Source organism: Candidatus Pelagibacter sp. PS_10_02, from assembly GCF_059418005.1.
Genome location: NZ_CM182076.1, coordinates 230,687 through 690,445, shown reverse-complemented (window position 1 = coordinate 690,445; position 459,759 = coordinate 230,687). Strand labels below are relative to the sequence as shown.

502 protein-coding genes, 16 tRNA genes, 1 pseudogene and 3 riboswitches (2 of these 522 only partly in view) are annotated in these 459,759 nt (G+C 29.0%); of the genes and pseudogenes, 245 read left to right on the top strand and 274 right to left on the bottom strand.

Annotation, left to right across the window (positions count from 1 at the left end; all coding sequences use genetic code 11):
- The 10 genes from AC5SL1_RS03830 to AC5SL1_RS03785 form a co-directional block, all read left to right on the top strand.
- Positions 1–1,018 carry the 3' portion of an NAD(P)/FAD-dependent oxidoreductase gene (locus tag AC5SL1_RS03830; RefSeq protein ID WP_494599191.1) on the top strand. The gene continues 329 nt to the left of window position 1, outside the view, so the window shows 1,018 of its 1,347 coding nt (coding positions 330–1,347); its start codon lies beyond the left edge, outside the window; the stop codon is at positions 1,016–1,018.
- Between the two features lie 413 nt (positions 1,019–1,431).
- Positions 1,432–6,567, top strand: a complete 5,136-nt coding sequence (locus AC5SL1_RS03825) for a beta strand repeat-containing protein (protein WP_494599190.1) — start codon at positions 1,432–1,434, stop codon at positions 6,565–6,567.
- 7 nt (positions 6,568–6,574) lie between these two features.
- The gene (locus AC5SL1_RS03820) at positions 6,575–8,296 is read left to right on the top strand and encodes a ShlB/FhaC/HecB family hemolysin secretion/activation protein (RefSeq protein WP_494599189.1); all 1,722 of its coding nucleotides are present in this window, start codon (positions 6,575–6,577) and stop codon (positions 8,294–8,296) included.
- Positions 8,296–8,841: an invasion associated locus B family protein gene (locus tag AC5SL1_RS03815; protein ID WP_494599188.1), complete on the top strand. Its 546-nt coding sequence runs from the start codon at positions 8,296–8,298 to the stop codon at positions 8,839–8,841. Before AC5SL1_RS03820 ends, AC5SL1_RS03815 begins: the two co-directional genes overlap by 1 nt.
- 252 nt (positions 8,842–9,093) lie before the next feature.
- Entirely contained in the window at positions 9,094–9,312 is a 219-nt protein-coding gene (locus AC5SL1_RS03810) for a hypothetical protein (protein ID WP_494599187.1), read from the top strand.
- Between the two features lie 4 nt (positions 9,313–9,316).
- The gene (locus AC5SL1_RS03805) at positions 9,317–9,559 is read left to right on the top strand and encodes a hypothetical protein (protein WP_494599186.1); all 243 of its coding nucleotides are present in this window, start codon (positions 9,317–9,319) and stop codon (positions 9,557–9,559) included.
- Positions 9,560–10,009, top strand: coding sequence for a hypothetical protein (locus AC5SL1_RS03800; protein WP_494599185.1), 450 nt, complete (start codon positions 9,560–9,562; stop codon positions 10,007–10,009).
- A 7-nt stretch (positions 10,010–10,016) separates the two neighbouring features.
- Positions 10,017–10,340: a hypothetical protein gene (locus tag AC5SL1_RS03795; RefSeq protein ID WP_494599184.1), complete on the top strand. Its 324-nt coding sequence runs from the start codon at positions 10,017–10,019 to the stop codon at positions 10,338–10,340.
- The gene (locus tag AC5SL1_RS03790) at positions 10,340–10,618 is read left to right on the top strand and encodes a hypothetical protein (RefSeq protein WP_494599183.1); all 279 of its coding nucleotides are present in this window, start codon (positions 10,340–10,342) and stop codon (positions 10,616–10,618) included. Before AC5SL1_RS03795 ends, AC5SL1_RS03790 begins: the two co-directional genes overlap by 1 nt.
- Positions 10,618–10,992 carry a hypothetical protein gene (locus tag AC5SL1_RS03785; RefSeq protein WP_494599182.1) on the top strand — a complete coding sequence of 125 codons (375 nt, stop codon included), beginning with the start codon at positions 10,618–10,620 and terminating at the stop codon, positions 10,990–10,992. The genes AC5SL1_RS03790 and AC5SL1_RS03785 overlap by 1 nt, the downstream gene beginning before the upstream one ends.
- A 210-nt stretch (positions 10,993–11,202) precedes the next feature.
- Here AC5SL1_RS03785 and AC5SL1_RS03780 read toward each other — a convergent pair whose 3' ends face one another.
- From AC5SL1_RS03780 to AC5SL1_RS03770, 3 genes are read right to left on the bottom strand one after another with little or no spacing between them, the layout of a single operon-like run.
- Positions 11,203–12,345 carry a glycine cleavage T C-terminal barrel domain-containing protein gene (locus AC5SL1_RS03780; protein ID WP_494599181.1) on the bottom strand — a complete coding sequence of 381 codons (1,143 nt, stop codon included), beginning with the start codon at positions 12,343–12,345 and terminating at the stop codon, positions 11,203–11,205.
- A gap of 45 nt (positions 12,346–12,390) precedes the next feature.
- A complete protein-coding gene (locus tag AC5SL1_RS03775; RefSeq protein ID WP_494599180.1) occupies positions 12,391–12,666 on the bottom strand; it encodes a hypothetical protein in 276 nt (91 codons plus the stop codon).
- On the bottom strand, positions 12,650–14,104 hold the full coding sequence (locus AC5SL1_RS03770) for a phosphomannomutase/phosphoglucomutase (protein WP_494599179.1): 1,455 nt from the start codon (positions 14,102–14,104) through the stop codon (positions 12,650–12,652). The genes AC5SL1_RS03775 and AC5SL1_RS03770 overlap by 17 nt, the downstream gene beginning before the upstream one ends.
- Before the next feature lie 157 nt (positions 14,105–14,261).
- On the opposite strand from AC5SL1_RS03770, the gene AC5SL1_RS03765 reads away from it, so the two are divergent.
- Genes AC5SL1_RS03765 through AC5SL1_RS03755 form a run of 3 tightly spaced genes read left to right on the top strand, consistent with a single transcriptional unit; the run spans position 14,262 to position 17,828 of the window.
- On the top strand, positions 14,262–16,199 hold the full coding sequence (locus AC5SL1_RS03765; protein ID WP_494599178.1) for a ribonucleoside-diphosphate reductase subunit alpha: 1,938 nt from the start codon (positions 14,262–14,264) through the stop codon (positions 16,197–16,199).
- Complete coding sequence (locus AC5SL1_RS03760; RefSeq protein ID WP_494573560.1) at positions 16,190–17,200, top strand: ribonucleotide-diphosphate reductase subunit beta; 1,011 nt, start codon at positions 16,190–16,192, stop codon at positions 17,198–17,200. Before AC5SL1_RS03765 ends, AC5SL1_RS03760 begins: the two co-directional genes overlap by 10 nt.
- Positions 17,201–17,204: 4 nt before the next feature.
- Entirely contained in the window at positions 17,205–17,828 is a 624-nt protein-coding gene (locus AC5SL1_RS03755; RefSeq protein WP_494599177.1) for a class I SAM-dependent methyltransferase, read from the top strand.
- Positions 17,829–17,834: 6 nt separating this feature from the next.
- Here the strand turns inward: AC5SL1_RS03755 and AC5SL1_RS03750 are convergent, their stop codons facing one another.
- Genes AC5SL1_RS03750 through AC5SL1_RS03735 form a run of 4 tightly spaced genes read right to left on the bottom strand, consistent with a single transcriptional unit; the run spans position 17,835 to position 22,097 of the window.
- Positions 17,835–18,959: a bifunctional 2-methylcitrate synthase/citrate synthase gene (locus AC5SL1_RS03750; RefSeq protein ID WP_494579076.1), complete on the bottom strand. Its 1,125-nt coding sequence runs from the start codon at positions 18,957–18,959 to the stop codon at positions 17,835–17,837.
- Entirely contained in the window at positions 18,959–19,855 is an 897-nt protein-coding gene (prpB, locus tag AC5SL1_RS03745) for a methylisocitrate lyase (RefSeq protein ID WP_494573563.1), read from the bottom strand. Before prpB ends, AC5SL1_RS03750 begins: the two co-directional genes overlap by 1 nt.
- Positions 19,855–21,357, bottom strand: coding sequence for an MmgE/PrpD family protein (locus AC5SL1_RS03740; RefSeq protein ID WP_494579073.1), 1,503 nt, complete (start codon positions 21,355–21,357; stop codon positions 19,855–19,857). Before AC5SL1_RS03740 ends, prpB begins: the two co-directional genes overlap by 1 nt.
- Before the next feature lie 50 nt (positions 21,358–21,407).
- Entirely contained in the window at positions 21,408–22,097 is a 690-nt protein-coding gene (locus AC5SL1_RS03735; protein WP_494599176.1) for an HAD-IA family hydrolase, read from the bottom strand.
- Positions 22,098–22,167: 70 nt separating this feature from the next.
- On the opposite strand from AC5SL1_RS03735, the gene AC5SL1_RS03730 reads away from it, so the two are divergent.
- From AC5SL1_RS03730 to rpsD, 8 genes are read left to right on the top strand one after another with little or no spacing between them, the layout of a single operon-like run.
- Positions 22,168–22,788, top strand: coding sequence for a DapH/DapD/GlmU-related protein (locus tag AC5SL1_RS03730; RefSeq protein WP_494599175.1), 621 nt, complete (start codon positions 22,168–22,170; stop codon positions 22,786–22,788).
- A gap of 1 nt (position 22,789) precedes the next feature.
- Entirely contained in the window at positions 22,790–24,610 is a 1,821-nt protein-coding gene (glmS, locus tag AC5SL1_RS03725; protein WP_494599174.1) for a glutamine--fructose-6-phosphate transaminase (isomerizing), read from the top strand.
- A gap of 35 nt (positions 24,611–24,645) precedes the next feature.
- Positions 24,646–26,025, top strand: a complete 1,380-nt coding sequence (locus AC5SL1_RS03720; protein ID WP_494579067.1) for a class II 3-deoxy-7-phosphoheptulonate synthase — start codon at positions 24,646–24,648, stop codon at positions 26,023–26,025.
- A 41-nt stretch (positions 26,026–26,066) separates the two neighbouring features.
- Entirely contained in the window at positions 26,067–26,804 is a 738-nt protein-coding gene (gene nadE, locus AC5SL1_RS03715) for an NAD(+) synthase (RefSeq protein WP_494600291.1), read from the top strand.
- Between the two features lie 45 nt (positions 26,805–26,849).
- Entirely contained in the window at positions 26,850–28,211 is a 1,362-nt protein-coding gene (gene cysS / locus AC5SL1_RS03710; protein WP_494599173.1) for a cysteine--tRNA ligase, read from the top strand.
- The gene (gene cimA / locus AC5SL1_RS03705) at positions 28,208–29,809 is read left to right on the top strand and encodes a citramalate synthase (protein WP_494599172.1); all 1,602 of its coding nucleotides are present in this window, start codon (positions 28,208–28,210) and stop codon (positions 29,807–29,809) included. Before cysS ends, cimA begins: the two co-directional genes overlap by 4 nt.
- Positions 29,809–30,522 (top strand): RNA methyltransferase, encoded by a 714-nt coding sequence (locus AC5SL1_RS03700; protein WP_494599171.1) that lies wholly within the window; start codon positions 29,809–29,811, stop codon positions 30,520–30,522. The genes cimA and AC5SL1_RS03700 overlap by 1 nt, the downstream gene beginning before the upstream one ends.
- A gap of 40 nt (positions 30,523–30,562) precedes the next feature.
- Positions 30,563–31,180, top strand: a complete 618-nt coding sequence (rpsD, locus tag AC5SL1_RS03695; RefSeq protein WP_494599170.1) for a 30S ribosomal protein S4 — start codon at positions 30,563–30,565, stop codon at positions 31,178–31,180.
- 7 nt (positions 31,181–31,187) lie between these two features.
- Here rpsD and grxD read toward each other — a convergent pair whose 3' ends face one another.
- From grxD to sfsA, 9 genes are read right to left on the bottom strand one after another with little or no spacing between them, the layout of a single operon-like run.
- Complete coding sequence (gene grxD, locus AC5SL1_RS03690) at positions 31,188–31,520, bottom strand: Grx4 family monothiol glutaredoxin (protein ID WP_494573573.1); 333 nt, start codon at positions 31,518–31,520, stop codon at positions 31,188–31,190.
- Positions 31,520–31,750 carry a BolA/IbaG family iron-sulfur metabolism protein gene (locus AC5SL1_RS03685; RefSeq protein WP_494573574.1) on the bottom strand — a complete coding sequence of 77 codons (231 nt, stop codon included), beginning with the start codon at positions 31,748–31,750 and terminating at the stop codon, positions 31,520–31,522. The genes grxD and AC5SL1_RS03685 overlap by 1 nt, the downstream gene beginning before the upstream one ends.
- A gap of 1 nt (position 31,751) precedes the next feature.
- Entirely contained in the window at positions 31,752–33,944 is a 2,193-nt protein-coding gene (gene purL, locus AC5SL1_RS03680) for a phosphoribosylformylglycinamidine synthase subunit PurL (RefSeq protein WP_494599169.1), read from the bottom strand.
- Entirely contained in the window at positions 33,944–34,627 is a 684-nt protein-coding gene (gene purQ, locus AC5SL1_RS03675) for a phosphoribosylformylglycinamidine synthase I (protein ID WP_494573576.1), read from the bottom strand. Before purQ ends, purL begins: the two co-directional genes overlap by 1 nt.
- A gap of 6 nt (positions 34,628–34,633) precedes the next feature.
- The gene (gene purS / locus AC5SL1_RS03670; RefSeq protein ID WP_494599168.1) at positions 34,634–34,876 is read right to left on the bottom strand and encodes a phosphoribosylformylglycinamidine synthase subunit PurS; all 243 of its coding nucleotides are present in this window, start codon (positions 34,874–34,876) and stop codon (positions 34,634–34,636) included.
- Position 34,877: 1 nt separating this feature from the next.
- Entirely contained in the window at positions 34,878–35,660 is a 783-nt protein-coding gene (gene purC / locus AC5SL1_RS03665; protein ID WP_494599167.1) for a phosphoribosylaminoimidazolesuccinocarboxamide synthase, read from the bottom strand.
- On the bottom strand, positions 35,660–36,952 hold the full coding sequence (gene purB, locus AC5SL1_RS03660; protein WP_494599166.1) for an adenylosuccinate lyase: 1,293 nt from the start codon (positions 36,950–36,952) through the stop codon (positions 35,660–35,662). The genes purC and purB overlap by 1 nt, the downstream gene beginning before the upstream one ends.
- Positions 36,953–36,955: 3 nt before the next feature.
- Positions 36,956–37,726 (bottom strand): type I methionyl aminopeptidase, encoded by a 771-nt coding sequence (gene map, locus AC5SL1_RS03655; RefSeq protein WP_494573580.1) that lies wholly within the window; start codon positions 37,724–37,726, stop codon positions 36,956–36,958.
- Positions 37,719–38,417: a DNA/RNA nuclease SfsA gene (gene sfsA / locus AC5SL1_RS03650; RefSeq protein ID WP_494573581.1), complete on the bottom strand. Its 699-nt coding sequence runs from the start codon at positions 38,415–38,417 to the stop codon at positions 37,719–37,721. The genes map and sfsA overlap by 8 nt, the downstream gene beginning before the upstream one ends.
- Positions 38,418–38,438: 21 nt before the next feature.
- On the opposite strand from sfsA, the gene AC5SL1_RS03645 reads away from it, so the two are divergent.
- From AC5SL1_RS03645 to AC5SL1_RS03575, 15 genes are all read left to right on the top strand, one after another.
- Complete coding sequence (locus tag AC5SL1_RS03645; RefSeq protein ID WP_494599165.1) at positions 38,439–39,188, top strand: competence/damage-inducible protein A; 750 nt, start codon at positions 38,439–38,441, stop codon at positions 39,186–39,188.
- Positions 39,189–39,193: 5 nt separating this feature from the next.
- On the top strand, positions 39,194–39,595 hold the full coding sequence (locus AC5SL1_RS03640; protein WP_494573583.1) for a gamma-glutamylcyclotransferase family protein: 402 nt from the start codon (positions 39,194–39,196) through the stop codon (positions 39,593–39,595).
- A gap of 252 nt (positions 39,596–39,847) precedes the next feature.
- The gene (locus AC5SL1_RS03635; protein WP_494599164.1) at positions 39,848–40,072 is read left to right on the top strand and encodes a hypothetical protein; all 225 of its coding nucleotides are present in this window, start codon (positions 39,848–39,850) and stop codon (positions 40,070–40,072) included.
- 6 nt (positions 40,073–40,078) lie between these two features.
- Positions 40,079–40,618, top strand: a complete 540-nt coding sequence (locus AC5SL1_RS03630; RefSeq protein WP_494599163.1) for a hypothetical protein — start codon at positions 40,079–40,081, stop codon at positions 40,616–40,618.
- Positions 40,615–40,926 (top strand): hypothetical protein, encoded by a 312-nt coding sequence (locus tag AC5SL1_RS03625; protein ID WP_494599162.1) that lies wholly within the window; start codon positions 40,615–40,617, stop codon positions 40,924–40,926. The genes AC5SL1_RS03630 and AC5SL1_RS03625 overlap by 4 nt, the downstream gene beginning before the upstream one ends.
- Entirely contained in the window at positions 40,901–41,260 is a 360-nt protein-coding gene (locus AC5SL1_RS03620) for a hypothetical protein (RefSeq protein WP_494599161.1), read from the top strand. The genes AC5SL1_RS03625 and AC5SL1_RS03620 overlap by 26 nt, the downstream gene beginning before the upstream one ends.
- Before the next feature lie 171 nt (positions 41,261–41,431).
- The gene (locus tag AC5SL1_RS03615) at positions 41,432–41,908 is read left to right on the top strand and encodes a hypothetical protein (RefSeq protein WP_494599160.1); all 477 of its coding nucleotides are present in this window, start codon (positions 41,432–41,434) and stop codon (positions 41,906–41,908) included.
- Positions 41,901–42,170: a hypothetical protein gene (locus AC5SL1_RS03610; RefSeq protein WP_494599159.1), complete on the top strand. Its 270-nt coding sequence runs from the start codon at positions 41,901–41,903 to the stop codon at positions 42,168–42,170. Before AC5SL1_RS03615 ends, AC5SL1_RS03610 begins: the two co-directional genes overlap by 8 nt.
- 143 nt (positions 42,171–42,313) lie before the next feature.
- Positions 42,314–44,146, top strand: a complete 1,833-nt coding sequence (locus tag AC5SL1_RS03605) for an ATP synthase subunit B family protein (protein ID WP_494599158.1) — start codon at positions 42,314–42,316, stop codon at positions 44,144–44,146.
- Between the two features lie 7 nt (positions 44,147–44,153).
- A complete protein-coding gene (locus AC5SL1_RS03600) occupies positions 44,154–45,257 on the top strand; it encodes a hypothetical protein (protein ID WP_494599157.1) in 1,104 nt (367 codons plus the stop codon).
- A 62-nt stretch (positions 45,258–45,319) separates the two neighbouring features.
- A tRNA-Leu gene (locus AC5SL1_RS03595) sits at positions 45,320–45,405 on the top strand.
- A gap of 4 nt (positions 45,406–45,409) precedes the next feature.
- Complete coding sequence (locus AC5SL1_RS03590) at positions 45,410–46,189, top strand: NAD kinase (protein WP_494579046.1); 780 nt, start codon at positions 45,410–45,412, stop codon at positions 46,187–46,189.
- 143 nt (positions 46,190–46,332) lie between these two features.
- A complete protein-coding gene (locus tag AC5SL1_RS03585; RefSeq protein ID WP_494599156.1) occupies positions 46,333–46,953 on the top strand; it encodes an SHOCT domain-containing protein in 621 nt (206 codons plus the stop codon).
- The gene (locus AC5SL1_RS03580; RefSeq protein WP_494599155.1) at positions 46,950–47,513 is read left to right on the top strand and encodes a hypothetical protein; all 564 of its coding nucleotides are present in this window, start codon (positions 46,950–46,952) and stop codon (positions 47,511–47,513) included. Before AC5SL1_RS03585 ends, AC5SL1_RS03580 begins: the two co-directional genes overlap by 4 nt.
- A gap of 2 nt (positions 47,514–47,515) precedes the next feature.
- Positions 47,516–47,971 carry a hypothetical protein gene (locus AC5SL1_RS03575; RefSeq protein WP_494599154.1) on the top strand — a complete coding sequence of 152 codons (456 nt, stop codon included), beginning with the start codon at positions 47,516–47,518 and terminating at the stop codon, positions 47,969–47,971.
- Positions 47,972–48,081: 110 nt separating this feature from the next.
- On the opposite strand, the gene AC5SL1_RS03570 is transcribed toward AC5SL1_RS03575, so the two are convergent.
- Positions 48,082–48,157, bottom strand: a tRNA-Thr gene (locus AC5SL1_RS03570).
- A 33-nt stretch (positions 48,158–48,190) separates the two neighbouring features.
- The gene (rlmB, locus tag AC5SL1_RS03565) at positions 48,191–48,934 is read right to left on the bottom strand and encodes a 23S rRNA (guanosine(2251)-2'-O)-methyltransferase RlmB (RefSeq protein WP_494573590.1); all 744 of its coding nucleotides are present in this window, start codon (positions 48,932–48,934) and stop codon (positions 48,191–48,193) included.
- A 130-nt stretch (positions 48,935–49,064) separates the two neighbouring features.
- Here rlmB and AC5SL1_RS03560 point away from each other — a divergent pair.
- From AC5SL1_RS03560 to AC5SL1_RS03355, 42 genes are all read left to right on the top strand, one after another.
- Positions 49,065–49,150 (top strand) — tRNA-Tyr (locus AC5SL1_RS03560).
- Positions 49,151–49,196: 46 nt separating this feature from the next.
- Positions 49,197–49,270: transfer RNA gene (locus AC5SL1_RS03555), tRNA-Gly, on the top strand.
- A 46-nt stretch (positions 49,271–49,316) separates the two neighbouring features.
- Positions 49,317–50,507: an elongation factor Tu gene (gene tuf, locus AC5SL1_RS03550; RefSeq protein ID WP_494573591.1), complete on the top strand. Its 1,191-nt coding sequence runs from the start codon at positions 49,317–49,319 to the stop codon at positions 50,505–50,507.
- A 7-nt stretch (positions 50,508–50,514) separates the two neighbouring features.
- Positions 50,515–50,590, top strand: a tRNA-Trp gene (locus AC5SL1_RS03545).
- Positions 50,591–50,608: 18 nt separating this feature from the next.
- Entirely contained in the window at positions 50,609–50,800 is a 192-nt protein-coding gene (gene secE, locus AC5SL1_RS03540) for a preprotein translocase subunit SecE (RefSeq protein WP_006996799.1), read from the top strand.
- Positions 50,800–51,330: a transcription termination/antitermination protein NusG gene (gene nusG / locus AC5SL1_RS03535; protein WP_494573592.1), complete on the top strand. Its 531-nt coding sequence runs from the start codon at positions 50,800–50,802 to the stop codon at positions 51,328–51,330. Before secE ends, nusG begins: the two co-directional genes overlap by 1 nt.
- Positions 51,330–51,755 (top strand): 50S ribosomal protein L11, encoded by a 426-nt coding sequence (rplK, locus tag AC5SL1_RS03530; RefSeq protein WP_494573593.1) that lies wholly within the window; start codon positions 51,330–51,332, stop codon positions 51,753–51,755. The genes nusG and rplK overlap by 1 nt, the downstream gene beginning before the upstream one ends.
- A complete protein-coding gene (gene rplA / locus AC5SL1_RS03525) occupies positions 51,755–52,444 on the top strand; it encodes a 50S ribosomal protein L1 (protein ID WP_494599153.1) in 690 nt (229 codons plus the stop codon). Before rplK ends, rplA begins: the two co-directional genes overlap by 1 nt.
- A gap of 5 nt (positions 52,445–52,449) precedes the next feature.
- Positions 52,450–52,956, top strand: a complete 507-nt coding sequence (gene rplJ / locus AC5SL1_RS03520) for a 50S ribosomal protein L10 (protein ID WP_494573776.1) — start codon at positions 52,450–52,452, stop codon at positions 52,954–52,956.
- A gap of 20 nt (positions 52,957–52,976) precedes the next feature.
- The gene (gene rplL / locus AC5SL1_RS03515; protein WP_494573595.1) at positions 52,977–53,345 is read left to right on the top strand and encodes a 50S ribosomal protein L7/L12; all 369 of its coding nucleotides are present in this window, start codon (positions 52,977–52,979) and stop codon (positions 53,343–53,345) included.
- A 57-nt stretch (positions 53,346–53,402) separates the two neighbouring features.
- Entirely contained in the window at positions 53,403–57,494 is a 4,092-nt protein-coding gene (rpoB, locus tag AC5SL1_RS03510) for a DNA-directed RNA polymerase subunit beta (RefSeq protein WP_494599152.1), read from the top strand.
- A gap of 2 nt (positions 57,495–57,496) precedes the next feature.
- Positions 57,497–61,666, top strand: coding sequence for a DNA-directed RNA polymerase subunit beta' (rpoC, locus tag AC5SL1_RS03505; RefSeq protein WP_494599151.1), 4,170 nt, complete (start codon positions 57,497–57,499; stop codon positions 61,664–61,666).
- A gap of 171 nt (positions 61,667–61,837) precedes the next feature.
- Positions 61,838–62,209: a 30S ribosomal protein S12 gene (rpsL, locus tag AC5SL1_RS03500; protein WP_006996807.1), complete on the top strand. Its 372-nt coding sequence runs from the start codon at positions 61,838–61,840 to the stop codon at positions 62,207–62,209.
- A gap of 5 nt (positions 62,210–62,214) precedes the next feature.
- Entirely contained in the window at positions 62,215–62,685 is a 471-nt protein-coding gene (gene rpsG, locus AC5SL1_RS03495; protein ID WP_494599150.1) for a 30S ribosomal protein S7, read from the top strand.
- Positions 62,686–62,691: 6 nt separating this feature from the next.
- Positions 62,692–64,770 carry an elongation factor G gene (gene fusA / locus AC5SL1_RS03490; RefSeq protein WP_494599149.1) on the top strand — a complete coding sequence of 693 codons (2,079 nt, stop codon included), beginning with the start codon at positions 62,692–62,694 and terminating at the stop codon, positions 64,768–64,770.
- 5 nt (positions 64,771–64,775) lie between these two features.
- Entirely contained in the window at positions 64,776–65,084 is a 309-nt protein-coding gene (gene rpsJ / locus AC5SL1_RS03485; protein ID WP_006996810.1) for a 30S ribosomal protein S10, read from the top strand.
- 2 nt (positions 65,085–65,086) lie between these two features.
- Entirely contained in the window at positions 65,087–65,797 is a 711-nt protein-coding gene (gene rplC, locus AC5SL1_RS03480; protein ID WP_494573600.1) for a 50S ribosomal protein L3, read from the top strand.
- Positions 65,797–66,420: a 50S ribosomal protein L4 gene (gene rplD / locus AC5SL1_RS03475; protein WP_494599148.1), complete on the top strand. Its 624-nt coding sequence runs from the start codon at positions 65,797–65,799 to the stop codon at positions 66,418–66,420. The genes rplC and rplD overlap by 1 nt, the downstream gene beginning before the upstream one ends.
- Before the next feature lies 1 nt (position 66,421).
- Positions 66,422–66,715 carry a 50S ribosomal protein L23 gene (gene rplW, locus AC5SL1_RS03470; RefSeq protein WP_494573602.1) on the top strand — a complete coding sequence of 98 codons (294 nt, stop codon included), beginning with the start codon at positions 66,422–66,424 and terminating at the stop codon, positions 66,713–66,715.
- A 3-nt stretch (positions 66,716–66,718) separates the two neighbouring features.
- A complete protein-coding gene (gene rplB, locus AC5SL1_RS03465) occupies positions 66,719–67,564 on the top strand; it encodes a 50S ribosomal protein L2 (protein WP_494573603.1) in 846 nt (281 codons plus the stop codon).
- Positions 67,564–67,857, top strand: a complete 294-nt coding sequence (gene rpsS / locus AC5SL1_RS03460) for a 30S ribosomal protein S19 (protein WP_494573604.1) — start codon at positions 67,564–67,566, stop codon at positions 67,855–67,857. Before rplB ends, rpsS begins: the two co-directional genes overlap by 1 nt.
- Positions 67,858–67,859: 2 nt before the next feature.
- The gene (gene rplV, locus AC5SL1_RS03455) at positions 67,860–68,258 is read left to right on the top strand and encodes a 50S ribosomal protein L22 (protein ID WP_494573605.1); all 399 of its coding nucleotides are present in this window, start codon (positions 67,860–67,862) and stop codon (positions 68,256–68,258) included.
- Complete coding sequence (gene rpsC / locus AC5SL1_RS03450) at positions 68,242–68,922, top strand: 30S ribosomal protein S3 (protein ID WP_494599147.1); 681 nt, start codon at positions 68,242–68,244, stop codon at positions 68,920–68,922. The genes rplV and rpsC overlap by 17 nt, the downstream gene beginning before the upstream one ends.
- Before the next feature lie 2 nt (positions 68,923–68,924).
- Positions 68,925–69,335, top strand: a complete 411-nt coding sequence (rplP, locus tag AC5SL1_RS03445; RefSeq protein ID WP_494599146.1) for a 50S ribosomal protein L16 — start codon at positions 68,925–68,927, stop codon at positions 69,333–69,335.
- 2 nt (positions 69,336–69,337) lie between these two features.
- Positions 69,338–69,529 (top strand): 50S ribosomal protein L29, encoded by a 192-nt coding sequence (gene rpmC, locus AC5SL1_RS03440; protein WP_347186771.1) that lies wholly within the window; start codon positions 69,338–69,340, stop codon positions 69,527–69,529.
- Complete coding sequence (rpsQ, locus tag AC5SL1_RS03435) at positions 69,522–69,758, top strand: 30S ribosomal protein S17 (protein ID WP_347186772.1); 237 nt, start codon at positions 69,522–69,524, stop codon at positions 69,756–69,758. The genes rpmC and rpsQ overlap by 8 nt, the downstream gene beginning before the upstream one ends.
- Positions 69,755–70,123: a 50S ribosomal protein L14 gene (gene rplN, locus AC5SL1_RS03430; RefSeq protein WP_347186773.1), complete on the top strand. Its 369-nt coding sequence runs from the start codon at positions 69,755–69,757 to the stop codon at positions 70,121–70,123. The genes rpsQ and rplN overlap by 4 nt, the downstream gene beginning before the upstream one ends.
- Positions 70,123–70,371: a 50S ribosomal protein L24 gene (gene rplX / locus AC5SL1_RS03425; RefSeq protein ID WP_347186774.1), complete on the top strand. Its 249-nt coding sequence runs from the start codon at positions 70,123–70,125 to the stop codon at positions 70,369–70,371. The genes rplN and rplX overlap by 1 nt, the downstream gene beginning before the upstream one ends.
- Complete coding sequence (gene rplE, locus AC5SL1_RS03420; RefSeq protein WP_494599145.1) at positions 70,371–70,925, top strand: 50S ribosomal protein L5; 555 nt, start codon at positions 70,371–70,373, stop codon at positions 70,923–70,925. Before rplX ends, rplE begins: the two co-directional genes overlap by 1 nt.
- A gap of 2 nt (positions 70,926–70,927) precedes the next feature.
- Positions 70,928–71,233, top strand: a complete 306-nt coding sequence (rpsN, locus tag AC5SL1_RS03415) for a 30S ribosomal protein S14 (protein WP_347186776.1) — start codon at positions 70,928–70,930, stop codon at positions 71,231–71,233.
- A gap of 10 nt (positions 71,234–71,243) precedes the next feature.
- Complete coding sequence (gene rpsH, locus AC5SL1_RS03410) at positions 71,244–71,639, top strand: 30S ribosomal protein S8 (RefSeq protein ID WP_347186777.1); 396 nt, start codon at positions 71,244–71,246, stop codon at positions 71,637–71,639.
- Positions 71,639–72,178: a 50S ribosomal protein L6 gene (gene rplF / locus AC5SL1_RS03405; RefSeq protein WP_494599144.1), complete on the top strand. Its 540-nt coding sequence runs from the start codon at positions 71,639–71,641 to the stop codon at positions 72,176–72,178. The genes rpsH and rplF overlap by 1 nt, the downstream gene beginning before the upstream one ends.
- Positions 72,178–72,534, top strand: a complete 357-nt coding sequence (rplR, locus tag AC5SL1_RS03400; RefSeq protein ID WP_494573609.1) for a 50S ribosomal protein L18 — start codon at positions 72,178–72,180, stop codon at positions 72,532–72,534. The genes rplF and rplR overlap by 1 nt, the downstream gene beginning before the upstream one ends.
- A gap of 2 nt (positions 72,535–72,536) precedes the next feature.
- Positions 72,537–73,049 (top strand): 30S ribosomal protein S5, encoded by a 513-nt coding sequence (gene rpsE, locus AC5SL1_RS03395; RefSeq protein WP_494573610.1) that lies wholly within the window; start codon positions 72,537–72,539, stop codon positions 73,047–73,049.
- Positions 73,049–73,507 carry a 50S ribosomal protein L15 gene (gene rplO / locus AC5SL1_RS03390; RefSeq protein WP_494580783.1) on the top strand — a complete coding sequence of 153 codons (459 nt, stop codon included), beginning with the start codon at positions 73,049–73,051 and terminating at the stop codon, positions 73,505–73,507. The genes rpsE and rplO overlap by 1 nt, the downstream gene beginning before the upstream one ends.
- A 10-nt stretch (positions 73,508–73,517) precedes the next feature.
- The gene (gene secY / locus AC5SL1_RS03385; protein WP_494573612.1) at positions 73,518–74,798 is read left to right on the top strand and encodes a preprotein translocase subunit SecY; all 1,281 of its coding nucleotides are present in this window, start codon (positions 73,518–73,520) and stop codon (positions 74,796–74,798) included.
- A 5-nt stretch (positions 74,799–74,803) separates the two neighbouring features.
- Entirely contained in the window at positions 74,804–75,445 is a 642-nt protein-coding gene (locus AC5SL1_RS03380) for an adenylate kinase (protein WP_494586944.1), read from the top strand.
- 56 nt (positions 75,446–75,501) lie between these two features.
- Entirely contained in the window at positions 75,502–75,885 is a 384-nt protein-coding gene (gene rpsM, locus AC5SL1_RS03375; protein ID WP_494573614.1) for a 30S ribosomal protein S13, read from the top strand.
- 7 nt (positions 75,886–75,892) lie between these two features.
- Positions 75,893–76,345, top strand: coding sequence for a 30S ribosomal protein S11 (gene rpsK, locus AC5SL1_RS03370; RefSeq protein WP_494573615.1), 453 nt, complete (start codon positions 75,893–75,895; stop codon positions 76,343–76,345).
- Between the two features lie 3 nt (positions 76,346–76,348).
- Positions 76,349–77,377: a DNA-directed RNA polymerase subunit alpha gene (locus AC5SL1_RS03365; RefSeq protein WP_494580781.1), complete on the top strand. Its 1,029-nt coding sequence runs from the start codon at positions 76,349–76,351 to the stop codon at positions 77,375–77,377.
- Positions 77,377–77,814, top strand: a complete 438-nt coding sequence (gene rplQ / locus AC5SL1_RS03360) for a 50S ribosomal protein L17 (protein ID WP_494580780.1) — start codon at positions 77,377–77,379, stop codon at positions 77,812–77,814. Before AC5SL1_RS03365 ends, rplQ begins: the two co-directional genes overlap by 1 nt.
- 23 nt (positions 77,815–77,837) lie before the next feature.
- Entirely contained in the window at positions 77,838–78,752 is a 915-nt protein-coding gene (locus AC5SL1_RS03355) for an RluA family pseudouridine synthase (RefSeq protein WP_494580779.1), read from the top strand.
- On the opposite strand, the gene lipB is transcribed toward AC5SL1_RS03355, so the two are convergent.
- A complete protein-coding gene (gene lipB, locus AC5SL1_RS03350; protein WP_494600286.1) occupies positions 78,733–79,353 on the bottom strand; it encodes a lipoyl(octanoyl) transferase LipB in 621 nt (206 codons plus the stop codon). The genes AC5SL1_RS03355 and lipB overlap by 20 nt on opposite strands.
- A gap of 62 nt (positions 79,354–79,415) precedes the next feature.
- On the opposite strand from lipB, the gene mgtE reads away from it, so the two are divergent.
- On the top strand, positions 79,416–80,789 hold the full coding sequence (gene mgtE, locus AC5SL1_RS03345; protein ID WP_494573620.1) for a magnesium transporter: 1,374 nt from the start codon (positions 79,416–79,418) through the stop codon (positions 80,787–80,789).
- Here the strand turns inward: mgtE and panC are convergent.
- Positions 80,786–81,628 (bottom strand): pantoate--beta-alanine ligase, encoded by an 843-nt coding sequence (gene panC, locus AC5SL1_RS03340; protein ID WP_494600285.1) that lies wholly within the window; start codon positions 81,626–81,628, stop codon positions 80,786–80,788. The genes mgtE and panC overlap by 4 nt on opposite strands.
- Positions 81,629–81,632: 4 nt before the next feature.
- Between panC and AC5SL1_RS03335 the strand changes: the two genes are divergently transcribed.
- Both AC5SL1_RS03335 and AC5SL1_RS03330 read left to right on the top strand, forming a co-directional pair.
- Positions 81,633–82,448 (top strand): sugar phosphate nucleotidyltransferase, encoded by an 816-nt coding sequence (locus AC5SL1_RS03335; RefSeq protein WP_494600284.1) that lies wholly within the window; start codon positions 81,633–81,635, stop codon positions 82,446–82,448.
- On the top strand, positions 82,445–83,743 hold the full coding sequence (locus AC5SL1_RS03330; protein WP_494600283.1) for a UDP-glucose dehydrogenase family protein: 1,299 nt from the start codon (positions 82,445–82,447) through the stop codon (positions 83,741–83,743). The genes AC5SL1_RS03335 and AC5SL1_RS03330 overlap by 4 nt, the downstream gene beginning before the upstream one ends.
- Here the strand turns inward: AC5SL1_RS03330 and AC5SL1_RS03325 are convergent.
- The 6 genes from AC5SL1_RS03325 to ruvX are packed head-to-tail and all read right to left on the bottom strand — an operon-like array spanning position 83,740 to position 90,140.
- Positions 83,740–84,201 carry a RidA family protein gene (locus AC5SL1_RS03325; protein ID WP_494600282.1) on the bottom strand — a complete coding sequence of 154 codons (462 nt, stop codon included), beginning with the start codon at positions 84,199–84,201 and terminating at the stop codon, positions 83,740–83,742. The genes AC5SL1_RS03330 and AC5SL1_RS03325 overlap by 4 nt on opposite strands.
- Positions 84,202–84,203: 2 nt before the next feature.
- Complete coding sequence (gene topA, locus AC5SL1_RS03320; RefSeq protein ID WP_494600281.1) at positions 84,204–86,798, bottom strand: type I DNA topoisomerase; 2,595 nt, start codon at positions 86,796–86,798, stop codon at positions 84,204–84,206.
- A 37-nt stretch (positions 86,799–86,835) separates the two neighbouring features.
- A complete protein-coding gene (gene plsY / locus AC5SL1_RS03315; protein ID WP_494600280.1) occupies positions 86,836–87,411 on the bottom strand; it encodes a glycerol-3-phosphate 1-O-acyltransferase PlsY in 576 nt (191 codons plus the stop codon).
- Positions 87,412–87,413: 2 nt separating this feature from the next.
- Positions 87,414–88,700, bottom strand: coding sequence for a dihydroorotase (gene pyrC, locus AC5SL1_RS03310; protein WP_494600279.1), 1,287 nt, complete (start codon positions 88,698–88,700; stop codon positions 87,414–87,416).
- Positions 88,701–89,642 carry an aspartate carbamoyltransferase catalytic subunit gene (locus AC5SL1_RS03305; RefSeq protein WP_494600278.1) on the bottom strand — a complete coding sequence of 314 codons (942 nt, stop codon included), beginning with the start codon at positions 89,640–89,642 and terminating at the stop codon, positions 88,701–88,703.
- A 42-nt stretch (positions 89,643–89,684) separates the two neighbouring features.
- Positions 89,685–90,140: a Holliday junction resolvase RuvX gene (ruvX, locus tag AC5SL1_RS03300; RefSeq protein ID WP_494580768.1), complete on the bottom strand. Its 456-nt coding sequence runs from the start codon at positions 90,138–90,140 to the stop codon at positions 89,685–89,687.
- Between the two features lie 51 nt (positions 90,141–90,191).
- Here ruvX and gatC point away from each other — a divergent pair, with 51 nt between their 5' ends.
- From gatC to AC5SL1_RS03265, 7 genes are read left to right on the top strand one after another with little or no spacing between them, the layout of a single operon-like run.
- Positions 90,192–90,479: an Asp-tRNA(Asn)/Glu-tRNA(Gln) amidotransferase subunit GatC gene (gene gatC, locus AC5SL1_RS03295; protein WP_494600277.1), complete on the top strand. Its 288-nt coding sequence runs from the start codon at positions 90,192–90,194 to the stop codon at positions 90,477–90,479.
- Positions 90,479–91,936, top strand: a complete 1,458-nt coding sequence (gatA, locus tag AC5SL1_RS03290) for an Asp-tRNA(Asn)/Glu-tRNA(Gln) amidotransferase subunit GatA (protein WP_494600276.1) — start codon at positions 90,479–90,481, stop codon at positions 91,934–91,936. Before gatC ends, gatA begins: the two co-directional genes overlap by 1 nt.
- Positions 91,937–93,415, top strand: a complete 1,479-nt coding sequence (gene gatB, locus AC5SL1_RS03285; protein WP_494586954.1) for an Asp-tRNA(Asn)/Glu-tRNA(Gln) amidotransferase subunit GatB — start codon at positions 91,937–91,939, stop codon at positions 93,413–93,415.
- Between the two features lie 36 nt (positions 93,416–93,451).
- On the top strand, positions 93,452–94,102 hold the full coding sequence (locus AC5SL1_RS03280) for an O-methyltransferase (protein ID WP_494600275.1): 651 nt from the start codon (positions 93,452–93,454) through the stop codon (positions 94,100–94,102).
- Entirely contained in the window at positions 94,102–95,007 is a 906-nt protein-coding gene (gene trhO, locus AC5SL1_RS03275) for an oxygen-dependent tRNA uridine(34) hydroxylase TrhO (protein ID WP_494600274.1), read from the top strand. Before AC5SL1_RS03280 ends, trhO begins: the two co-directional genes overlap by 1 nt.
- 9 nt (positions 95,008–95,016) lie before the next feature.
- Entirely contained in the window at positions 95,017–96,387 is a 1,371-nt protein-coding gene (locus AC5SL1_RS03270) for an MATE family efflux transporter (protein WP_494580762.1), read from the top strand.
- Positions 96,350–96,835, top strand: a complete 486-nt coding sequence (locus AC5SL1_RS03265) for a thermonuclease family protein (RefSeq protein ID WP_494600273.1) — start codon at positions 96,350–96,352, stop codon at positions 96,833–96,835. Before AC5SL1_RS03270 ends, AC5SL1_RS03265 begins: the two co-directional genes overlap by 38 nt.
- Before the next feature lie 34 nt (positions 96,836–96,869).
- Here the strand turns inward: AC5SL1_RS03265 and AC5SL1_RS03260 are convergent, their stop codons facing one another.
- Genes AC5SL1_RS03260 through AC5SL1_RS03235 form a run of 6 tightly spaced genes read right to left on the bottom strand, consistent with a single transcriptional unit; the run spans position 96,870 to position 103,551 of the window.
- On the bottom strand, positions 96,870–97,610 hold the full coding sequence (locus AC5SL1_RS03260) for an amino acid ABC transporter permease (RefSeq protein WP_494573638.1): 741 nt from the start codon (positions 97,608–97,610) through the stop codon (positions 96,870–96,872).
- Positions 97,611–97,648: 38 nt separating this feature from the next.
- On the bottom strand, positions 97,649–98,416 hold the full coding sequence (locus tag AC5SL1_RS03255) for an ABC transporter substrate-binding protein (protein ID WP_494580760.1): 768 nt from the start codon (positions 98,414–98,416) through the stop codon (positions 97,649–97,651).
- A 35-nt stretch (positions 98,417–98,451) separates the two neighbouring features.
- A complete protein-coding gene (locus tag AC5SL1_RS03250) occupies positions 98,452–99,015 on the bottom strand; it encodes a sarcosine oxidase subunit gamma (protein ID WP_494600272.1) in 564 nt (187 codons plus the stop codon).
- On the bottom strand, positions 99,008–102,016 hold the full coding sequence (locus AC5SL1_RS03245; protein ID WP_494600271.1) for a sarcosine oxidase subunit alpha family protein: 3,009 nt from the start codon (positions 102,014–102,016) through the stop codon (positions 99,008–99,010). Before AC5SL1_RS03245 ends, AC5SL1_RS03250 begins: the two co-directional genes overlap by 8 nt.
- A gap of 6 nt (positions 102,017–102,022) precedes the next feature.
- Entirely contained in the window at positions 102,023–102,298 is a 276-nt protein-coding gene (locus AC5SL1_RS03240) for a sarcosine oxidase subunit delta (RefSeq protein WP_494573642.1), read from the bottom strand.
- Positions 102,298–103,551, bottom strand: a complete 1,254-nt coding sequence (locus AC5SL1_RS03235) for a sarcosine oxidase subunit beta family protein (RefSeq protein WP_494586966.1) — start codon at positions 103,549–103,551, stop codon at positions 102,298–102,300. The genes AC5SL1_RS03240 and AC5SL1_RS03235 overlap by 1 nt, the downstream gene beginning before the upstream one ends.
- 67 nt (positions 103,552–103,618) lie before the next feature.
- Between AC5SL1_RS03235 and AC5SL1_RS03230 the strand changes: the two genes are divergently transcribed.
- Positions 103,619–103,710: transfer RNA gene (locus tag AC5SL1_RS03230), tRNA-Ser, on the top strand.
- On the opposite strand, the gene AC5SL1_RS03225 is transcribed toward AC5SL1_RS03230, so the two are convergent.
- Positions 103,711–105,927: a lytic transglycosylase domain-containing protein gene (locus AC5SL1_RS03225; protein ID WP_494600270.1), complete on the bottom strand. Its 2,217-nt coding sequence runs from the start codon at positions 105,925–105,927 to the stop codon at positions 103,711–103,713.
- 41 nt (positions 105,928–105,968) lie between these two features.
- Between AC5SL1_RS03225 and dapA the strand changes: the two genes are divergently transcribed.
- From dapA to recO, 10 genes are read left to right on the top strand one after another with little or no spacing between them, the layout of a single operon-like run.
- Entirely contained in the window at positions 105,969–106,850 is an 882-nt protein-coding gene (gene dapA, locus AC5SL1_RS03220) for a 4-hydroxy-tetrahydrodipicolinate synthase (RefSeq protein ID WP_494573646.1), read from the top strand.
- The gene (gene smpB / locus AC5SL1_RS03215) at positions 106,850–107,320 is read left to right on the top strand and encodes an SsrA-binding protein SmpB (protein ID WP_494580755.1); all 471 of its coding nucleotides are present in this window, start codon (positions 106,850–106,852) and stop codon (positions 107,318–107,320) included. Before dapA ends, smpB begins: the two co-directional genes overlap by 1 nt.
- Positions 107,286–107,807 carry a 2-amino-4-hydroxy-6-hydroxymethyldihydropteridine diphosphokinase gene (gene folK, locus AC5SL1_RS03210; RefSeq protein ID WP_494573648.1) on the top strand — a complete coding sequence of 174 codons (522 nt, stop codon included), beginning with the start codon at positions 107,286–107,288 and terminating at the stop codon, positions 107,805–107,807. Before smpB ends, folK begins: the two co-directional genes overlap by 35 nt.
- A 19-nt stretch (positions 107,808–107,826) precedes the next feature.
- Complete coding sequence (locus AC5SL1_RS03205) at positions 107,827–109,572, top strand: bifunctional (p)ppGpp synthetase/guanosine-3',5'-bis(diphosphate) 3'-pyrophosphohydrolase (RefSeq protein ID WP_494600269.1); 1,746 nt, start codon at positions 107,827–107,829, stop codon at positions 109,570–109,572.
- Positions 109,529–110,116 carry an orotate phosphoribosyltransferase gene (gene pyrE / locus AC5SL1_RS03200; protein ID WP_494600268.1) on the top strand — a complete coding sequence of 196 codons (588 nt, stop codon included), beginning with the start codon at positions 109,529–109,531 and terminating at the stop codon, positions 110,114–110,116. The genes AC5SL1_RS03205 and pyrE overlap by 44 nt, the downstream gene beginning before the upstream one ends.
- Positions 110,113–110,832: a pyridoxine 5'-phosphate synthase gene (locus tag AC5SL1_RS03195; protein ID WP_494600267.1), complete on the top strand. Its 720-nt coding sequence runs from the start codon at positions 110,113–110,115 to the stop codon at positions 110,830–110,832. Before pyrE ends, AC5SL1_RS03195 begins: the two co-directional genes overlap by 4 nt.
- A gap of 2 nt (positions 110,833–110,834) precedes the next feature.
- The gene (gene acpS / locus AC5SL1_RS03190) at positions 110,835–111,224 is read left to right on the top strand and encodes a holo-ACP synthase (protein ID WP_494600266.1); all 390 of its coding nucleotides are present in this window, start codon (positions 110,835–110,837) and stop codon (positions 111,222–111,224) included.
- Positions 111,224–111,958: a signal peptidase I gene (lepB, locus tag AC5SL1_RS03185; RefSeq protein WP_494600265.1), complete on the top strand. Its 735-nt coding sequence runs from the start codon at positions 111,224–111,226 to the stop codon at positions 111,956–111,958. The genes acpS and lepB overlap by 1 nt, the downstream gene beginning before the upstream one ends.
- Complete coding sequence (gene rnc, locus AC5SL1_RS03180) at positions 111,958–112,626, top strand: ribonuclease III (RefSeq protein ID WP_494600264.1); 669 nt, start codon at positions 111,958–111,960, stop codon at positions 112,624–112,626. The genes lepB and rnc overlap by 1 nt, the downstream gene beginning before the upstream one ends.
- On the top strand, positions 112,623–113,303 hold the full coding sequence (gene recO, locus AC5SL1_RS03175; protein ID WP_494586974.1) for a DNA repair protein RecO: 681 nt from the start codon (positions 112,623–112,625) through the stop codon (positions 113,301–113,303). The genes rnc and recO overlap by 4 nt, the downstream gene beginning before the upstream one ends.
- A gap of 2 nt (positions 113,304–113,305) precedes the next feature.
- Here the strand turns inward: recO and hemB are convergent, their stop codons facing one another.
- Positions 113,306–114,295, bottom strand: a complete 990-nt coding sequence (hemB, locus tag AC5SL1_RS03170) for a porphobilinogen synthase (protein ID WP_494600263.1) — start codon at positions 114,293–114,295, stop codon at positions 113,306–113,308.
- A gap of 74 nt (positions 114,296–114,369) precedes the next feature.
- Between hemB and AC5SL1_RS03165 the strand changes: the two genes are divergently transcribed.
- From AC5SL1_RS03165 to AC5SL1_RS03115, 11 genes are all read left to right on the top strand, one after another.
- The gene (locus AC5SL1_RS03165; protein WP_494600262.1) at positions 114,370–114,960 is read left to right on the top strand and encodes an aspartyl/asparaginyl beta-hydroxylase domain-containing protein; all 591 of its coding nucleotides are present in this window, start codon (positions 114,370–114,372) and stop codon (positions 114,958–114,960) included.
- Between the two features lies 1 nt (position 114,961).
- Entirely contained in the window at positions 114,962–115,387 is a 426-nt protein-coding gene (gene rpiB / locus AC5SL1_RS03160) for a ribose 5-phosphate isomerase B (protein WP_494600261.1), read from the top strand.
- Between the two features lie 2 nt (positions 115,388–115,389).
- Positions 115,390–116,700, top strand: a complete 1,311-nt coding sequence (glyA, locus tag AC5SL1_RS03155; RefSeq protein WP_494600260.1) for a serine hydroxymethyltransferase — start codon at positions 115,390–115,392, stop codon at positions 116,698–116,700.
- On the top strand, positions 116,700–117,158 hold the full coding sequence (nrdR, locus tag AC5SL1_RS03150; protein WP_494573660.1) for a transcriptional regulator NrdR: 459 nt from the start codon (positions 116,700–116,702) through the stop codon (positions 117,156–117,158). The genes glyA and nrdR overlap by 1 nt, the downstream gene beginning before the upstream one ends.
- Positions 117,139–118,239, top strand: a complete 1,101-nt coding sequence (gene ribD, locus AC5SL1_RS03145) for a bifunctional diaminohydroxyphosphoribosylaminopyrimidine deaminase/5-amino-6-(5-phosphoribosylamino)uracil reductase RibD (protein WP_494600259.1) — start codon at positions 117,139–117,141, stop codon at positions 118,237–118,239. The genes nrdR and ribD overlap by 20 nt, the downstream gene beginning before the upstream one ends.
- Before the next feature lie 4 nt (positions 118,240–118,243).
- Positions 118,244–118,837, top strand: a complete 594-nt coding sequence (locus AC5SL1_RS03140) for a riboflavin synthase (protein WP_494600258.1) — start codon at positions 118,244–118,246, stop codon at positions 118,835–118,837.
- A complete protein-coding gene (ribB, locus tag AC5SL1_RS03135) occupies positions 118,824–119,924 on the top strand; it encodes a 3,4-dihydroxy-2-butanone-4-phosphate synthase (RefSeq protein ID WP_494600257.1) in 1,101 nt (366 codons plus the stop codon). The genes AC5SL1_RS03140 and ribB overlap by 14 nt, the downstream gene beginning before the upstream one ends.
- Positions 119,924–120,310, top strand: a complete 387-nt coding sequence (gene ribH, locus AC5SL1_RS03130; protein WP_494600256.1) for a 6,7-dimethyl-8-ribityllumazine synthase — start codon at positions 119,924–119,926, stop codon at positions 120,308–120,310. Before ribB ends, ribH begins: the two co-directional genes overlap by 1 nt.
- A 2-nt stretch (positions 120,311–120,312) precedes the next feature.
- Positions 120,313–120,717 carry a transcription antitermination factor NusB gene (locus tag AC5SL1_RS03125; RefSeq protein ID WP_494600255.1) on the top strand — a complete coding sequence of 135 codons (405 nt, stop codon included), beginning with the start codon at positions 120,313–120,315 and terminating at the stop codon, positions 120,715–120,717.
- Entirely contained in the window at positions 120,710–121,669 is a 960-nt protein-coding gene (gene thiL, locus AC5SL1_RS03120) for a thiamine-phosphate kinase (protein ID WP_494600254.1), read from the top strand. The genes AC5SL1_RS03125 and thiL overlap by 8 nt, the downstream gene beginning before the upstream one ends.
- An 86-nt stretch (positions 121,670–121,755) precedes the next feature.
- Complete coding sequence (locus AC5SL1_RS03115; protein WP_494600253.1) at positions 121,756–123,861, top strand: sodium-translocating pyrophosphatase; 2,106 nt, start codon at positions 121,756–121,758, stop codon at positions 123,859–123,861.
- On the opposite strand, the gene AC5SL1_RS03110 is transcribed toward AC5SL1_RS03115, so the two are convergent.
- Positions 123,858–124,319 (bottom strand): hypothetical protein, encoded by a 462-nt coding sequence (locus tag AC5SL1_RS03110; protein ID WP_494600252.1) that lies wholly within the window; start codon positions 124,317–124,319, stop codon positions 123,858–123,860. The genes AC5SL1_RS03115 and AC5SL1_RS03110 overlap by 4 nt on opposite strands.
- Here AC5SL1_RS03110 and AC5SL1_RS03105 point away from each other — a divergent pair.
- Genes AC5SL1_RS03105 through AC5SL1_RS03080 form a run of 6 tightly spaced genes read left to right on the top strand, consistent with a single transcriptional unit; the run spans position 124,318 to position 126,865 of the window.
- Positions 124,318–124,782, top strand: coding sequence for a ubiquinol-cytochrome C chaperone family protein (locus tag AC5SL1_RS03105; RefSeq protein ID WP_494600251.1), 465 nt, complete (start codon positions 124,318–124,320; stop codon positions 124,780–124,782). The two genes, AC5SL1_RS03110 and AC5SL1_RS03105, sit on opposite strands and share 2 nt — an antisense overlap.
- A gap of 7 nt (positions 124,783–124,789) precedes the next feature.
- Entirely contained in the window at positions 124,790–124,972 is a 183-nt protein-coding gene (rpmF, locus tag AC5SL1_RS03100) for a 50S ribosomal protein L32 (protein ID WP_494573670.1), read from the top strand.
- A 26-nt stretch (positions 124,973–124,998) separates the two neighbouring features.
- Complete coding sequence (plsX, locus tag AC5SL1_RS03095) at positions 124,999–126,003, top strand: phosphate acyltransferase PlsX (protein ID WP_494600250.1); 1,005 nt, start codon at positions 124,999–125,001, stop codon at positions 126,001–126,003.
- The gene (locus AC5SL1_RS03090) at positions 126,003–126,305 is read left to right on the top strand and encodes an integration host factor subunit alpha (RefSeq protein WP_494580732.1); all 303 of its coding nucleotides are present in this window, start codon (positions 126,003–126,005) and stop codon (positions 126,303–126,305) included. Before plsX ends, AC5SL1_RS03090 begins: the two co-directional genes overlap by 1 nt.
- Complete coding sequence (locus AC5SL1_RS03085; RefSeq protein ID WP_494580731.1) at positions 126,295–126,672, top strand: MerR family transcriptional regulator; 378 nt, start codon at positions 126,295–126,297, stop codon at positions 126,670–126,672. Before AC5SL1_RS03090 ends, AC5SL1_RS03085 begins: the two co-directional genes overlap by 11 nt.
- 1 nt (position 126,673) lies before the next feature.
- Complete coding sequence (locus AC5SL1_RS03080) at positions 126,674–126,865, top strand: 50S ribosomal protein L33 (protein WP_006996892.1); 192 nt, start codon at positions 126,674–126,676, stop codon at positions 126,863–126,865.
- 1 nt (position 126,866) lies between these two features.
- Here the strand turns inward: AC5SL1_RS03080 and AC5SL1_RS03075 are convergent, their stop codons facing one another.
- The gene (locus AC5SL1_RS03075) at positions 126,867–127,157 is read right to left on the bottom strand and encodes a chorismate mutase (protein WP_494580730.1); all 291 of its coding nucleotides are present in this window, start codon (positions 127,155–127,157) and stop codon (positions 126,867–126,869) included.
- 42 nt (positions 127,158–127,199) lie between these two features.
- Between AC5SL1_RS03075 and AC5SL1_RS03070 the strand changes: the two genes are divergently transcribed.
- The gene (locus tag AC5SL1_RS03070; protein WP_494600249.1) at positions 127,200–128,225 is read left to right on the top strand and encodes a COX15/CtaA family protein; all 1,026 of its coding nucleotides are present in this window, start codon (positions 127,200–127,202) and stop codon (positions 128,223–128,225) included.
- A 7-nt stretch (positions 128,226–128,232) separates the two neighbouring features.
- Here AC5SL1_RS03070 and AC5SL1_RS03065 read toward each other — a convergent pair whose 3' ends face one another.
- Positions 128,233–129,534 (bottom strand): O-acetylhomoserine aminocarboxypropyltransferase/cysteine synthase family protein, encoded by a 1,302-nt coding sequence (locus AC5SL1_RS03065; protein WP_494600248.1) that lies wholly within the window; start codon positions 129,532–129,534, stop codon positions 128,233–128,235.
- A gap of 4 nt (positions 129,535–129,538) precedes the next feature.
- Positions 129,539–129,607: riboswitch (SAM riboswitch) on the bottom strand.
- Between the two features lie 139 nt (positions 129,608–129,746).
- On the opposite strand from AC5SL1_RS03065, the gene rplM reads away from it, so the two are divergent.
- From rplM to AC5SL1_RS03030, 7 genes are read left to right on the top strand one after another with little or no spacing between them, the layout of a single operon-like run.
- Positions 129,747–130,208 (top strand): 50S ribosomal protein L13, encoded by a 462-nt coding sequence (gene rplM, locus AC5SL1_RS03060; protein ID WP_494600290.1) that lies wholly within the window; start codon positions 129,747–129,749, stop codon positions 130,206–130,208.
- A gap of 1 nt (position 130,209) precedes the next feature.
- On the top strand, positions 130,210–130,650 hold the full coding sequence (rpsI, locus tag AC5SL1_RS03055) for a 30S ribosomal protein S9 (RefSeq protein WP_494600247.1): 441 nt from the start codon (positions 130,210–130,212) through the stop codon (positions 130,648–130,650).
- Between the two features lie 33 nt (positions 130,651–130,683).
- Positions 130,684–131,706 (top strand): N-acetyl-gamma-glutamyl-phosphate reductase, encoded by a 1,023-nt coding sequence (argC, locus tag AC5SL1_RS03050; protein ID WP_494600246.1) that lies wholly within the window; start codon positions 130,684–130,686, stop codon positions 131,704–131,706.
- On the top strand, positions 131,703–131,915 hold the full coding sequence (locus tag AC5SL1_RS03045; protein ID WP_494600245.1) for a hypothetical protein: 213 nt from the start codon (positions 131,703–131,705) through the stop codon (positions 131,913–131,915). Before argC ends, AC5SL1_RS03045 begins: the two co-directional genes overlap by 4 nt.
- Complete coding sequence (locus AC5SL1_RS03040; protein ID WP_494600244.1) at positions 131,916–133,208, top strand: homoserine dehydrogenase; 1,293 nt, start codon at positions 131,916–131,918, stop codon at positions 133,206–133,208.
- A complete protein-coding gene (locus AC5SL1_RS03035) occupies positions 133,208–134,104 on the top strand; it encodes an AEC family transporter (RefSeq protein WP_494600243.1) in 897 nt (298 codons plus the stop codon). Before AC5SL1_RS03040 ends, AC5SL1_RS03035 begins: the two co-directional genes overlap by 1 nt.
- Before the next feature lie 17 nt (positions 134,105–134,121).
- The gene (locus AC5SL1_RS03030) at positions 134,122–134,970 is read left to right on the top strand and encodes a DMT family transporter (RefSeq protein WP_494600242.1); all 849 of its coding nucleotides are present in this window, start codon (positions 134,122–134,124) and stop codon (positions 134,968–134,970) included.
- A 533-nt stretch (positions 134,971–135,503) separates the two neighbouring features.
- Here the strand turns inward: AC5SL1_RS03030 and AC5SL1_RS03025 are convergent.
- Both AC5SL1_RS03025 and AC5SL1_RS03020 read right to left on the bottom strand, forming a co-directional pair.
- A complete protein-coding gene (locus AC5SL1_RS03025; RefSeq protein WP_494600241.1) occupies positions 135,504–135,782 on the bottom strand; it encodes a methylated-DNA--[protein]-cysteine S-methyltransferase in 279 nt (92 codons plus the stop codon).
- Positions 135,763–136,200, bottom strand: coding sequence for a GNAT family N-acetyltransferase (locus tag AC5SL1_RS03020; protein WP_494600240.1), 438 nt, complete (start codon positions 136,198–136,200; stop codon positions 135,763–135,765). The genes AC5SL1_RS03025 and AC5SL1_RS03020 overlap by 20 nt, the downstream gene beginning before the upstream one ends.
- An 82-nt stretch (positions 136,201–136,282) precedes the next feature.
- Here AC5SL1_RS03020 and AC5SL1_RS03015 point away from each other — a divergent pair, with 82 nt between their 5' ends.
- Positions 136,283–137,239: a site-specific integrase gene (locus tag AC5SL1_RS03015; protein WP_494600239.1), complete on the top strand. Its 957-nt coding sequence runs from the start codon at positions 136,283–136,285 to the stop codon at positions 137,237–137,239.
- Between the two features lie 58 nt (positions 137,240–137,297).
- Here AC5SL1_RS03015 and AC5SL1_RS03010 read toward each other — a convergent pair whose 3' ends face one another.
- From AC5SL1_RS03010 to rfbC (AC5SL1_RS02980), 7 genes are all read right to left on the bottom strand, one after another.
- A complete protein-coding gene (locus AC5SL1_RS03010; RefSeq protein WP_494600238.1) occupies positions 137,298–137,945 on the bottom strand; it encodes a LicD family protein in 648 nt (215 codons plus the stop codon).
- Positions 137,926–138,564, bottom strand: coding sequence for a methyltransferase domain-containing protein (locus tag AC5SL1_RS03005; protein WP_494600237.1), 639 nt, complete (start codon positions 138,562–138,564; stop codon positions 137,926–137,928). The genes AC5SL1_RS03010 and AC5SL1_RS03005 overlap by 20 nt, the downstream gene beginning before the upstream one ends.
- Positions 138,557–139,366, bottom strand: coding sequence for a hypothetical protein (locus AC5SL1_RS03000; RefSeq protein WP_494600236.1), 810 nt, complete (start codon positions 139,364–139,366; stop codon positions 138,557–138,559). Before AC5SL1_RS03000 ends, AC5SL1_RS03005 begins: the two co-directional genes overlap by 8 nt.
- Positions 139,367–139,607: 241 nt before the next feature.
- On the bottom strand, positions 139,608–140,804 hold the full coding sequence (locus AC5SL1_RS02995; RefSeq protein WP_494600235.1) for a class I SAM-dependent methyltransferase: 1,197 nt from the start codon (positions 140,802–140,804) through the stop codon (positions 139,608–139,610).
- Complete coding sequence (locus AC5SL1_RS02990) at positions 140,805–141,728, bottom strand: SDR family oxidoreductase (protein WP_494600234.1); 924 nt, start codon at positions 141,726–141,728, stop codon at positions 140,805–140,807. It abuts the gene before it with no gap.
- A complete protein-coding gene (locus AC5SL1_RS02985) occupies positions 141,725–142,120 on the bottom strand; it encodes a sugar 3,4-ketoisomerase (protein ID WP_494600233.1) in 396 nt (131 codons plus the stop codon). Before AC5SL1_RS02985 ends, AC5SL1_RS02990 begins: the two co-directional genes overlap by 4 nt.
- 1 nt (position 142,121) lies before the next feature.
- On the bottom strand, positions 142,122–142,646 hold the full coding sequence (rfbC, locus tag AC5SL1_RS02980; RefSeq protein ID WP_494600232.1) for a dTDP-4-dehydrorhamnose 3,5-epimerase: 525 nt from the start codon (positions 142,644–142,646) through the stop codon (positions 142,122–142,124).
- Positions 142,647–142,824: 178 nt separating this feature from the next.
- Between rfbC (AC5SL1_RS02980) and AC5SL1_RS02975 the strand changes: the two genes are divergently transcribed.
- Positions 142,825–143,715, top strand: a complete 891-nt coding sequence (locus AC5SL1_RS02975; protein ID WP_494600231.1) for a glycosyltransferase family 2 protein — start codon at positions 142,825–142,827, stop codon at positions 143,713–143,715.
- The gene (locus AC5SL1_RS02970) at positions 143,716–144,534 is read left to right on the top strand and encodes a class I SAM-dependent methyltransferase (protein ID WP_494600230.1); all 819 of its coding nucleotides are present in this window, start codon (positions 143,716–143,718) and stop codon (positions 144,532–144,534) included.
- Between the two features lie 43 nt (positions 144,535–144,577).
- Here AC5SL1_RS02970 and AC5SL1_RS02965 read toward each other — a convergent pair whose 3' ends face one another.
- The 10 genes from AC5SL1_RS02965 to AC5SL1_RS02920 all read right to left on the bottom strand — a co-directional run bounded on the left by AC5SL1_RS02965 (position 144,578) and on the right by AC5SL1_RS02920 (position 152,497).
- The gene (locus tag AC5SL1_RS02965) at positions 144,578–145,447 is read right to left on the bottom strand and encodes a glycosyltransferase family 2 protein (protein WP_494600229.1); all 870 of its coding nucleotides are present in this window, start codon (positions 145,445–145,447) and stop codon (positions 144,578–144,580) included.
- A gap of 8 nt (positions 145,448–145,455) precedes the next feature.
- The gene (locus AC5SL1_RS02960; protein ID WP_494600228.1) at positions 145,456–147,570 is read right to left on the bottom strand and encodes a glycosyltransferase family protein; all 2,115 of its coding nucleotides are present in this window, start codon (positions 147,568–147,570) and stop codon (positions 145,456–145,458) included.
- Positions 147,571–147,592: 22 nt separating this feature from the next.
- Positions 147,593–148,105 carry a dTDP-4-dehydrorhamnose 3,5-epimerase gene (rfbC, locus tag AC5SL1_RS02955; protein ID WP_494600227.1) on the bottom strand — a complete coding sequence of 171 codons (513 nt, stop codon included), beginning with the start codon at positions 148,103–148,105 and terminating at the stop codon, positions 147,593–147,595.
- Positions 148,086–148,367, bottom strand: a complete 282-nt coding sequence (locus tag AC5SL1_RS02950; protein WP_494600226.1) for a GIY-YIG nuclease family protein — start codon at positions 148,365–148,367, stop codon at positions 148,086–148,088. The genes rfbC (AC5SL1_RS02955) and AC5SL1_RS02950 overlap by 20 nt, the downstream gene beginning before the upstream one ends.
- Before the next feature lie 7 nt (positions 148,368–148,374).
- Positions 148,375–148,449: transfer RNA gene (locus tag AC5SL1_RS02945), tRNA-Glu, on the bottom strand.
- A gap of 49 nt (positions 148,450–148,498) precedes the next feature.
- Positions 148,499–150,193, bottom strand: a complete 1,695-nt coding sequence (gene recJ / locus AC5SL1_RS02940) for a single-stranded-DNA-specific exonuclease RecJ (RefSeq protein ID WP_494600225.1) — start codon at positions 150,191–150,193, stop codon at positions 148,499–148,501.
- Complete coding sequence (gene glpX, locus AC5SL1_RS02935) at positions 150,190–151,137, bottom strand: class II fructose-bisphosphatase (protein ID WP_494600224.1); 948 nt, start codon at positions 151,135–151,137, stop codon at positions 150,190–150,192. Before glpX ends, recJ begins: the two co-directional genes overlap by 4 nt.
- Positions 151,137–152,129, bottom strand: a complete 993-nt coding sequence (locus tag AC5SL1_RS02930; RefSeq protein ID WP_494600223.1) for a putative transporter — start codon at positions 152,127–152,129, stop codon at positions 151,137–151,139. The genes glpX and AC5SL1_RS02930 overlap by 1 nt, the downstream gene beginning before the upstream one ends.
- 5 nt (positions 152,130–152,134) lie before the next feature.
- Positions 152,135–152,416 (bottom strand): ETC complex I subunit, encoded by a 282-nt coding sequence (locus AC5SL1_RS02925; protein WP_494600222.1) that lies wholly within the window; start codon positions 152,414–152,416, stop codon positions 152,135–152,137.
- A gap of 4 nt (positions 152,417–152,420) precedes the next feature.
- Positions 152,421–152,497 (bottom strand) — tRNA-Pro (locus tag AC5SL1_RS02920).
- Between the two features lie 93 nt (positions 152,498–152,590).
- Between AC5SL1_RS02920 and AC5SL1_RS02915 the strand changes: the two genes are divergently transcribed.
- The 4 genes from AC5SL1_RS02915 to AC5SL1_RS02900 are packed head-to-tail and all read left to right on the top strand — an operon-like array spanning position 152,591 to position 154,787.
- A complete protein-coding gene (locus tag AC5SL1_RS02915) occupies positions 152,591–152,737 on the top strand; it encodes a zinc-ribbon domain-containing protein (RefSeq protein ID WP_494600221.1) in 147 nt (48 codons plus the stop codon).
- Positions 152,676–153,053: a hypothetical protein gene (locus tag AC5SL1_RS02910; protein ID WP_494600220.1), complete on the top strand. Its 378-nt coding sequence runs from the start codon at positions 152,676–152,678 to the stop codon at positions 153,051–153,053. Before AC5SL1_RS02915 ends, AC5SL1_RS02910 begins: the two co-directional genes overlap by 62 nt.
- Positions 153,054–153,056: 3 nt before the next feature.
- A complete protein-coding gene (gene nhaA, locus AC5SL1_RS02905) occupies positions 153,057–154,229 on the top strand; it encodes a Na+/H+ antiporter NhaA (protein ID WP_494600219.1) in 1,173 nt (390 codons plus the stop codon).
- 45 nt (positions 154,230–154,274) lie between these two features.
- Positions 154,275–154,787: a glutathione peroxidase gene (locus AC5SL1_RS02900; RefSeq protein ID WP_494600218.1), complete on the top strand. Its 513-nt coding sequence runs from the start codon at positions 154,275–154,277 to the stop codon at positions 154,785–154,787.
- Here the strand turns inward: AC5SL1_RS02900 and AC5SL1_RS02895 are convergent.
- The 9 genes from AC5SL1_RS02895 to rarD all read right to left on the bottom strand — a co-directional run bounded on the left by AC5SL1_RS02895 (position 154,782) and on the right by rarD (position 163,156).
- Positions 154,782–155,555: an MBL fold metallo-hydrolase gene (locus tag AC5SL1_RS02895; RefSeq protein WP_494600217.1), complete on the bottom strand. Its 774-nt coding sequence runs from the start codon at positions 155,553–155,555 to the stop codon at positions 154,782–154,784. The genes AC5SL1_RS02900 and AC5SL1_RS02895 overlap by 6 nt on opposite strands.
- Positions 155,555–156,319, bottom strand: coding sequence for a TatD family hydrolase (locus tag AC5SL1_RS02890; RefSeq protein WP_494600216.1), 765 nt, complete (start codon positions 156,317–156,319; stop codon positions 155,555–155,557). Before AC5SL1_RS02890 ends, AC5SL1_RS02895 begins: the two co-directional genes overlap by 1 nt.
- On the bottom strand, positions 156,312–157,850 hold the full coding sequence (gene metG, locus AC5SL1_RS02885; RefSeq protein ID WP_494600215.1) for a methionine--tRNA ligase: 1,539 nt from the start codon (positions 157,848–157,850) through the stop codon (positions 156,312–156,314). The genes AC5SL1_RS02890 and metG overlap by 8 nt, the downstream gene beginning before the upstream one ends.
- Positions 157,851–158,783 carry a DNA polymerase III delta subunit-related protein gene (locus AC5SL1_RS02880; RefSeq protein WP_494600214.1) on the bottom strand — a complete coding sequence of 311 codons (933 nt, stop codon included), beginning with the start codon at positions 158,781–158,783 and terminating at the stop codon, positions 157,851–157,853.
- A gap of 4 nt (positions 158,784–158,787) precedes the next feature.
- Positions 158,788–159,240, bottom strand: a complete 453-nt coding sequence (locus tag AC5SL1_RS02875; RefSeq protein WP_494600289.1) for a dTMP kinase — start codon at positions 159,238–159,240, stop codon at positions 158,788–158,790.
- Between the two features lie 150 nt (positions 159,241–159,390).
- A complete protein-coding gene (locus AC5SL1_RS02870) occupies positions 159,391–160,545 on the bottom strand; it encodes a D-alanyl-D-alanine carboxypeptidase family protein (RefSeq protein WP_494600213.1) in 1,155 nt (384 codons plus the stop codon).
- Positions 160,542–161,297, bottom strand: coding sequence for a hypothetical protein (locus AC5SL1_RS02865; RefSeq protein ID WP_494600212.1), 756 nt, complete (start codon positions 161,295–161,297; stop codon positions 160,542–160,544). The genes AC5SL1_RS02870 and AC5SL1_RS02865 overlap by 4 nt, the downstream gene beginning before the upstream one ends.
- Positions 161,287–162,288, bottom strand: a complete 1,002-nt coding sequence (locus tag AC5SL1_RS02860; RefSeq protein ID WP_494600211.1) for a lytic murein transglycosylase — start codon at positions 162,286–162,288, stop codon at positions 161,287–161,289. The genes AC5SL1_RS02865 and AC5SL1_RS02860 overlap by 11 nt, the downstream gene beginning before the upstream one ends.
- Positions 162,275–163,156 carry an EamA family transporter RarD gene (gene rarD / locus AC5SL1_RS02855; protein WP_494580697.1) on the bottom strand — a complete coding sequence of 294 codons (882 nt, stop codon included), beginning with the start codon at positions 163,154–163,156 and terminating at the stop codon, positions 162,275–162,277. The genes AC5SL1_RS02860 and rarD overlap by 14 nt, the downstream gene beginning before the upstream one ends.
- Before the next feature lie 89 nt (positions 163,157–163,245).
- Here rarD and AC5SL1_RS02850 point away from each other — a divergent pair.
- Positions 163,246–163,335 (top strand) — tRNA-Ser (locus AC5SL1_RS02850).
- On the opposite strand, the gene AC5SL1_RS02845 is transcribed toward AC5SL1_RS02850, so the two are convergent.
- Complete coding sequence (locus AC5SL1_RS02845) at positions 163,336–163,599, bottom strand: succinate dehydrogenase assembly factor 2 (protein WP_494600210.1); 264 nt, start codon at positions 163,597–163,599, stop codon at positions 163,336–163,338.
- A 27-nt stretch (positions 163,600–163,626) separates the two neighbouring features.
- Between AC5SL1_RS02845 and AC5SL1_RS02840 the strand changes: the two genes are divergently transcribed.
- Positions 163,627–165,678, top strand: coding sequence for an ATP-dependent DNA helicase RecG (locus AC5SL1_RS02840; protein ID WP_494600209.1), 2,052 nt, complete (start codon positions 163,627–163,629; stop codon positions 165,676–165,678).
- Here the strand turns inward: AC5SL1_RS02840 and AC5SL1_RS02835 are convergent.
- Positions 165,675–166,286, bottom strand: coding sequence for a DUF502 domain-containing protein (locus tag AC5SL1_RS02835; RefSeq protein ID WP_494600208.1), 612 nt, complete (start codon positions 166,284–166,286; stop codon positions 165,675–165,677). The two genes, AC5SL1_RS02840 and AC5SL1_RS02835, sit on opposite strands and share 4 nt — an antisense overlap.
- 123 nt (positions 166,287–166,409) lie before the next feature.
- Here AC5SL1_RS02835 and AC5SL1_RS02830 point away from each other — a divergent pair, with 123 nt between their 5' ends.
- Positions 166,410–167,237 carry a M48 family metallopeptidase gene (locus AC5SL1_RS02830; protein ID WP_494600207.1) on the top strand — a complete coding sequence of 276 codons (828 nt, stop codon included), beginning with the start codon at positions 166,410–166,412 and terminating at the stop codon, positions 167,235–167,237.
- 80 nt (positions 167,238–167,317) lie between these two features.
- Here AC5SL1_RS02830 and AC5SL1_RS02825 read toward each other — a convergent pair whose 3' ends face one another.
- The gene (locus tag AC5SL1_RS02825) at positions 167,318–167,599 is read right to left on the bottom strand and encodes a hypothetical protein (RefSeq protein ID WP_494600206.1); all 282 of its coding nucleotides are present in this window, start codon (positions 167,597–167,599) and stop codon (positions 167,318–167,320) included.
- A gap of 60 nt (positions 167,600–167,659) precedes the next feature.
- Between AC5SL1_RS02825 and AC5SL1_RS02820 the strand changes: the two genes are divergently transcribed.
- From AC5SL1_RS02820 to AC5SL1_RS02810, 3 genes are all read left to right on the top strand, one after another.
- Positions 167,660–168,604 (top strand): hypothetical protein, encoded by a 945-nt coding sequence (locus AC5SL1_RS02820; RefSeq protein ID WP_494600205.1) that lies wholly within the window; start codon positions 167,660–167,662, stop codon positions 168,602–168,604.
- 79 nt (positions 168,605–168,683) lie between these two features.
- Positions 168,684–168,884: a hypothetical protein gene (locus AC5SL1_RS02815; protein ID WP_494600204.1), complete on the top strand. Its 201-nt coding sequence runs from the start codon at positions 168,684–168,686 to the stop codon at positions 168,882–168,884.
- A 132-nt stretch (positions 168,885–169,016) separates the two neighbouring features.
- Entirely contained in the window at positions 169,017–169,145 is a 129-nt protein-coding gene (locus AC5SL1_RS02810) for a hypothetical protein (protein WP_494600203.1), read from the top strand.
- 199 nt (positions 169,146–169,344) lie between these two features.
- On the opposite strand, the gene AC5SL1_RS02805 is transcribed toward AC5SL1_RS02810, so the two are convergent.
- The 7 genes from AC5SL1_RS02805 to ssb form a co-directional block, all read right to left on the bottom strand.
- Complete coding sequence (locus AC5SL1_RS02805; protein ID WP_494600202.1) at positions 169,345–169,590, bottom strand: hypothetical protein; 246 nt, start codon at positions 169,588–169,590, stop codon at positions 169,345–169,347.
- 197 nt (positions 169,591–169,787) lie between these two features.
- Positions 169,788–169,863 (bottom strand) — tRNA-Lys (locus AC5SL1_RS02800).
- Between the two features lie 200 nt (positions 169,864–170,063).
- Positions 170,064–171,176 carry a tRNA guanosine(34) transglycosylase Tgt gene (gene tgt, locus AC5SL1_RS02795; RefSeq protein WP_494600201.1) on the bottom strand — a complete coding sequence of 371 codons (1,113 nt, stop codon included), beginning with the start codon at positions 171,174–171,176 and terminating at the stop codon, positions 170,064–170,066.
- A 16-nt stretch (positions 171,177–171,192) separates the two neighbouring features.
- On the bottom strand, positions 171,193–171,747 hold the full coding sequence (locus AC5SL1_RS02790; protein ID WP_494600200.1) for a peptidylprolyl isomerase: 555 nt from the start codon (positions 171,745–171,747) through the stop codon (positions 171,193–171,195).
- Complete coding sequence (gene coaD, locus AC5SL1_RS02785) at positions 171,740–172,234, bottom strand: pantetheine-phosphate adenylyltransferase (protein ID WP_494600199.1); 495 nt, start codon at positions 172,232–172,234, stop codon at positions 171,740–171,742. The genes AC5SL1_RS02790 and coaD overlap by 8 nt, the downstream gene beginning before the upstream one ends.
- Positions 172,234–174,783 carry a DNA gyrase subunit A gene (gyrA, locus tag AC5SL1_RS02780; RefSeq protein ID WP_494600198.1) on the bottom strand — a complete coding sequence of 850 codons (2,550 nt, stop codon included), beginning with the start codon at positions 174,781–174,783 and terminating at the stop codon, positions 172,234–172,236. The genes coaD and gyrA overlap by 1 nt, the downstream gene beginning before the upstream one ends.
- 6 nt (positions 174,784–174,789) lie before the next feature.
- Positions 174,790–175,248: a single-stranded DNA-binding protein gene (gene ssb, locus AC5SL1_RS02775; protein WP_494573716.1), complete on the bottom strand. Its 459-nt coding sequence runs from the start codon at positions 175,246–175,248 to the stop codon at positions 174,790–174,792.
- Positions 175,249–175,337: 89 nt separating this feature from the next.
- On the opposite strand from ssb, the gene uvrA reads away from it, so the two are divergent.
- On the top strand, positions 175,338–178,217 hold the full coding sequence (uvrA, locus tag AC5SL1_RS02770; protein ID WP_494600197.1) for an excinuclease ABC subunit UvrA: 2,880 nt from the start codon (positions 175,338–175,340) through the stop codon (positions 178,215–178,217).
- A 27-nt stretch (positions 178,218–178,244) separates the two neighbouring features.
- Positions 178,245–178,838, top strand: coding sequence for a urate hydroxylase PuuD (locus AC5SL1_RS02765; protein ID WP_494600196.1), 594 nt, complete (start codon positions 178,245–178,247; stop codon positions 178,836–178,838).
- Here AC5SL1_RS02765 and secF read toward each other — a convergent pair.
- From secF to AC5SL1_RS02700, 13 genes are read right to left on the bottom strand one after another with little or no spacing between them, the layout of a single operon-like run.
- A complete protein-coding gene (gene secF / locus AC5SL1_RS02760) occupies positions 178,835–179,728 on the bottom strand; it encodes a protein translocase subunit SecF (RefSeq protein WP_494600195.1) in 894 nt (297 codons plus the stop codon). The two genes, AC5SL1_RS02765 and secF, sit on opposite strands and share 4 nt — an antisense overlap.
- Entirely contained in the window at positions 179,729–181,282 is a 1,554-nt protein-coding gene (gene secD / locus AC5SL1_RS02755) for a protein translocase subunit SecD (protein WP_494600194.1), read from the bottom strand.
- A 12-nt stretch (positions 181,283–181,294) separates the two neighbouring features.
- Positions 181,295–181,579, bottom strand: a complete 285-nt coding sequence (gene yajC, locus AC5SL1_RS02750) for a preprotein translocase subunit YajC (RefSeq protein WP_494573721.1) — start codon at positions 181,577–181,579, stop codon at positions 181,295–181,297.
- 53 nt (positions 181,580–181,632) lie between these two features.
- A complete protein-coding gene (serS, locus tag AC5SL1_RS02745; RefSeq protein ID WP_494600193.1) occupies positions 181,633–182,892 on the bottom strand; it encodes a serine--tRNA ligase in 1,260 nt (419 codons plus the stop codon).
- Entirely contained in the window at positions 182,885–183,649 is a 765-nt protein-coding gene (gene tatC, locus AC5SL1_RS02740) for a twin-arginine translocase subunit TatC (protein WP_494580676.1), read from the bottom strand. The genes serS and tatC overlap by 8 nt, the downstream gene beginning before the upstream one ends.
- Positions 183,636–183,869, bottom strand: a complete 234-nt coding sequence (gene tatB / locus AC5SL1_RS02735) for a Sec-independent protein translocase protein TatB (protein WP_494580674.1) — start codon at positions 183,867–183,869, stop codon at positions 183,636–183,638. The genes tatC and tatB overlap by 14 nt, the downstream gene beginning before the upstream one ends.
- A 5-nt stretch (positions 183,870–183,874) precedes the next feature.
- Positions 183,875–184,075 (bottom strand): twin-arginine translocase TatA/TatE family subunit, encoded by a 201-nt coding sequence (tatA, locus tag AC5SL1_RS02730; RefSeq protein WP_494573725.1) that lies wholly within the window; start codon positions 184,073–184,075, stop codon positions 183,875–183,877.
- A 42-nt stretch (positions 184,076–184,117) separates the two neighbouring features.
- A complete protein-coding gene (gene scpB, locus AC5SL1_RS02725; protein WP_494573726.1) occupies positions 184,118–184,819 on the bottom strand; it encodes an SMC-Scp complex subunit ScpB in 702 nt (233 codons plus the stop codon).
- Positions 184,816–185,556 carry a segregation and condensation protein A gene (locus tag AC5SL1_RS02720; protein ID WP_494573727.1) on the bottom strand — a complete coding sequence of 247 codons (741 nt, stop codon included), beginning with the start codon at positions 185,554–185,556 and terminating at the stop codon, positions 184,816–184,818. The genes scpB and AC5SL1_RS02720 overlap by 4 nt, the downstream gene beginning before the upstream one ends.
- Positions 185,557–185,564: 8 nt before the next feature.
- Complete coding sequence (locus tag AC5SL1_RS02715; protein WP_494580672.1) at positions 185,565–186,512, bottom strand: glycoside hydrolase family 3 N-terminal domain-containing protein; 948 nt, start codon at positions 186,510–186,512, stop codon at positions 185,565–185,567.
- Positions 186,505–186,768, bottom strand: coding sequence for a hypothetical protein (locus AC5SL1_RS02710; protein ID WP_494600192.1), 264 nt, complete (start codon positions 186,766–186,768; stop codon positions 186,505–186,507). The genes AC5SL1_RS02715 and AC5SL1_RS02710 overlap by 8 nt, the downstream gene beginning before the upstream one ends.
- On the bottom strand, positions 186,768–188,501 hold the full coding sequence (gene argS / locus AC5SL1_RS02705) for an arginine--tRNA ligase (protein WP_494580668.1): 1,734 nt from the start codon (positions 188,499–188,501) through the stop codon (positions 186,768–186,770). Before argS ends, AC5SL1_RS02710 begins: the two co-directional genes overlap by 1 nt.
- Positions 188,501–189,616, bottom strand: coding sequence for a deoxyguanosinetriphosphate triphosphohydrolase (locus tag AC5SL1_RS02700; protein ID WP_494600191.1), 1,116 nt, complete (start codon positions 189,614–189,616; stop codon positions 188,501–188,503). Before AC5SL1_RS02700 ends, argS begins: the two co-directional genes overlap by 1 nt.
- Before the next feature lie 50 nt (positions 189,617–189,666).
- On the opposite strand from AC5SL1_RS02700, the gene AC5SL1_RS02695 reads away from it, so the two are divergent.
- Both AC5SL1_RS02695 and xth read left to right on the top strand, forming a co-directional pair.
- Positions 189,667–189,984 (top strand): HesB/IscA family protein, encoded by a 318-nt coding sequence (locus AC5SL1_RS02695; protein WP_494573732.1) that lies wholly within the window; start codon positions 189,667–189,669, stop codon positions 189,982–189,984.
- A complete protein-coding gene (gene xth / locus AC5SL1_RS02690) occupies positions 189,984–190,760 on the top strand; it encodes an exodeoxyribonuclease III (RefSeq protein WP_494587035.1) in 777 nt (258 codons plus the stop codon). The genes AC5SL1_RS02695 and xth overlap by 1 nt, the downstream gene beginning before the upstream one ends.
- On the opposite strand, the gene AC5SL1_RS02685 is transcribed toward xth, so the two are convergent.
- The 3 genes from AC5SL1_RS02685 to AC5SL1_RS02675 are packed head-to-tail and all read right to left on the bottom strand — an operon-like array spanning position 190,752 to position 192,527.
- The gene (locus tag AC5SL1_RS02685) at positions 190,752–191,750 is read right to left on the bottom strand and encodes an Ldh family oxidoreductase (RefSeq protein WP_494600190.1); all 999 of its coding nucleotides are present in this window, start codon (positions 191,748–191,750) and stop codon (positions 190,752–190,754) included. The genes xth and AC5SL1_RS02685 overlap by 9 nt on opposite strands.
- 16 nt (positions 191,751–191,766) lie before the next feature.
- Positions 191,767–192,165, bottom strand: coding sequence for a hypothetical protein (locus AC5SL1_RS02680; protein WP_494573735.1), 399 nt, complete (start codon positions 192,163–192,165; stop codon positions 191,767–191,769).
- Positions 192,165–192,527 carry a Fur family transcriptional regulator gene (locus AC5SL1_RS02675; RefSeq protein ID WP_494600189.1) on the bottom strand — a complete coding sequence of 121 codons (363 nt, stop codon included), beginning with the start codon at positions 192,525–192,527 and terminating at the stop codon, positions 192,165–192,167. Before AC5SL1_RS02675 ends, AC5SL1_RS02680 begins: the two co-directional genes overlap by 1 nt.
- Positions 192,528–192,639: 112 nt before the next feature.
- On the opposite strand from AC5SL1_RS02675, the gene AC5SL1_RS02670 reads away from it, so the two are divergent.
- Positions 192,640–192,861: a DUF6552 family protein gene (locus AC5SL1_RS02670; RefSeq protein WP_494587037.1), complete on the top strand. Its 222-nt coding sequence runs from the start codon at positions 192,640–192,642 to the stop codon at positions 192,859–192,861.
- A gap of 60 nt (positions 192,862–192,921) precedes the next feature.
- Here AC5SL1_RS02670 and AC5SL1_RS02665 read toward each other — a convergent pair whose 3' ends face one another.
- From AC5SL1_RS02665 to AC5SL1_RS02655, 3 genes are read right to left on the bottom strand one after another with little or no spacing between them, the layout of a single operon-like run.
- Positions 192,922–194,127, bottom strand: coding sequence for a sugar phosphate nucleotidyltransferase (locus tag AC5SL1_RS02665; RefSeq protein ID WP_494600188.1), 1,206 nt, complete (start codon positions 194,125–194,127; stop codon positions 192,922–192,924).
- The gene (gene ilvD / locus AC5SL1_RS02660) at positions 194,127–195,845 is read right to left on the bottom strand and encodes a dihydroxy-acid dehydratase (protein WP_494600187.1); all 1,719 of its coding nucleotides are present in this window, start codon (positions 195,843–195,845) and stop codon (positions 194,127–194,129) included. Before ilvD ends, AC5SL1_RS02665 begins: the two co-directional genes overlap by 1 nt.
- A complete protein-coding gene (locus AC5SL1_RS02655) occupies positions 195,845–198,472 on the bottom strand; it encodes a valine--tRNA ligase (RefSeq protein WP_494600186.1) in 2,628 nt (875 codons plus the stop codon). Before AC5SL1_RS02655 ends, ilvD begins: the two co-directional genes overlap by 1 nt.
- Positions 198,473–198,600: 128 nt before the next feature.
- Here AC5SL1_RS02655 and AC5SL1_RS02650 point away from each other — a divergent pair.
- Both AC5SL1_RS02650 and AC5SL1_RS02645 read left to right on the top strand, forming a co-directional pair.
- Positions 198,601–198,674 (top strand) — tRNA-Cys (locus AC5SL1_RS02650).
- Between the two features lie 50 nt (positions 198,675–198,724).
- Positions 198,725–198,800 (top strand) — tRNA-Asn (locus AC5SL1_RS02645).
- 51 nt (positions 198,801–198,851) lie between these two features.
- On the opposite strand, the gene AC5SL1_RS02640 is transcribed toward AC5SL1_RS02645, so the two are convergent.
- From AC5SL1_RS02640 to AC5SL1_RS02595, 10 genes are all read right to left on the bottom strand, one after another.
- Positions 198,852–199,223, bottom strand: a complete 372-nt coding sequence (locus tag AC5SL1_RS02640; protein WP_494600185.1) for a helix-turn-helix domain-containing protein — start codon at positions 199,221–199,223, stop codon at positions 198,852–198,854.
- Between the two features lie 173 nt (positions 199,224–199,396).
- Positions 199,397–200,131 (bottom strand): amino acid ABC transporter ATP-binding protein, encoded by a 735-nt coding sequence (locus AC5SL1_RS02635; RefSeq protein ID WP_494600184.1) that lies wholly within the window; start codon positions 200,129–200,131, stop codon positions 199,397–199,399.
- 3 nt (positions 200,132–200,134) lie between these two features.
- Complete coding sequence (locus tag AC5SL1_RS02630; RefSeq protein WP_494600183.1) at positions 200,135–201,415, bottom strand: amino acid ABC transporter permease; 1,281 nt, start codon at positions 201,413–201,415, stop codon at positions 200,135–200,137.
- Positions 201,415–202,560: an amino acid ABC transporter permease gene (locus tag AC5SL1_RS02625; protein ID WP_494580644.1), complete on the bottom strand. Its 1,146-nt coding sequence runs from the start codon at positions 202,558–202,560 to the stop codon at positions 201,415–201,417. Before AC5SL1_RS02625 ends, AC5SL1_RS02630 begins: the two co-directional genes overlap by 1 nt.
- A 65-nt stretch (positions 202,561–202,625) precedes the next feature.
- The gene (locus tag AC5SL1_RS02620) at positions 202,626–203,666 is read right to left on the bottom strand and encodes an amino acid ABC transporter substrate-binding protein (protein WP_494573745.1); all 1,041 of its coding nucleotides are present in this window, start codon (positions 203,664–203,666) and stop codon (positions 202,626–202,628) included.
- A 149-nt stretch (positions 203,667–203,815) separates the two neighbouring features.
- Positions 203,816–203,892: transfer RNA gene (locus AC5SL1_RS02615), tRNA-Arg, on the bottom strand.
- A 35-nt stretch (positions 203,893–203,927) separates the two neighbouring features.
- Positions 203,928–205,337 (bottom strand): TrkH family potassium uptake protein, encoded by a 1,410-nt coding sequence (locus AC5SL1_RS02610; RefSeq protein ID WP_494600182.1) that lies wholly within the window; start codon positions 205,335–205,337, stop codon positions 203,928–203,930.
- Between the two features lie 4 nt (positions 205,338–205,341).
- Complete coding sequence (trkA, locus tag AC5SL1_RS02605; protein WP_494573747.1) at positions 205,342–206,733, bottom strand: Trk system potassium transporter TrkA; 1,392 nt, start codon at positions 206,731–206,733, stop codon at positions 205,342–205,344.
- Positions 206,734–208,089, bottom strand: a complete 1,356-nt coding sequence (locus AC5SL1_RS02600) for a sigma-54-dependent transcriptional regulator (protein ID WP_494600181.1) — start codon at positions 208,087–208,089, stop codon at positions 206,734–206,736.
- Entirely contained in the window at positions 208,089–209,870 is a 1,782-nt protein-coding gene (locus AC5SL1_RS02595; RefSeq protein WP_494580636.1) for a sensor histidine kinase, read from the bottom strand. Before AC5SL1_RS02595 ends, AC5SL1_RS02600 begins: the two co-directional genes overlap by 1 nt.
- A gap of 33 nt (positions 209,871–209,903) precedes the next feature.
- On the opposite strand from AC5SL1_RS02595, the gene ispD reads away from it, so the two are divergent.
- From ispD to AC5SL1_RS02580, 3 genes are read left to right on the top strand one after another with little or no spacing between them, the layout of a single operon-like run.
- Positions 209,904–211,019 carry a 2-C-methyl-D-erythritol 4-phosphate cytidylyltransferase gene (gene ispD / locus AC5SL1_RS02590; protein ID WP_494600180.1) on the top strand — a complete coding sequence of 372 codons (1,116 nt, stop codon included), beginning with the start codon at positions 209,904–209,906 and terminating at the stop codon, positions 211,017–211,019.
- The gene (locus AC5SL1_RS02585; RefSeq protein ID WP_494600179.1) at positions 211,012–211,515 is read left to right on the top strand and encodes a phosphatidylglycerophosphatase A family protein; all 504 of its coding nucleotides are present in this window, start codon (positions 211,012–211,014) and stop codon (positions 211,513–211,515) included. The genes ispD and AC5SL1_RS02585 overlap by 8 nt, the downstream gene beginning before the upstream one ends.
- Complete coding sequence (locus AC5SL1_RS02580) at positions 211,515–211,973, top strand: CinA family protein (RefSeq protein WP_494600178.1); 459 nt, start codon at positions 211,515–211,517, stop codon at positions 211,971–211,973. The genes AC5SL1_RS02585 and AC5SL1_RS02580 overlap by 1 nt, the downstream gene beginning before the upstream one ends.
- On the opposite strand, the gene AC5SL1_RS02575 is transcribed toward AC5SL1_RS02580, so the two are convergent.
- From AC5SL1_RS02575 to AC5SL1_RS02540, 8 genes are read right to left on the bottom strand one after another with little or no spacing between them, the layout of a single operon-like run.
- The gene (locus tag AC5SL1_RS02575; RefSeq protein WP_494600177.1) at positions 211,970–212,407 is read right to left on the bottom strand and encodes a type II toxin-antitoxin system RatA family toxin; all 438 of its coding nucleotides are present in this window, start codon (positions 212,405–212,407) and stop codon (positions 211,970–211,972) included. The genes AC5SL1_RS02580 and AC5SL1_RS02575 overlap by 4 nt on opposite strands.
- Positions 212,407–213,333, bottom strand: coding sequence for a lipoyl synthase (gene lipA / locus AC5SL1_RS02570; RefSeq protein WP_494600176.1), 927 nt, complete (start codon positions 213,331–213,333; stop codon positions 212,407–212,409). The genes AC5SL1_RS02575 and lipA overlap by 1 nt, the downstream gene beginning before the upstream one ends.
- The gene (locus AC5SL1_RS02565; protein WP_494600175.1) at positions 213,323–213,625 is read right to left on the bottom strand and encodes an FtsB family cell division protein; all 303 of its coding nucleotides are present in this window, start codon (positions 213,623–213,625) and stop codon (positions 213,323–213,325) included. Before AC5SL1_RS02565 ends, lipA begins: the two co-directional genes overlap by 11 nt.
- Positions 213,625–214,881, bottom strand: coding sequence for a phosphopyruvate hydratase (eno, locus tag AC5SL1_RS02560; protein WP_494600174.1), 1,257 nt, complete (start codon positions 214,879–214,881; stop codon positions 213,625–213,627). The genes AC5SL1_RS02565 and eno overlap by 1 nt, the downstream gene beginning before the upstream one ends.
- Positions 214,882–215,706, bottom strand: a complete 825-nt coding sequence (kdsA, locus tag AC5SL1_RS02555; protein WP_271516684.1) for a 3-deoxy-8-phosphooctulonate synthase — start codon at positions 215,704–215,706, stop codon at positions 214,882–214,884.
- Positions 215,703–217,319, bottom strand: coding sequence for a CTP synthase (pyrG, locus tag AC5SL1_RS02550; protein WP_494580622.1), 1,617 nt, complete (start codon positions 217,317–217,319; stop codon positions 215,703–215,705). Before pyrG ends, kdsA begins: the two co-directional genes overlap by 4 nt.
- A 40-nt stretch (positions 217,320–217,359) precedes the next feature.
- Positions 217,360–217,662 carry a preprotein translocase subunit SecG gene (gene secG, locus AC5SL1_RS02545; RefSeq protein WP_494580620.1) on the bottom strand — a complete coding sequence of 101 codons (303 nt, stop codon included), beginning with the start codon at positions 217,660–217,662 and terminating at the stop codon, positions 217,360–217,362.
- Positions 217,663–217,667: 5 nt separating this feature from the next.
- Entirely contained in the window at positions 217,668–218,408 is a 741-nt protein-coding gene (locus AC5SL1_RS02540; protein WP_494600173.1) for a triose-phosphate isomerase, read from the bottom strand.
- 52 nt (positions 218,409–218,460) lie between these two features.
- Here AC5SL1_RS02540 and AC5SL1_RS02535 point away from each other — a divergent pair, with 52 nt between their 5' ends.
- The 7 genes from AC5SL1_RS02535 (at position 218,461) to gltX (ending at position 225,872) form a co-directional block, all read left to right on the top strand.
- Positions 218,461–219,882 carry a SurA N-terminal domain-containing protein gene (locus AC5SL1_RS02535; protein WP_494600172.1) on the top strand — a complete coding sequence of 474 codons (1,422 nt, stop codon included), beginning with the start codon at positions 218,461–218,463 and terminating at the stop codon, positions 219,880–219,882.
- Positions 219,882–221,336: an anthranilate synthase component I gene (trpE, locus tag AC5SL1_RS02530; RefSeq protein WP_494600171.1), complete on the top strand. Its 1,455-nt coding sequence runs from the start codon at positions 219,882–219,884 to the stop codon at positions 221,334–221,336. Before AC5SL1_RS02535 ends, trpE begins: the two co-directional genes overlap by 1 nt.
- The gene (locus AC5SL1_RS02525) at positions 221,336–221,902 is read left to right on the top strand and encodes an anthranilate synthase component II (RefSeq protein ID WP_494600170.1); all 567 of its coding nucleotides are present in this window, start codon (positions 221,336–221,338) and stop codon (positions 221,900–221,902) included. The genes trpE and AC5SL1_RS02525 overlap by 1 nt, the downstream gene beginning before the upstream one ends.
- A 3-nt stretch (positions 221,903–221,905) precedes the next feature.
- Entirely contained in the window at positions 221,906–222,898 is a 993-nt protein-coding gene (gene trpD / locus AC5SL1_RS02520; protein ID WP_494600169.1) for an anthranilate phosphoribosyltransferase, read from the top strand.
- Positions 222,891–223,691 carry an indole-3-glycerol phosphate synthase TrpC gene (locus AC5SL1_RS02515; RefSeq protein ID WP_494600168.1) on the top strand — a complete coding sequence of 267 codons (801 nt, stop codon included), beginning with the start codon at positions 222,891–222,893 and terminating at the stop codon, positions 223,689–223,691. Before trpD ends, AC5SL1_RS02515 begins: the two co-directional genes overlap by 8 nt.
- 80 nt (positions 223,692–223,771) lie before the next feature.
- On the top strand, positions 223,772–224,449 hold the full coding sequence (gene lexA, locus AC5SL1_RS02510) for a transcriptional repressor LexA (RefSeq protein WP_494600167.1): 678 nt from the start codon (positions 223,772–223,774) through the stop codon (positions 224,447–224,449).
- Between the two features lie 22 nt (positions 224,450–224,471).
- Positions 224,472–225,872, top strand: a complete 1,401-nt coding sequence (gltX, locus tag AC5SL1_RS02505; protein WP_494600166.1) for a glutamate--tRNA ligase — start codon at positions 224,472–224,474, stop codon at positions 225,870–225,872.
- On the opposite strand, the gene lpxB is transcribed toward gltX, so the two are convergent.
- From lpxB to AC5SL1_RS02295, 42 genes and pseudogenes are all read right to left on the bottom strand, one after another.
- Complete coding sequence (gene lpxB, locus AC5SL1_RS02500) at positions 225,849–226,985, bottom strand: lipid-A-disaccharide synthase (RefSeq protein ID WP_494600165.1); 1,137 nt, start codon at positions 226,983–226,985, stop codon at positions 225,849–225,851. The genes gltX and lpxB overlap by 24 nt on opposite strands.
- Positions 226,982–227,776 (bottom strand): LpxI family protein, encoded by a 795-nt coding sequence (locus tag AC5SL1_RS02495; RefSeq protein ID WP_494600164.1) that lies wholly within the window; start codon positions 227,774–227,776, stop codon positions 226,982–226,984. Before AC5SL1_RS02495 ends, lpxB begins: the two co-directional genes overlap by 4 nt.
- A 1-nt stretch (position 227,777) precedes the next feature.
- Positions 227,778–228,554 (bottom strand): acyl-ACP--UDP-N-acetylglucosamine O-acyltransferase, encoded by a 777-nt coding sequence (gene lpxA, locus AC5SL1_RS02490; RefSeq protein WP_494600163.1) that lies wholly within the window; start codon positions 228,552–228,554, stop codon positions 227,778–227,780.
- Positions 228,551–229,531, bottom strand: a complete 981-nt coding sequence (gene lpxD / locus AC5SL1_RS02485; protein WP_494600162.1) for a UDP-3-O-(3-hydroxymyristoyl)glucosamine N-acyltransferase — start codon at positions 229,529–229,531, stop codon at positions 228,551–228,553. Before lpxD ends, lpxA begins: the two co-directional genes overlap by 4 nt.
- A gap of 55 nt (positions 229,532–229,586) precedes the next feature.
- Positions 229,587–230,039: a 3-hydroxyacyl-ACP dehydratase FabZ gene (gene fabZ / locus AC5SL1_RS02480; RefSeq protein ID WP_494580594.1), complete on the bottom strand. Its 453-nt coding sequence runs from the start codon at positions 230,037–230,039 to the stop codon at positions 229,587–229,589.
- Positions 230,039–230,560: an OmpH/Skp family outer membrane protein gene (locus tag AC5SL1_RS02475; RefSeq protein ID WP_494600161.1), complete on the bottom strand. Its 522-nt coding sequence runs from the start codon at positions 230,558–230,560 to the stop codon at positions 230,039–230,041. Before AC5SL1_RS02475 ends, fabZ begins: the two co-directional genes overlap by 1 nt.
- A 2-nt stretch (positions 230,561–230,562) precedes the next feature.
- Complete coding sequence (bamA, locus tag AC5SL1_RS02470) at positions 230,563–232,803, bottom strand: outer membrane protein assembly factor BamA (RefSeq protein WP_494600160.1); 2,241 nt, start codon at positions 232,801–232,803, stop codon at positions 230,563–230,565.
- Between the two features lie 8 nt (positions 232,804–232,811).
- A complete protein-coding gene (locus AC5SL1_RS02465; protein ID WP_494600159.1) occupies positions 232,812–233,978 on the bottom strand; it encodes a 1-deoxy-D-xylulose-5-phosphate reductoisomerase in 1,167 nt (388 codons plus the stop codon).
- A gap of 2 nt (positions 233,979–233,980) precedes the next feature.
- Entirely contained in the window at positions 233,981–234,643 is a 663-nt protein-coding gene (locus AC5SL1_RS02460) for a phosphatidate cytidylyltransferase (protein ID WP_494600158.1), read from the bottom strand.
- Position 234,644: 1 nt separating this feature from the next.
- Positions 234,645–235,322, bottom strand: coding sequence for a polyprenyl diphosphate synthase (gene uppS, locus AC5SL1_RS02455; RefSeq protein WP_494600157.1), 678 nt, complete (start codon positions 235,320–235,322; stop codon positions 234,645–234,647).
- Positions 235,319–235,870, bottom strand: a complete 552-nt coding sequence (gene frr, locus AC5SL1_RS02450) for a ribosome recycling factor (RefSeq protein ID WP_494572598.1) — start codon at positions 235,868–235,870, stop codon at positions 235,319–235,321. Before frr ends, uppS begins: the two co-directional genes overlap by 4 nt.
- Positions 235,871–236,722: a translation elongation factor Ts gene (gene tsf, locus AC5SL1_RS02445; RefSeq protein WP_494600156.1), complete on the bottom strand. Its 852-nt coding sequence runs from the start codon at positions 236,720–236,722 to the stop codon at positions 235,871–235,873. It abuts the gene before it with no gap.
- Positions 236,722–237,543, bottom strand: a complete 822-nt coding sequence (rpsB, locus tag AC5SL1_RS02440; RefSeq protein WP_494600155.1) for a 30S ribosomal protein S2 — start codon at positions 237,541–237,543, stop codon at positions 236,722–236,724. The genes tsf and rpsB overlap by 1 nt, the downstream gene beginning before the upstream one ends.
- Before the next feature lie 129 nt (positions 237,544–237,672).
- Positions 237,673–241,089 carry a DNA polymerase III subunit alpha gene (gene dnaE, locus AC5SL1_RS02435; RefSeq protein ID WP_494600154.1) on the bottom strand — a complete coding sequence of 1,139 codons (3,417 nt, stop codon included), beginning with the start codon at positions 241,087–241,089 and terminating at the stop codon, positions 237,673–237,675.
- Complete coding sequence (locus tag AC5SL1_RS02430; protein ID WP_494600153.1) at positions 241,070–241,759, bottom strand: ABC transporter ATP-binding protein; 690 nt, start codon at positions 241,757–241,759, stop codon at positions 241,070–241,072. Before AC5SL1_RS02430 ends, dnaE begins: the two co-directional genes overlap by 20 nt.
- A complete protein-coding gene (locus tag AC5SL1_RS02425) occupies positions 241,752–242,984 on the bottom strand; it encodes an FtsX-like permease family protein (protein WP_494600152.1) in 1,233 nt (410 codons plus the stop codon). Before AC5SL1_RS02425 ends, AC5SL1_RS02430 begins: the two co-directional genes overlap by 8 nt.
- Entirely contained in the window at positions 242,981–244,315 is a 1,335-nt protein-coding gene (proS, locus tag AC5SL1_RS02420; RefSeq protein ID WP_494600151.1) for a proline--tRNA ligase, read from the bottom strand. The genes AC5SL1_RS02425 and proS overlap by 4 nt, the downstream gene beginning before the upstream one ends.
- Before the next feature lie 2 nt (positions 244,316–244,317).
- Positions 244,318–244,563, bottom strand: a complete 246-nt coding sequence (locus AC5SL1_RS02415; protein ID WP_494586116.1) for a DUF1467 family protein — start codon at positions 244,561–244,563, stop codon at positions 244,318–244,320.
- On the bottom strand, positions 244,564–246,219 hold the full coding sequence (locus AC5SL1_RS02410) for a ribonuclease J (RefSeq protein WP_494600150.1): 1,656 nt from the start codon (positions 246,217–246,219) through the stop codon (positions 244,564–244,566).
- A 2-nt stretch (positions 246,220–246,221) separates the two neighbouring features.
- Entirely contained in the window at positions 246,222–246,968 is a 747-nt protein-coding gene (locus AC5SL1_RS02405) for a type III pantothenate kinase (protein WP_494600149.1), read from the bottom strand.
- Positions 246,965–247,528, bottom strand: coding sequence for a biotin--[acetyl-CoA-carboxylase] ligase (locus AC5SL1_RS02400; RefSeq protein WP_494600148.1), 564 nt, complete (start codon positions 247,526–247,528; stop codon positions 246,965–246,967). Before AC5SL1_RS02400 ends, AC5SL1_RS02405 begins: the two co-directional genes overlap by 4 nt.
- Positions 247,528–248,943, bottom strand: coding sequence for an NADH-quinone oxidoreductase subunit NuoN (gene nuoN / locus AC5SL1_RS02395; RefSeq protein ID WP_494600147.1), 1,416 nt, complete (start codon positions 248,941–248,943; stop codon positions 247,528–247,530). Before nuoN ends, AC5SL1_RS02400 begins: the two co-directional genes overlap by 1 nt.
- The gene (locus AC5SL1_RS02390; RefSeq protein WP_494600146.1) at positions 248,943–250,436 is read right to left on the bottom strand and encodes an NADH-quinone oxidoreductase subunit M; all 1,494 of its coding nucleotides are present in this window, start codon (positions 250,434–250,436) and stop codon (positions 248,943–248,945) included. The genes nuoN and AC5SL1_RS02390 overlap by 1 nt, the downstream gene beginning before the upstream one ends.
- Positions 250,436–252,349 (bottom strand): NADH-quinone oxidoreductase subunit L, encoded by a 1,914-nt coding sequence (gene nuoL, locus AC5SL1_RS02385; protein ID WP_494600145.1) that lies wholly within the window; start codon positions 252,347–252,349, stop codon positions 250,436–250,438. Before nuoL ends, AC5SL1_RS02390 begins: the two co-directional genes overlap by 1 nt.
- Position 252,350: 1 nt before the next feature.
- The gene (gene nuoK / locus AC5SL1_RS02380) at positions 252,351–252,662 is read right to left on the bottom strand and encodes an NADH-quinone oxidoreductase subunit NuoK (RefSeq protein WP_494572612.1); all 312 of its coding nucleotides are present in this window, start codon (positions 252,660–252,662) and stop codon (positions 252,351–252,353) included.
- Complete coding sequence (locus AC5SL1_RS02375; protein ID WP_494572613.1) at positions 252,655–253,287, bottom strand: NADH-quinone oxidoreductase subunit J; 633 nt, start codon at positions 253,285–253,287, stop codon at positions 252,655–252,657. The genes nuoK and AC5SL1_RS02375 overlap by 8 nt, the downstream gene beginning before the upstream one ends.
- Positions 253,288–253,289: 2 nt before the next feature.
- On the bottom strand, positions 253,290–253,775 hold the full coding sequence (gene nuoI / locus AC5SL1_RS02370) for an NADH-quinone oxidoreductase subunit NuoI (RefSeq protein ID WP_494600144.1): 486 nt from the start codon (positions 253,773–253,775) through the stop codon (positions 253,290–253,292).
- Positions 253,776–253,777: 2 nt separating this feature from the next.
- A complete protein-coding gene (nuoH, locus tag AC5SL1_RS02365; RefSeq protein WP_494580552.1) occupies positions 253,778–254,776 on the bottom strand; it encodes an NADH-quinone oxidoreductase subunit NuoH in 999 nt (332 codons plus the stop codon).
- A gap of 2 nt (positions 254,777–254,778) precedes the next feature.
- Positions 254,779–256,819, bottom strand: a pseudogene (gene nuoG, locus AC5SL1_RS02360) (NADH-quinone oxidoreductase subunit NuoG).
- Entirely contained in the window at positions 256,812–258,143 is a 1,332-nt protein-coding gene (gene nuoF, locus AC5SL1_RS02355; RefSeq protein ID WP_494600143.1) for an NADH-quinone oxidoreductase subunit NuoF, read from the bottom strand. Before nuoF ends, nuoG begins: the two are co-directional and overlap by 8 nt.
- Positions 258,136–258,744, bottom strand: coding sequence for an NADH-quinone oxidoreductase subunit NuoE (nuoE, locus tag AC5SL1_RS02350; protein ID WP_494600142.1), 609 nt, complete (start codon positions 258,742–258,744; stop codon positions 258,136–258,138). The genes nuoF and nuoE overlap by 8 nt, the downstream gene beginning before the upstream one ends.
- On the bottom strand, positions 258,744–259,919 hold the full coding sequence (locus AC5SL1_RS02345; RefSeq protein ID WP_494600141.1) for an NADH-quinone oxidoreductase subunit D: 1,176 nt from the start codon (positions 259,917–259,919) through the stop codon (positions 258,744–258,746). Before AC5SL1_RS02345 ends, nuoE begins: the two co-directional genes overlap by 1 nt.
- A complete protein-coding gene (locus AC5SL1_RS02340) occupies positions 259,903–260,511 on the bottom strand; it encodes an NADH-quinone oxidoreductase subunit C (protein ID WP_494600140.1) in 609 nt (202 codons plus the stop codon). The genes AC5SL1_RS02345 and AC5SL1_RS02340 overlap by 17 nt, the downstream gene beginning before the upstream one ends.
- A gap of 5 nt (positions 260,512–260,516) precedes the next feature.
- A complete protein-coding gene (locus tag AC5SL1_RS02335; protein ID WP_494600139.1) occupies positions 260,517–261,038 on the bottom strand; it encodes a NuoB/complex I 20 kDa subunit family protein in 522 nt (173 codons plus the stop codon).
- A gap of 11 nt (positions 261,039–261,049) precedes the next feature.
- Positions 261,050–261,418 carry an NADH-quinone oxidoreductase subunit A gene (locus AC5SL1_RS02330; protein WP_494580538.1) on the bottom strand — a complete coding sequence of 123 codons (369 nt, stop codon included), beginning with the start codon at positions 261,416–261,418 and terminating at the stop codon, positions 261,050–261,052.
- Between the two features lie 85 nt (positions 261,419–261,503).
- Positions 261,504–261,580, bottom strand: a tRNA-Asp gene (locus tag AC5SL1_RS02325).
- Between the two features lie 13 nt (positions 261,581–261,593).
- Positions 261,594–261,669, bottom strand: a tRNA-Val gene (locus tag AC5SL1_RS02320).
- A gap of 49 nt (positions 261,670–261,718) precedes the next feature.
- A complete protein-coding gene (lon, locus tag AC5SL1_RS02315) occupies positions 261,719–264,100 on the bottom strand; it encodes an endopeptidase La (RefSeq protein WP_494600138.1) in 2,382 nt (793 codons plus the stop codon).
- Between the two features lie 62 nt (positions 264,101–264,162).
- A complete protein-coding gene (clpX, locus tag AC5SL1_RS02310; RefSeq protein WP_494600137.1) occupies positions 264,163–265,431 on the bottom strand; it encodes an ATP-dependent Clp protease ATP-binding subunit ClpX in 1,269 nt (422 codons plus the stop codon).
- 88 nt (positions 265,432–265,519) lie between these two features.
- Positions 265,520–266,131 carry an ATP-dependent Clp endopeptidase proteolytic subunit ClpP gene (gene clpP / locus AC5SL1_RS02305; RefSeq protein ID WP_494580532.1) on the bottom strand — a complete coding sequence of 204 codons (612 nt, stop codon included), beginning with the start codon at positions 266,129–266,131 and terminating at the stop codon, positions 265,520–265,522.
- A gap of 32 nt (positions 266,132–266,163) precedes the next feature.
- Positions 266,164–267,624 carry a trigger factor gene (gene tig / locus AC5SL1_RS02300; RefSeq protein ID WP_494600136.1) on the bottom strand — a complete coding sequence of 487 codons (1,461 nt, stop codon included), beginning with the start codon at positions 267,622–267,624 and terminating at the stop codon, positions 266,164–266,166.
- Positions 267,625–267,639: 15 nt separating this feature from the next.
- Positions 267,640–267,724 (bottom strand) — tRNA-Leu (locus AC5SL1_RS02295).
- 100 nt (positions 267,725–267,824) lie between these two features.
- On the opposite strand from AC5SL1_RS02295, the gene AC5SL1_RS02290 reads away from it, so the two are divergent.
- Genes AC5SL1_RS02290 through AC5SL1_RS02280 form a run of 3 tightly spaced genes read left to right on the top strand, consistent with a single transcriptional unit; the run spans position 267,825 to position 268,660 of the window.
- A complete protein-coding gene (locus AC5SL1_RS02290; protein ID WP_494586136.1) occupies positions 267,825–268,076 on the top strand; it encodes a DUF1289 domain-containing protein in 252 nt (83 codons plus the stop codon).
- Positions 268,069–268,239, top strand: a complete 171-nt coding sequence (locus tag AC5SL1_RS02285) for a hypothetical protein (RefSeq protein ID WP_494600135.1) — start codon at positions 268,069–268,071, stop codon at positions 268,237–268,239. The genes AC5SL1_RS02290 and AC5SL1_RS02285 overlap by 8 nt, the downstream gene beginning before the upstream one ends.
- Positions 268,226–268,660, top strand: a complete 435-nt coding sequence (locus tag AC5SL1_RS02280; protein ID WP_494586138.1) for a hypothetical protein — start codon at positions 268,226–268,228, stop codon at positions 268,658–268,660. The genes AC5SL1_RS02285 and AC5SL1_RS02280 overlap by 14 nt, the downstream gene beginning before the upstream one ends.
- On the opposite strand, the gene AC5SL1_RS02275 is transcribed toward AC5SL1_RS02280, so the two are convergent.
- Both AC5SL1_RS02275 and AC5SL1_RS02270 read right to left on the bottom strand, forming a co-directional pair.
- Positions 268,657–268,794: a hypothetical protein gene (locus AC5SL1_RS02275; protein WP_494572630.1), complete on the bottom strand. Its 138-nt coding sequence runs from the start codon at positions 268,792–268,794 to the stop codon at positions 268,657–268,659. The genes AC5SL1_RS02280 and AC5SL1_RS02275 overlap by 4 nt on opposite strands.
- Before the next feature lie 36 nt (positions 268,795–268,830).
- A complete protein-coding gene (locus tag AC5SL1_RS02270) occupies positions 268,831–269,391 on the bottom strand; it encodes a histidine phosphatase family protein (protein ID WP_494600134.1) in 561 nt (186 codons plus the stop codon).
- A 2-nt stretch (positions 269,392–269,393) separates the two neighbouring features.
- Here AC5SL1_RS02270 and AC5SL1_RS02265 point away from each other — a divergent pair, with 2 nt between their 5' ends.
- Positions 269,394–270,074, top strand: a complete 681-nt coding sequence (locus AC5SL1_RS02265) for a uracil-DNA glycosylase (RefSeq protein ID WP_494600133.1) — start codon at positions 269,394–269,396, stop codon at positions 270,072–270,074.
- Here the strand turns inward: AC5SL1_RS02265 and AC5SL1_RS02260 are convergent.
- Positions 270,064–270,486, bottom strand: a complete 423-nt coding sequence (locus tag AC5SL1_RS02260; protein ID WP_494600132.1) for a YbgC/FadM family acyl-CoA thioesterase — start codon at positions 270,484–270,486, stop codon at positions 270,064–270,066. The two genes, AC5SL1_RS02265 and AC5SL1_RS02260, sit on opposite strands and share 11 nt — an antisense overlap.
- A 58-nt stretch (positions 270,487–270,544) precedes the next feature.
- On the opposite strand from AC5SL1_RS02260, the gene AC5SL1_RS02255 reads away from it, so the two are divergent.
- A complete protein-coding gene (locus tag AC5SL1_RS02255) occupies positions 270,545–270,679 on the top strand; it encodes a hypothetical protein (RefSeq protein ID WP_494600131.1) in 135 nt (44 codons plus the stop codon).
- Between the two features lie 7 nt (positions 270,680–270,686).
- On the opposite strand, the gene AC5SL1_RS02250 is transcribed toward AC5SL1_RS02255, so the two are convergent.
- From AC5SL1_RS02250 to AC5SL1_RS02225, 6 genes are all read right to left on the bottom strand, one after another.
- On the bottom strand, positions 270,687–271,331 hold the full coding sequence (locus tag AC5SL1_RS02250; RefSeq protein ID WP_494586143.1) for a DUF3047 domain-containing protein: 645 nt from the start codon (positions 271,329–271,331) through the stop codon (positions 270,687–270,689).
- Positions 271,332–271,540: 209 nt separating this feature from the next.
- Entirely contained in the window at positions 271,541–272,287 is a 747-nt protein-coding gene (locus AC5SL1_RS02245) for an SDR family NAD(P)-dependent oxidoreductase (RefSeq protein ID WP_494600130.1), read from the bottom strand.
- Complete coding sequence (locus AC5SL1_RS02240) at positions 272,287–273,750, bottom strand: cytosine permease (RefSeq protein ID WP_494572637.1); 1,464 nt, start codon at positions 273,748–273,750, stop codon at positions 272,287–272,289. The genes AC5SL1_RS02245 and AC5SL1_RS02240 overlap by 1 nt, the downstream gene beginning before the upstream one ends.
- Positions 273,751–273,775: 25 nt before the next feature.
- Entirely contained in the window at positions 273,776–275,110 is a 1,335-nt protein-coding gene (locus AC5SL1_RS02235; protein WP_494600129.1) for a TRAP transporter large permease, read from the bottom strand.
- Positions 275,110–275,724 (bottom strand): TRAP transporter small permease subunit, encoded by a 615-nt coding sequence (locus AC5SL1_RS02230; protein ID WP_494600128.1) that lies wholly within the window; start codon positions 275,722–275,724, stop codon positions 275,110–275,112. Before AC5SL1_RS02230 ends, AC5SL1_RS02235 begins: the two co-directional genes overlap by 1 nt.
- 73 nt (positions 275,725–275,797) lie before the next feature.
- The gene (locus AC5SL1_RS02225; RefSeq protein WP_494572640.1) at positions 275,798–276,892 is read right to left on the bottom strand and encodes a TRAP transporter substrate-binding protein; all 1,095 of its coding nucleotides are present in this window, start codon (positions 276,890–276,892) and stop codon (positions 275,798–275,800) included.
- A 149-nt stretch (positions 276,893–277,041) separates the two neighbouring features.
- Here AC5SL1_RS02225 and AC5SL1_RS02220 point away from each other — a divergent pair, with 149 nt between their 5' ends.
- The 6 genes from AC5SL1_RS02220 to AC5SL1_RS02195 are packed head-to-tail and all read left to right on the top strand — an operon-like array spanning position 277,042 to position 282,717.
- Positions 277,042–278,637 carry a GMC family oxidoreductase gene (locus tag AC5SL1_RS02220; RefSeq protein ID WP_494572641.1) on the top strand — a complete coding sequence of 532 codons (1,596 nt, stop codon included), beginning with the start codon at positions 277,042–277,044 and terminating at the stop codon, positions 278,635–278,637.
- Positions 278,637–279,227, top strand: a complete 591-nt coding sequence (locus tag AC5SL1_RS02215) for a TerC family protein (RefSeq protein WP_494600127.1) — start codon at positions 278,637–278,639, stop codon at positions 279,225–279,227. The genes AC5SL1_RS02220 and AC5SL1_RS02215 overlap by 1 nt, the downstream gene beginning before the upstream one ends.
- Positions 279,228–279,986, top strand: a complete 759-nt coding sequence (locus tag AC5SL1_RS02210) for an SDR family NAD(P)-dependent oxidoreductase (protein WP_494600126.1) — start codon at positions 279,228–279,230, stop codon at positions 279,984–279,986. It begins immediately after the preceding gene.
- On the top strand, positions 279,986–280,771 hold the full coding sequence (locus AC5SL1_RS02205) for a M23 family metallopeptidase (RefSeq protein WP_494580508.1): 786 nt from the start codon (positions 279,986–279,988) through the stop codon (positions 280,769–280,771). The genes AC5SL1_RS02210 and AC5SL1_RS02205 overlap by 1 nt, the downstream gene beginning before the upstream one ends.
- Entirely contained in the window at positions 280,771–281,547 is a 777-nt protein-coding gene (locus AC5SL1_RS02200) for a fumarylacetoacetate hydrolase (protein WP_494600125.1), read from the top strand. The genes AC5SL1_RS02205 and AC5SL1_RS02200 overlap by 1 nt, the downstream gene beginning before the upstream one ends.
- A gap of 18 nt (positions 281,548–281,565) precedes the next feature.
- The gene (locus tag AC5SL1_RS02195) at positions 281,566–282,717 is read left to right on the top strand and encodes a M24 family metallopeptidase (RefSeq protein WP_494600124.1); all 1,152 of its coding nucleotides are present in this window, start codon (positions 281,566–281,568) and stop codon (positions 282,715–282,717) included.
- 69 nt (positions 282,718–282,786) lie between these two features.
- Here the strand turns inward: AC5SL1_RS02195 and AC5SL1_RS02190 are convergent, their stop codons facing one another.
- Both AC5SL1_RS02190 and xsc read right to left on the bottom strand, forming a co-directional pair.
- The gene (locus tag AC5SL1_RS02190) at positions 282,787–284,091 is read right to left on the bottom strand and encodes an NAD(P)/FAD-dependent oxidoreductase (protein ID WP_494600123.1); all 1,305 of its coding nucleotides are present in this window, start codon (positions 284,089–284,091) and stop codon (positions 282,787–282,789) included.
- Positions 284,092–284,130: 39 nt separating this feature from the next.
- A complete protein-coding gene (gene xsc / locus AC5SL1_RS02185; protein ID WP_494572648.1) occupies positions 284,131–285,915 on the bottom strand; it encodes a sulfoacetaldehyde acetyltransferase in 1,785 nt (594 codons plus the stop codon).
- Positions 285,916–286,028: 113 nt separating this feature from the next.
- Here xsc and AC5SL1_RS02180 point away from each other — a divergent pair, with 113 nt between their 5' ends.
- Genes AC5SL1_RS02180 through AC5SL1_RS02170 form a run of 3 tightly spaced genes read left to right on the top strand, consistent with a single transcriptional unit; the run spans position 286,029 to position 288,581 of the window.
- Positions 286,029–286,313, top strand: coding sequence for a UxaA family hydrolase (locus AC5SL1_RS02180; RefSeq protein WP_006997074.1), 285 nt, complete (start codon positions 286,029–286,031; stop codon positions 286,311–286,313).
- 5 nt (positions 286,314–286,318) lie between these two features.
- Positions 286,319–287,485 (top strand): UxaA family hydrolase, encoded by a 1,167-nt coding sequence (locus AC5SL1_RS02175; RefSeq protein ID WP_494572649.1) that lies wholly within the window; start codon positions 286,319–286,321, stop codon positions 287,483–287,485.
- Between the two features lie 22 nt (positions 287,486–287,507).
- Positions 287,508–288,581, top strand: coding sequence for a YeiH family protein (locus AC5SL1_RS02170; protein WP_494600122.1), 1,074 nt, complete (start codon positions 287,508–287,510; stop codon positions 288,579–288,581).
- Here AC5SL1_RS02170 and AC5SL1_RS02165 read toward each other — a convergent pair.
- From AC5SL1_RS02165 to AC5SL1_RS02115, 11 genes are all read right to left on the bottom strand, one after another.
- The gene (locus AC5SL1_RS02165; protein WP_494600121.1) at positions 288,578–289,660 is read right to left on the bottom strand and encodes a sulfite exporter TauE/SafE family protein; all 1,083 of its coding nucleotides are present in this window, start codon (positions 289,658–289,660) and stop codon (positions 288,578–288,580) included. The genes AC5SL1_RS02170 and AC5SL1_RS02165 overlap by 4 nt on opposite strands.
- A 231-nt stretch (positions 289,661–289,891) precedes the next feature.
- Entirely contained in the window at positions 289,892–290,242 is a 351-nt protein-coding gene (locus tag AC5SL1_RS02160) for a hypothetical protein (protein WP_494580492.1), read from the bottom strand.
- Positions 290,243–290,260: 18 nt separating this feature from the next.
- Positions 290,261–292,120, bottom strand: coding sequence for an adenylyl-sulfate reductase subunit alpha (gene aprA / locus AC5SL1_RS02155; RefSeq protein WP_494580490.1), 1,860 nt, complete (start codon positions 292,118–292,120; stop codon positions 290,261–290,263).
- A complete protein-coding gene (gene aprB / locus AC5SL1_RS02150; protein ID WP_494580488.1) occupies positions 292,120–292,590 on the bottom strand; it encodes an adenylyl-sulfate reductase subunit beta in 471 nt (156 codons plus the stop codon). Before aprB ends, aprA begins: the two co-directional genes overlap by 1 nt.
- 19 nt (positions 292,591–292,609) lie before the next feature.
- Positions 292,610–293,404, bottom strand: a complete 795-nt coding sequence (locus AC5SL1_RS02145) for an adenylyl-sulfate reductase (protein WP_494600120.1) — start codon at positions 293,402–293,404, stop codon at positions 292,610–292,612.
- A gap of 104 nt (positions 293,405–293,508) precedes the next feature.
- Complete coding sequence (locus AC5SL1_RS02140; RefSeq protein WP_494600119.1) at positions 293,509–293,907, bottom strand: HIT family protein; 399 nt, start codon at positions 293,905–293,907, stop codon at positions 293,509–293,511.
- Between the two features lie 5 nt (positions 293,908–293,912).
- Positions 293,913–294,683, bottom strand: a complete 771-nt coding sequence (locus AC5SL1_RS02135) for an aminotransferase class IV (protein ID WP_494600118.1) — start codon at positions 294,681–294,683, stop codon at positions 293,913–293,915.
- Entirely contained in the window at positions 294,646–295,203 is a 558-nt protein-coding gene (locus AC5SL1_RS02130) for an aminodeoxychorismate/anthranilate synthase component II (RefSeq protein ID WP_494600117.1), read from the bottom strand. The genes AC5SL1_RS02135 and AC5SL1_RS02130 overlap by 38 nt, the downstream gene beginning before the upstream one ends.
- Positions 295,200–296,363, bottom strand: a complete 1,164-nt coding sequence (locus AC5SL1_RS02125) for a chorismate-binding protein (RefSeq protein ID WP_494600116.1) — start codon at positions 296,361–296,363, stop codon at positions 295,200–295,202. Before AC5SL1_RS02125 ends, AC5SL1_RS02130 begins: the two co-directional genes overlap by 4 nt.
- A 3-nt stretch (positions 296,364–296,366) precedes the next feature.
- Positions 296,367–297,587 carry an MFS transporter gene (locus AC5SL1_RS02120; protein ID WP_494600115.1) on the bottom strand — a complete coding sequence of 407 codons (1,221 nt, stop codon included), beginning with the start codon at positions 297,585–297,587 and terminating at the stop codon, positions 296,367–296,369.
- On the bottom strand, positions 297,584–298,759 hold the full coding sequence (locus AC5SL1_RS02115; RefSeq protein WP_494580478.1) for a trans-sulfuration enzyme family protein: 1,176 nt from the start codon (positions 298,757–298,759) through the stop codon (positions 297,584–297,586). Before AC5SL1_RS02115 ends, AC5SL1_RS02120 begins: the two co-directional genes overlap by 4 nt.
- Positions 298,760–298,924: 165 nt before the next feature.
- On the opposite strand from AC5SL1_RS02115, the gene AC5SL1_RS02110 reads away from it, so the two are divergent.
- Positions 298,925–299,626: a hypothetical protein gene (locus AC5SL1_RS02110; RefSeq protein ID WP_494600114.1), complete on the top strand. Its 702-nt coding sequence runs from the start codon at positions 298,925–298,927 to the stop codon at positions 299,624–299,626.
- Here AC5SL1_RS02110 and mnmA read toward each other — a convergent pair.
- Complete coding sequence (mnmA, locus tag AC5SL1_RS02105) at positions 299,619–300,734, bottom strand: tRNA 2-thiouridine(34) synthase MnmA (RefSeq protein ID WP_494600113.1); 1,116 nt, start codon at positions 300,732–300,734, stop codon at positions 299,619–299,621. The genes AC5SL1_RS02110 and mnmA overlap by 8 nt on opposite strands.
- 41 nt (positions 300,735–300,775) lie before the next feature.
- Here mnmA and AC5SL1_RS02100 point away from each other — a divergent pair, with 41 nt between their 5' ends.
- From AC5SL1_RS02100 to AC5SL1_RS02090, 3 genes are read left to right on the top strand one after another with little or no spacing between them, the layout of a single operon-like run.
- Positions 300,776–300,946: a DUF3553 domain-containing protein gene (locus AC5SL1_RS02100; protein WP_494586169.1), complete on the top strand. Its 171-nt coding sequence runs from the start codon at positions 300,776–300,778 to the stop codon at positions 300,944–300,946.
- Entirely contained in the window at positions 300,943–301,713 is a 771-nt protein-coding gene (locus AC5SL1_RS02095; protein ID WP_494600112.1) for a 3'(2'),5'-bisphosphate nucleotidase CysQ family protein, read from the top strand. Before AC5SL1_RS02100 ends, AC5SL1_RS02095 begins: the two co-directional genes overlap by 4 nt.
- Complete coding sequence (locus tag AC5SL1_RS02090; protein WP_494572666.1) at positions 301,713–301,853, top strand: hypothetical protein; 141 nt, start codon at positions 301,713–301,715, stop codon at positions 301,851–301,853. Before AC5SL1_RS02095 ends, AC5SL1_RS02090 begins: the two co-directional genes overlap by 1 nt.
- Here the strand turns inward: AC5SL1_RS02090 and AC5SL1_RS02085 are convergent.
- Positions 301,845–302,408 (bottom strand): regulatory protein RecX, encoded by a 564-nt coding sequence (locus tag AC5SL1_RS02085; protein ID WP_494600111.1) that lies wholly within the window; start codon positions 302,406–302,408, stop codon positions 301,845–301,847. The two genes, AC5SL1_RS02090 and AC5SL1_RS02085, sit on opposite strands and share 9 nt — an antisense overlap.
- Before the next feature lie 28 nt (positions 302,409–302,436).
- Here AC5SL1_RS02085 and AC5SL1_RS02080 point away from each other — a divergent pair, with 28 nt between their 5' ends.
- Entirely contained in the window at positions 302,437–302,910 is a 474-nt protein-coding gene (locus AC5SL1_RS02080) for an ABA4-like family protein (RefSeq protein ID WP_494586171.1), read from the top strand.
- Positions 302,903–303,481, top strand: coding sequence for a 2-hydroxychromene-2-carboxylate isomerase (locus AC5SL1_RS02075; RefSeq protein ID WP_494600110.1), 579 nt, complete (start codon positions 302,903–302,905; stop codon positions 303,479–303,481). The genes AC5SL1_RS02080 and AC5SL1_RS02075 overlap by 8 nt, the downstream gene beginning before the upstream one ends.
- 1 nt (position 303,482) lies before the next feature.
- Here the strand turns inward: AC5SL1_RS02075 and AC5SL1_RS02070 are convergent, their stop codons facing one another.
- A complete protein-coding gene (locus AC5SL1_RS02070) occupies positions 303,483–303,866 on the bottom strand; it encodes a rhodanese-like domain-containing protein (RefSeq protein WP_494572670.1) in 384 nt (127 codons plus the stop codon).
- A 32-nt stretch (positions 303,867–303,898) separates the two neighbouring features.
- Here AC5SL1_RS02070 and AC5SL1_RS02065 point away from each other — a divergent pair, with 32 nt between their 5' ends.
- Together AC5SL1_RS02065 and bcp are read left to right on the top strand one after the other, a co-directional pair.
- Entirely contained in the window at positions 303,899–304,900 is a 1,002-nt protein-coding gene (locus tag AC5SL1_RS02065) for a glycosyltransferase family 2 protein (protein WP_494600109.1), read from the top strand.
- Positions 304,893–305,354: a thioredoxin-dependent thiol peroxidase gene (gene bcp, locus AC5SL1_RS02060; protein WP_494600108.1), complete on the top strand. Its 462-nt coding sequence runs from the start codon at positions 304,893–304,895 to the stop codon at positions 305,352–305,354. The genes AC5SL1_RS02065 and bcp overlap by 8 nt, the downstream gene beginning before the upstream one ends.
- Positions 305,355–305,416: 62 nt before the next feature.
- Here bcp and AC5SL1_RS02055 read toward each other — a convergent pair whose 3' ends face one another.
- The 9 genes from AC5SL1_RS02055 to aptA all read right to left on the bottom strand — a co-directional run bounded on the left by AC5SL1_RS02055 (position 305,417) and on the right by aptA (position 314,782).
- On the bottom strand, positions 305,417–306,718 hold the full coding sequence (locus AC5SL1_RS02055; RefSeq protein WP_494600107.1) for an ammonium transporter family protein: 1,302 nt from the start codon (positions 306,716–306,718) through the stop codon (positions 305,417–305,419).
- A gap of 144 nt (positions 306,719–306,862) precedes the next feature.
- A complete protein-coding gene (locus AC5SL1_RS02050; RefSeq protein WP_271495401.1) occupies positions 306,863–307,138 on the bottom strand; it encodes an HU family DNA-binding protein in 276 nt (91 codons plus the stop codon).
- Positions 307,139–307,278: 140 nt separating this feature from the next.
- Positions 307,279–308,412, bottom strand: a complete 1,134-nt coding sequence (rseP, locus tag AC5SL1_RS02045; protein WP_494580460.1) for an RIP metalloprotease RseP — start codon at positions 308,410–308,412, stop codon at positions 307,279–307,281.
- 36 nt (positions 308,413–308,448) lie between these two features.
- Complete coding sequence (locus AC5SL1_RS02040; RefSeq protein WP_494580458.1) at positions 308,449–309,216, bottom strand: ABC transporter permease; 768 nt, start codon at positions 309,214–309,216, stop codon at positions 308,449–308,451.
- A complete protein-coding gene (locus tag AC5SL1_RS02035) occupies positions 309,206–310,141 on the bottom strand; it encodes an ABC transporter ATP-binding protein (protein ID WP_494580456.1) in 936 nt (311 codons plus the stop codon). The genes AC5SL1_RS02040 and AC5SL1_RS02035 overlap by 11 nt, the downstream gene beginning before the upstream one ends.
- Before the next feature lie 49 nt (positions 310,142–310,190).
- Positions 310,191–311,639 carry a sodium:solute symporter family transporter gene (locus tag AC5SL1_RS02030; protein WP_494600106.1) on the bottom strand — a complete coding sequence of 483 codons (1,449 nt, stop codon included), beginning with the start codon at positions 311,637–311,639 and terminating at the stop codon, positions 310,191–310,193.
- Positions 311,640–311,747: 108 nt separating this feature from the next.
- Positions 311,748–312,263 carry a hypothetical protein gene (locus tag AC5SL1_RS02025; protein WP_494580452.1) on the bottom strand — a complete coding sequence of 172 codons (516 nt, stop codon included), beginning with the start codon at positions 312,261–312,263 and terminating at the stop codon, positions 311,748–311,750.
- An 11-nt stretch (positions 312,264–312,274) separates the two neighbouring features.
- Positions 312,275–313,387, bottom strand: coding sequence for an alanine dehydrogenase (gene ald / locus AC5SL1_RS02020; RefSeq protein ID WP_494600105.1), 1,113 nt, complete (start codon positions 313,385–313,387; stop codon positions 312,275–312,277).
- 48 nt (positions 313,388–313,435) lie between these two features.
- Entirely contained in the window at positions 313,436–314,782 is a 1,347-nt protein-coding gene (gene aptA, locus AC5SL1_RS02015) for an omega-aminotransferase AptA (RefSeq protein ID WP_494600104.1), read from the bottom strand.
- Positions 314,783–314,982: 200 nt separating this feature from the next.
- Here aptA and AC5SL1_RS02010 point away from each other — a divergent pair, with 200 nt between their 5' ends.
- The 6 genes from AC5SL1_RS02010 (at position 314,983) to hisD (ending at position 322,189) form a co-directional block, all read left to right on the top strand.
- The gene (locus tag AC5SL1_RS02010) at positions 314,983–315,924 is read left to right on the top strand and encodes an ABC transporter substrate-binding protein (protein WP_494600103.1); all 942 of its coding nucleotides are present in this window, start codon (positions 314,983–314,985) and stop codon (positions 315,922–315,924) included.
- An 88-nt stretch (positions 315,925–316,012) separates the two neighbouring features.
- Positions 316,013–316,810: an ATP-binding cassette domain-containing protein gene (locus AC5SL1_RS02005; RefSeq protein ID WP_494600102.1), complete on the top strand. Its 798-nt coding sequence runs from the start codon at positions 316,013–316,015 to the stop codon at positions 316,808–316,810.
- Between the two features lies 1 nt (position 316,811).
- Entirely contained in the window at positions 316,812–318,722 is a 1,911-nt protein-coding gene (locus AC5SL1_RS02000; RefSeq protein WP_494600101.1) for an ABC transporter permease, read from the top strand.
- A gap of 23 nt (positions 318,723–318,745) precedes the next feature.
- Positions 318,746–319,756, top strand: a complete 1,011-nt coding sequence (locus AC5SL1_RS01995; protein WP_494600100.1) for an Ldh family oxidoreductase — start codon at positions 318,746–318,748, stop codon at positions 319,754–319,756.
- 172 nt (positions 319,757–319,928) lie between these two features.
- Entirely contained in the window at positions 319,929–320,840 is a 912-nt protein-coding gene (locus AC5SL1_RS01990; protein WP_494580440.1) for a bifunctional enoyl-CoA hydratase/phosphate acetyltransferase, read from the top strand.
- Between the two features lie 62 nt (positions 320,841–320,902).
- On the top strand, positions 320,903–322,189 hold the full coding sequence (hisD, locus tag AC5SL1_RS01985) for a histidinol dehydrogenase (protein WP_271622958.1): 1,287 nt from the start codon (positions 320,903–320,905) through the stop codon (positions 322,187–322,189).
- Between the two features lie 2 nt (positions 322,190–322,191).
- Here hisD and AC5SL1_RS01980 read toward each other — a convergent pair whose 3' ends face one another.
- The 5 genes from AC5SL1_RS01980 to AC5SL1_RS01960 all read right to left on the bottom strand — a co-directional run bounded on the left by AC5SL1_RS01980 (position 322,192) and on the right by AC5SL1_RS01960 (position 326,984).
- Positions 322,192–322,797: a LysE/ArgO family amino acid transporter gene (locus AC5SL1_RS01980; RefSeq protein ID WP_494580436.1), complete on the bottom strand. Its 606-nt coding sequence runs from the start codon at positions 322,795–322,797 to the stop codon at positions 322,192–322,194.
- Between the two features lie 9 nt (positions 322,798–322,806).
- Entirely contained in the window at positions 322,807–324,312 is a 1,506-nt protein-coding gene (locus AC5SL1_RS01975; protein ID WP_494600099.1) for an ABC transporter permease, read from the bottom strand.
- Positions 324,302–325,354, bottom strand: a complete 1,053-nt coding sequence (locus tag AC5SL1_RS01970; protein ID WP_494580792.1) for a quaternary amine ABC transporter ATP-binding protein — start codon at positions 325,352–325,354, stop codon at positions 324,302–324,304. Before AC5SL1_RS01970 ends, AC5SL1_RS01975 begins: the two co-directional genes overlap by 11 nt.
- 85 nt (positions 325,355–325,439) lie before the next feature.
- The gene (locus AC5SL1_RS01965; RefSeq protein ID WP_494580432.1) at positions 325,440–326,402 is read right to left on the bottom strand and encodes an ABC transporter substrate-binding protein; all 963 of its coding nucleotides are present in this window, start codon (positions 326,400–326,402) and stop codon (positions 325,440–325,442) included.
- A gap of 171 nt (positions 326,403–326,573) precedes the next feature.
- Complete coding sequence (locus AC5SL1_RS01960) at positions 326,574–326,984, bottom strand: VOC family protein (protein ID WP_494573498.1); 411 nt, start codon at positions 326,982–326,984, stop codon at positions 326,574–326,576.
- Between the two features lie 75 nt (positions 326,985–327,059).
- Between AC5SL1_RS01960 and epsC the strand changes: the two genes are divergently transcribed.
- Together epsC and AC5SL1_RS01950 are read left to right on the top strand one after the other, a co-directional pair.
- Positions 327,060–327,638, top strand: coding sequence for a serine O-acetyltransferase EpsC (epsC, locus tag AC5SL1_RS01955; RefSeq protein WP_494600098.1), 579 nt, complete (start codon positions 327,060–327,062; stop codon positions 327,636–327,638).
- Positions 327,638–328,639 carry a cysteine synthase A gene (locus AC5SL1_RS01950; RefSeq protein ID WP_494600097.1) on the top strand — a complete coding sequence of 334 codons (1,002 nt, stop codon included), beginning with the start codon at positions 327,638–327,640 and terminating at the stop codon, positions 328,637–328,639. Before epsC ends, AC5SL1_RS01950 begins: the two co-directional genes overlap by 1 nt.
- 11 nt (positions 328,640–328,650) lie before the next feature.
- On the opposite strand, the gene AC5SL1_RS01945 is transcribed toward AC5SL1_RS01950, so the two are convergent.
- A complete protein-coding gene (locus tag AC5SL1_RS01945) occupies positions 328,651–329,247 on the bottom strand; it encodes a 2OG-Fe(II) oxygenase (RefSeq protein WP_494580427.1) in 597 nt (198 codons plus the stop codon).
- Positions 329,247–329,804, bottom strand: a complete 558-nt coding sequence (locus tag AC5SL1_RS01940; protein WP_494600096.1) for a tetratricopeptide repeat protein — start codon at positions 329,802–329,804, stop codon at positions 329,247–329,249. The genes AC5SL1_RS01945 and AC5SL1_RS01940 overlap by 1 nt, the downstream gene beginning before the upstream one ends.
- Before the next feature lie 152 nt (positions 329,805–329,956).
- Here AC5SL1_RS01940 and AC5SL1_RS01935 point away from each other — a divergent pair, with 152 nt between their 5' ends.
- On the top strand, positions 329,957–330,289 hold the full coding sequence (locus AC5SL1_RS01935) for a DMT family transporter (protein ID WP_494600095.1): 333 nt from the start codon (positions 329,957–329,959) through the stop codon (positions 330,287–330,289).
- Positions 330,290–330,639: 350 nt separating this feature from the next.
- Here the strand turns inward: AC5SL1_RS01935 and AC5SL1_RS01930 are convergent, their stop codons facing one another.
- The 8 genes from AC5SL1_RS01930 to AC5SL1_RS01895 all read right to left on the bottom strand — a co-directional run bounded on the left by AC5SL1_RS01930 (position 330,640) and on the right by AC5SL1_RS01895 (position 337,059).
- A complete protein-coding gene (locus AC5SL1_RS01930; RefSeq protein ID WP_494600094.1) occupies positions 330,640–330,984 on the bottom strand; it encodes a DUF952 domain-containing protein in 345 nt (114 codons plus the stop codon).
- A gap of 216 nt (positions 330,985–331,200) precedes the next feature.
- Entirely contained in the window at positions 331,201–331,761 is a 561-nt protein-coding gene (locus AC5SL1_RS01925; RefSeq protein ID WP_494600093.1) for a DUF924 family protein, read from the bottom strand.
- Entirely contained in the window at positions 331,762–332,568 is an 807-nt protein-coding gene (locus tag AC5SL1_RS01920; RefSeq protein WP_494600092.1) for an inositol monophosphatase family protein, read from the bottom strand. It lies immediately after the preceding gene.
- A complete protein-coding gene (locus AC5SL1_RS01915; protein ID WP_494600091.1) occupies positions 332,568–333,149 on the bottom strand; it encodes an FMN-dependent NADH-azoreductase in 582 nt (193 codons plus the stop codon). Before AC5SL1_RS01915 ends, AC5SL1_RS01920 begins: the two co-directional genes overlap by 1 nt.
- Positions 333,150–333,171: 22 nt before the next feature.
- Positions 333,172–333,879, bottom strand: coding sequence for a cytochrome c biogenesis CcdA family protein (locus AC5SL1_RS01910; RefSeq protein WP_494600090.1), 708 nt, complete (start codon positions 333,877–333,879; stop codon positions 333,172–333,174).
- 6 nt (positions 333,880–333,885) lie between these two features.
- Positions 333,886–334,728, bottom strand: a complete 843-nt coding sequence (locus AC5SL1_RS01905; protein ID WP_494600089.1) for a fumarylacetoacetate hydrolase family protein — start codon at positions 334,726–334,728, stop codon at positions 333,886–333,888.
- 1 nt (position 334,729) lies between these two features.
- The gene (locus tag AC5SL1_RS01900) at positions 334,730–335,599 is read right to left on the bottom strand and encodes an NAD(P)-dependent oxidoreductase (protein WP_494600088.1); all 870 of its coding nucleotides are present in this window, start codon (positions 335,597–335,599) and stop codon (positions 334,730–334,732) included.
- A gap of 17 nt (positions 335,600–335,616) precedes the next feature.
- Complete coding sequence (locus AC5SL1_RS01895; protein ID WP_494600087.1) at positions 335,617–337,059, bottom strand: NAD-dependent succinate-semialdehyde dehydrogenase; 1,443 nt, start codon at positions 337,057–337,059, stop codon at positions 335,617–335,619.
- Between the two features lie 96 nt (positions 337,060–337,155).
- On the opposite strand from AC5SL1_RS01895, the gene moaA reads away from it, so the two are divergent.
- Genes moaA through msrQ form a run of 7 tightly spaced genes read left to right on the top strand, consistent with a single transcriptional unit; the run spans position 337,156 to position 341,359 of the window.
- A complete protein-coding gene (gene moaA / locus AC5SL1_RS01890) occupies positions 337,156–338,148 on the top strand; it encodes a GTP 3',8-cyclase MoaA (protein WP_494600086.1) in 993 nt (330 codons plus the stop codon).
- Positions 338,149–338,694 (top strand): cyclic pyranopterin monophosphate synthase MoaC, encoded by a 546-nt coding sequence (gene moaC / locus AC5SL1_RS01885; protein WP_494600085.1) that lies wholly within the window; start codon positions 338,149–338,151, stop codon positions 338,692–338,694.
- A 6-nt stretch (positions 338,695–338,700) separates the two neighbouring features.
- Entirely contained in the window at positions 338,701–339,171 is a 471-nt protein-coding gene (locus tag AC5SL1_RS01880; RefSeq protein WP_494600084.1) for a thioesterase family protein, read from the top strand.
- Entirely contained in the window at positions 339,168–339,437 is a 270-nt protein-coding gene (locus AC5SL1_RS01875) for a MoaD/ThiS family protein (RefSeq protein WP_494600083.1), read from the top strand. Before AC5SL1_RS01880 ends, AC5SL1_RS01875 begins: the two co-directional genes overlap by 4 nt.
- The gene (locus AC5SL1_RS01870) at positions 339,437–339,889 is read left to right on the top strand and encodes a molybdopterin synthase catalytic subunit (protein WP_494600082.1); all 453 of its coding nucleotides are present in this window, start codon (positions 339,437–339,439) and stop codon (positions 339,887–339,889) included. Before AC5SL1_RS01875 ends, AC5SL1_RS01870 begins: the two co-directional genes overlap by 1 nt.
- Positions 339,876–340,775, top strand: coding sequence for a protein-methionine-sulfoxide reductase catalytic subunit MsrP (msrP, locus tag AC5SL1_RS01865; protein WP_494600081.1), 900 nt, complete (start codon positions 339,876–339,878; stop codon positions 340,773–340,775). Before AC5SL1_RS01870 ends, msrP begins: the two co-directional genes overlap by 14 nt.
- A 5-nt stretch (positions 340,776–340,780) precedes the next feature.
- On the top strand, positions 340,781–341,359 hold the full coding sequence (msrQ, locus tag AC5SL1_RS01860; protein ID WP_494573475.1) for a protein-methionine-sulfoxide reductase heme-binding subunit MsrQ: 579 nt from the start codon (positions 340,781–340,783) through the stop codon (positions 341,357–341,359).
- Here the strand turns inward: msrQ and AC5SL1_RS01855 are convergent.
- Both AC5SL1_RS01855 and AC5SL1_RS01850 read right to left on the bottom strand, forming a co-directional pair.
- The gene (locus AC5SL1_RS01855) at positions 341,346–341,693 is read right to left on the bottom strand and encodes a DUF779 domain-containing protein (protein ID WP_494580398.1); all 348 of its coding nucleotides are present in this window, start codon (positions 341,691–341,693) and stop codon (positions 341,346–341,348) included. The genes msrQ and AC5SL1_RS01855 overlap by 14 nt on opposite strands.
- Before the next feature lie 45 nt (positions 341,694–341,738).
- Entirely contained in the window at positions 341,739–343,289 is a 1,551-nt protein-coding gene (locus tag AC5SL1_RS01850) for an aldehyde dehydrogenase family protein (RefSeq protein ID WP_494573773.1), read from the bottom strand.
- A gap of 315 nt (positions 343,290–343,604) precedes the next feature.
- Here AC5SL1_RS01850 and AC5SL1_RS01845 point away from each other — a divergent pair, with 315 nt between their 5' ends.
- A complete protein-coding gene (locus AC5SL1_RS01845) occupies positions 343,605–343,850 on the top strand; it encodes a DUF1244 domain-containing protein (protein ID WP_494600080.1) in 246 nt (81 codons plus the stop codon).
- Here AC5SL1_RS01845 and AC5SL1_RS01840 read toward each other — a convergent pair whose 3' ends face one another.
- On the bottom strand, positions 343,851–344,351 hold the full coding sequence (locus AC5SL1_RS01840; protein ID WP_494600079.1) for a molybdenum cofactor synthesis domain-containing protein: 501 nt from the start codon (positions 344,349–344,351) through the stop codon (positions 343,851–343,853).
- Between the two features lie 18 nt (positions 344,352–344,369).
- On the opposite strand from AC5SL1_RS01840, the gene AC5SL1_RS01835 reads away from it, so the two are divergent.
- The 3 genes from AC5SL1_RS01835 (at position 344,370) to AC5SL1_RS01825 (ending at position 346,807) form a co-directional block, all read left to right on the top strand.
- On the top strand, positions 344,370–345,116 hold the full coding sequence (locus tag AC5SL1_RS01835) for a sulfite exporter TauE/SafE family protein (RefSeq protein WP_494600078.1): 747 nt from the start codon (positions 344,370–344,372) through the stop codon (positions 345,114–345,116).
- Between the two features lie 29 nt (positions 345,117–345,145).
- Positions 345,146–345,736 (top strand): 2OG-Fe(II) oxygenase family protein, encoded by a 591-nt coding sequence (locus AC5SL1_RS01830; protein WP_494600077.1) that lies wholly within the window; start codon positions 345,146–345,148, stop codon positions 345,734–345,736.
- An 89-nt stretch (positions 345,737–345,825) separates the two neighbouring features.
- Positions 345,826–345,889: riboswitch (SAM riboswitch) on the top strand.
- A gap of 9 nt (positions 345,890–345,898) precedes the next feature.
- Positions 345,899–346,807, top strand: a complete 909-nt coding sequence (locus AC5SL1_RS01825) for a homocysteine S-methyltransferase family protein (RefSeq protein WP_494600076.1) — start codon at positions 345,899–345,901, stop codon at positions 346,805–346,807.
- Between the two features lie 141 nt (positions 346,808–346,948).
- Here the strand turns inward: AC5SL1_RS01825 and AC5SL1_RS01820 are convergent, their stop codons facing one another.
- The 3 genes from AC5SL1_RS01820 to AC5SL1_RS01810 are packed head-to-tail and all read right to left on the bottom strand — an operon-like array spanning position 346,949 to position 350,341.
- A complete protein-coding gene (locus AC5SL1_RS01820) occupies positions 346,949–347,878 on the bottom strand; it encodes a Gfo/Idh/MocA family protein (RefSeq protein ID WP_494600075.1) in 930 nt (309 codons plus the stop codon).
- 3 nt (positions 347,879–347,881) lie between these two features.
- Positions 347,882–349,150 (bottom strand): NDP-hexose 2,3-dehydratase family protein, encoded by a 1,269-nt coding sequence (locus tag AC5SL1_RS01815; protein ID WP_494600074.1) that lies wholly within the window; start codon positions 349,148–349,150, stop codon positions 347,882–347,884.
- On the bottom strand, positions 349,151–350,341 hold the full coding sequence (locus AC5SL1_RS01810; RefSeq protein ID WP_494600073.1) for a class I SAM-dependent methyltransferase: 1,191 nt from the start codon (positions 350,339–350,341) through the stop codon (positions 349,151–349,153).
- Between the two features lie 144 nt (positions 350,342–350,485).
- Between AC5SL1_RS01810 and AC5SL1_RS01805 the strand changes: the two genes are divergently transcribed.
- Positions 350,486–351,355 carry a glycosyltransferase family 2 protein gene (locus AC5SL1_RS01805; protein ID WP_494600072.1) on the top strand — a complete coding sequence of 290 codons (870 nt, stop codon included), beginning with the start codon at positions 350,486–350,488 and terminating at the stop codon, positions 351,353–351,355.
- Here the strand turns inward: AC5SL1_RS01805 and AC5SL1_RS01800 are convergent.
- Both AC5SL1_RS01800 and AC5SL1_RS01795 read right to left on the bottom strand, forming a co-directional pair.
- Positions 351,352–352,233, bottom strand: coding sequence for a DMT family transporter (locus AC5SL1_RS01800; RefSeq protein WP_494600071.1), 882 nt, complete (start codon positions 352,231–352,233; stop codon positions 351,352–351,354). The two genes, AC5SL1_RS01805 and AC5SL1_RS01800, sit on opposite strands and share 4 nt — an antisense overlap.
- Entirely contained in the window at positions 352,230–352,709 is a 480-nt protein-coding gene (locus AC5SL1_RS01795) for a YbaK/EbsC family protein (RefSeq protein ID WP_494600070.1), read from the bottom strand. The genes AC5SL1_RS01800 and AC5SL1_RS01795 overlap by 4 nt, the downstream gene beginning before the upstream one ends.
- A 145-nt stretch (positions 352,710–352,854) precedes the next feature.
- Here AC5SL1_RS01795 and glnA point away from each other — a divergent pair, with 145 nt between their 5' ends.
- Positions 352,855–354,261 (top strand): type I glutamate--ammonia ligase, encoded by a 1,407-nt coding sequence (gene glnA, locus AC5SL1_RS01790; protein ID WP_494600069.1) that lies wholly within the window; start codon positions 352,855–352,857, stop codon positions 354,259–354,261.
- 6 nt (positions 354,262–354,267) lie between these two features.
- Here the strand turns inward: glnA and AC5SL1_RS01785 are convergent, their stop codons facing one another.
- From AC5SL1_RS01785 to AC5SL1_RS01745, 9 genes are read right to left on the bottom strand one after another with little or no spacing between them, the layout of a single operon-like run.
- The gene (locus AC5SL1_RS01785) at positions 354,268–354,438 is read right to left on the bottom strand and encodes a hypothetical protein (protein ID WP_271480643.1); all 171 of its coding nucleotides are present in this window, start codon (positions 354,436–354,438) and stop codon (positions 354,268–354,270) included.
- Positions 354,439–354,496: 58 nt separating this feature from the next.
- Positions 354,497–354,829 carry a HesB/IscA family protein gene (locus AC5SL1_RS01780; RefSeq protein WP_494572716.1) on the bottom strand — a complete coding sequence of 111 codons (333 nt, stop codon included), beginning with the start codon at positions 354,827–354,829 and terminating at the stop codon, positions 354,497–354,499.
- On the bottom strand, positions 354,829–355,125 hold the full coding sequence (locus AC5SL1_RS01775; RefSeq protein WP_481968292.1) for an iron-sulfur cluster assembly protein: 297 nt from the start codon (positions 355,123–355,125) through the stop codon (positions 354,829–354,831). The genes AC5SL1_RS01780 and AC5SL1_RS01775 overlap by 1 nt, the downstream gene beginning before the upstream one ends.
- A gap of 3 nt (positions 355,126–355,128) precedes the next feature.
- A complete protein-coding gene (sufU, locus tag AC5SL1_RS01770) occupies positions 355,129–355,599 on the bottom strand; it encodes a Fe-S cluster assembly sulfur transfer protein SufU (protein ID WP_494600068.1) in 471 nt (156 codons plus the stop codon).
- Positions 355,596–356,816: an aminotransferase class V-fold PLP-dependent enzyme gene (locus AC5SL1_RS01765; RefSeq protein ID WP_494600067.1), complete on the bottom strand. Its 1,221-nt coding sequence runs from the start codon at positions 356,814–356,816 to the stop codon at positions 355,596–355,598. The genes sufU and AC5SL1_RS01765 overlap by 4 nt, the downstream gene beginning before the upstream one ends.
- Entirely contained in the window at positions 356,813–358,078 is a 1,266-nt protein-coding gene (gene sufD / locus AC5SL1_RS01760) for a Fe-S cluster assembly protein SufD (RefSeq protein WP_494600066.1), read from the bottom strand. Before sufD ends, AC5SL1_RS01765 begins: the two co-directional genes overlap by 4 nt.
- Entirely contained in the window at positions 358,065–358,796 is a 732-nt protein-coding gene (gene sufC / locus AC5SL1_RS01755; RefSeq protein ID WP_494600065.1) for a Fe-S cluster assembly ATPase SufC, read from the bottom strand. The genes sufD and sufC overlap by 14 nt, the downstream gene beginning before the upstream one ends.
- Positions 358,796–360,238: a Fe-S cluster assembly protein SufB gene (gene sufB / locus AC5SL1_RS01750; RefSeq protein WP_415276111.1), complete on the bottom strand. Its 1,443-nt coding sequence runs from the start codon at positions 360,236–360,238 to the stop codon at positions 358,796–358,798. The genes sufC and sufB overlap by 1 nt, the downstream gene beginning before the upstream one ends.
- A gap of 1 nt (position 360,239) precedes the next feature.
- Positions 360,240–360,665, bottom strand: coding sequence for an RrF2 family transcriptional regulator (locus AC5SL1_RS01745; protein WP_494572720.1), 426 nt, complete (start codon positions 360,663–360,665; stop codon positions 360,240–360,242).
- A gap of 149 nt (positions 360,666–360,814) precedes the next feature.
- Here AC5SL1_RS01745 and AC5SL1_RS01740 point away from each other — a divergent pair, with 149 nt between their 5' ends.
- Positions 360,815–361,459: an alpha/beta hydrolase gene (locus tag AC5SL1_RS01740; protein ID WP_494580790.1), complete on the top strand. Its 645-nt coding sequence runs from the start codon at positions 360,815–360,817 to the stop codon at positions 361,457–361,459.
- 2 nt (positions 361,460–361,461) lie between these two features.
- Here AC5SL1_RS01740 and AC5SL1_RS01735 read toward each other — a convergent pair whose 3' ends face one another.
- A complete protein-coding gene (locus tag AC5SL1_RS01735) occupies positions 361,462–362,589 on the bottom strand; it encodes an anhydro-N-acetylmuramic acid kinase (protein WP_494600064.1) in 1,128 nt (375 codons plus the stop codon).
- 44 nt (positions 362,590–362,633) lie between these two features.
- On the opposite strand from AC5SL1_RS01735, the gene tyrS reads away from it, so the two are divergent.
- Entirely contained in the window at positions 362,634–363,863 is a 1,230-nt protein-coding gene (gene tyrS, locus AC5SL1_RS01730; RefSeq protein WP_494600063.1) for a tyrosine--tRNA ligase, read from the top strand.
- On the opposite strand, the gene AC5SL1_RS01725 is transcribed toward tyrS, so the two are convergent.
- Genes AC5SL1_RS01725 through AC5SL1_RS01715 form a run of 3 tightly spaced genes read right to left on the bottom strand, consistent with a single transcriptional unit; the run spans position 363,860 to position 369,489 of the window.
- Positions 363,860–366,058: a hypothetical protein gene (locus AC5SL1_RS01725; RefSeq protein WP_494600062.1), complete on the bottom strand. Its 2,199-nt coding sequence runs from the start codon at positions 366,056–366,058 to the stop codon at positions 363,860–363,862. The two genes, tyrS and AC5SL1_RS01725, sit on opposite strands and share 4 nt — an antisense overlap.
- Positions 366,055–367,101 (bottom strand): peptide chain release factor 2, encoded by a 1,047-nt coding sequence (gene prfB, locus AC5SL1_RS01720; protein WP_494600288.1) that lies wholly within the window; start codon positions 367,099–367,101, stop codon positions 366,055–366,057. The genes AC5SL1_RS01725 and prfB overlap by 4 nt, the downstream gene beginning before the upstream one ends.
- Positions 367,102–367,149: 48 nt before the next feature.
- Positions 367,150–369,489 (bottom strand): penicillin-binding protein 1A, encoded by a 2,340-nt coding sequence (locus AC5SL1_RS01715; protein ID WP_494600061.1) that lies wholly within the window; start codon positions 369,487–369,489, stop codon positions 367,150–367,152.
- A 99-nt stretch (positions 369,490–369,588) separates the two neighbouring features.
- Between AC5SL1_RS01715 and AC5SL1_RS01710 the strand changes: the two genes are divergently transcribed.
- The gene (locus AC5SL1_RS01710) at positions 369,589–371,436 is read left to right on the top strand and encodes an Rne/Rng family ribonuclease (RefSeq protein WP_494600060.1); all 1,848 of its coding nucleotides are present in this window, start codon (positions 369,589–369,591) and stop codon (positions 371,434–371,436) included.
- Here the strand turns inward: AC5SL1_RS01710 and AC5SL1_RS01705 are convergent.
- Entirely contained in the window at positions 371,433–372,206 is a 774-nt protein-coding gene (locus AC5SL1_RS01705) for a thiazole synthase (RefSeq protein WP_494600059.1), read from the bottom strand. The genes AC5SL1_RS01710 and AC5SL1_RS01705 overlap by 4 nt on opposite strands.
- Before the next feature lie 2 nt (positions 372,207–372,208).
- Positions 372,209–372,427, bottom strand: a complete 219-nt coding sequence (gene thiS, locus AC5SL1_RS01700; protein WP_494580365.1) for a sulfur carrier protein ThiS — start codon at positions 372,425–372,427, stop codon at positions 372,209–372,211.
- A gap of 16 nt (positions 372,428–372,443) precedes the next feature.
- Between thiS and aroQ the strand changes: the two genes are divergently transcribed.
- From aroQ to accC, 3 genes are read left to right on the top strand one after another with little or no spacing between them, the layout of a single operon-like run.
- Positions 372,444–372,884, top strand: coding sequence for a type II 3-dehydroquinate dehydratase (aroQ, locus tag AC5SL1_RS01695; RefSeq protein WP_494600058.1), 441 nt, complete (start codon positions 372,444–372,446; stop codon positions 372,882–372,884).
- Positions 372,881–373,309, top strand: coding sequence for an acetyl-CoA carboxylase biotin carboxyl carrier protein (locus AC5SL1_RS01690; protein WP_494600057.1), 429 nt, complete (start codon positions 372,881–372,883; stop codon positions 373,307–373,309). The genes aroQ and AC5SL1_RS01690 overlap by 4 nt, the downstream gene beginning before the upstream one ends.
- Positions 373,309–374,646, top strand: coding sequence for an acetyl-CoA carboxylase biotin carboxylase subunit (gene accC / locus AC5SL1_RS01685; RefSeq protein ID WP_494572732.1), 1,338 nt, complete (start codon positions 373,309–373,311; stop codon positions 374,644–374,646). Before AC5SL1_RS01690 ends, accC begins: the two co-directional genes overlap by 1 nt.
- On the opposite strand, the gene AC5SL1_RS01680 is transcribed toward accC, so the two are convergent.
- Together AC5SL1_RS01680 and AC5SL1_RS01675 are read right to left on the bottom strand one after the other, a co-directional pair.
- Positions 374,643–375,050 (bottom strand): DUF2155 domain-containing protein, encoded by a 408-nt coding sequence (locus AC5SL1_RS01680; RefSeq protein ID WP_494572733.1) that lies wholly within the window; start codon positions 375,048–375,050, stop codon positions 374,643–374,645. The two genes, accC and AC5SL1_RS01680, sit on opposite strands and share 4 nt — an antisense overlap.
- Entirely contained in the window at positions 375,010–375,369 is a 360-nt protein-coding gene (locus tag AC5SL1_RS01675; RefSeq protein WP_494586225.1) for an NADH-ubiquinone oxidoreductase subunit NDUFA12 family protein, read from the bottom strand. The genes AC5SL1_RS01680 and AC5SL1_RS01675 overlap by 41 nt, the downstream gene beginning before the upstream one ends.
- A 114-nt stretch (positions 375,370–375,483) precedes the next feature.
- Between AC5SL1_RS01675 and AC5SL1_RS01670 the strand changes: the two genes are divergently transcribed.
- Complete coding sequence (locus AC5SL1_RS01670) at positions 375,484–376,305, top strand: TSCPD domain-containing protein (RefSeq protein WP_494572735.1); 822 nt, start codon at positions 375,484–375,486, stop codon at positions 376,303–376,305.
- Position 376,306: 1 nt separating this feature from the next.
- Here AC5SL1_RS01670 and aspS read toward each other — a convergent pair whose 3' ends face one another.
- The 3 genes from aspS to AC5SL1_RS01655 are packed head-to-tail and all read right to left on the bottom strand — an operon-like array spanning position 376,307 to position 379,830.
- Complete coding sequence (gene aspS, locus AC5SL1_RS01665) at positions 376,307–378,091, bottom strand: aspartate--tRNA ligase (RefSeq protein WP_494600056.1); 1,785 nt, start codon at positions 378,089–378,091, stop codon at positions 376,307–376,309.
- Positions 378,092–378,754: a P-loop NTPase family protein gene (locus tag AC5SL1_RS01660; protein ID WP_494572737.1), complete on the bottom strand. Its 663-nt coding sequence runs from the start codon at positions 378,752–378,754 to the stop codon at positions 378,092–378,094.
- On the bottom strand, positions 378,751–379,830 hold the full coding sequence (locus AC5SL1_RS01655; protein WP_494600055.1) for a hypothetical protein: 1,080 nt from the start codon (positions 379,828–379,830) through the stop codon (positions 378,751–378,753). Before AC5SL1_RS01655 ends, AC5SL1_RS01660 begins: the two co-directional genes overlap by 4 nt.
- 11 nt (positions 379,831–379,841) lie before the next feature.
- Here AC5SL1_RS01655 and purM point away from each other — a divergent pair, with 11 nt between their 5' ends.
- Both purM and purN read left to right on the top strand, forming a co-directional pair.
- Positions 379,842–380,870, top strand: a complete 1,029-nt coding sequence (gene purM / locus AC5SL1_RS01650; RefSeq protein WP_494600054.1) for a phosphoribosylformylglycinamidine cyclo-ligase — start codon at positions 379,842–379,844, stop codon at positions 380,868–380,870.
- On the top strand, positions 380,848–381,426 hold the full coding sequence (purN, locus tag AC5SL1_RS01645) for a phosphoribosylglycinamide formyltransferase (protein ID WP_494600053.1): 579 nt from the start codon (positions 380,848–380,850) through the stop codon (positions 381,424–381,426). The genes purM and purN overlap by 23 nt, the downstream gene beginning before the upstream one ends.
- Here purN and ndk read toward each other — a convergent pair.
- Entirely contained in the window at positions 381,423–381,833 is a 411-nt protein-coding gene (gene ndk / locus AC5SL1_RS01640; protein WP_494600052.1) for a nucleoside-diphosphate kinase, read from the bottom strand. The genes purN and ndk overlap by 4 nt on opposite strands.
- Positions 381,826–383,283, bottom strand: a complete 1,458-nt coding sequence (locus AC5SL1_RS01635; RefSeq protein ID WP_494600051.1) for a leucyl aminopeptidase — start codon at positions 383,281–383,283, stop codon at positions 381,826–381,828. The genes ndk and AC5SL1_RS01635 overlap by 8 nt, the downstream gene beginning before the upstream one ends.
- Before the next feature lie 59 nt (positions 383,284–383,342).
- On the opposite strand from AC5SL1_RS01635, the gene AC5SL1_RS01630 reads away from it, so the two are divergent.
- From AC5SL1_RS01630 to rsmA, 6 genes are read left to right on the top strand one after another with little or no spacing between them, the layout of a single operon-like run.
- Positions 383,343–384,470, top strand: a complete 1,128-nt coding sequence (locus tag AC5SL1_RS01630; RefSeq protein ID WP_494600050.1) for an LptF/LptG family permease — start codon at positions 383,343–383,345, stop codon at positions 384,468–384,470.
- Between the two features lies 1 nt (position 384,471).
- Entirely contained in the window at positions 384,472–385,554 is a 1,083-nt protein-coding gene (locus AC5SL1_RS01625) for an LptF/LptG family permease (protein ID WP_494600049.1), read from the top strand.
- A complete protein-coding gene (locus tag AC5SL1_RS01620) occupies positions 385,544–387,913 on the top strand; it encodes an LPS-assembly protein LptD (RefSeq protein ID WP_494600048.1) in 2,370 nt (789 codons plus the stop codon). Before AC5SL1_RS01625 ends, AC5SL1_RS01620 begins: the two co-directional genes overlap by 11 nt.
- 5 nt (positions 387,914–387,918) lie before the next feature.
- A complete protein-coding gene (locus AC5SL1_RS01615; RefSeq protein WP_494600047.1) occupies positions 387,919–388,851 on the top strand; it encodes a peptidylprolyl isomerase in 933 nt (310 codons plus the stop codon).
- Entirely contained in the window at positions 388,841–389,809 is a 969-nt protein-coding gene (locus AC5SL1_RS01610; protein ID WP_494600046.1) for a 4-hydroxythreonine-4-phosphate dehydrogenase PdxA, read from the top strand. Before AC5SL1_RS01615 ends, AC5SL1_RS01610 begins: the two co-directional genes overlap by 11 nt.
- Positions 389,810–390,598 carry a 16S rRNA (adenine(1518)-N(6)/adenine(1519)-N(6))-dimethyltransferase RsmA gene (gene rsmA / locus AC5SL1_RS01605; protein WP_494600045.1) on the top strand — a complete coding sequence of 263 codons (789 nt, stop codon included), beginning with the start codon at positions 389,810–389,812 and terminating at the stop codon, positions 390,596–390,598. It begins immediately after the preceding gene.
- Here rsmA and gmk read toward each other — a convergent pair.
- Genes gmk through fabD form a run of 4 tightly spaced genes read right to left on the bottom strand, consistent with a single transcriptional unit; the run spans position 390,587 to position 393,177 of the window.
- Positions 390,587–391,261, bottom strand: a complete 675-nt coding sequence (gmk, locus tag AC5SL1_RS01600; RefSeq protein WP_494600044.1) for a guanylate kinase — start codon at positions 391,259–391,261, stop codon at positions 390,587–390,589. The genes rsmA and gmk overlap by 12 nt on opposite strands.
- Positions 391,227–391,466, bottom strand: coding sequence for an acyl carrier protein (locus AC5SL1_RS01595; protein WP_415284196.1), 240 nt, complete (start codon positions 391,464–391,466; stop codon positions 391,227–391,229). Before AC5SL1_RS01595 ends, gmk begins: the two co-directional genes overlap by 35 nt.
- Before the next feature lie 48 nt (positions 391,467–391,514).
- Positions 391,515–392,252: a 3-oxoacyl-[acyl-carrier-protein] reductase gene (gene fabG / locus AC5SL1_RS01590; protein WP_494600043.1), complete on the bottom strand. Its 738-nt coding sequence runs from the start codon at positions 392,250–392,252 to the stop codon at positions 391,515–391,517.
- Positions 392,245–393,177 (bottom strand): ACP S-malonyltransferase, encoded by a 933-nt coding sequence (gene fabD / locus AC5SL1_RS01585; RefSeq protein WP_494600042.1) that lies wholly within the window; start codon positions 393,175–393,177, stop codon positions 392,245–392,247. The genes fabG and fabD overlap by 8 nt, the downstream gene beginning before the upstream one ends.
- 86 nt (positions 393,178–393,263) lie before the next feature.
- Here fabD and rpsF point away from each other — a divergent pair, with 86 nt between their 5' ends.
- The 11 genes from rpsF (at position 393,264) to AC5SL1_RS01530 (ending at position 404,695) form a co-directional block, all read left to right on the top strand.
- Positions 393,264–393,629, top strand: coding sequence for a 30S ribosomal protein S6 (gene rpsF, locus AC5SL1_RS01580; protein ID WP_494600041.1), 366 nt, complete (start codon positions 393,264–393,266; stop codon positions 393,627–393,629).
- A gap of 2 nt (positions 393,630–393,631) precedes the next feature.
- The gene (gene rpsR / locus AC5SL1_RS01575) at positions 393,632–393,910 is read left to right on the top strand and encodes a 30S ribosomal protein S18 (RefSeq protein ID WP_494572753.1); all 279 of its coding nucleotides are present in this window, start codon (positions 393,632–393,634) and stop codon (positions 393,908–393,910) included.
- A complete protein-coding gene (gene rplI / locus AC5SL1_RS01570; RefSeq protein ID WP_494580326.1) occupies positions 393,911–394,369 on the top strand; it encodes a 50S ribosomal protein L9 in 459 nt (152 codons plus the stop codon). It begins immediately after the preceding gene.
- Between the two features lie 67 nt (positions 394,370–394,436).
- Positions 394,437–395,855 (top strand): replicative DNA helicase, encoded by a 1,419-nt coding sequence (locus AC5SL1_RS01565; RefSeq protein ID WP_494580324.1) that lies wholly within the window; start codon positions 394,437–394,439, stop codon positions 395,853–395,855.
- A 21-nt stretch (positions 395,856–395,876) separates the two neighbouring features.
- Positions 395,877–398,261, top strand: a complete 2,385-nt coding sequence (locus AC5SL1_RS01560; RefSeq protein WP_494600040.1) for an efflux RND transporter permease subunit — start codon at positions 395,877–395,879, stop codon at positions 398,259–398,261.
- A gap of 7 nt (positions 398,262–398,268) precedes the next feature.
- Positions 398,269–398,814, top strand: coding sequence for a CvpA family protein (locus AC5SL1_RS01555; RefSeq protein ID WP_494600039.1), 546 nt, complete (start codon positions 398,269–398,271; stop codon positions 398,812–398,814).
- A complete protein-coding gene (purF, locus tag AC5SL1_RS01550) occupies positions 398,768–400,249 on the top strand; it encodes an amidophosphoribosyltransferase (RefSeq protein WP_494586242.1) in 1,482 nt (493 codons plus the stop codon). The genes AC5SL1_RS01555 and purF overlap by 47 nt, the downstream gene beginning before the upstream one ends.
- A gap of 17 nt (positions 400,250–400,266) precedes the next feature.
- Positions 400,267–401,562: a glutamate--cysteine ligase gene (locus tag AC5SL1_RS01545; protein ID WP_494600038.1), complete on the top strand. Its 1,296-nt coding sequence runs from the start codon at positions 400,267–400,269 to the stop codon at positions 401,560–401,562.
- Entirely contained in the window at positions 401,552–402,481 is a 930-nt protein-coding gene (gene gshB, locus AC5SL1_RS01540) for a glutathione synthase (protein WP_494600037.1), read from the top strand. The genes AC5SL1_RS01545 and gshB overlap by 11 nt, the downstream gene beginning before the upstream one ends.
- The gene (locus AC5SL1_RS01535; protein ID WP_494600036.1) at positions 402,478–403,338 is read left to right on the top strand and encodes a DMT family transporter; all 861 of its coding nucleotides are present in this window, start codon (positions 402,478–402,480) and stop codon (positions 403,336–403,338) included. The genes gshB and AC5SL1_RS01535 overlap by 4 nt, the downstream gene beginning before the upstream one ends.
- A gap of 58 nt (positions 403,339–403,396) precedes the next feature.
- Positions 403,397–404,695 (top strand): MFS transporter, encoded by a 1,299-nt coding sequence (locus tag AC5SL1_RS01530; RefSeq protein ID WP_494572762.1) that lies wholly within the window; start codon positions 403,397–403,399, stop codon positions 404,693–404,695.
- A gap of 10 nt (positions 404,696–404,705) precedes the next feature.
- Here the strand turns inward: AC5SL1_RS01530 and AC5SL1_RS01525 are convergent, their stop codons facing one another.
- Entirely contained in the window at positions 404,706–405,890 is a 1,185-nt protein-coding gene (locus AC5SL1_RS01525; protein WP_494600035.1) for a BaiN/RdsA family NAD(P)/FAD-dependent oxidoreductase, read from the bottom strand.
- Positions 405,891–405,901: 11 nt separating this feature from the next.
- Entirely contained in the window at positions 405,902–406,108 is a 207-nt protein-coding gene (locus AC5SL1_RS01520) for a SlyX family protein (RefSeq protein ID WP_494600034.1), read from the bottom strand.
- A 141-nt stretch (positions 406,109–406,249) separates the two neighbouring features.
- Here AC5SL1_RS01520 and AC5SL1_RS01515 point away from each other — a divergent pair, with 141 nt between their 5' ends.
- The 3 genes from AC5SL1_RS01515 (at position 406,250) to AC5SL1_RS01505 (ending at position 407,791) form a co-directional block, all read left to right on the top strand.
- Positions 406,250–406,735 carry a YajQ family cyclic di-GMP-binding protein gene (locus tag AC5SL1_RS01515; protein WP_494600033.1) on the top strand — a complete coding sequence of 162 codons (486 nt, stop codon included), beginning with the start codon at positions 406,250–406,252 and terminating at the stop codon, positions 406,733–406,735.
- 112 nt (positions 406,736–406,847) lie between these two features.
- A complete protein-coding gene (locus tag AC5SL1_RS01510) occupies positions 406,848–407,561 on the top strand; it encodes a hypothetical protein (RefSeq protein WP_494600032.1) in 714 nt (237 codons plus the stop codon).
- A 2-nt stretch (positions 407,562–407,563) separates the two neighbouring features.
- On the top strand, positions 407,564–407,791 hold the full coding sequence (locus AC5SL1_RS01505) for a hypothetical protein (RefSeq protein WP_494600031.1): 228 nt from the start codon (positions 407,564–407,566) through the stop codon (positions 407,789–407,791).
- On the opposite strand, the gene AC5SL1_RS01500 is transcribed toward AC5SL1_RS01505, so the two are convergent.
- The 7 genes from AC5SL1_RS01500 to AC5SL1_RS01470 are packed head-to-tail and all read right to left on the bottom strand — an operon-like array spanning position 407,788 to position 414,785.
- Positions 407,788–408,564: an MOSC domain-containing protein gene (locus AC5SL1_RS01500; protein WP_494600030.1), complete on the bottom strand. Its 777-nt coding sequence runs from the start codon at positions 408,562–408,564 to the stop codon at positions 407,788–407,790. The genes AC5SL1_RS01505 and AC5SL1_RS01500 overlap by 4 nt on opposite strands.
- Positions 408,565–408,574: 10 nt before the next feature.
- Positions 408,575–409,627: a threonine aldolase family protein gene (locus tag AC5SL1_RS01495; RefSeq protein ID WP_494600029.1), complete on the bottom strand. Its 1,053-nt coding sequence runs from the start codon at positions 409,625–409,627 to the stop codon at positions 408,575–408,577.
- Positions 409,628–409,629: 2 nt separating this feature from the next.
- Positions 409,630–410,742, bottom strand: a complete 1,113-nt coding sequence (locus AC5SL1_RS01490) for a serine/threonine protein kinase (protein ID WP_494600028.1) — start codon at positions 410,740–410,742, stop codon at positions 409,630–409,632.
- A gap of 3 nt (positions 410,743–410,745) precedes the next feature.
- Positions 410,746–411,963: an aminopeptidase P family protein gene (locus AC5SL1_RS01485; protein ID WP_494600027.1), complete on the bottom strand. Its 1,218-nt coding sequence runs from the start codon at positions 411,961–411,963 to the stop codon at positions 410,746–410,748.
- A 9-nt stretch (positions 411,964–411,972) separates the two neighbouring features.
- Complete coding sequence (locus tag AC5SL1_RS01480) at positions 411,973–412,878, bottom strand: DMT family transporter (RefSeq protein ID WP_494580297.1); 906 nt, start codon at positions 412,876–412,878, stop codon at positions 411,973–411,975.
- Between the two features lie 52 nt (positions 412,879–412,930).
- The gene (locus AC5SL1_RS01475; protein ID WP_494600026.1) at positions 412,931–414,184 is read right to left on the bottom strand and encodes a molybdopterin molybdotransferase MoeA; all 1,254 of its coding nucleotides are present in this window, start codon (positions 414,182–414,184) and stop codon (positions 412,931–412,933) included.
- Entirely contained in the window at positions 414,177–414,785 is a 609-nt protein-coding gene (locus AC5SL1_RS01470) for a molybdenum cofactor guanylyltransferase (protein ID WP_494580293.1), read from the bottom strand. Before AC5SL1_RS01470 ends, AC5SL1_RS01475 begins: the two co-directional genes overlap by 8 nt.
- Before the next feature lie 42 nt (positions 414,786–414,827).
- Between AC5SL1_RS01470 and AC5SL1_RS01465 the strand changes: the two genes are divergently transcribed.
- The 6 genes from AC5SL1_RS01465 to AC5SL1_RS01440 are packed head-to-tail and all read left to right on the top strand — an operon-like array spanning position 414,828 to position 422,446.
- Positions 414,828–415,226 (top strand): iron-sulfur cluster assembly scaffold protein, encoded by a 399-nt coding sequence (locus tag AC5SL1_RS01465; protein ID WP_271517159.1) that lies wholly within the window; start codon positions 414,828–414,830, stop codon positions 415,224–415,226.
- Complete coding sequence (locus AC5SL1_RS01460; RefSeq protein ID WP_494600025.1) at positions 415,226–415,702, top strand: HPP family protein; 477 nt, start codon at positions 415,226–415,228, stop codon at positions 415,700–415,702. Before AC5SL1_RS01465 ends, AC5SL1_RS01460 begins: the two co-directional genes overlap by 1 nt.
- A 3-nt stretch (positions 415,703–415,705) precedes the next feature.
- Positions 415,706–416,545: a formate dehydrogenase accessory sulfurtransferase FdhD gene (gene fdhD / locus AC5SL1_RS01455; RefSeq protein ID WP_494600024.1), complete on the top strand. Its 840-nt coding sequence runs from the start codon at positions 415,706–415,708 to the stop codon at positions 416,543–416,545.
- 17 nt (positions 416,546–416,562) lie between these two features.
- On the top strand, positions 416,563–418,218 hold the full coding sequence (locus tag AC5SL1_RS01450; protein ID WP_494600023.1) for an NADH-ubiquinone oxidoreductase-F iron-sulfur binding region domain-containing protein: 1,656 nt from the start codon (positions 416,563–416,565) through the stop codon (positions 418,216–418,218).
- Entirely contained in the window at positions 418,218–420,986 is a 2,769-nt protein-coding gene (gene fdhF / locus AC5SL1_RS01445) for a formate dehydrogenase subunit alpha (RefSeq protein ID WP_494600022.1), read from the top strand. The genes AC5SL1_RS01450 and fdhF overlap by 1 nt, the downstream gene beginning before the upstream one ends.
- Positions 420,987–420,994: 8 nt before the next feature.
- The gene (locus AC5SL1_RS01440) at positions 420,995–422,446 is read left to right on the top strand and encodes a protein adenylyltransferase SelO (RefSeq protein ID WP_494600021.1); all 1,452 of its coding nucleotides are present in this window, start codon (positions 420,995–420,997) and stop codon (positions 422,444–422,446) included.
- A gap of 4 nt (positions 422,447–422,450) precedes the next feature.
- Here the strand turns inward: AC5SL1_RS01440 and AC5SL1_RS01435 are convergent, their stop codons facing one another.
- Both AC5SL1_RS01435 and AC5SL1_RS01430 read right to left on the bottom strand, forming a co-directional pair.
- Positions 422,451–423,554, bottom strand: a complete 1,104-nt coding sequence (locus tag AC5SL1_RS01435; protein ID WP_494600020.1) for an NAD(P)/FAD-dependent oxidoreductase — start codon at positions 423,552–423,554, stop codon at positions 422,451–422,453.
- Between the two features lie 9 nt (positions 423,555–423,563).
- Entirely contained in the window at positions 423,564–424,031 is a 468-nt protein-coding gene (locus AC5SL1_RS01430; RefSeq protein WP_494600019.1) for a TspO/MBR family protein, read from the bottom strand.
- Here AC5SL1_RS01430 and AC5SL1_RS01425 point away from each other — a divergent pair.
- Positions 423,974–424,813: an SDR family NAD(P)-dependent oxidoreductase gene (locus AC5SL1_RS01425; protein WP_494600018.1), complete on the top strand. Its 840-nt coding sequence runs from the start codon at positions 423,974–423,976 to the stop codon at positions 424,811–424,813. The genes AC5SL1_RS01430 and AC5SL1_RS01425 overlap by 58 nt on opposite strands.
- On the opposite strand, the gene AC5SL1_RS01420 is transcribed toward AC5SL1_RS01425, so the two are convergent.
- The 8 genes from AC5SL1_RS01420 to AC5SL1_RS01385 form a co-directional block, all read right to left on the bottom strand.
- Positions 424,810–425,358 carry a DUF3833 domain-containing protein gene (locus AC5SL1_RS01420; protein ID WP_494600017.1) on the bottom strand — a complete coding sequence of 183 codons (549 nt, stop codon included), beginning with the start codon at positions 425,356–425,358 and terminating at the stop codon, positions 424,810–424,812. The two genes, AC5SL1_RS01425 and AC5SL1_RS01420, sit on opposite strands and share 4 nt — an antisense overlap.
- A gap of 13 nt (positions 425,359–425,371) precedes the next feature.
- Entirely contained in the window at positions 425,372–426,550 is a 1,179-nt protein-coding gene (locus AC5SL1_RS01415) for a class I SAM-dependent methyltransferase (protein ID WP_494600016.1), read from the bottom strand.
- Positions 426,550–427,317 carry a DUF1365 domain-containing protein gene (locus AC5SL1_RS01410; protein WP_494600015.1) on the bottom strand — a complete coding sequence of 256 codons (768 nt, stop codon included), beginning with the start codon at positions 427,315–427,317 and terminating at the stop codon, positions 426,550–426,552. Before AC5SL1_RS01410 ends, AC5SL1_RS01415 begins: the two co-directional genes overlap by 1 nt.
- Entirely contained in the window at positions 427,310–428,554 is a 1,245-nt protein-coding gene (locus AC5SL1_RS01405) for an NAD(P)/FAD-dependent oxidoreductase (protein ID WP_494600014.1), read from the bottom strand. Before AC5SL1_RS01405 ends, AC5SL1_RS01410 begins: the two co-directional genes overlap by 8 nt.
- 15 nt (positions 428,555–428,569) lie before the next feature.
- On the bottom strand, positions 428,570–431,428 hold the full coding sequence (gcvP, locus tag AC5SL1_RS01400) for an aminomethyl-transferring glycine dehydrogenase (RefSeq protein WP_494600013.1): 2,859 nt from the start codon (positions 431,426–431,428) through the stop codon (positions 428,570–428,572).
- A gap of 2 nt (positions 431,429–431,430) precedes the next feature.
- Positions 431,431–431,811 (bottom strand): glycine cleavage system protein GcvH, encoded by a 381-nt coding sequence (gene gcvH / locus AC5SL1_RS01395; protein ID WP_494600012.1) that lies wholly within the window; start codon positions 431,809–431,811, stop codon positions 431,431–431,433.
- Positions 431,811–432,914: a glycine cleavage system aminomethyltransferase GcvT gene (gcvT, locus tag AC5SL1_RS01390; protein ID WP_494600011.1), complete on the bottom strand. Its 1,104-nt coding sequence runs from the start codon at positions 432,912–432,914 to the stop codon at positions 431,811–431,813. The genes gcvH and gcvT overlap by 1 nt, the downstream gene beginning before the upstream one ends.
- Positions 432,915–432,991: 77 nt before the next feature.
- Positions 432,992–433,076, bottom strand: a riboswitch (glycine riboswitch).
- Between the two features lie 166 nt (positions 433,077–433,242).
- Positions 433,243–433,863 (bottom strand): glycosyltransferase family 2 protein, encoded by a 621-nt coding sequence (locus tag AC5SL1_RS01385; protein WP_494600010.1) that lies wholly within the window; start codon positions 433,861–433,863, stop codon positions 433,243–433,245.
- An 82-nt stretch (positions 433,864–433,945) separates the two neighbouring features.
- Here AC5SL1_RS01385 and AC5SL1_RS01380 point away from each other — a divergent pair, with 82 nt between their 5' ends.
- From AC5SL1_RS01380 to AC5SL1_RS01360, 5 genes are read left to right on the top strand one after another with little or no spacing between them, the layout of a single operon-like run.
- Positions 433,946–434,779: an NAD-dependent epimerase/dehydratase family protein gene (locus tag AC5SL1_RS01380; RefSeq protein ID WP_494600009.1), complete on the top strand. Its 834-nt coding sequence runs from the start codon at positions 433,946–433,948 to the stop codon at positions 434,777–434,779.
- Positions 434,780–436,366 (top strand): GMC oxidoreductase, encoded by a 1,587-nt coding sequence (locus AC5SL1_RS01375; protein ID WP_494600008.1) that lies wholly within the window; start codon positions 434,780–434,782, stop codon positions 436,364–436,366. It abuts the gene before it with no gap.
- Positions 436,367–436,371: 5 nt separating this feature from the next.
- Positions 436,372–436,779, top strand: coding sequence for a hypothetical protein (locus tag AC5SL1_RS01370; RefSeq protein ID WP_494600007.1), 408 nt, complete (start codon positions 436,372–436,374; stop codon positions 436,777–436,779).
- 5 nt (positions 436,780–436,784) lie between these two features.
- Entirely contained in the window at positions 436,785–438,059 is a 1,275-nt protein-coding gene (locus tag AC5SL1_RS01365) for a hypothetical protein (protein WP_494600006.1), read from the top strand.
- Complete coding sequence (locus AC5SL1_RS01360) at positions 438,059–438,871, top strand: ChbG/HpnK family deacetylase (protein WP_494600005.1); 813 nt, start codon at positions 438,059–438,061, stop codon at positions 438,869–438,871. The genes AC5SL1_RS01365 and AC5SL1_RS01360 overlap by 1 nt, the downstream gene beginning before the upstream one ends.
- Positions 438,872–438,880: 9 nt before the next feature.
- On the opposite strand, the gene AC5SL1_RS01355 is transcribed toward AC5SL1_RS01360, so the two are convergent.
- Genes AC5SL1_RS01355 through AC5SL1_RS01340 form a run of 4 tightly spaced genes read right to left on the bottom strand, consistent with a single transcriptional unit; the run spans position 438,881 to position 441,361 of the window.
- Positions 438,881–439,744, bottom strand: a complete 864-nt coding sequence (locus AC5SL1_RS01355; RefSeq protein ID WP_494600004.1) for a DMT family transporter — start codon at positions 439,742–439,744, stop codon at positions 438,881–438,883.
- Entirely contained in the window at positions 439,731–440,126 is a 396-nt protein-coding gene (locus AC5SL1_RS01350; protein ID WP_494600287.1) for a 5-oxoprolinase subunit C family protein, read from the bottom strand. Before AC5SL1_RS01350 ends, AC5SL1_RS01355 begins: the two co-directional genes overlap by 14 nt.
- A gap of 28 nt (positions 440,127–440,154) precedes the next feature.
- Positions 440,155–440,682 carry a 5-oxoprolinase subunit C family protein gene (locus AC5SL1_RS01345; protein ID WP_494600003.1) on the bottom strand — a complete coding sequence of 176 codons (528 nt, stop codon included), beginning with the start codon at positions 440,680–440,682 and terminating at the stop codon, positions 440,155–440,157.
- On the bottom strand, positions 440,675–441,361 hold the full coding sequence (locus AC5SL1_RS01340; RefSeq protein WP_494600002.1) for a 5-oxoprolinase subunit B family protein: 687 nt from the start codon (positions 441,359–441,361) through the stop codon (positions 440,675–440,677). The genes AC5SL1_RS01345 and AC5SL1_RS01340 overlap by 8 nt, the downstream gene beginning before the upstream one ends.
- A 27-nt stretch (positions 441,362–441,388) precedes the next feature.
- Between AC5SL1_RS01340 and AC5SL1_RS01335 the strand changes: the two genes are divergently transcribed.
- From AC5SL1_RS01335 to AC5SL1_RS01325, 3 genes are all read left to right on the top strand, one after another.
- The gene (locus AC5SL1_RS01335) at positions 441,389–442,162 is read left to right on the top strand and encodes a 5-oxoprolinase subunit PxpA (protein ID WP_494600001.1); all 774 of its coding nucleotides are present in this window, start codon (positions 441,389–441,391) and stop codon (positions 442,160–442,162) included.
- Positions 442,163–442,164: 2 nt separating this feature from the next.
- Positions 442,165–442,653, top strand: coding sequence for a tetratricopeptide repeat protein (locus AC5SL1_RS01330; protein ID WP_494600000.1), 489 nt, complete (start codon positions 442,165–442,167; stop codon positions 442,651–442,653).
- Positions 442,654–442,763: 110 nt separating this feature from the next.
- Positions 442,764–443,378 carry a YjbE family putative metal transport protein gene (locus tag AC5SL1_RS01325; protein ID WP_271516633.1) on the top strand — a complete coding sequence of 205 codons (615 nt, stop codon included), beginning with the start codon at positions 442,764–442,766 and terminating at the stop codon, positions 443,376–443,378.
- On the opposite strand, the gene panB is transcribed toward AC5SL1_RS01325, so the two are convergent.
- Genes panB through AC5SL1_RS01285 form a run of 8 tightly spaced genes read right to left on the bottom strand, consistent with a single transcriptional unit; the run spans position 443,379 to position 450,261 of the window.
- Positions 443,379–444,152: a 3-methyl-2-oxobutanoate hydroxymethyltransferase gene (panB, locus tag AC5SL1_RS01320; protein ID WP_494599999.1), complete on the bottom strand. Its 774-nt coding sequence runs from the start codon at positions 444,150–444,152 to the stop codon at positions 443,379–443,381.
- Between the two features lie 24 nt (positions 444,153–444,176).
- Complete coding sequence (guaA, locus tag AC5SL1_RS01315; protein ID WP_494599998.1) at positions 444,177–445,742, bottom strand: glutamine-hydrolyzing GMP synthase; 1,566 nt, start codon at positions 445,740–445,742, stop codon at positions 444,177–444,179.
- Complete coding sequence (locus AC5SL1_RS01310; protein ID WP_494599997.1) at positions 445,732–446,169, bottom strand: tetratricopeptide repeat protein; 438 nt, start codon at positions 446,167–446,169, stop codon at positions 445,732–445,734. The genes guaA and AC5SL1_RS01310 overlap by 11 nt, the downstream gene beginning before the upstream one ends.
- A complete protein-coding gene (gene guaB, locus AC5SL1_RS01305) occupies positions 446,169–447,245 on the bottom strand; it encodes an IMP dehydrogenase (RefSeq protein ID WP_494573397.1) in 1,077 nt (358 codons plus the stop codon). Before guaB ends, AC5SL1_RS01310 begins: the two co-directional genes overlap by 1 nt.
- A gap of 37 nt (positions 447,246–447,282) precedes the next feature.
- Positions 447,283–447,894, bottom strand: coding sequence for an RlmE family RNA methyltransferase (locus tag AC5SL1_RS01300; protein ID WP_494599996.1), 612 nt, complete (start codon positions 447,892–447,894; stop codon positions 447,283–447,285).
- On the bottom strand, positions 447,895–448,806 hold the full coding sequence (locus AC5SL1_RS01295) for a glycosyltransferase (RefSeq protein ID WP_494573395.1): 912 nt from the start codon (positions 448,804–448,806) through the stop codon (positions 447,895–447,897).
- Positions 448,807–449,610: a CDP-diacylglycerol--serine O-phosphatidyltransferase gene (gene pssA / locus AC5SL1_RS01290; RefSeq protein ID WP_494599995.1), complete on the bottom strand. Its 804-nt coding sequence runs from the start codon at positions 449,608–449,610 to the stop codon at positions 448,807–448,809.
- Between the two features lie 3 nt (positions 449,611–449,613).
- Entirely contained in the window at positions 449,614–450,261 is a 648-nt protein-coding gene (locus AC5SL1_RS01285) for a phosphatidylserine decarboxylase (RefSeq protein ID WP_494599994.1), read from the bottom strand.
- Positions 450,262–450,338: 77 nt separating this feature from the next.
- Here AC5SL1_RS01285 and AC5SL1_RS01280 point away from each other — a divergent pair, with 77 nt between their 5' ends.
- A complete protein-coding gene (locus AC5SL1_RS01280) occupies positions 450,339–451,553 on the top strand; it encodes an NADP-dependent isocitrate dehydrogenase (protein WP_494586773.1) in 1,215 nt (404 codons plus the stop codon).
- Here the strand turns inward: AC5SL1_RS01280 and alaS are convergent.
- The 6 genes from alaS to AC5SL1_RS01250 form a co-directional block, all read right to left on the bottom strand.
- Complete coding sequence (gene alaS / locus AC5SL1_RS01275) at positions 451,546–454,215, bottom strand: alanine--tRNA ligase (protein WP_494599993.1); 2,670 nt, start codon at positions 454,213–454,215, stop codon at positions 451,546–451,548. The two genes, AC5SL1_RS01280 and alaS, sit on opposite strands and share 8 nt — an antisense overlap.
- A gap of 97 nt (positions 454,216–454,312) precedes the next feature.
- Positions 454,313–455,464 (bottom strand): recombinase RecA, encoded by a 1,152-nt coding sequence (recA, locus tag AC5SL1_RS01270; protein ID WP_494573390.1) that lies wholly within the window; start codon positions 455,462–455,464, stop codon positions 454,313–454,315.
- A 104-nt stretch (positions 455,465–455,568) separates the two neighbouring features.
- Positions 455,569–456,867 carry a TolC family outer membrane protein gene (locus tag AC5SL1_RS01265; protein WP_494599992.1) on the bottom strand — a complete coding sequence of 433 codons (1,299 nt, stop codon included), beginning with the start codon at positions 456,865–456,867 and terminating at the stop codon, positions 455,569–455,571.
- Positions 456,867–457,790, bottom strand: a complete 924-nt coding sequence (locus AC5SL1_RS01260) for a uridine kinase (protein WP_494599991.1) — start codon at positions 457,788–457,790, stop codon at positions 456,867–456,869. Before AC5SL1_RS01260 ends, AC5SL1_RS01265 begins: the two co-directional genes overlap by 1 nt.
- A gap of 5 nt (positions 457,791–457,795) precedes the next feature.
- Entirely contained in the window at positions 457,796–458,158 is a 363-nt protein-coding gene (locus AC5SL1_RS01255) for a GFA family protein (protein WP_494580239.1), read from the bottom strand.
- Between the two features lie 16 nt (positions 458,159–458,174).
- Positions 458,175–458,723 carry an SOUL family heme-binding protein gene (locus AC5SL1_RS01250; protein WP_494580237.1) on the bottom strand — a complete coding sequence of 183 codons (549 nt, stop codon included), beginning with the start codon at positions 458,721–458,723 and terminating at the stop codon, positions 458,175–458,177.
- Positions 458,724–458,887: 164 nt separating this feature from the next.
- On the opposite strand from AC5SL1_RS01250, the gene AC5SL1_RS01245 reads away from it, so the two are divergent.
- Both AC5SL1_RS01245 and AC5SL1_RS01240 read left to right on the top strand, forming a co-directional pair.
- Positions 458,888–459,283, top strand: coding sequence for a LexA family protein (locus AC5SL1_RS01245; protein ID WP_494580235.1), 396 nt, complete (start codon positions 458,888–458,890; stop codon positions 459,281–459,283).
- Positions 459,261–459,759 carry the 5' end (the start) of a Y-family DNA polymerase gene (locus AC5SL1_RS01240; protein ID WP_494599990.1) on the top strand. It continues 779 nt past the right edge of the window, so the window shows 499 of its 1,278 coding nt (coding positions 1–499); it begins with the start codon at positions 459,261–459,263; its stop codon lies off the right edge, out of view. The genes AC5SL1_RS01245 and AC5SL1_RS01240 overlap by 23 nt, the downstream gene beginning before the upstream one ends.

Here is a 459,759-nt window from a genome sequence, read left to right as displayed (position 1 = left end):
TAAAAACTCTGTTGAAGGCTCAAATTATACAAAAGATATTATACAAGAATATAATATTGATTGTGATGTAACGGGGGATAGTAATTACGTAGTCGCCCATCACCCAAGTAAGTTTAAAGATATTAAAGAACAAGCCAAAGCTTACAAAGAAGAGTTTGGTATTGAAACTGAAATTTATTCAAAAGAAGACTTTGATAAAATTGGCCATGGGGGTACAGAGCAATTTGGAGCTTTTTCTTATAAACCTGGTTTTGCAATCAATCCTCTTAAGTTTGTTAATGGCATTGCAAAATATGCTTTATCTAAACAATTAAAAATCTTCGAGCACACTAAAGTTGATAAAATTGATAAAGATAAGGGCACTTATATTTTAAGGACTAAAGAAGGATCTATTCGTTCAAAAAAAATAGTTGTTGCAACAAATGGGTTCTACCAAGAAGGTTTAATCCCAGAGATGAATTCAAGAATTTTACCAGTAATTTCAAATATTATTGTCACCCAACCCTTAACCGAGCAAGAAATTGACCAACATAATTTTAAAACATTTTCTCCAATAGCTAATACTAAAAATCTTTTATATTATTATCGAAAGTTACCTGACAATCGAATTTTATTTGGTACCAGAGGAGATTTAAGTGGCAGTGATCAATCTAATTTAGATATGTCTAAGAAAATGGAAAAGTTTTTAAAAGATATTTTTCCTAAATGGAAAGACATTAATATTGATTATAATTGGCGGGGATTAATTGCTTTATCTCAAAAATTAACTCCCTCCATTGGTAAAATTGATAATGAAGAGATTTATTATGGATTTGGTTATAATGGGGTTGGAGTGAGTGCTGCTCCTTGGACTGGAAAACAATTGTCTAAGTTAGTATTATCAAACAGTAAAGAGTTAGATATTTCAAAAATTTATAAAGGATTACCTAAGAAATTTATCTTTCCTAAGTTAAGAACATTTTATTTTAGATTAGCGGTGTGGTTTTATATAATTAAAGACAGATTTAATATTAACTAATTCCATTACCTAGACACCTGATTAGAGGTTTCGCAATATTGAGTTATGAAACTCACTATGAGTGAAGCTGATAAAAAAAATAGCATTTTATATTTATAAATTTATTTTAAATAATATTTGTTAAAGGTAGCTTTTGTTGCTACCTCAAGTTGATTTATTAATCATCACAAACTAAACGATAAGTTTTTATTAAACTTATTTCCGTGAAATTTTTCTTAAATTGCATCATTTGGTAAATTAATTTAAAATATTATTTGTAATCTTAATAAAATTCAAAAAAAAATGAAACAAACTGCAATTATGTCATATTGGTTAAGTGCTACAACCAAGTGCACATCTATGGGCATGGGAAATCAAAAAGGTTGGTTTTCAAATTTAAACCATGCCCCACCCAAAATACAAGTTAAGAAAATATGAAACGACTAAAAAATTTTTTAACTTGGTTATTTATCTATCTCCTTAGTATTGGAAATCCATACACCTATTCATTTGCCGATATTGCAGCAACAACACTTCCAACTGGTGGAAATGTAATTAGTGGAAACGTAACAATTTCAATACCAGAAGTTGGAAAGATGGATGTAAATCAAACATCTAATCAAGGAATAGTGAATTGGGATACTTTTAATGTAGGTTCAAGTGCATCAGTACATTTTAATCAACCAACCTCAAGATCAAGTATTTTAAATAATGTATTAAGTGGTCAATCAATCATCAATGGATCTATTTTTTCCAATGGTCGTCTAATTTTAGTAAACCCAACTGGAATTTTAACAGGACCTACGTCTGCAATTAGATCTGAGGGCGCAATTTTATCAACTTTAAATTTAACTAAACAAAATTATTTAAATAGTACTTATAACTTTTCAACTAACAATAATTCAACTTTAATAAACGAAGGTAACATAGAGGGTGAGTATGTTGCTTTGCTTTCTCCAATAATTACTAATAAAGGAACTATTAATACAAATGTTGCAACAAGCCTTGCTGCTGGAGATAATCTAAAATTAAGTATAAGTGATAGCAATCTTTTAACGGTATCAGTCAATCCTTCAAAAATAAAATCTTCAATTAATAACGAAGGAAATATTAAATCTCAAAATGGAATTGTGACTTTAAAAACAGATATTGCTCAATCTGTCGTTGATCAAGTAATTAAAATTGAAAATGCTAAATCAGATGGTTTAATATCAGAGAATGGAATTGTTAAATTAGTTACTAATACTGGAGCAATTACAGCCAAAGATATTAAAATTGATGCAGGTTCAAATGGTGCTTCAACAATTTCAGGTACATTAAATTCTAACTCTGACACTTCAAATGGTGGCTCAGTAGAAGTTACTGCTAAAGAAATTGATATCAATACTGCAACAATATCAGCTGATGGTAAAACAGGGGGAGGAAAAGTTTTAATTGGTGGAGATTGGCAAGGTTCAGGTGATTTACTTCAAGCAACATATCTAAATATTGATTCAAATTCTAAAATCACAGCAAACGCCTTAACAAGTGGATCAGGCGGAACAATTGTAGCATGGTCAGATATAAAAAATTCAAATTCACTCACAACAGTAAGCGGAACATTGGAAGCTAAAGGTATCGATGGCAGTGGGGGCCAAATAGAAACTTCAGGTGCTGATTTAAATATTAATGGAATTAGAGTTAACACCAGTTCTGTTAGTGGAAGTTATGGAAATTGGTTGGTTGACCCAACTAATTTAACAATTGATGCATCTGCAGCCTCAACTTATGCCACCAACTTATCAAGTACGGATGTAACGTTAACAGCAGATAACACAATCACTTTAAATAATAATATTTCTTACTCAGGATCTAGAAATTCTACTCTAACATTTGATGCCACAACCACGGTTTTGAATGCAAATATTACATCTTCTAATGGAACTTTATCTATTGATATAAATACAATTTTAGAAATTGGAGCAACCAATACGACATTTACCACAAACGGAGGTAATGTAGATATTAGTGGTGTTATTCGAGCTGTTACTGGAGAAAATAGTAATAATTTTACAATTAATGCTGGCACGGGAAATGTCACTTTTTCATCTAATGTAGTTAAACAAGTAGGTGATTATTCTGCAGGATTTGCTCAAGGTAATTTTACATCAATAAGTGATTTAGATTTTAGTGGTACTTTCTTGAACGCGATTAACATAGCTGGAACAGCAACCACTATAGGTGATGTGACATTTCAAGATGGTCGCGCATCTAATAATACCTCAAATGCAAATGAGTCATTCCAACATGAAATCCAAAATTGGAATTCAAGAAATTATGGCAACACAGGTTTGAATAACATAATGAAGGGTATTAGATGGTCTGGTGGAACGGGACATTCTCCTTATGTCCAATTTACAAATGCTACAGCTGGCCAAAAATATAAGATTCAAGCTTTATTTAAAGAACAAAATTATAATAGATATTTTGATGTCTATGTAGATGGAACAAAAATTGTAGATGATTTTAGACCTTTAGATGCTGGAAGCACCAGTGTTAATCGAGGAAGATATTTGACCTATCAATTTGAGGCAGCGTCAACAAATGTAATGTTTAGATTATCAGGAAGAACTGCTGAAAATAGTGGAGGGAGATTACATGGCAATGACGTTAATCCAATTTTGAATGCGATATCAATTGAAGCAGTAGATGCAGGTGCCGCAATAAACAATTTATCTATAACTGCAAATCAGTTTAGCGCTCAAGCTATAGAAGTTGGAGGAGATCTGACAGTAACAAACTCTGGTGGCTCAACTATTTCAGGAGTGATTAGTGGAGATACTGCTTTAGTTAAAGCTGGAACTTCAAGTTTAACCACATCAGCAAATAATACCTATACAGGAGGCACAACAGTTAGCGCGGGTACATTATTTGGTGGCGCCGCAAGTAGGTCGAATGATGTTTTTGGAACAGGATCAATCTCAGTTGCAAGTGGTGCAACGCTTTGGATTGATCGAAGTGATGATGGTGCTTTAACTAATGCACTAACTTTAAATGGCGGAACACTTCGTGGAACAAATGGTTTTGGTCAGTATTGGGATGGAAATATTACTTTAGGAGCACACTCAACTATCAAAGCTGATAATAATTTAATTATTGATGGAGTAATTAGTGGAAGCAGTAAAAATTTAACTAAAACTGGAAATGGTAATTTACTTTTAAGAGGAAATAATACTTACACAGGCAGCACTACTATTTCGGCAGGAACACTTACATTAAGTGGCTCAGGAAATTTAGGTGCTGGTTCATATGCTGGAGCAATTGCAAATAGTGGAACATTTAAATTTGATACAAGTGCAAATTTAATTTCAACTGGTGTAATTTCAGGTTCTGGAGCAGTAAACGTATCAGGCGCAGGAATTTTTGAACCAACTGCTACGAACACTTATACAGGAGGAACAATTATTGATGGAGGTAAAATTGCAGCTAAGACAGATAGAAACTTTGGTGCCAACCCTTCATCGGATGACCCGGATAACATTCTATTAAGGAACACTGGAACTATTTATTTTGGATCAGTTAATTCAAGCAACTCTCTAGCCCATGTTAACTTTGGATATAATAATAATAGAGGGATTTATTTAGAGTCAGGACAACATAATTTTATTGATGGTAGCGGAGGCAATGGAAGAAATAAAATTTATTCTGTTATCAGTGGAGTAGGTGGCGTTACTTATGGAAAAACTGGTAACAAAACAATGACAATCTATTCAGCTAATACTTATACGGGAGATACAAGATTTAATTACACAACAGGCTCAAATAATGGAGTTCATATTGCAAATGCTGATGCATGGAAATATTCAACTGTTTATCTTAACAGTACAAGAACAGATGTTAGAAAAGGTTGGTCAGTAGTTTCTGGAGGTTCAATTAATTTTGGTGGTCTTGCAGGTGATGCTACAAATTGGAGATGGCAAAATAAAAAAGTAACATTTGGTTTTAATAATCAAGATACCACTTTTTCTGGATCTATTTCTCAATACAATAACAGTGGATATGATTTAGTAAAAGTTGGAACTGGAACAACAACTTTTTCAAACACAAACACTAATGCTAACCAAGATGAAAATAATGGAATTGATATTCAAGCAGGTAAAGTTAAATTAGCAGGAAATTGGGGAAGAAGTAACGACTCTAATGGGAATTTTAAAATTGCAACTGGCGCAACTTTAGAAATTGACTCATCTATAAGTAATACATTTGATGGAGTGTTATCAGGGACTGGTACATTAATTCTTGGTGGAACTGGTACACAAGATTTTGCGGGAAATAATACATTTACAGGTACAATTAATATTGCTGATGGTGGAATAAAAGCTTCTCACGTAAATGCTTTAGGGGCAACTCCAGTAATAATTTCCTCTGGTGGTAGAATTTCAACGGCTTCAAGCATTACTTTATCTTCATTAACTGTTACAGGTAATGTTCAATTAGATTCCGGCATTACAACGACTGGCGCACAGATTTATAACAACAATGTTGTGGTAAAAGCGGGTTCAAGAGCAACTGCAGCTGAAATTTCAACTACAAATTCAAATATTAGCTTTAAAGGAACTTTAAAAGGAGAAGGTAATGCTAAAGCTAGATCTCTTAACATTGATGCAGGTACAGGAAATGTTTTATTTGGAGATAGAGTTGGTTACGCTTTTAATGATGAAGTTGTAAACATTAATAATACAGCAGATAGTTTTTATAAATTAGAGGTAGATGCTAATGAAATTACCATCAAAGGCGATGTAATGACTTACGAAGAGCAAATTTATAATGGTGATGTATTAATTGGAAGTACAGCAACGAATGGCACCACTAGAACATTTTTATCAATGGATCCTAAAGTTGAATTCAATGGCACAGTAAATGATACCGTTAAAGGAAAACATACTTTAATTGCTAAAGCCATTGAAATTGATCGAGGTGCAAATTCTATACCTGTGGTAAATTTTAATTCAACAGTTGGAAGAAGCACTGCACTTGCTGGCTATAATGGTCTTACTGGTTATCAAGTGATTAACAGAAATTATGGAACCATTAATAACTCTGTTCCAGTTGGAACTAAAAAAGGATTAGGACAAACTATGGGTCCTGTTACAAGTTCAAATGATAGAGCAAAAAAAGCTGAGAAAGGAGCAAATCAAATTACAAAAATATTAAGAAATTCTTTTTTAGATACTTTTAAAAATATTTCATTTTCAGGAAATACATCAATAGGTTTTAAAAAATCGGTTGAAATTGTTTATGGAGATAGTTCTGATTTTGGAAAAGATATAAATCCTAAGCCAAGAAATAATACTCAAGGATTTTTTAACAATTTCGAAGGCGCAAGAAATAATTTAGCTACGATAAAATCAAACACATCTAGTAAAAATGATTTTTCAAATGATAATTTTAATAAAGCACCAAGGGACATTAAAGAATTATTTTTAAAAGGACCTGGTGGAAAAATAAAAGCTAGTTTTTTAAATCCAAATACAAGCAAAGAAAATCCTGATTTAGGAGCATGTGAAGTGGATCAAACTTTAAGCTGTTAAACAGATTATGTTTAATTTTTCTTTAAAAGTTTTATTTTTAATTTTAGTTACAGGCTCTTTACATGCTGAAACTATTCCAACAGTAGATGATCTTAATAAAGAACTTCCACAATTACCTCAACAACAAGAGGAACAAACTTTAATTGAGCCCAAAACTAATATTGAGCAAGATAATCAAGATCAGCTTTTAAAAATTTTAGTTACAGATATTTTATTTGATGGAAATATTAAATATTCAAGTGATGAATTAAAAAAAAGTATAGAAAATTTTATTTCTCAAGAACTTAACTATGATGATTTACTTAATGTAACCAACATTATATCAAATTATTATAGAACAAGAGGTTTTCTAGCTACAGCCTATTTACCAGAACAAAACATTAATGAAGGAATAATAATTATTAAGATTGTAGAGGGTAAATTAGGTAAAATTATAATTGACACAGGGTCATCTGAAATAAATCTATCAAAAAAAAGAATTAAAAGATTTATTAATAACAAATTAGAAAAAGAATCTGTTTTAAATATAAGCCAGTTAGATAAAAATATTAGACAAATTAATAGCTTATATGGAATAAATGCTGTGGCTGAACTTCAAGAAGGAGAAAACTTTGGTGAAACAGATATTAAAATTCAAATATTTAATACACCAATGTTTTCAGGATCTACAATCACAAATAATCATGGATCCAGATCTTCAGGAACTGGAAGATTATCAAACTCAATTAATATAGATGGTCTTTTTAATCTTGGAGAACGATTTATTTTTTCTAGCACAATGACGGGAGATGTCTTGAATGAAGACCAGTATGAAAAATCTAATTACTATGCCTTAAGTGCAATTTTTCCATTGGGTCATAATGGTCTCCAGGCAACATTTAGAACATCAAAAATGGAATATAAATTGTCTGATCCATTTGATTCAACCATGCCATCTGGTTATTCAACTGAATATAATGTTACTTTAAGTAAAAAATTAATTGAAACTTTAAGATTTAATCTAAATTCCTCTTTATCACTTTCAAGAAACGACTATGTCAATAATCTCAATACTGGAAATAATAGTGATAAAGACACCACAAAAGCTCTGCTAAATGTGGGGTTTGATAAAACAGACAATGCATTTGGTGGGGGTGTAAATTTTGGTTCCATATCTTTTTCTTTGGGAGATGTTGATTTAACAGATAATCAAACAAATTTTGAAACAGATCAAACCACCACTGATACCAATGGAAGAAATTTAAAGAGTAATTTGATTTTAAATAGATTGCAAAATTTAAATCAAAAAACAAATTTATTAATTAAATTTAATGGTCAATATTCAGCAGATAATCTTGATGGGTCTGATCAATTTTCACTTGGTGGAGTTAATGGTGTTAGAGCATATCCATCCAGTGAGGCATCTGGTGATTTAGGCTTTATTACAAACTTAGAGCTTAAGAGAAATTTTGATAAATTTGAAGGTACACTTTTTTATGATTATGGAAAAATAAAACTTCACAAACATCTTTATGAAAATTGGAATTCAACAAATCCAAAACTAAAAAATAATTATATCTTAAGAGGATGGGGTTTTGCTTTAGATGCTACAATATTTAAAGATATTAATTTTAATGCTACCTATGCTTTTACAATTGGTAATAACCCAGGCTCAGATACAGAAACTAAAGATGTAGATGGACTTACAAAAGGAAATCGTGCATATTTTAGTTTAACAAAAAATTATTAATGAAAATTATACATCTTTTTATTTTTGTACTTGTTTCAACTTTAGTAGTAGCTGAAGAATTACCACCAAAAGTAATCACCCAACAATATGAAAATTGGACATATCAATGTATAGAAAGTACTGATAAAAAAAATTGTGAAGTTTCACAATCTGTAAGAATTCAAAATTCTAATATTAATTTTTCAATTATTTATTCAAAATTTACTAATTCAAAAAACCAACTGAATAAAATAATTACAATAATTTCGCCTCTAGGAATAGATTTGCAAAGTAATTTACAATTAAAATTTGATGATAACGAAATCATAGAATTAAAATGGGCAAATTGTGAGAGTTTTGGATGTTTAGTTTTATTAACAACAGATACCGAAATAAAAGATGAGCAGGCTCAATATGATAAGGTTTATGAAAGTTTAATAAAAAGTCAAAAACTATTAATGTCGGTTAAAAGTTTTTCTAATAAACAAGTAATTAATATCGACACAAACCTTGCTGGTTTTTCCAAAGCTTCGAAACAACTAGATCTGGTTAAACTTATTAATTAAAGACAGATTTAATATTTAAGAAAATATATGATAAAAGTTAATTTATGAATGTATTTATAATTTTATCAGTATTGGTAATTGTTGTTGGGGTTATTTTACTAGTTGCATCACCTGCTGCGTTATTTACTTTGAACTGGAAAGAAAAGTCAGGAAAAGACAAATTTCTGATGTTCTTATTTTATGGTATTTTGGTTTATATAATAAATATCATTTTTTGGATTATAAAATAAAGATTAAACGAAAGGATAAATAATGAACACAAACAGTCACAAAGATTATAAGAATATTCAAAAATTTAGTAGAGATAATTGGTTTAGAATAACTATTATCTGTTTTTTGGTTTATTTTAGCTATCAGATAAATGAAATTAAAAATGACACTAAATACATAGGGTCAGATGACAGTGTAACGATAAGATATTTTTCAAGAGATGCCATGAATGATTTAAGAAAAATTAGAGATGGAAATTAGATAAATGAAATTAGACACACCAAAAGCAATAATCATTGGTTCAATAATTATAGTCGCAGGGTTTTTCTTTAACAGTGCTTATGAAAGACAACTTTCATTTAATAAGTGTGTTAGGATGACGTTTGAAAACCCAAGAGGAGGCGCAAAGTATTCGGAGAAATGGTGGATAGAAAAAGCGTGTGAGTGGAATGTTTATGTAATGAAAGGAAATTGGGATGAGTTTATTCCAAGCTTTAAAAATAAATAGATGGGATTATTTGATTTTTTCAAAACTAAAAAAACTAAAAGTAGTAATAGTGAATTAGTAGAAGAAACTTATGACAAAGTAATGACTATTCTACAAGTTCAATCTTCAATGATTACCGGTAATCTAGCACCCAAAGATTCACTACCCAAACATGAATGGATACTAGGTTATATTTTTGGACATACAGATAGCTTTTTGCAAGTCGGAAAATTAAAAGATGATGATGATGCTTGGAAATTAATATCATTAACAGTATTTAGAGCGTACTTTGGTAAAGAAGAGGGTGATGAAATTTTTGAAAGCATTCCAGATTTGTTAGAAAAAAAATTATTTATAGAAGGTCGAAAAGTCGGGGGGCAGGAGTTGCATGATTTTCTTAAAAAAGGAGAAAAGTTTGCACCCATGGGAATGGTTTCGTACCTTCATAAAAAATATAAAAAAAACAAATAAGATTAGAATGAGTATTTTTGATTTCTTAAAAGATTGTTCTTTTAAAAGTGGTACTAATATCACTTTACAATGCCTTCAATTTATTGCTTTTATAAAAGAAAAAGAATTGGGTAACGAAATTAATAATCCAGAAATTGTATCCAAAATTGAACCATTAAAAACAAAGTTAGAAGATATACTTGATAGTAATAAAGGACATCCTAATGGAAAACCATTTAAGATAGAATATATCAATCAAGTTTCAGATTTAAATCTTATGTGTAGAGAGGTTTATGATTTATATTTTAAATCATCAACTAAACTTAACTTTGATAAAATGTTTAAAATATAATGAAAAAAAATAATTATTCTAAAAGAGATTACACTAAAAAAATTTATTCAACTGGTGATAAAAAAGATTTAAGAAAGTCTTTTCCTAATCATGTAATGATTGTCTGGGCATTAATTTATTTTATAATTGGAACAGGGTTGATTTGGTATGCGTTTACCTTGATAGATAATACTTTGATTTATTATTTATTATTTATTGCTGGATTGTGGTCTTTAAGGATGTCTTATGTGCATTTAAGTTATCTTTGGGGAGGAAAGATTTGGGGTGCTAATAAATAATGAATCCTCTAACTTTTGAATTAACAATTACTTACATATTATTTTGGTATTTCTTATTCTACATAACAAAATGGATGAAAGATTTCAGGGGTGCCAGTCAAAACTTTTATCTATTTTTGACTTATTATTCAACAATAGGAAGTGTCTTTGGTTTAGTAATGTTAGTTTCTTTTGGAATTAATACAGAGCTAATGAATGCTTTAAAATTAATGGGAATGTCTGTCATCGCCAATATGGTTTTAGTTTTTATTGAAAGTATAATTACATTAAAAATATTAAGAATAGATAATTCGGTTGAAAAAATAGGCATGGTTAGTTTTTTTGTAGTTCCTTTCTTAGGTTACAGGTTGTTAGATTTATTGAAAATAATTTAAATGTCTTAATATTTATTGAAACATTACACTTAAGTAAATACTCTCAATCTTCATATAAAAAAAATTTTTTATTATAATTAAAGATAGAAGTTGCCACTAAAAATAGAGACGGTACATGAAGTTAACAGAGACAACTGTTAGAACAATTACTAGTAAGTAAAGAGAGATATAGTCTTTTGGAGTTAACATGGCTTATGAATACTAGACTTACTAAGAACTTGCTAGTTTCTTTTTAGGATCATAGAAAGGTTTTTCAACGATGGTTGCTTTAATGATTTTGTCATTCATTTTAACATCAAGTATCGTTCCAATCTCTGAACTGTTAATTGAAACCATTGCAAGGGCAATATTTTGTTTTAGTCTTGGGGAATAAACTGCAGATGTAATTTTACCAATAACTTCATTGTCTTTTAAGATTTCCCAAAAGGTAGTGTTAGGTCCAGTTAAAGGCTCACAATTTAAAATAACTCCAACTTGTTTTCTCTTAATGCCATCCTTGTTTATTTTTTTTAAAGCATCTTTTCCAATAAAATTTATATCAGTATCAAGGTTAACTAATCTTCCTAAATTTAGTTCATAAGGGTTGGTGCTTATATCAGCATCAGCATGGTAGGATAACATTCCACCTTCAATACGTCTTATCGATGATGTATGACCTGGTTTTAAACCATAAGATTTACCAGCTGCCATTATTTTTTCCCAAAGTTGGTCCCCCATAGATCCATCTCTTAAATATAACTCATAACCAAGTTCACTTGACCAACCGGTACGGGACACAATTAAAGGAATGCCGTCTAAATCTAATTCACGTAACCAATAATATTTAAGATCATTAATACTTTCACCAAATAAAGCCTCCATAATTTTTCCAGAGTTTGGTCCTTGTAATTGAAGAGGGGAAACGTCGGGCTCAATAATTTTAACATTAAGACCTGAATTGATTGCAACGCCTTGTGCCCATAATAAAATATCACTATCAGCAAGTGATAACCAATAATGGTTTTCTTTTAATCTTAATAAAACTGGATCATTTAAAATTCCACCTTCATTGTTTACAATTAAAACATATTTGCATTGTCCAACTGCAAGCTTTGATAAATCCCGAGGTGTTAACAGTTGAATAAATTTTGTAGCATCGGGTCCTGTAATTTCAACCTGTCGCTCCACTGCAACATCACATAAAATCCCTTCATTGACTAAATTCCAAAAGTTTTGTTCAGGAGAACCAAAGTCACGAGGAATATACATGTGATTGTAAACTGAAAAGCCAGTTGCACCCCATTTAACAGTTGAATTAAAGTAAGGGGATTTTCTAATCTGTGTTCCAAAACCGAAGTTTTTTTTATCTTCCATTTTCAAAACCTATTAATTATTTGATTATTTTAAAAGCTTTAATTATTATTTTTCACAATCTTCTGTCGCAAATGCTGTTTGCTCCATAATCTCTTCAGGCTCTTTGCTGAAAACTTCATCCATCTCTTCATCACTAAATTTTGCACTTAATTTATCAACGGTGCACTGACAGTATATTTTAGCACCATCCGGGCCAATATATGCTTTAGAGTTAGAGTAACAACCAATGTATAATTCCTTCTCATATTCAGGGCTTAAAGCGTGACTTTTAGAGGTAAAAAGAAGAACAAAGATTAATAAATATTTATATTTTTTGATCATATTCACCAACTTTGCCAGTTTTTTGTAAAAGATCATCAATAAAATCAAAGATCTTTTTCTTTCTCTCATTCGATGTTGGGCTTTCAGTTACAATCACAAGAGATGGTTTATTAGATGAGGCTCTAATTAAACCCCATGAACCATCTTTAAAAGAAAATCTGATACCATTAACCGTTAGTACTTCACTAATTTCCTGGTCATCAATTTTAGTTTTATTATTTTTAATAGTGTTTACTTGTTTAACTAAATCTTCAACCACTTGATATTTCTCTTCATCTTTACAATGTGGTGCCATCGTTGGGGTTTGAAAAGTATTAGGCAGTTCTTTTATAATTTCATTCATAGATTTATTTTGGTTATCTAATAAATGGCACACATGAATTGCAGAATTTATTCCATCATCATAACCAAAACCTAATGGTTGATTAAAGAAAAAGTGACCACTTTTCTCAAATCCAGCTAAAGCTTTTTCAGTATTAACTTTTCTTTTAATGTGTGAGTGACCTGTCTTCCAATAAATGGTTTCACAGTTATTATCACTTAAAACCTTATCAGTTGCGTACAATCCAGTTGATTTAACATCGACAATAAATTTAGAATTTTTATGAGTTTTAGATAAGTTTCTTGCAATCAATAATCCAATTTTATCTGAAAAGATTTCATCTCCAATGTTGTCTATCACACCAACTCTGTCACCATCACCATCGAAACCAAATCCAATATCTGCATTATTATCTTTTACTGCTTTTGCAATTGCATGTAACATTTCTAAATCTTCTGGATTTGGATTATATTTTGGAAAAGTCCAATCCAAATTACAATCAAGTTCAATTACCTCACAACCAATTCCTCTTAAAATTTCAGGGGCAAATATTCCAGCTGTACCATTTCCACAAGCAACAACGGCTTTAATTTTTTTTGTTATTTTATTTTTAGTTATTAAATCATCTTTATAAATTTGTTGAAAACCTTCTATTTGTTTTTCAACTCCTTCACCTTTTATAAAATTTTCATTTAAAGTTATTTCTTTTAATTCTTTCATCTCTTCTGGTGCATGAGTTAATCCTTTTTTGATACCCATTTTAACTCCAGTCCAACCATTTTCATTGTGACTAGCGGTTACCATTGCAACAGCATCAGCATCTAAATTAAATTGTGCAAAATAAACAGTAGGGGATAGGGATAAACCGATGTCTTCAATATTACATCCTGTTGAAAGTAATCCTTTCTTAAGTGCAGTTTTTATTTCTTCACTGTAAGATCTATAATCATGACCAACAATTATTCTCGGATTCGTTTTTTTAGTATGTTTTATGATTTGTGTGCCTAAACCTTTGCCGAGATTCTCTATTCCAAGGCTATTAATATCTGTTCCATACAACCATCTCGCGTCGTACTCCCTGAAGCCATATGGATCTATTTTTAATTTTGTTGTCATTGCTTATGTTTCTACAATCAATTTTATTTTTTTATTGATATTTTTTTTATATGTTCTATAAATGTTCTGTTGAATAATGATTTATATGGTGTATCAATGGTTCTAGCATACAACATATAGTTGTTTTGTTAAAAATAACTGAAAAACTTAAAAATTTATGAATAAAATACTATCACAGGCACTCAAGAAAGCTGTCTCCGAGTATAGCCCAAATAACAGCGAACTTTCTAAAAACAAAGGACCTGATTTATTCTCACTTAATAATGACACTGAACTTTTTCAAAATGAAAAAGGTATCATTATTAAAATTGATAGAACAAAAGATTCTAAATTAACAGACTTTGGTAAAGCAACTTTAAAAGATCGTTACTTAGGTCACAACGAATCTTTTCAAGATTTATTTGCACGTGTTGCAAGTTCATACGCAGATGACAATTTACATGCACAAAGAATTTATAATTACATTAGTAATTTATGGTTCATGCCAGCAACTCCTGTTTTATCAAACGGTGGAACTAAAAGAGGATTACCCATTTCTTGTTTCTTAAATGAAGCATCAGATAGTTTAAGTGGAATTTTAGATCTATGGAGTGAAAATGTTTGGTTAGCTGCTAAAGGTGGTGGAATTGGAAGTTACTGGGGTAACCTTAGATCCATTGGTGAAAAAATTGGTAAAGTGGGTAAGACTTCAGGAATTATTCCTTTCATTAAAGTAATGGACTCGTTAACGATGGCAATTAGCCAAGGATCATTAAGAAGAGGATCGGCTGCTTGTTATCTACCAATTGATCATCCTGAAATTGAAGAATTTATTGAAATGAGAAGACCTACTGGTGGAGACCCAAATAGAAAAGCATTAAACCTTCATCATGGTATTTTAGTATCAGATGCGTTTATGAGAGCCGTTGAAACAGATGAACAGTGGGCACTAAAAAGTCCTGCTGATGGAACTGTTCAACAAACGATCTCTGCAAGAAATTTATGGATTAGATTATTAACGGCTAGAATGGAAACAGGAGAGCCTTACATCATCTATATCGATACAGTGAACAGACAAATTCCACAACATCATAAGTTAGCAAACCTAACAGTTAAAACTTCTAACTTATGTAGTGAAATAACTTTACCAACAGGCATTGATAAAGATGGCAGAGATAGAACAGCCGTTTGTTGCCTATCTTCTTTAAACTTAGAAAAATATGATGAGTGGAAAGATGATGCGATGATGATCAATGATGTGATGAGATTTTTAGATAATGTTTTAACTGACTTTATCGAAAGAGCGCCAGATCAGTTTGCAGATGCAAAATATTCTGCTGCAAGAGAACGAAGTGTTGGTCTTGGAGTTATGGGTTTCCATTCTTATTTACAAAAGCACAGCATTCCACTTGAGTCTGTCATGAGTAAAGTTTGGAATAAAAAAATATTCAAACACATTCAAGAACATGTTGACCAAGCATCAAAAGATTTAGCAGATGAAAGAGGACCTTGTCCAGATGCTGCTGAATATGGATTTAATGAAAGATTTTCAAATAAAACTGCGATTGCGCCAACTGCATCAATTTCAATTATTTGTGGTGGAGCCTCTCCAGGGGTTGAGCCAGTTGCTGCAAATAGCTATACACATAAAACATTGTCAGGTTCATTTAATGTTAGAAATAGATATTTAGTAGAACTGCTCGAAAAACATGGCAAAAATAATGAAGATGTTTGGTCTGGGATTACAACTAACCAAGGTTCAGTTTCTGACTTAGATTTTTTAACAGATCATGAAAAAGATGTTTTTAAAACTGCTTTTGAATTAGATCAAAAGTGGATCATTGAACTAAGTGGTGACAGAACTCCACACATCTCACAAGCTCAATCTATTAATTTATTTTTAGCAGCAGATGTTCATAAAAAAGAGTTACATAAAATTCATTTTGATGCTTGGAAAAAAGGCCTGAAGAGCCTTTATTACTGTAGATCAAAATCAATTCAGCGTGCAGAAAATGTTAATGATGAAAAATCAACAGATATTCTTGCAAACGTTTACAAACAAAAACCAACAGCGGCGAAAGATCCGGAATACGAGGAGTGTTTATCATGTCAGTAGCAGAAAAAATAAAAGCTGAAATTGTTCAGCCAAAAAATAATAACGGCTTATTAGTAGCCAATCCAGTTTACAAACCATTTAGATATCCATGGTGTTATGATGCTTGGTTAACTCAACAAAGAATTCACTGGTTACCAGAAGAGGTGCCTCTTGGAGATGATGTTAAAGACTGGCAGAAAAATTTATCAGCATCTGAAAAAAATTTATTAACTCAAATTTTTAGATTTTTTACTCAAGCGGATGTTGAAGTAAGCAACTGTTACATTCGTCACTACATGAATGTATTTAAACCAACTGAAGTCTTAATGATGATGTCAGCGTTTGCTTCAATGGAGACAGTTCACATTGCTGCGTACTCTCATTTATTAGATACAATTGGAATGCCTGAGTCAGAATATTCAGCGTTCATGCAGTACAAAGAAATGAAAGATAAATATGATTACATGCAAGGCTTTGATGTTAAATCAAATCATGACATTGCAAAAACAATAGCAGTGTTTAGTGCATTTACTGAAGGCTTACAATTGTTTGCAAGTTTTGCAATTCTTCTTAACTTTCCAAGACACAATAAGATGAAAGGTATGGGCCAAATTGTAACTTGGTCTGTTAGAGATGAAACATTGCACTGTAATTCTATGATTAGACTATTTAAAGAATTTGTTAATGAAAATCCTGGTATCTGGACTGAGAAGCTAACAAGTGAATTATATCATGCTTGTAAAACAATCATTGCGCACGAAGATGCTTTCATTGATTTAGCTTTTGAAATGGGTCCAATGGAAGGTCTAACCGCACAAGAAGTTAAAGACTATATTAGATTTATTGCTAATAGAAGATTAACTCAGTTAGGTTTAGAACCGCTTTACAATGTTCATAAAAACCCACTTACATGGTTAGACACGATGTTAAATGCGGTTGAGCACATGAACTTCTTTGAAGGTCGTGCAACTGAATATTCTAAAGCATCAACTCAAGGAACTTGGACAGAAGCATTTAGTTAATCTTTTGAAATATAAGAAATATTTTAGAAAGACCAGCCTTAAGCAAAAAGGTATTGGAGAGTTATTTCTTAACGAAATAGCCTCCAAGAAACCTAAAAATTTTCTTGAGATCGGTGTATTTCACGGTGTTACTGCAAGAAATGTTTGTGAATTACTTCATAGCATTCATGGTGATGAATTTAATTACATTGGTTTAGATTTGTTTGGTGAAAGTGTTGAAAATGCAAATGAGGTTATTCCAAATACAAAATTTAACAATCCTTTAAAGAGAATTTATTTTAAATATATTTTAAGACAAGACCCGTATTCAATTGAAGCAGTTAAATATCTTTTAAAGAAATTTAATAAAAATATTCACCTTATTAAAGGTAACTCTAATCTACTACTTAAAAAAATAGATATGTCTAAAATTGACTATGTTTTTTTAGATGGAGGACATGCTTATGAAACAGTTAAAATTGATCTACAATATTCAAAGCCTGTTTTGGAGAACAATGGCACAATCCTATGTGATGATTATGATTTAAGTTATGCACCAGGAGTAAAACAAGCAATTGATGAATTTATCAAAGACAATAACTATAAGTCTGATATTATTTATGAGCGATTTGCTAAAATAGAAAAATAATTAAAATTATCGTTGGTTTAGTTCTAAAACTTTTCTATGTTTTTGACCCTTGTAACTTGCAAGAGGTCTAATCAATTTATTAGCCGCATGTTGCTCCATAATATGTGCAGACCAACCCGTAATTCTCGAAATAACAAATATAGGTGTAAAGAAATCTGTATCAAATCCCATTAAGTGGTAAGTAGGTCCCGTTGGGTAATCCACATTGGGGTAAATATTTTTTTCTTTAATCATTACTTTCTCTACAATATCGTAAATTTTTTCAAAAGTTTTGTCTTTTTTAATAATGGCCACTCTTTTAAAATATTCTCTCATTGTCGGAACTCTTGAGTCTCCACTTTTGTAAACTCTATGACCAAATCCCATCACAACATCTTTATTTTTAAGAGCTTTAGTAATCCACATTAAAGCATTTTCTGGTTTTTTAATTTTTTTCATCATGTGCATTACTTCTTCATTGGCACCACCATGAAGAGGTCCTTTTAAACTAGCGATTGCACCGGTGATTGCCCCATGGATATCTGATAAACTACTAGTGATAGTTCTTGCTGTAAAAGTTGATACGTTAAAACTATGCTCAGCGTATAAAATTAAAGATACGTCAAATGCTTTAACAATTTCTTTTTCAGGCACTTTGCCAAAACACATATGAAAAAAGTTTTCAGAAAAAGAAAGATTTTTCTTAGGAGCTATAATTTTTTTTCCTTTTCTAAGTCTATAAAAAGCAGCAAGAGCAGTTGGAGTTTTTGCAAAAATTCTTAAAGCCTTTCTTAAATTTGCTTTAGGAGAGTTGTCTTTACTCTCTTTGTCCTCCAAACCCATTACACTAACAGCCGTTCTTGCAACATCCATTGGATGTGAATTTTTTGGAATTTTTTTTAAAATTTCGATTAAATTTTTAGATAATGCTCTCTCTTTTGTTAAGTCTTTAACAAATTGCTTAAGTTGAGTCTTTTTTGGTAGTTCTTTATTTAATATTAAATAAGCAACTTCTTCAAAGTTACATCTGGCACACAAATCTTGAGCAGCATAACCTCTATAAGTAAGAGAGTTAATTTCTGGCATAACTTTAGAGATTTCAGTTTCATCAACAATTATACCCAGTAAACCTTTTTTTATATCATCGCTCATTATTCATGTCCTTCCGTACTAAAGTTATAAATCTTTTCATCTAACGAGTTATATTTCTCATATTCCACTAATTCGTATAATCGTTTTCTAGTCTGCATTTTATCAATAATATTGTTCTGATGTCCATTTACAAAAATGTCCTTCAAGCCATCTTCAACATTTTTCATAGCTAACCTTTGTGTTGTCACTGGATAAATTACAATATTATAGCCAAAATTTTCTAATTCCTTATAGTTGAATAGTTTTGATTTACCAAACTCAGTCATATTGGCTAGTAAATAACATGATAATTCTTTTCTAACTTTTTCAAAATCTTTTTCATCATAAAGAGCCTCTGGAAATATAATTTCTGCTCCAGCATCAATGTAGGCTTTACATCTATCAATCATTTTATCAATTCCCTCAACCCCTTTAGCATCTGATCTTGCTATAATTTTAAAATTTTCATCTTGTTTTGCAGCAACACACTCTTTAATTTTTTTAACCATTGCTTCAGTTGAAATTAATTCTTTGTTATCCAAGTGGCCACATCTCTTACGTTCCACTTGATCTTCTAAATGAACAGCAGATATTCCAAACTCTTCAAAGGTTTTAATAGTTTCTTCACAAGATTTAAAACCAGTATCGATATCAACAATTGTTGGTAAATTAGTAACTCTTGAAATCAAATATGATCTTGTACTAACATCTTGCAGAGTTGTTAAACCAATATCAGGAAACCCTAGATCATTTGCCATAACTCCACCTGACACATAAACCGCATCATAACCAATTTCTTCAATTAATTTTGCAGTTAAAGGATTGTAAGCACCTGGCACTCTTAAAATTTTATTAGATTTTAATTTGCTGACAAAGTCAGCTCTCTTTTGATTAGGTTCTTTTTCTACAAAATGCACTAAAAAATTCCTTGTTTTGTATTTTTCTTTATTTGATTTTTCTTAACTTGAATGTTCAGTTTATGTAGTTCTCCCGCTTTTAAATTCTTAAGGTTTTGAACTGTCTTTAAAAAACGAGCACTCTCTTTCTTATCTAATATTCCATCTGTTAAAGTTAGAAACTTTTTAATATAATTTTCTCTTTTAAAAGGACGTGCTCCATAAGGGTGCGCATCGGCTCTATCAAGTTGTTCGATAATTTTTTTCCCATTGTTTAAAGTAACCACTACTTTTGCACCAAACGATTTATTCTTTGGATTTGGATCGTGATATTTTTTAGTCCATTTTTTATCTTCATAAGTAGTAATTGATTTCCAAATTTTTATAGTACTCTTTCTACTTGCTCTTTGCTTTGTATAAGATTTAACATGATGCCAATCTGCATCTTCAAGCGCTACTGCAAAAATATACATAATAGAGTGATCTAGCGTTTCTCTACTTGCATTAGGATCCATTTTTTGAGGATCATTAGCGCCAGTTCCTATTACATAATGAGTATGATGACTTGTAAAGATATCAATTTTTTTAATCTGACCTAAGTTTGGAATTTTTTTATTTAATTTTTTAGCAATATCTATCAACGCTTGAGATTGGTATTCTGCAGAATATTCTTTGGTATACGTTTCAAGTATAGCTTTTTTAGGTTCATTCTTTTTAGGTAATGGCACATTATATAAAGCTTTCTTGCCATCTAAAATTCTAGCAATAACACTATCTTCACCTTCATAAACTGGACTCGGTGCACCTTCACCACGCATGGCTCTATCTACTGCTTCAATTGCAAGTTTGCCTGCGTGAGCAGGGGCGTAAGCTTTCCAACTAGAGATTTCTCCTTTTCTAGATTGCCGAGTTGAAATTGTTGTGTGTAGAGCTTGTTGAACAGCTTGATAAATTGTTTCAGTATTTAATTTTAACATCGTACCAAGTCCTGCTGCAACACTAGGCCCTAAATGTGCAATATGATCAATTTTATGTTTATGCAAACATATACCTTTAACTAAATTAACCTGAACTTCATAACCGGTAATAATCCCTCTTAATAAATCTAAACCACTTTTTTTAGTTTGTTGAGCAACACTTAAAATTGGAGGAATGTTGTCTCCTGGGTGACTATAGTCTGCAGCTAAAAAAGTATCATGAAAATCAAGCTCTCTTACAGCAGTACCATTTGACCATGCAGCCCACTCACAATCAAATTTTAATTTTGAATCTATACCAAATAAATTTGCTCCATTTTTTCTTGGATGTTTTAAGGCCATCTCTCTTGAAGAAATTACTGCCTTTCTATTTAAAGAAGCTATAGCAACTGATGCATTATCAATAATTCTATTGATGACCATTTCAACTGCAGCTTTATCTAATTTTACATTGTCAGAGGCAATTTCAGCAATTTTCCACGCTAATTGATTTTTCTTAGGGAGATTAATTTTTGATGGATAAACTTTTACTTTATGTGAAATCATTAGAACTCCTAAATTGTCTGCACATATTAATAGTAAGAAAAAAAATTAAATCAATCTTTTAAGTAAGTAGAAACTATTTTTTCAACACCAATAAAGTCTTTTATTAAATGATTATGATAAATTTCATTAGTATTTTTTTCGGTATAACCATTTTCTAATAAAATAACTGGAATCGAAGCAGCTTTTGCAGCATTTGCATCAGTTTCACTATCACCAAACATAAGAGATTTATTTATTTCTCCACCCACAATTTCGATTATATTTGTGACGTGTCTTGGATCAGGTTTGCAATAATCAAAAGTATCTGATCCAGCTACATATTCAAAGTAATCATAAATTCCAATTTTTCTTAAAAGATCTATTGCTAAGTGTTCTTGTTTGTTTGTGCATACTGCCATTGAAATATTCTGAGATTTGCACCATTTCAAAAATTCTATAACACCATTAATAAGTGTGCTTTCATTGATAATATTTTTTCCATAAAAATTTATAAAATCCTTAACCATTTCAGCTTTAATCTTTTGATCATCAATTTTGCCAAATTCTTTTTTTGCCTGTCCCCATATAGATCTTCCAATCATAGCACCCGCACCTTGACCAACTAGATTTCTAATTTCTTCAGTAGATTTTGTGGGATAACCATATTTTTTCATTACATGGTTATGGGCATTCATTAAGTCTGGTGCTGTATCAACCAGTGTTCCATCAAGATCAAATATAATTGTGTATTTTTGAGTCATTTATAAAGTATTTTTAAGAAATAAATTGTGAATTAAGATACCTATACACTTAATATAAAAGTATTTCCAGATGAAACAAATAAATTCTAATAGCAACCAAGATAAACTTAGAAAATTTTTTATAAAGTCTGGTGTAAGGATGATTGGACCAGAGACAGTTTTTTTTTCCAAAGATACTAAAATTGGAAAAAATGTAACAATTAATCCTTATGTTGTAATTGGACCAAAAGTTAAAATTGGTAACAATGTAATTATAAATTCATTTTCTCACTTAGAAGATTGTAATATAAAAAATAAAGTTGAAGTTGGCCCTTACGCAAGACTTAGACCAGGAACAATTTTAGAAGAAGGATCTAAAATTGGAAATTTTGTAGAAGTTAAGAAAAGTAAAATTGGAAAGAAATCAAAAGTAAATCATTTGTCTTATATTGGTGATAGTGAATTGGGAAAAGGTGTAAATATTGGTGCTGGCACAATTACATGTAATTATGATGGTGTCAAAAAAAGTAAAACAAAAATTAAAGATAATGTTTTTGTTGGCTCAAACTCATCACTAGTTGCACCAGTAACTTTAGAAAAAAGCAGTATTGTTGGGGCGGGTTCTGTAATTACAAAAAATGTAAAAAAAAATTCATTAGCTTTAACAAGAGCATCTCAAACCTCAGTTAAAAATTATAGAAGAAAAAAATAATATGTGTGGAATTATAGGAATAGCTAGTAATAAACCAGTTTCATCGACAATCATAAATTCACTTAAAAAATTGGAATATAGAGGGTATGACTCAGCTGGAATTGCAACATTGTCAAATGGCATTGTAAGTGAAGCAAAATCTGAAGGTCGAGTTGATATTTTAGAAAAAAACTCAATTGTTAAAAATATGATTGGATCAATTGGTATTGGCCACGTGAGATGGGCAACTCATGGAGTGCCAAATACCCTTAATGCTCACCCGCATTCTTCTGAAAATGTATCTGTTGTACATAATGGTATTATAGAAAACTCAACTATTTTAAAAAAATTTTTAGTAGGGAAGGGACATATATTTAAGTCACAAACTGATACAGAGGTAATAGTTCATCTTATTACTGAGTATTTAAAAGAATTAAATTTAAAAGATGCAATTATTAAAACTTTAAAACAACTTCATGGTAGTTTTGCATTGGGGATTATTTTTAAAGATCAGCCTGACCTTATAGTTGGTGCCAGAAGAGGATCACCGCTTGCTGTTGGTTACGGTCCTAGTGAGAATTATTTAGGATCAGATTCTTATGCATTAAAATCAATGACTAATAAAATTTCATATTTAAACGATGGAGAGTTTTGCATTATTAAAAAAGACCATGTTGAATTTTTTGATGAAGAAGGATTAAAAGTTAATAAAAAAGTTTTAGAATTATCATCTAAAGAACAGGATTACGACAAAGGTGATTTTAAGCATTTCATGGCTAAAGAAATTGAAGAACAGCCTGCAACACTTAAGAATTGCATTAATGAATATGTTGACAAAATTAATAACGATATAAATATTTACAATTTTCCATGGAATATAAGTGATATTTCATCAATTACCTTAATTGGTTGTGGAACAGCTTATCACTCTTGTTTAATGGCAAAATATTGGTTTGAAGAAAATACCTCTCTTGAAGTTGCAGTTGATATTGCTTCTGAGTTTAGATACCGAAAAAATAGATTTAAAAAAGACAACTTATATATATTTGTCTCTCAATCAGGCGAAACAGCAGACACGTACGCTGCATTAGATTTATGTAATCAAAATGATATGAAAACTTGTAGCATTGTAAATGTTGTTGAAAGCTCTATTGCAAGAGACTCTAACTTTGTATTACCTATTCATTGTGGACCAGAAATTGGAGTAGCATCTACTAAAGCATTTATGGGACAGATGTTAGTGCTTTATATTTTAGTATTAAAACTTGGAAGATTAAGAGAGGATTTTGATAAAGAAACATATTTAGATAAAATTAAAGAATTAAAAAAATTACCTAAATTAGTTGAAGATACTTTGTTAACTGAAAATAAAATTCAAGCAGTCTCAGGTTCTTTTACTGATGCCAAGGGTTCAATGTTTTTAGGTAGGGGTTTTTCTTATCCAATAGCATTGGAAGGTGCTTTAAAGTTAAAAGAGTTAGCATATGTGCATGCAGAAGGGTATCCAGCTGGTGAGATGAAGCATGGTCCATTAGCTTTGATTGAAGATGGAATGCCTGTGGTAGTTTTAGCTCCAAGAGATAATTATTATAAAAAAACTATTTCTAATATGCAGGAAGTAATAGCAAGAGGAGCAAAAGTTTTATTAATTACTAATAAAAGTAAAGATGAAGTTTTTTCAGAAAATATTTGGGAAACAATATTAGTTGAAAGTGCAAATGACGATTTACTTCCATTTTTATTAACTGTTCCTTTACAAAAATTAGCTTATTATTCAGCTCTCCTTAAAGGCTATGATATTGATAAACCAAGAAATTTGGCAAAATCAGTCACAGTTGAATAATAAATAAAGTCTGATACAACACTCTCAGGTTGAACATGAAAAATTGGAAAATAAATAGCTGGAGAAATTATCCTGTAAAACACATTCCGGAATACCCGGATCAAAAAGAATTAGATGGTGTTTTAAGTAAGATTAAAAGTTTTCCACCATTAGTTTTTGCTGGTGAGACAAGACATTTAAAAGAGCAATTGGCTGATGTTGTTGATGGAAAAGCTTTTTTACTTCAAGGCGGTGATTGTGCTGAAAGTTTTGCTGAATTTCATCCAGACAATATTAGAGATACATTTAAATTAATTTTACAAATGTCATTGGTGCTTACATACTCTGCATCATTGCCTGTAATTAAACTTGGAAGAATTGCTGGACAATTTTCAAAACCAAGAAGTTCACCTGTTGAAAATATAAATGGTGTTGAGTTACCAAGTTATTTAGGTGACAATATAAATGGAATGGATTTTAGTGAAAAATCAAGAATACCAGATCCAAAAAGATTATTTAAAGCTTACTCTCAGTCAGCATCAACATTAAACCTCATAAGAGCATTCTCTCATGGTGGTTTTGCTGATCTTAAAAAAGTGCATACTTGGAATTTAAGTTTTATTAAAAATACTCCAACAGCTAAGAAATTCAAAGAATTAGAAGATAGAATAGCTGATGCTTTAGCCTTTATGGATGCTTGTGGTATCAACTCAGATTTTAATAGAAGATTAAAAACAGTAAACTTTTGGACATCTCATGAAGCTTTACTACTTCCTTTTGAACAAGCAATGACAAGAGTAGATTCAACAACTGGTGAACATCACGATACTTCTGCTCATTTTGTTTGGATTGGAGATAGAACAAGACAATTAGATGGAGGACATGTTGAATTTTGTAGAGGAATTGAAAATCCTATCGGTATTAAGTGTGGCCCAACTTTAAAACCAGATGATTTAATAAATCTATGTAACAAGATTAATCCAAAAAATGAAAAAGGAAAAATTACTTTAATATCAAGATTTGGACAAGAGAATGTTTCTAAATTTTTACCAAAATTAATTAGAGCAATTAAAAAAGAAGGTTTAAATGTTATATGGTCATGTGATCCTTGCCATGGAAATACTATTAAATCGACAACTGGATTTAAAACTAGACCTTTTAATAGCGTTGTTAAAGAAGTAAAAAATGTTTTTGAATGCCATCAAAGTGAAGGTAGTTATGCAGGTGGTCTACACATTGAAATGACTGGTCAAGATGTAACAGAATGCACTGGTGGAGCTCAGAAAATATCTGACCAAGATTTATCACATCGTTACCACACACATTGCGACCCAAGGCTTAATGCAAATCAAGCTTTAGAGTTAGCATTCTTAATTTCTGATGAAATTAAGAAGAATGCTGCCTATTCTAAAAAAAATATTAAAGCGGCATCTTAAGCCATTGTATTAAATACAATTTTGTTTAATTTCTTTCAATGATGAAACCTTTAGAAAAAGCACAATTTATAAGTAATTGGATCAAGGATTACGTAGAAAAAATGCCAAGTAAGGCTCAATCTTTGGTTATTGGAATTTCTGGTGGAATTGACTCTTCAGTGTCAAGCACCTTGAGCGCAATGACAGGTTTAAAAACAATTGTTTTATCAATGCCAATTAAACAAAAAGCTACTCAACATGATTTAAGTTTAAAGCACCAAGAATGGCTTGTTAAAAATTTTAAAAATGTTGAAGCTCATACTATAAATTTAGATAAGATTTTTAAAACATTTGAAAGTACATTGTCTAATTTTGACAATGAACATGGAATGGCTAACTCTAGAGCTAGAATTAGAATGACTACACTTTATCAAGTAGCCGCTGCTAACAAAGGAATAGTAGTTGGTACTGGTAATAAAGTAGAGGATTTTGGTGTAGGTTTTTACACAAAATATGGAGATGGAGGAGTTGATATTTCTCCAATTGCAGATTGCAATAAATCAGATGTTTGGGAAATTGGAAAATCTCTTAATATATTAGATGAAATTATAGAGGCACCACCAACAGATGGTCTGTGGGATGATGGTAGAACAGATGAGGGTCAACTTGGTCTTAAATATGAAGAATTAGAAGAAGCAATGAATAATCCTAAATCAATAAATCGAGAAAAATACGAAAAAATAAGAAATATGAACTTGCACAAAATGGAGCCAATCCCAGTTTGCAAGATTCCCAACTAATCTTATAGATTCACAAATCTATAATTAAAGTATAATTCTAAGATAATGAATAAGGATATTTTTTTAACAAACAATCTAAGTAATAAAAAAGAGAAATTTATTCCTCTAGATCAAAACAATATTGGAATGTATGTTTGTGGTCCAACTGTCTATGATAATCCACACATAGGTAATGCAAGACCTCTTGTAATTTTTGATATTTTATACAAAGTTTTGAAATCTAAATATGGTCATGACAAAATTACCTATATTAGAAATATTACAGACGTTGACGATAAGATTATAAAATCTTCTAAAGAAAAAAATATTTCAATATTAGATTTAACTAACAGCATTATTGCTGAATTTAATGATGATTGTAATTATCTAAATTTAGAAAATCCATCACAACAACCTAAAGCAACAGAACATATTGATCTAATGATAGAAATGATTAATTCTTTAATCAGTAAGGGTTTTGCTTATGAAGCTAACAATCATGTTTATTTTGAAGTAAGTAAATTTTCTGATTATGGAAAATTATCTAATAAAAAATTAGAAGATTTGATTGCTGGATCACGAGTTGAAGTTTCAAAAAATAAAAAAAAATCAGAAGATTTTGTTTTATGGAAACCTTCCATTAATGATGAGCCTTTTTGGGATTCCCCTTGGGGAAAGGGAAGACCTGGTTGGCATTTAGAGTGTTCGGCCATGTCAAAGAAATATTTAGGAAATGTATTTGATATTCATGGAGGTGGAATAGATCTAATTTTTCCCCATCATGAAAATGAAATTGCTCAATCAAGATGTGTAAATGATACAAAAGTTTTTGCTAATTATTGGGTTCATAACGCATTTATTACAATGTCTAATGAAAAAATGGCTAAATCCACTGGCAATATTTTAAAGATAAAAGATTTTAAGGACAATATTGATGGCCAAGTTTTAAAACTTGCTCTTATGAGTGCTCATTATAAGCAACCTCTAGATTGGAATGAAAAACTTTTAGAGGATTGTAAAAATACTATTGATAAATGGTATGAGGTCTACAAAGTTCTAAAAGATAAATCTGTTTTAAATGAAGATATTTTATCTCCACTCTATGACGATTTAAACACACCAGGTTACATAGCAAATTTACACAAACTATATGATAAAGCTTTAAAGGGTAATGATGCTGATAAAAATTTATTTGTTACAGCATGTAACTTCATAGGTATTTTGAATAAAACAAAAGAAGAATGGTTAGAATTTAAAAAGAAAAAATTATCAATAACTGAAGCTGATATTTTAAAAAAAATTGAACTTCGTAATAAAGCAAGAGAAGACAAGGATTATAAGCAGGCAGATTTAATTAGAGATGAACTTTTAGACAAAGGGGTTTTAATAGAAGACAAAGATGGTAAAACAATTTGGAAATTTAAATGAACAAAGAACAACTTTTTATATTTGATACAACATTAAGAGATGGTGCCCAAACTCAGGGGGTAGATTTTTCTGTAGATGATAAGATTAAAATAGCCAAAGCCTTAGATGCTTTAGGTGTTGATTATATAGAAGGAGGATGGCCTGGAGCAAATCCTACCGATACTGAGTTTTTTCAAAAAAAACATTCATTTAAAAATGCAAAATTAACTTCATTTGGCATGACCAAAAGAACTGGTCGAAGTGCTGATAATGATCCAGGTTTATCTGCTCTATTAAATGCTAACACACCAGCAGTTTGCATTGTTGGTAAAACTTGGGATTTTCATGTTGATATTGCTCTTGGTATTAGTAATGAAGAAAATTTAGAAAATATTAGCGAGACTGCAAAACATTTTGTTAAGGAAAATAAAGAGTTTATGTTTGATGCAGAACATTTTTTTGATGGATACAAAGCAAACCCTGGTTATGCATTGTCTTGTCTTAAAGCTGCGTATGATGCAGGTACAAGATGGATTGTTTTATGTGATACTAATGGAGGAACATTACCTCATGAAATTAGCAAAATAGTAACAGAAGTTACAAAAACTATACCTGGAAAAAATTTAGGCATTCATGCTCATAATGATACAGGGAATGCAGTTGCTAATTCTTTAGCTGCAGTTTGGGCTGGTGTAAGACAAGTTCAGGGAACAATTAATGGCTTAGGTGAACGATGTGGTAATGCCAACTTAATGTCATTAATTCCAACATTCTTTTTAAAAAATGATTTTAATGAGAAATTTCAATTACAAATTAAGCCCAACAATATCAAAAATTTAACTCAATGTTCTAGATTGTTAGATGAAATATTAAATAGAAAACCTAATAAACATTTACCTTATGTTGGTGCTGCTGCTTTTTCACACAAGGGTGGCCTGCACGTATCAGCAGTACAAAAAGATCCAAAAACTTATGAACATATCGATCCAGAAGAAGTTGGTAATTCTAGAAATATTGTAATTTCAGATCAATCAGGAAAATCTAATATCATCTCAAGATTAAGATCTATTGGTATTGAAATAGAGGAAAGTGATCCTAAGATTAAAAAATTATTAGATGAAGTAAAAGACAGAGAATTTATTGGCTATAGTTACGATGGGGCAGATGCATCGTTTGAATTGCTAGCTAGAAGAATTATCAGCAAAATACCAACATATATCTCAATTAAAGAATACGATGTTTCAGTTAAAAAAGATTCGTCTGGAAAAATTATTTCATCTGCAAAAGCAGAGTTAGAGGTTGATGGAAAAAAAATTGTTTGTACTGGTGAAGGAAATGGTCCAGTTAATGCATTGGATAATGCTATAAGACAAAATGTTGAGAGATTAAATAAATATACACCTTATTTGAAAGATCTTAAATTAGTAGACTACAAGGTTAGAATTTTAAATACAGGCACAGAAGCTATCACTAGAGTTTCAATTGAGAGCACTGACTCAAAAGGTAAGAACTGGTTCACTATTGGAGTTTCAGCAAATATAATTGATGCTTCATTTAAAGCATTAGTTGATAGTTTGGATTATAAGTTATTCAAAGATAATGCTCCAGCTAGTCTTTAATGTCATTTAATAATATTTCATTTATTTTACACCAACCCCAACTATCTGAAAACATCGGTGCTTGTGCTAGAGCAATTAAAAACTTTAACTTTAAAAAATTAGTTATAGTTAAGCCTAAGCCAATTTTTCCAAACGATAAAATTTTAGCAACTTCTGTAGGTGCAAAAGATTTAATCACTAATGCTAAAGTTCACGAAACTTTAGAGACTGCTGTAAAAAAAGTAGATTATGTTATTGCAACATCAGCAAGGTTTAGAAATAAGAATATCAAACATTTAAATTTGGAAGATCTAAAAAAAATTGATTTCAGTAAAAAAGTTGCTTTCTTGTTTGGTTCTGAGGCGTCTGGATTATCTAACCATGAGATCAGTTATGCTAATTACACCATGCAAATCCCAACTAATCCTGATTTTAAGTCACTAAATCTATCTCATAGTGTTATTATTATTGCCCATACAGTTGCAAGTATTATCAATTTAAAAAGTGCCAACTACTCCAAGTCAAAGAAAGTAACTTTAGCTAGCAAGAAAGATGTGCAAGCTATGACTAACTTATGCATTAACAAACTTGAAGAAAAAGACTTTTTTAAACCTTTAGAAAAGAAACCCATCATGCTTGAAAACTTAAGAAGTATTTTTTCTAAAATGGAGCTTTCAGAGAAGGAAACGCGTATTTTATCAAGTGTATTTGCAAGTCTAGCCAAAAAAGGTTGATTGACAAAATAATGAGTAAGTTTATAAACCCTCCTATTAAATGACAAAAAGAATTAGTTCTAAACACAAAATTGACAGAAGACTTAAAATAAACTTATGGGGTAGACCCAAAAGTCCTTTTAACACTAGAGCCTATGGACCAGGACAACACGGTCAGTCTAGACAAGGAAAACCTTCTGATTATGGAATTCAGCTTCAAGCTAAACAGAAACTAAAAGGTTACTACGGTAATATTAATGAAAGACAATTCAGAAATATTTATAAAAGAGCAACCATGTTAAAAGGAGATACTGGTGAAAATTTAATTGGTTTGCTTGAAAGAAGATTAGACTCAGTTGTGTATAGAGCTAAATTTTCAACTACAGTTTTTTCTGCAAGACAACTTATTAACCATGGCCATGTAAGAGTTAATGGTAAGAAAGTTAATATTGGCAGTTATGTTGTTAAAGAAGAGGATGTTATTGAAATTAGAGACAAGTCAAAACAATTAGCTTTTATTGATATTGCTTTAGCAAATAAAGAAAGAGAAACTCCTGAATATATTCAATTAGATGAAAAAAACAAAAAAGTTACTTTTGTTAGAACACCTAAGTTTGAAGAAGTTCCATATCCAGTTGTAATGGAACCTAATCTAGTAATCGAATATTACTCTAGATAATAAAAATTTATTTTTTAAAATTTATTCCTTTATCCTCAAGTACTTTCTTGAGCTCACCGTTTTCATACATTTCTTTAACGATGTCACAGCCACCAATAAATTCACCTTTGATGTAAACTTGTGGAATAGTAGGCCAGTCACTAAATTCTTTTATACCTTCTCTTAGTGCTTGAGATTCTAAAACATTAATTCCTTGATACTTAACTTCTAAAATTTTTAACATGTTTGATACTGCCATAGAAAAACCACACTGAGGAGCATCAGGAGTTCCCTTCATAAATAAACAGACTTCGTTTGTATCAATATGACCTTGAATTAAATTTTTTGTATTATCATCCATTATTGTTCCTTTGTTTTAATTGCTAATGCGTGCAGTTCATTACCCATTTTTCCTTTTAATGAATTATAGACCATTTTGTGTTGTTCAATTTTACTTTTGCCAGAGAATTCTTTAGAGGTCACTGTTGCTGAATAATGATTGCCATCTCCTGCCAAATCTTCAATCACAACAATTGCATCAGAAATAGCTTCTTTAATCAGTGTCTCAATTTCTTTTAAATCCATTGCCATATTAGTTACTAATGTAGTTAGTTAGCCAAGTTGTATGCGATTTAATCAAATCGTCAATTGATACTTTTGTCTTATCATTTATGATTAAACCACCTTCATTGACCATTCCAAGCTCATCATAATGAACGGAATTATCTTTGAGAATTTTAGTTACATTTTTAAGATCATCTTTATTAATTTCAATAATATATCTTCCTTGATCTTCACCAAATAAATATTCAAATTCATTTATCAAATAATTAGGCTTTTTAAGAGTTGCACCCTTTTTTCCTTTAATACACATTTTTGAAAGAGCGGTAATTATTCCACCAAGAGACACATCATGAGCTGATTTAATAAATTTTTGATCAATTAATCTTAAGATTGTTTCACCATTATTTTTTTCATTAAAAAGATTAATTTCGGGTGGGGGTCCATTTTTTTCACTTAAGATTTCTCTTGCAAATAAGCTTTGATCTAAGTGACCTTCAGTTTTACCAATAACCAAAAGTATATTATCAACTTCTTTTAAATCCATGGTTACCATATCTTTATAATCTTTGATTAAACCAACACCTCCAATAGTAGGAGTAGGTTTAATTCCAACATCTTTTGTTTGATTATAAAAAGAAACGTTTCCTGATACTACTGGGAAATCCAAATACGCACTTGCCTCACCTAATCCTTGAACACATTCAACAAACTCACCCATATTTTCTTCATTTTCAGGACTACCAAAATTTAGGCAATTAGTAATAGCAATTGGTTTAGCACCTACTGAAATTAAATTTCTCCAACTCTCACAAACAATTTGTTTACCTCCACTTAAAGGGTGAGCCCAGCAATAAACTGCAGAAGAGTCTACAGAGGCTGCAACTGCTTTGTTGGTACCATGAACTCTAACAACACCAGCATCTCCACCAGGTTTTTGAATAGTATCCCCCATAACCGTATGATCGTACTGTTGCCAAATCCATTCTTTACTGCAAACATTTGGATTAGATAAAATTTTATTTAAAACATTAACGACTTTAAGACCTTTTAAATCTTCTTTTTGAATCTTAATTTTTTTAGGAAGTTTTGTCTTCTTCCATTTACGATCATACATAGGAGAGTTTTCAACTAAGGTATTAACAGGAATGTTAGCAACTTTTTTTTCATCAAAGTATAATTCTATTCTTTTACTTTTTGTAGTTTTGCCAATTATTGCGAAATCTAAATTCCACTTATCAAATATTTTTTTAGCTAAATCCTCTTTGCCATTTTCTAGAACAATCAACATTCGCTCTTGGCTTTCTGACAACATAATCTCATAAGGTGTCATATTTGCTTCACGACATGGAACTTTGTTTAAATTAATCTCAATTCCTAAATTTCCCTTTGAAGCCATTTCAATACTTGAAGAAGTTAGTCCGGCAGCTCCCATATCTTGAATTGCTATAATTGAATCTCCTGCCATTAACTCTAAACAAGCTTCTAATAATAGTTTTTCAGTAAAAGGATCACCAACTTGAACTGTTGGTTTTTTTTCTTCAATTTTATCATCGAATGATGCAGAGGCCATGCTTGCACCATGGATACCATCTCTACCTGTTTTTGAACCAACGTAGATGACAGGCTTTCCTAATCCGGCAGCTTTGGAGTAAAAAATCTTATCTTTTTTAACAAGCCCTAAAGTCATAGCATTTACTAAAATATTTCCATTATAAGACTCATCAAAACTAGTTTGACCAGCAATAGTTGGAACCCCCATACAATTACCATAGCCACCAATTCCATGAACAACACCACGTAATAAATTCTTTGTTTTTTTATGTTGAGGAGATCCAAAGTGAATTGAATTTAAATTAGCAATAGGTCTAGCACCCATGGTAAACACATCTCTCATAATTCCACCCACTCCAGTTGCTGCACCTTGATAAGGCTCAATAAATGATGGGTGATTATGACTTTCTATTTTAAAGACAATTGCATCATTATCTCCTATATCAATAACACCTGCATTTTCTCCAGGGCCTTGAATTACATTTTTTCCTTTTGTGGGTAAGTTTTTAAGATGAAATCTTGAAGATTTATAAGAGCAATGTTCATTCCACATTGCAGAAAAAATACCTAATTCAGTAATATTTGGAACTCGCTTTAGTAAATCACAGATCTTTTTATACTCATCTTTTTTTAAACCATGATCGATTGCAAGTTTTTCGTTTACCATCATTATCTAAGATTATTAATTAAGTTTTCAAAAAATAAAGAACCATCTTCACCTGATAGAGCAGGGTCTATCATTCTTTCAGGATGAGGCATCATTCCTAAAACATTTTTTTGTTTATTAAATATTCCAGCTATATTCTGTAATGAGCCATTAGGGTTTGATTGTTCATTAACGTTTCCATTTTCATCAGAATAAAACATGGCAATTTGATTGTTGTCATTAATATCTTTAATTTGATCATTAGAGCAGAAGTAATTTCCTTCATTATGTGCTATATGAAATTCATAAACTTCTTTTTTGTTATCCTTAAAATAAGAGTTGTCTTGATTATTAACTTTTACAAAAACATTTTTACAAATGAACTCTAAGTATTTATTTCTAAGTAGAACTCCCGGCAACAAACCTGACTCGACTAAAATTTGAAACCCATTACAAACTCCCATAACTTTACCACCCCCTTGGGCAAAATTTAAAACAGATTTCATGATTTTAGATTTTGATGCCATACTTCCACATCTAAGGTAATCCCCATATGAGAACCCACCTGGCAAAACGACTAAGTCACTTTTTGGAAGCTCAACATCATCATGCCAAACCATTTTATTTTTAAAGCCAAATTTCTTTAAGGCAACATCCATATCTCTGTCACAATTGGATCCTGGAAAAGTGATTACGGATGAATGCATTATTTATTATTCTGATCCGATAATTTTATAATCTTCTATAACTAAATTCGCTAAAAGCTTTTTACACATATCTTCAACATCTTTTTCAGCTTTTTTTTTATCAGTTTCTTTTGTATCAATTTCAAAGTACTTGCCTTGTCTAACTTCATTAATATTGTCAAACCCCATACCATCAAGTGTTTGATGAATAACTTTACCTTGAGGGTCCAAAACATCTTTTTTAAGTGTGATGATGACTGATACTTTCATATTATTTTATTTTCTTTATTGAGCTTAATTTTGTAACGTTTACAGCACTCATGTTAGATTGTTCATGTAATATTCCTAACCTTTTAGCAACTTCAGTGTAAGCGGGTATTAAATCTCCAAGATCTTTTCTAAATCTATCTTTATCAAGTTTTTTATCAGTAATACTATCCCATAATCTGCAAGTATCAGGGCTAATTTCATCTGCTAAAATAACTTCAGATTTACCGTTTTCTTTAAGTCTGCCAAATTCAAGTTTAAAATCAATTAACTTAATCCCAACTCCTCTGAACATACCAATCATGAAATCATTAATTCTAAGGATCATTTTTTTAACTTTTTCTAATTCAGATTTTGTAGCCCAATCAAATGCAAGTATATGTTCTTCAGCAATAAGTGGATCACCTAATTTATCATCTTTAAGGCAATACTCTAACAGAGGCTGCTTAAGAACAGTTCCGTCTTCGACACCTAATCTTTTAGTAATAGAACCAGTAGCAACGTTACGTACAATAAATTCAATAGGTATGATCTCAACTAACTTAATAATTTGTTCTCTCATATTTAGTCTTTTTACTAAATGATTTTTTATTCCGATTTGAGAGAGATTTGTTAGAATGTGTTCTGATATTCTATTGTTTAAAACACCTTTGCCTTCAATGGTTGATTTTTTTAAATTATTAAAAGCAGTTGCATCATCTTTGAAATATTGAATAACTAATCTTTTATCAGCGGTTGCATAAATTATTTTTGCTTTGCCTTCATATAATTTTTTACCTTTTTTCATTATTTAAATACTCTTCTAAAGATTAAATCTACGTTTTTAAAATGGGATGAATAATTGAATATAGCTTTTAATCTTTTTGATGAAATTTTAGTCATTATAAATTTATCGTCTGATATAACGTCAAATAAATTTAAATTGTCAGCAAAACATTTTTTGGCATAATTTTGCACCATTTTGTAAGATTGTTCTCGGCTCAATCCTGATTTTGTAAGCTCCAGCATTACCTCTTGAGAAAAAATTAAACCTTTTGTGATATTCAAATTTTCAACCATTTTCTTTGGATAAACTATCATTTTATCTAAAATATTACTTAGTCTTGCTAAAGCAAAATCTAGAGTAATATTTGCATCAGGACCAATATTTCTTTCAACACTTGAATGAGAAATATCTCTTTCATGCCATAGTGCAATATTTTCAAGAGCAGGGATTACCGCGCTTCGAACCATTCTAGCGAGCCCTGTTAAATTTTCACTTAAGATTGGATTTTTTTTGTGTGGCATTGCTGATGAACCCTTTTGATCTTTTGAAAAAAATTCTTGAACTTCATAAACTTCAGTTCTTTGTAAATGTCTAATTTCAATTGCAACTCTTTCAACTGAGCCTGCAATAATTCCAAGGACTGAGAAATAAAAAGCATGTCTATCTCTTGGTATTACCTGTGTTGATATGGGCTCAACTTTTAAACCTAGTTTTTTAGCCACATGTTTTTCAACATTAGGGTTAATGTTTGCAAATGTTCCAACTGCTCCAGATATTGCGCATGTTGAAATTTCATCGATTGCATCAACTAACCTTTTTCTATTTCTCTTAAATTCCTCATAAAATGAAGCAAGTTTTAACCCAAAAGTAATAGGTTCAGCATGAATACCATGACTTCTACCCATACAAGGAGTGTATTTATATTTCTTGGCTTGTTTTTTTAAAACTTTTAAAATTTGATCAATATCAGCAAGTAAAATTCTGCCCGATTGAACTAATTGTATATTTAAACTTGTATCCAGTACATCAGAAGATGTCATTCCTTGATGAAGGTATCTTGCTTTAATACCAGCTTTTTCAGTAACAGAAGTTAAAAAAGCAATTACATCATGCTTAACCTTAGTCTCAATTTGATGAATTCTTTTAACATTTATCTTGGCTTTTTTTTTAACAACTGATGCTACCCCTTTAGGGATTTGACCAAGTTTTTCCATGGCTTCAGCTGCTGCAACCTCTACATCAAGCCAAATTTGGTATTTATTTTGTTCTGACCATATGTCAGTGAGTTGTTTTCTAGAATATCTTTCAATCATTAATTATAAGTAAGGGGGCTTTGAATAACCTTTAACAGATTCTGTAAAGATTTCATAACCATTTTCAGTAATACCCAGCGTATGTTCAAATTGTGCTGATAAAGATTTGTCTTTTGTAACAGCTGTCCAACCATCTTTTAGCATTTTTACATCCCATTCACCTGTATTTATCATGGGTTCAATTGTAAACGTCATGCCTGGCCTAAGTTCCATTCCGGTATTTTTTCTTCCATAATGTAATATATTAGGGGGCTCATGAAAGGTAGTGCTTATTCCATGACCACAAAAATCTCTAACAACAGAATAACCTTTTTTTTCAACAAAAGATTGTATTTCATAACCAATGTCACCAAGTTTTAATCCTGGTTTTAATAAATTTATAGCTCTCATCATAGACTCGTGCGTTGCATCAATTAAATTATTTACTTTAACTGAGGTTTTACCAACACAAAACATTCGACTTGTATCACCATAATGTTCATCAACTATAGCAGTTACATCAACATTTAAAGCATCACCTTCCTCCAATACTCTATCTGAAGGTATTCCATGACAGACAACATGATTTAAAGAAGTACATAATGATTTTTTAAAACCTCTATAATAAAGAGGAGCTGAATATCCACCATGGTCTTTTATAAATTCATAACTCAATTTATCAATATGATCAGTTGTAATTCCAGGTTTAATATTTTCTGTCAACATATCAAGAGTTCTCGCCGCAAGATTTCCAGCAACTCTCATTTTTTCAAATTTTTCTAAATAATCAGACATCAATAATTTTAATTTTTTTATCTATCTTAATTTCTTTTGCACTTATTTTACATTGATAAGCTAAAAAAGTAACACCAGCTTTTTTTGCTAGTAAATAATTTTCATAATATTCTTTATCAATATCTTTGGCTATTTTAAAATTATTAACTCCTTGGATTTGAATTAAGAACAATAGATAGGATTTATAACCTTTTTTTACAGCTTCAATAAGAGTTTTTAAATGCTTAGACCCTCTAGACGTTACAGCATCAGGAAATTCTGCAGTTTTTTCATCCCTAAATAAAGTAACATTTTTAACCTCTACAAATATTTTTTGCTTGTTCTTTTCAATTAAAAAATCGAATCTGGTTTCTTTATCAAAGAATACCTCAGGTTTAATACTGTCACTATTTGCAACCTCTTTCACTAGATTATTTGATAAGCCATGATAAGCAATTTTATTTGCAAAATGAGTATTTACACCAACCAAATTTTTTTTAGCCTTAATGATCTCAAGCGTATATTTTAGCTTTCTTTTTGGGTCATCATTTTTGGACACAAAAACTTCATTACCCTCATCTAACAAACCCTTCATTGATCCTGTATTAGGGCAATGTGCTGTAACAATTTCCTTACCAATTTTAACATCAGTAAAAAATCTCTTGTAACGTTTGATAAGTTTGCCTTTAATTAAAGCTTTGGTAAATTCCATATATAAAATGTATATTTAATAATGCCAGAAAATACAAAATTTAATGCCGCAATTCTTATTATTGGTAATGAAATTCTTTCAGGAAGAACACAAGACACTAATACGGGAACTATTGCCAAGTGGTTAAACTCTATTGGAGTGACAGTTAATGAAGTTAGAGTAATTCCAGATATTGAGAGCACTATTGTTGAAACAGTTAACCACTTAAGAAAAGTTAACAACTACGTATTTACAACTGGAGGTATCGGTCCGACACATGATGATATTACCGCTCAATCTATATCAAAAGCATTTAACCTTGAGTATGAAATTCATCAAGAGGCATTTAAAATATTGGAGGCTTATTATAAAGTTGGAGAATTTAATGAAGGAAGACAGAAAATGGTTTGGATGCCAAAAAATGCTAACTTAATTCTTAACCCAACAAGTGGTGCCCCTGGATTTTGTGTTGAAAATGTTTTTTGTTTACCTGGAGTGCCATCAATTTTAAAGTCAATGTTAGGTGGATTAAAAGATAAAATAGTAGGGGGAAATCCAATAATAAGTCATACAATAAGTTTAAAAACTGTTGAAAGTGAAATTGCAAACTCTTTAACTAACGTTCAAGACAACAATAAAGATGTTGAAATAGGAAGCTACCCTTTTTTTCAGGCAGGTAAATTAGGAGTATCTATAGTTATACGATCAGAAGACCAAAAAAAAATCGATAAATGTAGTACCGAGATATTGAAATTTGTTAATCAAAAAAAAATAGAAGTAGTTATTAGATAATAAGAATGCTGTATTTTGCCTACGGTAGTAATTTAAATCATTTTCAAATGAAAAGAAGATGCAAAGATAGTGTTTTTTTAAAAAAGATTAATCTTAAAGATTTTAAATTAACTTTTAGAAGCAAATACAGAGCGGCTGATATAGAGCCTAAAAAAAATTCATTAGTTCCAGGAGCATTATTTGAAATATCTAAAAGTGATGAAAAAAAATTAGATATTTATGAGGACTACCCAATTTTATATAAGAAATATTATTTTACTTATTATGGTAAGAAAGTAATGACCTATACAATGACAAAAAAAACTTTGTTTGCGTACCCAACAGAACGATATTTAAATACTGTAAAGAAAGGTTATAAAGATTGTAATTTAAATTACCAAATTCTTAAAAGAGCATTAAAAGCTTAATTGAGATATGGTTAAGATTGTTAACAAAAATAAGTTGAGTTATAAATAAAAACAGTTAAACAAATGAAAATAATACGTGCCCTCGTGGTGAAATTGGTAGACACAAAGGACTTAAAATACTCTATCAAAAGAATTATTACAGATTTAATCAAATATACTTATAATTTTAGATTAGTTAGTTTTGAATAAGTTAAATGTTAAGTATAATCAAAAATAAATTTTTTAAAAAAAAATTTTTCTCAAGGCTTTTTCATGATTAAAAAATATGCAATCATTATATTAGTTTTCTACTTAAATTCTATATCAGCATTATATGCAGAAAAAAATGACAAAAAAAATAATAAAAATAAAATTGATTTTGATTGGTTTAATTCTGAAGAATACAAAATGATTAAAAAAATGCAAAACTGCAAAGTAAAGTATCTTGATGGTTCTTTTGGAACGTGCAATCCATATAATTCATATAGGAATCCCTAATTTAGGATGAATTCATTAAAACTGATTTTAGCGATTTTTATTTTGTTTATAGTTACTTCATGTGTGCCGAGATCACTATCCGTTGCACAAAAAAATTCATGTATGGCGCCAAGCGCAAACTTCAAAGCTTTAGATGCTATTCATTCTACAAAAATTCATGCAATTTTATGGGCTAAAAAATTTGCTAAACAAGCTTCTTCAAAAGAATTAAGCTTGAGTGACAAATGTAGACAAACACAGATTCTAATCCAGGCTTTGTATGGACTTAGAGATGGGGAAAGTGCCTCATGGGAAAACTCACAAAATAACACATCAGGTAAAGTTAAGGTTTTAAACACAATAGTCCAAACTGGAGCTTGGGGTTATGGAGGCTGCAGAGATTATTTATCTTATATTAAAATCGACGACAAGGTAGAGACTTTTAAATTTAGGGCTTGCCCTAAAGAATTAGGTACCTTTGAACTTGTTGATAGCGCAGGCTTTCCAATACCTGGTCACTTGTACTTTGCAGGCTGGTATTTTTATGATTATAGATTTTTTGAATGAAAAAAATAATTCCATTATTTATATTATTATATAGCTGTGTTAATACCGGCTCTTCCATCAAAGATTCTCCTAGTGTTAAAAACGTTCAAAAGGACAAATGTGAAATTATCTCTTTTTTTTCATCAAATGAAAATAAGCAAATAGTGAAATGTAATAGTGGTTATAATTTTAAAATGCCCAAAGAAGAAATTGATAGCAAATCATGTGAAATAAAAAAATATAGAATAGATATAGGTGGTTCATATACGTTTAAAGAAAGTTTGAAATGTAAAGATTTTGAAAATGAAAATATTATTACTATATATTAAAAAGATAAATATCTTAACTTTTCTAATGTTATTTATTTTAATTCCTTCTCAGACTAAAAGTGAGAGTCTTAGCATTTTTACTGAAACCCCAATTATTGTTAATCCCGAGAGTGAATATGAGGGTTTTTTAATTGATCTTATATTAGATAAGATGGTTTATCATTATTATAAAATTCCCAGTGATGGAGTTAAAAAACATAACTCGACTTTATTCTTATCTATTAGTAATCCTTCGCACGGAAAAATATATAGTTGGAAAAGTGGAAAGTTTTATGGACTAATTAGAATGATTTCATCAAAAAAGGAAAAAAAAAAATTTGCAGAATATGGCTAGAGGAAATTGGTAAATTCACCATAGTTGATAATTATGGAAAAAATAGTTATGAGAAAGTGACAAGTAAAATTGCCTCGAATAAAGCATGTTTTGATCTTGATGAAGGAAGATGGGTTATGGTTGATGAAAATTATCACTTTAATAATTAATTAAAAATAAGTATAAGATATTATGAATAAAGCTTTAGTAATTATTAGCGTAATATTTTTAACTTTTGCATGTTCCTCAACATATAAAATTAAACCTTATAAAGAAAAAACCCCAGATTGGTACATTGTAGACAAAGATGAATGGAGAACTCTCTATGGTAAAGCTTTAGGTGAGTCTGAGTCCCTTGAGATGGCATCACGAAAAGCGGAAGCACTTGCAGTAAGTAATATCATTTTTAAAATTAAAAGTGAACTTGATGCTACCAAAAAAGTTTATTTAGCAGACAGGTATAAGAAAGTAGATGGAAAAGTATCATCTACTTCAAAAAATAATTTTGAAGAAAAAATTACTATTGCTTTAGATAATTATCAAATTTCAAAATACCGTGTCTCAAACAAAGAAGTTTTTAAAGACAACGATAATTACAAAGTTTTTGTAGAAGTAGCTTTTAAAAAAAAAGAGCTATTTAAGTCATTAGATAAAATCAATATTGATTAAGTTTTTTCCATTATTAATCAGTTTAATTCTTTTTTCATGCAATAAGCAAAATATAAAATTTCATAAAGCATGTAATTTTAAAACTATAAAAGGTAAAGAAGTATTAGTATGCGATGAGAAAATGCTAAGAAAAGTAAAATCAATTAATTATGAAAATAGGGATTGTGAAAAATTTGAATATGTGACTGTAATTAATGGTGTTGAAGAAGAAAGCGAAGGAATTAAATGTAAAACATCTTATGGTTATGAGGTAATTAAATAATTGAATAATTGAATAATTTTTATTAAAATTTAAAAATGAAAAATTTAATTATCTTTATATTTATAGTAATTCTTTTCAGTACTGAAGTTTTGATTTTTAAAAAAAAAATTGGAATAAATTATTAGAAAACACAGGGCGACAATATGAAAAAATTATGGATAAGTTTTAAAGTACTTATCTTTTTTTTTTTTCCAATTTCATCTCATTCTATTGAGTTGAGTGAATATGGCTTAAATCATAATAGTTTTTCTGAATTACAAGAACTAAGAACAATATATCTTACTGAAGACTTAAATTCTATAGATCCTGAAGACACTGAAAATTTAGACAAAATTAAAGAATTTTATTTAACTAACAATTTCTTATCAGACGAAATAGATTCAGTGTATCAATTCTGTTGCGATACTAAATCTAATACTTTTATTTTTATTGGTGACATCAATGATGCAGAAAATAAGATTAAAACCTCAAGTATCGAAGAGGTTTATGAATTAAATAAGAAAATCAAAATTAAGAATTTTTTAGCTTTTAAAAAGGGTAAATTACAAAAATCAGTTTTTATAAAAAATGATAAATACAATTTGTTTCAAATAAACCCTGAAAAACAAATTTATTCACTGTATTTAAATTCTCCACTAAAATTTAAAGATACATTTTATTCAGTATTTCAAGTTAATTGGAAAGATATAACTACAGATGAATTTGAATTTGAAGTAGAGATTACACCTAATTATACTTTAATTACAGATTTTGCCTCAGAAATTTTTGTTTTTAAAGTACCAAAATTAGAGATGTTTCTTGTTTCAGATGAGAAAAGTGGCAAGATTATTTATACAGACGAAAACCTTAAAAAAATTATATATCATGGAGAATATAGTGAAAATGATGATATGCTAAATCCATCTAGTTTTTTAAATCCAACATTATTAAATTTCTTACCTACTGAATTTAAAAAAGTATTAGATAAAGGAAGAGAGATAAATTCAAATTTTCCAATCAATTTCACTTTAAATGAACTTATTGATTTAATAACTAATGTTGAAACACTTAATGCTGATAATGTAAATTTTGCTAAACAAAAAGAAAGTGAGCTACAAAGTTTAATTCAAAAAAAACAAGCTGAACTCAAAGCAGAAGAAGATAAAGCTAATGCAGAAAAGCTTAAAGCTGTTCAATTAGAGGAACAAAAAGCTCAAGAAGAACGTCAAAGAATTTTAGATCAACAGGCTGAAGAAGAAAATCAAAGATTGCTAGCTGAATATGCAGCGGCAGATGCTGCAGAAAAAAGACAAAAATATATTCAATATGGTCTTATAATTCTTTTAATTGGTGGATTAATTGCTTTTATTTTTTTAACTAATTTTTTAGATAATTTACAAAAATTTTTAAAGCAAATATTTAGTAAATTTAAAAAGAAGAAAGTAAAAAGCTACTTACCTAAGGATTATGGAAAAAAGAAAAAAAAGAATAAAAAAATATTAGGTATTTGGGTTGCTGATTGGGCAAATAGTTATGAAGATCCTAGAAGCGCGTATTATATCGCACTAGCAACATTAATTGTTTCAGTAGTATTATTATGGCTTGTAGGGGCTAATTTTACCGAACCAGTATCATCAGCAATAGTGACAATCATATGGATCTTGATAATCATAATAGTTATATCATGTTACGTAACCGGAAAAATTCATTCTGGTATCTCAACGTATCATTGCCCTAAATGTAAACGAATTTATGCTGGGGAGATTTATCAACAAACTCATCTTGGATCAAGACAAAGAGCAAGAACATATAGAGTAAGAGATAACAGAACATTAAGATACAAAGACCATAGAGGTATTAACAAAACTGATAACTATACGATTGAAAGGGACGAAACTGGCGTAGAGCAAGTTGATTCTTATCACAATAAAACCAAGTGTAAGCTTTGTAACCACAAGTGGGAATACAATTCTGCTCAATCAACTCGCGTGGCTTAGATAATTTATGGATAAAAATAAACTTATTAAAAATGTAATAGCATGGAACAATAAATCTTTTCTTAATAAGCAAGTTAAAGAAGATGATATTAAAATCAGAACTATAAAAGCTCCAGTTTATATCGATCAAGGATTTGACATTAGTATTGAAGCTGACATTTACGAAAGAGATTTAGCTGCTGAAGCACAAGCAAAAAATTTAGCTAAGTTTCATCAAAAAAAAGCAGATAAACTTCAAAGTAAATCTGATCTTTACAAAGACTTAGCATATGAACCACCAGGTAGTTTTAACAAATATATTAATAAAAAAAGACAAATTGCCCAAACTTATGGAGCTGGCAGCAAAGAACTTTTAAACGTTAGAAATGAAAGAAAATCACTACAAGCTCTTAATGAACAAATGTCAACTGATAGTTCATTAACTTCACTTCAAGCTAAACTAGCGCGAACTAAAGCTAATAGTTTAAAAAACCAAACATTTTTAATTTTCAAAAAGAAGGTAAAAGAAAAGATCAAAATAAACAATCCTACAAATGAAGTATACCAAAAAAGATTTACAATACATTTAGAACAGGATGATAAATTTATTGGCACAGATGAAGGGATTTTATATGAACAAACTATAAGTAATAAAATTCAAAAAAAAAATTTAGATTTAAAAGATTTAATTAATGTTAAAATCAAAGAAATAGGAAAAAATCATAAATTAAATGATTGGACAAAAAAATCATTTTCAAATTTTAATGAATTAAGTTTAGAAGAAACCTATCAATTAGGATATGAAACGCAAATTTCTCATGAAATACATGGATATATGCAAAAGCACTTTAAAAATTTTCATGGTCAATATGAAATAACAAAGATTAATATTAAATGTAAAATTGAAAAAAAATATTTTAATATCTATGAAGCAAGATGGGGAGCGCCCGTTCCTTGGTTTAATGTTATGGGTAGTGTTTCCTACTGGTTTAAAGATGAATTTTTAGTAGGAAAAGCTCACAAGTCACCTTTTAAACTAGGAATTAATATAGGTTTAAGTTTGTTTACCTTTGGATGGTGGATACCAGTATTAATATTTCTTTATATAAAGCATAGAAGGAAATTCAAATAAATTTACTTATTCATCTTGTTCAATTATAAATAATAGCATAAATACTCATGAAATTCATTAATGCCCTCGTGGTGAAATTGGTAGACACAAAGGACTTAAAATCCTTGCCGCTTGCGGAGTGCCAGTTCGAGTCTGGCCGAGGGCACCAATAAATGAAAGATAAAATTTATTTAGTTTTTGACAAAACAAAGGCCTCTTTAAAAATTAAATCTTTACTTGTAAAAAAACTAAACATCACCTCTTTAAAAAAATCTAATTTAGTAATTGTGGTTGGTGGTGATGGTTTTATGCTTCAAACCTTAAAAAGACTTTATAAATTTAAAAAACCTTTTTATGGAATTAATTCTGGAAACTATGGTTTTTTAATGAATAAATTTTCAAATAAGAATATTATCAAGAATTTAGCAGTTTCTAATAGTGTTAAGATTTATCCTTTACAAATGACGGTTACTAATAAAAGTAATTTAATTAGAAAATCTATAGCAATTAATGAGATATCAATTTTAAGACAAAGCAAGCAAGCGTCATCAATTGCAATTACAGCTAATAAAAAAAATATTATTAAGAAATTAATTTCTGACGGAGTTTTAGTATCAACTCCTGCAGGGAGCACTGCTTATAATCTATCAGCTCATGGACCTATTTTAGATTTAGACTCAAGAAAATTAGCAGTTACACCTATAAGTCCTTTTAGACCAAGGAGATGGAGAGGAACCATTGTAAGTGATAAATCTAAAATTTTGATAAAGAATTTAGATACAAATAAAAGACCAATAAGCGCTGTTGCAGATAATTTTGAAGTTAGAAATGCAAAAACAATTAAAATTCAAGCTAATAAAAATATTAGCTTTGAGTTATTGTATGACAAAAAGAATAGCTTACATAAAAAGATAAAGATTGAGCAAACAAGAAAAGAGACTACAAACAATTAAGTGATGGTGCCCCCGCACGGAGTCGAACCGCGGACCTATTGATTACAAATCAAGACTCAATTCTTAAATAAACATTATCTATCAACCTTTATAGAAATTTACATTCAGTTTGACCGCACTATGTCCGCAATGGTAATGTTTTAATGATGAAAAAATTTTTAGGGATCGTGGTTCTGGGTTTGTTGATGAGTGGGAACGCTTATTCTAAAGATGGTTCTGGAGATTTAAGATTTACTTCACAATCTTTTAATAATTTTTTAGCATATTTAAGAGGTGATGGTTCAGAAATTGGTGGCGTTATGATGTCGAGTGGAATGCCAACTGGTTTTGCAATTAACCAAAAAGGCAATAATACATTTTATTATTATTGTCCTAAAAAATATGGAGATAATTGTATGACTGGTGGGCACATAAAAGCACAAAATGACTGCACCAATAGAAGCAAAAAAAGAGGTGATGGTAGATGTTTTGTTTTTGCTAAAGGAAGAAAAATTGTTTGGGACAGTGTGAATTATAAAATTAAAAAAAACCCTAGCGTTGCTGAAATTAAAGAAATTTTTGCAAAAAATGGTTGGTATGGAGCAATTGAAAATAAAGAAATAGTTAAACCTAAAATTACTAAAAAGAAAAAAGAAGTAACTAAAAAAGTTAGTAAAAATTCTTCAGATATTGTTGATAAGTTGAAAGAACTTAATGAATTAAAAGATAACGGTGTCTTAACAGATGAAGAGTTTGATAAAGCTAAAAAGAAGCTACTTGAATGAAAAAACTTTTAGGGATCATGGTTCTGGGTTTGTTATTAAGTGGAAATGCTTATGCTGCTAATATATCTGATTTTGAGGCCGCAGGTATGAGTGTTGGTGACAGTGCTTTGAAATATTACTCAGAAAAAAAATTAAAAGATAATTATAAAGATTGGTTTGCACCTAAATATTCTGTTTCAGAAATTGAAGAAAAAAAAGATGGTTTTGATGATATTCAATTAATTTATAAGTCTAAAGATCCAGAATTTAAAATTGAAGGAATCTCCGCTTTAGAATACATGGATGCTAAAGACTGTTTAAAAAAACTGGATGACGAAGCAAGTTCAATTCAAGAGCAATTTACTCCATTAGAAGTAAAGTTTTCTAAAAAGAGTAAAAAAAACTATCCAGGAAAAGGTGAAGTTACTTCTATACAAATAAAATTTAAGAGCGACAAGGGAGTTATAGTAATTGCCTGCTATGACTGGTCAGACTCTTATGCTGCTAAAATGGGCTATAATGATAATTTAAGGTTTAGTATTAGATCAAAATCTTACGCAAATTTTCTTAATAGAAGATGATTATGAAAAAACTTTTAGGGATCATCGTTCTGGGTTTGTTGTTGAGTGGTAATGCTTATGGAATTATAAAGGGTGCCGGTTGGGAAACTTTAAATATAGTATCAACCCCGACGAATGCAGAATGTAAATTAACAAACAACAAAGGCTCGTGGCTTGTTGTTACTCCCCAAGAAATTAAGATAAAAAGATCAAAAAAAAAACTTAAAATAACATGTAATAAAATTGGCTATAATGAGTCGACAACACACTATCCTTTAAGAGATTTAAAAAAAGAAAAAATGGATGTGAATGATGTTTTTGATGGAACTTTCAGTGCAGTAGTAGGAGATCCTGTTGGTGCAGTTTTATCTGGATTAAGTATTGGTTTAACAAAAACAAAACATAAAGTTGGAACTTATGCTACACGTATAATTAATGATAATCGATTCATAGAGATTGTTCTTCAAAAAAAAAATTAAACGACTACTTGATTAAACCGCAATCTGTCCGCACTATGTCCGCACTATACGTTTAAATTTAGTTAAAATTAAATTTAGTATAAATAATAAGTGTTGATTTAATTGAGTGATGGTGCCCCCGCACGGAGTCGAACCGCGGACCTATTGATTACAAATCAATTGCTCTACCAGCTGAGCTACAAGGGCATAAGCGATTTCTATTAAGAAATCTTAGACTAATCAAGAATTTTTTTTTAAATAACTTAAATGATGAAACACAATTGCAGCACTATTTGAGATATTTAAGCTTTCTACATCCTTATTTATATCAATCTTAACAAAAAAATCTGTGTACTTTCCCGTGTGCTCTCTCATGCCAAATCCCTCAGAACCAAATAAAAGAACATTTTTTCCTTCCCATTTTATATCTGTGAAGTCTTTTTCTCCTCTTGCATCAAAACCATAAACCCAAAAATTTTTTTCCCTCAAGTTTTTTAGTGTGGAATTTATATTTGCCACTTCAAAAATATTGATATGTTCCATACAACCACTTGCAGCTTTATACATAAGCTTACTATCTGATGGAAATTGTCTTTCTTTAACAATTAATCCATCAATATTAAATGATGCTGCACTTCTAATTAATGAACCAATATTTCTTGGGTCTGTTACCTCATCAATACAAACAAATGTTAAGTTGTTTTTTCCTTTTATAAACTCTTTTAAGTCGGGTTGATCAATATGTTCCACTTCAGCAACGTATCCACCGTGCATAATTTGATCTTTAGAAGTATATTTATCTAGTTCTTTTTTTGATTTGAAATAAACTTTAACATCTTCAAGGACATTTTTTTTTGGATTTTTTCTGTGAATATTTTTTTTACTTTCTTCTGTTAAAAATACTTTTAAAACCTTCCTTTTAGGGTTTCTTAATGCTTCAATTACAGCATGTTGACCAACGATTAAAAAAGATGATTTATTCATAAAATTAGTTTGTTTTATACGTTTTTTCCTCCATTTTCACAGTAAATCTCGTGTTGCAATTGCATAATAAAAATATATAAAACGCCTGTTGTTTGAAGCTTTATTGAACAAGGGGACACTTCCCCAAAAAGGAGGGGTTCCAGAGCGGTCAAATGGGGCGGGCTGTAAACCCGTTGACTTCGGTCTTCGAAAGTTCGAATCTTTCCCCCTCCACCATTCAATAAAATTTTTTATAACAATGGAGTGTTATTCTTGATGTTGTGCGGGTGTAGTTCAATGGTAGAACGCTAGCCTTCCAAGCTGGATGTAAGAGTTCGATTCTCTTTACCCGCTCCAAGAAAAAAAGAAATTATTAATAAAACTAAACTGAGGTAAAAAAGTAATGTCAAAAGAAAAATTTGTAAGAAATAAACCACACTGTAACATTGGTACAATTGGTCATGTCGACCATGGTAAAACAACATTAACAGCTGCTATCACAATTACATTAGCAGCAACTGGTGGAGCAAAAGCGGTTGCTTACGATCAGATTGATAAAGCCCCTGAAGAAAAAGAAAGAGGAATTACAATCTCAACTGCTCACGTCGAATATGAGACTGAAAAAAGACATTACGCACACGTTGATTGTCCAGGTCACGCTGACTATGTAAAAAATATGATTACAGGTGCAGCCCAAATGGATGGAGCTATCTTAGTAGTTAATGCTGCTGATGGTCCCATGCCTCAAACAAGGGAGCATATTCTTTTAGGAAGACAAGTTGGTATTCCAGCTATTGTTGTTTACTTAAATAAAGTAGACCAAGTTGATGATAAAGATATGATTGAACTTGTTGAAGAAGAAATTAGAGAACTTCTAACTTCATACAAGTATCCTGGTGACAAGACTCCTATCGTTAAAGGTTCTGCATTAGCTGCTGTTGAAGGTAGAGATGAAGAAATTGGAAAAAATTCTATTTTAGAATTAATGAAAGCTGTTGATGATTTTATTCCACAGCCAGCAAGAGAAGTTGACAAACCTTTCTTGATGCCAGTTGAGGACGTATTCTCAATTTCTGGAAGAGGAACAGTTGTTACTGGAAGAGTAGAGACAGGTGTTGTAAAAACTGGTGAAGAAATTGAAATCGTTGGTATTAGAGACACCAAAAAATCAGTTTGTACTGGAGTTGAAATGTTTAGAAAACTTTTAGATTCAGGTGAAGCAGGTGATAACATCGGTGTGCTTTTAAGAGGTGTTGAAAGAACTGATGTTGAAAGAGGTCAAGTTCTTTGTAAACCTGGTTCAGTTACTCCTCACACTAAATTTGAGGCTCAGGCTTATGTACTTAAAAAAGATGAAGGTGGAAGACACACTCCATTCTTTACTAAATACAGACCTCAGTTTTACTTTAGAACAACAGATGTAACTGGAGAAGTTACATTACCAGCTGGAACTGAAATGGTTATGCCAGGTGATGATGCCAAGTTCACTGTTACATTAATTACTCCAATTGCGATGAGTGAAAAATTAAACTTCGCTATTCGTGAAGGTGGTAGAACAGTTGGAGCTGGAGTAGTAACTAAAATTATAGAGTAAACTCTATAGGAGTGTAGCTCAATTGGTAGAGCGCCGGTCTCCAAAACCGGAGGCTGAGGGTTCGAGTCCCTCCGCTCCTGCCAATAAGTGAACAGTATATTATGAAAAACCCGATAAAATTTATACAGGAAGTAAAGCAAGAAGCCTTTAAGGTTTCTTGGCCAACAGGAAAAGAGACTATGCAAGGTGCTTTAATGGTATTTGCAATGGCTGTTATTATGTCTTTGTTTTTTTTACTTCTTGACCAAGTTCTTAAATTTTTATTGGAAGCTTTACTAAAGGTAAGTATTTAATGAAAAATTGGTATATTGTTCAATCACACTCAAATTTTGAAAATAAGGTTGCCGGACTGATAAAAGAAGAGGCTGAAAAAGCTAAAATCTCAGATAAAATTGAGGAAATTGTTGTACCAACTCATGATGTAACAGAAGTTAAAAGAGGAAAGAGAATTCAAAGAAAAAAGAAATATTTTCCTGGTTACGTACTAATTAAAAGTGAGATGGACAATGATCTATATCATTTAATTAAAAATCTGAAGAGAGTAAGCGGATTTTTAGGTTCAAAAGGCATTCCAGTACCTGTTTCAGATAAAGAAATAGAAAAAATATTAGGACAAATAAAAGATGGTGTAGCACAGCCAAAATCTGGTATAGAGTATGCCATTGGTGAAAAAGTTCAGGTTGTTGACGGTCCTTTTGCATCATTCAGCGGTATGGTTGAAGACATTGATGAAGAAAAATCAAGACTTAAAGTTTCTGTGTCGATATTTGGAAGACCAACACCCGTTGATTTAGAATATAACCAAGTTGAGAAAGTAAGTTAATGGCTAAAGAGATAAGTGGATATATAAAATTGCAAATTATGGGTGGTCAAGCTAACCCAGCTCCACCAGTTGGTCCTGCATTAGGACAACGTGGCATTAACATAATGGAATTCTGTAAAGCATTTAATGATAAGACAAAGGCGTTTGCTGGAAAACCAATCCCAGTTGTCATTACTGTATATAAAGATAAAAAATTTGATTTTGAAATTAAATCACCACCAGCTTCACATTTTATAAAAGAAGCAGCTAAACTTAAAGGTGGATCTAAAGAACCAGGAAGAAGTATAGCTGGTTCAATTACAAAAAAACAAGCAGAAGAAATTGCAACACAAAAAATGAAAGATCTTAATGCACACGACTTAGACCAAGCTGTAAAGATTATTGCTGGTTCTGCAAGATCTATGGGAATTGAGGTTAAAGACTAATGCCATCAAAAAGATTCAAACAATTACCAAAAGAAACTAAAAATTTGCCAGCTGATGCAATTGAAAGTTTATTATCTATTGTTAAAAAAAATTGTACAACTAAATTTGATGAGTCAATTGATTTAAGTTTTCAAGTTAACAATAAGCAAAAAAAAGGTGAGGTAAATATTAGAACTGTAGTTAATTTACCAGGGGGAACAGGAAAAAAAGTAAAAGTTGCTGTTGTCTGTGAAGATGCAAAAGCTAAAGAAGCTAAAGATGCGGGTGCTGACATAGTTGGTAGCGATGAATTTATAGAAAAAATTAAATCAGGTGAATTAGATTTTGAAAAACTTATCTGTACGCCAGGGATGATGATTAAGCTCTCAAAGCTAGGTAAAGTTTTAGGACCCAAAGGTTTAATGCCCAATCCAAAATTAGGTTCAGTTTCAGACAACATTAAGCAAGCTGTAACTGATGCAAAATCAGGTCAAGCTGAAATTAGAAATGATAAAGATGGTAATATAGGTGTTAGCATTGGAAAAAAATCTTTTCATGATGATCAATTATTAAAAAATTATCAAGCAATTTTAGATACTTTAGAAAAAGAAAAAGGAAATCTTACATTAAAAGGTGATTTAATTAAAAATACCTTTGTAACATCAAGTATGGGTGTGTCATACAAAGTCAAATTAGGAAAAGTTATATAGTTATGATGAACAAGGAACAAAAAAAAAATTATATAAGTGAAATGGAAACTCAGTTTCAAAATAATGAAGCTGTTATGGTTACTCATTATCAAGGTTTAACAATGTCTCAATTAGATGAGTTAAGAGCTCAAATGAGAGAACATGGAATAAAATTTAAAATTACTAAAAATAGAATTACTAAGTTGGCAATTGAAAAAACTAAATGTAAAGATCTTGCTAATTTATTTACAGGAGCTACTGCTGTAGCTTTTTCTAACGATGCTATTATCTCGGCTAGAATTTTATCCAAATTTGCGAAAACTAATGAAAATCTAAAACTTTTAGGTGGAATAATGGGCAATGATGTTTTGGACCAAGCTGGAGTTCAAAATGTAGCTAATTTACCAACATTAGATGAAGCTAGAGCAAATATAGTAGGAATTCTAGCAACACCAGCATCAAAATTTGTAAGTATTTTACTTGCACGTTCTGAAAAAATGAGTAGTTTGTCCCCAGAAAATTCTGAAAAATAACCTAAAGAAGTATAAAAATTATGCCTGATCTAAATAAAATTATAGAAGATTTATCAAGTTTAACTGTAGTTGAAGCAGCTGAACTTTCAAAACAACTTGAGGAAAAATGGGGTGTTACAGCTATGGCTGCAGCAGCACCAGCAGCAGCAGCAGCAGGTGGAGCAGCTGAAGAAGCAAAAGATGATTTTACAATTATGTTGGTTTCTGCAGGAGATAAAAAAATTAATGTTATTAAAGAAGTTAGAGCAGCAACATCTTTAGGTCTTAAAGAAGCAAAAGATCTAGTTGAAGGTGCACCGAAAGAAGTTAAATCGGGTGTAAACAAAAAAGATGCTGAAGAGATCAAAGCTAAGTTGGAAGCAGCTGGCGCAAAAGTAGAACTTAAATAATTTAATTAGAAAGAACTTAATTGCTGGTTAATTTAATTAACTAGTAACTGATTATAAATGCAATTATCTTTTACTGAAAAGAAAAATGTAAGAAAAAGCTTTGGCAAGTTAGCTGAGACTTTATCTATTCCAAACTTAATTGAAGTTCAAAAAAATTCATACAAACAATTAACTGACTTTGATTTAGATGCAGGAGATCTGACAAAAGGTTTTGATAGAGTTTTTAAAGGTATTTTTCCAATTGAAGACCTTAATGATAAAGCTACTTTAGAATATGTTTCTTATAGATTAGAAAAACCAAAATTTGATACCGAAGAATGTATACAAAGAGGCTTGTCTTTTACCTCTGCACTTAAATGTACTTTAAGACTTGTTGTTTATGAAATAGATCAAGAAAATAACACTAAAGATATTTTATCAGCAAAAGAACAAGAAGTTTACATGGGAGAAGTTCCAATGATGACTGATAGTGGTACTTTTATTACTAACGGTGTTCAAAGGGTAGTAGTCAATCAAATGCATAGAAGTCCAGGTGTATTTTTTGATCATGATAAGGGAAAGTCTCATGCAAGTGGTAAACTTCTATTTAATTGTAGAGTTATACCAAATAGAGGTTCATGGTTAGATCTTGAGTATGACGTAAAAGACTTTTTATATTTTAAAATTGATAGAAAGAAAAAAATTTTTGTATCAACTTTATTAATGGCTCTAGGTTTTGCTAAATCTGAAATCGCAGATGAATTTTATGATAAAGAAACTTACACATTTGATCTTAAAACAAATAAATGGAAAACAAAATTTAATCCAGAAAACTATAAAGCTAAAAATTTTTCAGAAGAAGTTATAGATGCAAAAAATGGCAATGTTGTTATTAAACTAGGTGATAAAATTAATTTTTTAACTGCAAAAAAACTTGCTAACGATGGTTTAAAAGACATTTTAGTTTCACAAGAGTCACTTTATGGAAAATATCTTCATAAAGAAATTGTTGTTAGCGACAACGAGGAAGAAGGTACTTTTGGAATTGGAACTGAGCTAAATGATACAATCATTAAACAAATCTTAGAAGCGAACATCAATTCAATTGATATCTCTATAACTAATTCAATTAATAAAGGCCCTTACTTACTAACAACAATTTTAAATGATAAAAATAACAACAAAAATGATGCTATTACTGAAATTTATAAAGTTTTAAGACCAGGTGAACCACCGACAATTGAAATAGCTACTCAAATTTTTAATAATTTATTTTTCAGTTCAGATAGATACGATCTTTCTGATGTAGGCAGAGTAAAAATGAACTCTAGATTAAATTTAGAATGTTCTGACAAAATTACAATTTTAAGAAATGACGATATTATAGCTATAGTTCATAAAATGTTAGATCTTCGTGATGGTAAAGATGAAGTTGATGATATTGACCATCTTGGAAATAGAAGAGTTAGGTCTGTTGGAGAACTTGTAGAAAATCAAGCTCGTATTGGTGTTTACAGAATGGAAAGAGCTATCAAGGAAAAAATGACAACTCTTGATATTGAATCTGCAATGCCTCAAGATTTAATTAATGCTAAACCTCTAACAGTTTCTTTAAAAGATTTTTTTGTTAGTTCTCAACTTTCACAGTTTATGGATCAAACCAATCCTTTATCTGAAATTACTCATAAAAGAAGAGTATCAGCTTTAGGACCTGGTGGTTTAACTAGAGAAAGAGCTGGCTTTGAAGTACGTGACGTACACCCAACGCATTACGGAAGAATTTGCCCAATTGAAACGCCCGAAGGACCAAACATTGGGTTGATTAATAGTTTATCTACTTATGCAAAAATTAATAAATATGGTTTCATTGAAAGCCCGTACAAAAAAGTTAAAAACGGAGTTGTAGAAGATAAAGTGGAATATTTATCTGCAATGGAAGAAACTAAATATACTATTGCTCAAGCAAACACTAAATTAGATAAGAATGGAAAAATTATAGAAGATCTAGTTTCTTGTAGAGAAAACTTAAACTTTATTTTATCAAGACCTGAGAATATTGATTACATAGATGTATCTCCAAAACAACTAGTTTCAGTTGCAGCATCATTAATTCCTTTTTTAGAAAATGATGATGCAAACAGAGCTCTAATGGGATCTAACATGATGAGACAGGCTGTACCTTTATTAAAACCTGAATCACCATTAGTTGGAACCGGTATAGAAAGGGATGTTGCTCTAGATTCAGGAGTAACAATTGTTGCTAAACGAGATGGTACAGTTGATAAAATTGATGGTAAAAGAATTGTTATCAAAGCAACAGAGGAGACTGATTTTACTAAGTCTGGTGTAGATATTTATAATTTACAAAAATTTAAAAGATCTAATCAAAATACATGTATTAACCAAAAACCTTTAGTTAGAGTTGGTGATAAAGTTAAATCTGGAGATATAATTGCTGATGGACCATCTACTAAGCTAGGTGAATTAGCATTAGGTAAAAATGTTACCGTAGCATTTATGCCTTGGCAAGGTTACAATTTTGAAGACTCTATTTTAATTTCAGAAAGATGTGTAACAGACGATGTGTTCACATCAGTACATATAGTTGAGTATGAAGTTATGGCTAGAGATACCAAATTAGGTGAAGAAGAAATTACAAGAGATATACCAAATGTGAATGAAGAAGCTTTAAAAAATCTTGATGAGTCAGGGATCGTTTATATTGGTGCAGAAGTTAAAGCGGGAGACATTCTTGTTGGTAAAGTTACACCAAAAGGAGACTCAGCTTCTGGTCCAGAAGAGAAATTATTAAGATCAATTTTTGGCGAAAAAGCAATTGATGTTACAGATACCTCTTTAAGAATGTCTAGAGGAAGTAGCGGTACTATTGTTGATGTTAGAGTTTTCAACAGACATGGAATTGAAAAAGATGAAAGATCAATTACAATTGAGAGAGCTGAAATCGAAACTGTACAGCAAGATAAAATTGTTGAAGAAGAAATTCTAGAGAGAAGTATTAAGCAAAGAGCAAATCAAATCTTATCTGGTTCATCTTTAACTAAAAAAATTAAAGATTTAGAAGTTGGAACGAAATTAGATCTCGAGACAATCAGCAAAATTAGCATAAATGATATTTTCAAAATAACAGTAGGAAATGTCAATGATGAAGCAAGTCTTGCTCAATTAAAAGATCAATACAATAAGGCAAAACAATCAATTTTAGAAAGATTTGAAGATAAAGTTTTAAAAATTAGAAGTGGTGATGATTTACTACCAAGTGTAATGAAAATGGTAAAAGTTTTTGTTGCTATTAAAAGAAGATTGAGACCTGGAGATAAAATGTCGGGTAGGCACGGAAACAAAGGTGTTGTTAGTAAAATTGTTCCAGTTGAAGATATGCCATACAGAGAAGATGGTAGACCGGTTGATATTGTTTTAAATCCATTAGGTGTCCCAAGTCGTATGAATGTTGGTCAAATTTTAGAAACTCACCTTGGTTGGGCATGTAAAGAGTTTGGTGAAGAAGTTAAAAGATTAGTTAATGAAAATAATAAAAAATTTGAAAAAACAGAGAAGATTTCTTCATTTTTAAAGTCTGTTTATGGAAATGATGTTTTTGATGGCTCTATCGACAAATTAAATAAAACTGAATTTAGTGATTTATGTGAAAATCTCCAAAATGGTATAGCTATCTCAACACCGGTTTTTGATGGTGCTAAAGAAAAGGATGTTTCTGAAATGCTTAATTTAGCAAAACTACCAACATCTGGACAAACTAATTTATGGGATGGAAGAACAGGAGAAATGTTTGATAGACCAGTGACTGTTGGAATAATTTATATGTTAAAACTTCATCACTTAGTTGAAGACAAGATACATGCTAGATCTACTGGACCTTATAGTCTTGTTACACAGCAACCTTTAGGTGGTAAAGCTCAACTTGGTGGCCAAAGATTTGGTGAGATGGAAGTATGGGCTCTTGAAGCTTATGGAGCATCTTATACTTTACAAGAAATTTTAACTGTTAAGTCAGACGATGTGGCTGGTAGAGTTAAAGTTTACGAAACAATAGTTAAAGGTGAAGAAAATTTTGAATCTGGAATACCAGAGTCATTCAACGTATTAGTAAAAGAAATAAAATCATTAGCACTAAACATTGAGTTAAATTAAATATGAAAAAAGAATTAACAGATTTATTTAAAAATAGTGAAGTTTCTGAAGCTCAAAATTTTAATAGTATTAAAATTACTTTAGCAAGTCCTGAAAAGATAAAATCATGGACTTACGGTGAAATTAAAAAACCTGAAACAATAAATTATAGAACTTTTAGACCTGAAAAAGACGGTCTTTTTTGTGCTAGAATTTTTGGTCCAATTAAAGATTATGAATGTTTGTGCGGCAAGTACAAAAGAATGAAATTCAGAGGAATAATTTGTGAAAAATGTGGTGTTGAAGTAACAAAATCTAATGTTCGTAGAGAGCGAATGGGTCACATCAATTTAGCAACACCTGTTGCACATATATGGTTCTTAAAATCATTACCAAGCAGAATATCACTTGCAGTTGATATGAAGTTAAAAGAAGTTGAGAGAGTTTTGTACTTTGAAAACTTTATTGTAATTGAACCTGGCTTAACTGGTTTACAAAAAAATCAATTATTAAACGAAGAAGAATTAGCTAAATATCAAGATGAATTTGGTGAAGAGTCATTTGAAGCTGGAATTGGAGCAGAAGCAATTTTAACAATTCTTAAAGCAATGGATTTAGAACTTGAAAGAACTAAATTAATTAACTCAATTAAAGAAACAAAATCTAAAGTTAATGAAGAAAGATCAATTAAAAGACTAAAATTAATTGAGTCATTTATTGAAACTGGTCAAAAACCAGAATGGATGATTTTAACTGTAATTCCAGTTATCCCGCCTGAATTAAGACCTCTAGTACCTTTGGATGGAGGTAGATTTGCTACTTCAGATTTAAATGATCTTTATAGAAGAGTAATCAATAGAAATAATCGTCTAAAGAGATTAATGGATCTTAAGGCTCCAGACATTATTGTTAGAAATGAAAAAAGAATGCTTCAGGAATCAGTGGATGCACTTTTCGATAATGGAAGAAGAGGTAGAGTAATTACTGGAACTGGCAAAAGACCTCTTAAATCATTAGCTGAAATGCTTAAAGGTAAGCAGGGTAGGTTTAGACAAAATTTATTAGGTAAAAGAGTAGATTATTCAGGAAGATCTGTAATCGTTGTAGGACCAGACCTTAAGCTGCATGAATGTGGTTTACCAAAAAAAATGGCTCTTGAGCTATTCAAGCCATTTTTATATGCAAGATTAAATAAATTAGGTTTAGCATCAACAATCAAACAAGCTAAAAAGTTAGTTGAAAAAGAAACTAATGCAGTTTGGGATGCATTAGAACTTATTGTAAGAGAACACCCAGTTTTATTAAACCGTGCTCCAACTCTTCACAGATTAGGTGTGCAAGCATTTGAACCTAAGTTAATTGAAGGTGATGCCATTGAGTTACACCCGTTATGTTGTGCAGCTTTTAATGCTGACTTTGATGGAGATCAGATGGCAGTTCACGTTCCATTAAGTTTGGAAGCGCAGCTAGAAGCAAGAATTTTGATGCTTTCTACTAATAATATTTTAAGTCCATCAAATGGAAAACCTATTATTGTACCGAGTCAGGATATGATTTTAGGTTTATATTATTTGTCTCAAGCTCCTTTTCAAACAGAAAAACCAGATGGCTATTTTATAAATAATGATGAAATTGAACATGCTTTGTCTACAGGTCAAATAAAAGTTCATTCTACTATTGTTTCAAGATTTGAAACTCTTGATGAAAATGGAAATAAGAAAGTTGAAAAACACACTACAACTGCTGGAAGATTTTTATTAGCAAACTTACTACCTAAACATAAAGATATTACATTTTCAATGATTGATAGATTACTACCTAAGAAAACGGTATCTGAAATTATTGATAGCGTATTTAGATTTTGTGGTCAGAAAACTACCGTTATATTCTGTGACCACTTAAAAGATTTAGGTTTCAAACATGCATTTAAAGCAGGTATTTCTTTTGGTAAAGATGACTTAGTTATTCCAGAAAACAAAGGTCAATTAATTGAAGATACCAAAAAACTAATTGCTGATTATGAAAATCAATATTCCGAAGGTTTGATTACTCGAGGTGAAAAATATAACAAAGTAGTTGATGCCTGGTCTAAGTGTACAGATAAAGTTGCTGGTGAAATGATGAGAGGTATCTCTGCTACTGAAAGTACTGCTGATGGAATGAAAATTAATTCTGTATTTATGATGGCAGATAGTGGTGCCAGAGGATCTGCAGCTCAAATGAAACAGTTAGCTGGGATGAGAGGACTAATTGCTAAGCCATCTGGTGAAATTATTGAGACACCCATTATATCAAACTTTAAAGAAGGTCTAACAGCCTTAGAATACTTTAACTCTACCCATGGAGCTAGAAAAGGTCTGGCAGATACTGCATTAAAAACAGCAAGTTCTGGTTATCTAACAAGAAGATTGTGTGATGTTGCTCAAGACTTAACAATTTCAAAAATTAAATGTGATAATCCAGGTTTTATTGAATTAGCAGAAATTCTTGAAGGTGGAAATGTCGTTGTCAGTTTATCCGAAAGAGCTCTTGGAAGGGTAACAGCATTTGATGTTAAAAATCCTATTACTGGTGAAGTTGTAATTAAAAAAGAAACAATGATCGATGAAGCTGGTTGTGATAAAATTGATGCAGCAGGGGTTAAATTTATTAAAGCATACTCTGTTATGACTTGTAGTTCTAAAAAAGGAGTTTGTGCAACTTGTTATGGACGTGATTTATCTAGAGGAAAAATGGTACACGTGGGTGAAGCAATTGGTATGATCTCAGCTCAATCGATTGGTGAACCAGGCACGCAGTTAACAATGAGGACTTTCCACGTTGGTGGAACAGCCTCTGTTAAACAAGAATCGCAAATCATTACTAAATCAGCTGGTACTTTAAAAATAATTAATTCTAACTTATTAGAAGACTCTAAAAAGAATTTGATAGTAATGGGAAGAAATACTCAGCTATCAATTGAAGATGATAATGGCGTTCAAGTTGCTGTTTATAAAGTCGCTTATGGTTCAAAATTATTTTTCCAGAATGGTGATAAAGTCAAAGCAAATGAAAAAATTTGTGAATGGGATCCTTATACAACACCAGTTATTGCTGAAAAAAGTGGTATAGCAGGTTATGTTGATTTAATTGACGGTGTTTCAATCCAAGAAACTACTGATGATGCAACAGGAATTTCATCTAAATCAGTTATTGATTGGAGAGCTCAATCTAAAAATACTGATTTAAAACCAAGAATTACTTTAAGAGATGATAAAGGTAATGTTATTAAAAAAGCTGATGACAATGAAGCCAGATATTATTTAGTTCCAGACTCAATTCTTTCAGTGAAAGATGGTCAAAAAATATTTGCTGGTGACATAATAGCTAGACTTCCAAAAGAAACTACTAAAACAAAAGATATTACGGGAGGTCTACCTCGTGTAGCTGAATTATTTGAAGCTAGAAAAGCTAAAGATAGCGCAATAATTGCAGAAAATGATGGCCAAGTTTTATTTGGTAAAGAAGTAAGAGGAAAACAAAGAATTTCTATTCAACCTGAAAATGGAGAACCTTCAAACTATCTAATTCCAAAAGGCAAACATATTAATTTCAATCAAGGTGAAAAAATTAAAAAAGGTGAGTATCTTTTAGACGGACAACCTTTACCACATGATATTTTAAGAATACTTGGTATAAAAGATTTAACAGAATACTTTGTTAACCAAGTACAAGAAGTTTATAGGTTACAAGGTGTAATTATAAACGACAAACATATTGAAACGATTCTAAGACAAATGCTTAAAAAAGTAGAAGTTAAAGAGTCTGGTGACTCGAGTTATTTACCAGGTGAGATGATAGATAGAATTAAATTTGATAATACAAATGAAAAGCTTGTTGCTGATGGAAAAAATCCAGCAACTGGAGAAAGAGTTTTAATGGGTATTACTAAAGCATCTTTACAAACAGAGTCTTTTATATCAGCAGCTTCATTCCAAGAAACTACAAGAGTTCTTACAGATGCGGCTATTAAAGGTAAAGTTGACCCACTTAATGGCTTAAAAGAGAACGTCATTGTTGGTAGATTAGTTCCAGCTGGAACAGGTCACATTAAGAACAAATGGAACAAGAATGCTTTAGAAGCAGATAATAAGTTCTTGGCTGATCAAGATAAAATTGAACCAGCAGAACCCACTGAAACTCAAGCAAACTAAACAAAATAACTCTCTTCAAAAGCAGTTTTTAGTTTGACAAACTAGAATTAAATAGTAGTTTGGCGATGTTTTTGGTTGGAATGTAGTACCTACTTAATGGAACTAAACGCTGCCACAAAATAACCTGTCAGTTATTTTCATTCAAAAATATATTAATTAATTAAAAAATTTATGCCAACTATTAACCAGTTGTTAAGAAAAAAAAGAATTAAACCTGTTGCAAGGAACAAAGTTCCAGCTTTGCAGAAGCAGCCTTTAAAAAGAGGTGTTTGTGTAAAAGTTTATACAACAACTCCAAAAAAACCCAACTCAGCATTAAGGAAAGTTGCAAGAGTTAGACTATCAAATGGTTTTGAAGTTACTGCTTACATTGGTGGTGAGGGTCACAATCTACAAGAACACTCTGTTGTATTGATCAGAGGCGGTCGTGTAAAAGATTTACCAGGTGTACGTTATCATATTCTAAGAGGAAACTTAGATACCCAAGGTGTTGCAAATAGAAAGAAGCGTAGATCTTTGTATGGAACAAAAAAGGGTAAATAATAGATATGTCTAGAAAAAAAACACAACCCAAAAAAGTTGTTACCCCAGACCCGATATTTAATTCTACAATTATTCCAAAACTAATAAACTCGATTATGTATGATGGAAAAAAAGTTGTAGCTGAAAAAATAGTTTATGAAGCAATAGAAAAAATTAAATCAAAAACGAAAGAAGAGCCAATTAATGTTTTTAATGAAGCAATTAATAACATTAAACCAACTGTAGAAGTTAGATCTAGAAGAGTTGGTGGTGCAACATATCAAGTGCCAGTTGAAGTAAAATCAAAAAGAGCACAAGCTCTGGCAATCAGATGGTTAGTTGATGCATCTAGAAAAAGAAAAGATAAACATATGTCTGATAAAATTTTTAACGAACTGTATGATGCTTATGAAAAAAAAGGTTCTGCAGTTAAAAAAAGAGAAGATGTTCACAAAATGGCTGAGTCAAATAAAGCATTTGCTCATTTCAGGTGGTAAAAAATTATGGCTAGAACACATACTTTAGATAAATACAGAAACATTGGTATCATGGCACACATTGATGCTGGAAAAACTACTACTACAGAGAGAATATTATATTACACTGGTAAAAGTCATAAAATTGGTGAAGTACATGATGGTGCTGCAACAATGGACTGGATGGAACAAGAACAAGAAAGAGGAATAACAATTACCTCAGCCGCTACAACTTGTTTCTGGAACGATCATAGAATTAATATTATTGATACCCCTGGCCACGTAGATTTTACTATCGAAGTTGAAAGATCTCTTAAAGTTTTAGATGGAGCTGTTTGTGTTTTTGATGGTGTAGCAGGTGTAGAACCTCAATCAGAAACTGTTTGGAGACAAGCTGACAAATATAAAGTTCCAAGAATATGTTTTGTTAATAAATTAGATAGAACAGGTGCTGATTTCTATAGATGTGTTGAAATGATTAAAGATAGACTAGGTTGTACGCCTCTACCTATTCAAATTCCTATTGGTATTGAAGCAGATTTAGTGGGTGTTGTAGATTTAGTAAAAATGAAAGCACAAATTTGGAAAAATGAAGCTCTAGGTGCAGAGTGGGAGTACAAAGATATCCCAGATGATTTAAAAGAAATTTCTCAAAAATATAGAACAGAATTAGTTGAGTTGGCTGTTGAGCAAGATGAGAAATTAATGGAAGCCTATTTAAATGGCGAAGAAATTAAAGAAGAAGATTTAATTAGATGTATAAGAAAAGGTACATTAAATTTCACTTTTGTACCAATAACAACTGGTTCTGCTTTTAAAAATAAAGGTGTACAACCACTTCTTGATGCAACAATAAATTATCTTCCAAGTCCAATTGATATTGGATCAATTAAAGGTACAAAACCTGGAACAGAAGATGAGTTAGACATGAAGTTTGATGATAAAGAGCCATTTTCTGCATTAGCTTTTAAAGTTGCTAACGATCCATTTGTTGGATCTCTTACATTTATTAGAGTTTATTCTGGTACAATTAAAACTGGTACAGCTGTATATAATACATCAAAAGACAAAGAGGAAAGAGTTGGCAGAATGTTATTAATGCATGCAAACTCTAGAGAAGATATCAAAGAAGCTAATGCTGGAGATATAGTTGCTTTAGCTGGTCTTAAATATACTATTACAGGTCACACATTATGTGATGAAAGCAATCCAGTATTACTTGAACCAATGGAATTCCCTGAACCAGTAATAGAAATTGCAGTTGAGCCAAAAACAAAAGCTGACCAAGAAAAAATGGGTGAAGCCCTTGGTAGATTGGCAGCTGAAGACCCTTCATTTAGAGTTACCTCTGATGAAGAGTCAGGACAAACTATTATTAAAGGTATGGGAGAGTTACATTTAGATATTATTGTTGATAGAATGAAAAGAGAATTTAAAGTTGAAGCAAATGTAGGTGCTCCTCAAGTTGCTTATAGAGAAACTTTACAAAATCCTTCTGAATTTGAGTACACTCACAAAAAACAAAGTGGTGGTGCAGGACAATTTGCAAAAGTTAAGCTTTTAGTAGAACCACAAGAACCTGGTTCTGGAAGATTAGTTGAAAGTAAAATTAAAGGTGGAGCCATTCCTAAAGAGTTTATTCCAGGTGTTGAAAAAGGAATTGAAACAATTTCTGATGGTGGAATTTTAGCTGGATTTCCAATGATTGATTATAAAGTGACAATACTTGATGGTTTGCACCACGATGTCGACTCAAGTGTTTTAGCTTTTGAATTAGCTGGAAGAGCTTGTTTTAAAGAAGCTTGTACAAGAGGAACTTTAAAACTATTAGAACCAGTAATGAGAGTTGAAGTTGTAACTCCTGAAGATTATATGGGGGATGTTATTGGAGACCTAAATAGTAGAAGAGGTCAAATTAGCACTCAAGAGCAAAGAGGAAATGCCACAGTTATTACAGCAATGGTACCTCTAGCTAATATGTTTGGTTATATTAATAGCTTAAGATCAATGTCACAAGGTAGAGCTCAATATTCAATGTTTTTTGACCATTATTCTAAAGTCCCACAAAACGTTCAGGATGAAGTAACTAAAAAGATTGCAGGCTAATCATTATGGAAAAACAAAATATAAGAATTAAATTAAGAGCATACGATAATAAAATTTTAGATGCTTCTACAGAAGAAATTGTAAACACTGTAAAAAGAACAGGTGCTACGATTAAGGGCCCAATACCTTTACCAACTAGAATTGAAAGATATACAGTTTTAAAAGGTCCTCATATCGATAAAAAAAGTAGAGAACAATTTGAAACAAGAACGCATAAAAGATTAATAGATATTATAGAACCAACACCTCAAACTGTTGAGGCTTTAATGAAACTTGATTTAGCATCAGGTGTTGATGTGGAGATTAAAATTTAATTATGAGTGAAATTGCATTAATTGGAAAAAAAATTGGTATGACTAGGGAGTTCTATAAAACAGGACGACTAGTACCTGTTACAGTCATTAAGATGGAAAAAGCAAGAGTTATTCAAGTAATTAACGAGGATAAACGTGGATACAAGGCAGTGCAACTTGGTTTTGGTAAAATTAAGGCTTCAAAACTTACTAAGGCAATGAAAGGTTTTTATGCTAAAAAAAATACAGAAGCCAAAAAGAAATTAAAAGAATTTAGAGTAGAAGATACCGAACAGTATAAAGAAGGCAATGAGTTCGGATTAGAAATATTTAATGAAGTAAAATTTGTTGATACCACATCTAAAACTATTGGTAAGGGTTTTGCTGGAGCAATGAAGAGACATAATTTTGGTGGATTAAGAGCTACTCACGGTGTTTCAGTCTCTCACAGATCTCATGGTTCAACTGGTCAAAGACAAGATCCAGGTAAAGTTTTTAAAGGAAAAAAAATGGCTGGACATATGGGTGACAGGTTAAGAACTATGCAAAATTTAGAAATCGTTAAAACCGATTTAGAAAATGAATTATTATATTTAAAAGGTTCAATTCCTGGATCAAAAAACACTGAAATTTTGGTTAAAAAATCAGTTAAAGTTATTAATAAAATGACTATTAATGAAAAAATTGTTGCTGCAGAAGAAGCTAAAAAAACACCGGATAAAAAGAAAAAATAATGAAAATTGATAAAATAAATTTAGACGGAAAAAAAGTTTCTATTGAAGTTTTAGACAAAGTTTTTGGAGCTAAAATCAATAAGAAATTAGTTGATAATGTTTTATTTAAAACTAATGCAAACTACAAGGGTAGACACGCAAAAACCAAACAACAAAATGAAATTACTGGATCTACCTCTAAAATTTATGCTCAAAAAGGAACTGGTGGTGCTAGACATGCTAGTAGAAAAGCGCCTATTTTCGTAGGTGGTGGTGTTGCTCATGGTCCAAAAGGAGAGCTGGCTTACAAAAAAAGAAAATTAAATAAAAGTGAAAAAAAACTAAGTATTGCTTCATTGATAACTGAAAAAAATAAATTAAATAATCTTTTAATCTTTAATGATTTTGGAAGTGAGATTAAAAAAACAAAAGAAATGAATTCAATAATTAAGAAATTTGAAATTACAAACTCATTAATTGTATTAGATAAATTATCTAAAGAAAAAATAGAAAAATCTGTAAGAAATATTCCAAATGTTAAAGTTACAGATATCAATCATTTTAGTGCTTTTGATATAATAAAATTTAAAAAAGTAGTCTTTACTGAAAGCTCAGTTAAAGAACTAGAAAAGAGATATTCGTAATATGGACAAGATACATCTATACGATAAGATTTTATCACCGATGGTTACTGAAAAAACCACAAATTTATCTGAGCAAAATAAAATTGTGTTTAGAGTGCCTCGTGCTGCAAACAAAACAAACTTAAAAAAAAATATTGAAAAAATCTTTAAAGTGAATGTAACAAAAATAAATATTATCAATAAACAGAATAGATCTAAAGTAACAAGAGGCAAAAAAGTTAATGTCCAAGGTTACAAAAAAGCAATAGTAACACTTAAAAAAGGTCAAAGTATTGACCTAACAACAGGAATTTAAGAAATGGCATTAAAAACTTTTAAACCATATACAAAATCAACTAGAGGAACAATTTTAGTTGATAGAACTGGACTATGGAAGGGAAAACCTTTTAAAGCTTTAGTAGAACCAAAAAGTTCTATGCGTGGAAGAAATAATAATGGTCACATAACTTCTCGTAATATGTCAGGTGGTGGACATAAGCAAATGTATAGAGTTGTAGATTTCTACCGAAAAAAAATTGATATGCCAGGAACTGTAGAAAGAATTGAGTATGATCCAAATAGATCTTGCTACATCATGCTTGTTAAGTTTGATGACGGACAACATTTTTACTATTTAGCTCCTCAAAAAATTCAAGTTGGAGATAAAGTTGAAAATGGTCCTGAAAAAGAAATTAAAGTTGGTAACTGTATGCCACTAAGAGATATTCCAGTAGGTATAAATATTCATAATGTTGAATTAAAGCCCGGAGCAGGTGGAAAAATTGCAAGATCTGCAGGAACTTCAGTTACAATCAGCGGTCTAGATGGAAATTATTCATTAATTAAGATGACCTCTGGAGAAGTTAGAAAAATTGACTCCAGATGTATGGCAACTATTGGGGTACTTTCAAATCCTGATCAAAAAAATATAAAAATAGGTAAAGCTGGTAGATCTAGATGGCTTGGTCGAAGACCTCATACTAGAGGAGTTGTGATGAACCCAGTTGATCACCCCCACGGTGGTGGTGAAGGTAAAACAGCAGGTGGAAGACACCCTGTATCACCTACAGGTCAGTCAGCCAAAGGATTAAAAACAAGAGATAATAAGAGTACAGACAAATTTATTGTAAGAAGAAGAAATAATAGGAAGGATTCTAAAAAATAATGTCTAGATCAGTGTGGAAAGGACCATTTGTTGAAGAAAGCTTGATCAAAAAAGTTGAAAAACAAAAATTAGATCCAAAAAAAATGCCTATTAAAACATGGTCAAGAAAGTCTACAATTATTCCTGAATTTGTTGGAGTAAGCTTTTTAATCTACAATGGTAAAAAATTTATTCCTGTAACGATATCAGAAGATATGGTCGGACATAAACTTGGCGAATTTTCTCCAACAAGAACATTTTTTGGACATACACCAGCTGATAAAAAAGCAAAACCAGCTGAAACGAAAAAATAATTATGAGCAAGACAAAAAAAATTAATAAATTAAAAGAAAACACTGTTAGATCAGTTAATAACAACATCAGATCTAGTGTTAGAAAACTAAATCCAATTTTAAAAGCTATAGTAGGCAAAAAAGTTGATGTTGCAATTCGAGAACTTCAATTTTCTGCTAAAAGAATCACTAAAGAAATCAGAAAAACAGTTTCATCTGCAGTTGCAAATGCGGAAAATAATAATCAATACGATATAGATAAACTAATAGTAAAAGAGGCATATTGTGGAAAAAAAGTTGTTATGAAAAGGTTTAGACCAAGAGCCAAAGGAAGAGCGGCTCCGATTTTGAAACCATATTCAACAGTTACTATAATTTTATCAGAAGCAAAAAAAATGGAGAGTCATGGGACAAAAAGTTAATCCAGTAGGTTTTAGACTTGGTGTGAATAGAGGATGGGACTCTGTTTGGTATGCAAAAAAGAAAGATTTTGGAAATTATTTAATAGAAGATTTTAAAATAAGAGAATATATCAAAAAAAATGTAGTTAATTCTGGTGTTTCAAAAGTTATGATCGAAAGAACATCAAACAAATGTTACGTTACCATTTATACTTCTCGACCAGGTTTTGTGATTGGTAAAAAAGGTAGTGATATTGATAAAATTAAAAACAATTTATCAAAATTTACTAGCAATGAAGTTACTCTAAATATTAAAGAGGTAAAAAAACCTGAAACTAATGCATATTTAGTTGCAGAAAATATTGCTCAGCAACTTGTTAAAAGAATTTCATATAGAAGAGCAATGAAAAGAGCTATGCAATCTTGTCTAAGATTAGGAGCAAAAGGAATTAAAGTATCTATTAGTGGGAGATTAGGTGGAAATGAAATTGCAAGAACTGAATGGTTAAGAGATGGAAGCATTCCTTCTCACACTTTAAGAGCTGATATTGATTATGCTGAAGCTGAAGCACTAACAACTTTTGGGATTATTGGTATCAAAGTATGGATCTATAAAGGAGAAGTTTTTGCTAAAGAATTTAGCCAAGAAACAAATAAAATAGTATCAAAAGAGGTTAAAGAATAATTATGCTACAGCCAGTTAGAACAAAATACAGAAAAGCGCATAAAGGAAGAATTCATGGTACAGCAACACGTGCAAGTAAAATAAATTATGGATCATATGCTTTGAAAGCAATGGCACCAGAGAGAATTATTGGTAAACAAATTGAAGCTGCTAGAGTCGCTTTAACTAGACACATGAAAAGACAAGGTAGAGTTTGGACGAGAATTTTTCCAAATATTCCTGTTTCAAAAAAACCTGTAGAAGTACGTATGGGAAAAGGTAAGGGTGCACCAGAATATTGGGCTTGTAGAGTTAAGCCGGGCAGAATTTTATTTGAAATTGATGGTGTTTCAGAAACTATTGCTAAAGAAGCCCTTTACAAAGCCTCAGCTAAATTACCAATTAAAACTAAATTTATTAAAAGATTTATATAAAAATGAAAAAACAAGAAATTAAAAAATTATCAAAAGACGAAGTTATCAAGAATATTGATAAATTAAAAAAAGATTTATTTAATTTTAGATTTCAAAAAATTAACTCACAAGTTACAAATCCATCTAAAATAGGACAGACTAAAAAAACTATAGCAAGATTAAAAACTATACTAAAAGGAAAGTTAAATGCCTAAAAAAATATTAACAGGAGTAGTAACTAGCGATAAAGCCGATAAAACTATAACTGTTTCAGTTGAAAGAAAATATTCACATCCTGTATTAAAAAAAGTTGTTAAAGTAAGAAAAAAATACAACGCTCATGATGAAAAAAATAAATATAAAATTGGAGACACGGTTTCAATTATTGAAAGTAAGCCTTTTTCAAAAAATAAAAAGTTTCAAGTAATGGATGGATCTAAATGATACAAGTACAAACAGAATTATTAGTAGCTGATAACACTGGTGCAAAAAGAATTGAATGTATCAAAGTTTTAGGTGGCTCTAAACGTAGATATGCAAGCATTGGAGACACCATTGTAATTGCTGTCAAAGAAGCTTTACCAAAAGGTAAGGTAAAAAAAGGATCAGTTCATAAAGCTGTAGTAGTAAGAGTTAAGAAAGGTATTCATAGAGATGATGGGTCTAAAGTTAGATTTGATAACAATGCAGCTGTCCTAGTTGATGACAAGGGTGAACCAGTTGGTACAAGAATTTTTGGTCCTGTAACAAGAGAATTAAGAAATAGAGGTCAAATGAAGATAATTTCATTGGCTCCAGAGGTTTTATAATGATTAAAAAAGGTTTAAAAGTGAGAATTTTAACTGGAAGAGATAGAAAAAAAGAAGGTGAAGTTATTGAAATTGATAGACCTAATAATAGAGCAAAAGTTCAAGGGATTAACATTGTTAAAAAACATGTCAAAACAACAAAAGAAAAAAAAGGTGGAATAATTTCTAAAGAGAGCTTTATTCATTTATCTAATTTAAAACTTGTTGATGACAAATCGAAAGCAAAAAAAATTGAGGCTAAGAAATAATGACACCTAGATTAAAAGAACTTTATTACAAAGAAATCCAGCCACAGCTAAAAGAGCAGCTTGGTTTTAAAAACACTTACATGGGTCCAAAATTACAAAAAGTAGTTATAAATATGGGCCTAGGTTTAGATGGTGCGGATGCAAAAATTATTAAATCTACTGAAGAAGATTTAGGAAAAATTGCTGGCCAAAAACCAGTTGTTACTAAATTTAAAAAATCAGTTGCAAATTTTAAGACAAGAAAAGGCACAAATGCAGGATTAAAAGTTACGTTAAGAGGCAACAAAATGTATGAATTTATAGATAGATTAGTGAATATTGCCTTACCTAGAATTAAAGATTTTAGAGGCTTATCACCTAAGGGTTTTGATAAGTTTGGAAATTATACTTTTGGCATCAAAGAACATATAATTTTTCCTGAAGTTAACTTCGATAGAATTGATAAAATTAGAGGTCTTGATATTGTTGTCGTGATTTCTGCGATAAGTAAAGAGCATAGTTTTGCTCTACTAGAAAAACTTAATTTCCCGTTCATTAAAAAAGGAGATAATTAAAAATGGCAAAAGTAAGCGCAATTAATAAAAACAATAAGAGAATTAAACTTTCTGATAGGCTTTATAAAAAGAGACAAGCTTTAAAGAAGATTGTAATGGATAAGAAAATATCATTAGAAGAAAGATTTAAAGCTCAACAAAAATTATCAAATTTACCACGTAATTCTGCAAAAAATAGAGTTATGAACAGATGTCAAATTACAGGTAGACCACATGGTGTTTACAGAAAATTAAAAATATCAAGAATAGCCTTAAGAGACTTGGGACTGCATGGATTAATTCCTGGCATGACTAAGTCCAGTTGGTAGAAAGGATAATATGAGTTTAAGTGACCCAATTGGGGATATGATTGCAAGAATAAAGAACGCTCTACTTAGAAACCATAAAAAAGTATCACTGCCTTCTTCTAACTTTAAAGTTAAGATTGCAGATATTTTAAAAAGTGAAGGCTTTATAAAAGATTATAAAATTGAAACAGATGATAAAAAACCAACATTATCTGTTGACCTTAAGTATTACTCAGGAAATCCAGTAATTAGCACTTTTGAAAGAGTGTCTAAACCAGGAAGAAGAATATTTTCTAGTGCTGATAGCTTACCAAAAATTAATGGTGGTCTTGGAATAGCAATTGTGTCAACACCAAAAGGTGTAATGACTGATATTGAAGCTAGAAAACAAAAAGTAGGTGGCGAAATTATTTGTAAGGTATTTTAATGTCTAAAATTGGTAAAATAAGTATTTCAATCCCAGAAAAAGTAAAAGCAGTTCTATCTGGCAATGTTTTAAACATAGAGGGGCCATTAGGTAAAAAATCGTTAAACGTTGATTTAGATATGTTTAATGTAGATATTGCTGAAGGCAAAGAAATATCAATTAAACCAAAAAAATTAGATCAAAATTCAAAAAGATTATGGGGCATGAATAGAAGTCTGATAAATAATGCGGTAATTGGTTCAAGTAAAGGCTATGAAAAAACACTTGAGCTTGTAGGAGTTGGTTATAGAGCTGCCCTTAAAGACAAACAGCTAAATTTACAACTAGGTTACAGTCATGATATAAACTTTGATATCCCTGAAGGTATTAAAATTGCTGTAGAAAAACAAACTGTAGTTAAAGTTAGTGGATCAGACAAACAACAAGTGGGAATGGTTGTTTCAAAAATAAAATCTTTTAGAAAGCCAGAACCTTATAAGGGCAAAGGTATCAGAGAAAAAGGACAGTATATTTTAAGAAAAGAAGGAAAGAAAAAATAATGAAATTAAACACAATTCAAAGAAAAAAGTTTAGAGTAACTGGAAAGTTAAAAAAAGTATCTTCTCCAGACAGACTAAGATTGAGTATTTCTAGATCTGCAAATAATATTTCAGCTCAAATTATTGATGATACAAAAAATATAACTGTGGTCTCTTGCTCATCTGTAGAAAAAGATATCAGAGCAATGGATAAAACTAACAAAACTGAAATTTCAAAAATTGTAGCTGAAAAATTAGCAAAAAAAGCACAAGAAAAAAAGATAACAAAAATATATTTTGATAGAGGAATATATAAATATCACGGTAGAGTTAAGGCTTTTGCTGATACTTTACGTAAAAATGGAATGGAATTTTAATTATGGATTTTAAAAATAAGAACGATGACGGTATCTTAGAAAAATTAGTTCACATCAATAGAATTACAAAAGTTGTAAAAGGTGGACGTAGATTTGGTTTTTCAGCGCTTGTGGTTGTTGGAAATCAAGCAGGAAAAATTGGTATAGCTCACGCAAAAGCAAAACAAGTACCTGATGCTATAAAGAAAGCTAATGAAACAGCACGTAGAAAATTAATACATATTCCACTTAGAGAAGGAAGAACTATCCACCATGATGTTTATGGCAAAGATGGTGCTGGTAAAATTGTTTTAAGATCAGCTCCTAAAGGAACTGGTATTATTGCTGGTGGACCTGTTAGGTCTGTGTGTGAGGTTTTAGGTATAAAAGATATTGTTGCAAAATCTATGGGAACATCTAACCCACATAATATGATTAGAGCAACAATGAAAGCTTTATCAAAACAAAATTCACCAAAACACATAGCAACAATTAGAAATAAAAAAATTTCTGATGTAATTGAAAAAAGAGGATAATGAGCACACTTAATACAACGGGAAAAGTTACAAAGAAAAAAATTAGAGTAGGTAGGGGTATTGGATCTGGTAAGGGTAAAACATCTGGAAGAGGTGTGAAAGGTCAAAAGTCAAGATCTGGTGTAGCAATAAAAGCTTTTGAAGGTGGACAAATGCCTTTATATAGAAGGCTGCCTAAAAGAGGATTTAATGCAATTAAAAGATACCAGGCAGCAATTGCAATTATTAATTTAGAAAAAATTCAATCATTTATTGATGAAAAGACTATCAATTCAGGTGATGTTATTAACATAGCTTTATTAAAAAAATTAAAATTAATTAATAAAAACTCAGATAAATTAAAAATCCTTGGTACAGGAGAGATCAAAGATAAAATAAATATTGAAGCTGATTTAATCTCAAAGTCCGCAGTAGAAAAACTTGAAAAAGCAGGTGGATCAATACAGTTAAAAAAATAATTAAGATATTATGAGTGCATCTTCTCAAACTAATGATCTTAAAAATCGAATAATTTTTACAATATTTATTCTAGCAGTCTACAGATTTGGTACATTTGTACCTCTTCCAGGTATTGACCCAGATCAATTGCAGGTAATGATGGATGGTAATCAAAAAGGGTTGCTAGGCATGTTTAATGTTTTTGCAGGAGGAGCCGTTAGTAGAATGGCTATATTTGCATTAGGAATAATGCCTTATATTTCCTCATCTATTATTGTTCAGTTGTTAACTGGTGTTTCTGATTACTTTAAGCATTTGAAATCTCAAGGTGAGACGGGTAGAGCAAAAATTACTCAAATTACAAGATACGGAACTGTTTTGCTTGCTACAATTCAAGGTTACGGATTATCTATTGGTCTAGAGTCTTCACCAAACTTAGTTATAAACCCGGGTCTATTTTTTAAAATAACTACTGTTTCAACTATTGTTGCTGGCACAATGTTTTTAATGTGGTTAGGTGAGCAAATTACACAAAGAGGGATTGGAAACGGTATCTCATTAATTATTTTTGCTGGTATAGTTGCTGAAATACCAAGAGCTTTAGTTACTACTTTTGAATTAGGTAGAACAGGAGCTGTTTCAACATTCATGATTATAGCAATATTTGTTTTATTAATTGCCACAATAATGTTTATCGTTTTTATGGAAAGAGCATTAAGAAAAATTCTTATAAACTATCCAAAAAGACAAATGGGGAATAAAATGTATGGTGGAGAGTCTTCTCATTTACCTTTAAAGATAAACCAAGCTGGAGTTATTCCTGCTATTTTTGCTTCTGCTTTATTGTTATTGCCAGTGACTTTTTCAGGATTTAGCTTTTCTGACAATGATACATTTTTAAATATAAGTTCTTATTTTACACAAGGTCAGCCTCTTTATATGATCTTATATGCTTCGGGAATAATATTTTTTACTTTTTTTTATACCTCAATTACTTTTAATCCGACTGAGACTGCCGATAATTTAAGAAAATATGGAGGGTTTGTTCCTGGAATTAGACCTGGTGAAAATACAGCATTATATATTGAAAAAATTATAACAAAACTTACAACAATAGGCGCTCTTTATTTGACATTAGTCTGTTTAATGCCCGAGTTTTTAATTGCAAATTATCCAATACCTTTTTACTTGGGTGGAACATCAATCCTAATTGTTGTTGTTGTAGCAATTGATACTGTAACTCAAATACAAACTAGATTAATGAGTTCTCAATACGAGCAATTAATAAAAAAAACAAAATTCGGTAAGTAAAAATCGTGAATATAATTTTATTTGGACCCCCAGGTGCTGGAAAGGGGACTCAAGCACAGTTCATTGTAAAAAAGCATAATTATTTTCAATTATCAACGGGTAATTTATTAAGAAATGAAGTTAAGCTAAATACTGAACTTGGAAGTGAAATTGAAGAACTTATTTCAAACGGAAAATTTGTTTCAGATGAAATAGTGAATAAATTGCTGAAACAATCAATTACTAATTTAAAATTTAGAGATAGAATTATATTTGATGGCTACCCTAGAAATGTCGAGCAAGCAATTAATTTAGAAATTATATTGAATGAATTTAATCAATCTATAGGTCATACAATATTCTTAAATGTTTCAAGAGATATTATTGAAAAACGTATTATGGGAAGAATGACCTGTGATATATGCAATATGACTTTAAACGCTTATTTTAACAAAAAAGAAATTGAATTACATCCCTGTGGTGCTGAACATTTAAAAAAAAGAAAAGATGATAATTTAGAAGTGGTCATCGCAAGATACGATACTTATATGACGGCTACAAAACCTGTATTAGATTTTTATATTAAAAATTCAAATTTCACAGAAATTGATGGAGCAGATGAAATTGGTCAAATTACCAATAAAATTAATGATATTCTTAAGGTTTAAGACGTTGACTTTGGAACATCTTCTTATATAAAAGGCTAAATTTATTCTCAAAAAATATGGCTCGTATAGCAGGTGTAAATATTCCGCAAAACAAACTTGTTCACATAGGACTTACCTATATCTATGGTATTGGTGATAAGTTTTCTAATCAAATTTGTACATCACTTGAAATTCCCAGAGAAAAAAGAATTAATGAACTTACTGACGAAGATATTCTAAAAATTAGAGAATATATTGACTCAAACTTTAAAGTAGAGGGTGACTTAAGAAGAGATTATTCTTTAACCATAAAAAGATTAATCGATCTTGCTTGTTACAGAGGGTCTCGTCACAGAAAAAAACTTCCTGTTAGAGGGCAAAGAACAAGATGTAATGCAAGAACAAGAAAAGGTAAGGCGATCGCGATTGCAGGAAAAAAATTAACACCACTTAAAAAATAATTTATTTATGGCTAAAGTTGACAAAGTTGAAAATAAGGATGCTGTTGTAGAAAAAAAAGCTGATAAGAAATCTAAAAAAAGCTCATATTCTAAAAAGAAGAAGATAAAGAAAAATATTCTTAATGGTATTGCTTATGTGCAATCAACATTTAATAATACAATAATATCAATCGCAGATACTAATGGTAACGTTATTTCATGGGCTTCGGCAGGACAAAAAGGATTTAAAGGTTCAAGAAAATCAACTCCATATGCTGCACAAATTGCTGCAGACTCTGCCGCATCTAAAGCTTTAGAGTACGGAATGAAAACTTTATCAGTTGAGGTTAAAGGACCTGGTTCGGGAAGAGAAACTGCTTTGAGAGCTTTACAAGCAAGAGGTTTTAAAATTCTTTCAATTAAAGATACTACACCAATGCCACATAACGGCGTAAGACCACCAAAAAAAAGGAGAGTTTAATAAATGGAAAGTTTAAATGTAAATGCAAAAAATTGGAAAGCATTAATTAAACCAGCCCAATTAGATGTAAAAATTAATGATGATAAATCACATGCAAAAATTGTAGCAGAACCTTTAGAAAAAGGTTATGGATTAACATTAGGAAATTCACTAAGAAGAATTTTACTTTCATCTATAAGAGGAGCCGCTGTAACTTCTATTCAAATTGATGGTGTGCTACATGAATTTACATCTATAAAAGGTGTTAGAGAAGATGTAACAGATATAGTTCTTAACGTTAAATCTTTAGCATTAAAAAGCTCATCTGAAAGTACTAAAAAACTTATTTTAGACGCTAAAGGTCCTGGTGAAATTAAAGCCTCTGATATAACACCAGTTACTGATATTGAAATTTTAAATCCAGATTTAGTTATCTGTAATCTTGATGAAAATACACATTTTCATATGGAAATGAATGTTGGCACAGGTAAAGGTTATGTTCCAGCTGTAATGAATAAACCAGAGGAACCACCATTAGGTTTAATAGCAATAGACTCTTTATATAGCCCAGTTAAAAAAGTTTCTTTTTCTGTTAGCACAGCTAGAGAAGGAAAAGCTCTTGATTATGATAAATTAACTATGGAAGTTGAAACAAATGGTTCAATTTCAGCTGAAGATGCAGTTGCTTATTCTGCTAGAATTTTTCAAGATCAACTAAATATGTTTGTTAATTTTGATGAACCAGTTGAAGCTCCTATAAAAGAAGTGTCAACTGAACCAGAATTTAATAAGAACTTATTAAGAAAAGTTGATGAACTTGAATTGTCAGTACGTTCTATGAATTGCTTAAAGAATGATAACATCATTTACATTGGTGATTTAGTTCAAAAATCTGAAGGTGAAATGCTTAGAACACCTAATTTTGGTAGAAAGTCATTAAATGAGATTAAAGAAGTATTAACTGGCATGTCTTTATATCTCGGTATGGAAATACCTAACTGGCCACCAGAAAATATTGCTGAAATGTCTAAGAAGTTAGAGGAACAGATCTAATGAGACACGGAATGACCAATAAGAAGTTAAACAGAACTTCTGAACATAGAAAAGCTTTACTGAAGAATATGCTAAATTCTTTAATAAAATATGAACAGATTACAACGACACTTCCAAAGGCTAAATTCCTAAAACCCCAAGCAGACAAGATTATAACACTTGGAAAAAAAGAAACTTTACAAACTACAAAAATGTTAATGTCAAAACTACAAGATATTTCATCAGCAAATAAGGTTAAAAAAACTTTATCTAAAAGATATGCTTCTAGAAATGGTGGTTATACTCGAATAGTTAAGGCAGGTTTTAGATATGGTGACAATGCACCAATGGCAGTAATTGAATTTGTTGATAGAGATGTAGAAGCTAAAAGAGTTGATAGAAAGAAAAAAGACGTTTCAAAAGATAAAACTGAAGAGAAAAAATTAGCTACTGCTTAATTTTTATATAATAATATAACATCATGAAAAAGTCATTCAACGTTGATTCAACGTTTAACGATATGCGTATCGATAGATGGATTCGTAATAATCTTGGCAATTATCCACAAAGTTTAATTGAAAAAAGTTTAAAAAGTGGAAAAATAAAAATAAACACTAAAAAAGTAAAAAGCTCACATAAAGTTAAAACTGGTGATGTGATTAATATTTTTAATTTTGATTTTAAAGAAACTATAGTTCAAAAAACAATTAAATTTGTTCCTACAGAGGAGGTTATTAAGGAAAATGAGGATTTGATTATTGATAACAACGAAGATTTTATTGTTTTAAATAAGAGTGCAGGTATTTCGGTTCAAGGTGGAACTAAGTCTAAAAAAAATCTAGTAGATATTTTTGCTCGAAGTGAGATTTTTCAAAATACCAAACCTTTTTCAGTTCATAGATTAGATAAAGATACCTCAGGTGTTTTTATTATGGCTAAACATAGAGAGTCAGCCCAACTATTAACATCTCTCTTTAGACTAAGAAAAGTTCACAAAACTTATCTTGCCATTTGTCATGGAGAACTAGAGAAAGACTCTGGTGAATGGAATAATGATTTAACAAGGTATGATAATGATAAAGAAATAGTTGAAAAAGCTAGAACTCTTTATAAGGTTTTAGATAAAAATTCTATATGTAGTTTAGTTGAAATGAAACCTATAACGGGACGAAAACACCAATTAAGAAAACAACTTTATGCTGTCGGATGCCCTATTTATGGAGACCAAAAATATAAATTTAGTAATACTGACAAAGCAATTAATAAGAATTTAATGCTACATTCATATCAAATTAAATTTATGATAAAGGATAAGAAGTATACCTACACGGCTTTGTTACCTGATTATTTTAAAAAACTTTTAAAAACTAAAAGACTTAGACTTCCAAATTCTTAGAAAATTTATCAATAACGATATCTTTTAAATTCTCATAATTTTGGTTATTGATCATTTTAAGATTAGTCACACCTTTATCTGAAATACCACAGGGTATTATTTTTTTATAATTATTAAGATCATTATCAATATTGATTGCAAAACCATGATAAGCAATCCACTTACTCACTCTAACTCCAATTGCTGCGACTTTACTAATTTCATCATTATGCTTAATCCAAATTCCTATATTTTTAGGATCTCCAAAAGTTTTGATATTAAATTCTAATAAACTTTGAATAATTGTTTTTTCAATTAATGTAATAAATTTTCTAATATCTTTTTCTCTCTTTTTTAAATCGATAACAAAGTAGCAAATTAGTTGTCCTGGCCCATGATAAGTAATTTTGCCCCCACGATTTGTTTTAACTAGATTTATTTCATTATTGAGAACTTCCTCTGATTTATAGCTGGTACCAGCGGTAAATACTTCTTCATGTTCAAGAATCCAAATTAGTTCATTATTTTTACCACTATTTATTTCAATCAGTCTATTTTCTAATAAATTTATAGCATCTTGATATTTTACTGGTTTTGTTGACTTTTTTATCTCTATCTTCATTTATAAATTGTATTATTCTTATTATACACTATTAGTGCAAAAATTGATTTATAGGTAAATTTATGTCTTTAATAAAAAAAATAAAAGATAAAAAAGTTAATTTTGAATTTAACAAAGAGTATATAAAAGTAGTTACTTCAAAGATTAGCAATAATGATGCTGAATTTATTACAAATTCTTTTAATGAAATGCATCCAGCTGATGCTGCTGATATTATTGAACACTTAAATCAAAGCGATAGAGAAAGTTTAATCAAACTTAATAAATTTAATATCGATCCTCAAGTTTTTATTGAATTAAATGAGGCAATACAATCTGAAATTATAGCCTATCTATCACCTGAAAGCATTGTTAGACTTTTAAAGAATCTTGAGTCTGACGATGCCATCACAATATTAGAAAATGTAGAAGAAAAAGATAAAAATTCTATTTTAAGCTCTTTACCACCTAAAGATCGTTTCGCATTATTGGAAAGTTTAAGTTATCCAGAAGATACAGCAGCGAGAATTATGCAACGAGAATTTACAGCAATTCCAAGCAATTGGTCTGTAGGTCAAACGATAGATTATTTAAGAGATAATAAAGATTTACCTGAAGAATTTTTAGAAATTTTCATAATAGATGAGGATTTTAAACCAATAGGAACCGTTCCTTCTTCTAAAGTTTTAACCACTTCTCGAGAAACAAAAATGCTGTCTATTATGTCGGAATCTCAATTATTAATTCCTGTTGATATGGACAAAGAAGAAGTGGGCCATGTTTTTGAAAATTATAATTTAAATTCAGCTGCAGTTGTAGACAAAACTAATAAGTTAGTTGGAATGATCATGTATGATGATATTTTAACTGTCCTTAAAGAAGAGGCAGAAGAAGATGCTTTAAGATTAGCTGGGGTAGGAGATGAGGAAATTACAGATGGTGTTTTTAAAAAGACAAGACGTAGATTTAATTGGTTACTATTAAATTTATTTACTGCTTTTCTAGCAACATGGGTTATTAGTTTATTTGGTGCCACTATAGAGCAAATGGTTGTACTAGCATTTTTAATGCCAATTGTTGCTTCAATGGGTGGTAATGCAGGAATGCAAACTTTAGCTGTAACAGTTAGAACTTTAGCAACTAATGATTTAACTAAAAACAATTTTACACAAAATATTCTCAAAGAATTTAATATAGGTATTTTAAATGGAATTATTTTTGCAGTAATTAGTGCATTAATAGTTCAATTATGGTTTCAGGATAATTTACTTTCATTGATTATTTCTATGTCCATGATTATTACAATGATGGTAGCAGGTTTATTTGGAATTGTTGTACCCATTACCTTAAAAAAGATGAGCATAGACCCAGCAATTGCTTCAAGTGTATTTGTTACAACAATTACTGATGTTATTGGTTTTGTATCTTTTCTAGGAGTAAGTGCGTATTTTCTTTAAAAGTTATCTATAAGTCGAATACCACTTAAATAATAAGCAACAAATAATTTGAAATTATGTTTTTTAATTTTTTTACTCAAATTTATAAGATTTCTACATTCTAAATATTCAATCTTTATATTAAATTTTTTTATAAGATTATGAGAGGCATCTTTTATTAGGTTTTTATCTTTAATATTTTTTTTGATCAATTTCTTTAATTTAAATAATTCACCAGCAATTGTTCCAGCTATTTTTAGATTATGAGCATTTAATAAAAAATTTCTCGTAGATAAAGCTGCTTTATTAGAGTCTCTGATAGTTTTACAAACATTAACTTTAGTTTTATATTTTTTCTCAATAAAATTACGCGCTAAAAAGAATTGTTGATAATCTTTTTCACCCATCCAAATAATTTTTGGTCTTATTATGTTTGTTAAACGGTCTAAAACATCAATAACTCCTTCAAAATGACCTTTTCTAAATTTAGCACATAATATTTTTTGTGATTTTTTTAATAAAATTTTATTTAGTTTTTTTTTACCATAAATCTGATCTACTGAAGGAATAAAAAGATAGTCAATCTTTAATTTCTTAAGAAGCTTAATGTCTTTATTAAGGTTTCTAGGATATGTTTTAAAATCTTTTTTGCTGTTAAACTGTGATGGGTTTACAAAAATACTTACTAGAGTTTTTTTACATCTTTTTTTGGAAATATTAATAAGTGAAACATGACCTTTATGCAAACCACCCATTGTAGGAACAAATCCCAGTCCTTTCTCTTGGACTATTGCCTTATTTAAATCAACTATCTTTCGTATTAATTTCATTTGTAATAATAGTATTAATAAGTAAAACATTTATATGATTAAACAAGCAATTATTCCCCTTGCAGGACTTGGAACAAGACTGCTGCCTCTCACAAGTGTTTTTGCTAAAGAACTTTTACCAATTAACGGTAAACCTGGAATAGAATATATTTTAGATGAATGTATTAATGCTGGTATAAAAGAAGTTATTTTTATTATCTCAAAAAAAAAATTAATGATAAAGAATTATTTTTATAACGATAAATTTTATAAAGATATTATTAAAAAGAAAAAAGACCAAAGGATCATTAAAGAGTATAAAAAAATATTAAAATACAAAAAAATGATTAAATTTGTATTCCAAGAAAAACCATTAGGAACAGGTGATGCTGTTTTAAAAACAAAAAAATTTATTAAAGATAAATATTTTTTAATGTTATTACCTGATGACCTAATAATGAAAAGTAATTGTTCAAAGTCTATGGTTTCTATCCATAAAAAATACAACTCTTCTGTAATGGCGAGCATGAAGGTTAATAAGAAAGATGTTTCTAGATGGGGTATTTACAATATAAAAAAGAATATTGATAAAAATAATTTTATAATCAAAAATGTTGTAGAAAAGCCTTCAATTAAATCTGCTCCATCAAAAAATGCTGTTATTGGTAGGTATATTTTGCCTAAAACAATTTTTAAAAAGTTATCAAAGTTAAAGCCTGGTAGTGGTAAAGAAATTCATATCACTGATGCTATTCAATCTTTGATAGATGAAAATTATAGATTTATTGGACATAACTTTAATGGCAAATATTTAGACTGTGGAACAATGAAAGGTTATATTAACTCTACTTTAGAAATTGCGAAGATATGAAACTTTGTATGATAGGCACTGGCTATGTAGGTTTAGTAAGTGGTGTTTGCTTTTCTGATTTAGGTAATGATGTCATTTGTGTTGATAAAGATTTAGATAAGATAAACAATCTTAAACAGGGCATTATTCCTATTTATGAGCCTGGTTTAGAAGAGTTAGTTTTAAAGAATTTTAAAAACAATAGATTAAAATTTACAACTAATTTAAAAGAAGCCATTTTAAAATCTGATATAATTTTTATATGTGTTGGAACACCTACCAAAAAAAATAGTAGTGCTGCTGATTTAACACAAGTTTATAATGTAGCTAAAGAAATTAGCAGATCTATTTCTAAATTTAAGATTATTATTACTAAATCGACTGTCCCTGTTACTACGGGAGATGAAATTGAAAAAATAATATCAAAAAAAATATCAAAAAAGTTATTTTCTGTTGTTTCAAATCCAGAATTTTTAAGGGAAGGTGAGGCTATAAGAGACTTCATTTACCCTGACAGAGTTGTAATAGGTACATCAAATAAAAGATCAAATAAAATTTTAAAAAATCTCTATTCACCACTTATATCTAAAGGTGCAAAATATATTAACACCTCAAGAAGAGCAGCAGAGTTAATCAAGTATGCGTCTAATGCCTTTTTAGCCACAAAGATAACCTTTATTAATGAACTTTCTAATCTATGTGAAAAAATAAATGTTAATATTGAGGATATTTCTATTGGAATGGGTCTTGATAAAAGAATTGGTAGTCGTTTTTTAAGAGCTGGTCCAGCTTATGGTGGATCATGCTTTCCAAAAGATACGAAAGCTATTGTTTCAACTAGTGACAAGTTTAAAACAAATTTATCAGTAATCAAAAGTGTAATCAAATCTAATGACAATAGATCATCTTTATTACTCAAACGAACTTTTGAAATCTTAAACAATAAGATAAAAAACAAGAAAATATGTTTTCTAGGTGTAACATTTAAAGCAAATACAGATGATATGAGAGACTCGTCCAGTTTATCTATGATTCCTTCGTTACATAAAAAAGGTGCAAAAATTAATTACTTTGATCCTACAGGTGAGAAAAATGATTTTAAGAAATTAAAAAATGTAACATTTTCTAATGATATTAAATCTGCAATTTCTAACTCAGATCTAATTATTATTCACACTGAATGGAATGACTTTAAATCAATAAATTTTAACAAACTTGTTAAAAACAAAAATTTTAAAATCTTTGACATGCGAAACATTTATTCAGCAAAAAAAATGACAGAGCAGAAAATTAAATATTTTGCTATTGGATCCTAGTTTAATTCAAATATTGCATCAACTTCTACTGACACGCCTAGAGGTAAACTATTAGTACTAACTGCTGCTCTGGTATGCATTCCAGCTTCACCAAAAACTGATACAATTAAGTCTGAGGCACCATTAATTACTTTTGGTTGTTCAGTAAAATCTTCTGTAGAATTTACAAATCCGGTTAACTTCACACATGATTTAACTTTAGAGAGGTCATCATTGCATGCTTTTTTTACTTGTGAGATAATATTTAGACCACATCTTTTAGCCGCTTCATACCCATCTTCAGTGTTTAATTCTTTGCCAATTTTACCTTTAATTAGCTCACCATCTACATTAGTAGAAATTTGTCCTGATATAAAAAGCATTTTACCTATTATTTTTGATGCCACATATGAACCTACAGGATCTCTTGCTTCTGGTAATTTTAATTTTAATTCGTTAATTTTTTCTTCATAATTCATTTTTATTTACCTTTTTTCTTTTTTTTATTTTTTTTATTTCTATCGTATTCTTTTCTTTTCTCAATTAAAATTAAAGCTTCTTCCATATTTAACTCCAATGGGTCTTTTTCTTCAGGAATAGTTGCATTTAAAGATTTATACTTAATGTAAGGTCCATATTGACCTTTCATTACTCTAACTGGTTTTTTGTCCTCAGGATGTTCTCCTAGATCTTTAATTATAGATGCTGACATTCTTCCAGGTTTAGCTTCTGCTATTAATGATATTGCTCTATTTAAGCCTATAGAAAAAATTTCTTCTACATTTTCAATTCTTGCAGATTTATTTTCACATTTTAAATAAGGGCCAAATCTACCAGAATTTAATATAATATCTTTTTGATTTTCAGGATTGATGCCTAAACTTTTAGGTAATGAACATAAGAATTTAGCTCTATCAAGATCTATACTATCTAATGTAATTCCTTTAGGTATAGAGACATTTCTTAAATTGTTATCTTCTTTTTCTATTTTCTTTTTTTTTGTTTTCTTTTTCTTTTTTGTTTCAACAATAGTTTCATCTTTTAATTCCTCAATTTTTTCATATTGTAAGTAGGGACCAAATCTTCCATTTTTAAGATACATGTCATTACCATTTTCATGTTTTCCTATAAACTTTGGTTCTGCTAGTTGGGATTGAGCAGCTGCTTTAGCTTTAGATAAAGGTCTAGTAAATTTACACTCTGGATAATTTGAACAACCTATAAAAGCACCACCTCTAAAGCTATTTTTTAAACTTAATGATCCCGTATTACAAAGTTTACATTGTTTATTTATATTACCTTCTTTATCTCTTTCAAAAATTAAACTACCAAGACTGTCATTTAAAAGGTCTAAAACTTCTCTAGTTCTTTTTTCTTTAACGTCAGACACATTTTGATTGAAATCTTTCCAAAACATTTCAAGAACTCTAATCCATCCTTCTTTGCCTGTAGTTATGTCATCTAATTGATTTTCTAATCCAGCAGTAAAATTATAATCGACGTATTTAGAAAATAATTTTTCAAGAAATGCAGATATTAATTTTCCTCGGTCAGTAGGATGAAATCTTTTATTTATAGTTTCGGCATAACCTCTAGTTGATATGACTGATATTATACTTGCATATGTTGATGGCCTTCCAATTCCTAATTCTTCTAGCTTTTTTACTAAGCTTGCCTCAGAATATCTCGGAGGAGGCTGTGTAAAGTGTTGTTCGTCTAATAAGGCTTCAATATTTATTGGCCCTTTGTTCATTTCTGGAAGAATATCTTCATCTTCTTCTTTCTTATTATCGTTCATAACTTTTAAGAATCCGTCAAATTTAATCACCGAACCACTAGCTTTACAAATGGTTCCATTATCATCTGAAGTTATTGTAATAGTATTTCTGTCAAATTGAGCAGGCTGCATTTGAGAAGAAAGGGCTCTACTCCAAATTAAATCATATAATTTATGCTGATCAGGACTTAAATATTTTTTAACAGACCCAGGTGCACGCATAATATCTGTTGGACGGATTGCTTCATGTGCTTCTTGAGCATTTTTTGCTTTTTTGCCAGAATAACTAGCTGCTTGATCAGGCAAATATTCACTTCCAAATTGATCCTTGATATATTTTCTGAAAGTATCTACAGCATCTTTAGATAGATTTGTACCATCTGTTCTCATATAGGTAATTAAGCCAATAGTTTCTCCCTCAATTTCTATTCCTTGATACAATTTTTGAGCGATTTGCATTGTACGTGATGCACCAAATCCTAATCTACCTGAAGCAACTTGTTGAAGAGTAGAAGTTGTGAATGGACCAGAAGGATTTCTATTTACAACTTTGCTAGAAATATCACTTATTTGAAATTTTTTAGATTGAACGGTATTCATTGCTTTTTCGATTTCATCTTTATTTTTGAATGAAAATTTTTCAATTTTTTTATTCTCTAGTTGAGTGATGCTAGCGAGAATACTATTTTTATTATTATCATTAAATTTAATACTTAGTGTCCAAAATTCTTCTGGATTAAATAACTCAATTTCATGCTCTCTTTCAGTAATAAGTTTTAAGGCTACTGATTGAACTCGACCTGCAGATTTTGATCCTGGCAATTTTGTCCACAGTATAGGTGATATGTTAAAGCCAACTAAGTAGTCTAGAGCTCTTCTAGCCATATAAGCATCAACAAGTAAAGGTTCAATTTGCCTAGGATTTTCAATGCCATGCACTACTGCTTTTTTGGTTATTTCATTAAAAACAACTCTTTCAACATATTTATCTTTTATTAATTTTTTTTCATTCAAATATTCTTTTACATGCCATGCTATTGCTTCACCTTCACGATCAGGGTCTGTTGCCAAAATTATTTTTGAAGAAATTTTAGCAGCATCAGTAATTTCCTTAAGATATTTTTTAGAAAAACTATCAACTTCCCATTCCATTTTAAAATTATTTTCTGGATCAACAGATCCATTTTTTGATGGAAGATCTCTAATATGACCATAACTTGCTAAAACAATATAGTTATCACCTAAATACTTATTTATAGTTTTAGCTTTAGCAGGACTTTCTACGATGACTAGATTCATTATAAAACAAACTACTCAAAAGCTTTTGATAGTCAAATCAATAAATTTTTGTCTTTGTTTCTTCTTTATTTTTAAGGCGTTTAACGTTTTCTCTGTGAGTATAGAGTATTAAAATAAACATTATCATAAAAAAAATTGAATTATGATTTCCAAAAATGAATAAATAAAGTGGAATAACCAAACTTGCAATCATTGATGATAAAGATGAAAATTTTGAAATGACAAATATAATTCCCCAACTAACAACAAAAACAAAACCTAGAATAATATTTATAGAGAAAAGTATACCAACATAAGTTGCAACACCTTTTCCACCTTTAAATTTTAGCCATACAGGAAATACATGACCCAAAAATGCACTTAAAGAAGCTATAAAAACATATTCTGGATAGTTAAATTTTACAAATAAAACTGGAATAACTGCTTTTGCTATATCTAGGGCTAATGTCGTATATCCTAAAGCCTTATTACCAGTTCTTAGGGCATTCGTTGCACCAATATTCCCTGAGCCAATATTTCTAATATCTTTTTTTAAAAATATTTTTGTGAGTATAAAACCAAAAGGTATAGAACCAAGAACATATGATACTAATGCAATTAATAAATATTCCATTATTATAATTTAAATAGTTCTTCACCTTTTACAAATGTATTTGTTACTTTACCTTGGAGTTTTTTATCTTCTATCGAAGTATTTTTAGATTTTGATATCAGTTTTTCTTTTTTTACAATCCACGGTTTATCAATATCAACTATACAAAAATCAGCGTCATTTCCGACTGAAAGATTACCTTTATTTATTCTTAATATTTTAGCCGGGTTTGATGTAAGTGCTTTAATTATAGTTTCTAATTTTACTGATCCGTTATGATGTAATTCTAAGCTTAATGAAAGTAGTGTTTCAATACCTGATGCACCGGTAGCTGCTTGAGCAAATGTTAATCTTTTTTGCTCTTCATCTTCCGGCTTATGATCTGAAACAATTACATCAATAGTACCATCCTTTAACCCTTGTACGAGCCCAATTCTATCTTCTTCTGTTCTTAATGGTGGTGATAATTTTAAGAAGGTTCTGAAATCCCCAATATCATTTTCATTTAATGAAAGATTATTTATAGAAACCCCAGTTGTAAATTTAACTTTTTCTTTTCTTTCTTTAATTATTTCAATTGATTTTGCAGCAGATACTTGTGATATATGATATCTACACTTAATATTTTCTAGTAACGTTAGATCTCTCTCTATAATTATTCTTTCAGCCACTGAAGATATTCCTGATAGTCCTAGTTTTGTTGCAATAATTCCTGAATTGATCATTCCATTTTTAGATAACTCATAGTCTTCAGCATGCTGCATAATTAAAGTCCCAAGATCTTTAGCAGAATTCATTATACGAGACATTAATCTAGTATTTTGAATAGTTTTTATACCATCTGTAAATCCAATTATACCTCTGCTTTGAAGTAGACCAAATTCTGTCATTGTAATTCCTTCAATGTTTTTTGTAAGGGCTGCACTAGGAAATACGTTAATTTTAGATTTATCTCTTCCACGTCTTTTTAAAAAATCTACAATTGAAACATTATCTATAATAGGATCTGTGTTTGGCATAGTGACAACTGAAGTTACGCCACCAGCAAGAGCCGCATTACTTAAGGTTCTAAAATTTTCCTTGTATTCATAACCTGGCTCACCTGCAAAAACTCGCATATCTACTATTCCTGGAAATATATATTTTCCCTTTAAATCAATAATCTTTTCTCTTGAAGGTATATTGTTCGTGTTTACTTTTTTGCCAATAGCTTCAATAGAACCATCTTCAGCAATAATCATTCCACCATTTTCATTAATTGAATTATGAGGATCAATTATATTAGCATTTATAAAGTATTGTTTTTTCATTTATTCACAAAATATTTTTAAACAAGCCATTCTTACAGCCACCCCAAGTTCAACTTGTTCTTTAATTACACTCCTGTTGATATCGTCAGCTAACTTTGTATCTATTTCAATACCTCTATTCATTGGCCCTGGATGCATTATTAATGCATCATCTTTTGCATATAATAGTTTGTCAGGAGTTAAACCATAATATTCATAGTATTCTCTATTTGAAGATAAAAATGAGCTAGTCATTCTTTCATTTTGTAATCTTAACATCATCACAATGTCACAGTCCTTTAATCCTTTTTTCATGTCTGTAAAAGTATTTACTCCAAATTTTTCTATCTCTTTTGGCATTAAATTAGATGGTGCAATAATATTAACTTCTGCTCCTAACATATTGAGCAGATAAATATTTGATCTTGCAACACGTGAATGTGTTATGTCACCACAAATTGCTATCCTTAAACCTTCAATTTTTTTTTTTCTATTTATAATCGTTAAAGCATCTAATAAAGCTTGAGTAGGGTGTTCACGACTTCCATCACCAGCATTAAGTACAGCACAATTTACTTTTTGGGACAAAAGATTACATGCTCCAGAGTCTTGATGTCTAATAACAATAATATCAGGATGCATTGCATTCAAGGTCATTGCTGTGTCTATAAGTGTTTCACCTTTTTTAATTGCAGAATTTGCCATATTCATAGACATGACATCTGCACCAAGTCTTTTACCAGCTAGTTCAAACGAACTTTGTGTTCTCGTAGAAGGTTCAAAAAATAAATTGATTTGTGTCTTACCATTTAAAATATTTGTTTTTTTGCTTTTACTTTGATTTAATTTAATAAATGATTTTGCTTCATCTAAAATTAGATTGACATCATTGATGGATAAATCTTGAATACCTAGGAGGTGTTTTTGAGAGATTTTAATAGCTTTATTTGTTTTACTTGCCATTAAAATTAACTCTATAACTATTAATAGGCACTATGGCAAGTATTAATTATTCAAATAATCTATTGCCCCTTGTAAAATAAAGGCAGCAGCATTTTGATCTATAGTTTTTACTCTTTTAGATACATTAACATCCAATAAACTAGAAATATTAAATGCCCCAACCGTTGAAAGTCTTTCATCCCATAGTATCACTGGCAGATTAATTGATTTAGATATATTTAAAGCTACATCATTAACAGATTGAGCTGATCTGCCCATGCTACCGTCCATATTGACAGGGTTCCCAATAATTATCCCTCCAATATTGTTTTCTTTGATAATAATTTTAAGTTGGTCGATTAGTTCATTTGTGTTTGTTTTATTGATAGTTTTAAATGGTGTGGCAATTGATTGCCTCTCATCACATATGGATACACCAATTCTTTTAGAACCCAAATCTAAACCAATAAATCTGACTTTATTTGCTTGTTTTAATTTGAATTCTTCAATTGTGATCATATTGTATATTTTAAACTTAAGTGATAGTTTGCCCGCATATTTAATTATCACATGACTATTGATCTTAAAACAATAAAACACATATCAAAATTATCAAGGATTTCTGTAGAAGAAAGTAAAGCTAATAAATTGGCTGGAGACCTGAATTCGATATTTGATTTTATAGAAAAATTAAATGAACTTGACACTGAAAATATTGAACCTTTAACCTCTGTTGCTGAAATAACTTTAAAATTAAGATCTGATGAAGTTAAAAGTGAAAATATTAGAGAGCAAATATTGAAAAATTCACCTGATGAAAATGAAGATTTTTTTGTCGTACCAAGAGTTGTTGAATAATGACTAATATTACTTCATTAACATTGTCTGAATTAGTAAAAAATATTAAAGATAAAAAACTATCCTCAGAAGAAACTACAAAAGCTTTCATAGAAAGAGGGGAGAAATCCCAAGATTTAAATACTTATATCACTGAAGATTTTTCTAATGCTCTCAAAAAGTCAAAAATTTTTGACCAAAAACCAAATTTTGATTTAAAACTACCAGGAGTACCCATGGCAGTTAAAGATTTATTTTGCACTAATGGAGTAAAAACAACTGCAGGAAGTAAGATGTTAAGTAATTTCATTCCGACATATGAGTCAACAGTCACTCAAAATATTTGGAACGAAGGTGCCATTTTACTTGGTAAGTTAAATTGTGATGAATTTGCAATGGGCTCTTCTAATGAAACAAGTTTTTTTGGAAATGTTCAAAGTCCAATAGATAAAGATCTTGTCCCTGGTGGTTCATCTGGTGGTTCAGCATCAGCTTTAGCTGCTAATTTAACTCCAATTACAATTGGTACTGATACAGGAGGTTCTATTAGACAGCCTGCATCATTTACAGGAACAGTAGGATTAAAACCAACTTATGGAAGCTGCTCAAGATATGGGATAGTTGCTTTTGCATCTTCTTTAGATCAAGCAGGTCCAATGTCTAAAAATGTAAAAGATTGTGCTTTGCTTCAAGAAGTTATTAGTACCTACGATGAAAAAGACTCAACATCAATAAACTTTAAAAGAAATGAGTACAGCAAGGAGTTAACAAACAATATTAAAGGTATGAAAATTGGAATTCCTAAAGAATATAGAGTTGATGGCATGCCTAAAGAAATTGAAGATTTATGGTTTAAAGGGATTGAGCATATAAAAGATTGTGGTGCAGAAATTATAGAAATTACACTACCACATACAAACTATGCTTTACCAACTTATTATATTGTAGCTCCTGCAGAGGCATCTTCAAACTTAGCAAGATACGATGGTGTAAAATATGGTTTTAGATCTAAGGGTGAAAATCTTATTGATATGTATGAGAGAACTAGATCAGAAGGATTTGGTAGTGAGGTTCAAAGAAGAATAATGATTGGAACTTATGTTTTGTCATCAGGTTACTATGATGCATATTATTTAAAAGCCCAAAAAGTTAGAAAATTAATTAAAAATGATTTTGATGATGCATATAAAAAGGTTGATGCAATTTTAACCCCCTCAACACCCAGTGCTGCTTTTAAGATTGGGGAAAAAACTAACGATCCAATTTCGATGTATTTAAACGATATATTTACAGTACCAGTTAATCTAGCTGGTTTACCTGCAATTTCTATACCAGCAGGTTTGGATGCAAAGGGTTACCCGTTAGGACTTCAAATTATTGGAAAAGCCTTTGATGAACAAAAAATATTAAATATTGCTTATGCAATGGAAGAAAAAATTCAATTTAAAAATAATATTACTGATTGGTGGATAAAGTAAATGTCAAAAGATAAATCAGAATATCTAGTTGAAAGAGGAGACAACATCTATGAGGTAGTCATTGGTCTTGAAGTCCATGCGCAAGTAACCTCAAATTCTAAATTATTTTCATCATCATCAACAACTTTTGGAGCTGAACCCAATACACAAGTAAGTTTAGTAGATGCTGCCTTTCCTGGAATGTTACCGGTTATTAATGAATTTTGTGTTCAACAAGCAATTAAAACTGGCATTGGATTAAAAGCTCAAATTAATAAAAGATCAGTTTTTGATCGAAAAAATTATTTTTATGCAGATCTTCCTCAAGGGTATCAAATTTCTCAGTTTAAATATCCCATAGTAGGTGAGGGCACTGTAATACTTGATATGCCAGATGGTCAAAAAGAAGTTGGTATAGAAAGACTTCATTTAGAGCAAGACGCTGGAAAAAGTATACATGATATGGATCCACAAAATACATTAGTAGATTTAAATAGATCAGGAGTAGCATTAATGGAAATTGTGAGCAAACCTGATTTAAGATCACCTGATGAGGTGAGTGCTTATATCAAAAAGCTAAGATCAATTATGAGATACTTAGGTACATGTGATGGAAACATGCAAGAAGGTTCTTTAAGAGCAGATGTAAATGTTTCTGTACGATTGAAAGATTCTAAAGAACTAGGGACACGTTGTGAAATTAAAAATGTAAATTCAATTAAATTTATGCAAATGGCAATAAATTATGAAGCAAATAGACAGGTTGATTTAATTGAAGAAGGAAAATCAATCGATCAAGAAACAAGATTGTTTGACACTAAAAAGAATGAGACTAGATCAATGAGATCAAAAGAAGATGCTCATGATTATAGATATTTTCCAGACCCAGATTTATTACCACTAGAAGTATCAGATGAATTTATTGAAAAACTTAAAAGTAATATTCCAGAACTTCCTGATGATAAGAAAAAACGATTTATTGATGAATTTAAGATTTCTTCCTATGAAGCTACAATATTAGTTTCTGACATTGATATAGCAAAATATTTTGAGGAAGTTGTTGCCAAAATGGGCAAGAATAAAGATATGAAGTTAGCAGTTAATTGGATTACTGGGGAATTATTTGCTGTCTTAAATAATAGAAACTTGGAAATTTCAGAAAGTCCAGTAAGTGCAAAAAATTTAGCTAAACTTATCAACTTAATTAAAAATGGAACTATTTCTGGAAAAATAGCCAAGTCAATTTTTGAATTAATGATAGATAATGATAAAGATCCTCAAATAATTGTTGAAGAAAAAGGTTTAAAACAGGAAAGTGACCCAAAAGCTTTAGAAGCGTTAATAGATAAAATAATTGATACCAATAGAGAAAAAGCTATTGAATATAAACAGGGTAAAGAAAAACTATTTGGTTTCTTTGTAGGACAGGCAATGAAGGTTTCTGGTGGCAAAGCTAATCCACAGCTAATAAACGAAATATTAAAGAAAAAACTTCAATAGCCTTATAATAGGTAGACACAAAGGACTTAAAATACCATGGGTAAAGCAATTAGAATTACTGAAAAGCTTGAAAAATATATAAATAATTTTAGTTTAAAGCTAAATCCCATCCAGCAAGAAATCATCAATTATAATAATACTCTTGGAGACGTTAAGAGAATGCAAGTAGCAACATCTCAATGTCATTTTCTTCATTTAATTATAAAAACCTCTAACATTAGAAATGTTCTTGAGATTGGTACTTTTACTGGGTTAAGTGCGCTTTCAATTGCATTAGCACTACCAGAGAATGGTAAACTTATAGCTCTTGATAAAAATGAAGAGACCAACAAGATTGCAGTAAGTTTTTTTAAGAAAGCCAATCTGGATAATAAAATTAAAACAATTGTTAATCCTGCATTAGATAGTTTGGAAGAATTAAAGAATAATAAATTCGATATGGTTTTTATTGATGCTGATAAAATGAATTATAAAGAATATTACGAAAGATCTTTAAAACTAGTGAATAAAGGTGGATTGGTTATTGTAGATAATGTTTTGTGGCACGGTGAAGTTGCAGATGAGAATAATTTAGATAAATTCACTGTAAATATTAGAGACTTTAATGATTATGTTGCAAAAGATAATAGAGTGGAACAAATCATTGTACCATTAGGTGATGGAATGACTGTTTGTAGAGTGTTGTAATGTTCGATGTATTTGGATTTTACAAATTTAAAAAACTTACCTCATTAAAAAAAAGTAGGGTTTTACTTCAGAATTATTTAATAAAAAAAAATATCCGAGGAACAATAATTATAGCGAGTGAAGGTGTAAATGCAACAATGTCAGGAAAAGCTAATGATCTAAAGTCAACTATTGCCAAGATTAAAAAGATATTGAATTTTAAAAAGTTTGATAGTGAAAATATTTCAAAAAGTAAATTTCAACCTTTTCACAAACCAAAAGTAAAAATTAAAAAAGAAGTAGTTCCCATGGGTCTTTCTTTGTCATCAAAAAATAAGAAAGATAATCATGTAGATCCTAAAAAATGGAATAAGTTAATTAATGATAAAAACACATTAGTACTAGATTCAAGAAAACCCTTTGAGTACAATGTCGGTACCTTTAAAAGATCAGTTAATCCTGATGTTGCTAATTTTAGAGAATTTCCAAAATATCTAAATAAGTTAAAAAAAACAAAGCCAATTGCGATGTTTTGCACTGGTGGAATTAGATGTGAGAAAGCTTCAGTATTTTTAGAAAAAAAAGGTTTTAAAAATGTTTATCAATTAAAAGGTGGAATTTTAAATTATTTAAAAAATATTAAAAAAAAAGAAAGTCTATGGAATGGTGAATGCTTTGTTTTTGATAACCGAATTAGTGTTAAACATGGATTAAAGGTTGGCAGTTATTCAATGTGTAGTGGATGTAGAAAACCTGTCTCTCCAAAAGATAAAAAGTCTAAAAAGTATGAAGAAGGTGTTTCTTGCCCAAATTGTCATGATAGTTTGACAATCGTCCAAAAAGAAAGATTTAGAATGAGACAAAGTCAAATAAACCTTGCTAAAAAGACTGGTTCAAAGCATAAATTCCAAAAAGAATTTAAATAGAAAAATCATTTGTCTAAAGCTATTAACTTAACAAAAGATCCAATTTGGTTACTACTTCAAAAAGTAACGATACCTGCTAGTGTAGGTTCTTTATTTCAAACTTTCTATAATTTAGTTGATACATGGTTTGCAGGAAGAATTTCTGCTGAAGCTATAAGTGCTATAGCTAAATCATTTCCAATATATTTTGTAATTATTGCCGTTGGTGTTGGTATTGGAGCTGCAACAAATTCATCTATTGGTAATCTTTTAGGTGAAAAAAAAATAAATAAAGCTTCGTTATTTATCGCCCAATCAATAATTTTTGCATTAGTTACTTCTATTATTGTTACTTTATTTGGGCTAAACGCAGCTGATTTTCTTTTAAGTGTTATGGGATCTGATGCAACAGGTATTGCTTTAACCAGAGAGTATTTAGATATCATTTTTTATGGAACGTTCATTGTAATGATTCAAATCTCTTTAAATGGAGCCCTGAATGCACAGGGTGATACCAAGAGTTACAGAAATGTACTTATTTTTAGTTTCTTTTTAAACATTTTTTTAAACCCTTTGTTTATTTGGGGATACGGAATTATCCCTGCATTTGGAATAGGGGGCCTTGCTATTGCAACTGTTATAGCTCAAACAATTGGTACTATTTATTTAGCTTACAAAATTAATTCTTGTAAGTTAAAAAAATATTTATCAATAAATTGTTTTATACCTAAGTTTATTTTTCTAAAAGAATTATTCATGCAAGCTACTCCAATTATGATTAGTATGCTTTTTATTGGTGTAGGTATCTTTAATATATTATATTTTATTGGACAGTTTGGAGATCTTGCAGCTGCTGGTTATGGTGCGGCTTTAAGAGTAGAACAAGTTTTTTTACTGCCTGTAATTGGATTAAATACAGCTGTCCTTTCAATTGGTGGACAAAACTTTGGTGCAAAAAAGTACAATCGTATTCGTGAACTTTATACCAAAGCTTTAACCTTTGGATGTTCTTTTATGGCTGCTGCAGGTGTAATTTTGTTTTTTGGAGCAGAATTCTTTGTTTCTTTATTTACTGAAAACCAAGAAGCTATTTATCATGGAGCCATTTATCTAAAAATTGCTGCTTTAATTGCACCAATTTATCCTGTATTTTTTATTACCACAGCAGTATTTCAGGCTCTTAAAAAACCTATTTTTAGTCTCTACCTTAGTATTTTGAGATTAACAGCTTTTCCGTTTTTGTCTTTATGGTATGTAATTAATATTAGAGGTGGTGACTATGCAGATATTTTTTATACAATCATGGCAACAAACTGGTTTATGGGTATTGCAGTAATTATATTTATTGGATATTTTTTAAATAATGTTTTTAAACAAAAGAAAAGCCATTTTACTTATTAGCATAAGTTTAATAATATTTTTTTTAACATACAATCAAGTTAAGTCTCAAATTATTAAAATAGTTGATGGAGATACAATTCATATTAATGGAGAAAAGATCAGATTTACTGGTATTGATACTCCAGAATTAAAACAAACATGTGTGAAGGCAGGTATTAGTGATCCCTGTGGAGTTACCGCAAGGCAAATACTTATTGATAAAATAGGAAATTATACTGTTAATTGTATTAGTGAAGGAAAAGATCGATACAAAAGAACACTAGCAGAATGTTTTGTTAATAATGAAAGCCTATCAAGCTATTTAGTTAGAAGTGGCTATGCATTTGCCTACAGAAGGTATTCAAAAAAATTTGTACCTGATGAAGATTTTGCAAGAAATAATAAAATTGGTATGTGGTCGATGGAGTTTGATTATCCTTGGGATTATAGAAAATCTAAAAAAAATTAAACCTAAAGATTACTTTTTTTGACAGTCTTAATTCTTAATTATTACCATCTCTTTTGAGGCGATTTTCAAACTTTCTTACAAAAAATGAGACAATTAAGATCAAAACTAAATATTCTAAAATTAAGAAGGTATAAATTTCTAATGGTCTATAAGTAGACACAACTAATTCATTAGCCTTTCTTGTTAAGTCACCAATACCAATAATTGAAACTAGTGAAGACATCTTTAATACATATACAAATTGATTGCCTAATGCAGGTAAGATATTTTTAATTGCCTGAGGAAGGATGACTAATCTTAACCTTTGATAAAAAGTTAATCCAAGTGTTGATCCTGCTTCCCACTGAGATTTTTTTATTGAGTTTATACCAGCCCTAAATATTTCTGCTTGAAAAGCACTTTCGCTTATCGCAAGTGCAATTATTCCAGATACAAAAGGACTGAAACTTATTCCTGTCATTATTGGAAGTCCATAATAAATCCATAAAATTAAAACAAGCAGGGGTATAGCTCTTACAATTTCTACATAGCAAACATTTATGTATGTTAAAAATCTATTTTTAGCTAAAGATGGAATTGCAACAATAAACCCTAATATTGCAGATATGATTATAGATACTACTGAAATATAAATTGTTGTAGTTAAACCACTTAATAAAAATTTAAGATTTGTTAACCCTTCAACATTATTGGGTGAAAGAATAAACCAGCCTAATTCTTGGCCACTACAAGAAGTAAGAGTTATAAATAAAAGTAAAAAAATTAAATTTTTCACTTTTAAATTATAATTGATTAAAGAATATTATCTAATCTTTATAAGCTTTTTAAATTATATTTTGCTAAAAGTTTATCAAAGAAACCAGAGGATTTTTTATCTTTAATCCACTTATTTACATAATCATTCCAAACTTTATCATTTTTATTAACCATCATAGCTAAAAAAGCAGGATTTTTTTCTCCATCAGGAACAATAGCTAGTTCAGGATATGTAATAACTAATTTATTTGCCTCAGTAGAGCTTGTAATATTTCCATCTGCTCTTCCAGCTAAAACTTCTTGAAAATCTCTTGCTGGCGCTTCAACAGATCTTAGATTTGATTTTGGAAAAAACTCCTTTGCTTTTTCTTCTTGTGAAGTTCCTAGTGTTGTTGCAATAGTAATATTACTGTTGTTCAATGAATCCCATGTCGAATATTTTTTTAAATTCTTTTTAAGCACCAATGGTACAGTTCCATATTTATAATATGTGTCAGTAAATCCAGCTACTTCAGCTCTTTTTGGTGTTTTCGTAACACTTGTAGAAATATCATATCTTCCTGCAGTAATTCCAGAAACTATAGTCTTCCATTCTGTAGGTACAAATTTAATTTTAACACCCATATCTTTAGCTAGTTCACTCATTACATCAATATCAAATCCTTTATACTTATTTGTAGCAGGATCTTTTAGAGTCATTGGATCCCAGTCACCTGTAGTTCCAACTTTTAATTCACCAGAAGATAAAATCTGATCAAGTTTAGATTCTGCGTTAAGTGAGAAGGGTAAAAGTGCTAATAGCACCACAAGGAGTATTTTTTTCATAATTTAAACATATATGAAAATTAATGTGTGTAAGGTTATAACCTTGACGCACTATCACTCATCCAGGAGTGTAAATGTTGGGAAAAAGAGCGCCTAATGAATAAATCCACATTATTTATCTCTTTATGGTGAATAATAACATCAATATGAGCTAGAATCGTTTGTACAACCAAACCTTTTTTCGTTTTAAAATTATTAAAGTTGAAAGGCGAGCCTGTTGCTAGTAAATCAAAAACCTTACTACCCTTAATATTTAGCATTACAAATTGATCACTTACATCAGTCACTGCACCTAATTTAACTTTTGATATACTTCTAATTAACTCATCTTCAACTTCGTAAGTATTACTGTCTTCACTTACAGTTTCATTTGATGTTAACATCCATTCATCAGGACTTAACCAAAAAGCAGTTAATTTTTCAGTTGAAGTAGAAGTATTAGCTTCTGTCGGTAAAAGCATATTGAGATTTTTTCCAATTGCGGTCATAAATTCTTTTGTTTTGCCTCTTACGATTAGTTTCATTATAGGTTTAATTTCCTTTATTTCTAAATCAGAATAAGTGATATCACCTTTAATAGATGTTTTATAATTAAGCATTTAACCTCTCATTTTCTTTGTCAAAAAAAACAGGGTTAACAATTGTGACGTTAATATTTTTGTTTTCCATAGGGATATATAATTTTTGACCAAGCATATTTTTTCCACCCCTAACTACTGCTAGTGCAATTGATTTATTTAGATTGGGACTATAATAACTTGAAGTAACATGACCTAACATTTCAACTGGTTTTTGATTTATATTAGCTACTATCTGAGAACCTTCTTCCAATACCTCTGATGGATTATCTGTTAATAGACCAACAAGTTGTTTACGGTCCTCTCTCATAGTGTCTGATCTATACAAAGATCTTTTTCCAATAAAGTCATATTTTTTCTTACTAACAATCCAGTCCATTTGTAGGTCTATAGGTGTCATCGTTGCATCGGTATCCTGACCAACAATAATAAATCCTTTTTCCGCTCTTAATAAGTGCATCGTCTCAGTACCATAAGGTGTAATGTTGAACTCTTCACCGGCCTCCATACATTTTTTCCATAAAGCTTCACCGTAATTTGCCTGAATATTGATTTCATAACTATGTTCACCCGTAAAACTAATACGCATAATTCTACATTTAATATTATCTATTTTGATATTTTTGAACGACATATGAGGAAAATTTTCATCAGAAAGATCAAGGTCTGGTGCTAATTTTTTTAAAATCTTTTTACTATTTGGACCACAGATACTAGCTGTTGCATAATGATCAGTTACCGATGATAGGTAAACATCTAGTTCAGGCCATTCAGTTTGAAGATAATCTTCTAATTTTCCAAGTACATTTGCTGCGCCCCCGGTTGTGGTTGTCATTATATAATGATTTTCATCTAGTCTAGTTGTAACACCATCATCATAAACCATACCATCTTCATTGAGCATTAAACCATAACGACATTTTCCAATAGCAAGTTTTGACCATGCATTTGTGTAAACTCTATTTAAAAATTCAGAAGCGTCTGTTCCTTGAATATCAATTTTACCAAGCGTTGAAGCGTCTAATATGCCTGCACTCTCTCTTGCTGCTTTACTTTCTCTTTGTACGGCTTCATGCATGGTTTCATTATTTTTTGGATAGTACCAAGCTCTTTTCCACTGACCTACGTTTTCAAATTCAGCCTTATTTTCTATATGCCAATCGTTCATAGGCGTTCTTCTAAATGTATCAAAAAATTCACCAACATTTCGTCCAACAATTGTTCCAAATGTTAAAGGAGTGTAGGGAGGCCTAAAAGTTGTCGTTCCAAGTTCACCCATTTTTACACCTGCAGTTTCTGCAATAATACCAAGTGCATGCATATTACCAAGTTTGCCTTGATCGGTACCCATCCCTGTTGTTGTATATCTTTTTACATGCTCAATTGATCTGAAACCCTCTCTTAGAGCAAGTTTAATATCTTTTGCTGTTGCATCATTTTGATAATCAACAAAGGGTTTGGTCTTTCCTAAAATCTTATCAGAAGGAAGCAACCAAATATTTCTAAAATCCTTATCTTTAGGACATTTTATTTCTAAATTGTCATATTCAGTTTCGTTTATATTTAAAAATTCTTTTATAGATTTTACAGAGCTGGTTATTACATCATCAATTTCAAAATCACCATTACAAGATCCAATACTTATTTGATCAGAAGGGTATTTATTTGGTATAAAAACCTGATCTTTATCTCTAAATTTTAATTTACCCCCTGATTGAGTAAAAAGATGTACTGCTGGTGTCCATCCACCTGCAATAGACAAACAATCACAATCCAATATAATTTTATCCGAACCGCTAAATGATTGTCCATCTTTAGATAGTTTCATTATTGTAATCTTATTAATTTTTTTATAACCCTCGGTATCCACTACAGTATAAGAGTTATATATTTTAACTCCTAGATTTTGAGCTTCTTTTGTAAATTCTGTATTAGATTTTTCTCTAATATCGATTATTGCATCTACATTAATTCCTTTTTTTATCAAAGAAATTGCTGCTTCATAAGCTGTATCATTATTAGTAAAGAAGATATTTTTTTGACCAGTTGCTACACCATAATAATCAGCATATTTTTTAACAGCTGATGCAAGCATAATGCCAGGTCTATCATTGTTATTAAATATTAATGGTCTTTCTAATGCTCCTGTTGCAACAATAACTTTTTTAGCTCTTATCTTTAACAACCTTTGTCTTACTTTATTTCTTTTATCTGAATGAGGAAGATGATCTGTTAAATTTTCTCTTGCTAATAAATAATTATATCCATGATAAGCTGCCACACTTGTTCTTGTTTTAATTTCCAAATTATCAATTTTTTTTAAATCATTTATTTCATTCTCTAACCAGATTGATGAATTTTGACTATTTATCTTAACATGATCTGTATTTTGATAGATTGTAGCACCACCAAGTTCATTTTTTTCATCAAGCAATAATGTTTTTAGATTATTTTTTGCAGCAGTCTTTGCAGCTAAAATTCCCGCAACGCCAGCACCAATTACAAGAACGTCACAATGAATATATTTATGCTCATAAATATCCGGATCAGGTTCAGTTGGTGATTTACCTAGTCCTGCCGAATGTCTGATTAAAAACTCATATTTTTCCCAAAAATTAGCAGGCCACATAAAAGTCTTATAATAAAATCCTGCAGGTAGAAGGGGAGATATAAAATTATTTATGCCACCTATATCAAAGTTGACACTTGGCCAACAATTTTGGCTTGTAGCCTCTAGACCTTCATAAATTTCAACTTCAGTCGCTCTGACATTTGGTTCTGTGAATGCTGTGTTTTTATTAACTTGAACAATTGCGCTTGGTTCTTCTGACCCAGCTGTCATTATTCCCCTTGGTCTGTGATATTTAAAACTTCTTCCAACTAAATGAACATCATTTGAAAGGAGGGCTGAAGCTAATGTATCTCCTTTAAATCCATAGTAAGTTTTATTATTGAACTTAAAAGCAATCTTTGTTGTTTCATCAATAAAATTACTAGTTTTTACTCTTAACTTTTTTTGCATATAAAATTAAATTGACGGTGGTTTTTCACCCATTTTATAAACGGCTTTTATTTCATCATTGGAAGTGTCACGTACCATGTTAAACCATTTTCGACATCCATGGGCATGGTTCCATCTTTCAAATTGCACACCTTTAATATTTTTTCTCATGAAGAGATATTCCGCCCACTCATCATCACTTAATTCTGTAGGTTGTTTTGGTCTTTCAATATGAGCTTCTCCACCAGCTTTAAACTCGCTTTGCTCTCTTTCTCCACAAAAGGGACAAGTAATTAAAAACATTAATGAGCTACCGCCGCTGCACCATGCTCATCTACAAGATCCCCACTAACAAATCTGTTTAGATTAAATGCAGCATTTAATTTATGAGGTTCATCATTAGCTATCGTATGAGCAAATAGATCACCTGACCCAGGTGTTGCTTTAAATCCACCAGTGCCCCAACCACAGTTAAAATAAAGACCTTTTATAGTAGTCTTACTTATTATGGGACTTGCATCTGGACAAATATCAACAATACCACCCCATTGTCTAAGCATACGCATTCTACTAAAAATGGGATAAAGTTCTAAAATAGCGTTTAAAGTTCCTTCAACAATATCATGACTTCCTTTTTGTGAATACGAAACATAATCGTCTGTACCTGCACCAATTACAAGTTCACCCTTGTCAGATTGGCTAACATAAGCATGTACAGCATTAGACATCACAACTGTATCAATGATTGGTTTAACAGGCTCAGACACTAAAGCTTGAAGAGGTTTGCTCTCCAAAGGCAAACGTAAACCAGCCATATTTGCTAGTACGCTTGAGTGACCTGCAGCAACTACGCCAATTTTTTTAGCTTTAATAAATCCTTTTGAAGTTTCTATACCTTCAACTTCATCACCATTTCTTTTAATACCTTTTACTTCACAATTTTGAATTATATCGACACCCATTTCATCTGCACCACGTGCATAACCCCACGCAACAGCATCGTGTCTAGCTGTCCCAGCTCTTCTTTGTAACGTTCCACCTAATACAGGATAACGTATGTCAGGAGAAGTGTTTATGATTGGACAAAATTTTTTAACTTCTTCAGTACTTAAATAAACTGCATCAATTCCATTTAATCTATTTGCATGAGTTCTTCTTTTTAAATCTCTAATATCTTGAAGATTGTGAGCCAGATTCATCACACCTCTTTGACTAAACATTACGTTATAATTTATTTCTTGTGAAAGACCTTCCCATAGTTTTAAAGCATGATCATAAAGGCCAGCACTTGCGTCCCATAAATAATTTGATCTTATAATAGTTGTGTTTCTTCCTGTGTTTCCACCACCAATCCATCCTTTTTCAACAACTGCAATATTTTTCATATTATGTTTTTTTGCTAAATAATATGCTGTTGCAAGACCATGACCACCACCTCCAATAATTATTGCATCATACTCTTTTTTTGGAGCAGGGTCTTTCCATGCCTTTTGCCAATTTTCATGGTAGGAAAAAGCATTTTTAACTAAAGAAAATATTGAATAGTTGTTTTTCATAATAATAAATAATAATTACTTTATAAATATTGAATATTCAATACAATCAGCTATATCGTTAATCTGTGGAAGAGTGGGTGAGAGGCTGAAACCAGTCGTTTGCTAAATGACCGTGCGGGGAAACTTGTACCGAGGGTTCGAATCCCTCCTCTTCCGCCATTAGAATAGTGGTTGATCCTTAAAAAAATCTTTCATTTCTATTGGTTTTTTTTCTAAAATGTATCTGTAAACATTATAGTTTTCCATTACACGCTGAACATAATTCCTAGTTTCCTTGAATGGAATTAATTCAACCCAATCAACAAAATCAATCTGTTTTTTTTGTGGATCTTTATTAATTTTTTTCCAGTGTTTAACTCTTTTAGGTCCAGCGTTGTAAGCTGCAGTTGCAAACGGGTAAGCTCCATCATAATCAAGTATTAACCCTGCGATATAATGAGATCCTAAATTGATATTATATTCTGGGTCAGAGGTTAACCGAGACTTTGAGTACGGAAGCTTTGCTTGTTTTGCAACTAGTTTTGCAGTGTAAGGCATTAGCTGCATCAACCCTTGAGCACCAACATGACTATTAGCCCTCATATCAAACTCACTTTCTTGTCTTATAAGTGATAATATAAAAGCAGTTTCAGGAATTTTTCTTCCATTCACGTATTGAGGCACACTTATTATTGGATAGTTGTAAGTATTATGAAATCTCTTCTCATATGAGGCTATCTTTGAAACTTGTATAGCAAAATCATATCTTGAAATATTTGTTGCAAGTTCTGCAGCCAAAACCTCACTTCCATTCTTAATATTATCATTTGCTAGATGTCTTAAGATATTTTTAGTATATTTATCTTTATCTAATTCATCTAAAAGATAACTAATTTTAACAAGTTCTTTTTTTTTAAAATATTTTCTATATTCATCCTCAACAATCTGTTGTTCTTCAAGTTCAAATTTCTTATTGGGGCTAATTTTTAAAAAAGCTAATTGACCGTAGTATGTGGTTAGATATTTAGTTGCCTCCTTATACCAATCTTCTGATTGTTTTTTATCACCAATTTTCTCATAAGCTCTACCAAGCCAATATGCACCTCTAGATAGACTTATAGGATAACTTACATTTTGGTAAAAATTATTGAAATGATCAATTGCTAAAATTGGATCATCTAAAAAACTTAATGCAATCCATCCACTTATCCATTCAGCTTCAGCAAATTCAGGACCTGGATCAAGAGAATGTTGACTTGCAACTTTGTATGCCGTTTCATATTTATCTTTATAAATAAGAGCTCTTGTCATTATAGCTCTTTCAACCCACCATTTGTCAGGTCTCACAAGATAATCTTTATCATTTTTAATTGAAAATATAATCTCAAGAGAGCTATCAATTCTCCCTCTTTTTCTTCTCCATTTAAGTCGATCATGATTTAAACCAGCATCATTTTTAAATTTTTGTGGAACATTTTTAATTGCATTGTCTACACCGTAAGATTTGCTCATTAAAATTTGTCTAGCTGTATAAAGCAATTGATAATCTTTTGGCAGATAAGGAAGCATTCTTTTTAAATCCCAATATTTATTTTCCCAGGCTAAATAATCAGCCCTTTTTACATAGTCTGTTGAATTAAGATATTTTTTATATTTTTTGTTCAATTTTTTCATTTGAGATCTTGAAAGTTCGGCTGTGATCCAACCTTTTTTTATCAATGAAACTCCTTTTTCAATATTTCCAGTTTGAATATAACTTTCTCCTAATATTAGTTCACCATAACCGCTTAATGGTTCCTTCGAATTAAACCAATCAATGATTTTCTTTGGTGAAATTTTTTCTGTAGAAAGTTTTTTTTCTGCTAAATATCTAATTCTGTTTATTCGAGGATAATCATCATTATTCTTTAAAAAAACTAAATAATCATAAAAAGTTGCTTGATTTCCTGAAGTTAATAAATGTCTCCATTGAACAAAATTATATATAGATTTGTCTCTTGCTTTTTTAGAAATTGACAAAGCTGATGACCACTGACTTTTTTCCATTGCCTGAATAGATTTTTTTGCTATGGCGAAATCTTTTTGACTATAATATTTAGAAGTATTTTTAACAGAGGGTTTTATCTTTTTTACTATTAAAGGTTTGCTCTTTGGAATTGAATAATTAATCTTTTTATCAACAACTTTTGCAACTTTATCTTTATCTTTATTTAATTGAATTTTTGTAGGTTTAGATTTTGGCTTTATTATACTCTGGGAAATTTTTTCATTTATTGTTTTTTCATCTAATATAGGTTTTTTTAAGGGTAATATTGTAACTTCTGCAGCATAAGAATTGCTTATTATTGACAATAATAATAAAAATAATTTTATAAAAAATAAAGTATTTTTAACCATAAATTTAGTAAATGAATCTTTAAACTATGTTATAAGTATTTATGTTCAAAGGATCAAATGTTGCTTTAATCACCCCGTTTAAAAATAATGAGCTAGATATAGATGCTTATATTAAGCTTATACATTTTCAAATTTCTAATGGCACAAATGGATTGGTACCAGCAGGTACAACGGGTGAATCTCCAACTTTAAGTCATAATGAGCATCAAAAAGTAATCGATTTATGTGTTAAAGAGAGCAATGGTAAAACTATAGTAATAGCTGGAACCGGTTCTAATTCTACAGAAGAAGCAATTTCACTCACAACGCATGCAGAAAAAGCAGGTGCTGATGCGGCATTGGTGGTTACACCTTATTACAATAAACCTACGCAAGAGGGACTATTTCAACACTATAAAGCAATAAATGATAAATGTGGAATACCAATTATAATTTATAATATTCCTGGAAGATCTGTAATCGATATGTCTGTTGATACAATGGCTAGATTGTTTGAATTGAAAAATATTGTTGGTGTTAAAGACGCTACAGGTGATTTAGAAAGAGTTAACCAACAAAAAGATAAGATGGGAAATGATTTTATTCAACTTACAGGTAATGATGATAATGCTTTAGAGTTTAATAACAGAGGTGGTATTGGTTCAATAAGTGTAACTGCAAATATTGCACCTAAGTTATGCTCAGATTTTCAGAAGGCATCAAAGTTAGATAATGCAGAAAGTAAACTTGAAGCTGTTAAATTAGATAAAATTTTACAACCTGTTCATAGCTCAATGTTTGTTGAAAGCAATCCAAGTCCAGTTAAGCATGCAGCTAAACTTTTAGGCTTATGTGAGGACGATGTAAGATTGCCATTGGTTAAAGTTACTGACACAACCAAAAATATTGTAAAAAAAGCTCTAGTATCTGCAAAATTACTCTAATGAATAAAAAAACCAATTCTGGTTTAAAAATTATTTGCTTAAATAGAAAAGCAAGTTTTAATTATTTTTTCGAGGAATTAATTGAAGCTGGAATTGTTCTCAAAGGCTCTGAAATAAAATCGATTAGAGAAGGCAAAATAAATATAGCAGACTCTTATGCTGTTGAAAAAAGTGGAGAAATTGTTTTGATTAATTCACACATCTCAGCATTTAAACAAGCTAGCTATTCTAATCATAATCCAACAGATGAAAGAAAATTATTATTAAATAGAAAAGAAATTAATAAACTAATTGGTAAAATGCAAAGAGATGGACTAACTCTTGTTCCAACAAAAATGTATTTTAAAAAGGGCAAAGCTAAAATTGAGATAGCAGTTGCAAAAGGTAAAAAGCAATTTGACAAAAGAGCTACTAAAAAAAACAGAGATTGGAATCGTGAAAAAGCCAGACATATTAGAAAATCGAGTTAAACATTCATATTTGGCAATCGGATCAAATCTAGGTAACAAAATTAACAATATTAATTTAGCTAAATTTGAATTAGAAAAAAATAGAATAAAAATAGTTAAAACCTCATCATATTATCTATCTAACTCATGGCCAGATCCACTGTTGCCAAAATATATAAATGTAGTCATTAAGGTTAAAACTACACTTAACCCTCTTGAATTATTGAAATATTGTAAATTAATTGAAAAAAAATTAGGTAGATCAAAAACCAAAAAGAATGCTCCAAGAACATGTGATATTGACATTATTGATTATGACAAAAAAGTATTAAATTTTATTGAAGAAAACCTTTTTATTCCACACCCTAGAATGAAAATGAGAAGTTTTGTTTTATTGCCTTTATTTGAAATAGATAAAAAGTGGAAAGATCCAAAATCTGGTAAAAATATTGTTAATTTAGTCTATAGTTTGTCAGTAAAAAACCTTAGATCTATTAAACAAATATAAATTAGTGTTATAATAACCTATGCTTAATTCTGAAGAACTTATAAATAAAGTCAAAAATTATAATAAGTTTTTAAATCCTGAAAAATTAAATAAAGCATACCAATACGCTGTTAAAGCGCATGAAAATCAAAAACGTGCATCAGGCGATCCCTATTCAAATCATCCAATAGCTGTTGCTTCTATACTTAGCGATTTAGAATTAGATAGCGCTACAATTGTTACTGGATTACTTCATGACACAATTGAAGACACACATGCTACATATGAAAATATCAAGAAAGAGTTTGGACAAGAAATTGCGGATTTAGTTGAGGGTGTAACCAAAATTTCTGTTTTTGAAAATCAAGCAAACTCTAGTTCAAAAGCTGAGAATTTTAGAAAATTAATTTTAGCTACCTCTAAAGACATTAGAGTTTTATTAGTAAAACTTGCGGATCGTTTACATAATATGAGAACGATTGATGCTATTAGCAAAATTGAAAAAAAAGAAAGAATTGCTAAGGAAACTATGGAGATCTATGGACCATTAGCTGATAGAATGGGCATGCACAGAATAAGAGATGAATTGGAAGATTTATCTTTTAAAGTTTTAAATAATAAAGCAAGAGAACTTATCAAAAAAAGATTAGATGAAATTCGTGAAGATAAAGTAAATAACTTTAAATCAATTTCTATACAAATTACAGAACTTTTAGATGATCATGACATTAAAGCTAAGATTTTTGGAAGAGAAAAAACTCCTTTTTCAATTTGGAGAAAAGTACAAAAAAAAAGAATATCCCTTGAGCAAATTACAGATATAATAGGTTTTAGGGTTATATTGCCTAGTGAGCATGATTGTTATCAAGCACTTGGAATATTTCACCAACATTGGAACTGTATACCTGGAAAATTTAAAGATTATATTTCTTCACCAAAAATTAATCACTATAAATCATTGCACACAGCTGTAATTGGACCAAATAAAAGACCTATAGAAATTCAAATTAGAACTATGGAAATGCATGAATTTGCTGAAAGAGGTATTGCATCTCACTGGAAATATAAATCTTCTGAAAAATTTAACTCACTTACTTGGAAAGAATATGATTGGTTAGCAGATTTAGTAGAAATTATTGATAAAAATGAAAATCCTGAACATCTCTATGAGTATACTAAACTTCAAATGTTTCAGGAAAATGTTTTTTGCTTCACACCCAAAGGTTCAGTAATAAAATTGCCAAAGGGCGCAACTCCAATTGATTTTGCTTATGCGGTTCACACAAAAATTGGTGATAATGCTATTAGCTGTCAAATAAATGGAAATGATAGTGAACTACAAAGTATTCTTCATAATGGAGATGTTGTTAATATAATAACTTCAAAAAATAAATCACCTTCACTTCACTGGATACCAGTTACCAAAACAGGAAAGGCTAGGGCAGCAATAAGAAGATATTGGCATTCGAAAGGTGAACAAAAAGAAGAAAGAATAAAGAAATATAACACTACATTATGGATATCTTTACCAGATCAACCAGGCAAACTAGGTGAAATTACAACATTACTAGGTAATCACAGATTAAACATATCTAATGTTGAGATGCATGAAAAAACACAATATTATATTAACTTTAAGTTCCATTTGATAATTAGAGACCTGAAAAACTTTACAAATTTTATTAGCGAACTAAAACAAAAGAATATTAAGTTTAAAATCATAAGACATGAGGAAAAAAGAAATGCTTTCACACAAAAAATCTTTAAATATTTTAAAAAAAACTAACGCTTTACTTGAAGGACATTTCGTACTTTCTTCTGGACTGCATTCATCTAAATATATTCAATGTGCGAAACTGTTAAGTTTTCCAAATTTAGCTAATTCTATTTGTAAATCATTGGCCCAAAAGATCAAAAAAAAATTTAAATATATAGATTTAATTTTAGCTCCAGCGATGGGTGGGGTAATTATTGGTTATGAAATAGGTAAAATTTTAAAAAAAGAAACTATATTTTGTGAGAGAGTTAACGGTAAATTTACTTTGAGAAGAGGCTTTAATATTAAAAAAGGTTCTAAAGTATTAATTATTGAAGATGTTATAACAACAGGAAAATCCAGTTTAGAGTGTGTAAATCTAATTACTAGACCAGGAGCAAAACTTATTGGCTTTGCTACTATTATTGATAGATCAACAAAAAAATCTTTAAAGATAAAAAAAGAAATTATTTCTCATATGAAAATTGATGTTCCGACTTTTAAAAAAAATAAACTTCCTGAATTTCTTAAAAATACACCCATAACAGTGCCAGGAAGTAGATTTATAAAATGAAAAAATTGGGTGTAAACATAGATCATGTTGCAACAATTAGAAATGCAAGAGGCTCAAACCATCCAAATCCATTATTTATAGCAAAACATGTTAGCAAATGTGGCGCAGATTCAGTTACAATACATTTAAGAGAAGATAGAAGGCACATAAATGATCAAGATGTTTTAGAAATCTGTAAAGATAAAAAAATAATTACTAACCTGGAAATTTCTTTAAATGATGAAATAGTAAAGATAGCATTAAAAAATAAACCCAATTATATTTGCATTGTTCCAGAGAAAAGAAAAGAGATAACTACAGAAGGTGGTTTAAATTTAAATAAAAATAGAACTAAAATTAAAAAAGTAATTTCATTATTTAATAAAGCAAATATTAGAACTAGTCTATTTATAGATCCAAATTTAAAAGATATTCAAAGTGCAAAAGAATTAAATGCTGATTGTGTTGAAATACATACTGGAAAAATTTCAGATTTAATTAAAAAGAATAAAGACTATAAAAAAGAGCTAACAAAAATTAAAAAATGTTCTAAGTTTGGTAAAAATTTTGGTCTTGAAATCCATGCGGGTCACGGTCTTGACTATAAAACAACTGCAATATTAACAAAAATTAAAGAAATTACAGAATTCAATATTGGACATTTTATAATTGGTGAATCTGTCACTCATGGTTTAAAAAAAACGATTAAATCTTTTAGAAAAATAATAAGTAAATAACCATGAAAATACTTGGTATAGGTGTTGATATAGTTGATATCACAAGATTTAATAAATTAATAAAAAATAAAGATTTTATTAAAAGAATATTTTCTAACTCAGAAATACTTATTGCTAAAAAAATTCGAAATAAAAAAGCCTATTATGCAAAAAGATTTGCTGCTAAAGAAGCTTTAGCGAAATCAATTGGCACTGGCTTTAGAGACAATCTTAACTTTAAAGATATATCAATTATTAATGATAAATTAGGTAAACCTTCTTTTGTAATTACAAATAAAATAAAAAATATTGTTAAAGATCAATTCAAAACCTCTTCATTTAATTTCTTTCTATCAATTTCAGATGAAAAAAAATATTCTATAGCCTACGTAATTTTACAAAAAAATAAATAATGATAAGTAAAAACTTTATAATTGAAAATATTAAAACAATTTTTTATGCCTTAATCATTGCGATTATTATTAGATCTTTTTTCATACAACCTTTTTATATACCCTCATCTTCTATGGAACCTACATTATTGGTTGGGGATAGATTATTTGTTACCAAATATTCTTATGGTTATAGCAAACATTCTTTTCCATTTAGTCCACCGATACTCAATGGCAGAATATTTTCACAAAAACCTGAAGTAGGAGATGTTATTGTTTTTAAAACACCTGCTGACAATAGAACAGATTATATCAAAAGATTAATAGGATTACCTGGAGATAATATTCAATTCATAAATGGTGATTTATTTCTTAATAATAATCAAATTTTTAAATCAAGGGTTCCAAAGAATGATATAATTTATTGTGGCAATCAAACTATAGATGTTATTAAGTTTGAAGAAAAATTACCAAATGGTGCAATACATAATACCGTTTATTTAAAAAATTATAGTTTTCAAAATTCTGATGTATTTATAGTTCCACCAAAACATTACTTTTTCCTTGGAGACAATCGAGATTGTTCTAAAGATAGTAGATATTTAACAAGCGTTGGATATGTCCATGAAGATAATCTAGTTGGTAAGGCACAATTTATCTTTTTTTCATCAGATTTTAGAATTGCAAGTATCTTTTCTTTTTGGAAATGGCACAAAACTATTAGGTTCGATCGTTTTTTTAAAACTATTAATTAATGAAAATATCTTCATCAATCTTAGAAAAGAAATTAAAGTTAAAATTTTCTGATCCTAAAATTTTAATAAAAAGTCTTACTCATAAAAGCTATGACTCTTTGAATAATAATGAAAAAATTGAATTTTTAGGTGATAGAGTTTTAGGGTTGGTTATTGCAAAAAAATTATTAGAAATTTATCCAGATGAACGTGAAGGAATATTGGATAAAAAATTTGCATCTCTAGTTAATAAAAGAAAATGCTTAGAAATTGCAAAAAAAATTGAATTACAAAAATATATTTTGGTATTTAATCCAAAAAATAAAAAAATTGTAATTGAAGACAAAGTTATAGCTGATTGCTTAGAAGCTTTAATAGGTGCGATTTATTTAGACAAAGATATTAATTTTGTTGAAAAATTTATTCTAAATTTGTGGAATGAGCATATTAATGCAAGTGTGATAACTGAAATTGATGCCAAAACTAAACTTCAAGAATATTCTTTAAAGATGTTTAAAACTTTACCTATTTATAGATTAATATCAAATACAGGGCCTCGTCATAAGCCATTATTTAAAGTCTCTGTGAAATTAAAGAATACTAGAATTTTTACAGCAGAAGGTTCATCTAAAAAAGATGCTGAACAGAACGCTGCAACCATATGTTTTGAGAGTATTTTTAAAAAATGAATTGGGATGATAAAGGATATTTGTTATCTAAAAATCGATACAATGAAAATTCCATTATAGCAGAGGTATTTACTGAAAATTATGGAAAAATTTCTGGTATTATTTTTGGTGGTACTTCAAAAAAAATTAAAAATTATTTACAGATTGGCAATAAAATTCATGTTAATTATAATTCCAAAAGTTTAAATAGAATTGGTTATTTTAAAGTAGAAATTGTTAAAGCTACTACGCCAATTTATTTTGATAATAGTATAAAACTTTGCTGTATAACTTCTGCTATGCATCTTGTAAAACTTTTAACAGCTGAAGCTCAATCAAATAATGACATTTACATTTTAATAGATGAATTTTTTGATTTATTAACTCATGATAATTGGATTGAAGAATATATTTTTTGGGAATTAAAGTTATTAAAATTACTTGGTTATGATCTTGAACTTAAAAAAATGGTCGAAAAAGAAGTTATAGAAGGAGAAATTAATTATTTTGTAAAATCATCTTCAGAAAAAAAATTTATTCCAAACTTTTTGATAGATCAAAATACAAAAAATATTGATTTAAAAAATTTATTAAAAGGTTTTAAGCTTCTTAGTGATTATCTTGAAAAAAGTATATTGAAACCAAATAATTTAAATTTACCCGTTTCAAGAAGTCATTTTATAAATTTATTGAAATAGTCTTAAAGTATTATTTCATTTATTCTATCAGCATAATAACTGACTATTGCATTTGCGCCAGCTCTCTTAAATGAGGTTAAGCTTTCTAATATTGAGTTTTTATCTATTAAACGTTTATTAATACTATTTGTTAGTAAGCTATATTCTCCTGAAACCTGATAAGCTAAAACTGGTATTTTAAAATTATCTTTTACTGATTTTATTATATCAAGGTAGGGCATTCCTGGTTTCACCATTACCATATCTGCTCCTTCCTTTATATCTAGGGCAACCTCTCTTAATGCTTCATTACTGTTTCGAAAATCCATTTGGTAGGTCTTTTTATCTCCTTTTAGAAGTCCTCTTGATCCAACCGCATCTCTGAAAGGTCCATAAAAACTTGATGCATATTTTACTGCGTAAGAAAGAATTTGAACTAATTGATAACCATTTTTATCAAGTGCTTTTCTTATTTTTCCAATCCTACCATCCATCATGTCTGAAGGTGCTAGCACATCACATCCCATTTCGGATTGCAATAAGGATTGATTAATTAAAATTTCATTTGTTTCATCATTTAATATATAGCCAGATTTTATAAGACCATCATGCCCATGGGAAGTGTAGGGATCTAAGGCTACATCACACATAATACCAATTTCATTTCTATATTTTTTTTTAATATATTGGATAGCTCTACAAACTAAATTGTCCTCATTTAACGCTTCGGTACCAATTTCATTTTTTAACTTTGAATTTGTGTATGGAAATAACGCAACCATAGGTATCTTATTCTTAATGGCTTTATCAACAATATAACCAATTTTATCTATAGAATACCTAAAAACTCCAGGCATAGTTTTTATGGGTTGTTTCTTATTTTTTCCATCAATAAGAAATATTGGTAAAATAAAGTCACTTGAAGATAGGCTGTTTTCCTGAATAAGTCTTCTAGACCAATCATTCTTTCTACTACGTCTAAGTCTTAGGTTTGGATAGCTTCCTGTTATCATGTTTTTATTATATTTATAAAATGCGACAAATGTATTATACAAATATATCCTAAAAAGAGTAACTAATAAATATTATGACATTAAATTATAATGATTTTCAAAAACAAGATATTAAATTTGATATCACTGAACTTCAAAAGGCATATAGTGAAATTTTAAAAATAAAAAAATTTGATGGCCCTGAAGAGATAAGTAACTTTGGAGCAATATCTCTAACTCAAATTCCTGGTGATCCAGATTCTATTAAAGGTCATAAAGCCAGAGGTGTTTTTTGGACTAAACCGGATGCAACAGGCAAGGAGGTTGTTAGAGATGTAACTATCGACGAGTCCGCTTATTCAGAATTTATCGATGAATTTAAAGATACTTATTTTAAGGAAGTTTTTGACGTGCTTTCATCTAAGTATAAGCTTGGAAGAGTAAGAGTATTATTAAAAAAACCAAGATCGACATTAAGTTGGCATAGAGACCCTGAGCCTAGATTACATATACCAATTATTACTAACCCAGGATCAATAATGGTCATTGATAATGTTGCTAAGCATTTACCAGCTGATGGTTCTGTTTGGATTACAAATAATACCAAGTATCACAATGCATTTAATGGTGGTGAAGAAGATCGTATCCATTTAGTTGCTTGTGTTTTAGATCATAAATTTAATTAGTTTGAAAAAAATATTCATATCATCTGATCATGCTGGGTTTAAATTAAAAAAATTAATCAAAAATTACTTGGATAAAAAAAATATAAAGATAGTTGATTTAGGTCCATTTAACGATGGCAGGGTAGATTATCCTGATTTTGCTCATAAGGTCGCTAAAAAAGTTAAGGTTAGTAACAAACATGTGGGTATTTTAGTTTGTGGGTCTGGTATGGGAATGAATATTGCTGCTAATAGACATAAAAATATTCGTGCTGCACAGTGCTATAATTCAAAATCTACAAAATTATCAAGATTGCATAATAATGCAAATATCATTACATTAGGATCAAGACTTCTTACTAAAAAAAATGCTTTAAATTGCGTTAGCACTTTTTTAAATACAAAGTTTGAAGGTGGAAGACACGCAAAAAGAATTAAAAAGATTTAATTATGTCTAGTGAAAAAAACTATTTAAATAAAAATTATAAAAGCTTTTTTGAAGACAGTTTATCTAAAACTGATCCAGAATTACATAAAGCCATAAGTGATGAGTTAAAAAGACAACAACAACACATAGAACTAATTGCTTCTGAAAATATAGTTTCTCAAGCTGTTTTAGAGGCGCAAGGCTCTGTATTAACAAACAAATATGCAGAAGGGTATCCTGGAAAAAGATACTACAATGGATGTGAGCATGTTGATGTTGCAGAAAATTTAGCCATAGAAAGATTAAAGAAACTTTTTGATTGTAAATTTGCAAATGCCCAACCACATTCTGGGGCTCAAGCAAATGGAGCTGTATTTTTAGCTCTATTAAATCCTGGTGATACATTTATGGGAATGAGTTTAAATTCTGGTGGACACATTACTCATGGGTTAAAAATTTCAATGTCAGGTAAATGGTTTAATCCAATAGGGTATGATGTTGATAAAGAGTCTGAACTTATTGATTATGATAATGTTGAAAAACTTGCATTAGAACATAAACCAAAACTTATAATTTGTGGTGGTAGCGCTTACTCTAGAGTAATCGATTTTAAAAGATTTAGAGCGATTGCTGATAAAGTAGGGGCATATTTGATGGTGGATATGGCTCATTTTTCAGGTTTAGTTGCCGGCAAAGGGTACCCTAACCCATGTGAACACGCACATGTAGTAACTTCAACAACTCATAAAGTTTTCAGAAGTGCTAGAGGTGGAATTATTTTAACTAATCATGAAGACCTAGCAAAAAAATTTAACACAGCAGTATTTCCTGGTTATCAAGGTGGACCATTGATGCATGTCATTGCTGCAAAAGCTGCTGGTTTTTTAGAAGCATTAAGACCAGATTTCAAAGATTATATCAAATCAGTTTTAGCTAATGCCAAAATTTTATCAGAGACACTTAAGAATAATGGTTTTAAGATTTATTCTGGTGGAACAGATACACACTTAATGTTAGTTGACCTAAGACCTTTCAATGTAAAAGGTAATGCTGCTGCCGAAAGCCTTTCAAATGCTAATATTACCTGTAACAAAAATGGAATACCTTTCGATTCAGAAAAACCAATGATTACCTCTGGAATAAGACTAGGTACTCAAGCCGCAACAACTAGAGGTTTTGGATTAAAAGAGTTTGAGAAAGTAGGTGAACTAATAACTAAAGTTGTAAAAGGTTTATCTGAAAACCCTGACGATAATAGCAAAATTGAAGAAGAAGTTAGAAATGAAGTAATAGAACTTACATCTAACTTTCCAATATATAAAAATTTAAAATAATGATTTGTTCAATTTGTAAAAAAGGTGAAACCTCAGTAGTAGACTCAAGACCAACTGAAGATGGCACAGCCATAAGAAGAAGAAGGCTTTGTGTGTGTGGAGCAAGATTTACGACTTTTGAAAGAGTGCAATTTAGAGAAATTATGGTTGTTAAAAAAAATGGAAGAAAATCTTCATTTGATAGAGATAAATTATCAAAATCTATTTTTATTGCTCTTAAAAAAAGACCTATTGATACTGAAACAGCAGAAAAATTTATAAGTAAAATTTCTCGATCACTTGAGGAGCTCGGTCAAAGTGAAATTTCATCTACTACTATTGGAACTATGGTTATGGAAGGTTTAAAAGAGCTCGACCCTGTTGCTTACGTAAGATTTGCTTCTGTTTATAGAAATTTTAGAGAAGAAAAAGACTTTGTGCAATTCGTGGACAAATTAGATGTCTACAAAAAAAGATAAATTTTCAATAAAAGATAAAATTTTTATGGAGCTTGCCTTGAAATTGGCAAAAGCTCGTCATGGACTAACCGGAATTAATCCTTCTGTAGGTTGTGTAATTGTTAAAAATAATGAAATACTTTCAATTGGTCAAACAGGTTTTAAAGGTATACCTCATGCCGAATTTAATGCCATTAAAAATTCACATGAAAATTTGGAAGGTTCAAAAATGTATGTGACTCTTGAACCTTGCAGTCATTATGGAAAAACTCCTCCGTGCACAAATATTATAATTAAAAATAAAATTAAAGAAGTTGTGTATGGAGTTGAAGATATTGATAAAAAAGTTAAAGGTAAAACTTTAAAAATTCTTAAGTCAAAAAAAGTTTTAGTAAAAAAAAATTTACTCAAAAAAGAAATTAATAAATTTTATACACCTTATTTCTTTAATAGAAAAAATAACCTTCCTTATGTTACTGGTAAAATTGCAATTTCTAGAAATAATTTGATATATAGCAAAGATACAAAAAGAATTTCAGATATTCATACTGATAAATTTACACATTATCTTAGATATAAAAATGATTCATTAATGATTTCCTCCAAAACTTTAAATGAAGATAACCCAAAACTTAATTGCAGACTAGAAGGTTTGAATAAATTTTCACCTAAAAGAATAATTTTAGATAAAAATTTAGAAATTAAAAAAAATTCATACATTTTTAAAACAGCTAATAAAAAAAATACTATAATTTTTTATCATAACGCGAAATCTGAGATGAAATTAATGTTAAAAAAAAGAGGCATAACTTTAATCAAAAGTAAATTAGATAAAGATAACTTTGATATTAAATCAATTTTAATGAAACTCTATGTCCTTGGCTGCAGAAATTTATTAGTTGAAGGGGGAAATGATCTTTCTAAGCACATTATTAAAAAAAAATTATTTAATGAATTTTATTTATACAAATGTGCTAAAACTTTATCAAAGTTAGTTAACTATAAAGAGTTTAGTTTTCTTAATGAATTAAAGAAAAATTATAAAAATAAATTGAAAATTAAAAAAAAATTAGGCAAAGATGTAATTACACTTTACAAATAATATTATGTTTAATGGAATAATTTTTAATCAAGGTTTAATTACTAAATTTGAAAAAAGATCAAAAGGTATTAATATTTTTGTAAAAGCTGATTTAAAGCTAACACGTAAAGATCTAGGTGTATCAGTTGCTTGTGATGGTGTTTGCTTAACATTAATTAATATTAAAAATAAAATAATGGAATTTTATCTTTCTGATGAAACCATACAAAGATCAAAATTTAAATTCTTAAAAATAAATGATAAAATTAATCTTGAACTTCCTTTAAGATTTGGTCAAAAAATATCAGGACATATTTGCCAAGGCCACATTGATGCAGTAGGTAAAATACAGAGTATTAAAAAAATTGATAAATCGTATTTATTTGATTTTGAAATTGTTAAAAAAGAAAGAGCAAATCTAATTGATAAAGCCTCTATATGTATAAATGGAATTTCTTTAACAATTTCTAAGGTAACCAAAAAAGGTTTTCAAGTTTGGGTTATTCCACACACTTTTAAACTAACCAATTTATCTTCGTTAAAAAAGAACAGTCTAGTTAATATAGAGATAGATATCTTGTCTAAATACGTTAGAAATTATTTTAATGAAAAAAAATAATTATGCATCCATTGAAAGTATAATTAATATCGCAAAGAAGGGTGGTATGTTCATCTTAGTTGATGATGAGAAAAGAGAAAACGAAGGAGACTTAATAATATCAACCAGTGACTCAAGTGCTAAAAATATAAATTTTATGGCAAAATATGGTCGTGGATTAATTTGTCTAGCACTAGATAGTATACAAGCAAAACGGTTAAATTTGTCTTTGATGTCCCCAATAAATCAATCCAGGAATAAAACTGCTTTTACAATTTCTATTGAAGCAAAAAAAGGAATAACAACTGGAATCTCAGCAAAAGATAGAGCAAAGACAATTAAAATTGCTTCAAAGAAAAATGCAAATAAGAAAGACATTGTTTCACCAGGACATGTTTTTCCAATCATTGCTAAAGATGGGGGTGTTCTAGTTAGAGCTGGTCATACAGAAGCTTCTGTTGATATATCAAAACTTGCTAAAAAAAATAACTCCGCAGTAATTTGTGAAATAATGAATGAAGATGGAACAATGGCTAAAGGCCAAGATTTATTTGATTTTGCAAAAAAACATAATTTAAAGATAGGTAAAATTGAAGACCTTATTGCTTATCGTTTAAAAAAAGAAAAACTAGTTAAACTTAAAAAACAATCTGATATTGAAATTAAAAATCAAAAATTTAAAATTAGAATTTATGAAAATCTTTTAGATGGATCTGAACACTTTGCACTAATTAAAGGTAATATTAAAAAAGGAATAATACCAAGAGTTAGAGTAATTTCATCTAACGTAGTGCAAAATTATTTAATCAATCAACAATTGCCAAATTCATTTAATAAAACATTAAATTATTTTAAAAAATTCAATAACTGTATTTTAGTTTTTATAAAAGATACAAATTTAAAATCTGTTACACAAACACTCAAGGATTATAAGAACAAAGATTTTTACAAAAAGGGAAATGATAAACTTATAAGGAATTATGGTATTGGAGCTCAAATAATTAAAGATTTAAAGATTAAAAATATGATATTAATAACCAAATCTCTTAAAAAAGTTATTGGTTTAGAGGGTTATGATATAAAGATTATTAAACAGGAAATCATTTAATGAAAAGAAAATATTTAATAGTTATTGCAGATTATTATAAAGATATATCAAAAGGTTTATTAAGCAGTGCGAAGAGCGCACTGCCCAAATCTAGTTTAATAAAAATTATCAATGTCCCAGGTGTCTTTGAATTACCAGTTACCATTTCAAAGAATATTAAGAAGTATGATGCTTTTTTAGCTCTTGGGTGTGTGATTAAAGGACAAACTCCTCATTTTGATTTTATTTCTCATTCTTCAACTGATGCAATAATGAAACTATCCGTAGAAAACAAAAAACCTATTGGTAATGGAATTATTACTTGTCTAAATATGCGTCAAGCTATAGCTAGGAAGAAAAAGGGAAGAGAAGCAGCTCTAGCTGTAATATCTGTCCTTTCCCAATAAGGATGAGAACTCCATATAACCCAAATCAAAATCCTAGAGTTATAATTATTCAAAAACTCTATGGTAAATTTTTTAATGATGATGAGGATATAACTTTTTCAAAACACAGATTTAAAAAATCTATTAAAGATGTGGTGCTTGGTACAATTGAAAGGGATGATGTAATTAAAGAAGAGGTCAGAAATTATTTAAGTGAAGACCTTGAATTGTCAAATATGGATAAAGTTTTTCAGGTCATTGTTAAGGCTGCTATATTTGAATTTCTTTATAAGCCTAAAATCTCTAAAAAAATTATAATCAAGGAATATTTAAATGCTTCAAATTTTTTTTTAGAGGACTCCCAAACTAAATATTTGAATGCAATATTAGATAAAATTGCCAAAAAAATAAGAAATACTAATGCATGAATTTGATTTAATTAAAAATTATTTTCAAAAACTTTCTAAAAAGACAATTGGTTCTTTAAACCTTAATGATGATGTTTTTTTTGATAAGAAACATGAGTTAGTAGTATCAATAGACACATATATTCAAGGAAATCATTTTATAGATTTTAAAAAACCAGATTTGGTAATAAAAAAGATCATAAGATCATCAATATCTGATTTAATTTGTAAAGGTGTAAGTCCAAAATACTATTTTGTTTCAGGCTCAGGTAATAAAAAAACTTTTTCAAAAAATAACTTAAAAAAGATATCTAAATCACTTAACGATGAACAAAAAAAGTATAAAATCTATCTTTGTGGTGGAGATACAGTTTTTTCTAACAAATTAAGTTTTACAATAACCTCCATTGGTTTTGCAAAAAAAATTATTGAAAGAAATAAAGCTAAAATTAATGATGAGATTTATGTTACAGGAAATTTAGGTGATAGCTATTTAGGCTTATTAGTTTTAAAAAATAAATTTAAAATAAATAAAATTCAAAAAGATTATTTTATTAACCAATATTATAAACCTAATATTCAAATTGATTTATCTAAACATTTAAATAAATTTGCAAATACTTCAATTGATATTTCGGACGGTTTATTAGCAGACCTTGAAAAATTGATTAATAATCAAAAACTATCTTATAAAGTAAGTTTAGATGATATACCGGTTTCTAATTCCTTGAATAAACTCATAGCAAAAAAAAATTTCTTGAAAGAGCATTGTATTTCGAAAGGTGATGATTATCAGGTTCTATTTACTGCCTCGAAAGATAAAAGAAGAATCATAAAAAAAATTTCTAATGAATTAAGAGTTAAAATTTCAAAAATAGGAATAATTCAAAATTCAAATAATAAACCCATATTAATTGATAAAAAAAGAGGAATAATTAGCCTTAAAAATAAGGGTTATTTTCATCATTTTTAAAAAGTTAAATATTGCCTTTTATGGTTTTTTTTGTATTGTCCGGACTTTAAACGTTTAATTTAACAACCAAACAACCAAAAGGCAAAATGAACTCAATCGTTGAAACAATATTACTTTATACTATAGCTGCAGGATTTCTTTCAATTGTATATGGATACTTTACTGGAAAAAACATATTAAGCTCAAGCACTGGAAATGCTAAAATGCAAGAAATTGCATCTGCTATTCAAATTGGCGCAAAAGCTTATTTAGCAAGACAATACAAAACAATTGCCGTGGTTGGAGTTGTTGTTTTGGTTGTTATATGCATTGTATTTAGTCCTCTTGTAGGTTTAGGTTATTTTATTGGTGCAGCTTTATCTGGTATAGCTGGTTATGTTGGAATGTTAGTTTCAGTTCAGGCTAACGTTAGAACTGCTGAAGCATCTAGAAAAGGTTTAGCTAGTGGTTTAGCTGTAGCATTTAAATCAGGTGCTGTAACAGGTATGTTGGTGGCTGGTTTGGCTTTGTTAGCAATAGCTGTTTATTATTATTTTTTATTAAAAGCGGGTGTTGATGAAAGGGAAATTGTTAATGCTCTTGTTGCCCTAGGTTTTGGTGCTTCTTTAATTTCAATTTTTGCAAGATTAGGTGGTGGAATCTTTACTAAAGGTGCTGATGTTGGTGCTGATTTAGTTGGAAAAGTTGAGGCAGGTATTCCTGAAGATGACCCTAGAAACCCAGCTGTAATTGCAGACAACGTTGGAGACAATGTTGGTGATTGTGCGGGAATGGCTGCAGATTTATTCGAAACTTATGCTGTAACAATTGTTGCAACAATGGTTCTTTCTTCAATATTTTTTTACAATGATATCAATATGATGATCTACCCATTAACCATTGGTGGTGCTTGTATTTTAACATCGATACTAGGAACTTTCTTTGTAAAACTTGGTAAAAGTAAAAACGTAATGAATGCATTATACAAAGGATTTGTTGTTTCTGCTGTTTCATCATTATTAATTCTTTATCCTGTAACTGATTATGTTATTGGTTTCGCCAATGAGTATTCTGTAAATGGAAAAACTTTTACTGGTATGAGTCTTTATTACTGTGGAGTAATTGGCTTAGTTATTACCGGTTTATTAATTTGGATTACTGAATATTATACCGGCACAGATTACAGGCCTGTAAGAAGTATCGCAAAATCATCAACAACAGGACATGGGACAAACGTTATCCAAGGATTAGCTGTATCTATGGAGGCAACTGCTATTCCTGCTTTAATAATTGTTGCAGGTATTCTTGCTACCAACTCTATTGCTGGTCTTTATGGCATTGCTATTTCCGTAACAACTATGCTAGCGTTGGCTGGAATGGTCGTCGCTCTTGATGCGTATGGTCCAGTTACAGATAATGCAGGAGGTATTGCAGAAATGTCAAATTTACCAAAAAGTGTAAGAAAAACTACTGATGCTTTGGATGCAGTTGGTAACACTACAAAAGCTGTTACCAAAGGTTATGCTATTGGATCAGCAGGGTTAGGTGCACTTGTTTTATTTGCTGCTTATGTTGAAGATATTAAGCATTTTTCTGGTGTTGCAGGATCAAAGTTAGAAGGAATAGTTGTAACATTTGATTTATCTAATCCATATGTTGTAGTTGGATTATTGATAGGTGGAATGCTTCCATATTTATTTGGATCTATGGGAATGCAAGCTGTTGGAAGAGCAGGCGGTGCTGTTGTTGTAGAAGTCAGAAGACAATTTAAAAAATACCCTGGAATTATGAAAGGTAAACAAAAACCTGATTATGCTAAACTTGTTGATTTATTAACATTAGCTGCAATTAGAGAAATGATTATACCTTCTTTATTACCAGTACTTTCTCCAATTGTTTTATACTTTGTGATATTTCAAATTGGTGGGCAAGTTGCTGCTTTAGCTGCTGTAGGTGCAATGTTATTGGGTGTTATAATTACCGGATTATTTGTTGCAGTTTCAATGACAGCTGGTGGAGGTGCGTGGGATAATGCTAAGAAATATATTGAAGATGGTAATCATGGAGGAAAAGGCTCAGAAGCCCACAAGGCTGCTGTAACTGGAGATACTGTTGGAGACCCATATAAAGACACGGCTGGACCTGCAGTTAATCCGATGATTAAGATTACTAATATTGTAGCTTTATTGTTATTAGCTGTAATTGCAGGTTAATTTTTTCTTCGTTTACCAAGAGGGTCATTAACTTTTTGTCTCATACTTGATAAAAAGTCATAAATAAATGAATTTTTTTGGTAATTAACCTCTGTAGTATTTTTGGATACCTTTAAATTTTGCATTTTATTTAAATCATAAAATGTTTTTTTTTCTAATAAACCATATTTATTAATTTCCACAATCAAAACATTGTTTGTTATAATTTCTTTTTTTCCTAGTTTTAAGATACTTCCTGTTGTTTCTTTTCGTTCAATAAAAAATAATACTTCATTATCAAAAAAACTTGTACTAGATGGTGGGCCCAAAATTTTAATTATATCATTTTTATTTGTTTCATTAGGAAAAATTTTTTCCTGTTTAACATAAAGTTTATGTACACCATGATGATCTATAGCTAATTTGTTTGTACAATTTGCAATTATAAAAAAAAGAGTTAATAATAATAATGTTTTCATGAATGATTATTTAAATATTTACAATAATTTAGTTGGATTGACTAGAAATAAAGAATTATATAAAGATTTTAAAGATCAAGATACATTTTCTGATAGAATGATCTTTTTTTTATTACATTTTGCTTTTTTTTTAAAAATATACAAAAATGATAAAAATAAACAGATACTTCAAGAAATCTATGATTATGTTTTTAGACAAATGGAATTAAGTGTACGAGAGATAGGCTATGGCGATCAATCAATAAATAAAAAGATGAAAGATTATCTCAATTTATTTCATGGAATGATTGATAAAATTCATAATTGGGAGCATTTAAGCAATGAATCAAAAAAAGAAAAATTAATAATCTTTTTAGATAATGCTCAAAATAGTGACTATTTGGTAATATATTTTGACAAATATGTGAAATTGTTGACAAATAATACTTTAAATTCACATATAAAAGGTGTAGTTAAGCATTAATTTTATTATGGCTGTACCAAAACGTAAACAATCACCGTCAAGAACTGGGATGAGAAGAGCTCAGAATATGAAGTTCTCATCTAAAAATATTGTTGAGGATAAGAAATCTGGTGAGTACAGACTCCCTCATCATCTGGATCTTAAAACTGGTATGTATCGTGGTAGACAAGTTTTGGACCCTAAAGAGTAAATTATTTTTTCAACTAAGTAAATAGAATGAGCAAAACAATCAAAATTGCTGTTGATGCAATGGGTGGCGATGGTTCACCAAAAAAAATTATTGAAGGTATTAATCATCATTTTAAAAACAATAAAAATACCTTTTATCAAATTTTTGGTGATAAAGGTCAAATTGAAAATTTTATTACTGATGAATTGCCTAGTGAAAACTTTGAAATAGTTCATACAGAAGATGTTGTTAAAGGAACAGACAGTCCATTGGAAGGTGCAAAAAGAGGAAAAAAAACTAGTATGTGGTTAGCGATTCAGAGTGTTAAAGAAAAAAAATCTGATGTAGTAATTTCAGCAGGGAATACTGGTGCATTATTAGTTATTTCAAAGTTAAATCTTAAAATGATAGACAATATAGATAAACCAGCTCTTTCCGCCTTATGGCCAAATAAAAAGAATATGAGTGTTGTTTTAGACTTAGGTGCAAATATTGAATGTAGTCCTAAAAATTTAATTGATTTTTCGATAATGGGTTCCTCTTTATTTAATTCATTATATCCGAACGATGAAGCAAAAGTTGCACTATTAAATATTGGCTCTGAAGAACTTAAAGGAAATGAAATTATAAAAGAAACTTATCAACAATTGAATAAAAGAACTAATAATGATTTTGAGTTTAAAGGTTATATTGAAGGGAATCAATTAATGAACGGTGATGTTAACGTTATAGTAGCAGATGGTTTTACTGGCAATGTTGCATTAAAGACTGCCGAAGGTACTGCTAATTTTATCACAAGTGAATTAAAAAAAGCAATGACTGGAAATTTTATTGGAAAAATGTCTTCACTACTTAATATTTCAAATTTAAAAAAATTTAAAAAAAGACTGGATCCAAGATTATATAATGGGGCAATTTTTATTGGATTAGACTCCCCTGTAATTAAAAGTCATGGTGGAACAGATTATATAGGTTTTTCAAATTCTTTAAGTGTTTGCTCTAAAACGGTAACTGGAAATTTGATTGAAAAAATAACTAATAATATTAATTAATGACAAGAACTAACCTAACAAAAAAAGATCTAATTAACTCAATTTATATGCAGATTGGTTTTTCTAAAAATATTTCTGAAAATTTAATTGATGATTTTTTTACTACAATCTTGGAAAATTTAAAAATTGAAAAAAAACTTAAACTTTCAAAATTTGGTACGTTTTCTATAAGACAAAAAAAAAGTAGAGTTGGAAGAAATCCTAAAACTAAAGAAGAAGCGGCTATATCTGATAGAAATGTTGTTTTATTTAAAGCTTCTAAAGAGTTTAAAGATTTAGTAAATTCTATAAATGATCAATAAAAATTTAGATGCTTACAAATCAATAGGTGAGGTTGCTAAAATTCTAGATTTAGTAAATGTCAAAAAGGGTACTTTTAATACTCATACAATAAGGTTTTGGGAAAAAGAATTTAAACAGATCAAACCAAAAATTCTCAATGGTAATAGAAGATACTATAATAATCAGACTATAGAAGTTCTTAAAAAAGTTAAATTCTTACTTAAAGAACAAGGAATGACAATCAATGGAGTTAAAAAAGTTCTCAATTCTGACAAATCTTTAAACCTTGACGAATTATCAAATAATTCTATAAGTGCTAATTATAATTTCAGAAATAAATTAAAAAATATTTCTAACTTAGTAAAACAAATTAAAAAACTAAAATAGTATGGCAAAAAAAACACATGTTAAAGTAAGATTGGTCCCTGAAGCTAAACCTGATAGTCCTTTTTTTTATTATGTAAAAAAGCCAGCAGGTGGTGAAAAAGCTAAAGTTAAATTGTCTGCTAAAAAATACAATCCATCTACTAGAAAACATGAAATGTTTGTGGAAAAAAAACTTCCACCACACAGTAAATAGTTTATTTCTTTTTAAAGTTTCTTTTTTCGTAATCTATAAAAGACCAAATCATATTTTTCCAAATTCTGTTTGTAATTTTTGGATCAATTTTAGTCTTGATTGATTTTTTTTTAATTTTTTTAAGTATGTAAGTTATTCTTGCTTTATCGATTATTTCTTTTTTATAAATTTTTACTTTTAAAACTTCATTTACTAAAATTGATCTTTTTTTGATTAATTTAAGTAAATCATTATCTAATTTATCAAGTTTTATTCTTAATTGGCTAAGTTTTTTTTTATTAGTAGGCGACATTTAATCAATTGGTTATTAAAATAATTATTATAAGTATAATTTATGTTTGTAAATAGCGACAACTATATAAAATATTTAAAGATATGGTTAATAGGACTATTTTTGCTAATTGTTCTTATGGTTGCTGTAGGTGGCTTAACTAGATTAACTGACTCAGGTTTATCCATTACAGCATGGGAGCTTTTCTCAGGTATATTGCCGCCACTTAATTCAAATGATTGGAATATGTATTTTGAGGAATATAAGAAAATTCCAGAGTATAAAAATATTAACTATGGAATGTCTTTAAAAGAATTTAAAATAATTTTTTATTGGGAGTATGCACATAGATTATTAGCACGTATTGTTGGCTTGTTCACCTTAATCCCTTTAATTATTTTTTGGATTAAATATAGAGATTCTAATTTTTATTCTAATAAATATTTTTTGATATTTTTTCTTATATGTTTGCAGGGATTTTTAGGTTGGTTTATGGTTACTAGTGGATTAACACAAAATAATGATGTTAGTCATTTTAGATTGGCAATTCATTTATCACTTGCACTTTTTATCTTATGTTTAATTTTTTGGTATATTTTAGATTTTTTTGATATTAAAAAATTAGATTATAAAATTCCACAATCCTTTTTGTTATTTATTTTTTTATTAATTATTATTCAAATTATATTGGGAGCTTTTCTATCAGGTTTAGATGGAGGTTTAATTTATAATACTTGGCCAGATATGAATGGTACATTTTTTCCAAATGATGTTTTATTATTAGATTTTTTTACCTCTGAGTCATTTTATAATACTTCTATTATTCAATTTTTACATAGATCAACTGCCTATCTGCTTGTTATCCTTGTTATGATTATTAACTATTTATTTATTAAAGAAGGAGTTGCCATAAAGAATATAATTCTTTTTGATACAGCTTTACTTATTCAAATATTATTAGGAATTGTTACATTAATATCTGGTGTAGAAATAAAGTATGCATCACTACACCAGTTAGGTTCTATTTTTGTATTAACAACCTATATTTTACTCATTTATAAAAACTCAAGAGGTTTTTTAAAACGATAAAGAATTGTTATGAAGCGCTAAGTGCTTGATCAAGATCATCTATTATATCGTCAATATGTTCTAATCCTATACACAGTCTTATATATCCAGGCGTAACTCCTGCAGCACTTAATTCTTGCTCTGTGAGTTGGCTATGAGTTGTTGTTGCTGGATGTATAGCTAAGCTTCTAGCATCTCCTATATTTGCCACATGATAGAACATCTTTAAAGCTTCTATAAATTTCTTACCAGACTCAATACCACCTTTTAGTTCTATTCCTATTAAAGCACCATTTCCCCCATTAAGATATTTTTTTGCTCTTTTACCAATATCTCCTTCATATTTGGTTGGGTAAATTACTCTAGCAACTTTTTTATGTTTAGATAAATGATCCACTGTTTTTTCAGCATTAGAGCAATGTTGTTTCATCCTCAAGGCTACTGTTTCAAGTCCTTGAATTATTCCAAAAGCATTATCAGGCGCTAATGCAGCTCCAAGATCTCTCAAAAGAGTAACTCTTGCTCTAACAGCAAAGGATACATTAGCACCAGTTAATTCAGGAACTGCCTTACCCCAAACTACGCCACCATAGCTTGCATCAGGTTCATTAAACAGTGGTTGTCTTTTTGGATTAGCTGTCCAATCAAAATTTCCACCATCAATTAGTGCTCCACCCACAACTGTACCATGTCCACCTATATATTTTGTAAGTGAATAAACTACTACAGCTGCACCATGTTCTATTGGCTTACAGATGATAGGAGCGGCCGTGTTATCAACTATTAATGGTATATTATATTTTTTTCCAATATCAGAAACTTCTTTAATGGGAAATACTCTTAAATATGGATTGGGTAACGTTTCCCCATAAAAAGCTCTAGTTTTATCATCTATTGCTTTTTCAAAGTTTTTAGGATCTGCTGGATCAGCATATCTAACTTCAATACCAAGCTTGCTCAATGTATGAGTAAACAATGAAACAGTTCCACCATAAAGATCTGTAGAACTAACAATGTTATCCCCAGCTTGAGCAACATTTAAGATAGCAAAGGTTGAAGCTGTTTGCCCAGAAGAGACAGTTAAACTTGCTAATCCACCATCTAAGGCAGCCAGTCTTTTTTCAAGAACATCATTAGTTGGATTCATAATTCTTGTGTAGATATTTCCAAACTCTTTTAGACCAAATAAATTGGCTGCATGCTCAGTGCTATCAAATAGATATGAAGTTGTTCTATAAATTGGCACAGCTACAGCTTTTGTAGTTGGATCACTTCTATAATCACCACCATGCAATGCAATAGTTTCTGGGTTTTGTCTTTTTGTACTCATCTTAATACTCCTTTTTTAGTACTTTTGCTTTATGCAAGGCGTACAATACAGTTCAAATGCGCCTACCGAAAATGTGGGTAAAAAATCCTTTTTAGCAATTATTAGCCTGCAATAGGAACAAATCGGCAAATAAAAATTACCATTAAATGGCTATATTGCAAGAGAAATATAAAATTGACTTTATAATTATTAATAGTATTAATCCTCGCTCTATGACTAAATTTTTAAAAAGTAGCGAATTAACGAGTAATTGGTTTGAAATTGATGCTAAAGGAGCAGTTGTTGGAAGATTAGCATCTATAATAGCAATGATTGTTAGAGGAAAAAACAAAACTACTTACACACCTCACATGGATGATGGTGACTTTGTTGTTGTTAAAAATATAGAGCATGCAAAATTTACTGGAAAAAAATTTAAAGACAAAAAATACTACAGACATACGGGTCATCCAGGTGGAATTAAAGAAATAACTCCTGAAAAATTATTAGAAAAGAATAAACCAGGAGAGACTTTAAAATTAGCAATTAAAAGAATGTTACCAGGAGGTGTTCTTGGTAGAAAGCAATTAACTAAAGTTAAAATTTATGCAGGTGAAGACCATCCACATACAGCTCAAAATCCTAAACTTTTAGATTTAGGAAAATTAAATAGTAAAAATTTAATTAGAAATTAATATGGAACAAACAGCGCAAACAGTATCAAAAAAACCAAAAATCAAATTAGATTTTAAAGATAGCAAATATGCAACTGGCAGAAGAAAAAAATCAATTGCTAAGATTTGGTTAAAAAAAGGGACTGGTAAAATTTATGTTAATGGTCGAACTATGGATGAATACTTCACTAGCGGTAGCCATAAAATGCAAATCACAAGACCTTTTGAAATTATTAATCAAGCAACAGCATATGATGTTAGATGTAGTGTTGCAGGAGGCGGACACACTGGACAGGCAGGAGCAATGGTTCACGGTATTGCAAAAGCCTTAATATTATTTGACTCAGAGCTAAGAAGTACATTAAAAACAGAGAAACTTAATACTAGAGACTCAAGATCTGTTGAAAGAAAAAAACCTGGCCGAAAAAAAGCCAGAAGAAGCTTCCAATTCTCGAAAAGATAATTCTTTTTTATTTCAAAATAGTTATAATAAACAATGCCTAAGCTTAATGTTTTAGTTGCTGGTTCTACTGGTTATATTGGTGTTCAATTAATAAAGTTATTAGTTAAGCACAAAAATATTAATATAAAATATTTATGTGGTAGTTCATCTGTTGGTAAGAAAATTACCAGTTATGAAAAATCATTAAAATCAAAAAATTTACCAAAGATTACTAAATTTAATAAATCATTTTTAAAAGAAGTAGACTTGGTATTTACTGCATTACCAAATGGTGAGGCACAATCTATATCTAATAGTTTATTAAAACATAATGTGCTAATTGATTTGGCAGCAGATTTTAGACTTAATAATGCATCCTTATATTTAAAATGGTATAAACAAAATCACAGATCAATTTCAAATATTAAAAAATCTATATATTCATTACCTGAAATTACAGGTGAAAAAGTTAAAAATTTTAATATTATTGGCTGCCCAGGTTGTTATCCAACATCAATATTGTTGCCGTTAATTCCATTGATTAAAAAAAATTTAATTAAAGTTAATAATATAATTATAGATTCTAAATCTGGATATTCTGGTGCAGGTAGAGGAGTGCAAGACAAGTATAAAAATAAAAACCTTTATGAATCCTTAAGTGCATACGGTGTTGGTTTTCATCGACACAATTCTGAAATACAACAAGAATTAAATTCTTTTACAAAAAAGAAAGTAAATTTTACTTTTACACCACATTTAACACCAATGTTTAGAGGAATATTAAGCACCATTTATATAGAGCTTAATAAAGGCTCTACTATTAAGAAATTAGAAAAAGTATTGATTAATCATTATCCCAATAATGGATTTGTAAAAATTCTAAAAACTAATTCTTTAATAAGCACAAATGATATAATTAATACAAATAATTGCCATATATCAATTTGCAAAACTAAGTATAAAGATAGAATTATTATCTTATCAGCAATAGATAATTTAATTAAAGGTGGTGCAGGACAAGCTATACAAAATATGAATATTAGATTTGGATTTAATAAATTCAGAGGATTAAAATGAAATATCTTACATTAATTTGTTTATTTATTTTATCGGCATGTAATTTAAACGATAATATAGTTGAACTTAATGATAATACTTTAAAAAAAACAAATGTTAAGAATTTTAATTTATCAGATACAGAATTTAAAAGAATGTCTTTTAATGAATTTGAATTATTTCTTAAAGAATATTCAAAAAACACAGAGTATCCTGATATAAAAAAGTAAATGGAAATGAATTTAAATATTGCTGTAGTTGGATTGGGTCAAGTAGGTAATTATTTACTAAATGAATTAAATACAAAAAAAAAAGAAATTGAATTAATTACTGGTAAAAGAATTAATATTGTAGCTGTTTCTGCAAAAAACATAAAAAAGAAAAGAAAATTTAAAGTTAATAAAGATATCTTTTTTAAAAATCCTTTAGATATTTTTAAATTAAATAAAGTTGATATTTTATTTGAAGCAATAGGAATGTCTGATGGCATTTCTAAAAAAGTAGTTGAAACTGCTTTAAGAAATAAAATTCACGTTATTACACCAAATAAAGCCCTAATATCAAAACATGGAGATTATCTTGCTAAATTAGCTGAAGATAATAATGTTAATCTTGAATTTGAAGCATCTGTTGCTGGTGGTATTCCAATATTAAGAACTATTAAAGAGGGTCTAGCAACTAACAAAATTACTAAAGTTTATGGAATTTTGAATGGAACTTCCAATTATATTCTATCAGAAATGAGAAATTCTAAAGATAGTTTTGCCAATGTTTTAAAAAAGGCTCAAAAATTAGGATATGCTGAACCAGGTAACCCTAAATTAGATCTTAATGGTTTTGATGCTTTTGCTAAAGTAAGAATTTTGTCTGCTCTTGCATTTAATACTAAGATTTCAAAATATAAATGTTTAATGGAAGGAATTGAAAAAATTGAATTAAAAGATATTGAAATTGCTAGCCAATTAAATTTACGTATTAAGTTACTTGGTATTTCTGAAATTATTAATGGTTGTTTATTTGAAACTGTCCACCCATGTCTTGTAAGTAAAAATTCTTACATTGGTAATGTTTCTGGTGTGATGAATGCTGTCATACTTGAAGGTAAACCTGTTGGTGAAAGTATATTACAAGGGGAGGGTGCTGGGCCTGGACCTACTTCTTCATCATTACTTTCTGATTTACTTTCAATTTTGAAAGGGGATATTAAAAAACCCTTTGGAATACCTAGCAACAAGCGTAAGTCCATAAAATGTTATAATGTCAATAATTATACTAATTCTTTATATTTGAGATTTGAAGTTAAAGATAAACCTGGCGTTCTGTCCAGAATTACTAACAGGTTAGCTCAATACAAAATTTCTGTAAAAAGAATGATTCAAACACCAGATAAAAAAAATAATAAAGCTACTGTTGTTATTATTACTCACAAAACAAGCGAACTTAATTCAAATAACTGTCTTGCAAAATTTAAAAAAGATAAAGATATTCTTAAATATCCTACATTAATTAGAATTCATAATTAATGGAATTATATTCCAAAATTTTTGAAGTCTTATTTCCTGTTTTTTTTGTTATCGGTATTGGTTATTACCTGGGGAAAAAAAATCCAAAAATAGACACTAATTTCATAACTAATTTTGCAGGTAATATAGGAACGCCTGCAATGATTTTTTATACTGTAACTACCACAGGTATTACTTTAGCAGTTTTTACCTCCTACTTCTTCTATGCTTTAGTTATGATTGTAGGCTTTTCCATAGTTGGTTTAATACTTCTTTTTATTTTAAAAAGAGATCTAAGTATGGAGCTACCACCAATGATTTTACCAAATACTGGTAATATGGGTATACCAATTTGTCTTTTTGCTTATGGCACTGAAGGGCTTGGCGTAGCATCTGCTATAGCCTCTGTTATAATTTTGTTTCATTTTACATTGGGTGTTTTTCTTGCTAAAAAAAAATTTTCTTTTAATGTGGTTCTTAAAAGTCCACCTGTTTATGCAATAATAATATCAATATTATTTCTTTATTTTAACTTAGATGTCCCAGTATTTCTTGAAAACACCACTTTTCTTCTAACATATGCAACAATATTTTTAGTTTTAATGTCCCTTGGTATAGCCCTAACAAGGTTTAAGTTTTCTTTAAAAGACTCAATCATATTAGCCTTAGGACGTGTTATTTTAGGTCCAATCATATGTATTCTTATAATAAATAAACTCGATTTAAATGGTTTTGCAGCTGGTGTTTTATTAATACAAAGTGCAATGCCTAGTGCTGTATTAAATTATCTTGTTGGTTCGATGTATTCGCCTAAAAAAATTGTTGATAGTATTGCTAGTACAATTGTAACATCAACATTGATGTCTTTTATTACTATTCCAATAGTAGTATTCTTTGCTTTAAAGTACTTCAATTAAACTGTATCTATTGGCTTATGAAAGCCATTATTTTTAGCTTATTAGGTTGGATGTTTCTTCCAGTAATGGATGGATTTGCAAAATATTTAAGTACAGATTTACCAGTACTACAAATAACTTGGGCTAGGTATTTTTTCACAGTTGTATTTACTCTTCCAATAATGTTTTTCTTTTATAAAAAACACCTAGTTTGGTCTGATAAACCAAAACTACAAATACTTAGAGGTTTGATTTTACTTTCTGCGAATGTATGTTTTTTTTATTCAATATCTGTAATCTCATTAGCTAAAGCTTTAACATTAGCTTTTATTGCTCCATTAATCGTTACAGCATTTTCACCCATTTTATTAGGTGAGAAGGTGGGTTTAAGAAGATGGACAGCTGTAATAATTGGATTTTTAGGTTCCTTAGTAGTAATTAGGCCAGGTTTTTTAGAATTAAATCTAGCAAGTTTTGCTGCCCTAGGAACAGGTGTTATGTATGGTTTTTATTTGATCATTACAAGAAAGCTAAGTACTTCAGACAATCCATTATTAACACTTTTATTAACAGGTTTAGTAGGGGCGATCATAATATCTATGATAATTCCTTTTATTTGGGTTAAACCTACTCTTAATCAGTGGTCTATTATGGCTGGAATAGGGGTCTTTGCATGCATTGGCCACTTATTCCTTATATTGTCGCTTAAATACGCTGATGCATCTAAATTAGCTCCTTTAGGCTATACTGAGATAATTCCTAATGTGATTATTGGTTACTATTTCTTTGGTGATTTTCCTGATAATTGGACATTTTTAGGTCTCTTTATAATTGTGCTAAGTGGTATTTATATTTCTAGAAGAGAAGTAGTGGTTAAAAGAATTTAATATAGGTAACTTATATTTACTAACACTTAATATAATAGATTAAGTTTAGTATTTATACTATTGTAATTATTATATTTTTATTATAATAAAAAATTATCAAAATAAGAAGAAAAAAGCATAATCGTAGTTAAAAATTTATAAATACTTTTTTAAATTAAAGTCATGATATCTAATTAAAGTTTAATTTTTTAAAAATTATTCTAATCAATAAAAAAGCATTGTATATCAACGTTTATATCCAATCCTAGGTCTATAAAATATAATGATATGTTGCCCAGATATGAAGTGGGGTCAAAAACCCTTTAAAATTGAGCTTTTTTGGACAACTAAAAAACTGTTGTTATTGTTGAAAAATAGAGCAATGCACTATCAGAATATGCCATTTAAACGTCCATAGAGCACCTTAATTTTAGCATGATCTCATATCTGGTACAACTAAAGGGTGTATTATAACATTTTTAGTTATTGTTATAAAAAAGCTCTATAAGTATTGATTTTATTGACTTTTAGATGCTTTTAATAGGTTAAAATCTCTATTTTATTAACACCTTCTCAGACCTTAATAATTGACGTTTTAGCCTAATTCCACCTTTTACTGAGTAGCCACCAAGACTTCCGTCTGATCTTATCACCCTATGACAGGGTATTTTGGGAGGATAAGGGTTTTTACCTACTGCATTAGCAACAGCTCTGAATGCCTTAGGTTTTCCAATGGCTTTAGCAACTTCCAAGTAGGTCTTAACTTTGCCCCTGGGTATTTTCTTTAAGTAATTCCAGACTTTTAGCTGAAACTTAGTCCCCTTTAAGTTCATATAGTTCAAAACCAGTATTATTTGCTATTTTATCATATAATTTCTTGGCATTTTGGTTGGAAGAGTGGGTGATCCAACGAATTCCATCCCAATTATTAGCTTTAGATAGGGATTTTAGATGAACAATAAGCTTTTGTGCTATTTTTTGACCCCTAAACTCCGGTTCCACAAATAGATCATCTAAAAAGCCAATATATTGGCCCTTAATTGGTCTTGGCATTGTTCTATAATGAGCAATACCAACGATTTTACCTTCTAATTCAAAGCAAATGCCATTAACAATATGATTATCATCGTGAATCCAGCTCCAAAGATTATCTAAAATCCTGGTATTCATTGGGACTTTGTAGAAATCAGCATAATCATTATATAATCTAGTCCAATTTTCCTTATCTTTTTGCTCTAATTTTCTAATCATTATTTTATATTTATATGTATTGACAAACAAAAACACTTAATATATTACTAACGATAATTAATGGTTATCAATAGTAAAAATTATGAATAATATAATAACTGACATAAAAGCACTACAAGAAGAAACCTTACTAAACCTACAAAGCTCGAAAGCCAAAAATACTGTAAGAGCTTATAAATCAGATTTTAATCACTTTGGACTGTTTTGTTCTCAGAATGGATTTATGTCTCTACCATCTGAACCAAAGATAGTTTCTTTGTATCTAACTCATTTATCAACAAAAAATATTAAAATAAGCACTCTAAAACGTAGGCTAGTATCAATAGGTGTAATTCATAAGTTAAAAGGTCATTATCTTGATACTAAACATCCATCAATTATTGAAAACCTTATGGGCATAAAACGAAGGAAAGGAAGCATTCAAAAAAGTAAAAAACCTATATTAATCAGTAGTTTAAAAAAAATAATCAATGTTATAGATGAACAAAATACACAGGAAATTAAGAAATTTAGAGATAGATCAATAATCCTAATTGGTTTCTCAGGTGGGTTTAGAAGAAATGAAATAGTTTCGTTAGACTGCGAAGACTTGGATTTTGTTCCAGAAGGTTTAAAAATTAATATAAAGAGGTCTAAGACAGACCAATTTGGTGAAGGGTTTTTAAAAGCACTACCCTACTTTGATAACTCTCAATATTGCCCCGTAGTATCATTGAAAAAATGGATAGAGATATCAAAAATAAACTCAGGTTCAGTTTTTAGAAGGTTTACTAAAGGTTCAAAGTTATCAGAAAATAGATTAACAGACCAAACAGTTGCTTTATTGATTAAAGAATACTTACAATTGGCAGGTATAAACAGTAATAATTATTCTGGTCACAGCCTTAGATCAGGATTTGCTACATCAGCTGCAGAAGCTGGAGTAGAAGAAAGAAATATTATGGCAATGACAGGTCATAAATCACCAGAAATGGTAAGAAGATATATTAAAGAAGCAAATTTATTTAAAAATAATGCTTTAAATAGAATTAAAATATAATGAATTATTATAAAAAACTAACACATTTATTCTATTCATAATTTAAAATTCATCGATACTATAGGGATAAGAAAAGTTTTTTAAAAAATAAAAATTTTTTAATAATAAAAAGATATGGTTTACCGTTAATAACTTTGATTGTGTATTCCTTATCTTTTTTTAATTTTTTTTTCCAATTTATTCCATATAAAAATTCACAAGTTAATTCACTTTCTTTTGGGATAAATATTTCAACTGATTTAAATAATATTTTTTTTAACGGAAAAATAAATATTTTTGGTATTCTTAAATATTTGGATGTATCATGAGTACCACCTTCAAAATTCCATCTTTCAATAATAAAATTTTTTTCAATATCAGTTTCATAAAAATAAAAATCAGTGATTAAAATTTTTTTATTAAAAACTCTTTTTATTTGTAAAAAATAATTATTTTTATTAACAGATAATGTTAAATCAACTTCTATATTATTATTTTTTAAATTTTCGATTAATTTAAAGCGATCTTTAAGATTTACATAAAAATCTATGTCATCATCTCCATCTATAAGGCCCTTATCCCTTGTAATACCGAGCAATGTTCCAAAAAAAATAAAGTATTCCACATTGATAAATAATTTGGAAAAATAAATTAAATTATTTTCATTTTCTTCAACTGAAATATTTGTTGATATCTGTTTAAATGTTTTAATTTTTTTTTTGAACATCTAATTTTTCTATTATGTGTCTTGCAACAAAAGCATCATCATTTTTATATTTAGCAAATCCCAAACCTTTTACAAAATATACATTTTTAAGATTAAATTTCTTTAATAATTTATTAATTAAGTTTGGATTAATATAGTTTCTATAATGTTTTTGAGTTTCTTTGTTTCTTTTTTTATCTTTTTCAGTTCTATATTCAATATATAGACGTTCATCTTTATTCAATAAATCTGAACATAGGCTAATAAATGATTTAATCTCAATATTAGTCAAAGCATGTAAAAAAAATCGAGCATATATTGTTTTTTTTTTACAAGACAAAATATGATAATTATTAAATTCATTATTTAAATTAAATTTTGAAAATTTTAGATTTTTTATTTTTGAATATAATTTTTTGTTTTTATTTATGACTTCATTACTGCCATCAAATGCATAAACTTTTCTAAAATGATGTCTGAAAAATAAAGCATCTCTTCCGTTTCCACATCCAAATTCTAAAAGTGTAGTAACATTTTCAGTTTCACCTACTGTAAATGTGGCAAATTGTGAAGGATAATTTAAGTTAATCTTATTAACTTGCTTTTTGTAAAAAAAATCCCAATATTTATTTTTATTCATACTCTCCCCATGTATTTTTCATAGCAATGTTTTTTTTAAGTTTATTTGCTGCATTGTAGCTTCTTGTATATTTATCTGAAATAATATTTTTTCTTTGATTCTTATACATGTATGTCTCACTTAATTTCCAATTAGATTCAGTAAATTTATTTCCATCAGAATTAACTAAAAAAATATCAAATTTCTTTTTTTTGAAATAATTGGTTAAACTATTTTTTCCACTTTCAACCTTTAGTGTCTCATATTTGTTTTTTAAACTCTTATTTTTAATATAATTATAAAAATATTTAGAATTAACTAAAAATGAATTAGTGCCCATATGTGGATTGGGGAAATTTTTAAAATCTTTAGAAAATTTATGTTTTCTATTAATGTATCTAATTATTTTATGAATTTGCCATTTAAGTTTAATTGAATCTAATATGCTTTCATATGAAGCATTAGTTGCAATAACAGTTTTATTTTTTTTATAAAGAAATAATTTTTTCACCCAGTTATGGCATATTGGATAAGAGTGACTGTTTAAAAAAAGTATATCTTTATCATAATATTTTTTGGCAACTCTTTTATAACTACCAAAATCCCAATCATTATCTTTACAGGGATCTATAAATGATTCAAATTTAATCCCCTTAAGAGATTTTTGAGCATTTTCTAACTGTTCAAAATTTAATAGTTTAAAACAAATTATTAATTTATGTATTAAACCTGGTCTATATTTCTTATAATATTTTGTAAAATCATTAATTTTTTGAATACTATCAAATCTTGTGTACAGATAACAGACTATGTTTTGATTCATTAAATATAATATTTAGTTAAATTTAAGTTTATATAACAGAATTATAAAAAAACCAATAATATCAGATAAAGATAAAATAATATTTCTTTTAAATAGTTTAAAAAACAGAAGTTATAAAAAAATTTTTAAGATTAGGTCCAAAAAAGATATGGCCACTTTTTAATGTTTGGTCAAAAAATGTATTAAATTTGTTTCTATATTTTTTGTATTCATCCTTATAAGACCAAAAATTAATCATCTTTTAAATATCGATATGTGTTATCCAATTAGTTTTTTTTAAAATCTTTTTTTCTTTTCTAAAAATTTCTTCTTTATGATTCCAGGCAAATAAGAATGTATAATCAGGTAGGTTTTTTCTAAAATGATCAACATTTACTATAGGTATATGAGTTTTTGGAGTAAACTTGCCAATCTTATCTTTTGTCGTATCACATATAAAATCTATATGTCTATTATTTATTCCACAATAATTAAGTATTGTAGTGCTTTTAGATGTAGCAGCATATCCAGCTATATTTTTATTTTTTTTCTTAATTGAAAAAATCTTATTTCTTAATCTTCGTTTTGAGTTTTCACAATTTTTTTTAAAATCTAAACACCCTTTTAGATTATCGATATTAACTTTTTTCTCATAGTTTAATCCTATTTTAACTATATTTTTAATCTTGTACTCCCCTTCTCTAGCAATAACATAACGCATAGATCCACCATGGGTTTTTTGTTTTTGAACATCAATTAAATCAAAATTAAACAAATTAAAAATCTTTTTTACAGAAGAAATTGAAAACATAAAGATATGCTCATCATAAATTTGATCATATGATGTTTTTTCATACATAGAACCTAAATAAGGTTCTTCAAATATAAATTTGCCTTTTTTAGATAACAATATGTCTATACCTTTAATTAGATCTTTAAGATTTGGAATATGGCAAATAGCATTCGCTGCACAAATTAAATCAGTTTTATTTTTAAATTTTTTTAAATTTTTCGCAGTTTTGAAAGTAAAAAATTTGTTAATAGTATTAATTTTATTTTTTTTTGCAATTAATGCAACATTTCTAGATGGTTCAATACCTAAAATATTAGTTTTATTTGATTTAAAATTTTTTAAAAAAGTCCCATCATTTGATCCAATTTCAATAATATTTTTCGTATTTTTGTAGTAATATTTTTTTATCCATTTAGAATAATCTCTAAAATGTTTAATCATATACTTTGAGCTTGAGGTAAAAAAAGGATAGTTTTTATTAAACATTAATGTTGGTTTTGGATGTTCGTTTAACTGGAATAAAGAAATATCCTTAGAAAAACCAACTTCCATTTTAAATAAAAATTCTTTTTTAAAATATTTTTTTTTTAAAAAACCATTTGCTATGGGCATCTGGCCAAAAGACATGAATGGTTTAATTATTTTTTTTGTTATTTTACAAATCATCTAAATATTTTCTAATAATTTCATTGTATCTTTTACATCGTTAATAATTTTATTTTTTAAATAAAGTCCTTCATTATTTAATTTCTTTTTGTCAACATGATATGATAATTGATTCATTATTTCTGAATAAACAAATTTAACCTTGATTTTTTTCTTAAATTTTTTAATTTTCTGTAATATTTGATTTACAGTGCAGTTTTCTGAAAGCGCATTATAAATATCATTGTTAAACAAATCTTTCTCTATGGTAAATTTAAACACTTTAAAGGCATCTTTTAATGATAAGTAAGGTCTGTATTGATTAAGAGCAGTTTTGTACACTGTAATATCATCGTTTAAGGAAGCATTAAGACAAAATTTATTTACAGCAGTATGAAACCTCATGCCCTTTGAAACTCCAGAAATTGTCCCAAATCTATAAGTAATATATTCTACATTTTTAGATGCTTTTTGTAACAATCTCTCTTCTATTAATTTTATATCAGCATAAGGAGACTGTGGTTTTAAAAATTTTTTTTCACAATTTTCATCAACAAGTGAAGCTTGCTTTCCATAAACACTAGTAGAAGAAATATGAATTAATTTTGCTTTTTTTCTTTTGCAAAAAGAAATTACATTATTCATACAATCAATATTATTTTTATACATTTCATTTTTTTTATCAAAACTACCTTCTGCATTTGTCATAGAAGCTAAATGAATTATGTAATCGACCTTATCAAACTTATGTAAAGAATTTTTCATTGATAAATCTAATTTGTGAAATTCTAAGTTATTTTTTTTTTTACTTTTAAATAATGAATTTATTTGAGTTGACTTAAAATTATCAATAATAAAAGTTTTTTTTATTTTTTTTATTTTATGTATATTGTTGACCAAATATGACCCAATATGTCCACAACATCCTGTAATTAGTAAATTCATTTTTTTTTAATCATACTTATAAATTCATTATATTTTTCTATATAGTCAGAAAACTCGTATTCTCTATCACAAAAAACTATTAATTTTGAGTTATTAGTATCAAATGTGATTTTGCACCAGGTCATTGGTTTTAGTAATAGATAGTTATTTTTGATTAAAGACAATTTTTTTTTAAATTTACCTTTTCTATTTTCATATTCAACAACCATTGTACCACCAAATGGTATTAAAAATTGAGAACATTTGTGATGCGCATGATCGCCTCTAATAGAGTTTTTCTTTCCATGTATAATAAAAACTCTCTTGGGTATAAAAGGAATATCTTTTTCTAATGAAATAGGAACAAGTAATCCTGTGCTATTTTTATAAATTTTTAATTTTTTTTGTGTCATTTTAAAAATTAAATAATTCTTTTAATACTTGGTTTTTATTTTTATCCTTATCAGATAATATAGGTTTTTTTATTTTCCAATTTATATTTATACTTGGATCATTCCATGCAAGGGTTTTTTCATATTTTGGATTTCTAAAATTTGAACATTTGTAATTTATTGTACAATTTTTTGATAAACATAAAAACCCATGAGCAAAATTTTCTGGAATAAAAAATGAAAAATCATCATTTTGACTAATTTCAATTGAAAAATATTTTCCAAAAGTTTTAGATTTTTTTCTAAGATCTACTGCTACATCTAAAATTTTTCCATGCGTTACTGTTATTAATTTAGCTTGAGAATATTTACTCTGAAAATGTAGTCCTCGAAGAACATTTTTTTTTGAGTAAGACATTATATCAAAAGGAAAAGTTCGATTTAAGATATCTTTTCTAAAAGTTTCCTTTAAAAAGCCTCTTTTATCAGCAAATACTTTAGATTTTAAAATTAATAGATCAGGAATTTTAGTTTTAATTAATTTCATTGTGCTAATAACTTTTATTATAAGAGAATTTAAACAGAATAGTTAATCATAAATATTATTTTGTCAAATTGTAGAATAATATTATTATATAGATAAATCACATTTAACATTTTATAAACAAGTATTAATCGTTTATATTTCTTTAATATTAATATTAATTTTCTATACTACCTTATTAATGAATCTTACTGTAGTTCTTGTAAATTATAAATGTGATAAACAAAAGTTACAATCTTGTTTAAATAGCATTAAAATTAAAACAGATGTTTTAATAATAGATCATTCTCATGATTTCACTTTTGATAATATAATTATACCTCAAAACCTTAATATTAAAATCATCAAAAATATTAACCATGGCAATGGTGCAGGAATTAATTGTGGAATAAAAAATGCAAATACTAAATTAGTGTTATATTTGGATATAGATACGGTTTTGTCTTATGATTTTTTTGAAATTCTTGATAATTCAATTAAAAAAATTGATAGTTTTGCAGTCGTTTCTCCAAAAATCAATGGATATTACAAAGACTTTAATATTTTTAAAATTGGAAATTTATCATTATTTAGGTTTTATTATAATAAATTTTTTTTTAATATTAGTTTAAAAAAAACAAATCAACCAAATATTAAACAAGTTTTTTTTGTCAGTGGTGCAATAATGTTAATTAATAAAGATAACACTTACAAAAAAGATATTAAATTTGATGAAAATATATTTATGTATTTTGAAGAAGATGATTTTTTTCACCAATGCTTCAAAACTAATGAAAAAATATATCTTATTGACAATCTTAAAGCTGATCACTTTGATGGTTCGATAAATGACAAAACTTTAAAATATGAATGTTTTAAAAAATGGCATTGGGAATGTTCAAAGTATTATTTTTTAAACAAACATTATAATAATTTATTAATTTTCTTTATTGCTTTTAATTCAATATTTAAATTTTCTGTTAAAATAATAATATTTTATTGTTTTAATAGAAATAAATATCACCTATATAAATCAAGACTTAATGGGTTATTAAGTTTTTACTTAAAGAAAAAATGTAATATTGATTATTGAATGAATCATAAATTTCTTAATAACTTTTTATCAAAAAAGTTCACTAAATTTTTCCCAAAAACTGTGAATAGAAAACTTTTGAGAAGATATAATATTTTTTTTGTTCCAACAGATTTAAAAACTTTACCTAAAAACTTTTACCCAATATACACAAATTTAAAAGATCAAATTAAGTTAATACTAAATTATGATACAAAAAAAAAATTAATTAAATTTAATACTAAATTAGATATGGATATTTTTCTTAAAAGTTTATATAAAAAAAAATTTTTTAATTATCTTGACATTGGAGGTGATAATATTGATCTTTATCTTAAGTTAAATAAAAATCTAAACATAAATAATTATTTTATTTTTAATTTTAAAGAAGTCATTAATATTTTTAAAAAAATTAAACTCCAATTTCAGATCAAAAACTTACATCCAATAACTAACATTAAAAAATTAAAAGACATAGATTTTGTATATTTTGGATCATCAATCCAATATTTTAAGAACTATAATATTTTTTTAGAAAAAATATTCAAAAAAAAACCAAAATATATTTTCTTTTCTGGGACAACATTCTTTAAAGATGATATTCAAAAGGAAAAATTGACTGTCAAGCAAACAAATATATTTCCTCATACAGTATACTTATATTTTTTTAATCTTAATAAGTTTATAGCACTATTTAAAAAAAATGATTACAAACTAGTTTTTTTCAAAAAAAATAAATTTGCAAAGGTTAATTACAAAAATTTTTATCCATTATTAAAAGAAGTCATATATTTGGATGTTTTATTTATCAAGAACAGTCGAATTAAAGAAAAACTTTAGTTAATTTATAAAGAATTAACTAAAGCAGATGTAAAGCTATTAATTATTTAAAGTTGTAAATGTATTTAACATATAGATAATTTATTTTACATAAAATTAAAGAAAATAAAAAATTCATAGTTTTTTTTGGTTCGGTAAGTTCTGATACATAAGGAATGTCTGATCTTAAATAAAATTTTTTAAAAAATTTAATAGTTATCCCCCACTTTAAAAGAAAAATTTTATTTCCCTTGTTACCTGATTCTGTTTTAATTTTAATATCGTCGTGATTTCTTCTTGTTACTACAGACCCAAAATGGAAAACTAAACATTTAGCCAAACCTTTAAAAATTCTCACATTTGTTTTCCATAATTTCATATTTAAATCTGGATCAGAGCCTGTACCAGGGTAAAATTCTTCACTAAAACCACCAACTCTATTCCAAATATCTTTATGAATTAAATGTGGTGCCCACGTAGATCCCTGAAAATCATAGAAATTAAGTTTTTGATAATTATCTAACAATTTTTTTTCATTAAAATTATTAATATTTGTTCCACAATCTAATGTGTTTATTCCTGTTGTACCAATCATAGTTCCCGAAAGATAAAAATTATTATGACCTATTTTGTCAACTTCTTTTTTTAATTCAGTATCCCAACCAGGGCAAAAATAAAAATCATCATGAGCGTATAATATATAATCTGTTGTTGCTTTTTTAGCTGCAGTATTAACGCCCTCACAAATACCAGCATTATATTTAGTAATTGTGTATTTAATATTCTCTCTTATCAAATATTCTTCTGTACCATCAACACCTTCATTAATATGTGGAATTATTTCATGTACAAATGTTGAATTTTTTTTAATACTTTCAATACATAGTTTTAAGTATTTTATATTATTAAATGTAGGTATGATTATTGAAAACATCAATATAACTATTCCCAATAAAATCTTTTTTTGTTATTTAAAAAAATCTTTTTAATAATAAAATCTGCAATTATTGTTGAATTAAAGTATTTGAAATATTTGTCATGTCCTTTTTTTGCAATTTTTTTTCTTAATCTGTCATCATTTGTAAATTTTGAAGTTTTTTCTGCAAGATCATCAACATTTTTATATAAAACTATCTCATCTTTATTGAAAAAATCACTGAATTTTGTTTTTTCATCAATCATAACCAATAGTCCATTTCCAATTAATTGAGCAAATCTGTCACTACTATAATATTTAGCTGCTTTTCCCTGGCTTAAGTTTAAACCAATTTTTGAGTTTGATATAACTTTTATAAAGTTGTCTGCCCATATTGGTTGTTTATTTTTCATTCCGTATAGATCAAATCTTACATCTGGAGATTTTTTTAAAAGTTTATTAATGAAATGTTCTCTATTATCAAATTTTCCTAACTTTAAAATACCTCTATGCACACCATGACTCATTGCAAAAAAAACATCATAATTAAAAAAATTTTTTTTATAATTATGTAATCTTTCAAATGACTCATCTACTGGATTTGGCATAAAATAAATAGGATTACTTGGATTAAAATTTAAACTCTTAGGATCTGTGGTGCAAAAATTTGCATCCATAATTTTAATTTTATCTAAAAATCTTTTTTTATTAGCAATCCAGAGTGTATCCATCCTATCCAAAAACCATTGAGCAAATTTAATATTTGGGTAGTTTTTTTTGATATATTCTAATGTTTCGATTTTTATCAAATCTGCATGACCTAAAATTATAACATCTGGAACATAATTACTGATAATCTCTAATAATTTTTGATTTAATTTTTTAGACCCATTGAAATCATTTAAAGATCTATAGTAGCTCACAATATCACGGTCACTAAATTCTAAAACACTATGTCCAAGACGTATCAAACCATTATTAATTCTTTTGCCAGTATTATAAAATAATCTTCCATTATGTCTCTCATTAAAGTTTGTCACATGGAGTATTTTTAATTTATTTATAGATTTTTTATTGTTAATTAAAAACTTATTTGGATGAAAAATCTTATTCCTATAATTATCAATCTTGGTGGTAATATATTGGTCCGTTAGATAGAAATTTTTAATTGATAATTCTTGTATTTTTTTAGTTTTTTTTTTATTTATAATTAATTCATCAATTTCTCTAAACAGGTTTTCAACGTTAAGGTCTCTTATTATAATACCATTTGTTATTGTTTCAGGAAGACCTCCTCTATTTGATATTATTACAGCACATCCTCTGCTAGACGCTTCTAAACTAGTTCGACCAAATGGTTCATTCCATCTTGAGCAAGCAACTGCAATACTTGTTTTGTTAAAAATATTTAGTACTTTTAAATGTTCTTGAAAACCTAATAAATTTAGGTTTTTGTGTTTAAAAAATAATTTTTCTCTAGGTTCATCACCAATTACATTTGCTTTCCAATCTTTGTGTTTGTTTAATATCTTAATAATAGCAGAACCAAATAAATCATATCCTTTAGCAGTATTTAATTTTCCAACAAATGTTATTAATTTTTCCTTTTTTTTTAAATTAATTTTTTCTTTATTAATTGACTGGTGTATAACTTCAAGTTTTTCAGATTTATGATAAAAATTATTTAAATTTGTTAAGAATTGTTGTTTTGACCATTCGCTATTAAATATAATCTTTTCACAGTCATTTAATAATCTTACCCTTTCTTTTATAGTTTTTGATCCAAGCATTGTTACTGGATCATTATGAAAGTATAAAACAATTTTTTTATTAAGAATTTTTATCTTATTTATATAATTAGGTCTATTATGAACTTCTATAACATCTGACTTTATTATTTTTTGTGATTCAATAAATTTATTAACATAGTTAAAGCTTTGACTTATTAATAATTTGTTTTTTATTAATTCTATATTTTTATACTTACCATAAAGTTTTTTTTTAAATTTTGTATTTCCAAATATCATAATATTTTTCTTATATTTGCTAACTTTGGTTGTTGCATCGACAAATAATGATACTGCACCTGGGTAACTAGGAGAGTAATTTTCCTTGTATGGCAATAATATTGATATGTTCATTTATTAAACTTTAGTTCATTTTTTAGTTCTGGTAATGACAAACTTTTTTATCTTTACTAGACAAAATTGGTTTTTTTACATGCCATTTAATGTTTAAAGAAGTATCATTCCAAGAGAGTGTTCTTTCACTTTTTTCATCTCTATAGTTACTTGTTTTATAATAAACCGTACAACTTTCAGAAAGACAAATAAAACCATGAGCAAAACTACCTGGTATTAAAAACGAAAAATCATCATCATGTGAAATTTTTAAACCAATATATTGTCCAAATGTTTTAGATTTTATCCTTAAATCAACCGCTACATCAAAAATTGTTCCTTCAGTTACAGTAATTAACTTTGTTTGAGATTTATTTAGTTGAATGTGCAATCCTCTTAAAAAATTTTTTTTTGACCTAGACATACAATCGAAAATGAATTTTTGGTTTTTAAGTATGTTATTTCTGTACACTTCCTTAAAAAAACCCCTGTTATCTCTATAAAGTTTTGTCTTTATAACTTTTAAACCTGAAATTTTAGTTTTTAATGAGTTCATCAATAGAATGTTTAAGAATAAAATTATTCAAAATATTTTTTCTTTTTATTTTATCTTTTTTTAATTTATACTCATAAGACATAGCATCATTTTTAGTTATAAATTTTTTACTAAATATTAACAACCATTTATATCCTTTTGTTGATTTGGCTCCCTTGTTAGAATTGTGTTTTTTTAGTCTTAGAGAAACATTATTAGTGTAACCAACATAGGTTTTTTTGACACCTGGGCTGACTGATGTAAGCATATATACATAATACATTATATAATGGCGGTCCCTGGGGGAATCGAACCCCCCTTTGCAGGATGAAAACCAGCTGTCCTAACCGATAGACGAAGGGACCACGTTGTGATCTTTTATTTTAAAAGTCATTATTTATCAAGCGCTATAAACTATAGTATGATGTCTCTAATAGTTAATTGTAGATTTTTTTTATTATTCCATATGTTTTCACTAATTTGCCCTATAACATTAATACTTTTTTTATACCCTATTAAGTAATCTGCCATCTTTGTATTAATAGCATTAAAGGATATGGATTTTATAGAAAATCCTGTTTTTGATCTTAATATCATTGATATATGGCTGTTATTCAATATTTTTGATTTTAATATTTTTAAATCTTTTATTAAAAATGTTGGTAACATGTTTCCAGTTCCAAAAGGTTCCAATTTTTTTAAATTTTCATAAAATTTATGATTTAATGAATGAGATAAAATTTCTGAATCATAATAAAAAGTATTATTTTTCAAATTTATAGTTTTTAAAAAATCATCCAATATATATTCACTAAATATTTCAAGATTTTCTTTATTCAAAGTAAATCCAGCAGCCATATTATGACCACCACCAGCAATAATTATATTTCTATCTAACAAATTCTTAATCACACGTCCAATATTGTAATTATAAACTGATCTTGCAGATCCTTTTAATAGATTATTTGATGAAGTTATAACAATAGCCGGTTTGTTAAAAAAATCTTTCAATCTTGCTGCTATAATGCCAATTAAACCCTCGTTAATATTTGAACTATAGTAGATAATTACATCTTTATTATTTTCTTCGATTTTTTTAAAATTAATCTCATTTAATATTAAATTTTCAATTTCTTTTCTTTTTTCATTCAATCTTATTAAATCCTTACACTTATCATTTATGATTTTATCATTAGTTGATGAAAGTACTTCAGTGGCATATTCAGATTTACCTAATCTTCCGCCAGCATTTAATATTGGTCCAATTAAATAGCCAAGATCATTAATACTAATTTTGTTTTTCTTATTATTTAATTCAAATAATGTTTTAATTGACAGATTTTTTTCTATATCAAAATTATTAAGAGCATTTATTGCAATCATTCTATTGAGTTTTCTTATTGGCATTACATCACATACTGTTGCTAACAAGACATAAATTAGATAATCTTTAATTATAGTTTTACAGTTAATTTTCTTGATTAATAGATCTAAAAAAAAATATGAAAGTGTAGTTGCGCATAAATAATTATATTCATTATAACCGTTATTTTTTTTAGGGTTTATAATTGAATTTGCTTTTGGAAATGGTTTATTAATTTCATGATGATCAATTATTAAAGATTTTATTTTATTTTCATTTAAAAAATCAATAGCTTCATTAGATGTTGATCCACAGTCAACCATGATAACGAGTTTTGGATCTTTTAATATTAATTTTTGAAAAAGTTTTTTAGTTGCACCGTAACCATCCTTTTGTCTATCAGGTATATAATAGAAATATGGGTGTTTAATATCATCAAGAAATTTAACAAATAACGATGTTGCAGCTGACCCATCCACATCATAGTCACCTAAAATACATATTTTTTCTCTATTATTTATAGCCCCTAATACTAAATTTATTGATTTTTTAAAATCATTTGTATTATGAAAAACATTATTCAAATTAAGATTGTTATTTATTGAAGCAATTTCTTCTTCATTAAATTTTCTTGAAACAATTAATCTGGATAAAATATCATTAAAACCAAGATCTTGCTTTAACTTATCTACTGAATTTTGATTAATAATTATTTCTTCCCAGTTTTTCCCCGAAACTGAAATCATTCTTCAAGTATATTTGATCTTTTTAAGATTTCTCTAAAATTAGTATTTTTATGCGTAACTAGAGTTTCTGAATTATAGCTATTACCTTCTATATGAATTCCAGATAACACCTCACTAGAAGTTATACCTGTTGCACAAAAAATTGAATCTCCTTTAACAATTTCATTTAATTCATATTTTTTATCTAAATCTTTAATACCCATTGTTTTTGCTTGATTAATATCTTTATCATTATCAAAAATAAATCTTCCTTGAAAATGACAATTAAAAGCATCAAGAGCAGAAGCTGCCAAAACACCTTCTGGACCACCACCAATGCCTAAAAATATATCAACATTATATTTGGGATTTGAAACATATAAGGCACCCAAAACATCTCCATCAGTAATAAGCTTAATTTTAACATTAAGCTGTTTTAGCTCTTCAATAATTTTTTTATGTCTTGGCCTATCCAATACACAGGCTGTAATAGATGAAATTTCTTTATTTAAAAATTCTGCTAAATTTGAAATATTTTTCTTTATTGAAAAATCAAGATCAACTAGACCTTTTTCTATCTTACCTGTAGCAATTTTATCCATATATGTTTCTGGCGCATTAAAAAGATTTCCCTTTTCTGAAACTGCTATTACAGAGATCGCACCTGGTAGATTATTTGCGGCAAAATTTGTTCCTTCGAGTGGATCAACTGCAATATCAAGTTCGGGTCCTTTTTGATTTCCTAGTTTTTCACCTGTATATAAAAGTGGTGCATCATCTAAAGCTCCTTCACCAATAACAATAGTACCATTCATGTCTATTTTATTAAGCTCAATTCTCATAGCATCCACCGCGGCTTGATCAGCTGCAATCTTATCCTTTTTTCCAACTAAATAAGATGAAGCCAATGCTGCTTTCGATGAAACATTTACAAAGTGTTCAATATACTTTTTGTCTAATGACATTAAATTTTTTCTTCAAATGTTTTTGATGAATTAATTTTAGACTCAAATTCTCTCAAACGTTTATAAACACTAGCAAGCTCAATGATTGTTGGCCAGGATTTAAATATATACTGCATTGATCCCTCTACTCTGCCAAATGCTCTAATAATCTGTTGCATTACACCAAGTGTAACCAATCCCGCAACAATGGCTGGTGCTAAAAAAACATAAGCGGATAATACATTTGCTTGTAAATAAGCTATCCTACCAAGGTTAAAATATAGATATCTTAAATATGACAAATAATGAATTTTTCTTACATCATCAAATAATTCGTTAATATTTTTTGGTCTTATAGTCATATCATCTTCAGCAATTACCAATAATTTTCTATATGCCGCTTCTTGTTTTTGTAAATCATATTCAACTCCTACAAGTCTTAAAATAATACCTAATAAGATCAAAAATAAAGTTCCACCTATTGTCCAAATAAAAGCCCCCACTATTAAACCATAATTCCAGTCACCAAAAAACAATATGGGTATACCAATACTCAGTCCAAATAAAATTGGCGTAAATTCAATAATCATCATTATTGCCTCTATAAGACTTGTACCCAAACCCTCCATAATTCTTGAAAACTTAATTGTATCTTCTTGAACTCTTTGTGAAGCACCTTCTATAGTTCGAGCTTTATCATATACACCATGATACCATTCAACCATTGCAGTTCTCCAACGAAATAAATAGTGTGCTGTGAAAAAAGCAACAATAGTAGCAAGGGCCACATAAATACCTGCAAGTGTTATAAATGATAATAAGCTAGCCCAATATTCCTCTATAGTGATTGAATTTGGTGCTGCCAATGCTTTTTGTATCATGTCATAAAATTGACCAAACCATTCATTAATTTTTACATCAATTTGAACTTGTATCCAAAGAGACGAAAGAATAACAAAAGATCCAATCCACGACCATAGTTGCCATTTTCTTTGAGTAAAAAATTTAAACATTAGTTTTATTTTAAGAAATTGTCTGCATAAGACTTTTTAACAGTTTTTCTTTTTTGAGGTTCGATTATTTCAAAATCTATTTTATTTTTTTTTGCATACTCAATGGCTAACTCTTTTGTAGAAAATTCTAAATTTAATTCTGATAATGTATCTGAACTAGATTCCCATCCCATTAAAGGATTTAATCCCGAGTCATTTGTTTCAAATCTAATAAGCCATTTATCAGATTTACCAAGTCCAGACTGCATTGAGTTTTTTGTTGGAATATAAATTATTGCTTTTTTCATAAAATGGTCGGGGCGGCAGGATTTGAACCTGCGACCCTCTGGTCCCAAACCAGATGCGCTACCAGGCTGCGCTACGCCCCGATTGAGGTACTAATACATTAGATATTCGTAATTTCAAAGAATAAAGAACATCAAAAATAAGGCTTTTTCACAAGAATCGTATATACAGACTATATGATCGTTCAATGTAACAATTGTCATAAAATGTTTGATTTAGACGCCATTCTAATTCCAGAAGAAGGTCGTCTGTTACAGTGTAGTGCTTGTAACAATACATGGTTTTTTAAAAAAAAAAATAGAGTCACCTCAAGAAGTAACTAAACCTGAAATTCAAAATAATAAAAAAGCAGAGACTATATCTCCAAAAAATGATGATGCTAATTCTTCTGAAAAACCTTCAAATTATGAAATAGAAAATGTTGAAGTGGAAAAAACTATTGAACCCTTGCCTGATAAAAAAAATTATAGAATATTAAATATATTAGTTGTCTCAATAATATCTTTTGCTGCTTTTATTATTATTATAGATACTTTTAAAACACCTTTAGGAAAAATTGTCCCAAATACTGAACTTTTACTTTATAATTTATATGAAACCTTTAGGGATATAGGTCTATTTATTCAAGATTTATTTTAATTTATGATAAAAACTTTATCAAAACCCTTTAAATGGTTTTTTCAATTAGAGGCAGCAAGTGGATTAGTTTTATTGATTGCAGCAATAATTGCTCTTGTAATAAGTAATTCAAATCTAAGTGAATTATATTTTAGTACCCTTGAGCAATATTTGTTTATAGGTGTTAACAATTTTGGCTTAAAACTTTCTGTTCATCATTGGATTAACGACTTATTGATGGCTGTTTTTTTCTTTTTTGTTACTTTAGAGATTAAAAGAGAATTTATACAAGGTGAGCTTTCTAATCTAAAAAAAGCACTACTTCCAATCATAGGTGCGGTTGGAGGGATGGTAATTCCTGCACTAGTTTATGTTTCAATAAATCTTGGTAATTCAGAAACATTAAATGGTTGGGCTATACCCTCAGCAACAGATATTGCTTTCTCTTTAGGTATATTATCTTTATTAGGATCAAGAGTTCCAATTTCATTAAAGATTTTTTTAACTGCTTTGGCAATTATTGATGATCTTGGTGCTATATTAATTATTGCTTTTTTCTATTCAGGAGATCTAAGTATTAGTTATTTAAGTTTAATTTTGATTTCTTATATTTTGTTACTAATATTAAATAAGTTTGGAATTAAGAAATTTATTCCTTATTTGATAATTGGATCCTTTATGTGGTTTTTTACTTACAAATCTGGCATTCATGCGACTATAGCAGGTGTTTTACTTGCATCAACAATACCTCATAGAGCTAAAGAAAAAGACTTTTCTTTATTAATTAAACTTGAGCACGCAATAAGCCCTTATGTAGCCTTCATCATTATGCCAATATTTGCTTTTGCAAATGCTGGTGTTAATTTAACAGGATTATCATTTTCTAGTTTGTTGGCCCCTGTTCCATTGGGTATACTTTTAGGACTATTTGTTGGTAAGCAAGTTGGCGTGATGGTTATATCATATCTTGCAGTAAAATTAGGAGCAGCACAAATGCCCGATAAGTCTAACTGGTTAAGTTTATATGGTGTTTCAATATTAACTGGTATTGGTTTTACTATGAGTTTGTTTGTTGGAAATTTAGCATTTGTTGAAAATACTCAGTATATGGATGGTGTAAAAATTGGTGTTCTTTCTGGTTCTCTTTTATCAACTATATTTGGCTATTTTATTTTATTATATGCCTCTAAAAAATAGATCATGTATAGTAGTAATTATTTCATAATTATATTAACAATATTAATGTTCTCTTTTTTTAACAAGGTCGATGCAAAATATGAAAAAATATTTTTTGATCATACGATCAAAAATATAAACAATGAAGTTATTGATTTAAATCAATACAAAGGAAAAACTATTTTACTAGTAAACGTAGCTAGTAAGTGTGGTTTTACAAAACAATATACTGGACTACAGGAACTATTCGAAAAATATAGAGATAAAGGTTTTTATGTTATAGGAGTGCCATCAAATCAATTTGGAGGTCAAGAACCAGGATCTAATGCAGAAATTAAAGATTTTTGTGAAACTAATTTTAACATTACTTTTCCATTGACAGATAAGGTTGATGTTAAAGGAGACAATGCTCACGAAATATATAAATGGGCAAAGAAAAATTATGGTACCTCAACAGTTCCAAAATGGAATTTTCATAAAATATTGATTAATAAAGAGGGTAAAATAGAAGACACTTTTAATTCTTTTGTAACCCCTATGTCTGGAAAAATTATTAATAAGATAGAGTCTGTATTATAGATTTACTGTAAGTCCATCAAAACCAGGAGTAACTTTTTTTGGTAATTTTTTTTTTAACTTATCATAATCAAGATCGCTATGCATATTTGTCAAAATTGTTTTTTTTGGTGAAAGATCTTTAACCAGCTCTAATACTTGATCTAGATTAAAATGAGCAGAATGATTTCTATACCATAAGCAATCAATAATTAAATAATCAATTTTTTTTAATTTTTTATAATCTTTTTTAAAAAATAAACTTATATCGCTAGCATATGCTAATTTTTTATTAATTATATAACAAACACTTTTAATTTTACCATGCTCAACTGGAATGGATTCAATTAAAATCTTTTTATTCTTATTAATAAACATATGCTTATTTTTAAGAGAGTTAATCTTTAGTGTTGATGGGTATCCATGTGATGATTTAAAACAATAACCAAAAGTTGATAGCAAATATTTAGCTGTAAGATTATCTGCATATACAGGAATTTGTTTTTTATTAATCAAAAAAAAAGGTCTTAAATCATTAATACCATGAGTTTGATCAGCATGTAGATGAGTATAAAAAACTCTACTAATATTTTTGATTTTATTTTGTAAAAGTTGTGTTCTTAAATCAGGAGAGGTATCAATTAAGATGTTTTGATTGTCAAATTTAATTAAGGCAGAACATCGTGTTCTAAAGTTTTTTTTATTTCTTAGATCGCAATTACCAGAATAACCATCTGCTCTAGGTACACCCATTGAACTCCCACTACCGAGTATGACAAATCTAACTGACATTAAAAATCAAAAAGTCTATTAAAATTATCAGTTGTCAAATCTGACATATCTTTAATAGTTTGATTTTTAATTAAAGATAATTTTTCAAGTGTATATTTAACAAAGCTAGGTTCATTTTTTTTTCCCCTCATAGGTATAGGAGCTAAGAAAGGACTATCAGTTTCTACAAGAAGTCTATTTAAGGGAATAGTTTTAAATGTTTCTTGTAATTCAAGACTATTCTTAAATGTGATTATTCCACTTGCAGAAAAAAACGCATCTAAATCTAATAATTTATTAGCAAAAGTTGTAGAGCCCGTAAAACAATGCATTAAAATTTTTAATCCTTGTGATTTGTAAGATTTTAGAATTTGGTAAGTTTCCTCTTCTGCATCCCTTGAATGAATAATAATAGGCTTATCAAGAGCTATTGCAGCATCAATATGAGCCTTAAAACAACTTATTTGCTTTTCTCTATCACTGTGGTCATAAAAAAAATCTAATCCTGTTTCTCCAACCCCAATTATCTTGTCATTTTGGTTAACTTCTTTAATTATAAAATTTTTATCTACTGATAAATTATCGTTAGTTTCATGAGGATGAATTCCAAATGTTCCATATATAATTGGATCTCTTTTTATAATTTCTTTAATTCTATTAAAACTATCTAATGTAGTGCATATTGTTAACAATTTAGTTATGCCAACATCTTTAGACCTTTTAATAACTTCGTCCAAATTTTCTAAAAGCGGCTCATGATCTAAGTGACAATGTGAATCAATCATTTTTTTCAATCTTTTTAAACAAAATATCAATTTTATTAATTATCTCTCCGGACTTAAGAAAATTATTTTCTCCTATAGAATTAAAGTCAATGTCTTCTTCTTTAAGACCAAATATATTTAGAGCTTTGATGGTTGACTCTGGAATAATAGGATAAAGCATGAAAGTAATTTTTCTAATCATTTCAAGAGATGTATATATTATTGTAGCAAGTCTTTGTGGGTCATCTTTTTTTTTCCAAGGTTCTTGATCATTAAAGTATTTATTTGCTTCAAATAGTGCATTTATAATAAAGTTAATATAGTAATTTATGTTTTGATTATCAATTTCTTTACGTATTAAAGAAATATTATCCGAAAATTTATTTAACATTGATAAATCCTCCTCAATAAAATTTTTGATATCAGGAACTTTGGATTGACAATTTTTTTCAGCAAATGCTGTAACCCTTTGGCATAAATTACCATAATTATTTGCAAGATCACTATTAATACAGTCTTCTAACCTGTCTTGAGAAATATTACCGTCATTACCAAAAGAAACCTCTTTAATTAAATAATATCTCAAGGGGTCAAGGCCATAAGTTTCAATAATATCTAGAGGGTCAAGTATATTACCTTTTGATTTTGACATTTTTTCATCACCAGACAAAATCCAACCATGACCATAAACTTTATTTGGTAATGTAATTTTTGCTGCCATTAAAAAGGCTGGCCAGTAGACAGCATGGAATCTTAATATATCTTTGCCTATTAAGTGAACTGAGGCAGGCCAAAAATTTTTAAACAAATCATCATCTATATTTGGATAATTTAAAGCACTAATATAGTTCGTTAATGCATCTAACCAAACATAGATAACATGTTCTGGATTATTTGGAACTTTAATTCCCCAAGAAAAAGCTTTACGACTTATTGATAAATCTTTTAAACCACTTTTTACAAAACTAATGACTTCATTTTTTCTAGATTTTGGTGAAATAAAATCTGGGTTATTTTCATAATATTCAAGCAAGCTATCCTGCCATTTAGATAAACGAAAAAAATAAGACTCTTCTTCAATCCATTCAACTAGGGATCCAGATGAAGTAGCTATTTTATTATCTTCTTTTACAGAAATTTCTTCTTCGGCGTAGAAAGCTTCGTCTGAAACAGAATACCACCCTGAATATTTAGACAAGTAGATATCATCATTTTTCTCAAGTTGTGACCATAAATATTGGACTGTTTTTTTATGTCTATCTTCAGTAGTTCTAATAAAATCCGTATTTGATAAATTTAATGTATTAGACAAATTTCTAAACGTTTGACTTATTTCATCACAAAAAATTTGAGGATCTATATTTTTACTTTCAGCTGCTCTTTGAATCTTTAGACCATGTTCATCTGTGCCAGTTAAAAAATGTACATTAAAACCATCAATACGTTTAAATCTAGCAAAAAAATCAGCTGCTATACTCGAGTATGCGTGCCCCATATGTGGCTTTGCTGAAGGATAATAAATTGGTGTAGTAATATAAAAATTTTTATTCATTTATAATATTTTTGATTTAAATTCTAAAAATAAACTCTCTTCATCAAGATTGAATTTTTCAGTATTATTAATTTTTTGAATAAAACTTTGATAAAAATTTAATAAATAATTTTTATTATTTGATGTTTTATATCTTTTTAATAAAAATAATTCGATAAAATTAATTAACAAATTTTTAATAAATATACTTTTTTTATAATATGTATTTTCAATAATTAAACTTATTATAGAAGAAACATCATGCTCTCTGAGATTAATTTGTTTTTCTTCTGCAAATCGAATTAATTTAATAATTTCACCAGGAGTAAAATAATAATTAATCAAATCATAATTTAATTCATTTAAAATATTTTGATTAAGAATTTGATTGCATATATTAACTGTTTCATCAAAAGAAAAATGAATTTTAAATGTGATGCATCTAGATTTTAGAGTAGGTAGAATATTTTTTTCACTATTATTAATTAAGATAAAATAAATATTTTCATTAGGTTCTTCTATAATTTTAAGTAAGGCATTTACAGAGTTTTTATTAAGATACTCAACATTATCTATTATAATGAAACGATCTTGATTATTAAAAGTAGATTTATTTGTATAAGAGATCATTCCTCTTATTTGAGCAACATCTATATATTTTTTCTCAGCCAGTAAATCAATCAAATAAAAATTTGGATGAGAATTATTCTGTAATAACTTGAAAGATTTATTTTCAGGATTAATTTTATTCTCACTTAAATTGTATCTTAATTCTTCATCTTTTGATAAAAAAAAATTGACCAAATGATAGGCAAAAGTGGACTTTCCAGAACCCTTTTTGCCAGATAATAAAATCTTATTAGGCATTTTTCTATTATTATAAAGTTCAATAAATTCATTAAAAAAATATTTATAGCCATAAATTAATGTATTTTCTGAAGGTTCTAAATTCATATCCTTAAATTAAACTTTTGATCTTATCTAATATAATTTTTTCATTAATCTTTATATCTATATTAGAATTAATCTTAATATATTTTTTAGGTTTTGATTTTGATAGTTTTATAAAGCCATTTTGAACTTTATTATAAAATTTAGTATCAAACTTATCGTATCTATTAAGTCTTTTTCTCTGACCAAGTCTTTTTTTCATATTATAATTATTGACTGTATTCAAAAAAGTAAAATCAATTTTTATATCTTTTAGTAAATGATTGTTAATATTTTCTATGAATTTACGATTTACACCCATCCCATAATGTTGATAAGCAATTGTAGAGTCGGAGAAACGATCTATTAATATAATTTTTTTACCTTTATTTTTTTTGATAAGTTCAATATTTTCACTTCTAGCTGATAAATATAAAAGCAAATCAGTTTCTTTATTAAAGTTAGATTTATTATCTAATATTAGTTTTCTAATTTTCTCTGAATTAACACTTCCACCAGGTTCTCTGATTTTTATAAAAGTAATATTTTTTTTTTAAAAAAAGAAGCAACTTTTTTGATATGATGAGATTTTCCAGTCCCTTCTATACCCTCAAAAACAATAATTGGTTTTTTAGACATCGCCCCATATTAAAAAATTAATAGATTTTATTAATCTAGAGAAAATATTTAATTTTTTAACATCTTCGAATGCTAATAAGTCGTATTCTTCAATAAATTCACCTTTATAACTTATGTTTAATTTACCAATTACATCATCTTTATGAATAGGAGCATGTATTGGGCCGTTGTACTTTAATGTAACTTTTAATAAACTTTTTCTTCCTTTATTAATTACTTTATAAATATCTTTATTAACATAGGTCTTCACTGTTTTTTTTTTGCCCAACCATACTTCAACATCTTCAATAGGCGTTTCACTTTGTGTAACATTAACCAAATCAAAATTTGTCAATCCCCATGTTATAAGTTTTGAGCTTTCCTTAGACCTGTCACTTTTTGTATCAAAACCACTACCAACTGCAATTAGCCTTCTACCATTTCTTTCAACAGATGAAGCCAAAGAATATTTTTCAACAGCTAAATAACCAGTTTTAATGCCGTCTGCACCAAGTGAGGAATATAATAGTGGATTTCTATTTCCTTGAGTAATTGGATCACCCCCAGTTCTATCCCAAGTAAATTCTTTTTCAGCAAACAACTTATATTCTTCTGGAAAATTTTTTATAAGGTAGTTTGACATAATTAATATGTCCTTAACGGTAGATACATTTTTTGTATTATTTATTCCAGATGAATTAGCAAAATTAGTATTTTCCATACCAATTTCTTTTGCTTTGGCAGTCATCATGATTGCAAATTCATCTTCTGTGCCAGCAATACCCTCAGCTAAAGCTACACAGGCATCATTACCTGAGGCAACAATTATCCCTTTAAGTAAATTTTCTACAGTAACCTCATCGCCAACCATGATAAACATTGATGAATAACCAGCCGATGATAATCGCCATGCATTTTCAGATACAATAAATTTTTCATCTAAGCTTAAGTCGCCTTTCTTAATTAAATCAAAAGCTATTATAGCAGTCATGATTTTTGTCATAGAAGCAGGATAGATTGATTTATCAGGTTCTTTTTCAAATAAAATTTCACCAGATAGATAATCTTGTAGGATAGCTGTTCTTGCCTTAATGTTAAATTCAGCTTTTGTATTAAGCGAAAATAATAAAAGTGTAAATAATGCTAAAAAAAATTTTTTTTTATTCATTTTATAATTTCAATGTTTTCAAATTCTAATATGTTTATATCATTAAAAGATTTTTGTAGAGTATTAATGTTATAGAATGGACCTAGATAAACTCTATATTTATTTTCCATAATCTTTTCAATTTTAACATCTTTAACATTAGTTTCGTTGTTGATTCTATCAATTAATAACAAAGCTGTATCTTTAAAATAAAAATCAGCTATTTTAATTTTGTAAGAAAATTTATTTGTAGGTTTAGTTGAGCTTTTAATTTGAGTACTATTTAAATCGCTAATACTAATATTATTTACCGGTACATTAGTAGCAACTTTTTTTTCTTCTTCAAAAGTTTTAGCTTTTTTTGCAACAAAAGCTGAATTATCTAGGATTTCTAAAATCTCAACATATGGCTCCTTCTTATCTAAATTTATTTCATCTGCTATACGAATTGATAAAACGGAATTATTAAAAGAAGGATAATTAGCGTTATTTCCAACGGTTGCTATTATTGATCTATTATTTTTTATATTGGTAATTTTAACTTTTGTATTTTTTTTTAAATTTTTTTGAAAAACTACAAGGCTTCTTTCATCTATTTTTCTAGAGATTATTTTTTCTTTTAAATAATTTTCATTATAAATAAGTGCAAACCCTTTATTAATAAAGGGATCTTCTAAAAGTTGAGATGTCTGAATTTTAGTTTGGTTGATAGTAGTACAGTTACTTACAAATAACATAATAAAAAAAAGAAATATTTTTTTTTTATAGAACATTTTCAAATTTCTCTTTTAAAGTACAAACAGCTAGAGCAAAACGCAAGGATCTGTTCCATTGTAGAATTTTTTCGTAATTTTCAAAAACAATATAAGCGGGTTCTAAATTTTGTGCTTCAGGAATAATATCTTTATCTGGTGTAATAATTGAGGCTATCATGTTGTTATCAATATTTGCAAAATTATCATTTTTAATTATATATTTTTTTAAAGTCTTAAATTTTTGCTTGCTGTGCAAATTTCTTGCAGATGTATTTAATATATTTTGGGGCACATTTTTATCTAATTTTACTCTAATAAAACAAGGTTGATTTTTTTTCCAACCTATTTTGTTTATATAGTTTGCAGCTGAAGCAAAAGCATCTTTTGTTGACTTTAATTCAATAATATTATTTTTATCAAAATCAATCGCATAACGCTCCATAGTAGAAGGCATAAATTGAAAATATCCAAAAGCCCCTGCCCAAGAACCATATAGGATATCATGATTAATTTTTTTACTATCTATTAATTTAAGTATTGTAATAAGTTCTTTTGTGAAAAATTCAGATCTTCTTTCATCAAAACTTAATGTTGCAAGAGATGATAAAATATCCATCTTGCCGACATAAGTTCCAAAATTAGTTTCAATGCCCATTAGTGCTAAAAGCAACTCTTTTTCAACAGAAAATTTATTATCAATAAGATTTATAAAATTTTTATTCGACCTATAAATATCACTTCCCTTCTTTAATTTTTGATCTGAAGTTCTTTTGGATATGTATAATTTTGTATCCTCATAAAATTCAGGCTGAAAACGGTCATACTTTATTACCTTTGGTAAAAACACAACATCAGACATTGCAAGGTCAAAAGTTTTTTCAGAAACACCTTGTTTTAAAGCATAAATTTTAAAATTATTTAACCATTTAGAAAAATCATTTTCATCAGCCATTAAGTTGCTGGCAAAAAATATAAAAAATATTATCGATAAATATCTAATTATTTTCATATAAATCTTTTAAATAAATAATTACAGCAATCCAAATTAAAATGAAACTTAATGATTTATCGAGGGAAAAAGTTTCATTATAGTAAAAAAAACCCAGTAAAAACTGAAATGTAGGAGTTATATAAAAAATCATTCCAGTTGGTCCTAATCCTGACAGTTCAACACCTCTTACATATAAAAATAAAGGAATCACTGTCATTGGACCGGCCAACATTAATAAAAACATTAATGGTACATTGTTAAAACTGAAATAATTTTGACCATTTTGATATAAAAGATAAAATCCTAACAAGGCAAATGGTAAAATAAATAAGCTTTCTATTAATAGACCAATATCTGTATCTACATTAACCTTTTTTCTTATCAGATTATAAAGCCCCCAGCTTACACCTACAATTATTCCAACCCAAGGTATTGAGTCAAAGTTTTTAAACAATAAGAAAATTATTGAAATCAATACCAAAATAATAGACAGACCTCTTTTTTGATTTATTTTTTCATCATAAAAAATATATCCTAAAAAAACACTCAAAATTGGCATAATAAAATAACCAAAACTAGCATCTATAATTTTTTCATTTCCTACAGCATAGATCCAGGTCGCCCAATTGAGAAATATTAATACACTTGAAAAAAATAATAGTGTTATATTTCTAATACTAGATATTATTTCAAAAAAAATATTCCATTTTGAAAAATAAAAAGTAGTTATTATCAGCATTACCGCTGTCCATACGCATCTATGAATTACCACTTCTATAGATCCAGTATAGGAAATAAACTTAAAATAGATTACACCAATTACTCCCCACCAAAAAGATCCTAAGGCTGTTAAAATAATACCTTTATTGAATTTATTATTTTTCATTATAAATATTTCAAATATTAGCTCATTATTTATTCAATTTATCTATTTTATTGTTGAATTAAAAAATTATGATAATAAAACGGTGTTACGGAGAGATGGCAGAGTGGTTGAATGCACCGGTCTTGAAAACCGGCAAAGGGGCAACTCTTTCCTGAGTTCGAATCTCAGTCTCTCCGCCATTAATCTGATCTGTATTCATAATTTTTAAATAATTCAATAACTTTGTTATTATCAAAAAATTTGTCTGTTTGTATATTGTGATTTAGCTTATAGAGATCTTCATCATCGTTATCCAATAGATTGCTTAAAAGTATGAGATCATTTTCATTAAGTTTATTTATATATTTTTTAGTAAAAGAAGTTAAAAGTTTATCCATTTCCTTAGTACCTCTATAGGTAGCACGGTAAATTATTTTATTTTTTAAATCCTTTATATTAATCATTGTAATTACTATTATATTCTATCTATCATGAAAAATAAGAATAATTACGATTATTTATTATCAGATCTTACAAAACTAAATGGTGTTGGAAAAAAAACCATGGATATTTTGAAGAAAAAAAAAGTTAATACAATTTTTGATTTATTGTGGAGACTTCCAAAATCTTATACAGATAGATCATTAGTCACTAAAATTTTTGACCTTCAAATTAATAAAGTTCAAACAATTAGAATAATACCAGCAAAATATCAATTTCCTAGAGTAAGAAACTTACCAAATAGAGTGAATTGCTCAGATGAGACTGGCAAAATTGATTGTATTTTTTTTCATAGTTATGAAGGATATGTAAGAAAAATTTTGCCACTCAATCAAGAAGTTACTATTAGTGGTAAAATCACATCTTTTAAGGGCAAATATCAAATAACAAATCCAACATATGTTTCACAGGACAGTTCATTAATAGAGACAGTTCATAATAAATATTCTCTTACCGAAGGTATTACTGAAAAAAATTATAATAAAATTATTAAACAAATATTAGAGAATTTACCTATCTTAAATGAATGGCATGACAAAGAAATATTAGAAAGATTTAAAAATGAAAGTTGGAATGAGTCAATTATTAAACTACATGACCCAGAAAATATTCAAAATTACAAAGCAAACTTTTATCAAAGACTAGCTTACGATGAAATATTTGCATCATTTCTTGTAAATTCAGAAATCCGAAAAAAAATTAAGAAAATTAAAAAGACTTCAAAAAAAATTACAGATAACTCATATAACCAAATAATTGATAAACTTAATTTTATATTAACAAATGATCAAAAAAAATCATTATCCGACATCAATAAGGACTTAAGCTCAAACAGTAAAATGTTTAGACTTTTACAAGGTGACGTAGGTAGTGGAAAAACTATTGTAGCATTAATTTCTGCATTAAGTGTAATAAATTCAAATTTCCAAGTAGCTCTAATGGCGCCCACAGAAATATTAGCTAGACAACATTACTCCTTAGCTAAAAAACTATTTCCTGAAAATATATCTATAGAATTGCTTTCAAGTAAAAGTGAAAACATAGATAAGAAAAGAATTATCAAAGAATTAAAAAATAATAAAATTAAAATGATTTTTGGAACCCATGCAATATTTCAAAAGAAAATATTATTTAATAAATTGGGCTATATAATTATTGATGAGCAGCATAAATTTGGTGTTAGGCAAAGAAAATTATTATCTGACAAAGGTGGAAATAATTGCGATGTACTCTTGATGTCTGCAACGCCTATACCAAGAACTTTAACTATGTCTGTTTATGGTGACATGGATGTATCAATAATTAGAGAAAAACCTAATAATCGTAAAGAAGTTAAAACCTATAGTAAACTAGAAACTAAAATGGATGATGTTATCAAATTTGTTAAAAAAGAAATTACAGAAGGTAATCAAGTTTTCTGGGTATGTCCTTTAATTGAAGAGTCTAAAAAATTAGATCATCAATCCTCTGTTAATAAATACAAGTATTTGAATAAAATCTTTCCAAATAAAGTAGCCTTACTTCATGGGAAAATTGAAAATGATGAAAAGGAGGAAATTCTTTATAAGTTTCTTAATAAAAAATATTCAATATTAGTTTCAACAACAATAATTGAAGTTGGGATAGATTTTCCGAATGCTAATGTAATTATAATTGAAAATGCTAATAAATTTGGTTTGTCACAACTCCATCAATTAAGAGGTCGTGTTGGTAGAGGTAATAAACAAGCAAGCTGTATTTTAATGTTTAAATCTAATTTAAGCGTCAATGCAAAAAAAAGGATCAATATATTGAAAAATTCTAATGATGGCTTTGAAATATCAGAAGAAGACATGAGACTTAGAGGTTTTGGCGACTTATTAGGATTTAAACAAAGTGGTGCTAAAAATTTTAGGTTAGCTGATCCTATACAAAATGAAGATTTATTTATCTTGGCAGAAAAACAAATTAAAAAAATTGAACAAGAAAACATTAATATAGAAAAATATAGACCTTTACTAAAATTATATGATCAAGCTGATATTATTAATGATATAGTTTAATTTTTTGGATTTGAGGTTCCTGCAGAAACAATAAATTTTGACGCTTCTTCAAATGTCATGTCCAGATAAACTAGCTCTTCTTTAGGTATCATCAGTAAAAAACCACTTGTTGGGTTTGGTGTTGTTGGAACAAAAACGTTTACAAGATTTAATTTAGTTTTAGTTTTAATTTCACCAGTATTTTCTTTGGTAGCAAAACCAACCGCCCATGAGCCTTTTCTTGGATACTCAACCAAAACAACACTTTTTTTATTTCCTTCCTGCTCTCTAAATGAATCTGTCATCTGACCTATAGCCGAATATATTGTTCTCAAAATAGGTATTCTCTTAAAAAGATCATCAACTAATTGTAAAAATTTTTTCCCAATAAAAGATAATGAGAGACCCCCTATGATTGTAATAAATGTGATTGTCAAAATTATTTCAATTCCAATAATTGAATAAGGAAGATAAGTGTTTGGATTTAGTCCAGCTGGAACTAATTTTGTTGAAAAATTAATTAAAAATTTACTTAAATAAAGTGTAAATCCAATTGGAACAAGTACAATTACCCCAGTGAAAAAATAATTTCTTAATTTCAAGGTTAATGATTTTTTCTTTTTTGACATTTTGTATTAATTATAGCTAGAATAAATTACAAATGAAATTGCAATAATGAAAAGAACTAATAATATTTTGTTGTTTAAATTCATATATGATAATGAATATATAATTATCAAATTTTATAAAAAATGAATAGAAGAAAATTTTTAAATGTAATGGGGTGTGGATGTTCAGGTCTACTGATTAATGCTTGCTCTACAACACCTATTACAGATCGTAGACAATTCAAAATTATACCTGAGGCTAAATTAAATGCTCAAGCAGCTCAAATTTATGAAAAAGTAAAAGAAAAAGAAAAAATGAGTGATGATAAAAAAACACTTAATGAAATTAAAGATATTGGAAAACGGATGGAAAATTCAATTTCGGAATATTTTTATAGAGCAGGACTAGATGACCCAACAGTAAATTTTGATTGGGAGTATATATTAATTGATAATAAAAAGATCAAAAATGCCTGGTGTATGCCTGGTGGTAAAATTGCTGTCTATACAGGAATTCTTAAAGTTACCAAAAATACTAATGGTTTAGCTTCAGTGATGGGTCATGAGATAGCCCATGCGGTTGCAAAGCATTCTGTTGAAAGAGCTAGCAGAAGTGTTTTATTAAACACAAGTACTCAGCTTATTGATATTTTTTCAGGAGGTAAATTATCACAAGTTAATAGAATAACTGGTATGAATACTATTGGTTTGTTATCTCAAATAGGATTAATGAATCCCTTCACTAGAACTCAAGAAAGCGAGGCTGATTATTTAGGAATGATTTTTGCTTCGTTATCTGGATTTGATATTAGAGAAACAAAAAAATTATGGGAAAGAATGAAAGAGTCTAATAAAGGAAAAGAACCACCTCAGTTTATGAACACCCATCCCTCTTCTTCTAAAAGAATAAAAGACCTTTCAGAATGGGAAAACAGTGTGATACTTGACTATCCACCAATTAATATTAGTTAATTTAATTTTTTTTATGGTGAGCCCTGATGTGACCCATATATCGTCTCCAAGTTTTTTTAAAAATATAAAAATTATTTTCTTTATTTAGCATATGCTCTTGAATATCTTAACGCTATATTTGTTTTATCGATACAAGTTTTGAAATCATTTCTTGACTGAGCTCTTATTGCTTCATCAAAAGCTTTTTTAAGAGGAATATAAATTTTTGTAATTGGTGGCATGATATTTATTTTTCTAAGCATAATTTTAAGATCATTTCCAAGTTGTATTATTTGACTTCTACATTTTTCAGAGTCCGAATAAGATTTTACAGGTAAAGGATAATTTATTAATAAAAATAGTAGTATTATTATTCTAGTCATTGTATAAATTTAAAAAATAGATTATTTAATTTAATAAACTAATTTAAAAAAGTAAAGCTTATGAGTAAACTTAAAGAGATAATAAACTTTTTAAAAAAGAGAAATAGCAAGATCTTTCAATTAAAAAAAAATATTGAATTAACTATTTCTGAGATTAAAAAAAAAGACTTTTCTTTTTCTGAAAGTAAAAAATTTTCTTTAATATATGTGGGTGCTGTATTTTTAGTTCTAAGCTTATTCTCTGGAGGAAGTGCTAAAAATTATATCGAGGTAGAAGCATTAGTTTGCAAAAACGATACTGGAAAAACAGTTTATAAAGTTGAAAGAGATAAAATTACTGCAATTGGTGTTTATTCAAAATTTACTGGTATGAATAAAAATCTTGCCAAAGGAAAAAAAGAATTGATTTATCAACTTACATCAAATGATAATACTGGGTTTTCTTACACAAGTTATAATTCTATTTATAAAAAAAATAATCAAATGAAATATGATAATAAAAAAAATCAAATGTTTATGGATGGAAAAAAACTTTATGATTGTGACAGACAATCTTCATTTGTAGAAGCTCCTAAAAAAATAAAAACAAACGCAAAAATGAGTAATATCAAAGATGCTTTTAAACATGCTGCTAAATATCGATGGGCCTCAGGTGGGATGGCATGTGATTTAAATGGAGGTGTTTATAATGAGTATTCAAGAAAATATGGAGAATTATTCACTTCAAACGGTAAACCCAACGCAGGGACAGCTAGAAGAGTAGTGAATATAGATAAAATTTCAGATCACAAATTTAAAGTTAAAATTGAATTTTATAATAATGCGGCAATGTTTAGAGCTTACGGAGATATGTATCCAGTTACTATAACCGAAAAAACATTTACTTTAGTAGAGCCTGATAAAATGACTTGGAGATCTAATATAAAAATGGCTGATTATAAAAATTTAAACGTAGTTTCTTATACAAACAAAAGTGAGAATGGTACAACTGAAATTTGTGAATAAAAAAAGGATTAGCAGTTTATTTAATAAATTTAAAAAAGTAGAAAAGCATTTACAGTTGTAAAAAGAAATACTTAAATTTTTGTACAAAAAAATAAATCCTCTTAACTGGTTCATGTTTGCACCTTGGCTTCTTTTAGTTTTTTTAATTTTGTCTAGCTGCACGGGCAAACAAATTATTGAAAATTCAAACAGAATTAAAAATATTTCTAATATTTCAAAATCAGGAGTTAAAGAGGAACTTACAAATAAATCAAAAGCTATATTGAGAGATATGAGGTAACTCAAAGATTGTCTGACTATCAATAATTCAATAATAATTGCAGGTTGATATTAAACTTATCGTATTCAAATCGTACAGGATTCACTTTTTATTAAATAAGTATTATGTTTATTTATAATTTTAAAAAGAATAATGAATCCATTTAATAGAAAACAAGAAAGTGAAGCTGATTATTTGAGTATGATTTTTTCATCTTTATCAGGTTATGATATTAGAGAGACAAAATATATTTGGGAAAGAATGAAGGAATTTAATAAATGAAAAGCGCCACCAAAATTTATGAGCACTCATCCATCGGCAGATAATAGAATAAAGAAAATTGATGAGTGGACAAATAAAATCATACTTGATTATCCACCTATAAGCTTGTCTTAAGTTTTTTTTTGATGTGTAGTTTCTTGTAGAGAATTTTCTATGTGAATAAGTTTTTTAATTACTGAATTTAATAAAGATTAAATTGTTACTTACAAGATTGACTACTGTATGCGCTCCCTATTTGCAAAACTACACCTGCATATGCTTGAGCATTTCGATAAAATGCACTCGCTAAATTTCTAGGATCGCCCATATTTTCTTCTTTGACTGCATCATTCCAATATTTTTTTGTATCAAGCCAGCTATCTATAGCACCATCCTGGGCATAGCTAGGAAGTGAAAAATAGCAATCTTTAGCTTTTAATACAAGATTGTATGTTTCGTTTTTCATATCAGCATAAACGTTTTGAGTAATAAAAAGACTTAAAATTAAATGTAATATAAATTTTTTCATATTTTATTAAACCATACTTAAAATTTTATTCAACTATGATTTACCCTAAAAAAAAAGGTGTGCTCTTGGTCAACACTTTTACTGACTTTACTGGGATATTTTGAGTGGTTTAGAACCGTCGACGTCGAATAGTTTGGTGAGCCCTGATGGACTCGAACCATCGACCCATTCCTTAAAAGGGAATTGCTCTACCAACTGAGCTAAGGGCCCACATAGAATTTAAAAAAGTCGAGATTTTGTTTTTTTTTATCATATTTTAAAAAAAAACTTTTGGTGAAGCCTTCTTTAAAATTTTTAAATTTCTTTACACTTAAAAATTTAAACAATAAAAAAATATCTAAACTTAAATAAATTTTATTACCAAAAAACAATTATTTATTCGATAACTTGTTAAATTGCAAATATTTTAATTACAACCTATCAATGTATTCATCGTGAAACTTGTTAAATGTACCATTTTTAATATTATCTCTTATGGCTGACATTAATTCTTGATAAAAGTTGATATTATGTAGTGTTAAAAGAGTAGAACCTAAAATTTCATTTGTATTAAATAAGTGGTTTAAATAATTTTTAGAATATTTATTAAGACTTAAATTAGAACAATTAATATCTAATGGCTCATTGTCATTTTTATATTTATTATTTTTAATATTTAAACGTCCATTCCAAGTAAAAGCTAGACCTGTTCTTCCTGATCTTGTTGGCATAACACAATCAAACATATCAATACCTCTTTTAACAGCACCAAGAATATCTGTGGGTGTTCCAACACCCATTAAATATCGAGGTTTATCACTTGGCATATACTCTTTGATATCATCTAAAACATTAAACATTTCTTTTTGCGTCTCACCAACTGCAAGTCCTCCAATTGCATAACCGTCAAAGTCAATCTTAGTTAAGGTATTAAGTGACTTTAATCTAAGATCTTTGAATAGTCCTCCTTGAACAATACCAAAAAGAGCTTTGTGGGGATTTGAGCCAAATGCTATTTTTGATCTCTCGGCCCAATAAATTGAAAGTTCCATTGATTTATTAATGATTTTGTAATTACTAGTTTTTTTTGGACATTCATCCATGATCATTACAATATCCGAGTCTAATCCTTTTTGAATACGAATACTTTCTTCAGGACTTAAAATAAATTTTTTTCCATCAACATGTGAATTAAAAATTGCACCTTTTTCTCTATCCACTTTATTTAACTTTGATAAAGACATTACTTGAAATCCTCCAGAGTCTGTAAGAATAGGAAGTTTGCAATTCATAAATTTATGAAGACCACCAGCGCTAATAATTCTTTCAACTCCAGGTCTAATCATTAAATGATAAGTGTTACAAAGAATAATTTCTGAACCTGTTTTAATAACATCATCAATTAAACAGGCCTTAACAGTTGCCTGAGTTCCAACTGGCATGAAAGCTGGAGTTTGAATATTTCCTCTATGAGTTCTAATAACACCGGCTCTGGCAAAGTTATCATTTCCCAAGACATTAAAATTAAATTTTTTTAACGTCATTAATTGTTTTAAATGATTATTTAAAACTAATAATCTTATCTGGATTAGTTACTGAGCCGTTATTATTTTGGTCACCTCTTTTAATCTTATCTACAAATTCCATTCCTTCAATAACTTTACCAAAGACCGTGTATTGTCTATCTAAAAATGAAGCCTCTTTAAAACAGATAAAAAATTGACTATTAGCACTATTTGGATCTTGTGAACGAGCCATTGATAGCGTTCCTCTTTCATGGGGTAAATTGCTGAACTCTTCCTTAAGATCTGGAAGGTCTGAACCACCCATACCAGCTCGTCTTAGATCAAACTCGTCGCTTGTAGAATTTCCAAACTTAACATCACCAGTTTGTGCCATGAAACCATCAATTACTCTGTGAAAAACTACACCATCATATTTACCTTCATCAGCTAGTTGTTTTATTCTTTTTACATGATTAGGTGCCACGTCCTCAAAAAGTTCTATTTTTACATCACCATCTTTAAGTTTTAAAATCATTATGTTCTCCTCTGCTGTTACATTATTGGTTGTTAAAAAGATTAAAAGTAAAATTTTGATTATAAATTTATTCATATTTTTCTTTTAAAGACTTTATTGTGCTTTTTGTAGTAAATTTTCCAATATCACCTTTTAATTTAATAATTTCTTTTACAAATCTAGAAGAAATAATTTGGTTTTCTATATCTGACATTAAAAAAATCGTTTCAATATTGTTATTTAACTTTCTATTCATGCCCGCTAATTGAAATTCATATTCGAAATCAGAAACAGCCCTAAGACCTCTTAAAATTATATTTGATTTATATTTTTTACAGAGATCAGTAGTTAATGACTGAAACGAAATGATCTCAATTTTACTTTTGTTCAATTTTAGGTCTTTGAAAAGTGCTTTCTTGATGATTTCTATTCTTTCATCAGAATTAAACAAATAATTTTTATTTGCGCCATCTGAAACGGCAATGACAATTCTTTCAAATAATTTTAAGGATTTTTTAATAACATCTATGTGGCCATATGTAATAGGATCAAACGTACCAGGATACACAGCAACTTTTTTCATTACACTAGGTTATCATCAATTTTTATTGCTGAAACTACTTTTTCATCACCCGATAATTTAATAATACGCACACCTTGAGTATTTCTTCCTGCTGTTCTAATTTCTTTTATAGCAACTCTAATAACTCTACCTTTATTTGTTGAGATCATAACATCATCACCCTCTAAAACTGGAAAGCTAGAGGATATGTTTCCATTTCTTGGGGAATTAACAATTCCAATAATTCCTTTTCCACCTCTATTTGTTACTCTGTAATCATTATGCAATGTTTTTTTACCATAACCATTTTCAGTTATAGATAAAATAAATCTCTCTTCTATTTTTGAGTCTTTTTTATTCTTTACTTGATCAATAATGGATAATGAAACAATTTCATCATTCGGTGCTAATTCTAAACCTTTTATTCCTTTAGAAGATCTTCCTTTAAAAATTCTTAATTTTTTTGACTCGAATCTTATACATTTTCCATTTTTTGTACTTAGCATTATATTTTGATCATCTTTACAAATTTCAACACCAACAATTTTATCATTTGAATCAAGTTTCATTGCAATTTTTCCAGCTGAATTAATAGATGAAAAATCTTCAAGACTGTTTTTTCTAATCTTACCTTTGGCAGTTGCAAAAACTATTTGCAAATTTTTCCAATCATTTTCATTTTCAGGAAATGGCATTATAGAGCTAATTGATTGATGACTTTTTAAAGGTAAAATATTGAATAATGATTTTCCTTTAGATGCAGTTGATCCTTCAGGAATTTTCCAAGCTTTAATTTTATAAACAAGACCTTCAGTTGAAAAAAAGAGTAATGATGTGTGCGTATTAACAGATAATGTTTTAACTACAGAGTCTTCACCTCTTGTAACAATACCAGATTTGCCTTTGCCACCTCTTTTTTGTTGTTTTACGTTACTTAATGCACCTCGTTTAATATAACCTTGTAAAGTAACAGTTATGATTACTGACTCTTTTTGAATAGTTTCTTCAATATTGTAATTTAAAATTGCATCAATAATTTTAGTTCTCCTTGGTACTGCAAATTTTTCTTTGATAGTTTTTAGCTCTTCACTTATTACGTTTAAAAGCTCTTTTTTTGAATTAATTATTTTTTTATATCCTTTTATTAAATCTGCTAATTTTTTAATCTCTACTTCAATTTCATTGATGCCTAAAGCGGTTAACTTTTGTAGCCTCAATTCTAAAATTGCAATTACTTGAGGTTCTGAGAGAGAATAAAGATTTTTACCCTTTTTATCCACTATTAAGGATATTAATTTTAAAGATTTATTTATTTTCCATTTGGTATTTAATAAAGATTTCTTTGCATCATCTGGTGTTTTTGAAGAACGAATAATCTTAATAATCTTATCTAAGTTTTCTACAGAAACAGAAAGGCCAATTAATATGTGTGCTCTATCTTCCGCTTTTTTTAAATCAAATTTAGTCTTCTTAATTACAACATCTTCTCTAAATGATAAGAAATGAGATAAAAACTCTTTAAGGTTACAAATTTTTGGTTTTCCATCAACTATAGCTAAAGTATTAAAACCAAAAGAACTTTCTATAGATGTATTTTTATAAAGTTGTCTCTTAATCGTCTCGGGCTCCACACCATTTCTTAAATCAATAGCAACTCTTATACCTTCTCTATTTGACTCATCTCTAATATCTTTAATACCTTCAATTTTTTTTTCTCTAACAAGCTGCGCAATACGTTCATTTAGTACTGATTTGTTCACTTGATAAGGCACTGAGGTAATGACAAGTCTTTCTCTTCCATTTTTTTGTGCTTCAACAGATATTTCACCTCTTATTTTAAAAGATCCACGTCCAATATTGTAACCATCTTTAATAATTGACTTACCGATGATCACGCCCCCAGTTGGAAAATCTGGGCCTGGTATATGTTTCATTAAATCTTTAATCTTAATGTCTTTATTTTCAATTAAAGCTAGTGTTCCATCAATTATTTCACCAAGATTATGTGGAGGTATACTTGTAGCCATACCAACTGCTATACCTCCAGCTCCATTAACTAGTAGATTTGGATATTGTGCAGGTAAAACTGAAGGTTCTTTTTCAGTTTCATCATAATTACTTTTATACTCAATAGTATTTTTTTCAATATCATCAATTAAATACTGGGAAACTTTAGCCAATCTTGTCTCGGTATATCTCATTGCTGCTGCTGGATCTCCGTCTATAGAACCAAAGTTACCTTGCCCTTCAACTAAAGGTAAGCTCATAGAAAAATCTTGAACCATTCTAACTAAAGCGTCATAAACAGATTGATCGCCATGTGGGTGATATTTACCAATTACATCTCCAACTATTCTTGCAGATTTTCTAAATTGTTTAGACCAATCATAGCCACCTTTATACATTGCAAATAATATTCTTCTATGAACAGGTTTTAAACCATCTCTTACATCTGGGAGTGCCCTACTTACAATTACACTCATCGCATAAGATAGATAAGACGAGCTCATCTCGTCATGCATCGAAATTAACTTGATATTTTTATCTTTAGGAATTTCTGTGTTAGGCATAAAAAACTAAAATGGAATTTCGTCATCCATATCGTTTGATGTTTGTGGCGAGTCTTCAAAATTATTATTTGATACTTGATTATTATCATTTTGAATTCCACCACCTGTGTTGCCACCACCAAGCATAGTAAGAGAAGAGTTATAACCTTGTATTACAATTTCAGTTGAATATTTATCTTGTCCAGATTGTTCATCTTTCCATTTTCTTGTTACAATTTGACCTTCAACATAAATTTGAGCACCTTTTTTAAGATATTGTTGCACTACATTTACTAAACCATCATTAAATACAACTATACGGTGCCATTCAGTCTTTTCTTTTTTTTCACCAGAAGTTTTGTCTTTCCAAGTTTGGCTTGTTGCTAAACTTAGTCTTGCAACACTTTTACCATTTACCATTTGTTTGATCTCAGGGTCTGCGCCTAAACGCCCAATTAATAATACTTTATTTAAACTTCCAGCCATAATATTTTAAAATGTTTATTTATTTATTTAGTATTTATATCACAATATAACCTGAATATTAATTTTATTAATTTAAAGCAACTAAAATTATGATCAAAAAGATAGTTATCAAGGGTGCAAAAGAACATAATTTAAAGAATGTTTCAGTTGAAATTCCTAAAGATCAATTTGTAGTCATAACTGGGCTTTCAGGTTCAGGAAAGTCCTCTCTTGCTTTTGATACAATTTATGCAGAGGGACAAAGACGCTATGTTGAGAGTTTATCTGCCTATGCACGTCAATTTTTAGATAAAATGAAAAAACCAAATGTTGATCTTATTGAAGGTTTAAGTCCTGCTATAGCAATAGAACAAAAAAATACTTCAAAAAATCCAAGATCAACAGTTGCTACTGTAACAGAAATATATGACTACATGAGAGTGCTTTATGCAAGAGCCGGAATACCATTCTCTCCATTTACTGGCAAACCTATAACATCGCAAACAGTTACTCAAATTGTAGATTTAATAAAAAAATTACCAAAAAAATCTACAATTTATATTTACGCTCCAGTAGTAAGAGGTCGCAAGGGTGAATATAAAAAAGACATTCTTAGTTATAAAAGAAGAGGTTTTAGAAAAATTAAGATAGATGAAATTTTGTATGATATTGAAAAAGCACCTGATCTAGATAAAAAAATCAAACACGATATATCGGTTCTTGTAGATAGAATTGTTATTAATTCATCTCTTGGAAATAGGTTGGCTGAAAGTATAGAGGCGGCTGTAAATCTATCAAATGGCTTGGTTTTTGTTGAATATGAAGATGAAACCTTGCCTCAAAAGTTTAGAAAAACTGAAAAATTAATTTACTCAACTAAATTTGCATGTCCTGAGAGTGGATTTACTATTGAAGAGATTGAACCAAGACTATTTTCATTTAATAGTCCGTACGGTGCCTGTGCTGAATGTGAGGGTATTGGGATAAAGCTAAATGTAGATCCAAATTTAGTAATACCCGATGAGAGAAAAAGTATTGCAGATGGAGCAATTGAGCCATGGGCCAAGTCTACAACGCTGTATTATGCTCAAACACTAGCTTCTATAGCAAAACATTATGGATTCTCATTAGATGAAAGATGGAAAAAATTACCAAAAAAAATTAAGGATGTAATTTTATTTGGTTCGGATGAAGAAGAGATAAAATTTAATTATGATGATGGATATGAAAAATATTCACATAAGAAAACTTTTGAGGGTGTTATCAATAATTTAGAAAGAAGATTTTTGGAATCTGATAGTGAGTGGAAGAGAGAGGCAATAGCCGAATATCAATCAGACTCAGCCTGCGAAGGATGTAATGGAAACAGACTTAAAGAAGAGGCTTTATGTGTAAAGATAGACAATCTAAACATAAGCGAAGTTACAAAAAAATCAATTTTAGATGCATCTAAGTGGTTTAAAGAATTAGAAGTTAAATTAGATAAAAGACAATTTAAAATAGCTGAGCATATTTTAAAAGAAATTAATGAAAGATTAAATTTTCTTTTAAATGTTGGTTTGGATTATCTAACTCTGTCTCGTGAGTCTGGAACTTTATCAGGTGGAGAGGCTCAACGAATAAGATTAGCATCTCAGATTGGCTCTGGATTAACTGGAGTTCTTTATGTTCTAGATGAACCTTCTATTGGATTACATCAAAAAGATAATGTTAAACTAATTGATGCCCTCAAAAGACTTAGAGATTTAGGAAACACAGTTATAGTTGTTGAACATGATACTGAAACTATGCAAAATGCAGATCATATTATTGATTTGGGTCCTGAGGCTGGAACTAAGGGTGGAGAAATTATAGCTCAGGGAACCTATAATGAAATCTTAAAAAATAAAAATAGCATAACCGGACAATACCTATCTCACAAAAAATATATCGAAATACCAAAAACAAGAAGACTTGCTAAAAATGGAAGATTTGTAGAAATTAATGGTGCATCTGGAAATAATTTAAATAATGTAGATCTAAAAATACCAATTGGTAGTTTTACTTGTGTTACAGGAGTTTCTGGAAGTGGTAAGTCCACATTGATACTACAGACCTTATATCATGCGCTTAATTTAACCTTAAATAATAAAGCTCGAAAAGTACCAAAAGCATTTAAAGGATATAAGGGAGTTGAACTTATTGATAAAATTATAGATATCGACCAGTCTCCAATTGGAAGAACACCTAGATCAAATCCAGCTACTTATACTGGTGCTTTTGGTCCTATTAGAGATTGGTTTACAGCGCTTCCTGAGTCAAAAACTCGTGGTTATAAACCTGGAAGATTTTCATTTAATGTTAAAGGTGGTCGTTGCGAAGCATGCGAGGGGGATGGTGTAATTACTTATGAAATGCATTTCTTGCCTGATGTTTATATACAATGTGATGAATGTAAAGGAACTAGGTATAACAGAGAAACCTTAGAGATTAAATTTAAAGGAAAAAGTATTGCAGATGTTTTAGACATGTCTGTAGATGAAGGGTGTGAATATTTTGAAAATATTTCAAACATTAAAACTAAATTATTAACATTAAAGAAGGTAGGTCTTGGTTATATAAAAATTGGACAACAAGCTACAACTCTATCTGGTGGTGAGGCTCAAAGAATTAAATTAGCAAAAGAATTATCTAAAAGATCAACAGGTAGAACAATGTATATATTGGATGAACCCACAACGGGTCTGCATCAGCATGATATTAAAAAACTATTAGAAATATTGCACACATTTGTTGCTTTAGGAAATACAGTTGTTGTTATTGAACATAATCTAGATGTAATTAAAACAGCAGACTATATTGTCGATATGGGTCCTGAAGGTGGTGTTAAAGGTGGAAATATTATCGCAGAGGGCAAACCTGAGGATATTATCAAAATAAAAGGTAGTTATACTGGTGAATTCTTAAAACCCATGCTCGAAGAAAAATTTAAAAAGAGGTTAAAGATTTAAAAATTTAGTGTATAAGTGATTCTAATTATGGGCAATTTACTATCATCACTTCCAAAAACTATTCACGCATCATTAGCTTTAGCTGTAATTTTTTTTCTAGGATTATTTTATGGTAATGGTGGTTTTGATTTTGATACAATTTTTTGGAGTTGGTTAACAAGATTTATTCATGTAACGGTTGCTATAATGTGGATTGGGCTTCTTTGGTATTTTAACTTTGTACAAATTCCAAATATGCCAAAAATCCCTGACGAACAAAAGCCCGCTATAGGTAAAATTATTGCTCCAGCTGCATTATTTTATTTTAGATACGCTGCATTACTGACAGTTCTGTCAGGATTAATTTTAGCTTATTTAAATGGTTATTTACACGATGCTATGACTTTAGGCAGTGGTGGAAAAAATACAGCTATAGGTATTGGTATGTGGCTTGGTTTATATATGGCATTTAATGTTTGGTTTATAATTTGGCCAAATCAAAAAAGAGCATTAGGTATCGTTGAGTGTGAACCTGATGTTAAAGCAAAATCAGCAAGAACAGCTATGCTGTTTTCAAGAACAAATACACTTCTTTCTCTACCAATGTTACTTTCAATGGTAGCGGCACAAAATTTATATTAATTTCTTTCTGCTTCTTCTTTTATAATAGTTTTTTGTGATACTCTTAATTTAACTAATATTGGATTGGCAATATAGATTGAAGAATAAGTTCCAAAAATAACCCCAAATATCATAGCGAGTGAAAAACCTTTAAGTATCTCTCCACCGAATAAATATATTGAAACTAAAGCAAGTAATGTGGTTATTGAAGTAATTAGAGTTCTAGATAGAGTTTCATTTATCGACTTATTAGTTAGGTCAAAGATTTTAATATCAGAATATTTTCTGAGATTTTCTCTTACACGATCAAAAATTACAACAGTATCATTCATCGAATAGCCAACTATTGTTAAAACTGCGGCTACTATCGATAAATTAATTTCTAAATTTAATAGAGAGAATAAACCAAGTGTTATTAGAACATCATGAAACAAAGCTATAATTGCACCTAAACTAAACTGCCATTCAAATCTTATCCAAATATAAAATAACATTGCTGCTAACGACAAAAGTATTGCAGTTATACCAGACTTTAAGAGTTCAGAACTTACCTTGGGGCCAACATTTTCAACTCTTCTAAAGGTAAAATTTTCTCCAATTGAATTGGTAAGATCTTCTTTAATTAATTCAATAATATTTGAGCTTGTGTCTTTTTTTTCAATTTTAATCAAATAATCACTATCTTGACCAAATTTTTTAATATTAACATCTCCTAAATTCATTTTACTGAATACACCACGAAGAGTTGCTACATTAGTTTGGTTATCTTGAGTTCTTAATTCAATTAATGTGCCCCCTTTAAAGTCAATACCAAAATTTAGACCTTTAAAAGATAAAAGCATAATTGAAATAGCAACTAAAAATGTTGAGACTATACTGAATGATTTATAAAATTTATTAAAATTTATCATCTAAATAAGTTTAGGTTTTTCTTTATTTTTGACCACATAAAAACTTGTTAATAATCTTGCAATAAAGTAAACCGAAAATAATGTTGTAAATATTCCTACAGCTAATGTTACAGAAAACCCTTTAACTGGTCCTGAACCCATAAAAAATAATATAATTGCTGCAATTAAAGTTGTTACATTGGCATCAATGATTGCTGTTTTGGATTTAACATAACCTGAGTCGAATGCTATAATATTATTTTTTTCTTCTCTTAATTCTTCTTTAATTCTCTCAAAAATTAAAACATTTGCGTCAACAGCCATACCAACAGTTAATATTATTCCAGCAATTCCAGGTAACGTTAAAGTTGCTCCAAATAATGTTAGTATACCAATCAAAAAAAATAAATTTACTATCAAAGTGATATTTGCAATCAAACCGAATACTTTATACTTATAAATCATAAAAATTATAACCAAAGCAAATCCAATACATAGCGAAATTATACCAGCATTTATCGAATCTTGTCCAAGATCTGGCCCAACTGTACGCTCTTCTATTATGTTAAGTGGGGCTGGCAATGCTCCAGATCTAAGAAGTAAAGCTAGATCAGTAGCTGATTGAAATGTAAAGTTTCCACTAATTTGTCCAGATCCACTTACTATGGCATCTCTTATTACAGGTGCACTAACAATTTTACCATCAAGAACTATAGCTAGTTGTTTGCCAATACCTTCTGTAGTAGCTTTACCAAATCTTTTAGCACCTACTCTATCAAGTCTGAAAGACACAACTGTTTCGTTGGTTTGAGTATTCATATTAGGTTGTGCATCAAGTAGGTTTTCACCACTTAAAATTATTCTTTTACTTACCAAGGCTTCGTTTATTTCATCATCGTACTTAAGAATTTCTGCACCAAAAGTATCATTGTCATTTTGTGTTATAAAACGAAAACTTAAATTGGCAGTTTTTCCTAATAAAGATTTTATCCTCATAGGATCATCTAAACCTGGTAATTCAACTAAAATTCTATCATTTCCTCTTTTTAGAATATTTGGTTCATTTGTACCTACTTCATCAACTCTTCTTCTAACTATTTCAATTGCCTGATCCTGTGATGATGTTTTAATTTCAACTAACCCATAATCTGAAAGCTTTAGTTGAAATTCATTATTTGAAGATATTAAGTCAAACTGGTGAGATTTGTATTGAGGATAATAAGGATTTATCTCACTATCTTTATCCATAAAAAAAGACTCTATCTTTTCTTTTAAGGTTGGATCTACATTAAAAATTATAGATTTATTGGATATTCTTAAGTCTATAAATTTAATATTTTCCTTGTTTAGAAAATTTCTAATATCGGTTGCTGTGTTCTGTAATTTTTGAAGTTCCACAGGATCATTATCAATTTCGAGTAAAAGATAAGATCCACCCTGTAGATCTAAACCAAGATTTATTTTGTTTGAAAAAAATTTATCTTCAGTATTTAAAAAATTTGATAACGATATAAATAAAAAAAATATAGTTATTATAGATATTATAATAATTCTTAATTTTGAAAAATATAACACTTCAACTTGATATTATTTTTTAACTTCAGGTGTATTTAGTAAACCTTGAATACCTGTAGATTTAATAATCTCAACTTTAACATTTTCAGAAATTAAAACCTCAACTTTTTCGTTATCAATAACTCTTTCAATGGTTCCAATAATTCCAGCAGAGGTAACAACTTTGTCTCCTCTTGTTAAGTTCTCAACCATGGCTTTATGCTCTTTAACTTTCTTTTGTTGAGGTCTTATTAAAAAAAAGTAAAAAATAACAAAAATTAAAATTAATGGTATAAATTGACCTATTCCTTGATCCATATTTCTCCTAGATTAAAATGAATACTTATAACAAATGAGTGATTAAAACAACTTTAAATCTTATTGATTTTATCAATATTATTCATGTATGGTTTTAAAGCCTCTGGAATAAGAATTGAACCATCCTCTTGTTGATAATTTTCAAGTATTGCTACTATTGTTCTGCCGACAGCCAAACCACTTCCATTAAGAGTTCCAACAAATACTGTCTCTTTTTTACTATTTTTATATCTAGCTTTCATTCTTCTGGCTTGAAAAGAACCACAAGAGGAACAGCTTGAAATTTCTCTATATTTATTTTCAGATGGTAACCAAACTTCAATATCAAAAGTTTTTTCTGCACTAAAACCCATATCACCTGAGCATAATATAATCTTTCTGTAAGGTAGTTTTAACAAGTCTAGAATTTTTGTTGCACAGTTAGTCATTCTATCTAATTCAGCTAAACATTGGTTTGGCTCTACAATACTAACCATTTCAACTTTGTAGAACTGATGTTGCCTAATCATTCCCTTAGTGTCCTTTCCATAGCTGCCAGCTTCTTTTCTAAAGCATGGTGTTGATGCAACCATTCTTATTGGAAGAATTTCTTTATTAATAATCTGATCTTTAACCATATTGGTTAATATCACTTCAGCAGTTGGTATTAAAAACTTTCTATCATTTGAATCATCAAGTTTGAGTTCAAACTGATCATTATCAAATTTTGGTAATTGACCTGTTCCAAACATTGTAGAGTCGGTTGCAATTAATGGAGGTGATATTTCTTTATAACCATTTAAATTAATATGAGTATCAAGCATAAAATTAGAAATCGCTCTTTCTAGTAAAGCAAGTTTATCTTTAACAAAGACAAATCTAGATCCTGTGGTTTTTGTCGCAAGATCAAAATCAAGCATATTTAGATTTTCACCTAGCTCATAATGAGACTTAGGCTTGAAAGCAAAATTTGGTATTTTTCCTGATTTTAAAATTTCAATATTAGAGTTTTCATCTTTACCTATCGGAACATCATTATACGGTAAATTCGGTAATGATGCTAAAATATTGTCTAATTCATTTTTTATTTTACTTTGAGATGATGAAATTTCTTCAATTTTTTTTGAAATTTCTTTTGATTTCTCAAATAAAGATTTATCTTTAGATTTAGATATTTCTTTTTTTTCTTTTTCTAAATTTTCTTTTTCTTGTATAAATTTTCTATTATTTTCATCTAATAATAAAATTTTTTCAAAATCGACATCAATAAATCTTTTTTTAAGACCATCTTTAAATGATGAAATATCACTTCTAATATCTTTAATATTATGCATCTAATTTATTCTTTTTTTCAATAATATTTACTGAAAATATAGATAATTCATATAAAATCAATAAGGGTATAGCTAAACCAATTTGTGTTATTGGGTCTGGTGGTGTCAATAATGCAGCGGCAGCAAAAATTATTACAACAACATACTTTCTTCTTTCTCTTAGAAATTGAGCATCAACAATTCCTACTCTAGCAAGTAAACTTAAGACAACTGGTAACTGAAAACTAATCCCAAATGCAAAAATTAACTTCATTACTAAGGATAAATATTCATTTACTTTAGCCTCTAGCTGAATAGGCAAACCAGTTGCAGCTCCTGAGCTTTCAAATGATAAAAAAAATTTAATTGCAAGAGGCATGATCAGATAATAAACAAGCATTCCTCCTAAAAAAAATAATATAGGTGTTAAAACTAAGTATGGAATTATTGCAATTTTTTCATGTTTATACAATCCAGGAGCGATAAATTTCCAGATTTGCATTAATATATATGGACAGGTTACAAAGAAAGCAGCAAAAAAAGAAACCTTTAAATAAGTTAAAAAAGTTTCTTGTAGTGCGGTAAAAATCAATCTTCTATCTGTACCAGTTTCTTTTACTGCTTTAGCAAAAGGTTCTACCAAAAAACCATATAAACTCTCAGAAAAAAAATAACATCCTATAAAAAATATGAATAAAAAAATAAATGAATGGATTAATCTTTTTCTTAATTCAGCTAAGTGACTTATGAAGCCTCCGTCATTATCAGATTTTGTCATTATCTTTATCTTTATTTTTATTCTCTTCTTTTGATTTTTTTATTTCATTAGATTCAATATCTAAATCTGCAACTTCACTTTGAATATTGTTAATATATCTCTTCGTTGTACCAATCCATGAACCTACTTTTTTTAACATAAATGGAAAATCTTTAGGGCCGATTACAATAATAGCTACTGCTACTATTAATAAAATCTCAAACCAGCCTATAGTGGGCATTTGACTTACTCTTTGTCTTTACTGTCTTGATTATCTTCAGAAATATTTTTGGGCTCTGGTTCATCGGTAATGTCTGAAGCCATTCCTTTTTTAAAACTTTTAATACCCTTGGCTACATCACCCATTAGACTAGAAATCTTACCTCTACCAAATAGTAGGACAACTAAAATTACAACGATTGCTATTTGCCAAATTCCAATGCTCATAGGTTTTTATACATCTTTTAATTAGTATTTTAAAGAAACTTTTTATTTGTCTTCATTGGAATTCAATGTGCTGCTTAACATCTCATCTATATTTTCATAGATATCTTCCTTTTTTTCTTCTTGTTTCTCCTTGTAAAACTTGCCAGTACCAAAAATTGCATTATCAATATTTGAACTATCAATTAAACCAGCAGATCCCAATTCATCAACTGTAGGTAAGTCAGACAATTTTTGAAGACTGAAATGACTTAAAAAGTCATCAGTAGTTGCATATTGAATTGGTTTACCAGGAACATCTTTTCTTCCTTGGGGTTTGACCCAGTTTAACTCCATAAGTATTTCCAATGTATTCGTACCAAATGCTACACCTCTAATTTCCTCAATTTCAGCTCTAGTTACTGGCTGGTGATAAACAATAATTGCCAATGTTTCTATTGCAGCTCTTGAAAGTTTTTTTTCAACTGTTTTTTCCTGTGACATTAAATTTGATAAAGTTTCAGAAGTTCTAAATGACCATTTGTTAGAAATACAAACTAAATTTATGCCTCTTGACGAATAATCCGTTTGAAGTTTTTCTAAAGTTTTTAAAACATTAATTTTTTTTGAAATTTTTGACTCAATTGTTTCAATATCCAAAGGTTCTGCTGCTGCAAAAACTATAGCTTCAACTTCTTTTTCTCCAACATTTATTTTTTTTGGAAATTCAAAAATATTATTTTTCAAATTCTTTTTAACCTTGTTCATTTAATTTCCTTAACATAAATTTCATCAAATAAATTATCTTGTTTGATTGTAAGATTGCCTTCTTTAACAAGTTCAAGGGATCCAGCAAAAATTCCCGCTTTTCCAGTACGTTTATATTTAAGACCACTCTTAAACGTACTGGGTATTAAGTCATTTATATTTTTCCAATCTATGAGTTTACCAAAAAATTCTTTAATTCTTTTAATGCCATCTTCTGTGGTGAAAACAGGTAGCTTGGGGATATTCATTCTTTGAAAATCTTTTGTCATAATAATAGATGAATAAGACTTAAGTAATTCGTATAAGTTTAATTTATATTCCGTACTATAAATTGATCTTATATTACCTTTGATTCCTCTAAGTCTAATTTCTCTACCTAATCTTTTTCTTTTTAACATTTGATCAGAAAGTAAACGAATTAATTCCAATTTTTTTAATTGTAATTTTAATTTTTCAGCAACTTCTAAAACTTTGAATTCTTCTTCAGGATTACCAGGTAATAATAATTTAGATTTTAAATATGTAAGCCAAGTTGCCATTAATAAATATTCTGAGGCGACTTCTAAATTCAAATTAGATTGACTTTTTATATAATTATGAAATTGGTCAGCTAATAAAGTTATTGAAATATCTTCGAGATTAACCTTTTGGGCTTTTGCTAAATCTAATAATATATCAAGAGGTCCTTGATAATTATCAAGATCAACATTGAAGTTTTTAGAATCATTAATCGACATTCCAAATATTAGCTTATAATTTTGTAAAATTGTGATGTTTTTTTAATTATAAATTTGTTTAAAAATGGAGAATTAGTAGCCACAGCTTTCATTTCCTTAAGATTTCCATTGCAGTGTAAAACCAAATCACATCCAGCACTGAATGCTTTTATCGTATTATCTTTTATACTAAATTTTAAACTTTTCATCGAAATATCATCTGACAACAAAATATTTTGAAATTTAATTTTTTTACGAATTATATCTATTACTTTTTTTGAATGAGTGGCTGTATAAACTTTATCAATATGAGAATAGACAATATGTGCCGTCATCCCAAAAAGACATTTCTTGTTCTTAAATGGTATAAAGTCCTTTTTTGACAAATATTTAAGATTTTGTTTGATTGTAGGTGTTAATTTATGGCTATCTACTTTTGCTAAACCATGCCCTGGAATATGCTTCATAATGGTTCCTATTTTATTTTTATGAAAATTTTCTATGCAAATATCACCAATTCTTGAAACTACTTTGGGATCATGGGAAAAAGATCTATCACCTATGATGGAGCTTGAACCTTTTAATCTTAAATCAAGAACAGGGACAGTATTGAGATTTACACCTATTAACTTAAGATGATTAGCTGTTTCTGCAATAAATTCACTATATTTAATATTAAAAATTTTTCTTTCTTTAGAATATAAATTTCCAAAAAATTCACTAGTTGATAAATCATTATTTAGAAAATTTGTAAGCCTGTTAACTCTGCCTCCTTCTTGATCTAATAAAATAGGGTATTTTGTATCATTGAATATCTTTTTAATGTGATTGGTTAATTTTTTTGTTTGTTTAATTGTCTTAATATTGCGCTTAAAAAGAATTATTCCCCAGGGTTTATATTTTTTTAAAAAGAATATTTCTTTTTTATTCAATATTGTTGATTTAATTCCTATTATAAAACTTCTTCTATTAATCATCACTGTTTATCAATTTCCAAAAACTATGATTTTTTTTTTTATTATCTAAATTTTTTTCAACATATTTTACAACATTATCGGTGTCGTTATTTAACAAAATTAGTTTTTCTGAATAAGAAATAATCATTTCATTAATTTCTTGTACTGATCTGTAGGATTTCTTTTTATTATTATCTGAAAAATAATAATCAACAGCCAAAAAAATAGTTAATATTATAAATAATATAAAAAAAAGATATTTTAACTCTTTAAACATTACATTTTTTCAGGAGTGCTAACTCCTACAATAGACATACCACTTTTAATTACATTAGATATTATTTTTAAAAAAACTAATTTATCATTAGGAATTTTTTTATCGTCATTTATGAATCTTTTGCTCTTATCTTCTTTGCCCATATTCCAGTATGAATGAAATTCAGATGAAAGTTCATAAAGGTAAATAGGTATTCTATGAGGCTCAAGCCTTGAACTTGCAGTTTCTATGCATTTTGGCCATTCAGCAATTTTTTTTAATATATTCATTTCATCTTTAGAATAATTAAAGTTATATTCTTTCATTTTTAAATCCTTATTAATATCTAATCCCACATGTCTAAAGACAGATGAAATTCTGGCAAAACAGTATTGAACATAATAAAGAGGATTTTCTTTAGATTTTTCTTTGACTTTGCTAAAATCAAAATCAAGCTCAACATCACTACTTCTATTTAACATAATAAATCTTGTAGCATCCTTTCCAACTTCAGAAATTAAGTCTTCAACAGTTATATAATCTCCTTTTCTTTTAGACATTTTAAAAGGTTTCCCTTCTTTAATAAGTTTTACAAGTTGGCTAACTTTACAAACTAACTTATTCTTAGATCCTGATAACGCTTCAACAACCGAGGTAATTCTTTTAATATAGCCAGCATGATCTGCGCCCAAAATATTAATTAAAATATCATAATTTCTCTCTAATTTGTTATGATGGTAAGCAACATCGCTTGCAAAATATGTCCATGTTTTATCTGATTTTTGTAAAGCTCTATCTTTATCATCACCAAAATCTGTAGATCTAAATAAAAGCTGCTCTCTTTCTATCCATTCTCTATCATTATCTCCTTTAGGAGCTTTGATTTTTCCCTGATAGATCAAATTTTTTTGTCTAAGATTTTCGATTACTTTTTCAACTTCCTTATTTTGGACAATAGTAGTTTCACTAGTAAATTTATCGTGAATTATTCCAAGATTTGCTAAATTTCCCTTAATCAATTTTAAAGACTCAGAAACAGAAAGAAGTGTTAATTCTTTAGCTATATGCTCAAAATTGTCAAATTTATAATCATTTTTGATCTTTATAATATTGTTAGCTATATCTATTAAATAGTCACCTGGATAAAGATCTGTATTATCTTTTGGAAAGTTTTCATTATAAATTATTTCTCTAATTCGATAATAAACAGACTTAGTAAAATTTATAATTTGATTACCGTAATCATTTACATAATATTCTTTTGAAACATCATGTTTATTAAATATCAATAGATTAGATATAACATCACCCAAAATTGCCCCCCTACAATGACCAACATGCAACGGACCTGTGGGGTTGGCGGATACAAATTCAATCAAATATTTTTTTTTCTTTTCTTTAATATTGGTTCCATAGCTTATGTAATTGTCATTTACATTCTTTATAAAATTATTCCAATATTCTGATTTAAATTTAATGTTGATAAAACCTGGTTTTACTACATTTATTGAGTCAATTAACACATCTTGTTTCTTTATTTCATTAATTAAAAAATTAGCTAAATCCATTGGGGATTTTTTATTAATTTTTGATAAGAACATTGCTACATTTGATGAAATATCACAATCAAAGTTAGCAGGTGGAATATCAACATTAATTCCATTTAAAGATTCTGGCAAAACAATTAATTTATCTTTATTTAGTTTTTTAATTAATATTAATATCTTGTCTAAGTATAAGTCAAAAATGTTCATTAAATAGTTTTATTTAAATTAATTGCATATCTGTCGGTCATACCAGAAATAAAATCAGCTATTGCTCTATTAGAGTCTGCTTTTAATTGGTCCTTCGATATATACTTCGATGGGTTTTTCTTTATCTTAAAAAATAATTTACTGATAATTTTCTTACCTTGGTTATTTTTTAATAATACATTTTTATTATTATACATTTTAGTTCTTAAAAAAAGTCTAATTTCTTTTTCAATTGATAAAAACTTATTTGAAAAACAAACAATATTATTATCAAAATTATAAACATCTTTTATAGTCTTAATTTTATTAATCTTTAAATTGTACTTTGTATTAGCAATCAAATCTCTAACCATTAAATCAATCGAGTCTCTTATAATTTGATATATCAAAATATCTTTGTTATTTTTTTTAATATTTTTTTTATGTGATTTATAAATATCTCTAAAAAAATTAATTTCAATTAAGTCATTTAAATCAAATAATTTAGCTTTTATTCCATCTTGAATATCATGATTGTTATAAGCAATATCGTCAGAAATTGTTGAAATTTGTGCTTCAAGTGATCCTGAATTCTTATATTTTATTTTTTTATTAAAATTTTTTAATCCAATTAATCTGTTAACAGTAGATAAGTCATTAATAGGACCATTATGCTTTAACAATCCATCTAGTGTTTCTATTGTTAAATTTAGTCCTTTAAATTTTAGATACTTGTGTTCTAAAAACATAACAATTCTTAAAGTTTGAAGGTTATGATCAAATCCTCCATAATTTATCATGCAATCATTAAGAGCATCTTCACCTGCGTGACCAAATGGAGTGTGACCCAGATCATGAGCAAGGCTTAAAGTTTCTGAAAGATCATCATTCAAACCTAAATATTTAGCAATAGATCTAGCTATTTGTGCAACTTCTATTGAATGAGTAATTCTAGTTCTGTAATGATCCCCCTCTGTATTAACGAAAACTTGAGTTTTATGTTTTAGTCTTCTAAAGGAAGCACTATGTATAATTCTGTCTCTATCTCTTTGAAAAGACGTTCTATAAACTGAATTGTTTTCTTTATGTAAACGACCTATACTTTTAGAAAGAGCCAAATGAGAGTAATTATTCATGCTTTAAATTCAATAAATTGATATTATAATAGTAATACCAGTGTTGTGTTATGTTTAAAGAAATTAAATTTACAGATAAAGCTATAAAACAGATTAATAATTTGCTCTCCAAAAAATCTCCTGGTTCTTTTTTTAGAATCGCTATTAAAGGTGGTGGATGTTCTGGTTTTCAATATGAATTTACTTTTGATAATGAGATATCTAATGATGATCTAAATTATGAAAAAATTCTAATAGATAAAACTTCAGCTGATTTATTAAAAGGATCTGAAGTAGATTATGTTTCAGAACTAATTGGTGATCAATTTAAAATCTCTAACCCACAAAGCAAATCTTCTTGCGGTTGTGGTGTTTCATTCTCTATATAATGGTTATCACATCTTGGAATGTTAATTCTGTTAGAGCAAGAATTGAAAATATTAAAGAATACCTTCAAAAATTTTCTCCCGATGTTGTTATGATGCAAGAAATTAAAACACAAGATGAGACTTTTCCCTATGATGATTTTTCAACATTAGATTATGAAAGTTATGTATTTGGTCAAAAAAGTTATAATGGTGTTGCTATTATATCTAAGCATAAACTAGAAAATGTTAGAATAGATTTGATTAAAGATAAATTGAAACAATCTAGAATTATTTCAGCAGAATTAAAATATAAGAAAAAAAATATACAAATAATTAATATTTATACGCCAAATGGTAACCCAGTTGATACAGAAAAATATTCTTATAAAAAAATGTGGTTAGATAGTTTGATTAAACAACTAAAGTCTCTTTCAAAAAAAAATGAAAATATTATTTTAGCAGGTGATTTTAATATTCTTCCTTCAGCAGAAGATGCTTATAATATTAAAGGGTTTGAAGATGACGCTTTATACCGACTTGAGATAAGAAAAAAATTTAGAGAAATAATTAATTTAGGTTTTCATGATGCTTACCGTCATATTCATGGTGGAACAGAGGGATATACTTATTGGGATTATATGAGAGGTGCTTGGCAAAAAAATAATGGCTTAAGAATTGATCACTTCTTAGTATCAAATTCTTTATTAAATATAGTTAAGAATGTTAATATTAACAAAGACCCCAGAGGAAAAGAAAAACCTTCAGATCACACCCCTATTGAAATTGAATTAGCTTAAAGATTTAATTTTATTAACAAGTTCTTCATTAATATTTCTTGGTCCTTTATCTAATCTATTTTTATGTCTTCTTTCACCTGGAAGTCTAACCCCATCCATAGCTGACATTTTACTAAAAAATTTATCAGCATGTTTATCCCAACCTTTACCAGAAATTTTATCTGGTGAGATTGCTATAATAAATTCACCACCACTTGGCGGACCGCCATCGTTATTATCTTTAGCAGCAGTTTCAAAACTAAAATTTTCTCCAATTAATGCTCCAGCTAATAACTCAACCATCATTGCTATACTAGACCCTTTATAACCACCAAATGGAAGTATAACTCCACCATCAGCAATTTCACCAGGATCAGTTGTTTCTTTACCTTCTTTAGTTAAGCCTGTTCCAAGAGGAACTTTGTGCCCTTCTCTTTTTGCAATCTGAACTTCACCCATTGCCATTGAGGCTGTGGCCATATCATAGACAACTGGAGTTTTACCTAGTCTTGGCCAAGCAAAAGAAATTGGGTTTGTACCATATAAAGGTTTCGTAGCACCAGCTGGTGCAACAGCAGGCTTATAAGACGTACAAGCGATACCAACGAGGCCAGCTTCAGCAATAGCTTCAGTTTCAGGCCAAAGGGCTGCCATGTGATGTGAATTTTTTATAGCTAGAACTGCTACGCCATTTTTTTTTGCTAATTCAATAACAGCAGGTAGTCCTAAACTTAAAACCATAGGAGCAACTGCATTATTACCTAATACTTTAATAATACTTGGAGCAACATTTTCTAATTCAGGTCTTGCTTTACCATTAATCTTTTTACTTTTTAAGCCCGCAACATAAGCAGGTAATCTAAACAAACCATGAGACACAGAGCCGTCTCTTTCAGCTCTCATAATAGTGTCAGCTAAAATACTAGCATTCTCTTCATCACAACCATTAGCTAATAATGTATTTTTTGCTAAATCAAAAATTTCATCTAATGTAAGGGAAACTGTACTCATTCCCCTATTAGATATTTTATTTATGCTTGGTTTTCAAATCTTTTTTTAGATCTTCATGATCACCTACAACAGTGTGATACTGACTTTTTGTTACATATTTTTCTAAAAAAGGTACGGATAAAAGAGGTAAAAAACCTCCAAGCACAATACCAATAGCTGCACTTTTTAAATCAGGATCAAGTAAGGCCGCTATAAAGTCTGCTATAATATGAGCTAAAACTATTCCAATTATTCCAGCAATTGCACCATTAGAAATTAATTTTAAAAAACGGTTTATACTCCAACCTGAATAAAAACCAATTAATGGAATTAAAGTATGCACAAAACCAAATATAAATCCTCTTAATATTTCGTATTCTTCTATAAGTTCTTCTAAAAAATGAAGAAATTCTGGTAATTCGTGCGCGTGTTCCATTAGTTACATCTCCTACATATTGTTGAAACTTCAAGCTGAAAATTATTGAAGTCATAATTTTTAATTGGGTTTTTTTTAAATATTGTTTCAAATAATTCTGATTTAAGCTCTTCTGTGTCTCCACAATCTCTACAAATAGCTATAGATGGATTATGTTTAACATGCTCATGACTGCACAATACATACGTTTTATTCTGATTGGATTTATGTATCTTGTCTTCTTCAATTAGTTTTTTTAAAGATCTGTAAACAGCCATTGGTTGTATCTTTTTAAATTTTTGAAATTTATCTAGTATTTCATAGGCAGTTAAATGCTTCTTCGATTTCTTAATTATATCAAAAACTATATCATTATTATTCATTATGTGATGTTATAACATAACATTTTTTTTTGTCAATACACTGTTAATAAAGATTTTTGTATCCGTTATAATTGTAATAAGATTCTCATAAAACTTACATATAGAGGAGATTATGTTTATTAAAAAATACCTTAAATGGATCAGTACTGCTTTAGTATTAACTGGAATATTATTAACTAATTTAAATATCTATCCTATCAATATTTACTTTCATGGTTTAGGTGTGGTTGGGTGGACTGTTGCAGGATTTTTATCAAAAGATAAAGCAATACTAACTAATTTTGGTTTACAAATACCATTATTCTTAATTGGAATTTATAAAATTATTTTATAAAGAAAAATATCTTATTCGTTTGTACAGATAACACAGCTAGAAGCATAATAGCTGAAAGTATTATTTAATACGGCCGTATATATCTTGATATCTAACAATATCTGTTTCTTTAAGAATTGATCCTATTTGTGCTTCCATAATTTTGACTGGTTTCTTTCCAGGGTTTTGAATTCTATGAATAGCCTGCAATGGAATAAATACATGTTCATAAGGCTTTTTTATAAACTTATTTTTATTTAAAGTTATTTTTGGATTTCCTTGTGTAACTAACCAATGTTCGGATCTATGATGATGTTTTTGAAGGCTTAAAATACCTTTAGGTTTAACGAATAATTCTTTAATTAAGAATTCTTTTCCTTCAAACAAATTAGTATACCTACCCCAGGGTCGGTAATAAACATTTTTTTTCTTAGCATATTTATTTTTGTTTTTGTCATACATTTTTAAAATCTCTTTCCAACTTCCAAGATCAGACCAAGGTATATCTAATTTAATACCATTAATTTTTTTTGTTTTTTCTAAGATTGCATAATCAAAAGATTTAGCAGGTGCTTTAATGAATGACGCTTTGTTTAAATAATAAGTGTTATTTTTAAGTTTTGCTTTTTTAATAGAGTTAACACAATTTTTATAAATAATTGGCTGGTGTTTTTTAAAGTTATTTATTATTGAATCTTTTCTAAGAAAAAACATTCCTGAATTCCAACAACCTTTTTGTTTTATAACCTGCCTAGCTTTAGCTTCTTTTGGTTTTTCAATAAATTTAATTACTTTATTAACATTTCCTTTGATTTTTTTAGTTACAAAATATCCATATTCACTTGATGGAGATGTTGGTTTTATTCCAAATATAAAAATATTTTGATCAGTTAAATTTGATTTATTTTTGTTAATTGCTTTATTAAAAATACTCATCTTTTCAATCAAATGATCAGCTGTAAAAAACATTAACGGTTGATCATCAGGAATATCTTTAATTAGAGCTGTGCTTAAAATAGCTGGAGCTGTATTTCTTTTTGCTGGTTCTAATACAATTTTAAATTTCTTAATCTTATTTTTTTTAAGATGTTGTTTAACTTGTTTTAAATATTTTTTATTAGTGCTTATAATTGGTGAGTCATAAATTGACGCTTTAGTTCTTTCTAAAGTTTTGCCTAATAAAGTCCAATTACCAAAATCAATAAATTGTTTTGCTTGATGTTTTTTTGAATTAGGCCAAAGTCGAGTTCCAGCACCACCGCATAAAATGACTGGACGAATTTTCATTAAATTTCTGAATAATCCTTAACTTCTTTTTTCTTACCAGGATGAGTTGGAGCACCTAAATAAGCTGGTCCTACTGTTTGCGCATATTTCCACAGTGTGCCGGAGCCAAAATCTGATTTTCTTGGTTTCCATTTTCTTTTTCTTGAAGCTAATTCTTTTTTAGAAAGTCTGACATTAATCGACCCTTTTTTAGCATCGATATCAATTATGTCTCCATTACGTAGTAGCGCTATAGGACCTCCTAGAGCCGCCTCAGGGCCTACATGACCGACACAAAACCCTCTTGTAGCTCCTGAGAACCTTCCGTCAGTTATAAGGGCGACTTTCTCACCCATGCCTTGACCGTAAATTGCACCAGTAGTTGATAACATCTCTCTCATACCTGGGCCTCCAACAGGACCTTCATAACGAATAATGATAACATCTCCTTCTTTGTACTTTTTGTTTTGAACAGCTGACATTGCATCTTCTTCATTATCAAAACATCTAGCTTTACCAGTAAATTGTAATTTTTTAAGTCCCGCAATTTTAACAATACCACCATCTGGTGCTAAATTTCCTTTTAAACCAACTACACCACCATCTGGAGATAATGGATTATCATATTTTCTTAAAACTTTTTGCTTAGGATTAAATTTAATATTTTTTAAATTTTCCTTCATAGTTTTTCCGGTAACCGTCAAACAATCACCATGAATAAAACCTCCATCATACAGTGTCTTTAACAACATGGGAACACCACCTGCTAACCACATATCTTTTGCAACATATTTTCCTCCTGGTTTTAAATCAGCAAGGTAAGGAGTTTTTTTAAAAATTTTAGCAACATCCATTAAATCAAATTTAATTCCAGCTTCATTAGCAATTGCTGGTAAATGTAACGCAGCATTAGTAGATCCACCAGTTGCAGCGACTATGGTTGCAGCATTTTCTAAAGCTTTTTTTGTTACAATATCTCTAGGTTTAATTTTTTTCTTTAAAAGATTCATAACAGTTTTACCACTAGCTTTGGCATACTTATCTCTTTCCTCGTAGGGAGCAGGAGTTCCTGCAGAATATGGTAAAGCAAGTCCTATAGCTTCAGATACACATGCCATAGTATTTGCAGTAAATTGCCCTCCACATGCTCCAGCACTTGGACATGCAACTAATTCTAATTTTCTAAGCTCTGCTGATGACATTTGACCAGATGAATGTTTTCCAACAGCCTCAAATACATCAACAACTGTTACATCTTTTCCTTTATATCTTCCTGGAAGAATTGAGCCTCCATATATAAACACACTTGGTACATTTAATCTAACCATTGACATCATCAATGCTGGTAAAGATTTATCACATCCGGCAATACCAACTAACGCATCATAACAATGGCCTCTTACAGTAAGTTCAGCAGAATCTGCTATTACCTCTCTTGAAATTAAAGAAGATTTCATTCCTTCATGACCCATTGCAATTCCATCAGTAACAGTAATTGTACAAAATTCTCTAGGTGTACCACCATTAGCTCTAACACCTTTTTTAACAGATTGAGCTTGTCTCATTAGGGCAATATTACAAGGCGCCGCTTCATTCCATGTAGAGACAACTCCTACAAATGGTTTTGCTACATCTTTTTCAGTTTCACCCATTGCATAATAAAATGATCTATGAGGGGCCCTATCTGCACCTAAAGATGTATGTCTACTTGGAAGTTTCTTTTTGTTAAATTTTGCCATTATATACCCTTAATTGTTACTGATATTTTATCAATATCATTCTTTAAATTATTATAATTAGTTTTTTCCTGTTCAACAATCTCTTTTGGCGCTCTATCTACAAAACTTTTATTTTCTAATCTTTGAGATATCTTGTTCATTTCGTCTTGAATTCTATTTTGTTTGCTAGTTAAATTTTCTTTTATAAGTTTTAAATCAACATCTTTATCAAAATAAATTTTAAATAAATCGCCTGAAACGACCATAGTTGCTGCTGGTTTATCCAAATCATCACTAAGAATATTATTTATTCTTCCTAATTTTTTAAGGATAATTTCATTATTATTAATAAAATCTTTTTGATCGTCATTAATATTATTTATGGACATATCTATAAACGAACCAGGGCTTACATTTAGCTCATTTTTAAACGACCTAATTTCAGATATGATGTTTATAATATTCTCAACTTGTTCAGTACTAGTGTCTTTATTAATCTTTCCAGATGGCCAATTAGCATGCATTAAAAAATTTTTACTAGAATTATCAAACTTACTTTTGAGCCAAATTTCTTCAGTAACAAACGGAATAAAGGGATGCAATAAAATCAAAATTTGCTTGAATACATAGCTTGAAACTTTTTTAACCTCAGATTTTGCTCCTTCATTATCCGAAAACAGTATTGTCTTTGATAATTCTAAATACCAGTCACAATAAGAGTGCCAAGCAAATTTATAAGCATTTTTTGCTGCCTCATCAAATCTGTAGTCTTTTAAATTTTTCTCAATTTTTGACTTTGCTTCAATTAGCTCTGCATAAATCCATTTATTAATATTAACTGATAAATTTGGAATTTTATCGATATTGGTAAAATCACATTTATTTGTTATTAAAAAATTATTAGCATTCCAAAGTTTATTAAGGAAATTTCTATATCCTTTAACCCTATCTTCAGAAAGTTTTACATCTGTGCCTGGAGATGCCATTGAAAGTAGAGTAAATCTTAATGCATCAGCACTATACTTTTCAATTAAATCTAAAGGATCAACTACATTTCCTTTTGATTTTGACATTTTTTGTCCCTTCTCATCTCTTACTAATGCATGAACATAAATGTCTTTAAAAGGTTCTTTATTTAAAAATTCTGTGCCAAACATAATCATTCTTGCAACCCAAAAAAAGATAATATCAAAACCTGTAACTAGAACAGATGTTGGGTAAAATTTTTCAACATAATTTTTATCCTCAGGCCAGCCTAAAGTTGCAAATGGCCAAAGACCAGATGAAAACCAAGTATCCAACACATCTGCATCTCTTTTTAACTCAACATCTTTACCATAATGATTATAAGCTAAATTTTTTGCTTCTTCTTCATTGTAAGCTACAAAGATTTTTTTATCTGGACTGTACCAAGCTGGTATTTGGTGACCCCACCAAAGTTGTCTTGAGATACACCATGGCTCAATATTGTTCATCCATTGAAAATAAGTCTTTGACCAATTTTCAGGAAAGAAATTTGTCTTTTTTGAGCTAACAACTTCTTTAGCTTTAACAGATAATTTTTCTGCATCTACAAACCATTGTTCGGTTAAAAATGGTTCGATTATTGAATTTGATCTATCACCATATGGAACTTTATTCTTAATATTTTCTTCTTTTACAAAAAATTCTTTTTCTTTAAGTTCTTTTAAAATTCTCTTTCTTGCTTCAAATCTATCTAATCCAATATATTCTTTGGGAGCATTTTCATTGATTTTACCAGCTTCTGTAAAAATATTAATAATCTCAAGATTATTTCTTTGTCCAACGTCATAGTCATTAAAATCATGTGCTGGAGTAATCTTTAATGCTCCTGTTCCCTGTTCAGGATCTGCATAATCATCTTCTATAATCTTAATCTTTCTGCCAACAATTGGTATCGTTACTACTTTGCCAATAAAATCTTTAAATCTTTCATCTTTTGGATTTACAGCAATCGCAGTATCTCCCAACATTGTCTCAGGTCTAGTAGTTGCTATTGTTATAAACTCATCAGTTCCATCTATTGGGTATCTAATGTAAAAAATTTTAGAATTTACCTCTCTTTGATCAACTTCAAGATCAGAAATTGCTGTTTTTAAAACAGTGTCCCAGTTCACAAGTTTCTTATCTTTATAAATTAAATCTTTATTATAAAGATCCACAAAAACCTTGATTACCGATTTAGATAGATTTTCATCCATTGTGAAGGCATTACGAGACCAATCACAAGAACATCCAAGTTTTTTTAATTGATTAATAATAATATCACCATATTGGTCTTTCCATTCCCAAACTTTTTCAATAAATTTTTCTCTACCAATTTCATTCTTATCAATCTTTTCGGTTGTTAGTTTTCTCTCGACTAAAGCTTGAGTGGCAATACCAGCATGATCTGTTCCTGGCTGCCATAAAGTTTCATAATTATTCATACGGTGATATCTAACTAAAAGATCTTGAATAGAATTATTTAAAGCATGACCCATGTGAAGGCTGCCTGTTATATTTGGTGGAGGTATAACAACAGAGAATTGTTTTTTATGTTTTACTGGTTTAAATAAATTATTTTTTTCCCAGTAAGAATAAATTTTGTCTTCAACGTCAGTATGTATGTATTTATCGTTACTCATAGATGATTATAAGTTTATAATTTAATAATATGAATTAACAATAATCATTTTTGAAGGCTTATTTGGTAGACTAATTTTATATATTTAATATATAAAAGGATCTGTTTTGCTTAAAATATAGATACGATGGCAACGTGGCGGAATGGTTACGCAGAGGATTGCAAATCCTTGTATCCCAGTTCGATTCTGGGCGTTGCCTCCAAAAAAAATCTTGTTTTACTTTGAAAAAAAAGTAAGTTGAGTTTTTAATATTCCTCGGTAGCTCAGTTGGTAGAGCAGTTGACTGTTAATCAATTGGTCGCAGGTTCGAGTCCTGCCCGAGGAGCCAATTCAAAAAAAATTTGTTTATTGATCTATTTTGGGGTCTTATATTATTTATTTATCCAACTTTAGAAATACTTGTACTAGAGGTCTGTAAAGTTTTACTAAACTTCAATTTTTGATCATTATTCAATTCTGAATAAAGCTTAACTAAAAAATTATAGTTTATTTTCAAGTGGCTTTCATTAGATTTTTCAAGACTGCCCAAATATTCTGAAAAATCTTCAAAAAAATAATTAACTGGAACTTTTAGATAATTTGCTAATTGAAGTAACCTAATAGAGCTAACTCCATTAGTTCCTTTTTCATATTTTTGAATTTGTTGAAATGTAACGTTGATTGCTTTTGCTACCTTGGTTTGTGTCAAACCTAAAGCTAACCTTCTAAGCTTTAATTTATTACCCAGATGTTTATTAAAATTATCTTCCATTAAGACCCCTCTTAAAATTTATTTTATAAATTTGTATTGAACAGATTTTTACTAAATAGCGCAATAAAAAAATTTATTATTTTATATAAATTTAAGTAGTATATGGAATTAGTGTCAAGAATATAAAAAATAGATTTATCAAAATTCTTGTTGATAAATGGACAAAAATTGAGCTATAAAATTTGACTTAAAAATAATTTTGTTCGTTCGCTTTTTGGATTTGCAAAAAAATCTTTAGTAGATGCTTTTTCTACAATCATTCCCTCATCCATAAAAATCATTTGGTCAGCAACTTCTTTGGCAAAACCCATTTCATGAGTAACAACTATCATTGTCATACCTTGTTTAGCTAAATTAACCATTACATCTAATACCTCTTTAATCATTTCAGGATCTAAAGCAGAAGTTGGTTCGTCAAACAGCATAATTTTAGGCTCCATACAAAGTGCTCTAGCAATTGCTACCCTTTGTTGTTGACCACCAGAAAGTTGTCCTGGAAATTTTTGGGCTTGATCTAAAATTTGAACTCTTTCTAAATGCTTTAATGCCAGCTCTTCTGCTTCTTTTTTAGGCATTTTTTTCACCCAAATGGGAGCAAGTGTGCAATTATCTAAAATTGATAAATGAGGAAAAAGATTAAATTGCTGAAATACCATTCCTACTTCAGCTCTTACCTGTTCAATATTCTTAGTGTCTTCAGAAATTTCAGTTCCATCTACAATGATTGACCCTTTTTGATGTTCTTCTAATCTATTAATACATCTGATTAATGTAGATTTTCCAGAGCCAGATGGACCACAAACAACAATTTTTTCTTTAGGTTTTACTTCAAGATTTATATCTTTTAAGACTTGGAAATCACCAAACCACTTATTTACATTTGTAATTTGAATAATTGAACCTGACATAATTTATCTATCTGTTTTATATTTTAATTCTAATTTTTGACTATATTTACTCATACTATAACAAATAATCCAGAATATTATTCCAGCAAATACATATCCTTCCATTGAAAATCCTAGCCATTTTGGATTTGTTTTAGCTAAATTTAACATACCAACCACCTCTAAAAGACCTACTACAAAAATTAGCGGTGTATCTTTTACAAGTGCTAAGAATGTATTGGCTATTCCTGGGATTACTAATTTTAAAGCTTGTGGAAGAATAACAAAGATATGAAGTTTCCAGTAACCCATACCAAGTGACTTAGCAGCATCATATTGACCTCGAGGAAGGGCTTGTAGACCACCCCTAATAACTTCTGCTGTATAAGCTGCTTCAAATAAAGTAATGGCTACAACTACTCTAATAAGTTTATCCACATATGTTCCATCAGGTAGAAACATTGGAAACATTACTGCCGACATAAATAAAACTGTTATTAAAGGCACACCTCTCCAAAATTCAATGAATGAAAGAGATGAATATTTAACAATGGGTAAATCAGATCTCCTACCAAGTGCCAACATCATCCCTATTGGGAAGCAAAAAATTAAAGAGAAGAAAGAAACAATAAACGTTAAAGATAAGCCACCCCACGCACCTGTTTCAACCCACTCAAGTCCAAAAGAACCTCCAGAAATCAAATAATAAATTAGGACAAAGGAAATAATTGGTAAAATAAGGGTGTAATAAAGAGAAAGATAATTTCTAAATTTAGCAGGTACAAAAAATCCAGCTGCCATAAAGGCTAATACAGCAACAAATGTTACATTAATTCTCCATTGTTCAGCATTAGGATACATTCCATACATAAATCTATTAAACCAAACTTTAATATAAACCCAACAAGCACCACCGCCCGTACACGCTTCTTTAGTGTCCCCTGAAATATTAGCATCAAAAATGAACCAATTTAATAATGGAGGAAGTGAGAATATTATAAGAAAAATAATACACAAACTTAAAACAGCATTGAAATTACTTGGGTTAATATTCTTATTTAGGCTATCTAAAACTTTAATACCTGAAAATTCAATTCTAATAAAATGAAGACCAATGACCCCAAAGATTAAAGGGGTAAAAAAATTAATAAACCTAGGTAAAAAAGAGGTAATATTTGTACCTAAAAAATTATTTAAACAAAAATCAAAAATACCTAAGAAAAAAAATAAAGCTCCAATAATTAGAGAGGTATTTCTACTTAATTGGATTTTAGATTTTGGTAAATCAAAATTTTTTGAATTCATTATTTTTCCTTTATCGCTATTCTTTGGTTGTACCAATTCATTAATAATGAAATTGCTATACTAATAGTTAAATATGTGGCCATTGTAATACCAACAATTTCAATTGCTTTTCCTGTTTGCATCATCGCAGTACCCGCAAAAACCAAAACTAGATCTGGATATGCAATTGCTGCAGCTAAAGAAGAATTTTTAGTTAAATTTAAGTATTGATTAGTAGTTGGAGGTATAATTATTCTTAATGCTTGAGGCATAATTACTAATTTCAAAACTTGACTTGGTGTTAAGCCAATTGATGCAGCAGCTTCTTTTTGCCCTTTACCAATGCCTTGAATACCTGCTCTAACATTTTCCGCAATAAATGTTGCTGTATAGAGTGTTAAGGCTAAAGTTAATGCAATTAGCTCCGGTGGTATACCCATACCCCCATCAAATGTGTAAGAAGATTGAGACATTTTTCTTAGCTCTGGAAAGCTGAAAGATAAATCAACACCACCAACTAAAAATGTTAAAAGCGGCAGTCCTATAAAAATAAGTAATGAAATTATTAAAACTGGTAGCTGCTTACCTTCTTGTTCTTGTTTCTTTTTTGCAAATTTTACAAAAAAGAATACTAAAAAAAGCGCAACAACTAATGTTGTTAAAAAAACATCAAAATTTGTCCAAATTGGTGCTGGTGTATATAAACCTTTGATGGTCATGAAAGATGACCCTAATATCATTGTTGCATCTTGAGGCATTGGCAGTGCTCTTAGAGCGGCAAAATACCAAAAGAAAATCTGTAATAATAATGGAACATTTCTAAAAAATTCTATGTAAAAAGAAGAAGTTTTTCTAATCAAATAATTTGGTGACAATCTAGCAACCCCAACAATTATACCTAGTATTGTCGCAAGAATAATTCCGATAAAGGCAACTAATAAAGTATTAAGCAAACCAACAAGATATGCTCTGGCATAAGAGTGTGATCCGTCATAATCAATTAAAGAAAACTGTATATCAAATGAAGCCTCTTGAGTTAAAAAACCAAAACCAAATTCAATACCTCTTGTGCCCATGTTCTCTTGAGCATTCATGGTAAAGAAACCAAATACTAAAACTATAAATAATAACGTTAATAGTTGAGGTAAGAATTTTTTTAATTTCATTTGAAGGGTATTATAAAAAAAGGGCTAGATAAATCTAGCCCTTTATATGTTTTATTAGATATTAATTATCTTGCTGGTGGTACGTATAATATTCCACCTTTAGTCCATAATTGGTTTGGACCTCTATCAGGTAAAATACCAGTATCAGCGATATTTCTCTTGTAGCTTTCACCGTAATTACCAACTTGTTTGATAATTCTTAAGCTCCAATCGTTATCTAAACCAAATGCTGCACCCATTTCACCTTCAGAACCAACAAGTCTTTTGATTTGTGGGTTATCAGAAGTTTTCATCATGTCAGCGTTTGAAGATGTAATACCGTATTCTTCAGCTTCGATCATTACGTTTAGAGACCATCTTACGATGTCTTCCCAAACTGCATCACCTTGACGTACAACAGGTCCTAGAGGCTCTTTAGAAATAGTCTCTGGTAACACGATGTGATCATCAGGGTTAGTCATTTTTGTTCTTTGTGCTGCTAAACCAGACTTGTCAGTTGTGTAAGTATCACATCTTCCTGAGTCATAAGCTGCAACAACTTCATCAGCTTTTTCGAAAGCTACTGGCTCATATGAAATTCCTTTTGAATTAAAGAAGTCTCTCATATTAAGTTCAGTTGTAGTTCCGATGTTAGTACATGCTGAGATTCCATTTTTGAATTGGCTCGTAGAAGTAATTCCTGAGTCTTTTCTTACCATGAAACCTTGGCCATCGTAGAAGTTTACTCCAACAAATGTTAGACCAATGTCAGCATCTCTAGAAAGTGTCCAAGTTGTGTTTCTTGATAAGATATCAATCTCACCTGAAGTTAGAGCTGTAAATCTTTCTTTAGCACTTAGTGGAGTGAACTTAACTTTGTTCGCATCACCTAATACTGCAGCAGCAACCGCTCTACATACATCAACGTCAACACCAGTCCAATTTCCAGCTGCATCAGCATTTGAAAATCCTGGTAGACCTTGAGATACGCCACATCTTACAAAACCTTTTTTCTGAGTGTTTTTAAGAGTTTTTGATTTCTTAGCTGCCATTGTTTCAGTTGAAAAAGCAACTAGAACAGCAAATACAGCAACTAAAGAAGTTAATTGTTTTACATATTTAAACATTATTATTCCTCTGTTTTTATTTATTTGTTAACAAATAATTCAATAAAATTGAATTGATGCAATTAACCATTTGGTGCAATAAATAACAACCCCTATATCTAGTATTATCAAAAATAAATATTCAACTAATTGTGGAAAAAAGTAGCATATGGTGCGCCCTGCACGACTCGAACGTGCGACCCTCGGTTTAGAAAACCGATGCTCTATCCAGCTGAGCTAAGGGCGCAAAAATACTCTAATAAACATACTTATAATACGAATTTAATTTTTAAAAAGGAATTTTTTACAAATTATCAATAAAGTTAATAACTCTAATCTACCAATAACCATGAAAAATATTAGACAATATTTGGTTAAAAAATGAAGATCATAAAAGCTGAAATCAGCTAAACCATACATCGAAGAGTTAACAGTATTCATTAATGTTAATATTGATAACTTAAAAGAATTTTCAAATTCAATATTGCTTGCAGTTAATAAAAAAGTCAAAAACAATAAAGACAAAATAAAGATTATAATTGATAAAAAGTATTTATAAATTTCGTCTAGTTGAAAAAACTCTTTAGAAAATAAATGCTTATTTATATAAATATTTTTTGGTCTGCTGTAAGAAAGAATTTCATTGATAGAATATTTAAACAATGAATATATTTTCAAAAACCTAATTCCTGAACTTGTTGAAAAAAAAGAACCACCAATAATAACTAAAATTAAAAATAAAAATGATAAGTTTGGCAAATTATTATCAAAAGAAAGACCTATATTTGAAACGCTACTGGTTAAAGAAAGAAATAATTCAATAAAATTGTTTTCAAAATTTAAAAATATGAAAAATATTGTTGTTAATATTCCAAAATAAAAAAATAAATGAATATCTTCATTGAAAAAATTCATATTATGATTTTTTGTAAAAGTTAGATTATAAATTAAAAAGATACTAAAAAATGAAGTTAGCATTAAAATTGATGTTATAATTATTTGAAAATCATTAAGCAAAATACTTGATAGATAAGTAGTAGGTAGAAAACCACCAGATGAAATAATTGTCATTGCTAAGTTTAATGAATTAAATAACCTAACTCCAGATAAATTAAGAATAACAAAAATCATCAAAGTGATTAGTGAATATAATAGAAAAATTTTTAAAGATTGTTTTAAGGTTTCTGCTTTATTAAAAGATAAAAAATTAGTTAATGTCTTTTTAAAACTATGATCAAAAATATCTATTAAAAGTATAATAGAAAATAAGAAGTACAAACCTCCTACCCATTGTGAAGAAGATCGCCATAAAATTAACCCTTGATCAATATGTTTAATATTATCAAAAATTGTAAAACCAGTAGAAGTAAAACCAGAAATTGACTCAAAATAAGAGTCGATGAATGTTAAGTTATAATTGCTAAAATAAAATGGAATAGAAATAATTAATGGTAATAAAAAATATCCAAAGAATATTGTTATTATTTTAGAGTAAATTGTTATTTTATTTTCATTATTTTTATCAATTAAAGAAAAAATTATTGCTAAGAAACCTGATATTATAAAAGTATAAACATAGGTGTTTAAATTAAGATAAAGATTCAAATAATAAGAATAAATTATATTAAAAAAAGAAAGGATTGCTATTAGTCCACAAAAGACACTCAAATAAATGAGTTTAATATAATTCATTTGGTTAAATAGAGCTTATACGAAACATGTTTTCAACAACATGTAAAAAATCTTTTTTTGCTAGCAATACGATTATATCTTCTTTTTTAAATACAAAATTGGATCTGGGTATAATTACTTCTTTTTCTCTTAACACCGCTCCAATTCTTATTTCATCAGGCAAATTAGCGTTTTTTAATTCTTTATTAACTAGCTCTGAACTTTCAATAATTTCAGCCTCTATAACTTCATATTCACCATTTAAGATACTGTATGCATTTTCAACCGTTCCTTTATGAACATGTTTTAATATGCTTGAAACTGTATTCATTCGTGGATCTATAAAGTCATCTATTTTTAAAGAAGATTGTAATAAAGCATAATTAGGCTTGTTAATTAATGCCATTGTTCTTTTTTCATTAATATCACTTTTATCATTAGTAAATTTTTCAACCAATACACTAACCATTAAATTATCTTCATCATCATTTGTAAGAGCCAAAACGGTCTGCACCTCTTCTAAATTAGCCTCCATTAGAACTTCTTCATCTAAAGCATCACCATTTATGACAATCGTATTATTGAGTTCACTTGCAATAAATTCCGCTCTTTCTTTATTTTTCTCAATAATTTTTACTCTTGCTGAATCAAAGCTTTCCTCAAGGTTTTTGGCAAGATTAAATCCAATATTTCCACCTCCAATGATTAATATTTTATTTGATATTTTTTCATTATGACCAAACGCTATAAGTGTTTCTTTCATTTGAGATGCGTTTATTACCACGTAAGCTTTATCACCTTTGATTATTTTATCTGTTTTCTTAAGAATAATAAATTTATCATCTCTAACAACCCCCATAATATTAGCATCTAATTTTGGGAATTTTTTTGTAAGATCATTAAGTTTGATATTAATAATTGGGCATTTATCGTTAATCAAAATTTCTAGTAACCTAATTTTATTATCTGCAAAAGGCACATTGTCCAATGCTCCCGGGGCCTCAAGTTTTCTTTGTATAGATTTTGCAATTTCAATTTCTGGTGAAATGATAACATCGATTGGTAAATTTTCTTTATTATAAACTCTAGTAAACTTTGGATTTAAATAATCTTGAGATCTAATTCTTGCAATTTTTTTTTGTACATTAAAAATAGAAAAAGCAATCTGGCATATCAACATGTTTATTTCATCATTACGCGTTACAGCTATGATCATGTCAGCTTCTGATGCATTCGCTTTTTCTAAAATCGATGGGTATGTTCCTTTTCCAACAATAGATTTTACATCTAACAAATCATCAATTTTTTGGATATCTTCACTAGACTGATCTATGATCGTTATTGAGTGACCTTGCTCACTTAAAATTTTTGCTATGGTAAAGCCTACTCTACCAGCTCCACAAATTATAATATTCATTTAGTTTAATTCCTTGATCCCCAAGCCTTTAAGTTTTCTATGCAGAGCAGATCTTTCCATTCCAATAAAATCAGCAGTTTTTGATATATTGCCATTAAATTTTTTTAATTGTGTAGTTAAATACTCTTTTTCAAAATTTTCTCTAGCTTCTTTTAATGGTATAGATAAAGAGTTTTCTGATGGTACATTCTTAATATCAGGCGTTTTTAAAGATTCTTTAATGATATTAGAAATTTTATCAGTACTATCTGGCGAAAGTATTGCTATTCTCTCTATTAAATTTCTTAATTCTCTAACATTTCCTGGCCAATCATAATTAAGTAAATAATTATTATCCGTATCAATACTTAGTTTTTTTAAATTATAATTTGATGAGATTTTTTCAGAAAAATATTCAACCAACAAAGGTATGTCGGAAACTCTATCTTTTAAAGAATCAATATTAATTTCAAATACATTTAGACGATGATATAAATCTTCTCTAAAATTACCGTTTTGTATTTCTTTTTTTATATCTTTGCTAGATGAGCATATAATTCTCACATCAACATTAATATCATGATTGCCATTAATTCTCTTAAATTTTTGATCTATTAAAACTCTTAAAATTTTAGATTGAGTATCAAGTGGGATTTCAGAAATTTCATCTATTAAAAGTATACCCTTTGATGATTTCTCTAAAGCACCATAAGTTATAGAACCATTATCTTTTTCTTCACCAAATAATTCTAATTCATATTTTTTAATATCAAGTAATGCTCCATTCAGAATAACAAAAGGACCCTTCTGTCTTTTGGATTCTTTATGTATTTTTCTTGCAATCAATTCTTTACCAGAGCCTGTAGGTCCATTAATGAAAATTCTACTTTCAGAAACTGATATTTTATTTATTTGATCTTTAATTTTTTTAATATTGTCACTAACACCAATTAATTCATAGGAATAAAAAAGTTTACTTTCAAATTCTTTATTTTTATTTCTAAGATTTAAGTTTTCAACAGCCCTATTAATAAAATTTAATAATCTTTCTTGATTAAAAGGTTTTTCAATAAATTCGAAAGCACCAGCTTTTAAAGCTTTGATCGCCATTTCAACATTTGCATGCCCTGTAATTATTATAACTGGAATATTTTTATCTTTAGTTTTAATATGTGATAAAAGTTCTAAACCATCATTGTCACCCTTGTCTAACTTAACATCTATAATTGCAACATCTGGAAGTTTTTTATCAATCTCATTTAATGCTTGATTATAGTTTGCAGCCAATCTTGTTTTATAACCAGCTTCTAGAATTAGATCGTTAATAATGTTTCTAATATCCACATTATCATCAATAATTAATATTTCAGTACTCATTATTTTTTGAATATAATTTCAATTTTGGCACCATTTTCAAGTGATATAAAATTTATTTTACCATTATGATCATTTATTATTTTATTAACAATAGACAAACCTAAGCCAGTACCTTTTTTTTTCGTTGTAAAGTAAGGATTTAAAATATCATTTAAATTGTCAGCAAATATTCCAAACCCTAATCCATTATCAATAATACTAAAATTAATTTTTTCTTCATTATCATTTAAATAAATGTCAATTTTTCCAATCAAATCAATATTATTAATCTTTTTTTCTTGTATGCTTTCTATAGAATTTTTAATCAAATTGAAGAATACTCTACTTAGTTGTTCATTATCAGAATTTAACAATATGTCAGCTTTGCTTGCCTTAAAATCTATAATAATTTTGTCATCTAATTCATTTATTAATTTAATATTATCTTTTATTAAAGAAACTAGGTTGTTATCTTTAAGAATTGGTTTTGGCATTCTTGCAAAATCTGAAAATTCATTAACTAAATTTTCTATTTGATTAATTTGTTTTCCAATAATCAATAAACTTTTAGAAAAGTCTTCTTTTTCATGATCAGCTACTTTTTCTGAATATTTACTTTTTAATCTATCAATCGTTAATTGAATAGGTGTAAGAGGGTTTTTAATTTCATGAGCCAATTTTCTAGCTAAGTTTTCCCAAGCTTCATGTCTTTCTTTAATTATAAGTTTTTCTTGTTGTGATTTTAGTTGATCTATCATTAAATTAAAATTTTGATTTAATAATTCCATATCTTTATCAGTTTTAATTTCTGGTACTTTAATATCAAGATTGCCTTCTCCGATATTAGAAGATGCTATAATCAAATTATTAATAGATCTAAAGAATCTTGATGAAAATCTTATAGCAATTGATATTGATAAGAATAATAATAATGAGACTATAACAAGATAAATAAATACAAATGATACCTTAATTCCAGTTTGTTTGTTTAAAACTGTGTAGTAAAAATTAAGTGCTTCTTGCGACTCAAGTAAATATTGTGAAATTTTTTTATCTAAATATTTAATTATATACAAATACTTTCCGTCAAAATTTTCAAGTTTTATGATTGATGCTGTTTGATTTTTAAAAGCATTAATAATCTTAAGTGGTCTTTTATCATTTCGAACCATATCTAAAGCATCACTTAAAGGTGGTGTATACAAAGTCATATCTTCTAAAGTTGATAGATATAAGTTTCCATTACCATCAATGATATGAACCTCATCCATACCTCTAATTAATTTTTGAGTATTTAGAAAACTTTTAAATTGATTAATGTTTGTGTTTAAAAAATTAATACTTTTGTTTAAATCAAATGCAATTAAAATTATCTCTGATTGAGTTTTAGTTCTAACTTCTTCAGTATAACTTTTTGCGATTTCATAAGAGTTATTAACTGCTGTTGTAATTTTTTTATCCAAATATTTATCAAGAGCAAAAGAAAGTAGAAATAATGAAAATAAAGAAATTAAAATTGAAGGAATTAAAGTAAATAATGCAAAAAATGTTATATATTTTCTATTGGCTTTAGAACCACTTACATCAACATCTATCTTTAAAGAATTTCTTACTTCTGAAAATATCATAAAAAACAGAAGTATTAATAATGCAATATTTCCAATTAATAATAGCTGGAGATTATCATCAGATAATTTTAAAAAACTTTTATCAATAAACGTTAAAAAGGTTACAAAACCTACAAATAAAGTGATTAAAAATATCACAATGATAAATATATTTTTTTTTATAAAATCAATCATTGTGGACAAAATAATGTGTTATATATTTTTATCATGAATAGTTGCTTTATAATACTTGCTGGAGGCGAAAGTAAAAGATTTAATTCAAATATTCCAAAACCATATGTAGATTATAAAGGTAAGCCTTTATTATTACATTCAATTGATAAAGCTAAGGTATTTAATAAGTTTAATAAAATTATTCTTGTAATTAATAAAAAACATAAAAATTATATCAAAAAACTTAATATCAAAAATATCAAAATTATTAATGGCGGTAAAACTAGAGCAGAGTCTGCTTATATGGCCCTAAACAGTATTAAAAAAAATAATTTTAAACACGTAATAATTCATGATGCTGCAAGACCAAATTTTTCTCTAAAACTTTTAAAGAAACTAATGGATGGATTAAAAAAAAATGACTGCATAATTCCTGCTATTCAAACATCAGATTCGATTAAGGAAAAAACTTTAAATATTGTTAAAAACTTAAAAAGAGAGGATGTTTATTTAATACAAACCCCTCAAGCATTTAACTATAAAAAACTTTTTGCACTTCAAAATAATAAAAGTGAAGATGTTACTGATGATGCCAACTTATTTGTAAGAGCTGGTAAAAAAATAAAGATTATTAAAGGCGAGCTTACCAATAATAAAATTACAATAAACAAAGATATTAAATTAAACAATTTAGTAAAATTTGGACTTGGTTTTGATGTTCATAGATTGGTTCCTAAAAAAAAACTTTATTTAGGTGGAATTAAAATACCCTCATCTGTTGGTACATTAGGTCATTCAGATGGAGATCCTGTGTTACATGCAATAACTGATGCAATTCTTGGAGCTTGTTCTATTGGTGATATCGGTGAAAAATTTTCAGATAAGAATAAGAAATTTAAAAATATTAGATCGACAATTCTATTAAGTGAAATAATTAAGCAAACTGTAAAAAAAGGCTACCTAATCAATAATCTTGATATAAATATAATTACTCAAAAACCTAAAATTCAAAAATATAAAAAACAAATACTAAACTGTATTGCAAAAATTTGTAATATCTCCCCAAGTCAAATTAATATAAAAGGCAAAACAACTGAAAAGTTAGGTGTAATTGGTAAAGAAAAAGCTATAGCTTGTGAAGTAATAGCTTCAGTTATTAAAAATGATTAAAACTTTTAACTCATTATTTGTTACTATGTTTGGTCTTGGCAAAATTAGATATATGCCTGGAACATTTGGGTCACTGGCAACTGTAATTATTCTTTATTATCTATTCCACACTCTAAATGTTTCACCAAATATAATTTTATATGGTTTGATAATAATATTTATTTACTCATTTTATGCTGTTTCAAATCATATAGAAAATAGTGAAAATAAGGATCCAGGTGAAATTATTATAGATGAATTTTTAGGTCAATCGATACCCATATATCTTTATGAGATATCTCATGGAACAACAAAAGATGATGGTGAAGCTATCGTTTATTATGCTCTATTTTTTATTCTTTTTAGATATTTTGATATCATAAAACCATTTCCTGTAAACTTTTTTGATAAAAACTTTAAAAATAGTTTTGGTGTAATAATGGATGATATTTGTGCTGGATTTTATGTTGTGTTAACACTTGTGTGTTTCATGATTATTAAAAGTTATGTTTTGTAATGAAAAATTTAGTAAAAATATTAACTAAAAAAAAATTAAAGATTGCTTTTGCTGAGTCTTGTACGGGTGGTATGCTTGCATCAGAAATAACATCCGTAAGTGGAGCCTCAAAAGTATTTGGTATAGGTCTTGTCACTTATTCAAATCAAGCAAAAATAACTGTTTTAAAAGTAAATAAAAGCATTATTCAAAAATATGGAGCTGTTAGCCCTCAATGTTGTAAGGCTATGGTTAAAAATTTATCAAAAATTTCTAAAGCACAAATTAATGTTTCAATTACAGGTGTTGCAGGTCCAAATGGTGGAACTAAGAAAAAACCTGTTGGACTAGTTTATATTGGAATAAAAAAAAATAATAAAATATTTATTACTAAAAATGTATTTAAAGAAAAAAGTAGAAAAGCTATCCAAAAATCTACAATTAAGAAAACTTTTAAAATTATAAAATCACTAATTTAGAGATTTTCTGCCTTTTTTTGAAATGCATCAGCTATTTTGTTTAAGCCAAATTGGAAAGATTTTTCCATAATTAAATTTAAAAACTTATTTTTTATTTCAAAATCAACATCAAATTGAACTTCAGTGTAGTTTTCTTTTTGTATAAATTTCCAGTTATTTTCAAGATGATTTAAAGGACCACCAATATTAGTTACATGTATTGAATCATTTTTTTTATCATAACGAACATCACTTTTATAAGTATCTACAAAAGGTTTTTTACCAATAGTAAGATCTGCAATAATTAATATCTCGTCTTGTTTATCTTCTTTTTCATAGACTTTTGAGTCTAAACAAAAAGGTATAAATTCTGGATATTTTTCGATGTCTAAAACAAAATCAATTAATTTTTGTTTTTCACGAGCTATCTGCCTAGTTACTGAGGCTTTGGGCATTAATGTTTATTTAATCTATTTTGTTGAAGTTTAGCAAAGTCTTCATCAGCATGATAAGAAGATCTTGTTAGTGGTGAAGAAGAGACTAATAAAAAACCTTTAGATTTTGCGATATTTTCTAAATCTTTAAATTCATCTGGATGATAATATCTCTCAAGCGGATGGTGTTTTACTGAGGGTTGTAAATATTGCCCAATTGTTAAAAAGTCTACATCAGCAGACCTTAGGTCATCCATTACCTGAATTAATTCATCTTTACTCTCTCCTAAACCAACCATTAGACCTGATTTAGTAAAAATTTTTTTATTAATTTTCTTTACATTCTTTAAAAGTTCCAATGAACCAAAATATCTCGCACCTGGTCTAACTTTTAAATAAAGTCTTGGAACTGTTTCAATGTTATGATTGAAAACATCTAAGTCTGCTTCTAAAATTTTTTTATAAGCATCCCCTTTTCTTAAAAAATCTGGGGTTAAAACTTCGATTGAAGTATTTGGATTTTTTTTTCTTGTAGCTGTAATTACATCAAAAAAATGATTGGAACCTCCATCATCTAAATCGTCTCTATCAACAGAAGTTATTACAACATGCTTAAGATTAAGCTTGTGAACTGCATTTGAAATTTTGTAAGCCTCAAATGGATCTAAGTTTTCAGGCTTTCCTGTTTTAACATCACAGAAAGCACATGCTCTAGTGCAAGTATCGCCCATAATCATAAATGTAGCATGTCGCTTACTCCAACATTCAGTAATATTTGGACAATTAGCTTCCTGACAAACTGTTACTAAATTATTTTGATTAACAATAGTCTTAGTTAAGAAGAATTCTTTGCTGTTAGTTAATTTAGACCTAATCCAATCAGGTTTTTTTTTAATTGGATTTACTGGTTTGTTAACTTTTTCTGGGTGTCTTGGTTTAATTGTCATTCTTTTTAATTATATAGAGGGTCTCACCTTCTTTTCCAAATAAAAACTTTTCACGTAATAGTGTTTCAACGTAATCTAAATCAAGATTTTCACTTAATAAAGAATTCTTGAACTCTAAATCTTTAATTTTATTTCTTAAATCTGCTTCTTCTTTTGTTAAATTCAATAAAACTTCTTTTTTTTTAAAGTATGAAAAAAGACCTCTTTCCCCATCGAGTAAATTAAAAAAGAAATAGAGTATTAAAAAAGTAGAGATTAATAAAAAATAATTTTTCTTAATTTTACTCAACATTAATGAATCTTATTCATTTTTACTTTTTTACCAAGCTGTTCTTCTATACGTAATAGTTGATTATATTTTGCAACTCTTTCAGATCTTGTAAGAGAACCAGTTTTAATTTGATTGGAATTAGTTCCAACAGCAAGGTCGGCTATAAAAGTATCTTCACTATCTCCAGATCGATGAGATATAATTGTTTTGTAGCCAATGATTTGAGCAAATTTTATAACCTCAAGTGTTTCAGAAACAGTGCCAATTTGGTTTAACTTAATAAGAATTGAATTTGATGAATTATTTAGAAAACCTTTTTTAAGTCTCTCTAAATTTGTAACATAAAGATCATCACCTACAATTTGAACATTCTTTGTAGATTTCATTAAATTACTCCATGAAGTCCAATCATTTTCAGCAAAAGGGTCTTCAATTGATTTTATCTTATATTTATTTATAATTTTTAGATATTTATTAATTGTCTGATCTACTGAAATAAATTTTTTTGAATGAATTGAATATTTTTTACTTTTAAATAGCTCATTAGCCGCAACATCTAAACAAATTGAAACATCTTTACCATTTTTAAAGCCTGCAGCTTTTATTGCTGATACAATTAAGTCTAAAGCTTTTTCATTGCTATCAATCATAGGTGCAAAACCACCTTCATCGCCAACAGATGTAGATAGATTCTTTTTTTTAATAAGTTCTCTTAAACTGCTTATTACTAAAAAACAAATTCTCATTGCTTCAGAAAAATTTTTGGCTTTATCTGGTCTGATCATAAATTCTTGGATTCTCAAACCATTATTTGCATGAGCCCCACCATTAATAATATTCATTAGTGGATAAGGTAAACTAAAATTATTCTTAACTAAAAAAGTTTTAAATAATGGTGTTTTTTTAATTTTTGCTGATAGTTTTTTTGCAGCCATTGATACAGCAAGTATAGCGTTAGCTCCTAAATTTGTTTTTTGTCTTGTGCCATCAAGATTAATTAATATAGTGTCAATACGAATTTGATCATGAATATTAATACCTTTTAGCTTTTTAGAAATTTTAGTATTAATTACATCAATTGCATTAAAAACACTTTTACCAAGATATCTTTTGTTATTTTTGTCTCTTTTTTCAAATGCTTCATACGTTCCTGTAGAGGCACCTGAAGGACAAATAGCTGATGCACTTTGATTCTTAGAATAAACTTCAGCTTCAATAGTAGGATTACCACGACTGTCAAATACTTGACGAGCTCTAATCTTAAAAATCTTACTCATCTATTTTTTTATTAAATTATCGATTTCAAATAGTTGGGATAATAGATTTTCTAATTTATCTAAAGGTACCATATTTGGTCCATCAGACGGTGCGTTGTCTGGATCTTGGTGAGTTTCAATAAATACTCCAGCAACACCTACTGCAACTGCAGCCCTTGCAAGATATTCAACAAATTCTCTTTGACCACCACTAGTTTCTCCTAACCCTCCAGGTTGTTGTACTGAATGTGTAGCATCAAAAATAACTGGATAACCATTTTTTGCCATTATTGGTAAAGATCTCATATCAGAAACAAGTGTGTTGTATCCAAAACTCGCACCTCTTTCAGTTACCAGGATATTTTCATTCCCAGAGTCTGATATTTTTTTGGTTACATTAACCATGTCCCAAGGTGCAAGAAATTGACCTTTTTTAACATTTATAATCTTTCCAGTTTTTGCTGCGGCAACCAACAAATCTGTCTGTCTGCATAAAAAAGCTGGAATTTGCAATATATCTGCATGGCTTGCAACAACTGAACATTGTTCAATATTATGGATGTCAGTTAAAATTGGTACATCTAACTCTTTTTTAATTTTGTCAAAAATTGGTAAAGATTGTTCAAGACCTGCCCCTCTCTTTCCTTTTAGACTTGTTCTGTTTGCTTTATCAAAAGAGGTTTTATAAATAAAACCCATCTTAAATTTAGAGGTAATCTCTTTAATTTTTCCAGCCATATCCATGGCATGTTGCTCTGTCTCAAGTTGGCAAGGTCCAGCTATAATACAAATCTTATTATTATTAGCAATTTCAATATTTCCACAATTAACTTTTATATTTTTCATTTATATTTTTTTGCAGCTCTAATAAAAGAAGAGAATAAAGGATGAGGATCTAAAGGTCTAGATTTAAATTCAGGATGAAACTGAACTCCTATAAACCAAGGGTGATTTTTGAGTTCGATAATCTCTGGAAGCTTTTTATCTGGGGATAAACCTGAAAATATTAACCCTTTCTTCTCAAATTTTTCTTTATATGAAATATCCACTTCGTATCTATGTCTATGTCTTTCTTTAATTAATCTAGATTTATAAATATCTCTAATTTTAGATTTCTCTTTTAAAATTGCATCGTAAGAACCAAGCCTCATGGTTCCACCAAGATCTTTATCTGTGCCTTTAACTTTTCCTCCACTTTTTTCCCACTCATGCATTAAGCCAATTAAGTGAACTCCTTTTTTATCAAATTCAGAAGAGGTTGCTTTTTTAATCTTTAATTGATTCCTTGCAAACTCTATAATTGCCATTTGCATACCATAACAAATTCCAAGAAAAGGAATTTTATTTATCCTTGCATATTTAATGGCCTCAATTTTTCCCTCTGTTCCTCTTTTACCAAAACCTCCTGGAATTAAAATTCCCGAAACATTTTTTAGTTTCTCTTTAATTTGTGAAACTTTTAGTTGTTCAGAATCAATTCTTACTAAATTAACTTTAAGATTATTAGTAATGCCTCCATGAGTAAGTGCTTCATCTAAAGATTTATAAGCATCTTTTAATTCAACGTATTTTCCAATAATTGCAATATCAACTTGTCTCTTTGTATTTAGGGTAACTTTGGTTATTTTTTTCCATGGTACTAAATTATTAGATCTTTTAGATTTTAGTTTAAAATGATTTAAAACCTGAACATCTAATTTTTCTTTTGCAAAACTAATTGGTGCTTCATAAATTGTTTTTACATCAACGGTTTCAATTACATTTCTAATATCAACATTACAGAACAAGGATATTTTTTTTCTGTGCTCTAAAGGGATAGGTCTTTCTGATCTGCAAATTATTATATCAGGTTGAATACCAATACTTCTTAATTCTTTTACAGAGTGTTGAGTTGGTTTTGTTTTAATTTCGTCTGATGCTTTTAAATAAGGCACTAGAGTTAAATGAATAAATAATGAATTTTTCTTACCAACATCGTTAGAAAATTGTCTTATAGCTTCTACAAATGGAAGGCTTTCGATATCACCTACTATGCCTCCTATTTCACAAATTACAAAATCTTCTTTGGTAGTGTCATATTTAATAAACTCTTTAATTCTATCAGTGATGTGGGGAATAACCTGAACAGTTTTTCCAAGATACTGTCCTTTTCTTTCTTTTTTAAGAACATCACTATAAATTTTTCCAGTTGTAATATTGTCTGTTTTCTTTGCAGTTACTCCAGAAAATCTCTCATAATGACCTAAATCTAAATCAGTTTCAGCACCATCATCTGTTACAAACACTTCCCCATGTTGAAACGGACTCATTGTTCCTGGATCTACATTTAAATATGGGTCTAATTTTCTTAAACGAACTTTGTAACCTCTAGATTGTAATAAATAAGCAAGAGATGCAGAAGAGAGACCTTTACCAAGAGAGGAAACCACGCCGCCAGTGACAAATATAAATCGCGCCATGGAATTATCTTATAGCGATTATTTTATTAATTGAAAAGACTTAATTGTTATTTTCTGGAATCGACGGTGTATCATCAGATTTTTCCTCAATTACATCTAGTACAGAAGATGTTGGAGTTAGCTCACCCCGAGATATAATAGTAAGTAAGAGGCTACAAACTATAAAAAGAGTAGCAACAATTGCTGTTGCTTTGCTCATGAAATTACCTGCAGATCTTGAAAGCATAAAATTATCTTGAGACATTCCAATACCTAAAGCTCCACCCTCTGATTTTTGAGTAAGTATTAAAAGAACCAGAATAAAAGCTAGTATAAGATTTACTACTAGAAGAATATTTTCCATTGCGTTTAACTATACGTTTTTTTAACTATATCAATAAATTTTTTAGCATTTTGTGATGCTCCACCAACTAAAAAACCATCAAGATTATTAACTTTTTTAAGATTAATAATATTCTTAGGATTTACAGAGCCACCATATAAAACTCTTAGAGGCTTATCTCTAAATTTATTCTTAATAAACTTAATTGTATCAAAAAGATCCTTATGAGTAGGAATAACTCCACTTCCTATAGACCAAACAGGTTCATAGGCAATAAATATGTTTGCTTTGTTTTTAATATTTTTTAATCCAAAATGAATTTGTTTAGATAAAGTTGATTTTGTTTTTTTTTGTTTTTTTTCTTTTAAGGTTTCACCAATACAAAAAATGACTTTTAATTTTGATTTAAGAGCACTTTTAATTTTAAGATTGATAACTTTATCAGTCTCACCCTCAGCTCTATTTTCGGAATGACCAATGATTACAAATTGTGCACCAATATTTTTTAACATATGTGAATTGATAGAGCCTGTATAAGGTCCATAATCATCACCTTCATGACAATTTTGACCACCAATACCTATTTGACAATTTTTGAATTTTTTTGAAAATGCATCAATCAAAGTAAAGGGAGGACAATAGATCAATCTACCTTTCTTGATATTTTTTGATTTTGAAAATTTAATAACTTTATTCAATGAATTTAGTGAAGTTAGGCTTCCATACATTTTCCAGTTAGCTACAAAATACATATATTTATTTGTCATTATGAAAGAATTAATCTATAGATTTATTTTAGTTCAATAAATATATAAAGCAATGATTAGTACTTTTAAAAATTTTACAAAGAATAAAATTGCTGGATTAGCATTAATAATTGTCATTATTATTGCATTTGGTTTTGGAGGGTTTGGTGGTGGGTTTAACACCAGCAATCAAAATAATATAGCTAAGATTAATAGTACTAAAATTTCAACTCAAAACTATGTTGATTATTTAAATCAATCTGGATTAAGCAATCAAGTAATAAAAAATAATATTGATAATGGTATTATTGAAGAACTTTTATCAGCATTGGTCTCAACTACATTATTGGATCTAGAAATAAATGATTTGGGTCTTTCTGTCTCTAAAGAGATCATTGCACAAAAAATTATGTCTAACAAAAATTTTATGGATGATAAAGGTAATTTTCAAAGAACCTTATATGAAAAATTTTTACTAACAAACAATTCATCTGCACCAGCCTTCGAAATCAAATTAAAAAATGATGAATTACAAAAACAACTGTTTACTTACATCGGTGGAGGCACCAAGACTCCTGATTTTTTAATAGATACATTTTATAAAGAACAAAATAGTAAATTAGAAATTGATTATCTTGATTTAAATTTATTTTATAAAAAAAAAGATGAATTTACTGAAATTGATATAAATAATTTTATTACTGAAAATTCAGATAAGCTTGTGCAAGACTACATTAATTTTGAGTATGTGAATCTAAATCCTAATAATATGACAGGATTAAGTGAATTCAATCAAGCTTTTTTTGATAAAATTGATGCAATTGAAAATCAAGTTTCAAAAAATATTAATTTTTCACAAATTATAAAAGAGCTAAATTTGAAAGCTAATAAAGTGGTTAACTATATTAATTTAGATAACAAAGAGGATATAAAAAATTTAATTTATAATTCAAGAAAAAACAAAATAGATATTATTGAATATAATGGTAATTATACATTATATAACATATCTCAATTAAATTCAAAATTACCAGGCATCAAAGATGAAAAATTTAGAAAACAAATAACAAACCTTTTATTTGAAAAAGAAAAGTTTGCATTCAATAAAGATATTTTAGATAAGATTAATAAAAAAGAATTTGATCAAAATTCCTTTTCAAAATTAGGCTCTGATAAAATTAAAAGAATTAAATTAAATTCAATAAAAGATGATAAAAAATTTGAAATAAATTCAATTAAAGTTTTATATTCTTTACCATTAAAAACTTTTACTTTAGTGGCAGATAGTAAAAACAATGTATATTTAGCTCAAACATTAGCTTTTGATATAAACAATGTTGATTACAAATCAAAAGAATTTACTGATGCATCCATTAAAGGAAGTGCTCAAAATAAAAATAGTATCTTAAAATCATATGATTTCTTTTTGAATACTAAATATGATGTTGTTGTAAATGACTCAGCCGTTGATCGAGTTAAAAATTATTTTAAATAATGCTCAATAAAAGCTTTTCTGAATTTAAGCGCCAGCACCAAAAAAAAACAAATCAAGTACTTTTTGTCTCTAGAAAGATAAAAGATAATACAGAAATTTTAAATTTAATCGAAAATTTTCTTGTTGAAAAAAATAGCTTTATTTTTGAGTCGGTTGAAAAAGGAAAAATAAAAGGAAGATATACAATATTTGGAAAAAATCCTGATAAAATTTGGGAATTTAATAATGATAAATCTTACCTAATTGAAAATAAATCTAAAAAAAGAATTAAAGGTTCACCTGATAAAATTATAGAAAGAATAATTGAAAGTTTTAATTTTAAAACACCTGCTAGTCTTCCTCCTATTTGTTCTTTAATTTCCGGTTACTTTTCTTATGACTCAATTAGATATATAGAAAAAATACCTAACAAATGTAAAGATGATTTAAAATTACCAGATGTTAGATTGTTAAGACCTCAAACTGTAATTATTCATGACAATCTAAAAAAAAAGATTTTCTACATAGTAAATGTTTTTAAAGATAAAAAAATATCAAACTATAAAAAAGCATATTTAAGAATTAAAGAAGATATTGAAAGATTATTAATAGAGTCTTCTTTTAAAAAGACTTCACCACTAACAACATCATTTTCTAATTTTAAAGTTAAATCTAATACTTCAAAAAATAAGTTTCTGGCCATGATTACAAAAGCTAAGAAGTATATTAAGCTTGGAGATATATTTCAGGTTGTCTTAAGTCAAAGATTTGAGGCAAAACTATCTAAAAGTCCATTAGATATTTATAAAAAATTAAGAAATACAAACCCTTCTCCATTTATGTATTTTTTTAATTTTACAGATTTTCAAATAATTGGTGCGAGTCCTGAAATCTTGGTTAGACTTAGAGATAATAAGATAACAGTAAGACCAATAGCTGGCACTAGACCAAGAGGCAAAGATGTAAAAGAAGACAACTTTTTAGCCAAAGATTTATTAAATGATAAAAAAGAACTTTCAGAACATCTAATGTTATTAGACCTTGGTAGAAATGATGCGGGTAAAGTCTCAAAAATTAATTCAATTAAAGTTACAGAAAGTTTTATAATTGAAAAATATTCCCACGTTATGCATATAGTTTCAAATGTGATTGGAATATATAATAAAAAATTCACTAAATTTAAAACCTTACTCGCCGGTTTTCCTGCTGGAACTGTTTCTGGCGCGCCTAAAATAAGAGCAATGGAGATTATTGATGAATTGGAAACATCAAAAAGAAAAGTTTATGCTGGAGGCATCGGCTACTTTTCTTCGAATGGGGAATTTGACACCTGCATTGCTCTACGAACAGCTATAGCAAAGAAAGATAAATTTTATGTACAAGCTGGTGCAGGTATAGTTGCTGATAGTAATCCAATAAAAGAATATGAAGAAACTATAAACAAAGCGAAAGCATTACTAAACGCATTAAAATAATGAAACTTTTACTAATAGATAACTATGATAGCTTTACATTTAATCTCTACCATTATCTTTCATCATTAAAGGTAAATGTTGATGTTGTTAGAAATGATAAAATTAATGTTAAAGAAATTATCAAAAAAAGATATGATAGGATTGTAATTTCCCCTGGACCAGGTAACCCAAATCAATCTGGTAATTGTATTAACATTGTTAAATCACTTTATAAGCAAGTGCCAATTTTGGGTGTATGTTTAGGGCATCAAATAATTGGCCAAGTTTTTGGTTCAAAAATAATTCAAGCAAAAAAAGTTATGCATGGCAAAACTAGCAGAATAAAGTCCAAAAAAATTGGAATTTTAAAAAATCTACCCTTAAATTTTGAGGCCACTAGATATCATAGTTTAATTATTGATAAGAAAACTTTATCTAGTCAGCTTAAAATCACCGCTGAAACTAATGATGGCGTTATAATGGGTATTATGCATAAAGAATACAACATTCATGGTGTTCAATTTCATCCGGAAAGTATTAAAACTAAATTAGGAATGAAAATATTAAAAAACTTTATTAATTATTAATCTATGAAAGAAATTCTAGAAAAATTAAGAAAAAAGCAAGATTTAACTTTTGCAGAAAGTAAATCTGCCTTTGAATTATTAATGACTGGAAAAGCTAATGAAGAGGAGATTTATAACTTTTTAACCCTGCTCTCTGAAAAAGGTGAAGTTTCAGATGAAATAGCAGGAGGTGTTTATGTCCTTAGAGAAAAATCAAAAAGAGTAAACGTTGCCGATTGTGTTGATACCTGTGGAACTGGTGGAGATGGCATGAATACTTTAAATATTTCAACTGCTTCTGCTTTATTATTGGCCAGTATGGGTACAAAAGTAGCTAAACACGGTAATAAAGCCGTATCATCAAAATGTGGTTCTGGGGATGTTTTAGAAGCTCTTAAAATTAAAATAGATCTTGAGCCAAACGATATAGAAAAAGAAATCAACAATAATAACTTTGGTTTTATGTTTGCTCCCAATTATCACAGCGCAATGAGATTTGTTGGTCCTGTTAGAAAGAAAATTGGCAAAAGAACTATTTTTAATATGATCGGTCCATTAAGCAACCCAGCTTTAGTTGATAGACAAGTTGTTGGTGTTTTTGATAAAAAATTACTAAAGATATTTGCAGAAGGACTTCGAAATTTAAATATTAAATTTGCATGGATTGTAAACAGTGAAGATGGTTTGGATGAGATATCCCCTTATGCAAATACAAATGTAATTCAATTAAAAGATGGTGAGATATCTGAAATTACAATTGATCCAAAATCTCTTAATGTTAATGCAGATAAATTCGATAATTTAATTGGTGATGATGCTAATTTTAATGCTAATAAAATGATTGAAATATTTAAAGGTAAAGATAATGATTTTTCAAAAGCTGTTTGTTTGAATGCAGCTGCTGGATTAATAGTTAGTGAAAAGTTTACAAACTTTTTAGATGCTTATAATTTTTCAAGAGAATTTATTTTATCAGGCAAACCCTACTCTCATTTAGAAAAAATTCAAAATGTCTGAAAATATATTAAATAACATAATTACAAAAAAAATAGAAAGAATAGATTTATTAAAAAAATCAACTAGCTTAGATTCTTTAAATGAAATTATAGATAAAAATAGCTCTTATATTAATTTTAAAGAAAAAATTGAAAATAATATAATACAAGACAAAATTTCAATAATAGGTGAAATTAAGAAAGCTAGTCCATCAGCAGGTATAATTATAAATGATTACAATCCAGTTGAAATTGCAAAAATTTATAATGAAAATAAAGTAACTTGCTTATCAGTTCTTACAGAAGAAGATTTTTTTTTAGGAAATTTAATTCATATTAGTAAAATTAAACAACAATTTAATTTACCAATTTTATGTAAAGATTTTTTTATTGATAAATTTCAAATACCATTGGCTAAAAGTTATGGAGCTGATGCAATTTTAATTATTCTTGCAGGTGTATCAGATGATTTGGCTCATGAATTATATGAAGAAGCATTAAGATATAATATGTCAGTTATTGTTGAAGTGCACACTGTAGAAGAAGCAGAAAAATCTTTGAATTTTAAAGATGCTTTAATTGGAATTAATAATAGAAACTTAAAAACACTAATGACTGATATTAATACAACCTACGATATTCATAATGTACTTGCTAAACACCAAGGACCATTAATTTCTGAAAGTGGAATTAAAACAAAAGATGAACTTTTAGATTTGAAAAATAAAACCTCTATTAAAACTTTTTTAATAGGAGAATCACTTTTAAAAAATTTATCAGAAAATTCTATATTTTCAGTTTTAAAGTCAAATTAAACCCTATTTTACTTACTTATTTAGCTATTGTTAATTAATAAGAACTTTTATAGAACATTATTTGTACGATATTTGTTCTTATGCTTACAAAAAAACAAAAAAACTTGCTTTTATTTATCAACAAAAAGTTGAGAGCTTCAGGTGTTTCACCTTCATACGAGGAGATGAAAGATTCTTTAAATTTAAAATCAAAGTCAGGAATTCATAGATTAATAAGCGCTTTAGAAGAGAGAGGGTTTATTAAAAGATTGGCTCACAAAGCAAGAGCTCTAGAAGTTATAAAACTACCTGAGACAGCTTCGGCAAATGATATTTACAATAGCTTTTCACCTAGTGTTATTAAGGGTGGATTGGACAACGATACAACTAATGCAGATGAAATTGAAATACCTGTTCTAGGTAAGATTGCTGCTGGAACTCCAGTAGAAGCAATTCAAAATGAGGTTGCTAGAATACCACTTCCAAGTAATCTAGAAAAGAATGGCCAATATTTTGGGCTTAAAGTTCAAGGAGATTCTATGATTGAAGCAGGTATCAATGAAGGAGACACAGTAATTATTAAAAGAACTGATACAGCTGATAATGGAAAAATTGTTGTAGCTTTAATAGATGAGCATGAAGCAATGCTTAAAAGAATTAGAAGAAAAGGCAAAACTGTAGCACTTGAAAGTGCAAATAGAAATTATGAAACTAAAATATTTGGCCCAGATAGAGTAAAAGTTCAGGGTGTTTTAGTATCTTTATATAGAAACTTCTAATAAAATAGTTTAAAAATTCCTAATGTCAAATGTAGCAACAAGATTTGCTCCCTCACCTACTGGAGCTCTTCATATTGGTGGAGTAAGAACAGCTTTATTTAATTGGTTATTTTCTAAAAACCAAAAAGGAAAATTTCATCTTAGAATTGAAGATACTGATAAAGAAAGATCTAAAGATGAACATAAAGTTCAAATTATCAAATCTTTAAAATGGATCGGTATAGAGCATGATGGTGAAGAATATATACAATCAACTAAAATTGATGATCATATAAAAGTTGCTAATGAGCTGCTTAAAAGTGGCAATGCATATAAATGCTACTGTTCAAGTGAAGAGATTGAAGAACAAAAAAAAAGAGCCAGACAAAAAAAGCTTCCTTATATCTATAATAGAAAATGTAGAGATCTACCAGAAACAGACTCTCCTAAAGATATTAAACCTGTAATTAGATTTAAAAGTAAAATTGAAGGATCTACTATACTAAAAGATTTAGTACAAGGTGATGTAGAAATTGACAATAATACAATTGAAGATTTTATAATTTTAAGGAATGATGGAACACCAACATATAATTTATCTGCAACAGTTGATGATCATCAAATGAATATGACCCATATCATTAGAGGGGATGATCATAAGATTAATACATTCAAACAAATGCAAATTTACTTAGCAATGAAATGGGAAGTTCCTGAGTTTGCACATATACCTCTTATTCATACAATAGAAGGTAAAAAATTATCAAAAAGAGATAATGCATCAACTTTAGATGACTATTCAAAAATAGGAATAATGCCCGATGCATTAAGGAATTATTTACTGAGATTGGGTTGGTCTTTTGAGGATAAAGAAATATTTACTCTGGATGAAAGTATTAAGCACTTTAACTTAGAAGGTATAGGAAAATCACCCTCTAAACTAGATATGAGTAGAATTTTATCAATGAACGAGCATTATATTAAAAATATTGATGAAAATGATTTATTTAATCAACTCACAGAATACTGCAAATTATATAAGGGTGAAATTAAGTCAGATAAAAAAGATAAAATCAAAAAATCTCTAACTTTCTTAAAAAATAAAGCAAAAACATTAGAAGATATATTTAATAATGGTCAATATATTATTGTAGATGAAGTAAATTTTAATCAGGATGATATTAAAATCATTGATAATAAAGCAAAAAAAATCATTTCTGCTTTTAGCACTCAATTTGCTACCATTGATAAGCTTAGCAAAGAAACGTTAGAGCCAATAGTAAATGAACTAATTAAATCAAATAATACAAATTTTAAAGGAGTTGGTCAGCCTTTAAGAATAGCTTTAACAGGTTCAAAATTTGGACCTGGCATATATGATATAATTATTTCACTTGGAAAAGAGGAAGTTATAAAAAGATTAACTAATAAGAAACTTAGTTAACACGGAAGAAGCTTCATCAGAAGATGAGGTTTTTGATCTAATTTTAATTAAAGTTTCATCACACTCATTGATTTGTTTTTTCATTAATTCTGGATTTTTTAAAAAATAAACAACAGAATTGTAAATCTCTTTAGCATTACATTCTTTTTGTATTAATTCAGGAATTATCTCTTTGTTGTTAATAATATTGATGATATTAGCAAATTTTGTTTTCACCAACATTTTAACAATTAAAAAATTCAAAAAATTCATTTTATAAATAATTATAGAAGGAACTCTTGCATTGCAAATTTCAAGAGAAACAGTTCCAGATTTAGAAACTGCAAAAATAGATTTATTTAGAATTTGTTTTTTGATATTTTCATCAGAAATAACTTCAACATTTTTTAAATTTATATTATGAATTTTTTTACTAATTAAATTTTTATTATCTTCAGTAGTATGAAAAATAAAAGTAAAATTATTAAATTTTTTATTCATCATATTAATAAAATCTATCAAAATAGGTAAAAGTAAATTCACTTCAGCCGATCTACTTCCAGAAAAAAGAGAAATAATCTTTTTATCATTGGATATAATGCTAGATAGATCTATTTTGTTATTTGACTCATGTTCTAATAGCGGATGACCAACAAAAGTATTTGGGATATTTTCTTTATCAAAATATTTTTTTTCAAAATCAAATAATAATAAAATATGATCTAAAAACTTTTTAAATTTTTTTACTCTGCCCTCTCGCCATACCCATACTTGTGGTGCTACATAATGAATAGTTTTTATCTCATTATTTAATTTTTTAACTTTTTCTGCAACTCTTAAGGTAAAATCAGGACTATCCACACTAAATAAAATATCTGGCTTAAATTTTATTATTTCTTCTACAGTTTTATTTATTTTATTCTTTATTTTAAAAATATTTAATAAAACACTTGTAAAACCGATATGGGTAATTTCTTTAAGGTTAAAAATAGATTTTATTCCTAAGGAATTTAAATGTGTTCCACCAACACAAGCATATTCAATATTAGGATTATTTTTTTGGAGTTTAGATATAACTTTAGAAGCGAGTTTATCTCCAGAAGGTTCACCAGTTAATATAAAGATTTTTTTCATTCTACCGAGATAAACATCTTATTTTTATTTGCAAATTTTATGCATTTGATTTTATCTAAAAAAACATGTTGTTTGCTTTTTATAACAATACCCCTTAATCCAGCAGTCTTACTTTGTTTGATAGTTTTTAATCCAATCGTTGGTAGATCTACTCTCAAGTCTTGTTTTTTTTTGGGAAACTTAACTAAAACTCCGTGATTTTTAAATTTTTTGCTTTTGCTTTTTTCAAGCATTTTTTTAGTCCCACCTTTTCCTTCTATAGAAATTACTTTTTTGTTTCTAACTACAACAGCTTGACTAAAATTATATTGTCTTAAATTATTTAATGTTTGAATTGCTTTTTTAATATCTAATTTATCTTGTTTGTTTGGTTTTATCTTTGAATAATTACCTTTCGTTAAGGATAGTTCGGGATTAAATTTAAGTGAATTTTCAGTTTTTATCTTGTTTTGAGCCAATATCTTAATAATTTCTTTAAGTATCGCTGCATCTCCAAGCTTTGCAGCTTTGATTATTCTAGGGATATAATAAATTCCTTTTAAATCTAATTTCAATTTAGAAAAGTTTGGTTTATTTACTTTTCCAGCAAATAAGACTTTTTTACAGTTTTTTTCCCGAAGAATATTAATAATTTTACCGAATTGACCTATGGATACAGAGAAAGAATTTTTGTCTTTTTTAAATTTTCTTAATTTTGATAAATCTATTATCAAATATTTAATTTTTTGTTTCTTTATAGTATTAAGAATTATATTTGGAAAATCAGTATCACCAAAAAACAAACCTATCATCTTATGAAAATGGTGTACAAATTGACCTTTTTTTATCCTTTGTAATAAATTCTATTACATCTTTAACCAAGGGATTATCTTTAAAAGAACCATTTAATTTACTCAAGTTTTCAGTAAGATTTTTTGTTGCAAAGATTTCTTTATAAGCATCACTTAATCCTAAAATATCTTTATTTTCAAAGTTGGATCGTCTTAATCCTATTAAATTTAATCCTTGTAATGAATTTCTATTACCTGTTGATAACCCATAAGGGATAACATCATTTAATACACCAGTCATTCCACCTATCATTGCCATTTTACCTATTCTTGTAAATTGTTGAACAGCAGAATTTCCACCAATAATTACATGATCATCAATGATTGCATGCCCTGCAATAGCAACATTATTAGCTATAATTATATTGTTACCTAAGTAACAATCGTGAGCAACATGAGATGAAACCATAAATAGACAATTATTTCCAATTATAGTTTTTCCACCACCACCTACTGTTCCTGGATTTATCGTTACATACTCTCTAATTTTGTTATTGTCACCAATTATTAAATTGGTAGGTTCACCATTGTATTTCAAGTCCTGTGGATCATTAATTGAAACAAAAGGGTATATTTTATTTCCTTTACCAATTTTTACATTTCCAGAAATATTTACATGTGATTGAATAACAGTGCTTTCACCAATCTCAACATTAGGGCCAATTACACAATAAGGACCCACTCGAACGTTTTTATCTAATTTTGCTTTTGAGTCTACGATTGCAGTTTTATCTATCATTTATTTTCCTTAATAAATTTTTTTAAATCTTTAGCTGGATAGCCCATCACTTTAGTATTATCAGCAATATTTTTAATAACTCCTGAGCCGCCACCTATTTGAACATTGTTTCCAACTTTAAGATGTCCAGATATTCCTGCTTGTCCACCAATCATCACATTATTTCCAATTATAGAACTACCAGCAAAACCAACCTGTCCTGCAATAATACAATTTTCTCCAATTTTATTATTGTGAGCTATATGAACTTGGTTATCTATAAAAGTATTTTTTCCAATTACTGTATTTGATAAAGAGCCCCTATCAATTGTTGAGCCACAACCAATTTCACAATTATCTTCAATTATAACGATACCAATATGGGGATAACGGATATTTCCATCATTGTTAGGAAAAAATCCAAAACCTTTCTTTCCTATTACGCAACCATCTAAAATTGAAACATTATTTTTTATTAGAGTATTTCTAATTATTACATTAGATCCTATTGAGCAATTATCTCCAATTACAACATTACTTTCAATTATTGAATTGTGTCCTATTGAAAAATTTTTTCCAATTTTTACATTTTTACCTATCAATATATTGGTGCCATGTCTAAATTTTTTATAAAAAGATGTCTTTTCAATATTCGATGTTAATGGATCAAAGTCATCTGTAATGGCATCTGGATAGAAAAGTTTAGTAATCATTGCCGTAGAAATCAAAACATTTTCAACAACAATAGGTTTACAATTATTTGGTAAGATATTTGTTAATTGTTTAGTAGTTACACAATAAGCTGCTTTAGTAATAGAAGCTGTACTTTCATATTTTTTGGAATGAAAAAAAGTAATATCATTATTTGTTGCTGTAACAAGATCTTTAATATCAATAATTTTAGATCCTGTATAATTATTCTTATTATCTGTATTAGAAGAGTATAATATATCTTCAATTTTAAATGGACCTTGGTTTTTAAAAAAAGGATTAATCATTGTAAAAAGTTTTTAACAAAATTATTGAAATTTACTTATCAAGAATTATTACTGATTATTTTCTATCTACAATTGTTGCTGACCATAAAGCATCAGCCATTTTTTTTCCTTCTACAAAAGCTTCGCCTTTATATTTCCAAACTCTACCATGCGATCTTATTGCTTCAATATTCAGTTCTAGTTTGCAATCAGGTATAACTGGGTTTCTAAATCTTGCTTTTTCAATACCCATAAGAAAAACAAGCTTATTTTCGTAAGTCTCTTTGTCTATGCCATGAGCAGTTAGAGCTGCTGCAGCCTGACCAAAAGCTTCGACAATCAAAACACCAGGCATAACTGGATTTCCAGGAAAGTGTCCTTGGACAAAAAAACTATCTTTTCTAACATTTACGATTGCAGTAGCTGAAAACAATTTTTTGATATTAGTTAACTCATCAATTAAAAGCATTGGTTCTCTATGAGGTAGTAAATCAATGATTTCTTTTTTTGAAAGATTAAATTCAGTCATTAGTTTAATTTAATATTTTTAACTCTTTTATTAACTATAGTTAAAATTGAATCTGTAATATCTAAATCTTCTCTACCAATTATTATATGACTTTTCTGTAAAATTATATGTATAGAATTTTTTGAAGCATATTCAGAAAAAATAGGAGTTAAGTTCTCTAATAACTTTTTTATTGCTATATTTTTTTTAAGCATTAAGTCATTTTTGCTATCATTTACATCTTTATTGAATTTATTTGCATTTATTCTTAACGCGTTAACTTTTTTTTCAAATTCTTCCTTGGAAATAATATTTTTTTGTTGAGATATCTTTTTTTCTTCAGTCTTTAATTTTTCTTCAATTTTTTTAAATTTAGAAATATTCTTGTCATTAATTACATCTACTTGTTTCTTAATATTTTTACCAACATTAGACTCATTTAAGATTTTATCAGTATCAACATAAACAATTTTTATTTCATTTGAATTAATTGGATTAAATGCAAATAACAACAAGAATGATAATGAAATAAAAAATTTCATAATCAAAATGATGTTCCTATATTAAATTGAAATGACTCAGTTTTATCAGTATTTGCTTTTGAAATATTTTGGATGAATGCAAAATTCATAGGACCAATAGGTGTAAACCAGTTTACAGTCAAACCAGTAGATGATCTTATACTGTTGGATTCATCTACAGTGTCAGAATAATCTACGCCCCAGACATTGCCGGCGTCTATAAAATATTTCATATCAATGTTTTCAAAACTTTCAAGTAGCATTGGTAATGTAGTACTTAAATTAATAGCTGCTGCATAATTTCCACCTACATAATCGTTACCATCTCGAGGGCCAATTTTTCCAGTTTCGAAACCTCTCATTCTGCTACTGGACAAACCTAGTCTATTAGATACTCTCACGTCTTCATCGGTAAGAGAATTAATTGCTTTGCCATAAAAATTTATGTCAACAACCATACTGTTTTCAAGTTCATGCCATTTTTTAAACTCGTAACTATTACTTAGAGCAAAATCATCTGATATTAATGGCACTGATTGATTAAAAATACTTCTAATGCCATCAGTAGTTCTATATTTCTGATTACGCAAATCGTAATCTAAAGTATATGAAAATTTATTTTCAAAATAAGAGCCCTCTTGTTTCTTAAGAGAAGCACTAGCAGATGAATTTGTACTTATTTTTTCAAAATAAGTAGAAACACCAGGACTAAAAAAAAGATTTTCATTTTTTTCAAAACTTGTGCCTAATGAAAAACCAGTTTTTGAGCTCTCATAACCACTATCACTCAATTTATCTATAGTAACTCTCTCAATATTTGTAATTAATGACCTACCGCTATAATTAAAATTGGGATTATTCACAGAAAAATTACCTCTGATCGTATCTTCACTTACTCTTAAACTAGTTGATAATTTAACACCTTTTCCTAAAAAATTATTTTCTGAGACTGAAAAACCAACAGTTCCACCATCTGACCCAACACCTGCACCTAAGCTAATTTCACCAGTAGGCTTTTCAACTACTTCTATGTTAATAATCTTTGAGGATGGACTCGATCCCTCAATAGTTTCAGAATTAACTGTTTTAAAAATATTTAAAGCTTTTATATTATTTAAACCTTTTGCATGCAGAAGCTCATTAAAAGGATCACCTTCATCAACTTCCAAATTGGATCTTATAACACTCTCTTCTGTAATATTATTTCCAAAAATGTTAACACGTTCTACATAGAGTTTTTCAGATTCAGTTACATTAAAATTTATGTTTATTTTGTTATTATCCAATTTATCCTCTAAGATAGTTGCATTAATAAAATCATATTCTCTAGAAAGAGAAATTTTATCTATTTCTTTAACAATTTTAGAGATTTTACTAAAAGAATATAGAGTTCCCTCAAGTTCATTAAGTAATTTCTGAACTTCATTGAAATTTGATAAATTATAATCGATAGGTATTTCTAGTTTAGTCTTATTAACGGTATATAAATTTCCAGCGTTTATATTAAAAACTAATTTAAAACTATTATCATCTAAAATTGTTGCTGTAGAAGTATTAACTTTCACATCATAATAACCATTATCTAAATAAAACTTTTTTAATAATCTCTCATCTAATAATAATTTTTGTTCATTTAAATATTTATTTCTTGAAACAAATTTCCAAAATTTATTTTCTTCACTTGTAATTATATTTTTTAAAGTTTTAGTTTTAAAAATTTTATCACCAGTAAATTCAATAATTGAGATTTTTGACTTGTCTCCTATATCAATATTAAAAACAATATTTACAGTATTATTATTGTTTTCTATTATATTGCTATCAATATTTGATAAATAGTATCCCTCTGATGTTAATGATCTTTTTATGTTACTTAAATCTTTTGAAATATCAGATTCATTAAACGGGGCTTTCTCTTTGATAATTAAACTTTCTAGTATCGTATTTTTTATTGTTGTTGACTTAATTCCTTCAATTATAATAGTTTGAACAAGTTTATTTTCAATCAAATCAATTATTAAAACCTGATTATCAATTTTTAATGAAATGTTTTTAAAAAATTTAGTTTCGTAGAGATTTTTTAAAACTTGATTTAAATCATCTTCAGAATAATCTTTGCCTATCTCAATTTTTCCATAAGTCTTAATAGTACCTAAAGAAATCCTTTCATTATTATTTACAATTATATTGTTTATAATGTCTGCTTTTAATTGATTAAAAAAGTTAAAAAAAACTAATACAGATATAAAAATAATAATTTTCATGCTCAACTTTATACACATAATGATTTAGTTTTTAAAGCAACATATTTGCTTAGTTTAATTATTTGTATGACATTTCTTGGCTTAGAAGACTTAAGTTTGGTAAATTCTTTTAATTTCAAAATTCTATATAAATTTTTATAGATATCCTGATAGGCAATTTTTTTTTTTATATAAAGGTCAACAAGAGTATCATTGGCTGTAACAAGAACAGTTTCAAATAAACTGATATTGTCTGGGATCATTTTAATAAACTTTACCGTTGGAAATTTTAATAAATCAACATTTGATAAATCTAGATTATTAATAGTTTTAAAATCAATTTTATTTGTCTTTATTTTTCTATTTAAATTATCAATAAATAAAGAATTAAAAATTGGTATCTTCATATTTGTATCATGTATTAATAATTTTGAAGTACCATCATGAAATTTTACAATTGAATGTAAGTAAGATTTTGGATGAATCAAAATTTTAAATTTAGACAATGGCAATTGAAAAATTCTTTGAGCTTCAATTATTTCAAAAACTTTATTCATTAAAGTAGCAGAATCAATTGATATCTTTTTACCCATGCTCCAGTTAGGGTGTTTAATTGCTTTTTCAACAGAAACATTTTTTAGTTGAGAATTCTGTAATTTTAAGAATGGACCTCCAGAAGCTGTAATATAAATGATATCGAGTTCATTTTTTTTTTTATCATTAATTAGTGATTGAATAGAAAAATGTTCTGAGTCTACAGGAATAAATCTCACTTTATATTTTAAGATTTCTTTTTGAATTAAGTTCCATCCACATATAATTGACTCTTTATTAGCAATTGCAATATTCTTTGTAACTTTAATAATTTCGATAATTGATTCTAAACCGGACAACCCAGAAATAGCACACATCGAGTAGTCAACCTTATATTTATTAATTTTTAAAAAATCTTTGATTGAATTGAAAATTTTAATATTTCTATTTATATTAAATTTTTTTGCTTTTTTGAAATTTTCTTTATCGAAAATTACAACATTATTACAATCAATTTTTTTAGCTTGAGAAAGTAGTTTCTTATAATTTTTATAAGCAGTAAGTAAAACAACTTTAAAATTTTTTTTATTTTTAAAAATTATATTAGTTGTAATAGTTCCAATTGAGCCTGTAGCTCCTAGAATTATAATTTTTTTTTTCATGATCAAAACATTAGTTTACTTAATAAAAAACCAACAGGCACAGCAAAAATAATACCATCAATTCTATCTAAAAAGCCTCCATGACCTGGTAGAATATCACTAGTATCTTTTACATTAGCTTTTCTTTTTAAAAATGAAATAGACAAATCGCCAATTTGAGAAATGAGAGAGATAAAAATGATAAAAAAAGAAATTCCAATAAAATGATAATTTTCAAAATTTTGATAAAAAGGAATTATTAATAACATGGAAAAAATAAATGATCCTATGCAGCCAGAAACTGTTTTTTTTGGGCTAATCTTTGTAAGCTTTTTCCCCTTAAAAAATTTACCAAATAACATTCCACCAATATCTGAGGCTATTGCTACAAAGAAAGAAAGGATTATAAAAGTTCTATACTGATTATCTGTTAGAAAAACATAAACGATTAAACTTGACAGAAAAAAAAGATAAATCAGAGATAAACTTTTAAAAAAAAATTTTAAAATTCTATTTTTAAAATCTTTTTTTTTAAAAATTTTTGAAATTAGCCCTAAAAACTCAATCCATACAATTATTGAAATAATAAAGAGAGAAATAATCAAAATATAACTATAGAGATACATTAATAGTAGAAGAGCAACTAAAAATATAGATGTTACTATTCTTTTTTTTAATTCTTTCATTTTATATTGAGCCAAAATTCCTTTTTAATAATCTAAACTTTTTCAGAATTCTTTTATAATCATCCTTACTAAATTCAGGCCAAAACTTTTTTATAAAAAAAATTTCTGTGTAGGCAATCTGCCATAACAAGAAATTACTTAATCTATTAGTATTGCCTGTTCTGATTAGAATATCTGGATTTGGTATTTTTTTTGTATATAAATTATCATTTATATTTTTCTCGGTAATAACTTTATTTTTTTTAATTAATGTTTTACATGCAGTAATTATTTCATCTTTAGAGCCATAATTAAGAGCAACATTTATTTGAAGTTTATTATTAAATTTTGTTTTTTTTTCTGAATCGTTTATTATTTTCTGTAGTTTTTTTGAAATTTTTTTTTTATTTCCAATTACATTAAATTTAATACCATTTTGAACTAAATTAATTGTTTTCTTTAAAAGAAAATTTTCAAAAATTTTGAATAAAAACGTGATTTCTTGCTTTGGTCTTTTCCAATTTTCTGTAGAAAATGTGTAGAGTGTTAGATATCTAATATCTTGTTTTAAACTCTCTGTAATAATGTTTTCTATAGTCTTTAAACCTTCTGTATGGCCTTTATTTCTTGAACCTTTATTCTTTATACCCCATCTACCATTTCCATCCATAATAATGGCAACATGTTTAATTGGGTTCATATAGTCATGATTTCTTTTTCTTTAATCTCAACTTTTTGATCAATCGTTTTAATATGATTGTCAGTAAACGTTTGAACTATCTTTTCATATTTTTTTTCATCATCTTCACTAATTTCTTTAGATTTAAGTAAATTCTTTAACTCATCATTAGCTTCTCTTCTAATATTTCGAATTGATACTTTGCACTTTTCACCCATGGATTTAATAACTTTTTTAATCTCCACTCTTCTTTCTTCACTTAAATCTGGAACAGGTAATCTGATTAATTGACCATCTATCTGAGGATTTAAACCCAATTCAGATTTTTTTATAGCTGAATCTACTAATGAAACATTGTTGGCATCCCAAACTTGAATATTTATCATTCTTGGTTCAGGTGTTGTAATACTAGCAACTTGATTTATTGGCATAGCTTGGCCGTACACATCAACTTTAACAAGATCTAGCATTGCAGCATTTGCACGACCAGTTCTTAAAGATGTTAGTTCTTTAGAAAAAACCTCAATGGTTTTATCCATTTTTTGATTATATGTTTTGTCGTTAAACATTTATTCACCAATTTTTAATCTATAAAAATCATTAATCTTTAATCCAGAAATATTAAGTTCTTTAACAATATCTTGAACTTTCTTTTTTGGCTCCATAACCCAAGCTTGAGTTAATAATGCATTTTCCTCTTTAAATTTATTCATTTTACCTAAACTAATTTTTTGAACAATTTCATCTGGTTTGCCTGAACTTTTAAGTTCTTCTGTGACTAATTCTAGTTCCTTTTGTATAAGATCATTATCAATTGAATCTGCATTTAAAGACAAGGGACTAGATGCTGCAATGTGCATTGCCAATTGTTTTCCAAAAGTTTTGACTTGGTCTGAAACATCTTTAACTTCAAGCGACACAATAACAGAAAGTTTAGATAAATTATCTTTAACAACTGTATGTAGGTAGTTGAAATTTTTAGAACCTGAGTTATTAAAAGTTTTTGCTCTACCTATTGTTATTTTTTCACCCATTTTTGCTATAAGTGCAACTAAACTATCTTTAACCGTTTCGCCATTTGACATTTTAGTTTCGCTTAGCTTTTCAATATTAGATTCTGCTTGATTATTAAGTTCACTCAATTCTTTAGCAAATAATACAAAATCATCATTTTTGGCAACAAAATCTGTTTCACAGTTAACTTCAATAATAGAAATTTTATTTTCATCACCAGAAGTTGCAATTACACCTTCTTTAGCATCTCTTGACATTTTCTTAGAAGCTTTTGATATGCCTTTAACTCTTAAAATCTCAACAGCTTTATCTAAATCTCCACCAGACTCTTTAATTGCAAGATTACAATCTTTAAAACCAGCACCAGTTGCTTCACGTAATTGTTTAACTTTTTCAATATCACTCATTAGTTTAATTTTTTTTTATCCTTTTTAGCAAATTTGGCATCAAGTTTTTCTCTATCAATTTCTTGAACTGTTTTAGTAGATGCTTCTTTTGAATTGACTTCATCTGCTTCTGGTTTGTCATCTACTTTTGCTGGAGCAGCTTTTTTTGCATTTTCAATAGTTTCTTTTACTAAATTACAATAAAGATCAATTGCTCTTCTAGCATCATCATTTCCTGGTATTGGAAAATCTATTCCATCAGGGTTTGAGTTACTATCCAAAATAGCACAAATTGGAATGCCCAATTTAGATGCCTCAGCTATTGCTAAAGATTCATAGTTAGTATCAATTATAAAAACTAAATCTGGAACTTTTTTCATTTCAGCAATTCCTCCTAGAGCTCGTTCCAATTTGTCTTTTTTGACACTCATTTTTAATAATTCTTTTTTTGTGAAACCTCTATTTTCAGCAACAAGATCTGCCTCATATTTTTTCATTTTCTTAATTGAACCTGAGATAGTTCCCCAATTAGTTAGCATTCCACCTAACCATCTATAATTTACAAAGTATTGGCCAGTTTCTTTAGCAACTTCGGCTATAGCTTCTGATGCTTGCTTTTTTGTTGATACAAAAAGTATTTTTCCGTTATTAGCAATTGTATTATAAACTTTTTCTAAAGCTACATTGGTAAGTTCTAGTGTTTGAGTTAAATCAATAATGTGTATCGAGTCTCTTTTTCCAAAAATGTACTTTTTCATTTTTGGGTTCCATCTTAGAGTCTTATGACCTAAATGAACGCCTGCTTCTAATAGTTGTTGGATAGTTAAACTTGGTATTTTCATATTTATTCCCGGTTAAGCCACCACAGTAATTTCCATTTAAGGACCGGAGGTATAAAACCACAAACTGTGTGCGTGTTAATTTAATTTACCAGGTATTTACAAATATTTAATGAAAGAAACAAGTCTTTTTTACTGTATTGTTACTGATATATCGTCTTTTCTTAGTAAATTTATAGCTTTTCTATCAATCAAACGTCTGTTCTTAAGTTTAAAACTAATATTGTTCTCGTTAGTCTCTAAATTAATTTTTACCTCTGTAGTCCCCTCTTCATTTAATAATTTGGATATTTTTTCAATATCATCAACAGTCTTAATATTAAAAGCAATTTCATTAACTGGTTTATTAAATAAGTCTTTAAGAGAAGCGATTTTTTGAACATTTGTTCTCTTTAATCTGTTTTCATCATTTGAAATTGTTTTAATTAAAGTAATAATTAGTGAATTTCCCTCAATCAAAATTTCTCTATTAATCTCAAGAATATCTGAAAAAATAAAAAGTTCAAATACACTAGTTAAATCTGTAAATTTAATAACCGCATAAGAGTTTCCTTTGGCTGTTTTACGTTCAGAAATTTTTAATAAAGTAGCTGCTATATTTGCATCTTTAATATTATCATCAGAATTAAACTTTATATAATCAACAATTTTATAATCATCAAAAATTTCTTTAAACTGATTTAAAGGATGGTCTGATATAAAAAAACCAATAGCTTCAAATTCTCTTGAAAGTCTATCCTCAAATTTCCAATCCTCTATATTAAGAACAATTTCATTATCCTGCTCTTCATCAGCACCAAATAAGTCTATTTGATTAGCTGCTTTGTTTTCATGAATGTTTTTAGTTTTAAGAATGAAATTTGGAATTGAATTAAACAAAGCATGTCTGTTCTTTTCAATATTATCAAAGGCTCCTGCTTTAACTAGCCCTTCTAATTGAAGTTTATTAATATCCTTTGGATTTACTCTATTTAAAAAATCATTAATGGATTTAAATTCTCCATTTGCTAGTCTTTCTTTAACTACATTAGATATAGCATCAAACCCAACACTTTTAATTCCACCTAAGGCATAATAAAAATTTTCTTCATCAAATTTAAAATCAGCATAACATTTATTAATATCTGGTCTTATAACATTAATATTTATTCTTTTAAGTTCCTCATGAAATTCACTTAATTTATTTTGATTTGAAATATCCATAGTCATCGATGCTGCAAAAAACTCTTTTGGATAATAAGTTTTCAAAAATGCTGTTTGATAAGAAATTATTGCATATGCTGCAGCATGACTTTTGTTAAAACCATATTCAGCAAATGGTTCGATTTTTAAAAAAATACTTGCCGCAACATCTTTGCTAATACCATTTTTTAGTGCACCTGCAATAAATCCTTGTTTTTGCTTTTCTAGTTCAGCTCTTTTCTTTTTACCCATTGCCCTTCTTAAAATATCAGCTTCACCTGCAGTAAAACCTGATAATTTTTGAGCTATTTGCATTACTTGTTCTTGATAGATTATGACACCATATGTTGGTTTGAGAATGTCTTCTAAAAGAGGGTGTAAATAATCAGGCGTTTGTCTTCCATGCTTACAATCATTATATACAGGAATATTGCTCATAGGTCCTGGTCTATATAAAGCAACTAATGCAATAATGTCTTCAATATGATTTGGTTTCATTTGCATTAAAGCTTCACGCATACCGGCACTCTCCACCTGAAATAAACCAACTGTATTACCTGAAGAAAGTAATTCAAAAACTTTTTGATCCTCAAAATTTATGTCTTCGATATTAAAATTTTTATCTTTCTTTTTAATTAGTTTTTGAGTTCTATTAATGACTGTTAAAGTTTTTAGACCTAAAAAATCAAATTTTATTAAACCTGCATTTTCAGCAGAATACATATCAAATTGAGTTGATGGTAATAAAAGATCTGCGGAGGCGTCTTTATATAAAGGAACTATTTCAGTTAATTTTCTATCGGCTATAACAACACCGGCAGCATGAGTTGCAACATTCCGATTTAGTCCCTCTAACTTTAGTGATAAATCAGTAAGTTTTTTAACTCGAGGATCTTCATTTATTAATTTTTGAAGTCTTGGCTCACTATTTATGCATTCAATTAAACTTTGTGGACGTGAAGGATCAAATGGTATCATCTTAGAAATGCTATCTACAAAACCATATGGTAAACCTAAAACTCTACCAACGTCTCTTATAACCATTCTTGCTTTTAATTTTCCAAAAGTAATTATATGAGCAACACTATCTTTGTATTTTGTATTTAAATATTCAAATACAAGATCTCTTTTTTCTTCACAAAAATCTATATCAAAGTCAGGCATAGATATTCTATCAGGATTTAAAAATCTTTCAAAAATTAGATTAAACTTTATTGGGTCAACATCAGTAATTGATAAACACCAAGCTACTAAAGAGCCAGCACCAGAGCCTCTACCGGGTCCTACCGGAATATCATTTTTCTTAGCCCATTTAATATAATCAGAAACTATTAAAAAATAACTTGGGTATTTCATTTCAATTATAATTCTTAGTTCATGATCTAAACGATCTTTATAAAATAAAAATTTTTCATCATTAATGAGGTTTTTTTCTTCTATTTTAAAAACTTTTAAAAATTTTTCTTTCAATCCATTTAATGAGTCCTTTTTCAATATTTCATCGGCACTACCATCTTTTTCTGTACTTATATTAGGAAGAACAGGTTTAGAAAATTGAGGTCTAAAACTACACCTGTATGGTAAATTAAAATTATTTTCTAAAGCTTCGGGTAAATCAGAAAATAGAGCACACATTTCTTCTGAAGACTTAAAATAGTGTTGATCGCTATATTTAATTCTATTTTTATCATTAAGATATGTTTTTTCACCAATGCAAGTAAGAGCATCATGGGCTTCATGCATGTCTTTGGTTAAATAATAAACTTCATTTGATGCAATAATTGGAATTTTTAATCTAAAAGATTGTTCTAAATTAAACTTTTCAAAGGATATTTCATTTTGATCACCATGTCTTTGAATTTCTAAATAAAAATTATCTTTAAAATTTTTTAGTAAATCTTTGTAGATTTTTTGTATTTCATCAAATCTTCCTTTTTCAAATAACTTACCAAATAAGCCGTGATTGGTTCCTGATAAAAGAATAACATCACTAATATTATCTAGTAATTCTTTAATATCCAAATGTGGTTTTGATAAAACGTCATTTTCTAAATATGATTTTGAAGATAATTCAATAATTTTTTTGTAACCATTTTCATTGAGGGCGATTAAGGGGAGTAAACCTGTTGTGTCTTCATATTTAAAATTAATTTGAGTTCCAATAATAGGTTGAGTACCTACTTTAGAGATATTTTCAGAAAATTCTAATGCACCACATAAATTTTCAGTGTCACAAATTCCAACAGAAACTAATTTATTTTCTTTACAAAAATCTTTTAAACTCTCAATTTTGACAGCACCTTCACAAATGGAGTACTGAGTATGAACTTTGAGATGAGTAAAATGTTTATTGTTTGAATTTTGCATTGATAGTTTTTATATTACCATCAATCATTTCTAATTTGCAATCTGCCATATTGGCAAAATATCTATTATGAGTTGCATATATAATTAATCTATTCTTGTCCTTTAATTTATAAAGAATATTAAAAATTTCTTTAGCCGTACTTTGATCTAAACTTCCAGTTGGTTCGTCTGCTAATATTACATCAGGTTCATTAATTAGTGCTCTAGCAATTGCTATTCTCTGCATTTCACCGCCAGATAATTCTGATGGATAATGATCTTCTCTTGATCTTAAACCCATCTTTTTTAAAATTATTTTCGCCTTATGTTTTGCCTCTTTTTTATTATTAGTTAAAGATAAATGAGCCATGTAAACATTCTCTAAAGCCGTAAAGTCAGTTAATAAATTATTTTGTTGATAAATAATGCCAATTTTTTCTGATCTAATTTTATCATTGTCTAAAGTTTCTGAAAAATTCACCACTTTATTACTTATAGATAAACTTCCACTAGTCGGCCTATCAATCATTGATAAAATATTAAGCAAAGTTGACTTCCCAGAACCAGATGGTCCTACTAAAGAGTAAATCTTACCTTTTGTAAATGAATAATTTATTTTTTTTAATACTGAAATTTTTTTATTATTATAAAATGATTTAGAGATATTCTTTAAATTTATAAGATTATTCATATTTCAAACCTTTTACTGGATCAAGCTTAGAGGCTTTTATAGCAGGATATATTGAAACAATTATGGTTATTAAAATCGAACAAACTGAGATTATTAATATAGAAACAAGGTTTATTTCTGTGGGCATTTTACTTAAAAAATAAATCTCTTCTGGAAACAAACTTATATTAAAAGTATAACTCAAAAACTGTCTAATATTTTCAATATAAAGTGAAAACAATACACCCAATAAAATACCAAATATTGTAGCTGTCGTCCCAATTGTAACTCCTACTAAGAAAAAAATTTTAGTAATTGATTTATTTAGAACACCTATTGATTTAAGAATTGCTATATCTCTAGTTTTATTTTTCACCAATATTGTAAGACCTGAAATTATATTAAATGCTGCTACTAATATTATTAAAGATAAAATTATAAACATTACATTTCTCTCAACTTTTAATGCTGAAAATAACGAGCTATTCATATCAGCCCATGTATAAATAAATTCATCTTTAAATACTTCTTTGACTTTATTTTTTGCAATAACTATGTCTGAAGGATTTTTAAGATAAATTTCTAAATTTCTATTATCTTTATTAAAATCAAAAAAATTGTCTAATGTATCTATATTTATAAAAGCTATATTTCTATCAAAGTCAGCCAATCCACTTTCAAAGATTGAGCCAACAGTAAAAACTTCTTGTTTAGGTAAATTACCAATAATAGTTTCTATCCCAGATGGAGAGATAATTGATAATTTATCTCCGATCTTAAGTTCTAAATCAAAACTTAATTCCTTACCGATTGAAATATAATTTTTATAAAGTTTCTTCGAATTGCCAGAAAATCGACCTTTATTTACCACGTTAAGCTTTGAGAAATCTTTTTGACTGTACCCTCTTAAAACAATACCTTTGGTAAAATCTTGACTAATAATAATTGCTTCACCTGAATTACTAAATAGCAATTCTTCAGAAATCTTTTTTAACTCTTTATTATTAAGTTTATCTACAGAGATAGAATTTTCATAAGGCTTAATAGTTATATGAGGATTAAAACCAACAATTTTGTTTATAAGTTCTGTTCTAAAACCATTCATTACCGACATAACGATAATTAAAACAGCAACACCTAGACTTATTCCAATAAAAGAAAATATTGAAATTATATTTAAAAAACCATCTTTTTTTCTAGTTTTTAGATATCTAAATGTAATCTCTTTTTCTAAAGTAGAAATCAATTTTTTTCTTTTTGTTTAATTAAAATTTTTAATATTTGATCTAAAGTTAAATTTTGAGGATCTTTGCCAATTTCTTTAAATTCTAGTAAATCACCATCTGACTTTTTTCCAATAATAATTTGATAAGGAACGCCAATTAAATTAAATTTTTTAATTTTAGATGATAGGTTTTCATCCATATCATCAATTATTGCATCAATACCATTGATATTAAAAAATTCAAAAATTTTATTTGCTTTTTCTAAAGTTGAATTATCATTTTTGTTAATCATTGGTAATATTGCAAGTTCAAATGGAGCAATAGCAAATGGCCATTTCATGATTTCTTTTTTATCATCATATTTAGCCTCAATAATTGCACCAACTAATCTAGACACACCGATTCCATAAGATCCCATTTTAACAAAATCCTTCTTACCCTCAGGCAAATCTACTGATGCATTTAATGGTTTAGAGTACTTATCTCCAAAATAAAATATATGTCCAACTTCAATTCCTTTTGTTATCAATCTATTTTCAACCGAAACTTCTTTTTCAAATTCTTCTTTTTTGAATTTTTCATCTGTAACAGAATAATATTGTTCAAATTTTTTTCTTAAATTTTCTAAAGAATTTTTTTCTATTATTGAACCATCACTATTCAAGTCAAAAATTCTTTTGTCTGTAAAAATTTTACTTTCACCTGTGTCAGCAAGAATAATAAATTCATGTGAAAGATTTCCTCCAATAGGACCTGTATCGGCAGCCATAGGAATTGCAGTCAACTCAAGTCTTTTAAAAGTTTTTAAATACGATAAGAAGAATTTATTGTAAGAAAATACAGCCTCTTCATCACTCACATCAAATGAGTAAGCATCTTTCATATAGAATTCTCTACACCTCATTATTCCAAATCTTGGTCTTACTTCGTCTCTAAATTTCCATTGAATATGATATAATAATTGTGGCAATGATTTATATGATTTAATACTAGATCTGAATATATCAGTGACTAACTCCTCATTTGTTGGACCATATAACATTTCTCTATTTTGGCGATCATTTATCCTTAACATTTCTTCTCCATAATCGTCATAGCGTCCACTTTCTTTCCAAATTTCACTAGATTGAATAGTAGGCATCAAAATTTCTTGAGCACCAATTTTGTTTTGCTCTTCTCTTACAATTTGTTCAATTTTTTTCATCACCTTAAATCCTAAAGGTAACCAAGAGTAAATACCCGCCGAGGATTGTTTTATCATACCGACTCTTAACATCAATTGGTGTGATTTTATTTTAGCTTCAGAAGGGTTGTTTTTTAATATGGGTATAAATGATTTTGATATATGCATATTTAACTAATTATATTTCTTAAATTTAAGTATTCATATTTAATTAAAATATAAATTATTATAAAAATTAAGGATGTAATACCAGTACAATAAAAAAATTTTTTTAACATCTTTGGATTTTCAGGAGATCCGGCATCTTCACCTTCAATCTTAATAGTCTTATTTCTATTAACATCTATTGGTAAAATTGCAAAAAACACTATCCACCATATTATGATATAAATAATTGCTAGTCCTGTTGCGCTCATCTAAATTTTTACTAAATTGATATTTGTAAAAGGTTTTTTTCCTGTCATTTCTTTAGTATATTTTTTACAAGTGATCTTTAATGCATCGATTAAGTTATACTCTTGTTTTTTATTACCTAAAGAAAAGGTTCTTATTGTACCTTCAATAGCTTCCTCTAATCCATAAATAAATTCATCTACATCATAAACTGGGATACCTCTAAAAGTTAATACTGGTCTTTTATGTATATTTCCTTTTTGAGAAATTAAAATTGTAACTTCCATATATCCATTTGCACTTAAATTTTTTCTATCTTTTATCGATTGTGAATCTTCTTCAACACTCATATTTCCATCAAGATAAAGTCTACCACTAGGTGCTTTATCAAATACATGAGGTTTTCCTGGAAATAATTTTACAATATCACCATTTTGTACTTGTACTGGATGTGGCACCTTCATTTCATGTGCAAATTTCATATGTTCAATCATATGACGATGCTCTCCATGTACTGGTATTACACAATTAGGCTTCACCCAATCATACATTTCTCTTAAGTCGTCTCGATTAGGGTGACCAGAAACATGTACAAATTCACTTTCTTCTGAAATAACTTCGATGCCATCTTTGACTAATTGATTTTGCAATTTAAACAATTTTTTTTCATTTCCTGGAATAATTTTAGATGAAAAAATAACTGTATCATCTTTCTCAATAAAAACATCAGGATGTGTGTAGCTAGCAATTCGCATCAAAGCTGCCATTGGCTCACCCTGACTACCTGTGCATAAATAAACAATTTTTTCTCTAGATATTTTTTTTGCCTCTCTAGCATCTATTGGTTCAATTACATTTTTTAAATAACCGCATTGTCTAGCAGCTTTAAAAATTCTATGCATTGATCTACCAACTAAAGAAATTTGTCTGCCAGTTTTTTCTGCACAATAAAAAGCTGTCTCCATTCGTGCAACATTTGATGCAAAAGATGCCATGACAATTCTTTTTTTTAGACTACCCATAATATTTAATAGGCTCTTTCTAACATCTAACTCTGAGCCTGCTTTACCCATGCTGAATACGTTTGTTGAGTCACATATCATTACAAGAACACCTTCTTTACCAACTTCTTTTAGTCTGTTTGAATTAGTTTTTTCACCAATTAAAGGTTCTGGATCGATCTTCCAATCTCCAGTATGTAAAATTATACCAGCCGGTGTTTCAATTCTTAGTCCATTAGGTTCAAGTATAGAGTGGGTTAATGTTATATATTCTATCTTAAATGGTTCTAAATTTACCGTACCATTAAGTTGAACAATCTTTAAATGATTAGTTATATCTATATTTTTTTCTTTAAATTTTTCTTTAATCAAAACAGCCGTAAAAGGTGTTGCAAAAATTTTACATTTAAGCTGTGGCCATAGCAGAGCTATTGCACCAATATGATCTTCGTGCGCATGTGTTAAAATAATTCCTAGCAGATCTTCTTTTTTATCAACAATAAAACCTGGATCTGGATATATTAGGTCAACACCAGGAATGGTATCGTCAGCAAATGTTACACCAATATCTACCATAATCCATTTATGTTCACCCGGTTTCCCATAAGCAAACAAATTCATATTCATTCCAATTTCACCAGAGCCACCTAAAGGGCAAAATAATAATTCATCTTTCATATTTATTTAATTAGAATTGAGGCTTTGATTAAGCCATTAATAGTAATATCTTTATTTAATGTAACTTTCGCTTTGATTGATTTTTTAAACAAATTAGAAAATCCTCCAGTAATTATTATTTCAAAGGACTTCTTTGTCTCTTTCTTAATTAAATTAACAATATTGTCAATTAAACCTGCATATCCCCAAAAAAAACCAGACCTAACTGCATTTATGGTGTTTTGGCCAATAACTTTTTTTGGCTTTTTTAGGTTTATACTGGGTATTAAACTAGCTTTATCAGATAATGTTTTTAAAGACAGTTTAACACCAGGGGCTATTACACCACCATAATAATTTTTTTTAACTAATACATCAAAAGTTGTTGCTGTACCAAAATCTAAAATAATATAATTTTTTTTTTCACCAATAACACTTAAAGCATTAGCCAATCTATCAGATCCTATTTGTTTATAATTAACCTTGATATTAATCATTTTTTTGAGATCTAAATCTTTAAGTTCGTAAATTTTAATTTTAAGCTTTTGATAAAAAATTTTTTTTATTTGATTAAAAGCTTTAGGTACAACACTACAAAATAAAACTTTTTTAATATTTATTTTGCTCAATTTAAATTTAGTCAATAGCACTGATAGAGAATTATTATTAATATTTTTAGTTTTGATTATTATTTTTTTAATAATCTTGTTTGATTTGTTAATTAAACAAACCTTTGTCTCTGTGTTTCCTATGTCTCCAACTATTATCATTTTAGAATACTATATATTTTTTTAATATTATTTTTTTGTATCATCGGAATATTTTTTTCATAAATTTTTATTAACTTTCTTCGGACATTATTAACTGTTATTTTGCTATTTGTTAAATCTAAAAGATTGGTAGTAGGATAATTTGTTAAATTTGGATTTTTAATCAAATTTACACCTATTCCAATAATTATGAATTTTTGATCAAGTTTTAATAGAGTTTCTTGTAATATTCCTGAGACTTTTTTATTATCGATTAGTAAATCATTTGGTTTTTTAATTTTTATGGTTCCTTTATAGAATGAAGAGATTGTTTTTTTAACTAATAAACAATTTATGAAAGTAAATTTCTTTAAATCGAAGTGTTTATTGTCTATTGGAAAAAAAATACTTACATACAGATTACCTTTTGGAGATACCCAAGTTTTACCATATTGCCCTCTACCTTTAACTTGTTTTTCTGCTGAAACAATCCCAAACTTATTTTTTGAGTGTAGTATTATTTTATGCGCTAAATTATTTGTGCTATTTACTATTTTAAAGTTGAATTTTTTTAGCTTCATCAAAGAATATTAATTCTTGAGACTACCTCAACTATTTGACCTGGAAAGATAAAATATAAAAGAATTAACAATGTTGATAAAGTTAGTGATGCTTTTAACCAAATATTATGATCATCATCATATTTGTCTTTTTCTTGATCAAAATAAATAACTTTAATTATTTTAAGATAATAGAACGCCGCTATTACAGTAGATAACAATCCAACGATTGCTAAGAAATACATTGATTGTTCTATTACAGCTTTAAATATATAAAATTTTGCAAAAAAGCCTGCCAAAGGCGGAATGCCTGCTAATGAAAATAATATGATAAGTAAAGATAATGATAAAACTGGATGATTTTTTGATAAACCAGATAAATCATCAATGGTTTCAAAATATTCATCGTTTCGCTTAAGCATTAATAAACAGCTAAAAAATGCTAAATTCATAACTAAATAAATGCTTATATAAACAATTGAACTTTGAATTCCTTCGTTAGAACCTACTGATAATCCTGCAAGAGCATATCCCATATGACCAATTGAACTATAGGCAATAAGTCTTTTAAGATTACTTTGACCTATCGCTGCAATGGCTCCAAAAATCATAGAGGCGATAGATAAAAAAATTAATATAGGTTGCCATTGTTCAATCATGCTTACAAAAGGTACGTATAAAAATCTTATAAATACTGTAAGTGCAGCAACTTTTGGTACTAGTGCAAAAAATAATGTTACTGCTGTAGGAGAACCTTCATACACATCAGGAGCCCACATATGGAATGGGACTGCTGATATCTTAAAAGCTAACCCAACTAAAATAAAAACAATTCCAAAAGTTAATCCATAATTATCTGAGTTCATTGAATTATTTATAATTTCAAAGTTTGTAGACCCTGAGAAGCCATAAATTAGAGAGCATCCATAAAGCAATAAACCTGATGATAAGGCACTTAGAACAAAGTATTTAAGTCCAGACTCTGATGATTTTAATTGATCTCTATTAAATGAAGCTAAAACATATAAAGCTAACGACTGAAGTTCTAGACCAATATAAAACACCATAAGATCATTAGAACTAATCATCACCATCATTCCTAGTACTGAGGATAGTATTAAAATTGGGTATTCTATTAAAAAAATCTTAAATATTTTTAGATATCTAGTTGATATAGATAAAACAAATGCTGTGGCTATGATTGTAAGAATTTTCATATATGATGAAAGTTGATCGACAACATAACTGTCATTAAACAACATAATATTTTGATTTAATGACTCATTAAAAATCAACACACCAGTAATTAATAAAGAAGCTAAAGCACAATAATGAACAATAATTGAACTATTCTTTTTAAATACTCCAAGAAGAAGTAAAAACATTATTGATAGTGAAATAAAAATTTCTGGTAAAATGGAAGCTATATTGTTCATTAGTTATTTACCTCTGCAATAATATTATTTAAATTAAAATTATACATCTCAATTAAATCTTTTACTGAAACTTCTATTGTATTGATAATTGGTTCCGGATAAAAACCAAAGAACAACACTGGAATTGCTAAAGACCATAATATTAGCTTCTCTGAATTATCTAGGTCAGTCATTTTTAAAAGATCTTTGTTTACAATTTTACCAAAAAAAACCCTTCTATATAACCAGAGCATATAGGCTGCACCAAAAATAACTCCCAAGCTAGCTATAACTGCAACTAAAAAATTGTCTTTAAAGGCTCCCATTAGTATTAAGAACTCTCCAATAAAACCACTTGTGCCAGGCAAACCTAAAGCTGCTAAAGTAAAAAGCATAAATAATATTGAATACTTTGGTATAACAGATACTAATCCACCATAAGTTGCTATTAATCTTGAATGCATACGGTCATAAATAATTCCGACACATAAAAATAATGCTGCAGAAACTAGTCCATGACTAATCATTTGAAATATACTTCCTTCGATACCCTGCTGAGTAATTGTAAATATACCTAAAGTAACAAAACCCATATGAGCAACAGAAGAATATGCTATTAATTTCTTCATATCTTCTTGCATTAATGCAACTAAAGATGTGTAGACAATAGCAATTAAACTTAAAATATAAACTAGAGGTGTAAATAATTCAGAAGCTATAGGAAAAAGTCCTAAAGAAAATCTTATAAAACCATATCCAGCCATTTTTAGTAATATAGCAGCAAGCAAAACAGATCCTGCTGTTGGAGCTTCTACGTGGGCATCTGGTAGCCAAGTATGTACTGGCCACATTGGTGTTTTAACAGCAAATGAACTAAAGAAGGCAAGCCATAATAAATTTTGATATTTGCTATCTATTCCAAGTTCATAAAGTTGAGTAATATCAGTTGTTCCAGATATCCAGTAAATTGAAATTATAGCTATTAACATTAATACAGAACCAAGAAGTGTGTATAAAAAAAATTTGAATGCTGAATAAACTCTTCTTGTGCCACCCCAAATTCCAATTATTAAAAACATGGGGATTAAACCAGCTTCAAAAAATAAATAAAATATTACTAGATCTAATGAACAAAAAACACCGATCATTAAACTTTCCATCACTAAAATTGCAATCAAAAAATCTCTTAATCTATATTTAACAGAATTGTTGACTGATATAATGCAAAGAGGAGTTATGAATGAAGTTAAAACAACAAACAATATTGATATACCATCAACACCTATCTTATAATTAATGAAACCTTTTAACCACTCTCTATCTTCAACAAATTGAAAGCTTGATGTAGTTGGATCAAATTGATACCAAAGATAAATTGAGATTAAAAAATTAACAAAAGATGTAAATAAAGCAACATACTTTCCTGTATTTGAATTTTTATCTTTTGAAAAAAGTAAAAACAAAGAACCAATTACTGGAAGTAAAATTAACGATGATAGAATTGGAAAATTCATTAGTTTAAAATTAAAAAAGTTAATAATGCAGAAAATCCTAATAATATCATGAAAGCATACTGATAAATAAATCCACTTTGAAATTTACTAGCTCTTAATGATAAATTTTTAATCAGTAAAGAAACTCCATCAGGACCAAATTTATCGATCACCTTAACATCAATTATTTTCCAAAAAAACAAACTAATTTTTTTTGAAGATTGAATAAACAAAACATTATAAAGTTCATCAAAATACCATTTATTTATTAAAAAATTATATAGAGGTTTATTGGATTGAACGATACGATTTGGTATATCTTTATCCTTTACAAACAAATAATAAGCAAGTGGTATAGATATCAATACTAAAATTGGAGTGGTTAAAAGAAACCATAATGGTGGATGCTCTGTGCTCAAAGGTTTTAAAAATTTTATCGAATTTCCCCAAAAAACATTTTGCTCACCCTGACCAATAAATAAATCTTTAAATAAAAAACCAGCAAATATTGCACCAATTGCAAGCACAAATAAAGGTATAAGCATTACCAATGGTGACTCGTGCATTTCATTAATATCAATTTTTTTATTATTGTATTCACCATGAAATGTTTTAAAAATTAATCTCCAAGAATAAATTGAGGTTAAAACAGCAGTAAAAATACCAATTCCAGCTGCATAATATCCTGTCGTGTTACCTTTAAGATATGCAAATTCTATAATTGCATCTTTTGAGTAAAAACCCGACAAAAAAGGAAACCCTGTAAGTGCTAAAGTGCCAATAATCATAAAGATATATGTGTAAGGTAACTTTTTATATACAGCACCCATTTGGTTGATATCTTGTTCATCTTTGAATGAATGAATAACTGAGCCTGAACCTAAAAAAAGTAATGCTTTAAAAAAGGCATGAGTGAAAAGGTGAAACATTGCAACATTATATGCACCCACACCAGCAGCAAAAAACATATAGCCTAATTGACTACATGTAGAGTAAGCAATGATTTTTTTAATATCAGTTTGAACTAAAGCAATAGTTGCTGCAAAAAATGCTGTAGTCATTCCTACTATTGTAATTATATTTAGTGTTAAAGGTGAATATTCAAAAATTGGAGAACATCTAACTACTAAAAAAACTCCAGCTGTAACCATAGTTGCAGCATGTATTAAAGCTGATACAGGCGTCGGTCCCTCCATCGCATCAGGCAACCATGTATGTAGAAATATTTGTGCTGACTTACCCATTGCACCAATAAATAAAAGAATACAAATAAGATCAACAGCATCTATGTTCATACCCAAAAAAAATAATTTTTTATCAACAACTTGAGGAATCTGACTAAATACTTCATTATAATTTACGGTACCAAATAAATAGAAAATTAAAAATATTCCTAAAGCGAAGCCAAAATCTCCTACTCGATTTACCACAAAAGCTTTGATTGCTGCCGCATTAGCAGAGTCTTTTTTAAACCAAAAACCAATTAAAAAATAAGAGCAAAGACCTACTCCCTCCCAGCCAAAAAATAATTGAAGAAAATTATCTGAAGTAACCAATGTAAGCATTGAAAAAGTAAAGAGTGATAAGTATGCCATAAATCTAGGTTTGTGAGGATCATGAGACATATATCCTATTGAATAAATATGTACTAAAGCAGAAACTAAAGTCACAACAACTAACATCACTGAAGATAAAGCATCTACTTTTATGGACCAGTTAACATCTAAACTTCCAGAGTTAATCCATTTGGCAACGACTACGTTATTTTCATAGTCATTAACAATGACATTATAAAATATCAGTAAAGAGATTATTGCAGCAATTGAGACAAAAACACTTGTAATAATTTCACAATTTCTGTCACCCAAATATTTACCAAAAAAACCTGAAATAATTGATGCTAGTAAAGGAAGAAATAATAATGCAATTTCCATATTATCCTTTCAGGCTATCAATATTTTCAACATCAATAGTTGAAGAATTTCGATAATAAACAACAATTATTGCCAAACCTATTGCTGCTTCAGCGGCTGCTACTGTTAAAATAAATAATGTAAAAATTTGTCCAGATATGTCATTTAAAAATATAGAAAATGAAACAAGGTTTATATTTACAGATAGTAATATAAGCTCAATACTCATCAATATTACAATAATATTTTTTCTATTTAAAAATAATCCAACTATGCCAATGGTAAATATGATTGCAGCCAAGGTTAAATAATGACCTAATCCAATACTAATCATCTGCTTTTACTCCTTCATTAATTTTGACATCAATTATCTCAACACTATCTGATCTTTCTCTAGTAATTTGATTAAAATATCCTTGCCTTTTAACTCCAGATCTTCTTCTGTAAGTTAGAACTATTGCACCAATCATTGCTACAAGCAAAATCATGCCGCTAAGTTGAAATATATGTATATAGTCAGTATAAAGTACATAACCTATAGAGTGTGTATTGCTGATATCTTGATCTATAGGTAAGGACATTGCAGAAACAACATCTGGTTTATACTTCCAGCCACCTATAACTATAATTAATTCAAAAAATATAATGACACTTACTATTAACCCTATTGGAATATGTTTTGAGCTTTCTTTGGCAGAAAACCATTGATTTTTTTGTTGAGCAACATTGAGCATCATAACAACAAATAAAAATAGAACAGCAACGGCACCAACATAAACAATTAGCATAATCATGCCTAAAAATTCTGCACCTATCATGATAAATAAACATGAAATACTTATAAAGTCTAAAATTAGAAAAAAAACAGAATGAACGGTATTCTTAGAAACGGTTACCATGATGGCTGAAACTATTGCTATAAATGCAAATATATAAAAAAAAATTGCGTGCGCTAACATAATTATCTATAGGGATTATCAGCCTTAATATTTGCTGCCAAAATATTCTCCCACCTGTCTCCATTATCTAATAATTTTTCTTTGTTGTAATAAAGTTCTTCTCTTGTTTCGGTAGAAAATTCAAAGTTTGGACCTTGAACGATTGCATCTACAGGACAAGATTCTTCACAAAGACCACAGTAAATGCATTTCATCATATCAATGTCATATCGTGTAGTTTTTCTGCTACCATCTTCTCTTTCAGAGGATTCAATAGTAATAGCTTGAGCAGGACAAACAGCCTCACATAATTTACATGCTATACATCTTTCTTCACCATTGGGATATCTTCTTAAAGCGTGTTCACCTCTATAACGAGGAGAAATTTTTCCTTTTTCAAAAGGATAATTAATTGTTTTTTTGGATTTAAAAATTTCTTTTAAAGCAATTATTAACCCTCCTAGGAAGTCTAATAAAAAAATTGTTTTAAATATTCTAGATATTTTCATAATTAGTTTGTTGGTAATAAATTGAAGTAAAATAAATAGCTAGCAGTTAAAACTACCCAAGTTAGTGACATTGGAAGAAATACTTTCCATCCCAAACGCATTAATTGATCATATCTATATCTAGGAACAATAGCTTTTACCAATGCAAATAAAATAAATAATAACAAAATTTTTATTATCAACCAAATTGCGCCTGGAATTAAGTTAAATGGATAAAGCTCAATTGGAGAAAGCCATCCTCCTAAAAAAAGAATAGAACCCATAGCACACATTAAAAGAATATTTGCGTACTCTCCAAGCCAAAACATTGCATACATCATTCCCGAGTATTCAGTTTGATATCCGGCAACCAATTCTGCTTCTGCCTCAGGTAAGTCAAAAGGTGGTCTATTTGTTTCTGCTAATGCTGAAATAAAGAAAATTACAAACATTGGAAACAAAGGTATTACAAACCATAGATTTTCTTGAGCCATTACAATGTCATTTAAGTTTAACGAGCCAACACATAACAAAACATTTATAATAATAACACCAATAGAAACCTCGTATGAAACCATTTGTGCTGCTGATCTAATCGCTCCCAAAAAAGGATATTTTGAATTAGAAGCCCAACCTCCCATAATAATTCCGTAGACACCTAAAGATGAAACAGCAAAGAGATACAAAATTCCAACATTAATATCTGCTAAAACTTGTGTTGCACTAAAAGGTATAACAGCCCATGAAATTAATGCTAATGTCATAGTTACGATTGGGGCTAAAATAAAAATTACTTTATTAGAGCTTGAGGGAATAATAACTTCTTTAAAAATGTACTTTAACGCATCAGCTAAAGACTGTAATAAACCAAAAGGTCCCACAACATTTGGTCCTTGTCTTTTTTGAACAAAAGCCCATATACGACGATCTAACCAAACTATCATAGCTACAGAAACCAAGACCGGAACTAATAAAAATAATATTTTATAAGTTTCAGAAAGAATTATGTTTAAATATTCCATGTTTATCCTTCTGTTCCTGTAGATTTGAAATTAGTTTTAGCAGATTTGCATTCAAACATGGTCTTGGATGCTCTAGCTATAACATTAGAATAATAGTAGTCTTCATTGGTAATCTTTAAAATTTCATTTTCAAATATTAAATCTTTAATTTCAGTTGAAATAACTAAATTATCTTTTTCTATATAAAGATTTAGATAATTAAGCATGCTACTATCAAGTTCATCTTTATCATTGAATAATTTTCTATGATTCATAGCTTCCGCTAACTCATTAATTATTAACCAATCTTCTTTTGCTTCTTCGGGTGGATAAGAAGCCTTATAGGCTTTTTGTAGTTTTCCCTCTAAGTTTGTAAAATAACCATTCTGCTCTGTATAAGCGGCACCTGGCAGTATAATATCAGCAATTTCTGCACCTTTGTCACCATGACTACCTTGATAAATAATAAACTCTTTTTTTTTTAAATTGAAAACTATCTAGACCTAATAAATAAACAATTTCAAATTTATTGTTATTTAGATCTTCTAAAACTTTGTTTGAACCATCAGTAGATTTATATAATCCTAAATCTAAACTTCCAACTGTTGAGGCATTATCTGAAATTACATTAAGCGAATTCCATTCATTGGAAATCTTATTATTCTTATTTAAAAAATTCTTCATAGTCTCAAATATATATTTTGCAGATTTTGATTTAAAAGCAGATTGTCCAAATACAATTAAAGGTTTTTTAGCTTCTTTTATTAGCTTTGAGACTTTATGACTATCCTCTGAAATTTCTTTAATATTATTAATTTTACCATCAAGAAACTCGTAAGGGTATGTAAGGTCTCCAACATTATTTAAAGAAATAATTTTTGTTTTATTTTGAACATAAGATTTCCTAATACGTGCATTTAAAATAGTAGCTTCGTATCTCGGATTAGTTCCAATCAGAAAAATGAAATCTGATTCCTCTACCCCATTTATTGTTGAATTGAATAAATAATTTTCTCTTTTCTCTGCATTTAAATAAGTATGATCATTTCTACACTCTACATTTTGTGAACTAAGTGTCTTATTAAAGAATTCTTTAAATATATACAGTGTTTCCATATTTACTAAATCACCTGTTAATCCACAAATTTTATTTTTATCTGTATTATTAAATTTTGATTTAATTATATTAAAAACTTCATCCCAAGATGCTTTTTCAAATTTATTATTATACTTTACATAAGGTGTATCTAAGCGCTGATTTAATAAACCATCACAAGCATATCTACTTTTATCAGATATCCACTCTTCATTAATGTTTTCATTAATTCTAGGAAGAATTCTTTTTACTTCCCATCCATAAGTATCGACTCTAATATTGGAGCCAATTGCATCCATTACATCTATGGACTCTGTTTTCTTTAATTCCCAAGGACGAGCTTCAAAAACATAAGGTTTTGATGTAAGTGCACCAACAGGACATAAATCAACAACATTAGCTGACAGCTCAGATTGCATTGACTTTTCGAGATAAGTTGTAATTTGCATATCTTCTCCTCTGCCTATTGCTCCTAATTCTGGTACTCCTGCAATTTCAGTTGCAAATCGAACACATCTAGTGCAATGAATGCATCTAGTCATTTGTGTTTTAATTAATGGTCCCATATTTTTTTCTGGAACTTGTCTTTTATTTTCGTTGAATCTTGACTTGTCTACTCCGTAGAACATTGATTGATCTTGAAGATCACATTCTCCACCTTGATCACAAACTGGACAATCTAAAGGATGGTTAGCTAATAAAAACTCCATAACACCTTTTCTAGCCTTTTCTACAAAGGGAGTGTTGGTTTTAATATTCATTCCTTCTGCTGCTGGCATTGCGCATGACGCAACTGGTTTAGGTGATTTTTCCATTTCAACAAGACACATTCTGCAATTTCCAGCGATTGATAATTTTTCGTGGTAACAAAACCTTGGAATTTCAACTCCAGCTTTCTCACAAGCTTGCAAAACAGTTAAACCCTCTTCAACCTCAACATCTATATTATTAACTTTTAATTTAAGCATTTTTTTTATCCATTAAATGTTGATCCACCAAATATGGAATATCTTTTTTCTTTTTAATAGAGGGGTCAAAATTATTTCTTTTCTCTATTTCTTTTTTAAAATGTCGCAATAATCCTTGCACTGGCCATGAAGAACCCTCACCGAAAGCACATATTGTGTGCCCTGCTATTTGGTTAGTAACATCTCCCAGCATATCAACCTCTTCTCTTGAAGCTTCACCTTTTGCCATTCTTTCAAGCATTCTCCACATCCATCCTGAACCTTCTCTACAAGGTGTACATTGACCACAGCTTTCATGTTTATAAAATCTAGCAATTCTTGCCATACATTTAATGATATCTTGATCTTTATTTATAACAACTATACCAGCAGTACCTAAACCACTTTTTTCAGCAACTAAAGAGTCAAAATCCATTGTTAAAGTTTCACAAGTTTTTTGAGGTATCAATGGCATTGAAGATCCACCGGGTATTACTGCTAATAAATTATTCCATCCTCCCACTACTCCTCCTGCATGAACTTCAATTAATTCTTTTAGAGGGATACTCATTTCCTCTTCTACATTACATGGTTTATTAACATTACCTGAAATACAAAAAATTTTAGTTCCTGTATTTTTAGCTTTGCCTAGAGATGAAAACCATTTTCCTCCTCTTTTTAAAATTGTTGGTACAACTGCTATTGTTTCAACATTATTAATTATTGTTGGACAACCATATAGACCTATAAGAGCTGGAAATGGTGGTTTCAATCTTGGTTGGCCCTTTTTACCTTCAATACTCTCAAGTAATGCAGTTTCTTCACCACAAATGTAAGCACCAGCTCCGTAGTGAATATAAATGTCTAAATCCCAACCAGTACCAGCTGCATTTTTGCCAATTAAATTTTTTTCATAAGCTTCATTAATTGCTATTTGAAGTTTTTGACCATCTACAAAATACTCGCCTCTAATATAGATATAACAAACGTGTGCCTGGACAGCATATGCTGCAACCAAGCAACCTTCTATTAACTTGTGAGGTTCAAATCTTAAAATATCTCTATCTTTGCACGTACCTGGTTCAGACTCGTCACCATTAATTACCAAATAATGTGGTCTGGAACCTAACTCTTTTGGAGCAAAAGACCACTTTAAACCAGTTGGAAATCCAGCGCCTCCTCTTCCTCTCAGCTCTGAGGTTTTAACTTCATTAATAATCCATTCTCTTCCTTTTTTTATTAAATCTGTAGTACCTACCCAATCACCTCTTTTTTTTGAAGAATCGTAATCAGATCCTCTATCGTTATATAAATTCTGAAATATTCTATCTTCGTCTTTAAGCATTTTTTAAATCTAAAAGTGTTTTTCTATTATCTTCTGGTTCATTATTAATTCTGCCTCTATAAGAACCTGGTTTTGGTGTTTTGTCATTTAATATATCATCCAGAATTTTTAAGGTTTTTTCTTTATCGAGATCTTCATAATAATCATCATTAATTTGCATCATTGGTGCGTTAACACAAGCTCCCAAGCATTCAACTTCCATCCAAGAACACATTTTATTTTGAGACAATTCATTTTCATTTTCAGAGATTTTTTCCTTACAAGCTTCGACTAATTTGTATGCTCCTCTAATCATACAGGGTGTTGTAGTGCAAACTTGTACGAAATGTTTACCTACAGGAGAAAGGTTATACATTGAATAAAATGTAGCAACTTCATAAACTTTTATATAAGGCATGTCTAAAAATTTACCTATGTATTTCATTGCCGCTAATGGGATCCAATTTTCATTTTGTTTTTGAGCAATATATAATAATGCCATTACGGCACTTTGCTGCTTACCATCAGGATAATTAGAAATAATTTCTTTTGCAGCAGTTAAGCTTTTTTGATTGAATTCGAAACTCTCTGGTTGATCTTTAGCGGGTTTTCTTAAACTCATTATCTGTCTACCTCACCAAAAACTATATCTAAAGAACCTAATACTGCTGGTACATCAGCTAACATATGACCTTTAATTAAGTAATCCATCGCTTGTAAATGAGAAAAACCAGGGGCTCTAATTTTGCATTTATATGGTTTACTTGAACCGTCAGAAATTAAATAAACACCAAATTCTCCCTTTGGTGCTTCAACTGCAGTATAAATTTCATCACTAGTTACACGATAACCCTCAGTAAAAAGTTTAAAGTGGTGAATTAAAGCCTCCATAGACTCTTTTATATCTTTTTTTGGTGGGGGGCTAATTTTTCCATCTAAGGATTTAATTGGCCCTCTTGTCATTTTTGCTAAACATTGTTTTATTATAGAAACACTTTCTCTCATCTCTTCAATTCTACATAGATACCTATCATAACAATCACCATTTTTTCCAACTGGTATTTTAAATTCAATTTGATCATAACAATCATAAGGTTGTGATTTTCTTAAATCCCACGGCACACCAGATCCTCTTATCATCACACCACTAAAAGAATAATCTAACGCGTCTTCTTTAGTAACAATTCCTATGTCTACATTTCTTTGTTTAAATATTCTATTATCAGTTAATAGAGTTTCAAGATCATCAATTATTTTTGGAAAGGTTTCACAAAATTTTGCAATATCGTCTTCCAGCCCCATTGGTAGATCTTGATGAACACCACCTGCTCTAAAATAATTAGCATGAAGCCTTGATCCAGATGCTCTTTCATAAAAGGTCATAAGTGTTTCACGTTCTTCAAATCCCCACAACGATGGTGTTAATGCCCCAACATCTAAGGCTTGTGTAGTAACATTCAATATATGACTTAAAATTCTTCCAATTTCACAAAACATTACTCTTATTAATTGAGCTCTAATTGGAACATCAATACTTAAGATTTTTTCAATTGCCAAAGCAAATGCGTGTTCTTGATTCATAGGAGCCACATAATCCAACCTATCAAAATAAGGTACAGCTTGCATATAAGTCTTGTTTTCTATTAATTTTTCTGTTCCACGATGCAATAATCCAATGTGAGGATCAGCTTTTTCAACCACTTCACCATCTAATTCCAAAATTAACCGTAAGACACCATGAGCAGCAGGATGCTGAGGACCAAAGTTAAGATTTAATGTTTTAGTTTTTTTTGTCATTTTCTTGATCTGTCTGTTTCTTAATATACTTTGTTCCTTCCCATGGACTCTCATAATCAAAATTTCTATAGTTTTGTTCTAATTTAACTGGTTCACTAATAACTTTTTTTTGATCTTCACTATATCTAACCTCGGTATGCCCAGTCAGAGGAAAATCTTTTCTAAGCGGATGACCTTCAAACCCATAATCTGTAAGAATTCTTCTTAGATCTGGATGATCTTTAAACTTAACACCATACATGTCAAAAACTTCACGCTCCATCCAGTTTGCAGCAGGAAATATTGACGTTAATGAAGGAATCACTTCATTTTCATTAATTAAATAACTTAATATAATTCTTTGATTAAACTCATGACTTAAAAATAAATAAACAACTTTAAACCGTTGAGAGTGTTCTGGATAGTCAACAACTGTTATATCAATCAATTGTCGAAATTTAGTATTTTCATTATTTTTTATAAATAAAGCTACATTTAATAAATCTTCACTTTCAATATTTATATAAAGTTGATCGTGTCTAATTTCAGTTTTTTTTATTTTAGTAGTAAGTTCTGAATTAATTTTTTTTTCTAGATCTATACAGCTTTTCATAAATATTATCTTTCGAAAGAGCCTTTGTTTCTAATTTTTTTTTGCAATTGCATAATTCCATATAATAATGCCTCTGCAGATGGTGGGCATCCTGGAACATAAATATCAACAGGTACAATTTTATCACAACCTCTAACTACAGAATAAGAATAATGATAATAACCTCCTCCATTTGCACAACTTCCCATTGATATAACATATCTTGGTTCTGGCATTTGATCATAAACCTTTCTTAACGCTGGTGCCATTTTATTTGTCAATGTTCCGGCTACAATCATGACGTCAGATTGTCTTGGTGATCCTCTTGGTGCTGCACCAAATCTTTCTAAATCATATCTAGGCATAGCTGTTTGCATCATTTCGACAGCACAACATGCTAGACCAAAAGTCATCCAATGTAATGATCCAGCTCTTGACCAATTGATAAGATTATCTAGAGATGTGGTTATAAAACCATTTTTACTAAAATCCTCAGAAAGCTTTTTAAACTCTTTAGGTATTTCGTTATTTTTTTTATTTAAATCCATAATCTAAATTATTATTCCCAATCTAATGCACCTTTTTTCCATTCATAAATAAATCCTACTGTTAAAATGAATAAGAAGATCATCATGGAAGTAAAACCCAAACCTCCAATAGCTCCAAGACTAATTGCCCATGGAAAAAGAAAAGCGATTTCTAAGTCAAAAATAATAAATAAAATTGCAACTAAATAAAATCTAACATCAAATTTCATTCTTGAGTCTTCAAAGGGTTCAAAACCACATTCGTAAGCCGATAACTTTTCAGGGTCTGGATGTTTTGGAGAAAGTATCAAATTAACAACTACAAAAGCCCCACTTAAACCAAGTGCAATAATCAAAAATATTATAATAGGCAGATAATCTTTTAAAAACTCTGAAAGCATGAAGTCTATATAGCAGTTTTTTTAACTTCTTGAAGTGTACATAAGGGGCAATTTTGACACTATTAACAGTCAATATTAAGAAAAGTGGCGGGAGTGAAGGGACTCGAACCCTCGACCTATCGCGTGACAGGCGATCGCTCTAACCAACTGAGCTACACCCCCACTTTAGTTGTTTTGGTGGGCAGTAAAGGACTCGAACCTTTGACCCCCTCGGTGTAAACGAGATGCTCTACCAACTGAGCTAACCGCCCAAAACAAGCGCTACTAATACATCAACGATTAGATAATGTAAATTGGTAATTATTGAATACTGGCTTGAGATTTATCATCAGATTTAGAAATTTGTTCAACTTCAACCCACTCAACTCTTTTCAATTCTTTAGTTAAAGCTATTTTTAATACCTCATCTGCATATTCGACTGGAGTAATTTTTATATCGTCAATAATCTTCTTTGGCATATCTGCTAAATCTTTTTCATTCTCTTTAGGTATAACTACCTGTTTGATTCCAGCTCTATGAGCAGCTAAAAGTTTTTCTTTAAGTCCACCGATAGGTAAAACTTGTCCTGTTAAAGTAACTTCTCCAGTCATTGCAACATCTCTTCTAACAGGAATTTTTGTAATTGCTGAAACAATTGAAGTAACCATACCTATACCTGCAGAAGGACCATCTTTAGGAGTTGCTCCTTCAGGAACGTGAATATGAAAGTCTTTCTTTTCAAATAATGGAGGAATAATTCCATAATCTAAACTCTTAGATCTTATAAATGATTTAGCAGCTTTGATTGACTCTTGCATTACATCTCCCAGTTTTCCAGTAATTTGCATTCTACCCTTTCCAGGCATAACAACAGTTTCAATCTTAAGTATTTCTCCACCATATTCAGTCCAAGCTAAACCAGTTACAACACCAATTTTATCTTTGTTCTCAAGCTCACCGAATTTAAATTTTTGTATTCCTAGGAAATCATGAAGATTTTTTAAATCTATTTTAACCTGTTTTTCTTCACCAGAAACAACTTTTTTTACAACCTTACGTGCAACTTTTGAAATTTCTCTTTCTAAGTTTCTAACACCAGACTCTTTGGTATAACTTCTGATAATTTCTTTAATTATATCATCAGATAAAGTCATTTCATTTTCTTTAACACCATTGTCTTTTATCTGTTTTGGTAAAAGATAATTGTTTGCTATATTAATTTTTTCATCTTCTGTATATCCGGCCAACCTTATAACTTCCATTCTATCTAGTAATGGTGGTAATATATTTAGTGTATTAGCTGTTGTAACAAACATTACATCAGATAAATCATAATCAACTTCTAGATAATGATCATTAAATGTTGAGTTTTGTTCAGGGTCCAGTGCTTCTAATAATGCTGATGAAGGGTCGCCTCTATAGTCATTACCAATTTTATCAATTTCATCTAAAAGAATTAAAGGGTTTTTAGTTCCTGCCTTCTTCATCATTTGAATAATTTTGCCAGGTAAAGAACCAATATAAGTTCTTCTATGCCCTCTAATTTCAGCCTCATCACGCATTCCTCCAACAGATACTCTTACAAATTCTCTATTAGTTGCTTTTGCAATTGATTTACCTAAAGAAGTTTTTCCAACACCTGGAGGTCCAACTAAACATAATATAGGTCCTTTAATTTTAGCCATTCTTTTTTGGACAGCTAAAAATTCTACAATTCTCTCTTTTACCTTTTCTAGACCAAAGTGATCAGCATCCAATACTGATAATGCTTTTTTTAGATCAATATCAACTTCACTTTTTTTGTACCATGGAAGCTCTATCATCCAATCAAGGTAATTTCTAATCACAGTTGCTTCAGCAGACATCGGGCTCATATTTTTTAATTTTTTTAACTCTGCCAAACATTTTTTTTCTACATCTTTAGGCATTTTTGCCTTAATAATAGATTTGTTCAGACTAGATGTTTCATCTTTACCATCTTCAATTTCACCTAACTCTTTTTGAATTGCCTTAAGTTGCTCATTCAAATAATATTCTCTTTGAGTTTTCTCCATTTGAGTTTTAACTCTACCTCTAATTCTCTTTTCAACTCCTATAATACTAGTTTCATTTTCCATAATTTTAATAATGGAGTTTAATCTCTTCTTGACATCTACAGTCTCAAAAATTTGTTGTTTTTCCAAAATGGTAGCTGTTAAGTGTGAGGCAATGTTGTCAGCAATATGAGATGCATCAGTTAATTTTTTGATATTATTGATTGTCTCTGTTGAAACCTTTTTATTAATTGAAGTAAGTTTTTCCAATCTTCTTACTGCAGTCATAGCTAAAGGTATCAAATCTTCATCTTTAGATGCTACATCATGCTGATGAGCGTACTCGCAAATTATGAATTTTTCATTATCTTTAAAATCTAATATCTTAACTCTTTTACTTCCCTCAACTAAAACTTTAACTGTTCCATCGGGTAATTTTAATAATTGAAGTATATTACCTTCACAGCCATGCATAAATACGTCTGTTTTTTTTGGATCATCTATTTCTGAATTTTTTTGAGTAACAAGGATAATCTTTTTATCTTTTTTCATTACTTCATTTAGGGCTGCAATTGACTTATCCCTTCCAACAAATAAAGGGATTACCATATTTGGAAACACCACTATATCTCTTAAAGGTAATAAAGGTTTTTCAATTTTAACGTCCATGATCTAAATATGGATATTAAAAAAAAATTTGCAATAGCTATTTATTAGTTATTAACGTTGAATTAAGCGGCAGACGTTTTGTCCATCTTTGTTTTTGTATTATTTTTTGAATGAACAATGATGGGTTGCGATAGACCTTTAGCCGCACTAGCATCTACTATCACTTCTTCAACATTATCCTGACTAGGTAAATCATACATGGTCTTTAATAAAATATTTTCTAAGATCGATCTCAGTCCTCTGGCACCAGTTTTTTTGGTGATTGCTTTTTGTGCAATTTCTTTTACTGCATTTTCTTTAAAGCTTAATTTAGCACCATCTAATTTAAATAATTCTTGATATTGTTTGATTAAAGAATTTTTTGGTTCTTGTAATATTTTGATTAAAGATTTCTCATCTAAATCTTCTAGTGTAGCTATCATTGGTAATCTTCCAATAAACTCTGGTATCAAACCATATTTCAATAAATCTTCAGGTTCTAACGTTTTCATCCATTCACCAGTTTTTTTATCATCAGTTTTTTTAACATTCGCACCAAAACCAATAGAGGTTCCCTTGTCTCTTTGTGAAATAATTTTATCTAAACCAGCAAATGCACCACCACAAATAAATAGTATATTTGTAGTGTCAACTTGTAAAAATTCTTGTTGAGGGTGCTTTCTACCTCCTTGAGGTGGAACACTCGCGACTGTTCCTTCCATAATCTTTAAAAGAGCTTGCTGAACACCTTCACCAGAAACATCTCTTGTAATTGAAGGGTTCTCAGATTTTCTACTAATCTTATCTACTTCATCAATGTAGACAATTCCACGTTGTGCTTTTTCTACATTATAATCAGCTGCTTGTAATAATTTTAAAATAATGTTTTCAACATCTTCACCAACATAACCAGCTTCTGTAAGAGTGGTTGCATCAGCCATTGTGAAAGGAACATCAAGTATTCTAGCCAAAGTTTGTGCTAATAAAGTTTTACCACAACCTGTAGGACCCACTAGTAGAATGTTAGATTTTGAAAGTTCAACAGTTTTACTAGTCTTGCTTTCATAGTTTAATCTTTTGTAGTGATTGTGCACCGCTACAGACAAAACTTTTTTTGCATGAGGCTGTCCAATTACATAATCATCTAATACTGCACAAATTTCTTTTGGCGATGGTAATCCATCTTGATGTTTTACAATTGAGTCTTTGCTTTCTTCTTTTATAATATCCATACAAAGTTCAACACACTCATCACAGATAAAAACTGTAGGACCAGCAATTAATTTTCTAACTTCATGTTGGCTCTTGCCACAGAAAGAACAGTAAAGAATATTTTTATTATTTGTGCTCATAATTTATAAACGAATCAACATCGTTACTTTAATATAGATGACTCATACTAATCAAGTATGTACTTAATAATTTTCAAGATATTGTGGTTTAAGATCTGTTCTCTACTACTTCATCTACTAAACCAAAGTCTTTAGCAATATCAGGGGTCATAAAATTATCTCTTTCAAGAGCTTTTTTAATATCATCTACTGATTTGCCAGTGTGCTTTGAGTAAATTTCATTAAGTCTTTTTTTAAGTGCCAAGACTTCATTTGCATGAATTTCAATATCTGTAGCTTGACCTTGAAAACCAGCAGATGGTTGGTGAACCATAATTCTAGAATTAGGTAGAGAAAACCTTTTACCTTTTTTTCCAGCAGCTAAAAGGAAAGATCCCATTGAAGCAGCCTGACCAATGCATAAAGTTGAAACATCTGGTTTGATGTATTGCATAGTATCATAAATACCTAGACCTGCAGTTACAAGACCACCTGGACTATTAATATATAAATTAATTTCTTTTTTTGGATCCTCAGATTCTAAAAATAAAAGTTGTGCGGTAACAAGAGACGCTACGTTATCGTTAATTGGTCCAACTAAAAAAATTATTCTTTCTTTTAAAAGTCTCGAATAAATATCATAAGCTCTTTCACCCTTGTTAGATTGTTCCACAACCATAGGGACCAATGTATTCATTTGATCAGAAAAATTTGTTGTCATAAGTTGATTCTTATCAGTTATACAACTTGTGATTACTTTTTGCTAACTTTTTTTGGTGCAGCTTTTTTTGTTTTTGTGGGCTTAGTTGCAGCTTTTTTGGGTGCAGCTTTTTTTGTTTTTGTGGGCTTAGTTGCAGCTTTTTTGGGTGCTGCTTTTTTTTGTGAATCTTCCTGATCATGATCGTGATTATGATCATGCTCTTGTTTTTGATGTTCTTTTAGTATTTTTTCAGCTTCGTCTTTGCTTATTTCTTTTTTATTAGGTTTTGCTTTTGATTTAATTACATCAATTATTTTTTCTTCATATACTGTTCCTCTTAAGCTAGCCAAAGCTGATGGATTTTTTTGATAAAATTCCATAACCATTTTTTCTTGACCTGGCATCATTCTAAGTTGTTTTTGTACCTCGGCTTGTATTTCTTGCTCTGTAACTTTAATTTTGTTTTGCTCACCAAACTCATTCAAGATTAATCCAACTTTAATTCTTTTTTTAGCTATTTCTTCAAATTTTTTTCTACTTTTTTTAGAGTCTTCCTCACTCATGCCTTGTGATAAAATTTTAACCTCTTCTTCTAAAAGATTTTCAGGAATTTCGTCGACTTTAAAATTTTCAATTTCTTTAAGAATTTGTGTTTTAGCCAACCTACCTAAAGAATTTTTATATTCATCATTAATTTGCTTAGATACTAAAATTTTTAAATCAGCTAAGTCTTTAGCTCCTAAATTTTTTGCAAATTCGTCATTTATTTTTACTTCTTCAGATTTTCTTACAGATATAATCTTACATGTAAAACTAGCTTTTTTATTAGCAAATTCTTTATGAGGGTAATTTTCAGGTAGTGTAGCCTCTACAACTTTTTCGTCGTTTTTTTTGACACCAATTAATTGGTCATCAAATCCTTTAATAAATAAATCTTTTCCAAGTATTAATTGAGTATTTTTACCTTCACCACCAGTAAATTCTTTACCATCAATTGTTGCTTTATAATCAAAAATAACCAAATTTTCTTTTAAAGCTTTTGTTTCATCAGCAACATCTTTAAAGTTATTCTGACTTTTGGCGATTTCATTAATTCTCTTATCTGTTTCTGAATTATCAATTTTAACTGAATATTCATCAAATTTTATATTTTCAACAGACTTAAGTTCAACTTTTGGAAGTTCTGTTACAGAAATCACATATTCTAAATCCTTATCTTCTCCATAGGTTTTTAAATCAAGTTTTGGTTGGCCTGCTGGTTTTATTTTATTATCCTCTAATGCCTTGGTGGATGTTTCTTTTAAAACCTTGTCTAAAACCTCACTAAAAATTGCTTGGCCAAATTGTCTTTTGAGAATTTCTTTGGGAACTTTTCCTGGTCTAAAGCCTTTTAAATTAACAGTCCCTTTAATTTCTTCATACTTTGCGTCCATATGGGTATTCATAGTTTTTTTATCTATGAAAACTTTAATGTCCTTATTTAAACCTTTTATATTTTCTACTGTTACTTTCATAATTTTATAACTTTTTGGTAGGCGAAAAAGGACTCGAACCTTCACATCTTGCGATACTGGTTCCTAAGACCAGCGCGTCTACCAATTCCGCCATTCGCCCACAATCTTGTGGGGTTTTATATATTATTGATATCATTTGTCCAATGACAATAATTATAAAATATATTAATAATCATGAGATTTAGTAATAATTTAAAAAAATGATAATTTCACCCTGCATTAGTATATGTAAAACCGATCCCCAAACAGGGTATTGTTACGGTTGTGGTAGAAACAACGAAGAAAAAAAAATGTGGAAATTAGACAGTACTACTAATCAATGGAAACAAGATAATTTAATTAACATTCAACAAAGACTTAACGGTTGGCAACTTGAGAGCTTTAAAGATTCATACAAACATAAAACAGAGAATGGTATTTCTTTATACAAAAAGAGTTTAAATAATGAGTAAATCAACATTAGCTATTATAATTTATATAGCAGGACTTATATTTGGTGTTTTAGTGCTAGATTTATGGAGTGCAGAAACAGGGCCCAAAGCCTTCATTGGTATTGGTTGGACAGCCATTCTACTTGTTGCTCTACTCCATGCTGATAAGTATGAAAAAAAATAGTTTACAAACTAAAATAATTTATTTTTTATTTTTTTTTATTGGCATTCAATCAGTATCTATTTCAGAAATAATGCATTTGACTGGTTGCAAAAACCTAAAAGATGGGTTTATTAAAAATGAATATATTTTAAACTTTGAAAAATCATTAATGATTAGAAATTATATATATGACAATAAGACATTTAAAAGATATAAGTCTACTGATCTAAGTGTGAAACAAGAAGGTTCAGTAGAAAGATTTATTTATGAAGAATCAGATCTAATTTATACTGATAAAATTGGCTATCCACAGTTCTACACTCAACTTATGTTTAAAAAAGATAGTCCAATAATAAATATCAAAACAGTAATTAACGGAGAAGAAGGTATATCAAAAATATCTACTTGCAAAAAAGTTGAGGTATTTGTTAAAGAAAGTTAAGATTTTTTATTTTTTTTATTTAACTTACTTATAAAATTAGTTTTTTTTGGAATAGGTCTATTGCTTGTAATATTACTTCTATGTTTAGCAAATGCTTGTTTTTGAGCTAACTTCATTGCTTTTTTTGATGACATTATTTTATTCTATATTTATTCCTAATAAAATAAACTTTAATTAATTGAAATTTTTTGTCTTTGTAAAACGTTAAAATTTTTATCAGTAATTACCATTTCACCAGATGAAACAGCAGTATTCGTAACTTCTAAGATTGTAACATAGTGGGTAATTAAAACTAAATTTTTACTACTATTCCATTCATTTACATATTCTTTTAGTTCTTTGATTTGTTTGGTTTTATTTTTTGAAAATTTTTCACTAAAAAAAGAATTTAAAAAGCTTTTTGTTTCAAATTTTTTAAAAGCATATTCAGCTGTTTGTTTGCATCTACACCATTCACTAGATAAAACTTTATCAACCTTTATTTGATTTTTTGTAAAAAAAATTCCTAAATTTACAGATTGAACGATGCCCTCTTCATTTAAATTCCGTTGGGTGGAACAATCGGTTACATCAAAATTGCTAGGATCTCCTCCTCCAGGGGCATAAGCATGTCTCACAAATATTAATTTTCCCCCTTCCTTTAAAATATTTTCAATGTTTGTGTTAGAATAAGTTTTAAATGGTAGATTGAAAGATATAAGTAAAAATATTAAAATTTTAATAAGTTTCATGAATGACTATTAAGTTCGAAAAAATAAATAATTCAATAATTAAATGTAAAAAATGTCCTCGCTTAATTAGTTATAGTAAAAAAATTTCAAAAGACAAAAGAAAGCAAAATATTAATGAAATTTATTGGGGAAAACCTGTGCCCGGGTTTGGTGACATTAATGGCAAATTAATGATTATTGGACTTGCTCCTGCAGCACATGGAGGAACAAGAACGGGTAGAGCTTTTACTGGAGATAAGTCGGGTGATTTTTTATTTAATTGTCTCTATAAAGTTCAAATTTCAAATCAACATAAATCTACAAACATCAATGATGGTTTAAAATTAAAAAATACTTACATCACAAACATACTTAAGTGTGTTCCCCCAGAAGATAAGCCCTTAAAAAGTGAGTTGGATAATTGTTCAAGTTATTTTGATTATGAAATTAAAAATTTAAAAAAATTGAAGGTAATTTTAACTCTAGGAAAGATAGCTTTTGATAATTGCATTAAATTTTATAATAAAAGTTATAAATTTGAAAAAAAATTAAAATTCAAGCATGGAGCAAAATATAAGCTGCCAGATGGGAGGACTTTAATTGCAAGCTATCATCCGAGTCCAAGAAATGTAAATACTAAAGTTATTAATACAAAAAAAATGATTTCATTATTAAGAAAAGCTAAAAAATTATTTAAACTTTAATACTGTCACAAAAATAAGGTTTTAAATCTTCAAATAAACTTCCTGGAATTTTCATAGGTTTTCCTTCTTCATTAACAAAGACCAAGTGAACTTTAGCTTCTGTTATCAAATCTTCATCCCTACTAATAAATTGATTCATAAAAAACGAGGTTTTTGTAACTGACTTTATAAAAGATCTCACTTTAAGTTGATCCTCAAGATATGAGGGTTTTATGTATTCTATATTGCATGACTTTACTATTATTAAAGCTTCAAATTTTTCTTTTATCTTTTTATTACTGAAACCAAGTTCGACTAGGGCTTCAGTTCTAGCTCTTTCAAGAAATTTTAGATAATTTGCATAATAAACTACACCACCCGCATCTGTGTCTTCATAATAAACTTTTAAATCATAAAAAAAATTTTCATGCATGTAATTATACTAACAAAAAAAATGATTTTTAACATCAAAGTAAGATATAATAATGATAATGAAAGTTTATATAATTTGGCTAACTACCGTTATAGCTTGGAATTTCATGGTGCCAGGAGCAACACCATTAGAAGATGTGGTTGTTGCTGTACTTTTGTCGTTAATGAGTATGTTTCTTAAAAAAAAACTTTAAATCAAATTTATTTATCTGAAAAATAAATATTTTGATAATACGATATTGCTTTTAGTTTTGAATTATCGGTATCAGTCATTATTGCTACACCTGAAATATTATCAACATCTAAACCATGTAACTTCATAAAATCTTCTTTAACATTGGCTTTAACTGTAACCCATGTATTAGTTTTATCGATTGTAGTTGACAAAACATAGTCAATAGATTTTTTTGTGTACGGACTAGGCCAATTTTGATCAATTATATTATTGCTTGAAAATACGTAGTTAATTGCTCTATTTGACAGGGGTGTTGCTCCTGTTTTTTTAATTACAAAAACACGTGCTGCATAATCATGACCTTTTTTACTGTTTTCAATTATCCCTGAAAGATCTTTTTCAACTTTCCAAGTAATATTAATAAATGGTGTTTTATTTAAATCTATTTCTATTTCCTTACCAAGTCCTGAGCCTACTCCTTCAGCTTCAGCTTTGATATAAGCACCATTCTCATTAGACCCAAGTGTCCATTTGGTTTCTCCTTTGACCTTTTTTACTTGTAGATTCTTGAACTCTTCATCCGTAAATTCAAATACCCTAATATTTTCAGCAACAGTACTGGTTGAAAATAGAATTAATGTTAGAAATAAAATTAAAAAGTTTTTTATCATTGCAGTCTATATAGCTATTGTATTTCAAAAAACAATATTTGAACAAAATTTAAACATTTAAAAATCAACTTTAGGTATTAATTCTAATGATATGAAAATAATTTCTATATTTGTCCTTTTAGTCTATTGGTCGGTAATACTGTTGGCACCTGTCATTTCTAAAGAACAAAAAATTTACAAGACTGAGACCAAAATAACCCTAAATAAGCTTAATAAGTAGATCTACCACCACTAATATCAAATACTGCTGCAGTAGAAAATGAATTTTCTTCAGAGGATAACCAGCAAACTAATGAAGTAAACTCCTCAATTTCTAGAAATCTACCTCTTGGAACTTTTGATAACATTCTAGCAACGTGTTCCTTTGACATTTGGTCTAAGATTCTAGTTTTTGCACCAGCTGGCGTTATTGCATTAACAGCAATATTTTTATCGGCTAATTCCTTACCTAGTGATTTAGTTAGACCAATAGCCCCTGCTTTTGCTGAACTATAAGCGCTCGCATTTGCGTTCCCATCTTTACCAGCAACTGAAGCAACGTTAACAATTCTTCCATAGTTATTCTTGATCATATTGGGAACAATGCATTTGCAGCAATTAAAAGTGCCCATTAAATTAATTTGAACTATCTTATTCCATTCATCAACATCATAGTCCCACAGAGATGAGGTTGAGCCAGTAATACCAGCATTATTAATTAAAATGTCAATATTAGATATTTTTGTTATTTGCTCTACGGTATTTTTAACATTACTAAAATTAGATACATCCACTACATTATATGCAAGGTTTGGATTGTTTATTTCTTTTACAGCTTTTTGTAATTCTTTTTCATCAATATCCCAGATTATAGTTTTTACGCCAGAATTTAAAAATCTCTTTGCAATATCTAGACCGAAACCTTGGGCGCCACCAGTAATTATTGCAGTTCTATTTTTAAGATCAAATTGATGCATTAAGATTTTTTACTAGCGATAAGATAATAAGTTAAAGAAGAGATAAAAGTGCCAATTATCCAAGAATAAGAATGAAAGATCATTAAGCTTTCATTCCAAATTGTAGAAGCAGAAAAAATAAAACCTAAAAACAAAGAATAAAGACCTCTTAAATTCCAACCATTTGAATAAAAATATAGCCCATCGGTATTTGATGAAAAAATTTGTCTATTGTCTAAATTAGTTTCTTTCACAAAGTAATAGTCAATAATTATAAGTCCAAATATTGGTCCAAAAAAAGAGCTTAGAGTATCAATAAATGCTAAAATGCCAATCTGACTTAATAAAGGTAACCAAAAAATACCAATTATAAAACCAATGCAACCAATTATGATTGCTGAACTTCTTAAATTTAGAACACTTGGAATAAAATTTATTAGTGAATTTTGAGTTGGAATATAATTTGCAATTAAATTAGTTGAAGCAGATGAAAAAATAATAAAAAATAAAACAATCACGGTTAATTGTATATTATCGATCTTACCCACTATATCAGTTGGGTTTGTTAAAATTCTTTCCATAAGTTCCAAATTTTTATTTAGAAAAATATCTACCCCAATGACAATAAAAACTGTAAAAAAAGAAAATAATAATAAATTTAATAATAGGCTTAAGTTACCTTTTTTTAATTCCTTTTCGTCTTTAACATATCTGCTAAAGTCTCCATAATTTACAATTATAACAGAAAAATATGCAAAAACTGTTCCAACCACAGCAATTAATGGAGCTATATTGGTTTTATCAAATAGATTATTTATAGAAAAAATATCAACAAAAGCTGAACTTATAACTTTAACGTCATAGAGTAATACAACTAAAAAAAATATTAACATCCCACTATAAACAGTAATTGCTGAAAATTTTATTATACTTCTATTAAATTGATGGCTTTTGCTAAATAAAAAAAGCTGCAAACTAATTGTAAAAATAAAAGCAATCCAATCGATTAAATTTAATCCTAAAATAAAAATTAAAAAAATATCTTCATCAAGAAAAGAGCTATCAATAGAAAAAATTGAAATCCTAATCAGGTAACTAAAAAGTTTTGATAAAAAATAAGTTTGAATGCCGAACATAAAGATGCCAACAATTCCTCTTATTAAAGCAAAATATTTAGCTCCATTAATTCCAAGAGCGCTTCTTAAAATTACTGGAAACGGTAATCCATATTTTTGGGAGGGTTTACCGATTAAATTTGCAAAAAAATAAACAATTATAGATGCAATTAAACTACCAAATAAAACTACAAATATATTAAGTTCATAAACTAAATAAAGAGAAGCAATTAAAGAAAAAGCAATTACACTTTGAATATTACATCCCCAAAAATAAAATAACTCTTTCCAAGTCCAATTTTTGTCATTGGGATTAACACTAACTAACTCCCAGTTTATTAAAGCATTGTTTGATTTGATTTGATTCACTAGTTTTATAATAAACTAATAAATACTACTGTCCATATAGATAGGTTGGTAGCCATAAAGCAATTTGTGGAAATACTATTATTAAAATAAGTCCAATAACTTGAATCACCATAAATTGCATCATTCCATAATAAATATCTTTAAGATCCCATTCTGGAACTACACCTTTTAAGAAATAAGCAGATAGAGCTACAGGTGGTGAGAGCCATGCGGTCTGTAGATTAACTGCAACAAGTATTGCAAACCAAGTTAAATTAAATCCTAGAGCTTCAACTAATGGTATAATTATTGGAACTATAATCATTACTATTGGTACCCATTCTAAAGGCCAACCTAATAAGAAAATTATAACCATAATCATACCAAGGATTAAATATCTATTCATTTCTAAACTTAGTAAAAATTCAGTTAAAAGCATCGGTGTTCCTAATCTAGAAAACACTGCTCCAAAAAAATTTGATGCTGCAACCAATACCATTATCAAAGCTGAAATTTCTAGAGTTTTAACTAAAGCCTCTTGTAACTTTTTAAAAGTTAATTTTCTATAAGCGACCGCTAAAAGCAAGGATCCCATTGCACCACAGCCTGCAGCTTCAGTTGGAGTTGCAAAACCAAATAAAATACTTCCTAGCGCAGCGAAGACTAAAGCGGCTGGTGGAACTAGTCCTAGAAAGAATTCTATCCAAACTGCTTTCATGCTAGTAGCTCTCAACTCTACTGGTAAAACCGGTCCAAGACTTGGGTCAATCCAACATCTAATTGTTGTGTAAGCCGCATATAAGGTTGCTAGTAATATTCCAGGAATAATTGCTGCAGCAAACAGGTCTGTTACTGGAATTTCCATTATTGGACCCATCACAACTAACATAATGCTTGGTGGTATTAGAATGCCCAGTGTACCACCAGCTGTAATTGTTCCAGCGGCCAATCTCACATTATAACCTGATTTATTCATAGATTTGGCTGCCATTATTCCAAGTATAGTTACAGAGGCACCAACAATTCCTGTGGCAGCTGCAAAAACAACTGATACAAAAAGAACAGCATAATATAAAGAGCCTCTTACTTTAGAAAGCATTAGCTGAAATGCTGAAAATAATCTCTCCATCAAACCAGCCTGCTCCATCATAATTCCCATAAAAACAAAGAGGGGAACAGCGGCCAAAGTTTGCTCTGTCATGACCATAGAAAACTGCAGGGTCATTAAATAAAATACTAATTTACCAAATCCAAGGTATCCAAAAACAAATCCAAGGAATATTAAAGTAAATGAAATTGGAAAACCTACAAAAATAGAGAACAACATTACCCCTATTAAAATGAAACCTAAGACTGCTGGATTCATAAATTCAGCTAACATTATTTTTGTTCTCCTGGCCACTTGCCTTTAGTTGCGGCCCAATAGCTTTTTAATAATTCAGATACTCCTTGAACTAATAAAAATATAATTCCTAAAAATAAACATGCTTTAATTGGCCACATATATGGCATCCAAGCAGTGTCCATCCCTTTTTCACCTCTCATTATAGATTCTTGTAAAAACCCAGTCGACATATACAAAAATACGCTTAATCCAGGAAAATAAAATATAAGGTATAACCAGAAATCTATTCTACCTTGGTTTTTAGTTTTAAAATTTCTGTATAAAAAATCAGCTCTTATATGAACACCTTTTGATAAAGCATAACCAGCACCAAGCATGAATAGAGCTCCATACATAAATCTACTCATGTCATACGCCCACATTGTAGGAGCATTAAAAAGTTTTCTTGCTAAAACCTCATAAACCATCGCAAATATTAAAGGGATGGTGATCCAACAAACCACATTACCAATCCACTTACTTGCTAAATCAATTTTTGTAATAGTTAATACCATCCATTTTGGCATATCGTCAGGCATTGATCCTGAACCACCTCGCCTTTCAGCTATCATTTCATCAGATATATCTAATTTGGTAGGTTCGTTTGCCATAATAAATTCTCTAAAAAAAAACTAAAGCGGATCGTTAAATCCGCTTTAGTTATATTTATTTTTTTTCTAAATACTACTTTAATGTTTCAGCGTGAGCCATTCCTAGCTTAGCGTTAGACATTTGAGATCCAGACCAGAAAGGCACTGCAATATCAGCAAATGCTTTTTGAGAGTCCCAAACTTTTTTAAAGAATTTGTTCTCATTAGCATTTTTTTCTAAACTTGCTTTTGCAGCAGCCATATATGCTGGGAAATAATCAGCTGGGGTATCATGTAAAATCACACCGTGTTTTCCAGTCAACTCAGCTAGAGCTTTTCCGTTTTCATATATTCTGTAACTCATTGATTTTGATAGAGATGCATTCGCAGCAACTTCTAAAGCTTTTTTCTCTAAAGCAGACATCTTTTTGTATTTAGAGCCTGTAATATAGAAGTCAGCATTTACTACTACTTGGTGAAGACCTTGTAGGTAGTAATGTTTTAGAACTTTCTGGAAACCGAATGTCATGTCAGGTTTTGGACAACACCATTCAGCAGCATCAATTGTTCCTGCTTCAAGAGCTGGAAGAATATCTCCACCACCCATTGCAACAGAAGCTACACCGATATCTTTATAAGTTTGTCCTGGAATTCCCGGAGGAGTTCTGAACTTATACTTTCTAAAGTCAGCCATGCTATTAATTGGCTCTTTGAACCAACCTAAAGCTTCAGGGCCTACTGGTTGTAACATAAATCCTTTGATGTCTCTTCCCATCTCAGACCATAGTTGGTCGTAAAGTTCTTTACCACCACCGTATTGGAACCAAGATAAAAATGCGATGTTATCGATACCAACACCTGCACCTGCTACTGGCGAACCAAATAACATAGCTGCTGGGTGATCACCTGACCAGTAGTGAGTCCAAGCAAAACCACAATCGATTAATCCTTTATCAACTGCATCTAAAGTTTCTTTTACACCTACTACAGCGCCTGCTGGCATAATTTCGAACTTAAGTGATCCACCAGTTAATTCTGTTACTGTGTCAGTGAAATCTTTTAACATTACCACTTCATCAGCTTTTGAACTAATTACTGTTTGACACTTAAGAGTTTGTGCGGATGCACCTGTTACTGTCATTACAGTAAGTAGAAGTGATCCAACGAACAAAGATATTATTTTTTTCATATTAATATTTCCTTCTTATTGTGTTTTTTTATATGCGAGACCTTCTCAAAAAATTTAATTAGAAACAAGTGTTAATATAAAAAAAAACTAAGTTATTTTCATTGCTAACGCTAGTATTTTATTTTTTTAGATATTATAAGACCTAAGTCATGGACAAATTCGATTTTATCATACTTGGAGCTGGTTCAGCAGGTTGTGTACTAGCAAACAGATTGTCTGAAAATCCTCATCATAAAGTTCTTTTAATTGAAGCTGGTGGCAAAGATAATTATCCATGGATTCATATACCAGTTGGTTATTTTAAAACTATGCACAATCCAAATGTGGATTGGTGTTACAACACTGAGCCGGATGAAACTATGAACAATAGATCTATTAGATATCCAAGAGGTAAAACTTTGGGTGGCAGTTCATCTATTAATGGTTTGCTTTATATAAGAGGACAGCACAGAGATTATGATATTTGGAGACAGTTAGGAAATAAGGGTTGGAGTTGGAATGATGTTTTGCCTTATTTTATTAAAGCTGAAAATCAAGAAAGAGGTAAAAATGAATATCATGGTGTTGGGGGACCTCTTTCAATTTCAAATCAAAGAATGAGTTTACCTTTATTAAATGAATTTAGAAATGCAGCAGAAGAGTTTGGAATTCCAAAAACAGATGATTTTAATACAGGCAACAATCATGGTTGTGGTTATTATCAAGTTACAGAAAAAGATGGATTTAGATGTAGTACAGCCGTTGGATATTTAAATCCAATTAAAAAAAGATCTAATTTAAAAATAATTATAAATGCACATATAAAAAAAATAAATTTTGAAAATAAAATTGCTAAAGAGGTTGAGTACTGGGTTGATAATAAGTTGTTTACTGTCGGTGCTGATAAAGAAATTATCTTATCATCAGGGGCAATTGGATCTCCACAACTTTTACAAGTTTCTGGTATTGGAGACTCAAATAAACTTAAAAAATTAGGTATTGAAATAGTTCATGAATTGAAGGGTGTTGGTGAAAATTTACAGGATCATTTAATGTTTAGACCTATTTATAAAATTCAAAATTTAAAATCTCTTAATAAAAAGATTAATAGTCTTTTTGGAAATTTATTAATTGGGTTAGAATATGTTTTTAATAGAAGCGGTCCAATGACTATAGGAGCCAGTCAACTTGGGATGTTTGCTAAAAGTGATCCTTCAATAGAATTACCTGATTTGCAATGGCATGTTCAACCTATGAGCATGGATACTTTAGGTGCAACTAAAAATCACGATTTCCATGCATTCACTCCTACTGTTTCCAATATAAGACCAACTAGTAGAGGACATATAAGTATTGTAGATAAAGACTCTCGAACTTACGCAAAAATAAAAATGAACTATCTATCAACTGATGAAGACAGAAGAATTGCAGCAGCTGGTCTTAAATTGACTAGAAAAATTGTTTTAGAATCAGAAACATTTAAAAAATATCACCCAGAAGAATATAGGCCTGGAATTCATTTAAATGAGGATGAAGAAATTTTAAAAGCTGCAGCAGACTATGCACAAACAATATTTCACCCAGTTGGTACTTGTAAAATGGGAAATGATGATAGTGCAGTAGTTACAGATCAATTAAAGGTTCATGGTATTAATAATTTAAGAGTAATTGATGCTTCAATCATGCCCAACATTACTTCTGGAAATACTAACGCACCTACAATAATGATTGCAGAAAAAGGTGCCGATATGATACTAAACAATTGATGTTTACTGAATTGATAAGTCCAGAACAGCTAGTTATTTTAACTCAAATTATTTTTATTGATTTAGTTTTAGCAGGAGACAATGCCATTATTATTGGAATGGTTGCTTCTAAATTTCCACCCGAACAAAGAAAAAAAGTAATTTTTTGGGGAATAGGTGGTGCGGTAATTTTAAGAATAATCTTAACCATGTTAACTGCTTATTTATTGCAAATAACAGGATTAAGATTGATAGGAGGATTACTTCTTCTTTACATAGTCTACAAACTCTACACAGACGTAATCAAAGGTCAGTCAAGTGATGAAGATATTAAAGTAGATAATTCAAGCTTTATGAAAGCTATATGGACTGTTTTACTTGCTGATTTTACAATGAGTTTGGATAATGTTTTAGGTGTAGCTGGTGCTGCAGGTGATCACTATGTATTATTAGTATTTGGTTTAGCTTTATCAATAATTCTTATGGCAACAGCTGCCACTGTAATTTCAAGATGGATTAATGAATATAAATGGATAGCCTGGATTGGTTTAATTGCTATACTGGTTGTTGCAATCGAATTAATTTATACTGATTTAAAATTATTTATTTAAATGTACTTACAAAAAATAAACCTTAAAAACAAATATGCATTAGTTACAGGTGCTGGTAAAGGATTGGGAAGAGCCTGCTCTATTGCTCTTGCTGAAGCTGGAGCTACAATTGTTGCATTAAGCAGAACACAATCAGATCTTGATAAGCTTGAAAAAGAAATAAAAAAGTTAAAAGGTAAAGTTATCAAAGTTAATTGTGATGTAATGAATTACAAAGAATTAAAAGAAAATCTAGATAAAATTAAAATCATAGATGTTTTGGTTAATAATGCTGGGACAAATATTCCAGAACCTTTTGAAAAAATTAAACAAGAAAGCTTACACTACTTAGTAGATTTAAATCTAAAAGCCGCTTTTAATGTTGCTCAATTAGTTGTTAAAAAAATGCTAAAAAATAAAAAAAGAGGTGGGTCAATTATTAATATGTCCTCTCAACTTGGTCATGTTGGAATGGCTGGTAGAAATATTTATAATATGACAAAATTTGGTATTGAAGGTTTAACTAAAGGGATGGGTGTTGAGCTTGCAAAAAAAAATATTAGAGTAAATACGGTGGCTCCTACTTTTGTAGAAACACCAATGGTTAAAAGATTTTTTAAAAATAAAGCATTTAAAAAACTTGCTTTAGGCAATATCCCAATAGGCAGAGCAGCAACAGAAAGTGATGTTGCAACAAGTGTTTGTTTTTTAGCTTCATCTGCTTCATCTATGATTACAGGAACATCTATAATAATAGATGGTGGTTGGACTGCTCAATAATGTCTAGATTGCTAATATTAATAGCAATTTTTTTTACAACCCAATCTTTTGCGTTAGAATTTCAGGGAAAATTCATTCAAGGACATTACATTATTGGGAAAACTGAACCTGGTAATTTAATCTTAGTAGATAAGAAAAAAGTTAAAGTCTCAAAAGATGGTTATTTTGCATTTGGAATTGAAAAAGATAGAAAATTTGACATCATAATTACTGAAAACAATAAAGATATCATAAAAAAGATTCAAAAGAGGAAATATAATATTCAAAAAATAGAAGGTTTGCCTAAAAAAAAAGTTACTCCTCCTAAAGAATTCTATGAAAGAATAAAAAGAGAAAATAGATTAATTGTTGATGCAAGAGAAATAGAAAGTGACTTACAATTTTTTAAGGAAAAATTTATTATTCCAGTTGATGATGCAATAATTACCGGTGTTTATGGTAGTCAAAGAATTTTAAATGGTATACCCAAATGGCCACACTATGGTTTAGATTTTGCTCAAAAAAAAGGTACTCCTATTAAAGCAATGAATAACGGTATAGTTACTTTGGCTGAAAAAGACTTGTTTTATACTGGTGCTACTTTAATTTTTGATCATGGCCATGGAGTTTCAACTCTCTACATGCATATGGATGAAATTTTTGTAAATGTAGGTGATCACGTTAAAAAAGGAGACATCATCGCAACCGTTGGTTCCTCTGGTAGATCAACTGGACCTCATCTGGATGTAAGACTTAATTGGTTTGGTACTAGACTAGATCCTGCAACTATATTAAACATTCAATAATGAAAAAAACCTTATTAGAAAAAACAGCAGATAAATTAGTTAATGCCTTTGTAAACAATAAAATAATTGCTCCTCTTCCAGCTAAATTTACAAAAAAATTAGATGAAGCTCAAAAACTAAGAAAATTATGTGAGAGTAAAGTTAAAGATCCAATAATTGGATTTAAAGCTGCGGGTACTGGAATACCTGTAATGAAAAAACTTAAAGAAAAGAAACCTTTCTACGCTGCAATCTTTAAAAAGAATTTTATCAAAAGTGGAAAAAAAGTGAAAATTAACAAATCTACTTTAGGTATAGAGCTTGAGGTTTGCTACTTAATTAAAAAAAATTTTTTCTCATCTAAGAGATCAATTACTATGAAAAACGTAACAAAGTACATTTCATATATGGCTCCTTGTATTGAGGTTATAGGTTATAGACAAAAGAAAAAAGGCATAACTAGCTTTGGTGATTTATGTAGTGATTTTGGTGCTAACGTTAAATTTTTGATTGGTCAAAAGAAGAAATACAAAAGAATAAAAATTGGAAACTTAAAGACAAATATTACTAATAAAAAAATTGGGCAAATTGTTAATGGAAATACAAATACTGTTTATATAAATCCGCTTAATTCACTTAGATTTGTTTTGAATGAATTAAAAAAAGATAAAGTAAATCTTGATAAAGATTTTTATGTATTCACTGGATCAACTGTTGGGGTTGTGCCAATTTTAGGTAAAGGTCTTTACACTGGAAAAGTAGATCAACTTGGATCTGCCAAAGCAATTATTCATTAATTTTTAAAAAATTTATTAATGGCGTTACACTTTAGTAAACAAGAATTTGAAAAAAGAAAACTAGCAACATTAAAGTCTATGAAAGAGCAAAATCTTGATGCTCTTTTAATGTTCAGACAAGAATCTATGTTTTGGCTCACAGGTTATGACACCTTTGGCTATGTTTTTTTTCAAACTTTAATATTAGACCATAAAGGAAATATTATTCTTTTAACAAGAGCTCCAGATTTAAGACAGGCTCAAAACACCTCAAATATTGAAGATATAAGAATTTGGATAGATAAAGACCAGTCTAATCCAACAGATGATCTTAAAATCATCTTAAATGAACTAAATTTAAAAGATAAAAAAATTGGTATTGAGTATGAAGCTTACGGTATGACAGGTCGTAATGCTTTAAGACTTAATAAGTCACTGAAAGGTTATTGTGAGGTAGAAGATCAATCAGAATTAATTACCAAACATAGGGTTATTAAATCTCAAGAGGAGATTGTTTATGTAAAAAAAGCTGCAGAGCTTGCCGATCAAGCTCTTGATGAAGCATGGAAGCATACAAAAGCTGGCGCTAGTGAAGCAAAGATTTTAGCTGAAATGCAAAGAGTAGTTTTAGAGGGTGGCGGTGACTACCCAGCAAATGAATATATAATTGGATCAGGACACAACGCATTACTATGTAGATATCAATCAGAGAAAAGAATTTTATCTGATACTGACCAGTTAACTATTGAATGGGCTGGAACTTATAAACATTATCACTCTGCAATGTTTAGAACCATTCCTATTGGTAAAGCTGACCCCAAACATATTAAAATGCATGAGGCTTGTGTTGAGGCTTTAACCAATTGTGCAAAGACTTTAATACCAGGAAAAACTGCTGGAGATGTATTCGATATACACGCTAAAACTTTTGATAATCTTGGATACAATAAAGCAAGAATGAATGCTTGTGGTTATTCATTAGGGACAACCTTCTCACCAAATTGGATGGATTGGCCTATGCTATATACAGGTAATCCATATATCATCACACCAGGAAACGTCTTCTTTATGCATATGATCCTAATGGACTCAGAAAGTAACCTTGCTATGAATTTAGGGGAAACTTATTTAGTGACCGAGAATGGTAATGAAAGATTAGGAAAACAAAAGTTGGATTTAGTAGTACTCTAGGTATTCAGATTTTAGTTAGGTTCAAACTCCAAAGGAAGTTAAAAAAAGACTTATTAATAGTAATCATATTTAAATATCAGATCGAGATCTAAATCTCTCAAATATCAATCTTGTTTTAACTCCTATATTTAAAAATGGTTGTGGTGGAAGCCATGTAGGCTTACTTCTAGATTCTATTATATTAATTTCATCACTATTTTCATTACTTGCTTTAATTGCTATCTGTTCACCAAATAAAGTTCCAACTCCAATACCAGAACCATTATAGCAACCTGCTACAAAAACATTATCTTCTATTTTATCAAAAATTTGTGAACTATTTCTAGTTCTGGATACAACCCCAGACCAACTAGATACAATAATATCATCTGCTAAACTTGGAAATCTTTTTTTTATTCCAAGTTTTTGATTTAAAGATCTTTTATCCAACTCTGATTTAGACATTTTAAAAGGATTATGAACTTCTGCAGTATTTCTAATTAAAATCCTTTTATCTTTTGTCATTCTAATAGTTGCACCCATTGGTCTTACAGGTAATACTCCCCACTCTCTGGGCTCACCAATGGACTTATACTCTGTATCAGTTAATGGTCTTGTCATGCTTGCAGTCAAAGTTAATGGGAAATTATAATTATTTTTTATACCAAGTGATTTTAAAAAACCATTAGTACAAAAAATAATTTTTTTAGTAATTATTTTATGATTATTAAATTTACAAATAATAGTATCAATATTTTTTGACCATTCATCTAATTGAGTATTTTCTAATAGCTCAACATTATCTGGTAAAGTGTCAATCATAGCTCTGACTAATTTTCCAGGATGTAGTAAAATTCCTCCCTTAGTATAAAGTGCTAAATTATAAAAATTCGTACCCAATCTTTTACTTAAATCATCTTTATCTAAAATATTATGCTCAAAATTTAATTTTAATAAAGTTTTACTAAAATTTTCTAATATCTTTCTGTCTTTTTCATTTGATGAGGCAAAATACTTTCCACTTTCATTCCAATCACAATCTACCTGATGTTCTTTGATAAACTTTTTTACAACATCAATTCCTAATTTATAAATGTCAGTCTTTTTCTTATAATTAGAAAGTTCTTTATTTGAAGTAAAACCATCGTTAAGTGTTGTATCGACTAAATATCCTGAGTTTCTTCCACTTGCACCTTCTCCTGCTAATTGGGCATCAACAATTATAATTTTTTGATTTGGGTGTAGTTCTGATAATTTTCTACCAGCAGACAAGCCTGTATAACCAGCACCTACTATTAACCAATCACAGGATTTATCTTTATCTAAAACTTTTATATTAGACCTTCTAGCAAGATCATTAATCCAACTACAACCAGTATCATTAACTACATTCATGCAGTTAGATTATGACAGATAAGATATTTTTAAAAGATCTTAAGATACCAATGATGGTTGCTTGATCATGTCTTCTTTTTTGATCCCTGCAACTTTAACTGGTTTTTTCATAGCATCTCTTCTGAAAGGCTCTCCCAGTTCTTGGTTAAGAATCACTTCAATAAATGTTGTAATCCCTTTCTTTTGATCTTCGCATGATTGTTTAAGAGCAACTGTAGTCTCTTCCATTGTACGGACGGTAACACCTTTTAAACCACAAGCATCAGCTACTTTTGCATAACTTAATTCTGGATCAAGTTCAGTGCCAACAAAATTATCATCAAACCATAAAGTAGTATTTCTTTTTTCAGCACCCCATTGGTAATTTCTAAAAATCACCATCGTAATTGCTGGCCATTCTTTTCTAGCACATGAGCTCATCTCATTCATACTAATACCAAACGCACCATCACCTGCAAAACCAATTACTGGTGTATCAGGGCATCCAATTTTTGCTCCAAGAATTGCTGGAAAACCATATCCGCATGGACCAAATAATCCTGGCGCTAAATATTTTCTTGGTTTTTCGAATGTAGGGTATGCATTTCCAATAGCACAATTGTTTCCAATGTCGCTTGAAATAATTACATCATCAGGCATACCTGCTTGAATTGCTCTCCATGCTTGTCTAGGAGACATTCTATCAGAGTCTCTTTTTCTAGCTTCAGCATTCCAAACTGTTCCTTTATCATCGTCTTCATGATCTAAGCTTGATAGCTCTTGCAACCAAGCAGATTTAGTTTGGTGGATTATGTTTTTTCTCTCTTCTCTATTAGTATCTCCTGCTGTTGGAGAAAGTTGAGCTAAAATTTGTTGAGATACTAATTTTGCATCTCCACAAATACCAACTGTAACTTTTTTAGTTAAACCAATTCTATCTGAATTCATATCAACTTGGATAATACTTGCATCTTTAGGCCAGTAATCCATTCCATAACCTGGCAAGGTTGAGAAAGGATTTAATCTTGTACCAAGTGCAAGAACTACATCAGCTTTTTTAATTAATTCCATTCCAGCTTTAGATCCATTATAACCTAACGGTCCTGCAGCTAATGGGTGACTTCCTGGAAAACTATCATTATGTTGATACCCTGAACAAACTGGAGCATCTAATTTCTCAGCTAATTTTTTACAATCTTCAATCGCTCCACCAATTACAACACCTGCACCAGATAGTATTACTGGAAACTTTGCGTTTGATAATAAGTCAGCTGCTTTTTTAATTGCATCAACTCCACCTGCTTGTCTTTCAAGTCTAACAATTGGAGGAAGATCAATATCAATAACTTGTGTCCAATAATCTCTTGGTACATTTATTTGTGCAGGAGCTGATCCTCTGATCGCTTTTTCAATTACTCTATTTAATACTTCTGCCATTCTTGAAGGGTCTCTAACTTCTTCTTGATAACAAACCATATCTTTAAATAAATTCATTTGTTCTACTTCTTGGAAACCACCTTGGCCCATAGTTTTATTGGCAGCTTGAGGTGTTACCAATAATAATGGTGTGTGGTTCCAGTATGCAGTTTTAATAGGAGTAACAAGACCGGTAATTCCAGGACCATTTTGAGCAATAACCATTGACATTTTGCCAGTAGATCTTGTGTAACCATCAGCAATTAATCCACCGTTTGTTTCATGAGCAACATCCCAAAAAGTAATTCCAGCATCAGGAAAAATATCTGAAATAGGCATAAATGCAGAACCAATAATTCCGAATGCGTGTTCAATACCATGCATTTGTAAAACCTTTACAAAAGCTTCTTCTGTTGTCATTTTAGTCATAATAATTAGGCCTTCCTGCTTAAGTTTGTTAAAAAAATCTATAAATAATTTGTTAATTTTTAAGATTAATATATAAGAATTTAAAAATTTCAAACAAACAAATCGACCCAATTATGGCCACAGATATTATAATACATGATGAGAAAGACAACGTAGGAGTAGTTGTTATTGATAAAATCACTCCAAAACAAGATTGTGCATGCTGGATTATGGAGAATGATAAAACAGTTCAAATTCAATCTGTTGACGAAATTCAATTAGGACATAAAATTGCAATGGTTGATCTTAACGAAGGTGACACTATTTTGAAATATGGTCATGATATTGGAAAAGTAGTTAAATCAATCAAAAAAGGTGAGCATGTTCATGTTCATAATGTAAAAACTAAGAAGTGGTAAAAAATATGGAAATTCCAAAAAGTTTTTTAGGTTATAAAAGAGAAAATGGCAGAGTTGGTACTAGAAACCATGTAATCATCTTGCCTGTAGATGATATTTCAAACGCTTGTGCTGAAGCTGTAGCAAACAACATTAAAGGAACAATTGCCCTTCCTCACTCTTATGGAAGACTTCAATTTGGTGCTGATTTAGATTTACACTTTAGAACAATGATTGGGACTGGAAAAAACCCTAACGTTGCTGCTGTAATTGTTATTGGAATTGAACCTAAGTGGACAAAAAGAATCGTTGATGAAATTGCTAAAACTGGAAAACCTGTTGAAGGATTTCATATTGAAAGAACTGGTGATATTGGAACAATTATGAAAGCTTCTAAAAAAGCTCAAGAATTTGCAATGTGGGCTTCTGAAAAACAAAGAGAAGAATGTCCTTTAAGTGATTTATGGATTTCGGTTAAATGTGGTGAATCTGATACAACATCAGGTCTTGCTGCTAACCCAACTGTTGGAAACCTGATGGATAAATTAGAGCCATTAGGAGTTCATTTATGTTTTGGTGAAACATCAGAGTTAACTGGTGCTGAAAAAGTTTGCGCTACACGTGGTGCAACCCCTGAAGCCTCAAAAAAGTTCATGAAAACATGGAGCGATTACAACGATTTTATTTTAAAAGAAGCAACTGATGATCTCTCTGAAAGTCAACCAACTGCAGGAAATATTGCAGGTGGATTAACTACAATTGAAGAAAAAGCGTTTGGAAATTTCCAAAAAATTGGAAATTGTAAGTTTATCGATGTTTTAGAGCCAGCTGAAGAACCTACTAAAGGAAAAGGATTATACTTTATGGATACTTCATCTGCTGCAGCAGAGTGTATTACCCTTCAAGCAGCTGCTGGATTTAACATTCATTTATTCCCAACAGGTCAAGGTAATATTGTAGGTAACCCTATTGAACCAGTTGTAAAATTAACTGCCAACCCATTAACTGTAAAAGGCATGGGTGAACATATTGATTGTGATGTATCAAAAATATTATCACGTGAGATGAACATGTCTGAAGCAGGTGATGAATTAATTAAATCGATGATTAGAGTTGCTAATGGCAGATTGACTTGCGCAGAAGCTTTAGGTCATAAAGAGTTTGTTATGACTAAACTTTACAGAAGTGCTTAATAATAAAATCTAATAAATATTCATGATATTTAAAAAATACCTGGTCGTTGTACCAGGTATTATTTTAGCATTTGTTCTCTACAGTTTATCTCAAGGTTTTAATAATATCATTGGAATTGAATTGTTAGGCTATGAAAAAAGCCCAATATCTACAGCAATGATTGCTATTTTACTTGGAATGGTTTTTGGAAACATATTTCAAATGAGAAACAACTTCGTTAAAGGTTTAGAATTTACTCAGTCATATATTCTCAAACTTGGAATAATTTGTTTAGGAATTCAGTTAAAACCTTTTGAGTTTATAGAATTTGGTGCAATAGCAATACCTTTAATCATAATTTGTATTGTAGCTGTACTGATAGTTATAAAGCTATTAATTAAAAAACTCAAAATCCCTACTAGAATGGCCTATTTGATTTCTATTGGCAGCACCGTATGTGGGACAACAGCAATTATGGCGACTGCTCCTGTAATAGGTGCAAAAAAAAATGAAGTATCTTATGCAATCGCTAACATCACATTGTTTGGAATTTTATCAATGCTCTTATACCCTTATTTTGCCAACCATTATTTTGATGCTGAGCCAATGTTTGTTGGTTTATTTTTGGGGACATCAATTCATGAAACATCTCAAGTAGCTGCTGCTGGACTTATTTATGATCAACAATTTAATAGTCCCGAAACACTGAATGTTGCAACAGTAACAAAATTAATAAGAAATACATTTCTGGTAATAATGATTCCTCTATTTGCATTTCTTTATAATAGAAATAATGTTGTTAAAAAAAACTATTCAATAATTGCAATTTTTCCTTATTTTGTAATAGGTTTTGCAGCTATGATAATTTTTAGAAATGTTGGAGATCTATTTTTCTTAACACATTATAATGAATTATGGCTAGATACAGTCAAAATAATTAAATCATCATCAAAAATTTTCTTAACAATGGCGATGGCAGCTATTGGTTTATCAACTAACCTCAAAGATCTTAAGAGTATGGGTTACAAGCCTTTTGTCGTGGGGTTTATAGGGATGGCGACAGTAGGTTTGGTTAGTATCTTGACTATAGAATTTTATATTAATTTTTTAAACTAAGACTTTTTTAGTAACATCTTTTTTTTGAAATTAGAAATAACACGCCTAATAAGAGCAGCACCTACCCCTAAAGTAATTGCAAACATAATTGAAAATAGTCCATAGAAAAATGGCATATCTTCAGAAAATTCTAAGATAAATAAAGAGAAAAAATTTAAATCTGAAACCAACACTTGTATTGTTTCTTTATCTACTTGCTCAGCAAAAAATGTTTCATAAGCAATAGCTATTCCAACTACTAGTAATAAAATTGCTAATAATGCTTTTAATCCAGAGCTATCAATTTTTTCACCAAGTTTTTGTCCCACTTGAACCCCTATAATTGAACCAATAACCAACATTAATACTAACATTAAGTCTATAGAGCCAAAATTAAATGAATGTAAAAAAGTAACTATGACACTGACAAAGATTGTCACAAACAAAGAAGTTCCTGGAACTAATTTTGTGGGCATTTTAATTATATAAATCATTGCAGGTACTAATATAAAAGCACCGCCTATCCCCATTATAGCAGCGATAAATCCTACAACTAAACCTATTATAATTGGAGTAAATATACTTTCGTATAATTTTGATTTTGGAAACCTCATTCTTAATGGAAGACCGTGTATCCAATAATGTACATGTAGTTTTTTTTTAACCACAAGGTTTCTTTTTGCTCTATCTATTTCCCTAAGACTTTCGACTAACATCAATGTACCAATTATTGCGAGTATATACATGTAGGCTAAAGAAATAACTGTATCAATTTTTCCAATACCTTTAAAATAGGTAAAAGTATAAATACCTAATGCAGTTCCAATTGTTCCACCAATCACAATCATAAAACCCATTTTGTAATCTAAAGTATTTTTTAAATAATGAGTTGTTGATCCTGATACCGATGTTGCAAGAATATTGTTAGCTTCATTTGCAACTGCATATGCAGGTGGTACACCTAAAAAAATTAAAAATGGTGTCATTAAAAAACCACCACCAACACCAAATAAACCTGAGAGCACTCCAACGATTGCACTTAATAAAAGTATTTCAATGGGGTTAACAAATACTTGTGCTATTGGTAAAAATACTTCCATAAAAAATTAATAGTTGTTAAAAAACAACCTAATTAAATGTGATAAAAGTTCCAATTAAAATAACACCCCAATAAGCAGCTAGACTAACGAAGATCCCTGTTTTTATTAAAGTTGCTTTAAAATTTGAAAGTTTATTTATTATTTTTATGTTGAAAATTGACATTACAACCGTGAATACACCCAGTTAATTATTTGTCAAATAAATAGTTTATCTAAAATGATTTTTTTTTATTAGTAGATGGTCGCTCCAAAAACTTTGACTTCATCCCCCTCAACACCAAGAACCAATCTTCCAAGGAACTCACCTTCAATTTCCTTACTCCTCTGTTTGAATAGAACCGTGATGTTTTGGCCTCGTCTTAAACAGCCAAATGCCTGATAGTCTTCTTTTAAGCTTGTTAAAAGCTTATTATTAGCCCACTGCTTTCCAAGCTCAACTTCATTCGCACCAAACAACATTTGAGTACCAAAATCTTTAGTGAAACCACCATAATCTTTCATATTTGAAGTTTTAACAAGATTGTCCCAAATAGGATTGGCAATTGCTATAATCTCATCATCAGATTTCTCTAATAAATTCATAATTTAAGTTTTACTATTTTAAGAAGCTTTTTTCTTCTCGTTCTCGTCAACTATGTGATAAACTGGAACTTTCTCAAGTGAAAATTTACCAGTTTTAGGATCACGTCTAGAAACCGTTAAACAATGCCAATTATCATCGTCAAGTTTCATGTGATCACCTCTGTAATAGTAACCAGGCCAACGTGTTTCCTCACGAAACATAGTATGTTCTGTAACACACTGTGAAGTTAAAGCTCTATGCTTTAATTCCCAAGCTCTCATTAGTTCGTGGTAATCTTTAGCACCAACGTTTTCTAAATCTTCCTCTAACCAAGCCAATAATTCTAAGCCTCTTTTAAGCATATTACCATTGGTCATATAGTTAGTTGCAATTCCTCCAACATATTCGTCCATAATTCTTTGTAGACGTTGTAGTCCTTGAATAGGTGAAATGTAGCTTGGTGAAACGGTTCCACCAGTAATTTCGTTTTGACCTACAGTGTAGTTTTCCAAAGGTTTATAAACTGTAGCTTTAAAATCTTCACATTGTTTATCAGAAACTTTAATTCCTTCAGCTTTTTTATCTTCAATATATTTTACAGCAGCTTTTGCAGCTAAACGTCCTTCTGTGAAAGATCCAGATGAAAATTTATGTGCACTTCCACCAACTGTATCTCCAGCACCAAAAAGTCCATCAATAGTTAACATTCTATTGTATCCCCAAAAGTATTCTGGTGGAGATAAGTCTTCTGGTCCACTTACCCAAGCTCCTGAACAAGTTGCATGAGAACCCATAACGTAAGGCTCAGATGTTGTTAGTTCTGGATTTGTGTACTTAGGGTCAATATTTTGTGATGCCCAAACAACAGCTTGACCAACCGTCATACCAAGGAAATTTTCCCAGCCAACAGTCTCTAAATGTGGATCTTGGAATGCTTCAGTAGTAACCATGTGAATTGGTCCACCACCTGCCATTGTTTCTTGAATAAATGCATGATTTCTTAAACATGTTGGAGTTGGATGATGGTCAATGTATTCACCAACTAATTCTTTAGTTTGATCGTACCATTTCTTCTCGTAGTTTTCTCCATTCGCATTTTGAGTATAAGTTTTAAGATGTAAAAAATATGCCCCAACTGGACCATAACCATCTTTAAATCTACATAACACAATTCTATTTTCCATTTGTGTCATTTTAGCACCAGCTGCAATTGGTAATGCATAAGCAGAACCATTACTCCATGGTGCATACCAAGTTCTTCCCATTCCTTCACCAACGGCCCTTGGTTTGAAAATATGAGAGGCTCCACCTGCTGCAACGATTACAGTCTTTGATCTAAATACATGAAAATCACCGGTTCTCATGTTGAAGCCTACAGCACCACCTACTCTATTTTCTTGAGTCTCGTCCATTAAAAGATGAGTAATCATTATTCTATTATAAATTTTATCAGCAGATTTTTTGGCAGCTTCAGCAACAATTGGCTTATAGCTTTCTCCATGAATCATGATCTGCCATTTACCTTCTCTAAGGTAACGGCCAGTTTTTTCATTCTTCATCATTGGTAATCCCCACTCATCAAACATATGAACAGTTGAATCTACGTGACGAGCCATATCATATCCCAAATCTTCTCTAACCATTCCCATTAAATCATTTCGAGCATATCGTACATGATCTTCAGGTTGGTTTTCTCCCCACTGCATACCCATATAACAGTTGATAGCATAAAGACCTTGAGCAACCGCTCCACTTCTATCAATATTAGCTTTTTCAACACAGATAATTTTCATATCTCTGCCCCAGTGTCTAGCTTCAAATGTAGCACCTGTTCCAGCCATACCTCCACCAACTACTAAAACATCACAATCTTCAAAATGTGTCTTATGCTTAGCCATTAGTAGTAAACTCCTTTTTTAAATGAGTCTTTTGGAACTGATGGTAAATCTCCATCAATATTTAAACCTTTTGGTTCAGTGTAAAGTCTTTGTGAATTAATTTCACCTTGATTAGGTTTGTCAACTTCAGCTAATTTAGGTATAAATTTTCCCCAAGGCTTTGTTGTAATTGGAGAAACAAAATCCTTTGTAGTTCCATTTCTAAATTTAATTTTCCAAGAGATGGTTCCTTTTTCTTCTTCACGTCTAACTCTAACACTGTGACCCATTGGTGCAAAGTCTGCATAACCACGAACATCTATTGCATGATTAGGGCACGCTTTTACACATGAATAACATTCCCAACAAAAGTTAGGTTCAATATTTACTGCTCTTCTAATATTTTCATCAATGTGCATGATATCTGAAGGACAAATATCTACGCAGTGACCACATCCATCACATCTCGTCATGTATACAAAAGTTGACATATTATTTTACCTCTCTCTATTAATAGTGCTTTGGTTGTTCTCTTTTAATGCCTAATCCAAATTGTTTTGGTGCATCTGCAAGTGGAGGAAGATTATCTCTTGAACCATCTGCTTCAGCTAAGTTTTTTTGGATAGCTGCACCAGGTTTATAAAACATGTGTGCAAATTTTGACCAATAAACTCCCCCAAATAAAACAATGTTTGAGGTAATAAATAAAATTAAAAATAAATAACTAAGTCCCATTGAATTTGATGATTGAAAATAAGACCATGCAAGTCCAGTAGTTGCACAAGCTAATAATGCTAAAACAAATAAGTCTGCTTTAATAATTCTATACCAAGGATGAGCTTCGGCTAATACATCAACTCTTAAAAATAACCAAAACCAATATCCACCAACACAAGTCATAATTGCTCCAATATGCCAAATCATTGGCCATATTGTAGGTGTCATTATTTCTTTCCCAGTATAACAAAAAACCATTACAGCTGAGGCTACCCAAAATAAAATAGTGCCATACATACCTAGTACATGCGCAACTCTTCTTTTTCCTGCTCCAAGTTCTGCTGTTGTTGCAATGTCATGTACTACAGTTTTTAAAATTACAGATGTTTTTTCAGCTGCACCCAATTCTCTATCAGCTGACAATTTTGCTTTCTTTGCATTATTAAAAAAATAAGTAACGTTTTTATGATGGATCATCTGAATAATTGTTCCGATAATAATAAGAGCAATCATTGCTAATACAAAAAATTGTATTGCTGCTGGAGATATAGTTTCAGCCAAAACTGAAAAAGGGTTAATTGACATCATAATTAGTAGTACCTTAATTTAGATTCTATATTGATTGTGATTTTTTAGTACAGTTGAAATAATAGATCAACCGTTTTATATGGGTTATTTTATCATATAAGGTTTTACACCTTGCGCTTGTAGTGTTGTTGCTTTGGTATAACCGACCGAACTCCTCCTTGTGGGTTATCAACATCACCTTCTCTACGAGGAATTAAATGAATATGACAATGCAAGATTGACTGTCCAGCAATAGCTCCAGCATTTGTTCCAATATTAAACCCTTTAACTGCAGGATCTTTTAACATTATTTCTTCTTTAATTTGCTTGATTAAATTATTGCAAGCAATCACCTCATCATCAATTAAATCAAAATAATCCCTAACATGACGTTTTGGAATAATTAAACAATGAAATTCAGACACGGGATATGTGTCATAACTAGCATAAGCAAACTCATTTTCTGCAGCCAAACCACTTTGTTTAGAATTGCAGAATAGGCAGGGATTGTTTGGGTCAAACATAAATATTATTTATAGATAGAACATTTGTTAACTTCACTTTTATAAAAACTAGAAAATATTTTATAAAATTTTAAACTTTTTCTCTTCCAATTAATTTCATTAATGTTTTTTATTGATGCAACACCTTTTCCAGAACCGATAAGAAGGATTTCATCATACTCAGATAAATTTTTAATCAAAATATCTTTACTAATAATTTTTCCTAATTTCTTTTTAAAAAACCTATAAGTTATACCTTTATAAATATTATTTAGTGGAGAATACACTTTATCATTTTTTATAAATAGCATATTCGAAGTTCCACTTTCTAAGATAGTATTTTTGTAACAAAGTCCTACATCCGAGGTGGTATTATTCATTTTTGATAAATGCTTAAGTATAAACTTATATTTAAGATTTTTATATTTAGGATCAAATCTTTTATGATTTATGAGTTTTAAATTAAAATTTAATTTGGGAGTTTTTCTGTTTCTTAATGAAATTGATATCATATTTTTATTTATAGCAACCCTAAGAAGATGATTATAAGATTTTTTTCTATCAATATTTAATTTTATTAATTTAAGGATATTTTTTTCAAGATTAGGAGTATTTAATTTATAAACCTTTAAAGATTTAATTAAATTTTTAATATGTTTTTTAAAAAAAAGTATCTTAGCTGGTTTTCCAAAAATCCACATTGTTGTAAACACACCCTTGTCCCCCCAAAGATCATTAAAATTAATTTCTTGGTTGGTTTTAAGCTGATAAGATTTTTTTAATAAGTAAGTTACCATTTTCAGTTAAAAAAGATTCAGGGTGAAATTGAAAGCCATATATTTTTTCTTTATTATTTTCTATTGTCATTGCTGTATTTGAAATAGCACACCTCATTGTAATTTCAAAATTTTTGGCAGTAAACGGCTCTTTTAATTTTAGAGAGTGATATCTACCCACAGTGAATTGACTGTTTCTTTTAAATAATGAGTTTTTGCTAGTTACTTTTATTTTAGATTGGAAGCCATGGTAAATCTTTTTTTGTTCAATTATTTTTCCATTTTCACAATGAAGAATTTGTTGAAACCCGAGACAAATTCCAATAATTTTTTTTTTACCTTTAAATTTTTTATAAACCTCAGAACTAATTGGGTAGTCTTTCGGAGCACCTGGACCTGGTGAAAAAACAATAATATCTGCTTTTTTTAATTTATTTTGATTTATTTTATTAAAATTAGTGCAAACCACTTCATCAAAATTTTGAAATTGATGCACTACGTTTTGAGTAAAAGAGTCATGATGATCGATAATGTATATCATTTGTAAAGATCCATTAATGACTTTGCTTTAATATAGTTTTCATCAAATTCATGAGCTGCATTGCTGTCAATTACCACTCCTGAAGCCACAGAAATTTCTGATTTACTTTTAAAATTTAATATCGCTCTAATAATGATATTAAACCTCATATCCCCATTGAACTTTAAGTAACCAAAACTACCTGTATAAATATTTCTACTTTGTTTTTCCTGTTTGTTTAACAAATTTAATGTACTAATTTTAGGACATCCTATTACAGAACCCCCTGGCATCATTGCTTTTATAATCTCTAATGAGGTAACTTTATTCTTGAGTTGTCCTCCAATTAAGCTCACATAATGATAAAGATCTTTGTATTCTTCAACTATCTTCTTTTTTAAAATTTTTACTGAACCTGGTTTACAAATTTTAGATAGGTCGTTTCTTTCCATATCAACAATCATGTTGTGTTCTTTGGATTCTTTTAAGTTTTTTCTAAAAAAAGTAAGGGCTTTATTTTTATTTAATTTTTTAGTTTTCTTTAAAGTGCCTGCTATAGGCTTCGTTGTTATAAAATTTTTTTTTTTTGTTATCAAATTTTCAGGTGAGCAGCTTATTATTGAATAATTTTTATCCTTAATCATAAAGGCTTCGGGCGCCATATTACTTTTTACAAGTCTACAAAAGAAGTCTAAAGCATCAATATCTGATTTATTGCTATATTTAGTACAAATTTTAATCTGGTATGTTTCTCCAGATTTTATTTTCTTTTTAAATTTATCAAATATTTTCTTATAGGATTTTTTATTGATATTTATTTTAAATAAATCATTAGCATTTAATGATCTTGTTTTGTTATACTCAAGATTGTTTGAAAGTTTTATTTTTGTTTCAGGTTTGTAAAATATTCCTTTAGGGAAATTTATTGTTTTTTGTTTTTTAATTTTTACCTCAATTAAATTATTTAATATTTCATAACCAAAAAAACCAATAAACAGATCTGTTTCTTTATGGGGGGATCTTAATCTATTATTTTTGTTAATAAATTTTTCAATATTATTATTGTTTAAAATGATTTTTTTCGAAAAGTCTGTATAAAGATCAAACCCTTTATCTGATTTATAGATTATAAAGGGTTTCTTTGAATTATTTAAATCCAGTAAGTAGTTTTTCTTATTCAATTTCTATTCTGTTTTTAGTCTTAGAACTGCTTCTTCTTTAATTGGTAAATGTATTATTGCTGCAAAAACAGATAAAGCAATTGCTAAATACCAAGCATAATCATAAGAGCCATATAAATCATGAAATAGTCCTCCAAGAAATGCTCCAAAAAATGAGCCTACTTGATGACTTAAAAAAACTATTCCATAAAGAATACCAAGATATTTTGTTCCAAAAATATGAGCAACTATTCCACTTGTAGCAGGTACTGTTGAAAGCCATAAAAAACCAAAACTTGCACCAAAGATAAATGCATTAATGTTGCTTGCGGGTAAAAATATGAATAATATAATTGAAATTCCTCTCAATGCATAAATAGAACTTAAGATAATTTTTTTACTAATTTTTGTTGATAGATATCCACTTAATAAAGAACCAAATATATTAAATAATCCAATTAATGATAATATTGCAGCAGCCGTCCAGCTTTCTAAACCTCTATCTATTACGTATTTTGGGACGTGTGTTCCAACTAAAGTTATATGAAAACCACATACAAAAAACCCTGAGACTAAAAGTATATAACTTTTGTTTTTGAAAGCTTCCTTAAATGCCTCTATGGCGCTTTGGTTGTTTGGTTTTTCAATGGATTGAGCTAAAGAAGGAGATCTAACAAAGAAAGCCACTATAAGTCCAATAAATAAGAATATCGTGAATACAAAAAGTGTGTCCACCCATCCATTTTTAATTAACGAATAACTCGTATAAAGCGGAGAGATAAAATATCCTAAAGAACCAACGGCTGTCACTATACTCATTGCTATAGTTCTGTTTGATAGTGGAAAATGTTTTCCAACAATGGACATTGGAATACTAATTGCAGTTCCACCCAAACCAATTCCAACTAAAAGTCCTAAATCTATCTGAAAAAAAATTCCAGTATTTGGACCAGCATATAAAAAATAAATTCCTAAAATATAAAAAATAAAAGCTAAACAAATCGCTTTATGTCCACCATATTTGTCTGCAATGGCTCCAAATATAGGACCAGTTAAACCCCACATTAACATTTGAATGCCAATTGCTAATCCAGATTGAGTTATTGAGATATCCAGATCATTTTTAAAATCCATAAAAAACAAACCAAAAGTTTGTCTAACTCCAAGAGAAATTAAAACTACAATACAGGCTGCAATCAGCGTTATTAAAGCTGTTCTATTTTGAATAAATTTTTCTGAACTCATTTAACGTGTTTAATAGATCTTTTTAAATCATCAATGAGATCTTTTGGATCCTCTAAACCAATATGTAATCTAACTAAATGTTCATCTTTTGCTAATTTTAAATATTTTCTATTGCCCTGTTCTCTTTTGTCTTGATATAAAGCCAAACTTTCAAACCCACCCCAACTATAACCATAGCCAAATAACTTAAGAGAATTTACAAATTTGATCACAGAATTCTTATTTTTAGATTTTATTTTAAGACCCATTAATCCTGATGCACCAGAATAATATTTTTTCCACATTCTAAAATTGAATGAATCTTTTTTGTGGGGATATAAAAGTTTTATATTTTTGTAATTAGACAAAAATTCTGCAACTAACTTTGCATTTTTTTGATGTCTGTCTAACCTAACATCTAAAGTCCTAAGACCCCTTGTTATTAAATACGCATCATCTGGTCCAAGTCTTAGACCGGTAATTTTATTTGTTTTGTCAACTTGTTTAAAAACTTTTTTATTAACAGCTAAAGTTCCACCCATTACATCTGAGTGTCCTGAGTAATATTTAGTAGCTGATACTATAGACATATCAAATCCTAAGTTCATAGGTTTTAAAAAATATGGGGTTGCCCAAGTATTATCAATTGCAGTTAAAACTTTATTCTTTTTTGCAATTGAAACTATTTTACCTAAATCTTGAAAATCAAATGTGTTACTTCCTGGATTTTCAACAAAAATTAATTTAGTTTTTTTTGTAATTGCTTTTTCTAAAGTTTTTAGATCATGTGGGTTATAAAAAATTGATTTTATATTAAACTCACTTAAAAAATTTTCTGTTAAAATTCTTGTTGGTGAATATGTGGGATCAGCCACAATAATTTCATCACCCGGTCGGGTAACACTGAAGATTGACAAAAAAACTGCACCAAATCCTGTTGGAGTTAAAAAAACATGATAAGCCTCTTCAATTTCTTTAAGAATTTGTGATAAAATATGTGTTGTTGATGTACCTTGTCTTCCATAATCAAAATGTCCACCTGTTGGATCTTTTTTGCTTTTCTCTTGCATTTTTCTAATATCTTGCATGGATTTGAAGATAATAGTTGATGCTCGAACAATTGGAGGGTTGACTGACTGATTATGGTAATCTTTAGCTGTATGTTTAATGAATGTCTTAAAAGATTTAGTCATAAAAAATTTGATAAGTTCATGGGAGAATGCTATATCCCTCGAATTACGTCAATAAAATTAATTATAGGATAGTATGGGTTACCCAAAAAAACATAGAGGTCGAAGAAAACAGGGTTCTAAAAAAAGAAGAGCTAAAAGAAAAAATAAAAAGAAATAGTTCTTTCAATGGATAAGATTGCTAAGGTTAAATCCATAAGTATTTGGGTGTTCATTATTCCATTTATAGCAGTAAATGCTTGTCTAATATTAATCACTCAATTCCACTCTTTATTTCCAAATCAAGAGCACATAGTACATAATTCATTATGGCCTTATTTGGATGGTGGCCTATCTATCAGTAGAGCTGCAAGACCTTATCCTAGTTGGTTAATATTTAAACCAGCAATGTTTTTGACATCATTTTTGCTTATTAAATATTGGTATTATAACCGTGATATAATTTTAAATTTTAATGAAAACTATAAACATCTTAAAAAAATAATTTTTTTTGGTGTAGGTTCTGCTGTAGCTTTAAGTGTTCATTCAATATTTCTTGGAATTGAATTTGATAATAATTTATACAAACTATTTAGAAGAGTAATAATGTTAGTTTTTATTATATTTGAAATCACAGCACAAGCTTATCTAGTTGCTGCACTATATTCTTTTAAAGAAAAATTATCTAAATTTATAAATATTAAAGTTTTAAAATTAAAATTAATTTTAGTTTCAGTATTAATTATTGTTGCTGTAATTGCTATACCAGTGATTAGTTGGCCAGGAAATACCTTTAAATTTGTCAAACATGCACTTGAATGGGATTATTTTTTAGGTGTTATAACATTTTATCTATTAACTTATTTCATGTGGAAAAAAAAAATTAATTAGTTATCCACCCACCCCCAAGAACTTTATACCCATTATTATTTTTTGAATAAAAAACACACGCTTGACCTGGAGCAATACCATGCTCCTCTTCTAATAAAAGAACATTAGCTTTAGTGCTGTTTATATCAATTTTAGCTTTTATTAGTCTTCCAGTGGATCTAACTTTGACTAATAATTCTTTTTCGAAATCTTTATGATTATTAGTAATAATATTTAAATCTTTTAAATTTATTTCTGTTTTAACAAGATGCTCTTTAGAGCCAACGATTATTTCATTTTTATCAGCAATTATTTTTATTACATACAAAGGATTTTTATCAGAAACACCAATTCCTTTTCTTTGGCCAATTGTATAGTTAATTATGCCATCATGTACTCCTATTACATCACCGTTAATATTCTTGATGTTGCCTTTGCTAAAAGAATTAGGTCTAAATTTTTCTATAACAGAAGCATAATCACCATTTGGAACAAAACAAATATCCTGACTGTCTGGTTTATCTGCAACATTAAGATCTAAATCTCTTGCTATTTTTCTAGTTTCATCTTTTAGCAAGTTTCCAAGTGGAAATCTTAGAAAATTTAATTGATCTTTTGTTGTATTGAATAGAAAATAACTTTGATCTCTATTTAAGTCAATTCCACGATACATATCAGTATTATCAAAGTCTGTTATACTTTTTACGTAGTGTCCTGTAACTAGTGCGTCAGCTTTTAACCTTTTTGCTTCTTTAAACAAATCTGTAAACTTAACTGTTTTATTACATTGAACACAAGGAATGGGTGTTTCTCCATTTAGATAGCTATCAATAAAGTTATCAATAACTCCCTCTTTAAATTTATTTTGATAATATAAAATTTTATGTTCAATTTTTAATTTATCAGCTACCCTTTTTGCATCCATAATATCTTGTCCGGCACAGCATTGTTTTGAAGATGCGGTTTCTTTATTATCATTGTAGAGCTTTAGTGTTATTCCAATAACGTTATAGCCCTCGTTTTTCATCATCGCTGCAACTGTTGAGGAGTCGACTCCTCCAGACATAGCAACAACAACTAACGTATCTTTTGGATCTTTGGCTATTCCAATTGAATTCAATTTTGTCATATTTAATAATATTTATTAGTATATTATCTATAAGTAAATTAATGATTTTAGATTTTGAACCTGGTGACAAAGTAACTAATCCTGACAACAAAGAATGGGGTATTGGACAAGTTCAATCAATAATTAATGGTAAAGTTACAGTAAATTTTGAAAATGTAGGAAAAAAAGTAATCAATTCTAAACTAATAAAATTAAAAAAATTATATAAATGAATTTAGAAGAAAAAAAGAAAATAACCCTTTCGTTAATAGATACTTTTAATAAAGCAGGAAAAGTAGCTTTGGATCTTAGAGAAGCAGGATTAATAAAAGAAACTAAGTCGGACAGTACGCCTGTAAGTAATGGAGATATTGAGGTTAATAAACTTCTTACTAAGAAAATAAAAGAGATTACACCTAATATTATAATTGTTTCAGAAGAGAGTGCAAATCACAAGCAGGATATTGATTTAAATAATTTCTGGTTAATAGATCCAATAGATGGGACTAGGGATTACATAAATAATAGAAATGAATTTACTCTCAATGCATCATTAATCTTAGATAAAAAACCAGCAATTGGAATTATAACTGCTCCTGCAAAGAATAGAGTTTTTTACTCTTATGGATTATCACATAGTTATGAGTTGATTAACGCTCAAGAAATTCAATTAATAAATAAAAAAAAAAATCATGATACAATAACAGCTGTAAGTTATTCTAATGAATTGAAACCAGAGATTTTAGAAATACATAAAAAAAATAATATTACCTCATATCAAAAAATGAAAAGCTCCTTGAAATTTTGTGTAATTGCTGCTGGTGAATTTGATATGTATGTTGCTGAGCCTAGAGCTTGTGAGTGGGACATTGCAGCGGGGCACGCAATACTTGAACATGCAGGAGGTAAAATAACAGATTTTAATGGTCGTGAAATACTTTATGGTAAACCGAGTTTTAAAAACCCAAGTTTAATTTTAAAAAGTAAAAATATACTGTAATGGATGAACAATTAAGAATAATATTGATTATAATAGTTTCAGTTTCAATATTTGGTCTTGTAACTTTTGTATTTGTAAGAAATTATATCAAAAATATTATCAACCAATTAGTTAAGGAAGATAAAAAAAAATCAAAGTAGTTTAATTATCTTTAAATAGTCAGCTTGATCAATATCCATTATTCTTTTTGATGTTTCAAAGTCAAAACCATTTCTAGCAAGCAAAGAAATGTCTTTTTTGTAAAATAAAGGTCTATTGTCTTCTGCTCTAGCAGGCCCAATTCTCTTTTTTTTACAAATCTTTATACCTGAGAAAAAATCTTGATCAGAATTCTCCTCTTTAATCTTATCAATAGTTTCTTTGATGTAGGTGTCATCAATGCCCTTTACCATTAAGTAGTTTCTAATTTTATTAATTGAGCTACCTCTTTGAATAAGACTTCTTGATTTACTTTCTGAATAAAATTTATCACTAATAAATTTACTTTTTTCAAGATCTACTAAAACAATATCTATCAAGTCAGTAATATCTTGTTTTTTAACGTTAGGGACACTTGCTTTTAAATATTTTTTTAATAAGTAGGTTCGTAGTTGTTGTTTCGAAGGAGCATATTTCTCTATGTAAGCGAAGGAAAAATTTCTCATTTCTTCCATGGTAACTTCTAGTGTTTTTTTTCTATTTCTTATGGGAATCATGTTATCTTGTAATATAATACACTAAAAAATGATTGATCAAATTTATACATATTTTACTATTGAGATGATTTTTCTATGGTTGAATTTAGGTGTTTTGCCATTCTGGCTAGTGTTAATAATTTTTCCACAATCACAAATATGTAAGGTTTTTATAACGTCAATCTTTCCTATTTCTATAATAAGCTTGGTTTATTCCTATTTATTATATTCATTGTTTAATGATGGTTATGATTTTCTAGGAAATTTTGAGCTTTATTTAGGGTTAAGCTCAATTTTAAATCTATTTTCAGATAGATCTTTTTTAATTTTATTTTGGTGTCATTTTTTAGCTATAAATTTATTTTGTGGTGGATGGATCGTTAAAGACTCTCAAAAATTTGGTATCAATAAGATATTGATAACTTTACCTCTCATATTAACTTATTTTATTGGACCAATAGGAATTACTATTTATTGGTTTATAAGAATTTTTTATTCAAAAAAAATAAGTCTATATGACTAAGGAATTAGAATTCTATTTTGATTTTATAAGTCCATATGCATACCTGGCTCATAAAAAAATCCAGTCACTTCCAAGCAGTATTAGAACAAGTTATAAGCCTATATTGTTAGGTGGTCTTCACAATTTAGAGGGAATAACAGCTCCCGCATTTATAAAATCAAAATTAAAAAATATGATTAATGATTGTAATCTTGTTGCAAAAAAATTTAATTTTAATTTTAAGTGGAATGATAAGTTTCCCCTAAACTCATTAAATATCATGCGTGGTTATTTTTCAGTGAATTCAACTGTTAAAGAGCAGTATGTAAATACAATGTTTGATGCATATTGGAAAAACAATTTAGATATTACTGATGAAAAGATATTAATTACTCTTCTTAAAGATTGCAAAATTGATCCTGATCAATTTTTTGAAACAATTAAAGAACAAATGATTAAAGATAAATTAAAAGAGGCTACTAAAGATGCTCACGAAAAAGGAATATTTGGTGCACCAACTTTTATGATTAATAATAAAATATTTTGGGGTCAAGATCGATTGGAGTATGCACTAGATGAATATAGTAGTTAGATTAGACTATTTCAAAATCACTTTGACTAATTGCAGCAAATCCACCATCAATATGTGAAACCTTTTCAAAGCCCATTTCTTTTAAAGATTTTGCAGCAAGAGCAGATCTTAAACCACCCGCACAAAATAAAACCATTTCTTTATTCATGTCCAGCTTACCATCTTTGAAATAAGCACTATTTGGATCTAACCAAAATTCTAACATTCCTCTGGGAATATGGTTAGAGTTTTCAACTCTACCCATTTTATCCAATTCACCTTTTTCTCTAATATCAATTAAATTACATTTTCCTTCATTGGACAGCTTTAAAGCCTCTGCAGGAGTAATAGTTTTAATTTCTTTAAGTGCCTCAGAAACAAGAGTTTGTGATGATTTAATAGTCATAATACTGTAAAAATATAATCATAAACAATTATATGAAAAAAACCATCCTTAAAAAATTATTTATCAAAATTTCAAAATTTTTAGGATATCAGATTATTGATCAGGCAAATTTTTACTCCCCCACTCTTGATAAAGAATTAAGTAATGATCTTTCTTCAATTAACAAAAAATCTATTGTTTTGCCACTAGGCGAAGTTCCAATTACTAAAAAAGTAAAATCTGTACTGTTAATTTTTAGAACTAATACAGATATTGAGATTTGGGATCAAAATAAAAGAAGATTATTTGAAAAGCCAAAAATTGAATATTCATTAAGATCTTTAAATTCACTGATTAAATCAATTAAATTTTCTAAAAACAAATATTCTAATATAAATTTCAAAATGATAATTGTAGATGACAAGTCTAAAAAAGAAAACTTTGAAAAAATAGAAAAATTAGTAAATAAAAGTAATCTAGATATTAATATTATTTCAGTAGATCATGAAAAATATATAAATAAAATTAAGCCACAAAAAACTCATCAAACTTTTTCAAATTTGGCAAGCTTGCTTCAATGTTTTGAATTAGGAAAAAAATATGGTGAAGATTTAATTTACTTTGTAGAGGATGACTATTTACATTTTGAGTCAATGTTAGAAGAAATGATTGCATCTTATGAAAGAATTGCTTCCCAGGTTAATAGAGATATTTTTATGTGTCCTGCTGATTATCCTTATCTTTATATGAATAATCAAAAGAGTAATATTATAATTGGTAATAAGCGACATTGGCGTACAATCAATCAGACCTTATGTACTTTTCTGACAACTAAAATTTTACTTAATAAATATTGGGAAAACTTTAATAAAACTTGTCTAGATCGACATGATCCTTTTGAAAAATATTTAAATGATATTTATAAAGATGAATTTTGTATATCACCTTTAAAGAGTTTATCTTTGCATTTAACCAACATAAACTCCAGTTATGGTCTGTCCCCTTTTATAGATTATAAAAAACTATGGGATGCAAATGAAGTAGTTGATGCTTAAGATAAATTCTAAAGCTCCTAATTTTAATCTAGTTTCTACTAATGGTAGTTCGTATTCATTAAAAAATTCTATTGGAAAATATGTAGTTCTATATTTTTATCCAAAAGATGATACTCCAGGATGCACTATTGAGACTAAAGACTTTAATAAATTATTATCCAAATTTAAAAAACTTAATTGTGAGGTATTTGGTATTTCAAAAGATAACCTTAAAAGTCATCATAAATTTAAAGAAAAATATAAAATTAGATTTGATCTTTTAGTAGATGAAGAAATTAAAATTGTAAAAAGTTATAAAGTTTGGGCTAAAAAAAAATTTATGGGTAAAGAGTTTATGGGTGTAGTTAGAAGTACATTTTTGATTGATCCTAAGGGTAAAATTGTAAAAATTTGGGACAATGTAAAAGTTAAAGATCATGCACAAGAAGTCTTGAGTACCCTAAAAGACCTTTAGAAATAAAAAAGGCCCCAATTAAGGGGCCCTTTTTCAACTATAAGAGAGCAATAGTTATATTTTTAATCTCTAATTGCGTAAGCAATTACACCTGTTTCTGAAACGTCTGTTCCTTTTGTTTCAGCTTCTTTACTTAATCTTAGGCCAACAGTTGCCTTCATAATCGACCACACAATGCAGGCAATAACGAAGATAAATATATTAACTGCTAGTACTCCAATTAACTGAGCGCTAAAAGAAGCATCAGGGTTAGTTGCTGGTACAATTAATGTTCCCCAGATACCTGCGAACAAGTGAGCAGGGATAGCTCCTACAACATCATCAATTTGTAAAGCAAATAATAATTTAGTACCATAGACAACAATTACACCCCCTACACCACCAATTAAGATAGCAGCTAATGGTGATGGCATTAATGGTTCAGCTGTAATTGCAACAAGTCCACCAATACATCCGTTAAGCATCTGTACAACGTCAGTTTTTCCAAATCCTAATCTTGTAACTGTTGCAGCAGCCATTACACCACCAGCTCCAGCTAAGAACGTATTAATAAAGATTGTTGACACAGCAATTGCATCAGCAGCAGTTCCCATAGCTAGTTGTGAACCACCATTGAAACCAAACCAACCTAACCATAAAATAAATACACCAACTGTAACTAATGGAATTGATGAAGCAGCAAATGGCTTAATAGGAGCTGGCGCACCTGACTTTGTAAATCTTCCAAGTCTTGGTCCAATTATTATTGCGCCCGCTAAAGCTGCGGCACCACCAGTTGAGTGCACAAGAGTTGAACCAGCAAAATCAGAAAAACCTAATTCTGCTAACCAGCCTCCACCCCACTGCCAACCCATTACGATTGGATATAAAATTCCAGCTAAAATTGCTGCAAATAAAAAGAATGGCCATAATTTAATTCTTTCAGCCATTGCACCTGATACAATAGATACTGTAGTTGCACAAAATACCATCTGGAAATACCAATCAGATCCATCTGAATAACCTGTTTCAATTGCACTACTATCAGACCAAGGAATAATAGTTCCTATATATCCACCTTCTGGTATGCCGTAAGCTAAATTATAACCTACTAACCAGAACATTATTCCAGCTATTGAAAATAAACCGATATTTTTTGCACAAATTACTGATACACTTTTTGAAGTTACCATCCCAGATTCTAGCATTGCAAAACCCGCCGCCATGAACATGACAAGGAAACCACAAATTAAAAATAATAGAGTATTAAAAATAAACCCTACTTCTGCTGAAACTGTAGTCTCAGCATTTCCGATACTTGTTAAGCCCATTAATATTACTAATGAATATAAAGGTGCTGTTATTAGTTTAATCATTTTAGTCATAAGACCTCCCGTTAATGAAAAAACTTATAATTTAATGACTTATAAAAACTAACGCTGATTAGGAAAAATAGCTATGCAGTATTCGCATATAGAAACGGCCTAATTGCTTATACTTAAAACATTTAGGCCGTTTAAAAAAAAGTGTTATTTATTGAATACTTCTTTTAATGCTTTTGCTGGTAAGAATTTAACTTTTTGAGAGGCTCCGATTTGAATTTGCTCTCCAGTTCTTGGATTTCTTCCAACTCTAGCTTTTCTTTTTGCTACTTTATAAGTACCAAATCCAGCGATCTTAACTGAATCATCGCCTTTTAAAGCATCTAGAATAGTGTTTGTTATCGTATCAAAAGTACGCTCTGCATCAGCTTTACTTAGGTTTAAAGAACCTGAAAGTTTAGCGATTAGTTGTTTTTTGTTCATTTATTTAGCTCCGGTTTTATTGGTTATTTTCACATAATTTACATAAAACCTTATAAATCAAGCTTTTTATTAGTGTCTCTTAAAATAGAAACCCCAACATATTGTGATTAATTAAATAAACGTTGATTTTAAAAGGTTATTTAAGAAATGTAATTGTTAAAAAACTTAAATAAACCAACATCTTTTAGGTCATTAAATGTGGTGAAAAACATCAATGATAACAATAAAAACATACCGATTCGAAAAAAACCTTCTTGTGTTTTTTGTGATAAGGGACGACCTAATATTTTTTCAATTCCATAAAACATTAAATGTCCACCATCAAGCATTGGAATTGGAAACAAATTGATTAGCCCTAAACTTATAGAAATATAGGCCATTAAACTAATAAAAGGTAAAATACCAAATTCTGCAACCTGTCCACTTATTTTTGCAATTCTTATGGGTCCACCTAATTGTGAGCTATCACCATTTCCAGCGATCATACTACCTAAGTATTTAAGTGATGAGGTAGTCACATAATAAACCTCATTAACAGCATAATATATAGCTTTAGAGGGACCAAGTTTTACATGGTTTACTTCATTATTGTAAGCTCCAAGTTTTATGCCAATCATTCTTTTATTGATTTTATTACCAAGATTGTCTTCGCTGTTAACTAAATTGGGCTTAACTCTAAAAATTAGTTCTTGATCAAATCTTTTTATAGTAAAGCTTATAAATTCATCAGTAGACATGGTGATAAATTTAGAGACATCCATTATGCTTTTTACCTCATTGCCATCAATTGAAATCACAATATCATTATCTTTTAGGCCTGCTACCATTGCAGGACTATCTTTTTGAACTTCATTAATCACAGCTGGAGTAAAGTCTTTGCCAGCAAATGTATAAATTGAAAAAAATATCAAAATTGCTAATAAAAAATTAGCTAAAGGGCCACCAAAAACAATTAAAGCTCTTTGATATAAAGGCTTTAATACAAATAATTTTTCTTGATCTTCTTTACTATATTCTTTTATAATTTTTTCATTATCAGCTTGGCTATAAACATTTCTATCACCAAAAAATTTAACATATCCACCAAGTGGTATGACACAGATCTTCCATCGCGTACCAGATTTATCATTCCAACCAAACATTTCTTTTCCAAATCCAATGGAAAAATCAGTAACCCCTACTCCATAGCGTTTAGCAAAATAATAGTGCCCATATTCATGGATAAAAACCACTACAACAATTAGAGCTATAAAGGGTAAAATATAAGATAACATAATGATGGTTAATAATACTGTTTTTAAACTAAATTTCTAGCTCTTAATATTATAACCTTTTTTAAGTAAGATGCTCACAAGTGTAATACAGACCATTAAGAAGAAGACCATTGAGCTGATACTGATCCAGATATTAAAATCAGACACCCCATAAAAAGAAAATCTTAAACCATCAATTAAATAAACCACAGGATTAAAATAAGAAACTGTTTGCCAAAACGGTGGCAGCATATCAAGAGAATATAAACTTCCTCCAAGAAAAACCATGGGTGTAATAACTAACGACGGGATTATAGACATTTGTTCGAAGTTTTTACTAACAACACCAATTAAGAAACCAAATAATGCAAAGGTAAAAGAAACCAAAACTAATAAAAATATCATCAACGTTGGATATTTGACTGTGACATCAGCAAAAAAGGATGCGGTGGTATAAATTACAGTTCCAACGATTAATGTTTTGGTAGCTCCTGCTCCAACAAAAGCAATTACTGTTTCAAGTGTTGAGATAGGTGCTGCTAAAATTTCATTAATAGTTCCATTAAATTTTGGAAAAAATATTCCGAAAGATGTATTGCTTATAGATTGAGTTAACAAGGTTAACATTAATAATCCAGGGACAATGTATGATCCGTAACTCACACCATCAATTTTTTGAATATAACTGCCAATAACTGAACCGAAGACAACAAAATATAATGAGGTTGATATAACAGGAGATAAAATGGATTGACCTACAGTTCTTATAAATCTATTCATCTCGTGAACATATATAGCTTTAAAACCATAATAATTAAATTTCATTGTTCTCCTTTACCAAATTAACAAATATTTTTTCTAATGTGCTTTGTTCAGTTTTTAAATCTTTTAATTTTAAGCCAGCATCTTTTAAATTTTGCAATAAATCTGTAATCCCAGTTTTTTCTGCCTGAACATTATAAGTATAAATTAAATTTATATTTTCATTACCTATTTCAAGATTATACTTAGATAAATCTTCGGGTATTTTTGTAATTTTTTCTTGTAACTCTACAGTTAACTTTTTATGGCCCATTTTTTTAATAAGTTCTTTTTTGTCTTCAACAACAATAATTTCACCTTGATTAATAACAGCCACCCGATCAGCAATAGCTTCTGCTTCTTCAATATAATGAGTAGTTAGAATAATAGTTACTCCTGTTTTTCGAAGTTCATCAACAACTAGCCACATATCTCTTCTAAGCTCAACATCTACACCTGCTGTTGGTTCATCAAGAAACAATATTTTAGGCTCATGCGATAAAGCTTTAGCAATTAAAACTCTTCTCTTCATTCCGCCCGATAATTGTCTAAGCCTTTGGTCTTTTTTATCCCACAAGGTTAAATCTTTTAAAACTTTTTCAATATGTTTTGGGTTAGGTGATTTTCCATAAAGTCCCCTAGAATAAGATACAGTATCAAAAACTGTTTCAAAAGATTCTAAATTTAGTTCTTGAGGAACAAGTCCTATTCTTGATCTTGTCTCTCTATAATTTTTTATAATATCAAAATTATCTATTGTAACTGTGCCTGAGGAAGGCTTAACAATACCACAAATAATACTAATTAAACTAGTTTTGCCAGCACCGTTTGGTCCAAGCATTGCAAGAATCTCTCCTTGTTTTACTTGAAGACTAATATTCTTAAGCGCATTAAAGCCATTATCATAAACTTTGGATAAGTTGTTAATGGATATTTGAATCTCAGACATTTGTTAAGGTGTATATAGTTACTTATACACCTTTTACAAATTATTAGGTCTATTTTTTAGATCCTTTTATTTTCCAAAATATTACGGGCAAAAAAGTTGCGATAATAAAAGATAAAAACAACAATGATTGAGAGACAAAAGCTGGAAAAGTATCTACTGGTAAAATTATACCAACTAACAAACTCTTTGAAAAATCAGGAGCTGGGAATAAAAGAAATCCTCCAATTAATCCAATAATAATTGAAATGTATGCTGTTTTTTCATTCAACTTCTTATTATAGAAACTATAAAAAACAGTAAGTACAAACGCACAACAAAATAAATCAGCTAATAAGAATAAGTATAAAACACTGAACCCTTTTGAGGCAATTACAAAAGCTATAATTGAAAGTACTACTATAAAATATTTTGAAAAAGTTAAGTAATTAGTTTTCTTATTTAAATTTAAAGTCGCTTTACCATCAACTACTATTAAGCTTGATATTGCATTAACTAAAGTATCAACAGTACTAATTGTTAATGACAAACCAAGGATCACAATTATTAATGATAAAAATTCTGTCTGATCACTTAATAATAAAGAGAAGAAACCAAGGTCAGGAATAACTTTGGGATTAGCTGATACTGCAACTAAACCACTAAAGCCCATAAAAAAGACTATTGGAATAATTACAATAAATGCAACAATTAAACTTTTCTTTAAAACTTCGTTATTTTTTGCGGCATAAACTCTTTGCCAATTTCCTTGGTGGAAAAGATTGGTTGCTGCAACTGCTATAAAGAAAGTTAATCCTGCGGTATAGTTTGGAATATAACTTGCACTTAATAAGTGAGGACTTTTTTCTTTAATAAATGAGAAAGAAAACTGATCTCCTGTAAATGATGTTAGATAAAATACTGAAATTAATAATAAAGCTACAATTACAATCATTTGAATATTATCTGTAAAAATTGAAGCTCTTAATCCACCATATAAAGTATAAGCAAGTGTTGCGATCAAAATAATTAAAGAAGTAACCCAAAGCTCAGTGCCCGAAATATAATTTATCAATATTGCAACAGCTGTAACTTCAGCGCATAAAAAAACAAACATATAAAATACTGTCATCAGTAAAATAAGTTTAAATAAACTCTTACCAAATCTTTTTCTTAAAAATTCAATTAAAGTTGAACCTTTTGGAAACTCCGTTCTTATTTTCTTTCCAAGTGAAATTAAAAAGATCATAGGAAATGCTGTTCCTAACGCGTAACCAATCACAGCTCCAATTCCACCCCATGTTGCAGCTGATGCTGGACCAAATAAAATCCAAGCCCCTAGTGCTGATGCAATTAGGCTTGTTGTTAGTGAAAAGAAACCAATGTTTCTATTCGCAGTTAGATAATTGTTAATCCCTTGATATTTTTTAGAGTAAATTAATCCAACTATTGTAAAGATTAAGCTTATAGTTATGACGAGTGTTAATGATGTTGATTGACTTATAAAGTATGTTTTATCCATTGTTCTCCCTTTCTGAATTACCGGACAGGTTATTAGGGTTTATTCTCAGTCAGTTACGACACCCCTAACAATTTTTATAGACTATAATTTAGAATATTAAAGAGAAACTTAGTGTTTAGTATCTAATATTTCTAAAGGTAATGGTGCTTCAGGGTATTTTTCTTTACACAATTTTTCATAATTTTTGCAAAGAGTACTTACTGTGTCATGTGCTTCATCTTTTGAAGTTAAAAATTTAATTAAAGTATCTCTCTCGAGTTCGATTTCTTTAATATCTGCTCCTCTTAAATATTCACCAGTTTCAACTTCCCAGTAAGTATCATTTAATTCACCAATATCTAAAGTATTAAGTTTACTCTGAAGTTCAATAATAATCTCATCGTCCGTTTTACTATCTTTCATTGGAGAGTTAACTAATTTTCCTAAACATTTGTCTTTAAGATCATCTAAAAAAGTATTGTAGGGTTTACCTTCAGCTAAACCTTGAAAGTGATTGCTTTCAAAGTACTTACTGATTGCAGCATTTGTTGAAATTTTATTTTTACCCTTAGCAACAGCTACTTGAACGTAAACTTCCTGGCTAATGTATTCGTTTAAATAATCTTTAATTTTATCCGATAACATTAGTTAAAAAATTACAGAGTTTTTAAAGGATCGACATAATCATACCCAAAAACATCAGCCACTGCTTTATACGTTACTTGACCTTTACAAACGTTTAGTCCTGCAAGTAAATGTTTATCATCACTTAGTGCTTTAGCATAACCCTTGTTTGCAATTTTAATTAGATGTGGAAGAGTTGCAGTATTTAATGCAATCGTTGAAGTTCTTGGAACTCCACCTGGCATATTTGCTACACAGTAATGAACAACATCATCAATAATAAAAGTTGGGTCACCATGAGTTGTTGGTTTACTCGTTTCAACACAGCCCCCTTGGTCAATTGCAACATCAACTATTACAGATCCTCTTTTCATTAATTTTAACATTGGTTTAGTAACTAATTTTGGAGCTTCAGCACCTGGAATTAAAACACCTCCAATTAAAAGATCAGCTTCTGCAACTAATTTGTTTAAATCAATTTTATCACTTTGTTCTGGAATAATTTTATCACCAAAAATTTCAACAAGTTGTTTTAGTCTTGCTTCAGATTTATCAACAATATGAACTTTGGCTCTCATACCAGTTGCTATCACTGCAGCATTTTCTCCAACAACACCACCACCTAAAATAACAACTGTTCCACCTTCAACTCCAGGAGCACCACCTAATAAAAGCCCTCTACCATTTTGATTTTTTTCTAAACAATGTGCACCAGCTTGAACTGACATACGTCCAGCAACTGCACTCATTGGTGCTAGTAATGGCAATCTTCCGTTGTCATCTGTAACCGTTTCATAAGCTATACAAACACCTTTAGATTTAATTAAGCCTTCTGTTAATTCTTTAGCTGCTGCCAAATGTAAATAAGTATAAACAATCTGATTTTCTCTAATCATCTTAACTTCACCTGATTGAGGCTCTTTTACTTTGACAATAATATCTGCATCATTGAAAATGTCTTCGGCTTTATCAATGATTTTAGCACCAACACTTGTATATTGATCATTTTCAAAACCAGCTTCAAAACCACCATTATTTTCAACTAAAACTTCATGACCCTCTGATATTAAAGTTTTTACACTCTCGGGTGTTAATCCAATACGATGTTCTTGGGGTTTGATTTCTTTAGGTACACCAATTTTCATAACTCTCTCTCTCTCTCTTTAATTCAAAATTTTAAAGTTTTAAAGTTTTTAATTTTTTTGATTTTTTTGATAGTTAGTAATACCAGTTCTTAACTTTTCAATAATCTCATCAATGTGTTTTTCTTCACAAATAAATTGAGGAGCTATAATCAAACAATCTCCTGTAGCTTTAAAGTTAACACCAGCTTCATAGCATGCTTTAAAACATTCATAGCCAGCTTTACCTGGTTTAGTATTTAGTTTCATGTCTATACCACCCATCATTCCATATCCTCTAATATTGTCTACTGACTCTAGATCTTGAAGAGAGAACAGCCCTTTTTGAAAATAAGGAGCTAAATTTTTTGCTCTATTGAAAATATCATCTTTTTCAAAAATATCTTGAACCGCAAGAGCAGCCGCAACTGCTACTGGAATTCCTGAATAAGTGTAACCATGAAATAATTCAACTGAACCTGTTGGTGAAGCATCCATTACCGCATCATAAATATAATCATTACATGCAACAACACCCATAGGTACAACACCATTTGTTGTAGCTTTAGCCATTGTCATAATGTCAGGAGTTACACCAAATTCATCTGCACCGAATTTAGAACCAGTTCTACCCCAGCCAGTTATTACTTCATCAAAAATTAAAAGTATTCCATGCTTGTCACAGATCTCTCTTAATTTCTGTAAATATCCTTTTGGTGGAACTAATGTTCCAGTAGATCCAGCAATAGGTTCAACTATACAAGCAGCTATGTTTTCACCACCAAAGTTTTGACAAATAGTTTCTAAATCATTTGCTAAGTAGTCTCCTGTTTCTGGTTGACCACTAACAAATTTATGCTCTGGCAAATGTGTATGACTAATATGTTGAACACCTGGCATTAAAACACTTGCGAATGTTTTAACATTGTTCACCATTCCACCAACAGAAATACAGCCAATGTTCATTCCATGGTAACCCCGTTCACGTCCAACAAACCTAAATCTTTCTGCATGACCTTTTGCTCTATGATAAGCTATAGCAATTTTAAGTGCAGTCTCAACGGCTGTAGATCCGCATATAGTAAAAAACATTTTGTTTAAGTCACCAGGTGTATGTTTTGAAATTTTTGTAGCAAGCTCAAATGAGCCACCAAAACCTTGTTGAAAAGGTTGTGCGTAGTCTAATGTTTCTAATTGTTTTGTAACGGCTTCTGTAATTTCTCTTCTACCATGACCAAGTGGATTACAAAATAAACCTGAGCTCGCATCTATTTGAGTTTTGCCATGATGAGTTTTTAAATAAACCCCTTTAGCTTCTGTAATTAATCTTGGGTTTGCTTTAAAATCTTTATTAGATGTAAAAGGCATCCAATGTTCATTTAGTGAATTAGGTACTGCAGTTCTATTTTCTGAGCTCATAAATTTCTCTCTGTTTATGTGTTGTTTTATAAATTCTATTTTTAAGTATTAGACTAAATCATAATGTTTTCTAGAATTATTTTTTTTAGAATCTTTCTTAAGTAAATACAACTTACAAGTGTAAAAAATTTGTTTTACATCCTTTCGAATATCAATTTAAATACATGTATTTTAATTAAATTACTAACAGAGGAATAATAATGAAAAAAGTGATTAGTTTTATTCTAGGAACATTGGTTGCTCTTAACCTATCTATATCAGTTGCAAATTCAGCTGCTAAAGAAGTTAGGGTTGCTTTCTTTCTAGAATGGCCAACGCCAAACCAAGAAGATAAAGTTAAAGGCTTATACGAAAAAGCTTTAGGTGTACCAGTTAAGTGGACTAACTTTTCTAACGGAGTAGCGATGACTGATGCTATGTTAGCTGGAGATATCGATATTTCTTACTCACAAGGTTTAATGCCATATATCAATGCTGTGAAAGCTAAAGCACCAATTAAACTTGTTGATATTGCTATGGAATACGGAATGGGTGGAACTACATGTGTTACATCTAATGCTTCTGGTATTACAAAAGCAAATGCATCTGAATTAGAAGGTAAAAAAGTTGCCGTTCCACTTGGAACAATGGCTGAGTATGTTTTTACTGAAAGTATGAAAGTTGTTGGAGCTGATAGATCTAAAATGAGTATTATTGCAATGGACCCAGAAGAAGGTGCTGCTGCATTAGTAAGTGGTGATGTTGTAATGGCTTGCCTATTTGGAGGTAACTCTATTAAAGCTGCAACTGCAGTTGGATCAAGACTTTTAACTGTTCAAGAAGCAAGAGATGCTGGTATCTTAGGTATTGATATTACATCTGTTACTAACAAGTTCATGAAAGAAAATCCTGGAATGTTAAGAACTTTCATCGAAGTAACTCATGAAGCTAATGCTAGATACGCTGCTGGTAAATCAGATATGAATGTAATAGCTAAAGATGCTGAAATGAAACTTGGTGATATGAAAGAAACTATCGGTGGATTTAAATTTCTGAACGCTGCAGAAACTAAAAAATCTATGGAAAGTGGTAATCTTGATAATTTCTTAAAAGGACTAGATACTCCTAGAGGAACAGTAGATACAAGTTTCTTACCTCTATAATTTATAGAGTTAGAAAAATTTAAATAGGCACCAATTTTAAAATTGGTGCCTATTTTTTTAATTAAAAATTTATTACATAGAAGTAATTATGAGCGATCTAGTTTCTCAAAATCTCAATATGATTTTTAAAACACCTAATGGAGAAACTGTCCACGCTTTAAAAGACGTAAATTTTACTTTGAAAAAAGGAGAACTATTAACAGTTCTCGGACCTTCTGGCTGTGGAAAAACAACTTTACTTAATATCACTGCTGGATTTTTAAGACCTACTTCAGGTCAAATAACTTTAGGCAACAATGAAATAAACGGACCGGGTGTTGAAAGAGGAATGGTTTTTCAACAAGGTGCTTTATTTGAATGGTTGACTGTTGCTGAAAATGTAAATTTTGGTTTAAGAATGAAAAAGGAAGATCCAATACAAACTGCAAAAAAAGTTGAAGAATGGTTAGAAATTGTAGGTCTACAAGGTTTTGGGGATACTCCTACTTATCAATTGTCAGGTGGTATGCAGCAAAGGGTTGCTCTCGCAAGATGTTTGATTAATGATCCAGATTTAATTTTAATGGATGAGCCATTAGGAGCTCTAGATGCACTTACTAGAGAAAAAATGCAGTCACTTGTATTAAAAATTTGGAAGGAAACTGGAAAAACAATTGTTTTAATTACTCACTCAGTAGAAGAGGCACTATTACTTGGTGAAAGACTTTATGTAATGGCACCAAGACCTGGGAGAATTCATAAGGAATACAATCTTCCATTTGCATCAATGGGATTAAAAGAAGATTTAAGAGATATCAAAAATTTAAAAGATTTTACAAGTAAAAGAGAAGAAATTTTAACCATGATTTGGAACATGGAAGAAGAAATAATGGGAAAAGATATTTAGTATGTTTACACAAATCATCACCTTTTTTATAATAGTAGCTATCATTGGCTGCATTATGTATGGCCGAAAGCTTATTAGAACTGAAAAAATTGATGCAGTGTTTGGTAACCCCGAAAGAGCTAAAGGAGGTACACACTGGATTATTGTTGGAAGTAGTGTAATTTTATTAACTTGGCTTTATTATTCATGGGATATTGCAAAATCTTTTTATCCTCAATCAGCTAATGAATTATGTCAAGTTGGTAAAGTAAACGACTCGTTAGTATCATTAAAATATTTATTCCCAATTGAAGAAAGAGAATTCAAAAGTACATCAATCATTAAAACTGAAAATAAAAATATAGCTAAACTTAGAAATGAAATTCAAAACTCAAAAAAAATTAGTGAGCAACACAGATCATTTTTAATTCGATTAATTGATAAAACTAAATCAACTATTCCATTATTAACAAATGAAAGTTTACTAGAAAATCAAACAAAAATTAAAATTTCAGAGCTTGCTGGTAAAATTGATCAATTATCTAATGAATTTCAGAAAAAAGATTATCCCTTTGAAAAATCAGAACAAAGAAACAAAAGATTAATTGATGCTCAAGCTGAAGGTGGCTGGGGCGCATCTTCAACATCTCTTGATAATAAAGTTGAAATTCCTACTATTCCTAAAACTAATAAAGGTTTAAAATTTGATGCAGCTGCTCAAGAATTAAAAATAATTAGTGATGAGTTTTTTAAGCTAAAAAATCATAACTTTCAGTACGAATCAGCAATGAAAGAAATTAAAGATGATGTTAAGGCATTTAGAAAAGCAGCAGATGATAGTGAAGAAGTGGCTTCAACATTAGCCAAAGATGTTCTTAAAATTGCAAGACGAATTGAGTATGCAAGTATTTTTCCACCAAACACATTGGATGGAATACAAAAATCTATACTTAGATTTGATGAGGTGCAAAAAGATGAGCAAGGATCTTTAAGATTAGTTGATATTTTTTTATTTCCAGCAGGAACCATTGTATCAAGTGGTCCAAACTGCTCCGAACAAGGTTCTGGTAGATGGTTGCCAAAACCATCAGATACATTAAATAAATTTATTCTTTTATCTAAACCTAGTGTTGGATTTAAGAACATTCCATTACTTTGGTTTGAGATGATGGATGTTAGCAAAATAGTTGGTTTTATTTTACCTGATTGGATTGCAGATATAGTTCCTGGTAATTATCCTATTCATAGTGAAAATGGTGTAGTTGAGCCAAACTTCAAAAGTAAAGTTTTAAGTGTAGCTACAGGTGATTTTAAATTATTCAAGATACCAGTTCCAATGGGGCATATATGGGATTCTTTTTTAAGAGTATTTTTAGGATTAATGCTTGGAATTATATTTGGTGTGCCTCTTGGATTGTTTATGGGACTAAATAGATTTGCTAAAGGGTTTTTTGATCCTTTAATTGAATTATATAGACCTGTTCCACCACTTGCTTGGGCTCCACTTATCATCTCTGTTTTAGGTATTGATAATGTTGGAAAAATTTTTTTACTTTTTATGGTATCATTTTCTATTATGATTATATCAGCTAGAGCTGGTGCATCAGGAACTCAATTATCAAAAATCCATGCTTCACACTCACTAGGTGCATCGAGATGGCAAATATTAAGATATGTAATATTTCCAAATTCATTACCAGAAATATTAACTGGTGTTAGAGTTGCGGTTGGTATGTGTTGGGGAACTCTAGTTGCAGCTGAATTTCTAGCAGGAACAACTGGTATAGGGTTTGTTGAAAATGTTGCTAAAAAATATTTTCAATATGAGGTTATTTGGATTACAATTTTTATAATGGGAATGCTTGGATTATTGTTTGATGTAACTTTAAGAAAACTTATAGATAAATATATTCCTTGGAGAGGAAAAGGATAATCACACTATCCTTTTGAACAATTATGAATTCTTCAAAATTAAAGGCAATAATTAAAGATATATTTATAAAATATAAATTAAGTAAAGATCATGCTTCGATCTGTGCTGAGGCATTGATTAATGCTGAATTAGTTGGTGCACCCTCACATGGGTTATCTCGTCTTAAAATGTATTGTGATCGAATTTCCAAAAAAGTGATCAATCCAAGAGCTAAAATTAAAATTAAAAAAATTTCTCAATCAATTGCTCATATTGATGCGAATAATAGTATTGGCTTTGTTGCGGCAGATACTGCCATTAAAACTGCCATAAATAATGCTAAGAAAACAGGGATAGGCTTAGTTGCAGTTAAGAATAGTGGTCATTATGGTTTGTCCGGCTATTACGCAGAGCAAGCTGTTAAAAAAGGCTTAATGGTTATGGTGTTTACAAATGCACCTCCAGCAGTTGCACCTCATGGTGCATTAAAAAGTTTATTTGGAACAAACCCTATTTGTTTTGGAACTCCCACTGGATCAAAGGTTCCTTTTATTTTAGATACATCTATTTCAATGATTAATAGAGGAAAAATTAGAGTAGCAGCAAGAGAGGGAACTAAAATTCCTGAAGGTGTTGCTTTAGATAAGTTTGGTAAAACCACTACTGACCCTAAAAAAGCATTAGAAGGTGTTCAATTACCAATAGCTGGTTTTAGAGGTTCAGGATTAGCCTGGATGGTTGACATTTTAAGTGGTGTATTAACTGGTGGTAATCATGCCGGAAGAGTTAAAGATCCATTTACTGATTTTAGTGGACCACAAAATATTGGTCATTTATTTTTTGTGTTAAAGCCTAATTTATTTGTCGGTAATTCTTTTAATAAAAGAATAAAAGATAATATTAAAACTATAAAAAAACTACCTAAAATAAAAGGCGTAAAAGAAATTCTTTATCCAGGACAAAGTAAGTTCAAAAGATTTAAAAGTAATCTTAAAAAAGAAATTAATATCTCAAAAGCTGTTTTAAAAGACTTGGAGTATTTAAAGGATCGTTAACTAAAAGCCTTGGTTCCTATAAAGCAGCAAAAAGTCTCTCATTTGTTATCTCAGTCCATAAAGTGATATTTATAAATTAACTAACTATTGATCTAAAATTTGAAATTTAAAAGCATTTATCTTGATATTTTTACACTATATACTTTTGTAAATTTGAGGATAAAAATACCTTATGCTTTCTAATAAAGAAATTGTTTGTCCAAATAACCTTTTGGACCATGCCAATAAAAAAAGAGGCGTTAATGCAGCTATTGTTAATGCGGGTCTTCCCTTGCCCATGCTCTCTGTTCAAGATGCTGTAAAAGAAGGTCTTATCAGACCTATCTTTATAGGAAATAAAAAAGAGATCTTAAAATGTGCAGAAAATTTAAAATGGGATATCTCTGAATTTGAAATTATTGATGAGCCTGTAGAAAATAATACAGCTGCTATTGCTGCAAAGCTTGCTAGTGAAAAAAAGATAAAGATTATTGTTAAAGGTCATATTCATACAGATATTTTAATGAAAGAAGTTTTAAAAAGAGATTATAATTTACTTGGAAAAACTAGACTAAGCCACATATGGCATATGACAAATACTAAAGACGACAAACCACTTATAATTACTGATGGTGCTTTAAATGTTTTGCCTAATGTAAAAACCAAAATGCATATTTTAAGAAATGTAATTGATTTTTCAAATCGTATAGGAATTGAAAGACCAAAAGTTGCAGTTCTATCAGCGACAGAAGAAATTTTAGATAGTGTACCAAGCTCAATCGAAGCAGATGAAATTACAAAACTTGCAAAAGAAGAAAATTTAAATGCTGATGTTTTTGGTCCCCTGGCATTTGATAATAGTATTTCAAAAAAATCTGCTGCTATAAAAGGTGTTAAGAATATTGTTGCTGGTGATGCAGACGTATTATTGGTTCCAAGTGTTGAAACTGGAAATAGTTTGGTTAAAATGATGATTTACTTTATGGGAGCTTGTGCAGCTGGTGTAGTTGTTGGTGGTAAAGTTCCAATAGTAATTACAAGTAGATCTGATGAGGCACAAGCTAGATTGGCCTCTATTGCTGCTGCTGTTGTTACTTTAGACTGATTCTTCATTGAAATAATCATATTAATGTTTTAAATAAAGCTTCAAAATTAAAGAGGAAAACAATGGCTATAACTTATTTAAAAAAATCACCTAAAACATCATCAACAGATGACACTAAAACAACTGGAATTGTTCAAGATTTATTAAAAAATATTGAAACTACCAAAGAACAAGGGTGTATCGATCTTACAAAAAAATTTGATAAATATGATGGTGATATTATTGTTTCCAAAGAAAGAATTGAAGAAATCAAAAAAACATTAGACCAAAAAACAAAAGATGATGTTCAATTTTCATATGAAAGAGTTAGAAAGTTTGCTGAAGCACAATTAAAAAACTATGGTCAGGACTTTGAAGTGGAGCTTTCAGATGGATTATTTGCTGGTCAAAAGTTAATACCAGTTAATACTGCTGGATGTTATGTACCAGGAGGTCGTTATGCGCACATTGCATCTGCAGTGATGAGTGTAACAACCGCTAAAGTTGCTGGTGTAAAAAATGTTATTGCATGCAGCCCTCCTAAAGAAGGTGTGGGTGCTCATCCAACAATTATTTATACAGCAGATCTTTGTGGTGCTGATGTAATTTTAAATTTAGGTGGTGTTCCAGCTATAGCTGCAATGACTAATGGTTTATTTAATAATCCTCCTGCTGATATTATTGTTGGTCCTGGAAATCAATTTGTTGCTGAAGCTAAAAGAATTTTATTTGGAAAAGTTGGTATTGATTTATTTGCAGGTCCTACTGAAATTGGAATTATTGCAGATGCTAAAGCTGATCCTGAAATAGTTGCTGTTGATTTAGTGGGTCAAGCTGAACATGGTTATAATTCACCCTGCTGGTTATATACAACAAGCAAGGAACTAGCAGAAAAAGTGATGAAAAGAGTTCCAGAATTAATTGCAGAATTGCCTGAGGTTCCAAGAACAAACGCTGATGCGGCTTGGAGAGATTATGGAGAAGTTATTCTTTGTGATACTGATGAAGAAATGGCAACCATTAGTGACGAGTATGCTCCAGAACACTTAGAAGTTCAGACAGAAAATTTAGAGTGGTTTCACAAAAGACTTACTAACTACGGTTCTCTATTTATCGGAGAAGAAACGACTGTTGCTTATGGGGATAAATGTTCAGGAACTAATCACATACTTCCAACTAAAGGTGCAGGAAGATATACGGGTGGACTATTTGTTGGTAAGTTTGTTAAAACTTTAAGTTTCCAAAGAATGACTAAAGAATCTACAGAGCTAGTTGGTGCTGCAGCTGCAAGAATTTCTAGATACGAAGGAATGGAAGCGCACGCAAGAACCGGTGATGTTAGACTTAAAAAGTATGGTTATTCTAACTAAACTTAGATAATTTCTATTAACACTGTTAAGGCTAAAATAGACATAAAAAGAATAATTAAATAATTTATTCTTCTCCATATATTTTTACTTTTTAGATGTTTGGAAAAATATTTTGATAAATATCCCAACATAAAAAAAAATAAGAACGAGGAAGTAGCTGCACCAACTCCAAAATAATACTTATCTATCTGATTAAAATTTTTAGAAAAATTTCCAAGAAAAAATACAGTATCTGAATAAACATGTGGATTAAGAAAGGTAAATCCCAGAGTTTTAGTTAAAATCCCAAAAAAATTATTAGTTTTACTATCCATATTGAATGTTGCTTCTAAAACTTCAGTTTTTAATTTTCCCCAAATAAAATGTAATAAGAATATTAAGAGTAAAATGTTAAAGATTAGCTCTACTGTTGGAGTAAAAAAATTACTTAAATATTGAAATAAAAAAATACCTAAAAAAATTAACAATAAATCTGATAATGAACATACTAAACAAACAATAAAGATTTGTTGTTTTTTTAAACCTTGTTCAATGACAAATATATTTTGAGCACCTATTGCTAAGATTAAACTTAATCCAGTAAAAAAACCCAATAATAAAAAATCCATTAAGTTTTATTAAACTCTTTTTTTACCTTGAACAACTCTATCCAATATTAAAGCAACAAACAAAATAGCAATACCTGCTAGTATACCTTGTCCAACATTAGCATACTGTAAAGCCTCAAGAACATCTTGTCCTAAACCTTTTGCACCAATTAGAGATGCTACAACTACCATAGCCAAACTAAGCATTACAGTTTGGTTAACACCTGCCAAAATTGAAGGTGTGGCTAGTGGTAAATCTACTTTTCTAAGTAAATACCATTTAGTTGCACCGTAAGCGATAGCTGCCTCACGAATTGTTTCTGGCACTCCACGTAACCCTAAAACCGTAAGTCTTACAACAGGTGTACCACCAAAAATCATTGTAATAATTACTGCCGCAACCTTTCCAGTTCCAAAAAAAGCTATAACTGGAATCATAAATACAAAGGCTGGCATTGTTTGCATGAAATCCATTATGGGTCTTATTAGTGAATAAAATCTTTGTCTTCTTGCACAATAAATTCCAAGAGGAATACCAATTGCTATACTTAAAATTGCAGCAGTTCCAAGTAACGCAAGAGTTGTCATGGCTTTTACCCAAAACCCTAAAAATCCCATATAACATAAAAATCCAGTTGAGTATATTGCTGCCCTTGGTCCAGCTGATAAACCAGTAAGTGTTACAATGGCTGTTATAATTACTATCCAAGGGGTTTTAACGAATAGTAATTCTAAAAAATCTAGAACTGACCTAATACCAATTGTTATAGCAGTAAAAATTACATCTCCTTTAACAACTGCATAATCAAAAATAATTTCTATCCACTTAATTGAAAATAATCTTATTTCTGGATGGGTTGGAAACGTATCCATTAACTGAAGTAAACCTGGAAAGCTGTAATGGATAACAGTAAAAATCATTATTACAGAAGTAAAAACACTACTTAAGATATAATTTTTCATCTGCATACCTGGATCAATAGATTTATCAGATAACCATTCAGAATATTTTTTTTCCAAAATTGAATTCGCCAAAACTCCTTGAACAACCTTTACTGCTATCAATAAAATAAACCCAAAAATTGTAATCCAAATTGCTGAGGCTTCTACTCTTGTAATTTCATCAAGATAACCTTGCATAGCATCCTCTAATGATTTTATATTTCTTTTAAAAACATCAATCTTATCTGGATTATTTTCTATAGCTGCTTCTAATTGTTTATTCCTAAAAGCTATTGTACTTTTAACTTGTTCTACTTTAGCAATAGCATCTGCTGTAATATTACCAAATAAACCTCTGATGATTTGCACTACTGAAAAAGTTTCAATAATTAAAAAAGCTAATGTCCAATTCCAAACATTACGCATTCCAAACCAAACTGGACCTAAAATAAATGCAAATAGATTAAATGAAAATGAATAAGTAGGTTTACTACCAATTTTTTTAAACTCTTTAATATAGTAATTTGGATTACTTTTTACAAAATCAGTAATCAATTCATCTCTAGATGGATTTTTAACTGCTTTACTCTCCATCACTACCCTCTACAACAGCCTTGAGTAAATCAGCTTGTGTTATCACCCCAACATTTTTATTATCATTGTTAATTACTAATATTGGTTCGTCTTTAATAGAAGATTTTTCAATCAATTTATTTAGCAAATCATTTTCATAAACACTTTCTAAATCTTTGGCCAGTGATCCAAATTCTTTTTTGAATTTTTCAATTGGTTGCATGATAGATTTAGCTTGAACAATTTTTAATCTAGATATTCCTTTTACAAAATCAGCAACATAGTTATCCACTGGCTTCATTACTATTTCCTCTGGTGTTCCTATTTGAATAACTTTTCCATCTCTCATGATAGCAATTCTATGACCTACCCTAACAGCTTCATCTAAGTCATGCGTTATAAACACTGTAGTTTTTTTCATTTGTTTTGAAAGTTTGATAAATTCTGCTTGAAGTTGTCTTCTAATTAATGGATCTAATGCACTAAATGGTTCATCCATTAATAAAAAATCAGGATCGGCCGCTAAAGCTCTTGCTAATCCTACTCTTTGTTGCATTCCGCCTGATAGCTCATGAGCAAATTTATTTCCCCAGCCTTGAAGTTCTACGATATCTAAAATTTTATTAGCGGCATCTAGCCTATCATTTTTGCTTATACCTCTTATTTCAAGTGGCATTGCTATATTATCCAGTACAGATCTATGTGGCATTAAAGCAAAGTTTTGAAAAACCATACCTATTTTTTTATTTCTTAAATCTTGCAAACTTTTTGAGTCAAACTTCATCACGTCTTCATTATTGATTAAAATTTGTCCAGAGGTTGGCTCTAATAATCTATTAATATGTCTAACTAAAGTAGATTTACCACTTCCAGAAAGACCCATTACACAAAAAATCTCTCCTTTTTTAACATTAAAAGAAACATCAGATACACCAATTACTGAATTATATTTTTCTAAGGCTTCCTGTTTTGAAATACGTTGATTTTGAATAGCATTTAATGCTTCTTCAGAATTATTACCGAATATTTTCCAAACATTTTTTATTTCAATAGCTGATTCCATCAGATCCATTCGAAAATTTAATAAATTTTTTTTTAAGAAAATTACCTGGCAACTAAAAAGTTGCCAGGTAAAAATTTAATTTAACCTAAAGTCCTAACCAACCGTCAACTTTGGACTTATTATTTTTCATCCATGTTCTAGCAACAGCAGCTGGATCTTTTTTTTCAACTGAAATTTGATAGGCCATTAATGAAACATCATCTGCTGACAATTGAAAGTTCTTAAAAAATTCAACAATAGCTGGTGATTTAGCTTCTAATGAAGTTCCCCAACCAATTTGAATTTGTTTAAGAGCATCTTTCGATGCAACATAAGATTTTTTGTACCAGTCAGCATCTTCTTTGGGTTGAACCATTTTATATTTAGCTTCATCAAACTTTGGTTCTGTTAACATTACAACATCTGCCATTCCCCAAATTGCATGTGGCTTGTAACAATAAAATGCATAGCCCTCACCTTTTTTAATTGAATCAAGCACTCTTGCATTTTTAACAGCTTCTGCTGCTCTTATGCCTTCAATACCAGCATCATATAAACCGTAATCTCTAAGTTTAACTTGGTTTACATTTGCTGAAGCCCATCCATCAGCACCAATCCAAAACTCACCTTTTCCATTTCCGTCGCTGTCCATTGCTTTAACAACTTCTGGTCTAGCTAAGTCTTCAATTGCTGTAATTTTCATTTTTTTAGCAAATTGTTGAGACACACAATATCCTTGGTTTCCCTCATACGGCTTTGAACTTAACTTAAGAGTTCCTTTAGGAACTAGATCGTTAGTATAAGCCTGTTGATTAGGTAGCCAGATATCTGGGTGAACTTCTATTTCACCTTTGCTTCTATCAATTGCTGCGTAGATAGCAGTATTGTTCCCTGGAACTAATTCTGCTTCTCCACCCATTTTATCATTAACAACTGCTGCTAATAAATTTGCAATAGCTGTTGCACCTGTCCAACCTGGATCTCCAATTTTTACTTTCTCAGCAAATGTTGAAAAAGTAGCAAATAAAGAAATCAAACCAGCTACAAGTGTAGTTTTAATTATTTTCATTATCTTCTCCTATTAATTTAAAAAATAAGTCTAACGCGAATGAATAAAGTGTGTCAAAGGAAATAAAGATATAAAAAGTATATATAACTGGCCTATATTTTACAAATTTATCAAAATCAATTATGACTGATCCAGATAGTTTTTGTTTTAAGATAAGCTGTTATTTAACAGTTATTCAGGATTACTTGTAAGAGTTTTAATTTCTAAAATGTTTTCGTTAGGATCTTTTACAAAGAAAGTTTCTTGCTCATATTTAGTACCCTTAAATCTTAAATATGGTTCATCGTAATATTTAGTACCATTATCTTTTAATCTTTGTTTAAGAGCATCAAAATCTTTTCTTGATAAATGAACACCAAAGTGTGGGACAGAAACATTTCCCATATCAACATCATGTCTTTCATTTTCTAATTTATGAGCACTTGCGTGAAGAGTTAATTCATTTCCCCAAAAATCAACATCAGCCCATTCTTGAGCTGAATTATCTAATCTGCAGCCTAAAGCTTCGTTATAAAATTTTTTTGCAACTTCTAAGTCACCGCAAGGTATTGCTAGGTGAAAACAGTTGGTATTTTTGTACATATTTTTTTCTCTTTAATTAATAAATATAATGACTATATAAAGATCGCTTTTAAGTCAATCTAGCAAAAAGATAAAATGGAAAAATTTTTACAATCTATAATAGACAGAGACCCTGCTGCAAAATCAAAATTAAGTTTAATATTAACTTATCCAGGAGTTAAAGCAGTTTTTTTTCATAGAATTGCTAATTTTTTTAGCACTGCTAAATTTGATTTAATTGCTAGAATTATTTCACAATTTTCAAGATTCTTAACTGGTATTGAAATTCATCCAAAAGCAAAAATTGGAAAAAATTTATTTATTGATCATGGTATGGGAGTTGTAATTGGAGAAACTTCTGAAATTGGTGATAACGTCACTATCTATCATATGGTAACACTAGGTGGAATTGCTCCAAGTATTAATTCAAATGATCAGCGTAATATAAAGAGACATCCAACAATTGAAGATGAAGTTGTAATTGGCTCAGGTGCACAAGTATTAGGTCCTGTTAGAGTTGGAAGATGTGCAAAGATTGGTGCTAATGCAGTGATTACAAAAGATGTTCCAGAAAAAGCTGTAATGGTTGGTATACCTGCAAAAAATGTTGGTATCGCTGATAGTGAATTCAAACCTTATGGTATTACTCCAGATAGTGATACAAAATCAGATTAATGAGTAACATTCAAAATGATTTTATTTCAGGAATTGGTAATACTCCTTTAATAAAATTAAAAGCAGCATCAGAAATTACAGGGTGCAATATTTATGGTAAGGCTGAATTTTTAAATCCAGGTGGATCAGTTAAAGACAGAGCGGCCCTAGCTTTAATTAAAGACGCTCAAGAAAAAAAGTTAATTTCAAAAGGTGGAACAGTTGTTGAAGGTACAGCTGGCAATACTGGAATTGGCTTAGGACTTTTAGGAAATTCATTAGGATACAAAACAATTATTGTAATGAATGACAATCAAACTCAAGAAAAAAAAGATTTACTTAGAAATTTAGGTGCAGAACTTAGATTGGTTGCTCCAAAACCTTACAAAGATGACAATAACTTTGTAAAAATTGCAGCTAGACTTGCTGATGAGCTTAGACCATCAAACAATAATGGAGTTATCTGGGCTAATCAATTTGATAATACTGCAAATGCAAAAGGCCATTATGAGGGAACAGGACAAGAAATTTGGAAACAAACAGAAGGTAAGGTTGATGGATTTGTATGTTCATCTGGAACAGGTGGAACAATTTCAGGTGTAAGTAATGCTCTTAAGGAAAAAAATAAAGATATCAAAATATTTTTATCAGATCCAAAAGGTTCTGCTCTTTACAACTATATAAAAAATGGTGAATTAAAATCTGAAGGTGGTTCGATTACTGAAGGAATTGGTTCTAGTAGAGTTACCAAAAATTTTAAAAATGCTAAAATAGATGATGCTTATTCAATAGACGATCATGAGGCATTGCCTATTCTTTATGATCTAATTCAAAATGAAGGTTTAAGTCTTGGGACTAGCTGTGGAATTAACATAGCAGGAGCAATAAGATTAGGTAAAGAATTAGGTCCTGGAAAAACTATCGTTACAATTCTTTGTGATAAAAGTGAAAAGTACGCAACTAAAATGTTTAATAAAAAGTTCCTTGAAGAAAAAGGTTTGCCATTTCCCTCTTGGCTTTAATTAAAGAAAATTTAATCTGTGAAGTGCATCCATCCTGTAATAATATATTTTGAACCACTATTTAACACAGATCCTCTATGTGCATGAGTCCATTCAGATGGCCATATAACCGTTTTACCTTGTTGCGGTTTTATTTTTAAATCAAAATATTTAAAATCAGTTGTACCACCATCTTCAACATCATTTAAGTATGTCATCCATGCAAACAATCTATGAATTGAACTTAAATTAGTTCTTTCTGAATGGATTGATGAAAAATGATCTCCCTTTAAATATTTCTGAATGTTAAAATGACCTATGTGAACTTTTTTGGCCATAACTTTTAAAAAGGAATACTGATCTTTGTAATCCTCAAAACATTCATTTAATTTTTCAAAATATTTATTAAAGATTTGATATTTTGGTTCTTTTAAACTTTTTGGATTAATTGTGATATCTATTGTTTTTTTTACAGAATAATCTACTCCACCTGAAGTTGTTCCAATAATATGTAAATCTTTATTTTCTTCAAAAAAGTTAATTAGTTCTTTGCATAGTTTATTATCTTCTATGTTCCACAAACCAATAAAACTCTCAGATCTAAAATCGTCTATTTTAATTTTTTTCATTAATTAGTAATTATACTTATATTATTATCATTAAATTCAATAAAACCTGTTCCTTTTTTTAAATACTGTAAAGCTTCTCGGTGACAATTTTTTTTCATTAAATTTTTACTTAATAATTTGTACAAATATTCATTCTCAGGATCAAATTTGATTTCTTTTTTGCAATAATCTATCGCCTCATCAATATTGTTATTATAAGTTAAGCAAGAAGCCAATCTGTTTTTATTAATTTTTTTTTGGGGTTGTATTTTCAAAGATTTTTTAAACAACTCAATTGCTTTGTCAAACTTTCTTTGTTTTAAAAAAATATTTGCTAGATTATTAATAAAAACAATTTCTTCTTGATTAAAATTAAAACATTGAAGATAATATTTTTCAGCTTCAAAAAAATTATTCAAACTTTCATACGCTGCTCCAAGATTATTTATTGCCGGAATTATATTGGGATTAATCGATAATATTTCTCTATACAAATTAATTGATTCTTGTGTTTTTTTTTCCAAAAAAAGCTTCTCGGCTAAAGTAAATTTGGCTCTTAAATCTTGATCTGAATTCATACAATATCAATCATAAATAGACCCTAACATAAATTAAATTTTAATTAAATTTTAATTTTTATGAAACCTATAATGATTTCACTTGAAACTGGCGTAACTAAGATACCTAAATAATTATATATATTTAGCGAGATTTCATTTAAAGTTAAAGAATGAGTCTTGCTACTTCATATACATTTCTACTCCTAGCAGTTATTCTTGGAGTAACTTCTAACAGTTTTGCAAAAAGTGCCGAAGGGTTCACACTTCTATTTCCAAGTATTATTACTGGAATAACAATAGTTGCATGTATGTATGCGCTCTCAATGGTGATGAAAAATATCCCAATGGGAATTACTTATGCATCATTTGCCGGATTAACAATTATTTCAACTGTAATTGTTGGTATAATTAGATTTAATCAAATGCCAAACCTTTATTCAATGATTGGTTTGGGTTTAATTATAATAGGTGTATTAATGGTCAACTTGTTAGGAAATAATTAATTATAATTAAAAATTATAAAACTTTTTTTACAGAAAATATTGTAATGAGATTTTTTAAATTATCGAGATCCTATTACTTTGCTAGGTTGCATACAATTGATTTATTTCACATAAAGTAAAATAAATGTTTTGAATGCAATTTTTAGAAATGATATTGTCTAAATATCAATAAAGGAGGTTGATTATGAACTTATCACCACCTGACACATAACTGGTGTGATTAAATAACCAAAGACTAATTAAGATCAAAAAAATATAAAGTCCATTATTATGGATTTTGGCGTATACCGCTAACTTACAGGGGAACTCTTTTGGAGCTTTCTGAAAGGGTGAACCCCTTAAAAGATAAGTTAAAATATAGATGGTAAGACGTGAGTACCATCATCATCTAAAGTAATATCAAATTCTTCTACAACATTAGATAAGTCAAGTGGTGAATATAAATGGGGAAACATAGTTCCATCAGAGGCTTGTTCCCAAACTAAATGATCTAACTTTAAAGTATCAACCTTTAATAAAATTAAATCATTTTGATTTTGGTAAAATTTTTTAAGAGTTCCTGCAACTTGGTCATCACCTGAAAAATGAATAAAGCCATCCTCTAAATCTTTTTTAGAACCTATTAATTGACCTATACTTTTAACTTCTTGCCACTCAGACTTAGTACATATTTTATAAACAAACTTAAAGTTCATTTAAAATTTATATTATTCAGTGAGGATGATGACAATAAGAAACTTCCCCTTGCGGGGAAGTTTATATTAACTACCTAATAGAGAGAGAAGATAATGTTAATTTTTGAATTCTAAAAATTCTTTATAGACGGCTCATCAAAATATTAAAACGATATATTATCTTTATAGGTATGATAATATTGAATATCTTATTTTATCTGTTCACTTAATGAATGTTTACCAGGAAGAGTTCGGTTGACTTAAAAACTCTATCTCTTCAGGAGTAGATTTTCTTCCTAATACTATGTTTCGATGAGGATATCGATGAAATTTCTTAATTGCTAATGTGTGATCTTTCCAAAATTTTTTTATAGAAACTAAGTCTGGATGATCTTTTAAATATTTATCGAGTAAATAGTAGGCCATATCATGGTCGGTTATTTCTTCACTATGAATAAGTGGCAATAGCATAAAAAATCTTTGCTCTTGGTCCATTTCATCTAAAAATCCTGCATAAACAGAATCATTAACTATTAACCTTGCTTTATGATCTTGGCTAAAGGCTTTTGGGTCATCTCTAAACATATTTCTTGAAAATTGGTCAAATAAAATAACTAAAGCTAATGAACCAAGGGGGCTATCTTGCCAATCATCATACTCATTGGAACCTGCCAGTTCATAATCTTTTAAAAAATTATTTTTTATTAGTGCATCAAAATCTTTATGTTTTTGAAATCTTTTTTTTGATGGGGTTTCTTTAAACCAAAAATCTAATATTTTTTTAGCTCTTGTATGCATTTATTTTGAAATAGGTTTTAAAAGTTTAAGCATTTTATTGTGAATAGATTGATTAGCTGAAACTAAAATATTTCCTGCGTTAACTGCATTTCTATTATTCCAAGTTGTAACAATTCCTCCTGAAGCTTTTATAATTGGCATCAATGGGTGAATATCCCAAATTTTATTATTAGCTTGAAAAACAACATCAATTTTTCCCTCACATAAATGAGAGTAACTTAATGCGTCTGCAGATGGAAATTGCATTAATTTTAAAACTTTTGGAATTCTACTTTGCTGCTTAAGAGAGACTGCTCCATGAAATGCTCCTGATACTTTAATTTGACTAAATAGTATTTTTTTTGAAACAGAAATTTTTCTTTTTTTACCTTTTTCAAAAACAAAAGAATTTTTATTATCAAAGTTTAAATAATATTTATTTAATATCGGAAAATTTGCTAAACCCACAACTGGTATGCCTTTAAAATTAAGAGATATTAAATTACTCCAAGTTGGGTTACCTATTACAAATGATCTTGTCCCATCAATCGGGTCTATCACCCATGTAAAGTCACTAGTTGATTTTTTGTGACCAAACTCTTCACCTATAACTTGATGATTTGGAAATTTTTTTTTAATTTTTAATCTAATAAATTTTTCAAATGCTTTGTCGGATGTTGTAACAGGGTCATACCCTTTGCCTTTAAGCTTGTTGGATATTGCAAAAGTTTTATTAAGTTTTGAATAATAAAATTTATTTAAATCTTTTGCTAAAGTATTTAAAAAGTTTGAATATAATTTGTACTCTTTCACACTTAATAAGCTCATTATGTTATGTTCTCAATTTGACTTTCTGCTTCTTTAATTGATTTTTCATAATCTATAGCCAATTGATCAGCAGCAATAATATCTATCTTTTTTATACCAAAAAAATTTAAAACATGGGTTAACCAAGGTGTTAAAAAATCATCCTGACTATTAATCTTTGTGCCACCAGAGGTAATTATGAGATAAACCTGTTTGTCTTCAAGCAAGCCTACCCTGCTTCCGTCTTCATTATATTTAAATGTCTCTTTAACTCTTGCAGCCAAATCTGCCCAGGCTTTTAGCGTTGCAGGCGGACCAAAATTATAAATTGGTACGGAAATTATAATTGTGTCACTTTCTTTTAACTCCATGACTAGTTTATCTGACATTTCAAACATTTTCTTATGTTGCTCTGTTTGCTCACCTTCTGGAATTTTCATTCCAGACTCTGTTAAATTAGAAATAAAAATCATTTGATCATTAAGATCTCGATAAACAACCTCATCTTCTGGTTTTTTTATTTTGTCTAATAATTTTTTTGCTAAAGCTCTTGAAGTAGAACCTTCTTTTCTAGCACTAGTATCAATTTGATATATTTTCATGAATTAACTGTTTCGGATAGTTCTAACCGAAATTTTGTAAAAAAGGCAAATAATTTAAAATATAGTATCCAAGAATTTGTAATTGATTTGTTAAAATCAAAATTCCTGTAATTAAAAGTATTATGCCACCCCCTTTAGTTACTAAATTAATATTTTTTTTAAAATTCTTTGAAAATAATAGAAACCTTTGCATCAAATACCCTGATAAAACAAAAGGTATGGCAAGTCCTAAAGAGTAAAAGCTTAAAAGTATAATTGCTCTATAAATTGTTTCCTCTGTTGAAGCTAAAGCAAGTATTGATCCTAAAATAGGTCCTATGCAAGGTGTCCATCCAAAACCAAATGCCATTCCTATAATAAATACAAAGAATATATTATTTGATTTTTTTGTATAAAATTTCTTCTCAATATTAAGAAATTTAATATTTAAAATACCAATCAATTGAAGTGAGAAAATAACTATTATACTTCCAGCAATAAGTCTTAGGATTTGTGAATTTTGTAAAAGAATTTGTCCTAAAAAGGATGCAGTTGCTCCAAAAATAATAAAAACAAAAGAGAAGCCAAGTGAAAAAATTATTAATGGCAATAAATTAATTTTTTTATTTTCTAAAATTTCATTTAATGAACTTCCAGTAACAAAAGAAACATAACCAGGTATTAATGGTAAAACACAAGGTGATAAAAAACTAATAAGACCTGCTCCTAGCGCAACGACTAATTCTATCATATCAAATTATTCTTTTATAACCTTAATATTTTGTTTTCCAAGATTATCGACCGAAAGTTCCATTTCATCTCCATCTTTTAAAAAAATAGGAGGTGTCATTCCAAGACCCACTCCCGGCGGTGTTCCTGTTGTCACTATATCACCAGGCATTAATGTTATAAAACTTGTAATATGCGCAATTAAAAAATTAAAATTAAAAATCATCTGGCTTGTATTTCCTGTTTGATGTCTATTACCATTAACATCTAGCGTTAAACTCAAGTTATTAACATCCTCTATCTCATCTTTTGTCACTAAATATGGGCCTAAAGGTCCAAAGGTATCGCCAGATTTTCCTTTAACCCATTGACCACCTTTTTCTTTTTGCCACTCTCTCTCACTTATATCGTTACAAATGCAGTATCCAAAAACATAATCTTGTGCATCTTTTTCTATAACTCTTTTTGCTTTTTTTCCTATTACAAAAGCAATTTCAACTTCATGGTCTAATTTCTTTGAGTTCTTAGGTATAATTACATTGTCATTTGGTCCTATAATTGAATGAACAGATTTATTAAATAATACTGGATGCTCAGGTGGCTTTGCCCCAGTTTCTTTTGCATGCTCAGTATAATTCAATCCAATAGCAAAAAAATTTCCTGGTTGAGTAATACAGGATCCTATTCTTTCACTTCGATCTATCTCTTCTAGATTTTCTAAATTTATTTTCTTTAATTTATCAAGAGTTTTAAAATTAATATTTTCTGGATTCAAGTCTTTAATAATTGATGATAAATTTCTAAATTTTCCATTTTTATCTATAGCTACTGGAACTTCCTGGCCAATTTTTCCTATTCTTAATAATTTCATTCTATTTTTTATTTATTTTTTCAATTGCATTGTATAAAGAGCTATGATCAGTATTTCCATGTCCATCAGCCACAAGGTCTTTATACATTTCTTTTATTAAGCTCGAAATAGGCAAATGAGTCTCTACTGCCTTTCCTGCATTAACAATATTAGTCATATCTTTTAGTTGTGTTGTTGTTTTCCCTTTTGGTGTAAAATCTTTATCAATCATTCTTTTTCCGTGTGTTTGCAGTATTTTGCTATCAGCCCAACCTCCTGATAAAGCTTCAATCATTTTATTAGGATTAGTTCCTGATTTTTCACATAATGTAATTGCTTCTGCAACTGCTCCAATAGTAACGCCTACAATAATTTGATTAGCTAATTTGGATATTTGACCTGATGATACTGGGCCAACTAATGTTGGGTTGCCCATTTTTTTTAGTAACTCATAACAGTTATTAAACGTTTCTTCATCACCACCAACCATTATAGCTAAAGTTGCCTCTTCAGCTCCTATTGTTCCACCTGAAACTGGGGCATCTAAATAATTTATTTTTTTTTCTTTTAATTTTTTTGAATACTTTATAGTCAAAGCTGGATTAACCGAACTCATATCAATAACAGTAGCTCCTTCTTTTATATTAGAAATAAATTCTTCACTACTCATAACTTTTTCTACTGCAGCATCGTCTGTAAGCATCGTAATTATCACATCTGAATTTGTTACAGCATCCTTAATTGATGTGGATATTTCTGCTCCAAACTCTTTTAGTTTATCTGATTTATTTTGAGTTCTATTAAATGCTTTTAAATTATAGCCAGATTTAAGAAGATTTTTGGCCATAGGAAATCCCATGAGACCAATTCCAATAAATCCAATATTTTTCATCTAAAGTTTTTGAAATGTTAACCTTTTATACCGAGGTGTGTATATTTAACATTTAGATAGTCTTTAATTGCCATCGAACCACCTTCTCTTCCATATCCACTCTGCTTTATTCCACCAAATGGTGCCTCGGCAATTGCAACAAATCCTGTGTTAACAGCAACAGATCCTGTTTCCAATTGTTCAGATGCTAAATGAGCAGTCTCCATTGAGTTGGTGCAAACATAACTACAAAGTCCAAGCTCATGATTATTTGCTCTTTCGATTACTTCATCAAATGATTTAAATGATAACATTGGAACCAATGGTCCAAAAGGTTCTTCTTTCATAATGGTAAAATCATCTTTTACATCATCAAAAATTGTTGGTTCATAAAAAAACCCTTTATTGAATCCTGCGGGTCTTTTTCCACCCAATAAAACTTTAGCTCCTTCTTGCTTTGTTTTTTCAACTAGTGTTTCAATTTCATTCAATCTTTTTTGAGTTGTTAAAGGACCTAATTGAGTATCGGGATCCATACCATTACCAATTTTTAACTTTTTAGTCTTCTCTACAAATAGATCAATAAATTCATCTTTCTTCTTTTCATGAATATAAAATCTATTAGGAGAAATGCATACTTGACCATTATTTCTAAATTTTGCAGCTATAGCCATATCAGCTGCTTTTTTAATATCAGCATCATCAAAGACTATAAATGGTGAATGACCACTTAATTCCATTGTTACTCTTTGAACTTTATCAGCGGCTTGTTTTAATATTAGTTTTCCTACTCTTACAGAGCCAGTAATAGAAATCTTCTTAATAATATCTGATTGAATTAATTGAGATGCAATACTTGGAGGGTCACCTGATAAAAGATTAACTGCTCCAGGAGGAACACCACATTCTCTACAAATATCAACTAACTCCATTACAACACCAGGGGTGATTGTATCAGGTTTAATAATTACCGAACAACCGGCAGCAAGTGCAGTAGATATTTTTCTAGCTGCTAAAATAAGTGGAAAATTCCACGGCGATAATGCTGCTACAACTCCAACCGGTTGATAATAAACATGCACTCTAGTATCTTCAAATCTACTTTCAATAGTTTGTCCAAAAATTCTTTTTGTCTCTTCAGCATTCCATTCAAAAATGTCTGCTGCTCCATTTGTTTCACCAACACCTTCTGCTAAAGGCTTTCCATTTTCTAAAGTCATCCATTTGGCTAATACATCTTTTTTCTCTCGAAGTTTATCTGCTATACGTCTAAGAATATAAGATCTGTTCCAAGGTGTTGTTTTTTTCCAGACTTGTAATCCTTTTTCAGCTGACTTTAATGCTTTATCAACATCAGCAGATGTTGCTTTAGAAGCATGACCTAAAACTTCTTCTGTCGCTGGATTGATAACCTCATAAGTTCCCTTGTCTGTTGAAGGAGACCAGTTACCATCGATGAATTGTCCAAATTTTTCGTACATTATTTGCTAAATATAGAATTGATTTTATAAAATTTTGTCTCAATTATCTAACAAATATGTTTTAATGTTTCAATTTAATAATGTAATTAAAATTAGATGAAAGCACTTACTGATACTTTTGGAAGAAAATTCCCCTACATAAGATTATCGATTACAGATGTGTGTAATTACAGCTGCACTTATTGCTTGCCTCAAGGTTATAAAAAAACACCTGGAGATACGAGAAGCTTTATGTCTGCCGAAGAAATATCCAGATTAACAAAAGCGTTATCTGAATTAGGTGTCTGTAAAATTAGATTAACTGGTGGAGAGCCAACGGTTAGAAAAGATTTTTTTGATATCCTTAAAGATATGAAACAAAATTCAAATATTCCCAAAGTAACAATGACGACTAATGGTTATCGTTTGGACAAAATTGCAGAACAATTATCTGAAGCTGGCTTAGATGGAATAAATATTAGTATAGACAGTTTAAATAGAAAAACTTTTAAAAAACTAACAGGACATGATAGGCTTGAAGAAATTTTAGAAGGTATAAAGACTTTACAAAAATTAAATTTTAAAAATATCAAAATTAATGCTGTTTTACTTAAGGGTGTTAATGATAACCCTGATGAGTTTAATAAATTTGGAAATTTTATAAAAAATAACAAAATTGACTTTAGATTTATAGAATTGATGCAAACTGGTGATAATTTTGAATATTTTAAGAAAAATCATGTTTCTTCTAATTTATTCAAAGATTATTTAGAGAAAAATAATTGGATCCCTCAAACTTATGGGAAAGACGCAGGCCCTTCATTAAATTTTATACATCCAGAATTTAAAGGTAAATTTGGATTAATTGCTCCTTACACTAAAGATTTTTGTCAAACATGTAACAGATTGCGAATTACCTCAAGAGGTGATTTGAGATTATGTTTGTTTGGTAATACTGGAATTAGTATTAGACATTTACTGCAAGACGATGCTCAAAAAGATGAACTTGTAAATCTTATTATAAAACAATTGCATCTTAAAAAAGAGTCACATTATTTAGAATTAGGTGAAACTGGAATTACTCCTAATTTATCAAGTACCGGGGGATAAATGAAAAACTTAAAAATTATAAATGAAGAAAATTTAAAAGATTGGGCAAAAGAAATTTTTCAAAAAAACTCTTTTAATATGGTTGATGTTTCATCTAAAAAAGAAACATTCCGTAGAGCTTTGGCTTCTGGAAAAATTTATGTTGGAAAAGAAGTTTTTAATTTAATTAAAGATAAAAAAATGCCCAAAGGTGATCCAATTACTTTAGCTGAGGTATCAGCTGTACTAGGTGTTAAAAAAACTAGTGAATTAATTCCTTTATGTCACCCTCTTCCAATTGATCACACTGCTACTAAAATAATTATGAATGAAGTTGATAGCTCATTGGAAGTTTTTTGTGTTGTGTCAGCGGTAGCTAAAACAGGTGTTGAGATGGAAGCAATCATGGGAGTTAATGCTGCATTAATAACCATTTATGATTTAAGTAAAATAGTAAATCCTCATCTTAAAATTGATAATGTTAAGTTATTAATTAAAGAAGGTGGAAAAAGTGGATTATGGACTAATCCAGATGGATTACCTGAATTTCTTAAAAATATTTTTTAATATTTAATGTCTGTTTATTTAAGTTCTCAAAAAGTTATCAAAGATTGGATCGATTACAACGATCATATGAATGTTTCATATTATCTTTTAATGTTTGATAAATATGGTGCTGATACTCTAAATAATATCTTTAAAATGGGTGAACACTCTGCAAAGACAACTAAGAAAAGTACAATGATTGTAGAGTCTCATATAACTTACAATCAAGAACTCCAACTAAATGATAAGGTTGATATTAATTGTGTTTTTTTTGATCATGATAAAAAAAGACTTCAATATAAAATGGAAATGATACATAAAGAAAAAAAATTCCTAGCCTCAACAATTGAAATTCTTGCTTTATATGTAGATCTTAATGAAAGAAAAGTTGCTGAATTTGAGGAAGAAAAAGTAAAGATTATGGATGACTTTATTAATAAAAATAAATCTGAGTTCAAAGATAAAGACTTAAAATTTTCATCTAAATTAAAAAAATGAAAATCAAATTAGAATTATTTGGAGTAAGTAGAGATTTTAGTGATAAAGATCACTTAGAATTAAATATTAAAGATAAAGCTTCAATAGATGATTTAAGGAATGAAATTATCAAATATATAGACAAAAATTTTCAAGGTAACGAAGACTTCATTAAAGTTGTAAAATCTTCTGCTTTTTGTTCTGAAAATAATGAAATAATTAGCGACAATTATAAAATCACAAAAAATCAAAAGATTGGTATTATACCACCTATCGGAGGAGGTTAATGCTTCATACAAAAATAGTAGATTATAAAAAAGATAAAATACTAACTTCAAACGCTGAAAAATTTATTAAAGATTCTATGTTTGGAGCATCAATTTATTTTTTAGGTACTGTAAGAAGTATTAATGATAATAAAAAAGTTATTGGAATTACTTATGATAGCCATGACGAAATGGTGATCAAAAGTTTTGAAGAAATTTACAATGAAGCAGATCAAAAACTTGATATTAAAGATAAAGCTGTATTTATTGAACATGCAAAAGGTCATCTAAAATTAGGTGAAATAAGTATTATTATCGCAGTTGCTTGCAAACATCGTGATCAAGCTTATGTGCTTTCAAGATATATAATTGAAGAAATTAAAAAAAGATCTCCGATTTGGAAAAAAGAACATTATGAAAATGAAGAAAGTAAATGGTTAAAAGGAAATCCTATTGCTAATGAAAAAGTTTAAATATTCAGAGATAACTCCCGAAAAAATTTATAACAAAAGAAGATCTTTTATAAAGTCTATGGGCTATGGTTTGAGTGCACTTACCTTTAGTTCAGTTCCACTAATTAATGCTAAAGCAAATAATTTAAATGAGCCAACTAGTTATAAAGATATAACTACATATAACAATTTCTATGAATTTGGTACTGGCAAAGGTGATCCCCATAGACGAGCAAAAAATTTTACTACAAGACCCTGGACTGTTAAAATTGAAGGTGAAGTTGAAAAGTCAATTGAACTTCCAATTGAGGAAATTCTAGATATCAAATCTGAAGAGAGAATCCTAAAACTTCGATGTGTTGAAGGTTGGTCTATGGTAATTCCTTGGTTGGGCTTTTCATTAAGTGAATTACTTAACAAAGTTCAGGTTAAATCAACTGCAAAGTTTGTAGAATTTGAAACAGTTTATAATCCAGAAGAGATGGTTGGACAGAGATATCCTGTTTTAAACTGGCCTTACATTGAAGGTTTGAGATTAGATGAAGCAATGCATCCTCTAACAACTGTTGTAACTGGTTTATACGGCAAGTCACTACCAAATCAAAATGGTGCACCTTTAAGAATATTTATTCCGTGGAAGTATGGTTTTAAGAGTGCAAAATCAATTGTCAAAATCAAATTAACAAAAAATATGCCAAATACTGCTTGGAAAAATGCTTCACCACGAGAATATGGTTTTTACTCAAATGTAAATCCTGAAGTGGATCATCCAAGATGGTCTCAAGCAACTGAAAGAGTAATTGGGGAAAGTATATTAGCTCCAAGAATAGAAACTTTAATGTTCAATGGTTATGGGGATGAGGTTGCTCATCTTTATAGCGGTATGGACCTTAAAAAAAATTATTAGATAAATTGAAAAATTATTTCAAGCCCGCTGTTTTCTTACTATCACTTTGGCCAATTTATATAATCACCTATCAATTAATATATAATAAATTAGGTCCTGAGCCTGTTGATAGGATTGTAAATCATTTTGGAGAATGGACTTTAATCTTTGTACTTTTAACTCTTTCAATGACACCTCTTAAGAAAATCACAAATTCCTTAGAGTGGATAAAATTTAGAAGGATGCTGGGTTTGTTTGCATTTTTTTATGCTTCAGTTCATATGCTTAGTTATGTTGGTCTAGATTATAGGTTTGATTTTGAACCATTAATTGATGATGTTTTGAAAAAAAAATTTATTTTTATAGGATTTTCTGCTTGGTTATTACTAATCCCTTTAGCGATAACTTCATCAGATAAAATGGTTAGAATTTTAAAAAAAAATTGGAAAAAACTACATAGATTAGTTTATGTAATTTCAATTTTTGGAGTTTTGCACTTTATTTGGTTATCAAAAACAATATTTTTTAAACCTTTAATATTTTTAATTATCTTAATTATTCTTCTTTTATTCAGAATAAATTTAAAGAAATTTAATTTATCGTAGTATCTTCGGGAATACAGATCTCAGATCTAGTTAAAAATCTTCTACCAGTACCATTATCTAGAGAAAACATTCCACCCATACCTTTGACACAATCAATTATCAAATCTGTATTTTTCCAAGCTTCATGTTGTGTTTCACTTATATAAAAAGGAATGCCACCTATTTTACCTATCATTAAATCATCTTGTCCTACTTGATATTCTTTAGATGGATAACACATTGGAGCACTACCATCACAACATCCGCCTGATTGATGGAATAGCAATTCTTTACCGTGATCTTTTTTTAAATCTTCAATAAGCTTTAAAGCAGAAGGTGTCGCTGTAACTTTCATATTTATATGGCCCGTAATTTAATACGGGCCATTATAATATATCTGTTAAAAGAAGCCTAATTTTTTCTCACTGTAAGACACGTGTAAATTTTTCACCTGTCTGTAGTGATTAAGCATCATTTTGTGGGTTTCTCTACCAATACCAGATTGTTTGTAACCACCAAAAGCAGCATGAGCTGGATAAGCATGGTAACAATTAGTCCAAACTCTTCCTGCCTGGATTCCTCTTCCCATTCTATAGGCTATGTTACCATTTCTAGTCCATACACCAGCACCTAAGCCATAAAGAGTATCGTTAGCAATTTCTAATGCTTCCGCTTCATCTTTAAATTTAGTAACTGAAACTACTGGTCCAAAAATTTCTTCTTGAAAAACTCTCATAGAGTTTTTTCCTTCAAAGATAGTTGGTTCAATGTAGTTACCTTTTTCAAGACCACTATTTACTTTCGCAACATTTCCACCACATAGAACTTTGGCACCTTCTTTCTTACCTAAATCTAAATAAGATTTTATTTTTTCCATTTGTTCTACCGATGCTTGTGCACCAATCATAGTTTCCATCTGCAAAGGATTTCCTTGTTTAACAGCTTTAGTTCTAGCTACAGCTTTTTCCATAAATTTATCATAGATAGACTCTTGAACTAGCGCTCTACTAGGGCAAGTACAAACCTCACCTTGGTTAAGAGTAAACATTGCAAATCCTTCCATACACTTATCAAAGAAATCGTCATCATGATCCATGACATCTTCAAAGAAAACATTTGGAGATTTTCCACCTAATTCTAAAGTTATTGGAATTAAGTTTTGTGATGCATATTGCATAATTAAACGTCCAGTTGTTGTCTCACCAGTAAAAGCAATTTTTCTAATTCTTTTAGATGAAGCTAATGGTTTACCGGCCTCAAGACCAAAGCCACTTACAACGTTAACAACTCCTGGAGGTAATAAGTCTCCAATAAGTTCCATTAAAAGTAAGATAGACGCTGGTGTTTGTTCAGCTGGTTTTAGAACTACACAGTTACCTGCAGCAAGTGCTGGTGCAAGTTTCCATGTTGCCATTAACAATGGAAAGTTCCATGGTATAATCTGACCAACTACACCAAGAGGTTCAGGTATATGATAAGAATATTCACTATTACTTATCTCAGCGACCGAACCTTCTTCTGCTCTTATTACTCCAGCAAAATATCTCCAGTGATCAACAACTAATGGTAAATCTGCTGCCATACATTCTCTAATTGGCTTTCCATTATCTAAACACTCAGCAGTAGCTAATAGTTCTAGATTTTTTTCAATTACATCTGCTATTTTAAGCAGCATGTTTGATCTTTCAGTTATTGAAGTAACTCCCCATGTAGGAAATGCAGCGTGTGCAGCATCTAAAGCAGCATCAACATCTTTAGCATCAGATCTTGGAACAGAGCAAATAACTTCATTATTAATTGGGCTTACGTTATCAAAATATTTACCTGATTTTGGTTTAACGAATTTACCCCCTATAAAATTTCCATATTGCTCTTTAAAAGGAAATTTAACTTTAAGGTGAGATGTATCCAGTAAAGGAGACTTCCCAGCTTTGATTGTTTCTGTACTCATCTTTTTTACCTTTCTTGTTTTTTTATTTTTTAGCTTATTATTTATTCTAGAATTTTTAGAACGCTTCTTAGTTGCAGACCTTTTGGTCACAACTTTTTTATTTTTTTTTATTTTTCTAGATTTATTGACCAACTTAGATTTTTTCTTTTTGGCCTTAGTTTTTTTCTTTTTGGCTTTTTTTCTCTTTTTAATTGCCATAATTAATTTAACCAAAAAAACTACATAGGATCTACTTTTATGAAGATTTTATTTCTACCAATGATTGAATTAAACCTACATCTTGTGCTTGGTTGAAATGTGTCTAATATTTTAATTATGACTGAAGATAAAAAACATGAATTACAATCTGCTGCATTTGAAAGACTACTTCATCATTTAGATGAAAGAAAAGATGTTCAAAATATTGACCTCATGAATCTCGCTGGGTTTTGTAGGAATTGCATATCAAGATGGTATCGAGAAGAGGCCGAGAAAAGAGGTGTTGAAATTTCAGACCTAGATGCACGTGAGCATGTATATGGTATGCCTTATTCTGAGTGGAAAGAAAAATATCAAAAATAATTATTTTTCTTTAAGTCTTGGAAACAACTCTACAAAATTACAAGGTTTATGATTTACATCTAACTGGTGTTTTAAAATTCCATCCCAGGCATCCGTGACCCCACCTGAAGATCCTGGTAAAGCAAACACATACTTACCGTTAGCAAGTACAGCACAAGCTCTAGATTGAATGGCAGATGTACCAACTGTTTTTAAACTTATCGTTCTAAACACCTCTCCAAAACCTGGAATATGTTTGTCAGCTATCTCGCTTATTGCTTCTGGTGTAATATCTCGACCCGTAAGTCCAGTGCCACCTGTTGTAATTACAACGTCTATATCAGATTGATCAATCCAATCTTTAAGGATTTTAATAATGTCTTCCTTGTTATCTTTACAAATTTTTCTATCTACTAATTTATGTTTAGCCTCCTCTATTTTTTTCGCTAAGATCGCACCTGACTTATCATTCTCAAAAGTTCTGGTGTCCGTAACAGTTAAAAGTGCTATATTTACAATCATAAATTTAAAATAATTATTATGATTATATTATCATTTTTATTTCTTCTAACAGCAACTTTATACTCTAGTGTTGGATTCGGTGGTGGTTCTACGTATTTAGCTCTTCTGTTAATTTGGGATGTTCCTTACTTAATCTTTCCTGTAATTGCCCTCTTTTGTAATATTATTGTCGTATCAGGAAATTGTATTAACTATATTAAAGCTGGAAATATCAATCTTAAGATCCTTGCCCCATTTTTAATATCATCTGTCCCACTTGCTTTCATAGGTGGCTCTTTATCAATAAATAAAGAAATTTTTGAAATTTTACTTTTTGTAGTTTTAACACTAGCAGGAGCTCTACTTCTTGTGAAATTTAAATCTTTTGATCAAAAGATTGAAGTTTATAAAAAGATACCAAAAATGTTATCATTATTAATAGGCGCATCTATTGGATTTGTGTCTGGTGTAGTTGGAATTGGTGGTGGAATTTTCTTAAGCCCCATATTGTTATTAATTAGAGCAGATAAAGTAAAAAATATTGCAACTGCTGCATCATTATTCATACTGATTAATTCTCTGTCAGGTCTTGCTGGTCAATTTACAAAGTCATCGACAATAAATGGAATTTATGATTATTGGCCTTTATTTCTGACTGTTTTAATAGGCGGTCAAATAGGAAACTATTTAAATCTTAAAATTTTTCCTGCAAGAATGTTGGCTCTAGTGACATCAGCACTTGTCATATTTGTCGCTATTCGAATAGGATTGAAGTTGTTTGCATAACGGAAGTATTAAATTATTATAGATAAAATATGAAAACATTTAGAGCTTTTGGACCAACTATTGGAAAAACAAAGTTATCTAAAAAAATTATTAACATATTAAATAATCACGTTGATAAGACCCAATCATCTATAAAAAATGATTATAGTTCTAAGCTAGCAAGTCAAATTAAGAATGAAATCAAAATACCTAAAACAATAGTTAATAAAAGTTTGTCTAAAGAGATAATAAAAAATATCAAAGTTTATCTTGATAAGTCAGGAGTTAAAAAAATTAAAGAAATTAAGATAATCAACCTATGGGTAGTAAGACAATTAAAAAATGAGTATAACCCAATTCATTATCATGAAGGACAACTATCAGGGGTTGGGTATCTTAAAATCCCAAGAGATATGAATCAAAATAAACTTCTTGAGAATAAAAAGATTAAAACTAATGGAACTATTGATTTTATCAATGGTCAAAAAAATTTTTTAAGTAAAAGCATCTACAATTTAAACCCTAAATTAGGTGATTTATTGATTTTTCCAAATTATTTAATGCACACAGCTTACCCATTTAATGTTGATGGTGAGAGAAGATCCTTCTCATTTAATGTTAAAATATTATTTAAGAAGTGATTTACTAATCAGTCTATTAGATATATAAATACATTAACCGATTTGATCCATATTGCAGGTACTATCTGCTAAAAAGGAAATCATTATATAATTGGTAAAGGTAGTTGGACTATATTGTGCACCTGGCATAAAGCCAAAGCACTAAAAAAGTAAGGAGTAAGAATGGATATTAATTTTTTTAAAACAACACGAATTTTAGATGGTGGTATGGGGCAAGAATTATTAGCTCGTGGTATGAAACCTAATGGAACATTGTGGAGTGCTAATGCATTGCTTAAAGAAGAATATCACCAGTTATTATTAAATACTCATTTGGATTTTATTAAAGCTGGAGCTGAAGTTATTGTTACCACAACTTTTACAACTAGAAGAGTTAGGTTACGTGACAATAAAGTTGAGGATAAATTTGAATACCTAAATAAAAAAGCTGGGGAGATAGCTCAAAAAGCTAAAAAACAATTTCCACATATTTTAATAGCTGGGGGTCTTCCACCTCAATATTTAACTTACGAAGAAGACACGAGAGCAAATGAAGAAATTAAACAAAATTTTTATGATCAAGCAAAATTACTTGATCCATATGTTGACTTTTTTTATTTAGATGTTTTATCAAGTGTTAAAGAATTCAGACTGGCAATTGAAGCAATCGAGGATTTCAAAAAACCTTATCTTGTAGGTGCGCACATATCTGAGGGTGTTAATCTTCCAAGTGGTGAAAAAATATCTAGTATTGTAAATAATATTGACCACAAAAATTTACTTGGATTAATCTTATCTTGTATTTCACCTGAAAATTTTTCTAAAAATTTGGAAGAGGTTAAAAATTTAGGTATTCCTTTTGGATTTAAGTTTAATGCATTTGAAACAACCAAGCCCAAAAACGGATATACTAATCACTATAATAAAAGCAAAACAGGGAATCCTAATGAGTTTTTAGGTCAAAGAAAAGATTTAACACCTGAATTTATGGCTAAATTTGTTAAAAAATTTAAAGAAGATGGTGCAACTATTTTGGGTGGATGCTGTGAAACAAGACCAGCACATATTAAAGAAATGTCTAAAATTATATAGTTTTATTATTTCATATTTTTTTTGATATATTGCTAACAAATAGCACTAATTATTGAACTATTAAATTGTCTTAAGTGTTAATAAAGTTAGCTAAAATTTATATTGATAAGTATTATGTTTAATAACGTTTAAAAAAACAAATTAATTATTTTTTTTTAAGGATTCTACAAATTTATTTATAAGAAAAATTTTTTTAAAATAATATTGATAATCTTTTTTTTTTATCTTGTTTATTACCTCAAAAAAATATTTTTCGAATGCATTTTCTTTCTTCATTTTATAAATTTTAGTATTATTTTTTTCCTTAACTAATATATTTAATGATTTATCATGCGGGGGTGAATAAACCCGGTTTAATTCTATTATTTTTTTGTCTGTATATAAGCATAGATTATTCTGGTATTCACCACCAAACTTAAACTGTCCAGTATATATTTGGGTTGAAAAGTCAAAAATAAAATTTACAGAACTAATCATATTTAAAATATTTTTTTTTAAGATTATTTTTCTTGAAAAAATTTTTTTATTACAAAAAATATTTATTATAGATGAAGCATAACAACCCATATCCATTAAAACATCACCTTTAAATTTTTTTGAACTTCTAAAGTTGGAAATTATGGGATTAGGTATTACAAAATTAGTATTTATATACTTAATTTTTTCAACTCCTCCAGATAATTTTAATGCTGTAGATATTTGTGCATGATAATCAAAAAAAATAGCTTCAGTTAACAATCTTTTATTTTTTTTTGCAATACTAATTAGATTTTTAACTTTATTGAAATTTTCACAGAGAGGCTTATCAACAATAACATGATAACCATTATTAAGTGCTTTTTTTGCCCATTTATAATGAAGTGAATTTGGAAGAGAAATATATACAATATCTGCTTCAGATTTTTTAAGACCTTCTTCGTATGTTTTAAATTGAGCGTAAGCCTTTCCAATTTTATTTTCTTCAGATTTAGATGCAACACAAAAAGCAATATTATGTTTAATAAATGTTTTAATAATTATCTTTTTTGATAAATTAGAATGTCCTAATAGTAAAACTTTAAATTTTTTCATTAATCAAAGTACTTTATTGATATTTATACATCCAAATAACAAACGGCCTTCAATATCAACTTTTTTATTTTTTATATAATTAATCATTTGATTTTGAGAGATCCAAATGTAATTATTTGGGAATTTGTTACCTTGATGTTCTTCTAGCATAATAGCAATATTTCTTACCTCGCAATGATAAAATCTACCACCTTCATCAGATATGATATTATCATATATTGATTTATAGATATTTTTTTTCTTATTAAGAAAGTATTTGCTTATGATATTTTTTTGCTCATTTGGTATGTCTAAATTATTTTTATAAGTAGCAAAGTCTGAAGTATTTACAGTACACGTAATTGTACTATTCTTTAAACCAGGCTTCAAAATATATCTACACAAGTAATGAATAGTATTATTCATTTTCTTTAATAAAAAACCAGCCATTGCAAGTTTATTACTTCTTAGTAATGGTTGGCTCCATTGCCCAACTTCTCTTTTGTTAGCAGAAATTTTTGCACCAATAACTGAAAAATATTTTCCTTTTTTATGTGAAATATTTTTTTCTGTATAAATCCAATTATTTATTTTTGATAAGGAAGTAATTTTAGATTTAATAAAAAATTTTTTATCTTTTTTATAGAAAAAGTTTTTTATCGTTGCGTCTGAATTATAAGGTTTATCAAATTTAGATTTCTTAATAAAAGATGAAAAAATTGAAATAGCATTCATATTTAATAAGCTTTTTTTTTTGATCAAATATTCCAATTCACTTCTGGAAAACCAATAAAATCCAGGAAGTAGATTTACTTTTTTTTTAATTTGAATAATAATGTTTGAATTAAATTTATTTAAATATCTAAAACCTTGTTCAGATTGATTTATAATATTTTTTTTATTTATACGTAAAAAATATTCTAAATAAGGTACTTTTTTACCTTTGTGTACTTTGTTATAATTGCTTTTAGTTGCCTGAACAGTTGGAGATAATTGAATTTTATTCTTATTTCCAGGTTCAACTTTAGCTTGTAACAAGTATTTATTTTTACTTTTAATTATACCTAATATTCCGATTTCTTTTTGAATGATAATTGGTTGATCCCAATTTTTTTTAAAAAAATTTGAATAAACTTTTAAACCAACAATTTTAAAAAATTTACCACTCGTGTGTGTGATTTCTTTTTCATTAAAATTCCATTTATCTAAATTTGATAATTTAATTATATTGACTTTTAATTTATTATTTTTTTTTTGCTTTTTAAGCCAATTTGTGATTTTTAAATTTAACATTTATTTATTAATAATGCGCACAAAAGGTACGTGAGTTATAAACTTACCACCCCTTTTTATAAATTCTTTTTCTTTTTTAATTATTTCATTTTTGAAATTCCATGCACCTAAAAATGCATAATCAACAGAATCCGTCATGCCTTTTTCAGGGGAAATAATAGGTAAATGTTGTCCTGGTGTAAACTTTCCCTGTTTATTTTTAGTGGTATCAGTGACGTAATCCAGATATTGGCATCCAATCTTACAATAATTAAAAATAGTTGTTGACTTGTAAGTAGCCCCATAACTTATTATTTTTTTGTTTTTAATTTTTAATTTTTTAAATAGATCAATCAAATTTTTTTTTGATTTTTTTACACGTTTAGAAAATTTTTGAAATGTTGAATATTTATTTAATCTAATTTTTTTTTCTGAACGTATAATTTGAATTAGTCTTTTAGAAGGTTTATATTTAGCATTTTCTTTACAAATATAATATCGCAGTGATCCTCCATGTGTACTAATTCTTTCTGCATCAAATAGTCTTAAGTTTGAATCTTTAACAACATTAGATATTGCTAAAGCTGAAAAGACATAAACATGTTCATCATAAAATTGATCATAAGAAGTATTTTTAATTACAGAAAATAATGAAGGATCTTCAATAATTAAAACTCCGTTATCAGATAGACTAAAGTTTATAGCATGAAAACTTTCTTTAATGTTAGGGATATGTGAAATTGTGTTGGCAGAGAAAATTATGTCAGCTTTTTTCGAAAATTTAAATATCTTTTTAGCTAATTTTTGTGTCCAAAACTCTGAATATGTTTTGAAATTTTTTTTAGTTATAATAGCTAAATTTTTACAGGGCTCTACTGCTATGACATTCTTTTTGGAGAAATTCTTTATAAAAACACCATCATTACTTCCAATTTCCATAATAATTTTTGGATTGAATCTTTTTTTTATTTTATTTGCTATATCTTTAAATGCCTTTCTCATTGTCTTTGATTCTGAAGCTCTATGAGCATATTCATCAGTATATTGTATTTTTGGGTCTACAGGATTTGTAACTGATACTAAATAATTCTTACTATTGAATGAAACTGATAAATTATAAAAAAATTCTTTAGATAATTTTTTTTTTGCATTTGATTTCAAAAATGAATTTGCTATCGGTTGTCTTCCTAAACTAAGAAATTTTTTTATCATTTGTTATTATTAAGGTTATTTGTATCAATACACGCAAAATAAATTAATTAAATAGATTATTTATATATAAAAATGATATAATGAAACAAAAATATCTCTTATAGAAAATTTTGATTAAATTAAACTTTTTTAATAATATTTAATATGACTAATAATTTTTACAATGATTTAACTATTGTTATTGTAGCTTATAATTCTAATGAACTATTAATAGAGTGTGTAGATAATGTTAAGGAATTTAAAGTTATCATTGTTGATAATGGTAAAAATGAAAAGATCTTTCCAAAGCTAAACTATCAAAATGATAATATTAAAATCATCACAAAAAATAAAAACTTAGGCTTTCCAAAAGCTATAAATTTTGCTGTTGATTACATTAAAACAAATTATTTTTTGATATTAAATGCTGATACATTTATCTCAAAAGAATCAATAATTAGTCTTCTGAAAACCTGTAAGAAATATGACAAGTGTGGAGCAGCAGCTCCAATAACTGAGCTTTCTAGAGATGGTTATGACTTATTTCCAGAAAATGGAAAAAGTATCAAAAGAACAGATAGTGAAAAAAAAAAAGCTATGATGTTTCATAATTTCAAGCCTGATGCAGAAATTTGTGTAGAAGTGGCAAAACTTGGCTTAATGATAAACCTAAAAAATTTTTTTACTGTAAAAAAATTTAATGAAAATTATTTTATGTTTTGGGAAGAGATTGATCTTTGTAGAAAATTTAGAGAACATAATTTTAGTGTAATAGTAAATCCTCTAGCCACACTAACTCATAAGGAAAAAAAATCATCTAATAGAGATTTAATTACTTTTTTGATTAAAAATTTTCATTTAGAATTATCACCGTTAATTTATTTTAAAGTTAAAAAAACCTCTAGTATTTTATATTTTAGGTTGTTAAAATATACTTTTAGAACAATTTCTTATTTGTGTATTTTAAATTTAAAGAAATCCTTAAATAATATTTTAAAATTAGGTGCAGTGTTATACTATATATTTTTTTATTAGTAATTTTTGCTAGCTTTTTTTACAAAGTAAATTCCTACTACTACAGCAAGTAATGATACTAGTACTTTGGATGTTATCATTTCTTTAAGAAAGATGTAGCTTAAAATAATTCCAAAAATAGGTATCAAATAAGAGACTTGGGATTGAAATATTAATCCATTATTTTTTAAAATTTTAAATCTTAACAACCAAGCAGCTCCTGTTGAAACCATTCCTAAATAAACTACTGAAATTGTAGACTCTATACTGGGCACTGAGTTCCAAGGCTTTTCAAAAAAATAAACTAAAGGCAGTAAAATTAAAACAGCCCAAATTAATATAGATCCTGTTACATTTTCATTTTTCTTTTTACTAATTTTCAGAGTTAGAACGCCACCAACAACATAACATGTTGATCCAAGTAAGATTAATAATGCAGAAATAAAATTGTTATCATTAATCAGTATTTCGTCAGAAAATAAATAAATAATTCCTACAAAACCAATTAAAATTCCAAAAGTTTTAAGTGCATTAAATTTTTCATTTTTTGTGTAAAAATGACCTAATACAGTTGAGCTTAATGGTGTTGTAGACATTAATATTGCTGCTAAGTTACTTTGCACTGATTTAACACCGTAGGCTATTAAAAAAAAAGGTAAAACTAAATTTACAAAACCTATTATAGCAAACCAATACCAATCTTTAGAGAATGCCTCTACTCTTATTTTTTTGTAAAAACATAATAATAATACTGGAATAGATCCAAAAAAAACTCTTAGAAAAGCAATTGTAACAGGGCCAAAAGACTCTGTTGCAATTTTAATATTAAAAAAAGCTGAAGCCCAAATTAAAGCTAGAATTACTAACAGTATATAATCAATTAATTTAGGTTCTCTCATTCAGTTATATTTTCAACTTTTCCATTAGTGATTTTTTGAATATTGGTAAAATTTATTTTAAATACACAATTTGGATGTCCTGCTGCTGCAAATAGCTCATTAAACCTCTCTAGAGAATTGTCTATAATAATTTCGATTTGCTTTAAATGACCAATGGGTGATACACCACCAATTGTATATCCTGTTTGAGATTTTACTTCCTCTGGATTTGCCATCAAAACATCTTTTTTATTAATTATTTTTTTTATTTTATTTAAAGAGGCTCTCTTATCACCTGCAACCAAACAAAGTAAAAAACTATCATTTGTTTTAAATAATAAACTTTTAACAATTGCTCCAACATTACAATCTAATGCTGTTGCCGCATCTTGAGCTGTTCTAGCTGATTTATCTAAAACAATAACCTCTAAGGATTGATCAAAATCTTTCAGGGATTTCTCGGCTCTTTTAACTGGCTCTTTTTCTAATAAACACATAATTCAACTAACAATTGATTGATAATTTAACAAATAATGATGTAATTCATATGTAAAAAACGCATAGGTGTTATTTATTAATCAAGCAATATAATTAAGATATTTTTTGATAATTTAATTTAACAAAATTTAATAAGGAGAAATCATGAGTGCTAAAAATGTACTAAAATTCATTAAAGAAAAAGAAGCAGAGTTTGTTGATTTAAGATTTACTGATCCAAGAGGAAAACTTCAACATTTAACTATGGATTCTACAATTGTAGATGAAGATATGTTGAATGAAGGTGTGTTTTTTGATGGGTCCTCTATTGCTGGATGGAAAGCTATCAATGAATCAGACATGATTTTAAAACCTGATACTTCAAGAATGATAATGGATCCATTTACATCTCATAATACGTTAGTACTTTTTTGTGACATCCTCGATGCAGTAAAGAAATCTCCTTATGACAGAGATCCAAGAGGAACAGCTAAAAAAGCTGAAGAGTATTTAAAGAAATCTGGTATTGGTGATAAAGCTTTTTTTGGTCCTGAGCCTGAATTTTTTGTGTTTGATGATGTAAGAATTAATAATGATCCAAACAATACTGGTTTTAAAATAGACAGTAAAGAAGGTCCTTACAATTCAGGGACAGAATATGCAAACGGAAATATGGGGCATAGACCTCCAGTAAAAGGTGGCTACTTTCCTGTTCCTCCAGTAGACAGTGAACAAGATATGAGAAGTGAATACCTAAAAAGTCTAAAAGAAGTTGGGATTAAAGTTGAAAAACATCACCATGAAGTAGCTCCAAGTCAACATGAGCTTGGAATGTATTTTGGTACTCTGGTTGATCAAGCTGATAATGTTCAGTTATATAAATATGTAGTTCAAATGGTTACTCATTCTTTTGGAAAAACTGCAACATTCATGCCAAAACCAATTGCAGGTGATAACGGTTCAGGAATGCACATTCACCAATCAATATGGAAAAATGATAAACCAGTTTTCTCTGGTGATGCATATGCTGGATTATCAGAGACTGCACTTCATTACATTGGTGGAATTTTAAAACATGCTAAAGCAATAAATGCATTTTCTAATTCTACTACTAATAGCTATAAAAGATTGATACCTGGCTTTGAAGCTCCAGTGCTACTTGCTTATTCTGCAAGAAACAGATCTGCATCTTGCCGTATACCAATTTCATTAAGCAAAAATGGAGCAAGATGTGAAATAAGATTTCCTGATGCTTCAGGCAATCCTTATCTTACTTTTGCTGCAATGCTTATGGCGGGACTTGATGGAATTAAAAATAAGATACATCCAGGAGAGTCGTTTGATCAAGATCTATATGATTTACCTCCGGAAGAAGTTAAAAATATTCCAACTGTTTGTGGTTCATTAAGAGAAGCAATGGAAAATCTAGATAAAGATAGAGAGTTTTTAACTGAAGGTGGAGTATTTACTGACGATCAAATTGATGCTTATATTGCATTAAAATTTGAAGAGATACATAAATTTGAACATGCACCTCATCCTGTTGAGTTTGAGATGTATTACAGTAGTTAAATATAATTACTGTCTAGTTGTTGCTATTGTATCTTTGTTAATTCCTTTTTTAACAACGTAATCCTGTGTGCCATTAGCACCAGTATTTACCTCTGTTCTAAGAGTTTTAAAAAAAGTTCTTTCTTTTAAAGACTTCTCCAGTGATTTAACAAGATTTTTAAATTCAAATTTATTCATATCTAATTAATACACTATATATGTGTTATTTGCAATACAGATATGCGTATAATGAATATTAAATTTTAAAAGACTCTCCACAACCACAACGTTCAGACTCATTGGGGTTATTAAAGACAAAAGATGATGAAAATTCTTCCTTTTTATAGTCCATTTCTGTGCCCAATAGATACATTACAGCTGCTGCATCAACAAAAACTTTAACACCCTTATCTTCTATAATTTCGTCTGTAGGATTAATTTCTTTTGCATACTCCATAACATAAGACATTCCAGCACAACCCCCTGATTTAACTGCAACTCTTACACCAATGGAATTTGATTCTTTATCTGACATTATTTCTTTAATTCTATTAGCCGCATTATCGCTTAATCTTATTATAGGATTCATTATAAATTTAACTCCAGTTTGGCAGCTTCTGACATCATTGATTTATCCCATGGTGGCTCAAACACTAAATCAAGATCCACTTCTTCTATACCCTCTACTTGCATGGCACTATCTTTAACTTCTTTAGGTAAGCTTTCAGCAACTGGACAGTTTGGCGTGGTCAATGTCATTATAATTTTAGCCTTATCATCTTTTACTTTAACATCATAAATTAAACCTAATTCATAAATATTAACTGGTATTTCAGGATCATATATTTTTCTAATTTCAGCTATTACTTGTTCTCTTAAGTCCATAATTTAATCTAATCTTTCAGTATTAATTTCTTCTTGAGTATTGTCAATTGCAGAAACTAAAGTATGCCATGATAAAGTTGCACATTTAACTCTCATTGGATATTTTTTTACTCCAGATAAGCACATTAATTTGGTTTTTTCATCCTTTTTTAAATTTTCTGAATTTAATTCAGGGTTTTCTTTTATCATTCCTAAAAAATCTTCAACAATTTCTTTAGCTTCATGTTCATTCTTACCTTTAATTAAGTCTGTCATAATTGAAGCTGACGCCATTGAGATAGCGCAACCACTACCTTCAAAAGAAATATCTTCTACTATTTTTTGTCCATTTAGTTTTAAATAAACATGTACATTATCACCACACAAAGGATTATGTCCTTTAGCATCTTTATTAAAATTTTCAGTTTTTCTAAGATTGCGTGGATTTTTGCCATGCTCTAGTATTATTTCTTGATATAATTCTTTTAAGTTCATTTTTGGTTAAATATTTTTTTACAATTATTTATTGCATCATTAAGTGTATCTAAATCTTCTCTTGTATTATAAATTCCAACAGATGCTCGCGAACTTGCAGGTATATTTAATTTATCATGTAGAATTTGACAGCAATGATGACCCGCTCGAATTGCAACTCCATCTCCATCTAAGATAGTTGCTACATCATGTGGGTGAATACCCTCAATAGTAAAAGATAAAACCCCACCTTTATTTTTAGGATTACCAATTAATCGAACTGAGTTATTTTTTTGTAATAGTTCCTGCCCATATTCAACTAAGTCAGCTTCATGTTTCACCACATTATCTATACCAATTCTTTCTAAAAATTTAATAGACTGATCAAATGCAATCACTTGAGCTGTAGCCATAGTTCCTGCCTCAAATTTATTAGGAAGATCGCCATAAGAAATTCTATCTTTTTTAACCTCATTGATCATTCCACCACCACCTTGATATGGAGGCAATTCTTCTAACCATTTTTTTTTACCATACAAAACACCTAAACCAGTAGGGCCATACATTTTATGACAAGAAATAGCATAAAAATCACAATCAAGATCTTGCATATCTAATCTTAAATGAGGAGCACCCTGACAACCATCAACTACAACAATTATACCTTTTGAATGAGCAAGCTCTGTTATTTCTTTAATTGGTAAAATAGCACCTGTAACATTTGATAAATGTGTAATTGAAATTACTTTTGTTCTAGAAGTAATTCTTTTTTCAATTTCTTCTAATGTTACTTCACCATCATCATTAATTTCAGCAAAATTAATTTTTATATTTTTGGATTTTCTTAGAAAATGCCAAGGCACATAATTAGAATGGTGTTCCAATTCAGTAATAAGCACTTCATCACCATCTTGTAAATAATTTTGACCCAATATATTTGCAACTAGATTAAGTGCTTCTGTCGCACCTTTGGTAAAAACAATTTCATTTTTATCCTTAGCATTAATAAACTTTTGAACTGAAGTTCTTGTGTTCTCATATAAATTGGTAGCAGCAACTGCAAGATAATGAACACTTCTGCCTACATTAGAAAATTCTTTACTATAAAATTCATTAATTCTATCTATTACAACTTTTGGTTTTTGAGAAGAATTTGCACTATCTAGATATACTAAATCATTATTTTGAATTTTTTCATCAAATATAGGAAATTCTTTTTTTATCTTGTCTATATTCATTCTTTAAGTCCAATCATGTTTTTTATTAAATTTTTTATTTCAGAGTCAGTTATTTTTTCTATTACATCTAGTAAAAACCCATTAATTAAAAGTTCTCTTGATTGTTGATAATCTAACCCCCTAGACATTATATAAAATATAGAGTCCTCATCTAAACTACCTGATGCTGAACCATGTGAACATTTAACATCATCTGCATAAATTTCTAATTCTGGTTTTGCATTAAATTCAGATGCTTCATTTAATAAAATTGCTTTACTTAGTTGATATCCATCTGTTTTTTGTGCTTCTGAATTAACAAATATTTTTCCCTGATATACTGCTTTAGAACTATCGTTTAAGACACTTTTAATTAATTGATAGCTTTTAGTATTTTCTGTTAGGTGATTTATGGTAGTTCTAACTTCATGGTGTCTATCATTAGAAAGTGAAAAAATACCATTTATAAATGCTGATGAATATTTTCCATTTAAATTACAATTAATCTCATTCTTAAAGAAATGTGATCCAGATGATAAAATAAACGTTTCTGATAAACTGTTAGCAGCTTGTTCAATATTATTAAAAGAATATTTTACATTCGTATTTTCTATTTTATCAATTTTATAATTTTTTAAAATTGCATTTTGTTTTAAATCAAAATTATAAAAAATATTTAAAAAATTTTTTTCTGAATTATCATTAAATAAGTCTATTAATCTCAAGGAGCTATTTTCTTCTAGTTGAAAATCTAAGCTTAAATTTATGTTTTTGGACTTAATCTGATCATTCGTTACATGATAAATTATTAAAGGTTTTTCTAGTTGATAATCTTTTTTAATTAAGATTTTATAAGATTTATTGGTAAAAGCCTTATTTAAATCAATTAAAGAGTTAAAGTTATTTGACCTGTTGTCAATTTCTGGCTCATCAATTATTTTTATCTTATCTTTTTTTTCATAATCAAAATCAATTTTTTCAATTCTGCCATTTACAAAAACGATCTTGTTATGTTCTAGCCCATCAATAAATACTGATCTATCAATCTTATTTGATAATGAATAATCATTATAAAAGCTTAGATCGCCAATATTTTTTTTAATTATTTGATTTAAATCAGAAAATTTCCAATTTTCATCTCTTTTATTTGGAAAGCCTGTTTTTATAAATTCATTCAAAGAGTTTTGTTTAAGTTCAATATCTCTTTTGGTAAAACTTGAAGTTTTTATAATATTATCAAAATCTATTTGAAGTTTTTCTTTCATTAAATTAAAAACTTTCATATCCTTTTTTTTCTAGTTCTAAAGCTAATTCTGCTCCACCAGATTTAATAATCTTTCCATCTTTCAATACATGCACAAAATCAGGTTTAATATATTCTAGTAGCCTCTGGTAATGGGTAATTATTAGAAAAGAATTTTTCTTATCCCTTAAAGTATTCACCCCATCGGCAACAATTTTTAAAGCGTCAATATCTAATCCAGAGTCGGTTTCATCTAAGATTGATAACTTTGGTGCTAACAATGACATTTGCAAAATTTCATTTTTCTTTTTTTCTCCACCAGAAAAACCAACATTTAATTGTCTATTTAGTTTTTCTTCATCAAACTTAAGTTCTTTTGCTTTTTCTTTTACTAATTTTAAAAACTCGATAGCATCAAGCTCTTTTTCACCTCTTGCTTTTTTTACTGCATTTAATGAAGTTTTTAAAAATATATTTGTATTAACTCCAGGAATTTCTAAAGGATACTGAAATGCTAAAAAGATACCTTTGTGTGCTCTTTCCTCTGTTTCTAAATCAAATAAATTTTTATTTTCAAAAAGAACCTCTCCTGAAACTTCATATCCTTTTTTACCTGATAAAATATTTGATAATGTACTTTTTCCAGATCCATTTGGACCCATTATAGCATGAACTTCTCCTGGGTTTATTTCAAGAGAAAGTCCTTTTAAAATTTCTTTACTATCTATCTTTGCATTTAATTTATTTATCTTTAACATTACCCAACACTTCCTTCCAAACTAATGCCAACTAACTTTTGGGCTTCAACAGCAAATTCCATCGGTAACTGTTGCAATACCTCTTTACAAAATCCATTCACTATTAATCCAACTGCTTCTTCTTGACTCAAGCCTCTTTGCTGACAATAATGAAGTTGTTCTTCACTTATTTTTGAAGTTGTTGCCTCATGAGCGATATTTGATTCTGAGTTTTTGTTTTTAATATACGGAACTGTATGTGCTCCGCACTTATTACCCATTAACAATGAGTCACATTGAGTATAATTACTAGAATTTGATGCTTTAGAGGAAATATCAACTAGACCTCTGTAAGTCATATCTGAAAATCCTGCGCTTATTCCTTTTGAAATAATTTTACTCTTTGTATTTTTACCTAAATGGATCATTTTTGTACCAGTGTCAGCTTTTTGATGGTTATTTGTAATCGCAATTGAATAAAACTCTCCAATTGAATTGTCCCCTTTTAAAATACAACTTGGATATTTCCAGGTAATAGCAGATCCTGTTTCTACTTGTGTCCATGAAATTTTAGAATTTTTACCTTTGCACAATCCTCGTTTAGTAACAAAATTGTATATTCCACCTTTTCCATCTTTGTCACCTGGATACCAATTTTGAACTGTAGAATATTTTATTTCAGCATCATCTAGTGCTATCAACTCTACATTAGCAGCGTGCAATTGATTTTCATCTCTCATAGGAGCTGTACAACCTTCTAAATAGCTTACATAACTTCCTTTATCTGCAACAATTAAGGTTCTTTCAAACTGACCTGTATTTGAGGCATTAATTCTAAAGTAAGTAGATAGTTCCATCGGACATCTTACGCCTTCAGGTATATATGCAAATGAACCATCAGTAAAAACAGCAGAATTAAGAGTTGCAAAAAAGTGATCAGTTGTAGGAATTACAGATCCTAGATATTTCTTAACTAGTTCAGGATGATTTTGAATAGCCTCCGATATAGGACAAAATATAATTCCTAGCTTAGACAGTTCTTCTCTAAAAGTTGTGGCAACTGAGACCGAGTCAAATACTGCATCAACTGCAATACCATTTAATCTTGCCTGTTCTTGAAGTGGGATCCCAAGTTTTTTATATGTTTCTAAAAGTTTTGGATCTAATTCGTCTAAACTTTTAGGTTTATCATCCATACTTTTTGGTGCTGAATAATAATATAAATCTTGATAATCAATTTTTGGATACTTTGGTTTTTGCCAATCTGGTTCTTTTAATTGTTTAAATCTTTCAAATGCTTTTAATCTAAAATCAAGCATCCATTTAGGTTCTTTTTTAATATTTGAAATAAATTTAATTACTTCTTCATTTAAGCCTTTGGGCGCTGTTATACTTTCAATGTCAGTTGAAAATCCATATTTATAATCTTTTAATTTTTCTATTTCTTTTTCTCTAGCGTCCATTTTAATTTCTACTTTCTGATGAGTTGCTTATAAGATCTTTTAAATTTTTTTGTTCAAAAAAATGATTGATATGGATTTCAAGTTCGTCCCATAAGTTATGAGTGATGCATTTTGTGGTCTTGCTATTGCATCCCTTTTTAGACTCCTTCTTGCATTGAACAGTTTTAACTTCTTCATCAACAGCACTAAGTATGTTTGCTAATTTAATTTCTTCTGGTTCTTTGTTTAAGATATAACCTCCATTAGTTCCTCTAATGCTCTTTACGATATTATATTTTTTTAACTTAGAAAAAATTTGCTCTAAAAAATCCAAAGAAATTCCTTGTCTTAACGATATATCTCTCAAAGGAACTGGATTAACGCTGTTGAACTTAGCAAGGTCAGCTAAAGCCATTACCGCATATCTACCTTTTGATGTTAATTTCATATTTACCCTTATTTAAGAAGGCTTTTTATATAAACTTGACCAAATTAGTCAAGTATCCAATATGAAAAAAAGATAACATATTGTCGCTTAGTTATGATAAGTGTATTTTTTTTTGAGAATAATAATCAATATCATTTATGGATAACAAAATAGTAGAAGTTTTCATACCTGGGCCTGCTGGAAGATTAGAAGCAAAATATTATAAAAGTAATAAAAGCACTTCACCAATAGCGTTGGTGCTTCAGCCACATCCTCAATATGGTGGAACAATGAACAATAAAGTTGTTGTTGATACATTTCATACATTTATGGAAAATGAATTTTCAGTTTGTAGAGTTAACTTTAGAGGTGTTGGTAAAAGTGATGGTGAATTTGATAATGGCCAAGGAGAATTAGCTGACGCAGCCGCCGCACTAGATTGGCTTGAGAGAGAAAACTTTGATAATTCTCAATGTTGGGTTTCTGGATTTTCTTTTGGTTCATTAATTGCAATGCAATTATTAATGAGGAGACCTGAAATAAATAGATTTATTGCAATATCTCCTCAGCCAAATGTGTATGATTTTTCATTTTTATCTCCTTGTCCAACTTCTGGATTAATGATCTATGGAAAAAAAGATGAACTAGTTCCAGTTGAACATATTACTGAACTTGATAAAAGATTAAGTGCTCAAAAAGGAATTAAAGTTGACTTTCAAGTTATAAGTGATGCTAATCATTTTTTTTCAAAGACTGAGGATGTTTTAATTAAATATTTAGATAAATATATTAAAAAAGAGTCTGCTTTATTTTAAAGTTAATAATTTTTAACTAAAATTCCACCAGTGCAAGATTTTTTAACGTTTGTTGTTTTAACAAATGAAATTTCCTTTTTAAGTAATGATCTTATTGCAAGATATGCAAAAGCCTGTGATTCAATAAAATCACCATTAATATTATAATTGTCAATTAAATCTAAATTAATATTATTTGGTAGTTTATTTCTAATATTTTTAATTAGTGTTAAGTTTTTTCTTCCACCACCACAAACTAATAAATTAATCTTATTAGTTTTATCTTTTTTTATATTTTTAATTATTGAGTCACAAATAATTTCACTAGTAAATTTTGTCAAGGTTGAGAGTCCATCTTCATAGGATAAGCCTCTAACAAAACTTAAATCAAAGTCTTTTATATCAAATGAGAGATTTTTATTTTTGTTTATATTTTCAAAATTTTCAGTAGCTTGGTTCAAGATGATTTCATCTATTTTTCCAATACTCGCAGTTTTGCCATTTAAATCATATCTATAACTAGTATGCTTTCTAACCCATTCATCTAATAAACAATTACCAGGTCCTATATCATAACTTATCAGGTCATCATTTTTATTTGATGTTATGATAGTAATATTTGCTATGCCTCCAATATTTAGAATAAAAACTGGTAGCTCAATTTTATTTTTATTTATTATTAAATTATGAAAAATTGGTGCAAGTGGGGCGCCTTGACCACCATTCGCTATATCATTAGTCCTAAAATTATAAATTACATCTTTTTTTAAAAGACTAGATAATAAGGATCCATCACCTAATTGTTTTGAAATTTTTTGGCTTGCATCATGAAATATGGTTTGACCATGAAAACCAATTAAATCCACCTCATAATCACTTTTATTAATAATCTTATTGCAAATTTCTGCATGATATAAAGTGATTTTTCTCTCGATTTCACTTACTAATTCAGAATTAACAATTATATCATTAGCAGAATTAATCTTGTTTCTTAGATTTACTAAATCTTTATATAAAGCCTGATCATATTCAAAGAATTCATCAAAAATTGACTCATATTCATTTTCCCCATCCGATCTAATAATTGAAGCATCAATACCATCCATTGAAGTCCCGCTCATTAAACCTAAAGAGGTGTAAAATTTTTCCATTCTTAATTTCTAAATAAATATTGTATATTCTTGATAGCATATTTATGAATATTTTTTTAAAAGAATTTAAAGAAAGAGGTTTTTTTTACCAATGTACTGGAGAAGAAAATCTATCTCAATTACTTGATAAAGAAAAAATTAATGCTTACATTGGTTTTGATTGTACAGCTGAAAGTCTTCATGTTGGAAGCTTGCTTCAAATTATGTGTCTTAGATTGCTACAAAAACATGGCCATCGTCCTATAGTGTTACTGGGTGGAGGGACTACTAGAATTGGAGATCCATCAGGAAAAGATAAAACTAGAACTATTTTATCAGAAGAAGAAATTGAAAAAAATATTAAGAATATTGAAAAAATATTAAAAAATTTTTTAACTGATACTAACCCAAAAACAAAACCTATATTCGTAAATAATTATTCTTGGCTAAAAAACTTAAATTACATTTCTTTTTTAAGAGATATTGGAAAACATTTTACAATAAATAAGATGTTAAGTTTTGATAGTGTTAAAACTAGATTGGAAAGAGAGCAATCTTTGAGTTACATGGAATTTAATTATATGATTTTACAAGCATATGATTTTCTTGAACTAAATAAAAAAGAAAATTGTATGTTACAAATTGGTGGTTCTGATCAATGGGGAAACATTGTAAATGGTGTTGAATTAATTAAACGATATTCAAATAAACATGTTTACGGTCTCACTACACCTTTAATAACTCTAGCCTCTGGAGCAAAGATGGGAAAAACAGAATCTGGTGCTGTTTGGCTAGATAAAAGATTTCTTTCTAGTTATGATTATTGGCAATTTTGGAGAAATATTGATGATCGTGATGTTTTAAAGTTTTTAAAAATTTTTACAGATATTGCATTGGAAGAAATTGAAACTGTTAAAGATAAAAATATAAATGAATTAAAAATTTTATTAGCAAATAAAACTACTGCACTGCTACATGGTGATGAAGAAGCAAAAAAATCTGAAGAAACAGCAAAACAAACGTTCGAGGGTAGAGTGCTGGGAGATAATTTACCAACTATTCAAATTATGAAAAAAAAATTAGACAATAAACTAAACATCATAGATCTAATAGTTATGTCTAAGTTAGAGAATTCCAAAAGTGAAATTAGAAGATTAATTAAAGGAAATGGTGTTAAGATTAATAATCAAACTATCTCTGATGAAAAAATGCTTATCTCTAAAACTTTATTTAAGGATAATTTAATAAAACTTTCTTTAGGTAAAAAAAAACATATAAAAGTAGAATTAATTTAGTTCTTTTTTAATTTTTCTAGAGTTCTTGTAATAAATCTTGGTGTTAAAGTTTTAACAGGATTAACAGTAGTTGATAGGTCTTCTGGTGGTCCTTTAATTTTAAAGCTAACACCAAATACTCCCTCTCCAATCTTATCTCCAATTAATAGATCGCCTACAAATGGTATCGAAGCAATAGATCTATTTATTGTTGTTGCTGGCACTAACGTTCCTCTTAGACTAACTAATTTTTTACTTTCTATATAACCATCCATTAATATCGATACAGCTGGCCCTATGGCATACATTTCATCAATATTAGTAAGGCCTTTTTTATTAGAAAATCTCATTTCAAGGTCAGTAAATCTTATTCCTTCACCAGTAAGAATATCTGCTATTCCCTGAAGTGAAGCTAAGCTTAAAAGTTTAGCAAAAATAGGGACTTCTTGAACTTTGAAGTCATCAATAATTAATTCTGAGTTCGATACACCATCTTTTTTAATGGATTTAAAATTTAAATTTCCTTCTTCAAATCCTTTTATAAATTTATATCTCTTAATTAATGGTTTTGGGTAATCTGTAATTAGACTTGTGGTGGTTTCCTTTGCATCATTAGTTAATACTGTAAGTGAAATGTTTTTATCATTTGGAAAGTCTGCATCAAGTATTAGATTGTTAATCTTATTATTTTTTAAAATTATATATCCTGATAAATTATTGAGATGATTAATTTCATCAATATAAGTTTTTTTAATATTTATATCGACTCTACTGTTAAGATTTTCAAATATAGAAGAATTTTCATCATTGTTATCCATGATATTATCAATTAGCTTTGAAAGATCTAGGTTATCTCCCTCAATAATAAAATTGGAATTATCTTTTCTTAAATTGATTTTATTAAGAATTTTATTTTTATTTTTATAATTGATATTAGCTTTTTCTATATCTAAAACTTTAAAATTATTATCTAGCTTTAAATTATTAATCAAAATTTTATTTTTGTTTTCTTCTAAAGAGATAGTTTTAAATTTAAGTAAGTTTCCTTTTTTGAAGTCTCCATTTATTATAATTATAGAGTTGACATCTTCTTTTTTTTCATAATCTAGAGGAACAATTTGGAAGGAATTATCTTTAATATCAAATTTAGTATCAAATGAAAATTGATCATTACTCTTTATAATCTCATAAGTTATTTGTTCAGATTTATCAGTAAAAAAAATACTACCAGTTCCTTTCACTTTCAGTTTGTCTTTTTTGTAATTAATTTGAATTATATTTTTTTCAAATAATATTTCTTCTTTTGTGTTTTTTAAATATGCACTTAAATCAATAAATTTTTTAGAGAAAATTAATTTATCTAGGTCAAGTGTAGTATTAATATCAAGTTTATTAATTTTAAATTTCTTATTAATTTCAAATGAAAATTTGTTTTTGGAACTAAATTCAATTTCTTTTATATCTTTAAGATTAATTAAACCTTTGGAAATAAAATTTAAATCATCACCATCTAATTTTTGACTTTTTGTTAAAAATATTCCATCTATTAAATATGAGTCTTTTTTTTTTGTAATTTCAATCAGCGGTAAATTTAATTTAATTTCATTAAAAGAAGTTTTAATTTTACTTAATGAATATTGATTTTTATTTAAATTAAATAAAAAGTTTAAATCGTTAATGGTTGACTGATTTAATAAATCCAATCTTGCATTTTCAATAGATCCTTTAATCTGATAGTCATCTTTTACTTTGCCTTTAGTATCAAAGTTTATACTAACATCTGCTTCTATTGAGCCATCCTTAATTATTGTGCTTATAATGAATAACTGAGGAGAATTGTGAACTTTTCTAGTAAAGAATAATAAATCATTAATCTCTATTTCAGCAGTTGAGATTTGCAAATTATCAATTGAAAATTGATTACCAATAAAAGATTTTATTGAAATACTTGTTTTAATATTCTTAATATCAATCAGTCTATCTTCAATTGATAACTTGGAATTATTTGTCGAAATATTTATACTTAAATTTTTTAGATTTAATAAATAGTTAACATCATTTAATTGAAAATTAATTTTATTATTAATTTCTGAAATACTTTTCTTAATCTGATTATTAAATTTTTCTGTTTTTATACCAAAAATACTAAAATATCCTATTCCTAGAATTAAGACTAAAAAAACAGTTAATAGAGTTTTAATTATTCCTTTAATCATTTTACTTTATATAGGGAACTTTCCAGAAAGTCGTCAATTTCTCCATCTAGCACTTTTTCAGGATTAGAGCTTTCAAAATTGGTTCTATTATCTTTTACCATTCTGTAAGGGTGTAAGACATAAGATCTAATTTGATGACCCCATCCAATTTCTGATTTTGAAGATTCTAAATTTTGACTGTCTTTTTCTTTTTTCTTCATTTCAAAATCATAAAGTCTCGCTTTAAGCATGTTCATGCAGGTTTCTTTATTTTTATGTTGAGATCTTTCATTTTGACACTGAACAACTATTTTAGTTGGTAGGTGCGTAATTCTAACAGCACTGTCGGTTGTATTAACATGCTGTCCTCCTGCACCACTAGATCTGTAAGTATCTATTCTTAAATCTTTTTCAACAATTTCAATATCAATATTTTCGTCTACTATAGGATACATCCACACGCTAGCAAAGCTAGTATGTCTTCTTGCTCCTGAGTCAAATGGAGAAATTCTAACCAATCTATGAATACCCGACTCGGATTTAAGCCAACCAAAAACATAATCACCTTCAATTTTAATTGTTGAAGATTTTATTCCTGCTTCATCTCCTTTATGCTCACTAATTAATTCTGATTTAAAACCTTTAATGTCAGACCATTTTAAATACATTCTTCTTAGCATTTCAGCCCAATCTTGGCTTTCTGTACCTCCTGCCCCCGCATGTATTTCTACATAGCAATCTAAACTATCGGTTTCATTAGACAGGAAACATTTTGTTTCATTCTCTTTAGCTGTCTTTTTTAATTTTATAATACTTTCTAAAACTTCTTTAATTATTGATTGATTTTTTTCTTCTGTGGCTAAATTATTTAATTCATCTAAATCGGTAAGAGATATAGAAGTATTCTCATATGAGTTTATTAAGTCTTCATATAGCTTTTTTTCTTTAATTATTTTTTGTGAGATAGATTTATTCTGCCAGAAATTACTTTCTAACATCTTTGCATTATTTTTCTCTAATTTTTGACGAATATCATTTTTTTCAAAGATACTCCTTAACTCTATGGTTAATTTTTTCTATTTCTAATTTGTAATTTATGTATTCGTTATCCATTAATAAAACCTTAATATATTATTATTTTTTAATCTATTGTTAATATCTTGATTTGCTAAATTATCACTAGGTAAATTTTTATATGCCTCAATTATGGTTGATTTAGTTGATGAGCTTGGTTTTTTTCCAGTAATTGGATCTATTACTTTCATGATAATATTATCTGCAACTTTGAATGGTCTAGCTTCTTCTTTTTTAACTGCATTTTTTACAAAATTTTTAAAAATTGGTAATGCTGTTTTTGCCCCTGTTTCATATTTTCCTAACGATTTGGGATTATCAAACCCAACATAAGCACCAATTACAAGTTTCGATGTAAAGCCTATGAACCATGTATCAGTATTGCTATTTGTGGTGCCAGTTTTTCCACCAATATCTAAGTTTAGATCTTTTAAATTTTTTCCTGTACCATTTTGAACAGTGCCTTCTAATATTGATGTCATTTGATATGCAGTTTCAGAAGAAAAAATTTGTAAAAATTCATCTTTAATATTAGGATAATTTTCACTTAAATAAGAAATCTGATCACAGTTAATACACTTTCGTTTTTCATTATTGAATATCGTGTTTCCTTCACTATCTTGAATTCTGTCAATCATTATTGGCATTATAAGCTTTCCTCCGTTAACAAAAGATGAATAAGCTGATGTTAATTTTAATAGTGTTGTTTCAGCTGAACCAAGTGAGATTGATAATAGTTCACTTGGATCTTCGTAAATTCTTAGTTGTTTTGAAAAATTAACTATCTTTTTAAGACCTAGATCTTGGGCTATTCTTACGGTCATCAAATTTCTAGATTTTTCTAGCCCCATTCGTAAAGTTGAAGGACCATAAAATTTTTTTCCATAATTTTCAGGTTTCCACATCTTAAGATCTGACCCTTGCTCTAAAACTAAAGGAGCGTCTAATATTAAAGTTGATGGCGTATATCCATTCTCAAGTGCCAACGCATATATGAATGGTTTAAATGCTGATCCAGGTTGTCTTAATGCTTGTGTTGCTCTATTAAACTCACTTTTTTTAAAACTAAAACCACCACTTAGTGCTAAAACCCTTCCAGTAAATGGATCCATAACAACTATTCCCCCATTAACTTCGGGTAGCTGTCTTAATGCAAAAGTATTACCTTTTAATTTTTCAACATAAATTATATCACCAACTTTTAGTATTTGATCAAACTCTTTTTTTACCCAAGAAATATTTTCATATTTTATGATGCCATTTTCTTTATTTTCTGTTTCAACATCTACAAAAAACTTATCAATCTTTATTACTATAGCAATCTCCCAGTTAATTGATTTTTCTAATCTAAATTTATCTAAATTTATATCTTTGTTCCAATTATCTAATTTTTTACTATTAATTATTGGACCCCTCCACCCTCTTCTTTTATCGTAACTTATTAGTCCTTCTCTTAAAGATTTTATTGCAATTTTTTGTAAATCTAAATTAATTGGGGTGCTTATATTCAATCCTTGTTTATAGACCTTATCAAACCCTAATTTCTCAACAACATCTTTTCTAATATCTTCTACGTAATAACTGGTATCTTCTGTAAAAGTTTTTTTTCTTTTTTTTAAACTGATTTTATTATTAGTGAATTCCTTGTAATCGCTTTCATTTATGTAGCCATTTTCTAAAAGATTTTTTATCACTAAGTCTCTTCTAAACTTTGCTAATTTAATATTTTTATATGGATTATATCTGCTAGGAGCTTTGGGTAATGCCGCCAACATAGCTGCTTCTTCATATTTTAATTCACTAATTGGCTTATCAAAATACTCAAGACTTGCAGATGCTACACCGTAAGTTCCTTCTCCAAGATAAATTTGATTTAAATAAAGTTCTAATATTCTTTCTTTTGAAAGTGCTCTCTCAATTCTAAATGCGAGAATTGCTTCTTTTATTTTTCTATTTAAACTAACTTCATTTGTTAATAAAAAATTTTTAGCTACTTGTTGCGTTATAGTTGATGCTCCTTCTAGTCTTCTTGATGTAATAATATTGGATATATTATTGATTACAGCTCTAAATACTCCTTTTGCATCTACGCCGGGATGATAAAAAAAATTTTTATCTTCAGCTGATAGAAAAGAATTTATAACTTTTTTAGATATTGCTTTATAGGGAACAAAAATTCTTTTTTCTGAAGAGAAATCATTTACTAACTCACCATCTCCTGAATAAACTTTGCTTGAAACCGAAGGTTTATAGCTCTTTAGAAATTTATAATCAGGCAAATTATTAGAAAAAGCCCATAAAACTGCTATTATTGATAATGCAGATAATAGACCAAAGCTTAAAATTAGTATAAAAATATTCTTAATTATTCGATGCATTAACTTTAATATATATATGAATTTGTTAAAGATAAGGCATCAAAATTAAAACAAAATTTAAAACTATTTAAATATAATGAAACAATTAATCAAAAATATATGGAAAAAAATTTATACATTGATGCTTCGCATCCAAACGAAACTAGAGTTGTTCTTAAATCTGGCGATAATATCGAGGACTACGAATACGAAGGTTTAAAAAATAATCTAATTAAAAACAATATCTATCTTGGTAAAGTTAGCAGAGTTGAGCCCTCTCTGCAGGCTGCATTTATAGATTTTGGCAGAGAAAGACATGGATTTTTATCATTCAACGACATTCAATCTGACTACTATCAAATACCTCAGAGTGATTTAATTAAGATCAAAGAAGAGGAAGAAAGAGAAAGAGAAGAGCTTTTAAAGGAAAGTGAAAAAGAAGAGCAAAAAAATATTAATGAAGGTAATTTAGATATAAACGATCCAGTTGAGGCTCAACCTGTATTGGATTTAGAATTAAATACATCTGAAGAATTAGTTGCATCAGAAGAAGCCATTATAGATCTAGACGTTAAAGAAATACCTGAAATCGAAAATGTTAAAAAACCACAATCAAGATTTAGAGCCAAGAGATATAAAATCCAAGAAGTTATCAAACCAAATCAAGTAATTTTGGTTCAAGTCTTAAAAGATGAAAGAGGACAAAAAGGTGCTGCCTTAAGCACTTTTATTTCAATTGCCGGTAAATATATTGTGTTAATGCCTAATACTCCAAAAGGAGGCGGGATATCTCGTAAAATATTTAATCCAGGGGAAAGAAAAAAAATTAGAACAATTTTGAATGAGATAGTTATACCAAAAGAAATGGGTCTTATAGTTAGAACAGCAGGATCTAATAAAACTAAAAACGATATAGATCATGATCTACAAACATTAATTAAAACATGGAATGAAATAAAAGAAACAGCTCTAAATTCAATTGCACCTTCTTTAATTCATCAAGAAAGTGATATTATAAAAAGAACTTTAAGAGATATATATGACGAAGATACTAACAGTATTGTTATAGAGGGAAATGAAGCTTATAAAAAAGCGCAAGGGTTTATGAAATTAATGATGCCCTCACATGTAAAAAAAATAAAAAAATATCGAGAAAAAACTCCTCTTTTTTTTAAAGAAAATATTGAAGAAAAGTTAAATCAAATTTATGACACAGAAATAAAATTAAAATCTGGCGGTTATTTGGTTATCAATCCAACAGAAGCTTTAGTTTCTATTGATATAAACTCTGGAAGTTCGATAAAACAAAAAAACGTTGAAAGCACAGCTTTAGATACAAATTTAGAAGCAGCTGATGAAATATCAAGACAAATTAAGATTAGAGATTTATCTGGCTTAATAATTATAGATTTTATTGACATGTTAAGCTTTGGTAATAGAAGAATGGTCGAGAGAAGACTAAAAGAAAAATGTAGAACTGATAGAGCAAGAATACAAATAGGTAGAATTAGCACATTTGGTCTACTAGAGATGTCAAGGCAGAGATTGAGGGAAAGTGCTGTAAAATGGAAAGTAACACTAACTGATGAGTCATTTTCACTTAAAATACTTAAAATGGTAGAAGTAAAAGCTGTTTTAACTAAAGCTAAGTTTGTTGAATTAAAGATTTGTCCAAAAATTTCTGATTTTATGAAAGAAAATTTCATAGAAGATTTAAAATTTTTTGAAGAAAAAAATCTTATAAAGATAGATATTATTGCAGATAACACTTTAATAATTCCTGAATATATAATTAATTTACAAAATAAGAGTAAAAAAACTATTGAGATTGTAGAGCACTTTGAAAAATTAAAAAATCTAGAGGATCAAAAAAAAGAAGCTAAAACTTATCAAATTTCTAATAATAAAAAACTGTTAAAGAAAAAGCCTTTTTTTAAAAAGAAATTTTATAAAAATCCAGCTGCTTAAATAATTCCTGTAGTTGGTGAAGAAGCACTGCCATAAATAGTTTTTTCTATTCTGCCAGCTAAGTATGATTGTCTCCCTGCTATAACTGCATCTTTAAAAGCTAAAGACATTAAAAAAGGTTTTTTAGCTTTTGCAATAGCAGTGTTAACTAAAACACCATCACAACCCAACTCCATAGCAATAGTTGCATCTGAAGCTTGTCCCAATCCTGCGTCGACTATTACTGGAAGTTTTGTCTGACTTCTTATTATCTTTATATTTGTTGGGTTCAAAATACCAAGGCCTGAGCCAATAGGAGCTGCCAGTGGCATTATTGCACTTGCTCCCACATTCTCTAATCTTTTAGCCATCAACGGATCATCATTACAGTAAACCATAACCTTAAAACCTTCCTTGGTTAGAACTTCAGTTGATTTTAAAGTTTCTATCATATCAGGGAATAAATTTTTTTTATCACCTAGAACCTCTAACTTAACCAATTTCCATCCTCCAATTTCTCTTGCCAATCTTAAGGTTCTAAGAGCTTCATCTGAAGTGAAGCAGCCAGCTGTGTTGGGTAAATAGGTAATTTTTTTTGGGTCAATATAATCCATCAATAATGGTTTTTTCTTATCAGAAATATTTACTCTTCTTACCGCAACAGTAACAATATCTGCACCAGATAATTTAATTGCTTTTGCACATTCTGACATCGTTTTATACTTTCCAGTACCAACAATTAATCTGGAATTAAATTTTTTTTTTGCAATAATTAATTTATCGTTTATCAATTTTAACCCCCTCCAATAAAGTGAACTATCTCTATTTTGTCGTCTTTTTTTAATTTGATATTATTTAATTTTTTTTTATCTACTATTTCGTGATTTAATTCAATTGCAACTTTTTTTAAAGGAATTTTAAGCTTATTCAATAAGGTAAAAAGACTTAAATTTTCATTTATTAATGAAAATTTACCATTAACTTTAATTTTTATTTTTTTTATTTTCTTCATACTATATAAGTCTCTGATGAGTAATAATATTATAATTATTAATGGCCCTAATCTTAATCTATTGGGTAAAAGAGAACAATCACAATATGGTGCTATAACTTTTGATCAGCTAAAAGAAAACTGCCAAGCCAAAGCTAAAGAATTAAATGTTACTTTAGAGTTTTATCAATCAAATATTGAAGGTGAAATTGTTACTCGTATACAAAAATCAAAAGATGAACATGGCGGTATAATCATTAACGCTGCTGGTTTTACACATACTTCTGTTGCTATAAGAGATGCTTTAGATATCTTTAAAAAACCAATCATTGAACTTCATATTTCAAATATATATAAAAGAGAAGAGTTTAGACAAAAATCTCTAATTAGCGATATTGCTACTGGTGGTATTTTTGGCCTAGGAGATTTGGGATATATTTTGGCCATAATCTCTATGCAAAATATGTTAAAAAAATGAAAATAGATAAAAAAATTATCAAAGAATTAACTGATTATCTTAATGAGTTTAATTTAACTGAAATTGAGTACACAGAAAAAGATACAAAAATAAAAGTATCAAAATCAACCAATACTGTTTCTACAAATTCGAGTGTTACAACTCAGCTCACTCCTTCATTAAATAAAGAAACAGCCAAACCTGCTATAACTGGAACTGAAGTAAAATCTCCTATTATTGGAACCGCCTACCATGCTCCAGAACCTGGAGCTAAAAAGTTCATTGAAGTGGGAAAAAAAATTAAAAAAGGTGAAACAGTTATGATTGTTGAAGCAATGAAAACTATGAACCACATACCATCTACGGCTGAAGGAATAGTAAAAGAGATTTGTGTAGAAGATGGCCAACCTGTTGAGTATGGTCAAACGATTATCATCGTAGAGTAATGTTTAAAAAAATTTTAATTGCAAATAGAGGTGAAATTGCAGTTAGAGTTATAAGAGCCTGCAAAGAATGGGGAATTGCTACAGTTGCGGTGCACTCTGACGTTGACAGAGATAGTATGCATGTAAGGTTAGCAGATGAAAGTGTTTGTATAGGCTCACATCAACCTGCAAATAGTTACTTAAATATTCCAGCATTAATGTCAGCTATTGAACTTACAAAAGCTGAAGCTGTTCATCCAGGCTACGGTTTTTTATCTGAAAATGCTAACTTTGCCAGAGTACTAGAAGAGAATAATATTAAGTTTATTGGCGCGTCATCCAAACTTATAGAAATGATGGGTGATAAAATTCAAGCAAAAAGAATTGCTAAAGAACATGGTTTGCCTGTTATTGAAGGATCCGAAGGTGGTGTAAAAGATATTAAACAAGCAAAAGAACTATGTAAAAAAATTGGCTTCCCTGTTTTAATTAAAGCTTCTGGTGGCGGTGGTGGTAAAGGAATGAAGATAGTTCATAAAGAAGAAGAATTTGAAAATTCTTTTTCAACAGCCAAGTCTGAAGCGCAAAAATACTTTGGCAATGATGAAGTATATATAGAAAAATTTTTTCAAAATCCAAGACATATAGAAGTTCAAGTTTTATCTGGTAAAAATAGAACAGTTCATTTGCATGAAAGAGATTGTTCTGTACAAAGACGACATCAAAAATTAATCGAAGAAACTCCAAGCCCTGTTTTAACTGATCAAATAAGAAAAGATCTTTTTGAAAGAACAGTCAATATGGTAAGTAAAATTGGTTATGAAGGTGCTGGAACTGTAGAATTTATTTATGAAGATGGAAAATTTTATTTTCTTGAAATGAATACACGTGTTCAAGTTGAACACCCAGTTACTGAAATGGTAACTGGTATTGATATTATTAAAGAACAAATTTGGATTGCTTTCACTGGAGATACTGCTTTAAAACAAAGTGATATAAACCCTAGGGGGCATGCTATAGAATGCAGAATAAACGCTGAGGATGCTAGTAAAAATTTTCAGCCCTCTCCTGGTACAATTGGTATGTGCCACCAACCTTCAGGTTTTAGAACTAGAGTGGATGGTGCTATATTCCAAGGTTACAAAGTTACTCCTTATTATGACAGTATGGTATGTAAAGTGATTACTCATGGAAGAAATAGAACTGAAGCTATTCAACGTATGAATAGATCTCTTGATGAATTTGTTATTGAAGGCATCACAACAACAATACCTCTTCATAAAATTCTTCTTAATCATAAAAAATTTATAGAGTCTGATTTTAATGTTAGTTGGTTAGATAACGAAAAAGTATTTTAATAACATTTTGTTAACCAAATATCATATACAGGGTGATCGAATGGATTGATTGCAGGACTAGAAGAGAACGTCCAACCATTAAATACAAAGACTTCATTATTATCTCGGTTAGTTAAATCTTGAACTTGAATGTATGCAGTAATTTCTGGATTATCATCAAACTCTGAATTTTTACATTTAAGGCTTTTTATTAAAAGATTTTGAAATTTAACTTCTTCACCAATATTTAATTTTAAAGAGTTGGTTTTAGAACTTACTTTATCTAAAATTTTTAACTCAATAAAACTATTTGGAATACTTTCTAAAGCAGACAATGAAGATGACAAAATTATAAAAAATATTAGTAATGAAAAAGATATAAAACTAACTTTTCCAGGTAGTATACTTTTTTTTAATATCTTCATTATTTTTATTTGGGTGATAAGCGTTAGATGTGCCGGTTTGATTAGATTGATGAGGTTTTTGCCAATCATATTTTTTTAAATCATGATTATTTTCTATTTTATTTTTTGTAAAATGAATCCACGAGTACCATTCGTTAGGTATTTTTGATGCATCAATTTCATCACTATAAATAACCCATCTTTTACCATCTTTACTTTCGTAATATTTGTTTCCTGTCGAATCAGTCCCAACAAGTTTTCCAAAAAATAAAGTCTTTAGTTTTGTTCCAAGTGTTTCCTGATTCCACCAAACAAAAATTTTTTTTAAAAGTGTCAACATATAATTTAATTCTTTCTTCAATCTTAAATTGTATAATTTAAATTAGACTAAAGTAAGGATTTGTATATAAATTAATTATCTTAAGATTCAAAATAAAAATTAATTAAAGGAAAAATGGCAAAATATTTAGTTGAAACATATTATACATGTAGCTTTAAAGTTAATCATTACTTAGATGACATCAATGAAAAAGAATTGGCTAATCTAGAAAAAAGAGACGATGGAAAATTCGAAGTTTTAGATGTAAAGCTTGATACTAGAAAAACAAAGAGTTTAGACTCGAACAATAAAGTAACTGAAACAAAAAAATTAGATATTATTTCAGAACAAAGTCAGCCAAAAACAATATCAAAAGAAAATAATACTACTTTTGTCAAAAAAATTAATGAAGGTGTAAGTAAACGTTTCAGTATGCCTGATAGAAGAAAAGGCTATATTCAAAAAGCAACTATTGGAGATCATAAAGTTTATCTTCACACTGGAGAATATGAAGATGGTAAAATTGGAGAAATCTTTATTGATACGAGTAAAGAAGGAGAGCTGGTGAAAGCTTTAATGAATAATTTTGCAATAGCTATTTCACTAGGCTTACAATACGGCGTTCCTTTAGATGAATTTATTAGTGCTTATGTTGATACAAAGTTTGAACCATCAGGAAAAGTTTATGGAAATGATAGAATTATGAGTGCTTCGTCTATACTTGATTATATATTTAGGGAGCTCGCTATCTCTTATCAAAATAGAGAGGATCTAGCTCATACTCCTGCAATCGGAGGATCTGATCGATCATCACCTGAAGAAGAAAATACTGAAGATCAAAATCAATTACTTAAAATTGTTAAAGACATTACCAGCAAAGGATTTGTAAGAAACAATTATAAGAAAAATTTGGTTGATTTATCTGATGTTAAGATCAGTTTAAAGGGTAAAAAGTAAATTACTTTTTCAACTTTATTGCTAAACCAAGTTCTTTAAGTTGATTTTCACTAACATCAGAAGGGGCATTCATCATTAGATCTTGAGCATTCTGATTCATTGGAAACATTGTAACTTCTCTAATATTTTTTTCATTAGCTAAGAGCATTACAATTCTATCAATACCAGGTGCAATTCCACCGTGTGGAGGAGCACCATAACTTAGAGCATTAATCATTCCACTAAATTTTTCATCAACATGCTTTTTTTGATATCCTGCAATTGAAAATAGTTTATACATTAATTCAGGCACATGGTTTCTTATTGCACCAGAAGATAGTTCTATTCCATTACAAACAATATCATACTGATAAGCTTTAATCTTTAACGGATTATCAAAATCTATATCTTTAATATCTCCTTGAGGCATTGAAAATGGATTGTGGCTAAACTCAATTTTATTAGTTATCTCATTTTTTTCAAACATGGGGTAATCAACAATCCAACAGAAAGCAAAAATATTCTCATCTATTAAGTCTAAGTCCCTTGCAATCCTATCTCTTGCAAGAGCAGTAATCTTTTCAACTTCATTAATTTTACCACAAGCAAAAAATACACTGTCTCCTATGTCAGCACCAGTTATTTTCATTATTTCTTTAAGTGATTCTTCTGAGAAAAATTTACCCACAGGTCCTTTAGCAGAAATATTATCATCTTTTTCAATTGTAAAATAAGCTAACCCAGATGCTCCCTGCTCTTTAGCCCATTTGTCAATGTTATCAAAAAAACTTCTAGGTTTATCCTTTGTATTTTTTGTAACAATACATCTTACTTTTGATCCAGATTTTACAAGTTTTTTAAATATTTCAAAAGTTACATCCTTTCTTGAAAATATTTCTGTTAAATCTGATATTACTAATGGATTTCTTAAATCAGGTTTATCAGAACCATATTTAAGCATAGATTCTTCATAAGAAATTCTTGGAAAGCTTTCATGCATTAATTTCTTGGATGAAAATTCTTTAAAAACATTTACTATTAATTGCTCAACTACTCTAAATACATCTTCCTGTTCCACAAAAGACATTTCAAGGTCAAGCTGATAAAATTCTCCTGGACTTCTGTCTGCTCTAGCATCCTCATCTCTAAAGCAAGGTGCAATTTGAAAGTATTTATCAAATCCAGAGACCATTATTAATTGTTTAAATTGTTGAGGCGCTTGGGGTAAGGCATAAAATTTTCCAGGATTTAGTCTACTTGGAACCAAAAAGTCTCTAGCACCCTCAGGACTCGAAGAAGTTAAAATTGGAGTTTGAAACTCTAAGAAACCCAATTTAAACATTTCGTTTCTTATAAAAGAAATAACTTTTGATCTTAAAATAATATTATCATGAATTTTTTTTCTTCTAAGATCTAAAAATCTATATTTAAGTCTTATTTCTTCAGCATATTCCTGATCACTAAAAACAGGCATTGGGAGTTCTTTGCATGAGCCCAGCACTACAAAAGAGTTTATATTGACTTCAATTTCACCAGTCTGCAAATCTGAATTAATAGTTTCATTACTCCTTTTTATTACTTTGCCATTAACTTTTATTACACTTTCCAACTGTATTTTTTCAAGAGATTTAAAACTTTCATTACTTTTATCTATAATACATTGTGTAATTCCATAATTATCTCGCAAATCAATAAATAACAAATTACCATGATCTCTTTTTTTGTTGATCCATCCAGATAATATAATCTCTTCTCCATTGTTGGATATTGATAATTCGTTACAATTATGTGTTCTATACTTATTCACTTAATTTTCTAAAGCCTCATTAATAATTTTAAAATCGATTGATTTTTTTTTTTTTAAACTAATTTCATCAATTTTATATATGAATTCAAATATTTTGCTATACGATCTGTCTATTCTTTTAATAATATAATCAATCAACTTTTTATCTAATGTAATTTGTCTATCTGATAAATTTTTCAGTATTATAGCAAACATTAACTCATCATCTGGATTTTCAATTTTTGCTAAAAGACAATTTTTTGTTCTAGATCTTAGATCTTGTAACTTAAAATCAATTTCTACAATTGGTTTATTTGATGTAACAATTAAAAATTTATTATCCTGATCAATTATATTAAAAAGTGTGTAAATAAGGTTTTCATCAATTTCTAAGGTCAAATCCTCTAGTACAATACATTGAAAGGATTTAATGGTTTTAAGATCTTCATTATTTAATAAATTTGACTCAATCTTAATTCCATTAAATTTTTTTAAAAAAATATTAACAAGATGAGTTTTGCCAGAGAACTTTTCACCACTTATATTTAAAATGTTTTTTTCCCATTTTGGCCATTTATTTATAATTTCAAAAGTGTAATAGTTGCTTTTTCCAACATAAAAATCATCATCTTTAAAATTTTGCTCATAATTAAAATCTAGTAATAATTGGTTCAGACTTTTCATTTAACTACCCATACATTGTCGGTCATGACTAAATCAAAATTTTGTTTCCTCATATCGCTTAAAAATAGTTTTGGAGAGCCATTATAAATTATTCTAATTTGAAAATTTTGATTATCAAATTTTAATGTATAAAATTCCGATATAAGGTCCATATTTGCTAAAACATTTTTTATTTTAGAAATTCTTTTATAATCTTTTGAATCTAAAGAAATAGTAATTGGAAGTTTAATTGATGTATTAATTTCATTATTTTTTTTCCATTGATTTTCATAGTCATTTTTTAAATCTATGATTAATTTTTCTATATTGGTTTCATTTTGCAAATTAATTTCACTATATGTTTTATTTACAAGTTTAGTTGAATTGTCTAAATTTATTTTAGATAAAATTTTTACTTCATTTTTTGTTTTATAGACTATTAATATTATATGATCTTTGATGTCATATTTTTTTACTAATCTATTAAAATCATATACTTCAATATTGTTAATTTCTTCTTGGATATTATTTAGATCATCTAAATCTTCACTTGGTAAAAAGTATTCTAATAATTGAAAGTTATTTTTTTCATTATTCCATTTATTATAAAACGGATTTTCATCATAAAGATCGACTCTTTCTCTTTCAGTGTCGAATAAAACAGGTATCAATAAAACTTTATTTTTTATAGGTGCGGATGGAAAAATATTTTTATTTTCAAGAAACTTTAAAACTTTTTTTTTATTAAAAGTTGTTTCAAGAGTAGCAAAGTACTCATTGTCGACAAATTTCTCCTTAGAGATTGTAAAAGAATCTATCATTTCTTTAATTTTAATAATTGGAGTATTTTTAATCTTTTTTTTATCGGTAGTGGTTGTGATCATTGACAAAAGATTAATGAAAGATGTTTTAAAACCATCATCAATTACATTATTTTTTTGGAAATTTAACTCAAATGATGAAGAAATTTCAATATTTGATACTTTAAATGCATTAGCATGCAAATAGCTTGTGGAAAAAATTATTAAAAATAGAACGATATAGCTAAAAATTATATATAGTTTTGAAAATCTTAAAAATTTATTAAAAATTTGCATATTTTATACTAATGAAAAAAGAAAAATTTACCTATGAAAAAAGTGGAGTGAACATAAATGCTGCAGATAACTTTGTTAAATTTATATCTTCAATTTCAACAAAGAATAAAGGCAAAAAAAAGTTTCAAAATATTGGTGGTTTTGGATCAATATCTAACATTCCAAAAGATATAAAAAAACCAAAAATTGTAGCCTGCACTGATGGTGTGGGTACGAAAGTTGAAATAGCTAATACACTCAATAAATTTGATACAATTGGTATTGATTTAGTTGCAATGAGCGTAAATGACTTAATCGTTCAAGGAGCAAAACCTTTATTATTTCTAGATTATATCTCTATTAACAAAATAGATTTAAAGAAATTGAAATCAATACTTAAGGGCATTGTAAAAGGATGTAAAATTTCAAATTGTGAACTTGTTGGAGGAGAAACCGCTGAAATGCCAGGTACTTATGCAAAAGGTAAATTTGATATTGCTGGATTTGCAGTAGGCATAGTTGATGGTAATAAGATTTTGGATAAAAAAAATATTAAAAAGAATGATTTAATTTTAGCAGTCCCATCAAATGGCATTCATTCAAATGGATATTCATTAGTACGATATGTCTTAAAAAAAAATAATATAAATTTTAAAAACAATAAATTTTTAAAAAAAGAACTTATCAAACCAACTAAAATTTATGTTAATGAGATTTTAAATTTGATTAAAAATAAACTGTTAAATTCATGTGCCAATATTACTGGCGGTGGCCTTGAGGATAACATTAAAAGAGTGATACCGGACGGTCTTTCTGCTGATATTGATTTGGATAAAATAAAAACTAAAAAAATTTTTAAATGGCTAAAACAAAATAATATTAATGATGAAGAGATGTTAAAGACATTTAATTGTGGTGTTGGTTTTTGTTTAATTATAAAACCACAAAACTTAAAAAAGATTAGTAAGTTTTTTAGTAAAGAGTTTGAACCTTATGTTATTGGTAAAATAACTTTGGGCAAAAAAAAAATTAAACTTAATGGCAAAATTGATTGGTCTTAATAGAATAAAAACTGCAGTTTTTATTTCAGGAACTGGTAGTAATCTTAAAAACTTAATTAATTTTTCAAAAACCAAAAAAAGTCCAATTTCTATAGATTTAATAATTTCAAATACAATTAAAGCAAAAGGTTTGAAATTTGCTAATCAATATCAAATCAAAAAAAAAATATTTAATTTTAAAAATATTAAAACCACTGAAAAAAAATTATTTATCTTATTAAAAAAAAATAAAATAAATTTTATTTGTTTAGCAGGATTTATGAAAATTCTATCCAGTAAATTTATTAAACAATTTAATGGTAAAATAATTAATATCCATCCTTCTCTACTTCCTAGATACAAAGGTTTGAACACTCATAGTAGAGCTATTCAAAATAAAGATAAATTTTCAGGCTGTACTGTTCATTATGTTACAGAAAAATTAGATTCTGGAAAAATTATTATGCAAAAAAAAATTAAAATTTTAAAGAAAGATACCTCATCATCTCTTGCTAGAAAAATTCTTAAGCAAGAACACAAAATTTACCCTAAAGCTATTTTAAAAATATTTAATTAGTCTTTAAAAAAAAAATCAATTTCTATCTTTGCATTTTCAACACTGTCTGAACCATGTACAGAATTTTTATCAATTGAAATTCCATATTTCTTTCTAATAGTTCCCTCTTCAGCATCTTTTGGGTTGGTTGCTCCCATTAATTCTCTATTACCCAATACCGCATTTTCTTTTTCAAGAACCATTACAACTATTGGTCCAGATGCAAGATAGGCGCATAAATCGCTATAAAACGGCTTTGTTTCATGAACTTTATAAAACTGTTCTGCTTCACTTTTTGTTATTCGAATCTTTTTGTCTTTTACAATCTTGAAATCTTTCTCTTGAAATATCTCCTTAATTTCTGCCTCTAAATTTCTTTCTACAGCATCTGGTTTAATTATTGATAATGTTTGTTCTAAATTACTCATAATGATCCTCTATTAGTTGGTTTAATAATCTTACTCCATAACCTGTTGCTCCACCTGAATTTAAAGCACCACCATATTTTGAAAAGGCCATACCTGCTATATCTAAATGAGCCCATGGTGTTTTGTTTAGAATAAATCTTTGTAAAAATTGTGCAGCTGTCGTTGATCCAGCGCCACCAACATAGTTAATATTTTGCATATCAGCATTTTTTGAGTTAATTAATTTATCAAAATTTTTATGCAGAGGCATTCTCCATAACTTTTCATCAACTTTTTCACTAACTTCTAATAACTGTTTTGATAATTTATCATCATTTGAAAATAATCCCGCATACTCAGAGCCTAAAGAAACAATTATAGCACCTGTCAAAGTTGCTAGATCAATCATAAATTTTGGTTTGAATTTTTTCTCTGTAAAACTTAGAGCGTCAGCTAAAACTAATCTTCCCTCAGCATCAGTATTTAGTATTTCTATTGTTTTCCCACTATAAGATTTGACAATATCACCAGGTCTTTGAGCGTTTCCTCCTGGCATATTTTCAACAAGCCCTACAACACCAACAGCATTAACTTTTGCTTTTCTTAAAGCTAAATTTTTCATCAAACCTACTACTGTAGCTGAACCAGCCATATCATAAGTCATGTCCTCCATGAATTTTGCAGGTTTTAAAGAAATACCCCCGGTATCAAAACAAACTCCCTTACCAACAAAAGCTAAAGGTTTAGAACTATTTTTTAAACCATTCCATTCCATTGTAACTAAATACGACCCTCTAATGCTTCCTTGCCCTACGCCAAGTAATGCATTCATACCTAATTTTTTTAATTTTTTTTCATCATAAATATTTATTTTTAAACCATTCTTTTTAAGCCCTCTAATTCTTTTTGCATACTCATCAGGATGTAAAATATTTCCAGGTTCTGAGACAAGATCTCTTGCAAAAAAAATTCCTTCTTCTAAAGCTTTAAATCTTATTATGCTTTCAACAGTTATTTTATTCTTACTTCCAATTACATTAATAAAAATTAATTTTTCATTATTTTTAGATTTATAAAGGTTGAATTCATATGATTTTAACTTTAATCCATGCAAAAAGTATGCTGCAAGGTTTTCTATTGTGCTATTTATTGTGTCTAAGTTTATAAAATAATCTTTATCTTTTTTGTAATCAATATACTTATGAAATTTAGCACCTAAACTTTCTATATCCGATGTTTTCAAATTTTTTTTAATTGACACAAGATATATAGTTTTTTTTGAATTAATCTTAAAAACAAGAAAATTTTTTTTTAAATCACTGTTTTTTAATAAATCTGATATGTAAGAGAATTCAGGGCTAGTAATAATCTTTTCTAATCTTTTCAGGCTAAAATCTTCATCAACAAAATAGATTAGATTAGCAGGTACCTTGTTTCCAGATTTAAAAGAATAATTAATTTTAATGGACATAATTTAAATACACTCAAGAAGCGATTAATGCTATATATGACTAAAAATTAACATTTTCAATGAAAAAAATCATTTTTAATAAACTTCAAAAAGAAATATTTCTTTTTTTTTTGATTTCTAGTATTGCATTAACTCTAATCATATGGGTCATACAAGCTGTAAACTACCTAGATATAGTAACCGAGGATGGGCATAGTTTTAAAGTTTACTTTTTATTTACCCTACTATCTTTGCCAAAGATATTTTCACAAAGCTTACCTTTTGTATTTTTTTTATCTGTTTTTTACATTGTTTCTGACTATGAGGATAAAAACCAGTTATTAATTTATTGGTCGTATGGTGTAAATAAATTACAAGTTATTAACAAAATAATTCAACTTTCTCTCATCTTTGTTATTTTTCAAATTATTTTTTCCACAATTGTAGTTCCCTACACTCAAGATAAGTCAAGATCCTATATAAGAAGTTCAAATTTAGATTTTTTTCCAAACTTAATTAAACCTAAAAAATTTATAGACACAGTAAAAGGATTAACAATTTTTATAGACGAAAAAAATGAGGATGGCTCATTTAGTAAAATTCTTTTAAAAGATGAGACAAACACAAATAATGTTCAGATTATTGTTGCAGAAAAAGGCAATATAATTATCAAAGATAATAAAAAGCTACTTCTACTAAATAATGGAGAAATACTAAAAGTTAACAAAAATAATAAGACAACCTCCTTTAATTTTCGTACGACCCAATTTAATTTAGAAAATTACTCATCCAAGACTACTAAAACACCAAAAGTACAAGAGATTGCTACTATCGATTTAATTAAGTGCTTTGATTTTTTAAAAAAAAACCTCGATACAAATGTTGTTATTAGAAGTTTAAATTGTAATTCAAATTTTTTAAAAAATATTTATCAAGAACTTTTTAAAAGAATGTATTTGCCAATTTATATTGCATTAATTGGATTAATTGCTTCACTAATATTATTAAAATCAAAAAATAACCAAGGATATTTTTCTTTTAAAATTAAAATATTTTTAACTGGTATTTTTTTTATTATATTATCTGATATACTGTTAAATTATACGGGCAATAAAATAATTAATAATTTAATATATATAGTAATTCCAATTTTTTCTTTTTTAATAATTTATCAAATCTTAGTTTTAAAATTGAGAAAAAAAAAATAACATGATTTTAAAGGTATACCAAAATTACATAATTAAAAAATTTCTATCAACTACTTTAATGGTCACATTTGTATTTTTTGGATTGGTAATCATTATGAGTACATTTGAAGAGGTGACTTTTTTTTCTGAGACTGATGTTAATATTTACTTTCCAATACTACTTGTATTCTTGAATTCCTTTTCAATTTTGTTTCAATTATTTCCCTTTATTTTTTTAATTGGAATTCAATTTTTCTTTATTAATTTTATTAATTCAAATGAATTTAATGCATTTAAGAGTTATGGTCTTAGCAATATAAAGATATTAAAAATAATCACACTAAGTGCTTTTGTGTCTGGAGTTCTTATTCTCACTTTATTCTATAACTTTTCAGCTATTCTAAAATTTAAGTACATTGAGCTTAAGAATGCTGAAAGTAATGATAGTAAATATCTTGCTAGTGTTACAGAAAATGGCTTATGGATCAAAGATGAGTATAATGAAGATATATTATTTGTTAACGCAGAAAAAATATCAAAAAATAAATTGCATGATATTGAGATCATAGTCATTAACAACAACTTTTCTGTTATTAAAGAAATTTTTTCTGATGAGGTAAATATTTCAAAAAATGATTGGGTCATGAATCAAGCACTGATTACTGATAAATATGGAAAAACCTCTAAGGAAGAAAATTATATTTTTAATACAAATTTTAATTATCAAAAGATTAATAACTTATACTCTGATTTATCTTCTTTGACATTTATGGGACTACTAAAGCATCGTAAGGATTATCAATTAATCAATTATTCAGTAATAGATTTGGATATGCACATTGCTAATCTTTTTGCATACCCCTTTTATTTGACTGTTATAACAATTTTATCTAGTATTATTATGATAAATATACCCCATCAAAAACCTAAAATATTTTATATATCTGGAGGAATAATCTTTTCTGTAATAATTTACTATATCACATTTTTTTTTGATGCACTGGGAAGAAATGAACAAATCCCTATTTTACTTTCAGTTTGGTTACCTATCTTTCTATTATTAATTTTATCATTTATAGGAGTTGTAAAATTGAATGAAAAATAATTTTTTTAAAATTTTGCTACTTTTATTATTAAGTTTTGTTTTTTACAATTCTGCAAATTCAAATGAACTCACTTTTGAAAGTAATACTATAGAAATAACTAATAACGGAGATGTGATAGAGGCGAGTAATGGAGTTGAGGTCCAAGGCATTAACAATATTAAGATAACTGCGAAGAATTCTATTTTTAATAATTTAACTTCCGAATTGTTAATCAAAGATGATGTTATATTTTATGACAGCTTAAAAGATATTCAAATAAAAAGTAACGAAATTTTATATAACAGAAAAATTGAAAAAATCATTTCAAATGGAAAAACTTATATTCAATTAGCAAATGATTATAAGATTATTACAGATAACATTGAATATTTAAAAAATGAAAATACTATTCAATCAAAATTTAAGACAATATTGATAGATAAATTTAATAATCAAATATCTGTAAAAGACTTTGTATATCTGACTGATAAAAAACTATTTCATGGAAATGATATAGTTATGCTTGATGCAGATGAAAATAATTATTTATTTGAAAATACAATAATAGATCTAAATAATCGTACACTTCTTGCAAAAGATGTGGAGATTAATTTTAATAAAAATATTTTTGGAAACTCGAACAATGATCCTAGACTTAGAGGTGCCTCTCTTTCTTTAAATAAAAACGAGACTATTGTTAAAAAAGGTATTTTCACATCATGTAAAAAAAATGATGATTGCCCCCCGTGGAGTTTACAATCTTCAGAAATAAAACATGACAAAGTAAAAAAAACTATTAATTATAAAAATGCCTGGTTAAAAATATACGATAAACCTATTATCTATTTTCCAAAGTTTTTTCACCCTGACCCTACTGTAGAAAGACAGTCTGGTTTTTTAATGCCAAGTTTAGTCAATTCTTCGACTATTGGAAACTCCTTGATAATTCCTTATTTTGCAGCCATATCTGAAAATAAAGATTTAACAATAACTCCCCGATTTTACACAAAAGGTGATTTCATGATTCAAAATGAATTTAGACAAGTGGAAAAAAACTATCAAAATATCGTTGATTTTAGTTTTAAAAATATGAAAGGTGGAAGTAAGTCACATTTTTTCTCTAATTCCCTTATTAATTTTGAAGACTCAAATTTAGAAATTAATTTTGAAACCACCTCACATGATACCTACTTAAAAACAGATAATATTAAAACTCAAAGAAATTTTAGTCCTGCCATGATGAATAGTTACTTTAATTTTGATATGTCTAAAGAAAATTTAGATATAGAAATTGAATTTAAAGCTTACGAGGACTTATCTTTAAAAAATTCAAGTGATAAATTTGAATATGTTTATCCAAATTTTTCAATTAACAAAACTTTATCAACTCAATTTGATTATCTTGGTAATTTTGATTACCAGGTGAGTGGCTTTCAAAGAAAATATGAAACTAATAAAACTGAGCAGTTAATTGTTAATGATTTTATTTTTTCTTCTAATCCTGTTTTTTCAAAATTTGGTTTTAAAAGTAATTATGCCGTAAATCTAAAAAATTCAAATAAACATGGTAAAAATTCTTCCACTTACAAAGACCAAGAAACCTCTAATTTATTTTCATTGATAGATTTAAATACTTCCATTCCACTAGTAAAAGAAACTGAAAATTATATTAAAGAATTTATACCTAAATTGTCTCTTTTTTTAAGTCCTAATAAATCTGATAATATTACAACACAAGATAGAAAAATTAATAACACTAATATATTTTCAACTAACAGACTTGGTTTAGGAGAATCCCTAGAAGGTGGTCAATCATTAACACTTGGTACAGAGTATAATTTAAATAAAAGGGATGGATCTAATATATTTCAAATTGATCTAGCGCAAATTTATAGAGCTAATGATGACAATAATCTTCCAACCAAAACATCTATGAATAACAAAGTATCTAACTTATTTGGAGATGTTAAACTTAATGCCAATCAGTACTTAGACTTTGAGTATAATTTTGCTTTAGATGATAATTTTAAAACTTTAAATTACAACATGATTAAATCAACTTTTTCTATCAACAATTTTGTAACTTCTTTTGAGTTTTTGGAAGAAAATAATACAATGGGTAGTACCAGCTATCTTTCGAATGAAACTAGTTTAGCTCTAGACAATAACAGTAAAATATTATTTCGTGAAAGAAGAAATAAAGAAACAGATCTTAAAGAGTTTTATAATATAATATATCAATATGAAAATGACTGTTTAGTAGCTTCTCTAGAATATAATAAAGATTATTATACTGATAGAGATTTAAAACCAAATGAAGAACTTTTTTTTTCTTTAACAATAATTCCTTTTGGCTCATTAAATACACCTAGCTTTTAAAAATAATGATTAAAAAAATTTTTATATTCGTGGCAATAATTAACCTTCTATCTTCTACTTTAATTGCTGAAGACAGATATGAAATTGTTGTTAGTATTGATAATAAGATTATTACTAATTTTGATATACAAATAGAGATTAATTATTTATTGGCTTTAAATCCATCATTGAATAATTTGCCAAAAAAACAAATTTATGAAATAGCAAAAGAGTCATTGGTTAGAGAAGAAATTAAAGAAAAAGAAATATTAAAGTATTATAATATAAATTATAAAGATCCTGAGTTAAGTTTATTGATTAAAAATATTTACAATAGATTAAACATTGCTAATGAAAATGAATTTAATAAATATTTATCAAATTTTGATCTAAGTATTGAAATGATTTCTGCAAAACTTGCAATAGAAAAGGCTTGGAATAGATTAATTTTTGAAAAGTTTAATCAATTTATTAATTTGGATGAGCTAAGATTGAAAAAAGAACTAGAAAAAAATTTAAGTCAACCACAAACACAGAATAGATATTTAATATCAGAAATTCTATTTCAATCTAAAGATGATAAAGAGTATCAAGAAATATTAAGAAATATTAAGAAAACTATAGAGGAAAATTCTTTTGAAACTGCGGCAACAATTTATAGTATCTCAGATTCATCTAAAAATGGTGGAGAAATAGGTTGGGTGAATAAAAATGAAATTTCAGATACAATTTACAATGTGTTGAATAAGCTATCTATTGGACAATTTACACAACCAATAAAAATAGCATCTGGTTTTTTAATTATCTATTTAAATGATATTAAAAAAGAAGAGCAAGAATTCAATGTTGATGAAGAACTTAAGAAAATGATAATTAGTGAAAAAAATAGACAATTTAATGAATTTTCAATAATTCATTTTAAGAAAATTGAACAACAGATTTTTATAAATGAAAAATAAAGCTATTCTAATAGTAGCTGGAGAACCCAACAGTATATTTTTAGAAATTTTTTTTAAATCTTTAAAAAAAAATAATTTTAAAAGACCTATTATATTGATAGCTTCAAAAAATTTAGTTGCGCAGCAAATGAAAAAGTTAAGATTTAATTTTGAGATTAATTTAATTGATACAAAAAAAATTGTATTAAATTTATTAACTAATAAAGAATTAAATATTATAAACGTGGATTATAAATTTAAAAAGGTATTTGATAAAATCTCTGAAAGCTCTAACTCATACATTAAAAATAGTTTTGATATTGCCTTAGCTCTTTTGAAAACTAATAAATTTATAGGATTAATAAATGGACCAATATCAAAAAAAACTTTTTTAAAAGATAAATTTTTTGGTATGACTGAATTCTTCGCAAATAAAACTGAAGTTAAAAAAAATAAATTTGCCATGTTAATTTATAATAAGAGGCTATCTGTCAGTCCTCTAACTACACACATAGCTCTTAAAGAAGTACACAAATCAATTACAAAGAATAAAATAATTGATCTTGTGTTTCTAATTAATGAATTTTATACAAAAAAATTAAAGAAGAAACCAAAAATTGCAATTACTGGACTGAACCCTCATTGTGAAAGTAATTATAAAACCAGTGAAGAAGAAAGAATAATTAAGCCTGCTATTAAATATTTAAGAAGAAAAAAAATTAACTCATTTGGTCCTTTTCCAGCTGATACTATTTTTCTTAAAGAGGTTTCAAAAAAATATGATGTTGTGGTTGGTATGTATCATGATCAAGTATTAACGCCCCTGAAGACTTTATTTGGATTTGACGCAATTAATATTACTCTTGGGTTGCCTTTTATTCGAATTTCACCTGATCATGGACCTAACGAAAAAATGATAGGTAAAAATAGATCTAACCCTCAAAGTCTAGTCCAAGCAATTAAATTTTTAGACAAATAAGTGTATATCAAAGCTAAAAAAAGCCTTGGACAGAATTTTCTTATAGATAGAGAAGTTCTTGAGAAAATTGTGTCTATAGTAAAAATTGCTGATAAAGAAATTTTAGAAATAGGTCCTGGAAGTGGGAATTTGACAAGTTACATTTTAAAAAAAAACCCAAAAAAAGTTTTTGTTATAGAAAAAGATGACGAGCTCTCTTTAATTTTAAAAGACAAGTTTGCTAATCAGATAGAAATTATAAATGATGATGTTTTAAAGATTTCAGAAAATGAAATTACTGACCAAAAATTAGTGGTATTTGGTAACCTGCCTTATAATATCTCAACAGAGATACTTTCTAAGTGGATCATAAACATTAATAAAAAATTTTGGTTTGAAAGCTTACTACTAATGTTTCAAAAGGAAGTAGCTGATAGAATTATTGCTGACTCTAATAATTCAAAATATGGACGTCTTTCCATTCTAACTAATTGGAAGCTAAATGTTAAAAAAATAATGAATATAAAACCTCAAAGTTTTTCTCCTCGTCCAAAAATAGATAGTTCTCTTTTATTGTTTACTCCTAAAGAAAATTTTTTTGAATTAAAAGATGCTAAAAATCTTGAAATGATTACTAGAATTTTTTTTAGTCAAAGAAGAAAAATGTTAAAAAAACCTTTTAACCAAATATTTAATAATGCTAAAGAAGTTGCTAGTAAATTCAATATTGATCTTAATCTAAGACCACAAAACCTTGAACCTGAAATTTACTTTAAGCTGACAAAAGAATATGAAGATCTAAAACGTTAATTTTTCTACGTGTTTTCTTATGTACTCTTTATCGTAATCTTTTGAGCCATTGTTAACTTCAGCATCAATTAAATTACTGATTTTTGAATAACATTCTTCAAGATTATCATTGATGATTACATAATCATAATTAATCCAATGTAAAACATCTCGAGTAAACTCTTTCATTCTCTCTTCTACAATTAATTTATCTTGGGTATGCCTATTAGACAGTCTTTCAAATAAAACCTCTTTACTAGGAGGTAAAATAAAGAAGGTAATTAATTTATAGTTTAGCTTTTTATTCTTAATTTGATCAGCACCCTGCCAATCAATATCAAATATTACATTTTCACTTTTTTCTAACTTTTCAATTACAGGTGTTCTTGTAGTTCCATAAAGGTGATTAAATACTTTTGCGTATTCTAAAAATTCTTCGTTTTTAATTAAGGTTTCAAACTTTTCATGATTAACAAAATAATAATCTTTGTCTGCAATTTCGTTAAGTCTTGGTTTTCTGGTGGTATGAGATACCGATATATGAAAGTTTTTATTTTGAGAGAGAAGTTTTACTAATGTAGTTTTACCTGCCCCAGATGGGGATGATAAAATCACCATTATCCCATCTTTTTTTTGGACATTTAAATTTTTAGTTAGCTTTGCCTTCAATAAATTTAACAGCATCACCAACGGTTAGAATTTTTTCAGCTTCACTATCTGAAATTTCTGAACCAAATTCTTCTTCGAAAGCCATAACTAACTCAACTGTATCTAAGCTATCAGCTCCAAGGTCATCAATAAAGCTAGAATCGTCTTGAACTTTTGCTTCATCTATTCCTAAATGGTCTGCTACAATTTTTTTAACTTTGCTTGAAATATCTTCTGACATATTGTTCCTTTTTGTTATATTTCGTTAATAGTTTAAAAAGGGATTTTGTCAACCCAAATACATGCCTCCATTTACATGTAAAGTTTCACCATTAATATAGTCAGATTGATCTGAACTTAAGAATGTAACAGCATTAGCAATATCTTCTGGCTTACCTAGTTTATTAGATGGAATTTTAGCAATAATTGCCTCTTTATATTTTTCATCTATTTGATCTGTCATGGCGGTACTTATAAAGCCAGGAGAGATACAATTAATATTAATATTCTTTTTAGCATACTCAATTGCTAAGCTTTTAGACATTGCAACGATTCCTGCTTTAGATGCTGTGTAATTAGCCTGACCTACGTTTCCTGTGTGACCCACAACAGAAGTTATGTTAACAATTTTTCCAGACTTGTTCTTAAGCATTTTTTTAATAGAATATTTGCACATCAAAAAAGTAGAAGTTAAATTTATATCTATTACTTTTGTCCACTCTTCCAAGCTCATTCTTATTGTTAAATTATCTTTTGTAATTCCAGCATTATTTACAATACCATCAAGTGAACCACCTAATTTTTCAGTAGCTTCATTAATGAATTCTTCAATTTTTTCATGTTGAGAAATATCAAACTTGAGAGTTTTAACGCCATTAAATTTTTTTGCTAGATCTTCTAATTTTTCAATTCTCGTTCCTGTTGCTAAAACATTTGCACCTTGCTCATGTAGTTTTTCAGCAATGGAATTTCCTATTCCACCTGAGGCACCTGTGACTATAAAATTTTTATCTTTTAAACTACTCATTTATATTTATTAACTTTATATCTTCTTCACTATTTATTGCACTAACTTTAACATTTTTATCAATTCTTTTTACTAAACCTGACAAAACTTTACCTGGGCCTATCTCTATAAATTGAGTAACTCCTTTTTCAATCATCAATAAAACGCTTTCACGCCATCTAACTCTACTTTCAATTTGTTTTACCAATAAGTCTTTTAATTCATTAGAATCTGATATTTCTTTACCAGTTACATTTGAAATCAGTTTATTTTCTGGTTCTTTAAAATTCAATTTTGCTATTTCCTCATTCATTACAAAGGTTGCTTTGCTCATTAATTTACAATGAAATGGGGCGCTAACTGGAAGTTTTATATTTTTTATATTTGCAGCTTTTAAATCACCCATCATTTTTTCTAAATCATTTATCTTACCACTTAGCACTATCTGCCCCATAGAATTGTCATTTGCTATGTAACACTCATACTTATCTTTATTATCTTTAATAATTTTTTCTATTGTCTCAATTTCAGAACCTAAAACCGCAACCATTCCACCCACACCTTTTGGTACAGAGCTTTGCATAGCATTTCCTCTGATCTTTAATATTCTTAATGTGTCTGAAAATGATAATGATCCAGCAGAAGTTAAGGCTGAATACTCTCCTAATGAGTGTCCTGCAAAAAAACTTGCTTTATTTAAGTCTATTTTAAATTCTTCCTTGATAAGTTTAAATATAGAATAACTAACAAGAAATATTGCTGGTTGAGTATTCTCTGTTAGATCCAAATCTTCCTTTGGACCCTCTAAAATAAGTTTTGATATGGAAAATCCAAGGGTGTCATCTGCTTCTTTAAATAAATCTTGAACTAGACTATGCTTATCATGTAAGTCTTTGCCCATTCCTACTAATTGAGAGCCTTGCCCTGGAAAAATAACAGAAAACATTTAAATATCTAAAGTTTATTATGGTTTTAAGTGTTGTAATTCAATAATTATAATAGTATATCCTCACTTTTTATTAAAGAACAAATATGAATTTATACGAACACACAATAGTAGCAAGACAAGACACTAGCCCTACTCAAGTTAAGTCATTAACTGAGAAATACTCTAAAATAATTGAAAAAAATGAGGGTGAGATTGTACAAACTGAAGATTGGGGATTGTTAAACCTAGCATATGAGATCAAAAAAAATAAAAAAGGTATCTACATGCACTTTAAAATTAAAGGTGCTGGTAAAATTATAGAAGAATTAGAGAAGAATGAAGCAATTGATAAAAACCTTTTAAGATATATGACGGTTAAAGTTAAAAAATTTGACTTAGAAGCTAAATATTTTTCAAAAAAGGATGAATACGAAAAAAAAGAATACAAAAAAGATTTTAATAAGAGCTAATTATGCCATCAAAAAAAAGAGCTGGAAATAAAAAAAAAGGAAGTCAAAGTAACTTTGCAAAATTAAGTATTTTTCAACCAAACAAATATAAATTTAAAAAATCTTGCCCACTATCGGTAAAAGGCGCTCCAGTGGTTGATTATAAGAACATAAGGTTATTAAAAAAATACATGTCTGAAAATGGCAAAATTTTACCATCAAGAATTACCAACGTTTCTCAAAAAAAACAGAGAGAGCTTTCACTGTCTATCAAGAGAGCTAGAAATTTAGCGTTAATTTAGATGAAAGTTATTCTTTTAGAAAATCTTAGAAGAATTGGATCTATTGGTGAAATCATAGATGTTAAAAGAGGTTTTGCTAGAAATTTTCTTATCTCAAATAAAAAAGCTTTATATGCTTCAAAAGAAAACATTGCTGAAGTTGAAAAAATTAAAACTGAGCTAGGTAAAAAAGATGCTGAGAAAAAAAAAGAAGCTCAAAAAATTTCAGAACAAATAAATGGTAAAGAGTATGAAATTAAAAAATTGAGTACAGAAAACAAAGAGCTTTATGGTTCAGTTAAACCAACTGAAATTTCTAAAATATTATTAGAGAATGACAAATTAGATATCAAACCTTCAATGATACAACCCGTAACTGAAATTAAATCACTTGGTAAATTTAAAGTAAAAATTATTTTACACTCACAAGTGGATTCTGAAATTACAATTAATGTAGTTACAGCAGAAAATATTCAGTAATTATACAATTTTTTCCCCAGCATATATTTGTTATTTTTTAAAATCGTTTTTCAGATAAGATTTATTCATGGAAAATAATCTAAGCATCGTCAAAGATACCTTCAAAGAATTACCAAACAACATCGAAGCTGAGCAATCCGTTATTGGGTCTATTTTGGTGTCGAATGAAATATTTGATGAAATTAATACAGTAGTTTCAAGTATTAATTTTTATGATCCAATGCATCAGAAAATATTTTCTGCAATTGAAAGTCTTATTTATAAAGGGATGCTTGCAAACCCTATCACTTTAAAGAATTATTTTGAAAATGAAAAAGATGAAATTAATGTACCTGAATACTTGGTTAAAGTTACAAAATTTTCAACATCTTCAAGACAAGCGATTGAGTATTCAAGAATTATTTATGACATGTTCGTCAGGCGTGAATTAATTAAAATTTCTGAAAATACAATTGATGCTGCAAAAATAAATGATCTTAATACTAATGGTCAAAACATAATTGAAAACTCAGAAAGATTATTATTTGATTTAGCTGAAAAAGGTTCGTTCAACTCATCTTTAATTAAATTTGATGAAGCAATGAAGCAAACCATTGAAATGGCCTCTGCTGCTTATAAAAATGATGAAGGAATTGTTGGAGTGCCAACAGGTCTTCGAGATTTAGATGATAGGTTAGGTGGATTACATAATTCTGATTTAATAATTATTGCTGGAAGACCTTCAATGGGAAAAACCGCACTTGCAACCAATATAGCTTTCAATGCTGCTCAAAAATTACAAGAAGCTGGAAAGAAATCATCAGTAGCATTTTTTTCTCTTGAGATGTCTTCAGAGCAGTTATCAACTAGAATTCTAGCAGAGCAATCAAGAATCAAATCAAATGATATAAGACGTGGAAGAATATCAGATGAACAGTTTGATAAATTTATTGAAACATCAAAAAACATAGCTGAGTTACCTCTTTATATAGATGAAACTCCAGCAATTAGTATTGCTGCAATGAGTAATAGAGCAAGAAGAATTAAAAGATTATTTGGTCTAGATTTAATTGTAGTTGATTACATTCAATTAATGAGAGGATCTTCTGGAAATAGAGACGGTAGAGTTCAGGAAATTTCTGAAATCACCCAAGGACTTAAGGCAATGGCAAAAGAACTTAAACTTCCAGTTATTGCTCTATCACAGCTTTCTAGAGCTGTTGAACAAAGAGATGACCACAAACCTCAATTATCAGATTTAAGAGAATCAGGATCAATTGAACAAGATGCGGATGTAGTAATGTTTGTCTATAGAGAAGCTTATTATCTGGAAAGAAAAGAGCCAAGACCAGCAACCGTTGAGCATGCAGAATGGCAAGCTAAAATGAATGAAGTATCAAATTTAGCCGAACTTATTATTGGAAAACAAAGACACGGGCCAACAGGTAATATCATGGTAGAATTTGAGGCAATGTTTACTAAATTTAAAGATACTCAAAGTAACTAATATCAAATATATTAGTTTTAAATGCTATCTCATTTATACCAAAACACTATATTAAGGAATCCAAAATCAATTTTTGTATTGCTTATAATAGCGTTGCTTAGTTTTGGTTATTTTTCAAAAGATTTTAGATTAGATGCTTCATCTGAAACCCTTTTAATTGAAGGAGATCCTGATCTTAAATATTTACAAGAAATTACTGAACGATATGGCTCTAAAGAATTTTTAGTTCTAACCTACTCTCCTAATGAAGGAATGGTTACAGAGTCTTCAATTAATAATCTTTTAAGTCTTAAATATAAAATTCAAAGCCTAGACTGGGTACATAGTGTAGTAACCTTGCTAGATATTCCTTTATTAAATAATTCAGAAGCACCTCTACAAGAAAGATTAGAAAGTTTTACAACCCTAAAAGATGAGGGTGTTGATACTGAGCGGGGATTTAAAGAAATATTAAACAGCCCTGTCTTTAGAAATTTTGTTATTAGTGAAGATGGTAATACTAGTGGAATAATTGTTTATATCAAAAAGAATGATTTAAAAGATTTAAAAAATAAAACTGATGAAGAAATAGAAATTTATAAAGACACTTTAAAGAAGAAAAATCATGAAAACATTAATGAAATAAGAGAGATTATCAAAAGCTATGAAGATATAGGTAAGATCTACCTAGGTGGTATCCCTATGATTGCAGATGATATGATGTCATTTATCAAAAGTGATATTATTGTATTTGGCCTAGGAGTTCTATTGTTTATCATCGCAACACTCTGGTTTGTTTTTAGAAAATTAATTTGGATCATTGTTCCAATTAGTAGCTGTTTCTTTTCGGTATTGATTATGACTGGATTGCTTGGTCTACTTGGTTGGAAAGTAACTGTTATATCATCAAACTTTATTGCACTAATGTTGATCTTAACTATGGCAATGAATATTCATATGAGTACTCGTTTCCTTCAGCTAAAGAATGATTTTCCAAATTTAGATAATTTTAAGATTATCTCAATGACCACTGGCAAAATGTTTTGGCCAATTATCTATACCGTATTAACTACAATATGTGCTTTCCTTTCATTAATATTTAGTGGCATAAAACCTATTATAGATTTTGGATGGATGATGACCTTTGGTTTGATCACTTCATTTATTATAACCTTTACTTTGCTGCCAACACTTCTTAACTTCATGTCTGATAATAATATTAGTATTAAAGAAGATGAAGGTTCAAAGATTACTGCCTTCCTTGGAAAAATATCTATTAATAATAAAAGTATTATTTTTGTAATTACTGGTTTTATTTTAATTGCAAGTGTCCTTGGTATAAGCCGCCTTGAGGTTGAAAATAGTTTTATAAATTATTTTAATAAGAAAACTGAAATTTATAAGGGCATGAAACTAATTGATGAAAAATTAGGTGGCACCACACCTTTGGAGGTAATCTTAAAATTTCCTAAACCAATAGAAGAAAAATCAAGTGAGGATGATGAATTTGAAAGTTGGGACGATGAAGAGAGTCAAGATGATGAAAAATATTGGTTTACTAAAGATAAAATCGATAAAATTCAGTCTGTTCATAATTATTTAGATAGTTTACCCGCAATCGGTAAGGTTTTATCTTTTAGTTCCATTATCGAAGTTGCAACCCAGCTTAATAATAATAAGCCATTAGGAACTTTAGAGATGGGTGTTTTATATTCTAAGATCCCAGAAGGTATTAAAAAAGAGATTATAGATCCATATATTTCAATTAAAGATAATGAAGCAAGAATAAGCTTAAGAATTATCGACTCTCAAGAAGGATTAAGACGAAATGATTTAATAAATAAAATTAATTATGATTTAGAAAATGAATTAAAATTAAGTAAAGAGGAATTTAAACTAGGTGGTGTTTTAATTTTATTTAACAATTTATTACAAAGCTTATTTAAATCTCAAATACTAACTTTGGGATTAGTAATGACTGGAATTTTTATAATGTTTTTAATCTTGTTTAAAAATGTTAAATTATCTTTAATTGGAGTTATGCCAAACTTTATTGCAGCTTTTTTTATCTTAGGAATTATAGGGCTACTTGGAATACCTCTTGATATGATGACTATCACTATCGCTGCCATTACCATAGGTATTGCTGTCGATAATAGTATTCATTATATCTACAGATTTAAGGAAGAGTTTACTAAAACTAACGATTACAATAAAACACTTAAAACTTGTCACTCAACTGTTGGCGTTGCAATACTCAATACTTCAATTACAATAGTATTTGGTTTTTCAATTTTAGTTTTCTCTAAATTTATACCTACAATTTATTTTGGTGTATTCACTGGCATAGCCATGTTGCTAGCAATGATTTCTGTTTTAACCCTACTTCCTTCTCTTCTGCTAATTAGTAAACCTTTCGGAAAATAAAACAGTTATGGTGGATTTTTTAAAAGATTTTTATGAAGCAATCTCTTTAATTGATCTCATCTATTTGATTATAACAATAATGTCTGTCATCAAATGTTACAGTAAGGGTTTTGTTTTAAGTTTGTTGTCAGCTTCAAAATGGTTATTGGCTTATGTGGTCACTTTAATCTTATTTCCAAGAATTAAACCCTATTTTAAAAACATAATTGATAGTGAGTATGTGCTTGATGTAACCCTTGGAGTTGTTATTTTTATTTTGGTTATATTCATTATCTTAATTGCCAATAGAACAATCGGTAAAACTATTAAGTTTGTTGGACTAGGAAGACTCGATTCTATTTTTGGTTTATTTTTTGGTTTTATTAGAAGCTATATAATCTGTGTTTGTTTGTTCACAGCCATAGATATTGTTTATAATTATAACAAATGGTCAATTAACATTGATAAATCATACACCTTTCCATACATTGAAAAAGGTAGTAATTATCTAGTAAAAGAATTTCCAAATGAAAAAAGTTACCAAAATTCTAAAGAAAAAATTGAAGATATATAATCCAAAATTAAAAGAAGAGTGTGGAGTTTTTGGTGTCAGCAATAGTGAAGATTCTGCTGCACTTACTGCCTTAGGCTTACATGCTTTACAGCACAGAGGTCAAGAAGGTTGTGGAATTGTCACTTTTGATGGCAAAAAATATCATTCTGAAAAAAGATTTGGTTTGGTGGGTGATAATTTCAATAAAGAAAAAGTATTAAATAGTCTACCTGGTAACTATGCTATTGGTCATAATCGATACAGTACAACTGGTGAAAACACTTTAAGAAATATTCAGCCTTTCTTTGCTGACACTAATGCAGGAGGCATAGGTGTTGCGCATAATGGAAATTTAACCAACTCCATTACCTTAAGAAATAAATTGGTTGAAGATGGTGCAATTTTTCATACGACATCTGATACTGAAACTATTGTCCAACTCATTGCAAAATCAAAGCGTAATAAAACTATTGATAAAATTATTGACGCAATTTTTCAAATTCAAGGTGGTTATGCTTTAGTTATGCTTACCCAAAATATTTTAATCGGTGTTAGAGATCCTCATGGAATAAGACCATTGGTGATTGGTAAAATTAAGAATAGTTTTGTGTTTGCATCTGAAACTTGTGCGCTAGATATTATTGGCGCAAAATATATTAGAGATGTTGAAAATGGCGAAGTTGTTTATGTTGAAGAAAACGAATTAAAAAGTATTAAACCTTTTCCTCCTAGAAAAGTTCGCCCTTGTGTTTTTGAATATATTTATTTTGCAAGGCCAGATAGTTTACTAAATGGTAAATCGGCTTATGAGTATAGAAAAAAGTTTGGTATTGAACTTGCAAAAGAAAATAAAATTAAAGCAGATATAGTAGTGCCTGTTCCAGATTCTGGAAATTCAGCAGCTCTTGGGTTTGCCCAACATTTAGGAATAAATTTTGAATTAGGCTTAATTAGAAATCATTATGTTGGTAGAACTTTTATTGAACCTAGTCAAAAAATTAGAAGTCTTGGGGTTAAATTAAAATTAAATGCTAATCAATCTACGATTAAAGACAAAAGAATTATTTTAATAGACGACTCGTTAGTAAGAGGAACGACCTCTCACAAAATTGTTAAGATGTTATATGATGCGGGAGCTAAAGAAGTTCATGTAAAAATTGCTTGCCCAGAAATTAAATATCCTGATTTTTATGGGGTCGATACTCCAACTAAAAAAGAATTACTAGCGGCTAATAAAACTAATGATGAAATTTGTGAATTCATTGGCGCTAAATCTTTAGACTTTTTATCAATTGAAGGTTTGTATAGAGCGATGGGATTTGAAAAAAGAGACGAAATTTATCCACAACTTACAGACCATTATTTTACAGGTGAATATCCTGTTAAACCAATCGATATCTTAGGTGATGATAAAATTACACAACTATCTCTTTTAAGCACAGCATCAAATAATTAAATTTTTATATATAAAATATGATCACTCATAAAGAAAATATCATTAATTATTTCAAGTCCGGTATTAAAGAGGTTAAGAACTTTAAAATCGGAATTGAACATGAAAAATTTTTATTTGATCAAAAAACAAATAAACGTATCGACTACCCCACTATACTCAAAATGTTTTCAGCTTTAACTGAATTTGGTTGGCAGCCTATTATGGAAAAGCAAAATATTATTGGACTTCAAAAACAAGGAAAAAGTATTACTCTTGAGCCTGGAAATCAAATTGAGCTATCAGGTGATAAACTTAATAACATTCATGAGGCTTGTGCAGAATCTCATGACTATTTATTTGAATTACAACAGGTTACTAAAAAATTTGATTTAAAAATTGTAAGTTCAGGTTTTGATCCAATATCAACACTAGAAGAAGTGCCAAACAATCCAAAACAAAGATATATAGTAATGACTAATGATATGCCAAATGGTGGGCCCTTAAGTTTAGATATGATGTATAGAACTTGTGGTACTCAGTTAAATCTAGATTACGATTCAGAAAAAGATTTTATTAAAAAATTTAAGGTTGTAAATTCAATAGTTCCTATATCTATTGCCCTTTTTGCAAACTCATCCATTGTTGAAAAAAAAAATAGTGGTTACATGTCTTATAGATCAAAAGTTTGGCAAGAGACCTCTAGAGGTGGATTGCCTAAAGTTTTTTTTGATGACATGGACTTTGAAAAATATGCTGACTTTGCAATAAATTTTCCTCTTTTATTTATTCAAGAAAATAAAGAGTACTTATCTGGAAACAATTATTCCTTTCAAGATTTTATGGATGGCAAAATTAAAGAGATCAATAACAGAGTTCCTACTGAAGATGATCTAACAACACACTTGAGTACAATCTTTACTGAAAATAGATTAAAAAAATATATTGAATTAAGATCAATGGATACTTGTGGGTGGGACTGCTTATGTTCAGGTCCAGCTTTTAACACTGGAATTTTGTATGGTAATTTAGATGAAGCATATGATTTAATTTCTAAGTGGGATAAAAACAAAATTATTAATGCCTACCTTGAGGCTCCAAAAAAAGGTTTTAATACAGAATTAATGGGTAAAGATTTACTTTACTGGTCTTCAATTTTACTTGGGATTTCTAAAAAAGGTCTTAAAACAAGAGATGTTTTAAGTAAATCTGGAGAAAGTGAAGTGAAATTTTTAAATCACCTAGATAAATTAATTGATAATAAGACAACAAACGCAGATCATATGATAAATAAATTTTCTAAAAATGAAAATTTAAATGACTTATATGACAAGTAAAATAGTTGGTATTCAAGCTAACCATCCTTCAAAATTAAATCCAAAAAGTGATACAAGTGTATTTTTAGCGGTAGAGGCTCAAAGATTAAATTATAAAATATTCCATTATGACCCTAAGGATCTATCTATTATCAATGATAAGGTTTTAGCTAAAGGTTTTTTTATAGAATTTGATTATACAAATAAAAATTTTTTTAAGATTAAAAGTAAACAAACTTTAGATCTTTCAAAGTGTAAATATCTCTTAATACGTCAAGACCCTCCTTTTAACTTAGAATACATCACTACAACCTACATCTTGGATAAAATAAAAAATAAAGTTAAGGTTATTAATAATCCAACGTCAGTTAGAAATGTTTCTGAAAAATTATATTCAGCAAAATTTCAAAAATTTATGCCAGCAACTATTTTTACTAGAGACCTTCAGGAAGTTTATAAATTTTTTAAAAAATATAAAGAAATGATTATTAAACCCATACATAGTTTTAGTGGAAATGATATTCATCTTATCAAGGGTAAGCTTAATAAAAAATTGGTTGAAAATTTTATAAAAAAACACGGGCATATTATGTGTCAAAAATTTTTATCTAAAATTAAGTTTGGTGACAAAAGAGTTTTTATTATCAATGGTAAAATTTCTGGTGCCATTTCTAGAGTTCCTAAAAAAGGCTCGTTCTTAAGTAATATGAGCAAAGGTGCAGTTCCTATTTCAATTAAACTAACACAGGTTGAAAAGAAAATTTCAACTATAATTGCAAAAGACCTTAAGAAAAATAATGTCTATTTTTCTGGTATTGATTTTATCGATCAAAAATTAAATGGAGATATTAATGTAACTTCTCCGACAGGTTTAAAAACTTATTATGACCTAACTAATATAAATCTTGCTAAGGTTTTTTGGAAAGGATTAAAAGCTTGAAAAATTTAACTGATCAACAAAAAGGTTCATTACTTGCATTTGTTGCAGTAATGTTTATCACCCCCGATAGCTTATTTATTCGGCTTTCTAATGTTGATACTTGGGGCTTAGTATTTTATCGAGGCTTAATTCCTTTTGTTACTGTTTTTTTAGGAATGTTAATAATCTATAGAATTAACTTTTTTAAAATGCTTTTTGCTAGTGGTTATTATGGTTTACTTTACATAGCGACATTCTCCGTTACCAATATTACCTTTGTGGTCTCTATACAAAATACTAATGTTGCTAATACTTTAGTCATGATTGCAATGGCACCCATGTTATCTGCAGTCTTAGGAGGTATTTTTTTAAAAGAAATGCCTGATCGTAAAACTTGGATTGCAATTTTTGTAACCTTTATGGCTGCAATTTATATATTTTACGACTCTATTCAGTTGGGTAATATTTTTGGCGATATTTTAGGTCTTATAACTGCTCTAGGATTGGCTGTTGGCGCAGTTACTATTAGAGCTGCAAAAGATAAAAATTTAATACCTGCGGCAGTAGTTGGTAAGTTAATTGTGGCTTTATTTGCTCTAATGTTTATCGAAACCTTTACTCTAGTTGGCAATGATCAAATTATAGTACCTTTAATGTGTATTTTATGTGTGGCAATTCCTTTTGTGCTAGTTACGATTGCTCCAAGATTTATACCTGCGGCTGAGGTTAATTTATTTTTCTTACTTGAGACCATTATAGGCCCTATTTGGGTATGGCTAATTATTAAAGAGCAACCAAGCCTTGAGACGATCCAAGGTGGAGTTGTGATCATAACAGCCATAGCTATTCACTCATTTATCAAGCTAAAAAACTCATAATAAAATCACATTTAAGACTTGATTTAAAAGTACATGGGAAATATGTACGGTCAAATTTATGAATAAAGTATTAAAGAATTCTTGGGCACTTTTTACGGGCATGGGTTTTCTAATGATGGCCTATGGGTTTCAAGGCTCTCTGCTAGGCGTTAGAGCGGTTGCGGAAGAATTTAGTTTAATGGCAACTGGCTTTATGATGTCAGGCTATTTTGTTGGATATTTCATTGGTGCAAAAATTATACCCAATATTGTAGCAAGTGTAGGACACATTAGAGTATTTGCAGCATTTGCATCTATTGCATCACTTATTGTTTTAATGCATTCAATTTTTGTTAATCCCTATATCTGGTTTATTTTAAGAGTACTCACTGGAATAAGCATGGTCTCAATTTATACTGTAACTGAAAGTTGGTTAAACGATAGAGCGACTAATAAAAATAGAGGTAGTATTCTCTCTATCTATATGGTTATTTTATATGGTGCCATGGGAATTGGTATGTTTCTTTTAAATTTTAGTGATCCAATTAAATTTGAGCCATTTATTTTAATTTCTGTACTTACATCAGCTGCACTGGTACCTATTTTACTAACTAAAAAGAAGCCCCCCACCTTTAAAAAAGTTAAAGGAATGAGTTTAAAAGATGTTTATGCTGCATCTCCCTTTGGAATGGTTAGTTCATTTTTTTATGGAACCATTCAATCAGCTTTATTTACATTACTTGCAGTGTACGCAGCATCAATGAATTTTACAATTTTTCAAATTTCTGTTGTAACTTTTTTATTAGCTATTTCTGGTGCCGTATCTCAATGGCCCATAGGTAAAATTTCTGACATGTTTGATAGAAGAAAAGTAATCATCTATTCAACTTTTGGAGCAGCTTTTTTTGCGCTTTGTGCAATTCTAGCTTCAAGACAAATGTATTTACCTGGAGAATTAGCGACTAATAAAACTTGGTTTTATTTATCCTTAATTTTATTTTCATTTTGTAGTTTGCCAATGTTTTCTTTAATTCTCGCTCACACCAACGACTTTATCCCTAAAGAACAATTTGTTGCAGCGGGTGCTAGTTTACAATTTACGTTTGGTATGGGCGCTATGAGTGGTCCGTTTTTATGTTCAATTTTTATGAATATTGTTGGATTAAATGGATTTTTTGTTTTTATAATATTTTTTCATATACTTATTGGTTTATTTGGCTTGTATAGAAACACAATAAGAAAAGTTATTGAGAATCCTGACTCGCAGTTCGTTGCAATGCCATCAACTATTACACCAGTTGGAATAGAATTAAGTCCTAGTACAGAAGATATAGATGAACCTAAAAAAACTGAAGATACACAAGTTACTAATTTTTAAATAAGATTATTTAGGCGTATTGCCCAGCAACAAATCCAGATGACCAAGCCCATTGAAAATTATAACCTCCTAAATGACCAGTAACATCAACCACTTCTCCAATAAAGAATAAACCTGAATGTTTCTTAACCATCATTGTCTTTGAAGATAATTCATTAGTATTCACACCTCCCAAGGTAACTTCTGCTGTTCTGTATCCTTCTGAACCAGTGGGATTAATTACCCATGAATTTATAGCATCACTTAATTGTTTAATTTTTTTTGAAGATAATTCACAAATATTACCACTAACTTCATTCTCTTTACATATTATTTGTGCAAGACGTTTTGGTAAAATTTCAGAAATGATTAAATTTATATCTTTTTTTGGTTCCAATTTTTTCTTGCTCTCTAATGATTGAAATAGATTTAATTTTGGGGCTAAATTTATATTAATATTATCTCCTAATTTCCAATATGAAGAGATTTGCAATACAGAGGGTCCACTTAAACCTCTGTGAGTAAATAACATACCCTCTTCAAAAAATGTCTTTTTAAACGAAACCACAGCTTCAACTGATAAGCCTGCAAGCTCTTTACATTTAGCAAGAATTTTTTCACTAAACGTTAAAGGAACTAGCGCTGGTAATGTCTCAACAATATCTAGATCAAATTTCTTAGCCACTTCATAACCAAAGTTACTAGCACCAATCTTGGGGATAGATAAACCGCCCGTTGCTATGATCAAGGAATTTGCAATGTATTGCTTGGAGTTTGTGGTTATAAAGTACCCTTCATCTTTTTTTCCAACATCGTCAACAATTACTTCTTTTTTAAGTACTACATTTGCTTTCTCACATTCTAACAACAGCATATCAATAATTTGCTGTGCACTTTCATCGCAAAACAATTGTCCTAATTTCTTTTCATGAAATTTTATATTGTGTTTTTTAATTAAATTGATGAAATCATTTTGTGTATATTGATTTAATGCTGATATGACAAACTTTGGATTTTGAGAAATAAATTTATTAGGCTTTGTATGAATGTTGGTAAAATTACATCGCCCTCCTCCTGATATTCTAATTTTTTCTCCTATTTTTTTTGAGTGATCCACTAAAAGAACTTTTCGACCTCTTTTGCCAGCCTCTATAGCGCTCATCATGCCAGCAGCGCCTGCACCAACTATAATTACGTCATAGGCTTCTGTATTCATTATTTTTTCAATTAGTAATGAGGAGGTTTTTGATTATCAGTGATAATATTTGCGTCTGATCCGTCATTAAGCTCATTAATTCTTTTATTTAAATTTAAGATTTCCTGTTTTAAAGTTTTAATTTCTTTTTGCTGGGAGTATAGCTCCTCACTCATTTGTGATATTTCTTGTTGGAGAAAGCTAATTTGTTCTTCTAATTTTTTAACTAAATTTTCCATATAATGTTAATTTATGTGACTTTTGAGATAAAACAAGAATTGGATCTTTTTTGATTGATGTAATTTGTCTTTCATTAAAATAGAGCTAATTGAGATTGCCCTAATTAAAAAATACATTATTGTATAAGTAATTAAAAAGTTATGCCTTCATTTGATGTAATCAGTAAAATTAATCACCAGGAATTTGATAATGCTTTAGCAAATTGCTTGAGAGAAATTGGTAATCGGTTTGATTTTAAAGGACTTAATATCTCAATTGAGCGAAAGGACCAAGTAATCACAACTTTAGCTTCAGACGAATTGAAGTTAAAACAAGTTAACGAATTGCTGCAAGTTCATCTAATTAGAAGAAAAGTAGATCCAAGAGTAATTGTTGTAAAAAATTCAGAAAATGCAGCAGGTTCATCTATTAGACAGGTTAGTGAACTTAAAGAGGGTATTAACCAAGAAAATGCTAAGAAAATTATAGCTGATATAAAAAAACTAAAGCTTAAAATTCAAATCAAAATTCAAGGGGAAGAACTACGAGTTGAAGGAAAAAAAAGAGATGACCTTCAAGAAGCTATGTCGGCCATTAGAGGAATTGATATTGGTCTTCCTGTAGAATTTGTAAACTTTAGAGACTAAAAATCATAAAATAGCAATCATAGGTTGAACTCATTTTAGACAGTATTTAAAAAAATTAATATAAATCTAGTTGAATATTAATAATTTCTTTGATCAAATAATTTTTTAAAATATGCCTTTAAAAAATAAAAAAAAAAAGAAAATTAAATCTTCAAAAAATAAGTCTAGCTTAATAAAGCTCGCTTCTATTACCACCAATACTTTAAGTAATGCATATTCAAAATATAAACAAAACTTAGAAAAGAAAAAAATCAAAGAAATTAAGCTAAAAAAACTTCAAGAAAAAAATGAGATTTTAAAAGAACAAAAAGAATTAAAAATTTTGAAAGAAAAACTTGAAAAGGAAAATAATAAATTAAATTTAAAAGATAAAGAATTAAAAATTAAAGAAGAGTCTATTAAAATAGAAAATAAAAGACTAATTAAAAAAGATGAAGATTTGGGTCAAATTGACAAAGATCTCAGAGTAAAAGAAAAAGAGCTTAAGCTTAAAGAAGAAGAACAAAATAGAAAAGAATTAGATTTAAGAGTTAGAGAAGAAGAACAAAAAAACAAAGAATTAAAGGAAAGAAGAAAAAAAGAAAAATTTTTAAAAGAATTAAGAGAGCAAGAGGAATTGAAGAAAAAAATTGAAAATATTAAATTGAAAGAATGGGAAGAAAAGTTTGACCAAGAACAAAAATTAAAATTACAAGAAGAATTAATAAAAGAACAAAAGTTTAAAGAAAGAGAATTTGCAAAAAAAGAGATAGATAACAATCAAGACTCAGAGGTAACTACTTCAGCTTTAGAAAATTTTAAAATTGACAAAACCTCTCAAAACTAAACTTGGATAAAGAAAAAGCAAGTAAACTGTGGAAAATGATACAGGAAGCTGGCGATTATTTACTAGGACAACTTCCCAGTCATCCCAATCATCCTAAAGGCAGAAACCCCTACGCACATGTTGCCTTGTGTGTAAAAAATAAATTTCAAGCAAGTTATAAAGATATTCCAGACACCAAGTATGATGAAGTTGTAGATTATATCAATTTTTTAAAAGACAATCCAGGTTAAGATAAAAAAATTTTATTTCCTTCAAAAATTTCTCCATCCTCTAAGGGTAGTAAATAAACACCCATATCTATATGATTATAATTTCTTCTGAGTTTTAAAGGTAGATTGATATCTTGTTCATCTGAATTAATTCTCAAATTCGTTGCTGAACATCTCGGGATATGTCTTAAGACTTTAAATGGAGTATTATTAATTGTAATAGTTTTTCCAAGCCATTGTCTTTCTTTCCAAGCTTTTAAACCTTTGATATAAATATTTCCTCTAAAACGCTCAAACTCAATTTTTTGATTAATCTTTAACTCAAAATCTTTAATGCTATTTAAATTTATCAGTGAGATGGTATTCGACACACTTTCACCACTTGTACTATCATAAAAGGGATAAGCCTCATTTTTAAGCAAATAACTTGGCTGGGGTAAATCTTTTTCAAGCTCAATAATTTTATTAGCAAGCTCTTGTCTTTGCTCCTCACTATCAATTGATGAGCAGATAATCTCTTTTGTATCCTCTGATAAATAAATACAATTATCTTTGAGTTCAAAATTATATTTATTAAGTGCAGGTGTATTTTTTAAAGTCATAAAATTAATTAGTTCTCTTTGTGTTGGATCTTGCTCTATTTGTTTTGCCTTTGTCAGATCCACTCCTCTAGAAAATGCTAAAATTCTATCGTGTAAAATTCCAATTTGCTTTTTAATAGTTGCTTTTTTAATATTTTGAAAAGACAGTGATTTAATTGGGGAAAAATATAGAGATGAAATAGTTAAACTCATTCTCTAAGGTTTATTTAGATTGATTTATACTTTCAAGAAAACTCTCAACATCTGAATTTTGAGTATTCCATGCAGCAACTAAACGAACTGCTTGGCCATCTAGCTCATCTTCATTCATTTTATACCCAAGTGAATTTAGGTGTTCAATCATTTCTCTTGTAAATTTTGCAAATACTTCATTGGCTTGTGTTGGGTAAGCAAGTTTTATACTATTGTGTTTCACTAAACCGTCACTTAGCTTTTTACCCATTTCATTTGCTTGTTTAGCATTTTTTAACCATACATCATTTGAAATGTATGCATCTAATTGGGCAGAGACAAAACGCATTTTAGATAATAGGTGCCCTGCTCGCTTCATTAAAAAAGAAATATTACCCACTAACTCTGGTTTGAAAAAAATAATTGCTTCTGCTGCGATACAACCATTTTTTGTAGCACCGAAAGATAAAACATCTATTCCTGACTTCCATGTCATTTCTGCGGGTGTACAATTAAGAGCAACTAACGCATTAGCAAATCTTGCACCGTCCATATGCATATTTAATTTATGTTTGTGTGCTACATTAGTTATTTTTTTAATTTCATCTAATTCATAAACCTCACCTGTTTCACATACTTGTGTAACACTTACTGATGAGGGTTGCGTATGATGAACAATACCTGTTCCACTAATATTTTTTTCTAATTCTTCAGGAGTAATTTTACCATTAATGCCAGTTAAAGGGATTAATTTAGCACCACCCGTATAAAACTCAGGAGCACCACATTCATCAGTATTAATATGAGCTAGTTTATGACAATAAATATTACCAAATACAGGTGTCATAGTTGATAATGCAAGAGCATTAGCGGCAGTGCCTGATGCTGTTGGATAAACAATTACTTCTTTTTCAAATATTTCAGAAAATTTTTCCTGTAAAACTTTAGAGTAATCATCATTGCCATAGGGTGCACTATCTCCTTCGTTAGCTTTCATTAAAGCATCTAAAACTTCAGGACAAGCTCCTGCGACATTGTCAGAGGCGAATTTAACTCGCTCTCTTTTTGTTTTAATTGTTGCCATAATTATTGTTTTGGAAAGTAATCTTTAAGTTCACCTTCACGGTAAACATCTGCTGTACAACAATGGAGACCTCCACCAAATGCATATGCCTCTCTTAAATCAACAGGGATTACTTCCATTCCTAATTTATCTAATTGTTCTGCTTGATATACTTCACTTTTTTCAACACACACTGTTTTAGGATCAAGCACCAATACATTCATTGATAACCAAGTAGAAGAATAACATAATGGAGGTGGTTGATTGTGTGCCGGCTGAGCACTATCAATTATTTTCCATCCATTATTTTCAAATAATTTTCTTTGTTCTTTTGGCAATCTTCTTTGAGGATTATTAATGATTAATCCTTCTTTAATAGGAGTAAAGGTTGCATCAATATGAATTGGATAAGGATCACCTGGAAAATTTACAGCGTGTACTCTGTGATCTTTGAAATGCCTTTTAAGCCAATCTATGCCTTTAAGATTAGTAGTAAATCCATGCTGTACCACTAAATCTTTACCAAACCTTAATACGTCTGCTGCATCAAATAATGGCTCTTCTTCAGTTGTTACAAAAAACTTGTCTTCAGTCCATTCTAATCTTTTTTGAATACCAATTTTATCTGATAAATAATCTTTTCTGTAATCTGCATCCGTTAACCTTGGTTTAGGTGCAGACTCGTGCCTCATATTTGGATCGTCATTATAATATTTTTGTAATAATGGTCGGTAACATAGGTACTCAAACCATCTGCATCGATAACTCATTGTCGCCTCTAAAATTTCACTGCCTACAGTTAACAAAACATCTCGTGGAGGCATACAGCCAAACATTGTTTCTGCTTGCCAATCTGGTGTTGAAATTTTTTGATTAAAATCTATTGGGTCTGGTCTATCGACTTTAATTCCCCTTTTTTCAAGCATACTCGAAAAATCATCTAATAATTGATTGGCTTTATCGACTGAATCTTTAGTTCTTGGTCCAAACTGACCTCGCATATCACTGTCTTCTGGAACCTTTGCATCTAATGCAGGTTCTGGTGCTGGAATACAAGTGCCATCAGCCTTACCAACAATTACATGTTTTAAAGGATCCCATTCGTTCCAACTGCTAACTATAGTCTTATCACTCATAATTTAGGATTTGATAATATTATGTTCTGGTCCAAAAGGAAACTTAGTAATATTTTCAGCACTATCTTTTCCTATAACTAAAATATCGTGTTCTCTATATCCTCCTGCACCAGAATTACCTTCTGGTATCATGATCATGGGTTCCATTGAAACCACCATATTTTCTTCTAATACCGTATCAATATCTTCTCTAAGTTCTAGTCCTGCCTCTCTTCCATAGAAATGAGATAAAACTCCAAAAGAATGTCCGTAGCCAAATGTTCGGTATTGTAGATAGCCTAATTCTGCAAATAATTCATTTAATTCATGACAGATGTCAGAACATTTAACTCCTGGTTTGATTAACTCTAAACCTCTTTTGTGTACTTTTATATTAGCCTCCCAAGCTTTCAATGATGCATCATCTATTTCATTTACAAATAAAGTTCTCTCAAGTGCTGTGTAATAACCTGAAATCATTGGGAAAGTATTTAAAGATAAAATATCACCTGATTTTAATTTTCGATTAGTTTTTGGATTGTGTGCTCCGTCAGTATTTAAGCCAGACTGAAACCAAACCCAAGTATCCATGTATTCAGCATCAGGATATGTTTTGGCAATTTCTCGCTCCATTTTATCTCGGCCTGCAATTGCTATTTCAAGTTCACTTTCTCCAACTTTAATATGTTTAACAATTTCTTCTCCTCCAAGATCAGCAATTCTTGCTCCATTTTTAATTACTTCAATTTCTTCTTTAGATTTAATCATTCTAAGCTTCATTAAGTCTTGTGAAACATCACTAAAAGTTGAAAAAGTAAAAATAGAGTTAAGTTTTTCTTTAATATCAATAGTTACATGATCATTTTCTATACCAATACTTTTTGGCGGTTCGTCTCTACCAATTATAGAAACTATTGCTTTTAGAAAATTATCTCTTTTCCAGTCAGTATAAATTACATTATCACAGTGAGACCTTCTCCAAGGTTGACTAGCATCAATATTGGCAGAAATAGTTGAGATTTTATTTGCTGTTACAATGCAGCCATAAGGTCTACCAAACGAACAATAAATAAATCCAGTGTAATAAGCAATATTATGCATTGAGGTTAAAATAATCATATCAAGATTATTTTTACTCATTGCTTCTCTTAATCCATTAACTCTATTTTGATACTCCTTATCAGTGAATGGTAGTTTTGCTTTATCACCATTGTGTAATGTAAAAAAATCTGGTCTTTCCATCTAAAGTTTCTAATTTAAAGCTATAAATCTTCGGTTGGATTTAATTGTTAAACTATAATAGATGATAGACATAAAAAGAAAGAAGCCACCTATTATAGTATTGGTTGATGGTATCTCATTAATACCTAAAATTGGTATCCAAACCCAAAAAATTCCACCTATAACTTCAGTTAACGATAGCAAGGTAAGTTCTGCTGCTGGTATAGCTTTAGAGCCTATTGAATATAAAATTAATCCCATACAGACTAATGTTCCATGCAAAGAAAACAAAGCACCATTATAGCTTGAAGATAAAAATTGCATATCATTACTTAGAATTACAATTGTTGCAACGGCAAAACAGAAAAAACCTGAAAAAGCTACAGTTGTAAATTTTGGTGTTTCTTTTTTCCATCTAAGGCTTACTGAGAAAACTGAAAAGCCTATAGAAGAAGTCATACCAAAAATAAGCCCCAGCAAAGAACTTGGTTCAGTGTTTCCAAATGCAATAATTATAATGCCGATAGTTGCAATTATAATTGCTATCCAAACATTTAAAGAAATTTTCTCTTTTAAGAATAAAAAACCCAATAAAGCTGTAAAAAATGGCATTGCCGCTAAACAAAGTAAAGTTACTGCAGCACTTGTATTCGTGATTGAATAAATAAAGGTAATCATTGCAATACCAAGTCCTGTGCCACCTACAACTCCTGAAATACCAATTTTGAAATAATTTTTATAAAAATCTTTGCCCTCTTCAAAAAAAAGATAAAGATTTAAGACTAAAAAAATAGTTAATCCTCTTGTAAAGATATACTGCCATGGAACTAGATTGGGTTGATCCATGTATCTGACAACTAAAGGTCCAAAAGACCAAATAAGCCCAGCCAATAAGACAACAGGTATGGCTATCTTTTCATTTTTTAATTCATCCATGTTCAGATTATTTAATAGGTATTAATTAGGACTACAACAAAATAGCTTTCAACTAACTTATATTTTGATTAGGGGTGTTAATAAAAAAACAATCAATAATATCGCCTTTTTTAAATCTAGATTTACCTGCTGGCATTAAAGACCAGCTATTTGACTTAACAAATGATTTTATTCTAAAAGATTCTTGGCCCTGAAGTACCTCAACTTCAATTTTTCCATTTTTGGTTGTACTTAATTTACTTTTTACAAATCTGGTAAAATTCTTCTTCTTGTCAAAGCTATTTTTCAAAATTGCCTTTAATGGTTTTTCTGCATGGAGCTTTAAAATATATTCAATAAAGGGATAAACAAAAAATCTAAAACAAGCTGCAGATGAAATTGGATTTCCAGGTAACCCAAAAATTACTTTTTCTTTACCTTTAATTTTTGCAAACAATACTGGTTTACCTGGTCTAATGGCAACATTTTTAAAGTAGTTAGATAGTTTAAATGAATTTATAACACTTGGTATAAAATCAAATTTACCTGCTGACACCGCTCCTGAAGTAATCATAATATCTGTATCTGATTTCAACATTTGATTTATTTTAGATTTAAAAATTTTTTGATGATTATCTCTTAAAATTCCACCATTTTTAAAATTAAATAGAAAGTTGTTATTTAAATTATTTAAATAAGGACCATTAGAATTTCTCACTTGCCAAAAAGGAACATTGTCTTTATTTGATATTTCATTTCCAGTTGAAAAAAATGCAATATTAATTTTCTTTTTTACAGTAATATTTGTAATACCTAGTGTCTTAAATGCTAGTAAATGATTTGGTTTAATGATGTTATTTTTCTTTAACACTAATTCTTTTTTTTTATAATCTGATCCTTGAAATCTAACATGGTTATATTTTTTTATTTTTTGATTAACTAAAATATATTTTCTATTACTATTGCTTGGGTAAAAAATAATTTGCTCAATTGGAATGATTGTATCAAAACCTTTTGGGATAATTCCACCTGTCATAATTTCTACTGCTTCGTATTTATGAATCTTTTTCTTAAAAGGTTTGTTTCCTGCTGCAATAGAGCCAATAATTTTGAATTTTTGCTTAATACCTTTTTTTATATTATTTGTGTCTTTTGCATTAATTGCAAAACCATCAAATGCTGCATTGTTGCCTGCTGGATAATGAATGGGAGAATAAATATTTTCTGATAATATTCTATTTAATGAGTTTATACTTTTTATCTTTTCATCTTTTATTTTGATGACTCCTCTTTTTAAAATGTTTCTTGAGTTTTGATAACTAATCATTGCCTATCTTTGCTTTAGCTTTTTCTAAATCTTCTTTAGTATTAATATTAAAAAAAGGATCATCTTTTTCAAAGTCCATATTAATTACTTTAACACCAACGCTATTTGCCCAAACCTCTACTTTACGTTCTCCTTTATTTAAATCTTCCTCTAACTTATTCATCAATTCTAAAGACCATAACCCAAATATATTATGCCTGGTATTATTAGATTTGATAAAAAATAATTTACTTTCTCCAGGGTGAATTTCATTAAAAAAGTCTTTTAATATCTTATTTTTAAAGAATGGAGAATCTGTTGGGAAAGTTGAAACCCACTGATAATCTTTATTATTATCTTTAATCCACTTCATTGCAGTAAAAACTCCTCCTAAGGGTCCTAAATCTTTTTTAAAATCTTCAATAACCGAAATCTTATTAGATTTTTGAAAATCTATTGATTTGTTTGCAACAATTAGAATTTCTTTAAATTCTTCAATAATTTCAGATAGGATATAATCAATTAATAACTTATCAGCCAATTTTACTTGGGATTTATCCATGCCCAACCTTACCGATTTCCCTCCCGCTAGAACTGTGCCTAAAATCTTGCTATGATCCATTTACAAAATATAAAACATTAAAGTTTTAATTAAAGAAATATAATGGACCTTAGAATTTTAGAAATTGCTGCACATACTGAAAATAATAAAGCAGTTAGTAATTACACTCATAAATCTAAAAATAAGAACCCCTTATGTGGAGATGAAATGGAAATCAGTTTAATTGTCAAAAATGATATTGTGATAGATATGGGTTATCAATGTAAATCTTGTGTTTACTGCCAAGCATCTGTTAGCTTGCTCTCTAGACTAATTAAGAACAAGAAAATCGATGACATAAAATCTTTTATCTCATTAAGTGGCAATTTATTTGAGGGTACTAAAGCTTTATTAAGCAAAGAATGGAGAGATTTTAAAGAAATCCTAGATAAAAAAAATTTAGCAAGAAAAGAATGTTTGCTGTTACCCCTAAAAACAGTTTTAAAGGCTTTAAATTCTTAATGATAAAAATTACCAAACCTCTTTTACAAAAAGCAATAATTGCTGGTTTCTTTTCTACACTAACAATTGGGGTCTTAACGTTACTTACTTATAAAAGTACATTGGGATATTTTCTAGCTGGATCATTTGGCTCCTCAATGGTTTTATTATTTGGTTTTCCAGAAAGTCCTTTTGCTCAACCTAAAAATGTTTTTTTTGGTCATCTGTTAACTGCGGCTGTTGGGGTATTTTTTGTAAACTTTATTTCGTTACCTATTTATATCAATATTTCACTCGCAGTTGGTTTTGGAGTTTTTTTAATGATATTACTAAATGTTGTCCATCCTCCAGCAGGTGGTAATCCTATTATGGTTATAATTGGCAGCGCTTCTTATGAATATTTAATTAATCCAATAATCTTAGGCTGTATTATAATTTTATTATTAGCAATTATTGTTAATAAATTTATTCTAAAAAAAAATTATCCTTTAAAATAATTTATGAGCTCTAAATATAAAGTTTTGAAATATAATCTTAACAAATTTGAAAATATTGATGACTTAGTTTCAGTAGAAGAACCTTTAGAAATTTCTATAAAATATAAAGATAAAAATAATTGGATTACTAAAATTTTATCAATCACTATGCGAACACCTGGAAATGATAAAGATCTAGTTCGAGGTTTTTTATTTAATGAACAAATAATCACCAATATTAAAGATGTTGATTCAATTGAGAGTTATGGTGAAAAAGTTGGGCAATATAATATTCAAAATAAAATTTTAGCAACTGTGAATAACTCAAAAAATATTGATATCACAAAAATAAAAAGAGATTTTATAACAAATTCATCATGTGGGGTTTGTGGAAAATCTTCTTTAGATGCATTAGAAATTATTAAGTCAAATAAAACAGATCTAAATTTACCAAAGATAAGTAAAGAGATAATTATTCAATCACCCTCAATATTGAGAAAAAATCAGTCAGAATTTAGTAAAACTGGTGGAATACATGCGAGTGGATTATTTAATGCTAGCGGAGAATTAATCGACCTTAAGGAAGATGTGGGTCGTCATAATGCCTTGGACAAACTTATCGGCAGCACCCTTCTCGCTAGCCAAATAAATCCCTTAGATCAATTCATCACTTGCTCTGGGAGACTTAATTTTGAACTAGTTCAGAAAGTTTTAATGAATGATATTGGTATAATGATTGGGGTGGGTGCGCCAACAAGTCTTGCAATCGATTTAGCTAATAAATTTAACATAACTCTGATTGGTTTCGTAAAAAATGATAGTTTTAATATTTACACCAATACCAAAAAAGTTATTGTGGGCTAACTTAAAAAAAGGAAATTGTGTCAAAGAATATTAGTAATTTGTCGGGTAGAATTGGCTTAAAAAATAATTTATTTAAGCAACTTTCTGAAAACCTTTTAAGCGACAATCCTAAAGATATAAAAGATATAGCAAAACAACACAATTTAGGTGTTTCAACTCTTCATGGTGCTGAGAGTTTTTATGAATTTTTAAGACCTTCCCACAGAGAAAAGAAGGCTTTTGTATGCAATGGTAGTGCTTGTATGTGTGCTGGCACTCAAGATCAATTAAAGAAAACACTTAAAGAAAAGTTGGGTGATGATAAAGTTGGCGAAATGTTTTGTTTAGGACATTGTTATGAAAATAAAGCTTTTCATTATGATGGTGAAAACTACGCTGGTAATGACATTGAAAAAATAGATCAAATCTTAAATGGTGAAGAGATTAAACAAGAAAAATTTTTTTCAAAAAGTTATGCAACGACAAGCTTCTTAATGGATGAAAAACTTTCTTCCTTTGATCAATTTAAAGATCAGTTAAATAACTTTTTAAAAACTGACAAAAAAAAAATAATTAAATCTCTTTTGGATTCTAATTTAACTGGCAGAGGTGGAGCGGGATTTCCAACGGGGATGAAATGGGATTTTTGCAGCAAAGCAAAGGGTGATAAAAAATATGTCATTTGTAATGCTGACGAAGGTGACTCAGGTGCATTCTCAGATAGATATTTATTAGAAGATCAACCTTTAAAAGTTATTTTTGGAATGGTCATTTGTGGAATGGTTATTGGTAGTGATGAAGGAGTTTTATATATAAGAGGTGAGTATCCAAAATCTATTGAGGCGATCAATGGATGTATTAACGAATTAAAAAAGTTAAATTTATTAGGTGAAAATATATTGGGAACAGATTTTTCATTTGATCTTGGTATTTGTATTGGTCAAGGTGCTTATATTTGTGGTGAAGAAACTGCACTCATTGCCTCAATTGAAGGTAGAAGAGCAGAAGTAGATGTTAGACCTCCTTTTCCAGTAACAGAGGGTTTATATAAAAAACCAACAGTAGTTAACAATGTTGAAACATTAGCCGCTGTGGCTGGTATTTTAATAAATGGACCTGAAAAATTTTCTTCAATAGGTAATAAAAAATCTGCTGGAACAAAACTTGTTTGCCTTGATAGTTTTTTTAACAACCCTGGTGTTTATGAAATTGATATGGGAACACCAATGAATAAAATATTTAATGAAATTGGAGGTGGTTATACAAAACCTGTTAAGGCCTTTCAAATTGGTGGACCTTTAGGTGGTGTGATCCCTTTAGGTGAGATTGATAATTTAAATTTAGATTTTCAAGAGTTTACAGCAAAAGGTTTTATGCTTGGACATGCAAGTGTTGTTAGTATTCCAAAGGATTTTCCAATGGTTGAGTATATTCATCATTTATTTGAATTTTCAGCAGAAGAATCTTGTGGAAAATGTTTCCCCGGCAGACTTGGTTCTTACCGAGGAAAAGAAATGTTTGACCAAGCCAAAAGTGGTACTGCTAAAATACCCCTTAAATTACTCAATGAATTACTAGTAACTATGCAAAAAGGTTGTTTGTGTGCACTTTGTGGAGCAATCCCTACCCCAATAATGAATATTCTTAAATACTTTGGTGATGAAATGAAAAATGATATAGTCAAGGATAATTAATGAGCTCTGAAAAAAGAAAAATAGCCTATATAGATGGAAAACCGCATGAAATAAGTGCAAATCACACTTCTATTTTAAAATTTGTTAAAAGCTACTTTGGTGAAAAAAAAGTTCCTACTTTATGTGATGATCCTAATTTAGCTCCATATGGTGCTTGTCGTGTTTGTTCGGTTGAAGTTGCGTTAGAAAAAGATGGTCCAACTAAAATTGTAGCCTCTTGTCATACGCCAGTAGTTGAAAATCAACATATCTTTACTTCTAATGAAGCATTAACAAGCCTTAGAAAAAATATTGTCGAACTAGTTTTAACTGACCACCCAATGGAATGTGGAACTTGTGAAGTAAATAATAATTGCGAACTTCAAGATGTCGCAAATGACTTAGGTATATCAGATCATAGATATAACAGTCCAAAGCAACACAAGGGCATTACTAAAGATACATCTCACGATTATATGAGAATGAATTTAGACAATTGTATTAACTGTGGAAGATGTGTTCGTGCTTGTGACGAAATTCAAGGATCTTTTGTTTTAACAATGAGTGGTAGAGGATTTGAATCTAAAATTACAACTGACAACGATGCTTTGTTTGGAGATTCGTCTTGTGTATCTTGTGGTGCTTGTGCACACACGTGTCCAACAGATGCTATCTCTGATGTTTTCCAATCAAAATCTGTTGCTGTAGATGAAAAAGTTAGAACTACTTGCTCTTACTGTGGCGTTGGATGTAATTTAGAAGCATCAATTAAAGATAATAAAGTTGTTGCAATTTCTACCCCTAAAGAATCTGAAGTTAACGCAGGTCACACTTGTATTAAAGGAAGATATGCATTTGGATTTTACGATCATCCAGATAGGTTAAAAACTCCTTTAATTAAAAGAAATGGAAAATTTGAAGAAGCTTCATGGGATGAAGCATATGACTTTATTAAAAAAGAATTAAATAGAATTACAAAAGAAAATGGTCCTGATGCTGTAGCTGGAATTTCTTCTGCAAGATGTACTAATGAAGAAAATTATGTATTTCAAAAAATGATTAGAGCTGCAATTGGAACTAATAATATTGATTGTTGTGCAAGAATTTGTCATTCACCAACAGCTTGGGGAATGCAACAAACTTTTGGAACTGGTGCTGCAACTAATTCTACAGAAGATATTTATCACGCAGATTTATTTATGGTTATAGGAGCAAATCCTACAAATGCTCACCCAGTTACTGGAGCAAAAATTAAACAACAAGTAATGAAAGGAAAAAAACTAATAGTTTTAGATCCTATTACTACTGAATTAGCAAAACTTGCTGATTATCATATTAAACTTAGACCAGGAACAAATGTGGCTGTTTTAAATATGATGTTACATTTTATATTAAAAGCAAACCTTCATGATAAAGATTTTGTTAGAGATAGAACTGAAGGTTTTGCAAATTTCATTAAAGAAATTGAAAGACAAGATATGGATCATCTAGCGAAAGTTGCTGGTGTTGATAAACAGTTAGTTAAAGAAGCAGCAATTGCTTATGCGACAGCTAAAAACTCTATGGAATTCCACGGTTTAGGAGTTACTGAACAAGAACAAGGATCTAAGACTGTGATGTTAATTGCTGATCTTGCAATGATTACTGGAAATATTGGTAGAAAAGGTGTTGGAGTTAACCCATTAAGAGGACAAAATAATGTCCAAGGTGCAGCTGACATGGGTTGTCAACCTCATCAAGGAGCTGGTTACTTTGAAGTAGCTGATGAAAAAGTTCAAAATTTCTACACTGAAAAATATGGAGTAGTTCACCCAACCAAAGCAGGATTAAAAATTCCAGAAATGTTTGATGGGGCTATTAATAAAGAAGTTAAAGCAGTCTGGATTATTGGAGAAGATATTGTTCAAACAGATCCAAATAGTGCACATGTGGTTCAGGCAATGAACTCATTAGAATTATTAGTAGTTCAAGAAATTTTTATGAGTGAGACTGCAAAACTTGCAACAGTAGTATTACCTGGAACAACTTTCTTAGAAAAAAATGGAACCTTTACTAATACCGAAAGAAGAATTCAAAGAGTTAATCGAGCCGTTCCTCCATTACCTGGTACTAAAACTGATGGAACAATTGTAACAGACATGATGCAAAAATTAGGCTTTGACCAACCTGAATACGACGCTGATCAAGTTCTAGCAGAAATAGCTGATGTCGTTCCTTTCTTTAAAGGTGTAACAAGAGAAAGACTTGGCAAAATGGGATTACAGTGGCCAGTTCAAGAAGATGGAACAGACACTCAAATTTTACACCAAGAAACTTTCAAACTTGGAAAAGGACGTCTTAAAAATTTTGATTGGAAAGAGTCTACAGAAATTGAAACTAATAAAAAAGAATATCCATTAATCTTAACAACTAGTAGAGTTCTACAACATTACAATGCTGCGACGATGACAAGACGTACAAGTAACATCAATATAGTTTCTGAAGATTTATTATTAGTTCACCCAAATGATGCTAATAAAAGAGAGTTAAATACAGGTGATATAGCAAGACTTTATTCTGGACGAGGAGAAGTTGCTCTAAAAGTAGAGGTTACAGATAAAGTTAAAGAAGGCATAGTATTCACAACATTCCATTTTCCAGAACATATGGTCAATATGGTAACCGGTCATGGTAAAGATGAAGAAACAATGTGTGCAGAATACAAAGTTTCAGCAGTTGAAGTTCAAAAAATCTCAAACCAATTTAAAACTGAAATCAAACCAAAAGAAAATCAAGCAGAAGTTAATTAATCGATAAAATGACAATTGGTTGGCATTTCGACAATAGTTATTCAAGATTATCAAAAACATTCAAAGAAAATATCAACCCTGTTGCTGTAAACGCACCAGAAATATTAATATTAAATATAGATCTAGCAAATAAATTAGATCTAGATTTTTCAAATGTTAATGATAGCGATTTATCAAAAATTTTTTCAGGAAATATGTTGCCTGAAGGATCTAACTCTATAGCACAAGCTTACGCTGGTCACCAATTTGGCCATTTTACAATGCTTGGTGATGGAAGAGCCGTTTTGATTGGCGAACACTTAACCAAAAATAATGAACGATTTGATATACAGTTTAAAGGTTCTGGTATAACTCCATTCTCACGCAGTGGTGATGGTAGGGCTGTTTTAGGCCCTATGTTGAGAGAATATATAATAAGTGAAGCAATGCATTTTTTAAAAATACCTACTACTAGAAGTTTAGCAGTAGTTAAAACTGGTGAAGATGTGGTTAGGGAACAAATTTTACAAGGTGCAATTCTTACAAGGGTAGCCTTAGGCCATCTAAGAGTTGGAACATTTCAATACATTGCTGCAAAACAAAATATTAGAGATTTAGAAATCTTAATTAATTACACAATTGAAAAGTACTACCCCAATATAAAATCATCAAAGAATAAAGCATTAGACTTACTAAATGTTTTAATCGAAAAACAAACCCAACTTGTAATTGATTGGATGCGTGTTGGTTTTATTCATGGGGTTATGAATACTGACAATATGTCTATATCTGGTGAAACAATAGATTATGGTCCTTGTGCCTTTATGGATGTTTATGATCCTAAAACAGTTTTTAGTTCAATAGATCAACTAGGTAGGTATGCCTATGATAATCAACCAAAAATTACCAAATGGAATTTAACAAGATTTGCTGAATGTCTAATTCCTCTTATTAGTAAAAATGAAGATGAAGCAATTAAATTAGCCTCAGAAGCTTTAGATAAGTTTGAACAAAATTACGAAACAAAATGGTTAAATATGATGAGAGATAAACTTGGGTTATATGGTGAAGATAAAGAAGATAAAAATTTAATTATGGAATTATTAAATTGGATGTATGAAAAAGAAGTAGATTATACAAATACTTTTATTTTTTTGATGAATAAGGCAATTAAAAATTCTGAAGTTTATGATAATGCCGACTTTGATTTATGGAAAACTAAATGGATGAAAAGATTAGTAATGTTTGGTAACACTCATGATAAATCTTTGGTTTTAATGAGTTCTTCTAACCCAATGGTAATACCTCGTAATCACAAAATTGAAGAGGCTTTAATATTAGCTAATAATGGTGATTTAACCTTATTTAATAAATTAACTGAAATTTTAAAAGATCCATATCAGGTTAATGAAAATGATTTAGAATTAATGTCCCCTGCTCCTCATAGTCATGTGAAGTATCAAACTTTTTGTGGAACTTAATTTTTTATAAAACGTATGGTTCTGGTCTAGCATTATTACCAAGAACTCTTTCAACAGAAAAATCACTAATATCAATCGTTTGATAAGATCCTGTAGAAATTAATTCAGTTAATGCTCTTCCTATTCCAGGGGCTTGCATTAATCCTCTGCCTGTAAACCCTGAGGCCATATATACATTTTCATATTTAGGGTGTTTGCCTACCACGGCGTTGTTATCTAATTTATTACAATCATAATAACCAGCCCATCCACCAGTTAATTTTAATTCTTCAAAAGCAGGAATTCTTTGTGCTAATGCAGGCCATACTAATTCCTCAAAATCATTCCAAGCTGGTTCTAAATCAGTAGCATCAAATACTGAATTAGGTGAACCTGCTAAATACTCTCCACCCTCAGGTCTCCAGTAAACTCCTGTTGTTAAATCTCCCGTTAATGGCATTTCTTTAATATACTTAGGGCATTTAACTCTAAAAACTGTGTGTTTTTGTGGAACCACTGGAATATCTTTTAATAATTCTTTAGTCCAACATCCTGCTGCCGATATAATTGTTTTAGCTTTGATATCAGAAATATTTTTTACTTCACCTTTAATAAATTCAGCACCTAATTCAATTGCTTTACTTTTTAAAGCACTATGAAACATGAAAGGATCAATCCATCCCTCACTTTGATTGTCAGTATAAGTTGCTGTTTCAATACCTTCACTATTTATATAAGGAAATATTTTTGATAGTTCAGAACCTTTGATATTTTTAGTTCCAGCATCACAAGCTTCATGATTTTTTAAGGCTTCATATTGTTCCTCGGCATGCTCTGAACCAAACATTAACAAGTAGCCATTTGTAACCATGCTTGCTGTAGGGTTTGGATTTTTTTCAGTTTTAAGTAATTCTGGTATTTGAAAGATAAATTCTCTAGCAAACTTTCCAAGTAATATGTTTTCTTTTTGAAAAAACTGTCTTCTAAATCCACCAAGTGACAATGGGAAAGAAGCTGTTTTATAAGTTGGGTCTCTTTCTATAACTTTTACTTTTCTACCTTCTTTAGATAAAAAATAAGCTGTAGCAGTTCCTATAATTCCACCACCTACTATTACAACATCATCCATAGTTTTATTTTAATTTAATATGATTAAACTTACATTAAGAATTAATGCAAAGAGACACCAAAGTAAATAAGGAATCATTAAATAATAACTGTACAAGTTGACACGCTTAAATCTAATTATGAGAATAATTATCAATAAGATTAAAATTACCAATACAATCATGGCTAAAACAATTTTATGAAAAACAAAAAAAACTATACTCCAAGTTGTATTAAAGATTAAATGAATGAAATAGATGTAAATAGTGTTCATGTCTCTATTTTTACTGTGCCAAAATTTCCAGATAGCAATTGTCATAAAAAAATAAAGTGTTGTCCAAACTGGTGCAAAAATCCAATCTGGTGGATTAAATGAAGGTTTGATGATTAAAGAATACCAAGGCTCTTTAAAACCTACTGTAGCGAAACCTCCTATTGTGGATGCAGAAAAAGTTACAAGCGCAAATAATAAAAAAGATAAGAATTTATTTTTTAACATATTTCTATTATACAATAGAATATGGAAGAAAAAAAGTTATTTGGATAACTGGTGCAAGTAGTGGAATTGGTAAAGCTCTTGCAATCAAATTTGCAGAAAATGGGTGGGTAGTTGCTGCATCTGCAAGACGTGAAAATTTATTAAATGAACTTAAAAAAATTAATCAAAATATATTTCCTTTTCCTTTGGATGTTACTAAAGTCGATTCATGTAAATTAGTTGCAAAAGATATAATCAAACAATTAAATAGTATTGATATATGTGTGTTCGGTACTGGCATGCATGATCCAAAATCAGAGAAAAAATTTAATTTAGATAAGATAAGAGAAATAATGGAAGTTAATTATTTTGGAACAATGAATTCAATTAATTCAATCTATGATTATTTTTCTGAGAAAAAAAATGGCCAAATATCTATAATTTCTTCTGTTGCGGGCTACAGAGGATTACCTGCAGCTGGGGCATATTGTGCTTCAAAATCAGCACTTACCAGCTTTGCTGAAAGTTTAAACTTTGATATGAGAATGAAGAATGTACGAGTTTCATTAATCAGTCCTGGTTTCATAAAAACACCTATGACTGATCAAAATGATTTTCCAATGCCCATGATTAAAACCCCAGAATTTGCTGCTGAGGAAATTTATAAAGGATTAGTAATCAAAAAAAGTTTTGAAATACATTTCCCAAAAGCCTTTACTTATTTTTTAAAATTTCTTCAAATGCTACCTAGTAGTTTATATTTTAAGCTAGTTGCTAGAGGCATGAAGAAAATTGATTATTAATTTTTTTTAAAGAAAACAGTCAATTCTCCAACTTTAAAGCCGAATTTTGTAAGTGTGGCACGATTAATTGCAACATCCTCATCCTGTTTAAAAATCCAATCATCAAAAGAAACTTTAATATTCTTTCCTTTAAATGGGACCATTAAATCATATTCAAATTTAAAAGCTGATCCATATTGATAGCCTTTAGCTGTACCCACTACATCAGGTGCCGTACCTTCATAGTAATTTTGATCAATCTTTTTTATTTTCCATATTCGATTTTGTTTTTCTCCATCTGTCCAATAAAAATCTTCTTTAAGAGTTAAAATATCTCCTTCAAAACTACCCTTCATATCTGCTTTAAATTGTCTAGTAACCTTACCACTACGGTCTTGTAATAGACCCCATGCTTTAACCGGACCATCAAAGTATTGCTCTATAGTCATAGTTGGTTTTGTATTTTTGAAATCTGTAGGCTTCATAGAGTTATTGTTTATACAACTTGCTGTAAAGAATAAAGCAATTATTAACACTGTTAATCTAGTTATATTAAAGTTTATCATGTATCTCCTATTGTTATTTATTTTGTAGTGAAAATTGAATTAAGTCTATATTTTTTGATTTAAACCCAGCTTCACAATATGAAAGATAAAATTCCCACATTTTTTTAAATTTTAAATCAAAGCCTTGTTTTTTAATTAAGTCCCATTTTTTATTAAATATTTCTCTCCAAATAATCAAAGTCTCCGAGTAATGGTTGGCATATGAATTATACTCATTAAATTTTAATCCATTTTTATCAACATAATTTTGTAATTCACTTTTTGAAGGCAAAAAACCACCTGGGAAAATATATTTTTGAATAAAGTCTTCTTTATTTTTGTATCGGTCAAATAACTGGTCATCGATAGTTATTGCTTGAATACCAGCCGTGCCAGAAGGTAACAAATTATTTTTAATAGTATTAAAATAACTATTCAAGTAATCTTGACCTACCGCTTCTATCATTTCAATTGATGCAATATGGTGATACTTAGCTTTCAAATCTCTATAATCTTTTAATTCTATATTAACTTTTTCGTTTAACCCGTATTTGTGAATTCTTTCTTTAGCAAATTCAAATTGCCTTTGAGAAATGGTTATACAATCTAACTTAACATCGTAATTAGTGCCTAAGTACTCAGCAAAACCTCCCCAACCACATCCAATCTCTAGCACTCTACTCCCACTTGATGGTTGCAAAAGGTCTATTAATTTTTGATATTTATTTTTTTGTGCTTCAAATAAATCTTGATCAGGTTCTTTAAATATTGCACTTGAATAAGTTAACGATTTATCTAGCCATAAAGAAAAGAAATCATTACCAAGGTCATAATGCCTTGCAATATTCTCTTTACTTCTAGTTTTAGTATTTTTAACAAACTTTCTCTTTATATAATTAATAATAGTTAAATCTAGAATCCCTGAAAACTTGTAAATGATATCTATGTTACGAGCAGTTAATTCAATTAAATCTGAAAGGTTATTTGTTGTAAAAAATCCTTTCATATAAGATTCGCCTAATCCTATGCTTCCACTCTTGATCAGGTTATAAATGAAACTTTTATCTTTAATTTCTAATGAAACTTTTAAACTTTCATTTGGATCCCCAAACTTAAGGACTTCACCATTCATTTTTATAACCTCAAGATATCCATGCTTAATATTTTTCAATAAGCTAAATACAATTAAATCTGACAGTTTATAAATGAGCATTAATTTTCTATTGTAATATTATTTTTAATTTTAATTTTTTTTTGAATAAGCTTTATCTTTTTTATCCACAATTTAAATGCCTCAAAATGTATCGCCACGATAACTTTAAATGTCATTAATGGGTGCTTTAAGTAAGACTTGATTAAAGATGCATTATTTAATTCACTTTTAATCCCATCTTGAGATGCATAAAGAATTTTACCCTCTGGGTCTTGTACATCAATTATTACTGAAATTTTATTTCCAGGTTTTAATATTCTAAAAAAATAAACACAATTCATATTTATAAAAGGTGAAACATGAAATTTCTTTTTACAAATTTGCTGTACTAAATTTTCATTTTTATTAACTTTAAAGATATAAACGTGTTGTTCACCAAATGTATTTTTAACTTCATGCATGATTGATATAAGGTTTGATTTATTATCATATATATAAAAGACACTTAAAGGATTAAAAACATAACCGAATATTCTTGGATAACATAAAAGTTTAATTTGTACGTCTTCATACTCTTGATTGTTTTTTTTTAGATTATCTTTAACCCAATCTTCAACTAGGCTGCCATCTCTTGGTCCATGGTCTACATCAAAAAAACTAACGATATTGAATTTATTATATGAAAATATTTTTAAATTTTTTTGTAATGTATCTAACTCAGCAAGATCAATTAGTAATGAAAATACTTTATATTTAAAACTATGAATGGTTGGCTTGAATCTTTTGTGTATTACAGAGCCTGTATAAATATATGAGTTTTTAATCATTAAGTTTTTTTAGCATTTCAATAGAAGATTTTATTCCATCTTCATGAAAACCATAGCCAAAATAACTTCCACAAAACAATATATTTTCTTTATTTTGAATTTTATGTAGTTCACCTTGATTTAGTAATGCCTCTGCATCGTAATAGGGATGAGTAAACGATACCTTTTTAAAGAATTTTTCAACAGGTATTTCCTTAAATGGATTTAAGGTTAAAAAAATATTTCTATCAATCTCTAGGTTTTGCAACTGATTTAACCAATAGGTAACTGAGGTCTTTTCAATATTATTTGGATCCATTGAAGAGTTCCATGAACACCAAGCTTTCTTATTTTTTGGCATAACGCTCTCATCAAAATGAATAACGGCAATATTACTTTTATATTTAAAATTTTTTAAAATTAATTCCTCTTCTGGTGTTGGACTATCTATAATATTTAACACTTCATCTGCATGGGTTGCAATTACAACTTTGTCATAATCAAAGAATTCATTTTCTTCACCATAAAAAACTTTAATACCTGTACTTTTTCTGGTTATTTTATTAATGTTATAATTTTTGAAATGTTGACCACTGATTTTTGAAATTATTTTATCAACATATGTTTTGCTCCGATTTGCAACCGTATACCATTGTGGTCTATTTTTTATTTTAAACAATCCATGGTTTTTAAAAAAACTTAAAAAGAACGTCAGAGGCATCTGTGAGGCTTCATAGGGGGGCATTGACCAAATTGCTGAAACCATAGGAATAATATGATAATTTATAAAATAATCTGAAATTTTTATTTCTTTAAGATAATTTCCTAGTGTTGTGGATTGTATTTTTGCAATATCCAATTTTTCACAGTTTTTATAAAAGCTAAGAATTTCAAAAAACATTTTGATAAATTTTAAATTAAATAAATTTTGTTTATTTGAAAAAATTCCTTTTAACCCTTTGCCACAGTATTCAATATTAGTGCCCTCAACAGTAACAGAAAATGACATATCACTTTTTTCTATTGCAATTTTATTTTCAGAAAAAAAATTGATTAGATTTGGGTAGGTATTTTTGTTAAACACCATAAATCCAATATCTACAGCTATTTCTTTGTTTTGTCCGTAATCAACTTTTATTGTATTTGCGTGACCACCAAACTGATTTTCTTTTTCAAATAAATCAACTTTATGTTTTTTAGATAAATAATATGCTGCACTTAAACCTGATATGCCAGCTCCAACTACAGCAATTTTCATTTTATGATATTTTTATTATGCTGCTGTCTCTTCGTATTCATCCATTGAAGGACATGTACAAAATAAGTTTTTATCTCCATAAACATTATCTACTCTAGCAACTGGAGGCCAAAACTTAAATGATCTTAAAAATTCAGAAGGATAAGCTGCCTCTTCTCTTTCATATTTATGATCCCATGTATTTGAAGCTAATTCAACGTGTGTATGTGGCGCATTCTTTAACGGATTATCTAATTTATCAAATGCACCTGATTTAATCTTATCTATTTCTTGTTTAATCTTAATCAGAGTATCGCAAAACCTATCAATCTCCTCTAAGCTTTCACTTTCTGTGGGCTCAATCATCATCGTTCCTGCAACAGGCCAAGACATAGTAGGTGCATGAAAACCATAATCTATTAATCGTTTTGCAATGTCTTCCTCTGTTATTCCTGTTTCAGTTTTTATTTGCCTGATATCAATAATACATTCATGTGCAACGTTGCCATTTTTGCCTTTGTATAAAATAGGAAAAGAGCTGTTTAATTTATAGGCAATGTAATTAGCATTTAAAATTGCAACTTCTGATGCCTTTCTCAAACCTTCCGATCCCATCATCTTCATGTACATCCAAGATATAGAAAGAATACTTGAACTACCCCAGGGAGCTGCAGAAATTGCACCTACACCTGTTGCTGGTCCACAATCTTTTACAACTGAGTGGTTAGGCAGAAATTTTTCTAAATGTTTTTTACAAGCGATCGGTCCCATTCCAGGTCCACCTCCACCATGAGGTATACAAAAAGTTTTATGTAAATTTATATGACAAACATCAGGTCCAAATTTCCCAGGCTTTGCTATTCCAACAAGTGCATTTAGATTGGCACCATCCATATAAACTTGTCCACCGTTACTATGTACAAGTTCACAAATATCTACTATCTTTTCTTCAAAGACACCATGTGTCGAAGGATAAGTAACCATCAATGCTGCTAGATTATCTTTATGTTTTTCAACTTTATTTTTTAAATCTTCAAAATCTACATTTCCATGACTATCACAACTGACAACTACAACTTTCATGCCAACCATTTGAGCACTAGCAGGATTTGTTCCATGTGCCGAACTTGGAATTAAACATATGTTTCTATTATGATCTCCATTGTTTTCATGAAATTTTCTAATCACCATAAGTCCTGCGAACTCTCCTTGAGCTCCAGCATTAGGTTGTAAAGATACACCTGAAAACCCAGTTATTGAACGTAGCCAATTTTTTAAATCAGTAAATAATGTTCTATACCCTTCCATCTGCTCTAAAGGTGCAAATGGATGTGGTTCTGAAAATTCTCTCCAAGTAACTGGAATCATTTCAGCAACTGCATTTAATTTCATTGTACATGATCCAAGAGCAATCATTGATCTGTTCAATGCTATATCAGAATCTTCTAGTCTTTTAAGATATCTCAACATATCTGTTTCTGAATGATAACTATTAAACACTTTGTGTTGTAAAAATTTAGAAGTTCTTAATAATTTTTTAGGAATATTAGTTAAACTTTCATTCATCTCTTCTTTGATAGTTTCTGAACAATTAAAAACTTTAAGCAATTGGTTAGCACGATAAACATTTTTCTTTTCATCAAATGAAACTGCTAACATTTCAGAGTTTACTTTTCTTATGTTGATATTTTCTCTTAGTGCATTGTTATAAATACTGTCAGTTTTATCTAAAGTTTTGATAGTAACTGTATCAAAGAAGTGTTCTGAGTATAATTCATAGCCTGTCTGCTTTAACTTGTCTGAAAAGTTTTTTGCTAATTGAGAAGTGTTGTTAGCAATTTTAAGAATTCCCTCTGGCCCATGATAAACTGCATAGGCTGCAGACACTATTGCTAATAAAGCTTGAGCTGTACAAATGTTACTTGTTGCTTTGTCTCTCCTTATATGTTGTTCACGAGTTTGTAGTGCAAGTCTGTATGCTTTTTTGCCATGACGATCTACCGATACCCCTATAATTCTTCCTGGCATTGATCTTTTATACTCGTCTTTTGTTGCAAAAAATGCTGCATGGGGTCCACCGTAACCCATTGGAATTCCAAAACGTTGTGAGCTTCCAACTGCTATATCTGCGCCAAGTTCAGCAGGTGTTTTTAGTTTGGCTAACGCAAGTAAATCACAAATTAAAACTGCCTTACCTTTATTCCTATGAATTTGACTAATCGCTTCACTTGGATCTTTAATATCACCTAAAGTTCCAGGATATTGAATAATACCACAAACAATTTCACCTTTGATATCTTTATATTCATCTCCAACAATAACCTCTAAACCCATAGGTACAGCTCTTGTTTTAATAACATCGACAGTTTGAGGGTGACAATCTTTTGATACAAATACTTTATTACTTTCATTTTTACTAACTCTGTAACTTAGTCCAACAGCTTCAGCTGCCGCAGTACCTTCATCAAGTAAAGAGGCGTTAGCTATATCCATTCCTGTAAAATCAATAATCATTTGTTGGAAATTTAAAAGCATTTCCAATCTACCTTGGGCTACTTCAGGTTGATATGGAGTATACGATGTATACCAACCTGGATTTTCTAAAATATTTCTAAGAATTACATGTGGAGTAAAAGTTCCATAATACCCCATACCTATAAAGTTTGAATTAATTATATTTTTTTTTGAAATTTCTTTTAGTTTTCTTAAAGCTTCATATTCTGAATTAGGCTCACCAATTTCAAGACTTTCTTTAAGTAAGATTTTTTCTGGAACTGTTTTGTTTATTAGTTCGTCCAAATTTTTAAACCCTAATTCTTTGAGCATAAAATTTTGCTCAGTATCAGATGGTCCAATATGTCTTTTAATAAAATCTTTTTGTGAAGCTTTAAGCATTTTTAATTACCACTTTCTTTTGCAAATTTATCGTATTCTTCTTTATTCATTAGAGTATCCAGCTCTGTCTTATCTTTAATTTTAAGCTTAAAAAACCAAGCTTCATTTTCTGGATCACTATTTATTTTACCTGGGTCATCAACAATTGCTTGATTGTTTTCAACTACTTCTCCAGAAACTGGGGTATAAACATCACTTGCAGCTTTTGTAGATTCAACCACTCCCGCATTACCATCTTTTTCAACATTTGATCCTAGTTCAGGAAGTTCAACAAAAACAATATCTCCCAACATTTCTGTTGCATGTTGTGTAATCCCTATTGTGGCTATATCACCATCCATTTTAATCCATTCATGTTCTTTTGAAAATTTTACATCACTCATTAGTTTGCTCCTTTCACATAGCTTTTTTTATAAAATGGTAATTTACATATTTTAGCTGGGTATTTTTTACCTCTAACTTCTAATAAAATCTTTGTATCTAATTTAGCATACTCACTTTGCACATAACCAAGTGTAATTGGTTTTTGTATGCTTGGTCCAAAAGTTCCACTTGTTATTTCTCCTATAACTTCATTATTCTCATTAAACACTTTTGTTTTTTCTCGAGCTATAATTCTTTCTTCAGGAGCAATGCCCACTCTTAATTTTTTAGTTCCTGATTTTATCTGACTATCAATTTTATCAAACCCTCTGAAACCACCATTTTCTAACCTTTTTTTAGAGATTGCCCATTTAAGATTTGCCTCAATTGGTGTTGTCTCTAAATCAATATCATGGCCATATAAACAAAGACCTGCTTCCAATCTTAAGGTATCTCTTGCACCCAAACCTATTAATTTTGCCCCTTTTAGTATTAAATTTTTAACTAAATCTTCTACTTTGTTATTGCCTATTGAAATTTCAAAACCATCTTCACCTGTATATCCAGATCTTGTTATATAAACTTTATCATTTAAATAATTAAACCAATCACCATTCATAAAATTAAGATTATCAGGACCTGCAATGACTTCTTTTAAGATATTAACAGCTTTAGGGCCCTGAATAGCAATGAGCGATAAATCAGAATTTAAAACCATTTCATATTTATTATTTAATAATTTTGCTATGATTTGATAATCTTCGTTTTTACAAGCTGCATTCAAAATAATATTGTATCCTCCTTCTACTTTTGTGATAATCAAATCATCATGAATAAAGGCTTCTTCATTCATTAAGAAACTATACTTGCTTTGATTTAAGGAGATATTTTTGAAATCTAAGGGAAAAATTTTTTCTAAATCCGCAGTTAATTCCTCACCACCTTTAATAAAAAGTTGTCCCATGTGAGAAACATCAAATAAACCTGCATCTGATCTTGTATATTTATGTTCCTCTACAATGCCTTCGGGATATTGTATCGGCATTTGATACCCAGCGAATGGAACAAACTTAGCTCCATGCTTTTGATGTAAACTGTAAAGTGCGGTTTTTAAAATATTCATATTAACTCACTGTACCCATCTGTATGTTTGCCTGAGAGTTTTATTCCGTCGGCGAGAACTTAATCTCTTTCCAGAGTTAATATGTTACGGTCCTTTTGCCTGAGAGATTCCTGGGTGGTTGCTCCTTCGGCAGCTAATATAGCCTTCTCCCGTTAATCATAGTATAGATTAATTTTAAATAATTACAACAAAGAATTAACTATTATTTATTCGTACTTACTTGTTAAGTGATTATAAATTATAAATAAAAGGTCATGTATTATTCTAAAATAAATTGTAAGATCGAACTTTATTGATGATTTTCCTGAAATTGAATAGATGCAAGGAACTAATTGGGGGTAAATTTTTTTTTTTTTAAAATCAGTAAAAATTCTAAGTCAAAAAGAAAGCCATTAGTTTTTACTTTTTTAAAATTTTTTTTCAGTGAAGAGTCAAATCCCTTTAAGCCTGCCTGAGTATCTTTTAAATTGGTTAGTGCAAAAAGTCTAAAAAATAAATTTAATATATGTCCAACTAAAATTCTATAAAAAATGTAAAAGCTTTTTTTTTTGATTTTGAGTTTACTCCTTTCATCTTTACGATTTATTATAACTAAATTATTATCATTAAGAGTTCTAAAAAATAATCTTAATGATTTAAAATAAGGTATATCAGAGTCTATTAAAACAACCTTCTCAGATTTTTTATTTAATAAACTGATACCTCTTTTAACTGAGTATCCTTTTCCTTTATTTAATTTGTTTTTAATTAATTTTATATTTTTAATTTTTTTTTTATAAATAGATAATTCTCTAAATGTCAAATCCGTACTTCCATCATCAATCAAAATTATTTCCCATTTAGAAATAAATATGAAATAGTTTAATTCTCTAATTAATTTATCTAAATTGTAAGAAATATTTTTTTCTTGGTTTTTGACTGGAATTATTATTGAATAAAATTTTTTCATTTATCTAAAAATTATGTTCTTAAAAGATATTAATATAACAAATATGACATTAATTAAATAAACAGGTTATAATAATAATTTAATGAAAAGGAAAATTTTTATATTTGGTCATAGTGGATATATAGGGTCTTACTTGTTAAAATTTTTAGATAATAAAGACTATGATGTTTTTGGGTACAAAATACCTAGACCTGATGGCAATGATTTAGACAATTTTTATAAGAATTTCATTGAGAATTTTTTGAGTACCAATAAAAATATATTTTGTATAATAAATTCTGCTGGAAGCATAAACTGTGAAACTAAAGAAGAGTATTTTTTTAACTCAAGATTTGATGTAATTTTTCAAAAACTAATTACTGAAAAAAAATTAAATCTAAAATATTTAAGTTTTAATTCTACAAAAGTTTTTACTAATAGTTTGGATAATTACGCTTTATCTAAAAAAGAACTTAATAATCATTTTGATAAAAGAAATCAATTTTATACTTTATATATAGATTTAGTATTTCAAGAAAATTCTCCACATTTTAAAACTATCAAAAATAAAATTGAAAATATGAAATTATTTTTTATTCCAGTTTTTTTTCCAGGTAAAAACTTTTATCCAATCGATCTAGATAAATTTGCAAATACAATTAAAGAAATTATCATAAAAGATTTTAAAGTTAATAAATTTATTATAATAGGTGATAAAAAGATTTATTTTCATGAATTAATTGAACATGTTAATAAAGTGTCAAATATAAATAGAAAAATCTTGTATATACCAAGTAAGTTGATTAATTGTTTTCCATTATTTATAAAAAAAATATTATTAAAATCTAAGTCTTTTCAACAATATGAAAATCATGATTGGCTTAAAGATATAGATACAAAAAAATTTTTAATTAGAAAGCAAAATAATAAATTTTAAATGAGTGCTATTGTTATCGGTTCTGGAATTACTGGATCAAATGTTGCTTTGTCATTATTAGAAAAAGGTGAAAGTGTTGAATTATGGGATTTTGGTAAAAAAGAAAATTTAAACACAATCAATAGTGCAAATTTTATAGATTTTAAAAAAAATTTAGAACATTCTGTAGAAAATTTAATTGGGGCAAGAAATAATCAATTTCCAAATCCTTATAATCAAAAACTTTTTCAAATACCACCGCTAAGAAATTTTATTTTAGATAAACAACAAGTTAATAATGAAATTTCTAATTTAAAGAATTTTGATATTTATCAATCATTTAATAAAGGTGGTTTAGCAAATGGATGGGGAGCTAATTGTATACCTTATAATGAAACTGATGTGCAGGATTGGGGTATTGACTATAAAAAATTTTCTTTGTCACAAAAAAAAATATTTAAAGAACTTAACGTTTCAAATATAAATGATAATATTAATATTAACTTTAATATTGTAAATTATGGCGAAGAGTCATCAATTATTTTAGATAATCGAGATGATTATTTTTTGAAAAAATTTACCCAAAATTATGAATTTTTTAAGGATCAAAAATTTGAAATTGGTAAATCTAGATTGGCTATTAAGAATTCAAATACTGAAGATAGCTGTAAACTTACCTCTAGGTGTCTATGGGGATGTCCTCAAAATGCTATATATAATCCTATCCATTCTACCTTAAAAAAATGTAAGTCTTTTGATAAGTTTAAATATTTTGATAATCGTAAAGTATCTCATTTTAAAGTTAAAGACTCTAAGATTGATAAAATTGTTTTTTTTGAAGACTCAACACTTAAAATAAAAAAAAATAATAGCAAAATATTTTTATGTGCTGGCGCAGTACAATCAGGAATCATTTTCAACAAAACATGTACAAATAATAATATTAATCTAAATAGACTTACCACTGGTTTGATGGATACAAAAAAAGTCAAGATTGTTTACCTTTTACCTAAAATGATTGGTAAAAAAATTAGCTATAAATCTATTCAATTTAATAGGCTAGTTGGTGCGATGAATGAAATATATGAAAATAGAAATGAATATATTCATCTAGAATTTTTACATCTAAACTCTTTATTTTATCAACCACTAATTAATAATTTACCATTACCATTGAGGTTATCTAAGGATATATTTTATAAATTTTATTCATCACTTGGTGTGTGTACATATTTTTTACCTGATACTTTAAATGACTATAATAAGATTCGGGTTAACAAACGTAATGAAATCGAAATTAATTATACTGAAAATAAAGAAAAATTATTATTAGACAAAAAAATTGAAAAAAGAATAAAAAAATATTTGTTAAAAATGTCAGCAATTCCAATTAAAACAATTAGATATGACTCTGGGGCCGCCATACATTATGCTGGTACAATACCAATGGGTACAAATGATAAATTCCCAGTCAATACAATTGGACAGGTAAAATTTATTAATAATTTGATAGTCGCTGATGCATCTATTATTCCTAGATTATCTAGCAAACCAGTGAGTGTTAATGCTGCTAGTCTTGGCAGATATATTGTTTATAAAAATACATAACACATATGAATAAGATTTTTACTATTACTGCTACAGAATATTCAAAATATGTGAAATATTTTTCTTTAATGGATAACTCTCAATTATTAGAAATAGCTAACTTTAAAGTTAAAAATTATTTAAAAGATAATTCTATTTCAAATATAGATCTATTTTTAGAAAGCTGTAATTGTTATTATTATGATATTTTTTATTTAGATTTTTTTTCTAAATTTTTTTTTAAAAAATCATTTATTAGATTCAAATTTAATTTAATAGTTGCACTGCATGAGTCAGATTATGAAAATTTCAATAATATGGTTAATAATTCTACAATTACTAAAATCTTATTGGATATTTTAAAGTTTGTATTTATTTTTATTACATCACCATTATGGTTAATATATAAATTATTAAAATCAAAAATTAAGTAATTAAAATGACAATATCTAAAAATAATACTCTTTATATGATTTTAATTTTATTCTCTTTATCTAGTTTTATATATGGCTTTGTAATTAGAGAAGACTCAGCTGGTGGAGGTAAATTCGATTTTTTAAATACATGGACAAATCAAAAAATTTTCAATGAAAATACAACAATTGCATCTATCAAAAATACTAAAACTTCCGAGATTAAATTGAGTATAAATAGTCACTTTCCTTCAAGCTATATAATTAACAAATTTTTAAATCCATTTTCTAAAAATAAAGAAAATTTCTTAATAAGTATTTTTATTTTAAATATATTTTTACCTATTATTTTTTTTTTAATTTTAAAAAAAAATTATAAAAAGCAAAACCTCTACCTTTTAGCATGTTTCTCAAGTATTATTTATTTAAGTCCCTATTATAGAACTAGCTCATATTGGGCTGGAATGGAAAATTATGGATTACTAATGATGGTAATTTCTTATTATTTTTATTCAACATATCTAAAAGAAGTTAATAATAAAAAAAAATATATACTTATTTTTTCTATATTCAGTTGTTTATGTGTTTATTTTGATCAAAAACTTGCCTTGATTCCTTTAATCTATAGCTACTTATTTCTTAAACACGAAAATAATAAAATTAATATTAGTCTTTACATAATTATTAATTTTATTTTATCTTTACCAGTCTTTTCTTTAATTTATTATTGGGGAAGCTTAATATCACCACATGACACTATTTCACGAAGCTTTGGAACATTGTATTTGGAACAGATCGGTTATTTTTTTTCTATAACTTCATTTTATTTAATACCCTATATATTTATATTTCATAAAAAAATTTTTCAGTTTGTGATGTCTAATAAAAAATATTTTATGATTTTATTTTTCTTATTTAGTGTCTATCTCATCTTGATATTCTTATTTCCAACTAATTATTTTCAATGGGAACATTTAGGAAAAGGTTGGGCTCATAAATTAAGCCGATTAATTTTCGAAGATGAGTTTTCTCAAAAAATATTTTTATATTTTATTTTTTTTATTTCAATATTTTCTTTTTTTGCTGTTGCTCAAAAAAGAATACTTTTAATTTTTTTTGTGATTTTCTTTATTCCAATTTCACTTTTAATATTGCCATTTTTTCAAGAATATCTAGATCCATTAGTTTTTATATTTCTTTCACTATTTTTTTACAATAACGACGAATTGAATAATAGACTTGTTAAATCTCATTATTTATTTAGTTTAACTTTTTTAATATTTGCTAATTTATACTATTAATGAATAAAAAAATTTATTTTCATGCTGATGATTTTGGTAGAAGTAAAATTATTTCTAAAAATATATATAAATGCATTAAGCTTAAAATTATCAATAGTATTTCAGTAATGGTAGGATTTAATGAATATTATTTTGAATATATAAAAAAGAGCCGCTTAATTAATATAAAATTACATTTAAATTTAACTGAAAATTATCCGAGTTCATCTTTATCTTATAATTATAGTTTTTTTAAATTACTATTTTTGAGGTATAGCTTTAAATTCTCTTTTCATAAAGAAGAAGTTAAAAAAGAAATAGAAAAACAAATTATTTATTTTAAAAAGAAATTTAATATTACTTCTATCAAAATTGACTCTCATGAACATGTTCACGTTATTCCTTGGATTAACGATATTATTTTAGATCTTAAAGAAAAACATAAAATTATTGAATTAAGAGAACCTATTGAAAAATATTATTTTATAAATTTAAAAGACTTTATAAATACTGGTTATTTAAGCAATATAATGAAATTTTTAATAATTATTTTTTTAAGTAATTTTCATCGTAAAAAAAAAGGAAATCTAATTAAATCAAATTTTACTGGGTTGCTTTATACAGGTTTTCAAAACTTTGACTCTATTAAAAAAGGTATTAGTTTAAATAAAAATAATAGCAAAACATTAGAAGTCTTAATTCATCCTGGATATACTAACAATAATGAAGTTAATTTTTTTAAAAAGAAATATTTCACTTATTACTCATCAGATCAAAGAATAAAAGAATATAAGATTGCTTCATCAAAAAAAATAATCAAAATGATAAGTTAAAAATTAAAATCAATTTTTTTTATAAAGTATGTTATAAAATTGAATTAATACTGCAAAAAGAATAATACTGCCTCCAATTAATGTAAATAATGATGATCTTTCACCGGCAAATAAAAATGCCCATATAGGTCCTAAAACAGATTCGGATAACATTATAATACCAACCATCGCAGAAGGAGTGCTTCGAGCACCCATAGTTATAAATATAAATCCAAATCCAACTTGAAAAAAACCTGCAGTAAATCCTAAAAAGATATCATTAGAGGAAATCATAAGTTTGTCTGATAACAAATATCCAATAATACATGAGCTTATACCCGCAATAAATTGTGCGGGTACCATATCGACATTGGGAAACTTTCTCACAATCATTATCAGAACAGCAAATGTAATAGGCATACTAAAAGCTGCTAAATTGCCAGACATTTCTCCTGGTGATAAAGAATTTCCAACCATTAACAAAACTCCAGTGATCGCGAGGATAATTGATACTAATGTTAAAGATGTAATTGTTTCTTTTAAGAATAAGTATCCAAATATTGCTAGAAACAATATTTGTGTTGAAATGATGAAATTAGTGTTTGCAACAGTTGTATTATACATCGCAAAAACATATCCACAGAAACCCAAGGATAAAATAATTCCACCAAAAAACCCTGGTAATCCTGAGTCATAAAATGCCTTAAATAATTTTTGCTTATAAGTGATTACTAAAAACAACAAAATTGTTAATGAAAAAAATAATGACCGCCAAAATAATATTTGCCACAGAGTTGCACCCTCGAATGATTTTACAATCAAGCCTCCAAAGCTTAAGCAGCATGCACCCATAAAAACGAGTATTGGGCCAGGAATTTTGCTAATTATTTTCATTTAAATATTTATTTGTATCAATCGTATATGCTTTAAATATATTCTGAGCTTCTGCAAGGCTTACTTCTTTAAATTTTATTTTAGATCCAGGTGTAAATTGACCAACTTGATCTAAATCTGCTGAAATAACAACTCCGATCTTTGGGTATCCTCCAATAGTTCCGTGATCAGAAAGCATTATAATTGGATTTCCATCAGCTGGGACCTGGATTACTCCTCTTACAAGACCCTCTGATTTAATATTTGTGTTAACGATATTTTCTAACTTAGGTCCAGTCAATCTAATGCCCATTCGATCTGCATCTTTAGTTACTGAAAACTCATCATTAAAAAAACTATCTTGTGATTTTTTTGAAAAATAATTGAAATTAGTACCTTTAATTATTCTAATTAAATTATCAGAACTTTCATTATAATTTATTTTTTTTTTTATTTAATACAAGATCTTGATTGTTAATTAGAATTTTATCTTGTAGTGAATATTTTTTACCATTGTTTGGACCAATATTTGCTTTTGTATTTATTGAATAACTATTCCAAATCTTTTGTAATTTAAAACCATTGCTAACTGATAAATATCCATAAGCAGTATTTTTGGTTGAGATTATATCTAATTGCTCTTCATCTTCTAAAGTATAACTTTCATAACAAGTACCGTCTTCTATTGAACCATCTTTTTTAATAATCTTAAAAATTACATCACCAGTGATACAAAAATTAATTGAACCATTTTTTAATTTTAAGAGAGGGCCTTGATAAGCAAACTCTATAACTGCTTCATTTAAAGAATTGTTTACAAGTTTATTACTTAAAACATAGTTTCTTTGATCAATTGCACCACTAATTGTAATGCCTAAGTGATACATGTGATTTCTTCCAATATCTTGGATTGTTGTATTAACTCCTGCTCTTAAAACTTCAAAATATGTATTACTCATTCCAATTTAAATATTCTTCTTTAGATATTTGATAAAAACTAACTCTATCTCCAGGTTTAATTAAAGCAGGTTCTTTTCTGTTTAAATTATCAAAAATTTTTTCAGGGGTATTGCCTATAATGTTCCATCCTCCAGGGCTTTCAAAAGTATAAATGTTTACAAACTGCTCGGTTATTCCAACCGAACCTTTTGGAACTTTTAATCTTGGTGTTTCTAAACGATTACATCTAATGTCCTTATTTATATCTCCTAAAAAAGGCATACCCGCAATAAATCCTGTCATATAACAAAAGTATTCTTTATTTAAACTTAAGTTTAAAATTTCTTCTTTCGAGAGTTTAGTTATTTTTAAAATTCTATTAAAATCTAGGCCAAATTCATCATCACAACAAATAGCAATCTTAATTTTTTTAAAGTTATCCTTGGTTTGATTTTTAACATCTAATGCTAAAATTTTTTCTTTAACTTCGTTAAATGTAGTTTGAGACAAATCAAAATTGATGATTAATTTATTATAGGAGGGGATAATATTATTTATTCCAGTAGTTTCATTTGTCTCAACTAACTTTGAGATTTCATTAAAATAACAAATTACATTTGAATTTATTTGTTCATTTACGTCTGATCCGAAATCACAATATACTGATGCGTCACCAAGATTTGATATATTTTTGATCATAGCATGTTATACTCTAAGGTATAGGTTATGGAAATTAATATCAATTGTGACTTAGGCGAAAAATCAAAATTTCATTCAATAGAAAATGATCCTGCTTTATTAGATATTGTTAATTCAGCAAATGTTGCTTGTGGTTATCATGCTGGAGATAATGATACAATGAGGATGGTTGTCCAAATTTCAAAAAAAAATGGAGTAAGTATTGGAGCCCATCCTTCATTTAATGATCCAGAAAATTTTGGAAGAAAAAGAATGAATTTAAATTCATCTGAAATTTCAAAACTTATTATTGACCAATTTCAAACTCTAAATAAAATTGCTCAAGAGTATGGTGAAAAGGTTACTCATATAAAGCCACATGGTGCGTTAAATAATATGGCTTGTGAAGACTTAGAGCTTGCAACACTATTAGCAAAAACTATCTATCAAATTGATAAAGAAATAATCTATCTAGTGCCAACCGGATCTAAAATGGAAATAGCTGCAAAAAAACTTAATATGAAAATTGCATGTGAAATATTTGCAGATAGAAACTATGAAGATAATGGAAATTTAGTTTCTAGAAAAAAACCTCACGCTTTAATAATCAACCCAGAACAAGCAAATAAACACGTATTAAGTATGGTTAAAAATCAGTCGCTTAATTGTCACAGTGGTAAGCAAATACCTTGTGAAATAGACTCTGTTTGCATACATGGGGATAATGAAAGTTCATTAGCTACTGCAAAATCAATTAAAAAAAATTTAATAGATAATGGACTTAAACTAAAACCACTCAATCTAATGAAAAAATTTATATAATTATGAAAAATATTTTTGTTACTCTTTCTGTTTTAATTTTATTATCAACAAATTCTTATGCCGCTGGGTCTAGTAGTGATAGTTCTAACAAAGTAAAATCAAATTATGATAAGGCAGTTACGATTATTAAAGCTGCAAAAAAATATGAAAAACAAGGTAAAAACGAAAAAGCCAACAAAAAATATGAAAAAGCTTTAGACCTTTTGGTTATATCTAATAAAGAAAAACCAAATAAAGCTGATACTCTCAATTATCTTGGTTTTACAACAAGAAAACTTGGAGATTATGCTGGAGGTGAAAAATATTATTTACAAGGACTTTCTATAGAACCCAACCATAATGGAATTAATGAATACTTGGGTGAGCTTTATGTTGTTACTAACAGAATTGATTTAGCAAAAGAAAGACTTGATGTGTTAAAATCATGTAATTGTGAAGAATATAAAGAACTTAAAGCAATAATTGCTGGGGAAAAAAAATCTAAATATTAATTTTAGTTATTTCGTAATGATCTGTCCTAAAATTAATTTAAAAATTTCTACGTCTTATTAAGCCTTTAATATATTGATTTATTATAGATTTTTACTATTATTCAATCATCTTGATTGAAGAAGGCATAATACTACTCCAAATTATCTTTATAGATATTATCCTAGCTGCAGATAACGCTATAATTATAGCTTTAATCGCAGCTAACTTCGTTCCAAAAAATAGAAAACAAATAATTCTCTGGGGTGTTGTGGGCGCATTAGTTTTTAAAGTTATTTTTGCATTATTTGCCACTTATTTATTTGAATTCTATTATATAAAAATTTTAGGTGGGTTGCTTCTAATTTGGATTGCTAACGATTTGAGAAAAGATTTAGTCGAGATGAAAAATAAGATAAAATCTCCAGTTAAAAAATCTACAGAACCATCTTATATACAAAGTGTTTACAAGGTATTATTTGCAGATATTACAATTAGTTTTGATAATGTCATTGGGGTAGTTGGGGCTTCTAAAGGATACTTTGGTTTTATGATTTTTGGTCTTGTTTTATCTGTGGTTCTAACTGGTGCATTAGCTACTTATTTAGCTAACTATATTCAAAAGCATATTTGGATAGCATATGTTGGTTTATTTTTTATATTGATCGTTGGACTACAATTAATCATTGGTGGATTGAATGATTATGGAGTGTTATCAATAAATCAAACTTTTCAAAAATACTTCTAGCTAATAAGAATGTTTTTTGGCAGGAAACTTTTTTTTTGTTACGTCTTGTTTATATTTTAAGACAGCATTATTTATTTGTTTTTCAATATTTAGATACTTTTTTACAAATCTTACTTTTATATTACTCAGTCCTATAAGATCATCCGTAACAAGAACTTGTCCGTCACAATTAACTGATGCGCCTATCCCAATTGTTGGCACATTAATTGATTTCGTAATTTCTTTTGCTAAAGAGCTCTCGACACACTCTAAAACCATTGAGAATACACCTGCTTCTTCTAAAAGTTTAGAATCTCTTAAAATAATTTTTCTTTCTGATGTTTTTTTTCCTTTAAATCTAAAATTTGTTGCAGATTGAGGAAGAACACCAAGGTGGCCCATAACTGGAATTTTATTTTTAATCAAAATTTTAATTACTTTAATAATCTTTTTACCACCTTCAAGTTTGACAGCATCACAATTAGTTTTAGAAATTATTTTTTTCGCATTAGTTAACGCTTCTTTAGGGGTACGGTAGGTGTTGTGTGGCATGTCTACTACCATTAAACTTTTTTTAACACCTTGTCTTACACTTTTAGAATGTTTAATGATCATATCTAATGTCACTTTTTTTGTAGAAGAAAAGTTGTAAAGGACTGATCCAAGGGAATCTCCAACCAAAATAAGATCGCAGTGTTTATCAATAATAGAAGCAATATTTTTTGAATAAGCAGTAAGGCTTATAATTTTAGATTTATTTTTTTTTTTAATAAAATCTATAATTTTTTTATTCATCTTTTAATATCTTATAATTAACTATTACTCTAATTCAATAGTACTTGGTGGTTTAGATGTTACATCATAAACAACTCTATTTATTCCTCTAATATTATTGATGATTTGATTAGAAATAGATTGCATAAAGCCTTTTGGAAATTCAAAAAAATCTGCAGTCATTCCATCCTCTGAAGTAATTGCTCTTAATAAACAAATATGTTCGTAAGTTCGGTTATCACCCATTACACCAACTGTTTTAACTGGTAATAGAGCAGCATAGGCTTGCCAAATTTTATCGTATAAACCATTATCTCTTAAAGCCTTAATAAAATAATAATCTGCCTCTTTTAAAATATTAATCTTTTCTCTTGTTATATTACCAGGCATTCTTATTGCTAAACCAGGTCCAGGAAATGGATGTCTAGATATTATATCTTTTGATAAATTTAGTTCTAACCCAAGTTTTCTTACCTCATCTTTGAAAAGAAATTTCAATGGCTCAACTAATTTTAATTTCATTCTTTTTGGTAAACCACCCACATTATGATGGGATTTAATTTTTGATGTCTGGCTTCCTGTAACAGATCTACTTTCAATTAAATCAGGATAAAGGGTGCCTTGAGCTAGAAACTTAACATTCTTTATTTTTTTTGCATATCTTTCAAATATTTTAATAAATAAATTTCCAATAATTTTTCTTTTTTTTTCAGGATCAGAAATGTTAGTTAATTTATTAATAAATTCTTTTTCTGCATTAACATAAACTAAATTTATTTTTAATTTTTTTTTGAATGTATTGACTACTTGTGTTTCCTCATTTTTTCTTAAAAGACCATTATTAACAAATATACAAGTAAGGTTTTTTCTAATAGCTTTACTCAATAATTGAGCGACAACACTGCTGTCCACTCCACCTGATAGACCGCAAATTACTTTATTATTACCTACTTGTTTCTTTATGTCTCTGATTAATTCTAATTTTTGATCTTTTGAAGACCAATTTTTTTTTAATTTACATATATAAAAAACAAAATTACGTAGTAAGATTTTACCTTTATTAGTATGGGTTACTTCAGGGTGAAACTGTACGCCATAATAATTATTTTTAGTATTTTCAATTATTGCTAATTTTGAATTTTTTGAAGATGCAATAATTTTAAAATTTTTTGGCATCTTAGATACTTGATCTGCATGGCTCATCCATACATTGTTACTATTGTCTTTATTAAAAAAATTTTTAGTTAATTTACTATTTGAAACCTTTTTAATAGTTGCTAGACCAAACTCTCTATGTTTAGATTTTTTAACACCTCCACCTAGTTCTTTAGACAGTATTTGATGTCCAAAACATATTCCTAAAACTGGTATTTTTAAGCTTAATATCTTTTTATCAAATTTAAATTTATCATTTTGATATACATTAAGCGGACCCCCTGAGAGAATTATTCCACCAGTGTTATTGTTAATAATTTGATTTATTTTTATTTTTTTATGACTAATGATTTCTGAAAAAACACCAAATTCTCTTACTCTTCTTGCGATAAGCTGTGTAAATTGAGACCCAAAATCTATTATTAGAATTTTGGTGAGCTTGTTATTAAGACTCATTTTTTGGTTCCAAATCTTTTAAAGACTCTAAAATAATTTTTTCTTTACCACATAAATCAATGCAAATTTTAGAGAAACTTTGAGCCAACTCTCTAACTTTTAAATAATTGCTTCTTTTAAGTTCTATTTCCATAAGCATATAATTTGCTTCTTCATTTTTAGGTTCTAGTAACAAAACTGTATCTATATTCTTTTTTACTTCTTTTTTATTTTCTTCAATATTAAAAATTTTTGCTAGATATAAATATGATTTTTCATCTTTAGGATTGAATACTATTCCTCTTTGAAATAAAAACTTAGCCTCTTCATAACTTTTTTCATCATATTTAATTTTTCCCTCTTCAAAAAAATTATCTTCTGCAAAAGATAAATTCGAAATATTTAAAAATATAAAAATTATAAAGACTAGTTTATTAAATTTAATCATTAGTATTTGCTGTCACTCTTTACTTCATCAACATTATGAACCATGCTTTCATAAAATCCAGCTTTTGTTATTTTTACAAAATTAGGTTTAGTTTTTAGATATAAAACTTTTTTTGCTCCCAAATAGCCCATGGAAGATTTTAATCCTCCGATTAATTTATAAATAATATTTTTAACATCACCTTTATATTTAACAAAACCCTCTACACCTTCTGGTACATATTTAGATGTATCTTTTTGTTTTTTTTGAAAATATCTATCAGCAGAACCTTTATTCATTGCTCCCACAGAACCCATTCCTCTAAAACTTTTAAATAATTTTCCATTTTTTTTTATTAGTTTTCCTGGTGTCTCTGTGCTTCCGGCAAATAATGAACCAATCATTACAGCATCTGCTCCTGCTGACAATGCTTTTGCAATATCTCCAGAATATTTAATTCCACCATCAGAAATTATTTTTGTTTTATTATTTTTTATTCCTTGTTTAACTGCTAGGATTGCACTCAATTGAGGCACACCAATACCAGCTACCAATCTAGTAGTGCAAATTGAACCAGGTCCAATACCAACTTTAACTATATCTACACCTAATTTTATTAAAAATTTTGCAGCGTCCGCTGTAGCAATATTTCCAGCACACAAGGTTGTCTTTTTAGTTTTAATTTTCTTAATTGCTTTAACAATTTCAGCTACTTTTTTGCTGTGACCATGTGCTGTATCAACTACAATTAAATTAATTTGTTCTTTTAAAATCGCCTCTGCCCTTTTAAGTTCTAGTGGACCGGCTCCTACAGCAGCTCCAACTAATAATCCTTGCTTTTTTACTTTTCTAATCTCTTCAATTTGTTTTTTGATATTTAAATTTCTGTGAATTACACCAATGCCTCCTGCTTTAGCTATCGCTATTGCCATTTTACTTTCTGTAACAGTATCCATTGCTGATGATAACAAAGGTATTTTTAATGTTAAATTAGCTGATAATTTTGTGCTTGTGTCAACTTCTGAAGGTAAAACTCCTGAGTACTTCGGAGCCATTGTGACATCGTCAAAGGTGAGTGCTTCTTTAATAGGATCCATAATAATTTATATACGATTCTTTTTAAAAATAAAGTTTCTATCTTAGAGTTTTACAAATAATAAAGCTTTCCTTAGATTCTTTTCTACTGGATTTTGGCTTAAATACCTTCACCTCTTTGAATATTTTTTTACCAAGTGCGACTATTTCGTTAAATGATGATCCTAAAAAAATTTTAGAAACAAATCGCCCTTCTTTAACAAGCATTTCTTTCGAAAAGTTCATTGCTTCCATGGCAAGTTCCCCTGTATAGATTGCATCAATATCCTTTATGCCCGTTGTATTAACAGCCATATCGGACACGACAACATCAACTTTTGATTTGAATAAACCTTTTATTTTTTCTTGAGATTCTAAATCAGTAAAGTCTCCTTTTATTTGAATTATGTTTTCAATTGCTTCCATATTTTTTAAGTCTATAGAAACTAATCTTCCACTTTTTACCATCCTTGCTATATACTGAGACCAGCTACCAGGTGATGCGCCTAAGTCTATTACTGATATTCCATTTTTAAATATCTTAAATTTTTCATCTATTTCAATTAATTTATATGCAGATCTAGCTCGATACCCATCCACATGGGACTGTCTAACATAAATATCTCTTTTTTGTTTGTTGATCCAGTTTTTAGAAATTCTATTTTTTTTCAATTAATGACCAAATCTAAGACTTTTAGATAATATTTTTTGCTGGATAGTCTTAATATTAATTTTAACCTCTCTATCTAACCTCATATCTTTACCTGAGTCCCAAATTCCAGCAGCTAAGTGCATAATTCCTATTTTATAATTTGGTAAGTAAGGTTCAACGAATGTATTTTTAATTTCGTCAAATTTTGGTAATAAATTACTAGCAATCCAATTGCAATTTAATGGTAAAAATTCAGTTTCTAGATCATCTATATAAACTGACATATTGATAGCAAGACCCTCTGAACCAAAGATATTTCCACTTTTTAATGTTTGTTCTAGATTTTTTTGCCAAGAAGCCCAACCAGGTGAATTTTTTTCTAATGAAAAAACGCCAATATTTATATGAGGAGCAAAAGCTAATTTTCTAGCTTTATTAATTCCAACTTTTGATTTTATTGCATGTTTAAAATTTTGAGATTTAATTATTGCTACTTTACCAAACAGCCAATTTACTTTTGACATTATTTTGTATCCCGGTCCTAATGTTTGAGTAATTCCTAATTTACCATTTTCACAAGCTTTAAAATATAATTCAACAGAATTCCAATCATTCACCCACGCGTCACAATCTATCCATAGAAATTTTTCATAACTGGGAAAATATTTTGGTAGAAATGCTCGAGATACTTGACTCTTTAGCCACTCTTTTCCTTTTACTTTAAATGCTGGAACATCAATATCCCATTCTGCTGATTTAATTTCATCAACCTTTTTAGATAATTCATTTTTTTGCTCTTCAGATAAACCGGCATCTAAAATACAAATTGCTGTATCTTTACTTTTTTCAAAACTCTTAATAGAATCAACTAATTCATTAAGTAATTCAAAGTAATTTGAGTCAGCCAAAGATACAATTACGTTTTTTTTCATTTAGAGTATGTCTTCAAGATCTTCGACTTCTTGGTTTTCACCACTTAAAATCTTTTGTTTATAGGTTTTTTTATAACTGAAATATCCAAATGGAAGTAAGGTTATATAAATCAGGCCACAAATGACTAAGACTTTAAATGTATATATAAATAATAGACCAAAAAATAACACAACACCAAATAATACAAAAATTGTCATTGGACGAGGTATTGAGATCTTTTTAAATGCAAAAGTTGGTATTTTACTAATCAATAAAAATGAATTTACAATAAAGAATAATGGTACAAGAATATCATAATTAATATTAATTAAATTTATATCACTTAGATTTAATATTAATGGCATAAGAATTAAAATTCCTCCAGCAGGAGACGGAACACCCTCAAAATAATTATCTTTCCATGAAGGTTCAGTATTTGAAGTTACATTAAACCGCGCAAGTCTAAGGGCAACACAAACCACATAGATCATTGTAAGTAACCAACCAAATTTACCAAAATTATTTAAAGACCAAAAATACATTATAAAAGCTGGGGCAACACCAAAACTAATTAAATCAGCTAATGAATCTAACTCCTTTCCAACCAACGAAGTGCCTTTTACTAATCTTGCAACTCTACCATCTAGTGCATCAAAGACTGCAGCAAAAATAATAGCTATAATAGATAATTCAAATTTTTCATCTAATGCAAATTTGATAGAGCTAAGACCAATACAAATATTGATTAGGGTAAGTGTATTTGGAAGAAGCATCCTTGCTTTTTTATCAGATACAATTTTAAAATTATTTTTGGGTTGTTCCATATGCTACCTCTTAGCTAATAGTGTTTCACCTGCGATTGTCTTTTGTCCAACTTTAACTAAAGGCTTATAATTTTCAAAATAGACATCAGCTCTACTTCCAAATCTGATCATTCCTATTCTATCACCTTGTTGTAGCTGTTGATCTTTAGATGACTCACATACAATTCTTCTTGCGATCAAGCCTGCAATCTGAACGACAATTATTTCTTCTCCGTGAGAGTTTGTAATTTTATAATAATTTCTTTCATTATCTTCACTTGCTTTATCAAGTGATGCATTTAAAAACTTTCCTGGTTTATAAAGTATTTCTGAAATTTTACCATCACATGGTGTTCTATTAACGTGGCAATCAAATACGTTCATAAAAATACTAATCTTTGTAAATTTTTTATCTTCCAAACCTAATTCTTTTGGTCCATCAACCTCATGAACCATTAAAACCTCTCCATCTGCCGGGCTTGTTAAGTAATTTTCATCATTGATTGAAATTCTCTCAGGATCTCTAAAAAAATAGTAAACCCATATAGATAGTACCAATCCAATTAATCCTAAAAAAGTACTAAACAAATACAAAAAAAAAGTTGCGATTATGGCTATTGCCAAAAACTTGTACCCTTCAGAATGAATTTTTGGAAAAACCTTGTCTAACATAAGCTTCTATTTGATAATATTTTATTAATATGTATATAAAGCACTAAATTACAATTACTAATATTTATTATTTAATTATGGCTAAAATAAAGGTTAAAAATCCAGTTGTTGAACTAGATGGTGACGAAATGACTAGAGTCATTTGGGAGTTCATTAAAAAGAAACTAATTTTACCCTATTTAGATTTAGATATAAAGCACTACGACTTAGGAATGAAAAGTCGAGACAATACAAATGATCAAATAACTATAGATTCAGCTAATGCAATTAAAGAGCACAATGTTGGTATAAAATGTGCAACAATTACTCCAGATGAGGCTCGTGTAGAAGAGTTTAAACTTAAAAAAATGTGGAGATCACCTAATGGAACTATAAGAAATATACTAGGTGGAACAGTTTTTAGAGAACCAATAATTTGTCAAAATATTCCAAAACTTGTGCCAACATGGACTGATCCTTTAATTATTGGAAGACATGCTTTTGGAGATCAATATAGAGCAACTGATTTTAAGGTGCCTGGTAAAGGTAAAATGGAAATCAAATGGACATCAGAGGATGGTAAGGATGAAATAAAACATGAAGTATTTAACTTTCCAGGACCAGGGGTAGCTTTATCAATGTACAATTTGGATAAATCTATTGAGGACTTTGCCAGGTCTTGTTTTAATTATGGAATAATAAAAAAATGGCCTGTCTATTTGTCAACAAAAAATACTATTTTAAAAATTTACGACGGAAGATTTAAAGACATTTTCCAAGATATTTTTGATAAAGAATTTAAGACAGAATTTGAAAAACTAAATATTACTTATGAACACAGATTAATTGATGACATGGTAGCATGTGCAATGAAATGGAGTGGTAAATATATTTGGGCTTGTAAAAACTACGATGGTGATGTTCAGTCAGATACAGTAGCTCAAGGATATGGGTCGTTAGGATTAATGACCAGTGTGCTTCTTGCACCTGATGGAAAGACTATGGAGGCTGAAGCAGCTCATGGTACTGTAACAAGACATTATAGAATGCATCAACAGGGTAAAGAAACTTCTACTAATCCTATAGCTTCAATTTTTGCTTGGACTAGAGGTTTAGCGCATAGAGGAAAATTAGATGGCAATGAAGAATTAATTAAATTTTCAACTACCTTGGAAAAAGTTTGTATAGATTGTGTTGAAAATGGATCGATGACTAAAGACTTGGCGATCTTAATTAGTCCAACTAGTAATTATTTAACTACTAACCAGTTTTTAGATGAATTAGATGGACAACTTAAAAAGAAGCTTAATTAATTAAATTTTTAATATTTTCAAAAGACTCTTCAATTTTATTCGGTAATGTTCCACCTGCTTGAGCAAAATCTGCTCTGCCACCACCACCTTTTCCACCAATAATCTCTGAACCAGCACGCACAATTTCTACTGCATTAAATTTGTTCTCTAAAGTTTTTGTAACACCAACTGCTAATCCAACTTTGTTATCATTTACAGCATAAATTACAATCAGCCCTTCACCAATTTCTTTTTTTCCTTGATCAATTAATTTACGCAAATCTTTGAAGGGTAGATCTTGAATATTTTGAAATCTAACATTAATTTTATTTACAACTAAATTGGTTATCTTATTTTTTGACTTATCTTGTAATATAGATCCGACTTTAAGTTGCTCTAATTGTTTATTTAAGTCTTTAATTAGAGATAACGTATTCTCGTTTTCAATATTTGGTTTACCACCTAGCTCGATAATTTTTTTTGATAAATCTTTTATAATCTCATTGTTTTTTTGATTAGTTTCTGTTGATAATTTTTCTTTATTTTTAAGGTATTCTTCAAGCTGCTTGTCCCTTAATGCCTCAATTCTTCTTATGCCTGATGCCACTGCGGATTGACTAATAATTTTAAACCTTCCAATATCGGAGGTATTTTTAACATGGGTGCCTCCACATAACTCAGTTGAAAAATACTTTTCCCCGTCATCTCCCATTGATAAAACTCTGACCTCATCACCATATTTTTCTCCAAACAAAGCGAGGGCACCATTAGCAACCGCCTCTTTTGGGGTCATTATTCTTGTTTTAACATCAGACTTTTTTTCTATAACAGCATTAACATTGTGCTCAATTTTTTCTATTTCTTCTTTTGAGATAGGTTTCATGTGGCTAAAATCAAACCTTAATCGATCAGATTGAACTAGTGATCCTTTTTGTGTGACATGATCACCTAATACTCTTCTTAATGACTCATGCAGTAAATGAGTTGCTGAATGATAAGCTCTAGTATCATTCCTTCTATTAGTGTCTATTTTCATTTCAACATCTTGGTCAAGTTTAATTGATCCACTCAAAACTTTTCCATAGTGAACAAATAGATCTCCTATTTTTTTTTGAACATCTGTTACTTCAAATTTGAAATCATCCTTAATAATCACTCCCGTATCAGCTACTTGACCTCCTGACTCAGCATAGAATGGTGTTTGATTTACAACTATAATGCCTTCATCACCTTTATTTAGCACCAATACTTCTTTATGATTTTTTAGTAAACATTTGATTATGCCTTGAGCTTGGTCATATTCGTAACCAAGAAATTCTGTTGTCCCAATTTTTTCTTTAATACCATACCAAATTTTTTCAACAGTACTATCGCCTGAGCCCTTCCAATTTTTTCTTGCAAGTTCTATGCTCTCTCGCATTAATTCATCAAATCTTTTTTTATCAAATTTTAAAGATTTATATTTTAAAATATCTTCTGTTAAATCAATTGGAAATCCATAAGTCTCATACAGCTTAAATGCTACATCTCCTGGCAAAATATTATCAATCTTAGATATTTCTTCATTTAGAATTTTAATTCCTTTATCCAATAAAACTAAAAATTTTTCTTCTTCTGTTTTTAGAGTTTCTTTAATTAATGATTGTGCTCTTTCAAGTTCTGGATAATTATTAGACATCTCCTGTAATAGTGTTTTAAAAATATCATAAAAGATTGGTTTCTTAGATCCCAACAAATGTGAGTGCCTCATGCCACGTCTCATTATTCTTCTTAAGACATAACCTCTTCCTTCATTAGAAGGCAAAACTCCCTCTGCTAATAAAAATGAACTTGCACGTAAATGATCAGCTATTACTCTAAAGCTTGATTGATTGTCATCAGTTACCTTAACTTTTAAAGTATCAGATGCTGATTGTATTAATTTTTTAAAATGATCTGTTTCATAATTATCATGAGTTCCCTGTAAAAGTGCAGCTATTCTCTCAAGGCCCATTCCAGTATCTACAGATGGCTTTGGTAATTCAATTCTTTTATCTTTTGAAATTTGCTCATATTGCATAAATACTAAATTCCATATTTCTATAAAACGATTACCATCTTCATTTTTGCTTCCTGGTAATCCACCCACGAGATGGTCTCCATGATCATAAAATATTTCAGAGCATGGGCCACAGGGACCTAAATCACCCATTGACCAAAAATTATCTGTAGTAGAAATTCTAATTATTCTATCATCACTAAAGCCTGCTATTTTCTTCCAAAAATTGAATGCTTCATCATCACTATGATATACAGTTACATATAGACGATCTTTATCAATTCCAAATTCTTTAGTGATTAAATTCCAGGCATAACTAATGGCTTCTTCTTTAAAGTAATCTCCAAATGAGAAATTGCCCAGCATCTCAAAGAAAGTATGGTGTCTTGGTGTGTAACCTACATTTTCAAGATCATTATGTTTTCCACCAGCTCTTACACATTTTTGTGAAGTGGTTGCTCTTACATAATCTCTTTTTTCCAGTCCAGTAAATACATTCTTAAATTGAACCATACCTGAGTTTGCAAACATTAAGGTTGGATCGTTATTTGGAACTAAATTGCTAGAATCTACTATCTCATGATCATTTTTTTGAAAATAATCTAAGAAAGTTGTTCTAATTTGATTTAATGTTTTGTCGGCCATATTTATAAAATACAGCTTTTTTATTTGATGTCTAGATATGAGTAGGGAAAAAAGGCGCTTAATTTAAGCGCCTTTTAATAATTAAAGATGACTTTAACTAATTCTTTTTAGATGGTGGAGTTACTTCTTCTTTTGTCTCAGTAACTGGGTCTTCTATTTGATCCTTTGCAGCTTTTTCAGGATCTAATGGATTACCTTCAATTTTTTTTGCTATTACACCAGCTTTTTCTCTAATTGCCATTTCAATTTCTGCTGCAACTTGAGGATTTTGCTCTAAGTAAATTTTAGCATTTTCTCTTCCTTGGCCAATTTTTTCACCTTTATAAGCATACCAAGCACCTGATTTTTCAACAATCTCAGCTTTTGCTCCAAGGTCAATCAACTCACCAACTTTGCTAATTCCTTTTCCATACATTAGATCAAATTCAACAACTTTAAATGGTGGTGCTACTTTATTTTTCACCACTTTAACTCTTGTTGAATTTCCAATTATTTCATCTCCATTTTTAATTGCACCTATTCTTCTAATATCCATTCTTACTGATGAATAAAATTTAAGTGCATTACCACCAGATGTTGTCTCTGGACTACCAAACATAACTCCAATTTTCATTCTTATTTGATTTATAAAAATCATCATTGTGTTTGTATTTGAAATTGAGCTAGTCAATTTTCTTAAAGCCTGACTCATTAATCGTGATTGAAGACCTACGTGATGATCTCCCATCTCGCCTTCAATTTCAGCCCTAGGTGTTAATGCAGCCACTGAGTCAATTACGATAACAGAAATTGATCCAGATTTAACTAAAGTATCAGCTATTTCTAAAGCTTGCTCACCAGCATCTGGTTGAGAAATTAATAATTCATCAGTATTTACACCAAGGTTTTTTGCATATACTGGGTCTAATGCATGTTCAGCATCAACAAAAGCACATATACCACCTGCTTTTTGAGCTTCAGCAACCACCTGTAATGCTAATGTTGTTTTACCAGAAGACTCTGGTCCATAAATTTCTACAATTCTTCCTTTAGGCAAGCCACCAATACCAAGAGCCACATCTAAACTCAACGATCCAGTTGATACAGATTCTATGTCCATTGCTCTTCTTTGACCTAGCTTCATTACTGAACCTTTTCCAAAGTTATCAATAATCTGGCTCATTGCTGCGTCTAAAGCTTTATTTTTATCGTTTGCGTCTGTTGCTTGTTGTTTTGTAGATTTAACTACTTTTAGGTTATTTTTAGTCATTTTATGCCTTTTTTTATTAAATAATTAGTATTCGAATCGTGTTTTAAATGTACACATTTTGTTCTTATTTTCAATAGTTATTTTTTTTGTGAAAAAACAGCTAATTACTGGAGTTTTAGATACTTGCTATTTAAGTAGCCTACTGACTGTAACAATTTAAATTGAGACAGTAGATAATTTCTTTCTGAATCTGCCAAGCTTATTTTGGCATTTAATAAAATTGAATTGGATTGGATCACATCCAAAGTTGATCTTCCAAGTCCTGACTCATATTCAACTGTTATTCCTTCGTTTGCAATCTCAGCTGCTTTAACTTGAGATGTAACAGAATTTAATAAGCTTTTAGAAACTTGAAAATTTGACCATGCACTTGCAACATTTGTATCATTAGATTTTAGAGCATTATCTAATAATAATTTTTTCCTATTTTTAAGATTTTTACTTTTATTTAATGAAGCATAATTTTTTCCTCCATTAAAAATTGGCCATGAAATAGTTGCTTTTAAAATTTCTTTATCACGTTCACCTATCGTTGAACTTACATCGTCTGATTTTGAACTATTAAAAGATAAGGATGCAGAGGGTGATAGATCTGATCTGGCTATAATCATATCTTTTTCTGATTGTTCATATTCTAATCTTGAAATAATTAAATTTGGGTTATCTTTTTTAGAAATTTCAATTGCTTCATTTAAGCTTACTGGCAATGCAAAATTTAAATCAGATTCTTTATCTAAAGAATTTATATCAGCGATTGGTCCTATTATTTTTTCGTAGTTTAATTTGGCAGTTACTGTTTCATTTTGAGCCTGTAAAAATTTAGCTTGCGCTCCTGCAAGTGATGACTCAGATTGAGAAAGATCAGATAAAGTAATTTGTCCTCTTTCTAATCTAGCCTGGTCGGTTTCAACTTGTCTCTCTAATAAATTAACATTATCTTGATTAATCTTTAATTTTTCTTCAGCAAATATAAGTCCTGTATAAGCTTCTATGGCTTGATATAAAATTTCTTGCTCTGTTTTTAATAGTTTTGCTTGAGCCAAAGTTAATCCAATTTTACTTTTTTCTAAACTTGCTGTACCTGCAAATCCTTGAAATAGTTTTTGCTCAATATCTATAGATTGTGTTTTAGGATCAACGTCTGTAAACGCCGAGTTTGCTCCTGAACTATCAGTTTGCTTTTCAGTATTTTCTTGGCTTTTTGAGCCTGACAAAGTAACGCTTGGCAAAAATTGACTTTTTGATATTTTTACTTCTTCTAAAGAAACTTGAATGTTTTCACGCTCTGCATTCAGTACTGGATTTTCATTGTAGGCTTGTAACAAAGCTTCTGATAATGGCGCAGAAAAAACATTTCCACTAAAGAAAATAAATAATACAAATATTAAAAAGTTTTTTTTCATTATTTTTTAAATTTTATTTTTTGTATTTGATGTTTATTATTTAAATACATAATAACTGAAGAGTTTTTTACAGCATCTTTAAACATTTGTTGAGTAATTCTTTGATAAGTTTGCATAAAATTTATAACATCACCACTGCTCATAATCTTTAAGTTTTTCTTATTTTTTGTTTGCAACCAAAGCTTTCTCTCTTGCTTTAGCCTCCACTCTCTTAATAAACTAAAGTCTTTAGCTTTTAAATATAGTAATCCATCTAATTGCCCAAATAATGCTTTGTATTTATTTTTTAACTGATCATTAACATACTTTCTCCATTTAGTTTGCTGATCATAGAGTTTTTCAACTGAGTTTATTGGTTTTTTAAGCTGGTTATTTGATTGCGCTCTAGCCCCTACACACCAGCCTTCAAAGATTACAACATCAGGCTTTTTTTTTATTCTATGCCATAAAGTTTTTGGATAACGATCATCTATCGCTTTATTGAATGCTGGCACTTGTAATCTTTTAAAATTTTTAGCTTTAATTTTTTTAAAAAAATTTAGCATTAAATCAACATCATGTGTTCCTGGCACGCCTCTTGTCATTAATAAAGAATGTTTTGTTTTAGATAATAATTTTCTATCTTTTCTTGTTTTATAAAAATCATCAATTGAAATTTTAAAAACATTTAGTTTAAAATATTTTTGTAAAATTAATGTTAAAAGTGATGAGATGGTTGTTTTTCCTGATCCTTGACCTCCTGCTAAACCAATTATCAATGGATTTTTTTTTGTTTTTTTTGAAATCCAATAACTGATTGGGATTAGAAAAGATTTTATCATCTTGTCTTTATTTTTAAATTTATCTTTTTTTGTTTCTTGTGAAGAAATAAATTTAAAACAATCTTTTTTAACCTTGCTATAACATTCACCAACAGACCACATAAAGATTATTTTTTATCTAAAGGATGATTTTGACCATCATTGACGGGAACATCTTTCATATCAAAAGTATTTATTTCATCTATACATCCTACATTAAATCCTGTCATTGCAGGATTTGCTCTTGGATTATGATGAGTATAAATTCCACAAACTGAACAAAAGTAATGTTTAGCTATTTTTGAATGGAATTGATAAAGAGTTAATTTGTCTTCACCTTTGGTAACTTTAAAATCTTCATTTTTTACCATCGACATAATTGCTCCTTTTCTTTTACAAATTGAACAATTGCATTTTATTACTTTAGCTAAATCTCCTTCTAAATTAATTTCTGCTTCTACAGTGCCACAATGACAAGTTAGTTTTTTCATTATTTTTTCTCCATTTCTATAAATCTACTTTATACATTACTTCATTTCTTTTAAGTATTGGTAAAGTAAATGGTGAGTTATATGACGCTCTTATTGGTGGACTTAGAACCAATAAGTTGTCTTGCTTAAGCGCTTTTTCTAAAATATCTTTATTTTTTAAAAAATTTTTATCTGAAGATCTCCCTGAATATTCAATCACAGCATAATATCCACCCTCAATAGTTAAAATTTTTACTTCTGAATCGACTGGTTTTGGTGCATTATCTTTATTAAATTTTGATGGCAAATAAAATTGCATCGTCATATTTTCATTTTTAATTTCTTGAGTAACTGGAACTGTCATTTTTATTTCTTCATTTTCTTTATTATTTCCTGAAATATAATTAAACAATTTTCTAAAACCATTACCTTGAACAGAATTTGTTTCAATGACCAAACGATTAGGGTATTTTCTTATTTCATAAATTTTATTCTCTTTTACTACCTCGTAGTTTGTTTCTTCGTATGCCATCAATTGAGAACTTAAAGTTAATATAAAGGTTAAAACTAATAAAATTTTTTTCATTTTCGAATTTTTTAAACTATCTCTGGTTGAAGTTATCCACAAGCATACAAAATGTGGTTTTGGATGTTCACCTTTTGATTCACTTTTGATTCACTTCCAGACTCAAAATACAACCTATTGCGTGCATTGTATAACTAGTCTATAAATAAGAACAAAATAAGAACATGAAACTAACTATCCCTTATTACTTACATAAAGCAGGTGCTGGGTTTCCCTCTCCTGCAACAGATTATATCGAAGAAGATATTGATCTGAACATACATTTAATAAAAAATGTTCCAGCAACTTTCATCATTCGTGTTCAGGGTAAATCAATGGTCGATGTTGGAATTAATGATGGAGATTTATTGGTGGTTGATAAAAGTTTAAAACCAAAAAACTTTTCAACAGTTATTGCAAACGTTCATGATGAGCTTGTAGTTAAAAGCTTGGTTCAAGAAAGAGATAAAAAGTTTTTAACATCAGGGTCTAAAGATTTTATTGATAAAATTTTAATTAATGAAGAAGAAGACATCTTTATCTGGGGGGTTGTAACTTATGTCATCCATTCTACGTACTAAAAAGATAGCATTAGTTGATTGTAATTCTTTTTACGTTTCTTGTGAAAGATTATTCAATCCTAAAATAAGAAGAAAACCTGTTGTAGTTTTATCTAATAATGATGGTTGTATCATCTCAAGATCTAATGAAGCGAAAGCTTTAGGAATCAAAATGGGTGAGCCTTATTTTAAAGAAAAAGATATTATTATAAAAAATAAGGTTGAAGTTTTCTCTTCTAATTATTCTTTATATGGTGATTTATCTAGAAGAGTAATGCGAACTCTTAAAAGATTTAATACAAAAATAGAGGTTTATTCTATTGATGAGGCTTTTTTAGATTTATCAAATTTTCCAGACCAAGATATAGAAAAAGTTGGCAAAGAAATTCGAGACACAGTTTTACAATGGACAGGGATTCCAACTAGCATTGGAATTGCTAAAACAAAAACTCTAAGTAAAATTGCAAATCATATTGCAAAGAAAAAACAATCAGGAG

Excerpts from the sequence above, each read along its gene's own strand:
- AC5SL1_RS03825 (WP_494599190.1), top strand. The coding sequence starts at position 1,432 with ATGAAACGACTAAAAAATTTTTTAACTTGGTTATTTATCTATCTCCTT.
- AC5SL1_RS03820 (WP_494599189.1), top strand. The coding sequence starts at position 6,575 with ATGTTTAATTTTTCTTTAAAAGTTTTATTTTTAATTTTAGTTACAGGC.
- AC5SL1_RS03815 (WP_494599188.1), top strand. The coding sequence starts at position 8,296 with ATGAAAATTATACATCTTTTTATTTTTGTACTTGTTTCAACTTTAGTA.
- AC5SL1_RS03810 (WP_494599187.1), top strand. The coding sequence starts at position 9,094 with ATGAACACAAACAGTCACAAAGATTATAAGAATATTCAAAAATTTAGT.
- AC5SL1_RS03805 (WP_494599186.1), top strand. The coding sequence starts at position 9,317 with ATGAAATTAGACACACCAAAAGCAATAATCATTGGTTCAATAATTATA.
- AC5SL1_RS03800 (WP_494599185.1), top strand. The coding sequence starts at position 9,560 with ATGGGATTATTTGATTTTTTCAAAACTAAAAAAACTAAAAGTAGTAAT.
- AC5SL1_RS03795 (WP_494599184.1), top strand. The coding sequence starts at position 10,017 with ATGAGTATTTTTGATTTCTTAAAAGATTGTTCTTTTAAAAGTGGTACT.
- AC5SL1_RS03790 (WP_494599183.1), top strand. The coding sequence starts at position 10,340 with ATGAAAAAAAATAATTATTCTAAAAGAGATTACACTAAAAAAATTTAT.
- AC5SL1_RS03785 (WP_494599182.1), top strand. The coding sequence starts at position 10,618 with ATGAATCCTCTAACTTTTGAATTAACAATTACTTACATATTATTTTGG.
- AC5SL1_RS03780 (WP_494599181.1), bottom strand. The coding sequence starts at position 12,345 with ATGGAAGATAAAAAAAACTTCGGTTTTGGAACACAGATTAGAAAATCC.
- AC5SL1_RS03775 (WP_494599180.1), bottom strand. The coding sequence starts at position 12,666 with ATGATCAAAAAATATAAATATTTATTAATCTTTGTTCTTCTTTTTACC.
- AC5SL1_RS03770 (WP_494599179.1), bottom strand. The coding sequence starts at position 14,104 with ATGACAACAAAATTAAAAATAGATCCATATGGCTTCAGGGAGTACGAC.
- AC5SL1_RS03765 (WP_494599178.1), top strand. The coding sequence starts at position 14,262 with ATGAATAAAATACTATCACAGGCACTCAAGAAAGCTGTCTCCGAGTAT.
- AC5SL1_RS03760 (WP_494573560.1), top strand. The coding sequence starts at position 16,190 with ATGTCAGTAGCAGAAAAAATAAAAGCTGAAATTGTTCAGCCAAAAAAT.
- AC5SL1_RS03750 (WP_494579076.1), bottom strand. The coding sequence starts at position 18,959 with ATGAGCGATGATATAAAAAAAGGTTTACTGGGTATAATTGTTGATGAA.
- AC5SL1_RS03740 (WP_494579073.1), bottom strand. The coding sequence starts at position 21,357 with ATGATTTCACATAAAGTAAAAGTTTATCCATCAAAAATTAATCTCCCT.
- AC5SL1_RS03735 (WP_494599176.1), bottom strand. The coding sequence starts at position 22,097 with ATGACTCAAAAATACACAATTATATTTGATCTTGATGGAACACTGGTT.
- AC5SL1_RS03730 (WP_494599175.1), top strand. The coding sequence starts at position 22,168 with ATGAAACAAATAAATTCTAATAGCAACCAAGATAAACTTAGAAAATTT.
- glmS (WP_494599174.1), top strand. The coding sequence starts at position 22,790 with ATGTGTGGAATTATAGGAATAGCTAGTAATAAACCAGTTTCATCGACA.
- AC5SL1_RS03720 (WP_494579067.1), top strand. The coding sequence starts at position 24,646 with ATGAAAAATTGGAAAATAAATAGCTGGAGAAATTATCCTGTAAAACAC.
- nadE (WP_494600291.1), top strand. The coding sequence starts at position 26,067 with ATGAAACCTTTAGAAAAAGCACAATTTATAAGTAATTGGATCAAGGAT.
- cysS (WP_494599173.1), top strand. The coding sequence starts at position 26,850 with ATGAATAAGGATATTTTTTTAACAAACAATCTAAGTAATAAAAAAGAG.
- cimA (WP_494599172.1), top strand. The coding sequence starts at position 28,208 with ATGAACAAAGAACAACTTTTTATATTTGATACAACATTAAGAGATGGT.
- AC5SL1_RS03700 (WP_494599171.1), top strand. The coding sequence starts at position 29,809 with ATGTCATTTAATAATATTTCATTTATTTTACACCAACCCCAACTATCT.
- rpsD (WP_494599170.1), top strand. The coding sequence starts at position 30,563 with ATGACAAAAAGAATTAGTTCTAAACACAAAATTGACAGAAGACTTAAA.
- grxD (WP_494573573.1), bottom strand. The coding sequence starts at position 31,520 with ATGGATGATAATACAAAAAATTTAATTCAAGGTCATATTGATACAAAC.
- AC5SL1_RS03685 (WP_494573574.1), bottom strand. The coding sequence starts at position 31,750 with ATGGCAATGGATTTAAAAGAAATTGAGACACTGATTAAAGAAGCTATT.
- purL (WP_494599169.1), bottom strand. The coding sequence starts at position 33,944 with ATGATGGTAAACGAAAAACTTGCAATCGATCATGGTTTAAAAAAAGAT.
- purQ (WP_494573576.1), bottom strand. The coding sequence starts at position 34,627 with ATGCATTCATCCGTAATCACTTTTCCAGGATCCAATTGTGACAGAGAT.
- purS (WP_494599168.1), bottom strand. The coding sequence starts at position 34,876 with ATGAAAGTATCAGTCATCATCACACTTAAAAAAGATGTTTTGGACCCT.
- purC (WP_494599167.1), bottom strand. The coding sequence starts at position 35,660 with ATGAAAAAAGGTAAAAAATTATATGAAGGCAAAGCAAAAATAATTTAT.
- purB (WP_494599166.1), bottom strand. The coding sequence starts at position 36,952 with ATGATTGAAAGATATTCTAGAAAACAACTCACTGACATATGGTCAGAA.
- map (WP_494573580.1), bottom strand. The coding sequence starts at position 37,726 with ATGTCTGATTATTTAGAAAAATTTGAAAAAATGAGAGTTGCTGGAAAT.
- sfsA (WP_494573581.1), bottom strand. The coding sequence starts at position 38,417 with ATGGAATTTACCAAAGCTTTAATTAAAGGCAAACTTATCAAACGTTAC.
- AC5SL1_RS03645 (WP_494599165.1), top strand. The coding sequence starts at position 38,439 with ATGCCAGAAAATACAAAATTTAATGCCGCAATTCTTATTATTGGTAAT.
- AC5SL1_RS03640 (WP_494573583.1), top strand. The coding sequence starts at position 39,194 with ATGCTGTATTTTGCCTACGGTAGTAATTTAAATCATTTTCAAATGAAA.
- AC5SL1_RS03635 (WP_494599164.1), top strand. The coding sequence starts at position 39,848 with ATGATTAAAAAATATGCAATCATTATATTAGTTTTCTACTTAAATTCT.
- AC5SL1_RS03630 (WP_494599163.1), top strand. The coding sequence starts at position 40,079 with ATGAATTCATTAAAACTGATTTTAGCGATTTTTATTTTGTTTATAGTT.
- AC5SL1_RS03625 (WP_494599162.1), top strand. The coding sequence starts at position 40,615 with ATGAAAAAAATAATTCCATTATTTATATTATTATATAGCTGTGTTAAT.
- AC5SL1_RS03620 (WP_494599161.1), top strand. The coding sequence starts at position 40,901 with ATGAAAATATTATTACTATATATTAAAAAGATAAATATCTTAACTTTT.
- AC5SL1_RS03615 (WP_494599160.1), top strand. The coding sequence starts at position 41,432 with ATGAATAAAGCTTTAGTAATTATTAGCGTAATATTTTTAACTTTTGCA.
- AC5SL1_RS03605 (WP_494599158.1), top strand. The coding sequence starts at position 42,314 with ATGAAAAAATTATGGATAAGTTTTAAAGTACTTATCTTTTTTTTTTTT.
- AC5SL1_RS03600 (WP_494599157.1), top strand. The coding sequence starts at position 44,154 with ATGGATAAAAATAAACTTATTAAAAATGTAATAGCATGGAACAATAAA.
- AC5SL1_RS03590 (WP_494579046.1), top strand. The coding sequence starts at position 45,410 with ATGAAAGATAAAATTTATTTAGTTTTTGACAAAACAAAGGCCTCTTTA.
- AC5SL1_RS03585 (WP_494599156.1), top strand. The coding sequence starts at position 46,333 with ATGATGAAAAAATTTTTAGGGATCGTGGTTCTGGGTTTGTTGATGAGT.
- AC5SL1_RS03580 (WP_494599155.1), top strand. The coding sequence starts at position 46,950 with ATGAAAAAACTTTTAGGGATCATGGTTCTGGGTTTGTTATTAAGTGGA.
- AC5SL1_RS03575 (WP_494599154.1), top strand. The coding sequence starts at position 47,516 with ATGAAAAAACTTTTAGGGATCATCGTTCTGGGTTTGTTGTTGAGTGGT.
- rlmB (WP_494573590.1), bottom strand. The coding sequence starts at position 48,934 with ATGAATAAATCATCTTTTTTAATCGTTGGTCAACATGCTGTAATTGAA.
- tuf (WP_494573591.1), top strand. The coding sequence starts at position 49,317 with ATGTCAAAAGAAAAATTTGTAAGAAATAAACCACACTGTAACATTGGT.
- secE (WP_006996799.1), top strand. The coding sequence starts at position 50,609 with ATGAAAAACCCGATAAAATTTATACAGGAAGTAAAGCAAGAAGCCTTT.
- nusG (WP_494573592.1), top strand. The coding sequence starts at position 50,800 with ATGAAAAATTGGTATATTGTTCAATCACACTCAAATTTTGAAAATAAG.
- rplK (WP_494573593.1), top strand. The coding sequence starts at position 51,330 with ATGGCTAAAGAGATAAGTGGATATATAAAATTGCAAATTATGGGTGGT.
- rplA (WP_494599153.1), top strand. The coding sequence starts at position 51,755 with ATGCCATCAAAAAGATTCAAACAATTACCAAAAGAAACTAAAAATTTG.
- rplJ (WP_494573776.1), top strand. The coding sequence starts at position 52,450 with ATGAACAAGGAACAAAAAAAAAATTATATAAGTGAAATGGAAACTCAG.
- rplL (WP_494573595.1), top strand. The coding sequence starts at position 52,977 with ATGCCTGATCTAAATAAAATTATAGAAGATTTATCAAGTTTAACTGTA.
- rpoB (WP_494599152.1), top strand. The coding sequence starts at position 53,403 with ATGCAATTATCTTTTACTGAAAAGAAAAATGTAAGAAAAAGCTTTGGC.
- rpoC (WP_494599151.1), top strand. The coding sequence starts at position 57,497 with ATGAAAAAAGAATTAACAGATTTATTTAAAAATAGTGAAGTTTCTGAA.
- rpsL (WP_006996807.1), top strand. The coding sequence starts at position 61,838 with ATGCCAACTATTAACCAGTTGTTAAGAAAAAAAAGAATTAAACCTGTT.
- rpsG (WP_494599150.1), top strand. The coding sequence starts at position 62,215 with ATGTCTAGAAAAAAAACACAACCCAAAAAAGTTGTTACCCCAGACCCG.
- fusA (WP_494599149.1), top strand. The coding sequence starts at position 62,692 with ATGGCTAGAACACATACTTTAGATAAATACAGAAACATTGGTATCATG.
- rpsJ (WP_006996810.1), top strand. The coding sequence starts at position 64,776 with ATGGAAAAACAAAATATAAGAATTAAATTAAGAGCATACGATAATAAA.
- rplC (WP_494573600.1), top strand. The coding sequence starts at position 65,087 with ATGAGTGAAATTGCATTAATTGGAAAAAAAATTGGTATGACTAGGGAG.
- rplD (WP_494599148.1), top strand. The coding sequence starts at position 65,797 with ATGAAAATTGATAAAATAAATTTAGACGGAAAAAAAGTTTCTATTGAA.
- rplW (WP_494573602.1), top strand. The coding sequence starts at position 66,422 with ATGGACAAGATACATCTATACGATAAGATTTTATCACCGATGGTTACT.
- rplB (WP_494573603.1), top strand. The coding sequence starts at position 66,719 with ATGGCATTAAAAACTTTTAAACCATATACAAAATCAACTAGAGGAACA.
- rpsS (WP_494573604.1), top strand. The coding sequence starts at position 67,564 with ATGTCTAGATCAGTGTGGAAAGGACCATTTGTTGAAGAAAGCTTGATC.
- rplV (WP_494573605.1), top strand. The coding sequence starts at position 67,860 with ATGAGCAAGACAAAAAAAATTAATAAATTAAAAGAAAACACTGTTAGA.
- rpsC (WP_494599147.1), top strand. The coding sequence starts at position 68,242 with ATGGGACAAAAAGTTAATCCAGTAGGTTTTAGACTTGGTGTGAATAGA.
- rplP (WP_494599146.1), top strand. The coding sequence starts at position 68,925 with ATGCTACAGCCAGTTAGAACAAAATACAGAAAAGCGCATAAAGGAAGA.
- rpmC (WP_347186771.1), top strand. The coding sequence starts at position 69,338 with ATGAAAAAACAAGAAATTAAAAAATTATCAAAAGACGAAGTTATCAAG.
- rpsQ (WP_347186772.1), top strand. The coding sequence starts at position 69,522 with ATGCCTAAAAAAATATTAACAGGAGTAGTAACTAGCGATAAAGCCGAT.
- rplN (WP_347186773.1), top strand. The coding sequence starts at position 69,755 with ATGATACAAGTACAAACAGAATTATTAGTAGCTGATAACACTGGTGCA.
- rplX (WP_347186774.1), top strand. The coding sequence starts at position 70,123 with ATGATTAAAAAAGGTTTAAAAGTGAGAATTTTAACTGGAAGAGATAGA.
- rplE (WP_494599145.1), top strand. The coding sequence starts at position 70,371 with ATGACACCTAGATTAAAAGAACTTTATTACAAAGAAATCCAGCCACAG.
- rpsN (WP_347186776.1), top strand. The coding sequence starts at position 70,928 with ATGGCAAAAGTAAGCGCAATTAATAAAAACAATAAGAGAATTAAACTT.
- rpsH (WP_347186777.1), top strand. The coding sequence starts at position 71,244 with ATGAGTTTAAGTGACCCAATTGGGGATATGATTGCAAGAATAAAGAAC.
- rplF (WP_494599144.1), top strand. The coding sequence starts at position 71,639 with ATGTCTAAAATTGGTAAAATAAGTATTTCAATCCCAGAAAAAGTAAAA.
- rplR (WP_494573609.1), top strand. The coding sequence starts at position 72,178 with ATGAAATTAAACACAATTCAAAGAAAAAAGTTTAGAGTAACTGGAAAG.
- rpsE (WP_494573610.1), top strand. The coding sequence starts at position 72,537 with ATGGATTTTAAAAATAAGAACGATGACGGTATCTTAGAAAAATTAGTT.
- rplO (WP_494580783.1), top strand. The coding sequence starts at position 73,049 with ATGAGCACACTTAATACAACGGGAAAAGTTACAAAGAAAAAAATTAGA.
- secY (WP_494573612.1), top strand. The coding sequence starts at position 73,518 with ATGAGTGCATCTTCTCAAACTAATGATCTTAAAAATCGAATAATTTTT.
- rpsM (WP_494573614.1), top strand. The coding sequence starts at position 75,502 with ATGGCTCGTATAGCAGGTGTAAATATTCCGCAAAACAAACTTGTTCAC.
- rpsK (WP_494573615.1), top strand. The coding sequence starts at position 75,893 with ATGGCTAAAGTTGACAAAGTTGAAAATAAGGATGCTGTTGTAGAAAAA.
- AC5SL1_RS03365 (WP_494580781.1), top strand. The coding sequence starts at position 76,349 with ATGGAAAGTTTAAATGTAAATGCAAAAAATTGGAAAGCATTAATTAAA.
- rplQ (WP_494580780.1), top strand. The coding sequence starts at position 77,377 with ATGAGACACGGAATGACCAATAAGAAGTTAAACAGAACTTCTGAACAT.
- AC5SL1_RS03355 (WP_494580779.1), top strand. The coding sequence starts at position 77,838 with ATGAAAAAGTCATTCAACGTTGATTCAACGTTTAACGATATGCGTATC.
- lipB (WP_494600286.1), bottom strand. The coding sequence starts at position 79,353 with ATGAAGATAGAGATAAAAAAGTCAACAAAACCAGTAAAATATCAAGAT.
- mgtE (WP_494573620.1), top strand. The coding sequence starts at position 79,416 with ATGTCTTTAATAAAAAAAATAAAAGATAAAAAAGTTAATTTTGAATTT.
- panC (WP_494600285.1), bottom strand. The coding sequence starts at position 81,628 with ATGTTTTACTTATTAATACTATTATTACAAATGAAATTAATACGAAAG.
- AC5SL1_RS03335 (WP_494600284.1), top strand. The coding sequence starts at position 81,633 with ATGATTAAACAAGCAATTATTCCCCTTGCAGGACTTGGAACAAGACTG.
- AC5SL1_RS03330 (WP_494600283.1), top strand. The coding sequence starts at position 82,445 with ATGAAACTTTGTATGATAGGCACTGGCTATGTAGGTTTAGTAAGTGGT.
- AC5SL1_RS03325 (WP_494600282.1), bottom strand. The coding sequence starts at position 84,201 with ATGAATTATGAAGAAAAAATTAACGAATTAAAATTAAAATTACCAGAA.
- topA (WP_494600281.1), bottom strand. The coding sequence starts at position 86,798 with ATGAATCTAGTCATCGTAGAAAGTCCTGCTAAAGCTAAAACTATAAAT.
- plsY (WP_494600280.1), bottom strand. The coding sequence starts at position 87,411 with ATGGAATATTTATTAATTGCATTAGTATCATATGTTCTTGGTTCTATA.
- pyrC (WP_494600279.1), bottom strand. The coding sequence starts at position 88,700 with ATGAAAAAACAATACTTTATAAATGCTAATATAATTGATCCTCATAAT.
- AC5SL1_RS03305 (WP_494600278.1), bottom strand. The coding sequence starts at position 89,642 with ATGGCAAGTAAAACAAATAAAGCTATTAAAATCTCTCAAAAACACCTC.
- ruvX (WP_494580768.1), bottom strand. The coding sequence starts at position 90,140 with ATGATCACAATTGAAGAATTCAAATTAAAACAAGCAAATAAAGTCAGA.
- gatC (WP_494600277.1), top strand. The coding sequence starts at position 90,192 with ATGACTATTGATCTTAAAACAATAAAACACATATCAAAATTATCAAGG.
- gatA (WP_494600276.1), top strand. The coding sequence starts at position 90,479 with ATGACTAATATTACTTCATTAACATTGTCTGAATTAGTAAAAAATATT.
- gatB (WP_494586954.1), top strand. The coding sequence starts at position 91,937 with ATGTCAAAAGATAAATCAGAATATCTAGTTGAAAGAGGAGACAACATC.
- AC5SL1_RS03280 (WP_494600275.1), top strand. The coding sequence starts at position 93,452 with ATGGGTAAAGCAATTAGAATTACTGAAAAGCTTGAAAAATATATAAAT.
- trhO (WP_494600274.1), top strand. The coding sequence starts at position 94,102 with ATGTTCGATGTATTTGGATTTTACAAATTTAAAAAACTTACCTCATTA.
- AC5SL1_RS03265 (WP_494600273.1), top strand. The coding sequence starts at position 96,350 with ATGTTTTTAAACAAAAGAAAAGCCATTTTACTTATTAGCATAAGTTTA.
- AC5SL1_RS03255 (WP_494580760.1), bottom strand. The coding sequence starts at position 98,416 with ATGAAAAAAATACTCCTTGTGGTGCTATTAGCACTTTTACCCTTCTCA.
- AC5SL1_RS03250 (WP_494600272.1), bottom strand. The coding sequence starts at position 99,015 with ATGCTTAATTATAAAACATCTATTAAAGGTGATATCACTTATTCTGAT.
- AC5SL1_RS03245 (WP_494600271.1), bottom strand. The coding sequence starts at position 102,016 with ATGCAAAAAAAGTTAAGAGTAAAAACTAGTAATTTTATTGATGAAACA.
- AC5SL1_RS03240 (WP_494573642.1), bottom strand. The coding sequence starts at position 102,298 with ATGTTTTTAATTACTTGTCCCTTTTGTGGAGAAAGAGAGCAAAGCGAG.
- AC5SL1_RS03235 (WP_494586966.1), bottom strand. The coding sequence starts at position 103,551 with ATGAAAAACAACTATTCAATATTTTCTTTAGTTAAAAATGCTTTTTCC.
- AC5SL1_RS03225 (WP_494600270.1), bottom strand. The coding sequence starts at position 105,927 with ATGGTTAAAAATACTTTATTTTTTATAAAATTATTTTTATTATTATTG.
- dapA (WP_494573646.1), top strand. The coding sequence starts at position 105,969 with ATGTTCAAAGGATCAAATGTTGCTTTAATCACCCCGTTTAAAAATAAT.
- smpB (WP_494580755.1), top strand. The coding sequence starts at position 106,850 with ATGAATAAAAAAACCAATTCTGGTTTAAAAATTATTTGCTTAAATAGA.
- AC5SL1_RS03205 (WP_494600269.1), top strand. The coding sequence starts at position 107,827 with ATGCTTAATTCTGAAGAACTTATAAATAAAGTCAAAAATTATAATAAG.
- pyrE (WP_494600268.1), top strand. The coding sequence starts at position 109,529 with ATGCTTTCACACAAAAAATCTTTAAATATTTTAAAAAAAACTAACGCT.
- AC5SL1_RS03195 (WP_494600267.1), top strand. The coding sequence starts at position 110,113 with ATGAAAAAATTGGGTGTAAACATAGATCATGTTGCAACAATTAGAAAT.
- acpS (WP_494600266.1), top strand. The coding sequence starts at position 110,835 with ATGAAAATACTTGGTATAGGTGTTGATATAGTTGATATCACAAGATTT.
- lepB (WP_494600265.1), top strand. The coding sequence starts at position 111,224 with ATGATAAGTAAAAACTTTATAATTGAAAATATTAAAACAATTTTTTAT.
- rnc (WP_494600264.1), top strand. The coding sequence starts at position 111,958 with ATGAAAATATCTTCATCAATCTTAGAAAAGAAATTAAAGTTAAAATTT.
- recO (WP_494586974.1), top strand. The coding sequence starts at position 112,623 with ATGAATTGGGATGATAAAGGATATTTGTTATCTAAAAATCGATACAAT.
- hemB (WP_494600263.1), bottom strand. The coding sequence starts at position 114,295 with ATGATAACAGGAAGCTATCCAAACCTAAGACTTAGACGTAGTAGAAAG.
- AC5SL1_RS03165 (WP_494600262.1), top strand. The coding sequence starts at position 114,370 with ATGACATTAAATTATAATGATTTTCAAAAACAAGATATTAAATTTGAT.
- glyA (WP_494600260.1), top strand. The coding sequence starts at position 115,390 with ATGTCTAGTGAAAAAAACTATTTAAATAAAAATTATAAAAGCTTTTTT.
- nrdR (WP_494573660.1), top strand. The coding sequence starts at position 116,700 with ATGATTTGTTCAATTTGTAAAAAAGGTGAAACCTCAGTAGTAGACTCA.
- ribD (WP_494600259.1), top strand. The coding sequence starts at position 117,139 with ATGTCTACAAAAAAAGATAAATTTTCAATAAAAGATAAAATTTTTATG.
- AC5SL1_RS03140 (WP_494600258.1), top strand. The coding sequence starts at position 118,244 with ATGTTTAATGGAATAATTTTTAATCAAGGTTTAATTACTAAATTTGAA.
- ribB (WP_494600257.1), top strand. The coding sequence starts at position 118,824 with ATGAAAAAAAATAATTATGCATCCATTGAAAGTATAATTAATATCGCA.
- ribH (WP_494600256.1), top strand. The coding sequence starts at position 119,924 with ATGAAAAGAAAATATTTAATAGTTATTGCAGATTATTATAAAGATATA.
- AC5SL1_RS03125 (WP_494600255.1), top strand. The coding sequence starts at position 120,313 with ATGAGAACTCCATATAACCCAAATCAAAATCCTAGAGTTATAATTATT.
- thiL (WP_494600254.1), top strand. The coding sequence starts at position 120,710 with ATGCATGAATTTGATTTAATTAAAAATTATTTTCAAAAACTTTCTAAA.
- AC5SL1_RS03115 (WP_494600253.1), top strand. The coding sequence starts at position 121,756 with ATGAACTCAATCGTTGAAACAATATTACTTTATACTATAGCTGCAGGA.
- AC5SL1_RS03105 (WP_494600251.1), top strand. The coding sequence starts at position 124,318 with ATGAATGATTATTTAAATATTTACAATAATTTAGTTGGATTGACTAGA.
- AC5SL1_RS03110 (WP_494600252.1), bottom strand. The coding sequence starts at position 124,319 with ATGAAAACATTATTATTATTAACTCTTTTTTTTATAATTGCAAATTGT.
- rpmF (WP_494573670.1), top strand. The coding sequence starts at position 124,790 with ATGGCTGTACCAAAACGTAAACAATCACCGTCAAGAACTGGGATGAGA.
- plsX (WP_494600250.1), top strand. The coding sequence starts at position 124,999 with ATGAGCAAAACAATCAAAATTGCTGTTGATGCAATGGGTGGCGATGGT.
- AC5SL1_RS03090 (WP_494580732.1), top strand. The coding sequence starts at position 126,003 with ATGACAAGAACTAACCTAACAAAAAAAGATCTAATTAACTCAATTTAT.
- AC5SL1_RS03085 (WP_494580731.1), top strand. The coding sequence starts at position 126,295 with ATGATCAATAAAAATTTAGATGCTTACAAATCAATAGGTGAGGTTGCT.
- AC5SL1_RS03080 (WP_006996892.1), top strand. The coding sequence starts at position 126,674 with ATGGCAAAAAAAACACATGTTAAAGTAAGATTGGTCCCTGAAGCTAAA.
- AC5SL1_RS03075 (WP_494580730.1), bottom strand. The coding sequence starts at position 127,157 with ATGTCGCCTACTAATAAAAAAAAACTTAGCCAATTAAGAATAAAACTT.
- AC5SL1_RS03070 (WP_494600249.1), top strand. The coding sequence starts at position 127,200 with ATGTTTGTAAATAGCGACAACTATATAAAATATTTAAAGATATGGTTA.
- AC5SL1_RS03065 (WP_494600248.1), bottom strand. The coding sequence starts at position 129,534 with ATGAGTACAAAAAGACAAAACCCAGAAACTATTGCATTGCATGGTGGT.
- rplM (WP_494600290.1), top strand. The coding sequence starts at position 129,747 with ATGACTAAATTTTTAAAAAGTAGCGAATTAACGAGTAATTGGTTTGAA.
- rpsI (WP_494600247.1), top strand. The coding sequence starts at position 130,210 with ATGGAACAAACAGCGCAAACAGTATCAAAAAAACCAAAAATCAAATTA.
- argC (WP_494600246.1), top strand. The coding sequence starts at position 130,684 with ATGCCTAAGCTTAATGTTTTAGTTGCTGGTTCTACTGGTTATATTGGT.
- AC5SL1_RS03045 (WP_494600245.1), top strand. The coding sequence starts at position 131,703 with ATGAAATATCTTACATTAATTTGTTTATTTATTTTATCGGCATGTAAT.
- AC5SL1_RS03040 (WP_494600244.1), top strand. The coding sequence starts at position 131,916 with ATGGAAATGAATTTAAATATTGCTGTAGTTGGATTGGGTCAAGTAGGT.
- AC5SL1_RS03035 (WP_494600243.1), top strand. The coding sequence starts at position 133,208 with ATGGAATTATATTCCAAAATTTTTGAAGTCTTATTTCCTGTTTTTTTT.
- AC5SL1_RS03030 (WP_494600242.1), top strand. The coding sequence starts at position 134,122 with ATGAAAGCCATTATTTTTAGCTTATTAGGTTGGATGTTTCTTCCAGTA.
- AC5SL1_RS03025 (WP_494600241.1), bottom strand. The coding sequence starts at position 135,782 with ATGAACTTAAAGGGGACTAAGTTTCAGCTAAAAGTCTGGAATTACTTA.
- AC5SL1_RS03020 (WP_494600240.1), bottom strand. The coding sequence starts at position 136,200 with ATGATTAGAAAATTAGAGCAAAAAGATAAGGAAAATTGGACTAGATTA.
- AC5SL1_RS03015 (WP_494600239.1), top strand. The coding sequence starts at position 136,283 with ATGAATAATATAATAACTGACATAAAAGCACTACAAGAAGAAACCTTA.
- AC5SL1_RS03010 (WP_494600238.1), bottom strand. The coding sequence starts at position 137,945 with ATGTTCAAAAAAAAAATTAAAACATTTAAACAGATATCAACAAATATT.
- AC5SL1_RS03005 (WP_494600237.1), bottom strand. The coding sequence starts at position 138,564 with ATGAATAAAAATAAATATTGGGATTTTTTTTACAAAAAGCAAGTTAAT.
- AC5SL1_RS03000 (WP_494600236.1), bottom strand. The coding sequence starts at position 139,366 with ATGAATCAAAACATAGTCTGTTATCTGTACACAAGATTTGATAGTATT.
- AC5SL1_RS02995 (WP_494600235.1), bottom strand. The coding sequence starts at position 140,804 with ATGATTTGTAAAATAACAAAAAAAATAATTAAACCATTCATGTCTTTT.
- AC5SL1_RS02990 (WP_494600234.1), bottom strand. The coding sequence starts at position 141,728 with ATGAATTTACTAATTACAGGATGTTGTGGACATATTGGGTCATATTTG.
- AC5SL1_RS02985 (WP_494600233.1), bottom strand. The coding sequence starts at position 142,120 with ATGACACAAAAAAAATTAAAAATTTATAAAAATAGCACAGGATTACTT.
- rfbC (WP_494600232.1), bottom strand. The coding sequence starts at position 142,646 with ATGAAATTAATTAAAACTAAAATTCCTGATCTATTAATTTTAAAATCT.
- AC5SL1_RS02975 (WP_494600231.1), top strand. The coding sequence starts at position 142,825 with ATGAATCTTACTGTAGTTCTTGTAAATTATAAATGTGATAAACAAAAG.
- AC5SL1_RS02970 (WP_494600230.1), top strand. The coding sequence starts at position 143,716 with ATGAATCATAAATTTCTTAATAACTTTTTATCAAAAAAGTTCACTAAA.
- AC5SL1_RS02965 (WP_494600229.1), bottom strand. The coding sequence starts at position 145,447 with ATGTTTTCAATAATCATACCTACATTTAATAATATAAAATACTTAAAA.
- AC5SL1_RS02960 (WP_494600228.1), bottom strand. The coding sequence starts at position 147,570 with ATGAACATATCAATATTATTGCCATACAAGGAAAATTACTCTCCTAGT.
- rfbC (WP_494600227.1), bottom strand. The coding sequence starts at position 148,105 with ATGAACTCATTAAAAACTAAAATTTCAGGTTTAAAAGTTATAAAGACA.
- AC5SL1_RS02950 (WP_494600226.1), bottom strand. The coding sequence starts at position 148,367 with ATGTATTATGTATATATGCTTACATCAGTCAGCCCAGGTGTCAAAAAA.
- recJ (WP_494600225.1), bottom strand. The coding sequence starts at position 150,193 with ATGATTTCAGTTTCGGGGAAAAACTGGGAAGAAATAATTATTAATCAA.
- glpX (WP_494600224.1), bottom strand. The coding sequence starts at position 151,137 with ATGTCATTAGACAAAAAGTATATTGAACACTTTGTAAATGTTTCATCG.
- AC5SL1_RS02930 (WP_494600223.1), bottom strand. The coding sequence starts at position 152,129 with ATGTTTAAATTTTTTACTCAAAGAAAATGGCAACTATGGTCGTGGATT.
- AC5SL1_RS02925 (WP_494600222.1), bottom strand. The coding sequence starts at position 152,416 with ATGAAAAAAGCAATAATTTATATTCCAACAAAAAACTCAATGCAGTCT.
- AC5SL1_RS02915 (WP_494600221.1), top strand. The coding sequence starts at position 152,591 with ATGATCGTTCAATGTAACAATTGTCATAAAATGTTTGATTTAGACGCC.
- nhaA (WP_494600219.1), top strand. The coding sequence starts at position 153,057 with ATGATAAAAACTTTATCAAAACCCTTTAAATGGTTTTTTCAATTAGAG.
- AC5SL1_RS02900 (WP_494600218.1), top strand. The coding sequence starts at position 154,275 with ATGTTCTCTTTTTTTAACAAGGTCGATGCAAAATATGAAAAAATATTT.
- AC5SL1_RS02895 (WP_494600217.1), bottom strand. The coding sequence starts at position 155,555 with ATGTCAGTTAGATTTGTCATACTCGGTAGTGGGAGTTCAATGGGTGTA.
- AC5SL1_RS02890 (WP_494600216.1), bottom strand. The coding sequence starts at position 156,319 with ATGATTGATTCACATTGTCACTTAGATCATGAGCCGCTTTTAGAAAAT.
- metG (WP_494600215.1), bottom strand. The coding sequence starts at position 157,850 with ATGAATAAAAATTTTTATATTACTACACCAATTTATTATCCTTCAGCA.
- AC5SL1_RS02880 (WP_494600214.1), bottom strand. The coding sequence starts at position 158,783 with ATGAATTTAGAACCTTCAGAAAATACATTAATTTATGGCTATAAATAT.
- AC5SL1_RS02870 (WP_494600213.1), bottom strand. The coding sequence starts at position 160,545 with ATGAATAAAAAAAAATTTTTTTTAGCATTATTTACACTTTTATTATTT.
- AC5SL1_RS02865 (WP_494600212.1), bottom strand. The coding sequence starts at position 161,297 with ATGTTCTATAAAAAAAAAATATTTCTTTTTTTTATTATGTTATTTGTA.
- AC5SL1_RS02860 (WP_494600211.1), bottom strand. The coding sequence starts at position 162,288 with ATGAAAATAATTAGATATTTATCGATAATATTTTTTATATTTTTTGCC.
- rarD (WP_494580697.1), bottom strand. The coding sequence starts at position 163,156 with ATGAAAAATAATAAATTCAATAAAGGTATTATTTTAACAGCCTTAGGA.
- AC5SL1_RS02845 (WP_494600210.1), bottom strand. The coding sequence starts at position 163,599 with ATGATTAATATAAAGGATTTAAAAAATAAAATAATTTACCGTGCTACC.
- AC5SL1_RS02840 (WP_494600209.1), top strand. The coding sequence starts at position 163,627 with ATGAAAAATAAGAATAATTACGATTATTTATTATCAGATCTTACAAAA.
- AC5SL1_RS02835 (WP_494600208.1), bottom strand. The coding sequence starts at position 166,286 with ATGTCAAAAAAGAAAAAATCATTAACCTTGAAATTAAGAAATTATTTT.
- AC5SL1_RS02830 (WP_494600207.1), top strand. The coding sequence starts at position 166,410 with ATGAATAGAAGAAAATTTTTAAATGTAATGGGGTGTGGATGTTCAGGT.
- AC5SL1_RS02825 (WP_494600206.1), bottom strand. The coding sequence starts at position 167,599 with ATGACTAGAATAATAATACTACTATTTTTATTAATAAATTATCCTTTA.
- AC5SL1_RS02820 (WP_494600205.1), top strand. The coding sequence starts at position 167,660 with ATGAGTAAACTTAAAGAGATAATAAACTTTTTAAAAAAGAGAAATAGC.
- AC5SL1_RS02810 (WP_494600203.1), top strand. The coding sequence starts at position 169,017 with ATGAATCCATTTAATAGAAAACAAGAAAGTGAAGCTGATTATTTGAGT.
- AC5SL1_RS02805 (WP_494600202.1), bottom strand. The coding sequence starts at position 169,590 with ATGAAAAACGAAACATACAATCTTGTATTAAAAGCTAAAGATTGCTAT.
- tgt (WP_494600201.1), bottom strand. The coding sequence starts at position 171,176 with ATGACGTTAAAAAAATTTAATTTTAATGTCTTGGGAAATGATAACTTT.
- AC5SL1_RS02790 (WP_494600200.1), bottom strand. The coding sequence starts at position 171,747 with ATGAATAAATTTATAATCAAAATTTTACTTTTAATCTTTTTAACAACC.
- coaD (WP_494600199.1), bottom strand. The coding sequence starts at position 172,234 with ATGAAAAAAGTTGCTGTGTATCCTGGTACGTTTGATCCTATTACATAT.
- gyrA (WP_494600198.1), bottom strand. The coding sequence starts at position 174,783 with ATGCCTAACACAGAAATTCCTAAAGATAAAAATATCAAGTTAATTTCG.
- ssb (WP_494573716.1), bottom strand. The coding sequence starts at position 175,248 with ATGGCTGGAAGTTTAAATAAAGTATTATTAATTGGGCGTTTAGGCGCA.
- uvrA (WP_494600197.1), top strand. The coding sequence starts at position 175,338 with ATGATCAAAAAGATAGTTATCAAGGGTGCAAAAGAACATAATTTAAAG.
- AC5SL1_RS02765 (WP_494600196.1), top strand. The coding sequence starts at position 178,245 with ATGGGCAATTTACTATCATCACTTCCAAAAACTATTCACGCATCATTA.
- secF (WP_494600195.1), bottom strand. The coding sequence starts at position 179,728 with ATGATAAATTTTAATAAATTTTATAAATCATTCAGTATAGTCTCAACA.
- yajC (WP_494573721.1), bottom strand. The coding sequence starts at position 181,579 with ATGGATCAAGGAATAGGTCAATTTATACCATTAATTTTAATTTTTGTT.
- serS (WP_494600193.1), bottom strand. The coding sequence starts at position 182,892 with ATGCATAATATTAAAGATATTAGAAGTGATATTTCATCATTTAAAGAT.
- tatC (WP_494580676.1), bottom strand. The coding sequence starts at position 183,649 with ATGACAAAATCTGATAATGACGGAGGCTTCATAAGTCACTTAGCTGAA.
- tatB (WP_494580674.1), bottom strand. The coding sequence starts at position 183,869 with ATGCCCACTATAGGCTGGTTTGAGATTTTATTAATAGTAGCAGTAGCT.
- tatA (WP_494573725.1), bottom strand. The coding sequence starts at position 184,075 with ATGAGCATTGGAATTTGGCAAATAGCAATCGTTGTAATTTTAGTTGTC.
- scpB (WP_494573726.1), bottom strand. The coding sequence starts at position 184,819 with ATGAACAAGGTTAAAAAGAATTTGAAAAATAATATTTTTGAATTTCCA.
- AC5SL1_RS02720 (WP_494573727.1), bottom strand. The coding sequence starts at position 185,556 with ATGTCGATTAATGATTCTAAAAACTTCAATGTTGATCTTGATAATTAT.
- AC5SL1_RS02715 (WP_494580672.1), bottom strand. The coding sequence starts at position 186,512 with ATGATTAATAGAAGAAGTTTTATAATAGGAATTAAATCAACAATATTG.
- AC5SL1_RS02710 (WP_494600192.1), bottom strand. The coding sequence starts at position 186,768 with ATGTTTAAAGAGTTAAAATATCTTTTTTTTATATTATTTATAATATTA.
- argS (WP_494580668.1), bottom strand. The coding sequence starts at position 188,501 with ATGAACATTTTTGACTTATACTTAGACAAGATATTAATATTAATTAAA.
- AC5SL1_RS02700 (WP_494600191.1), bottom strand. The coding sequence starts at position 189,616 with ATGAATAATTACTCTCATTTGGCTCTTTCTAAAAGTATAGGTCGTTTA.
- AC5SL1_RS02695 (WP_494573732.1), top strand. The coding sequence starts at position 189,667 with ATGTTTAAAGAAATTAAATTTACAGATAAAGCTATAAAACAGATTAAT.
- xth (WP_494587035.1), top strand. The coding sequence starts at position 189,984 with ATGGTTATCACATCTTGGAATGTTAATTCTGTTAGAGCAAGAATTGAA.
- AC5SL1_RS02685 (WP_494600190.1), bottom strand. The coding sequence starts at position 191,750 with ATGAGTACAGTTTCCCTTACATTAGATGAAATTTTTGATTTAGCAAAA.
- AC5SL1_RS02680 (WP_494573735.1), bottom strand. The coding sequence starts at position 192,165 with ATGGAACACGCGCACGAATTACCAGAATTTCTTCATTTTTTAGAAGAA.
- AC5SL1_RS02675 (WP_494600189.1), bottom strand. The coding sequence starts at position 192,527 with ATGAATAATAATGATATAGTTTTTGATATAATTAAGAAATCGAAGAAG.
- AC5SL1_RS02670 (WP_494587037.1), top strand. The coding sequence starts at position 192,640 with ATGTTTATTAAAAAATACCTTAAATGGATCAGTACTGCTTTAGTATTA.
- AC5SL1_RS02665 (WP_494600188.1), bottom strand. The coding sequence starts at position 194,127 with ATGAAAATTCGTCCAGTCATTTTATGCGGTGGTGCTGGAACTCGACTT.
- ilvD (WP_494600187.1), bottom strand. The coding sequence starts at position 195,845 with ATGGCAAAATTTAACAAAAAGAAACTTCCAAGTAGACATACATCTTTA.
- AC5SL1_RS02655 (WP_494600186.1), bottom strand. The coding sequence starts at position 198,472 with ATGAGTAACGATAAATACATACATACTGACGTTGAAGACAAAATTTAT.
- AC5SL1_RS02640 (WP_494600185.1), bottom strand. The coding sequence starts at position 199,223 with ATGGAAGATAATTTTAATAAACATCTGGGTAATAAATTAAAGCTTAGA.
- AC5SL1_RS02635 (WP_494600184.1), bottom strand. The coding sequence starts at position 200,131 with ATGTCAGGTTCAATTATTCAAATTACAAATGTAAATAAGTGGTTTGGT.
- AC5SL1_RS02630 (WP_494600183.1), bottom strand. The coding sequence starts at position 201,415 with ATGAATTCAAAAAATTTTGATTTACCAAAATCTAAAATCCAATTAAGT.
- AC5SL1_RS02625 (WP_494580644.1), bottom strand. The coding sequence starts at position 202,560 with ATGAAATTAAAAAAATTCTTACCTCAACTATTAACGTTATTATTTATA.
- AC5SL1_RS02620 (WP_494573745.1), bottom strand. The coding sequence starts at position 203,666 with ATGTTTAAATATGTAAAACAATTAACTTCTTTAGTTGCTGTATTTGCT.
- AC5SL1_RS02610 (WP_494600182.1), bottom strand. The coding sequence starts at position 205,337 with ATGAATTATATTAAACTCATTTATTTGAGTGTCTTTTGTGGACTAATA.
- trkA (WP_494573747.1), bottom strand. The coding sequence starts at position 206,733 with ATGAATATTATAATTTGTGGAGCTGGTAGAGTAGGCTTTACCATAGCA.
- AC5SL1_RS02600 (WP_494600181.1), bottom strand. The coding sequence starts at position 208,089 with ATGAGTACTGAAATATTAATTATTGATGATAATGTGGATATTAGAAAC.
- AC5SL1_RS02595 (WP_494580636.1), bottom strand. The coding sequence starts at position 209,870 with ATGATTGATTTTATAAAAAAAAATATATTTATCATTGTGATATTTTTA.
- ispD (WP_494600180.1), top strand. The coding sequence starts at position 209,904 with ATGAATAGTTGCTTTATAATACTTGCTGGAGGCGAAAGTAAAAGATTT.
- AC5SL1_RS02585 (WP_494600179.1), top strand. The coding sequence starts at position 211,012 with ATGATTAAAACTTTTAACTCATTATTTGTTACTATGTTTGGTCTTGGC.
- AC5SL1_RS02580 (WP_494600178.1), top strand. The coding sequence starts at position 211,515 with ATGAAAAATTTAGTAAAAATATTAACTAAAAAAAAATTAAAGATTGCT.
- AC5SL1_RS02575 (WP_494600177.1), bottom strand. The coding sequence starts at position 212,407 with ATGCCCAAAGCCTCAGTAACTAGGCAGATAGCTCGTGAAAAACAAAAA.
- lipA (WP_494600176.1), bottom strand. The coding sequence starts at position 213,333 with ATGACAATTAAACCAAGACACCCAGAAAAAGTTAACAAACCAGTAAAT.
- AC5SL1_RS02565 (WP_494600175.1), bottom strand. The coding sequence starts at position 213,625 with ATGTTGAGTAAAATTAAGAAAAATTATTTTTTATTAATCTCTACTTTT.
- eno (WP_494600174.1), bottom strand. The coding sequence starts at position 214,881 with ATGAGTAAGATTTTTAAGATTAGAGCTCGTCAAGTATTTGACAGTCGT.
- kdsA (WP_271516684.1), bottom strand. The coding sequence starts at position 215,706 with ATGAAAAATATAAAAGTTAATTGTGGAAATATTGAAATTGCTAATAAT.
- pyrG (WP_494580622.1), bottom strand. The coding sequence starts at position 217,319 with ATGGCGCGATTTATATTTGTCACTGGCGGCGTGGTTTCCTCTCTTGGT.
- secG (WP_494580620.1), bottom strand. The coding sequence starts at position 217,662 with ATGGAAAATATTCTTCTAGTAGTAAATCTTATACTAGCTTTTATTCTG.
- AC5SL1_RS02540 (WP_494600173.1), bottom strand. The coding sequence starts at position 218,408 with ATGACAAATAAATATATGTATTTTGTAGCTAACTGGAAAATGTATGGA.
- AC5SL1_RS02535 (WP_494600172.1), top strand. The coding sequence starts at position 218,461 with ATGATTAGTACTTTTAAAAATTTTACAAAGAATAAAATTGCTGGATTA.
- trpE (WP_494600171.1), top strand. The coding sequence starts at position 219,882 with ATGCTCAATAAAAGCTTTTCTGAATTTAAGCGCCAGCACCAAAAAAAA.
- AC5SL1_RS02525 (WP_494600170.1), top strand. The coding sequence starts at position 221,336 with ATGAAACTTTTACTAATAGATAACTATGATAGCTTTACATTTAATCTC.
- trpD (WP_494600169.1), top strand. The coding sequence starts at position 221,906 with ATGAAAGAAATTCTAGAAAAATTAAGAAAAAAGCAAGATTTAACTTTT.
- AC5SL1_RS02515 (WP_494600168.1), top strand. The coding sequence starts at position 222,891 with ATGTCTGAAAATATATTAAATAACATAATTACAAAAAAAATAGAAAGA.
- lexA (WP_494600167.1), top strand. The coding sequence starts at position 223,772 with ATGCTTACAAAAAAACAAAAAAACTTGCTTTTATTTATCAACAAAAAG.
- gltX (WP_494600166.1), top strand. The coding sequence starts at position 224,472 with ATGTCAAATGTAGCAACAAGATTTGCTCCCTCACCTACTGGAGCTCTT.
- lpxB (WP_494600165.1), bottom strand. The coding sequence starts at position 226,985 with ATGAAAAAAATCTTTATATTAACTGGTGAACCTTCTGGAGATAAACTC.
- AC5SL1_RS02495 (WP_494600164.1), bottom strand. The coding sequence starts at position 227,776 with ATGATAGGTTTGTTTTTTGGTGATACTGATTTTCCAAATATAATTCTT.
- lpxA (WP_494600163.1), bottom strand. The coding sequence starts at position 228,554 with ATGATAGATAAAACTGCAATCGTAGACTCAAAAGCAAAATTAGATAAA.
- lpxD (WP_494600162.1), bottom strand. The coding sequence starts at position 229,531 with ATGATTAATCCTTTTTTTAAAAACCAAGGTCCATTTAAAATTGAAGAT.
- fabZ (WP_494580594.1), bottom strand. The coding sequence starts at position 230,039 with ATGACTGAATTTAATCTTTCAAAAAAAGAAATCATTGATTTACTACCT.
- AC5SL1_RS02475 (WP_494600161.1), bottom strand. The coding sequence starts at position 230,560 with ATGAAATTTTTTATTTCATTATCATTCTTGTTGTTATTTGCATTTAAT.
- bamA (WP_494600160.1), bottom strand. The coding sequence starts at position 232,803 with ATGAAAATTATTATTTTTATATCTGTATTAGTTTTTTTTAACTTTTTT.
- AC5SL1_RS02465 (WP_494600159.1), bottom strand. The coding sequence starts at position 233,978 with ATGAAAAAAAAAATTATAATTCTAGGAGCTACAGGCTCAATTGGAACT.
- AC5SL1_RS02460 (WP_494600158.1), bottom strand. The coding sequence starts at position 234,643 with ATGAAAGAATTAAAAAAAAGAATAGTAACATCTATATTTTTAGTTGCT.
- uppS (WP_494600157.1), bottom strand. The coding sequence starts at position 235,322 with ATGAACCCAATTAAACATGTTGCCATTATTATGGATGGAAATGGTAGA.
- frr (WP_494572598.1), bottom strand. The coding sequence starts at position 235,870 with ATGTTTAACGACAAAACATATAATCAAAAAATGGATAAAACCATTGAG.
- tsf (WP_494600156.1), bottom strand. The coding sequence starts at position 236,722 with ATGAGTGATATTGAAAAAGTTAAACAATTACGTGAAGCAACTGGTGCT.
- rpsB (WP_494600155.1), bottom strand. The coding sequence starts at position 237,543 with ATGAAAATACCAAGTTTAACTATCCAACAACTATTAGAAGCAGGCGTT.
- dnaE (WP_494600154.1), bottom strand. The coding sequence starts at position 241,089 with ATGCAAAATTCAAACAATAAACATTTTACTCATCTCAAAGTTCATACT.
- AC5SL1_RS02430 (WP_494600153.1), bottom strand. The coding sequence starts at position 241,759 with ATGAATAATCTTATAAATTTAAAGAATATCTCTAAATCATTTTATAAT.
- proS (WP_494600151.1), bottom strand. The coding sequence starts at position 244,315 with ATGCATATATCAAAATCATTTATACCCATATTAAAAAACAACCCTTCT.
- AC5SL1_RS02415 (WP_494586116.1), bottom strand. The coding sequence starts at position 244,563 with ATGAGCGCAACAGGACTAGCAATTATTTATATCATAATATGGTGGATA.
- AC5SL1_RS02410 (WP_494600150.1), bottom strand. The coding sequence starts at position 246,219 with ATGAAAGATGAATTATTATTTTGCCCTTTAGGTGGCTCTGGTGAAATT.
- AC5SL1_RS02405 (WP_494600149.1), bottom strand. The coding sequence starts at position 246,968 with ATGATAATAGTTGGAGACATAGGAAACACAGAGACAAAGGTTTGTTTA.
- AC5SL1_RS02400 (WP_494600148.1), bottom strand. The coding sequence starts at position 247,528 with ATGAAGCTAAAAAAATTCAACTTTAAAATAGTAAATAGCACAAATAAT.
- nuoN (WP_494600147.1), bottom strand. The coding sequence starts at position 248,943 with ATGAACAATATAGCTTCCATTTTACCAGAAATTTTTATTTCACTATCA.
- AC5SL1_RS02390 (WP_494600146.1), bottom strand. The coding sequence starts at position 250,436 with ATGAATTTTCCAATTCTATCATCGTTAATTTTACTTCCAGTAATTGGT.
- nuoL (WP_494600145.1), bottom strand. The coding sequence starts at position 252,349 with ATGGAAATTGCATTATTATTTCTTCCTTTACTAGCATCAATTATTTCA.
- nuoK (WP_494572612.1), bottom strand. The coding sequence starts at position 252,662 with ATGATTAGTATTGGATTAGGTCATTATTTAACCTTGGCTGCAATCATA.
- AC5SL1_RS02375 (WP_494572613.1), bottom strand. The coding sequence starts at position 253,287 with ATGTTAGCGCACGCAATTTTTTTTTATATATTTGCATTTATAGCAATA.
- nuoI (WP_494600144.1), bottom strand. The coding sequence starts at position 253,775 with ATGAAAATATCTAGAATATTTAAAACAATTTTTTTATTAGACTTCCTA.
- nuoH (WP_494580552.1), bottom strand. The coding sequence starts at position 254,776 with ATGGAATATTTAAACATAATTCTTTCTGAAACTTATAAAATATTATTT.
- nuoF (WP_494600143.1), bottom strand. The coding sequence starts at position 258,143 with ATGCTTAAAGACGAAGATAGAATATTTCAGAATTTATATAACGATAGA.
- nuoE (WP_494600142.1), bottom strand. The coding sequence starts at position 258,744 with ATGAGTTTAAGAAAACCCGCTAAAGATCAACCAGAGAGTTTCGAATTC.
- AC5SL1_RS02345 (WP_494600141.1), bottom strand. The coding sequence starts at position 259,919 with ATGACAAAAAAAACTAAAACATTAAATCTTAACTTTGGTCCTCAGCAT.
- AC5SL1_RS02340 (WP_494600140.1), bottom strand. The coding sequence starts at position 260,511 with ATGAAAAGCTGTATAGATCTAGAAAAAAAAATTAATTCAGAACTTACT.
- AC5SL1_RS02335 (WP_494600139.1), bottom strand. The coding sequence starts at position 261,038 with ATGGATTTAAATAAAAAAAATAACGAAATACCTAAAGAGTTTAAAAAG.
- AC5SL1_RS02330 (WP_494580538.1), bottom strand. The coding sequence starts at position 261,418 with ATGCTTTCAGAGTTTTTAAAAGATTATCTGCCTATTATAATATTTTTG.
- lon (WP_494600138.1), bottom strand. The coding sequence starts at position 264,100 with ATGGACGTTAAAATTGAAAAACCTTTATTACCTTTAAGAGATATAGTG.
- clpX (WP_494600137.1), bottom strand. The coding sequence starts at position 265,431 with ATGAGCACAAATAATAAAAATATTCTTTACTGTTCTTTCTGTGGCAAG.
- clpP (WP_494580532.1), bottom strand. The coding sequence starts at position 266,131 with ATGACAACAAATTTTTCTGATCAAATGAATACATTGGTCCCTATGGTT.
- tig (WP_494600136.1), bottom strand. The coding sequence starts at position 267,624 with ATGAAAGTAACAGTAGAAAATATAAAAGGTTTAAATAAGGACATTAAA.
- AC5SL1_RS02290 (WP_494586136.1), top strand. The coding sequence starts at position 267,825 with ATGATAATTTCACCCTGCATTAGTATATGTAAAACCGATCCCCAAACA.
- AC5SL1_RS02285 (WP_494600135.1), top strand. The coding sequence starts at position 268,069 with ATGAGTAAATCAACATTAGCTATTATAATTTATATAGCAGGACTTATA.
- AC5SL1_RS02280 (WP_494586138.1), top strand. The coding sequence starts at position 268,226 with ATGAAAAAAAATAGTTTACAAACTAAAATAATTTATTTTTTATTTTTT.
- AC5SL1_RS02275 (WP_494572630.1), bottom strand. The coding sequence starts at position 268,794 with ATGTCATCAAAAAAAGCAATGAAGTTAGCTCAAAAACAAGCATTTGCT.
- AC5SL1_RS02270 (WP_494600134.1), bottom strand. The coding sequence starts at position 269,391 with ATGAAACTTATTAAAATTTTAATATTTTTACTTATATCTTTCAATCTA.
- AC5SL1_RS02265 (WP_494600133.1), top strand. The coding sequence starts at position 269,394 with ATGACTATTAAGTTCGAAAAAATAAATAATTCAATAATTAAATGTAAA.
- AC5SL1_RS02260 (WP_494600132.1), bottom strand. The coding sequence starts at position 270,486 with ATGCATGAAAATTTTTTTTATGATTTAAAAGTTTATTATGAAGACACA.
- AC5SL1_RS02255 (WP_494600131.1), top strand. The coding sequence starts at position 270,545 with ATGAAAGTTTATATAATTTGGCTAACTACCGTTATAGCTTGGAATTTC.
- AC5SL1_RS02250 (WP_494586143.1), bottom strand. The coding sequence starts at position 271,331 with ATGATAAAAAACTTTTTAATTTTATTTCTAACATTAATTCTATTTTCA.
- AC5SL1_RS02245 (WP_494600130.1), bottom strand. The coding sequence starts at position 272,287 with ATGCATCAATTTGATCTTAAAAATAGAACTGCAATAATTACTGGTGGC.
- AC5SL1_RS02235 (WP_494600129.1), bottom strand. The coding sequence starts at position 275,110 with ATGTTAGCTGAATTTATGAATCCAGCAGTCTTAGGTTTCATTTTAATA.
- AC5SL1_RS02230 (WP_494600128.1), bottom strand. The coding sequence starts at position 275,724 with ATGGCAAACGAACCTACCAAATTAGATATATCTGATGAAATGATAGCT.
- AC5SL1_RS02225 (WP_494572640.1), bottom strand. The coding sequence starts at position 276,892 with ATGAAAAAAATAATATCTTTGTTCGTTGGATCACTTCTACTTACTGTA.
- AC5SL1_RS02220 (WP_494572641.1), top strand. The coding sequence starts at position 277,042 with ATGGACAAATTCGATTTTATCATACTTGGAGCTGGTTCAGCAGGTTGT.
- AC5SL1_RS02215 (WP_494600127.1), top strand. The coding sequence starts at position 278,637 with ATGTTTACTGAATTGATAAGTCCAGAACAGCTAGTTATTTTAACTCAA.
- AC5SL1_RS02210 (WP_494600126.1), top strand. The coding sequence starts at position 279,228 with ATGTACTTACAAAAAATAAACCTTAAAAACAAATATGCATTAGTTACA.
- AC5SL1_RS02205 (WP_494580508.1), top strand. The coding sequence starts at position 279,986 with ATGTCTAGATTGCTAATATTAATAGCAATTTTTTTTACAACCCAATCT.
- AC5SL1_RS02200 (WP_494600125.1), top strand. The coding sequence starts at position 280,771 with ATGAAAAAAACCTTATTAGAAAAAACAGCAGATAAATTAGTTAATGCC.
- AC5SL1_RS02195 (WP_494600124.1), top strand. The coding sequence starts at position 281,566 with ATGGCGTTACACTTTAGTAAACAAGAATTTGAAAAAAGAAAACTAGCA.
- AC5SL1_RS02190 (WP_494600123.1), bottom strand. The coding sequence starts at position 284,091 with ATGAATGTAGTTAATGATACTGGTTGTAGTTGGATTAATGATCTTGCT.
- xsc (WP_494572648.1), bottom strand. The coding sequence starts at position 285,915 with ATGACTAAAATGACAACAGAAGAAGCTTTTGTAAAGGTTTTACAAATG.
- AC5SL1_RS02180 (WP_006997074.1), top strand. The coding sequence starts at position 286,029 with ATGGCCACAGATATTATAATACATGATGAGAAAGACAACGTAGGAGTA.
- AC5SL1_RS02175 (WP_494572649.1), top strand. The coding sequence starts at position 286,319 with ATGGAAATTCCAAAAAGTTTTTTAGGTTATAAAAGAGAAAATGGCAGA.
- AC5SL1_RS02170 (WP_494600122.1), top strand. The coding sequence starts at position 287,508 with ATGATATTTAAAAAATACCTGGTCGTTGTACCAGGTATTATTTTAGCA.
- AC5SL1_RS02165 (WP_494600121.1), bottom strand. The coding sequence starts at position 289,660 with ATGGAAGTATTTTTACCAATAGCACAAGTATTTGTTAACCCCATTGAA.
- AC5SL1_RS02160 (WP_494580492.1), bottom strand. The coding sequence starts at position 290,242 with ATGAATTTATTAGAGAAATCTGATGATGAGATTATAGCAATTGCCAAT.
- aprA (WP_494580490.1), bottom strand. The coding sequence starts at position 292,120 with ATGGCTAAGCATAAGACACATTTTGAAGATTGTGATGTTTTAGTAGTT.
- aprB (WP_494580488.1), bottom strand. The coding sequence starts at position 292,590 with ATGTCAACTTTTGTATACATGACGAGATGTGATGGATGTGGTCACTGC.
- AC5SL1_RS02145 (WP_494600120.1), bottom strand. The coding sequence starts at position 293,404 with ATGATGTCAATTAACCCTTTTTCAGTTTTGGCTGAAACTATATCTCCA.
- AC5SL1_RS02140 (WP_494600119.1), bottom strand. The coding sequence starts at position 293,907 with ATGTTTGACCCAAACAATCCCTGCCTATTCTGCAATTCTAAACAAAGT.
- AC5SL1_RS02135 (WP_494600118.1), bottom strand. The coding sequence starts at position 294,683 with ATGGTAACTTACTTATTAAAAAAATCTTATCAGCTTAAAACCAACCAA.
- AC5SL1_RS02130 (WP_494600117.1), bottom strand. The coding sequence starts at position 295,203 with ATGATATACATTATCGATCATCATGACTCTTTTACTCAAAACGTAGTG.
- AC5SL1_RS02120 (WP_494600115.1), bottom strand. The coding sequence starts at position 297,587 with ATGAGTTCAGAAAAATTTATTCAAAATAGAACAGCTTTAATAACGCTG.
- AC5SL1_RS02115 (WP_494580478.1), bottom strand. The coding sequence starts at position 298,759 with ATGACTAAATCTTTTAAGACATTCATTAAACATACAGCTAAAGATTAC.
- AC5SL1_RS02110 (WP_494600114.1), top strand. The coding sequence starts at position 298,925 with ATGGATAAGATTGCTAAGGTTAAATCCATAAGTATTTGGGTGTTCATT.
- mnmA (WP_494600113.1), bottom strand. The coding sequence starts at position 300,734 with ATGACAAAATTGAATTCAATTGGAATAGCCAAAGATCCAAAAGATACG.
- AC5SL1_RS02100 (WP_494586169.1), top strand. The coding sequence starts at position 300,776 with ATGATTTTAGATTTTGAACCTGGTGACAAAGTAACTAATCCTGACAAC.
- AC5SL1_RS02095 (WP_494600112.1), top strand. The coding sequence starts at position 300,943 with ATGAATTTAGAAGAAAAAAAGAAAATAACCCTTTCGTTAATAGATACT.
- AC5SL1_RS02090 (WP_494572666.1), top strand. The coding sequence starts at position 301,713 with ATGGATGAACAATTAAGAATAATATTGATTATAATAGTTTCAGTTTCA.
- AC5SL1_RS02085 (WP_494600111.1), bottom strand. The coding sequence starts at position 302,408 with ATGATTCCCATAAGAAATAGAAAAAAAACACTAGAAGTTACCATGGAA.
- AC5SL1_RS02080 (WP_494586171.1), top strand. The coding sequence starts at position 302,437 with ATGATTGATCAAATTTATACATATTTTACTATTGAGATGATTTTTCTA.
- AC5SL1_RS02075 (WP_494600110.1), top strand. The coding sequence starts at position 302,903 with ATGACTAAGGAATTAGAATTCTATTTTGATTTTATAAGTCCATATGCA.
- AC5SL1_RS02070 (WP_494572670.1), bottom strand. The coding sequence starts at position 303,866 with ATGACTATTAAATCATCACAAACTCTTGTTTCTGAGGCACTTAAAGAA.
- AC5SL1_RS02065 (WP_494600109.1), top strand. The coding sequence starts at position 303,899 with ATGAAAAAAACCATCCTTAAAAAATTATTTATCAAAATTTCAAAATTT.
- bcp (WP_494600108.1), top strand. The coding sequence starts at position 304,893 with ATGCTTAAGATAAATTCTAAAGCTCCTAATTTTAATCTAGTTTCTACT.
- AC5SL1_RS02055 (WP_494600107.1), bottom strand. The coding sequence starts at position 306,718 with ATGACTAAAATGATTAAACTAATAACAGCACCTTTATATTCATTAGTA.
- AC5SL1_RS02050 (WP_271495401.1), bottom strand. The coding sequence starts at position 307,138 with ATGAACAAAAAACAACTAATCGCTAAACTTTCAGGTTCTTTAAACCTA.
- rseP (WP_494580460.1), bottom strand. The coding sequence starts at position 308,412 with ATGTTATCTTATATTTTACCCTTTATAGCTCTAATTGTTGTAGTGGTT.
- AC5SL1_RS02040 (WP_494580458.1), bottom strand. The coding sequence starts at position 309,216 with ATGAAATTTAATTATTATGGTTTTAAAGCTATATATGTTCACGAGATG.
- AC5SL1_RS02035 (WP_494580456.1), bottom strand. The coding sequence starts at position 310,141 with ATGTCTGAGATTCAAATATCCATTAACAACTTATCCAAAGTTTATGAT.
- AC5SL1_RS02030 (WP_494600106.1), bottom strand. The coding sequence starts at position 311,639 with ATGGATAAAACATACTTTATAAGTCAATCAACATCATTAACACTCGTC.
- AC5SL1_RS02025 (WP_494580452.1), bottom strand. The coding sequence starts at position 312,263 with ATGTTATCGGATAAAATTAAAGATTATTTAAACGAATACATTAGCCAG.
- ald (WP_494600105.1), bottom strand. The coding sequence starts at position 313,387 with ATGAAAATTGGTGTACCTAAAGAAATCAAACCCCAAGAACATCGTATT.
- aptA (WP_494600104.1), bottom strand. The coding sequence starts at position 314,782 with ATGAGCTCAGAAAATAGAACTGCAGTACCTAATTCACTAAATGAACAT.
- AC5SL1_RS02010 (WP_494600103.1), top strand. The coding sequence starts at position 314,983 with ATGAAAAAAGTGATTAGTTTTATTCTAGGAACATTGGTTGCTCTTAAC.
- AC5SL1_RS02005 (WP_494600102.1), top strand. The coding sequence starts at position 316,013 with ATGAGCGATCTAGTTTCTCAAAATCTCAATATGATTTTTAAAACACCT.
- AC5SL1_RS02000 (WP_494600101.1), top strand. The coding sequence starts at position 316,812 with ATGTTTACACAAATCATCACCTTTTTTATAATAGTAGCTATCATTGGC.
- AC5SL1_RS01995 (WP_494600100.1), top strand. The coding sequence starts at position 318,746 with ATGAATTCTTCAAAATTAAAGGCAATAATTAAAGATATATTTATAAAA.
- AC5SL1_RS01990 (WP_494580440.1), top strand. The coding sequence starts at position 319,929 with ATGCTTTCTAATAAAGAAATTGTTTGTCCAAATAACCTTTTGGACCAT.
- hisD (WP_271622958.1), top strand. The coding sequence starts at position 320,903 with ATGGCTATAACTTATTTAAAAAAATCACCTAAAACATCATCAACAGAT.
- AC5SL1_RS01980 (WP_494580436.1), bottom strand. The coding sequence starts at position 322,797 with ATGGATTTTTTATTATTGGGTTTTTTTACTGGATTAAGTTTAATCTTA.
- AC5SL1_RS01975 (WP_494600099.1), bottom strand. The coding sequence starts at position 324,312 with ATGGAGAGTAAAGCAGTTAAAAATCCATCTAGAGATGAATTGATTACT.
- AC5SL1_RS01970 (WP_494580792.1), bottom strand. The coding sequence starts at position 325,354 with ATGGAATCAGCTATTGAAATAAAAAATGTTTGGAAAATATTCGGTAAT.
- AC5SL1_RS01965 (WP_494580432.1), bottom strand. The coding sequence starts at position 326,402 with ATGAAAATAATTAAAACTACACTTGTAGCTGGTTTGATTTCTTTATTT.
- AC5SL1_RS01960 (WP_494573498.1), bottom strand. The coding sequence starts at position 326,984 with ATGTACAAAAATACCAACTGTTTTCACCTAGCAATACCTTGCGGTGAC.
- epsC (WP_494600098.1), top strand. The coding sequence starts at position 327,060 with ATGGAAAAATTTTTACAATCTATAATAGACAGAGACCCTGCTGCAAAA.
- AC5SL1_RS01950 (WP_494600097.1), top strand. The coding sequence starts at position 327,638 with ATGAGTAACATTCAAAATGATTTTATTTCAGGAATTGGTAATACTCCT.
- AC5SL1_RS01945 (WP_494580427.1), bottom strand. The coding sequence starts at position 329,247 with ATGAAAAAAATTAAAATAGACGATTTTAGATCTGAGAGTTTTATTGGT.
- AC5SL1_RS01940 (WP_494600096.1), bottom strand. The coding sequence starts at position 329,804 with ATGAATTCAGATCAAGATTTAAGAGCCAAATTTACTTTAGCCGAGAAG.
- AC5SL1_RS01935 (WP_494600095.1), top strand. The coding sequence starts at position 329,957 with ATGAGTCTTGCTACTTCATATACATTTCTACTCCTAGCAGTTATTCTT.
- AC5SL1_RS01930 (WP_494600094.1), bottom strand. The coding sequence starts at position 330,984 with ATGAACTTTAAGTTTGTTTATAAAATATGTACTAAGTCTGAGTGGCAA.
- AC5SL1_RS01925 (WP_494600093.1), bottom strand. The coding sequence starts at position 331,761 with ATGCATACAAGAGCTAAAAAAATATTAGATTTTTGGTTTAAAGAAACC.
- AC5SL1_RS01920 (WP_494600092.1), bottom strand. The coding sequence starts at position 332,568 with ATGAGCTTATTAAGTGTGAAAGAGTACAAATTATATTCAAACTTTTTA.
- AC5SL1_RS01915 (WP_494600091.1), bottom strand. The coding sequence starts at position 333,149 with ATGAAAATATATCAAATTGATACTAGTGCTAGAAAAGAAGGTTCTACT.
- AC5SL1_RS01910 (WP_494600090.1), bottom strand. The coding sequence starts at position 333,879 with ATGATAGAATTAGTCGTTGCGCTAGGAGCAGGTCTTATTAGTTTTTTA.
- AC5SL1_RS01905 (WP_494600089.1), bottom strand. The coding sequence starts at position 334,728 with ATGAAATTATTAAGAATAGGAAAAATTGGCCAGGAAGTTCCAGTAGCT.
- AC5SL1_RS01900 (WP_494600088.1), bottom strand. The coding sequence starts at position 335,599 with ATGAAAAATATTGGATTTATTGGAATTGGTCTCATGGGATTTCCTATG.
- AC5SL1_RS01895 (WP_494600087.1), bottom strand. The coding sequence starts at position 337,059 with ATGTACGAAAAATTTGGACAATTCATCGATGGTAACTGGTCTCCTTCA.
- moaA (WP_494600086.1), top strand. The coding sequence starts at position 337,156 with ATGAAAGCACTTACTGATACTTTTGGAAGAAAATTCCCCTACATAAGA.
- moaC (WP_494600085.1), top strand. The coding sequence starts at position 338,149 with ATGAAAAACTTAAAAATTATAAATGAAGAAAATTTAAAAGATTGGGCA.
- AC5SL1_RS01880 (WP_494600084.1), top strand. The coding sequence starts at position 338,701 with ATGTCTGTTTATTTAAGTTCTCAAAAAGTTATCAAAGATTGGATCGAT.
- AC5SL1_RS01875 (WP_494600083.1), top strand. The coding sequence starts at position 339,168 with ATGAAAATCAAATTAGAATTATTTGGAGTAAGTAGAGATTTTAGTGAT.
- AC5SL1_RS01870 (WP_494600082.1), top strand. The coding sequence starts at position 339,437 with ATGCTTCATACAAAAATAGTAGATTATAAAAAAGATAAAATACTAACT.
- msrP (WP_494600081.1), top strand. The coding sequence starts at position 339,876 with ATGAAAAAGTTTAAATATTCAGAGATAACTCCCGAAAAAATTTATAAC.
- AC5SL1_RS01855 (WP_494580398.1), bottom strand. The coding sequence starts at position 341,693 with ATGAAAGTTACAGCGACACCTTCTGCTTTAAAGCTTATTGAAGATTTA.
- AC5SL1_RS01850 (WP_494573773.1), bottom strand. The coding sequence starts at position 343,289 with ATGAGTACAGAAACAATCAAAGCTGGGAAGTCTCCTTTACTGGATACA.
- AC5SL1_RS01845 (WP_494600080.1), top strand. The coding sequence starts at position 343,605 with ATGACTGAAGATAAAAAACATGAATTACAATCTGCTGCATTTGAAAGA.
- AC5SL1_RS01840 (WP_494600079.1), bottom strand. The coding sequence starts at position 344,351 with ATGATTGTAAATATAGCACTTTTAACTGTTACGGACACCAGAACTTTT.
- AC5SL1_RS01835 (WP_494600078.1), top strand. The coding sequence starts at position 344,370 with ATGATTATATTATCATTTTTATTTCTTCTAACAGCAACTTTATACTCT.
- AC5SL1_RS01830 (WP_494600077.1), top strand. The coding sequence starts at position 345,146 with ATGAAAACATTTAGAGCTTTTGGACCAACTATTGGAAAAACAAAGTTA.
- AC5SL1_RS01825 (WP_494600076.1), top strand. The coding sequence starts at position 345,899 with ATGGATATTAATTTTTTTAAAACAACACGAATTTTAGATGGTGGTATG.
- AC5SL1_RS01820 (WP_494600075.1), bottom strand. The coding sequence starts at position 347,878 with ATGAAAAAATTTAAAGTTTTACTATTAGGACATTCTAATTTATCAAAA.
- AC5SL1_RS01815 (WP_494600074.1), bottom strand. The coding sequence starts at position 349,150 with ATGTTAAATTTAAAAATCACAAATTGGCTTAAAAAGCAAAAAAAAAAT.
- AC5SL1_RS01810 (WP_494600073.1), bottom strand. The coding sequence starts at position 350,341 with ATGATAAAAAAATTTCTTAGTTTAGGAAGACAACCGATAGCAAATTCA.
- AC5SL1_RS01805 (WP_494600072.1), top strand. The coding sequence starts at position 350,486 with ATGACTAATAATTTTTACAATGATTTAACTATTGTTATTGTAGCTTAT.
- AC5SL1_RS01800 (WP_494600071.1), bottom strand. The coding sequence starts at position 352,233 with ATGAGAGAACCTAAATTAATTGATTATATACTGTTAGTAATTCTAGCT.
- AC5SL1_RS01795 (WP_494600070.1), bottom strand. The coding sequence starts at position 352,709 with ATGTGTTTATTAGAAAAAGAGCCAGTTAAAAGAGCCGAGAAATCCCTG.
- glnA (WP_494600069.1), top strand. The coding sequence starts at position 352,855 with ATGAGTGCTAAAAATGTACTAAAATTCATTAAAGAAAAAGAAGCAGAG.
- AC5SL1_RS01785 (WP_271480643.1), bottom strand. The coding sequence starts at position 354,438 with ATGAATAAATTTGAATTTAAAAATCTTGTTAAATCACTGGAGAAGTCT.
- AC5SL1_RS01780 (WP_494572716.1), bottom strand. The coding sequence starts at position 354,829 with ATGAATCCTATAATAAGATTAAGCGATAATGCGGCTAATAGAATTAAA.
- AC5SL1_RS01775 (WP_481968292.1), bottom strand. The coding sequence starts at position 355,125 with ATGGACTTAAGAGAACAAGTAATAGCTGAAATTAGAAAAATATATGAT.
- sufU (WP_494600068.1), bottom strand. The coding sequence starts at position 355,599 with ATGAACTTAAAAGAATTATATCAAGAAATAATACTAGAGCATGGCAAA.
- AC5SL1_RS01765 (WP_494600067.1), bottom strand. The coding sequence starts at position 356,816 with ATGAATATAGACAAGATAAAAAAAGAATTTCCTATATTTGATGAAAAA.
- sufD (WP_494600066.1), bottom strand. The coding sequence starts at position 358,078 with ATGAAAGTTTTTAATTTAATGAAAGAAAAACTTCAAATAGATTTTGAT.
- sufC (WP_494600065.1), bottom strand. The coding sequence starts at position 358,796 with ATGTTAAAGATAAATAAATTAAATGCAAAGATAGATAGTAAAGAAATT.
- sufB (WP_415276111.1), bottom strand. The coding sequence starts at position 360,238 with ATGGACGCTAGAGAAAAAGAAATAGAAAAATTAAAAGATTATAAATAT.
- AC5SL1_RS01745 (WP_494572720.1), bottom strand. The coding sequence starts at position 360,665 with ATGAAATTAACATCAAAAGGTAGATATGCGGTAATGGCTTTAGCTGAC.
- AC5SL1_RS01735 (WP_494600064.1), bottom strand. The coding sequence starts at position 362,589 with ATGGAAAAATTTTACACCTCTTTAGGTTTAATGAGCGGGACTTCAATG.
- tyrS (WP_494600063.1), top strand. The coding sequence starts at position 362,634 with ATGAATATTTTTTTAAAAGAATTTAAAGAAAGAGGTTTTTTTTACCAA.
- AC5SL1_RS01725 (WP_494600062.1), bottom strand. The coding sequence starts at position 366,058 with ATGATTAAAGGAATAATTAAAACTCTATTAACTGTTTTTTTAGTCTTA.
- AC5SL1_RS01715 (WP_494600061.1), bottom strand. The coding sequence starts at position 369,489 with ATGCATCGAATAATTAAGAATATTTTTATACTAATTTTAAGCTTTGGT.
- AC5SL1_RS01710 (WP_494600060.1), top strand. The coding sequence starts at position 369,589 with ATGGAAAAAAATTTATACATTGATGCTTCGCATCCAAACGAAACTAGA.
- thiS (WP_494580365.1), bottom strand. The coding sequence starts at position 372,427 with ATGAAGAAAATAAAAAAAATAAAAATTAAAGTTAATGGTAAATTTTCA.
- aroQ (WP_494600058.1), top strand. The coding sequence starts at position 372,444 with ATGAGTAATAATATTATAATTATTAATGGCCCTAATCTTAATCTATTG.
- AC5SL1_RS01690 (WP_494600057.1), top strand. The coding sequence starts at position 372,881 with ATGAAAATAGATAAAAAAATTATCAAAGAATTAACTGATTATCTTAAT.
- accC (WP_494572732.1), top strand. The coding sequence starts at position 373,309 with ATGTTTAAAAAAATTTTAATTGCAAATAGAGGTGAAATTGCAGTTAGA.
- AC5SL1_RS01680 (WP_494572733.1), bottom strand. The coding sequence starts at position 375,050 with ATGAAGATATTAAAAAAAAGTATACTACCTGGAAAAGTTAGTTTTATA.
- AC5SL1_RS01675 (WP_494586225.1), bottom strand. The coding sequence starts at position 375,369 with ATGTTGACACTTTTAAAAAAAATTTTTGTTTGGTGGAATCAGGAAACA.
- AC5SL1_RS01670 (WP_494572735.1), top strand. The coding sequence starts at position 375,484 with ATGGCAAAATATTTAGTTGAAACATATTATACATGTAGCTTTAAAGTT.
- AC5SL1_RS01660 (WP_494572737.1), bottom strand. The coding sequence starts at position 378,754 with ATGAAAAGTCTGAACCAATTATTACTAGATTTTAATTATGAGCAAAAT.
- AC5SL1_RS01655 (WP_494600055.1), bottom strand. The coding sequence starts at position 379,830 with ATGCAAATTTTTAATAAATTTTTAAGATTTTCAAAACTATATATAATT.
- purM (WP_494600054.1), top strand. The coding sequence starts at position 379,842 with ATGAAAAAAGAAAAATTTACCTATGAAAAAAGTGGAGTGAACATAAAT.
- purN (WP_494600053.1), top strand. The coding sequence starts at position 380,848 with ATGGCAAAATTGATTGGTCTTAATAGAATAAAAACTGCAGTTTTTATT.
- ndk (WP_494600052.1), bottom strand. The coding sequence starts at position 381,833 with ATGAGTAATTTAGAACAAACATTATCAATAATTAAACCAGATGCTGTA.
- AC5SL1_RS01635 (WP_494600051.1), bottom strand. The coding sequence starts at position 383,283 with ATGTCCATTAAAATTAATTATTCTTTTAAATCTGGAAACAAGGTACCT.
- AC5SL1_RS01630 (WP_494600050.1), top strand. The coding sequence starts at position 383,343 with ATGAAAAAAATCATTTTTAATAAACTTCAAAAAGAAATATTTCTTTTT.
- AC5SL1_RS01625 (WP_494600049.1), top strand. The coding sequence starts at position 384,472 with ATGATTTTAAAGGTATACCAAAATTACATAATTAAAAAATTTCTATCA.
- AC5SL1_RS01620 (WP_494600048.1), top strand. The coding sequence starts at position 385,544 with ATGAAAAATAATTTTTTTAAAATTTTGCTACTTTTATTATTAAGTTTT.
- AC5SL1_RS01615 (WP_494600047.1), top strand. The coding sequence starts at position 387,919 with ATGATTAAAAAAATTTTTATATTCGTGGCAATAATTAACCTTCTATCT.
- AC5SL1_RS01610 (WP_494600046.1), top strand. The coding sequence starts at position 388,841 with ATGAAAAATAAAGCTATTCTAATAGTAGCTGGAGAACCCAACAGTATA.
- gmk (WP_494600044.1), bottom strand. The coding sequence starts at position 391,261 with ATGCTGTTAAATTTATTGAAGGCAAAGCTAACTAAAAATTTAAATGTC.
- AC5SL1_RS01595 (WP_415284196.1), bottom strand. The coding sequence starts at position 391,466 with ATGTCAGAAGATATTTCAAGCAAAGTTAAAAAAATTGTAGCAGACCAT.
- fabG (WP_494600043.1), bottom strand. The coding sequence starts at position 392,252 with ATGAGTAGTTTAAAAGATAAAAATTTTATAGTCACAGGTGCCTCAGGT.
- fabD (WP_494600042.1), bottom strand. The coding sequence starts at position 393,177 with ATGTTTTCTGTTATTTTTCCAGGGCAAGGCTCTCAATTAGTAGGAATG.
- rpsF (WP_494600041.1), top strand. The coding sequence starts at position 393,264 with ATGAATTTATACGAACACACAATAGTAGCAAGACAAGACACTAGCCCT.
- rpsR (WP_494572753.1), top strand. The coding sequence starts at position 393,632 with ATGCCATCAAAAAAAAGAGCTGGAAATAAAAAAAAAGGAAGTCAAAGT.
- rplI (WP_494580326.1), top strand. The coding sequence starts at position 393,911 with ATGAAAGTTATTCTTTTAGAAAATCTTAGAAGAATTGGATCTATTGGT.
- AC5SL1_RS01565 (WP_494580324.1), top strand. The coding sequence starts at position 394,437 with ATGGAAAATAATCTAAGCATCGTCAAAGATACCTTCAAAGAATTACCA.
- AC5SL1_RS01560 (WP_494600040.1), top strand. The coding sequence starts at position 395,877 with ATGCTATCTCATTTATACCAAAACACTATATTAAGGAATCCAAAATCA.
- AC5SL1_RS01555 (WP_494600039.1), top strand. The coding sequence starts at position 398,269 with ATGGTGGATTTTTTAAAAGATTTTTATGAAGCAATCTCTTTAATTGAT.
- purF (WP_494586242.1), top strand. The coding sequence starts at position 398,768 with ATGAAAAAAGTTACCAAAATTCTAAAGAAAAAATTGAAGATATATAAT.
- AC5SL1_RS01545 (WP_494600038.1), top strand. The coding sequence starts at position 400,267 with ATGATCACTCATAAAGAAAATATCATTAATTATTTCAAGTCCGGTATT.
- gshB (WP_494600037.1), top strand. The coding sequence starts at position 401,552 with ATGACAAGTAAAATAGTTGGTATTCAAGCTAACCATCCTTCAAAATTA.
- AC5SL1_RS01530 (WP_494572762.1), top strand. The coding sequence starts at position 403,397 with ATGAATAAAGTATTAAAGAATTCTTGGGCACTTTTTACGGGCATGGGT.
- AC5SL1_RS01525 (WP_494600035.1), bottom strand. The coding sequence starts at position 405,890 with ATGAATACAGAAGCCTATGACGTAATTATAGTTGGTGCAGGCGCTGCT.
- AC5SL1_RS01520 (WP_494600034.1), bottom strand. The coding sequence starts at position 406,108 with ATGGAAAATTTAGTTAAAAAATTAGAAGAACAAATTAGCTTTCTCCAA.
- AC5SL1_RS01515 (WP_494600033.1), top strand. The coding sequence starts at position 406,250 with ATGCCTTCATTTGATGTAATCAGTAAAATTAATCACCAGGAATTTGAT.
- AC5SL1_RS01510 (WP_494600032.1), top strand. The coding sequence starts at position 406,848 with ATGCCTTTAAAAAATAAAAAAAAAAAGAAAATTAAATCTTCAAAAAAT.
- AC5SL1_RS01500 (WP_494600030.1), bottom strand. The coding sequence starts at position 408,564 with ATGAGTTTAACTATTTCATCTCTATATTTTTCCCCAATTAAATCACTG.
- AC5SL1_RS01495 (WP_494600029.1), bottom strand. The coding sequence starts at position 409,627 with ATGGCAACAATTAAAACAAAAAGAGAGCGAGTTAAATTCGCCTCTGAC.
- AC5SL1_RS01490 (WP_494600028.1), bottom strand. The coding sequence starts at position 410,742 with ATGAGTGATAAGACTATAGTTAGCAGTTGGAACGAATGGGATCCTTTA.
- AC5SL1_RS01485 (WP_494600027.1), bottom strand. The coding sequence starts at position 411,963 with ATGGAAAGACCAGATTTTTTTACATTACACAATGGTGATAAAGCAAAA.
- AC5SL1_RS01480 (WP_494580297.1), bottom strand. The coding sequence starts at position 412,878 with ATGGATGAATTAAAAAATGAAAAGATAGCCATACCTGTTGTCTTATTG.
- AC5SL1_RS01475 (WP_494600026.1), bottom strand. The coding sequence starts at position 414,184 with ATGATTAGTTATCAAAACTCAAGAAACATTTTAAAAAGAGGAGTCATC.
- AC5SL1_RS01470 (WP_494580293.1), bottom strand. The coding sequence starts at position 414,785 with ATGGATCATAGCAAGATTTTAGGCACAGTTCTAGCGGGAGGGAAATCG.
- AC5SL1_RS01465 (WP_271517159.1), top strand. The coding sequence starts at position 414,828 with ATGGACCTTAGAATTTTAGAAATTGCTGCACATACTGAAAATAATAAA.
- AC5SL1_RS01460 (WP_494600025.1), top strand. The coding sequence starts at position 415,226 with ATGATAAAAATTACCAAACCTCTTTTACAAAAAGCAATAATTGCTGGT.
- fdhD (WP_494600024.1), top strand. The coding sequence starts at position 415,706 with ATGAGCTCTAAATATAAAGTTTTGAAATATAATCTTAACAAATTTGAA.
- fdhF (WP_494600022.1), top strand. The coding sequence starts at position 418,218 with ATGAGCTCTGAAAAAAGAAAAATAGCCTATATAGATGGAAAACCGCAT.
- AC5SL1_RS01440 (WP_494600021.1), top strand. The coding sequence starts at position 420,995 with ATGACAATTGGTTGGCATTTCGACAATAGTTATTCAAGATTATCAAAA.
- AC5SL1_RS01435 (WP_494600020.1), bottom strand. The coding sequence starts at position 423,554 with ATGGATGATGTTGTAATAGTAGGTGGTGGAATTATAGGAACTGCTACA.
- AC5SL1_RS01425 (WP_494600018.1), top strand. The coding sequence starts at position 423,974 with ATGCAGAAAAAGTTACAAGCGCAAATAATAAAAAAGATAAGAATTTAT.
- AC5SL1_RS01430 (WP_494600019.1), bottom strand. The coding sequence starts at position 424,031 with ATGTTAAAAAATAAATTCTTATCTTTTTTATTATTTGCGCTTGTAACT.
- AC5SL1_RS01420 (WP_494600017.1), bottom strand. The coding sequence starts at position 425,358 with ATGATAAACTTTAATATAACTAGATTAACAGTGTTAATAATTGCTTTA.
- AC5SL1_RS01415 (WP_494600016.1), bottom strand. The coding sequence starts at position 426,550 with ATGCTCATTTATAAACTGTCAGATTTAATTGTATTTAGCTTATTGAAA.
- AC5SL1_RS01410 (WP_494600015.1), bottom strand. The coding sequence starts at position 427,317 with ATGATTAAAAACTCATATATTTATACAGGCTCTGTAATACACAAAAGA.
- AC5SL1_RS01405 (WP_494600014.1), bottom strand. The coding sequence starts at position 428,554 with ATGAAAATTGCTGTAGTTGGAGCTGGCATATCAGGTTTAAGTGCAGCA.
- gcvP (WP_494600013.1), bottom strand. The coding sequence starts at position 431,428 with ATGCTTAAAGCTTCACAAAAAGATTTTATTAAAAGACATATTGGACCA.
- gcvH (WP_494600012.1), bottom strand. The coding sequence starts at position 431,811 with ATGAGTGATGTAAAATTTTCAAAAGAACATGAATGGATTAAAATGGAT.
- gcvT (WP_494600011.1), bottom strand. The coding sequence starts at position 432,914 with ATGAATATTTTAAAAACCGCACTTTACAGTTTACATCAAAAGCATGGA.
- AC5SL1_RS01385 (WP_494600010.1), bottom strand. The coding sequence starts at position 433,863 with ATGAAAAAATTTTATTCAATAATAATTCCAGTCAAAAACCAAGAAAAA.
- AC5SL1_RS01380 (WP_494600009.1), top strand. The coding sequence starts at position 433,946 with ATGAAAAGGAAAATTTTTATATTTGGTCATAGTGGATATATAGGGTCT.
- AC5SL1_RS01375 (WP_494600008.1), top strand. The coding sequence starts at position 434,780 with ATGAGTGCTATTGTTATCGGTTCTGGAATTACTGGATCAAATGTTGCT.
- AC5SL1_RS01370 (WP_494600007.1), top strand. The coding sequence starts at position 436,372 with ATGAATAAGATTTTTACTATTACTGCTACAGAATATTCAAAATATGTG.
- AC5SL1_RS01365 (WP_494600006.1), top strand. The coding sequence starts at position 436,785 with ATGACAATATCTAAAAATAATACTCTTTATATGATTTTAATTTTATTC.
- AC5SL1_RS01360 (WP_494600005.1), top strand. The coding sequence starts at position 438,059 with ATGAATAAAAAAATTTATTTTCATGCTGATGATTTTGGTAGAAGTAAA.
- AC5SL1_RS01355 (WP_494600004.1), bottom strand. The coding sequence starts at position 439,744 with ATGAAAATAATTAGCAAAATTCCTGGCCCAATACTCGTTTTTATGGGT.
- AC5SL1_RS01345 (WP_494600003.1), bottom strand. The coding sequence starts at position 440,682 with ATGAGTAATACATATTTTGAAGTTTTAAGAGCAGGAGTTAATACAACA.
- AC5SL1_RS01340 (WP_494600002.1), bottom strand. The coding sequence starts at position 441,361 with ATGATCAAAAATATATCAAATCTTGGTGACGCATCAGTATATTGTGAT.
- AC5SL1_RS01335 (WP_494600001.1), top strand. The coding sequence starts at position 441,389 with ATGGAAATTAATATCAATTGTGACTTAGGCGAAAAATCAAAATTTCAT.
- AC5SL1_RS01330 (WP_494600000.1), top strand. The coding sequence starts at position 442,165 with ATGAAAAATATTTTTGTTACTCTTTCTGTTTTAATTTTATTATCAACA.
- panB (WP_494599999.1), bottom strand. The coding sequence starts at position 444,152 with ATGAATAAAAAAATTATAGATTTTATTAAAAAAAAAAATAAATCTAAA.
- guaA (WP_494599998.1), bottom strand. The coding sequence starts at position 445,742 with ATGAGTCTTAATAACAAGCTCACCAAAATTCTAATAATAGATTTTGGG.
- AC5SL1_RS01310 (WP_494599997.1), bottom strand. The coding sequence starts at position 446,169 with ATGATTAAATTTAATAAACTAGTCTTTATAATTTTTATATTTTTAAAT.
- guaB (WP_494573397.1), bottom strand. The coding sequence starts at position 447,245 with ATGGATCCTATTAAAGAAGCACTCACCTTTGACGATGTCACAATGGCT.
- AC5SL1_RS01295 (WP_494573395.1), bottom strand. The coding sequence starts at position 448,806 with ATGAAAAAAAACGTAATTGTATCTTTGGCTGACTCAAATTACTTTGAA.
- pssA (WP_494599995.1), bottom strand. The coding sequence starts at position 449,610 with ATGGAACAACCCAAAAATAATTTTAAAATTGTATCTGATAAAAAAGCA.
- AC5SL1_RS01285 (WP_494599994.1), bottom strand. The coding sequence starts at position 450,261 with ATGTTAGACAAGGTTTTTCCAAAAATTCATTCTGAAGGGTACAAGTTT.
- AC5SL1_RS01280 (WP_494586773.1), top strand. The coding sequence starts at position 450,339 with ATGGCTAAAATAAAGGTTAAAAATCCAGTTGTTGAACTAGATGGTGAC.
- alaS (WP_494599993.1), bottom strand. The coding sequence starts at position 454,215 with ATGGCCGACAAAACATTAAATCAAATTAGAACAACTTTCTTAGATTAT.
- recA (WP_494573390.1), bottom strand. The coding sequence starts at position 455,464 with ATGACTAAAAATAACCTAAAAGTAGTTAAATCTACAAAACAACAAGCA.
- AC5SL1_RS01265 (WP_494599992.1), bottom strand. The coding sequence starts at position 456,867 with ATGAAAAAAAACTTTTTAATATTTGTATTATTTATTTTCTTTAGTGGA.
- AC5SL1_RS01260 (WP_494599991.1), bottom strand. The coding sequence starts at position 457,790 with ATGTGGTCTGTTGGTGAATGTTATAGCAAGGTTAAAAAAGATTGTTTT.
- AC5SL1_RS01255 (WP_494580239.1), bottom strand. The coding sequence starts at position 458,158 with ATGAAAAAACTAACTTGTCATTGTGGCACTGTAGAAGCAGAAATTAAT.
- AC5SL1_RS01250 (WP_494580237.1), bottom strand. The coding sequence starts at position 458,723 with ATGAAAAAAATTTTATTAGTTTTAACCTTTATATTAACTTTAAGTTCT.
- AC5SL1_RS01245 (WP_494580235.1), top strand. The coding sequence starts at position 458,888 with ATGAAACTAACTATCCCTTATTACTTACATAAAGCAGGTGCTGGGTTT.